The organism is Stenotrophomonas sp. YAU14D1_LEIMI4_1 (assembly GCF_003086815.1).
In the GTDB taxonomy this organism is placed as follows: domain Bacteria; phylum Pseudomonadota; class Gammaproteobacteria; order Xanthomonadales; family Xanthomonadaceae; genus Stenotrophomonas.
Genome location: NZ_CP025997.1, coordinates 3441090 through 3899430, shown reverse-complemented (window position 1 = coordinate 3899430; position 458341 = coordinate 3441090). Strand labels below are relative to the sequence as shown.

Genomic DNA, 458341 nt, shown 5'->3' with positions numbered 1-458341 from the left:
GGACCCGCAACCGGCCCACGATCGCTATCCGAACATGCCTGGGAGAAACCACGAATGATCAAGACCACGCCGCTTCAGAACGCCCTGCTGGCCGCCCTGCTGGGCAGTGTTGCCCTGGTGGGCTGCAAGAAGAAGGAAGAATCCACCGATACCAATGCCGCCCCGGCCGCCACTGCCCCGGCCGAGCCGGCACCGGCGCCGATGACCGGCGCGCCGCCGCCGATGGCCGCCGCAAGCGCCGTGGCCGTGTCCTCGGTCACCGTGGGCAAGAGCGCGGCTGCGGACAAGTCCGTTGCCACGGCCGCGCTGTTCGCGCCGAAGGACGATGTGGTCGTCTCGGTGAAGACCGATGGCGCCGCCAGCAACGTCAACGTGGGCGCCAAGCTGACCTTCCAGGACGGCCAGGTGGCCGGTGAACAGAGCGCCACGCTGAACACCAGCGGCGCCGAGACCACCAACATCACGTTCAAGAATGCCAATGGCTGGCCGGCCGGCAAGTACCGCGCCGAAGTCATGGTTGATGGTAAGGCGGCCGGAACGCCGCAGGAGTTCGAGGTCAAGTAAGTCCCGCCGACTCTCTCCCGGTTGGACTCACGATGGACGCAGCCGCGAGGCTGCGTCTTTTTTGCTGGGCGGTTGCACGCTGGGCCGCATCCACGCATGGCGTGGATCTACCCGAACGGCCGCCGCGCAGGGTGTAGGCCACGCCACGCGTGGGCGCGCGGCGATGGTTGCAACCGATACCACGGCAATGGATCACTGCGTTGCCGCAGCGCAGTACCTTGGCGTATGGCATGGCTTTGCCCCGCGCGGCTGAAAACGCGACAATGCAGGGGTTTCCCCGCCGCGCGCCCACCCTGACGGCGACGAGGGAAAGTGACACGGTTGCACGTGGCCCGGCGCTGGCGCCGGCCTTCCCCTGAGAACTGCTACAGAGTCCAAGTCCCCCATGTCCAAGATCCTCTATACGCTGACCGACGAAGCACCGTTCCTGGCGACCCAGTCGCTGCTGCCGATCATCGACGCCTATACCGCCACCGCTGGCATCGTGGTGGAAACCCGTGACATCTCGCTGTCCGGCCGCATCCTGTCGCAGTTCCCGGAACTGCTGAGCGATGCGCAGAAGGTCAGCGACGACTTGGCCGAGCTGGGCCAGCTGGCGACCACCCCGGACGCCAACATCATCAAGCTGCCGAACATCTCCGCCTCGGTGCCGCAGCTGAAGGCGGCCATCAAGGAACTGCAGGACCAGGGCTATCCGCTGCCGGATTACCCGGAAACCCCGGCCGACGACCAGCAGCGCGACTACAAGGCGCGCTACGACAAGGTCAAGGGCAGCGCGGTGAACCCGGTGCTGCGCGAAGGCAACTCCGACCGCCGCGCGCCGCTGTCGGTGAAGAACTACGCCCGCAAGCACCCGCACCGCATGGGCGCCTGGGCGTCGGATTCGAAGTCGCACGTTTCGCACATGGCCGCCGGTGATTTCTACGGCAGCGAAAAGTCGGCCACGCTGGCCAACGCCGGTGCGCTGAAGATCACCTTCCACGGCAAGGACGGCAGCGCCGTCGTGCTGAAGGAAAAGACCGCGGTCAAGGCCGGCGAGATCGTCGATGCCGCGGTGATGAGCCGCAAGGCGCTGGCCAGCTTCATCGCCGCGCAGATCGAAGATGCCAAGGCGCAGGGCGTGCTGTTCTCGCTGCACCTGAAGGCCACCATGATGAAGGTCTCCGACCCGATCATGTTCGGCGTGGTGGTCAACGAGTTCTACAAGGACGTGCTGGCCAAGCACGCCGACGTGCTGAAGCAGGCCGGTTTCGATGCCAACAACGGTATTGGTGACCTGGCTGCGCGCCTGCCGTCGCTGCCGGAAAGCACCCGCGCCGCGATCGAAGCCGACCTGGCTGCCGAATACGCACAGCGCCCGGGCGTGGCCATGGTCAACTCGGACAAGGGCATCACCAACCTGCACGTGCCGAGCGACGTGATCGTCGACGCCTCGATGCCGGCGATGATCCGCGACTCGGGCAAGATGTGGAATGCCGAAGGCAAGCTGCAGGACACCAAGGCCATCATCCCCGATCGCTGCTACGCCGGCGTGTACCAGGCGGTCATCGACGACTGCAAGGCCCACGGTGCGTTCAACCCGGCCACCATGGGTTCGGTGCCGAACGTCGGCCTGATGGCGCAGAAGGCCGAAGAATACGGCTCGCACGACAAGACCTTCCAGATCGCCGCCGACGGCGTGGTCAAGGTCACCGACGATGCCGGCAACGTGGTCTTCGAACACGCCGTGGAAGCCGGTGACATCTGGCGCATGTGCCAGACCAAGGACGCGCCGATCCAGGACTGGGTCAAGCTGGCCGTCGAACGCGCCCGCCTGAGCAGCACCCCGGCCGTGTTCTGGCTCGATGCCGCCCGCGCCCACGACGCGCAGGTCATCGCCAAGGTCGAGCAGTACCTGAAGGACCACGACACCCACGGCCTGGACATCCGCATCCTGCCGCCGGTGGAAGCGACCGCGTTCTCGCTGGATCGCATCCGCAAGGGCGAGGACACCATTTCGGTGACCGGCAACGTGCTGCGCGATTACCTGACCGACCTGTTCCCGATCATGGAACTGGGCACCAGCGCCAAGATGCTGTCGATCGTGCCGCTGATGGCCGGTGGTGGTCTGTTCGAGACCGGCGCCGGTGGTTCGGCCCCCAAGCACGTGCAGCAGTTCGTGGAAGAGGATTACCTGCGCTGGGATTCGCTGGGTGAATTCCTGGCCCTGGCCGCGTCGCTGGAACACCTGGGCAACCGCTACGACAACGCCGCCGCCCGTGTGCTGGCCAAGGCGCTGGACGAAGCCAACGGCCAGTTCCTGGACAACGACAAGTCGCCGTCGCGCAAGCTGGGTGGCATCGACAACCGTGGCAGCCACTTCTACATCGCCCTGTACTGGGCGCAGGCGCTGGCTGCGCAGGACGACGATGCCGCACTGAAGGCGCGCTTCGCACCGCTGGCCAAGGCGCTGAGCGACAACGAACAGAAGATCGTTGACGAGCTGATCGCGGTGCAGGGCAAGGCCGTGGATATCGGTGGCTACTACCGTCCGGACGTGGCCAAGGCCAGCCAGGCCATGCGCCCCAGCGCGACCCTGAACGCCGCCCTGGAACAGCTGCGCGGCTGATCCACCGCCGCCTCGTTGTGAAGAAGAAACCCGCGCTTCGGCGCGGGTTTCTTTTTGCTGGAGCCAGGAGTTGGTGCCCGGGGTCGGATCCCGCTGCGAAGCAGAGGGCTCCGACCCCATGCCCCAATGCCGTCAAAACGGCATGAAACTTGCCCCCGATGGCCGTCGCAGAACCGCTGTGTGCCCTTTCACCACCCGCTGCAATCTGAGCAATGGGTCACGGCCCGCCGTGTCTCACTTGTCCTAGCCTTGGCCTGCGAAACCGCCGGGGAGGCGGTTGCCCGGGGAACTCGGATGGCACGCGTGCTGGTGGTGGGAACCGATATCCAGGGCGAGCAGGCACTGCTGCAGCGCCTGCGTGTGGCCTCGGCATTGCCCGACGGGCAGATCCGCCGCAGCCAGGATCTGGATGACTGCGATCTGCTGGTGATCCGCGATACGCCGGCGCTGCGCAATGCGGCACTGCGCATGCGCCAGCAGCGGCCCCGCCTGCAGTGCTGGATAGAAGACATCGGTGGGCAGCTGCGCCGCGGCGATGGCGGCCACGATGTGCTGGACGACGGCGCCATCGGCCATGCATTGCGCGGCATGCAGGCCGCACCGCCGTCCACACCGGTACGCCTGGCCGACGGCGCCCATGCCATCACCCGCCTGCTGCGCGAGCGCCTGCCATTGCGCCAGGGCCAGTTGCTGCTGGCCCTGGAGGGCCAGCCGCTGCTGCTGATGGATATCGAACAGGACCAGGCGGTGCTGCTGCAGGAGCCTGCCGCGCTGCTGGTGGAACGCCTGGCCGACGGATTCGAACACCTGCAACTGGACGCGCTCACGCCCGTGCAGCTGCAGGCGCTGGCCGGTACGCGGCCGCGCCAGCCGCTGCGCCCGCTGCTGTGGCAATGGGCGCAGCGCAGCCGCCACTGGCAGGCACTGGACGAGCGCCTGCGCGGGGCCACGGTGAAGCTGCTGCGCTGGCCGGATTTCCGCGTGCTGGGCCACGATCACGACGCCTTCCGCCTGTGCTCGCTGCTGCTCAAGCGCGCCAGCACGGTGGATGAGTGCGCGATGCTGCTGGAGCTTCCCGCTGCGGCCGTGCGTGACTTCGTGCATGCGGCCTACCTGTGCGGTTACGCCCAGTTGCAGGGTTCGGCCACGTCGGCGGCCACGCCGCTGCGCAGCGGCACGCCCGACCATGGCCTGCTGGCCCGTCTGTGGCGCAGCCTGCGCGGGAACGAACGCCATGCGTGAACACAAGGTGGTGGTGCTGGGCGGCATGGGCAGCGGCAAATCGACGCTGGTGCGCAGCATCGCGGCCGGGGCGGTGATCGACACCGATGTGGCCAACAGTGATCGCGCCGGTGCCGACAAAGCCTCGACCACGGTGGCCCTGGACTACGCCGACATCGACCTGCCCAACGGCGAGCGCCTGCGCCTGTACGGCACGCCGGGCCAGCAGCGCTTCGACTTCCTGTGGCCGATCCTGCTGCAGGGCGCGCGTGGCGCGGTGCTGCTGCTGGACGCGCGCCGTAGTGGCCTGGCCACCGAACTGGACACCTACCTGCAGGCCCTGCAGCCCTTCGCCGGTTCGCTGGCGCTGGTGGTGGCGGTCACCCACCTGGACCTGGCACCTGCAGCGGTACTGGACGACTGGGCGGCACGCGCCGTGCTGGACGGACAACCGCTGCCGCTGCTGCCACTGGATGCCCGCGATCGTGAGCAGGGACTGCTGCTGATGGATGTACTGATGAGCGAAATGGAAGCGCACGCCCTGGTGGCCGCGCATGGCTGACGGACAGCCGGCCCTGTTGCCGGACGAACGACAACGCGCCCGCCTGCAGCCGTTGCTGCACGACCTGCGCCAGCGCGTGGAAGGCGTGCGTGCGGTGGTGCTGGCCAGTGTGGATGGCTTTGCAGTGGTCAGTGCCGGTGCCGAAGGGCGCGGTGAACGGCTGGCGGCCATGACCAGCGCCATGCTGGCGCTGGCCGGCGCGGTGGGCCGCGAACTGGTGCTGGGAGAACTGCAGACGCTGATGCTGGAGGCCGCCGGCGGCAAAGTGCTGATGCTGGCCATTACCGCCGAAGGGCGTGCACCGCTGCTGCTGATGGCCGCGTGCGACCAGCGCAGCGTGATCGGCCAGGTGCTGTGGCAGAGCAGGGAATGTGGCCGGGAGATCCTGGCCGAACTCGGCGGAACGTGAGCCCGGCCGCAGGGGAACCAGGGGCTCGAACCAACAAGATGAAGGGGAGCGCACGTGGCTGGACTGACTGAATCGCTGAATGCACTGATGGGTATCGACGGCGCGCAGGCCGTGGCCCTGGTCGATTACGAGAGCGGCATGCTGCTGGGCGAGGCCGGCGCGGGCATGGACATGGAGGTGGCGGCCGCCGGCAACACCGAAGTGATCCGCGCCAAGATGAAGACCGCCGCCTCGCTGAACCTCAACGACAGCATTGAAGACATCCTGATTTCGCTGGGCAAGGCGTACCACATCATGCGCCCGGTGGCGCGCAAGAAGGGCCTGTTCTTCTACATCGTGCTGGACCGGACCAAGAGCAACCTGGCCCTGGCCCGGCGCAAGGTGCAGGACGTGGAAGCCGAACTGGCGATCTGACCGCCGGCCTGACCGCCTTTCGTAGAGTCGAGCTTGCTCGACTGCTTCTACCCAAAGCAGTCGAGCAAGCTCGACTCTACGGAAAGGCAGTCGAGCAAGCTCGACTCTACGGAAAAGCAGCCGCCGCGCTCGACTCTACACAAGCCACCCCACGGCGGCGTATGGTTGGCCCATGGCCGCCCTCGACTTTCCGCCGGAACTGCCCCTGCGCCTTGCCCAGGCCATCGCGGCCGGCTTCGAGGATTATCACGCGCGCTTCGCCGCGATCACGGCGCGCGCGCGCGGCCGCTTCGAGCAGCGCGATTGGGCCGGCGCGCGCCAGGACGCGGTCGAGCGTATCGCCCTGTACGACCGGTGCATTGCCGAACGCATGGATGCCCTGCGGCGGTTGGCCGGCGAGGCCGTCGGCGAGCGCGCGCTGTGGCTGCAGGTGCATGCGCACTTCACCACCCTGCTGCAGGGGCTGATCGACGCCGAGCTGTACAAGACCTTCTACAACACGCTGTCACGGCGTTTGTTCGGCACCCGCGGCGTCGATCCGGCGGTGGAATTCATCGCCTTCGACATCGAGCCCTCCGATGCGATCACCCACCCGGTGGCCCGCCACACCTACTCGGTCTCGGCCACCCGGCCGGTGGAGGCCCTGCAGCGGGTGCTGGCCGACTATCGCTTCGATGTGCCGTATGCCCACCAGTTGCGCTGCGCTGCGGCCATCGCGGTGCGCCTGCAGGACGATCTTGCCCACTGGGGCGATATCCCGGTACGCAGCATCGAACTGCTGGATACGGTGTTCTACCGCGAGCGCCGCGCGTACCTGGTGGGGCGTGTATTTGGCGAACACCGTTTCTCGCCCTGCGTGATTGCCCTGGTGAACTATGCCGGCGGCCTGCGTGCCGACGCCGTGCTGACCCGCCGGCGCGATGTCGCCCACCTGTTCGGTGTATCGCGCAGCTACTTCCAGGCCGACCTGGCCACGGTGGGCGATGCGGTGGTGTTCCTGCGCAGCCTGCTGCCGGGCAAACCCATCGATGAGCTGTACACCGTGCTGGGCCGCGCCAAGCAGGGTAAGACCGAGCGTTATCGCACGTTCTTCCGCCATTTCGGCGACCATCCCAACGAGCAACTGGTGCATGCCGAAGGCACGCCGGGCATGGTCATGGCGGTGTTCACCCTGCCCAGCTACCCGCTGGTGTTCAAGCTGATACGCGACCGTTTCGCCTGGCCCAAGGCCATGTCGCGGCAGCAGGTGGAAGAGAAATACGCGCTGGTGTTCAACCTGGACCGGGTGGGGCGCCTGCTGGACGCGCAGCCGTACCGGCACCTGCGCTTCCCGCGCGCGCGGTTTGCTCCGGCGCTGCTGGACGAGCTGCTGCAGCAGTGCGCGCAGAGCGTGCGCGTGGATGGCGATGAGATCGAGATCGCGCTGTGCTACGTGCAGCGCCGTTTCCGGCCGTTGAATCTGTACCTGCGCGAACAGAGCGGCGACGCCGTGCGTGCAGCGGTGCTGGACTACGCGCAGGCGATCACCGACATGGCACGCAACAACATCTTCCCGGGCGACATGTTGCCGAAGAACTTCGGTGTATCGCGGCATGGGCGCGCGGTGTTCTACGACTATGACGAACTGTGCCTGGTCAGCGAGTGCGTGTTCCGCGCCTGGCCGCAGCCGCCCTCACCGGAAGAGGCCATGGCAGACGAACCCTGGTTCCATGTGGGGCCGCGTGACGTTTTCCCCGAGCGCTTCGGCCCGTTCATGGGGCTGCCCGCGCAGGAGCTGGCGGCGGTGCGCGAGCACTATCGCCATCTGTTCGATCCGCTGTGGTGGCAGGGGCTGCAGGCCCGTTTCGCGGCCGGCGATTACCCCGATACCCCCCCTTATTCGGGGGCGCACCGGCTGGCCTGAGCCTTGGATGCCCTGGCCGGGATGGGGTAGCCTGTGGTCTTCATGCACAAGGAGTGGCTGTGATGCGTACATCTCTTTTCCTGGCCGTGGCCCTGGCAGTGGGTGCCGGCGCAGTGACCTTCGACAGCGCGCAGGCGCAGACCGCGCGGGAAGTGCGCAAGCAGGCCGAGGCCAGCCTGACCCTCACGGGCGTCATCGATATCGGCCGCGAAGGACAGGTGGAAGGCTTCCGTCTGGACAAGCGCGACAAGGTGGGCGAAGGCGTTGCCGCACTGGTGGAAAGCACCGTGGGCCAGTGGCGTTTTGAACCGGTGAAGGTGGACGGCACTGCCGTGCCGGCACGCACGGCGGTGCGGCTGCGCCTGCTGGCTGACAACATGTCCGAGGAAAGCATGCAGGTGCGGGTGGCCGACGCCAACTTCGGCCCGGCCAATGCCAGCAAGGGGGCCAGTACCGATGAGGTGAAGGGCCTGCGCCTGACACGACCGGAATACCCGCAGCGTGCGTGGGCCATGCGCGGGCAGGGCATGGTGCTGCTGCTGGTGAAGGTCGCCCGGGACGGCACCGTGGCCGATGTCGTGGCCGAGCAGACCAACCTGACGTCGGTGGGCCCGGCGCGCACCATGGATCTGCTGCGCAAGACCCTGGCCGATGCCAGCGTCAGGACCGCCAAGGGCTGGACCTTCACCCCGCCCACCACCGGCAAGTACAAGGACAGCGAGTTCTGGACCGTGCGCGTGCCCGTGCATTACGACATCGACAACCGCGAGGAACGCTACGGCCGCTGGTCCGCCTATATTCCGGGCCCGCGCCAGAAGGCGCCGTGGATTACCGGTGAGGATGCGCAGGCCACCGGCACCGATCTGCTGCCCGCAGGGGGCGTGTACATGGTCGGCACGCAGGACGGCCCGCGCCTGTTGACCCCACTGGGCTGAGGCGGCGCCGCCATGCCCGCACGCTCAATCGGCGTGCGGGTACACTACCACCTGGTTGCGGCCCTGTTCCTTGGCCAGGTACAGGGCCTTGTCGGCCAGCCGCAGCGCCTGCTCCACATCGGCATGGAAGCTGGGGAAATGGGCCACGCCCAGCGACACGGTGATCGTGCCGACCGGGGCGAAGGCTTCGTCGGCGATGTGCCGGCGCAGCCGTTCGGCGGCCTGGCGTGCGGCATCGGTGCCGACGCCAGGCAACAGCAGCAGGAATTCCTCGCCGCCGGCGCGGCACAGCACATCGGTTTCGCGCGAATGCCGGCGCATCTGCTCGGCAATATGCACGATGGCCGCATCGCCCACATCGTGGCCGTGCGTGTCGTTGATCGACTTGAAGCGGTCGATGTCCAGCGCCACGATGGCGAACGGAGCGCCCTGCGCCTGCAGCAGCTCCAGTGCGTGCTGCAGGCCACGGCGGTTCAGCAGCCCGGTCAGCGGGTCGGTGCGGCTGGCCCGGTTCAGCGAGCCGATGCGGTCCTGCAGGGCGTTGAAGCTGTACAGCACCGCCTGCTTCAACTGCGCCACTTCGAAATACCAGGCGCGGATGCCGGTCACGTGGTTGATCGCGTTGCCGGTGTCTTCGCCTTCCTGCACGTTGCGCGCCAGCTGCCACAGCGGCAGCGAGATGCGCCGTGCGAACCACCAGGTGATCAGCAGCGACAGCACGCCCAGCGGAATGGCATTCCAGATGACCGAGCTCATCAGGCGCGACAGCGGCTGCAGGGTCGCCTCGGTGGGGCGCTGGGCGATGATGCCCCAGCCGGTGGCCGGTACCGGCGCGTAGCCGGACAGCTGGGCCACGCCATGGTTGTTGACCAGCTGCTGGCTACCCGAACGACCGCGCATCACCGCCTTCACCGCCGGGTTGTCCAGCGCGTAGGTGCCCACTTCCTTCGCATCGTTGTGGTAGATGATGCGGCCGTTGTGGTCCACCACGTACAGGTAGGAGCCATCGCGGTAATAGTGTTTGCCCAGCAGGGTGTGCAGGGCGCTGCGCTGGCGCAGGTACAGGGTGCCGCTGACGTAGCCCAGGTAGCGGCCCTGGCGGTCGAAGATGGGGTGCGACAGCGAGATCAGCAGCTTGCCGGTGGCCGACTGGTACGGATCGCTGATCAACGGCTGGCGCCGTGCCAGGGCCATCTGGCTGCCCACGCTCTTCAGTACTTCGCCCTGCAGCTGCAGGGTCTGCGGCGAGGTCGCGATGACCAGGCCATCCACGTTCACCACCAGCGAAGAGTTGAAACTGCTGGACTGCAGCTGCAAGCGGCTGGCCTCGCGCTGCGCCTGCTCCGGCTCCAGGCCGGTTTCACCCAGCCGGGTTGCGGCGTAGGCCAGCTGCTGCTGCGCCGACAACAGGAAGTTCTGCGTGGTCTCGGCCAGTTTGCTGGCGTAGACGCGGTTGGCTTCCAGGGTGTTGCCCACCAGCTGGTCGCGCTGCACGCGGTAGCTGGCCAGCAGGGTATTGGCCAACGCAATGAGCGTACTCAGCAGGGCCAGCGCAAGAATCAGCTTGCCCAGGTTCAGGCGGTTGGAGATCGGTGGCATGCGGCAGCGGAGCGCGGCACGAACAATCGCAGCCAGCGCAGACGGTGGGGGAACCGCCATTATGGGCACATCCGCATGCCTTGGGGTTAAGCACGGTGCCCCGGTGTCATCGTTGCAGGCGGCGCCGCAACGTATCGCGCACGCGTTCGGCACCGGCCGCCTCCAGCGGAGCGAGCACGCCACGCGCGTCCTGCGGCACATGCGCGGCGGTATGTTCGCCTGCCTCGAACACATAGTGGTCGAGCATCGTGCGCCAGTGTGCGCGTTGTTCTGTCGGCAGGTCGCGCAGTGCAAGGATGGCCAGCATCAGCGCGTTCATCGGTGAATCCATCCACGCCGGCACCGGTCGCCACCAGCTGTTCACCAGCACGTTGAACGCTTCCAGCCCTTCCATGTGGTGCCACCACAGCGACGGAATGAACACCGCATCGCCGGGCGCCAGCTCGGCCACCTGGGCCTGCGCCCACGCCTGGGCGAAGCGCGGGAAGCGCTGCAGGTCCGGCGCATGGAAATCGACCAGGCTGATCGCCTGCCCGGCCGGGGTGAAATCCAGCGGCCCCACGTACAGGTTCTCGATCTGCTCCGGTGCGAACAGGGTGACGCGGCGGCGGCCGGCCGCCACGCAGGCCAGGTTGTCCGGCACGTCCTGGTGGGCAGCGATGCGCGAGCGGTTGCCGATCCAGATGCTGGCCAGCGGGTCGGCCACGCCGAGGTGCAATGGATTGGCCTGGCTGAAACCGGGCAGGAAGCTGTCCAGCGTGGTCGACGCCACGTAGATGGATGGCGGCGCGGGATCGCTGGCGTACTTCAGCAACGTGGCCAGCACCACCTTCAGCGGAATCTGTTCGCGGCGGAAATTGAAGCCGCTCATGTCTTCGTTGTAGAACAGCCGGCCGCGGGTCTCGGGCGCGGCGGTGGTCGCCGTTACCGGCATCTGCCCATGGTCGAAGCCGACCAGGTGGGCCACCGCTTCGGCCGCGGACCGGCGCGCTGCGGCCACCAGGGGCCAGTGCGCCACCAGCCCACGGATCACCTTCGGCGTCGTCCAGGTGGGCAGCTGCACGTGCAGCTGTGCCGGGTCCAGGCCGTGGATCTCTTCGATGGGGCGGGGTTGGGGCAGCATGCGCGGGTATCCGGGGCAGTGTGGAGCCGGGCCTGGGCTCGGCTCCACACTACTGCAGCCGGTCAGAACTTGTAACGCACGCCGAACATGTAGCGCGGGCCGGTCTGGGTGGCGTAGCGCAGCATGTTGGTGTGGCGCGAGTAGGTGCGCATGGTCTCGTCGGTCAGGTTGATCGCTTCCAGGCTCAGGGTCAGCTGCTCGCTCACCGCGTAGCTGATGTTCAGATCCAACTGGCCGTACGCGGCGGTGTAATTCGGGTTCGGGCCCTGGCCGCCGATGCCGTTGAGGAACTTGTCGCGCCAGTTGTAAGCCGCACGGATCTGCCAGGCGTTCTTGTCGTAGAACGCAACCACGTTGGCCGAGTCGCTCAGGCCGATCATCGGGTACTGGTCACCCAGGCTGAGGTTGTTGAAAGTCAGCCCGGACTTCACCTTGGTGTAGTTGGCGGCCACGCCGAAACCGGACTGGCCGAACAGGTGCTGCACCGCCACTTCCCAGCCATCGAGGTGGTCCGAATGCTGGTTGGCCGGCACGGTGATGTCGAAGCCGGCGATCGGATCGGTCGGCAGGCCTTCGATGGTGCCGGTCAGCTGGCCGGCCGAATTCACGCCGGTGAAGTTCACGCCCGGGTCGCCGGCGTGGTTGGTGAAGATGTAATCGCGGATGCACGGCATGTCGGTGCCACCGCACGAGGCCAGCGCTTCGTTCCAGTACGCACCACCGACCGGCGTGTGCAGGCTGCCGGCGTTCTCGCGCACCACGGTGTCGCTGATGAAGTTCTTGATGTTCTTGCGGAAGAAGCCGGCCGAGGCGTAGCTGCCTTCGCCGTAGTACCACTCCAGCGACAGATCGAAGTTGTCCGAGATCAGCGGCTCCAGCCCCGGGTTGCCGCGGCTGCCGCTGCCGCCCTGGGTGCGCACGATGTCGGCCAGTGACTGGCCGCTCTGGATCTGCGTCCAGCTGGGCCGGCCCAGCGTTCGGCTGTAGCTGCCGCGCAGTGCCAGCGTCTCGCTCAGATCCAGCTTCAGGTCGACATTGGGCAGCACGTAGTCGTACTTGCCGCGGCCGCCAACAAAGCTGCTTTCCGGTGCGTACACGATGTTCAGTTCATTGGCCGAGCCCCAGCTGATGCCCGTGGGCACGCGCACCATCGCGCTGGATTCCACTTCGGTCTGTTCGTAGCGCACGCCGGCCGCCACGTGCAGCGGCATCGACCAGTCGAAGGTGGTGCGGTACTGCAGGAAGGCGCTGCGGGTCTTTTCGGTGGTGCGGATGTCTTCGGAGTACTCGGTGGGCGCGTAGTAGCAGGTTGGGCAGGCCGGATCGGCGTCGGTGCCGACCTGCGCGGCGCGGTCGATCAGGCGGTCGAAGTCGAACACCAGGAACTGGCCGGTCAGGCGCGGATCGCTGTGCCCGGAGAAGGCCTTGAAGTACTTGGCCATGTTGTCCGCATACCAGATGTCATCGGCATAGTCGGACGGCGAACCCAGGCCGCCCCAGGTATTGCGCTGCATGATGGCCGAGGCCGAGCGGTTCTCCACCTGGGTGTGGCCGATGCCGAAATCCAGTGCCGAGTAGTCGGCGAAGCGGAACGTGCCGCGGCCCTGGTACTGCTGCACCTTGGATTTGTTGTAGCTGTTCTGGAACACCGAGCCGGTGACCAGCGCATCGGACGCCTGCACACCCCCCGGCGGCAGGGCGATGTTGATGATCGGCAGGTCACCGCTGTAGTCGACGGTGGTCTTGCCGCGCACGAACGCGGCCACGCCGAGCACGCCGGCCGAGCCGTAGGGGCTGTCTGGCTGCGATTCGGCCTGGGAATTGTGTGCGTCGAACGACAGCTCCAGCGCGTCGTTCACTTCCCAGTCCACGTTGAAGCCGAGCGAGTGCATGTCGGTCTTGGTCGCCAGGCGCGCACCACCCATCGACACGTCCGAGTTGGTCATGTCCTCGCTGTAGATGATCGGCGCCGCCACCGGGCCATTGGTCCAGGTGCTGTCGCCCGGGCCGTAGTTGAACCACACCGACAGCTCGCTGCGCTGCTGCTGCACCTTGTTCTCGACATAGGTGTAGTCCAGCGTGGTAGTGACATTGTCGGCCGGCTTCCACTGGAAGGTCGCCTGCGCGTTGGTGCGCTGGCGCTGCACGCCGTTGACGTTGTACGCGGTGTTCTGCGGCCGCCCATACACATCGTTCGGGCCCGGCCGGTTGGTGATGCGGTCCGAGTAGCCCTGTCCCGGCTGCGGCAGGGCGCGGCCGTCAGTGATGTTGTTGCCGTAGAACGTGGCCCAACCCTCGGCCACGGTGGCCTGGTTGAAGCCCGAATCACGCTCCTGGTGGCTGGCACTGAGCGACACGCCGAAGCGGTCGTCGGCATAGCGCTGGCTGAAGATGCCCGACAGTTCGCCAGTCACGTTGGAACCCTGCAGCGTGCGCGGCAGGTTGTCGTTGGACGAATCGTTGACCGCCTTCAGGCCGAGGCTGATCACCGGTTCCGATTCGAGCGGGCGCAGTGTCTTGATGTTGATGGTGGCACCGATGCCGCCGGCCGGATTGTCGGCGCGACTGGTCTTGTAGACCTCCACCGCCGAAATCGACTCCGAGGCGAGATTGGCGAAGTCGAACGAGCGCGATCCGTTCAGGCCACCACCGCCGTTGCCGAGATTGGACGCCGGCATCTGCCGGCCGTTCAACAGCACCAGGTTGTAGTCGGGGCCGATGCCGCGCACGGTCACCTTCGAGCCTTCGCCACTGGACGTGCGGTCGATCGAAACACCGCTGATGCGCTGCAGTGATTCGGCCAGGTTGGTATCGGGGAACTTGCCGATGTCCTCGGCAACGATGCCATCGACCACGCCCTGGCTGTCGCGCTTGAGGTTCATGGAAGACTGCAGGCTGCCGCGGATACCGGTGACCTGCACCGTATCGAGCGTGGCCGGGTCGGGAGCTTCGCCGGCGGGTGCGTCCTGCGCCCAGGCCGGTGCAGCGAGCGCTGCCAGCAGCGCGGAAGTGAGCATCGTCTTGCGAGGTACTGCCTTGTACGTCTTCATGGAAGCTCCCTCCCCAGGGAATTCGGTGGTGTCGTTGCGGCGTCTTCTCGATGGCGGGTTACTGCACGTGGCCGGATTGGAGCGACGGCTGACAGCGTTGTCAACAAACTGCCATCAAGCGCGCCTCGGCAACGTGCGCGCAGACCGCGATGTAACCGTTGCCATGAACGCGCTCATGCTGATGAATTGCCTTTGGTTGCAGCATTTGCAGCGGTTTTCAAGCCATGACAGCGCTGCCAACCGATCGCTGCAATGGTGTTGTGCGGTGCAGAACGGAACTGCGCGGAGGCAGGCGCAGCGTGCTGGAGGCGAGGGTGCTGTTTTGATTGACAGCGCTGGACAAACGGAATGCCCAGGGATGTCGTACATGTCCTCTGGATGGCGTGAATCAATGACCTATAGGACAGGTTCTGGACACGACAACGACGACGGACGGACAACGCATGCAGCTCAATGTGCGCGTGCAGGCCTGTCATCGCGCACGGAAAAGCCGCCGCCGCTCGCGTGCATGCACATGCGTGGGAACCGGCAACGGACGCGCAGGTCCGCTGCGGCAGGGAGCGTCAGCGTCGGCGCGGTGCGGCGGTCGATTCGCGGTCCAGCACCGCGTGTTCGACCGTGATCATGCGTCCGGCCGTCTCGGTACGGATGTGCTCGATCAGCTGCTCGGTGGCCAGCCGGCCCATATGCGCGGTCGGCTGGCGCACGGTGGTCAACGCCGGGTAGATGTGGCCCGCGATGGGCGTGTCGTCGAAGCCGCACACCGACAGGTCGCGCGGCACGCGCAGGCCACGCTCGCCCGCCACGCGGTACACCGCGGCGGCCATGTCGTCGTTGGCGGCGAAGATCGCCGTCGGCGGATCATCCAGGTCAAGCAGGAGGTTGGCCGCGTCCACGCCGGACTCGAAAGAGAACTGGCCGCTGACCACCAGTGCCGGGTCGTAGGCGATGCCTGCCTCGCGCAGCGCTCGGCGGTAACCGGCGTGGCGCCACTGGCAGGCACCGTGCGCGCGCGGGCCCTTGATGTGGCCGATGCGGCGATGGCCCTGCGCGACCAGGTGGCCGATCAGTTCAACCACGGCAGTGGTTTCATCCATGCGCACGCCGATGCGGCCTTCCGGGTGGCGTGGCGCGATGCAGGCGAAGGGGATGTCCTGCTCTTCCAGGTAGGACAGCACCACCTCATCGTCGGTCAGTGGCGGGATCAGCACCACGCCATCCGGGCGCGAGTTCTCGAACAGCGCGGTCAGGTCGGGCAGGGTGCGGCGGCCGATGCCGACCGGGCCCAGGATCAGGTTGTAGTGCTGGGCATGACACGCTTCCAGCATGCCGCTCTGGATTTCCATCAGGTAGTTGCGCGACGGATTGTTGTAGACCAGCGCCAGTGCATACGAGCGCTGGCCGGCCAGGCTGCGTGCCGACAGGTTCGGCTTGTAGCCCAGCCGCGCCACCGCCGCCAGCACGCGTTCACGGGTCTGCTCGCGCACGTTCGGCTCATGGTTGAGCACGCGGGACACGGTCTTGATCGACACTCCGGCAACGGCGGCGACATCCTCGATTCGACTGCGCATGGTGCGATGGTTCCTCCTGGAAGGCGGCGGGCACGCGGCGATGGTAGTGCGTGCCGGCCCGGTCGATGTTGCCGAAGCAGGCGGATGTTGCCACGACACGAGGGGCACTGGCACCTCCCGATTTCGTGTCGCGTTGCAGCACCCACGCCGGCCGGCAGCACGCAGTGGGCGCGCCGGAGCCTGCTGTTGCGGGACACGCGCCCGGTTGCACACGAACAACGATTGACAGCGGCGGGGACGCCTTATATGACAGCGCTGTCAGGAGCGGTGCGCAGGCGCCCATGCCGACGTGTCGCCGCAGCCGCACACGCCAGGAACTTCATCCACGGAGGTAGAGCCCAGTGAATCGCCGCACCCAGACCCTTCTTGCCAGCTGCCTGCTGGCTGCCCTTGCCGCGCCTGTCGGTGCCGCACCGGCCAGCGGCGAACGCCTGCAGGACTGGCCGCGCGTGCGCAGCGCGGTCGCCACCGATGCGCAGATCGAAAGCCGCGTGCAGCAGATCCTTTCGCAGATGACGCTGGCGCAGAAGATCGGGCAGATGACCCAGGCCGAGATAAAGACGATCACGCCCGAGCAGGTGCGCCGCTACTACATCGGTTCGGTGCTCAACGGCGGCGGCTCGTGGCCGGGCATGGACAAGCACGCCAGCGTGCAGGACTGGCTGAAACTGGCTGACGCCTACCACGCTGCCTCGCTGGCCACCGATGCGAAGACGCCGGTGCCGGTGATCTGGGGCACCGATGCGGTGCATGGCCACAACAACGTACTGGGCGCCACCCTGTTCCCGCACAACATCGGCCTGGGCGCGGCCGGCGATCCGGAACTGATCGAGCGTATCGGTGAGGCAACCGCGCGGTCGGTGCGCGCCACCGGCATCGGCTGGGTGTTCGCGCCCACCCTGGCGGTGGCCCACGACCCGCGCTGGGGCCGCACCTACGAAAGCTATTCGTCCGACCCGGCGCTGATCCGCAGTTTCGCCCATGCCTACGTCAAGGGCGCGCAGGGCGCGTTCAAGGATGACGGCAACGTGGTCACCACCGCCAAGCACTACCTTGGCGATGGCGCCACCGACAGCGGCCGCGACCAGGGCGAGGCGCTGGTCGACAAGGCGACGATGATCAACGTGCATGCGCAGGGCTACTACGGCGCGCTGGCCGAAGGCGCGCAGACGGTGATGGCCTCGTTCAACAGCTGGAATGATCGTGCCGCCGGCGTCGACTACGGCAAGATGCACGGCAGCAAGGCGCTGCTGACCGACGCGCTGAAGGACAAGATGGGCTTCGACGGCTTCGTCGTCTCCGATTGGAACGGCATCGCCCAGGTGCCGGGCTGCCGCAACGACAGCTGCGCGCAGGCGATCAACGCCGGCATCGACATGGTGATGGTGCCCGACGACTGGAAGGCCTTCATCGACAACACCACCGCGCAGGTGCAGAAGGGCGAGATCCCGATGGCGCGCATCGACGATGCGGTGACGCGCATCCTGCGGGTGAAGCTGCGCGCCGGCCTGTTCGAGCACAAGCCGTCCGACAGCCGCTATGCCGGTGATGCCACCGCCGTGCAGCACCGCGAACTGGCGCGCCGTGCGGTGCGCGAATCGCTGGTGCTGCTGAAGAACGAAGGCAAGGTGCTGCCGTTGCGGCGCGACGCGCGCGTGCTGGTGGTCGGCAAGGGCGCCGACAACATCGGTGACCAGTCCGGTGGCTGGTCGCTGACCTGGCAGGGTACCGAGAACACGAACGCCGATTTCCCCAACGCCGATTCGGTGCTAGGCGCGCTGCGCGCCGAACTGGGCGCGGACAAGGTCAGCTTCAGTGCCGATGGCCAGGGCGTCGACCCGAAGGCCTTCGACGTGGTGCTGGCGGTGATCGGCGAGACCCCGTATGCGGAAACCAACGGCGACATCCTTGCCTCGGACACCGTGAGCCACAGCCGTGCCTACCCGCAGGACCTGGCCGCACTGAAGGCGGCAGCTGCGACCGGCAAGCCGGTGGTGACGGTCTACCTGTCCGGTCGCCCGATGTACACCAACGATCTGCTCAACTTGTCCAGCGCCTTCGTCGCAGCCTGGCTGCCGGGCACAGAAGGCAAGGGCGTGACCGACGTGCTGGTGGCCGGCAAGGGCGGCAAGCCCGCGCACGACTTCCGCGGTCGCCTCAGCTTCCCGTGGCCGGGCGTGCCATGTCCGGCACCGATCGACCAGCCCGATGCGAAGAAGCCGTCGCTGTTCGCGCTCGGCTATGGCCTCAGCTACGCCAAGGGCGGCAGGGTTGCCCGGCTCGACGAGGCCGACCCGGACAGCTGCGGCGAAGTGACGGTGCTGCCGATCTTCAACCGCGCCGACACGCCGCCGTTCGCGCTGCACGTGGCGGCCGCGGGCGCCACCCAGCCGCTGGGCAATGATCTCAATGCCACGCTGCGCTGGCCGACCGCCACGCCGGTGGTGCAGGTGCGCACCGTGCAGGTGAACACCCAGCAGGATGCCAAGGAAGTGACCTGGCTGGCCCCCGCGCAGCTGATCGCACGCAGCACCTCGCGGCGCAACCTGGGCGCCCTGGCGCGCAGCAACGGCGCGTTGCAGTTCGACGTGCAGCTGGTGAAGCGACCTGCCGCGCCGGTGAAGGTGACCATGCAGTGCGGCACCGGTTGCGAAGGTGGGGTGGATATCGCCCCGCTGCTGGGCAAGCTCTCGCCGGGCCAGAAGCAGACGGTGACCGTGCCGCTGGCGTGCTTCGCCAAGCAGGGTGTGGCATTAGGTGCGGTGGAAGCGCCGTTCGTGGTGACCGCGGACAAGCCGTTTGCGGCGGCATTCACCCAGGTCAAGCTGACCGCCAACACGGCCGGTGCAGAGGGCGCGGTGGCCTGCCCGTAAGGCTTACGGTTGCGCCGGGCCATGCCCGGCGTTTCCGTGATCGCGCCCGGGGATGTATTTCGCCGGGCATGGCCCGGCGCTACCGGTAGATCCACGCCATGGGTGGATGGGGCCGTCCCGAAAGCAAAAAAAAGCCCCGCACTGCGGGGCTTTCTTCTTATCGCTTCATGGAACCGAAGAACTCGTCGTTGGACTTGGTGTTCTTCATCTTGTCCAGCAGGAATTCCATCGCGGCCATTTCATCCATCGGATGCAGCAGCTTGCGCAGGATCCAGATCTTCTGCAGCAGTTCCGGTTCGATCAGCAGGTCTTCGCGGCGGGTGCCCGAACGGTTGATGTCGATGGCCGGGAACACACGCTTTTCAGCGATGCGACGGCTCAGGTGCACTTCGCTGTTGCCGGTGCCCTTGAACTCTTCGTAGATCACCTCGTCCATCTTCGAGCCGGTGTCGACCAGCGCGGTGGCGATGATGGTCAGGCTGCCGCCTTCTTCCACGTTGCGCGCAGCACCGAAGAAGCGCTTCGGGCGGTGCAGGGCGTTGGCGTCCACACCACCGGTCAGCACCTTGCCCGAGCTCGGCACCACGTTGTTGTAGGCGCGTGCCAGGCGGGTGATCGAATCCAGCAGGATCACCACGTCCTTCTTGTGTTCGACCAGGCGCTTGGCGCGCTCGATCACCATTTCGGCCACCTGCACGTGGCGTGCGGCCGGTTCGTCGAAGGTCGAGCTGATGACTTCGCCGCGCACGGTGCGCTGCATTTCGGTCACTTCTTCCGGGCGCTCGTCGATCAGCAGCACGATCAGGTGCACGTCCGGGTGGTTGGTGGTGATGGCCGTGGCCACCTGCTGCATCATCATCGTCTTACCGGCCTTCGGCTGGGAAACGATGAGCGAACGCTGGCCCTTGCCCTGCGGCGCCATCAGGTCGAGGATGCGGCCGGTGATGTCTTCCGACGAACCGTTGCCGCGCTCCAGGGTGAAGCGGCGACGCGGGAACAGCGGGGTCAGGTTCTCGAACAGCACCTTGTTCTTCGACGCTTCGATCGGCTCACCATTGATGGTGTCGACGATGTTCAGTGCGAAGTAGCGCTCGCCGTCCTTCGGGAAGCGGATGCGGCCGGAGATGTGGTCGCCGGTGCGCAGATTGAAGCGGCGGATCTGGCTGGGCGAGATGTAGGTATCGTCCGGGCCGGCCAGGTAGCTGGCTTCGGCCGCGCGCAGGAAGCCGAAGCCGTCCGGCAGGATTTCCAGCACGCCGTCGGCGGCGACGCCGTCACCGTGGCGGGTCAGCACCTTCAGCAGGGCGAAGATCACGTCCTGCTTGCGGGCGCGGGCGACGCCTTCGGAGATCTGCAGCTGCTCGGCGATTTCCAGCAGCTTCTGCGCCGGCATGCGCTTGAGGTCGCTCAGCGAATAGACCGGGAAACCTTCCGGCACGTTGGCGTGTGGGCGCGGCACGAAGGGCTGCTGCTCGCCGCCGTCCTGCGGCATGCCGTCATCGCGGCCACCGCGGTTGCGGTCACGGTCGCGACGGTTGCGGAAGCGGTCGCGGCGGTTGCCCTGGCCCTGCTGGCCGTTCTGGTTGTACGGGTTGTTGTTCTGGCCCTGGTTCTGGCCGCCACCCTGACCCCCCTGGTGGTTCTGCTGGCGCGGCTGGCCGGATTCGCGGCCTTCGCCGGCATCACCGCCGCCGGAGGCGGGGGCTTCAGCGGCGGGCGCGCTCGGCGCGGGGGCGGCTGCGGCCGGTGCCGGCGCTTCGGGCGCGGCTGCCAGCGGCAGGGTCGGCTGCGCGGGGGCAGCGCTGGTTTCGGCGGCTGCCGGAGCGGCGGCCTTGCTCACGCGGGGCTTGCGCACGCGCTTTTCGGCGGGCGCATCGGCGCTGCCGGTTTCGGAAGTGTGATCGGACAAGAGCGTTATTCCTCGCTTGAAGGTGCGAGCGCCCGGCTGGGGCGGCGAACGTTGGGAATGGGTCTGGAAGAAACTGCGTCCAGAGGGTGCGGCACGCGAACGCGGCCGGATATGCCGACACTATCATCGGCCCGCGGCGCCTTGCAAGGGTCACCGGGAATGGCATTCATGCGGGCGCGGGGCGCCCAGCGGCAGCCGCGGTCAGCGGCTGCCGTGGAACAGCAGGATCAGGCCAGGGCCTTGTCCAGCAGGCCGGCCAGCTGGGCCTTGCCCACCGCACCGATCTGCTCGCCCACCTTTTCGCCGTCCTTGAAGACGACCAGGTAGGGAATGGAACGCACGTGGTACTTGGCGGCCAGCGCACGGTTGTTGTCGACATTGACCTTAGCGATCTTGGCGCGGCCCTGGTAGGCGTCGGCCAGTTCGTCCAGCGCCGGGGCGATCATCTTGCACGGGCCACACCACTCGGCCCAGAAATCGACCAGCACCGGTTCCTTGGAATTCAGCACTGCGCTATCGAAGTCGGCATCGCCGACGTGTACAACCTTGTCGCTCATCTTGGTTTCTCGTCTTGGATTGCACCCGGCCAGGCCGGAGGTGGGTGAACTGGGCCATGCCCGGTGGCGCGACCCTCGTCGTTGCCTCGTGGCGGTATGCCACGGTGCGTTCGGCGGGATGCCTGGACGCTCACGGCCGGCAGTGTACCCCTATCGCAGCGCGGGGACAGAGGCTGGCTGGAACCCAGCGTATCGTGACCGTGTCCGACGACGGTATGTGTCGGATTTCACTGTCTTCCCGGAATATGGGGGCATCTGGCGGCCGGCCCAGCCCCTGTCGGCAGGGGACGTTCAAGTGCGGTGTGGCTGGGTGAAGAGCGGGGTGCAGGGTTCGTCTCTAGGCGGGTTGAGACGGTCGCGCGGGATTGCCGGCCCGGTTGCGGTAAACTGAGGCATTGTGCGGCGTGCGGACCGGGTGGTCCCAGCCTGCCAACCCGCCGCAGGGGCCGCAGTTTGCGACGGTGCCCCTAGACGATGAAGTGCCAGCCGCCCTACGGGCCGGCGGCCATACCAAGACGGACTCATGAGCGACAAACCGCTGACCGATTTGACCTTCTCTTCCTTCGAGCTGCATCCGGCCCTGCAGGCGGGCCTTGAAGGAGCCGGATTCACCCGTTGCACCCCCATCCAGGCGCTGACCCTGCCGGTCGCGCTGCCCGGTGGCGATGTTGCCGGCCAGGCCCAGACCGGCACCGGCAAGACGCTGGCCTTCCTGGTCGCTGTCGTAAATCGCCTGCTGACGCGTCCGGCGCTGGCCGACCGCAAGCCGGAAGATCCGCGCGCACTGATCCTGGCGCCGACCCGCGAACTGGCCATCCAGATCCACAAGGATGCGGTGAAGTTCGGTTCCGACCTGGGCCTGCGTTTCGCCCTGGTCTACGGCGGCGTGGATTACGACAAGCAGCGCGAGCTGCTGCAGCAGGGCGTGGACGTGATCATCGCCACCCCGGGCCGCCTGATCGACTACGTGAAGCAGCACAAGGTGGTTTCGCTGCACGCCTGCGAAATCTGCGTGCTGGACGAAGCCGACCGCATGTTCGACCTGGGCTTCATCAAGGACATCCGCTTCCTGCTGCGCCGCATGCCCGAGCGCACCACCCGGCAGACCCTGCTGTTCAGCGCCACCCTCAGCCACCGCGTGCTGGAGCTGGCCTACGAACACATGAACGAGCCGCAGAAGCTGGTGGTCGAAGCCGAGACCATTACCGCTGCGCGCGTGCGCCAGCGCATCTACTTCCCGGCCGACGACGAGAAGATCCCGCTGCTGCTGGGCCTGCTGTCGCGCAGCGAAGGCGCGCGCACCATGGTCTTCGTCAACACCAAGGTGTTCGTCGAGCGCGTGGCGCGTTCGCTGGAAAAGGCCGGCTACCGCGTGGGCGTGCTGTCCGGCGACGTGCCGCAGAAGAAGCGTGAGAGCCTGCTCAACCGCTTCCAGAAGGGCCAGCTGGAAATCCTGGTGGCCACCGACGTGGCCGCCCGCGGCCTGCACATCGACGGCATCAAGTACGTCTACAACTACGATCTGCCGTTCGATGCCGAAGACTACGTGCACCGCATCGGCCGTACCGCGCGTCTGGGCGAAGAGGGTGATGCGATCAGCTTCGCCTGCGAGCGCTACGCGATGGGCCTGCCGGACATCGAGGCTTACATCGAGCAGAAGATTCCGTCCGAGCCGGTCACCAAGGAACTGCTGACCCCGCTGCCGCGCCCGGAACGTCCGGCCCCGGCTGCGGGCGAAGAAGGCGAGGAGAACGAGAGCGTCGGCCAGATCTTCCGTGAAGCGCGCGAAGCCCGCGCTGCCGAGGAAGAGCGCCGTGGCGGTGGCCGCAGTGGTGGCCGCTCCGGCGGTGGCCGTGGCGAGCGCCGCGACGGTGAGCGCAGTGGCGAGCGTCGCCCGCGTGGCCCGCGCAAGCCGCGCGTGGAAGGCGAGCAGACGGCCGCCGCGCCGGTCGAGGGTGCCGAGGCCGCCGTGGCCCAGGCCCCGCGTCCGCCGCGCCCGCCGCGTGCCGAGGGTGCAGTGGAAGGCGCCGCCGAGGGCGAGCGCAAGCCGCGCAAGCGCCGTCGTCGTCGCCACGGCCGTCCGGTGGAAGGCGCCGAGGGCGTGCAGACCGCGTCGGGCAACGGCGCCAACCCGGTCACCCCGGTGCAGGTGGTGGCCAAGCCGGTGCGCACCGCCGCCGATACCGGTGATTCGTTCCTGACCCGCATCGGCCGCAAGATCCGCCGGATGCTGTCGGGCAGCTGATCGGCACTGCCGATCAGCGGGTAGCGCCGGGCCATGCCCGGCGAGCGCAGCGGCAGATTGAAAAATCCGCCGGGCATGGCCCGGCGCTACCGATCCGTCGCGTCGCTCCTGCATAATCGGGGCATGAGTGTCCTGCGCTTTGACAATGTCAGCAAACAGTACGCCGGTGGCCACGAGGCGCTGATCGATGTCAGCTTCGAAGTGGCCCCCGGCGAAATGCTGTTCGTCACCGGCCATTCCGGGGCGGGCAAGAGCACCCTGCTGCGGCTAATCCATCTGGACGAACGCCCCAGCCGCGGCGCGGTTGTGTTCGACGATCGCAACCTGCTGAAGGTGCGCGGCGGCGATGTGCCGCGCCACCGTCGCGCGGTCGGCGCGGTCTACCAGGACCATCGCCTGCTGATGGACCGGTCCATCGCCGAGAACGTAGCCCTGCCGCTGATCCTGCGCGGCACGCGCCGGGCGGATATCGGCAAGCGCGTGCGTTCGGTGCTGGAACGCATGGGCCTGGGCCACCGCGAAAAGGCACTGCCGTCGCAGTTGTCCGCCGGTGAGCAGCAGCGCGTGGGCATTGCCCGCGCCATCGTGGGCGAACCCAAGCTGCTGGTGGCCGACGAGCCGACCGGCAACCTCGACCCGACCCTGGCCGCCGAGATCATGGCCCTGTTCGCCGAACTGCCTTCGCGCGGCACCAGCGTGCTGGTGGTCAGCCACGACCTGCCGCTGCTGCGCCGCATGCGCAAGCGCGTATTGATCCTGGACCACGGCCGGCTGGTGGATGACATCTCGCCGCAGGATCTGGCGGAGTAACCGATGGCCAAGAACGAAAACGCCGAAGCCGCCGCACCCTCGCGCTTGGGCGTGTGGATCCAGCACCACGTACACAGCGTGGTGTTCAGCCTGGGCCGCGCCTGCCGCAAGCCGTGGGCCACGCTGCTGACCGTGATGGTCATGGCGCTGGCCCTGGCGCTGCCGCTGGGGCTGTCCATCGCGCTGGACAATCTGAAGCAGTTCGCCGGCAGCGTGCAGCAGTCGCGCGACATCAACGTGTTCCTGAAGGCCGATGTGGACGGTCCCGGCGCGCTGCGCCTGGCCGGCGAACTGCGCGACCGCCAGGACGTGGCCAACGTGGCCGTGCGCACGCCCGAACAGGGCCTGGAGGAACTGCGCCAGGCCGGTCTGGGCGAGGCGATCGATGCCCTCAACGACAACCCGCTGCCGTCGCTGCTGGTGGTGACCCCGGCGCAGGGCCAGGATGACGCGCGTCTGGCGCGCGCGCTGGAAAGCCTGCCCGGTGCCGACCTGGTGCAGCACGATGCCTTGTGGCGCAAGCGCCTGGACGCCTGGCTAGCGTTCGGCGCGCGGCTGGTGCAGGTGCTGTCGGCGCTGCTGGGCGTGGGCGCGGCGCTGGTGGTGGGCAACACCGTGCGCCTGGATATCCAGGCCCGCCGCGAGGAAATCGGCGTGCTGCAGCTGCTGGGCGCCAGCGATGGGTTCATCCGCCGCCCGTTCCTGTACCTGGGCGCGTGGTACGGCCTGGGCGCCGGTGCCGTGGCGCTCGCGCTGATCGGCGTGGCCGGCGCCGCATTGCGCGCACCGCTGGCCGTCCTTTCGCGCAGCTACGGCAGCCCGTTCGTACTGCATGGGCTGGACCTGCTGCACGGCAGCCTGGTGCTGCTGGGCACCCTGCTGCTGGGCTGGCTGGGGGCGTGGCTGGTCACCGGCCACTTCCTGCGCCAGACCCGCCCCACCGACACCTGAGATCTGCATGCAACCGCAAGCGCTGAAGCATATTGAAGGGCCCGCGACGCGGGTGATGGTGGTCGACGGTTCCAAGCTGGTCCGCAAGCTGATTGCCGACGTGCTGCAGCGCGACCTGCCCGGCGTGGAGGTGATCGGCTGCGACAGCATTGAAGAGGCGCAGCAGGTGCTGGCGCAGGGCGCGGTGGACCTGGTCACCACCTCGCTCACCCTGCGCGATGGAGACGGCCTGGACCTGGCCCGCAAGGTGCGCGAGGCCGCCGGCCAGGCCTATGTGCCGGTGATCGTGGTGTCTGGCGATGCGCAGCAGCACCTGGAACAGCGCCGCTTTACCGAATTCGTCACCGATTATTTCGACAAGTCGCTGGGCCACGAAGCCCTGGCGACGTTCATCCGTGGCTACGTGCAGCCGCAGACCATTCCTGGCGCCACCATTCTGTACGTGGAAGACAGCCGGGTCGTGGCCGAGGCCACCAAGCGCATGCTGGAACGGCAGCAGTTGAACGTGCTGCACGTGGTCAGCGCCGAAGAAGCTTTCACCCTGCTCACCGCCGAATCGCTGGGCCGCAGCCGCCACCGCATCGACCTGGTGCTGACCGACGTGACCCTGAAGGGGGAACTGAGCGGGCGTGACGTGGTGCAGCGCGTGCGCGTGGATTTCGGTTACGGCAAGCGCCGCCTGCCGGTGCTGGTGATGACCGGCGACGGCAATCCGCACAACCAGACCGGCCTGCTGCAGGCCGGTGCCAACGATCTGGTGCTCAAGCCGATCGAAGAACGCCTGCTGGTGACCAAGGTGCTGTTCCAGCTGCGCCTGGCCCGCTTGAACGATGGACCTGTATTGAAATGATCGACGAAGTCGTGGGAATCCCGGCTATCCAGCTGGATCCGAGCTGGAAGCAGCGCGTGGGCGATTATCTGCTGCAACCGCAGATGCGCGAGCTGTCCGCGTTCCTGCGCCAGCGCAAGGCCAGCGGCGCGGCGGTGTTCCCGCCGGGGCCGCAGATCTTCGCCGCGTTCGACGCCACGCCGTTCGAGCAGGTGAAGGTGGTCGTGCTGGGCCAGGACCCCTACCACGGCCAGGGCCAGGCCCATGGGCTGAGCTTCTCGGTGCAGCCCGGCGTGCCGGTGCCGCCCTCGCTGCTGAACATCTACAAAGAGATCGAAGGCGACCTGGGCATTGCCCGGCCGGACCACGGCTGCCTGCTGCCGTGGGCGCAGCGCGGCGTGCTGCTGTTGAACGCGGTGCTGACGGTGGAGGAGGGCAGTGCCGGCGCCCACCAGGGCCGCGGCTGGGAAGGCTTCACCGACCACGTGGTGGACGTGCTGAACCGCGAACGCGACGGCCTGGTGTTCATGCTCTGGGGCGCGTACGCGCAGAAGAAGGGCAAGGTGATCGACACCGGCCGCCACCGCGTGCTGAAGGCGCCGCATCCCTCTCCGCTGTCGGCACATCGCGGTTTCCTGGGCTGCCGCCATTTCTCGATGGCCAACGACTACCTGCAGCGCCAGGGCCAGGCGCCGATCGACTGGTCGCTGCCGCCGCGCGCCCGCCTGTAGCCCGGCGGGCCCGCCGCAGCGTCACACGCCCAGCATCTCGATGATGTCGTGCGCCACCTTGCGCTTGCGCGGCGGCAGCCGCCGTACCAGCGACAGGATGTTGCCCTCCAGGTCGTTGCGCGCGTAATCGGCGCTGGGCGGCGCCGCCCCCAGTTCCTCATCGTCCGGCTTGCCGCAGCCGCGGCCAGTGGCCAGCCATTCAAAGCGGACCTCGGTCACCACTGCGATCCGGGCCAGATGCGACACGCTGGGATGGGTGCCGCCGCGCCGCTCCCATTGCGCGACCGCACTGCGCTTCACCCCGGTTTCCTGCGCCAGCTGTGTCTGTGAAAGTCCAGCCGCCGTGCGTGCACCGCGGATTCGATCAGCCATCGACAACATCGGTATTCCCCCTTTCCCTGTCCCTAGTTGATGGGTGGTTATCGATACTTACCGGGCAGCGATTCTTTTACGTGCCTGTACAGGATGACTGTCTGCCCTTGCCGCACCTGGGTTTCCCATCGTCTGCTCCCTGGCGACAGTGCTGCTTACTACCGTCTTCACGCCGTCTTGTTTGACCCCTGCGCGCGCAAACGTAATTAATCGCTCAACCGGCCACGCAGCGCCGGAAAACATCAGGAACATCGAAGCCAAAGTGCGTCACATGCCTCATCACCGGCAATAACCGGGCGGTGCTGGGCAAGTGCAGCCGCGGCGCAGGGGATGGGGCGATGGATAAGGCTTCAGTCGTGAAGCGGGTGTCAGTGTTACTCACCAAAGTAAATGTCCTGCTATTTAGTGTGATCCTGTGCACATTAATAATGGTCGTGCCTACGGCCCACGCGCAGGATGCCTGTACCGCCAATGGCGCCTGTGTCTCGGCCGGTCCGCGCTTGGTATCGGTCGATTCCACCCAGAGCCCGGTGTTGAATCTGTTGTTCAGCACGCTGCTACCCGGCACCAGCGTCCAGCTCACCGCGTTGGACTGGAACAACCTGGCCGGCGCGGACATCAATCTCAATGCGCTGCTCACCCAGCTCAACGGCGGCGTGGTGGTCAGCGATCCCAGCCAGGTGTTGAACGCCAACATCACCCTGGCCCAGCTGCAGGCGGCGATGGTGTCGGTGCTGCAGGCCGACGGCAAGACGGCCGCGGCCAGCGCCCTGGGTCTGCTCAGTCCGTCCATCGGCGGACTGACCGGCAACATCCGCTTGGCCGATCTGCTGCAGGTCAGCCTGCCGCCGGGTTCGCTGGCCACGGTGAACCTGGACGTACTGGACCTGATCACCGGCGGGGTGCAGCTGTACAACTTCCGCAACGTAGTCACCACGCCCACGCCGATTACCCTGACCACTGCCCAGTTGGCGCCGTTGGGTCTGGGCGGGCTGGCCAACGTGCGCGTGTGGGCGCAGGTGGTCGAACCGCCGGTGTTCAACTGCGGCCCGGTGGGTACCAGCTTCCACAGCGCGGCGATCCGCCTCAAGCTGGATTTCGACATCGTGCAGGGCCTGAACGTGGCGCCGCTGATTTCGGCGGTGAACGGACTGAACGTGGGTGGCCTGGTATCGCTGTCGGGCACCAGCATCAATGCCTCGCTGGTACATCTGTCGGTCTACGCCGATGTGGCGCGCGCCGAAGGCACCATCAGCGCGGTCAGCCTGGCCAGCAACGCGGTCACCCTGCAGGCGCGGCCGGGCCTGGTGAACCTGTATGTCGGCACCATCAGCGACGCGGTGTTCTTCAACCGCAGCGCCGTGCTTACGCCGGCCAGCGTGACCCCGATCAACGCCACCACATTGAACGTCACCGTTGCGGTCAGCCTGTTGTCCACCACCGTGAAAGTGGCCGACGTGGATGTGCCGCTGACCGTGTCGGTGCGCGCCGTCGCCACGGGTACGCCCGGCCTGCAGTCGGTGGTGGTACCCGGTGCATTTCCACAGACACGCACACTTACCGCGGGCACCGTCAGTGCCAGCTCCATGGTGACCTCGTTGATCAATTCGTTGGATGTGACCATCACCAGTGGCGCCCCGGTGGTGCGTCTGGTCAATGCGCTGGTCAATCTGCCGCTGCCGGTGAACACCATCGTCAACGCGCTGGTATCCACCCTGCTGCCACCGCTGCGCACCGTGGTGAATGCACTGGTGGGACCGGTGCTGACGACGGTGCTGGGCGGGGTGGTCGACAACCTGCTGGCCTTGCTGGGCATCCGCATCGGCCAGGCCGTGTTCACCGTCGAAAGCATTTCGCAGAGCTGCGCGGCCACGGTGCAGCTGGTGAAGACGCTGGCGCCGACCACCGATACCGGTGTGTTCAACCTGAGCGTGGCACAGGGGGCCACGGTGCTGGCCAGCGTGGCCAACGTGGGTAACAACGGTGCCACCACGGCAGTGGTTACTACACCGGGCACGGTCTACACGCTGGCCGAAACCGCAGGCACCGCCACGGTCCTGGCGCGCTACGCCAGCAGTTGGGAGTGCAAGGACCAGGGCGGCACCACGCTCAGCAGCGGCACCGGCCAGAGCTTCAACTTCACCGCGCCGGCGCTGGCGGCGCAGCCGCTCACCGTGGTCTGCCGCATCACCAACCGCACGCGCCAGGCCGATCTGTCGATCAGCAAGAGCGATGGCAGTGCCACTTACACACCCGGTGGCAGCGCCAGCTATGTGCTGACGGTCAGCAACGCCGGCCCCGATGCGGTGACCGCCGCGCAGGTCAGCGACACGCTGCCGGCGGGCGCCACCTTGAGCGCGCCGTGGACCTGCAGTGCCTCGGCCGGCAGCACCTGCAGCGCCGCCAGTGGCGGTGCCGCCGGCGGCACCAGCGTCAGCCTGGGGGTGAACCTGATCAATGGGGGGCAGGCCACGATCACCGTGCCTGTCAGCTTCAGCGCCGATCCGGGCGCGTACTAGCCGTATCCACCCGGGCCGCTGCGCTGTGCGCGGCCTGGCAGCAACGACGCTTCATGTGACGCGCAGGTGGGGAACGCCAGAGCCTGCGCGGTGCTTTCGAGGATGACAGCATGCACACCGCCCGCGCCCGTCGCTTGAACTGCCTGCCCGGCCACGCCTGCCTGCGCGCGCGCGCGCTGCAACTGGGCACCGCGCTGCTGGCCACGCTGGCGATGGCGGGCGCGCAGGCGCAGGCGTACCGCAACCCGCTGGTGAATACCGCCACGGTGACCGCGCCGGCCGACGTGTCCGATCCCACCCCGGGCAACAACAGCAGCAGCGACAGCAATGCACTGGCCGCCAGCGCGCAGTTGAGCATCGTCAAGACCATCACCACGCCGGTGCCGGTCGCGGCCGGTGGGGCGGTGCAGTACCGCATTGAAGTGCGCAACACCGGCCCGTCGCAGGCGGTGGGCGCTACCCTTACCGATTCGGTGCCTTCGCAGCTGAGCGGGGTCACCTGGACCTGCGCGACGGTGTCGGCGGCCACGTCCTGTTCGGCGGCTTCGGGCACCGGCAGCCTGAACGTCGGCGTCAACGTGGGCGTGGGCGATGTGCTGGTGGTGCTGGTGAACGGCACCGCGCCCACCGTCACCCCGGCGACCATTTCCGCCAACGCGGCCACCATCACGCCGCCGCCGGGTACCACCGATCCGACCCCGGGCGACAACACCGCCACCACGCCCACCATCGCCGTGCAGGCGGCCGCCATCGTCGCCAACAACGATGACTACAGTGCCGCGCCATTCCCGCCCGGCGGCGGTGGCAGCACGCCGCGCGTGTTCGGCAACGACACCCTGGCCGGCGCGGCGTTCGCCGATGCCGCCGTGGTCGCCACGCTGACCAACGCGCCGTCCGGCTATGCCATCGCGGCCAACGGCATCATCAGCGTGCCGGCCACCGCCGCAGCCGGGCCGGTGAGCCTGACCTATCAGATCTGCGAAGCGGCTTCGCCCAGCAACTGCGCCAGCGCCACGGTCAGCCTGCTGGTCAGCCCCGATGCGCTGGATGACAGCGTGGCCGTGCAGGCCGGGCAGGCGGTGAACGGCAACGTTGCCAGCAACGACAATGTCTTTACCGGTTCCACCTTCGTGCAGACCGGTGCGGCACCCAGCCAGGGCAGCGTGGTGCTGCAGGCCAGCGGCGCGTTCACCTACACCGCCAACGCGGGCGCCACCGGCACCGATACCTTCGGCTACCAGGTGTGCCTGCCGGCACCCAACGCGGCCGTGTGTGACACCGCAACGGTCACCGTGAACCTGACCGCCAACACCATCGATGCGGTGAACGATGATTTCAGCGCCGTGCCGATCGCCGCGGCCAGCGGCGGCACCACCGCCAGCGTGCTGGGCAACGACACCTTCAATGGCGCCGCGGTGGTGCCGGCCAACCTGACCACCACGCTGATCACCGCACCGGCGGGGTATCTGATCAACGCCGCGGGTGCCGTCACGGTGCCGGCCAACGCCGTGGCCGGTCCGGTCACCCTGGGCTACCGCATCTGCCTGACCGCCGCGCCAACGCTGTGCGATACGGCCAGCGTGCAGCTGGTCATCGCCCCCGACGCGGTGGACGATGCGATCGCCACGCCAGGTGCGGGGCAGCCGGTGTCCGCCAACGTCGGCAGCAACGACAACACCCCGGCCGGCTCCACCTTCAGCCTCGGCACCGCGGCCAGCAAGGGCGTGGTGACCGTGAACAGCGACGGCAGTTATACCTACACGCCCAATGCCGGCGTCACCGGCAGCGACACGTTCGGTTACCAGGTCTGCCTGCCGGCGCCGAACGCTGCGGTGTGCGATACCGCGACCGTCACCGTCACCCTGGGCGCCAATGCGCTGGTGGCCAACGATGATCTGTTTGCCACCCCGGTGCCCGGGCTTGCCGGCGGCACCACGCCCAGCGTGCTGGGCAACGACACCCTCAATGGCGTGGTGGTCACCGCCGGGGCGGTTACCGCCACGCTGCAGGCGCCGGTGGCGGGCTTCAGCCTGGATGCCAACAGCGGCGTGATCACCGTGGCCGCAGGCACCACGCCGGGTGCCACGACGCTGACCTACCAGCTGTGCGAAGTGGCAGCCCCGGCCAACTGCGATGCCGCCAGCGTGCAGGTGCTGGTCGCGCCGACGGCCGTGGCCGACAGCCTGCCGGTGCAGTCGGGCCAGGCCGTGACCGGCTCGGTGGCCAGCAATGACAGCACCGGTACCGGTGCTGAATTCAGCGTGCTGGTCGCCCCCACCCAGGGCACGCTGGTGCTGGCCGCCGATGGCGGCTTCACCTACACCTCGGCCGCCGGCAGCAGTGGCACGGACAGCGCCAGCTACCAGGTCTGCCTGCCCGCACCGAACAGTGCGGTGTGCTCGACGGCGACGGCCACCTTTGTCATCACCGCCAACACGGTCGATGCGGTGGACGATGCCTTCGGCACGCCGGCCATCTCGCCGGTGACCGGCGGCAGCACGCCCAGCGTGCTGGGCAACGATCTGTTCAACGGCGCGGCGGTGACCGCCGCGCAGGTGAGCGTGAGCCTGGTGAACGCACCGCCGCCGGGCTACACCTTCACCAGCGCCGGGGTGATCAACGTGCCGGCCGGCGCCGCCGCCGGCGCGCAGACCCTGACCTATGAACTGTGCGAGGCCGGTACCGCCAACTGCGACACCGCCCAGGTCGCGCTGGTGGTGGCGCCTGCTGCCACCGACGACAGCTACAGCACCTCGGCCGGGCAGCCCCTGGTGGGCGATGTCAGCCTGAACGACAACGCGCCCGCAACGGCGACCTACAGCCTGGTCACGCCGCCGGCCGCGGGCACCTTCACCCTGCAGGGCAACGGCAGCTTCAGCTATGCACCGGCCGCGGCCGGGCCGCAGACCGCGCAGTACCAGGTCTGCCTGCCGGCGCCCGATACGGCCGTCTGTGCCACCGGCACGGTTACGATCACGGTGGTGGCCAATACCGTTGACGCGGTGGATGACAACTTCCGCAGCCCCGTGTTCGCGCCCGGTGCCGGCGGCACCACGCCCACGGTGTTTGCCAACGACAGCTTCAACGGCGCGCCGGTGAATCCGCTGCAGGTCACGGCCAATCTGGTGGCCGCGCCCACCGGTTTCAGCATCGATGCCAACGGCATCATCACCGTGGCCAGCTACGCGCCGGCCGGTGCCACCACGCTCACCTATTCGCTGTGCGAGCAGGGCGGCAGCACCTGCGATACCGCCGCCGTGCAGGTGCTGATTGCGCCCGATGCCGTCGATGACAGCGGCAGCGTGACCGGCACCCAGCCGGGTACCTTCAATCTTGCCGCCAACGACAACGTGCCTGCCGGTGCCACCTATACCGTGGTTACCCCGCCCACCCTGGGCAGCGCGGTGCTGTCGACCAGCGGCAGCCTGCAGTACACCGCCAACGCGGGCGCCAGCGGTACCGACACCCTGACCTACCAGGTGTGCCTGCCGGCACCGGACGGCGCCGTCTGCGATACCGCCCAGGTGGCGCTGACCCTGGCCGCCGCTGCACTGGTGGCGGTGAACGATGATTTCAGCGCCAGCGCGGTCCCGCCCAGCGGTGGCAGTACCGCCAGCGTGCTGCTCAACGACACCTTCAATGGTGCGGCCATCGTGCCGGGGACCACGCCTGTCACCGCCACCCTGACCACCCTGGTGTCCGGCTACAGCATGGCCGCCGATGGTGTCATCAGCGTCGCGGCCGGCACCCTGCCGGGCTCGGTCGCGCTGGGCTACCAGGTCTGCGAGACCGCCGCGCCGACCAACTGCGCCACGGCCACCGCGGTGGTGGTGATGAGCCCGGATGCGGTGAACGATGCACTGCCAGCCGCGGCCGGTGCGACCACTGTATTGAATGTCCTGGCCAACGACGTGGCACCGGCCACGCCGGTGGTGACCATCAGCGTGGCGCCGGTGAACGGCAGCGCCGTGGTCAATGCCGATGGCAGCATCAGCTACACCCCCACCGGCAGTTTCAGCGGGCCGGATTCCTTCACTTACCAGCTGTGCCTGCCGGCACCGCATGGCAGCGTGTGTGACAGCGCCACGGTGGCGGTGACGGTCAGCACCACCTCGCTGGTCGCGGTGAATGACAGCTTCCTGGCCACGCCCATCGATCCAGCGGCCGGCGGCAGCACCACCAGCGTGCTGCTCAACGACACCTTCAGCGGCAGTGCGATCGTGCCGGGCACCACGCCGGTCACCGCATCGCTGGTCACGCCGGTGACCGGCTACAGCCTGTCGGCCGACGGTGTGGTGAGCGTGGCCGCGGGCACGCGCCCGGCCGCGACCACGCTCAGCTACCAGGTGTGCGAGAACGCGGTGCCGACCAACTGCGCCGCCGCCACCGCGCTGGTGGCGGTCAGCCCCGAAGCGGTGGCTGACAGCCTGCCGGCCACCGCTGGCACCACCACGGTGTTGAACGTGCTGGCCAACGATGCCGCGCCGCTGAACCCGGTGGTCACCGTCAGTGCTGGCCCGAGCCAGGGCACGGCCGTGGCCAATGGCGATGGCACCATCATCTACACGCCGACCGCCGGCTTCACCGGCACCGATACCTTCACCTACCAGCTGTGCCTGCCCGCGCCGGGCGGCGCGGTCTGCGATTCGGCCACGGTGACGGTGACGGTCAGTGCCACCTCGCTGGTGGCCAGCAACGATGACTTCAGCGGCACGCCCATCGCACCCGCCACCGGTGGCAGCACCAGCAGCGTGCTGTTGAACGACACCTTCAGCGGCGCGCCCATCGTGCCGGGCACCACGCCAGTTACCGCCACGCTGATTGCCGCGCCGGCCGGTTACACGATCTCGGCCAGCGGCGTGATCACCGTTGCTGCGGGAACCACGCCGGCCGCGGCGACCCTGAACTACCAGGTCTGCGAAAACGCGGTGCCGGGCAACTGTGCCGCGGCCACCGCGCTGGTGGCGGTCAGCCCGGACGCCGTGGCCGATGCACTGCCGGCGGCCGCCGGTGCCACCACCGTGCTGAACGTGCTGGCCAACGATGCCGCGCCGCTGAACCCGCTGGTGACCGTATCGGTGGCGGCGGGCAACGGCACCACCCTCGTCAATGGCGATGGCACGATCAGCTACACGCCCACCGCCGGTTTCACCGGCACCGATACCTTCAGCTACCAGGTCTGCCTGCCGGCACCCGCGGCGGCGGTCTGCGATACCGCGGCGGTCACCGTCACCGTGGCGGCCACGACGCTGACCGCGGCCAACGATGATTTCAGCAGCAGCCCGATCGCTCCTGCGGCAGGCGGCAGCACCACCAGCGTGTTGTTGAACGACACGTTCAATGGGGTGGCCATCGTGCCGGGCACCACGGCGGTAACCGCTTCTCTGCTGACCACGGTGCCGGGCTACAGCATGGCAGCCGACGGCGTGATCACCGTGGCCGCAGGAACGCTGCCGGCGGCAACGACGCTGAACTACCAGGTCTGCGAAAACGCGGTGCCGGGCAACTGCGCGTCGGCCTCGGCCGTGGTCGCGGTCAGCCCGGTGGCGGTGGCCGACACCCTGCCGGCCACCGCCGGTACCACGACCGTGCTGAACGTGCTGGCCAACGACACCGCACCGCAGAACCCGGTGGTGACCGTGTCGGTGGCGCCGACCAACGGCACCACCACGGTGAATGCCGACGGCAGCATCAGCTACACGCCGACGGCCGGCTACACCGGTGCCGACAGCTTCACCTACCAGCTGTGCCTGCCCGCGCCGGCGGCAACGGTCTGCGCCACTGCAACCGTATCGCTTACGGTCAGCAACACGTCGCTGGTGGCGGCCAACGATGACTTCACCGCGGCGCCGATCGCGCCGGCCACCGGCGGCAGCACCACCAGCGTGCTGCTCAACGATACGTTCAATGGCGTGCCCATCGTGCCGGGCACCACCGCTGTGACGGCGTCGCTGCTGGCGCCGCCCAACGGCTACAGCATGTCGGCCAACGGGGTGATCAGCGTTGCGGCGGGCACCACGCCGGCGGCAACCACGCTGAACTACCAGGTCTGCGAGAACGCGGCGCCGACCAACTGTGCGGCAGCCACCGTCGTGGTCGCGGTCAGCCCGGAGGCGGTGTCCGACGCGCTGCCCGCTGCCGCTGGCGCCACCACCGTACTGAACGTGCTGGCCAACGATCGCGCACCGGCCAACCCGACGGTGACGGTGTCGGTCGCACCGACCAATGGCAGCACCACGGTGAATGCCGACGGCAGCATCAGCTACACCCCGACGGCGGGCTTCACCGGCACCGACAGCTTCACCTACCAGGTCTGCCTGCCGGCCCCCGGCGCCACGGTCTGCGATTCGGCGACGGTGACGGTCACCGTCAGCAACACCACGCTCAGCGCCTTGGGCGATGACTTCACTGCGGCGCCGATCGCCCCGGCGGCCGGTGGCAGCACCGCCAGCGTGCTGCTGAACGACACCTTCAATGGCGCGGCCATCGTGCCGGGCACCACGCCGGTCAGCGCATCGCTGGTGACGCCGGTGAACGGCTACAGCATGAACCCGGCCGGCGTGATCACGGTGGCGCCGGGTACCACGCCTGCCGCGGTGACGTTGAACTACCAGGTCTGCGAAAACGCGGTGCCGACCAACTGTGCCGGTGCCTCGGCCATCGTGGCGGTCAGCCCGGAGGCGGTGGCGGACACCCTGACCGCAACGGCGGGGACCACCACCTTGCTCAACGTGCTGGCCAACGACATCGCACCGCTGAACCCGGTGGTGACCGTGTCGGCGGCACCGGCCAACGGGACTGCCACGGTCAATCCAGATGGCAGCATCAACTACACCCCAACACCCGGCTTCACCGGCGCGGACAGCTTCACCTACCAGTTGTGCTTGCCGGCGCCGGGCAGTGCGGTCTGCGACAGCGCCACGGTCAGCCTGACCGTGGGTGCCAATGGCATCAGCGCGCTCGCCGACGACTTCAGCGGCACGCCCATCGCACCCGCCACCGGCGGCAGCACCGCCAGCGTGCTGTTGAACGACACGTTCAATGGTGCGGCCATCGTGCCTGGGACCACACCCGTCAGCGCCTCGCTGGTGACGCCGGTGGCCGGCTACAGCATGAGCGCAACGGGCGTCGTCACCGTTGCGGCGGGCACCACGCCCGCGGCGGTCACGCTGAACTACCAGGTCTGCGAAACCGCCGTGCCCACCAACTGCGCGCAGGCAACGGCGCTGGTGGCGGTCAGCCCGGACGCGGTGGCCGACACCCTGCTGGCCGCCGCCGGTACCAGCACCATCCTGAACGTGTTGGCCAACGACACGGCGCCATTGAACCCGGTGCTGACGGTGACGGCTGCGCCTGCCAACGGTCTTGCCACCGTGCTGGCGGACGGCACGATTCGCTACTCGCCCTCGGAAGGCTTTACCGGCAGCGACAGCTTCACCTACCGGCTGTGCCTGCCGGCGCCTGCAGCGGGCGTCTGCGATTCCGCTACGGTCAGCGTCACCGTTGCTGCTACCACCTTGGTCGCCAACGCCGATGACTTCACCGCTGCGCCGATCGCACCGGCCAGCGGCGGTACCACGGCCAGCGTGCTGCTCAACGACACCTTCAACGGCGCTGCGATCGTGCCGGGCACCACGCCGGTCACCGCAACCCTGGTCAGTCCGCCCGCGGGCTACAGCATGGCTGCCAACGGGCAGATCACGGTGGCACCGGGCACGCCGCCGGCTGCGGCAACGCTGACCTACCAGGTCTGCGAGAACGCGGTGCCAACCAACTGCGCGCAGTCCACCGCCGTGGTCGCGGTCAGTCCTGCTGCGGCCAACGACACCCTGACGGCAACGGCCGGCACCACCACGGTGCTCAATGTCACCGCCAACGACACCCTGCCATCGAACCCGACGCTGACCGTGCTGGTGGCGCCGGGCAATGGTGCCGCGGTCGTCAACGCCGACAACACCATCAGCTACACGCCCACGGGGGGCTTCACCGGCAGCGACAGCTTCACCTACCGGGTCTGCCTGCCGGCGCCTGCGGCGGGGGTGTGCTCAACGGCCACCGTCACCGTGAACGTGGGCACGACCAGTGTGAGCGCGCTGAGCGATGACTTCAGCGCGACGCCCATCGTGCCGGCCGCCGGCGGCACCACCACCAGCGTGCTGTTGAACGACAGCTTCAATGGTGCGCCCATCGTACCGGGCACCACGCCGGTAACCGCCACGCTGATCACGTCGCCCACCGGCTACAGCATGAGCCCGAGCGGCGTCATCACCGTCGCTGCGGGGCTGACCCCGGTCGCCACCACGCTGAACTACCAGGTCTGCGAGAACACAGTGCCGACCAACTGCGCGCAGGCCACCGCACTGGTGGCGGTGCGCCCGAACGCGGCCGATGACACGCTGTCGGCCGGCACCGGCACCACCATGCTGAACGTTGCTGCCAACGACACGCTGCCGTTGAACCCGGTGTTCACGGTGAGTGTCGCGCCGTTGAACGGCACCGCCGTGGTGAACGGTGACAACACCATCAGCTACACCCCGAACCCGGGCTTTACCGGCACCGATACCTTCACCTACCAGGTCTGCCTGCCGGCACCGAACCTCAATGTCTGCGACACCGGGTCGGTCAGCGTGACCGTGAGCGCCACGACTCTGCAGGCAGTGAGCGACAACTTCAGCGGCACGCCCACCCTGCCTGGCGCGGGTGGGTCCACACCGTCGGTGTTGGGCAATGACCTGATCAATGGTGTGCCGGTGCAGCCGGTGCAGGTCACGGTGTCCCTGATCGCACCGCCCGCCGGCATCAGCATCGACGCCAACGGCATCATCAGCATTGCCGGCAGTGCCGCGGCCGGTGAGCTCAGCCTGACCTACCAGATCTGTGAGGCAACCAACACGGGCAACTGCGCGCAGGCCACGGCACTGGTGCTGGTGCGGCCGGATGCGGTGAACGATGTGGCCACCACACCGGCCGGGCAGGCGCTGAGCGGCAGCGTGGCTGGCAATGACAACGCCGGCGGCGGTTCGGTGTTCTCGCTGGTGACCGCACCGGCGCAGGGCACCGTGGTGCTCAACGCGAATGGCAGCTACACCTACACTCCCAACACGGGCTTCAGCGGCAGCGATTCGTTCATCTACCAGCTGTGCCTGCCCGCGCCATATGCCGGCGTGTGCGATTCCGCCTCGCTGTCGATCACCGTTACCGCGGCGGGCGGAGCCTTGGTCGCGGTCGATGATGCGATTGCCGATGTACCGGCCACCGGCGCCACCGCGGTACTGAACGTGCTGGTGAACGACACGTTCAACGGCGCCGCGCTGGACCCGACCACGGTGCAGCTGACCCCCACCAACACCACCGCCATCACCATCCAGGCCAATGGCAGCGTGGACGTGGCCGCCGGTGTGGCCGGTGCCACCTACACCACCACCTACCAGATCTGCCTGGTCAGCCAGCCCAGCGTCTGCGACATCGGTACGGTGACGGTGACCCTGGCCAACCCGCCGGCGGGCAGCCCCGTGCAGCCGGCCGACGATACCGCCACGACGCCGCAGGACAGCCCGGTGGTGGTGGCGGTGCTGGCCAACGACCTGGTCGCCGGCAGCCCGGTGGTGCCGGCGTCGGTGGCGGTGACCATCAGCACCGCGCCCACCTCGGGCACGGCCGAAGTACTGGCCGACGGCAGCGTGCGCTACACGCCGGCGGCCACGTTCAGCGGCAGCGACACCTTCGCCTACACCGTCTGCACGCAGGCCGCGCCGGTGCAGTGCGGCACCGCCAGCGTGACCGTGCAGGTACAGGCCAACGCGGTTGAAGTGGTGGATGAGACCGTGACCACGCCCGATGGTGAACCGGTCACGATCTCGCTGCTGGACAACATCAGCACCAGCGGCGCGCCGATCAACCCGCGTTCGCTGCGCGTGCTGGCCGCGCCGCGCTACGGCCGCCTGGGCTGCACCGACGGCGTCTGCATCTACACCGCCTTCGTCGGCTACAGCGGCCAGGATGCCTTCACCTACAACATCTGCGACGTCTCCATTCCCACCCCGGTCTGCGCCGATGGCCGGGTGAACATCACTGTGACCGCCAGCGGTGCTGTGCTGCGCCTGACCAAGCAGGCAGCGCAGCGCACGGTGAAGGTGGGCGAGCTGGTGCGCTACGTGGTGACCGTGGAAAACCTGGGCGAAGTGGATGCGCTGGGGGTGAACGTGGTCGATACGCTGCCGGCCGGTTTCACCTTCGTGCAGGAGGGCTTCGAGGCCCGCGACCTGGACAATGCCGCGTTCGTGAGCGCGCGTTCACCGCTGCGGGTGGAACGGGTGGATATCGCCGCCGGCGGCCGCGCCACCCTGGTGTACTACCTGCGCGTGGGCGCCGGCGTGGGCCAGGGCATCCACACCAACCGGGTGACCGCGGTGGATGCGGTCAACGCCAGCATCGGCAACGTGGCATCTGCCGATGTAGAGGTGGTGGGCGATCCGTTGCTGGACGAGAGCCTGATCCTGGGCAGCGTGTTCGAAGACCGCAACGGCAACGGCATCCAGGATGACGGTGAGCGCGGCATTCCCGGCGTGCGCGTGGCATCGGTGGAAGGCCTGGTGATGGAAACCGATGCGTTCGGCCGCTACCACCTGGTCGGCATCAACGGCGGCCAGGCACGCGGGCGCAACTTCATCCTGAAGGTGGACCCGACCACGCTGCCGGCCGACGCGCGCTTCACCACGCGCAATCCGCTGCTGCGGCGGATCACCCCGGGGCTGCCGGTGCGCTTCGACTTCGGCATGCAGCTGCCCGATGCGCGGTTCGACAGCGGTCGTCCGGCCCTGCGGCTGGAGTTCGGTCCCGCACTGTTCGTACCGGGCCGCGCCGAACTGGCACCTGGCAACGAGGCGGTACTGGTACAGGCGGCCAGCGCGTTGCAGGCGCGCCAGGGCGGGGTACTGCAGGTGCGCGCCGAGGCGGGCCAGGAAGCGTTGGCGGCAGACCGCGGCCGCGTGCTGCAGCAGGCCGTGCTGGCGCGGTTGCCAGACGGGTGGGCCGACCGGGTGCAGGTGCAGGTACTGCCTGCACCGGCCACCGTTGACCGCGCGGACCGCTAAGGAGAGCGCCATGATCAAGACAACCGCACTCATCACCCTGGCCACCGCGCTGCTGCTGCCTTCGGCCTGGGCGCAGACCGCAGCGCCCGCGCCGGCACCGGAAGTGCCGCAGACCCTGTGCGGTGCCGAAGGCTGCCGCCGCGGCAACGACCTGCTGTTGCAGGTGCATGGCGATCCGACCCCGCAGACCGTGCCGACGCCCGCCGACGCGCGCGCGGCCGCACCGGGTGGGCAGTTCGTGACCGAGCTGCCTGACGGCGCGGTGGTGTGGGCGACCGAAGATCCGTCGCTGTCGGCCCCGGTGCTGAACGTGCAGACCGGTTCCATGGCGCCGTTCGAGAACGGGCGCCTGACCAAGCCGCTGCGCTTCCATGGCTACAACAACTACGCCTCGTTCATCGAACGCATCGAGATCACCCTGTATCGCGGTTCCGATACCGATCTGGTCACGCCGCTGGCGCGCATTCCCATGCCGGTGGACTACGTGGGCAACACCGAATGGGATGGGCAGCTGCCGGGTGGGCTGAACCTGCGCGAAGGCGACGAACTGCAGTACATCGCCCGCGCCTACGGCCACGATGGCGCGTTCGACGAAACCAGCGCGCAGCGCTTCCAGCTGGTGCTGCCCACCGACTACGAACGCGGCACCCAGCAGGTGCGCGACAACGTGCAGAAGACCCTGGGCAAGGTGCTGAACGGCGAGGAGGCGCGCGACCAGCAGCTGACCAATGACATCTACGGACAGAACGCGCTGCGCCAGCAGAACATCGCCATCTACGGCTCGCGCGTGCGCATCTACGGCCGCGGCCTGGCACCCAACGCGCGCGTGCTGATCAACGGGCAGAGCTTCCCGGTGGATCTGGAGCAGAAGTTCGCCGCCGAATTCCTGGAGCCGATCGGCCAGCACCGCTACCAGGTGGAAGTGGAAGCGCAGGACGCGCCGCCCCTGCAGCGCACGCTGGACGTGGAGGTGACCGGCAGCTACCGCTTCCTGGTGGCGCTGGCCGATGTGACCCTGTCGAAGAACACCGCCAGTGGCAACCTGGATCCGCTGGTGGCCGACCAGGACCGCGACGACAGCTTCCTCAGCGAAGGCCGCCTGGCGTTCTACCTGAAGAGCAAGCTGCGCGGGAAGTACCTGGTGACCGCGCAGGCCGACACCTACGACCGCGAGTTGAAGCGTCTGTTCAGCGGCTTCCTGGATGCCGATGCGCGCGATGTGTTCCGTCGCCTGGACCCGGACCAGTACTACCCGGTGTACGGCGATGATTCGACCACGTACCGGGACGTTGATACCCAGGGCAAGCTGTACGTGCGCGTGGACTGGGACCAGAACCAGGCGCTGTGGGGCAACTTCGCCACCGGATTCACCGGCACCGAATACGGCCAGTACGTGCGCTCGCTGTATGGCGCGGCGCTGAGCTGGCGATCACGCGCGACCACCCCGCTGGGCGATCCGCGTTCCTACCTGAAAGCATTCGGCTCGGAGGCACAGTCGGCGCTGGGCCACAGCGAGTTCCTGGGCACCGGCGGCAGCCTGTACTACCTGCGCCACACCGATCTGCTGCCGGGCTCGGAACAGGTGGTGCTGGAAGTGCGCGACCGCACCACCGGCCGTACCGAAGTGCGCAGCACCCTGCAGCGCGGCGTGGATTACGAAGTGAACGAGATCCAGGGCCGCATCCTGCTGACCCGCGCGCTTTCGCAGATCACCCGCGAAAACGTGCGCACGCTCACCCGCGACACGCCGTTGGACGGCTACGACCAGGTGCTGCTGGTCGATTACGAGTACGTGCCGGTGGGCTTCAGCACCGACGATGTCAGCGCCGGCTTGCGTGGCAAGCAATGGTTCGGTGACCACGTGGCGGTGGGCGGCACCTACGTGGACGAAAACCGCAGCGGCGACGACTACAGCCTGATGGGCGCCGACCTGACCCTGCAGGCCGGGCGCGGTACCTACCTGAAGCTGGAACAGACCCGCAGCGAAGCCACCGCCGCGCCGATCTTCTATTCGGACAACGGCGGCCTGAGCTTCATCCAGCGCAACCCGGTGAACGCGGCGCGCAAGGGCGATGCACGGGCCGTGGAAGCACGGGCCAACCTGCGCGAGCTGGGCTGGACCACGCAGGACTGGAGCTTCGGCGCCTGGTGGCGCGACGTCGATGCCGGCTTCTCCGTATCGCGCATGGATACCGGGGTGGCACTGGAAGAGTACGGCGCCGAATTCCTCGGCTACTTCACCGACAACCTGAGCCTGTATGGCCGCCAGAGCCGCGCCGAACGCGGCGACGTGGCGCTGGAACAGTCGCAGCTGACGTTGGACTGGCGGCTGGGCAACAACGGCCAGCTGGGGGCGGAGCTGCGCCGGGTGCGCGAAGAGAATGCAGGCGTGGACGTGGATGGCACCCTGGCCGCATTGAGCTACCGGCAGCGCTTCGGCGCAAAATGGGAGCTGTACGGCACCGGCCAGCTGACCGTGGATGATGACGGCGGCGCTTACGAAGACAACAACCTGTTGACCCTGGGCACGCGCTATCTGTTCGGTGATCGTTCCAGTGTGGGCGCCGAAGTGAGCAGCGGCAGCCGCGGCGACGGTGCCAAGCTGGAAGCCGAGTACTGGATGACGCCCGAGCACAGCTTCTACGGCAACTACAGCTACAGCACCGACCGCACCACCACCGACCCGCTGTACGACACCGGTCTGCAGTCGGGCTGGACGCTGGGCCAGCGTTGGCGCCTGAGCAACCAGGTGAATGTGTTCAACGAAAGCCAGTACCTGAAGGACCGGCGCGAGGACACCGCGGGCCTGGTCAACACCTTCGGCATGGATTTCTACCCGGCGCAGGGCTGGAACCTGGGCTTCAGCGTGATGGATGGCAAGCTGGACGCCACCACCGGCCGCGTCGATCGCCGCGCCTACAGCGTCAGCGGTGGCCGCACCGACGCCAACACGCAGTGGACCAGCAAGCTGGAGTACCGCCGCGACCAGGGCGCCGAACAGCGCGAGCAGTGGGTGACCACCAACCGCCTGCTGTACAAGATCAACGAGGACTGGCGCATCGCGCTGCGCGCCAACTACGCCGATACGCAGGACAGGATCAATGCACTGGCCGATGCCAAGCTGGTGGAATCCAACCTGGGCTTCGCCTGGCGCCCGCATGACAACACGCGCTGGGCCGCGTTCGGCAAGTACACCTATCTGTACGACGTGGCGTCGCTGGGCCAGGAAGGCGGCAACGTGTACGACCAGAAGTCGCAGATCATCTCGCTGGAGGGCGTGCGGCAGATCCGCGAGCGCTGGGAAGTGGCGGCAAAGCTGGCCGCGCGCTGGGGCGACTACCGCACCGGCCGCGGCGAAGGCCCCTGGCTGGACAGCCGGGTGAACTTCTCTGCGCTGCAGTTGCGCTACCGGCTGTGGTCGCAGTGGGAAGGCCTGGCCGAGTACCGCTGGCTGGATGTGCGCGACGGCGGTGACAAGAAGGGCTGGCTGCTGGGCGTGGACCGGCAGGTCGGGCAGAACTTCAAGATCGGTGCCGGCTATAACTTCACCGAGTTCAGCGACGACCTGACCGAGCTGCGCTACGAGAGCAAGGGCTTCTTCCTGAACCTGTCCGGCTATTACTGAGCGCTCTGGCCGCGGCCTGGGTTGCCGGGCTTGGCCCGGCACTATCGGGCTGGGGCCGCCTGGGGCTGAATGACCGACAACATTGCCGGACTGAATGGGGCGGGTTGGTGGGATTTTGCGGCCCAAAAGCACAATTCATCCACCGGTTTGTGCGTAAGTTATTGTTTTGGAATGGTTTGATGCGTTCTGGGGCGTGCTCGCCATTGTCATCAATTCGCGATAGGGTAGGGATGTTGAACGGCCCATTGTTTCGCCTGCGGAACACTGGAACTTCCTACCGCTTTAGCAGTCCAAAACCCGGACTGCTAAGATGAGCCCTATGAGCCAGAACACCTCTACTGCCCTTGTGGCAAACAATCTCCCGATTCCCAGTGCGCTCGGTTCGCTGGACGCCTACATCGGTGCCGTGCACCAGATTCCGGTGCTGTCGGTCGATGACGAACAGGACCTGGCCCGTCGTTTCCGCGACGGTGACGATCTGGACGCTGCGCGCGAGCTGGTGCACTCGCACCTGCGCTTCGTGGTGCACGTGGCCCGCGGTTACAACGGCTACGGCCTTGCGCTGGGCGACCTGATCCAGGAAGGCAACATCGGCCTGATGAAGGCGGTCAAGCGCTTCGACCCGGATATGGGCGTGCGCCTGGTGTCCTTCGCCGTGCATTGGATCCGTGCCGAAATGCACGAGTTCATCCTGAAGAACTGGCGCATCGTGAAGGTCGCCACCACCAAGGCGCAGCGCAAGCTGTTCTTCAACCTGCGCAAGTCGAAGACGCGCCTGGGCTGGATGAACGCGGCCGAAGTGAGCGCGGTGGCCAAGGACCTGAACGTGTCCGAGCGCGAAGTAATGGAAATGGAATCGCGCCTGTCCGGTCGCGATATCGGTTTCGATGCGCCCAGCGATGAGGACAACGAACACGCCCCGCCGTCGCCGGCCGCGTTCCTGGTTGCCAACGACGAAGACCCGTCGATGGCCTACGAGCGTGCCGACAGCGAAGACAACCAGCTGCAGCTGCTGCGCGAAGGCCTGGCCGAGCTGGATGCCCGCTCGCGCGACATCATCCGCCGCCGCTGGCTGGACGCCGACAGCAAGGTGACGCTGCAGGAACTGGCCGATGAGTACGGCGTTTCCGCCGAGCGCATCCGCCAGGTCGAAGCGAACGCGCTGAAGAAGATGAAGGCGCTGTTCAACGCGTAACGCGGAGCAGCGTTGCAAACAGGAAAGGCCCGGCATTGCCGGGCCTTTTTTGTTTGGTGGGGCTCATCCACGCATGGCGTGGATCTACTCGGGATCCGCGCCATGTGCGATCAACCCCCGGTAGAGCCACGCCACGCGTGGCTGCTTTGAAACCATGACCAGACGCTTTCAGCTATCGAACTGACGAGCCGCTTCTGCTGAGATATGCGAAACAGCTTGGGAGGCATGTAGTGATCGTAGGGGCGCAGGAGATGCGTGCGAAAAGCCCACTGCTGCAGGCGGTGTACGGCGCAGTGGTCAGTCTGCATGGTCATGGTTTCATAGACACGCCTCGTCTCAGCCTCTACGAAGCGCTGTGTCTTGAGCCTGTTGCCAATTGCCGCAGCGCGCAGGCCACGATGCGGCAGGGCCCCATGGCGCGCTCTGATTGATCTCAACCGGCGTGGCAATGATCCTTCGAATGAGCAAAGGCCCGGCGTTGCCGGGTCTTTGCGTGTCTGCAGGGATCATCCACGCATGGCGTGGATCTACTGTAGAGCCACGCCACGCGTGGCTGCACCCGGCATCACCCCTCGCGTGCGATCGCGCGCCAGCCGATGTCGGTGCGGTGGAACTCGTTGGCCCAGCTCACCTTGGCCACGCCGGCATAGGCATTGGCCTGCGCGTCGCGCACGCTGTCGCCCAGCGCGGCCACGCACAGCACGCGGCCACCGGCGCTCAGCACCTGGCCCTGCGCGTCCAGCGCGGTGCCGGCATGGAACACCTTGGCGCTGGCCGGCACATCGGCCAGGCCGGAAATCACATCACCGGTGATCGGCGATTCCGGGTACGGCCTGGCGGCCAGCACCACGCCCAGCGACGGGCGCGGGTCCCACTGTGCCTCCACCTGGTCCAGGCGACCGTCAATGGCCGCTTCCAGCAGGTCCACCAGGTCCGACTGCAGGCGCAGCATCACCGGCTGGGTTTCCGGGTCGCCGAAGCGCACGTTGAACTCGATCACCTTCGGTGCGCCGCTGGCATCGATCATCAGCCCGGCATACAGGAAGCCGGTGAACGGAATGCCGTCGGCAATCATGCCCTGCACGGTCGGGTTCACCACCTCGCGCATCACCCGCGCATGCACTTCGGCGGTGACCACCGGTGCCGGCGAATAGGCGCCCATGCCGCCGGTGTTCGGGCCGGTATCGCCGTCGCCCACGCGCTTGTGGTCCTGCGAGGTGGCCATCGGCAGCGCATGCACGCCATCGACCATGGAAATGAAGCTGGCTTCCTCGCCATCAAGGAATTCTTCGATCACCACGCGCGCACCGGCGTCGCCGAAGGCATTGCCCGACAGCATGTCGCGCACGGCGTCTTCGGCCTCGGCCAGGGTCATCGCCACGATCACGCCCTTGCCGGCGGCCAGGCCGTCGGCCTTGACCACGATCGGGGCGCCCTTGTCGCGGATGTAGGCCAGCGCCGCGTCAACTTCGGTGTGCACGGCGTAGAACGCGGTGGGGATGTTGTGGCGGGCCAGGAAGTCCTTGGCGTAGGCCTTGCTGCCTTCCAGCTGCGCGGCGGCAGCGGTCGGCCCGAAGATGCGCAGGCCGGCGGCGCGGAAGCGGTCGACGACGCCGGCCACCAGCGGTACTTCCGGGCCCACCACGGTCAGCGCCACGCCTTCGCTCTGGGCCAGCGCCAGCAGGCCGTCGATGTCGGTCACCTTCACCGCCACGTTGCGGCACTTGTCCTCGGTAGCGGTGCCGGCATTGCCGGGCGCCACGAGCACTTCACTGACCTGGGGAGATTGGGCCAGCTTCCATGCCAGGGCGTGTTCGCGGCCGCCAGAGCCGATGACGAGGATTTTCATTGAGGGGAGATCCTGGGGGCAGAAGTGAAAGGGAACGGGGGAATCAATCAGCTGGTTTTCTTGGTGGAAGCCAGGCGTCTTGCCTCAGCCGTCAGGTCCGCAAGATCAAGCTCGGCTTCGCGCTCGGACGCGATCATTGCGGAAGCGCGTCGTGCAGCGTCAAATTCGGCGTATGTCGATGCAGGTAGTTCTTGGAAACGACGACATCCGACTTGCGAGGCTTGTCGCCTGTCCAGTTGGTCAGGCCCATGTGAGGGGCGTTGGCGTCGGCACGTTCCACGATCAATTGGGCGGCAGTGCGGCCGGTGACAGCGTAGACCAGCTTGTTCTGGATGGTGGCAAAGAACGTTTTGGCGGTGGCTGCGCTACCGTCGTAGTCGCTGCTGCTGGCTTTGAACAGATCGCGCAGGGTCTGGTAGAAGCGCTTTTCCGAACTGCGGATATCGCGGATGCGACTCAGCAGTTCCTTGAAGTAATCCGCGCGCTCGGCATCCTTCAGCCGGGCATCGTTGAGCAGGAAGCCCTTGGTCAGGTACTCGGCGAGTGACGCGCCGGCCCAACGCCGGAACTGGCGGCCGCGCGGGGAGCGAACCCGAAATCCGACCGCCAGAATCAACTCGAGGCGATAGGCCTTGACCGTGCGCCGGACCTCGCGAGCACCCTCCTGGCGAACCTGTAAGTAATCCTTACAGGTTGCGTCCTCCTCAATCTCACCATCGTCATAGATGGCGCGCACATGCTGGGTGATGTTCTGGGGCGTCGTGTCGAACAGCTCGGCCATCTCGCCCTGGGTCATCCACACCGTCCCTTCCGCAGCGCGCAGATGCACCTCCGTCCGGCCATCGTCGGTACGGTAGAGGATCAGTTCGCCGAGGGGGCTGGTCATGGCCGGTCGCTGTGCCTCACTCGCAGCCCTCGCGCAGCAGCGCGGCGGGGAAGGAATAGGTCCACGTCTTCGGGTCCAAGGTGAAGCGGTGCTGCTGGCGCACGGCAGTGCCACCGCAGGTGCTGCCGGTTTCTTCCACCAGCAGCGGCCAGACGCGCGCGCTGCGGTCGCTGTCGTCGAAGCGCTGGCTGAAGTCGATGTTGAACACCTTGCTGCGGCAGTCTTCGGCCGCGTCGGCGTCGTCGCAATCGTAGGCGGCGCCATTGTCGATATGGCTGCGCATGCTGCCGGTGTCGACCAGGCCCTTCGGGCCAGGCAGCACCAGCGATTGCGAGATCAGCGAATAGCCCTGGCCGAACCAGCCGTCTTGCACGCGGAAGCCGTAGAAATCGCTGCCGGCGCGCACGATCTGCACCGTGCCGGGCTGGCCGCTGCTGCCGTAGGTGCCACCGGTCAGCTCGGCGGCCACGTCGAAGCCGCTGGCGGTGGGCCGCAGCACGTAGAAGTCGATGGTGCCCGGTTCCGGGTGGCCGGCTTCGACCAGCGCGCCGCAGACGGCCAGCAGCTGCTGCCAGCTGTCGCCGCTCACCACCGGCTGCTCGGCGCAGACCTGCCAGCTGACCGGGCGCGTTTCGCCGTCCTGGGTCCAGCTGCCGCGCCAGTCACCCGACAGTGCGGCGCCCTGGCCGTGACGCTGGGCCAGGAAGGCCTGCAGACGGGCAGTGCGGCTGAGCGGGGAAGCCGGTTCGGCGGCCGCCGTCGTGGCGGCCGGCGCTGCAGGGGCCGTGGCCGGCGCAGGATCGGCGGCCGGCGTGCAGCCGGCCAGCAGGACCGTGCCGGCCAAAGCGAGCACGGTGAGCGGTTTCAAAGAGACTGCAGACATCCGTGTCGCTCCCTGTATCAGTGGCGGAAGTGGCGAACGCCGGTGAACACCATGGCCAGGCCATGTTCGTCGGCGGCGGCGATCACTTCCGCATCGCGCATCGAACCACCCGGCTGGATCACCGCCTTGATGCCGGCAGCGGCCGCAGCATCGATACCGTCGCGGAACGGGAAGAACGCGTCGGATGCCATCACCGAACCTTCGACCACCAGGTTGGCGTCGGCGGCCTTGATGCCGGCGATGCGTGCCGAGTACACGCGGCTCATCTGCCCGGCGCCCACGCCAATGGTGCGGTTGTCCTTGGCGTAGACGATCGCGTTGGACTTCACGAACTTGGCCACCTTCCAGGCGAACAGCAGATCGGTGAACTGCTTGTCGGTCGGCGCCAGCTTGCTGACCACCTTCAGTTCGTCGCGGGTCATGCCGCGGTTGTCCGACGACTGCAGCAGCAGGCCCGAGCCCACGCGCTTGCTGTCGAAGTTGTTCAGGCCATCACCGTGCGGAATGCGCAGCACGCGCACGTTGGCTTTCTTCTGCGCGTATTCCAGCGCGGCCGGCTCGTAGTCGGGGGCGATCAGCACTTCCACGAACTGGCGGTCCAGGATCACCTTGGCGGTGGCGGCGTCCAGCGGCTTGTTGAAGGCGATGATGCCGCCGAAGGCGCTGGTCGGGTCGGTGGCGTAGGCCAGTTCATAGGCATCGCCGTTGCCGGCACCCACGGCCACGCCGCACGGGTTGGCGTGCTTGACGATCACGCAGGCCGGCGCGTCGAACTGGCGCACGCATTCCCACGCCGCATCGGCATCGGCCAGGTTGTTGTAACTCAGTTCCTTGCCCTGCAGCTGCTGGAAGGTGGCCAGGGTGCCCGGCACCGGGTACAGGTCGCGGTAGAACGCGCCGCTCTGGTGCGGGTTTTCGCCGTAGCGCAGGTCCATCACCTTCACGAAGGTGGAATTCATCTGCGCCGGGTATTCGGCACGCACCGGCACGGCGGCGTCGGTGGCGGTGACCGCCGACAGGTAGTTGCTGATGGCCGCATCGTACTGGGCCACGCGGTTGAACGCGGCCACCGAAAACGCGAAGCGGGTGGCGGCGCTCAGCTGGCCGTCGTTGGCTTCAAGCGAGGCCAGCAGTTCGGCGTACTGCGACGGGTCGGTGGCCACCGCCACGCGGGCGAAGTTCTTGGCCGCCGAGCGCAGCATGGCCGGGCCGCCGATATCGATGTTTTCCACCGCGTCGGCCAGGCTGCAGTCGGCCTTGGCGGTGACCGCTTCGAACGGGTACAGGTTCAGCACCAGCAGGTCGATGGCGCCGATGCCGTGCTCGGCCATCACCGCATCGTCCAGGCCCGAACGGCCCAGCAGGCCGCCATGCACCATCGGGTGCAGGGTCTTGACCCGGCCGTCCATCATTTCCGGGAAGCCGGTGACATCGGCCACGTCCTTCACGGCCAGGCCGGCATCGCGGATGGCCTTGGCGGTACCGCCGGTGGACAGCAGCTCCACGCCGCGTGCGGCCAGTGCAGTGGCCAGCTCGACCAGGCCGGTCTTGTCGGAAACGGAAAGGAGGGCCCGGCGGACGGGCAACAGATCAGCAGTCATGGGGACAGGGCAATCGGCAGCGGAGCGGGGCCGATATTGTAGTTCGTGGGGGCCGGTGGCGGGCGCTGCGCGGGGCGGTTTCCTGCCCCCGGTGCCTACAAACGCCCGTATCGGCATGCTGGGCCGGGCACGCCATGGGGTAGGCTATGCCGGAACTGCCAGGGATCAGCGGGTTCAGATCGTGTCGATCTATGCATTGAAAGGACGTTTCCAGGACCTGTTGCGTCCGGCCGTGCGCGGTCTGCACCGCCTCGGCATCACCGCCAACACGGTGACCGTGGCCGCCGCCGTGGTCTCGCTGCTGGTGGCCGCCGCCGTGTGGTGCTGCGCCCCGGTGCAACCGCTGCTGTACCTGCTGCTGCCGCTGTGGATGCTGCTGCGCATGGCGCTCAACGCCGTGGACGGCATGCTGGCCCGCGAGTTCGGCCAGCAGTCGCGGCTGGGTGCCTATCTGAACGAATTGTGCGATGTGATTGCCGACGCCGCGCTGTACCTGAGCCTGCTCAGCGTGCCGGGCGTGAACCCGGTGGCGCTGTGGCTGCTGGCCTGGGCGGCGGCACTGAGCGAATACGCCGGCGTACTGGGCCTGATGGTCGGCGCCAGCCGGCGCTACGATGGGCCCATGGGCAAGAGCGACCGGGCCTTCGTGATCGGTGTGCTGGGCCTGCTGCTGGCCTTCGGCTGGGTGGGGGCCGCCACGGTGACGTGGGTGGCAGGCGTGGCCGCGCTGCTGTGCGCGGTGACGCTGTTCAACCGGGTGCGCCGGGGCCTGCAGGAATCGGCGGTTTCACCGCAGTAAACACCACGACAATACGGAGATTGCATGCGTCAGGCGCAGGAACGGGAATTCCACAGCTTCGACCAGGTACCGCTGTTCTACCGGTACTGGGCGAGCACCACGGCCAGCAAGGCCGTCGTGCTGCTGCATCGCGGCCACGAACATTCCGGCCGGGTCACCCACCTGGTCGATGAGCTGGACCTGCCCGATACCGCCTTCTTCGCGTGGGATGCGCGTGGCAATGGCCGTTCGCCTGGTGCGCGCGGCGATGCCCCCGGTTTCCCGGCACTGGTCCGCGACCTGGACAGCTTCATTGCCCATATCGGCGCCGAGCACGGCATTGCGGTGGAAGACATCGTGGTGATCGCGCAGAGCGTGGGCGCGGTGGTGGCCGCCACCTGGGTGCACGACTACGCGCCGCGCCTGCGGGCGCTGGTGATGGCCTCGCCGGCGTTCAAGGTGAAGCTGTACGTGCCGTTCGCGCGGGCGGGGCTGGCGCTGATGCAGAAGCTGCGCGGCAACTTCTTCGTCAACAGCTACGTGAAGCCGCAGTGGCTGACCCACGACCCGGCGCGGGTGGAAAGCTACCGCACCGATCCGCTGATCACCCGGCCGATTTCGGTGCGCGTGCTGCTGGGCCTGTACGAGGCGGCCGACCGCATCGTGGCCGACGCGCAGGCGATCAGCGTGCCGGTGCAGCTGCTGGTCTCCGGTTCGGATTTCGTCGTGCACCGGGGCCCGCAGGACCGCTTCTACGAACGCCTGTCCAGCCCGATCAAGGAGCGCGTGCACCTGCCGGGCTTCTTCCACGACACCCTGGGCGAGCGTGACCGCGCGCCGGCGCTGGCACGCATCCGCAGCTTCATCCAGGCACGTTTCGCCGAACCACTGCGCGAACTGTCGCGCCGCGATGCACACCGCCACGGTCCGACCTTCGAAGAATCCGAGATTCTGTCGTGGCCGCCCGAACGCAACAGCCTGGCCGACCTGCGCTGGCGCTTCGTGCGTGGTGGCCTGCGTTTCGGCGGCACGCTGTCCGAGGGCATTGCCCTGGGCCTGCAGACCGGCTTCGATTCGGGCAGCACGCTCGATTACATCTACCGCGACCAGGCGCGTGGCAAGGGCCCGCTGGGGCGCATGGTCGACCGCAACTATCTGGATGGGATCGGCTGGCGCGGCATCCGCGTGCGCGGCCAGCACCTGCAGGAACTGCTGCGCGACGCCGCCCAGCGCCTGCGCGGGCAGGGCACGCCGGTACGCGTGCTGGACGTGGCCGCAGGCCACGGGCGCTACGTGCTGGAAGCGCTGGGGCAGGGCGAACAGCGCGCCGAGCGCATCGTGCTGCGCGATTTCAGCGAACTGAACGTGACCCAGGGCCAGGCGTTGATCGAACGCCTGGGGGCGGCCGATATCGCCCGCTTCGAACAGGGCGATGCGTTCGACCCGGCGCAGCTGGCGAAGGTGGACCCGGCGCCGACGCTGGCGGTGGTATCGGGCCTGTACGAGCTGTTCCCCGACAACGATGCGGTGCTGCGCTCGCTGCAGGGCATTGCCGCGACCGTACCGGTGGGCGGTTACCTGGCCTATACCGGCCAGCCGTGGCATCCGCAGCTGGAGTTCATCGCGCGTGCGCTCACCAGCCACCGCGGCGGCGCGGCGTGGGTGATGCGCCGCCGTACCCAGCAGGAGATGGACGAGCTGGTGCGCCTGGCCGGGTTCCAGAAGGTGGCCCAGCGCATCGATGCGTTCGGCATCTTCACCGTGTCGCTGGCGCGCCGGGTCGGCTGATGTCCGCCGTCGCCGCCACCCCGGTGGCCCCCACGACGCGCCCCTGGCGGCGCGCCCTGTTGTGGCTGGTGCTGCTGGGGCCGTTCTTCTTCGCCAGTTATGGTTTTGCCAACTGGATGGCCGGTCGCCAGACCGACGTGCCGGTGCTCGCCTTCGCCTGGGAAACCCACGTTCCATTCGTGGCCTGGACCATCGTGCCGTACTGGTCCATCGATCTGTTCTATGCCATTTCGCTGTTCCTGTGCCGGCAGCGGCTGGAACTGGACCGGCACGCGCTGCGCTTGTTCAGTGCGCAGCTGATCGCGGTGAGCTGCTTCCTGCTGTGGCCATTACGCTTCAGTTTCCAGCGGCCGGCGATCGACGGCGTCTTCGGCTGGCTGTTCGATGTGCTGCTGGGTTTCGACAAGCCGTTCAACCAGGCGCCATCCCTGCACATCGTGCTGCTGATCGTGCTGTGGGTGAAGTTCGCCCAGTACCTGCACGGCGCGTGGCGCTGGGTGCTGCATGGGTGGGCGCTGCTGATCGGCATTTCGGTGCTGACCACCTTCCAGCACCACTTCATCGACGTGCCCACCGGGCTGTTGGTGGGCTGGCTGTGCGTGTGGCTGTGGCCCGACCAGGGTGTACCACCGCTGCGCGCATGGCGCACCGCGCGCGACCCGAAGCGCTGGCGCTTGGCGCTGCTGTACCTGCTGGGGGCGGCAGTGGTGTTGCTGCCGGTGCTGCAGTGGCGCGGCACGGCGCTGTGGCTGCTGTGGCCGGTGCTGTCGCTGCTGCTGGTGGCGCTGGCGTATGCGGGGTTGGGCACGGCGGTGTTCCAGAAGCGCGCCGATGGCCGGCTGACCATGGCCGCACGCTGGCTGCTGGCGCCGTACCTGGCCGCTGCATGGATCAATTCGCGGCTGTGGACACGGCGTGCGCCGCGGCCGGTGCAGGTGGTCGACGGTGTATGGCTGGGGCGCCTGCCCAGCGGCCGCTTGCCGGCGCCGCTGCAGGGCGTGGTCGATACCTGTGCCGAGCTGTCCTGCCGCGCCCCGGGCGCGGTCTATGCCGGGGTGCCGATGCTGGACCTGGTGGTGCCCAGCGCTGCGCAGTTGCGCGCCGCCGCCGCCGCGATCGAGCGCCTGCATGCGCAGGGGCCGTTGCTGGTGTGTTGCGCGCTGGGCTATTCGCGCAGTGCCGCCAGCGTGGCGACCTGGCTGCTGTGCAGTGGCCGCGCTGGCGATGCCGCGCAGGCGGTGGCGCAGGTGCGCCAGGCACGGCCGTCCATCGTGCTGCACGACGTTCACCTGCTGGCGATCGCGGCCGCTGCCGCTCAGGAGACCACCGTATGAGCCAGGCACCGGACCTGCCGATGATGCACCTGCTGCTGCGCCAGGGCCGCTGGCCCGCCGTGCTGTCGCTGGGACTGTTGCTGGTGGGGCTGTTGCTGCTCGGCATCGAGCCGGGGCTGGCGATGATCGCCGCCGGTCTGGTGCTGCTGAGCGTGGCGCTGGGCCTGATGCAGGCGTACTTCGCGGTGCGCGTGCAGTTGGATGCCAGCCTGCTGCAGTTGCTGCTGCAGGACGGTCTGCAGGGCGAGGCGGCAGCAGACCGGGTCGACCAGGCCCTGCACGTGGCCGGGCTGCGCCGGCTGCCGGCCGATGCGCCGCTGCGTGGCTGGGACGCGCGCTGGGCCGGCATGCGCAGCCTGCTCCTGCGCCAGTATCTGTTCACCGCGCTGCAGTTCGTGGCGGTGCTGCTTGCCGTGTTGTGGCCGCAGACCTGAGGGGAAGGTGATGTTCGCAAGCGTGATTGCCCGCGCCTGCAGTGGCGCCATCCATGTGCTGACCGGTGCGCGCGCGCTGTGGATCGGCTGCGCGCCCTCCAGCGACCACCGCGTGTACTACGGCAACCATGCCAGCCACGGTGACTTCGTGCTGATCTGGTCGTCGATGCCGCCCGCATTGCGCCGCCAGGTGCGGCCGGTGGCTGCGGCCGAGTACTGGCAGCGCGATGGCCTGCGCCGCTACCTGATCGATGCGGTATTCAACGGCGTGCTGGTGGAACGCGAAGCGGCGCGCCGCCAGCAGGATCCCCTGCAGGTGCTGCGCGATGCGGTGGATGAAGGCTGCTCGCTGATCCTGTTCCCGGAAGGCACGCGCAATACCGGCGAGGAGCCGCTGCTGCCGTTCAAGAGTGGCATCTACCATCTGGCGCGGCAGCGCCCGGAACTGGAGTTCGTGCCGGTGTGGATCGACAACCTGAAGCGGGTGATGCCCAAGGGCCGCTTCCTGCCGCTGCCGTTGCTGTGCACGGCGACCTTCGGCGCACCGCTGCGCCTGCAGGCCGAGGAGGACAAGGCGGCGTTCCTGGCGCGCAGTCGGCAGGCGCTGCTTGATCTGGCACCGAACGGGGGCCGCGCATGAGCTTCTTGATCGATGTGTCTGGCGATCTGGCCACGCAGAGCGTGGGCCAGCAGACCGGGCTGCTGTTCGGCGGCATCGGCGCGGTGCTGGTGCTGGCCACGGTGGTGGCCGAGACCCTGCGCTGGCGCCAGCGCGGCCGACCCAGCGCGGTCATTGCCAATCTGGTCTCGCGCATCCGCGCGTGGTGGGTGATGGCGATCGTGGTGGGCGGCGCGCTGTTGTTCGGCCGCGCCGGGGTGATCGTGCTGTTCGCGATCATTTCGCTGTTCGCGCTGCGCGAGTTCATCACCCTGGCGCCTACCCGGTCGGGCGATTACTACGCATTGCTGGCGGCGTTCTACATCGTGCTGCCGTGGCAGTACTACCTGGTGTGGATCGACTGGTACGGCATGTACACCCTGCTGATTCCGGTCTACGCGTTCCTGTTCCTGCCCATCCTGTCGACCATCGGCGGCGATACCACCCACTACCTCGAGCGCACGGCCAAGGTGCAGTGGGGGCTGATGATCTGCGTGTTCTGCATTTCGCACGTGCCGCTGCTGTTGAACCTGCAGGTGCCCGGCCATGACCCGGCGCGCAACGTGCTGTTGTTTGCCTTCCTGGTGATCGTGGTGCAGTCGTCCGATGTGCTGCAGTACATCTGGGGCAAGCTGCTGGGCCGGCACCTGATTGCCCCGAAGCTGTCGCCGTCGAAGACGGTGGAAGGGTTCGTGGGCGGGGTGCTGAGCGCCAGCGCGCTGGGTGCGGCGCTGTGGTGGATCACCCCGTTCACGCCGCTGCAGGCGTTCGGGCTGTCCCTGCTGATCAACCTGATGGGGTTCTGGGGCGGCCTGGTGATGTCGGCCATCAAGCGCGACCGCGGCATCAAGGACTGGGGGCACATGATCGAAGGCCATGGCGGCATGCTCGATCGGCTGGATTCAGTGTGCTTCGCCGCGCCGGTGTTCTTCCATGTGGTGCGGTATTACTGGAAGGCCGGCGGGGGCTGAGGGCTTCATCCACGCATGGCGTGGATCTACTGGGTAGTCGAGCCATGCTCGACTGCTCTTCGCGGATTGCCTCGCACAGGAGCAGTCGAGCATGGCTCGACTCTACACACCGGTGCGCTTACGCGCTGATGCCGTATTCCTTCAGCTTCTTGCGCAGGGTGGCGCGGTGGATGCCCAGCATGGCCGCGGCGCGGCTCTGGTTGCCTTCGCAGTGGTTGAGCACTTCCACGAACAGTGGAATCTCCATCTCGCGCAGCACGATCTCGTACACATCGTCCGCATCGCAGCCATCAAGGTCGCGCAGGTAGCGGCGCACGGACTGGGCTACGTGTTCGCGCAGCGGTGGCCGGGCAGCGCCACGACTGGTGTCAGGACGAGTGAGGACAGCGTTCAAGGGGGTTCCCGATCTGAAGGCCGGTGCGCGCGGTGCGCGCAGGCGGACGTGTGATTGGCCGTCAGTCTAGCGCGAGCGTGCCCGAGCTGCCACGGCCTGACGCCTCGACCTTGGTCAGAGGAACTCGAAGGTGAATGCGACGGTGGAGGCCGCCGGCTCCTGCACGCGGAACGCGACCCGCGCGCTCTGCCCGGGCTCCAGCGTGGCCGCCGGGGCCTCGCCCAGGTACTGCGCCGGGGTGAACACCCCGCTGCCGATCAGGCGGCCATCGGCATCGGACAACGACAGGCGCAGGTCCGGCCAGGCCTGTGCCCAGCGTGCGTCGTTGCGGATGCTGGCCTGCACCTGCAGCACGCCTGCCTGCCCCGGCAGGGGGCGGATCTCGCGGCTGGTCATGGTGAACGCCGTGGGTTCGCGCCAGGCCGGCAGGCTGCAGCGAAGCACGCCGCACAGTGCGCTGATCCAGGGTCGATGGCCGGCATCGGCGGCCAGGCGCGCGCGGTCGGCCAGCACACTCTGCAGCACCAGCAGCAGGGCCAGGCCTGCAACCAGCGCCCAGTGCCAGCGCGGTGACGGTCGCGCGCGCGGACGCATGCCCAGGAAGCTGGGCGCCTCGCTGGCAACGGCCGCATCCATCGTGTCGCTTTCGGCCCGGTCGGCGTCGACATCGGCGCGTGCGACGGGTTCCTCGTGCTGCGCGAGCGGGGCCGCGGTGTCCTGATCGTCGTCTGCTGCCTCGCCTTCCTGCAGCAGCTGCGGGGCGGCGTGACCGATGGCGTCGGCAGGTGCGGCGTCGGCTCCCGGCGCAGTGCGCAGGAAGGTAGCCAGCGGGCGACGCGGCGGGTTCGGCTCGGACATCGTCAGGGCACCGGCTCGGATCCAGCGCTCATTCAACCACGATCAGGCGCGGCGTACGCCGGTGATGCGCATCCAATCGCCATCCTGGGTGGCCTGCAGTTCGTCGAACCAGGCCGCATAGCGCTGCAGCAGTTCGCCTTCCTGGCCATGCAGGATGCCCGACAGGGCGATGCGTCCACCGGCGGCCACGCGTGCGGCCAGCAGTTCGGCCAGTGCGTCCAGCGCCGAGGCCAGGATGTTGGCGACCACGATGGGGTAGGTCGCCACCGGTTCGTCCTGCGGCAGATAGACGTGCATGCGCGCCTGCTCGCCGTTGCGCTCGGCGTTGTCGGCAGTGGCCACCAGCGCCTGCGGGTCGTTGTCCACGCCGATCGCTTCGGCTGCGCCCAGCTTCAGCGCCGCCAGGGCCAGGATGCCCGAGCCACAGCCGAAGTCGAGCACACGCTGGCCCTGCAGCTGTCCGTCCACGGCCAGCTGGTCCAGCCAGCGCAGGCACAGCGCGGTGGTCGGGTGGGTGCCCGAGCCGAAGGCCAGGCCCGGGTCCAGGCGCACGACGGCGGCATCGGCGGCCTGCGCGGCCTCCGGCAGTTCATGGTTCCACGGCACGATCCAGGTGCGGCTGCCGAAATCCATCGGCTGGAACTGGTCCAGCCAGGCGCGTTCCCAGTCTTCGTCTTCCACGGCGCGGAAGCTGCCGCCGCTCCAGTCCAGGTCCGGGTCGAACGCTTCCAGCGCCGCCAGCAGCAACAGCGCATTGCTGTCGGCCGGGAACAGCGCGCTCAGTACCAGGGTGTCCCACAGCGGGGTTTCGCCCACGCCCGGTTCGAGGATGGCCTGCTCGTTGCTGGTGTCGGCTTCGGCATCAAGCAGGGTGACGGCCAGCGCGCCCACGTCCTCCAGCGCGTTTTCATAGCGGGGCTGGGTGGCTTCGGTGCAGCGCAGGGTCAGTTCCAGGAACGGCATGGCGGTGGGGGCAATCGCGGGAAAGGGGGCCATGCTAGACCATCCGGCCGTCTCCGTATGCCCTGAGATGAACCGCAGTGGTTCAGACAGCGCTTCGGGGGCTTGCTAAAATGCCGGCTTTGCTGTGTCCCGCGTCCACTTCTGTCGCTCATGGCCTTCGCTCCCACCCTGAAAACCTGGTTGCTCGTGCTGCCCGCCGTGGCGGTGCTTGGCGTGGCCGGTTACCGGGCCAGCGGCCATGGCCACGCGCTGCAGGATGGCGTGGCGGTGCCGATGGACGTGTCCGCGTCGTCGGTGGGCGATGCGTTGGCGCCGGTGGTGCCCGAAGCGTTGGCCCGGCGTCTGTCGGGCATCGAGCGCAGCACCGCGCTGCCGTCCGGTCTGCCGCTGGATATCCGCGCGGATATCGAAGGCGAGACCGATCTGTTCGCCTATGCGCAGCGCCTGCGCGTGCAGGCCGACAACGGCAACCACGAAGCGCGCTGGATGCTGAGCCGGGTCTACGACTACTGCGCGCAGTACGCGGTGGACCCGGGCGGCTACCGCCTGGACAACAACGTGCTGGCCGGGTTGGGGCTGAGTGCGGCGCCGGCCATGGTGCAGGCGCGCGAACGCGTGGCCCAGCGCTGCGGTGGCTTCGTGCCGGGCGACAAGCTGGGGCCGGCGCTGGTGATCGGCGAGCGCCGGCGCGCGGCGCAGGAAGGCAACCTGGCGGCGGAAGCATCGCTGCTGGCCGAAGGTGAGCCGCTGCAGGACAGCGAGCAGTACCGCCGCGAGCTGGTGCAGCGCGTGCAGGCATCGCGCGATCCAGAGGCCTACATGGCGCTGGCGCCGGCCATGGGCCTGCGCGCGGCCGGCGACAAGGCGATGACCGGCATGGTTGCCGGCGAACAGTTGAGCGAGCTGGCCTGGCGTGTTGCCGCCTGCGAGCTGGGGCTGCCGTGCGGCGCCGACAGCGTGCTGGTGAACAGTTATTGCGCGAACGGAGGGATCTGTTCGCAGGGTGGAACGCAGGATTTCCGGGATTTCGTGTATGACGCCGCGGTTTCGCGGCAAGGTGCGGGGAAGATGAAAGAGTGGATCAAGCGATTGATTGGTACGGGAGCAGGGCGATGAACTACCGTCGTTTACTACATGGCGCCAAGTTCTGGTTCTGGGTGGTGTTGTTCGTGGCTTACTCGGCCGGTGCGGTCGGCCTGTTGATGATCGACACCTACGAAGATCGCTACCGGCACCTGTCGAAGGTGGAATTGACCACGGTGAAGGCGCAGGAAGCCGTGCGCCGCGCCGGTGCCAGCCAGGTCGCTGCGGTGTACCGCGCGCAGAGTGGGGTGCCGTTCGCTTCGTTGCCGGCCGGCAGCACCTTCCAGGTGGTCTGGCCCGATGGTTCCACCGAAACCATGGTGATCGTCGATCCGACCTCGCCCAATGGCGTGCGCCCGCTGGCCAATTCGCAGATTCCCGCCGAAGTGGCCGACAAGCGCTGAGCCGCGCCCGGTAGCGCCGGGCTCTGCCCGGCGGCGTTGCGCATCGTCGCCGCGCGCAACGGAAAAGGGCGGGGAAATCCCCGCCCTTTTCGTGTCCAGCGTTGGCTGCGCGATCAGGTCAATGCGATCGGCTTGTTCTTGCGTTCGGCCAGGCGCTTTTCCAGGTAGTGGATGTTCTGCCCACCGGCCTGGAAGCCCTTGTCACGCATGATGCGCTGCTGCAGCGCCACGTTGGTCTTGATGCCGTCCACGACCATTTCGCTCAGCGCCACCCGCATGCGGGCGATGGCGGTTTCGCGGTCCGGGCCGTGCACGATCAGCTTGCCGATCATCGAGTCGTAGTTCGACGGCACGCGGTAGCCACTGTAGATGTGGGTGTCCACGCGCACGCCGGGGCCGCCCGGCGGATGGAAGCCGGTGATGGTGCCCGGGCTCGGCACGAAGGTTTCAGCATCTTCGGCGTTGATGCGGCATTCGATGGCGTGGCCGGTCAGCACCACGTCGCTCTGCTTGATCGACAGCTTCTGGCCCGCGGCGATCTTCAGCTGCTCGGCCACCAGGTCGATGCCGGTCACCATTTCGGTCACCGGATGTTCCACCTGGATGCGGGTGTTCATTTCGATGAAGTAGAAGCGGCCGTCCTCGTACAGGAACTCGAACGTGCCGGCGCCGCGGTAGCCGATGCGGATGCAGGCTTCCACGCACACCTTGCCGATCTGCTCGCGCTGCTCGGCGGTGATGCCCGGTGCCGGGGCTTCTTCCACCACCTTCTGGTGGCGGCGCTGCATCGAGCAGTCGCGCTCACCCAGGTGGATGGCGTTGCCCTGGCCGTCGGCCAGTACCTGGATTTCCACGTGGCGCGGGTTCTCCAGGAACTTCTCCATGTAGACCTCGCCATTGCCGAACGCGGCCTTGGCCTCGCTCTTGGTGGTTTCGATCGAGGTCTTCAGCGAGGCTTCGGCGTGCACCACGCGCATGCCGCGGCCACCGCCGCCACCGGCCGCCTTGATGATGACCGGGTAGCCGATCTCGCGGGCGATCTTGGTGTTGGCCACGATGTCTTCGCCCAGCGGGCCGCCCGAGCCGGGCACGCACGGCACGCCGGCGGACTTCATCGCGCGGATCGCTTCGACCTTGTCACCCATCATGCGGATGGTGTCGGCCTTGGGGCCGATGAAGATGAAGCCGGACTCTTCCACGCGCTCGGCGAAATCAGCGTTTTCCGACAGGAAGCCGTAGCCCGGGTGGATGGCCTGGGCGTCGGTGACTTCAGCGGCGGCGATCAGAGCCGGAATGTTGAGGTAGCTCTGCGGCGACGGCGCCGGGCCGATGCAGACCGACTCGTCGGCCATGGCCACGTGCTTGAGGTTGCGGTCGACCGTGGAATGCACGGCCACCGTGCGGATGCCCAGGGTGTGGCACGCGCGCAGGATGCGCAGCGCGATCTCCCCTCGGTTGGCAATGACGACTTTGTCGAGCATGGCGTGCCCCTCAGCCGATCACGAACAGCGGCTGGTCGAATTCCACCGGCTGGCCGTTCTCGCCCAGGATGGCGACGATGGTGCCGGACTTGTCGGCTTCGATCGGGTTGAACATCTTCATCGCTTCGATGATGGCCAGCGTTTCGCCTTCCTTGACCTGCTGGCCAACGGTGACGAAGGCCGGCTTGTCCGGAGCGGCCGAAGCGTAGAAGGTGCCGACCATCGGCGAGCGCAGCACGTGGCCTTCCGGCAGGGCCGGGCCCGGCTTGGCGGTGCCGCCGGTGGAGGCTTCGGTGGGCGACTGCATCGGCATGGCCGGGGCCGCCGGGGCGGCCGGCGCGGCGTACACCGGGGCCGCGACCGGCGCGGCGTAGCCGGCCACCGGGGCGCGCGACAGGCGCACGGATTCTTCGCCTTCCTTGATTTCGATTTCAGCCAGGTTCGACTCTTCCAGCAGGTCGATCAGCTTCTTGATTTTGCGCAGATCCATGAGGGCCTCTTTGGTTTCTATCTAGGTGAGGAGGGCGCCATGGGCGCCCGGTTCGACAATCAGGTGGCCGACAGCCGCAGCAGGGCCGCGTCCATCGCGTAGCGGTAGCTGTCGGCGCCGAAGCCGCACACCACGCCCACCGCCTTGTCGCTGAAATAGCTGTGCTGGCGGAACGGTTCGCGGGTATGCGGGTTGGACAGGTGGATTTCGATGAACGGCACCGCCACCGCCGCCAGCGCATCGCGCAGGGCGACCGAGGTGTGGGTGAAGGCCGCCGGGTTGATCAGGATGAAAGCGGTTCCGTCGGCGCGTGCGGCCTGTACGCGGTCCACCAGCACGTGCTCGGCGTTGGATTGCAGGCTGTCCACGGCGTGGCCGGCGGCGCCCGCCTGGGCAGCCAGGGCCTGGTCGATGTCGGCCAGCGTGGTGTGCCCGTAGACCTCCGGCTCGCGCGTGCCGAGCAGGTTGAGGTTGGGGCCGTGCAGGACCAGCAGCTTCGCCATGGAATCCGATCAACGGGAAAGGGCGGCAGTCTGGCGGAACCTGAGGATGGTGTCCAGTTCGGCGAAGTTTGCGGCGTTTCAATCGTCTGTTTGAAATTCGCCGAGGCCCTTGTGGCCGTATGCGGCAAGGCGGATCAAGGCTGGCTGAACGTTGTCATCGGCGGCGATGGCAGCACGTACGCCGACAATGGCCCCGGCGGGGTAGATCCGCGCCATGCGGGGATGAATGTACCGCGCTCAGGTCTCCAGCGGCACCGTGGGCACCACGTTGGGAAAGACTTCTTCCAGCGCTTCGGTTCCACCCGGTGGTGGCGCGGGCCAGTTGTAGGCGTTCACCGGCTGCGCCCGGTTCACCCACAGCGCGTAGTGCAGATGGTCGGCACGGCCATCGCCGGTGTTGGGGTGGATGAGGATGGTCAGGCCCAGGCTGTTCAGCTGCAGCCACGGCACCAGCACCGGCAGCAGGTCGTTGCGGAAGCCGAAATAGAACGACGGCGTGACGTGCGGGCCCCGCGGCTGCGGGTTCCAGTTGCCCAGTTCCACCGGAAAGCGCTCGGCCACCCAACGCCGCAGCAGTGCCGCCTTCTGGTAGCTGTCTTCGTCGAAATAGATATGCGCGTGGTAGCTCTTGATATCGGTATAGGCGCGTGGCCGGTCGGGCAGTGGTGTTTCGCCCGGGCGGACGCTGGCCGGGCGCGGTGTGGCTTCGCTCACCGTGTCCTGGCCCCAGGGGCTGTGCCCCTGCGCGTGCGGCGGCACGATCGGGCGGAAGCCGGGGCGGCCCGGCTCGGTGGTGTTGGGCGCGGCGCCGGCAGCGCTGCCGGCACTGGCACTGGCCAGTCCGCCCACCGCCACCCCGGCCGAGGCCAGCAGGCGCCGGCGCACCGGTGAGCCCAGGTCAGCCCGCTGCGCATCGTGGTCATCGCCAATGGGCAGCAGCGTGCCAGCATCGATGGGCATGTCCGGACTCCTGAAGGGGGGCTGCCACGGTTGCGCAGCGCCTGGCGCCGGTCCAATAAGCAGGCAGCATCACCTCATGAAAGCCACGCCATGTGGCGTTGAGTTGCGTGTGCCAGCGGGCTAGGGTGGCGCTGTCGCCACTCCGCCTGTCTGCCATGACCGCTACAGACGCCCAGACCCAGCGCAAGCGTGCCGCCTTCCGCCAGCTGCATGCGCACGGTTGCTTCGTGCTGCCCAACCCGTGGGACGTGGGCAGTGCGCGCTATCTGCAGCGGCAGGGGTTCCAGGCCCTGGCCAGCACCAGCGCCGGCTGTGCGTGGAGCGAAGGCCGGCCCGACGGTGCGGTCTCGCTGCAGGCCACACTGGACCATCTGCGGTTGATGGCTGCGGCCACTGATCTGCCCTTGAACGCCGACTTCGGCGATGGTTTCGGCGCAAACCCCGATGACGTGGGCCACGCGGTGACCGCGGCGCTGGACACCGGCATTGCCGCACTGTCGATCGAGGACGCCAGCGGTCTGGCCGATGCACCGTTGCGCCCGCTGGATGAGGCCGTGCAACGCCTGCGTGCCGCGCGTGCGGCCATTGATCGCGCCGTCGCCGATGTGCTGCTGGTGGGGCGCGCAGAGAACTTCTTCGTGGGCGTGCCGGATCTGGACGATACGCTGCAGCGCCTGCGTGCCTACGCGGCCGCCGGTGCCGACGTGCTGTACGCCCCGGGCATCACCACGGTGGCACAGATCCAGGCAGTGGTGGCCGCCGCTGAGGGCACGCCGGTGAACCTGCTGGTGGGAGGGCCGACGCCACTGACGCTGCAGGACATCGCGGCGCTGGGCGTGCGCCGGGTCAGCCTGGGTGGTGCCCTGGCCCGCGCGGCGTGGGGAGGATTGATGCAGGCCACCGACTCACTCGTGCGCGAGGGCCGCTTCGATGGGCTGCAGCAGGCCGCTGCCGGCGCCGCCCTGAACGACTTGTTCCGGTCGTAGCGGTCGCGGGCGCGGTAGATCCACGCCATGCGTGGATGGGGCTCAGGCTGGGGTCAGAGCCCTTCGCTGCGCGAATGGATCCGACCCCGGGGTCAGATCCCGTTGCCTGGCAACGGGCTCTGACCCCACGGTTTGATCAGAACCGCGCGGTGGCGCCGACGAAGAAGGTACGTGCGCCGCCGTCGTAGTTGTTGCCTTCGTCGATGGTGGACACATCACCCACGTTCAGCACGCCGGCACGCAGGGTCAGGTTTTCGTTCACGTCGAAGCCGGTGACCAGGTCCCACGTGGTGTAGGCCTTGGCGAAGGTTGCGCTGGTGGCCGACACCAGCTGCTTGCCGATGTGCTGCGCACTGGCATTGAGCGACCAGGCATCGGTCACCTGCCATTCCAGCGAGGTGTTGGCGGTCAGTTCCGGCACCACCAGCAGGGTGGCGCCGGTGGTGCGGTTCTTCGATTCCAGCATGCGCGTGGCATTGGTGGTCCAGCTCAGGCGCTCATGCAACGGCACGGTCACGCTGGCTTCCACGCCGCGGGTGCGCGCCTTCTGGATGTTCTGCGCCACCGTCCACCAGTAGCCGTTGACGAAGCTGGTGGTCTGGCCGGGAATCTGGCTCAGCGGCACCTGCTCGATCTTGTCGTCGAAGTTGGTCAGGAAGTAGGTGGCCGACGCCGACCAGCCGCCCTGGTCGTAGCCCAGGCCCAGCTCGTAGTTGGTGCTGGTTTCCGGTTCCAGGTTCGGGTTGCCGGCCATGTAGCAGCCGCGCGTGCCATCGGCATTCACCGAGGTGCTGCTCCAGCCTTCCACGGTCAACGCGCGGCAGCCATTGCCACCGGACTGGGTGGCCGCGCCGGCGGTGCCCTGCTTCAGGTTGGGCGCGCGGAAGCCCTTGGAAATGCCACCACGCACGGTCCACGCATCGGCCGGGTGCCACACGCCGTAGATGCGCGGGCTCAGGTTGTCGTCGTAGTTTTCAGTGTTGTCCCAGCGCAGGCCCAGGGTCAGTACGAAGCGCTCGTGCAGGGTGATGTGGTCTTCGGCGAACAGCGCCCACGAATCGGCCTCGCTGGTGGGGCTGATGCGGCCGCTGCCGGTCCAGGTCACCGGCACGGTGCCGATCGTGTCGCTGTTTTCCAGCTCCTCGCGCTTCCACTGCCCGCCCAGGTTCAGGCTGTGCTCGAAGCCCCAGTGGAAGCCGGTGGTGAAGGCAGTATCGAAGACGGTTTCCTTCGAGTGGTTGCCCACCGTGCTGCCCTTGTCTTCGTAGTCGTTCTGCACCAGCGTGGTCTTGGACGTGCTGGCATCGCCGTACTTGCCGTCATGGCTGAGCACGTAGCCGGTCTGCACCAGCTTGGACAGGCCCCAGCTGCTGACCGCCCCGGCGCCGCTGTTGCGCTGGGTGCCGCGCGAGGCTTCCACGCCCACGCTGTGATTGTCGTTCACCCGCCAATGGAACTGCACGTTGGCATTTTCCGCCTTGTTGCCGGGGGTCTGCCGCGCGCCGCGGTCCGATTCGCGGTCGGTCACGTTGGCGCCCACGCGCACGCCCAGGTTCTGGGTGAGCGGGCCACTGAACAGCGCGCCCATCTGCGTGGTGTTGCCGCGCGTATCCGAATCGGGCTTGCTGTAGTTGAAGGTGGCCGAGCCGCCCCAGTGGTCTGCGATCTTGCGGGTGATGATGTTGATCACACCGCCCATCGCGTCCGAACCGTACAGCGAGGACATCGGGCCGCGCACCACTTCAATGCGTTCGATCATGTCCGGCGACAGCCAGTTCAGATCCTGCGGGCCCAGGTCATCGCGGTAGTTCACGCCGGCCGAGCTGCCCTGGCGGCGGCCGTCGATCAGGATCAGCGTGTACTGCTCGGGCAGGCCGCGCAGGCGGATCTTCGACTGCGCACCGGACAGCGCGTAGCCGCCGGTCACGCCGGGCACGGTGCTCAGCAGCTGTCCGATGCTGCTGACCGGCTTGCGCTCGATTTCTTCGCGGGTGATCACGCTGATGCTGGCCGGGGCATCCTTGATCCACTGCTGGGCACCGGTGGCGGTGACCACCACGGTGTCCAGCTGGCGCGCCGAGGAGGCATCGGCGCTGGCATCAGCATGGGCATGGGCGGCCAGCGCCAGACCGATCGCGGCGGTCAGGGTGGTAATGGAACGGCGGCGGTTCGGTGAGGCGTGCGACATCGCGCAGGTGCTCCTGTAAGAGGGTCCACTGGCGATGGCTGGGACGTCCGTGTGTGGGGGTTTCAGTATCCTTTAACAATCGTATCACGAATCATTCGCATTTGATGCTGGGAGATACACAGCGCCACAGCGTGTCGGGTGGGTAATCAATCCAGCTGAAATCAGCGTCCTGCAATGCCCACTGGTGAAAACCTCTCTTTTAACTACCATTGGTAACTTATTCCGCTGCGAGTCTCGTTCATGCACAGTCTTATTGTTGTCGCCCATCCCGAGCCCCGCTCGCTTACCCACGCGGTGGCCGCACGCATCGGCGACGCCATTGCCAGCGCAGACGTGCGAAACCGTGTCACCGTGGCTGATCTCGCCGCCGAGGGGTTTGATCCCACTTTCAACGCCGATGACATGGCCCTGTTCCGGCAGAGTGGGGCAGTGCCCGCTGACGTCGCTGCCGAGCACGCACGACTGGATGCTGCCGATACGCTGGTGCTGGTCTACCCGCTGTACTGGTGGTCGTTCCCGGCCCTGCTGAAGGGTTGGATCGACCGTGTGTTCACCCAGGGCTGGGCGTATGCCGACGGTGCCGATGGCAAGGTGGAAAAGAAACTGCAGCGCCTGCAGGTGCATCTGGTCGGCCTGGGCGGCGCCGGCGCGGAGATGATCGAACGCCGCGGCTATGGGGCGGCCATGAAGACGCAGATCGACATGGGCATCTTCGACTACTGCGGTGCCACCGTGCGTTCTTCCAACCTGCTGCTCGATGCCGACAGTGGCCAGGCGCAGGCACATCTGCAGACCGCTGCGGCCATCGGCCGTACCATAGGCACACCCACGCCGTGATGTAGAGCCGCTGCATGTCTACCGCCGCCACACCCACCCGCCGCCGGATGTCGCGTGAACAGCGCGGCCGCCAGTTGCTGGATGTGGCCTGGGCATTGGTGGGCAGCGAGGGCACCGATGCACTCAGCCTTGGCCGGCTGGCCGAAGCGGCGGGCGTGACCAAACCGGTGGCGTACGACCATTTCATCACCCGCAATGGCCTGCTGGCTGCACTGTATGCCGACTACGATCAGCGACAGACGGCGGTGTTCGAGGCGCGCATCGGCGCGGCGCCCGCGCGGCTGGCCGAGCGGGCGCAGGCCATTGCATCGGGCTACATCGATTGCGTGCTCTCGCAGGGCAGCGATATCCAGGCGATTCTTGCCGCGTTGGCTGGCTCGCCCGAACTGCGCGACGTTCGCCATCGTTACCAGCAGGACTTCGTCGACCAGTGCGCGCAGTGGTTGGATCCGTTTGTAGTCGATGACAAGGTGCCCGTGGCTGGGCGCTGGGCGATCCTGGGCGCCGCCGAGGCGCTGTCCGAGGCCGTGGCTGGCGCCGCACTGCCGCAAGCGGACGCAGAATCCGAACTGCAACGGCTGATCGTGGACATCGTCACGCGCGCATCGTAGCGCCGCGCCTGCGCCTCGCTCTTCGTAGAGTCGAGCTTGCTCGACTGCTCTTCGCTGTTCGTAGAGTCGAGCTTGCTCGACTGCTCTTGTTCACACGCAGTCGAGCAAGCTCGACTCTACCTCGCCTGTAGTCGAGCAAGCTCGACTCTACCCAATCTGCAACATTGCACGGGTATAACCACCTGCTGTTGGCGGCATCGCCGCCGCACTGCAGGAACCCTCATGACCCAATCTTCCTCGCGACGTTGGCTGTGCCCGTCGCTGCTGGCCATGGTGGCCGCTCTGGCCGCATGCCAGCCCGTCGCGCGCGGTGACGCGCCGCTGGCCGGAACCACCCGGCCGCACAACGTGATCGTGATGATCAACGACGGTGCCGGCTGGGGCACCTGGGATGCTGCCGCGTACTGGCAGTACGGCAGTCGCGAGGGCGCGCCCTACGCGCAGTTCCCGCAGCGCCTGGGCGTGACCACGTTCCCGTTGAACGCCAGCAGCCAGCCCACCCGCGATGCCGCGCAGACCATCGGCTACGACGCATCGCGTGCGTGGAGTGCCAGCGCCGTACCTGCCGCCGACCTGCCGTTCGAGGGATACCAGTACCTGGCCGCCGTGGCCACCGACAGCGCAGCGGCCGGCACCGCGCTGTCTTCCGGGGTGAAGACCTACAACAACGCGATCAACTTCAGCAACGACGGCGTGCCGGTGGACTTCAACACACTGCGCGCCAAGCGCCTGGGCATGGCCACCGGCGTGGTTACTTCGGTGCCGTTTGCACATGCCACGCCCGCGGCGTTCGCGGCGCAGAACGAATCGCGCAACAGCTACCACGCCATTGCCCACCAGATGCTGGCGCAGGGCCACATGGATCTGGTGATGGGCACCGGCGGCCCCGGCTACAGCGTGGACGGCAGGCCCTGCGTGGACGGCCTGGATGCGGTCGCCGCCGAGGGCTGCCAGAACCCCTGGGAATGGGTGTCGCAGCAGGATTGGCAGCAGCTGCAAGCGGGTACGCCGATTGCCGGCAATCCGGCGGGTGCGTGGCGACTGATCCGCAGCAAGGATGAATTCACCGCCTTGGCCGCAGGCCGTCTGCCCAGTGATCGCCCGCTGATCGGCGTGCCGCAGGTCGCCAACACGCTGCAGCAGGCGCGGCAGCTGGCCGTGGTCGGGCGCGATGCGGCGACACCTTCCGGGGTGAAGAAGATCGACAGCGTGCCCGACCTGGCCACCATGACCCGCGGTGCGTTGCAGTTCCTGCAGCAGCGGTCGCAGAAAGGCCTGTTCCTGATGGTGGAAGGTGGGGCCACCGACTGGGCTGCGCACACCAGCGCGTGTGGTACCGAGTGGCACTACGGCGCCTGCACCGACCAGCCGCAGTTCGGCCGTCTGATCGAGGAAACGGTGGAGTTCAACGATGCGGTCGCCGCGGTGGTCGACTGGATCGAACGCAATGGCGGTTGGGAACGCAACCTGCTGATCATCACCACCGACCACGACAACAGCATGCCGATGGGCCCGGATGCGCAGCAGGTGGCGTTCCAGCCAGTACGCAACAACGGCCGCGGGCAGCTGCCGGGCATGAGTTTCCGCCCCACCGGCAACCATTCCAATGGGCTGGTGCCGCTGTGGGCCAAGGGCAACGGCGCCGAAGGCCTGGCCCGGCGCGTGCGCGGCGTCGATGCCGGCTACCGCCAGCACGTGGGCTGGAATGACGGCAGCTACATCGACAACACCGACGTAGCGCTGGCCGTGCAGGAAGCCCTGAGCCGCTGACTTCGCCCTTCGTAGAGTCGAGCAAGCTCGACTGCTCGTCGCGCTTTGTAGAGTCGAGCTTGCTCGACTGCTCGTCGCGCTTTGTAGAGTCGAGCTTGCTCGACTGGACTGCCAAAAGCAGTCGAGCATGGCTCGACTCTACAAAGCACGGCAGTCGAGCAAGCTCGACTCTACAGAAGTCCTGCGCCCAGCAGGTGCGACGCTACCGGATCAGCGCCAGATACGCGGTCACGCTAAGCAGCGACATCACAGTCGTCCCCAGCACCGTCGCCGCGGTCGTCGCGGCCTCGCGCCGATGGAATTCGGCCAGCATGAACGGCCCGGTGCCGGTGGGAAGCGCTGCCAGCAACACCGCCGCATGCACCAGCGCTGTGGGCAGCGCAAACACCCGGGTGGCCAGCACCCACACCAGCAGCGGCTGCAGCAGCAGCTTTGCCGCGCCCAGGCCCAATGCGCTGCGTGCGGCGCCGGGTGCAACATTGCGGCGCTCACCCAGGAACAGGCCCAGCGCGATCAATGCGCAGGGCGCAGCGGCGCTGCCCAGCAGCTTCAGGAAGGCATCCACCGGCCCGGGCACGGCCAGACCGGTTGCCATCGGTACGATGCCCAGCGCCGGTGCCAGCAGCAGCGGGTTGCGCGCCAGCGATCGACTGACCTTCCACAACAGATGGTGCAGGCGCTGTTCCCGCTGCGGGCCCGCTTCGATCAGGATGATGGCCACGGCGAACAGCACGCAGACCGTCAGCAGGGTGGCGACCAGGGTCGGTGCCAGTGCGGTCGGGCCCAGTACCGCTGCCGCCAGCGGAAAGCCCATGAAGCCGGTGTTTGCGTAGGCGGCATTCAGGCCGTCGATGCTGGCATCGGCCAAGGCATGGCCACCGCGTCGGCGCAGCAGCACCGTGGCCGCGAACACCAGCGCCGTGCCGATGCCGAAGCTGAGTAGGAAGCCGGGGTGCCAGAGGTCGCGCCACTGCGCGTGGGCCACCACGTCGAACAGCAGCGCAGGAAGGGCAAGGTAGACAACGAACCGGTTCAGTTCACTGGTGGAGTGCGGGCCCAGGGCGCCGCTGCGGCGTGCCACCCAACCCGCGAACACCAGGGCAAAGATGGGCAGCACGATCGCCAGTACAGACCACATGGCGGCTTGAAGAAGGGGAGGGGCTACAAGGCTACGCAGCGCCATCCATACCTTCCAATGCTTTCTTCGGCATTCAGCGATACCCTTTGTGCATGATCGACATCCGCCCGTTGCGCTACTTCCTGGCCGTGGCCGAGACCCTGCACTTTGGCCGTGCGGCCGAGCGCCTGCACGTCACACAGCCCCCGCTCAGCCGGCAGATCGCGGCGCTGGAACGCTCGCTGGGCGTGGCACTGTTCGAGCGCGATTCGCGCCATGTGCGGCTGACCCCGGCCGGCCAGCGCTTTCGCGAAGATGCGCGTGCCGTGCTGGCCTCACTGCAGCAGGCCTGCCACACGGCGCGGCAGATCGACGCCGGTGAACAGGGCGAACTGCAGGTCGGTTTCATGATGCACGCCGCCCACAGCTCGGTGCCGCCGTTGGCGCGCCGGTTCATGGCAGCCTGCCCGCAGGTTCAGCTACGCCTGCGCGAGGCACTGCCGTTTCCACTGCTGGACGGGGTGCTCAGTGGCGAGCTGGATGCCGGCATCGGCTTCGCGCCCGCAGCAATGCGCGGTCTGCAGATGCAGCCATTGCTGCAGGAGCCGTTGTGCGTGGTGGTACCGCAGGACCACCGCCTGGCGCGGCGGCGTCAGGTGGCTGTGGCTGCGCTGGCCGATGAAGGCTTGATCACCGCGCCCGCCGAGGTGGTGCCGACGCTGCGCGAAGCGATCGACGCGTGCTTCCGCGCCGCAGGGCTGGAACCGCGGATACGTCTGGAAGTGCAGCTGCAGCAGAGCATCGTCAGCCTGGTGGCGGAAGGGTTGGGCATCGCGCTGGTGCCGGCGTCGCTGCGCCGGCTGGGGGTGCCTGGCGTTGCATTCGTGGGGCTGAAGGATGCCCCGCAGGTGCAGCAGGTCCTGTTCTGGCGTGATGGCAACCGCAATCCTGCATTGGCGCGTCTGCTGGCGTGCATCACCGCCACGTAGCGTCGAGCTTCGCTGTCTGTAGAGTCGAGCCATGCTCGACTGGACCGCCAGAAGCAGTCGAGCAAGCTCGACTCTACGGAACGCGGCAGTCGAGCAAGCTCGACTCTACGGAACGCGGCAGTCGAGCAAGCTCGACTCTACTGGTCCCTACCGCAGTAGGGCCACCTGCTGCCCGGCGCGGTCGAATGCTTCGGCCAGCAGCGATGTCTGCCGGATCGCATCCACTTCGGCAAACAACGCCTGCAGCGCCGCCACCGGACGCGCGGCCGGCGCCGCCACGGCCTGCGCTATCGCGGTGAACCGGTCAGCCAGCACGCGATGGCCGGGGTGCTGCGCCGCCCACGCCTGCAGCGGCTGGCGCACGCCCGCGGCCGCGTCCAGGCGCTGCTGGTCGAACAGGGCGATGGCGGCGGCGGAGGTGTCGGCGCGCTCGATGCGCGCGTGCTGCAACGCACGGCTGAGAAACAGATCGTAGGCAGCGCCGCGGCCCACCGCGATGCACATGCCATGGCGATCAAGATCGGTCACCTGCTGCGCGGGGCTGTCATCACGCACCAGATAGGTGCCTTCAATTTCCAGATACGGTGCGCTGAAGGCGATGCGATCGGCGCGCGCTGGATCAATGGCCAGAAAAGCGAGATCCCAATCATCATCGGCGGCGGCCGCCACGACCGATGCAGCGGCGTCATGGCAGGTGAAATGCGGTGCGACCCCCAGCCGCCGTGCCAGCGCCGTGGCCAGGTCCACCGAGGGGCCACGCGGCGCCGACGCGTCGCCTTGGGCCAGCACCGGGTTGCCCAGATTGATGGCGACCCGCAGATGGCCACGCGGTGCCAACGCTTCACGGTAGTCGATCAGGGGCATGGGCAGTTCCGCTGTGAATCGGAGTGCCAGCATGACAGCACCGCCGTGCGTCCGGTGTGCTCAACCGCGCGCAGCAAAGGTTCCGTGGAAGCCCAACGGCACCGCGTACGGCAGCCAGGCCTGCGCCAGTGGCCCATCGCCAACGTGGCGCGCATCCAGTACGGCAATGCCGCTGCGCTGCTGCACCGGGTCCAGCAGGGTGCCGACCAGCCAGCCATCGTCGGTGCTGCGACTGCCCGGGCGCGGCACGAACACGTGTTCTTCGGCCAGGATATCGGTGCCGTAGCGCCACAGTTGGCGCCGGCCACGGTCCACGTCGAACGCGGCCACCGCATTGAAGTACGGCGCGGTGGCTTCACCGGCAATGGTGGGTGCATACAGGCGCGCGCCACGTGTGCTGGGCGTACGCGCATCGAACAGCGGGAACTCCACCGTGCCGATGCCGGTGTCCTGCCAGCGCGCCTGCGTGCGGCGCAGGTCCAGGTGCAGCTCGACCAGGGTGGTATGGCCATTCACTGCGTGCGCGCCATCGCCGGCCATGGCTTCCTTCATGGGCGACCGTGCCTCGTTGATGTCGTCGCGGCGCACGGCGCGCACCACGATGCCCCCGTCGCGGGCGTAGGCATCACCGAAGTGGTAGATGGCTGCGAACGGCGCCTCGAACCACTGCGCCTTGTCAGGGCTGTTCTTGTCCACCACGGCAATGCGCGCTGCACGCTGCGGAGCGAAGGCCATGCGCTCGAAGAAGCTGCCGCCGCTCTGCTTGAAGTCGAACGGGGCAAGCACGAACACCAGGTGCTGGTCGGTCATGGTGAACGCGTGCAGGTAGCCGTATTCGGGCGTCTGGATCACGTTGGCGCTGCGCAGCTGGCCGTCCTTGCCCAGGTGCCACACCAGCAGTGCAGAACCGCCTACTAGACTGATCGAGCCGAAGTTCCACAGACTGCCGTCGCGGTCGGGCAGGGGGTGGGCCGAAAATGGCATCGCTGCCAGATCGGGGCGCCAGGTGACCGGTCCGATCGTGTCCAGGGTGTCCGGGTGTACTTCGAAGGCCGAACCGGCCTCGCACAGCGCGAACAGCCGCCCGTTCAATGTCACCACCGAGGTGTTGGCGGTGTTGGCGTCATCGTTGTTGCGTACCGGCTGGGTGTCCGGAACACTGGTGCCTGCGGCCGGGTACAGGAAGCGACCGGCCTTCTGTTCACGGGTGAACTTGGGCGTGGCCACCATCCGCGCGTGATGAGTCAGGCTGCCATCACCATTGAAGCGCCAACCGTGCACCATGCCGTCGCCGTCGAACCAATGGTCGTAGCGCAGGCCATTGCGCTCGGTCCATGCCGGACCATTGCGGTACAGCGTGCCTGCCAGGCCTGCCGGCAGGCGGCCCTGCAGGTCGACCGTGGCCGGGCCCAGGGTTTCGCTGCTGACCCCCCGCCATCCAAGCAGCCAGGGGTGGTCATGCAGTCCCTGCGCGAACTGCGCCGGGTCGTTGGCGAAGGCCGGTGCGCTGCGCAGGGCGGTGGCACCCACGGCCAGGCCGGCAGCACTGCTGAGCAGGGTGCGGAGGAAGCGACGACGGTCCATGGCGGTTCTCGGGCGGGGGTCAGCGCAGGGTGATGTCGATCGCAGTGCCGGTGGCCGGCACCGTGAAGCGGGCCTCGTCGAAGGTCGGCTTGCGCATCACGTCGGGGTTGTTGCTGAAGCCGTAGCCTTCCACCGGCATGCCGACCAGGTTGGTGTCCAGCTTGCCGTTGTCGTTCTCGTCGTGGGTCAGCAGCACGGCGTAGCTGCCCGCCGGCAGGTCCTTGAAGGTGAACTGCAGGTGGTCGCCGCTCGGCCTGGCCTGCGCCGCTTTCAGCGGGGCCGCCTTGCCGTCCCAACCGTCTGCACTGTTCACCAGGGCTGCCCGCACGGTGCCGGTCTGGGCGCGGATGCCCTGCACGTTCAAGGTCAGGTCGGCGGCCGATGCGCTGGCGGCCAGGGTCAGGCAAGCGAGGGTGGTGCTGAGCAGGGCGGTGCGGATCATGGCGGTAGGCTCCAGGGGCGGTAGGTCTGCAGTCTGGGCGCGGGCCGGGCCAGGGTTCAGGGCCAGTTGTCATCGATTCGACGTGCCAGAAGTCACTTTCTGCGCCTACCCCATTGCCGGCACACCCTGCCGACCGGCAGCATGCGGCCATGCCTGCATTCTTCCGCCACCTGTTGCGTCCCCTCAGCCTGGCGGGTCTGCTGACCATCGTCGTGGTCGGTCTGACCCTGGACATCCACGGTGCCGGTGCCGGCGTGCGCTGGTGCGCGCTGGGCCTGTTCCTGCTGCTGTTCGCGCTGCATTCGCAGCTGCCCACCCGGCATGGCGTGCGCCTGCTGTCGGCGGTGCTGCAGACCGGGCTGGCCGTGGCCATGGTGGCGCTGGAGCCGCGTACCGGCACCGCGCCCATTCTGCTGGTGGCGCTGGTGGCGCAACTGGGCGAACACTGGCCGCCGCGCGTGGTGCTTGCCCTGGCCCTGCCGGCCAACCTGGCCATGTATCTGGTGTTGAAGCACGCCGGGTTCTCGCAGCCGTTCATGGTGGTGCTGCTGTACAGCGGCTTCCAGGCCTTCGCCGCACTTACCGCCCACTACGCGCGCAGCAGTGCGCTGGCGCGCGACGCGCTGGCCCGGGTCAACGCAGACCTGTTGGCCACGCGCGCGCTGTTGGCCGACAGTGCGCGCGATGCCGAACGGCTGCGCCTGGCCCGCGAACTGCACGACGTGGCGGGGCACAAGCTGACGGCCATGCGCCTGAACCTGCGCGCGCTTGCCGCCGACGAACGGGTGGCGGGGCTGGAGGGGCTGCGCATGGCCGAGCAGTTGTCCGGCGAGCTGCTGGCTGACATCCGCCAGGTGGTGCAGTCCATGCGTGATGATCGCGGGCTGGATCTGGCGACGGCGTTGCATGCGCTGGCCGCACCGTTCCCGCGTCCGCGCCTGCAGGTGCAGATCGCCGAAGGCCTGCGCCTGACCGATCCGCAGGTGGCCGAAGCGGTGCTGCGGCTGGTGCAGGAAGCACTGACCAATGCCGCGCGCCATGGCGACGCAGCCACTGTCTGGTTACAGGTGAGTGAGGAGGATGCGCAGTTGCAGATCGATATCCGTGATGATGGCCAGCGTGCCGAACGCATCCGCGAAGGCAACGGCATTGCCGGCATGCGCGAGCGCCTGGCCGAAGTGGGTGGGCGCCTGCAGCTGGCTCGTACCGAGAGCGGCGGCATGCACCTGCTCGCGCGGTTGCCGGCATGACGGCTCTGGCGGTGCGGGTGGCGCTGGCCGACGATCAGGCGCTGGTACGTGCAGGTCTGCGGGCGCTGCTGCAGGGCTTGGGGGTGCAGGTGGTGCTGGAAGCAGAAGACGGCCAGGCGCTGCTGGATGCCTTGGCCGTGCAGCCGGTCGATGTGGTGCTGAGCGATATCCGCATGCCGGGCCTGGACGGGATTGAAGCCTTGCGGCAACTGCGCGCGCGTGGCGACGCAACACCCTGCCTGCTGCTGACCACCTTCGATGAAAGCGATCTGCTGCTGCGTGCCAGCGAGGCGGGTGCGCAGGGCTTTCTGTTGAAGGATGCCGCTCCGGCCGATCTGCGCGATGCCATCGAGCGCGTCGCCGCAGGTGAGACCCTGCTGCTGCCGGTCAGTACCGAGCCGGTGCGGGCGCGCTACCGGTTCCATGACCAGGCACCGCCCAACGATACGTTCGGCGAGCGCGAGGTCGCGATCCTGCGCCTGCTGGCCGGTGGCTACAGCAACAAGGAAATCGCGCGCAGCCTGTTCTTGGCCGAAGGCACGGTGAAGAATTACGTGTCCACCATCCTGGACAAGCTGGGGACCCGCGACCGTACCCGCGCGGTGCTGAAGGCGATTACCCTGCGCATCATCTGAAGCGAAGTGGCGCAGCGATGAACCCTGTCATGCATGTCGAGATTCCGGTGGCCGACCTGGCCCGTGCCATTGCGTTCTACCAGCGATGGCTGCAGGTGGTGATCGATGCCCCGGTGCCGGTGCATGACTGCATGATGGCCTACCTGCCGTTCGACGATGACGCCGGCGGCGCCAGTCTGGCCCTGGTACAGGGAGCGGACTATCGGCCCTCGGAGCAGGGTGCGCGCATCTACATCGGTGTTGATGACCTGGACGCCAGCCTGGCCCGTGCGCTGCAGGCCGGCGCCGCGCTGCGGTTCGGCCCCGCCCAGGCCGGTGAGTGGCACGTGGCGGAGATCGCCGACAGCGAAGGCAACCGCATTGCCGTGCAGGCCCGGGCAGCCTGACGCCCGGTTACGCGGCAGCGGGCTGCCATCGCTGCAACCACCCTGCAATGGCAGGGTCCAGCCGCGCATCGTCGGGAAGCCGCACGCCGAAGCGATCCTGCAGCACCTGCCGCACATCGGCCACATCGCGCAGCGCCCGCTTCTGCGGCGTCTGGCCGTGGCGGTACTCGGTGTAGTTGCCGCTGCCGATGGTGCGGCGCCAGTCCGGGCCGGTCAGCGAAGCACGCAGCTCGCCCGGGAAACTGGAGTGCGGGTGCGTGCACACATACCAGTTGCCTACTTCGTTGTCGGCCGGCGCCGGTGAGGCCAGGTCGAAGCGATACAGCGAACGCCAGTCATCGCCGCTGGCCGCCGTCAGCAGGAAATCACCATCGTCCAGCCGCTGCAGCCGATAGCGCTCGTGCGGCGTGTCCTGCACGGCGGCCTCGCGCAGGCGCAGCGGTACGGTCGGGGTCAGGCTGCCAAAACCGGTGTCCACCAGCCAATCCCCGTCATCCAGGCGTACCCGGATCAACAAATGGGTACGCGGGGTCAGTTCACCGTCGCTGGCCGACAGCAGCACGCGCGCGCTCAGCGGGTGGGCATCGAAACCCAGCGCCTGCAGCAGCGCCAGGAAGGCGCCGTTGAGCTCGAAGCAGTAGCCGCCGCGCTGGGCGTGCAGCAGCTTGCGCTGCACGCTGTCCAGATCGATCGGCACGGCATCGCGCAGCAGGCAGGTCAGCGTCTCGAAGGGCAGGTGGGCGTTGTGGCGCTGCTGCAGCTCGGCCAGGCCGGCCAGGGTGGCCGGCGGCGCGGCCTGCAGCTGCAGGCGTTGCAGGTAGCGGGGGACATCGAGCGTGGTCATCACGGCACCAGGCGGGGCAGAGATCCCTACTGTGCAACCGCAACCGGGGTTGAGGTCAAGCGCTGCGTCGTGCCGCACTGTCCATGGTGACCAGCTCAGCGGTGGCACGCGGTCCTTTGATGGACTCGGGAATCGCGATCCGCAGTACTTCCGTCCGATACTCTCCGTGGATGGCTCCGGCAACGACGTTGTAGCTCTGTAACGGGAACAGAGATGCGCGGGTTGTAACCGCGGCAACAATTGCCAAGGGGGCCCCGACGATGATCCCTGCCCACGAGCCATGCACTGCCTGTACCAGGCCACCCAACCACAGGAAGCTGCCTGTCAGATAGAGGGCGATGCCTGCAATGGCCGTACCGTAACGAAAACGGCGCTGCCAGACAGGCATGTGAAGCTCAATATGGTTGCCATCCGCGCTGCGCCGCGCGAGCGAACTGATGCCCCTGATATGCCGCCATTTGATGCTGGGAGAGTAGCGACGGACGAGGTTCGAATAGGTCCTGCGCTCCTCGGCGCCCGCCTGAATACCATGGCGCTGAAGGAATGCACTCTGCAGCTCATCTTCATTGATCCGCGCTGCTTCCAGAGCGTCATCAGATTGATTGGCAACTTTTAGAAGAAATTCGCGATCGCGCAGCTTTGATTCCCGCCAGCGATGGAAATTGTCCATTGGCGACCGGAAGAACCAACCCACTGCCATACACAGCAAGGTAGCGAGGATGGCAGGCCACAGCGGGATGCCCAGCATCTGGAGATGGGTCGGGATGAGACTGACGGACATTGACGTGGCTACTCCGAACTGAGCGTGTGTCCTGGATTTTTACCAGCTGGAGTTCTCATCAGATGAGACCGGACGCTGCGTTTGTCATCGGCTCGTCTCGGGCTGCCCGTAAAAAACACAGTTGATGTGCCGCTTTGAGAATTTCCACTCAAGCTATGTAAATTTCGGCCGATACAGGTGCGTCCTTCTGCCTGGAGTCTGTCATGTTGATCGCGGTGCCCCGCCTCCGGTCCCTGCGCACCCGCCTGGATGGTCTGCGCTCGGCGTTTCCTGGCGTGCTGCGCTGGCTGCAGCCGCATCGGCTCAGCGTCGCCAACAAGCTGAAAGCCACCCTGTGGGTCTGCGGCCTGGGCCTGGTGGCCATCGCAGGGGTGTATGCCTGGACCGGCCACGCCAGCGCACAGGCCGCACGCACGCAGGCCAGCTACCAGCGTGGCAGCGATCTGGCCGCAGCGCTGGCCACCCGTGTGGCCGAGGCGCGTCGCCTGCAGACACAGTATGCACGCAGTTTCGACGATGCCGACCGCAGCCAATTGCTGGTCACGCAGCAGTCGCTGCAACGCGACCTGCAGGCGCTGCGTGCGCAACCCATGGACGCTGGCCGGCGCAAGGCACTGCAGTCTCTGGCCGCGGCCGTGGACGGCTTCTCCGACGGCATCACAGCGCTGTTCGCGCGTGTTGACGAGATGGGACGGGGCGAGGCGGGCTTGGCCGCGCAGCTGCAGCAGGCTGCCGATACGCTGCAGGCGGCGGTGGCGGCGCAGCAGCGTCCCGCGCTGGAGCTGCATGTCCAGAAGATGCGCCGGCAGGAAGCGCTGCTGCTGCTCGATGGCGACTCCACCCATGCAGACCGCGCAAGCGAAGAGAAACTACCGTTCGACCTCGCCCTGGTCGGGTTGCCGGCCGATGCTCAGGAACGTCTGCGCAGCGCCATGGATGCCTATCAGGCCGCGTTGCTGGGCTATACCGCCGCGCGGGTCGGCCTGGACGTGGAAGCGCAGTCCCTGCTGGATACCGCCGCCGCCGTGGCGCCGGCAGTGGCCACGTTCCAGGAAGCACAGCGGGCCGCACTGGCGCAGGTACAGTCCCGCCAGCAACGGGGCGCACGCACCATGGGCGCGTTGTTCGCGTTCACCCTCGTGCTGGTTGCGGGCGTGCTGATCACCAGCCTGGTGCTGGTCCTGCGCGCCGTACGCCGCCCGATCCAGGACACGCTGCGCTTCGCCAGCGACATCGCCGACGACCGCCTGGATACCACGCTGCGCGTGCACAACGACAGCGATGAGATCGGCCAGCTGGCACAGCGGCTGATCCACATGCAGCAGCGGCTGCGCGCACGGATCGAAGACGAGCGTTCGGTCGCGCGTGGCAATACCCGGGTGCGCCAGGCGCTGGACAGTGCACAGACCGGTTTGATGGTGATCGACGCCGAGGGCCGCGTGGCCTACGCCAACCCGGCGCTGCTGCAGCTGCTGGCGCTGCAGATCGACACCCTGGTGGGCAGTGATGCCGCGCGCCTGCATCCGGCGATGGTCGGCCTGGCCGGCGCACGCCGCCGCGAGGAGCACGAGATCGCGCATGCGGGCGTGCGCTATCAGCTGATCGCCAACGCCATTGTCGACGACGGGCACTTCCTTGGGGTGGCGGTGGAATGGCGCAGCCGTGCGCTGGAAACTCTGCTGGAAACCGAGGTGGCGGCACTGGTCGATGCCGCTGCGCACGGCGACCTGCACGGCCGCATTGCACTGGAAGGCAAGCAGGGTTTCGTACGGACCCTGTCCACCAGCATCAACCATCTTCTGGCCACCTTTGAGACCAACCTTGCCGACCTGCAGGCGCTGCTGGCGGCATTGGCGCGCGGCGACCTGAGCGTGCGCATGGAAGGCGAACTGCAAGGCGTTTTCGCACGGATGCGCGACGATGCCAATGCCACCGTTGGCCAGCTTGGGCGCATCGTCACCCGCATCCAGCAGGCCACCGCACAGCTGGATCTGGGCGTTGGCGAAATCGTCTCCGGCCACCACGATCTATCGCAACGGACTGAACAGCAGGCGGCCAACCTGGAAGAGACCGCCGCCTCCCTGCATGAGCTGACAGACACCGTTGGCCGCAACGCCGATGCCGCCGGCCGCGCCGACGCGCTGGTGCAAGGCGCGGCAGCCGTGGCGGCGCGCGGCGGCCAGGCAGTCGGTGAGGTGGTGGCAACCATGCACGGCATCAGCGCAGCCTCGCGCCGTATCGGCGACATCACCCAGTTGATCGACGGCATCGCCTTCCAGACCAACATCCTGGCACTCAACGCCGCAGTTGAAGCCGCGCGTGCTGGCGAGCAGGGCCGCAGCTTCGCAGTGGTGGCCTCGGAGGTGCGCCTGCTGGCCCAGCGCAGTGCCGAGGCGGCCAAGCAGATCAAAGCGCTGATCGAAGATTCGGTCACCCGCGTTGGCCGGGGCAATGCGTTGGCTGAGCAGGCCGGCACCACGATGGGCGATATCGTCGGCAGCGTGCAGCAGCTGGCTGAACTGCTCGCCGCCATCCGCAGCGCATCGCAGGAACAGCACGCCGGCATCGCGCAGGTGAACCAGACCATCGTGCAGATGGAATCGAGTACGCAGCGTAATGCCACTCTGGTGGAAGAGGCGGGCGCCTCCACGGCGCAGATGCAGGCACAGGTACAGGCCTTGGCCGAAGCGGTATCGGCGTTCCGCCTGCAGCCGCAGCGGCGCCCACGCGCGGCCGCTTGATCGCCTTCGCCGGGCAAGGCCCGGCGTTACCGGGAAGCGCCGGGCCATGCCCGGCCGATCGACTCAGTACACGTCGCGGCGGTAGCGCCCATTCTCCAGCAGCGTTTCCACGGCATCGTCGCCCAACGCTGCGCGCAGCACCTGGTCCACGCCTTCGGCCATGCCCTGCAGCGAACCGCAGACGTGGATCACCGCACCGCGTGCCAGCCACGCCTGCAGTTCGCCGGTTGCCGCCTGCAGCCGGTGCTGCACGTAGCCGCCACCGTCGGCATCACGCGAGAACGCCAGGTCTACCCGTGCAAGATGGCCGTCGGCCTGCCAGTGCGCAAGCTCGTCGGCGAACAGCAGGTCGTGCGCGCGCTGGCGCTCGCCGAACAGCAGCCAGTGCCCGTGCTCGCCGTCGGCAGCGGCTTCGCGCAGCAGGCTGCGCAGGCCGGCGATGCCGGTGCCGTTGCCGATCAGCACCATCGGGGTTCCGGCCACGCGCTGGAAACCGGGATTGTGGTGTACGCGCGCGGCAATGCTTTCGCCGGGCGCCGCATGCACGGCCAGCCAGCCGGAGCCCAGACCGGGACGGCCGGCGCTACCGTGGGTCAGGCGTACCACCAGTTCCACCGCGCCATCGGCGGCACAGGAGGCGATCGAGTACTCACGACCAGGCAGCAGCGGCAGCCCGGACAGCCACAGGCAGCCGTCCTGCACCGGCACGGCCGGCCGGCCATCGGGCAGCACGCGTTCGCTGGCCAGTTGCAGCAGGGTGCGGGTCTGTCCATCCACGCGGGTCGGCTGCAGCGGGTCCAGCCCGTGCGCCTGCAGCACGGCGCGCGCGTGCGCGGCGGCGTTGCGCGGTGCGATGTGCAGGATGTCGCCGGCCTTCCAGTGCTGGTTCGCCGGCGGGGCCAGGCGGACGGCCCAGATCTGCCCGCCCATGCTGCCGGGATTCAACAGCGTACGCTCCAGCAGCTGCCAGTCATGCAGCACGGTGGTCGGCGGCAGCACGCTGTCATCCGTGTGGATGCCGGTCAACGCACCCAGCTGCAGCTGCCATTGGCGCAGCGACGCCACCGCGGCCGCATCCACGTCGATGCGGTCGAACAACGGCTGCGCGCCGTTGCGTGCCAACCAGTCATCCACCTGCACGCCGAAGGCGCAGTAGTGCGGGTACTGGCGATCGCCCAGTGCCAGCAGGCCATAGCGCAGACCGGAAAGATCGGCCGACTGCGCGAGCAGCTGGCGGGCCGCGCGGCGCGTGTTGTCCGGGGGCTCGCCATCGCCGAAGGTGCTGAGCACGAACAGCACCTGTGGCGTGTCCTGCAGCTGTTGCAGGCTGAGCCGCGCAAGCGGCAGCACCTGCACCGGGTGCCCGGCCGCCTGCAGTTGGGCCGCTGCGCGCCAGGCCAGCTGTTCGGCCAGGCCGCTCTGGCTGGCGTGTACCACCCGCCACGGCGTGCCTTCCTGGGCGACGCTGGTGCCGCTGTCCGGCAGCGACTGGCGCAACGCGCGCGCGGCGCGTTGGCTGCGGCGACGGTCCAGGTACAGCATCCAACCGGTGATGAAGAACAGGGTCATGCACAGGCTGGACAGCATGACGATCGCGCGACCGGGCAGGCCGAAGAAGCTGCCCGAGTGCAGCGCGAACATGCTGGTCATGACCTTGCCGCCCGCATCCAGCTGGCCGTAAGGGCGGTGTTCCAGCACGGCGCCGGTGCCCGGGTCGATCTGCAGGCTGTCCTGGGCACGGTCATGGCCGCCACCGCGCAGGGCGGGATCGCCGGCCATCACCCGGGCGGTGATCGGCTGGCCCGGTTTGCCGGGCAGGCGCAGGTCGATGTAGCCGCTGCGCACGCCGGGCAGGGCGTACAGGCTTTCCTGCACCCGCGTCAGGTCCAGCGGGCCGGGCTGCACGTGGGTACGGGGGGCACTGCGGCCGTCGCCCAGCAGGCGGGTCACACCATCGCGGTACCAGTCGAACGACCACCACAGGCCAGTCAGCACGCTGACCAGGTAGACCAGCAGCACCCAGGTGCCGACCACCGAGTGCAGGCTCCACAGGAAGCTGCGGCCACTGCGTTTCCATTCCACGGCCAGCCAGGTGCGGGGGCGCCACCATTGTCGTGGCCAGCGCAGGTAGAGACCGGAAAGCACGAAGAACAACAGGATGATCGCGCAGCTGCCGGTCAGCAGCTTGCCGCGCTCGCCTGCGGCCAGGTGCCGGTGCAGGTCTTCGACGAAGTCGAAGAAAGCCTGGCCGCGCAGCGTGCTGAAGCGCTCACCGCTGTACGGGTCGAAGTAGACCCAGTGTTCCTTGCCGCCTTCAAAGCGCGCCACCGAAGGACGCTGGCCGGTGGCATCCACGCGCAGGCGTTGCAGGGGCCGGTCGCTGCCGGCCTGCAGCATCGGCACCAGTTCGTCCAGGCTCAGCGGCGGCTGGCCGTCGGCGTGATGTTCGGCAATCCCGGCCAGGCCGGGGTTGGCGGCGCGCAGCAGCTCGTCCTCGAACGACAGCGCCGCGCCACTCAGGCCCATGATGGCCAGGATGGTGCCGGCGGTGATGCCGAGGAACCAGTGCAGCTGGAACAGGACGTTCTTGAACATCGGGAAGGGGGCCGTAGGTCTGCCGCGGCATCCCTGCGCAACAGTAAATGAGAATTAATCTCGGAATTCTCCCGGTCACAACCGGCCCTGGTCAAGGAGGGTGTTCCGGCAGGGCTGCGCCCTGCACCCGCCGAAGCAACGTCAACGTCCACGTCAAAAGCCAAAGCGGGCATTCCGTGGGATGGCGGGGTGGGTCCGGTCGAGGGGGACGCTGCAAGTACGTCCATGTAAGCTCGGTCGCCGCATCCATGCGGCTCACGCCCCCTCGACCGGACCCACCCCGCCTTCGACAGTTTTCCGCGAGCTGTTGGAACGGCACGGGGTCGGATCCCGTTGCTGCGCAACGGGATCCGACCCCAGATAGTTCTAGATATCTGACAGATGTGTCGACCAAGGTCGACACCTACCAACAGCCGCGGCCAACTGTCAGAGGCGGGGCGGTGTCGGATTGCGGGGTGTCCGCGGCATGGATGCCGCGGCCAAGCCCCCATGGATGGGTTAACGGCGTCCTCGCAATCCGACACCGCCCCGCCATCCCACGGAAAGCCCGCTTTTGCTCTTGCTGCTGCCTTTGCTCCAAGCAGGTGCAGGGCGCAGCCCTGCAAAACCCCTACTTCACCCAGTCGGCAATCTCGCCGTGCGCGAATGGGCCCAGCTTGGCCTTGACCATGCGCCCGTCCGCATCGAACAGCACGCTGTAGGGCAGCAGGCCCTGTGCGTTGCCCAGCTGCACGCTGGCATCGCGTGGGCCCGGCGTGTCCAGCACGATGGGGTAGTGCACCGGCACCCGCTGCAGGAAATCGGCCACGCCCTCGGGGGTATCCAACGCCAGCCCCAGCACCTGCACACCGGCGCTGCCCTGTGCCTGAGCGAAACGCTGCAGCTCGGGCATTTCTTCCACGCAGGGGCCGCACCAGCTGGCCCAGACATTCACCAGCAGCGGCCGACCGGCGAAGCGCTGGCGGATGTCCAGGGGCTGGCCCGATGGGTCGGGCAGTACCAGCGTGGGCAGGGCATCACCGGGACGCAACGTGGGCGCGCTTGCCAAAGCAGCATCGGAAGGCGCGCGCGGCGCCGTCGGTGCCGGTGTCAGCCGGTGCCCGGCCCACAGGCCCAGGCCGGCGGCCAGCACCGCTGTCCACAGCAGTGCGGGCCGCTGCCACTTCACCGCGCGGTGCGCAGCAGGGCTTCTTCCACCACTGCCTGGGTCAGCAGGGTGGGCAGCACGGTGGGCGGGGCGCCGGGGCCGTACACCACGTACAGCGGCACGCCCACGGCCTTGTGCTCTTCCAGGAAATCGGTGATCTGCGGATCGACGTTGGTGTAGTCACCGCGCATGTACACCGCATTGGTGCGGCGGAGCAGGTCCTTGAACTCCGGACGCGACAGCACCGCGCGTTCGTTGGCCTTGCAGCTCACGCACCAGTCGGCGGTCATGTTCACGAACACCACGCGGTTGTCGGCGCGCAGGCGGTCCAGCAACTGCGGCGAATATTCCACCACGTTGTCGGTGCTGGCCTGGGCGGCACGCGCCGGCAGTGCCAGCTGGGTCACGCCCCAGACCGGCACCAGCGCGGTCAGCACCAGCAGCACGCCCAGCAGGATGCCACCGCGCTTGCTGCGCCAACGGCTGGTTTCGAACAGCCACAGGCCGCCGGTCAGCAGCAGCAGCCCGCCCAGCGCCAGCGCCATGCCATCCACGCCGCGCTGCTTGCCCAGCACCCACAGCAGCCACAACGCGGCGGCATACATCGGGAAGGCCAGCACGTGCTTCAGGGTTTCCATCCACGGGCCGGGCTTGGGCAGGCGCCGTGCCAGCGCCGGCACGAAGCCGATCAGCAGGAACGGCAGGGCCAGGCCCAGGCCCAGGAACAGGAACACCAGCATGGCCGCCACCGGCGGTGCCACGAAGGCGTAGGCCACGGCTGGGCCGAAGAACGGACCCACGCAGGCGCTGCCGACCACGCAGGCCAGCACGCCGGTGAAGAAGTCGCCGGCCGGGCCGCTGCGGCTGGCCAGCGACTGGCCGAAGTTGCCCACGCCCCCGCCCATGGTGAACACCCCGGACAGGCTCAGGCCGACGGCGAACATCACGTAGGCCAGCGCGGCCACCACGGCCGGGTGCTGCAGCTGGAAGCCGATGCCCACCGCGTTGCCCAGCATGCGCAGGCCCACCATCGAGGCGCCGATCACCGCGAAGGCCACCAGCACGCCCAGCGTGTACCACATGGCATGGCTGCGGGCGCGCTCGGCGCTTTCACCGCTTTGCGCCAGGCTCAGGACCTTCAGCGACAGGATCGGCAGCACGCACGGCATCAGGTTCAGCACCAGGCCGCCGCCCAGCGCCAGCAGCAGCACCCACAACAGCGAACTGTCGGACTTCGGCACGGTGCCTGGCGGCTTGGTGCGCAGCGCGTTGTCCGGGCGCGCATCGGCGGCGAACGCGGTCGCGCCGGGCGCGGTGTCTGCTGCGCTCGGCGCCGGATCGTTCGGCACGGTCGGCAGCAGGCGGCGCAGCGCGCCGTCGCCGCCTTCGCGCGCGGCATCGGCCGCAGAGCCGGGCAGCGGCTGGATCACTTCGCTGCGTGCAGCAGTGGCCGACGCACTGGCGTTGACCTTGCCGGCAGGAATGGCCAGCTTCACCCGGCGGGTCATCGGCGGGTAGCAGATGCCGTCGGTCTGGCAGCCCTGGAAGGTGACCACCAGGGTGCCGTCCACCGCATCGGCGCGGCTGCGGCGCAGCGGCAGCGGCACTTCCACCTGGTTGAAGTACACCGAGACATCGCCGAAGTGCTCATCGCGGTGCGACTGCGCCTTCGGCCAGCGCGGGGTATCGGCCAGCACACCGCTGCTGCCTTCCAGCTTCAGCGACGTGCGGTCGCGGTACAGGTAATAGCCCGGCGCCGGGCTGAAGCGCAGCAGCAGGGTGTTGCCGTCGCTGGCGATGGCATCGAAGGCGAACGCCTGTTCCGACGGCAGCGGCAGGGCCTGGGCCGTGCCGGCGCCGGGCAGCTGCAGGCCGCGCGCGGTGCCGGCCCCGGCCAGCGGGTTGTTGAAGGCAGGCGTGGTGCCGCTGCGCGCGGCCGGCGCTGCCGCCGCATCGCCACCGGGCAGGGTGACCTGCACCACGCGCTTCTGCGGCGGATAACACACGCCGGCATCGGCGCAGCCCTGGTAGCGCACTTCCAGGCTGATCGTGCCGGCGCCATCGGTGGGCGCGCCGGGCAGGGTCGCCACCAGGCGCTGGCGGTAGGTTTCCACCTCACCGAAGAAATCGTCGTGGTGCTTGTCACCGGCCGGCATCTGCAGCGCGCCGGCATTGAAGGCAGTGTCGGCCTTCACGCTGGTGCGGTGGCGGTACAGGTAGTAGCCGGGGGCGATCTTGAACTGCAGTTGGATCTGCCCCCGTTCGGGTGCGGTGGCGGTCAGCGCGAACGCCTGGTCCACCGGCAGCAGGTCCTTCTCGTCCAGGGCGAAGGCCGGCAGGGAAAGCCACAACAGGGCGCACAGGGCGGCGCCACGCGCAAACAGAGTCTTCAAACGGTGTCCTCCCGGGTCTGCGCCCGGATCCAGTCCAGATACGCCGGCAGGCCGGCCCGGCTTTCGACCGCAATGCACTCCGGGAGTTCATACGGATGCAGGGCGACGATCCGGGCGATGGCGGCATCGACCCGGCTGGCCGTGGTCTTCACCAGCAGCTGCAGTTCGGTATCGGTGGTCACCTGGCCTTGCCAGCGGTAGGTCGAACGCGCGCCGTCCAGGCGGGTCACGCAGGCGGCCAGCTGTTCGCCCACCAGTGCGTGGGCGATGCGTTCGGCACTGTCCGCGTCGGGACATGTGGTGAACAGCAGCAGGACGGGATCGGCGATCGACATGACCGCCGAGTATAGGGCCCCTGTCCGGCCGGGTCAGGGCCGGACAGGGGATTTGCAACTTTCTTCAATGCGGATCAGTTGGCCAGCTGGCAGGTGGCCGGCTTGGCCGAGGTGAACAGGGCCGGGGTGGCCCACTCGGGGTGGTCGATGAACGGGTTGCGGTTGCCCTGGAAGCTGTAGATCACGTCATTGCGGGCGCGCTCGGCGTCGCTCGGCGGATCGGCCAGGTGCCAGTCGATAAGGGTGGACAGCAGGCCCATGTAGGCCGGCGAGCTGCTGGTCTTGACGATCTTGCTGCGGTCGTCGGTCAGCTCCAGATCTGGTTCGGACTGGCCGGTGGCTGCGTCCTTGCCGCCCTCATAGCGGATCGCCATGTACATCACCGCACGCGCCATGTCGCCCTTTCGCTGGCTCCAGACCTCGAAGGTACCGGTGTTGCCGTCCGGGGTGCGCACCCAGTTGGAATTGCCCGGGTAGCCGCCGCTGCCGCCGCCCTGGCCGTTGTTGGCCTCGGTGGCGCGTTCGCCGCAGTTGCTGTCGCACTTGCCGAAGGGCTTGTTGCCGCGGTCGGCATTCCACTGCGCGTCGGTCAGGTACAGCATGTGGGTATCGGTGTACGGGGCGTACGGCAGGCCCTTGTCGCCGGTGGTGCTGGCAAAGCCCAGCGAGTTCGGCCAGGTGTGTTCGCGGTTGTACTTCAGGCCACTGCCACTGCCGGCACGGTCGGTCACCTTGGTGTAGCTGCGGTTGCGGTAGGCATCCAGGATCTTGCCGCTGTTGTTCGGGTCTTCGTCGGCGATTTCCAGGATGGTCCAGGTGCTGGTGCCCGAGCCGCTGTACGGGTAGGCGGTGTGGCCCTTGATGGTTTCATGCAGCGAGCAGCGCAGCTGGCTGGGGCTGCTGGTGTTCACCTTGGAGTAGTAGCCCTCCGGGGTACCGGGGTTGCCGGGGTTGCCCGGGTCCGGGTTGCCGGTGGTGCTGGCCACGGTGAAGGCGATGCGGCTGTCGGCGGCCGGGTGCGCGCCCTGGCTGTCGGTGATGCGCGCGGCGCGGATGTCGAAGCGGCAGGCCTCGCCGGCCACCAGAGCGGTGTTGGTGGACAGCTTCACGGTGCGGCCGCTGGTCGGCCAGGTCAGCGGCACGCTGCCCGAACTGCCGCAGCTCAGGCTGAAGGCGCCGCTGGCCAGGGTGACCGTTTCGCTGAACACCACTTCCAGATCGGCCGCGGCCGGGAAGGTGCTGCTGCCCTGCGCCGGGGTGGTGGTGCTGACCGACGGCGGGGTGTTCGGACCCGGGGTGCCGCCACCGCCGGTGAAGGTCTGGCTGGTGTTGCAGCGGCCGAAGGTCTGGCCGGCCGATTCGGCCCAGGTGAAGTGCGTGTACTGGCTGCCGCTGCCGGTCAGCTGCAGCGAGGTGCCCGGCGCGGTGCTGTTGGTTTCGGCCACCGGAATGTTCTGGCTGGTCATGCCGGCCGCTGGGCCACCGGCCGCGGTGATCGCGCCCTCGTAACTCAGGAACTGCACGACCTTGCCGCTGGCGTCGACCAGGGCGATGCCGTCGTTCGGCCCGTTCTGCAGGCCATTGGTCGGGTAGCTGACCACCGCGATGGTGGCGCTGCCGCAGCTGGCCGCCGTGCCGGCCGGCACCGGGTTGTTGGCGTAGACCGCCGCAGCCGACGGGTTGCTGCCGTTGTACAGGTACAGCCGGTAGCCGGACAGGTCCTCACCGGCGGTGGCGACCACTTCGATGGCCTCGCCCACGTCGCCGGCAGCGGTGCTGTCGTCATAGTGCAGTTCGTTGATGAAGACCTCGGCCTGGGCCGGCGCGGCGGCCAGCGCCAGCAGGCAGGCGGCGAGCGGGGACAGCAATCGCATCGACTACTCCTTGTGATTGGGAATGCCGGGCGAGACTAAGGCCGATCACGTGACACTTTGTCGTAACTGAACGCCAGATATCTGACACTGCGACGCCCGTCACCAAAAAGCCGGGAACTTCGCCGGATCTGCGCCGCAGCGCACCTTCGAAAAATTTTGCCGCGATGGCCTTGAAAGGCCCCCGGCGGGCTCCATCTCTGTCCTGCTCCCGACCTGTCGGGCTTTTTCACGCGCAATGCTGGCAGTCACCCTGGGTGAGTGCTAACATCGCCGGACTTTTTCAGACCAATCAATAACTTAAGAGGTCTCTCATGAGCATCAAGCCGCTGCACGACCGCGTTGTGGTCAAGCCGATCGAAGCCGACGAAATCTCCGCCGGTGGCATCGTCATTCCGGATTCGGCCAAGGAAAAGTCGACCAAGGGTGAAGTCGTCGCCGTCGGCCCGGGCAAGGCCCTGGACAACGGCAGCGTGCGCGCGCCGTCGCTGAAGGTTGGCGACAAGGTCATCTACGGCCAGTACGCCGGCAGCTCGTACAAGAGCGAAGGCGTCGAGTACAAGGTCCTGCGCGAAGACGACGTGCTCGCCGTCATCGGCTGAGCCCCGCCGCGACCTGCTTCATCCCCTGATTCCAAACACCCAGCCGCCGGGCATGGCCCGGCGCTACCAATGAGGTAACTGCAATGGCTGCCAAGGATATTCGTTTCGGTGAAGACGCCCGTTCGCGCATGGTGCGCGGCGTCAACGTTCTCGCCAATGCCGTCAAGGCCACTCTGGGCCCGAAGGGCCGCAACGTCGTGCTGGAAAAGAGCTTCGGCGCCCCGACCATCACCAAGGACGGCGTCTCCGTCGCCAAGGAAATCGAACTGGCTGACAAGTTCGAGAACATGGGCGCGCAGATGGTGAAGGAAGTCGCTTCGCGCACCAACGACGACGCCGGCGACGGCACCACCACCGCCACCGTGCTGGCCCAGGCCCTGATCCGCGAAGGCGCCAAGGCTGTTGCCGCCGGCATGAACCCGATGGACCTCAAGCGTGGTATCGACAAGGCCGTCGTGGCCGCCGTTGCCGAGCTGAAGAACATCTCCAAGCCCACCGCTGACGACAAGGCCATCGCCCAGGTCGGCACGATCTCGGCCAACTCGGACGAGTCGATCGGCCAGATCATTGCTGATGCGATGAAGGAAGTCGGCAAGGAAGGCGTGATCACCGTTGAAGAAGGCTCGGGCCTGGACAACGAGCTGGACGTGGTCAAGGGCATGCAGTTCGACCGCGGCTACCTGTCCCCGTACTTCATCAACAACCAGCAGTCGCAGACCGCTGACCTGGATGACCCGTTCATCCTGCTGCACGACAAGAAGATCTCCAACGTCCGTGACCTGCTGCCGGTGCTGGAAGGCGTCGCCAAGGCTGGCAAGCCGCTGCTGATCGTGGCCGAAGAAGTCGAAGGCGAAGCGCTGGCCACCCTGGTGGTCAACACCATCCGTGGCATCGTCAAGGTCGTGGCCGTGAAGGCCCCGGGCTTCGGCGACCGTCGCAAGGCGATGCTGGAAGACATGGCCGTGCTGACCGGCGGCACCGTGATTTCCGAAGAAGTGGGCCTGTCGCTGGAAAAGGCCACCATCAAGGACCTGGGCCGCGCCAAGAAGGTGCAGGTTTCCAAGGAAAACACCACCATCATCGACGGCGTGGGCGACAAGGCCAACGTTGATGCACGCGTGGGCCAGATCAAGACCCAGATCCAGGACACCTCCTCCGATTACGATCGCGAGAAGCTGCAGGAACGCGTGGCCAAGCTGGCCGGCGGCGTTGCCGTGATCAAGGTCGGTGCGTCGACCGAAATCGAAATGAAGGAAAAGAAGGATCGCGTCGACGACGCCCTGCACGCTACCCGTGCAGCCGTTGAAGAAGGCGTGGTTCCGGGCGGCGGCGTGGCCCTGGTCCGTGCGGTCACCGCGCTGGCTGGCCTGAAGGGTGCCAACGAAGACCAGAACCACGGCATCCAGATCGCCCTGCGCGCGATGGAGGCCCCGCTGCGCGAAATCGTCTCCAACGCCGGTGAAGAGCCGTCGGTCATCATCAACAAGGTGAAGGAAGGCAGCGGCAGCTTCGGCTACAACGCCGCCACCGGTGAGTTCGGCGACATGCTGCAGTTCGGCATCCTGGACCCGACCAAGGTGACCCGTTCGGCGCTGCAGAACGCTGCTTCGATCGCTGGCCTGATGATCACCACCGAAGCCATGGTTGCCGAAGCTCCGAAGAAGGACGAGCCGGCCATGGGCGGCGCCGGTGGCATGGGCGGCATGGGTGGCATGGGCGGCATGGACTTCTAAGTCCACGCCTTCCCGATGCAATGAAAAACCCCGCCGCAAGGCGGGGTTTTTTTGTGGGTCCACGCCCTGCGTGGATGCGCGCACGCAAGCAGGTTCGCGCCGGCCGGTTTCATGCTGCACGCTGCCTTGCCGCCGCAATCTGCCGGCACTAGCCTCCGCGCATGCCTACTTCGTTCCTCGTCGTCGACGACTTTCTTTCCCCGGCCGATGCGCAGGGCCTGCGCCGTGCCGGCCTGGGCCTGGATTACCCCGAGCAGGATGGCGCATTCCCGGGCCGCAATTCGCTGCAGCGCCTGGAAATGCAGGGGCTGGCCGGTGCCGCCTCGCGCCTGTTGAACGAGCCGCTGCGGCCGGTGCAGCCGCTGCAGTCGCATGGGAAATTCCGCCTGACCGTGGCCAACGACGTGGGTCGGGCGCGGGTGCATACCGACCATTCGCACTGGTCGGGCATCCTCTACCTGAGCGCGCCCGAACATTGCCAGGGGGCACTGAATTCTTCCGCCACCGCCGCACCAACACCGACCGCCTGGCACTGAACCCGGCCGAGCTGGCCGCACTGGGCTACGCCGATGGCGCGGCCATGCACCGCGACATCATCGAACGCGACAGCAACGACGAAAGCGCCTGGGAACCGACCATGACCATTCCCATGCGTTTCAACCGTCTGGTGCTGCTGCGCCCGTGGTTCTGGCACACGGCTGGGCCTGCCTTCGGCGACTGCGCGGAGAACGGGCGTCTGGTCTACCTGATGTTCTTCGAACAGGCCGGTTGAGGCAGCGGGCGCCGATCTACTTCACGAACGCCTTCGACGCACCGTACTCCCACTGCCAGGGCACGCCGGTGTCGCCCAGTACGAATGCCACCAATGCAGGGAAGGTGGCTTGGGCACGTACATCGTTGCCCAGGATCACCACGCAGCGCTGGCGCTGTTCGAGGCAGACCAGCGTATTGCCGACGGCATCATCGTGGCCGCCCTTGTAGAAGCCCGGCCCCTGCGGGCCCCGGAAGGTCACCACGCCCAGGCCGGCCGCCAGATCGCTGCGCTGCTGCGCTGCGGGCAGCTCCGGCTGCAGCGTGGGGAACTGGCTGGCGGTGGTGATCGGCAGCTGCGGGCGCACCAGCTCCCTGCGCATCGCCGTCGACAGACCCTCGCCGCGCACGTAGCCGGCTGCGAAATGGGCCATGTCGTTGATGGTGGTGTCCATCGACCCGGCCGCACGCACGCGGCTGCGCTCATCGTGCGGTTCGGCGCTGCCCTGCTGGGTCCAGCCATCGGCCAGGTTGCCGGCAAAATCATTGCGCCACATCATGCTGGTGCGTGGCATGCCGAAGCGATCGAACACGCGCTGCTGCATCAGCGTGCCCACGTCCAGGCCCGGGCGCCCGCGCTCGAGCACGAACTGCAGCAGGATCAACCCCTCGCCGGAATAGCCATAGCGGCTGCCGGGATCGAAGTGGAACCTCAAGCGGCCGTCAGGTTCAAGGAAAGCGAAGTTGGCAAATCCGCTGGCATGGTTCAGCAGCAGGCGCGGTGTCAGCTGGCGCCAGCGCGGGTCGTCGGCCAATACGGTGTAGTCGGCGTACTTCCGTGGTTCGGCAGGGTAGTCCGGCAGCGGCTTGTCCAATGCCGTGGCAATGCTGGCATCCAGATCGATCACCTTCTGTTGCGCCAACTGGGCCACCAGATGGCCGAAGGCCATCTTGGTCAGCGATGCCGCATACATCACGGTGTCGGTGCGCAGCGGCTCTCCGGCGGCGTTGCGTTCGCCATAGGCGGCCACGTGCACCACCTTGCCGCCATCAATGACCGCCACGGCCATGCCGCGTGCATGCGCGGCCCGCATCAGGCGCTGGGCTTCGGCGTCGATGCGCTCCGGCGTTGGAACCGGCAGAGCGGGCGCGGCCAGTCCGGCCAGTGGCAGCAGCGTCAGCAACAGCAGGAAAACACGGCACATGCGCGGAACTCCTGATGGGACCGGGCGATCCTACCCCCGCCCGGCGCCGCCGTCATCGCCCATCGTCATCCCTGCGGCGGCCGCCGCAGGCAGATCCGCTCGGCACCTGCGCTGATATCCACCTGGCCGCCCTGCATCACGTCCGCGCCCAGGATCACCGCCGGGCGCTGGTCCAGGCCGATGGCCCGGAACACGGGCAGTTCGCTGATGCGCACCTCCACCGCGGGGTGCTGCCAGCCTGCACTGGCCAGCGCCGGCAGGGTGTGCAGCCACGTGGGCGTCGGCTTGCCGCCCAACCCTTCGCTGCCCTTGCTACGCGCCCGCACGCGCGCATCGCGGCCATCGGTGCGCAGGCCCAGGGCGCTGGCCGCCGCGTTGTTGAGGATGGTCTGCGCGGCACCGGTGTCGACCACGCCGATGGCCTCCACGCCATCATCGCCCAGGCGCAGGGTGACGAAGCCGAAGCCCTTCAGCACGCCACTGCGGTCGGGCAGGGCGTTGTCTTGGCAGTGCGTGCCGGAGGTCGGCAGTGTCCGCGCTGGCCACAGCATCAGGCGTTCGTTGGCGAAATCCCAGCGCGTATCGAAGCGCGCGGTGATGTCCTGGCCGATGATGCCGTGCAACGGCGCGCTGTCTGCCGACGACAGGCTGGCCAGGTCGGCCTGCAGCGCGGTCATCTGCAGCTGCAGGCTGCCCAATGCCATCGCCACGCGGCGCGTGCTGCGCAGGGCCAGGCCGCCGGCACTGGCACCCTGCGCATCATGATCGCGCGCGTTCGCGTCCTGCAGCCCGAAGCGCTGCACCACGGCGGCATCCAGCAGGGTCGCGCTGGCGGCGCTGTCCACCACCAGGTGCAGCGGCTCGTCGCGGCCGTCCAGCGTGCCCAGCACGGTGGGGTGGCTGGCCTGCATCGTCATCGGCAGGCTGTGCAGCGCAGGGGGTTCTGCCACGGCGGGCAGGGCGGTCAATAGCAGGGGCAGCAGTGCCAGGCGCATCGGTGTATTCCTCGGGAACGAGTGGCCATTTCGCCGCAGGCGCGTGTTGCCGGTATGTCGCTGCTGATACCGGGCCGATACACAGCGCCGTCATACTGGCTGCATGAATGCTACCGCCACCCTTTTCGTCGTGGATGACGATGCCAGCATCCGCGATGCCATCGCCGACCATCTGCTGCTGCACGGCTACCGCGTGCGCGTGGCAGCCGATGCCGCGGCCATGGACGTGCTGCTGCAAGCCGAACGCCCCGACGCCATCATCCTGGATTGGATGATGCCGGGCGAAGACGGCCTGTCGGTGTGCCGTCGCCTGCAGTCGCGGGCCATTCCGATCCTGATGCTGTCGGCCATGGGCAGTGCGCCGGACCGCGTGATCGGGCTGGAAATGGGCGCCGATGATTACCTGGGCAAACCGTTCGACCCACGCGAACTGCTGGCGCGGGTGCGCGCACTGCTGCGCCGGCAGGAAAAACTGCACGCACAGACCCCCATCGAGCTGCGCTTTGCTGGCTGGCGCCTGCTGCCCGAGCAGCGCCGCCTGCTGGCACCAGACGGCGCCGAAGTCGTGCTCAGCCGCGGCGAATTTTCCTTGCTGCAGGCGCTGGCCGAGCGGCCCGGCCGGGTGCTGGACCGCGAGCAACTGATGCAGCTGACCCGTGGTGATGACAGCGACAGCGTTGACCGCGCCGTCGATCTGGCCATCAGCCGCCTGCGCCGCAAACTGGCCCAGGCCGCCGGCGATGCCGAAGGATTGGTGCAGACCCTGCGCGGCGAGGGCTATCGCTTCGGTGCGACGGTGCAACGGCTGTGAGGCCGCGATGGAGCACCGCGCGCTGGATCGCCCTGCTGGCGCTCAGCAGCCTGCTGCTGGCCACTGCAGTCAGCATGGCGGTGGTCGGCTGGTTGCCGCGCCCGGCGGCGCCACAGATGCGGCTGGACCAGGCCATGCAGGTGCTGCGCGGCGAGCGTGCGGCCGACAGCGTAGGCCTGCGCGTGGACGTGCGCGCGCAGGCCCCATCCGGTACCGGCCATGCGCGCCTGCAGGCGCTGGCAATGGACGGCCTGCAGCAGCCCGCGCAGCAGGTGCGCTTGGTCTGGGCGGGCAACAACCGGCCGCCGGATGTCCATGTGGTGGCCGCCGGCGGCGAGCAGGGGCGCGATGGCGACGCCGCCGTGCTGCGGGCCGCGCAGCAGGTGCTGGCCAGTCTGCCCTGGCCGCCGTTTGAACTGGCCGTGCAGCAGGCCGATGGGCGCTGGCGCGTGGTCAGCAGCGCCTACAGCGATCTGGCTGCGTGGCGCAGGCAGGTACTGCTGGCCCTGCTTGGCGGCACCGTGCTGCTGGCGCCGCTGGCCGCCTGGGCGGCGGTGCGGCTGGGCCGTCCGCTGCGCCGGCTGGCCGAGGCCAGTGCCACGCTGGACTTGCACGCGCAGGCGCCGCTGCCCGACGATGGGCCGCGCGAGGTGCAGATGCTGGCCATCGCGCTGGATGCAGGGCGCACCCGCCTGCGTGAGCAGGCGCAGCAGATGACCCGCATGCTGGCCGCCGTGGCACACGACCTGCGCACGCCGCTGACCGGCCTGCGCCTGCGCGCGGACTTCGCACCGCCCGCACAGGCCGAACGCATGGTGGCCGACATCGAGCGCATGAACGCCATGATCGAGCAGGTACTGGACTACGCCCGCGGCGAGTTGCAGCCATCGCAGCTGCAGCTGATGGACATCGCGCCGCTGCTGGACGACTGCGTGCAGGCGGCGCGGCTGCGCGGTGTCGACCTGACGGCAGTGCTGCCCGCGACCCTGCTGTGCCGTGCCGACGCCCTGCTGCTGCGGCGCGCGCTGGACAACCTGATCGACAATGCCAGCCGCTACGCGGGCGCGGTGGAACTGCGTGCCGTGCAGTGCGACCAAACGCTGCAGCTGGATGTGATGGATCGCGGCCCCGGCATTCCCACCGCAGATCGTCAGCGCCTGCTGCAGCCCTTCCAGCGCAGCGAAACCTCGCGCAGCCGCGCCACCGGCGGCACCGGCCTGGGTCTGGCCGTTGCGGCCAATGCCGCCCGCCACCACGGCGGTTCCCTGCAGCTGCTGGACCGCGAAGGCGGCGGCCTGATCGCCCGCCTGCACCTGCCCCGGTAGCGTCGACTGCTTTTGCTCCCGCCGTTCGTAGAGTCGAGCTTGCTCGACTGCTGTTTGCTTCAGTCGAGCAAGCTCGACTCTACCGCCAGGTCTTGCATCACCCGCTCTTTCATCAGTATGATTAGCCGCCTAATCACATGGGCGAGCAGAGTGCTGGAAGCCAAACACATCGCGCTGATAGAAGAAGCCACCCGCCGCGGCCACGCCAACCTGGCCCAGCTGCGCCTGTGCTTCCAGCTGCTCTCCGTATCGGCCGTGATCGACCGCGACTGCGCCACGCGACTGGCCCCGCATGGGCTCAGCGAAGGACGTTTCATCGTGCTGTTCCTGCTGCACGGCGCCGGCGGCACGTTGCCGCCCCATGAACTGGCCGAACGCGCCGGGGTCAGCCGCGCCACCATCAGTGGCCTGTTGGACGGGTTGCAGCGCGAGGGGCTGCTGCAGCGACGCAGCGACGCCGAAGACGGGCGCCGCCTGCAGATCGTGATGACCGCGCGCGGCAAGCGCCTGGCCGACGATCTGTTCAACCAGCACACGCAATGGATAGGCGGTCTGTTCGATGGCCTGGATGGCGCGGAGCAGCTGCAGCTTTCGCGGTTGCTGGCCAAGGTCTGGCAGCACACCGACAGCGGCCGTTCGTCCCAGCCATGAGCACGGTGATCAGCCCCACGCGGCAACGTGAGCTGGATACCGGCGCCGCAGCCAGTTCGCACCTGGCCGAATGCCTTGCAGTGGATTTCGCAGCACTGCTGCGTGCCGTTGCGGATGTTCCCGAATACGCGCTGCAGCGCATGCACGATGCCGCCAGCAAGGGCATCACCCAGCGCATGGCGCTGGCCGCAGTGCTGCTGCGCGAAGCCGGGCAGGGCGCAGCCGCGCAATGGCAGTCGCATCCCTCGGACACCGTGCGTGGCTGGGCCTGCTACCTGATTGGCAGTGATCACACGCTCACGTTGCCCGACAAGCTGCAGGCCATGCGCCCGCTGGCCGACGACGCGCATTTTGGGGTGCGCGAATGGGCATGGCTGGCGGTGCGTGCCGATCTGGTCGCGGCCCCGCTGCAGGCGCTGCAGCTGTTGCTGCCCTGGACCCGGGAGGCCTCGCCCTACCTGCGCCGCTACGCCTGCGAAGCACTGCGCCCACGCGGGGTGTGGGCCACGCACATCGCCGTGTTCAAGCAACAGCCAGAGCACGCGCTGCCGTTGCTGGAAGCACTGGCCAACGACCCCGAACGCTACGTGCAGGACTCGGTAGGCAACTGGCTGAACGACGCCGGCAAGACCAAGCCACACTGGCTGCGCGAACTGTGCGACCGCTGGCAGCGCGAGCACGCCAGCAGCGCCAATGGGTACATGCGCACCCGCGCCCAACGCTCGCTCACGAAGTTGTAGAGTCGAGCTTGCTCGACTGCTGTTGCACTTGCCTTGGTAGAGTCGAGCTTGCTCGACTGCTGTCTGTGTCAGTCGAGCAAGCTCGACTCTACCCAGCCCTCGACCCGCCCGGACCATCGCGGCACATGCGCATGTCATCGATTCCGGGTAAACATGGGTACTGCCCATGTCCACCCGCAGGGAAGTCGATCATGCAGAGCAAGCTCCAGGTCACGCTGTACGGAACCCTTGGCGACAGCCCAGCGTTGCAGTTGCCGGGCGTGGAGGGTCCGTCGGTGGCCATCCTGGAATCGACCCTGCGGCGGCTGGTGTCCGATCTCTACACCGCACGCTCCCTGCTCAATCCCGAACAACTGGATGAAGCCCGGCAGGAGCTGGACCGCGTGGTGGAGCGCTGGGTGGATATCCACGAAGGCCTGCTGCTGGACCTGGAAGTACACGGCAAGCGCTAGTGCCAGCGCGGCTGAACCGCAGCCCCAGTTGCGAATGAAACAGTTGGCACCCGCCAAAACCCTGTGTTATCAATACATCCCATGAACGCAGCCCACGCCAACTTTTATTGGTATTACTTTCCGAAGCCCCCGGCGGAGGAAGGACTGCGCTCACCCTGAAGAAACCTTCAGACGCATTCCCGAAAGCCGCCAGCGAACCTGGCGGCTTTTTTCTTGTCGCCACGCTGCGGACCCCCACCTTCCGTAGAGACCCCCCGCCATGCCCCCGCACACCGACGACCTGCGTATCCGCACCATCGAACCGCTCACACCGCCTGCCCAGCTGCTGGCGATGCTGCCCTGCGACGATGAAGCGTCCGACACCGTCAGCGCCTCGCGCGCGGCCCTGCACCAGATTCTGCACGGCCGCGACGACCGCCTGGCCGTGGTGGTGGGCCCGTGCTCGATCCACGATCCGCACGCAGCCATCGAGTACGCCCAGCGCCTGAAGCCCCTGCGCGATGCGCTGGCCGGCGAACTGGAAATCGTCATGCGCGTGTACTTCGAGAAGCCGCGCACCACGGTGGGCTGGAAGGGCCTGATCAACGACCCGGACCTGGATGGCAGCTTCAGGATCGACAAGGGCCTGCGCATTGCCCGCGGCCTGCTGCGCGACATCAACAAGCTGGGCCTGCCGGCCGGCGTCGAGTTCCTCGATGTGATCTCGCCGCAGTACATCGCCGATCTGGTCGCCTGGGGCGCCATCGGCGCACGCACCACCGAAAGCCAGGTGCACCGCGAACTGGCCTCGGGGCTGTCGTGCCCGGTGGGCTTCAAGAACGGTACCGACGGCAACGTGAAGATTGCCGCCGATGCGGTGGGCGCGGCGTCGAATCCGCATCACTTCCTGTCGGTCACCAAGCAGGGCGGCACGGCCATCGTGTCCACCACCGGCAACCCGGATTGCCATGTGATTCTGCGTGGCGGCAAGCAGCCGAACTACGATGCGGCCAGCGTGGGCGAGGCCTGCCAGGCGCTGGCCAAGGCCAAGCTACCGACCCGTCTGATGATCGATGCCAGCCACGCCAACAGCCTGAAGAATCCGGACAACCAGCCGAAGGTGATCGAGGACATCGCCACCCAGTTGGAAGACGGCGAGCACCGCATTGTCGGCGTGATGGTGGAAAGCCACCTGGTCGGTGGCCGCCAGGAACTGGTGGAAGGCCAGCCGCTGGTCTACGGCCAGAGCATCACCGATGGCTGCATTGATTGGGACACCACCGTGCAGGTGCTGGAGCGCTTGGCCGCTGCCGTGCGCGCCCGCCGTGAAGTGAAGGTGTCCGAAGCCGCTTGAGTGCGGCACGTGTGTGGATGGCGGCCAGCGCCTGCGGGGGCGCGGCCGCGATCAGGGTCGGTCGGAGTTGGAGACCGACCCGTCCGCACCGGCGATGCGCCTGGCGCTGCGTAAGTGCGACAGCGCCAGGTACATCGCCGGGGTGGTGATATCGGTTTTTTTGTAGAGTCGAGCCATGCTCGACTGACGCAGAAAGCAGCCGAGCATGGCTCGGCTCTACAGTAGATCCACGCCATGCGTGGATGAACCGCCCGCAATCACCGCCCCGCCCGAATCCTCGCCAACGCCAGATACATCGCCGGCGTCGTGTACAGCGTCAGCCACTGGCTGACCAGCAACCCGCCCACAATCGCGATGCCCAGCGGCTGCCGCAGTTCCCAGCCCTCGCCATTGGCCAGCATCAGCGGCAGCGTGCCCAGCAGTGCCGCCAGCGAGGTCATCAGGATCGGCCGCAGGCGCAGTCGTGCCGCCTCCATCACCGCATCCTGCGCGCTCAGACCGCGCCGCTCGCCCGCAAGCGCGAAGTCCACCAGCAGGATCGTGTTCTTCATCACCACGCCCACCAGCAGGAACAGCCCGAGCAAGGCGATCAGGTTCAGTTCGTTGCCGAACAGCCACAGCGCCAGCAGCGCACCGATGCCGGCCGATGGCAGCGTGGACAGGATCACCAGCGGTTGCAGGAAACTCTCGTACAGCACGCCCAGCACCAGGTAGACCGCCAGCGTGGCGCCCAGCACCAGCCACAACTGGCGCGAACGCAGGCTGTCCAGGCCGCCGGCTTCGCCCGACAGCTTGGCCTGCACCGAACGCGGCAGCATCAGCTGTGCCATGGCGGTATTGATGGCCTGCGTGGCCTGTTCCAGGCCAACGCCCGGTGCCAGCGCGAACTCGATCCAGATCGAGGCGAACTGTTCGCTGTGGTAGATGCGGTCCGGCGCCATGCCGTAACGCCAGCTGGCGATGCTGGAAAGTGGAATGCGCTGGCCGTTGCCGTCGATCACCTGCAGGCGCGCCAGCGTGCCCGGGTCCTGGGTGTGCTTCGGGTCCAGTTCCATCACCACCCGGTACTGGTTCAGGCTGTCATACAGGGTGGCGACCTGGCGCTGGCTGAAGGAGTTGTTGAGCATGTTGGCCACGGTGCGAAGGTCCACGCCGTGGCGTGCGGCCGCTTCCCGGTCGATATCCAGTACCACCTGGCGCATGCCGGCTTCGCCCTGCGCTTCCACGTCCACCAGCTCGGGCAGGGCGCGCAGTGCTGCGGCTACCTTCGGTGCCCACTCGCGCAGCGGCGCCATGTCGGCCGACAGCAGCTGGAATTCGTACTGGCCGCTGCTGCCACCGCCTTCCAGGCGGATGTCCTGGTCTACCCACAGGTACAGGTTGCCGCCGGGAAGCTGCGGCAGGCGCGCACGCAGGCGGTCGATCACTTCCTGGCTGGACACCTTGCGCTCGGCCAGCGGCTTCATCTTGATCATGATGAAGGCGTTGTTGACCCCGTTGCTGCCACCGATATAGCCGATGATGTCCTCGATGGCCGGGTCGGACAGCAGCAGCGCGCGGTAGGCATCGATCTTCGGCTGCATGGCCTGGAACGAAAGGCCGTCATCGCCGCGCGCGAAGCCGCGCAGCTGTGCGGTGTCCTGCTTGGGCACCACGCCCTTGGGCACCTGCTGGAACAGCCACGCATTGAGCGCGATGACCGCCACGAACGCCAGCAGGGGCCAGCGCAGCTGCCGCAGGCTGGCCTGCAGGGTGCGCAGGTAGGCCGTGCGCACGCGTTCAAACAGCGCATTGCTGCCGCGCTGCCAGCGCGAGGTGTGCTGCGCATCGTCCACGAACAGGCGCGCGCACAGCATCGGCACCAGGCTCAGGGCCACCACCACCGACACGCCCATTGCCGCCACCAGGGTGAGCGAGAATTCGCGGAACAGGCGTTCCACGAAGTCATCCAGGAACAGGATGGAGACGAATACCACGGCCAGCGCCAGGTTCATCGACAGCAGGGTGGCACCCACTTCCGAGGCGCCGCGCACGGCGGCCTGCCAGCGGTCGGCGCCCAGCTCGCGGTGGCGGGCGATGTTTTCCAGCACCACGATGGCATCGTCCACCACCAGCACCGCGGCCACGATCAGCGCCATCAGCGAAAGCGTGTTGAGCGAGAACCCCATCAGCGCGATCAGCGCCAGGGTGCCGAACAGCACCACCGGAATGGCTATGCTGGGCACCAGCGCGGCACGCCAGTGGCCCAGGAAGGCCAGTACCACCAGCACCACCAGCACGATGGCCAGCACCAGGGTCAGCTCGGCTTCGTGCAGGGTGGCGCGGATCACCGGCGAGCGGTCCATCACCAGGCGCATGTCCACGTGGCTGGGCAGCAGTGCATGCAGCTGCGGCAGCTGGGCCTGGATGGCATCGACGGTGGCGATGATGTTGGCGCCGGGCTGGCGGCTGACGATCAGCAGCACGGCCGGGCGTTCATTGTGGAAACCGCTGGCGTAGCGGTCTTCCACCCCATCGGCAACCACCGCCACATCGCCCAGCCGCAGCGTGCGGTCATCGCTGACCTTCAGCGCCAGTTGCTGGTACTGCGCGGCCTGGCGCAGCTGCAGCGGCGCTTCCAGCTGCCACTGCTGGCGGTCATCGCCCACCGCGCCCAGCGGGCGCACGGCATTGGCACGGGCGATGGCCTGGGCCACGTCCTCCAGCGCCAGGCCGGCATGGTTCAGTGCGTTCGGGTCCAGCGATACGCGCACCGCGGGCAAGGCGCTGCCGCCCACCTGCACTTCGCCCACGCCCGGTACCTGGGACAGTTTCTGCGCCAGCACGGTGGAGGCCAGGTCGTAGAGCTGGCCCGGCGGCAGCGTGTCCGAGGTCAGGGCCAGCGCCAGGATCGGCGCCTGCGACGGATTCACCTTGCGGTACTGCGGCATGCCCGGCATGCCACTGGGCAACTGCCCGCGCGCCAGGTTGATTGCCGCCTGCACTTCGCGTGCGGCTTCGTCGATATCGCGGCCGAGTACGAACTTCAACTCCACCGACGTCTGCCCCTGGGTGCTGGCCGAATCGATGCGCGAGATGCCGGGCAAGCTGCCCAGCGCACGTTCCAGTGGCGTGGCCACGGTGGCGGCCATCGATTCGGGCGAGGCGCCGGGCAGGCTGGCGCTTACTTCAATGGCCGGGTAATCCACCTGCGGCAGCGGCGCCACCGGCAGCAGCCGCAGCGCCAGCAGACCGGCCAGCATCAGCGCCACGGCCAGCAGGATCGTGGCCACCGGTCGTTGCACGCAGGCCCGGGCCAGGCGCGCGATGGGGCTCATGCGCGCGCCTCGGCAGCGCCGGCGGCGGTCGCCGAGCGACCGCGTTGCAGGCGGTCGAAGGCCAGGTAGATCACCGGCGTGGTGAACAGGGTCAGCACCTGGCTGACGAGCAGGCCGCCCACCATCACCCACCCCAGCGGCTGCCGCAGTTCCGCGCCCGAACCGGTGGCCAGCATCAGCGGTACCGCACCGAACAGTGCCGCCAAGGTGGTCATCAGGATCGGACGGAAACGCAGCAGCGCGGCCTGGTGGATTGCCTCGCGTGGGGTCATGCCGCGCGTGCGCTGCGCGTCCAATGCGAAGTCGATCATCATGATCGCGTTCTTCTTCACCAGGCCGATCAGCAGCACGATGCCGATGACGGCGATCAGGTCCAGGCTGCGCCCGCTCACCCACAGCGCGGCCAACGCACCGACCGTGGCCGAGGGCAGGGTGGACAGGATGGTGATCGGGTGCACGAAGCTCTCGTAGAGCACGCCCAGCACGATGTACATCACCACCACCGCGGCCAGGATCAGCCACAGCGTGGACGACAGTGAACTGCTGAACGCTGCGGCCGCACCCTGCAGGCGCAGTTCGATGCTGGCCGGCAGCACGATAGCCGCACGCGCGGCCTGCACCGCGGCAACGCCTTCGCCCAGCGACGCGCCAGGCGCCAGGTTGAACGACAGCGTGGCCGCCGGGAACTGGCCCACGTGGTTGCGCAGCAGGGCGGCGGGCCCCAGTTCCACCCGCGCCACCGCGCCCAGCGGTACGGTCTGGCCGGCGCTGTTGCGCACGCGCAGGCCGCTGATCGCCTCGGGCCCGGGCTGCCGTGCCGGATCGGCTTCCAGCACCACGCGGTACTGACTGGCCTGGGTGAAGATGGTGGAAATCTGCCGCTGCCCGTAGGCGTCGTACAGCGCATCGGCCACCGCTTCCACGCTCACGCCCAGGCGTGCGGCGGCGTCGCGGTCGATGTTCACCCGTGCCTGTCGGCCCTGCATCTGCAGGTCGCTGGCCACATCGCGCAGCGCCGGCTGTTGGCGCAGGGCCTGCAGCAGCCGCGGCGTCCAGGTTTCCAGCGTCTGCTGTTCCGGCGTGGTCAGGGTGAACTGGTACTGGGTGCGGCTGATGCGGTCTTCGATGCCCAGCTCCTGCACCGGTTGCAGGTACAGGGTGATGCCGGGAATCTTCGCCACACGCTGCTGCAGGCGCGCCATCACCACATCGGCGGCGTCGCGGTCGCCGTGCGGCTTCAGTTCGATCAGCAGGCGGCCGGTGTTGAGCGTGGCATTGTTGCCGTCCACGCCGATGTACGAAGACAGGCTGGCCACCGCCGGATCGGCCTCGATGGCCTCGGCCAGCGCCAGTTGCCGCTCGCGCATGGCCTGGAACGAGATCGCCTGCGGCGCTTCGCTGATGCCCTGCACCAGGCCGGCGTCCTGCACCGGGAAGAAGCCCTTGGGCACGGCGAAGTACAGCGCCACGGTCAGCGCCAGCGTGGCCACGGTGGCCAGCAGCATCAGCGGCTGGCGCTGCAGCACCCAGTGCAGCTGGTGATCGTAGATGGCGATGATGCGGTCGAACACATCGCGCTTCGGCGGGAAGGGGGTCAGATCCCCCTGGGGCTCTGACCCCTTCGCATGCTGCTTCAGGAAGCGCGCACACAGCATCGGTGTCAGCGTCAGCGACACCAGCAGCGAAATGCCGATCGCCACCGCCAGCGTCACCGCGAACTCATGGAACAGCGCGCCCACCAGGTCGGCCATGAACAGCAGTGGGATCAGTACTGCGATCAGCGACACGGTCAGCGACACCAGGGTGAAGCCGATCTCGGCCGCGCCCTTCAGCGCCGCTTCCTGCGGGCTTTCACCTTCTTCCAGGTGGCGGGCGATGTTTTCCAGCATCACGATGGCATCGTCCACCACGAAGCCGGTGGCGATGGTCAGCGCCATCAGGGTCAGGTTGTTGAGCGAGTAGCCGGCCAGCAGCATCACCGCGAAGGTGCCGACCAGCGACAGTGGCACCGCTACGCTGGGAATGAGCGTGGCCGGGCCGTTGCGCAGGAACACCCAGGTGACCAGCACGACCAGGCCGATGGCCAGCACCAGTTCCTTCTGCACGCCGCGTACCGAGGCGCGGATCGATTCGGTGCGGTCGCTCAGCACCTTCATCTGCACACCGGCGGGCAAGGTGGCCTGCAACTGCGGCAGCATCGCGCGCACCTGTTCCACCACGGCGATCACATTGGCGCCGGGCTGGCGCTGCAGGTTCACCAGCACGGCGGGTTCGGTACCACTCCACGCGGCCAGCTGCCGGTTCTCGGCGCCGTCGGTGATGGTGGCCACGTCGCCCAGGCGCAGCGGTGCGCCTTCGCGCCAGGCCAGTACCAGTGCCCGGTACTCGTCCGCGTTGCGCATCTGGTCGTTGGCATCGAGCATCACCGCACGGATCGGGCCGTCGAAGCTGCCCTTGGGCAGGTTCACATTGGCGGCAGCAATGGCCGTGCGGATGTGGTCCATGCCCAGCCCATTGGCCGCCAGCGCGGCGGCATTGACCTGGATGCGTACGGCAGGCCGCTGGCCACCGGCCAGGCTGACCAGGCCCACGCCGGGCAACTGGGCCAGGCGCTGGGCGATGCGCGTATCCACCAGATCGTGCACCTGCGGCAGCGACAGGCCCTGCGAGGTCACCGCCAGGGTGATGATAGGCGTGTCGGCCGGGTTCACCTTGCGGTACACCGGCGGCACCGGCAGATCGTCCGGCAGGAAGCTGCCGGCGGCGTTGATGGCCGCCTGCACGTCCTGCTCGGCCACCCCCAGCGACACCTCCAGGCCGAACTGCAGGGTGATGACCGAGGCACCACCGGAGCTGGTCGACGACAGCTGCTTCAGCCCCGGAATCTGCCCGAGCTGGCGTTCCAGCGGGGCGGTGATGGTGCGCGTGGTCAGCTCCGGGCTGGCGCCCGGATACAGCGTGGTGATCTGGATGATCGGGTAGTCCACCTGCGGCAACGCGGCCACCGGCAGCAGCCGGTAGGCCAGCACGCCGGACAGCAGCAGCGCCACCATCAGCAGCGTGGTGGCGACCGGGCGCAGGATGAAGGGGCGCGACAGGTTCATGCGCCGGCCTTGGCCGCCTTCGCCTGCGCGGCGGGTTCGGCCACGATCTCCACCGCGGTGCCATCTTCCAGGCCGTCGATGCCTTCGATCACCACCTGGTCGCCGGCCTGCAGCCCCGAGCGCACGGCCACGCGGCCATCATCGGCCGGGCCCAGCACCACGGTGCGGCGTTGCGCCTTGTTGTTCTTGTCGACGATGTGCACGTAGTTGCCCTGGCTGCCGAACTGCACGGCGGCATCGGGAATCAGCAGCGCCGGGTGCTCGCCCAATTGCAGGCGCACGTTGACGAACTGGTTCGGGAACAGCTCCTGGTCTGCGTTGTCGAACTGCGCGCGCAGCTTCAACGTGCCGGTGGCGGTGTCGATGCGGTTGTCCACGCTGGACAGTGCGCCGTGCGCCAGCTGCGTGCGTTCTTCGCGGTCCCAGGCTTCCACGGCCAGCGCCGGCTGTGCCTGTACCGCATCCAGCAGCGCCGGCAGTTCCGGTTCGGGCACGGTGAACAGCACGCTGATCGGCGCGGTCTGGGCCAGGGTGACCAGGCCTTCGGCATCGCTGGCCTGCACCAGGTTGCCCACGTCCAGCCGGCGCAGGCCAACGCGGCCGCTTACCGGCGCGATGATGCGGGTGTACTGCAGCTGCAGGCGTGCTTCGTCCACGGCGGCCTGGTCGCTGATGCGACGGCCCTGCAGCTGGCGCACCTTGCTCTGCTGGTCGCTCAGTTCCTGTGCCGAGACGAAGTGCTGGCGCTGCAGTTCGCGGTAGCGCTGCAACTGGCGTTCGGCGTTTTCCAGCTCCGCCAGGTTCTGCTGCTGGGTGCCCTGTGCCTGCGCCAGCTTCACTTCGTATGGGCGCGGGTCGATCTGCGCCAGCAGATCGCCGGCCTTCACCTGCTGGCCTTCCTGGAAGTGCAGGCGCATCAGCTCGCCGTCCACGCGGCTGCGCACCACCACGCTGTGCAGCGGGGTGACCGTGCCCACCGCTTTCAGGCGCAGTACCAGCGGTTCGGCGCTGACCCGCGCCACGCGCACCGGTACCGTCTTGCCGGGGCTGCTGGCGGCCACACCTGCGTCGGCCTGCGGCCAAATCCACCAGGCCAGCAGGGCGGCGGCCACGAGCACGGCGGCAATCAGCCATGCGCGACGGAAACGGGGTGGGGTGCTACGGGACGGATCGACAGCGGACATGGGGCATCCTGCGCCCTGCGCGCGCGCAGGAACATGTACGCCCGCGCGCGCATCGCGCGCCGCGGGCAGCGGGGGAGGGGAGTTGTCTGGCGGGGCCGCAGCGCGGCGTGGCTGGATGCCGTCGCGCGTGCGACGGGGCGCCCATGGTAGCCAATCAGCCTGCCGATTGCCGCATGACCAAGGTCATGCCGTGGGCGTGCGGGTGTGCGCCGCATGCGGTGATGCTTGGCGAGGCCTGGATGCGTGCGGATTGCGGTGCTGCCTGGCGAGGCCTGGATGCGTGCGGATTGCGGTGGTGCCTCGCGGGGACCTGGATGCGTGCGATGTGCGGTGTGCGGTGATGCTTGGTGGGGCCTGGATGCGTAGAGTCGAGCTTGCTCGACTGCTTTTGCCGGGAGCAGTCGAGCAAGCTCGACTCTACGAAGCACAGCAGTCGAGCAAGCTCGACTCTACGCACTGCTCAATGCACTTCGTCGTGGTACACGAACTTGGGCATTTCCCAGCGGTAATGGATCGCCAGCAGGCGCAGCGCGAAGCCACCGCCCAGGCAGCACAGGATCGCGGTGGCGTCGGCCACGCCCCAGTGCAGCAACAGCAGATACACCGCGCCGGTCAGCAGCGAGATGATCGCGTACAGCTCCTTCTGGAAGATCAGCGGCACTTCGTTGCAGAGGATGTCGCGCAGCACGCCACCGAAGGCGCCGGTCAGCATGCCGGCAATCAGCACGATCGGCATCGCGTGGCCGGCCTCGCGCGCGATCGAGCAACCAATCAGGGTGAAGGCGATCAGGCCCAGGCCATCAAGCACCAGGAAGGTGCGGCGGAAGTGGTGCATCCAGCGCGCCACCCAGGTGGCGATCAGCGCCGCACACACGGTGAAGGCCAGATACTCCGGATGCTTCACCCAGCCCAGCGGGTAATGCCCCAGCAGGATGTCGCGCAGCGAACCGCCGCCGAGGGCAGTCACACAGGCAATCATGACCACGCCGAACAGATCCATGCGGCGGCGGCCTGCAGACAGGGCGCCGGTCATGGCTTCGGCGGAAATGGCGATCAGGTAGATGATGGACAGCAGCATGGGTCAGGCTCCGGGCGCGGTGGGGCCGGCCATGCGCGTATACCGCCACTGCCTGCGCAATGACGGAATGACGATGACCGGTGCCGCTCCCGCTGTCCTTTTGCCTGAGAGTTCAGCGGGATGAACCGCGTGCCCCTTCGGCGGATCGCGGCGGGCGTGCCCGGCGACCTCTCTCCAGCTCGGCGTGTCGAATGCATGGTTGGTGGGATTCCAGCCCACCGGCCTGAGCGATCATGGGAGCCTGCGCCTTCGGCGGGCGCCAGCGTGGCGCCTCTCTCCTGCATTCGGGCGCCAGTATATCCGCTGCAGTGCAGCACGGCATAATCGGGGGCATGGCCCCGTCCCCCCGCCCGTGGTTCCTGTACCTGCTTGAATGCCGCGACGGCAGTTACTACGCCGGCATCAGCACCGACGTGGCGGCCCGTTTCGCCGCCCACCAGGCCGGCAAGGGCGCACGCTATACCCGGGCGCGACCGCCGCTGCAGATCCTGGCCGTGCGCGAGTACCCCGACCGCGCGGCCGCCTCGCGCGCCGAATGGCAGCTCAAGCAGCAGCCGCGCGAACGCAAGCTGGCCTGGCTGCAGGCCGCGATCCCGTAGATCCACGCCATGCGTGGATGGGGCGTCCCAACCATGCCACCATCGCCACACGCCCAGCGCTGGAGACACCCATGTCCACCGTTGCCCTGTTGTTCGCTGTCGCTGCAGCCACCAGCCCCAGCGCCGACCCCGCCACCCTCGCCACCCTCGCGGCCCTCGCGGCCATCGAAGCGACCTGCCATGACTACGTGGACGGGCAACTGGAGGGCGACCCGCAGCGTGTCGCCCGCGCGCTGCATCCGGACCTGGCCAAGCGCGCCGTGCTGGGCGATACGCCCGACGAACGCCTGGGCCTGCGCCGCATGTCGAAGGAAGAACTGGTTGCGCTGACCCGGCAGGGCGCACTGAAGACGCCGAAGGAGCAGTGGGACCGCCGCTGCACGGTGCTCGATGTGACCGGCAATGCGGCCGCGGTGCGGTTGGAAACGCCGTGGTTCGTCGACTACTTCCACATGGGCCGTTTCGACCAACGCTGGGTCATCGTCAATGCGCTGTGGTACCCCAAGCCGAAGGCAGAGTAGATCCACGCCACGCGCGGATGGGGTCAGAGCCCTTTCCTGCGGAAAGGGATCCGACCCCGTTTTCCTGCACGTTATTTCGGGCGCCGGTCGTCCTGGTCATCACCGAAGATGATGCGCGCGCTGCGCTGGTAGCTCCAGTACGCCACGGCCCAGTTCAACAGCACCACGATGCGGTTGCGGAAGCCGATCAGGAAGAACACGTGCGCGGCCAGCCAGAACCACCAGGCCAGGATGCCCGACAGCTGCAGCTTGCCCAGGTGCACGATCGCGGCCATGCGGCCGATGGTGGCCAGGTTGCCGTAGTCGGCGTACTTGAATGCCCCGGGTTCGGTCTTGCCGTGCAGGCGCGCGCGGATGGTTTCGGCCACGTGCTTGCCCATCTGCTTGGCGGCCGGTGCCACGCCGGGCACGGGGCGGCCATCGGCCTGGCTGACCGCGGCCAGATCGCCGGCCACGAACAGCTCGGGGTGGCCGGGCAGGGTCAGGTCCGATTGCACCTGCACCCGCCCGGCGCGGTCCAGCGGCACGTCCAGGGTCCTTGCCAGTGGTGAGGCGGCCACGCCAGCGGCCCACACCACCGTGCGCGCAGGCACGAACTGGTCGCCCAGCTTGAAGCCCTGGCTGTCGATATCACTGACCGGGGTGCCGGTCAGCACTTCCACGCCCAGCTTTTCCAGCTGCCGGCGTGCCTTCAGCGAAAGCACTTCCGGGAACGAAGACAGCACGCGCGGGCCGGCTTCCACCAGCCGCACCTTGGCGCTGGCCGGGTCGATATGGCGGAACTCGTTGCGCAGGGTGTGGCGGGCGATCTCGGCCAGCGTACCGGCCAATTCCACACCGGTGGGACCACCACCCACCACGGCGAAGCTCAGCCAGGCGGCCTTCTTTTCCGGGTCTGGCTCGGCTTCGGCACGCTCGAACGCCAGCAGCAGCTTGCGGCGCAGGGCGATCGCGTCGTCCAGCGTCTTCAGGCCCGGCGCATCGGCGGCCCACTGGTCATTGCCGAAGTAGGCATGGGTGGCGCCGGTGGCCAGCAGCAGGCTGTCATAGCCCAGCGTGCTGCCATCGGCCAGGGTGATCTGGCGGCCCTGTTTTTCGATGCCCACCACTTCGCCCAGGCGCACTTCCACGTTGCGCTGGTGGCCCAGGATATGCCGCAGCGGCGCGGCGATATCGGGTGCGGACAGGCCCGCAGTGGCGACCTGGTACAGCAGGGGTTGGAACAGGTGGTGGTTGCGGCGGTCGACCAGGGTGATCCTGATCCGTTCGCGCGCCAGGGCACGGGTGGCCCAGAGGCCCGCGAAACCGCCGCCGATGATGACCAGGTGGGGGACTGGTTCGCGGCTCATCGACGTACTCCGGAGGGGGATGGATGTCGCCCGGCATCATCGCACGTCACATGCCTGCGCAACGGGATCGGCGATACTCGGTTCAGGCCGCAGCCCCTTCGCCGAGGAACCCATGTCCGAACCGGAAAAGCGCATTGCCCTGCTGATCGACGCCGACAACGCGCCGGCATCGAAGATCGATGAAGTGCTGGCCGAAGTGGCCCGCCATGGCGTGGCCAACGTGCGCCGCGCCTACGGCAACTGGAAGAGCCCGCGCTTGAAGGGCTGGGAGGCGGTGCTGCACGAGTACGCCATCCGCCCCATCCAGCAGTTCGCCTACAGCAAGGGCAAGAATGCATCGGACATGGCCATGGTGATCGATGCCATGGACCTGCTGTACGCACGCAACCTGGACGGCTTCGCCATCGTGTCCAGCGATGCCGACTTCACGCCCATGGTCATGCGTTTGCTGACCGACGGGGTGAAGGTCTATGGCTTCGGCGAAAAGAAGACGCCCGAGCCCTTCGTCAACGCCTGTTCCAAGTTCACCTATCTGGAAGCCCTGGGCCAGGCCCATGCCAGCGTGCCCGATGCCGACGCGCCCGACGTGGAGCGGGCCGCCAGCGAACAGGCCGCCAGCGATGAAGCCCGCCCGCGCAAGAGCGGCGCGGAAATGCGCAGTGATACCCGCCTGGTGAAGATGCTGCGCCGCGCGGTGTCGTCGGCCGAAGGCGAAGACGGCTGGTCGCACCTGGGGCCGGTGGGCAGCCAGATCGGCAACCAGGCTTCGTTCGACCCGCGCAACTATGGCTACGGAAAGCTCAGCGACCTGCTGGCGGCGATCGGTCTGTTCGAGCTGAAGAAAGACGGAAAATCGTCCTATGTGCGTGCGTTACCGAAGAAGAACCGGTAGCGCAGCAGGGTGCGTTTGATCGGCGTATCGTAGCGGCTCCGCGCCAGCGTGGCGCACCGCTGCAGGCAAGGAACAAACGCATGTTGAAGATCTGGGGCCGCCGCAATTCCAGCAACGTCCGCAAGGTGCTGTGGTGTGCCGAGGAAATCGGGCTGCCGTATGAATCCATCGAAGTGGGCGGCAGCCACGGCGGCACGCAGTCGGCCGAATACCTGGCAATGAACCCCAACAGCCTGGTGCCGGTGATCGAAGACCACGGCCTGCCGCTGTGGGAATCGAACACCATCGTGCGTTACCTGAGCGCGCGCTACGCGCTGGGCACGCTGTATGCCGAAGATGCGATGGAACGGGCCCAGGCCGAGAAGTGGATGGACTGGAGCACCTCGCGCATGGCGCCGCTGTACTCCGAACTGATCTGGGGCATCATGCGCACCGCCCCGGCCGACCGCGACGAAGCGCGCATCAACGCGGCCATCGTGCGTGCTGGCGAATACCTGGCCCTGGCCGATGCCACCCTGGCCAAGCAGCCGTGGCTGTCCGGCGACCGCTTCGCGATGGGCGACATCCCGTTGGGATCGCTGGTCTACGCCTGGTACGAACTGCCGATCCAGCGCCCGGACCTGCCGCACGTGGCGCAGTGGTACGCGCGGCTGCGCGAGCGCCCGGCGTACCAGCGCGGCGTGATGTCGCCGCTGACGTAAGCGCGTTGCCTGGGGTCGGATCCCACCCGACGGGTGGGCTCTGATCCCCGCTGCGTGGGGGGTAGAGTCGAGCTTGCTCGACTGCGGTGCCGCGTACAGTCGAGCAAGCTCGACTCTACCAACGGCGGTAAGCGCGCGTTGGTTGCGGGCGGCCACCACGGTAGCGCCGGGCCATGCCCGGCGGAGGCACCCCGCAACCCTCAATAAAGATCCGTCGGGTCCACATCCAGCGACCAGCGCACCTTGCGTGCTTCCGGCAGCGCGTACAGCTGCGGCACCAGCTGCGCCAGCACCCCATGCAGGGGCGGCCGCTGTGGCGCCGACAGCAGCAACTGCGTGCGCTGGTAACCGGCACGGCGCGGCATCGGCGCCGGCATCGGCCCATAGGCCTCCACCACGTTCTGTTCGCCCAGCAGGTGCCGCGCCGCCAGCAGGAAGGCGTTGGCATGCTCGACCTGCTGCGCCTCGGCACGCATCAGTGCTAGGTGCGCGAAAGGCGGGAAGCCGGCGGCCTGGCGCTGGTTCAGTTCGGCCTGCGCGAAGGGGTGGTAGCCACCGTTCACCAGGGTTTCCAGCAGCGGGTGGCCCGGGTGATGGGTCTGCAGCCAGACCTCGCCGGGATCGCGCGCGCGGCCGGCGCGCCCGGCCACCTGGATCAACTGCTGGGCCAGCTTCTCGCTGGCGCGGAAATCGGCAGAGAACAGCCCTTCGTCGATGCCCACCACCACCACCAGGGTCAGCTTGGGCAGGTCGTGGCCCTTGGCCAGGATCTGCGTGCCGACCAGGATGCCGGGCTGGTCCCCCAGTTTCGCCAGCTGTTGTTCCAGCGCATCGCGGCGTGCGGTGGTGCCGCGGTCGATGCGCACCACGGGGTAGTCGGCGAAGGCGCTGACCAGATGTTCTTCCAGCCGCTCGGTACCAATACCCTGCGGCTGCAGGGCCAGGCTGGCACAGGCCGGGCAGGCCAGCGGCGCCGGCTGGCGTGCGCCGCAGTGGTGGCACTGCAGGCGGCGCCCGCCGCCATGCACGGTCATCGGCGCATCGCAGCGTTGGCACGGTGCGGTCCAGCCGCAGTCGTGGCACAGCAGCACCGGCGCGTAGCCGCGGCGGTTCTTGAACACCAGCACCTGCTGGCCGCGCTGCAGGTGTTCGCCGATGCCGGCCAGCACTTCGTCGCTCAAGCCATCGCGCAGCGGCCGCTTGCGCACATCCAGGATGCGCACGCGCGGTGGCCGTGCATCGCCGGCACGCTGCTTCAGGCGCAGGTGCGCGTAGCGGCCGGCGTAGGTGTTGTGCAGGGTTTCCAGTGACGGTGTGGCGCTGCCCAGAAGCACGGGAATGCCCAAGGCCTTGGCCCGCACCAGGGCGAAGTCGCGCGCGTGGTAGCGGATGCCGTCCTGCTGCTTGTAGCTGCCGTCGTGTTCCTCGTCCACGATCAACAGACCGGCCTGCGGCAGCGGCGTGAACACGGCCGAACGGGTGCCGACGATCACCCGTGCTTCGCCGCGCGATGCTGCCGCCCACACGCGTGCGCGCTCGTTGTCGTTCAGCCCCGAATGCAGCGCATGCACCGGAATGCCCAGGCGCCCGCGGAAGCGCGCCAGGGTCTGCGGGGTCAGGCCGATTTCCGGCACCAGCACCAGCGCCTGTCGGCCCTGCGCCAGGCAATGGATGATGGCCTGCAGGTAGACCTCGGTCTTGCCGCTGCCGGTCACCCCATCCAGCAGGAACGGTTGGAAGCCATCGGCTGCGGTGATCGCAGCCACGGCCTCGGCCTGGTCGGGGTTCAATGTCGGGCCGGGCAACGGGTGCGCGTGGCGCGGGGCCACGGCCAGCGCCACCCGCTCGGCCAGGCCGCGCTTGGCCAGGCTGCGGGCCGCCGTGCGCCAATCGGGCATGCGGGCGCCCAGCACGTCTTCGTCCACCACGGCCTCGGCCAGGTGTTCGGCCAGCTGCCGCGGCCGGCTGCCGGCGCGAAGTTTGTCGCGCTGGGTGCGGCCGTCGTCGGTCAGCTGCCAGCCCCAGTGATGGGTGTCGGGCAGTGGCTCGCCGTGCCGCAGCGGGCCGGGCAGGGCGGTGCTGACCACTTCGCCCAAGGGCGCGTGGGTGTAGCGGGCCAGCCATTGCAGGCTGTGCCACAGCTCGCCCTGCAGCAGTGGCTGCGGGTCCACCCAGGCCAGGGCCTGGCGCAGCCCCTGCGTGTCCTCTGTCTGGCCCAGGCCAGCCACCATGCCCACCAGTTCACGGTTGCCGAAGGGCACCTTCAACCGGCAGCCCAGCGCATCGGCCGGCGCCTGGCCGTCAGGGGCCAGGTAGTCGAACAGGCGGGGCAGGGGAACGGGTAGCGCGACCTGCAGGGTCGGAATCAGTGCGGGCATGGACGCAGTTTAACGGCCCATGCGCGCCCGCATGGCAGGTTGCGGCCCGGCCGCGACGCGTCGTGGCATTCATAAATGTCACCTAAATACAGGCGGCTATTAGAGATTCAGTCTTATCCACATCTTCTGTGGATAAGTTTGTGCGTTACCCGTCGGCGATGACCCGGGAAGCCGATGGCAACGGCCTCACGGTTGCGTTGGTCAAAAAATAGCCACATAAAAAAGTTCTTGAATATCAACAACATCGATGTGAAACATTGCTGAAACACGCTGAATTCACGCCTCCATGCCGGTCGTCCCAAGTCAGGTCTTGATGCTGTGCACAACCTGCAGCACGAAGTGCCCACGGGCGCAAGCCCTGCCGGCGGCCAAGGGCCTGCCGCTATCATGCCGACAGACCTTTGGAGTAACCGATGACGGCTGTGCCCGCCCCTGTTTCCTCGACCGCGGCCGGCGCGCTGTCGGCGTTCCTGCGTGGCGTCGAGCGCCGCGCGCTGGTGGTTGCCGAGCTGCAGTGCGGCGACCCCGCCCGTGCCGAGCAGACCCTGGTGGCGGTGATGCGTGCCTTCGCCGCGGTGGCAAGCGACCTGCCCATGGCGCAGTGGCCCACCCGCTTCTGGACCCTGCTGGGCCAGCGCCAGGCCCTGCGTGAGCCGTCCGCCGGGCAGTGGCCGCCGTCGCTGGCCGCGCTGGGCGACATGGCCCCCGTGCCGCGCCTGGCCCTGCTGCTGCGGGTGGGCGGCAGCCTGGACGAAGGCATTGCCACGCGGGTGCTGGACACCGACGAGAACGGCTACCAGCAGCTGCTGGCCGCGGCCTGTCCGCGCGATGCCAGCGGCCAGCCCGATGCCGCCGCCTGGCGCGGTCTGGCCGAGCAGGTGCAGCTGCGCATCCGCGACCTGCCGGCCAAGCGCCTGCAGCAGTTGCAGCAGCCGGCCGCACCGGGCAGCAGCACGCAGCCCCCCACCCCCGGCTGGCGCGCGCCCGAACGCGACGACCGCACGCCGGCGGCCGGCAAGCGCCGCCGCCCGAATGCGCGCCCGCGCTGGCGCGGCCCGCTGATCCTGCTGGTCACCGTTGCCGTGCTGTTGGCGGCCGCGCTGGGCTGGAGGCACTGGCAGGGCCTGCGCACGGCCAGCGATGCCCCGCTGCCGGAAGGCGTGGTGGGCGAGGCGGGCCCGGTGACGGTGGAATTGCTGCCGCCGACCGACGTGCAGGCATCGGCCGCGGTCGACAGCCACGCCGCCGAAGATGCCGCGATGCTGGCCGACCGTGACTACCCGCTGGTGGCCGACGCCGATCTGTATGCCTGGAGTGCCGCCGGTGGTCCGCTGCCGGTGGATGAATCCGAACCCAAACCGACCCACCCCGAACCGGTGGGTGCCGCGCTGGAAACCTCTGCTGCCGATGAATAAGTTCCTGCTGGCCGGCCTGCTGCTGGCCCTGCCGCTGTGCGCCGCCGCCGCGCCGAATGCCCTGGACCTGCCGCCACCCACCGCGGTGCCGGCCAGCGCGGTTGATGCCGCGTCGCCGGCCGGCTTCGCCCATCTGGATGTGGCCGCCCAGCGCCAACGGCGGGCCGATTACGCGGCCTGGCGCGCGCTGCCGGAAGGCGAGCGTGAGCGCATCCGCGTGGCCGCCTCGCGCTTTGCCGCCTTGCCGGCCGCCCAGCAACAGCAGTTGCGCGAACAGTTCCAGGCGCAGGACCAGGCCTTCCGCGAGGGCTGGCGGCTGGGCCCGCAGCTCGGCCAGCAGTTCCCCAAGCTGCACGGCCTGTTCGGCTTCGTGCCGCCGGAACAGCGCGAAGCTGCATTGGCCGTGCTGCGCCAGCTCAGCCCTGCACAATTGTCACAATTGACCTTGGTGGCGCAGCGCACGCCGCCGCAGGAACGCGATGCGGTGCGCAGCGCGTTCCTGGCCCTGCCGGCGGCCGAGCGTGACAGCTGGCTGAAGCGCCAGGCCGGGCAGTAGCGTCGGGGAATTCGCCTCGGAATTGGCGGGGATCTGATGGGGAATGGGAGGGGTAGAGTCGACCGTTGGTCGACTACCGCGCGCAGCGCGGGGGTTTTTGCGCGGCCCGAATGAAGAGCGGTCGACCAAGGTCGACTCTACGGGCGCGCAGCGCGGGGGTTCCGGCGAAGCGCAGTCGACTGACAGTCGACTCTACCCCGTCGCCCGCACCCATCGCCCCCGCCAAGTCGCCCGCACCCATTCGCCCGCACCCAGCCGACGTTCGCGCCCATGCCGTGCCGTTTGGCCGTAAGATGGCGGCCCGCAACCCGGTGCCTGTGCCCTTCGCGCGCAACCGTAGTTGGCGTTCTGTACTTCCATGTCTACCGCAACCTCCACGCCGCGCTTCAGCAAGGAAGTCGGCGCGACCGGTCTGCTTGCCCTGCCGTTGGTGCTGGGCCATGTCTCCACCGGCCTGATCTCCTTCGTCGACAACGTCATTGCCGGCCACCACGCCACCGCCACGCTGGCGGCGGTCACCATCGGCACCGCGCTGCTGTGGCTGCCGATGCTGATTCCGATCGGCACCCTGATCTCGCTCACCGCCTCGGTGTCGCAGCTGCATGGCGCCGGCCGCGAGCGCGAGATCGGCCCGCTGTTCCGCCAGGCCCTGTGGCTGGCGCTGGGCCTGGGGCTGATCATGTTCGCCTTCCTGACGCTGGTGCCGCCGCTGCTGCCGGCCTTCGGCATCGCGCCGGACATCGTGCCGGGGGCCACTGCCTTCCTGCATGCGGTGCGCTGGGGCGGGCCGGCGCTCACCCTGTATTTCTGCATGCGCTATCTCAGCGAGGGCATGCACTGGACCCTGCCGACCATGCTGCTTGGCTTCGGTGGCCTGCTGGTGCTCGCACCGATGGGCTACGTGCTGGCCAACGGCAAGCTGGGCTTTCCGGAAATGGGCGCCGAAGGGCTGGGCATCGCCTCGGCGGTGATGATGTGGCTGCAGGCCATCGCCTTCGCCACCTACCTGTGGTTCACCAAGCGCTTTGCCCACCTGCAGCTGTTCTCGCACTTCGAAGGCCCGCGCCCGGCGGCGATCTGGGACCTGCTGCGCACCGGCCTGCCGATCGGCATCACCGTGCTGATGGAAGGCGGTCTGTTCATCGTCACCGCCCTGCTGATCGGTCGCCTGGGCGCCAACGAGGCGGCCGCGCACCAGATCGCGATCAACGTGGCGCAGCTGTGCTTCATGATCCCGATGGGCGTGGCCGAAGCGACCACCGTGCGTGTGGGCCATGCGGTCGGCCGTGGCGATGGCTTCGGCGTGCGCCGCGCGGCCTGGGCCGGCTACGCCATCATCATGGGCACCCAGACCCTGTCGGCGGCGGTGCTGCTGTTCGGCCACGATGCCATCGTCGGGGTCTACACCAACGATCTGGCCGTGGCGGGGCTGGCGTCCACCCTGCTGCTGTACGCGGCTACCTTCCAGTTCCCCGATGGCATCCAGGTGCTGTCGGCCGGTGCCCTGCGTGGCCTGAAGGACACCCGCGTGCCGATGTTCATCGCCATGTTCGCGTACTGGGGCCTGGGCATGCCGCTCGGCGCCGGGCTCGGCCTGGGCCTGGGCATGGGCCCGCAGGGCATGTGGATCGGCCTGATCGTCGGCCTGACCGCCGCGGCCATCCTGATGGGCTGGCGGCTGCGCCGCAGCAGCCTGCGCATTGGCCAGTCGGCGCTGGAATGATCCCCGCGCCCGTCACCGCAGACCGTGACGGGCGATCCCCTGACTTGTGTCCGATGCCGCCTCACACGGCACCGGCTATGCTGTTACCACGGCAAGAAGCCATCCGGAGCGCTCCATGAACCAAACCGTGCCCCCGCTGCCCCCGGCACGTCGCAACCCCGTCGCCAGTTTCTTCATCGGGCTGTGGGACGTGATGAATTTCACCCGCCGGCTGATCCTGAACCTGGTGTTCTTCGGCCTGTTGCTGCTGTTCGTGGTGATGTTCATCGTCGCCGCCGGCATGGGCGCCGGTGCCAGCAAATCGCTGCAGGACCGCACCACCCTGGTGATCGCGCCGGAAGGCCGGCTGGTCGAGCAGTTCAGCGCCGATCCGGTCAGCCGCGCGCTGGCCAAGGCCGTGGGCGACAACAGTGCCGAGGAAGTGCAGCTGCGCGACCTGGTCCGGGCTATTGAAGCGGCCAAGGATGACAAGAAGATCGAACGCGTGGTGCTGGAACTGGACAAGCTGCAGCCGTCCGGTTTCGCCTCGCTGCGTGAAGTGGCCGCCGCGCTGCAGGACCTGCGCGCGTCGGGCAAGCAGGTGGTGGCCTTCAGCCAGAGCATGGGGCAGTCGCAGTACCTGCTGGCCGCGCAGGCCGACGAGGTCTACCTGGACCCGATGGGCTCGGTCGTGCTGGAAGGCCTGGGCCGCTACCGCCAGTATTTCCGCACGGGCCTGCAGGACAAGCTGGGCGTGGACGTGCACCTGTTCAAGGTGGGCGAATACAAGTCGGCCGCCGAACCCTACGTGCTGGATGCCGCATCGCCGGCGTCCAAGGAAGCCGATCTGTTCTGGATGAACGATGTCTGGCAGCGCTACCTGGGCGACATCGCCAAGGCACGCCGCCTGGACCCGGCGCAGCTGGCGGCCGGCATCGATACCCTGCCGGAAGGCGTGGCCGCCGCCGGTGGCGACCTGGCCAAGTTCGCCCTGCAGCAGAAGCTGGTGACCGCGCTGAAGACCCGCGAGGAATTCGAGGATCTGATGATCGACCGCGGCGTGGCCGATGAAGATGCCGACGGTGGCTTCCGCAGCATCGACTTCGGCGGTTACCTGACCCAGCTCGATGCGCGCCGCAACCCGGTGGACAGCCGTCCGCAGGTGGCCGTGGTGGTGGCCTCGGGCGAGATCAGCGGCGGCGACCTGCCGGCCGGCCGCATCGGTGGCGAATCGACCTCGGCGCTGCTGCGCGCCGCGCGCGACGACGAACACGTGAAGGCCGTGGTGCTGCGCGTGGATTCGCCCGGCGGTGAAGTGTTCGCCTCCGAGCAGATCCGCCGCGAAGTGGTGGCCCTGCAGGCCGCCGGCAAGCCGGTGGTGGTGTCGATGGGCGACCTGGCCGCGTCGGGTGGTTACTGGATCAGCATGAATGCCGACCGCATCTATGCCGACCCGTCCACCATCACCGGGTCGATCGGCATCTTCGGCATGATTCCGAACTTCAGCCGCGCGCTGGACAAGATCGGCGTGCACACCGATGGCGTGGGCACTACCCGTTTCGCCGGCGCGTTCGATGTCACCCGCGAAATGGACCCGGCCGTGGGCCAGGTCATCCAGTCGGTCATCAACAAGGGCTATGCCGATTTCACCGGCCGTGTGGCCGAAGCGCGCAAGAAGCCGGTGGAAGCCATCGATGAAGTGGCCCGTGGCCGCGTGTGGAGCGGTGCCCAGGCCAAGGAGCGCGGTCTGGTCGATGCGTTCGGTGGCCTGAAGGATGCGGTGGCCGATGCCGCCGGCCGCGCCAAGCTTGGCAACGCCGACAAGTACCGCGTGCGCTACATCGAAAAGGCCGCCACGCCGTTCGCGCAGTTTGTCAGCGGTTTCGCTGGCAGCCGCGCCGGCGCCTGGATGCTGTCCGATTCGGGCATGGCCCGCATGATGCTGGCACGCACGATGCCGGAAGTGGACACGCAGCTGCGCTTCGTTGAAAACGCCGCCCGCGAGAAGGGCAACGGCGCCCCGGTGAAGGCGCTGGCGTACTGCTTCTGCGGTTTCTAAGCAGACCGGGGTCAGAGCCCTTTGCGCAGCAAAGGGCTCTGACCCCACCCATTACCCGCAGCAAAGGGCTCTGGCCCCACGCCATCACTGCGTCGCGTCAGCCTCGGCCTGGCGCTCGCGTTCGGCACCCTCGTCCACCGTCTGCTGCACGCCCTTGGCGCGGTCCAGCGGCTGGTTGATCGCCTTGGCCAGCGCCTGCGGCTCCGGCGGCTTTTCAGGGTTGGGTGGGGCAGGGCGCTGGCAACCGGCCAGCAGCGCAGCCGACAGGCACAGTGGAATCAGCAGACGCATCGCGGCTCTCCAGGGTAGGCGATGGCGCAGTGTCGCACCGTCGGCAGGCTCGTGCTGTGACGCGTATCCTTTGCGCATCGAAATACAGCGGCTGCGGCCCGGAGGACACATGACCCAGCAACGATGGCGCCTGGACGGGCAGACCGCGCTCATCACCGGCGCCAGCGCCGGTATCGGCCTGGCCATCGCTCATGAACTGGCCGGCTTCGGCGCTGACCTGATGATCGTGGGCCGCGACATCGACATGCTGGAAACCGCCCGCGACGAACTGCTGGATGTGCACCCGCAGATGCAGGTGCATGCGCTGGCGGCCGATGTGTCCGATGACGAAGACCGCCGGCAGATCCTGGACTGGGTGGAAGACCACAGCGATGGCCTGCACATCCTGGTGAACAACGCCGGCGGCAACATCACCAAGGCGGCCACCGAGTATTCCGAAGACGAGTGGCGCGGCATCTTCGAAACCAACCTGTTTTCCGCCTTCGAAATCTCGCGCTATGCGCACCCGCTGCTGGCGCGGCATGCGGCATCGTCCATCGTCAACGTGGGCAGTGTTTCCGGCCTGACCCATGTGCGCAGCGGTGTTGTGTATGGCATGACCAAGGCGGCCATGCACCAGATGACCCGCAACCTGGCGGTGGAATGGGCCGAAGACGGTATCCGGGTGAACGCGGTGGCGCCGTGGTACATCCGCACGCGCCGCACGTCCGGGCCGCTGTCCGACCCCGATTACTACGAAGAAGTGATCGCACGCACGCCCATGGGCCGCATCGGCGAACCGGAGGAAGTGGCCGCCGCGGTGGGCTTCCTGTGCCTGCCGGCATCGAGCTATGTCACCGGCGAATGCATCGCCGTGGACGGCGGCTTCCTGCGCTACGGGTTCTGATGGATTCGCCGGGGTCGGATCCCTTTCCAACGGAAAGGGCTCTGACCCCCGGTAGCGCCGGGCCATGCCCGGCGGATGTTCAGTCCGGCACGGCGCAATCACTGGCCGCCAGCACGGCCTGCAGCCGCTCGCGTTCGCCCCGTGCGGCATCGCGGTTGTCCGGCGTGGCGAAGCGCTCGCGACCGCGTGCGTTGCGAAAGCGCTGCTGCCAACTGCCGCAGCGCTGCGCTTCACTGACTTCGCTGCAGCGGTCGGTCACCACTTCACAGCTGGCCGCATTGGCCGGGGTGACCCCGCCCAGCCCCTGCACCTGCAGCAGTTCGCAACGGCCCGGTGCGGCCTCGTACTCGTGCAGGTAACCGCCGCCCTGGGCATCGGTGCACTGGAAGATGGGCGGCAGCGGCGGCTTGGGCGGCGCATTGCCGTCGGCCTGCGCCTGCGCGTCTGCCCGGGGCAGCTGCGCGCTGTCCAGGATCAGGTTGTCATCGGGACGCTCGACCATGCGCGCTTCGCTGATGATGCGTTCTTCGCCGGCCTGTGCCGGTTCCGCCGCGGGTGTGGCTGTTGGGGCAGGCTCGGCCGCGAGCGGTGCGCTGGGCAGCGTCGGCGAGGGTGGTGGCGCGGCTTGCGGTGTGGGCGCCGCAGGCGTGGACCCGGGAAGGCGCACGATTTCCTGCCGCAGGCCCTCCGCGCAGGGCACGCGCTGCACGGTCGGAACGTCGCTGCTGCCGGTGCAGCGATAGATCACCTGTGCCTCGGCCGCGGCTGCGGTGGGCAGCAGGCACAGGGCCAGCCAGAACAGTTTCTTCATGCGAGCAGCGTACAGCGACTGCCCACCAAGGTGGGCAGCTACCAGAGCAGGGCCCTGGTAGTGGCCAACCTTGGTTGGCCGTAGAGTACCGGCGCGGGGCCTTTCAGCCGCCGCAGTCGCGGCCCAGCCGCGCGTCAATGCCGCGCTGTTCGGTGGTGATGGCCGTGCGTTCGCTCTGCAGCGCGCTGTTGTAGCGGCGGTCCAGCTCCCAGCGCCGATCGCGCAGGCGCGAACAGACTTCCTGCGCTGGCAACGGCGTGCAGGTATCGCGCACCAGCACGTTGCCGGCCGGCAGGCTGAAGCCGACCGGTGGCGGGCGCCGGTCGGGTACGGTGCCGCCAATCGGTGGGCCGATGCTGTTGCCGGCGGCCGGGCGCGGGCCGGGGTGCGGGCTGTAGCCCGGGCCGGGCCGGCCGCGGGGATACCAGACGTTGCCCCACACCGTCACCCAGCGTGGGTTCCCCTCGTTGCTGTCGCTGGTATAGCGGCTGCCATCCTCGGCCACGCATTCGTACATCGGCTGCGGCGGCTGCACGTACACATGGCGCACTTCGCGCTCACGCAGGGCGGGGGTATCGGTGCGCTCCAGCGGCGCGGCGTCGGTGCTGACCACGCGGGCGGGCGGGTCCTTGGGGCGCTGCATGTCGCGCACTTCCTGGCGGCCGCTGCTGCACGGCTTGTCCTGCAGGGCGACAGCACCGTTACTGCCCACGCAGCGATAGATGCGCACGTCGTCGGCTGCCAGCGCGCTCAGCGGCAGCAGCAGGGCCAGGCACAGGGTGGATCGCAGCAGGTGCATGTGCGCAGCCTGCGCCAAGCCGGGCGCCGCTGCAATCATCGGCTCAGGACCGCAGCACGTTGCCACTGAGTGCGTCCCGGATCGGGGTGGGCTGGGCCAGCCCGCCAGTCTCGCCGTCCAGCACGCCGTCCAGCAGGCGCAGCAGGCGCGGGTCCAGCTCCTGGCGGGTACGCGCGGGCGGTTCGCCGGCCAGGTTGGCGCTGGTGGACACCAGCGGGCCACCCCAGGCCTGGCACAGCGCGGCCACCAGCGGGTGCGCACTGATGCGCACGGCAATGCCACTGTGTTCACCGGTGATCCACGGCTGGGCACGCGCCCCGGCCGGCAGGATCCACGTGTTGGCGCCGGGCCAGCTGGCCAGCACTGCGCGCTGCCGTGCGTCGGGCAGGGCGTCCAGCCGCACCCAGCCCTGCAGCTGGGCCAGGTCGGCGGCGACCAGGATCATGCCTTTCTCGATCGGGCGCTGCTTCAGGCGCAGCACCATATGCACCGCCGCCTCGTGCGCGGGGTCGCAGCCCAGCCCCCAGACCGCTTCGGTGGGGTAGGCAATCACGCCGCCGGCACGCAGGGTGGCGACAGCGGAGTCCAGGGTGAGTTCTTTCATGGCGGCAACCGGGCCGGCGTGGGGGTTCATTATCCCCCCGCTGCGTGCAGATGGGGTGGAACCGGCCACCCCTCTGCACATCATCCACGCATGGCGTGGATCTACTTCTTCACTGCTTTCTTGGTGGCCTTCTTGGCCGCCTTCTTGGCCGGGGCCTTCTTCGCCGGGGCCTTCTTGGCAGCGGCCTTCTTCGGTGCGGCTTCCTTCTTCACCACCGCCTTCTTGGCCGGGGCTTTTTTCGCCGCCGCCTTCTTGGCGCCGAAGCCCTTGCGCACCGGCTTGCCGGTTTCTTCCATCAGCTGCTGTACTTCGGCCAGGGTCAGCGATGCCGGCTCGCGATCCTTGGGGATCTTGCCGTTCATCTTGCCGTCGCTGATGTACGGGCCGAAGCGGCCGTTCAGCACCTGGATGTCGCTGCCCTCGAATTCCTTGATGATCCGGTTGCGCGCGATCTCTTCCTTCTCTTCCACCAGGAACACGGCGCGGGCCAGGTCGATGGTGTACGGGTCGTCTTCCTTCTTCAGCGAGGCATAGGTGCTGCCGCGCTTGGCGAACGGCCCGAAGCGGCCGATGCCGACGCTGACCGGTTCGCCCTTGTCCTCACCCAGCGCGCGCGGCATCAGGAACAGTTCCAGCGCATCTTCCAGGGAAATGGTGTGCATCGACTGGCCGGGGCGCAGCGAGGCGAACTTGGGCTTCTCCTCGGCGTCCTCGGCGGTGCTGCCGATGGCTGCGTACGGCCCGAAACGGCCCAGGCGCACGCTCACCGGCTTGCCGGTCTTGGGGTCGGTGCCGAGCTCGCGCGCGCCACTGGCCTCGGCGCGATCGACCGATTCCTTCTTGTCTTCCACCAGTTCCTTGAACGGCTCCCAGAAGCGGGCCATCAGCGGAATCCACTCTTCCTCGCCGCGCGAGACGGCGTCGAGCTCGTCCTCAAGCTTGGCGGTGAAGTCGTAGTCCACGTACTGGGTGAAGTGGCTGGACAGGAACTTGGACACCGCACGGCCGACGTCGGACGGGCGGAAGCTGCGGCCTTCCATTTCCACATACTTGCGGAACAGCAGGGTCTGGATGATCGAGGCGTAGGTGGAGGGACGGCCGATGCCGTACTCTTCCAGCGCCTTCACCAGCGCCGCTTCGGTGTAGCGCGGCGGCGGCTGGGTGAAATGCTGTTCGGCCAGGATGCGTTCCAGCGGGATGCGGTCGCCGGGCTTCATCGCCGGCAGCTTGCGGCCTTCGTCCTCGTCCTCGGCGCTCTTGTTGTCCTTGCCTTCCTCGTACACGGCCAGGAAGCCGGGCACCACCACGGTGGTGCCGCTGGCGCGGAACACGTGCTCGCTGCCGGCGGACAGGTCCACGCTGACGGTGTTGAGCGTGGCCGGAATCATCTGGCAGGCCACCGCACGCTTCCAGATCAGCTCGTAGAGCTTGCGCTCGTCGTCGGTCAGGAAGCGCGACACCTGGGCCGGCGTGCGCAGGGCCGAGGTCGGGCGCACCGCTTCGTGCGCTTCCTGGGCGTTCTTCGACTTGGTCTGGTAGGTGTTGGGCTGGTCGGGCAGCGAGGCGATGCCGTAATCACGGGCGATCACGTCGCGGATCTCGGCCAGCGCATCCTGCGACAGGTTCACCGAGTCGGTACGCATGTAGGAAATCAGGCCGACGGTGCCTTCCTCGCCGATGGCCACGCCTTCATACAGCTTCTGCGCCACCTGCATGGTCTTGCGGGTGGTGAAGCCGAGCTTGCGCGAGGCTTCCTGCTGCAGGGTGGAAGTGGTGAACGGCGGCGCCGGGCGTCGCTTGCGCTCCTTGCTGGCCACGTCGGTCACGTGCAGCGAACCCTGCGCGGCCTGCTGGATGCGCAGGCGCGCGGCCTCGGCGGTGTCGCCGTCGGTCACGGTGAACTGTTCGAACTTCTGCCCGTCCAGCTTGATCAGCTTGGCGTTGAAGTGCTGCGACGGGTGCGCGCACTCGGCGCCGATGGACCAGTACTCGCGGGCGATGAAGGCTTCGATCTCTTCCTCGCGCTCGACGATCATGCGCAGCGCCGGGCTCTGCACGCGGCCGGCGGACAGGCCACGCTGCACCTTGCGCCACAGCACCGGCGACAGGTTGAAACCGACCAGGTAATCCAGCGCACGGCGCGCCTGCTGCGCATCCACCAGGTCGCTGGCGATGGCACGCGGCTGGTTGATCGCTTCCTTGATGGCGCGCGGGGTGATCTCGGTGAACACCACGCGCTGCATCGGCTTGTCCTTGACCAGCCCGCGTTCCTTCAGGATCTCGGCAATATGCCAGCTGATCGCCTCACCTTCGCGATCCGGGTCGGTCGCCAGCAGGATGTCATCGGCGCCCTTGGCAGCCTTGGCGATGGCATCGACGTGCTTTTCGTTCTTGTCGATCACGTCGTAGTGCATGGCGAACCCGTTGTCCGGGTCGACCGCGCCTTCCTTCGGAATCAGGTCGCGCACATGCCCATACGAGGCCAGGACGGTGTAATCCTTGCCGAGGTATTTGTTGATCGTCTTGGCCTTGGCCGGCGATTCGACGATGAGCAGGTGCTTGGGCATGTCGGGATAGGTCTGTGGGCGGACCGGGGGAAGGGGCCGCTAGGGTGGAGCAAACGACCGCATTAGTGAAGCGGCCACGGGAAATTCCATAAACTGAACGCCCGGTAGTGTGCCGGGCGTTCAGGTTTCCTTATTAGAGGAATCATGTCCGGGCGGCCGGTGTCAAGCAGCACGGCGTGATGACCGCCGCCTGCAGGCCGCCCGGGCAGGGCCGGTCAGCCGGCCATCTTGGCGATCATGCCGATGGCGAAGATCATCACCGCAAAGCCGGCCAGCATCAGCAGGCCGCCGATCACCAGCACCACCACGGTCACCGTGCCCAGCTCGTGGCGCTGCAGGTGCGGCTGGTCGCTGAAGGCCCAGCGGTCCACCACCACGGTGTCGCAGATCAGGTCGTGCAGGGCCTGCTTGCGGTCGGTGAAGGCGGCCATCAGGTAGCCGATCATCAGGGTCAGGCTGCTGAGGATGGTGGCGAAGTAGCGGCCGATACTGCGGCCCAGGGTCAGGCGTTCGCCATTGCCGCGCACCACCTTGATGCCGATGGCCATCTTGCCCAGGGTGGCGCCGCCGCGCGAAGCGTGGAACCAGCCGTAGTAGGCCAGGGAAATGACCAGGCCGGCCAGGCCGCTGACCAGCTGCGCGGTCACTTCGGCCGCCGTGCCGCCGCTGCCGGCCGCGCCCATGCCGGCGCCGATGCCCACGCCCAGGATCGCGCCGACGATCCAGCTGGGGATCAGCAGCACGAAGTAGTCGATCAGGTAGGCGGCAAAGCGCTTCCAGAAGCCGGCATAGACGATTTCGCCGCCCTGTACGGGCTGGCTGTAGTCGCCACCGCCCGCGCCGGGGGCGGCATAGGGCGAGCTGCTGAGCACGCCGGTGCCGGGCAGCGGCGCGGTGCCGTTGTCGATGGCCGCGTAGTCGCTACGCAGGTCGAAACCGCCACTGGCGGTGGCCGTACTGGCGTCTGCCAGGGTCTGCAGGCCCAGCTCGTCCACCACCTGGCGCAGGGCGGCCCATTGGCCCATGCCCTCGCGCCAGACCAGGGTGTCCAGGGTCAGCTGGCCGCGCTGGAAGCGCTGGCGGATCTCGGCTACCGGCAGCGGCCCCTGCCGCTGCTGTCCTTCTGCGTAGTACCACTCGGTCATTGCATGTCCCCTGTTGGGTCGTCCTTGGTTGTGGAGGCCTGTGCCGTTCAGCCGCGGCAGGCGACGGGCAGGTACTTGTCGTCGCTTTCGCCGCTGCATTCCCAACGGCCGCTGTCGCGGTCGTATTCCTGCCACAGCAGATCGCCGTCGATGGTCTTGCCCGGCACCGACAACGTGGCTTCAATGCCGCAGTGGCCATTGTTGAAGCGGCCGATATGCACGGCCGACAGGCCCTGCGCGGCGAAATCGCCCGCGCCCGGGAAGCCGGCATCATTGGCGCCGGGGCAGCGGCCCTCGTCGTCGGCGAAGTGCTGCACCTGGTCCTTCAGCGGCTGCAGCGCCGTGATCGCACCGGCCACCTTGGACTTGAGCGTGTAGTCGTTGTAGGCCGGCAGTGCGATCGCGGCCAGGATGGCGCAGATCGGCACCAGGATCAGCAGCAGGCCGCCGCCGATGATGGCGGTGATGGCGCAGCCGGAAAGGCCCTTCTTCGGCGGCGGTGCGGCCATGGCCGGGGCGGCTGCGTAGGGCGTGGCCGGTGGCAGGGTAGGCGGCAGTGGGACTTCGGGCGGTGCCGGCGGTGCCGGCGGCGGCGGCGGTTCGACCGATGCTGGTGCATCCATCGCCGGCACGATCAGGCCCAGCTCATCGACCACGCTGCGCAACGGCTGCCACTGCGGCAAGCCGTCGCGCCACACCAGGGTGTCCAGGTTGATCTGGTTGCTGCGGAACAGCGCGATCAACTGTTCCGCAGGCAACGGGCCTTGCTGGCGATTGCCTTCTGCATGGAACCACTCACTCACGGGGGACGCTCCTGAATGCGCACGGCCCCCAAGTGTACGGTCAGTGCAGCGGTTCTGGCTCGTCCACGAACATCTGGGTTTCCATCCAGGCGTAGGCCGCCTCGGCGCCGGGCTGGTTGAACAGCACCATCAGCACCACCCATTTCAGGTCATCCAGGTCCAGTTCGTCCTGGTCCAGGGCCATGGCACGGTCCAGCACCAGCTCGCGCTGGTCGGCATCGAGGATGCCGTGCTGTTCCAGATAAAGCAGGAAACCGCGACATTCCACGTCCAGTTTGTCCAGCTCGGGGCCGTGGTAGATGCGCACGGGGCCATCGACCCGGGCCTGCGCCACGCTGGGCCGCTGGGCGGCCAACGCGTCGAGCCAGTCGAACGCCTTGTTGATCTCGGTAGGGCTGAAACCGGCCTGTATCAGGCCATTCTGCAGCGAGTCGCGATCACGGATCAGGTCAGCATCTTCGCTGAAATAGTGTTCAAACAGGTACAGCAGTACGTCCAGGATGCTCTCTTTCATTGCCCCTCGGCCTGCGTCGGGCGACGCTGTGGAGGTGAAGAAACTAGGGAGTTCGACAGTAGCGGCCGTGTACGCACACCACGATTCCCGCCAGTTCCATGGCCAGCAGCATGGAGGACACCTCCGGCGCCGTCAATCCACAGCGCGTGATCAATGAATCCATACTGATTGGGTCGTGGTCCAGCGCGCGCCACAAGGTCTGGTAGTTGCGGTCACCGGCCCAGTGCGCCGGCAAGGCTGTCGAGACTGCCTGTTCAGTGGGGGCCGCCAGCCGGCTTTGCAAGTCCGGCAGCTGCTGGCGCAGGGCCGGGGCCAGCAGCTCCAGCACCTCCTCGGGGCGCTCGACCAGGGCGGCGCCGTCGCGGATCAGCCGGTGGCAGCCGGCCGCGCGCGGGTTCAGCACCGAACCGGGCACCGCGCAGACCTCGCGCCCGGCCTCGGCCGCCAGCCGCGCGGTGATCAGCGCCCCGGAGCGTTGCGCCGCCTCGACCACCACCGTGGCCAGCGCCAGCCCGGCCACCAGCCGGTTGCGCGCCGGGAACTGCCCGGGCCGGGCCGGCATGCCGGGGGGGTATTCGCTCAGGACCACGCCTTCGGCGGCAATGCGGGCCTGCAGCCGGGCGTTGCCGGGCGGATAGGCCAGGTCCGGCCCGGTGGCGATCACCGCCACGGTGCAGCCGCCGGCATCCAGCGCCGCGGTGTGGGCGGCCGCGTCGATGCCGGCCGCCAGGCCGCTGCTGACGGCCAGCCCGGCTTCGGCGAAACAGCGGGCGAACCGCGCCGCCAGAGCGCGCCCGCCGGGCGTGGGCGAGCGGCTGCCGACCACCGCCACCGAGGGCCGCCAGGCCAGGCTGGGGTCACCGGCCACGAACAGCGCCAGCGGCGGGTGCGGCAGATCCTGCAGCAACGGCGGCAGGGCCGCGTCGGTGCAGGCCAGCAGTTGGTGGTCGGGCGCCTGCAGCCAGTGCTGGGCGGTGGCCAGCGAACGCGCATCCGGGCCCTGCAGCGCGGCGCACTGGGCGGGCGTGCAGCCGAGGGCGCGCCAGCCGGCAACGCCCAGCGCCAGCGCGGCACGGGCCGTTCCGGCGCTGCGCAGCAACGCGCGGCGCGGCGCCAGCGGCCCTTCGGCCAGCACCAGGGTCAACAACGCGAGGGTTTCATCCATCGGCCGACTATCGGCCACATACAGCGACGGCGCCCTAGGGCGCCGTCGCATGTGCGTGTCAGGGGATGCCGGGCGTGCCCGGCACGCCCTTACTTCGCGTCCGGGTGCAGTGCGCTGTAGCCGACCTTCACCGGCTTCACGCCCTGCATCACCAGCGCATAGCTGACGTTGTCGAAGGTGCGGAACACCATGGCATGGGCGGCGTACTCGTCCGGCAGGGTGACCCGGCCAGCGCCGGTGCTGCGCGAATCGTCCATGCGCGAGGAGTTCGGGTACTTCATGCGGTGGGCCACATGGCTGCCCTGGCGCCACAGCGAGAACACCGTGCCGTTGTCCACGCCCTGTGCCTTGCCGGCGGAAATGGCGACGACATCGCGCGGGCCGCCGGCATCGAACATGTCGGTGACCGCCAGTACGCGCACGTCCACGCCTTCCACGCTGGCCGCCGGCACGTGCGGGAAGAACTGCAGGTCGTACGGCTGCGCTTCCACCGGCACCAGGCGGTCGCCGGCACGCACTTCGCGGCCGTTGGCGTTGTTGTCCAGCACCAGGGTGGAGGCTTCGGTCTTCTCGCCGGCCACCTGGGTGATGGTGCCCAGGCCGACCTGAGCCAGTTCATAGCCCAGCACGCCGCGGCGGTGGTTGGGCGCATTGAAGGCCTTCCACAGGTTGCCGCTGCCCGGGGTCACGTCGCCGTTGGCGGTCAGGTCCTCGGTGGGCTTGGGCTGGGCGTAGCGCACGGTCGGGCGGACCACGGCCCAGCGCTGGCCCGGCTGGGCGTCGGCCAGGCGGACATAGGCGGTCTGGCCGCCGGTGGCGCGCAGGCGGTTGTCTTCCAGGCCAACCACGTAGGGCAGGCCCTTAATGCTGTCCACCACGCTGAGCTGCTTCAGGAACGGCTCGACCTGGGCCAGCGGTACGCCGGTCACGGGCGCTTCCTGGCGCGGGCCGGGCTTGGCCGTCACGCGGTCCAGGTAGGCCAGGCTGAGCACGTCACCCGGATAGATCAGGTGCGGGTTGGCGATCTGCGGATTGGCTTGCCAGATCTCGGGCCAGAGCCAGGGCTTCTGCAGGAATTTGCCTGCAATGTCCCACAGCGTGTCCCCTTTGCGGACCACATAGGTGTCCGGGTGCCCGCCATTCACTTCAACGGCGGTAGCATAGGCAGCCACGGTCAGCATCGCCGCGGCGACGACCGTACGAAAACGAAGCAACATAGGTGCGAAGCCCTGATTCCCCAACAGGTTGGCGCACTATAGTCCAGAAACCGGGGCGCAAGGCAAGCGTTGCAGATAGAATCTGCGACGTATGCCGGCGTTGCCCCGGCCCCCAACCCGGAAACTGCCATGGCACTGCTCCCCATTCTTGAGTTCCCCGACCCGCGCCTGCGCACCAAGGCGGCCCTGATCGAGGCCACCGAGGTCACCACGCCGGCCTTCCAGGAACTGATCGACAACATGTTCCAGACCATGTACGAAGCCCCCGGCATCGGCCTGGCCGCCAGCCAGGTGGACGTGCACAAGCGCTTCATGGTCATCGACGTGAGCGAAGAGAAGAACGAACCGCGGGTATTCATCAACCCGGAAATCGTCGCCAAGGACGGGGGCCAGGTGTACCAGGAAGGCTGCCTGTCGGTGCCGGGCATCTTCGCCGACGTCACCCGTGCCGACAGCATCACCGTGAAGTTCCTGGACCGCCAGGGCCAGCCGCAGGAGCTGACCACCGACGGCCTGCTGGCAGTCTGCGTGCAGCACGAGATGGACCACCTGGACGGCAAGCTGTTCATCGACTATCTGTCGCCGCTGAAGCGCGAGATGGTGCGCAAGAAGCTGGCCAAGCAGCGCAAGCACGTGGCGTGATCGCCACGCCGGGCCGGCCGCTGCGCCGGCCCGCGCCTGCGCACTGCGCGCGGGCCGCACGGCGCCGGATATGGGCGCCGTTCTTTTTTCTGCATGAAATCATCCTGCAAGTGGGGTCGCCATGAGGATTGTCTTTGCCGGTACGCCGGAATTCGCAGTGTCGTCGCTGCGCGCCGCTGCCCGCCACCATGAAGTCGTGGCGGTCTACACCCAGCCGGACCGCCCGGCCGGCCGCGGCCGCGGCCTGGCACCGTCGCCGGTGAAGCTGGAAGCGGTGGCCCGTGGCATTCCGGTGTACCAGCCGGAAACCCTGAAGGATGCAGCGGCCCAGCAGCAGCTGCGCGATCTGCAGCCGGACCTGATGGTGGTGGTGGCCTATGGCCTGATCCTGCCCAAGGCGGTGCTGACCATTCCGACGCACGGCTGCTGGAACGTGCATGCTTCGCTGCTGCCGCGCTGGCGCGGCGCCGCGCCGATCCAGCGCGCGATCCAGGCGGGCGACGCCAGCACCGGCGTGTGCCTGATGAAGATGGAAGCCGGCCTGGATACCGGCCCGGTGCTGCTGCACCAGGAACTGCCGATTGCCGCCACCGATACCGGCGGCCAGCTGCACGACAAGCTGGCCGAACTCGGCGCACAGGTGCTGTCCGACGGTCTGGGCCTGCTGCGTGCCGGCATCAAGCCGGTGGCACGGCCGCAGCCGGAACAGGGCGTGACCTACGCGCACAAGCTGGACAAGGCCGAGGCCAAGCTGGACTGGGCACAGCCGGCCGACGTGCTGGCGCGTACCGTGCGGGCCTTCAACCCGTGGCCGATTGCCGAGGCCACGCTGGCCGGCGAGCGCGTGCGCATCCACGGCGCGGTGGCGCTGGACCTGGCCCATGGCCAGGCCCCGGGCACCGTACTGGCGGCGGGCCGTGAAGGCATCGACATTGCCTGCGGCCAGGGCGCGCTGCGCCTGCGCGTGCTGCAGCGCGAGGGCGGCAAGGCGATCACCGCCGCCGATTACCTCAACGCGCGCCGCGATCTGCGCGCAGGGGTGTAACGGGTGGGCAAGCAGAACGATTTTTCGGTGGCCAAGGCCGCCCCGGGCGCGGCCACCCGCATGCTGGCCGCGCGCGTGCTGGCCCAGGTGTTCACCCGCGGCCGTTCGCTGAAGGCCGAGCTGGCCTGGGCGCTGCCCAAGCTGGCCGACACCCGCGACCGCGCCCTGCTGGAAGCCCTGTGCTTTGCCGTGCTGCGCCGTCGCAGCACCTACGATGCCGCGCTGCAGGGCTGGATGCAGAAGCCGCTGTCGGCACGCGATGCCGACCTGCGCACGCTGCTGATGGTGGGCTTTGCCCAGCTGGACGTGCTGGAACTGCCGGCCCATGCCGCGCTGTCAGCCACGGTGGACGCCGCGCGCGCACTGGGCCGCGAGCGCCAGGCCGGGCTGGTCAACGCCATCCTGCGCCGCGCCCAGCGCGAAGGCTTCCCGCAGCAGCCGGCCCGCGACGCGTTCCCGGACTGGCTGGCCCAGGCCATCGAGCGCGACTGGCCGGAACAGGCCGGCGCCATCTTCGATGCCAGCCTGCAGCCGGCGCCGCTGTGGCTGCGCGCCAACCGCCAGCAGGGCGGGCGTGACAAGGCACTGGCCGCGCTGGCCGAGGCCGGCATTGCCGCCGAACCCAGCGCCCTGTGCAGTGATGCCCTGCGCCTGGCCGCGCCGGTGCCGGTGAACCAGCTGCCGGGGTTTGGCGACGGTGCGCTGTCGGTGCAGGACCTGTCGGCGCAATGCGCCGCCGACGCACTGGCGCCGCCGCCGGGGGCACGGGTGCTCGACGCCTGCGCGGCGCCGGGTGGCAAGTCCGCCCACCTGCTGGAACGCGACCCCAGCCTGCGCCTGCTGGCGCTGGACATCGATGCTCGGCGCCTGGCGCGCGCGCGCGACACCTACGCCCGCACCGGGGTAGGCGAGGGCGCGCAGACCCAGGTGGCCGACGCCAGCGATACCGCCGCCTGGTGGGATGGCACGCTGTTCGACGCCATCCTGCTGGATGCCCCGTGCTCGGCCACCGGTGTGATCCGCCGCCAGCCGGACGTGATGTTCCACCGCCGGGCCGAGGACATCGAGGCGCTGGTGGGGGTGCAGGCGCGCCTGCTGGAAGCCTGCTGGTCGATGCTGCGCCCCGGCGGGGTGCTGCTGTACGCCACCTGCTCGATCCTGCGGGCCGAGAACGTGGACCAGGTGCGGGCCTTCCTGAAGTGGCATCCGGACGCGCAGGCCGCGCCGCTGGGTGACGCTTTCGGGCTGGATTGTGAGGGCATCGCCCGCCAGCGCCTGCCCGGCAGCGATGATGCTGACGGATTTTTCTACGCGCGTCTGCTAAAAACAGCCTGACCTTTTCAACCGCCGAGTTCCCATGCTGAAAACCCGCGCATCACGCGAGTCGTGGCTGTTCGTAGTGATGGCCCTGCTGGTGCTGGGCGCCGGCCTGGGCCTGCGCGACCCATGGCCCTCGGACGAACCGCGCTTTGCCCTGGTGGCCAAGCAGATGGTGGAAAGCGGCGACTGGTTGTTCCCGCACCGGGGCCTGGAGCTGTATTCGGACAAACCGCCCATGCTGATGTGGTGGCAGGCCACCCTGTACAGCGTGTTCGGCAACTGGCGGGTGGCGTTCCTGCTGCCCTCGCTGATCGCCGCGCTGGGCACGCTGTGGTGCGTGGTCGACCTGGGCCGCCGGCTGTGGACCCGGCGCGTGGGCCTGTACGCCGGCTGGGCGCTGCTGTTCGCACTGCAGTTCACCTTCCAGTCGAAGAAAGCGCAGATCGACCCGCTGGTGGTGCTGTTCATCACCCTGGCCAACTACGGCCTGCTGCGCCACCTGCTGCTGGGCCCGGCCTGGCGCTGGTGGTGGCTGGGCTGGTTCTTCGCCGGTATCGGGGTGATCACCAAGGGCGTGGGGGTGATCGCCCTGCTGATGATCGTGCCGGCGGCCATCGCCTCGGCGCTGCATTGGCCGCGGGTGCGCCTGCATGTGCGCGACGTGCGGTTCTGGCTGGCGCCGCTGGCGTTCCTGCTGGCCGTGGCGCTGTGGCTGCTGCCGATGGTGCTGACCGCGCTGGCCACGAAGTCGGGCGAGTACCAGGCGTACATGAACGACATCCTGTTCCGGCAGACGGCCAAGCGTTACGCGCAGTCCTGGGACCATCACCAGCCCTGGTGGTACTTCCTGGGCACCATGCCGTCGATGTGGATCCCGGCGTTCCTGCTGGTGCCGTGGGCGATTCCGGCATGGCGCCGGCGCCTGCAGCGGCGCGATGCGCGGTACCTGCTGCTGCTGGGCTGGTGGGCGTTGATCGTGCTGTTCTTCTCCATTCCCAACGGCAAGCGCGATGTCTACATCCTGCCGTCGCTGCCGATGTTCTGCCTGGCCCTGGCGCCGCTGCTGCCCGGCCTGCTGCGCCGGCGCGATGTGCAGTGGCTGCTGGGCGCCTTCACCCTGCTGCTGGCGGTGGTCACCCTGGGTGGTGGCCTGGCCGCGCTGAAGGGCGAGCCCAGCTTCGAAGTGCGGCTGCAACAGGCGCGCGGCATGGCGCCGGGGGTGATGAACCAATTGGCCTGGGCCGCTCTGGCCATGGGTGGCTGGGCCGTGGCCAGCCTGCTGCTGTTCGGTCGCCGCCGCTGGCACATGGCGCTGGTCTCCACGCTCACCGTGATCTGGGTGCTGTACAGCCTGGTGGGCTACCCGCTGTTGAACGATTCCAGTTCGGCGCGGGGGCTGATGCAGGCCGCCGGCCAGCGCATCGGCCCGAAGGCCGAGCTGGGCCTGGTGGCGTGGAAGGAACAGAACCTGCTGATGGCCGACCGCCCGGCGGCGACGTTCGGCTTCAAGGTGCACTGGGATGAACAGCTGGTGGCCGGCGTGCGCTGGCAGCAGTTGGCGCCGGAACGACGCTGGCTGCTGGTGCTGGAAGATGCCCTGCTGCCCTGCATCGACCGCAGCCAGGCCGAATTGGCCGGTATCGCCAACCGCCGGCGTTGGTGGTTGGTGCCGGCCACGGCAGTGCAGGGGCGATGCGTGTCCAATGCCGCCGAGCGCGAACGTGAACGGCAGATGCAGGATGATGAGTAGGCGTTCGCAGTCTGGTGTGTCCAGACTGCCCAGCAGGCTGGAAACACAGTAAAAGATACGGGCGGGGGTGGCCTGGCCACGCCTCTTGAACTTCCGCAGGAATGCAGTGATCGCTCTGAACGTGGCAGCTTCACCAGACAACCAAGACGCGCGGGCCAGCACCGTGCTGGCGGCCCCCGCCGGGGGGCGCCACGGCGTGGCCCATTGGCTGGCCCAGGTTGGCCTGTTCTGCATGCCGGCGCTGGTGCTCACCCTGCCCAGCAACCTGCTGGGCTATGGCGTGCTGCTGCTGGTCAGCACCCTGCTGGCCCCGGAACTGCTGTGGCGGGCCCGGCGCATCGAACCGACCACCCTGAAAGTGCTGACCGTGCTGATGCTGGCGGTGGTGGCGCTGGGCGTGTTTTCGATCCTGCTGTTCCAGCAGGGCCTGCGCGATGTCGACAACCGCTCGCGCTTCCTGGTCATTCCCTGGCTGGTGCTGTGGGTATGCGCACTGCGGCCGGACATGCGCTGGCTGTGGCGTGGCGCCCTGGCTGGGTTGCTGGGCACCTTCGTGCTGGCCCTGGTGCAGGTGCTGCAGGGCGCGCCCCGGGCCGAGCTTTCAACCAATGCCATCGTGCTGGCCGACATCGTGGCCATGCTGATGGTGCTGCTGGTGTTCTGCCGTCCCTCACGGCGCTGGTCGCTGGTGATCGTGGGCATGGCGGCCGGCTGCGGCACCATCGTGCTGACCGGCAGCCGCGGGGTGTTCGCCGCGCTGCTGGCGCTGCTGGTGGTGCTGGCGCTCAGTCTGCGCTGGCGCACGGGCACGGCGCGGTTGTCGGTGCTGGGGGTGATGCTGGCGCTGGGCGCCACGCTGATGCTGTCGGTACCCGAACTGCGCCATCAGCTGCGCCTGACCGAACTGCACAGTGACGTGCAGCGGCTGGAGAAGGGTGACGCCGATTCGTCGGCCGGTGCCCGGGTGGAGCGCCTGCAGGTGGCCTGGGAAACCTTCAAGGACCACCCGTTCACCGGGGTGGGCATCGGCCAGTTCGATACCGCAATGCAGCGCCTGCCGGTCTGTCGCACCGATCCGGGCGAACTGCGCTGCCACCTGGGCCATGCCCATAACGACCTGGCCGAGTGGACCGCGACCCAGGGGCTGCCAGGCCTGTTGCTGCTGCTGGCGGTGTACGGCGTGCCGCTGTGGGTGTTCGTGCGACTGCACCGGCGCAGTGGCCGCGCCACGTTCCGCGGGCCGGCGGCCGCTGGCATCATGATTGTGGTGGCCTATGTGCTGTGCGGCCTGACCCAGTCGATGTTCGCCCACCAGATGACGGCCAGCTTCTACGTGACCATCGTCGGCCTGCTGGCTGGTCTTTCCATGGTGGAAGGCGCGAGGCACCGGGCGGCCATCGGACGGTAGCGCCGGGCCACGCCCGGCGGGTCAATGGGTCGGCGGATCGGCCACGGCCTGGCCGTTGCCCAGCATCCACAGCATGATGGTCTTCTGCCGCACGTAATTGGCGCGCACGTAGGCGTACACCAGGCCATGCCAGCCATCGCGGAAGCCGCCGCGGAACACGAAGCCACGCCAGAACCGCCAGGCCGGCGCCAGCACCAGCTTGCCCAGGGTGGCCCGCTTGCCGCGCGCGAACTCGTGCTCGGCCATCATCCGCGCGTATTTTTCGGTCTTGGCCAACTGCTGCTGCAGGGACCGGTACGGGTAGTGGATCAGGTCGCCACGCAGGGTGCCGACGCTGCCGTCCACGCTGGCCGCTTCGTGGATCTCGCGCTTGCCGCGCCAGCCGCCGTGGCGGCGGTCGAACAGGCGCAGCACCCGGTCCGGGTAGGCATTGCCATGGCGCAGGAATTTCCCGAAATACTCAGACAGGCGGGCGAAGCGGTAGCCGGCGTGGCCGCTGAAGCCACCGCCGCGTGCCGTTTCGATGGCCGTGCGCAGTTCCGGGCTGATGCGCTCGTCGGCGTCCAGGCACAGCACCCAGTCGTGCTGCGCCTGCGCCACGCAGAAGGCCTTCTGGCTGCGGAAGCCGTCGAACGGCCGCTGCAGCACGCGGGCGCCGGCGGACTCGGCAATGGCCACGGTGGCATCGGTCGAATACGAGTCCACCACCACGATCTCATCGCAGAAGGCCAGCGAGGCCAGGCAGTCGCCGATGCGGCCGGCCTCGTTGAACGCGATAATGCACGCCGAGATGCGAGGCCGTTCGATGGGAGCGGTCGTGGAGGACATGATGGCCGGGTACCTGTTGTTTGCGACGGAGCGCTATGCGCTGCCTATTCTCGCCCCGTTGGCGCAGGCGTTGCACGCCTCGGGCCAACAGGTCAGTGCCTGGTTCGAGGGGGGCGCCGCTGGCAGCCAGCTTCCCGGGGTGCCCACGGTGGGCCTGAAGCAGGCCCTGGCGCTGCGCCCGCGCGCGGTGTTCAGCGCGGCCAACTGGGTGCCGACCTTCCTGTCCGGGGCCAAGGTACAGCTGTTCCATGGCTTCAACGTGGAAAAGCGCGACAGTGCGCGCGGCCACTTCCGGGTGCGCGGCATGTTCGATCTGTACTGCACCCAGGGCCCGGCCACCACCGCACCGTTCCGGCAGATTGCCGAACAGCAGGGGCATTTCGCGGTGGCCGAGACCGGCTGGCCGAAGCTGGACCCGCTGTTCCGCGACGATGGCGGTGAAAGCGCGGCGCTGCGCGCGCCGGCGGACGGACGCCCGGTGGTGTTGTTCGGTTCCACCTTCACCGAGCGCCTGAGTGCGGCCCCGCACCTGCATGCGCAGATTGCCGCCGACATCGCCGCCGGGGATCGCTACTGGCTGCTGACCCTGCACCCCAAGTGCCCGCCGGAACTGTTCGAGCAGTACCGCGCGCTGGCCGGCGCCAATGCCTGTTTCATCGAGCCCGAGCAGGTGATGGCCGCCCAGCGTGCCGCCGACGTGCTGGTGTCGGACACTTCGTCGATCGTTTCGGAGTTCATCGTGCAGCACAAGCCGGTGGTGACCTTCCGCAACCGGGTGCCGAAGCCGCACATGATCGACTTCGATGCGCCCGAACTGCTGCCGGCCATGCTGCAGCGCGCGCTGCATCCCGATGCGGCGCTGACGGCGGAAATCGTGCGCTATGCCGATGCCATCCACCCGTACCGCGATGGCCATTCCAGCGAGCGGGTGATCGCCGCCACCGAGGATTTCCTGGCCGGCGAAATGGGTGCTCTGCGGCGCAAGCCGTTCGGCACCTGGCTGCGCGATCTGCAGATCCGCAAGGACCTGGGCTACTGGGGCCCGGCGCAGCGCTGACGGGGTGCGAGCGGCGGCACCTGCCGGAACCCCGCGCCGCTGGGTTGCTAGGCGCCCGCCCGTAGATCCACGCCATGCGTGGATGGTGTGTGTCTGGGGTCAGAGCCCTTTCCTGCGGAAAGGGATCCGACGCCGCCTGGTCGACTGCTCTTCCATCAGCCGAGGAAAACCCCGCGCTGCGCGCGATAGTCGACCAACGGTCGACTCTACCGACGGGGTTGCTAGGCGCCCGCCCGTAGATCCACGCCATGCGTGGATGGTGTGTGTCTGGGGTCAGAGCCCTTTCCTGCGGAAAGGGATCCGACCCCGCCTGGTCGACTGCTCTTCCATCAGCCGAGGAAAACCCCGCGCTGCGCGCGATAGTCGACCAACGGTCGACTCTACCGACGGGGTTGCTACGCGCTCGCCAGTAGATCCACGCCATGCGTGGATGGTGTGTCTGGGGTCAGAGCCCTTTCCTGCGGAAAGGGATCCGACCCCGCTCAGCCCGCGTCACCAGCGCAGCTTGCGCCGGGCCAGGGCGTGGGCCAGTTGTTCCATCAGCTGCTGCGCTTGCGCCTGCGGCAGGTAGTTCAGGGTCAGCGCCACATCGCCGTGTGCGCCGGCCGTATCCAGTTGCAGGCTGGCGGTGCCCAGCAGCTTGTCCAGCGGCGTGCGGCGCAGGCGCAGGGCCTGCACTTTGTCCAGTTCGGCCCAGCGCCACCAGCGCTTCCACCAGCCGCCGCGCACGGCCACGAAGTGGTCGTCCAGATACCAGCCGATGCGCGCCATCTGCCGGTGCGCGGCCAACAGGGCCACCGGCAGCCAGGCCAGCACGGCCAGCCCGAACGTGCCCCAGCGCCAGTACGCCGCGGCTGCCAGCAGCGGCACCAGCAGCAGGCTGCCCAGCGCCAGCCGCCACCAGCCGCGCTGGCGCACCGGCTGCCACTGCGGCGGTGGCCACTGCAGCTGCGGCAACAGGTGCTGCACCAGGCCGTCGCAGGTTGCCGCCGGCGCCAGCGGTGCCAGTTCGCGCAGCGCGCGGTCATCGTCGCGCGAGGGCCCACCGGCAGCGCTGTCGATGCGCAGCTGGCGCAGCCCGAACCAGCGGTGCAGGGTGCTTTCGCGCAGGGTCCAGGCCTGGATGCGGCGCCGCGCCACGCTGCTGCGGGTGCGGCTGAGCAGGCCGGTGGCCACGGTCAGGCGGCGCTCGCGCTCGCTCAGGGTGAAGCCGTGGTAACGCAGCAGGGTCAGCGCCACCGACAGCACGCGCAGCGCCAGCCAGCCCAGCAGCAGCACGCTGGCGGCCAGCAGCAGCGCACCGGTGGTGCCCGGGTGCAGGTGGCTGACGAAGCCGAAGGCCTGGCGGCCACCGCGCTGGATCGCATCGTCCATCACCGGCCGTGGCACGGTCTGGAACAGCAGGCCGAAGGCGGCCACCGCCAGCGCCCAACCGCGGTTGGACAGCAGGCCCATGCGCAGCACGTCCCAGCTGGACAGGCGCAGCAGCACCTGGTCCTGCGCATCGTCCGGCGCGACCGCCTGCGGTTGATCGTCGGCCACGACCTGTGGCGCCTGGCCGCGCTGGCGCACCAGTTGTTCCAGCGCCAGCGCCTGGTCCAGCCGCAGCACGCGCATTTCCGCTTCCGGGCGTACGCCGCCGGCCGATTCCAGGCGCAGTTCGGCCACCCCGAACAGACGGTGCAACGGGTTCTGCCGCACTTCCACGTTGTGGATGCGGGCGAAGGGAATTTCGCGCCGGTTGCGCGCGAGCAGGCCGCTGCGCACGGTGATCGCATCGGCGCCGATCTGGTAGCGGTAGCTGAGGTACTGCAGCACCGACACCAGTACCAGTGCGACGATGGCACCCAGCGGAATCAGCTGCGCCCACATCGGGTCGCGGTCGCCGCGCTGGCCGAACACCAGCAGCGCCACCAACGGCAGGAAGTAATGGCGCAACTGCATCAGCAGCACGAACAGCCACGACCAGGGGTGCAGGCGCTGGTCCTGGCCGCCGGTGGGCAGCGCTGCGGGTAGGGGCGGTGGCTGGCTCACAGGGCGTCGGCGTCCTGGTCCAGCTGGTGGGCCAGGGTGTCGCGCAGCCGTTCGGCGTCGGCCTGGTCCAGGCCGTTCACGGTCACCGCGCTCATGCGGGTGCCGGCGGTGTGCACGATCAGCGTGGCCAGGCCGGCGCGGCGCTCCAGCGGCCCGCGACGCAGATCCAGGTGCTGCACGCGCGACACCGGCACCCGCGTTTCCAGCTGCCACATCAGGTCGCGGCGCAGGCCCAGGCCCTGTGCGTCCAGGCGCCAGCGCGTGCGCCGGGTGCGGCGGTGGCCGATCCACGCGCCGAACAGCACACCGGCCAGCAGGGCCGCGCCGGCACTCCACAAGCCGCCGGGGGCATCGAAGAACCAGCAGGCGGCGGCCAGCGGAGTGCCGGGAATGAACACGCCGCCAAACGCGCCTTCCAGGGCGGCCAACGCGGCCGCGCGTGCGGGCAGCGGCTGCCAGTGGTCCAGGGGCGGCGCAGGGTCGGCAATCGGCAGGTCGGTCACGCAGGCATCCGTCGGGCAGCAGGGCGGGCGGTGGCGGCCACAGCCGCACCGCGCTGACGGTAGCAAATCGGCCGCGTTACTGGGCGGCCTGGATCAACGCATCCACATCCAGCAGGTGGCCGGCGCGGTCGGCCTTGGTGCGCAGGTACTGCTCGTTCTCGGCGGTGATCTCGCCGGTGACCGGAATGCAGTCCAGCACTTCAATGCCGGCATTGCGCAGGCGCTGCGCCTTGGTCGGGTTGTTGCTGAGCAGGGCCACGCGGGTGATGCCCAGGCCGTGCAGCATGGCCACCGCGCTGCCGTAGCGGCGCTCGTCGGCACCGAAGCCCAGCTGCGCGTCGGCATCGATGGTATCCAGGCCGTCGTGCTGGTAGCCGTAGGCGCGCATCTTGGCGGCAATGCCGGTGCCGCGGCCTTCCTGGTCCAGGTACAGCAGCACGCCGCCGCCCAGTTCCTTCAGCTTGCGCAGGCCACGCCGCAGCTGGTCGCCACAGTCGCACTTGAGCGAACCGAACAGATCGCCGGTCAGGCACGAGGAATGCACGCGCACCGGCACCACGGCCGACAGGTCGGGTTCGCCGACGATGATCGCCACCTGGTCGCGCTGGGCCACGCCGCCGCGGAACACGGCGAAGGTGGTCATGCCCACATCGCGCAGCGGCACCGGCGAACGCGCCACCAGTTCGTAATCGTGGGCGGCATGGGCAGCGCCCTCGGCCAGATCGCACAGGGCCACGTCGGCGGCGCCATCGAAGGTGCGGTCGTCGGCGGCCAGGCGCACCGCCACCATGGCCGGCAGCAGCAGGCCCAGGCGGGCCAGTTCCACCGCGCCGGCGTCGAAGGCATCGCCCGCGCTCCAGCCATCGGGCATCGGGCCGGGTTCGCGCAGGTAGCCCAGCGACGGCAGCGCATCGAAGGCGATGCCGGCCAGCGGCAGGCGCGCGCCGTGCGCGGCCTCCACGCCCAGCACGCGGGCGCGGGTGGCGGTCAGGAACAGGTAATGGCGTTGTTGGGCGGCGTTGGCGAAGGCGGCGAAGCTGCTGGCGGTGGCGCTGTCCAGCGCGATTACCGCCAGGCGCTGGCCCTGGCCGTCGTGCAGCAGGACCGGGCGACCGGCACGCAGTTCGGCCACCGCGCGTTCGCAGCGGATCGCGGCAGGGTCGCCGAACAGGGAAGAAGCAGGCATGGCAGGACCGGGGGAGGCGGACATCGCAGTCTCTATGGGGGCGCCGGCGTCGTATTCAACATAGCGCGATCGCCGGCGTCCGGCCGTCAGTGCGGGTGCTTTTCGGTGGCGTAGGGATCGTCTTCACCGCTGCCCGGCGGCCGCAGCGTGTAGCGCTTGTAGGTCCACTGGTACTGCGAAGGGTCGCGCCGGGCAATGCGCTCGATGCCCGCATTGAGGGCGGCCACGGCCACCTGCGGGTCCGGGTCGGCCACGGCCGGGTCGGTGGGTTCGATGTGCAGGGCGAATTCCATGTCAGGACCGATGCGTTCGCACCAGCCGTACAGCACGGTGGCACCGGTGCGCTCGGCCAGCCGGTTGACCAGGGTCATGGTCAGCGCCTGCACGCCGAAGAACGGCACGAACACGCCGTCGCCGGCTTTGGGCTGCTGGTCGGGCAGGATGCCGGTGGCACCGCCGTCTTTCAGTACCTTGAACAGCTGGCGCACCGCCGGGCCTTCGGCGCGCACCTGCTGCACGTTCTGGCCGCCGCGCACCAGCTGCAGGAAGGCGTCGCCGGCTTCGTCTTCCGGTGGCTTGTAGACGATGGCGATCTGCCCGCGCGAGGCCAGCCACTGGTTCAACAGCTCCCAGTTGCCGAAGTGCGGAGCGGCTACGATCACGCCCTTGCCGCTGGCCAGGGCGGCGTCGTACAGGGCCTGGCCGTGGCGTTCCTTCAGGTGCAGGCGCAGGTTGTCGGCCGGGCTCTGGCTCCACAGGCGCAGGGTTTCGATGGCCTGCAGCGCGGTCGAGCGCAGCACCTGGCGATGCAGGGCGGTGCGCGTGGCCGCGTCCAGTTCCGGGTAGGCCAGTTCCAGGTTGCGGCGGGTCACCCGGCTTTCGCGGGCGTCCAGGCGGATCCACGCCCAGGCCAGGGCGTGCGCGAACCCCCGCAGCAGCGGCCAGGGCAGGCGGGCGAACAGGGTGGTGGCGCGGTAGACCAGCCGGGCTTTGCGTTGCGGATTCATCGCCCCCAGTTTAGCCAAGGGCGCTGCTATCGTGGCCGGCCGTGTTCAAAGGAAGCCCCCGCATGCTCGTCCTGATCCAGCGCGTCAGCCAGGCCGCCGTCCATGTGGAGGGCGAAGCGGTGGGGCAGATCGGCCCGGGCCTGCTGGCCCTGGTGGGCATGGAACCGGGCGACACCGAGGCGCAGCTGCAGCGCATGGCCGAACGCCTGCTTGGCTACCGTGTATTCGCAGATGAGGCTGGGCGCATGAACCGTTCGCTGCGCGATACCGGCGGCGGCCTGCTGCTGGTCAGCCAGTTCACCCTGGCCGCGGACACCCGTTCGGGCATGCGGCCCAGCTTCACCAGTGCCGCCCCGCCGGACGAGGCTGAACGCGGGTTCAATCGATTTGTCGATATCTGCCGTGAAAATCATGCCCCGGGGGTGGAAACGGGCCGATTTGGTGCCCATATGGTCGTCAGCCTGGTCAATGACGGTCCCGTGACCTTCCTCCTCAGGCCCTAGGCCGCCGGGACCACCGCCCGGCAGGCCGGGCCCCGGGCTGGTATAATGCTACGTTCCCTATTTCTCCCTAGCCGGTGGCGCGAGCACTACATGGCCAACGAACGTCCTGCCCAATCCGAAATCAAGCAACTGATCAGCAAGGGCCTGGAACAGGGCTACCTGACCTACGCCGAAGTCAATGACCATCTGCCGGACGACATGGTCGACCCGGAACAGATCGAAGACATCATCGGCATGATCAACGGCATGGGCATTGATGTCCATGAAGTTGCGCCGGATGTGGAAACCCTGCTTCTGAACGACGGCAACACGGGCAACCGTGAGGTCGACGACACCGCGGCCGAAGAAGCCGCCGCAGCGTTGAGCGCGCTGGACACCGAAGGTGGCCGCACCACCGACCCGGTGCGCATGTACATGCGCGAAATGGGCACCGTCGAGCTGCTGACCCGCGAAGGCGAAATCGCCATCGCCAAGCGCATCGAGGAAGGCCTTTCGCAGGTGCAGGCCGCGCTGGGCCAGTTCCCGGTGTCGGTCGAATCGCTGTTGAACGATTACGAAGCCCACAAGGAAGGCAAGAAGCGCCTGGCCGAAGTGATCGTCGGCTTCAACGACCTGGCCGACGAAGATCCGGCGCCGCCGGCTGCCGCCGCCGCCGATGACAGCGACGACGCTGACGCCGATGGCGACGAGGACGAGGACGATGATGTCGACGGTGGCGATGAAGAAGCCGCACCGACCGGTCCGGACCCGGAAGAAGTCGCTGCGCGCATGCAGGCGCTGAGCGATGCCTTCAACGCCTTCAAGAAGGCCGCCGGCAAGAACGACAAGAAGAACCTGCCGCGCCTGCGCGAAGAAATGTCGGCCGTGTTCGTCACCCTGAAGCTGCCGCTGCCGCTGACTGACGTGCTGACCAAGCAGCTGCGCGACACCATGGCCAGCATCAAGGGCCACGAGCGCCGCGTGCTGAACCTGGCTACCGTCACTGCACGCATGCCGCGCAAGGACTTCATCCGTTCCTGGGAAGGCAACCAGACCAACCTGGAATGGGTGGAAGACGCACTGAAGCGCAAGCAGAAGTGGTCCTCGGCCCTGCGTGAAGTGAAGGACCAGATCATTGCCGAACAGCAGGCGACGATCGACATCGAGAACCTGACCCAGCTGGACCTGGAAGAGCTGAAGGAAATCAGCCGTGCCATGGCCTACGGCGAAGCCAAGGCGCGCAAGGCCAAGAAGGAAATGGTCGAGGCCAACCTGCGCCTGGTCATCTCCATTGCCAAGAAGTACACCAACCGTGGCCTGCAGTTCCTCGACCTGATCCAGGAAGGCAACATCGGCCTGATGAAGGCCGTGGACAAGTTCGAGTACCGCCGCGGTTACAAGTTCTCGACCTACGCCACCTGGTGGATCCGCCAGGCGATCACCCGCTCGATTGCCGACCAGGCACGCACCATCCGTATTCCGGTGCACATGATCGAGACGATCAACAAGTTGAACCGCATTTCCCGCCAGATGCTCCAGCAGTACGGCCGCGAGGCTACGCCGGAGGAGCTGGCCAAGGAAATGGACATGCCGGAAGACAAGATCCGCAAGGTGATGAAGATCGCCAAGGAGCCGATCTCGATGGAAACCCCGATCGGCGACGACGAGGATTCCCATCTGGGCGACTTCATCGAGGACACCAACGTGGAGTCCCCGATCGAGAACACCACCAACATCAACTTGTCTGAAACCGTGCGCGACGTGCTGGCCGGCCTCACCCCGAGGGAAGCCAAGGTGCTGCGCATGCGCTTCGGCATCGACATGAACACCGACCACACGCTGGAAGAAGTCGGCAAGCAGTTCGACGTGACCCGCGAGCGCATCCGCCAGATCGAAGCGAAGGCCCTGCGCAAGCTGCGCCACCCGAGCCGTTCGGAACAGCTGCGCAGCTTCCTGGATATCGACTGATTTCCTGGTTGCGTTGATGTGTTGAAAAAACCCCGCTTCGGCGGGGTTTTTTTTGGGTAGCGCCGGGCCATGCCCGGCGGTCTCCGTGCAGTATTTGTAATTTTTACGTAACACTATTTCCGCTTCTGTCTGCCCTTGCTCTCATGTAATTCCTTTTAAAACAATAGATTATGAATACTGTTCTGCTTGCGGCGCCTGGCTATTTAAGCTAAATACGTAACACTATTCCGCCAGCATCCCCCGCTATGTCCCGCCCCGCGCTGCTTCAGCCCCAGGACCTGATCGCCCAGCTTCCCCCCGGCCAGCCACTGTCGGCGGCGGTCCTGGCCGAACGCCTGGGCGTGAACCGCATGACCCTGAGCCGTCTGGTAGCCGCCAGTGGTGATCAGGTGGTGCGGCTGGGCCAGACCCGCGCGACCGCCTACGCGCTGCGGCAACCCTCGCGCGTGGGCAGCGAATGGCCGCTGTACCGGCTGCGCGAAGATGCCACGCTGGAAGAGCTGGGCCGGCTGGTCGCGCTCAGTGGTGACACCTTCCACGTGGATGCCAGCCGCACGCGCACGAACCTGCTGCGTGCGCCCGAGGGCGACCTTGCCGGGTTCTTCCCGGGTCTGCCCTGGTACCTGGACGACCTGCGCCCACAGGGCTTCCTGGGCCGCAGCTTCGCCCATGGCCGCGGCCGCGGCCGCGCGCTTGGCCTGCCGACCGACCTCAACCGATGGCAGCGCGATGACGTGCTGACCGCGCTGGTGCAGGGCGGTGGCACCGAAATCGGCGATCTGCTGCTGGGCGGGGACGCCGTGGAGGCGGCTCTGGCTGCCCTGGACGCACCCCCGGACCGAGTGAACGCCACCGACCGCGCGCGCCAGTACCCCGAACGCGCGCGTGCTGCGTTGGCCGGCGAAGACGTGGGCTCATCACCGGGCGGCGAGCAGCCCAAGTTCACCGCCACCGTGGAAAGCGCGGGCGGGCGACGCGCGGTACTGGTGAAGTTTGCCCAGCCCGATGGCGGCGACGCTGCGCAGCGATGGGCCGACCTGCTGGTCTGCGAACACCTGGCCCTGCAGACCCTGCGTGGCGCCGGCATGAACGCCGCCCACAGCGAGCTGCTGCAGACGCCCACGCATACGTTCTTGGAAGTGGAGCGGTTCGACCGCACGGCCGATCTTCTGGGGCGGCGTGGCTTCGTCTCGCTGCTGGCGCTGTCGGCCGCGTTCACCGGCGAAGCCACGCTGGACTGGCCCAGTGCCGGTGCGCAACTGCAGACGATGGGCTGGTTGTCGGCGCGCACCGTGCAGGCCATGGCGCGGCTGCATGCGTTCGGTCGCCTGATCGGCAACAGCGACATGCATCAAGGCAACGTGGGTTTCCACTTCGTGGACCGCGGCACGCTGCCCTTGGCCCCGGCGTACGACATGCTGCCGATGTCGCTGGCGCCATCGCGGCTGGGCGTGCTGCGGCAGGATGCGCCGCTGGAAGCCGTGGCGCCGCGTGGCAGCGGCGAGCTGGAACACCTGCGCTGGGCGGTGCCGCTGGCGGCGGAGTTCTGGGAGCGCGTGGCGGGGGAGGCGCGCGTGGGCTCGGCCGGGCTGCGTGCGTTGGCGGCGACGAATGCCGAGCGGGTGCGGGCCATGGGCGCGCGGTTTGGGTGATCCGGTCTGGTAGCGCCGGGCCATGCCCGGCGGATTGTTCTGGTGTCGCGTTTGCGCCGGTCGCGCGCTGTGCGGCCTAGCCCAGGCCGCCGATAGCGGCGCGTAATGTCGTGTCTGCCTTGAGGATTGTTTGAAGCTGCGCTCGCGGAGCGTGACGCGAGTGGCGCCCGATTCGTCGGATCTCCAGTCCGCTCAATGCATTGGCTACTTAGGGCGCAGGTCGCGTTGCCCGAGCCTGTCGCAATCACCAGTTGAGCCGCATACGCTTCATTTTCCACAGTCCTTCGCAGGTGCTCAACACACCTTCGTAGGCGGATGGCAGGCCGAAACAGCAGGCTGTCCAAGGTCAAATCGCATCACTCGCCATCCCGGTGAGCTGGAAGGTTTCTGGCCGGGTGGCGCGCAGCCATAGAAGACCCCGCAAGGGGGAAAGCTGCGGGCGGCCCTACGACCGTGTTGAAGCGCCCGGTCGCCTCTCTCAACAGGAGGCGGAACAGGTTCGACGAATCGTAGGAGGGTGAAGATGGCCAAGAAGGAAACGCCCGTTGAAGGGGCTGGGCACGGTGCCGATCAGACGGCGTGCGATTTCCCGCCGCTGTTGGACTGGAACGATGTGATGCGGGACGAGCTTGAGGATCGCTGGGGCTTCGCCCGGCGAGCGACGTTCGCGCTGCTGACGCAGTCTGGCGCGGGTTTGGTTGAAGGATTTGCTGGCGAGAACCGGCCGGGGTTGGAAGGGGCGCGAAGCGCCGTGGCCCTGTTCCGTGAGCATCTGCTGCAGATGCAGGTGTACGCAGAGGCTGCTGAAGGTCGGTTGCAGCAGGTGGCGAGGGTGCTAGCGGTTGATGACTGAGTAGCGAGGGAAGGGCGGGCTCCACTACACTGTGGCGCTGCGCAGGGCCTATAGCTCAACGGTTAGAGCAGGGGACTCATAATCCCTTGGTTCCAGGTTCGAATCCTGGTGGGCCCACCATAAAAAACAGGCACTTAGGCTTACTGTTCCTGCAGGCATGAGTTGGCCGTTTTGGACAACTTATGATGATAAAACGACCATAAGACGCCCCTTCCCCGGGATGATCGCGGAGTTCGGACTCATTGATCCGGGATGAGGTCGTCATAAGACTCAAGCCAACTGCTGGTCGGACATGGCCGAAACAGCCTGAGAAGCCGGTGATCGGCCCAACGCAGCAAGATCAAGATGGGGCGTTTAAGGCCCCGCCGTCCCTATGGGACCGCGGATGTCGTCATTGACGCCAACTCGGCGCGGACACGAGCCAATACGGCATCGCGCAACTCCCCAACGAGCCGTCCATCAACGGCCGCTGCATAAAGATCGTCATCCCGGCATGAAATAGGCAGGCCTTCCAGGCGGAGCGAAGCTGTGGCTTCAATCAGTGCCTGCTGGCGCTGAGCTTTGCTGATCATGGGTACCTCCTGCTTGAGGTCCAATTTTACCGCAGACCATCTGATAGCCTTGCGCTGTGATCGTTGTAGGGTGGTTCCGACAGCGCCCTGGGCGGGGGCGTGATAGTAGCTGAACGGCCGAGGTACGGAGACGAGATGAGCAATGGAACGGCCGCTACTACGAACCGCAAGTGGATCTGCATGGCCTCTCACGCGTGACGCGGGCCAACCCCTACTTGCAGACCGGCCTGACGTTCAAGCGCAACATGCTGGCGCGCACGTTCGTGCCAGACAAGCTGCTCAGTCGCGAGGCGTTCGCGCAACTGGCGTTGGACTACATCACCTTCGGCATGGCCTATGTCGAGCGGCGGCGCGCAATGTCCGGGTGTCGATCACAGCCTGGCAGTGCCGCTGGCGCAGTACATGCGCCGTGGCGTAAATCCCGGCGAGTTCTTTCAGGTGCGTGCGGGCAGCGTCGAACATGAGTTCAAGTCCGGCGATGTGTTCCAGTTGCGCGAGGCGTGCCCCGATCAGGAGATCTACGGGTTGCCCGAATGGATGCCAGCGGTGCAGTCGGCGCTGTTGAACGAGTCGGCCACCCTGTTTCGGCGCAAGTATTACAACAACGGATCACACGCCGGGTTCATTCTCTACCTGACCGATAGTCAGGTCGAAACAGGAGATACGGATAAGGCGCGAGGCGCTGCGGCAGTCTCGCGGGCAGGGCAATTTCCGCAACATCTTCGGGTATTCGCCCGGTGGCAAGAAGGACGGTCTACAGCTGATCCCGGTCAGCGAAGTGGCGGCAAGGGATGAGTTCACCGGCATCAAGAGCGTCACCCGCGACGACATGCTGGCATCGCTGCCAACTCCACCGCAGCTGCTGGGCATCGTGCCGCAGAATAGTGGCGGTTTCGGTTCGATCCGCGAGGCCGCAACGGTATGGGCTGCCATGGAGCTGGCGCCGCTGCAGACCCGCATTGCTGCGATCAACGAGTGGCTCGGTAAGGGCGTGATCAGCTTCGAACCCTTCGAACTGGGGGCGACCGCATGATGATTCGATAGCACCCACGCTGCAGCGCGGGCGCTCATTTGCGGGCCAAGGCGCTGGAGTGAATGACGCCGATAGTGCAGTGACGGCCTTATCTCGAGAACGATGGGTGGTCTTGCATATGCGCCTGCTGTGCTGGCTGCTGTTCAAGGCTCGCTGCTTGTGATCGGCTCAACGCGTCAGCGCGTTGGAGCGATTCCGCCTCCGGTGCGCGAAGCGCATCCATCGTATTCATATGTCCTCGGCGATGGGCAGGATCGTCCATTGCTCCCTCGACTATGAAGACTCTCTCACCACGAGCCAGGCTCTCTGTCGGGTTGTTCAAGACAACATGGTCAACCCGTGAAAGGCCCTGCTCCTTCGCCAGTGCCAGCAGGCTTGCAGACATGCGCTGACTCGACTCGTCCCACGGCTTCCCATGCTCCGCGTCCAGGCGCTCCACACCAGCCCTGATCTGCATATAGAGAGAGCGATCAGCGTCGCCGAGTTCAGGGACTGAGGAGGATGCTCGCTGCCGCGAGGGCGAGTCGTCGGTGACCACGCCGGCGCTCTCCGCAACCGCAGTACGCTCTGGGTCAAATTCTGGATCTGGCCTACGCCGCCGTTGCGTGGGCGCTATTTCCCGGTCGTAGTAGTCGCCATAGTAGAGCTCGTATGTCGCATGAGGACCAACAGACGGAGCCTCTGTCTTGAACACCTCAGCGATCTGCTCCAGTGCTTGGTTACGGTTGATCCGTCCGGCCTGGAGTTCCGCCGCAATGGCTCCATACTGCTGTGGCCGGTTACCAGTGCCTGAAACGCCAATATCTGGGCCGCCAGCCGCAAGGATCTCACGCTGGACCTGGACATTGCTGAGAGTCGCGGCGGCTTCTCCTCGCAACTCGCTGGTCACATAGGCTTGCTTAGAAGTTCGGTTTTCGGGTTCGGTGAAGAGATGGTGCCCAACTTCGTGTGAAAGAGAACTTGCGATCCTTGAGCCTTGCCCAATCGCATTCTCGTCAATAACGATCTTGACGCCGGGAATAAGGTAAGTGCCTTCACCGGCTGCCCCCCATTGGATAACGATACCCTCGCGTCTCGCTTGGGTGAGGCCCGCTTGAAGTGTTGGGGATTTTGCCAGAAGCGGCGCCAACGAAGGGTCGTCCAATGGCGATGCAGGACGTCGTGCGGCTCCTGGGCGGCCTCCATCCTGCGGCAGTGGCAGTCCAAATTCTTCAGTACGCTCCATGCTGCGGCTCCTTCGCAATAACAGGAATCAGCGCTGACTGATCGATATGTAGGTCAGCGTCACGTTATCGGAGTCAAGCCCGAGCACGACCTTTGCATCGTTTACCTGCGCAGACCAGTATGGGCGAGAGCCAGACGCGTCAGGGCGAGGTGGATGTTTGGTGGAGTTCTCCCAGATGATTTCCTCGAGCGCAATGCTTGGTGGTGCGATCTCAAAGATCAGGTTAGCGAGCGCAGGATCGTCAGTGGCAATTCTCAGCCTGATGTTCCGGATCTCAAGGTCGCCCAACTTTCCGTGTTCTGCGATTCGCTCGTCGATCACGTCCTGCCGCGTCGGCTCTCCCAGATGCGTGTGAAGCTGTTCGTTTAGCGCGTCGACATCATAGAAGCGCACCCTAGACAGGCGTTCGATGTCGTTCTTGAATCGCTCCATACCAATTTCACTCCCTGATTTGACGGACTGTCTTTGATCAGATTGATGCGATGGGGCTGGTGAGGCGCCGCTTGAACAGGCCGACAGTACCACCGCTGCAAAGGCTACTGAGAGGCAGCGATACGCTGCTGCCCGGATGTGGCCTCGACCTCTGACCTTTGATGAAAAAGCGCATTTCTCGACCCGTGCATTCATGAAGGCACCTCTCGCGCGAGGATCACTGTCCCGAATCTAGCACAGCGACTTGTTATGTCCGGATCAGAGCTCTGGCTTGATGGCGAGTTGTTGAAATCCGGCACACTGTTAGGCTTGCCGTTTGGGAGGGTGCAAGCGATGCGGAAGCAAGCGGGAAATATTGATAAGGAGGCGAAGCAAGGTAGCCGCAAGTTGAGCGTTCGAGCGACTTGGGATCACGAGCAGTTCCGCTTCTTGTCTGAGCTGATGTCCGTGATGGACGGTGGACTTCTGGTCGTTGGAGTATCTGGTGTAGATCGTGTTGCTGGAATGCAGACGCGAGTATCCGCGGTGCTCTTCTCGAGACAAGGGCAATTATTCTGGCAGGAAGCGTGTGCACCCCAAGCTTCATGCTTGGATCATCAGGAGGTAGCAACGCTCTCCCCGTTCTGGCGTCACTTGCAGCGGATGCTTGCTTGGAGCAGCAAGGTGCGGCCAAAGTACCGTCCGGTCGTATCGGTCACCGAGGACCGGAGTTTCGCTAGGCTAGTCGAACCGCAGTTGGATGAGCGGAACGCGCTCCTCATCAGTGAGTGGCGGTCGAGTTTTGATCTCTCCAAACTCGAGCGCGATCCAGATGGCTGGCGTAAACAGCGGGATCTTGAGTGGCTTTCGCGATGCGGCCACGGTTTGGGCGTCGATGGAACTGGCACCCCTACAGTCGCGTATGGGCATGGTCAACGAGTGGCTCGGCGAGGAAGTCATTACCTTCGCCCCGTTTGACCTGGCGCCCGTAGCACCCTGACGGCTTGCCCGGTGAGCCGGTGCCGGGCCGAGCCGAGCCGAGCCGACCAAGTAGGCCGGCCAAGGGCGGCCTACTTGCGTTTCGAGGGAGTAATCCGTGGTGGGTGCGGCCGTAGTGACGTTGTGGCGGTGAGCGGCTCGTCACGTAAGCCCGTCAGCGGTGCGCTGCCTGGGCAGCAGCAGTAGGCCATGCGCTACTACGACGCTAGATGTAACCGGTGTAACCAGTCTTCCCCCATGACTGGTACGCACCCAAATCATACGCAAGTCGTTGATGTATATGAATTCGAGGCGCGCTGTAACCAGCGTACCAATGTAACCAGCAAAATCAGTGAGTCAGAACTCTCAAGCAGGAAACGGCAGGCGGCAAGGCAGCAGTGATATCGGCAAGACCGTTGGAAGACAGGAGAAGCGGCAGCGAGAGAGGGGCGACAGTGCCCGGACAGGGGCTGTAACCAAAAAAGTGTTCCACAACCCCATTTCATATCTTTCCTGAAACACTGTAAGTAGTGGTGCGTTCTTCTTGGACGCTATTGGATGCCCTCTTGCCTCCATTCTTTGGCGACTGCACGTCTGGCATCCATACGACCGCTCAACTCCTCACCAATCACCCCCATTTGGTGCAGGGATTCGCAGGTGGCGGCATGACCCCTCAGTGCCCCCAGCAGCCTTGCTGGGCCTGCTGCTGGCCCGTGCGCAGGTAGCGCAGAAAAAGCACCCTATGAAGTGCGCAGGCGTGGCGGGGAGACGGGTGCGCACGCCGGTTGCTGAAGCGAGCGGAATTCACTAGCCTGAATGGATTGGCTCGTCACGCTCAGGCTGGCGAGCGTCCGTCTGCCGGCTAGGAGTCGCCGCATGTCTGCTGAGTTAGCTCTCGTTGGATTGATTCAATCGCCGCACGCACGTGCCGTTGCTCTCATTGGAGGGTGGGGACGCGGTAAAACACACATGTGGCGTCAGCTTATTCGGACCACGCCGGACCAGGCTCGCAGCAAATACAGCTATGTTTCTCTCTTCGGTGCTAACAGCGTTGATGATCTGAAACTAGCTATTTTCCAAAAAGAGATTGATGCCGGACCTCCTCCTCAGGAGCCAAATGCATGGTCCAAGTTCAAGAAAAAGTTCAACTGGCGAGATGTGGCTAACTCTGCGTCTCAGCTCGAGAACCCCTGGGTGGGGAACCTGGGCGGCCTCTATCGGACCGTCTCCTTTCTTCGCGTCAAAGATCAGTTGATCTGCTTTGACGATTTCGAGCGAAGAGGCAGGGATCTCGATCTAGAGCAAGTTCTGGGGCTCGTTACATACCTGTGCGAGGAGCGCAACTGCTCTGTGGTGCTGATTCTTAATGACGCGACCATGGAAGGCATCGCGGACTGGAACAAGCATCGCGAGAAGGTGTTTCATGCGGAGGTTTCATATCGCCCTACGACTGAGGCATGCATCGATATCATCTTTGGCGTGAGCGGTACTGACGAATGGTTCGATAGCGCTCGCAACGTGCTATTGCAGCTGGATGTCAGCAACATGCGCATCATGAGTCGAATTAGGGATGCTATCGCTCCCCTAGCTGAGCGCTACAAGAACGCCTCAGTCGAGACGAAGTCCCGGATTAGCGCGGCACTGACTCTGTACAGCTACTGCCACAACGCATCAGGAGAGGGTGCGCCTCCAGTTCAGAGGGCCCTAAGAAACTCCTATGAACGTCTAGCGGCGATTGCGAAAGATGCTGTTCGTAGCGAAGAGGAGCAACGCTGGGAGGAAATCCTCAGTAAGGTTGACTTCTATCCTGATGCGCTTGATGTAGTAGTTGTTGCCTATGTCCAAGATGGCTACATGGACGTAGCTGCGTTCGATGGCCAAGTGCAGCGTCTGGAAGCCGCTCAACAGGCCGATAGTGCCGATCGAGCCTTTAGTGCAGCATGGCATGCCTATCACGACACCTTTGAAGATAACGCGGATCAAGTAGTCAGCATGTTTCAGCAAGCATTCCCTGCTGCGGCATCAGGGATGCACGCGATGAACGCTAATTCGACTATCTCTTTAATGAGGCGCTTGGGGCAGGAAGAGCTAGCGGATGAATTTATAATTCAGTGGATCGCACCGCGTCGTGGTACGCGACGGCATGAACTATCTCTCCAAGAGGCCCAAATCTTCGGGCCGCTAACGGACCAGAAATTCATTGATGCATTGAGTCAGGCGGAACGCGAGGCAGCTTGTGTACCTGACCTTGCCGAAGCCATGTTCACCCTGGCGAAGGGCCAGGGAGGGCTGGATCAGGCGCTGCTCGCGGTCTCTATGGCTGATAAGGACGCGATAGCGCAGTGGCTGAAAGAGAACGCGGGTAAGCTGTCTCGCAGTTTCATGCTAACAAGCATGCAGTACCGGGGCGAAGCGCATGTTGAGGTGGCTCAGGCTTTGGTCAAGGAAGCGTTGGCCGATCTGGCAAGGCAGTCACCTATTAACGCGATCCGCGTAGACGCAATTCTCAGGTCAATCAATGGGGGATGAGGAACTGGCCAGGATGTCTAAACCGGTGGCAAGCGAAAGTTCTCCTATGAGTGAAGTGACTCCTTGGGCGATCCAGTCGTCGAGCCCGCTTGCTCACACGCGATGGCGGTAACTTTGGCGGTAACATGTGGGTGGCCATATCTTGAAACGTCCGTGTGGAGGCCATTTTAAGGCGGTATGTGGGTGCTGGTGGGCCCACCAACGCCTCCATCGCGAGCAAGCTTTCAACACCACGCTCACACCCTCAGCGCCACGCTCAGGCCTCTGCAAGGAGGCTCCCCATGGCACCCACCATTCGCATCGCTTCGTCTTCCGACCTCCCGCAGGTCGCTGCGCTCTTCAACGACTACCGGCAGTTCTACGAACAGCCCGCAGACTTTGAACTTGCAACCACCTTCATGCGCGAGCGGTTGCAGGCCGGCGACTCACTGGTGCTTGTAATTGAATCCGAAGAACACGGAATCGTTGGGTTTACCCAGCTGTACCCGCTGTTCGATTCAGTGAGTGCGCAGCGCAGTTTCATTCTGTACGACCTGTATATCGCGCAATCGGCACGTCGCCAGGGCCTGGCCCGTGCGCTGATGATCGCGGCAACCGATGAGGCGCGTCGGCGGGGTGCTGGCCGGTTGGAGCTGCAGACCGGCCGCAGCAACCTGCCTGCGCAGCGGCTGTACGAAGGCCTGGGATGGGAGCGCGACGACGCCTTCTTCGTCTACGCCATTCACCCGTAACAGGTCCCGGGTAAGCATGTCTCCGCATACGCGGTATTTGAATCCCGTGGCATCATCATGTCTGCATTTACCAGTAGGTGTGGAGTTGCTGGATGAATCATCTGTTTGCAGTTCTGCTGGCAGTTTCCAGTTTCGGTCTGCATGCTGCTGAGCGCGTCGATTCCCTTCCCACCCGTTTTCTCGGCGAGTGGAGCGTGGGGACCAGAGCCTGCGGTGCCGATTGGGACGAATCCATGCTCGTCATCAAGCCCAGGCACATTACCTACTGGGGAAGCACTGGGCCCATCAAGGCCGTGGTAGTTAGCGGACCGCGCGAGATCATGCTCATCGCGGAACTCTCTGGCGAGGGCGAGACCTGGCTGAGCGCCAGCCACTTCAGGCTGAGCGCCGATGGAAATGCCCTGACTGCCGTTGATCGAACCGAGAAACCGTTCATTCGGTATCGATGCCTTGCAGGGCAAGCGGGACGAACCGTTCGCCAGCCAATGTCGAATGGCAAGTAAACCCAACTTGACACCCACCCCGCCACAGTAGACCTTTCCCCCCCATGACTATCAATATCGAATCGCTCAGCCTGCGCGAGCTGGGCGCCTTGGTGGCGGCCGCCGAACAGCGCAAGGCCCTGATCACCTCCCGTCGCCCGGCCGCCGCCGTGCGCCGCCTGCTGAAGGCCGCCGCGGCCGAAGCCGGTTACACCATCGAAGAGCTGTTCGGTGACGACGCCGACGCCGCGCCCGCGCCGGCCCGCAAAACCACTCGCCGCAAGTCCGGCAAGGTGGCGCCCAAGTACCGCGATCCCGAATACAAGCGCCTGACCTGGACCGGCCGCGGGCGCATGCCGCGCTGGCTGGCCGCCAAGGTGTCCAAGGGCCACAAGGTCACCGATTTCCTGATTCCCGGCCTGGCCAAGCCGACCGCGGGCAAGACCAGCACCATCGGCAAGCGCACCGTCATCAAGAAGGCCTGAGGCCTGCATCCCACTCCCGCATGCGGAGTGGGACCGCCTTCGCATTCCTTATCTGGATCGATCTAATATGCTCCCTCCATCCAGCACGGGAGCGCACGGCATGGCGTTGGGGAAGTGGATGATGGCCGCCTGCATGGCGGTGGCACTGGCATCGGGCGCGCAGGCCGCGTCGCCGGTCACCTCGGGTAATCCGATCCTGCAGGGCTGGTACGCCGATCCGGAAGCGGCCGTGTTCGGCAGCCGCTACTGGATCTTTCCGACCACCTCGGCCGTGTACGAAGCGCAGACCACTTTCGATGCGTTCTCGTCGCCCGATCTGCTGCACTGGACCAAGCATGCCGACGTACTGAACGCCAAGGCAGTGCCGTGGGCCAAGCGCGCGATGTGGGCGCCGTCGGTAGTGGAAAACAACGGCAAGTACTACTTCTTCTTCGCTGCCAACGACATCAAGAACGATAGCGAGCTGGGTGGCATCGGCGTGGCCGTGGCCGACCGCCCGCAAGGCCCCTACAAGGATCTGCTGGGCAAGCCGCTGGTGGGCGCCTTCCACAATGGCGCCCAGCCCATCGACCAGTTCGTGTTCAAGGATGACGATGGCGCCTGGTACATGATCTACGGCGGTTGGAAGCACGCCAACATCGTGCGCCTGAAGGACGATTTCACCGGCGTGCTGCCGCTGGCCGATGGCACGCTGTTCAAGGAAATCACCCCGGCCCCGGAATACGTGGAGGGCCCGTTGATGTTCAAGCGCGGCGGCCGCTATTACTTCATGTGGTCCGAAGGCGGTTGGGGCAGCCCGGATTACTCGGTGGCCTATGCCATTGCCGATGCACCGACGGGGCCGTTCAAGCGCGTCGGCAAGATCCTGCAGCAGGATGAAGCCATCGCCACCAGCGCTGGCCACAACTCGGTGATCCAGGTGCCGGGCACCGACCGCTGGTACATCGTCTACCACCGTCGCCCACACGGTGACAGCGCCCGCGACCACCGGGTGACCGCCATCGAGCGCATGCAATTCGATGCGCAGGGCCACATCCTGCCGGTGAAGATCACCCATGAGGGCGTGGCGGCCGATCCACTGCGCTGAGGCCGGCCGAGCGGCAGGCCATCAGGCGTTCTGGAACACTGCCAGCTGCGCGGCGAACGCGCGCTGGTAGGCCGGCCGTGCCGTCGCACGCGCCACGTAGGCGGCCAGCAACGGGAATTCATCGACGATGCCGCTGCTCTTCAGGCGCAGCAGCACCGACACCATCAACAGATCGGCGGCGCTGAAGCCGCCCTCCAGCCAGGGGCCATCGCCCAGCCGTGCGGACAGTTCGCCCAGCCGCCGCCGCACGCGCTCATCCAGCATCACCAGCCGCTGCGCATACCAGGGCTGTTCGCGTTCCAGCACCCAGGCCAGCGAGCGTTCGACAATCGGCGGCTCCACCGTGTTCAACGCGGCGAACATCCACATGATCGCGCGCATGCGTGCGTTGCCATCGGGCGGCAGCAGGCCGGCATGCTGTTCGGCCAGGTGCAGGATGATCGCGCCCGATTCGAACAGCACCAGGTCGCCGTCTTCATACGTGGGAATCTGCCCGAACGGATGAAGCGCGCGGTGCGCCGGTTCCTTCATTTCAGCGAAGCCCAGCAGGCGTACGTCGTAGGCCAGGCCCAGTTCTTCCAGTGCCCAGCGCACCCGCATGTCGCGGGCCAGGCCCTGGCCACGGTCGGGGGAGGTGGCAAAGGCGGTGATGGTCGGTTGCATGCTGCGGCTCCTGCGGGAAACGGGCTGCGTTACCTGTTCCGACGAACGACGGGGCGGGCAATCGACAGGCCGCGCGAAGGCATCAAAAGAGGTGCGGCCGCAGCACATCGATCCAATACGGTCGATCAAGTTTTACGGACCATTCGTCACCGATGCGCCCCGTTCCGGGCGCACAGTAGCGCCTGTCCAACCACCCAAGACGAGGTTCCCCCATGAAATTTGCTACCCGTACCCTGGCCGCCGCCGTGCTGGCCCTGTCCGTGCAGGCCGGCGTGTCCGCCCAGGCGGCCGAGCCGGCCAAGCCGGCCGCTGTCACCAGCATTGCCCGCACCGCCAGCTACATCACCACCGCCGATGGCGTGCAGCTGTACTACAAGGATTGGGGCCCGAAGGACGGCCCGGTCGTCACCTTCAGCCACGGCTGGCCGCTGAACTCGGACAGCTGGGAATCGCAGATGATCTTCCTGGCCAACCACGGTTACCGCGTGATCGCGCACGACCGCCGTGGCCACGGCCGTTCCAGCCAGCCCTGGGATGGCAACGACATGGATCATTACGCCGATGACCTGGCCACGGTGATCAACACCCTGGACCTGCACGACGTGACCCTGGTGGGCTTCTCCACCGGCGGCGGCGAAGTGGCGCGCTACATCGGCCGCCATGGCACCGGCCGGGTGAAGAAGGCCGTGCTGATCAGCTCGGTGCCGCCGTTCATGCTGAAGACCGCCGACAACCCCAACGGTCTGCCGATCGAAGTGTTCGACGGTATCCGCAAGGCGCAGATGGAAAACCGCGCGCAGCTGTACAAGGACATTCCGTCGGGCCCGTTCTACGGCTTCAACCGCCCGGGCGCGAAGGTTTCCCAGGGCCTGATCGACGCCTGGTGGGCGCAGGGCATGCAGGGTGGTCACAAGAACACCTACGATTCGATCGCTGCATTCTCGGCCACCGACTTCCGCGCCGACCTGAAGAAGTTCGATGTGCCGACCCTGGTCATCCACGGTGATGACGACCAGATCGTGCCGATCGACATCTCCGGTCGCCAGTCGGCCAAGCTGATCAAGGGCGCCAAGCTGATCGTGTACCCGGGTGCGCCGCACGGCCTGACCGACACCCACAAGGACAAGGTCAACCAGGACCTGCTGGCCTTCCTGCAGCAGAAGTAAGGCACCAGCGCCCCGGCAACCTGCCGGGGCGTTGTCACGTGAGGGAAGGGCTCGCGCCTGCGATACTGGGCCATGCACACCACGTCCCTCACCGTCACCCTGGAAGCTGCGTTCCTGGGACTGCGCGCGCTGCCATGGTTTGCGCTGGCGCACAACAGCCTGAACCCGCGCCTGATCCTGCACGCGGACCGTGTGGAATACCGCGTGCTGCGCCGCCATGAGCGCCCCTACAGCGCGATTGCCGAAGTGGACTACCGGAACTGGCGCAGTACGCAGAACATCGTGTTGGCGTTTGAAGGAAGCGCGTTCACCTTCATTGCCAATACCGGGGTTCTGGGCCGCACGCGGGGGGCCATTGCGCGATTGCAGGCGCAGGGCTGCGTGTTGTCACCGCGTGCGCAGGCGCTGCTGGGAAGCGTCACTCATCAGCCCATGCGTTGAGCAGACCACCTGGCGCCGATTGAGTTCCGCTTCGCAGACGGTGCTACGGTCTCGGCCTTTGTTTGATCGGGCTTGCCTGGCCGCGGCGCGGTACCCACACAGGACAGCAGGGTCATGGTCTGCGGTGAAAACGCGGACACGCTGTCCCGCGTAACAGCTCCGCCTTTCCGGGCGCAGTTGCGATCCAGTGCATCCAGCGTCGAAAGTGACTGCTGGCGCGCATCGAGCTCCAGCAGGCCATCGGCCTGTTCGGTATGGACCAGCTCTATCGTTTCACCCGTCCCAAGCCGATAAACGCGTCGCAGCTGCGATGGCGCCGCCCTGGCTGACGATGCGTAGGGTCCGGATTCTTCGATCAAGGTGAAGTCATCCATCCGCGGAGCATGTGTACTGCCGTCTGCCGCTCGTGCTGGACCGGTCGCACCGAGTAGAAGGAAGAGCAGGCATGCCGAAGTGACCAGGGTGTTCATTGTGGAACCGCCTTTTCCAGATGACTGCACGAGACTGTGCACAGGCTGAATCTAGGCGTGGGGCAACGCCCATTGAAAGAAGCAAAAGCGTCGGCAATTGCTGCAATCACGTGAAGCGGCTGCAACGCCGCGTGAAGCAGTCAGCGCCGGTTCTACAGCGTGATTCCCGCATCAATCGCTGCTCACCCGCACCGCACACGCGTTCGATCACTGTGGCTGCGCACGGCAACGGTCATGCACCGATGCCCCTTCCCGCAGATCCGAAAAGGAGCCACGCCATGAGCACCCAGTCCACCATCGAAAGCCGTCTGAACGACCTGATCGAAATCGCTCGCGACGGCAAGTCCTTCTATGAAGAAGCGGCCACCAAGGTGAAGGATGCCGAGCTGTCGGCACTGTTCACCCGCATCGCCGGCGTCAAGGCGCGCATCGTGACCTCGCTGAGCGGCGCGGTGGCGGCCACCGGCGGCAAGCCGGCCGAGCACGGCACCCTGGTCGGTTCCATGCAGCAGTTCTACGGCAAGGTACGCGCCGCCTTCGGCGATACCAACTACGGCTACGTGGCCGAGCTGGAAGAATCGGAAGACCGTCTGCTGGCCGCGTTCAAGGACGTGCTGAAGGAAAACGACCTGCCGCCGGCCGTGCGCCAGGAAGTGACCCAGTGGCTGCCGGACGTGCAGGAATGCCACGCCGTGATGCGCACCCGCAAGCACGCAATGAAGGCCGCTTGATCGCCTGAACGTTTCTGGCTGACCCCCACCAGCCAACCCGGGCCCCGCCACATGGCGGGGCCTTTCTGTGCGTGCGCGCACAACTGCAATGCGCTGCTCTCGCAGTGGTCGCACGGCCTGCCTAGAATCGCTTCATCCCGGTACGTTCCGGGCGCTGTCGAGTGAATGGATTCCATGAAGATTCTGCTGACCGGAAGCTCCGGCCGCATCGGCCGCGCGATCTTTGGTGCACTGGCGGCGCAGCACGAGGTGATCGGGCTGGACCGCAGCCCGTTCGCCACCACGCGCATCGTGGCCGACGTGACTGACCGCACGGCGCTGCAGCGCGCCCTGGATGGCGTGGATGCGGTGATCCACACCGCCGCCCTGCACGCGCCGCATGTGGGGCTGGTGGACGAAGCGGTGTTCCAGACGGTGAACGTGGACGCGACCGCGCAGCTGCTGCAGCTGGCGCGGCAGGCGGGTGTGCGGCGGTTCGTACTGACCAGCACGACGGCGCTGTATGGCCACGCGGTGGTGCCTGGCGGCTGCCGTTGGATCGACGAAGACACCCAGCCGCAGCCGCGCACCATCTACCACCGCAGCAAGCTGCAGGCCGAAGCACTGGCCGAGCAGGCCGCATCGGCAAGCTTCAGCGTGCGGGTGCTGCGCATGGGCCGTTGTTTCCCGGAGCCGCCCGAGCGGATGGCGCTGTTCCGCCTGCATCGGGGCATTGATGCACGCGATGTGGCCAGCGCGCATGCGGCGCTGCTGCTGGACGAAGGTGGCGCGTTCCAGCGCTACATCGCCTGCGGCGCCAGCCCGTTCCAGCGCGAGGATTGCCTGCAGCTGGCCGTTGATACTCGCCAGGTGCTGGCGCGCCGCGCGCCGCAGTTGCTGGCGGAATTCGAGCGCCGTGGCTGGCCGCTGCCGCCGTCGATCGACCGGGTGTACGACAGCCGCCGGCTGCAGCAGCAGCTGGGCTGGCAGCCGCGCCACGGGCCCGAAGATGTGTTGCAGCAGTACGCCGCCGGCAGCATTGAAGTGTTGCCCCGCGCGATGGCCCGACCGTAACCCGTAGCGTCGAGCTTGCTCGACGGCCATGAAGCCCAGCGCGCGCCGGGCACCTGGCCAACCCACAAGGCTGAGCGCGTTCAGCTTCCGCGCCCACCCCGGCTCAACCTGTGCGGCGCGCGGCCGTTAACCCGGTGCGCGCCTTCTTCTGGAAGGTGGCCCGCGCGAGGGATCGCGCATCTGCGCGGTGCCCCCACCGGTGCCGGTTGTCCTGAATCATCTGCGGATACTTCCATGTCGCCTTCCCGTTCTACGGCTGCCCGTCGCCCCGGCAGCATTGCCCACAAGCTGATGCTGGGCACCGCGCTGATCGCACTGCTGTGCTTCGGCCTGACCGCCTTCCTGATCTACCGCCAGGCCAGCAGCAGCCTGATCAACGCTTCGCGCCAGACCATGGCCAGCGAAGCCAATGCCGAAGCACGCAAGGTCGCCGCCGACCTGGGCACGGCCTTCGCCAGCAACGACGCCATGGCCGAGGCCGTCCTGGCCCAGCGCGCGCGGGGCGATGTGCCTGACCGCGCCAGCCTGGCCGCCATCATCGGCGAGCAGCTGCACGCGCACCCGGAATGGCTGGGCAAGAGCACCATGTGGGAAGCCGATGCCTTCGACGGCAAGGACGCCGAATTCGTGAACACCGAGGCGCACGACGCCACCGGTCGCTACATGAGCTACTGGGCCTGGCAGGACGGCAAGCCGACCCAGTCGCCCATGACCGACTACACCGACAGCGCCAGTGGCTCTGCCGACTGGTACGTGGGGCCCAGCCGCGACAAGCTGCCCAAGGTCAGCGAACCTTACGCCTACGACATCGGAGGCCAGAAAGTGCTGATGAGCACCTTGAGCACGCCGATCGTGGAGAACGGCACGTTCCTGGGTGTGTTCACCGTCGATTTCTCGCTGGCCGCTCTGCAGAAGCACCTGGCCACGCTGGCACCGATGGGCGCCGGCCGGGTCGAGCTGCTGTCGCCCAAGGGCGTGGTGCTGGCCGCGGCCAACCCGGCCGAGATCGGCAAGCCGCGCAGCGATGCCGGCACCCGCGCCATGCTGCAGCAGATTGCCGCCGACAAGACCGTGGAAGCCTTCGAGCCGGACGATGCCGGCAACGTGCGCCTGTACGTGCCGCTGAAGATCGGCAACGCGCCGCAGCGATTTGCCCTGGGCGTGGTGGTGCCGCATGCAGTGATCGTGGCCGAAGCGCGCCAGTTGCTGTGGCTGACCCTGCTGGTGGGCGTGGTGGCCGCGCTGACCCTGAGTGCCGGTGTGTACGTGCTGCTGCGCCGCCTGGCGATCCGTCCGCTGGCCGAAGCCGTGCGCATCGCTGGCGATGTGGCCGCCGGCAAGCTGGATTCGGCCATGCCCGCACGCAGCAACGATGAAGTGGGCCGGTTGCTGGAGGCGATGCAGGCCATGCGTGGCCAGCTGCAGGCGGTCATGGCCGCCCAGGCCGAGATGGCGCAGCGCCACGATGCCGGGCAGATCAGCTACCGCATGGATGCCTCGGCATTCCCGGGCGAGTATGGCCGCATGGTGGCCGACAGCAACCAGCTGGTGGCGTCCAGCAATGCGGTCACCCAGCGCCTGGTGGAGGTGATGCAGCGCTACGCCGTGGGCGACCTGAGCGTGGACATGGAAGCGCTGCCGGGCGAAAAAGCGGTGTTCACCGCGGCCATGGCCACCACCAAGAACAACCTGGGCGCGATCAACGATCAGATCCAGCAGTTGGCCGCCGCTGCCGCCGCCGGTGATTTCGCCGTGCGCGGCGATGCCCAGCGCTTCGAGCATGATTTCCGCCGCATGGTGGAAACCCTGAACACCATGATGCAGGTGAGCGACCACAACCTGGCCGCGCTGTCCACGCTGCTGCGCGCGATCGCCGCCGGCGACCTCAGCACGCGCATGCAGGGTGATTTCCACGGTGTGTTCGCGGTGATGCGCGACGATGCCAACAGCACCGTGCAGCAGTTGACCCAGATCGTCAGCCAGATCCAGCAGTCGGCCGCCAGCATCCGCCTGGCCGCCGGCGAGATTGCATCGGGCAACAACGATCTGTCGCGCCGTACCGAAACGCAGGCGGCCAACCTGGAAGAAACCGCCGCGTCGATGGAAGAGCTGACCTCCACCGTGCGTCAGAACGCCGAGCACGCCCAGCAGGCCAACAGCCTGGCGGCGTCGGCGGCCGGCGTGGCCAGCGAAGGCGGGCAGGTGGTCGGCCGGGTGGTGCAGACCATGGAAGAGATCGAAAGCTCGTCGCAGCGCATTGCCGAAATCATTTCGGTCATCGACGGCATCGCCTTCCAGACCAACATCCTGGCGTTGAACGCGGCGGTGGAAGCGGCGCGTGCCGGTGAGCAGGGCCGCGGTTTCGCCGTGGTGGCCAGCGAAGTGCGCGCGTTGGCACAGCGCTCGGCGGGCGCGGCCAAGGAGATCAAGGAGCTGATCGATGCCTCGGTGGCCCATGTCGGTGCCGGTGCGCAGCTGGTGCACGGTGCCGGCCGCACCATGCAGGACATCGTGGGCCAGGTGGGCCGGGTGAACGAGATCATGGCCGAGATCTCGGCCGCCTCGCGCGAGCAGTCCGCCGGCATCGAGCAGGTGAACCAGACCGTGGTGCAGATGGACGAAACCACCCAGCAGAACGCCGCGCTGGTGGAAGAAGCCACGGCCGCTGCGCGGGCCATGGAAGAGCAGGCCGAACAGCTGGCGGTGGCGGTGTCGCGTTTCCGCCTGCAGGCCGATGCCACGGCGGCGAAGGTGCTGCGCGCCGCCTGAGGGCTGGAAACGAAGACGCCCGGCGGGGGCCGGGCGTCGTGTGCATCCTTGCCGCGCGTCCGTGCGTAGGTCTGATTCGCTCAGAACATTCCTTCAAACGGGTTCCAGCTGGTGCTGCCCTTCACCTGTTCCAGGTAGTAGGCGTAGTTGGTGCTGGAGGCCACCAGGAAGTTGGTGGCGATGAACAGGGCGCGGGCGACGATTTCCGGCAGTACGAAGGCCAGCGCCATCAGCACGATGTTGATGCCGATCACCACGATCGCCTTGCGCCACATGCCCAGGATGAACAGGTAGATGGCGCCGAAGAAGAACGCGAAGAAGTTCAGGTTGATCTTCAGCCGGTCGCCGAAGGACAGGGCCTTCCAGGCCTGCTTGAAGCCGGGCTCCTTGGGGGCGCCGTGCCGCTGGTAGAAGGCAAAGCGGAACTGCCACTTCTGACTGAAACGGGAGAGGTCTACGGTATTCATTGAGTAGGGACATCCCTGTAAGAAAACGTTTTCATGATAAATGGCGGCGCATTCAGGTGGTACAGGTTCGCGTCAAAAATGTGACGCTCTGCTCAGGAATTCGGCGCGTCGGGCGGTCGCACCGTCACCCACCCGCCTTGTTTTTAGGATAGGGTGCGCAGTTCCGCTGGCGCCCCGGCTTCATCCAGGCGTTGGCGGAATGTCCATGGAGGTTGCATGACCACAGCTGCTACACCGGAAAACGCACCGGGACCGGTGCTTCTGCCGACACCTGAAGTGGTGCAGGCACAACAACTGCTTGCCCGCCAGCAACTGGCGGTGGCGATGGAGCGCGCGCGCGCGGCGGCCAGCGGTGCCGCAAACACACCGGCACTGGCCGACGAGTGATACCTGCCGGGGCCGGGATCGCGTTGGCCGACTGACGCGACCGGCCCACTTCTGTGCCTATTCATGAGAGTTGTTCTCATTTGTCACGATCCAGCCCGGCGCTCTCCTGCTGATTGCTGAATGGGGACATTTACCGGCGCAAACCTTCGCACTGGGCTTACATTTGCCCGCCTAGACTGGGCCGCATTTTTTCGATTCCGCCCCGTTGGAGATCGTGTGGGTTCCGGTAGTGACAGACATCGACTGCGCGGCGTGAAGCCCTTGCAGACTGGACAAGTGCGGGCGCCGGGAAGGCGCGCCGGGAACCTTGGTGCATGCAGCCCGGCCGGGATGGCAGGGCGCGGCCCTTGGGCGGAATAGGCCTGCGTGGAAGTTCAAACCCACAACCCGAGCACGGGCAACCCGGAGCTGGATGCCGGCTGGGCCCTGCTGCCTGCCGAATCGCCGCTGGCCATGCCCGAGCAGAGCCTGGGCGAGGGCGCGCTGAAGGTGCGCCGCCACCGCACCTCGCCGCGCCTGATCGGCCTGCGCCGCCTGTATATCCTGGGTGGCACCGCCGTGATGACCGCCGCCGCCACCCGCATGATGTGGCGGGTGCTGTCGGGCAATGGCATCAGCGTGCTGGAAGCCTGCCTGCTGGTGCTGTTCGTCGGCCTGTTCGCCTGGATCGCGCTGTCCTTCGCCAGTGCCGTGGCTGGCTTCCTGACTGCCGTGTTCGACCGCGGCTACCGCCTGGGCATCGACCCGGACAAGCCGCTGCCGGTGGTGCACAGCCGGACCGCGCTGCTGATGCCCACCTATAACGAAGATCCGCGCCGCCTGCTGGCCGGCCTGCGTGCCATCTATGAATCGGTGGCGGCCACCGGCCAATTGCAGCGCTTCGACTTCTTCGTGCTCAGCGACACCCGCCGCGAGGACATCGCCCGCGCCGAAGAGCTGGTGTTCAACGAACTGCGCGAGCTGGTTCCTGACGGCCAGGTGCGCCTGTTCTACCGCCGCCGCAGCGACAACAGCGGCCGCAAGGCCGGCAACATCGCCGATTGGGTGCGCCGCTTCGGCGGTGCCTACCCGCAGATGCTGATCCTGGACGCCGACAGCCTGATGACCGGCGACAGCATCGTGCGCCTGGTGGCCGGCATGGAACACAACGCCGACGTCGGCCTGATCCAGACCCTGCCGTCCGTGATCGGCGGGCGCACGCTGTTCGCCCGCATGCAGCAGTTCGGCGGGCGCGTGTACGGCCCGGTCATCGCCCGCGGCGTGGCCTGGTGGCACGGCGCCGAGAGCAACTACTGGGGCCACAACGCGATCATCCGCACCCGTGCCTTCGCCGACCACGCCGGGTTGCCGGCGCTGCCCGGGCGCAAGCCCTTCGGCGGCCACGTGCTCAGCCACGATTTCGTGGAAGCCGCGCTGATGCGCCGCGGTGGCTGGGCCGCGCATATGGTGCCGTACCTCGGCGGCAGCTATGAGGAAGGCCCGCCCACCCTGACCGATCTGCTGGTGCGCGACCGCCGCTGGTGCCAGGGCAACCTGCAGCACGGCAAGGTAGTGGGCAGCCGTGGCCTGCACTGGATCAGCCGGGTGCACATGCTGATCGGCATCGGCCATTACTTCACTGCGCCGATGTGGGGCATGCTGATGCTGATCGGCATCGCCATCCCGCTGTTCCAGGAAGGCATCGATTTCAATGCCGTGCTGCATCTGTCGCCCAGCGTCTACTGGCGTGCGCAGGATGAAGTGCAGGTGGTGCGGCTGTTCGGCGCCACCATGGCCGTGCTGCTGATGCCCAAGGTGCTGGGCTACCTGGCCATGCTGCTGGACCCGGTGGATCGCCGCGGCTGTGGTGGTGCGATCCGTGCGTTCGTGTCGATGCTGGTGGAAACCGTGCTGGCCGCCCTGATGGCGCCGGTGGTGATGTACGTGCAGTCGCGCGGCGTGGCCGAAGTGCTGTCCGGGCGCGATTCGGGCTGGGATGCGCAGCAGCGCGACGACGGCGGCATTTCCTGGTGGGCGCTGGTACGCGGCTACGGCGGGCTGGGCCTGTTCGGCGCGTTCATGGGCCTGCTGGCGTGGGCCGTGTCGCCGTCACTGGCGGCCTGGATGGCGCCGGTGGTGATCGGCATGGTGCTGGCCATTCCGGTGGTGGCGCTGACCTCCTCGCGCGCGCCCGGTGCCTTCCTGCATCGCCTGGGCCTGCTGGATATTCCCGAAGAGAATCTGCCGCCGCCGGTACTGGTGCGCGCCGCGCAGCTGCGCCGCGAGGCTGCCGAACAGCCGCCGCTGTACTGACCCCCGCGTGGCACCGGCATAATGCGGCTCGAACGTACAGGAGCCGCAACATGCTGCAAACGGTGGAACAGGAAACCGGCGCTTCGCCGCAGTGGTCGGTCATCTGGCTGCACGGCCTGGGCGCCGACGGCCATGACTTCGCACCCATCGTGCCCGAACTGGTACGCCCGCACTGGCCGGCGCTGCGCTTCGTGTTCCCGCATGCGCCGGTGCGGCCGATCACCATCAACAATGGTGTGCCGATGCGCGGTTGGTACGACATCGTCGGCATGGACTTCCGTTCGCGCGCCGACATGGCCGGCGTGCGTGAATCGATGGCGCAGCTGGACGCGCTGATCGCCCGCGAGATCGAGCGCGGCATCGCCGCCGACCACATCTTCCTGGCGGGCTTCTCGCAGGGGGGCGCGGTGATCCTGAGCGCCGCGCTGGCGCGCACCGCACCGCTGGCCGGTCTGATCGCGCTGTCCACCTACCTGCCCGACGCGCAGAGCGCCACCCGTGTGGAAGGCGCCGTGGATGTGCCGGTGTTCATGGCCCACGGCACCGGCGATCCGGTCATTCCGCTGCCGGTGGCCGAGCACAGCGCGCAGGTGCTGCGCGACTTGGGGCTGCAGCCGCAGTGGCACAGCTACCCGATGGCCCACCAGGTCTGCGCCGAGGAAATAGACGCGCTGGGCGATTGGCTGCAGCAACGGCTGGGCGTGGCCTGAGCCATGGCCGCTGCCAGCGCTGCCCCATGGATGCCGGAACTGTGCCGCCTGCCGCGGCTGGCCGCCATGCTGGGCTTGGCCGAGCTGGTCGTGGTGGTGCTGGCGCTGGCGCCCGATGGCAGCCGGCACTGGACGCTGGGCGAGCTGGCTTCGGCCAGCGGCTTCGCGCTGTGGCTGGCGCTGGCCGTCAGCATCAGCCTGTGTGCGCTGCGGCGGCCGTTGTCACGCCTGCCCGAATCGCTGGGCGCCGTGGCCGCCGTCGCCCTGGCGGCGCTGATCGCCGTGGCCTGCGCGGCCATCATCCATGCGCTGTATGCCGTCCTGGGTGACAACTTCACGCGTGGCATCAGCTTCCTGCGCTTCACCCTGGGCAGTGCCGCCACCACCGCGCTGATCACCGCCCTGGCGCTGCGCTATTTCTATGTGAGTGATCGCTGGGCCGCACAGCTGCAGGCCAATGCACGCGCACAGGCCGATGCGCTGCAGGCGCGCATCCGCCCGCACTTCCTGTTCAACAGCATGAACCTGATCGCCAGCCTGCTGCACCGTGACCCGGCCGTGGCCGAGCGCGCGGTGCTGGATCTGTCCGATCTGTTCCGTGCGGCGCTGGGCGCGGGCGAGGGCGATGCCACCCTGCGCGAAGAATGTGAACTGGCCGAGCGCTACCTGTCCATTGAGTCGCTGCGGTTGGGTGATCGCCTGCAGGTGCGCTGGCAACGCGACGAACCGCTGCCGTGGGAGCTGCCGATGCCGCGCCTGGTGCTGCAGCCGCTGGTGGAAAACGCTGTGCTGCACGGCATTTCGCGGTTGCCGGAGGGTGGCACGATTGAACTGCACCTGGCCCGGCAGGGCGATGAACTGCAGATCACCGTGCGCAATCCCGCACCTGACCCGCAGGCGCCGGGGCTGGCGCTGGCACGTGGCGCGGGCCATGCCCAGCACAGCATCGGCCATCGCCTGGCCTGGCGCTTCGGCCGCGGTGCGCGGATGACGGCAGGCTGGAGCGAAGGCTACTATGCCTGCCAGGTGACAGTGCCGATCCAATGAAGGAGCGACCGTGAGGGTGGTCATCGCCGATGACGAACCGCTGGCCCGTGAACGCCTGCGCAGCCTGCTGGCCGCGCAGGAGGGCATCGAGGTAGTGGCCGAAGCCGGCAACGGCGAGCAGGCGCTGCACGCCTGTGCGGAACTGCAACCGGACCTGGTGCTGCTGGACATCGCCATGCCGGGGCTGGATGGCCTGGAAGCGGCCCGCCACCTGGCCAGTTTCGAGCCGCGTCCGGCAGTGGTGTTCTGCACGGCCTACGATGCCCATGCGCTGTCGGCGTTCGAAGCGGCGGCCATCGACTACCTTATGAAGCCGGTACGCGCCGAGCGGCTGGCCGCGGCGATCGCCCGCGCGCGGACGTTCCTGGCCGGTCGTGATGGCCAGCCGCAGCACAACGGTGGCCAGGCCCGCAGCATGCTGTGCGCGCGCCTGCGCGGCAGCCTGCGGCTGATTCCGCTTGACGATATCCACTACCTGCAGGCCGAAGAGAAGTACGTGGTGGTGCACCACGCACGCGGCGAAGACCTGATCGAGGAATCGCTGAAGTCGCTGGAGGAAGAGTTCGCCAGCCGCTTCGTACGCATTCACCGCAACTGCCTGGTGGCGCGCCACGAGCTGGTGGAACTGCGGCGTGGCACGGGCGGGCAGGTGCAGGCGGTGCTGCGGCATGGCAAGCAGCCGCTGGAAGTGAGCCGCCGCTGCGTGGCGACGCTGAAGCAGGAAGTACGGCATCTGTAGGGGGGCCGCGCGGCCTGCGGCCGCGACCGCTTCGAGATCAACAGCAACAGCCACAGCGGGTTTGTCGGCTCGTGGTTGTTGCGTGTTGGGTGAGGCGGGATGGGCGGGCGGGACACGCCGTTAACCCATCCATGGGGGCTCGTAGGCGCCATGCTCGCGCGCGCAATCCTGCGCGCCCGGCAAGACCGGGGTTGGGCGTCCTGCCCAACCCGCCCGAGGCATGCCTCGGGCCCATGGCGCCTGCGGTCCCGCCCGCCCATCCCGCCTCACCCCTCTCGTTTTCCCTGGGTCGGACAGCAAAAGCAGAGTTGTTATCGGGTGGGGAAAGAAATGTAGAGTCGAGCCACGCTCGACTCAGAGCGAAGCGACCCGCTTTTGCTCTTTTCTTTTGATCTTCCGTGGCGGCGGCGCACGGAAACTGTCAGAGGCCGGGGCGGTGGGGGCAGGCGGGGTGTCCGCGGCATGGATGCCGCGGCCAAGCCCCCATGGATGGGTTGACGGCGTCCCCGCCTGACCCCACCGCCCCGGCCATGCGCGATACATCCAATCAGCCGACGCCACGAGGGGCTCCGCCGTTGGCCGGATCCGCGCCGGAGGCGCGATAATGCACTGATGGAAACCGTCCGCATCGCCACCCGCAAGAGCCCGCTCGCCCTCTGGCAGAGCGAACACGTCGCCGACCGCCTGCGCCAGGCCCACCCGGGCCTGCACGTGGAACTGGTACCGATGAGCACCCGCGGCGATGAGGTGCTGGACCGCTCGCTGGCCGCCATCGGTGGCAAGGGCCTGTTCCTGAAGGAACTGGAGCTGGCCATGCTGCGCGGTGAGGCCGATTGTGCGGTGCATTCGCTGAAGGATGTGCCGATGGAACTGGATGCGCCCTTCGCGCTGCCGGCCATGCTGACCCGGCACGACCCGGCCGATGGCTTCGTCTCCAACCTCTATGCCTCGCTGGATGCGCTGCCGATCGGTGCCCGCGTGGGCACGTCATCGCTGCGCCGCCAGGCCCAGTTGCGTGCGCTGCGCCCCGACCTGCAGCTGCTGGATCTGCGCGGCAACGTGAACACACGCCTGGCCAAGCTGGACAACGGCGGCTACGACGCCATCGTGCTGGCGGTGGCCGGGCTGGAGCGCCTGGGGCTGGGCAACCGCATTGTCGCCCGCCTGCAGCCGCCGCAGTGGCTGCCGGCGCCGGCGCAGGGCGCGGTGGCGGTGGAGTGCGATGGCGGCAACGCGCGCCTGATGACCTTGTTTGCCGGCCTGGATGACGCGGCCACGCGTGCCTGCGTGGAAGCCGAGCGGGCGATGAACCGCGCGCTGCATGGCAGCTGCCACGTGCCGGTGGCGGCCATCGCGCAATGGCAGGGCGATGCTCTGCACCTGCAGGGCCTGGTGGGCAGTGCCAGCGATGGCCGGGCGGTGCGCGCCGAAGCGGTCGGGCCGGGCAGCGATCCGGACACGCTGGGCCAGCAGGTGGCAACGATGCTGCTCGACGCCGGCGCCGGCGAACTGCTGAACGTCTGACCGAACCCGGATTCCGTAGAGTCGAGCTTGCTCGACTGCTTCCTCTGTAGAGTCGAGCCATGCTCGACTGCTGTTGGCCATGCAGAAGAGCAGTCGAGCATGGCTCGACTCTACAAAACCGTTTCTTATTTGAACTTGTAGACCACGTTCATCGTGGTCAGCGTATCGGTCTTGCGCTTGTCGTCGGCCACGTCGCTGTTGTAACGCGCCTGCCAGCCGGCCTTCAGTGCCAGGTGTTCGTTCATGCTCACCGACACGCCGAAGTCGTTCTGGCCGAAGGTGTTGTACGAGCCTGATTCCACCAGCAGGTTGTTGATCAGGTCGGTGTTGTCGGTCAGCGAATACTTCAGCTCGAACTGGCCCTGGCCGATCAGGCCGGTACGGGTGCGGTCGTCTTCGGTGCTGTGGGTGCGGCTGACACCGGGGCCGATCAGCGCGTCGAAGTAGAAGCGGTCGGTGTTCCACAGGCGGGTGCCGTAGCCCAGACCCAGCGAGCTGCGGCGGTCGTAGGTGGCGAAGTCATCGCGCTCGAAACGCACCTTGGCCGACAGCTGGCGGTGTTCGCCCAGCTGCAACGCGCTGCCGGCGCTGCCGGTGTAACGGTTGGCCGTGGTGTTGGTGCGGCGCGTGGTGGTGCCGTCGTCGTTGGTTTCGGTCACCTTGGAACTGGAGCGCAGGCCGAACAGATCCATGGTGTGCACCCAGTCATCGTCGGTGTAGCGCAGGCGCAGGCTGCCGTTGGCGCTTTCGGTGCTGCTGTTGCCACGCGCCGACGCGAAGCCCAGCTCGCCGCCGCTGCCACTCCATGGCGAGGTCATCGCCGCCAGCTCGGATGCGTCCTGCGCGTAGGCCAGCGGCGCGCACAGCAGCAGGGGGACCAGCAGGGACAAACGCAGGGACATCAAGGCTTCTCCGAAGCGGTTAACAACCGGTGATGATACTGGATGGTCGATGACAGGCCGACCCATCGTGGCCCACGCTTCAGCAGGCGTTGCCGCCGCTCCCCCATTCAGGGCAGATCGACGCGCAGCGCAGGGTCGTTGAAGCGCGAATAGCGCAGCCGCAGCTGGTACGGCCCATCCTGGGCGGTGCCGCTGCGCATGATCTGCCGCGGCAGGCCTTGGTCGTCCACCCAGTAATCCAGGTGTTCGCCGGGGCCGCTGCGCAGCCGGTAGTGGCGCGTGGCCACGCCGTCCAGCGACTGGCTGCCCAGGTCTTCCACCTGCAGGGCTGCCGGGTCGGCGTCGGCCGGCAGCGGGCTGCGCCACTGTTCCAGCGCGCCCGCCGGCAGCGGCACCTGGCGGATCGCTCCCTCGGCCTGCAGGAACAGCGTGTCGCCGATGATGATCTGCGCCCCGGCCGGGGTTTCCACCCGGAAGCGGTCCGGTGCCACGAAGTCCATCGCGCTGCGCACCGGGCGCGGGCCGCCGCGCACGTCCAGCTCGGCGTGGAAGCTGCGCAGGGCGGCAAAGCGCTGGCTGGCCGCCAGCACCGTCTGGGCCGCATCGGCAGCGGGCACCGGGGTGACGGCCGTGGCCGGCGCGGGCGCGCGATCGCAGCTGGCCAGCAGCAGGCAGGCCAGCAGGGGCAGGGCGGGCAACCGGCGCATCGGGCATGTCCATGGGGCAGGGGGCGCCCACGATAGCCCAAAGCCCCCACACAACGCCCGCGACTCGGACATAATCGGGGGTATGGACCGATACGAACGCATCACCGCCCTGCATCGTCTGCTCAAGTCCGCTCGCTACCCGGTGACGGTGGCGACGCTGCAGGACAAGCTTGCCTGTTCCCGCGCCACCGTCTACCGCGACCTGGCCTTCCTGCGCGATGCGCTGATGGCGCCGATCGAGGGCGATGGCGAGGCCGGCTTCCGCTACCAGGCCGATGAAAGCGATCGTTTCGAACTGCCGGGCCTGTGGCTCAGCTCGGAAGAGCTGCACGCCCTGCTGGCCTCGCAGCACCTGCTGGCGCGCACCGGCGGCGGCGTGCTGTCGTCGGTGCTGGCGCCGCTGCAGCAGCGTATCGAGGGCCTGCTGGCCGCCCAGGCCGGCGTATCCAGCTGGCCGGTGGACCGGGTGCGGGTCATTCCGCACCGCGGCCGCAAGTTCGATGAAGCCAGCTTCCGCACCGTGGCGTCGGCGGTGCTGGAGCGCAAGCAGTTGGCATTTGAATACCGCGCCCGCTCCACCGACGAGCCGACCCGGCGCACGGTGTCACCGCAGCGCCTGACCCACTACCGCGACAATTGGTACCTGGATGCCTGGGACCACGACCGCGAGGCGCTGCGCAGCTTCGCCGTGGATCGCGTGTACAAGGCGCGGGTGGTGGACGAGGGCGCCAGGGACGTGGCCGACACCGAGCTGGACGAACAGCTGGGCGCCAGCTACGGCATCTTCTCCGGCGCGCCCAAGGGCTGGGCGACCATCCTGTTCAGCGCCAAGGCGGCGCGCTGGGTGGCCGACGAGCACTGGCATTCCAAGCAGCAGGGGCGTTTCCTGCCCGATGGCCGCTACGAACTGAAAGTGCCCTACAGTGTTTCGCGCGAGCTGCTGATGGATGTGCTGCACTACGGCTCGGACGCCGAGATCGTCGAACCGGTGATGCTGCGCGAGCAGGCCAAGGCACTGCTTGACCTGGCCCTGAGCAACTACGAAAAATCCTGACCCTCCCCCCGAGAGACCCCCTGCACCCATGAAGAAGACCCTGTTGCTGCCCCTGTTCGCCGCTGCGCTGGCCCTGACCGCCTGCGGCAAGTCCGGTGAGCCCTCGCAGAAACTGGTGGTGGCCGCCACGGCGGTGCCGCACGCGGAGATCCTGGAGGTGGTCAAGCCGATCCTGAAGCAGGAAGGCGTGGAACTGGACGTGCGCGTGTTCAACGACTACGTGCAGCCCAACGACCAGCTGGTGCAGAAGCAGGTGGACGCCAATTACTTCCAGACCGAGCCGTACCTGGATGCCTACAACCGTGATCGCAAGACCGATCTGACCAAGGTGATCGGCGTGCACATCGAGCCTTTCGCTGCGTACTCGCGCAAGGTGAAGTCGCTGGCCGAGCTGCGCGAAGGCGCCGACGTGGTCATCCCCAACGATCCCAGCAACAACAGCCGCGCGCTGATCCTGCTGCACAAGGCCGGGGTGATCGAGCTGAAGGACCCGACCAACGCGCTTTCCACCCAGCGCGACATCGTGTCCAACCCGAAGAAGCTGAAGTTCCGCGAGTTGGATTCGGCCATGCTGCCGCGCGTGCTGGACCAGGTGGACCTGGCCCTGATCAACACCAACTACGCGCTGGATGCCGGCCTGAACCCGACCCAGGATGCGCTGGCGATCGAGAGCAAGGATTCGCCGTACGTGAACTTCCTGGTGGCGCGCCCGGACAACAAGGACGATGCGCGCGTGCAGAAGCTGGCCAAGGCGCTCACCAGCCCGCAGGTGAAGACCTTCATCGAAACCAAGTACAAGGGCTCGGTGCTGCCCGCGTTCTGATATTGGGGTAGCGCCGGGCCATGCCCGGCGCTACCGATCTCAATCGACGTGGAAGGCCAGGGTTGCGGCCACGGCCTGCTGCCAGCCGGCGTACAGTTTTTCCCGGCGGGCCGCCTCCATCTGCGGCTCGAAGCGCCGGTCCAGGCCCCACTGCGCGGCAATCTGCTCGCGGCTTTCCCAGAAGTCCACCGCCAGCCCGGCCAGATAGGCCGCGCCCAGCGCGGTGGTTTCGGTCAACCGCGGCCGCAGCAGCGGCACACCCAGGATGTCGGCCTGGAACCCGGCCAGGAAATCATTGGCGATCGCGCCGCCATCGGCGCGCAGCTCGCTCAGCGCAATGCCGGCATCGGACTGCATGGCATCCAGCACGTCGCGGGTCTGGTAGGCCATGGCTTCCAGCGCGGCCCGTGCGAAATGTGCCTTGCTGGTGCCGCGCGACAGGCCGAACATTGCCCCGCGCACGTCGCTGCGCCAGTAGGGCGCACCCAGGCCCACGAAGGCCGGCACCAGGTACACGCCGCCACTGTCGGGCACCTGCGCGGCCAGCGCCTGGCTCTGGCTGGCATGGTCGATCATGCGCAGGCCGTCGCGCAGCCACTGCACCACCGAACCGGCCACGAAGATCGAGCCCTCCAGTGCGTATTCGACCTTGCCGTGCAGGCCCCAGGCGATGGTGGTCAGCAGGCCGTTGCGTGAACGCACGGCCTGGTCACCGGTGTGCATCAACATGAAGCAGCCGGTGCCATAGGTGTTCTTCACCCTGCCCGGGCTGAAGCAGGCCTGGCCGAACAGCGCGGCCTGCTGGTCGCCGGCGATGCCGGCAATGGGAATGGGGTGGTCGAAGAAGAACTGCGGCCGCGTATGCGCGTACACGGCACTGGAATCGCGCACCTGCGGCAGCATGGCGCGCGGGATGTCCACCAGTGCCAGCAGGTCGTCGTCCCAGTCCAGCGTGTGGATGTTGAACAGCAGCGTGCGTGCGGCGTTGCTGTAGTCGGTCACGTGGGCCTGGCCGCCACTCAGGTTCCACACCAGCCAGCTGTCGATGGTGCCGAACAGCAGTTCGCCGCGCTCGGCGCGCTGCTGCGCACCGGGCACATGGTCCAGGATCCAGCGCACCTTGGTGGCCGAAAAATAGGCGTCGATCAGCAGCCCGGTGCGCTCGCGCACCAGTGCGTCGTGGCCTTCCGCGCGCAGGCGCTCGCAGATGGCCTGGCTTTGCCGCGACTGCCAGACAATGGCGTTGTGGATCGGCTGGCCGGTGGCGCGGTCCCAGACCACGGTGGTCTCGCGCTGGTTGGTGATGCCCAGCGCGGCGATCTGGCGCGGATCAATCTGTTCGCGGCTGAGCAGTTCGGTCAGCGTGGCATAGACGCTGGTGAGGATCTCGCGCGGGTCATGTTCGACCCAGCCGGGCTGCGGAAAGATCTGCGCGAACTCGCGCTGCGCGCTGCCGACGACATCGCCGGCGTGATCGAACAGGATGGCGCGTGAACTGGTGGTGCCCTGGTCGATGGCCAGCACGTAGCGGGGCGTCATGGAGCGTCTCCGGTGGCGATGGGGAAATCCTACGGCATCGCGATGGAAGGGGCGGTGTGCGGGATTGCCGGGGAATCGAATTGACGGCGTGGCGTGGGATTGCCGCGGAGCCGTAGAGTCGAGCTTGCTCGACTGCTTTCCACGGCAGTCGAGCAAGCTCGACTCTACCGGCCCTGCATCCGGGTCTGCAGGTGCGCTGCCTGCGCTGCATCCAGGCGCAGGCCGAGCTTGCTCCTGCGCCACAGCACATCTTCTGCAGTGCGTGCCCATTCGTGTTCGCGCAGGAACGCCACTTCGCGCGCATGCAGGCCGGCACCGAAGTCTTCGCCAAGCGCCGGCAGGTCACGCGCATCGCCCAGCAGTTCGGCGCTGCGGCTGCCGTAGGCGTGGGCCCAACGGTGCGCCAGGTCGGCGGGCAGCCATGGGGCGCGCTGCTGCAGCTGCGCGGTCGCATCTGCGGCGTCACCCCAGTCGCTGCCGGGCAGGGCGGGGCCGTGCGCGGTCCAGGCCGGACCCATCTGCGGCAGCGCGCCGCGCAGCACCTCCAGCGCCTGTTCGGCCAGCACGCGGTAGGTGGTCAGCTTGCCACCCAGCACGTGCAGCGCGGGCGCGCCGTCGTCCTGCAGCTGAAGCCGGTAATCGCGGCTCAGGCGTGCTGCGCGCGGGTCCGGGTCGGCCAGCAGGGGGCGCACGCCGGCGAACTGCCAGACCACCTGCGATGGCGTGACCGCATCGCGCAGGTAGCGGCTGGCTGCAGCGCACAGGTAGTCGATCTCTTCAGGCAGCACCGTGCAGCGTGCCGGGTCGCCGCGATAGTCGGTATCGGTGGTGCCGACCAGCAGATGGTCGCTGGCAAAGGGCAGCAGGAACACCACGCGGCCATCGGGTTGCTGCAGCAGGCAGGCGCTGTGCGCGGGCCAGGGCCGGCGCAGCACGATATGGCTGCCCTGCACCAGGCGCAGGGCAGGGGCGCCACTGTCGCCCTGCATCTGCTGCAGCAGGCTGCCCGCCCACGGGCCGGCGGCGTTCACCACCGCGCGGGCCTGCACGGCGAAGGGCGGTTCGGCGGCGGTCTGCAGCTGCGCCTGCCAGTGCGTGCCATGCGGCTGCACCTGCAGGCAGCGGGTGCCGGTCAGGATGCGTGCGCCGCGGCCAGCGGCATCAAGCGCATTGAGCAGCACCAGGCGCGCATCATCCACCTGTGCGTCGGCGTAGCTGAAACCGTGGTGCAGATGCGGTTGCAGCAGGGCGCCGATCGGGTCGGCCTGCAGGTCCACTGCGGTGGCGGCGGGAAAGGACGGGCTGCGCTGGCCCAGATGGTCGTACAGCCACAGGCCCAGCCGCAGCATCCAGCGCGGCCGCAGGTGCGGTTCCCACGGCAGCACGAAGCGCAGTGGCTGCACCAGGAAAGGGGCCTGCCGGCGGACGATCTCGCGTTCGCTCAAGGCCTTGCGCACCAGCGCGAATTCGCCCTGTTCCAGGTAGCGCAGGCCACCGTGGATCAGCTTGCTGCTGGCGCTGGAAGTGTGCGCGGCCAGATCGTGCTGTTCGCACAGCAGCACGCGCAGGCCACGGCCGCTGGCATCACGGGCGATGCCGGCCCCGTTGATGCCGCCGCCGATCACCAGCAGGTCTACCTCGTGCATGGCGCTCCCGTGTGTCCAGGTAGAGTCGAGCTTGCTCGACTGCCTCCCGCGTAGAGTCGAGCTTGCTCGACTGCTGGAGAAACAGTCGAGCAAGCTCGACTCTACCGAACAGGGCAGTCGAGCAAGCTCGACTCTACCGAATGCGGGTGACGGAAACGACGACGGGCCCCGCAGGGCCCGTCGCGTTATTGCAGTGAAGCGGGTAGGTGCTTAGAAGCGGGCACCGATACCGAAGCCCACGGTCCACGGGTCGATCTTGGCTTCACCCACCTTCACGCCATCGATCTTCACGTCCGGGCGCGAGCGCATGTAGCGCGCGTCGGCACGGGCGAACCAGGTGGAATTGATGTTCATGTCCACGCCGACGGTACCGATCACGCCCTTGGCATCCTTCAGGCGGATGTCCGAGGTGCTGCCATCGGACAGCGATTCATTGCTGAAGGCCGACTGGAAGTAGCCCACGCCCACGAACGGGCGGAACACGTTGTCGGCCTGGCCGAAGTGGTACTGGCCGCTCAGCGCGACCGGCTGCTGCTCGACGCTGCCCAGGCGGGCATTGCCCGGACCCTTCACGCGGTGGTCGAACTTGTCGGCGGCGCCCCACAGTTCAACGGCCCAGTTGTCGTTGACGTAGTAGCTGAAGCTGACGGTCGGCGCCGGACCACCATCGACCTTCTTCACGCCTTCGATCGGATCGTTCTTCGGCTGCAGCAGCGTCACCCCGCCAACCACGGCAAAATGCTTGCCTGAGGCGGTGTCGGTGCTGCTGCTGTCCTGGGCGAAAGCGGCCGGCGCAAAGGCGGCGGAAGTCAGCAGGGCGAGGCTCAGAATACGGATGGAGCGCATGGGGGAATCTCCTGATGTTTCTTGTTTTTGGGCCCCCGGTTGCGGGGCGAGCACACCGTAGTCGCCCCAACATGAATCGAATCCGACGCGCGTTAAAAAATGGTTTTCCTTGTTCAGCGAAAAGCGCGAAAGCGCTGTTTCAAAGGGGTTTTTGATGCGGCGTGATGTTCATGCTGTTGTAGATGATGTGAGTGTCGAACACCTGTGCATCGGCTTTCCTGCGCAGGTGAACGAAGACTGTCGCGTGTTGTTGCTCGGTTCGATGCCGGGCGTGGCATCGCTGCAGGAACAGCAGTACTACGCGCACCCGCGCAATCGTTTCTGGCCGCTGCTGGGCGCGCTGTGCGGTTTCGATTCGGGGCTGCCCTACACGCAGCGCCTGCACGCGCTGGCCGCTGCGCGGGTGGGGCTGTGGGATGTGATCGGCCAGTGCCAGCGGCGCGGCAGCCTGGATGCGGACATCGTGCGTGGCAGCGAAGTGCCCAATGCGCTGCCCGCGTTGATTGCCCGCCTGCCGTCGCTGGTGCTGATCGGCTGCAATGGTGCCGCCGCGGCGCAGGCCTTCCGGCGCTGGGTGCTGCCGCAGCTGGTGGCGCCGCCGCCGGTGCTGGCCTTGCCCTCCACCAGTCCGGCCAATGCCGCCTGGTCCTTGCCCCGCCTGCGCCAGGCCTGGCAGCCGGTGGCCGACGCACTGGCGACATGAAGCGGACATCGACGGGACAATACGCTACCCACTGGAAGCCCGCGCAGGCCCGTGGCAACAGCGTGTCCCGGTGGCGTGCGTACTGAAAACACCTGTAACGGTTGGCGCTGGCCCCCGCTGGCCGCACAATAGACGTTTCCCTACACCAGATTGCCGGAGTTATCCCCATGGCCGAAATCAAGGAAGCACTTGTCCCCGATATCGGTGACTACAGCGATATCCCGGTAATCGAGGTGCTTGTCGCCGTCGGCGATACGGTCAAGAAGGACCAGGGCCTGGTCACGCTGGAAAGCGACAAGGCCACGATGGAAGTCCCGTCCTCGGTCGCCGGTGTGGTCAAGGAAATCAAGGTCAAGGTCGGCGACAACCTGTCCGAGGGCAAGGTCGTGGCGCTGATCGAAGTGGCTGAAGGCGAAGCCGCCAAGCCCGCCGCTGCTGCCCCGGCTCCGGCCAAGGCCGCTGCCCCGGCCGCCGCCACCCAGAGCGCGCCGGCCCCGGCCGCTGCTGCCCCGGCCGCCCCGGCCGCCAGTGGCGGTGCGGTGGAAGCCCTGGTGCCGGACATCGGCGATTACACCGACATCCCGGTCATTGAAGTGCTGGTCGCCGTGGGCGACACGGTGAAGAAGGACCAGGGCCTGGTCACGCTGGAAAGCGACAAGGCCACCATGGAAGTGCCGTCCTCGGTGGCGGGCGTGGTCAAGGAACTGAAGGTCAAGGTCGGCGACACCCTGTCGCAGGGCGCCGTGGTCGCCATCATCGAGGCCGAAGGCGCTGCCGCTCCGGCCCCAAGCAAGGCCGCTGCCGCCGCCGCCCCGGCGGCTGCCGAGACCGCTACCAAGGTTGAGCCGGTCGCTGTTCCGGCGCAGCCGGACAAGCTGGCTGCCCGCGAGGTCGCCTCTGCCGGTACCCCGTCCAGCCCGCCGGTGCAGTTCAACGCCGATGGCGTGCTGCCGGCCAAGGTGCCCTATGCCACCCCGGCCGTGCGCGTGTTCGCCCGCGAACTGGGCGTGGACCTGCTGCAGATCAGCGGCACCGAAAAGGGCGGCCGCATCACCAAGGGTGACGTGCAGAAGTTCGTCAAGGCCGCGCTCAGCGGTGGCGTGCCGGCTGCCGGCGGTGCCGCCGTGGCCGCCGGTGGTGGCCTGAACCTGCTGCCGTGGCCGAAGGTCGACTTCAGCAAGTTCGGCGAAACCGAAGTGCAGCCGCTGTCGCGCATCAAGAAGATCTCCGGCGCGAACCTGGCCCGCAACTGGGCGATGATTCCGCACGTCACCCAGTTCGAACAGGCCGACATCACCGACCTGGAAGGCCTGCGCGTGGCGCTGAACAAGGAAAACGAGAAGGCCGGCATCAAGCTGACCATGCTCGCCTTCCTGATCAAGGCCAGCGCCGCGGCACTGAAAAAGTTCCCGGAATTCAACGCTTCGCTCGATGCCAGCGGTGAAAACCTGACCCTGAAGAAGTACTTCCACATCGGCTTCGCTGCCGATACGCCGAACGGCCTGGTCGTGCCGGTCATCCGCGACGTGGACAAGAAGGGCGTGGTGCAGATCGCGCAGGAAACCGGCGAACTGGCCAAGAAGGCGCGCGACGGCAAGCTGGGCCCGGCCGACATGAGCGGCGGCTGCTTCTCGATCAGCTCGCTGGGCGGCATCGGTGGCACCGCGTTCACCCCGATCGTCAATGCACCGGAAGTGGCCATCCTGGGCGTGTCCAAGTCCTCCATCCAGCCGGTCTGGAATGGCAAGGAATTCGCGCCGAAGCTGATGCTGCCGCTGTCGCTGAGCTACGACCACCGCGTGATCGATGGCGCCCTGGCCGCACGCTTCACCACGTACCTGTCGCAGGTACTGGCCGACATGCGCCGCGTGCTGCTGTAAGGCCGCGCTTCGCCCCCACCGTGCGGCCGCTGCCCCTGGCGCGGCCGCGTGAACAGATGCAGTGACAGCCCGCCGGCCCGCCCGGCCGGGCACGAGGAAAACCACCATGGCCACGATTGAAGTCAAGGTTCCCGACATCGGCGATTACAGCGATGTGCCGGTGATCGAAGTGTTGGTCGCCGTCGGCGACACGGTGAAGAAGGACCAGGGCCTGGTGACCCTGGAATCGGACAAGGCCACCCTGGAAGTGCCGTCGTCGGCCGCCGGTGTGGTCAAGGAAATCAAGGTCAAGCTGGGCGACACGCTGTCCGAAGGCGCCGTGGTCGTGCTGCTGGACGCTGAAGGCGCCGCCGAAGCCCCGGCCAAGGCCGCCGCGCCGGCCCCGGCGGCGGCCGCCCCGGCCAGCAAGCCGCCGGTGACCCCGTCGCACCGCGCCCCGGCCGAGCCGGCGGCACCGAAGCCGGCGCTGTCCAGCGGCAAGCCGGCCGACATCGAATGCGAAATGGTCGTGCTGGGCTCGGGCCCGGGCGGCTACACCGCCGCCTTCCGCGCCGCCGACGTCGGTCTGGACACCGTTCTGGTCGAGCGCTACGCCAGCCTCGGCGGCGTCTGCCTCAACGTGGGCTGCATTCCGTCCAAGGCGCTGCTGCACGCTGCCGCGGTCATCGACGAAGTGGCCCACGCCGGCGATTTCGGCGTCGAGTTCGGCAAGCCGACCATCACCCTGGACAAGCTGCGCCAGTACAAGGAAAAGGTCGTCAACCAGCTGACCAAGGGCCTGGCCGGCATGGCCAAGCAGCGCAAGGTCCGCAGCGTGCAGGGCGTGGGCAAGTTTGTTTCCGCCAACGAGCTGGAAATCACCGCCGCAGACGGCAGCACCCAGCTGCTGCGCTTCCAGAAGTGCATCATCGCCGCCGGTTCGCAGGCGGTGAAGCTGCCGAACTTCCCGTGGGACGACAAGCGCGTGATGGATTCCACCGACGCGCTGGAGCTGGCCGAAGTGCCGGGTTCGCTGCTGGTCGTCGGCGGCGGCATCATCGGCCTGGAAATGGCCACCGTGTATGGCGCGCTGGGCAGCAAGGTCACCGTGGTCGAGTTCATGGACCAGCTGATGCCGGGCGCTGACAAGGACCTGGTCAAGCCGCTGGCCGACCGCCTGAAGAAGCAGGGCATCGAAGTACACCTGAAGACCAAGGCGTCGGGCGTCACCGCCGATGCCAAGGGCATCACCGTCACCTTCGAAGCGGCCGAGGAAGGCCAGGCGCCGGCACTGGCGCAGGGCACCTTCGACCGCGTGCTGGTGGCCGTGGGCCGCTCGCCGAACGGCAAGAAGATCGATGCTGAAAAGGCCGGCGTGCAGGTTACCGATCGCGGCTTCATTCCGGTCGACCGGCAGATGCGCACCAACGTGCCGCACATCTTTGCCATCGGCGATATCGTCGGCAACCCGATGCTGGCCCACAAGGCCACGCACGAGGGCAAGCTGGCCGCCGAAGTGGCTGCCGGCCACAAGAAGGAATGGGTCGCCCGGGTGATCCCGTCGGTGGCTTACACCAACCCGGAAATCGCCTGGGTGGGCGTGACCGAGACCGAAGCCAAGGCCAAGGGCCTGAAGGTCGGCGTGGCCAAGTTCCCGTGGGCCGCCAGCGGCCGCGCGATCGGCATCGGCCGTACCGAAGGCTTCACCAAGCTGATCTTCGACGAAGAGACCCACCGCATCATCGGTGGTGCCATCGTCGGCGTGCATGCCGGTGACCTGCTGGCCGAAATCGGCCTGGCCATCGAAATGGGTGCCGAAGCCGAAGACATCGGCCACACCATCCACGCGCACCCGACGCTGAGCGAATCGGTGGCGATGGCCTCGGAAATCTACGACGGCACCATCACCGATCTGTACATGCCGAAGAAGAAGTAACGCGCTCGCGCGCTGTAAACAAAAACCCGGCGAAAGCCGGGTTTTTTGTTGCCTGAAGCATGCGTGGGGCTTCGGTTGCTGCTGTGGCGAGGGTCGGGGCCGCGCCGCGGGTGGCAGGCATTCCGGCAAATGTCCCCCGGCTGCCGCCTGGCGGCGCCAGCCTCCTCCTTGAATTTGCCCGAATGCCTGCCACCCGCGATGCGGCTCGGCTTGCGGCGGGCAAAGGCCGTGCTCCTATTCCCTCCTGTGGCAGAGATGATCCCTGGCACGCGGGTGTGGAGGGCGCTGCGGGCGAATCAAAGGAGGAGGGGACGGCCGCAGGCCGGCGCCGGGGGACATTCGCACGCAGCGCCCTCCACAGCCCGCGCCCGACACACCCACAGCCGAGCGTTCCACACACCGCACAGAAAAACGCGGCGCCTGGTTGCCCGGGCGCCGCGTCGGAGAGAGAGAGAGAGAGAGAGAGAGAGCGGTAACGCTTAGAAGCTGACGCTGATACCGGCCACCGGGCCCTTGAATTCCTGCTTCAGGCCGATGGTGCCGTCGCTGCCCTTCTTGTCAGCATCCAGCTTGAACCAGTCGTAGCCGGCGAAGATGCCGAAGTTGTCGGTGAAGCGGTAATCAACGATGGCGTTGGCGCGGCTCAGGTCACCCTTGTAATCATCGAAGCTGCCCCAGCGGGTGTTCAAGTACTGGCCCTGCAGGGTGATCATCCACTTTTCCGACGGGGTGAAGCTCAGGCGCGCGCCGACCACCGGGGCCACACCGTCGGTCTTCTCGTCCAGGAACTGGCCTTCATACACGGTGCCCAGATCGGCATAGCCCTTGGTGCTCACCTTGGCGTACTCGGCACCCAGCTGCAGGCCCAGATCGAACGTTTCAGTGTCCACCACCGAGTAGTCGTACACCAGGCTGGCCACCTGGTACTTCAGTTCGGCCTTGACGAAGCTGTCGGCCGGCACGTTGACGTCACCGAAGGTGATGTCCTGGCCCAGCGTCTCGCGGCGGTCCTTGTCGTACTTGAAGTAGTTGAACAGCAGGCGCTGGCGGTCGCTGATGCGGAACATGCCGTCGATGCGCGGTTCCCATTCCTTGCCGCCCAGCTTGAAGTCCTCGGAGAAGCCGATGTCCTGGCCGGCCACGTTGGTCTGGCCACGCAGCGTGTTGTCCGAATCGATGTTCATCGCACCCAGGCGCAGGGCGAAGCGATCGTCACCTTCGGCAGCGTGGGCGGACGAAGCGAAGGAGGCGCCGGCGGCGAGCAGCGAGAGGGCAAGCAGGGTGGGTACGGAGCGCATCAGAGAGTCCTTGCGGTGGTTCATTCGGGATGAAGGCCACTGTGCCGGACGCGCGCGTCCACCCTACGTGAACGTATGGTCCACGTTGCGTGGACGGTTCAGCGCGATCATGACGTTGCAAAGAAGATGGCCCCGGAGCGCGCTTCGGGGCCATCCTGGGACCTGCAGGGCGGAGCATCGACGAGGAAGTGCAGCAGGCAGGTCGAAAGGTCAGACTGCAGGCGTGCGGGAAAGTTCCCGGCCGTGCGACCAAAGTTCAATACGCTGCGCTGCAGCATGCGGCGGACGCCATTGTCCCCCTGCTGGGCCCTAAAAAACCTGCCGTTCCCGCAACTTGCGGCTTCCGGGATGAACAGGCAGCGGTTGTCTCGCAAATTGTCCCATTGCTATAATTTGGCGGCTCGATGAGGCACCCCCTGTTTCAGCAGCCTCAGCCATTCACTTGTAACCACGTGGGACGTCCTGTGCTGAACTCCGTTGAAGCGGGTCGGCGACTGATGCTGCGCGCCGCGGTCTACCCGCTGGCTGCAGTCGCTGTGCTGGCTCTGGCCTTCCTCCTGGTAGGGCCGAAGTACGCCCTTGGCGCTCTGGCGTCCGGGGTGGCGATCTCGGCCGGTGGCTGGGTCGCGGCACGGATGGCGCTCAGTGGTGGGGCGGTGGCAGCGGGTTCGGCGATGGCGCGGCTGATTGTCGCGATTGTCGCCAAGTGGGTCGTGGTTTTCGGCGTCCTGCTGGTGGGGTTCCTGGTCTTCAAGCTGCCTGCATTGGCGCTGCTGGCCGGTATCGCCGTCGGTTTGATGTTCCAGGTCCTGGCCATGGCCAGGCGTTGACAAAAATTCAATTAACGAAGGTTCCGGACACATGGCGGGCGAGGCTCTAACCCCTACCAGCTACATCCAGCATCACCTGCAGAACCTGACCGCCCCGGTCGGTAACGGCGAAGGGATGTTCTGGCACATCCACGTCGATACGTTCCTCACCGCGGTCCTGATGGGCCTGGTGATCGTGGTCGCGTTCTGGCTGGGCACCCGCAAGGCCACCGCTGGCGTGCCGGGCAAGTGGCAGGCCTTCGTGGAAATCTGCCTGGAGTTCGTCGACCGCCAGGCCAAGGACACCTACCACGGCAAGAGCAAGCTGGTCACGCCGATCGCCATCACCATCTTCTTCTGGATTCTGCTGATGAATCTGCTGAAGATGATCCCGGCCGATTTCATCGCCAAGCCGCTGGAAATGGCCGGTATCCACTACTGGAAGCCGGTGCCGACCGCTGACGTCAACGCCACCCTGGGCATGGCCTTCAGCGTGTTCTTCCTGATGCTGTTCTTCGCCCTGCGTGCGAAGGGCCTGGGCGGTTTCATCAAGGAATTCCTGACGGCGCCGTTCGGCAAGTGGATGATGCCGTTCAACCTGATCCTCAACATCGTCGAGTGGCTGAGCAAGCCGATCTCGCTGGCGATGCGACTGTTCGGCAACATGTTCGGCGGCGAAATCGTGTTCCTGCTGATCTGGGTGCTGGGTGGTGCCGGTTTCTTCGGTGCCATTGCCGGTGGTGCGTTCGGCCTTGGCTGGATGCTGTTCCACCTGCTGGTGATCCCGCTGCAGGCCTTCATCTTCATGATGCTGTCGATCGTGTACCTGAGCCTGTCGGAAGACGCTCACTAAAGTTCCAAGCTTCAACGCGTTTCAACCTTCATCCGTTTCATCACCCTTAGCAACTTAGTTCCTGGAGATAACCATGTACTTCGCCGTCCTGACCAACTTCGCGCAGATTCAGAGCTCCACCGCCCTTGCCGTCGGCATCATGATCGGCCTGGCCGCGCTGGGCGCCGGTCTGGGTCTGGCCATCATGGCTGGTAAGTTCCTGGAGTCGGCCGCCCGCCAGCCGGAACTGATCCCGGTCCTGCAGGTCCGCATGTTCATCACCGCCGGCCTGATCGACGCCGCGTTCATCATCTCGGTCGCCGTCGGCCTGCTGCTGGCCTTCGCCAACCCGCTGTCGGCCGCCTTCGCTGGCGCCGTCACCAAGGCTCTGGCCGGCTGATACAGCGGTTTGAGACGACCGGGTGCTGATGCACCCGGTTTCGGATGAAGGTCCGGGTGCGCCGCTCCGGCGGCGCATCCACCCCGAAACCAGCGATCGAGCTAACCATGAATATCAATTTCACCCTTCTTGCGCAGGCGCTCGCCTTCGCTGGTCTGATCTGGATCATCGCGACCAAGATCTGGCCGCCGCTGATGAACGCGATCGAAGAGCGCCAGCAGAAGATTGCTGAAGGCCTCGCCGCTGCCGACCGCAGCCAGAAAGATCTGGCCCAGGCGCAGGAAAAGGTCAACGAAGCACTGAAGGACGCACGCACCAAGGCCAACGAGATCATCGACCAGGCCCACGCGCGCGCCAACCAGATCGTCGACGCTGCCCGTACCGAAGCGATCACCGAAGCCACCCGTCAGAAGGAACTGGCCCAGGCTGAAATCGACGCCGCCGCCAACCGTGCCCGTGAAGATCTGCGCAAGCAGGTGTCCGCGCTGGCCGTGACCGGTGCCGAAAAGCTGCTCAAGCGCGAAATCGACGCCAACGCCCACAAGGCGCTGCTCGACGAGCTGGCCTCGGAGATCTAAGGATGAGCCAGGCCCTCACGCTTGCCCGCCCGTACGCCCGCGCCGCCTTCGCGACCGCGCGCGACGAAGGCACGTTCGCGCCGTGGTCGGACGCCCTCGCGTTTTCCGCCCACGTCGCCGCCGACCCGCGCGTGGCGGCCCTGCTCGCCAACCCGGAGCTGGGTCGTGACGACGCCGTCGCCCTGCTGGCGCCGGTGAACCACGGCGAAAGCTACTCGCGTTTCCTGGCCATCCTGGCCGAATCGCATCGTCTGCCGCTGCTGCCGGAAATCGCCGGCATGTACGACGCCCTGCGCGCCGAAGCGGAACAGGTGGTCAAGGCCACCGTGACCTCGGCCGCCGAACTGTCGGCCGGCGAGCTGGACGCGATCAAGGTCGCGCTGCGCAAGCGCTTCAACCGCGAGGTCGATGTGACCACCGCGGTGGATGCCTCGCTGATCGGCGGCGCCGTGATCGATGCCGGCGACGTGGTCATCGATGGTTCGCTGAAGGGCAAGCTGGCCCGTCTGCAGACCGCGCTCGCTAACTGAATTCATTTAACGTCCGGCCCCGCTGCCGGCACTAGGACTTGACGATGGCAACCACGCTCAACCCCTCCGAAATCAGCGAACTGATCAAGAACCGCATCGAGAAGGTCAAGCTGGCCGCGGAATCGCGCAACGAAGGCACCGTGACCAGCGTGTCCGACGGCATCGTGCGCATCTTCGGTCTGGCCGACGTGATGCAGGGCGAAATGATCGAACTGCCGAACAACACCTTCGCCCTGGCCCTGAACCTGGAGCGCGACTCGGTCGGCGCCGTGGTCCTGGGTGACTACGAGAACCTGCGCGAAGGCGACGTCGCCAAGACCACCGGTCGCATCCTGGAAGTGCCGGTCGGTCCGGAACTGCTGGGCCGCGTGGTGAACGCCCTGGGCGAACCGATCGACGGCAAGGGCCCGCTGGGCACCGACGTCACCGCCCCGGTGGAGCGCGTTGCTCCGGGCGTGATCTGGCGCAAGTCGGTCGACCAGCCGGTGCAGACCGGTTACAAGTCGGTCGACTCGATGATCCCGATCGGCCGTGGCCAGCGCGAGCTGATCATCGGCGACCGCCAGACCGGCAAGACCGCCATGGCCATCGATGCGGTGATCAACCAGAAGGGCACCGGCATCAAGTGCGTGTACGTTGCGATCGGCCAGAAGGCTTCGACCATCGCCAACATCGTGCGCAAGCTGGAAGAAAACGGCGCGCTGGCCCACACCATCGTGGTTGCCGCTACCGCTTCCGAATCGGCTGCCATGCAGTACATCAGCGCCTACTCGGGCTGCACCATGGGTGAGTACTTCATGGACCGCGGCGAAGACGCGCTGATCGTGTACGACGATCTGTCCAAGCAGGCCGTGGCCTACCGCCAGATCTCGCTGCTGCTGAAGCGCCCGCCGGGCCGCGAAGCCTACCCGGGTGACGTGTTCTACCTGCACTCGCGCCTGCTGGAACGCGCTGCCCGCGTGTCCGAGGAATACGTCGAGAAGTTCACCGAAGGCAAGGTCACCGGCAAGACCGGTTCGCTGACCGCGCTGCCGATCATCGAAACCCAGGCTGGCGACGTGTCCGCCTTCGTTCCGACCAACGTGATCTCGATCACCGACGGCCAGATCTTCCTGGAAACCGACCTGTTCAACGCCGGCATCCGCCCGGCCGTGAACGCCGGTATCTCGGTGTCGCGCGTCGGTGGCTCGGCCCAGACCAAGATCATCAAGAAGCTGTCGGGCGGCATCCGTATCTCGCTGGCCCAGTACCGTGAACTGGCTGCGTTCGCGCAGTTCGCCTCGGACCTGGACGAAGCGACCCGCAAGCAGCTGGAGCGCGGCCAGCGCGTGACCGAGCTGATGAAGCAGAAGCAGTACGCGCCGATGTCCATCGCCAACCAGGCGCTGTCGATCTACGCCGTCAACGAGGGCTACCTGGACGACGTGCCGGTCAACAAGCTGCTGGCGTTCGAAGAAGGCCTGCACGCCCACTTCGCCAACACCCAGGGCGAACTGGTCAGCAAGGTCAACGCCACCGGCGGCTGGGACAACGACATCGAAGGTGCCTTCAAGAAGGGCATCGCCGAGTTCAAGACCACCGGCAGCTGGTAATCGCGGTCCTGTAGAGCGGAGCCATGCTCCGCTGGACCAGATGACAAACGGTTGAACAACGCGGGGCAACAGCCCCGCGCCACGGGAAACAAGAGATGGCAAGCGGACGCGAAATCAAAACCAAGATCAAGAGCGTGCAGAACACCCGCAAGGTGACGCGCGCCCTGGAAATGGTCTCGGCCTCCAAGATCCGCAAGGCGCAGGATCGGATGAAGACCTCGCGTCCGTACGCGCAGGCGATGAAGCAGGTGATCGGCCACCTGGCCCAGGCCAGCACCGATTACCAGCATCCGTTCCTGGTCGAGCGTGAGCAGGTCAAGCGGGTCGGGTTCATCGTGATCTCCTCCGATCGCGGCCTGGCTGGCGGCCTGAACAACAACCTGTTCCGCAAGATGCTGGGCGAAGCCAAGGCATGGCAGGACAAGGGTGCTGAAGTGGACCTGGTGACCATCGGCCAGAAGGCATCGACCTTCTTCCGTCGCGTGAAGGTCAACATGGTCGGCAGCGTGACCCACATCGGCGACGTGCCGAAGCTGGAATCGCTGATCGGTGTGATCAAGGTCATGCTCGACGCCTTCACCGAAGGCAAGGTCGACCGCGTGTACCTGGTCTACAACCGCTTCGTGAACACCATGGTGCAGAAGGCCAGCTTCGATCAGCTGCTGCCGCTGCCGCCGGCTGAAAAGCAGGTCGCCCACCATGACTGGGACTACCTGTACGAACCCGATGCCGCGACCGTGCTCGAGCACGTGATGACGCGTTACATCGAATCGCTGGTGTACCAGGCACTGCTGGAAAACGTCGCCTCCGAACATGCCGCACGCATGGTCGCGATGAAGGCGGCGAGCGACAACGCCAACAAGCTGATCGGCACCCTGCAGCTCGTCTACAACAAGGCGCGCCAGGCAGCGATCACCCAGGAAATCTCCGAAATCGTCGGCGGCGCGGCAGCAGTCTGACCGCGTTCGTTCAAAGCACACATTTAGAGGATGCAGCAATGAGTCAGGGCAAGATCGTTCAGATCATCGGCGCGGTCGTCGACGTCGAATTCCCGCGTGAGTCGGTGCCGAAGGTGTATGACGCACTGAAGGTCGACAACACCGAAATCACCCTTGAAGTCCAGCAGCAGCTGGGCGACGGCGTGGTGCGTACCATCGCCCTCGGTTCCACCGATGGCCTGAAGCGCAACCTGGTCGCCACCAACACCGACCGCGGCATCTCCGTGCCGGTCGGCGCTGGCACCCTGGGCCGCATCATGGACGTGCTGGGCCGTCCGATCGACGAAGCCGGCCCGGTGGCCGCCAGCGACAGCTGGGAAATCCACCGCGCGGCCCCGTCATACGAAGACCAGAGCCCGGCCACCGAACTGCTGGAAACCGGCATCAAGGTCATCGACCTGATGTGCCCGTTCGCCAAGGGCGGCAAGGTCGGCCTGTTCGGCGGCGCCGGCGTCGGCAAGACCGTCAACATGATGGAACTGATCAACAACATCGCCAAGGCGCACAGCGGTCTGTCCGTGTTCGCCGGCGTGGGTGAGCGCACCCGTGAGGGCAACGACTTCTACCACGAAATGAAGGACTCCAACGTCCTGGACAAGGTGGCGATGGTGTACGGCCAGATGAACGAGCCGCCGGGCAACCGTCTGCGCGTCGCCCTGACCGGCCTGACCATGGCCGAGTACTTCCGCGACGAGAAGGACGAAAACGGCAAGGGTAAGGACGTCCTGCTGTTCGTCGACAACATCTACCGCTACACCCTGGCCGGTACCGAAGTGTCGGCACTGCTGGGTCGTATGCCGTCTGCCGTGGGTTACCAGCCGACCCTGGCCGAGGAAATGGGCGTCCTGCAGGAACGCATCACCTCGACCAAGAACGGTTCGATCACCTCGATCCAGGCCGTCTACGTTCCCGCGGACGACCTGACCGACCCGTCGCCGGCGACCACCTTCGCCCACCTGGACTCGACCGTTACCCTGTCGCGTTCGATCGCCTCGCTGGGTATCTACCCGGCCGTCGATCCGCTGGATTCCACCAGCCGCCAGATGGACCCGCTGGTCATCGGCCACGAGCACTACGACACCGCACAGCGCGTCCAGCAGACCCTGCAGAAGTACAAGGAGCTGAAGGACATCATCGCCATCCTGGGCATGGACGAACTGTCCGAAGAAGACAAGCAGGCCGTGTCGCGCGCCCGCAAGATCGAGCGCTTCTTCAGCCAGCCGTTCCACGTGGCCGAAGTGTTCACCGGTTCGCCGGGCAAGTACGTGCCGCTGAAGGACACCATCCGTGGCTTCAAGGCCATCGTCGATGGCGAGTACGACCACCTGCCGGAGCAGGCGTTCTACATGGTCGGCGGCATTGAAGAAGCGGTCGAGAAGGCCAAGAAGATGGCTGAGAAGGCCTGATCATGAGCACCATTCGTTGCGACATCGTCAGCGCTGAACAGGAAATCTTCCGTGGCGAAGCGACCCTGGTCGTGGCGACCGGTGAGCTGGGCGAGCTGGGCATTGCGCCCAAGCACGCCCCGCTGATCACCCGACTCAAGCCCGGCAAGGTCGTGGTCACCACACCGAACGGCGAGCAGCTGGATTTCGCCATTTCCGGCGGCATCCTGGAAGTGCAGCCGCAGGTAGTGACCGTGCTGGCCGACACCGCCATCCGCGCCCAGGACATCGACGAAGCCTCGGTCCGCAAGGCCAAGGAAGAAGCCGAGCGCATCCTGGCCAACCGTGGTGAAGCGATGGAAGTGGCCGAAGCCCAGCAGAAGCTGGCCGAAGCCGTGGTCCAGCTGCAGGCCCTGGAACGTCTGCGCAAGAACCTGAAGCACTGAGGTTCACCCGCAGCACCCACGAAAACGCCGGCCCAGTGCCGGCGTTTTTGTTTGTGCGGCAGGCGCTGGAATGGGCTGGGGCATCACCGATGGGGCAGAACCAACGGCGCGACACATCGACCGGGCAAGAAGCGACGGGGTAGAGTCGACCGTTGGTCGACTATCGCGCGCAGCGCCTCAGCGGTACACCACAAACCGCATCAGCAGGAACGACACGCACGCCAGCCCGCCTTCCACCAGCGGCTTGGCCAGCCACGCATACTGCAGGCCCAGCGCATGGTCGGCGGCGGCCACCAGCAGGGTGCTGGCGATCGTCATCAGCACCCACAGCGCCAGGAAGCGCGCGAACCGGCGCCAGCCCAGGCGCTGGCCGCCCTGCGCATCGGCGAAGGTGTAGCGCCCGTTGAGCCAGAACCCCAGCAGCATGCCACCCAGACGCCCGGCCACGTTGGCCGGCACCACCGGCATGCCCGCCGCCGTGCAGGCGACGAACAGCAGCCAGTCCAGCAGCAGCTGGGCCAGACCGATCACGAGGTAGGAGGTGCCTTGGCGGAACAGGCTCATGGGCAATGGAGTCTGCAGGGATGCCCATGTTAACGGCCTGCGTTCTAGAATCGTCGGCAACGACCTACGGATAGCCGCCCATGACCCAACCCCTGCACGTGATCATCCTGGCCGCCGGCGCCGGCAAGCGCATGAAATCGGTGCTGCCCAAGGTGCTGCAGCCGATCGCCGGGCAGCCGATGCTGGCGCATGTGATCGCCACCGCGCGCGAACTGCAGCCGGCGGCGATCCACGTGGTCTACGGTCATGGTGGCGATGCGGTCCGGCAGCGCTTCGCCGACCAGCCGGACCTGCTGTGGGCCGAACAAGCGCAGCAGCTGGGCACCGGCCACGCCGTGGCCCAGGCCATGCCCGAAGTGCCCGACGCCGCGCAGGTGCTGGTGCTGTACGGCGATGTGCCGCTGATCCGCGCGCAGACCCTGCGTGACCTGCTGGCGCAGCCGGGCCGCCTGGCGGTGCTGGTGGCCGAGATGGACGACCCGACCGGCTACGGCCGCATCCTGCGCGATGCCGAGGGCAAGGTCGGCGCCATCGTCGAACAGAAGGATGCCGATGACGAGCAGCGCCGCATCCGCATCATCAACACCGGCATCATCACCGCCGAATCGACCGCGCTGCGGCGCTGGCTGTCGCAGCTGTCCAACCGCAACGCGCAGGGCGAGTACTACCTGACCGATGTGTTCGCCTTTGCCGCCCATGAGTTCACCCCGGCGGAGATGGCCCTGGTGGCCGACGCCCAGGAAGCCGAAGGCGCGAACGATCCCTGGCAGCTTTCGCAGCTGGAACGTGCGTGGCAGCGCCGCGCGGTGCGTGCCCTGTGCACCCAGGGCGCGCGCGTGCTCGACCCGGCGCGCGTGGATGTACGTGGCCAGGTGACCGTGGGCAGCGACGTGCAGATCGACGTGGACGTGATCCTGGAAGGCACCGTGGTGCTGGCCGATGGCGTAAGCATCGGGCCGTTCACCCGCTTGAAGGACGTGACGCTGGGACCGGGCACCGAGGTGCGCGCGCACTGCGATCTGGAAGGCGTGGTGAGCGAAGGCGCCGCGCAGATCGGCCCGTTCGCGCGGCTGCGTCCGGGCACGGTGCTGGCCGACGGCGTGCACGTGGGCAACTTCGTGGAAACCAAGAAAGTCACCCTGGGCGTGGGCAGCAAGGCCAACCACCTGACCTACCTGGGTGATGCGGTGATCGGCAGCAAGGTGAACATCGGCGCCGGCACCATCACCTGCAACTACGACGGGGTGAACAAGTCGACCACGACCATCGGCGACAACGCCTTCATCGGCTCCAACACTGCGCTGGTGGCGCCGGTGCTGATCGGCGAGGGCGCTACCATTGCGGCGGGCTCGGTCATCACCCGCACCGCACCCGATGGCAAGCTGACCCTGGCGCGCGCACGACAGGAAACCATCGATGGCTGGAAGCGCCCGATCAAGAAGTCCTGAGCCACGTGTGCCGCACGCCGATGAGCTCGGCGTGCTGCCAGGCATCGAACAGCGCGCCGGCGAGCTGCTGAAGGGCCATGATGCCTATCAGGTGTTTGCCGGGCATGGCTTGGATCTTCCTGCGCTGTACGAAGGTCTGCGGCGCCGGCAGCTGTGGGTGGTGGATGCGGCCGACGGCGGAATCGCCGGTTACCTGCTGGCCGGTGAACTGGCAGGTGAGTTCCATGTGCTGCAGATGGATGTGGATCCCGCGCACGCGCGCCGGGGCCATGGACGTGCGCTGTTGCGCCACGCATTGGCGATGGCCAGGGCAGACGGCTATCCGGCAGCGGTACTGACCACGTTGAGCGATGTGCCGTGGAACGCGGCCTTCTACGCCAGCGAAGGATTCGTCACGGTGCCGGAAGCGGAATGGGGCGCCGGCCTGCAGGCCGTGATGGCCGAAGAGGCTGCGTTGGCGTTTCCGATGCATCTGCGGGTCGCGATGCGTCGGGTGCTGTAGCGGCCGACCTTGATCGGCCTATCCACGCATGGCGTGGATCTACTGCCGCCGGCCATGGTCCTATCCCCGGTAGATCCACGCCATGCGTGGATACGGCGCCCCGTTCACCCCACCGGCAACAGGATCGACACGCACAGCCCGCCCTCGCCGCGGTTCTGCAATGACACGCGGCCACCGTGCGCTTCCACGATTTCCCGTGTCAGCGCCAGGCCCAGCCCGGTGCCGTTGCGCTTGGTGGAATAGAACGGCATCAGTGCGTTCTGCAGCACCTGCTCGTTCATGCCCTTGCCGCGGTCCAGCACATCCAGCCGCAGCCACTGCGGCAGGCGGGTCAGCTGCACCTGCACATCGTCGTTGGGCGGGTCGGCTTCGGCGCAGGCTTCATGCGCGTTCTTCAGCAGGTTCAACAGCGCCTGGCCGAACTGGGCGATGTCGATGCGACTGCTCAGGTCTTCGCTGGGCGGGTGGTCCATGGTGAACGGAATCTGCTGGCCCAGGCTGGCCAGGAACGGCGCCCAGTGCACGGTCTGCAGCTGCGGCTGCGGCAGCTTGGCAAAGCGCGCGTAGCCGCGGATGAAGCCTTCCAGGTGGCGTGCGCGGTCTTCGATGGTGCTGAAGATCTCGGGCAGGCGGTCGAAGCGCTCGCGCTTCACCAGTTCGCCGCCGGAATGGGCCAGCGAGGCAATCGGCGCCAGCGAGTTGTTCAACTCATGGCTGATCACCCGGATCACCTTCTTCCAGGTCTGCACTTCCTGCCGCCGCAGCTCGGCAGTCAGCAGCCGCACCAGCAGCAGATCGTGCGGGCGGCCATTCAGATGGAACGCGCGCCGCGACAGGTGGTAGACCTGTTCGTCGTCCTCGTCCACTTCGGTACCCTCGTCCACGTCCGGGCGCACGGCGAACAGGCTGTCGCCGCCGCGCTCGATGGCATCGCGCAGCTCCACCGGCATCTGCTCCAGCACATCCTGCAGCCGTTGGCCCTCCAGCTTCCAGCCGCCGTGCAGCAGCTTGCGTGCGGCCAGGTTGGAAAACACCACGCGCGAAATGCCATCGCCACCAGCGGCGATCAGCAGCATGGCCACCGGCGTGTTCTGCACCATGGTGTCCAGCAGCAGCTCGCGCTGCACCAGGCCCTGGCGCTGTTCGCGCAGCACATCACCCAGTTCGCGGTGGGCCTGCACCAGATCGCCCAGCTCGTCATTGCCTGGCCAATGCACGCTGAAGTTGTATTCGCCGTCGCGGTAGCTGCTGGTGGTGCCGGCCAATGCCCGCATCAGCGATCGCACCGGTGCGGTGGCACGGCGCAGCGCCCACCACATCAGCGCCAGCAGCAGCACGGTGGAAACCAGGGTGACCGCCCAGCCGTGGTCCAGCCAATAGGCCAGCAACCACGGCAATGCCGCAGCCAACGCCAGCACCGGCAGCAGGCGCAGGAACAGGCGGAAGGTGAACGAGCGCCGCTTCATTCGCGCGGAATGCCGTGGCGATCCATGCGGCGATACAGCGCCTGCCGGCTCAGCCCGAGTTCGGCGGCTGCCTGCGCGATCACCCCGTGGTTGCGCGCCAGCACATCTTCAATACGCGCACGGTCCGGGTCGTTGCCGGCGCTCGGCGCGGGGCGTGCGGCGGCCGGCGCACGCGGCAGGTTCAGGTCGGTCACCTCGATGCGCGGGCCACTGGCCAGCAGTTCGGCGCGCTGGATCACGTTTCGCAGTTCGCGCACGTTGCCCGGCCACGGGTGGCGCTGCAGCGCTGCCGCGGCGGCGCTGGACAGCGGCTTGCCGGCGGCCAGGAAGCGCTCGGCCAGCGGCAGGATGTCACCGGGACGCTCGGCCAGCGGTGGCAGTGCCAGTTCCACGGTGTTCAAGCGGTAATACAGATCCTCGCGGAAGCTGCCGTCGCGGATCATTGCCGGCAGATCGGCATTGGTCGCGCTGACCACGCGCACCTTCACCTGCCGCTCGCGGTTGGAGCCCAGGCGCTCGAAGCGGCCGGTTTCCAGCACCCGAAGCAGTTTCATCTGCCCGCCCAGCGACAGGTTGCCGATCTCATCCAGGAACAGCGTGCCGCCGTCGGCCGCTTCGAACTTGCCCTCGCGTGCCTTGTTGGCACCGGTATAGGCACCGGCCTCGGCGCCGAACAATTCGGCTTCGATCAGTTCCGAGGGCAGCGCACCGCAGTTCACCGCCACGAACGGGCCCTTGGCGGCCAGTGAATTGGCCTGGATGATCTGCGCGATCTTTTCCTTGCCGGCGCCGTTGGGGCCGGTGATCAGCACCGGCAGTTCCGAGCGTGCCACCTGGCAGGCCAGGGCGATGATGCGCTCGCTGGCCGGATCGGCGAACACCGCATCACACAGTTCGTACTTGGTTTCCAGGGCGGTGCGCTGGCGCTGTTCGCGGGCGCGGCGCTGGTCCAGCTCGCGGCGCGCCTCGGAAAGCTCCAGCAGGTTGTTCACCGTGGTCAGCAGCTTGCGGTCATCCCACGGCTTGGCCAGGTAGTCAGCGGCGCCGGCTTTCACCAGGTCCACCGCACTGCTCAGGTGGGTCCAGGCAGTCAGCAGGATGACCGGCAGATCGGGGTGGCGCGCGCGGATCTGCGCGAACAGTGCTTCGCCTTCCTCACCGGAGGTGGTGTCCTCGGTGAAGTTCATGTCCTGAATGACCAGATCCACCGGCTGCGATTCCAGCAGGGCCAGCCCTTCGGCCGGGCTCTGCGCCTGCAGGGTGTCGATGTCATGCAGGGAAAACAGCACGTCCAACGCAGTGGCTACGCTGGCGTTGTCGTCGATGATCAGGATCGCAGGCATGGACGCATTCTGGAGAAGGGATGGGTGGCGCCAAGAGAGCCGTGACCGGCGCCACCCATCAAGCATAGCCAAACCCGTGGCTGCGCAGGGGGCCGCGAGGTCAGTGCGGCGGTGGCGGGGGCGGCGGCGCTGCCGGCGGTACCAGCACCGCCTTCCAGGTCGCCACGCTGACCGCCTGGCTGAGCGTGCGGCCGTCGCGGCGCAGCAGCAGGTACACCTGTTGTTTGCCCGCCGAATCTGCGCGGCGAAGGGCGGTGGCAAGCGCATCGATCTGGCGGACCGGCGTGTCGTCCACGCGCAGGATGCGGTCGCCCCGGCGCACGCCGAAGCGTGCCTCGGGACGCACTGCCTGCACGTCCACCTGTCCTTCGGTGGAGCGCAGCGCCAGCTGCGCGCCATCCTGCTGCCAGTTCATCGTCTGCACTGTGCTGCTGCCGGCAAGCGCCGGCAACGGCAGGGCCAATGCGAGGGCCAGAACCAGGGGGCGCATCTCACGCTCCCCGAGTGGCCACCGCCGGCGGCACCGCAGCGGCACGCCGGGCCGGGCCGAACACCGCGATCTGGCCCAGCACCCACAGCAGCAGGGCGCCCAGCGGCAGGTACAGCAGCGGCATGCGCGGCAGCTCGTACATGTTCATCAGGGCCAGGTTGATGGCGTAGGCCGCCAGCATGCCCAGCACGATGCCCAGGGTGGCCAGCAGGAAGTTCTCGGTCTGGAAGTAGCGCAGGATCTGCCCGCGGGTGGCACCCAGCGCACGGCGGATGCCGATCTGCTTGCTGCGCTGCTGCACCCAGAAGCTGGCCAGGCCGACGATGCCCAGGGCCGTGACCACCAGCAGCGCCACGCACACCGTCACCAGCAGGCCGACCATGGCGCGGTCGTTGCTGAAGTACTTCTGGCGCTGCTCTTCATAGGTCAGCTTGTCGCGCATCAGGCGGTTGGGATCGTTGCGTTCCAGTGCAGCCACCGCAGCCTTCAGCACTTCGTCGCGGCGCTCCGGTGCGGTGCGCAGCATGTAGGTGCCGCCTTCATCGAAGCCACGGCGCAGCGGCATCAGCATCGATTCGGACCAGTTGTTGGCCCAGCCGGTGGGGGTGGTGAGCGTATCGACGATGCCGATCACATGCAGCGGTTGCTTGCCCATGTAGTACGTCTTGCCCAGCGCATTGCCGTTGGGTTCCATCTTCGCGGCGGTGGCCTGGGTGAAGATCACCGGGATCGCCTTGTCCTGCGAACCGGCCTTGCTGACCACTTCATAGTCCCGGTATTCGTCGGGCTGGAAGTCACGCCCGGCGATCACGTTGATACCCATGGTGCGGATGCCGTCTTCGGACATCGTGTACATCGATGCTTCGGTGGTGGGCTGTTCCTGGTCCTGCTGGCGCTGGATGCTGCTGCTTGAAGAACCGCCGCGGAACGGCACCTGGTTGATGATGGTGGCGCTGGTGACGCCGGGAATGGCGCGCAGCGAGGCCAGGTCTTCGCGGGTGCGGGCCAGGCCGTTGGTCTGCTTGCCGATGCCGCTCACGCGCACCATTACCAGTTCGTTCTCGGCGATGCCGCTGGGCATGCTGATCTTTTCCACGCGCTGGCTGACCAGGAACAGCGCATTGCAGACGATGGCGCAGGTCAGGGCGACTTCCAGCACGATCAGGGCGGCAGCGGTCTTGTGCCGGCGCAGGGTGCTGAGGATGGGGCGGATGTCCATGGGAGTCCTCGTTCGGGTGCTTACTGCGACTTGAGCTGGATGGCCGGGGTGACCTGCATCGCGCGCCAGGCGGGCAGGAAGCCGGCAGCAAGGCTGGCAAACAGGGTCAGGCCGATGGCCAGCAGCAGCATGCTGCCGTCCAGGTGGGCCAGCTTGGCGTAGTCCACCGGCTGCTGGCGCACCGCGAACAGGCCGAGCAGGGCCACGCCGATGCCGAGCACGCCGCCGACCACGCCCACCGCACCGGCTTCCACCAGGCACTGCAGGAAGATCTGCCCGCGGCTGGCGCCCAGCGCACGGCGCACGCCGATTTCGCCGCTGCGGCGCAGGAACTTGGCCAGCAGCAGGCCCACCGTGTTGACCAGGCACACACCCAGGAAGCCCAGCGCCAGCCACAGCTGCAGGCGCACATCGCTGGGCACCGCGCCGTTGAAGTCCAGCCACTCCATCACGTTGCGCAGGCGCACATTCGGCGGGCGCTCGAAGCGGCCGGCCTCACGCTGCTGGCTGGAATAGTTTTCCAGGTAGCGGCGGTAGTCGTCGGCCTTTTCCGGCGGCACTTCGGCCCAGTACTGCAGCCAGGTGCAGGGCGCGTTCAACGAATAGCTGTTGCCGTCCGGGTTCTCGCCGAAGCAGTTCATGTTGCCGCTGCTGCCCAGCTTCATGTCGAAGGAGGTGGTGACCGGCAGCAGCAGATCCTCATCCTTGCCGTAGCTGCCGGTGGTCAGGTCGAAGAACTGCGGTTCGGGATTCCATTCCTTCATCACGCCCACGATGCGGAAGCTCTGGCCATCCATGCGGATGTCCTTGCCCACGCTGTTGCCGCCCTGGTACAGCTTGTCGTTCAGCGCCTTGGAGATGACCACCACGCGCGCGCGGCCCTCATCGTCCTGGCGGGTCCAGGGGCGGCCGTACTGCATGGGCACGTTGAACATCGGGAAGAAGTCGGCCGAGGTCCAGCGCGTATCGATCGTGAACGGCTGCAGGGTGCTGCTGTCCGGTTCGATGGTACCGCCGCCGGCGCTCATCAACGCCTGGCGTTCGGCCTTGGCTTCGCGCAGCAGGGCCTCGCCGTCGAAGCGGGTCATCTGCGAATTGGGTTCTTCGCCGGGCACGTAGCCACCTCGCGGGCCCGGGTCCAGCTGCACGTAGAACAGGCGATCGCTCTTGTCCGGAATCGGATCGCCGGAGAGCACATGGAAGACGGTCAGGGTGGTCATTGAGGCACCGATGCCCAGCGCGATGGCCACCACCATCAGTGCGGTCAGTACCTTGTTGCGGCGGAAGCTGCGCGCCGCCAGGCGGGCGTAGTAGGCGAACATGGTCAGGCCCTCACTCGTTCACGGCAACGATGCGGCGCGGCGTGGCCAGCACCGGCTCACGCACCAGGTCGGTCACCTGGCCGTCGACGATGTGCACGTTGCGCTGCGCGCGCGCGGCCAGTTCCGGGTCATGGGTGACCATGACGATGGTGGTGCCGGCGGCGTTGATCTCTTCCAGCAGCTCCATCACCCCGCGTGCCATCTGCGTGTCCAGGTTGCCGGTCGGTTCGTCGGCCAGCAGCAGGCGCGGGCTGCCGGCCAGGGCACGGGCAATGGCCGCGCGCTGCTGCTGGCCGCCGGACAGTTCGTTGGGGTAGTGCTTCATGCGCGAGCCCAGGCCGACCTGGGTCAGCGCCTTTTCAATGCGCTCGCGGCGCTCGTTGGCGCTCATCTTGCGGTAGCGCAGCGGCACGTCCACGTTGTCGAACAGGTTCAGGTCGGGAATCAGGTTGAAGCCCTGGAAGATGAAGCCGATCTTCTGGTTGCGCAGGCGGCTGCGCGCATCATCGCCCAGCGTGCTCACGTCCTGGCCATCGAGCAGGTAGGTGCCGCTGGTGAAGGTTTCCAGCAGGCCGGCAATGTTGAGGAAGGTGGTCTTGCCGGAGCCGGACGGGCCGGTCACGGCCACGAATTCGCCTTCCTTCACCTGCAGTTCCAGCGAGCGCAGTGCGTGGGTTTCCACCTGTTCGGTGCGGAAGACCTTGGCGACCGAACGCATTTCGAGCATGTACATGGGGTGTCCTCTCTCCAGGATGTGTCAGTTGACGGAGACGCGTTCGGCGTCCTTGAACAGGTCGCTGCCGGAGACCACGATGCGGTCGCCCGGCTGCACACCCGACTTGATTTCCACTTCGCCCAGGCTGCTGACGCCCAGTTCCACCGGCCGGCGCACCGCAGTGCGGCCGTCCATTACATAGGCCACGCCATTGCCCTGTTCCACGAACGGGCCACGCTCGACCTTCATCACGTTCCGGCGCGTATCCAGCAGCACGCGCACCGACATGCGCTGGCTCTGGCGCAGGCCTTCGGGCTGTGCGGCGGCAAAGCGCACGCGGGCATTCACTTCACCGTTCACCACCTCCGGCGAGACGGCGCTGATCTCGCCGGCGAACGGCTTGCCGTTGCCACCGGTCAGCTGCGCCGGCATGCCGATGGCCAGGTCGCGGGCGAAGCTTTCCGGCACCTTGATCTCCACTTCGAACTTGGACAGGTCCACCACGCCCAGCACCGGCGCATTGGCCGCCAGGTTGGTGGCCTGGGTGGCCTGCACCTGGCCCACCTGGCCGTCGAACGGGGCACGCAGGGTCAGTGCGTCCACCTGGCGCTGCACTTCGGCCACCACGGCCTTCTGGCGGTCGGCCAGCAGGCGCTTGTTGCGCGCATCCAGGTCGGCGCCCTGGCTCTGCAGGCGGGCGTCGGTGGTGGCGTTGGCCAGGGTGATGTCGGCCTTCTTCAGGCTGTCCTGGGCCTTGGCCAGGTCGATCTGCGGCACCGCGCCGCCGTCGTAGCCGCGCTGGTAGCGCTGCAGGTCGCGGTCGGCGGCCTGCCGTTCGATGCTGGCCTGGTCGGTTTCCTTGCGCGACTTGGCGCGGGCCAGGGTGGCGTCCAGCGCGGCGCGGCTGGCTTCGGCTTCCAGGCCGGCCAGGGTGGCCTGTTCCTGGGCCAGCTTGCTGCGCAGTTCCGGGCTGTCGATGATCGCCAGCTCCTGGCCCTTCTTCACCACGTCACCGGCCACCACCTTCAGGTCCACGGTGCCGGCCGAGATGGCGTACAGGGTGGGGCTGTTGGCGGCGATCACGCGGCCGTCGGCGGCGATGTCGCGCACCAGGTCGCCGCGCTGCACTTCGGCAATGCGCACCCGGCTGCTGTCGAAGGAGCGGCTGGCATTGGACCAGGCATGCACCGCCCAGCCGATGGCGGCCAGCAGGGCAAGCCCGCCCAGCACCGGCCAACGGTAACGGCGCAGGGCGGCGCCCGAGCGGGAGGTGCCGGCCGGAGCGGAGGAAACGATCTGGTCCTGGGCAGAGGTGTCGCGGATCATCGGGTGCGTGCCTGTCGGTGGTAGCCCATACCAAGCACGTCGCGTGCCAACTTTTTGGTGTTATGAATCAGTGATTTAGCGATCCGTGATCGGTGTCCGGGTGTCCGCGGACACTTCAGCGGACACATTCATTAAGCGGACAGGCGGGGGAGGGCGGACACCCACGCTAGAATGCCGACACCGTCTTCAAGGAAACGCGACATGTGTGGAATCGTAGGTGCGATCGCTGATCGCGATGTGGTGCCGGTACTGATCGAAGGACTGAAACGACTGGAATACCGCGGCTACGATTCTTCCGGTATTGCGGTGATCGACCAGGGCGAGCGCCCGGACGTGCGCCGCGTGCGCCGCACCGGCCGCGTTTCGGAAATGGCCACCGCCGCCGAGGCCGAAGGCTTCAACGCCAGCCTGGGCATCGGCCACACCCGTTGGGCCACCCATGGCGGGGTGACCGAGGCCAATGCGCACCCGCACATCAGCCACGGCGTGGCGCTGGTGCACAACGGCATCATCGAAAACCACGAAGAGCAGCGCGAGAAGCTGCGCGCGCTGGGCTACACCTTCGAGTCGCAGACCGACACCGAAGTGATCGCGCACCTGATGCACCACCACCTGAAGGGCGGCGACAGCCTGCTGGGCGCGCTGCAGCGCACGGTGAAGGAACTGACCGGCGCCTATGCCCTGGCCGTGGTCAGCCGCGCCGAGCCGGACCACTTCGTCTGCGCGCGCATGGGCTGTCCGCTGCTGGTGGGCCTGGGCGAGGGCGAGAACTTCGTCGCGTCCGATGTCTCGGCCGTGATCTCGGCCACGCGCAAGGTCATCTTCCTGGAAGAGGGCGACACCGCCGTTATCCGCCGTGATGGCGTGCAGGTGTTCGACGAACACGACCAGCCGGTGCAACGCGACACCCATCTTTCCGACGTGTCGCTGGCCTCGCTGGAACTGGGCCCGTACCGCCACTTCATGCAGAAGGAAATCCACGAGCAGCCGCGCGCGCTGGGTGACACCATCGAAGCGGCGATCGACGCCGGTGGTTTCCCGGCCGAGCTGTTCGGCAAGAATGCCGAAGCCGTGCTGGCCGGCATTGAGGGCGTGCAGATCCTGGCCTGCGGTACCAGCTACTACTCCGGCCTGACCGCGCGTTACTGGATCGAATCCATCGCCGGCCTGCCGTGCAGCGTGGAAATCGCCAGCGAGTACCGCTACCGCGCCGCGTATGCCAATCCCAAGCATCTGATCGTGACCATTTCCCAGTCCGGCGAAACGCTGGATACGATGGAAGCGCTGAAGTACGCCAAGTCGCTGGGCCACACCCACACGCTGTCGATCTGCAACGTGCCGGAAAGTGCGATTCCGCGTGCCAGCGAACTGGTCTGCTACACCCGTGCCGGCGCCGAGATCGGCGTGGCCTCCACCAAGGCCTTCACCACCCAGCTGGCCGCGCTGTTCCAGCTGACCGTGGTGCTGGGCAAGCTGCACGGCCGGGTGGATGCAGCGCAGGAAGCGGAATACCTGGAACAGCTGCGTTTCCTGCCGGGCAGCGTGCAGCACGCCCTGAACATGGAACCGCAGATCGCCGCCTGGGCCGAGCGCTTCGCCCGCAAGAGCAGCGCGCTGTTCCTGGGCCGTGGCCTGCATTACCCGATCGCACTGGAAGGCGCGCTCAAGCTGAAGGAAATCACCTATATCCACGCCGAGGCCTACCCGGCCGGTGAGCTGAAGCACGGCCCGCTGGCGCTGGTGGACGAAGACATGCCGGTGGTGGTGATCGCGCCCAACGACAGCCTGCTGGAAAAGGTGAAGTCGAACATGCAGGAAGTGCGCGCGCGTGGCGGCGAACTGTTCGTGTTCGCCGACCAGGACAGCAACTTCAACGAGTCCGAAGGCGTGCACGTGATCCGCACCCCACGCCATGCCGGCGTGCTCAGCCCGGTGGTGCACACCATTCCGGTGCAGCTGCTGGCTTACCACACCGCGTTGGCGCGTGGCACCGACGTGGACAAGCCGCGCAACCTGGCCAAGAGCGTTACGGTGGAATAAGCCGGAAGGGCCTGTGGTCGCCGGGCATGGCCCGGCGCTACCAGGGGCCGGGCAACACCGGCGCCGCGGGGCACGGCTCGGCCACCATCGGTAGCGCCGGGCCACGCCCGGCGGCGAGCCTCAGGCCGCGTGCACCTGCACATCCACATATTCGGCCAGGCCACGGCACGCCAGAAGCAGGCCTTCGCGCACATCGTTGCCGACCTGCTGCGCTTCGTCGCCATCCACGCGCACGCGCTCGCTGGCGTGCAGCAGTTCCAGCAGCAGCGTCAGCCCGGCGTTGGCGCGATTGATGCGCGCCAGCGCCATGCATTGGCCGGTACTGCGCCCCTTGCGCTGCAGCGGCTGGCCATCGGCGGCGTCTACCTGGCGGATGCGCTGCAGGCTGCCCAGCAGGGTGATGCCCACGTCGGTCTGCTGGGCGGCAAGCGTGGTTTCCAGCGGCTGGGCAAGTTCATCGGGCAGCGTGTTGGCGGCCTCGCCCAAGGTGGCGAACAGGTACGGGTATCGCGAGGTGCTCATGGCGGCTTCCTTCTGCATGCGGCAAAGAAGCCACCCCGCTTAACAGCAAGGGTGGCGGACGGTGCGTGGTTGCAATCCCGGTGGAAACGTAGTGAAACGCCGGTGGGCCGAAGCCCCCACGCCCCGCCCGCCATAGATACGCGAGCAGATTGTCTGCCGGCGCCACCCACAGGGAATGGGCGACGCCGGCAGACCAGCTTTACTACGTTTATCAAACGGGATTGCAAGCCCGTGCCACCCTTTTTCGGTGGCCACACATGTTTCGCATGGACGTCCTTGGCCGCCAATGAGGAAAGTTGGAAAGATCGAAATTGTTGCAATACACCGATGCGCTGCAGACGCACGCTGCGGCGCGCCGATTGCGACACCCATTGCCGACCGTCCGTCGAGCATGGCGCGACGCTACAAATCCGCCGGCGCGGCTCAGGTCCCCACGTGGAAGTGGTTGCTGTCTTCGGCCAGCCCCAGGTGTTCCAGCGCGATCTCCAGCCCCAACGCATAGCTCTGCGCGCCATAGCCACTGGCCACCGCCAGCCGGCGCCCCGCGCCGGCGGGAATGCAGGTCTCGCGCTGCGCGCCATCGTCGTGCACTTCCACATAGGCGTTATGCAGATGCGGCAGCAGGCGCTGCAGGCGGGCGCTGTCGGCGCACGCACCGGGGTCGAGCAGGGTGATCTCGCCGCGGCTGTGGTCGGCCACGCGCAGCGCGTCCAGCAGTTCCTGCTCGGAACCGCACGCGCGGATGGCGATGGTGGTGCCGGCATCGATCGCCCGTTCCACCAGCGCCTTCAAAACCGGACTGGGCAGCGGTGCGGCCGTGCGGATCAGGCGGCCACTGGCTTCCGGGCCACGAATGATGAAGATCGACATGGCTCAGGCCTCCATGGCCAGACGGTGGCGGATGATGCCCAGCGAGAGCGGGTAGCCGCCCTGCGCGTTGCGATGGTCGACCACCACGGCGGCCGGCGCGTGCTGCAGGCGCAGCCGCGACTGCAGGTCCAGTTCGCAGGTGGCCTGGACTTCGATGTACTGCGCCGGCAGCTGGTCCAGCGCGTGGCCCAGCGCGGCGGCCTGTTCGCACCATTGCTGCTCATCCACGGCACCCAGTTCCAGCACCACCCAGTCGCGGGGCTGGGCGTCGATCTGGCACAGACACTGGCGAATCTCTTCCACGCCACTGCAGTCTTTGCAGACCACGGGATGGTTGCCCAAGTGCGCAGGCAGGCTCGGCGGCACACTGCTGGGGGTTGCGTGGCGAATCACGATCACGGTCATGGCGGTTCTGGTTTCACACCCTGCGGTGCGGTGATGCCATGGTCGCGGTGGGCTACGTAAAATCGCCAGCCGTGTTCTGCCGCCCTTGCATAAAATCAACGTAACGGCCGGCGCGGTGCGCTGCATCGTCGCCAGCGGTGCGTGAAATTTTATGAAGATTTTACGCGGCGTATCAACGCGGGAATGGGCTTTTTACAGGCATCGATTCGACAATTTCGCATCGGCTGAACAGCCATCCTGTGAGTTGTCATTCCATGTCTCTGCACCTCTTCCCGGGCCAGCGCGTCAGCGCCCAGGTCATCGCCATCCGTAGCCTGGCCGGCCTTGTCCTGTTCGCCGGCACCGCGCTCAGCAGCCATGCGGCCACCGTGTCCGGCTCGGCCGCCATTGCCAATGATTACGTGTGGCGTGGTTCCAGCCAGACCCAGGGCGATGCGGCCGTGCAGGCCGGCTTCAAGGCCAGTGCCGAATCGGGCTGGTACGCTTCGGTCTGGGGCTCCAACGTCGAATTCGCGCCGGATACCCATGCCAGCAGCGAGCTGGATTTCATAGCCGGCTGGTCCGGTGGCCTGTCCGACGATTGGGCGCTGGACGTCAACCTGACCCACTACCGGTACCCGTCCACCACGGTGGATCTGAACTGGACCGAATTGAACAGCACCGTGACCTGGAAGCAGAACTACTGGCTGCAGGTGGCGTACTCGCCCGATGCACTGGCCACCGATGAGCGCGGCGTGTACGCGCAGCTGGGCGCGCGACTGCCGGTCAGCGACAGCGTCCGCTTCGAGGCTGCCGTGGGCCATTACTGGCTGGAAGACGCCTACAACGACAGCTACACGCACGGCCAACTGAGCGGCATCTGGGCCTTCAAGGCACCGTTCGAACTGCGCGTGACCGCGCACGCCACCGATTCGGCAGCCAAGCGCATCTTCCCCGATCTGGCGGGTTCGCGCGTCGAAGCCGCGCTGCAGGCGTCGTTCTGAACTGAGTCCGGCATCGCTGGCAGGCGCGCCCGCGCGCACGGCGATCCAACCACAACAAGGTGGGACATCCCATGTTCGAGTTCCTTTCCGTAATTGCGCTGGCCCTGTTGCTGGGCTGGCCCATTGGCCGCTATCTGGCGGCGGTGATGCGTGGCAACCCCATGTGGGGTGACCGCGTGTTTGGCCTGATCGAACGGCCGCTCTATCGCATGCTGGGCGTTGCGCCTGGCCAAGGTATGGGCTGGAAGCAGTACGTTACGGCGTTCCTGGTCAGCAACCTGGTGCTGGCCGTGCTGACCCTGGCCATCTTCATGACCCAAGCCTGGTTGCCGCTGAACCCCAACAGCGCGCCGAACATGCGCTGGGACCTGGCGCTGCACACCATGGTCTCGTTCCTGACCAACACCAACCAGCAGCACTATTCCGGCCAGGCGCAGTTGTCCTACTTCGCGCAGATGACCGGCATCGTTGGCCTGCAGGTGATCACCCCGATGATGGGCCTGGCCCTGGTGGTGGCAACCCTGCGCGGTCTGTTTGGCGGGCGCAGGCGCGATGTGCTGGCCGCTACGGGCAAGGATCGTGCGACGCCGGTCGTTGCAACCGATGGCGAACCCGACCTGGGCAACTACTGGGCCGATGTCATCCGCCCGGCCGTGCGCCTGATGCTGCCGCTGTGCCTGCTGTGGTCGCTGCTGCTGACCTGGCAGGGCGTGCCGTCCACCTTGAACGGCGGCCCGGTGGCCACGCCCATCGACGCGTCTGCGGGCATGGCCGAGCAGAAGATTCCGCTGGGGCCGGTGGCCTCGATGGTGGCGGCCAAGCAGCTGGGTACCAATGGCGGTGGCTGGTACGGCCCCAACAGTGCCGTGCCGCTGGAAAACCCGACTGCCCTTTCCAACCTGCTGGAAACCCTGGCCCTGATCCTGATTCCGGTCAGCATCGCCTTCATGGTCAGCGCCTTCACTGGGCGCCGCCGCTTCACCGCGCTGGTGGTCGGCACCATGCTGGCGATGTCGCTGGTTTCCACCGGTGTGGCCCTGTGGTCTGAATCACTGTCGTCCACCAGTACGGACATTGCGCTGATGGAGGGCAAGGAAGTGCGCTTCGGCGCCGACGCTTCCGCGCTGTGGGCGGCGTTGACCACGCAGACCTCCAACGGCTCGGTCAACGCCATGCACGATTCGCTGGCGCCGCTGACCGGCCTGGTCACGATCGGCAACATGCTGGTCAATTCCATCTGGGGTGGCATCGGCTGCGGCCTGCAGCAGTTCCTGGTCTACCTGTTGCTGAGCGTGTTCCTGGCCGGCCTGATGACCGGCCGCACCCCGGAACTGTTCGGCCGCAAGATCGAAGCGCCGGAAGTGAAACTGCTGGCCGTGCTGGTGCTGCTGCAGCCGCTGGTGCTGCTGTCCTTCACCGCTATCACCCTGGCCGTGCCCAGCCTGACCGGCAATTCCAATCCGTCCTTCCACGGCATCAGCCAGGTGTTCTATGAATTCACTTCGGCCTTTGCCAACAACGGCTCCGGCTTCGAAGGTCTGGGCGATGCCACCTACTGGTGGAACCTGACCTGTGCGGTGGTGCTGGCGCTGGGCCGCTACCCGGCACTGATCATCCCGCTGGTCATTTCGGCGATGTTGGCGCGCAAGCGTGCCGTTCCGGAAAGCCCGGGCACGCTGCACGTGGAAACGCCCACCTTCGCACTCACCCTGATCGCGGTGGTCGTCATCCTGACCCTGCTTCAGTTCATGCCGGTTCTGGTGCTGGGCCCCATCGCCGATCACCTGGCGCTCAAGGCCTTCTGAGGATTTCCCAATGACTGATACTTCCATGCACACCGGGCAGCGCCCCGGGCGCCCGGCGCTGCTGGATGCCGCCGGGTTCAAGGCCGCTGTCATTGCGTCCTTCGCCAAGCTGTCGCCTGGCCATGCCTTCCGCAACCCGGTGATGGCCGTGGTGTGGCTGGGCACCCTGCTCACGGCGGGCCTGACCATCACCGGCAAGGCCGCCACCGGCACCGGCTGGGCGGTTACCGCACTGCTGCTGGTCACCGTGCTGTTCGCCAACTTCGCCGAGGCCGTGGCCGAAGCGCGCGGTCGCGGCCAGGCCGCCTCGCTGCGCCGTGCGCGCAAGGATCTGGTGGCACGCAGAATCAGCGACGCGGCCATGCCGGCCAGCGCCGTATCAGTGCCGGCCGCCGAACTGCGCCCGGACGATCTGGTGGTGGTGTCGGCGGGCGAGATCGTGCCCGCCGACGGCGAGATCATCCGTGGTTTGGCCACCATCAACGAATCGGCGGTGACCGGCGAATCGGCGCCGGTGCTGCGTGAGGCCGGTACCGACCGCTCCGGCGTGATCGGTGGCACCAAGGTGTTGTCCGACGAGATCGTGGTGCGGGTGACCGCCGAACCAGGCAACAGCTTCCTGGACCGCATGATCTCGCTGGTGGAAGGTGCCAACCGGCAGAAGACCCCCAACGAGATCGCGCTGGGTCTGCTGCTGGTCACCATGACGCTGACCTTCCTGATCGTGGTGCTGACCCTGCCGTCCATCGCAGGCTTCGTGGGTATTTCGCTGGACCCGCTGCTGCTGATCGCGTTGCTGGTCTGCCTGATCCCGACCACCATCGGTGGCCTGCTGCCGGCCATCGGCATTGCCGGCATGAACCGCGCGCTGTCGTCCAACGTGCTGGCCAAATCGGGCAAGGCGGTGGAAGTGGCCGGTGACGTGGACGTGCTGCTGCTGGACAAGACCGGCACCATCACCCACGGCGATCGCCAGGCCACGGCGTTCCATCCGCTGGCGGGCGTGGACATGCAGCGCCTGCGCGAAGCAGCGTTGCTGTCCTCGCTGGCCGACCCGACCCCGGAAGGCAAGTCGATCGTGAAGCTTGCCCGCCAGCCGAACACGCCCATCGAGGAACCGGCCAATGCGCACTTCGTGCCCTTCAGTGCGCACACCCGCATGTCCGGTGTCGACCTGAACCTGGCCGATGGGCAGGTACGTGCGATCCGCAAGGGCGCCATCGACGCCATGGTGAAGTACGCGCAGTCGCTGGGCTCTGAGCCGTCGCCGGAACTGTCGGCGCGCGTGGAGCAGGTGGCCCGCAATGGTGCGACGCCGCTGGTGGTGGCCGATGGTCGCCACCTGCTGGGCGTGATCGAACTGTCCGACGTGGTCAAGCACGGCATCAAGGAAAAGTTCGCGCAGCTGCGTGCGATGGGCATCAAGACGGTGATGATCACCGGCGACAACCCGCTGACCGCCGCAGCCATCGCTGCCGAAGCCGGCGTGGATGACTACATCGCCGAGGCACGCCCGGAAGACAAGCTGGCCCGCATCCGCCAGGAGCAGGCCTTGGGGCGCTTGGTCGCCATGGTTGGCGACGGCACCAACGATGCGCCGGCGCTGGCGCAGGCCGACGTCGGCCTGGCGATGAACTCGGGCACGCAGGCGGCCAAGGAGGCCGGCAACATGGTCGACCTGGATTCGGATCCGGCCAAGCTGCTGCAAGTGGTGGAAGTGGGCAAGCAGCAGTTGATCACCCGCGGCGCGCTGACCACGTTCTCGCTGGCCAACGACGTGTCCAAGTACTTCGCCATCCTGCCGGCGATGTTCGCCGCCGTTCCCTCGATGGCCGCGCTGAACGTGATGCACCTGTCCAGCCCGACCAATGCGGTGGTGGCCGCGCTGATCTTCAACGCGATCATCATTCCGATCCTGATTCCGCTGGCCCTGCGCGGCGTTCGCTTCCGTGCCGCCAGCGCCACCGCGCTGCTGCGCCGCAATGTGCTGGTGTACGGCCTGGGCGGCGTGCTGCTGCCGTTCCCGGCCATCAAACTGATCGACATGGCGCTGGCCGCCGTGTTCGGTGCCTGAGGACCTGCCATGAACAACATCATTGAACACGCTTCGTCGCACGCCGCTCCCACGCGCAGTGGTGTCTGGCGCGCATCCATCGGCCTGGCGATCACCTCGCTGCTGGGCTTCGGTTTCGTCTACTCGCTGGCGGCCACCAACCTGGGGAAACTGATGTTCCCCGCGGCCGCCAGTGGCAGCCTGATCGAGCGCGACGGCAAGGTGGTCGGCTCGGCGCTGGTGGCACAGCCGTTTGCCGATGACCGCTACTTCCAGTCGCGCCCGTCGGCGGCGTCGTACGACGTGATGGCGCTGGCCGGCAGCAACCAGGCCCGCACCAACCCGGACCTGCGCAAGCGGGTGGACGAGGCCCGCGCGGCCGTGGCGGCGCGCGACGGCGTGGCGCCGGAGGCGGTGCCCAGCGACCTGGTGACCCAGTCCGGTGGCGGCATCGATCCGCATCTCTCGCCGCAGGCCGCGCAGATCCAGGTGCAGCGCGTGGCCAAAGCGCGCGGCATGCAGGCTGCCGATGTGCAGGCCTTGCTGGCCAGGCACACCGAAGGCATGCGCTTCGGCCTCTATGGTGCGCCGCACGTAAACGTGCTGGAGCTGAACCTGGCGCTGGACCAGGTGACACCGGCCCCGACCCGGAACTGAGGGCGGCACGCTCGGATCGAGCCGCCCCTGTGCACGCACAGGGGCCTGCGCAGCCCTGATGGAACCTGCCCATGAACGATGACCGCAACGCCAAGGCCGATGCGCTGGCGGGCGAACTGCGCCGGCAGAACAGCGGCCACCTGACCGTCTTCCTGGGCGCCGCGCCCGGCGTGGGCAAGACCTACGCCATGCTGTCGCGCGCACGCGAGCTGCGCCGCCAGGGCATCGACCTGGTGGTGGGGATCGTCGAAACCCACGGCCGCTCCGAAACCGCCGCGCTGGTGGACGGGCTGGAGCTGATTCCGCGCAGGCGCATTGAATACCAGGGCCGCAAGCTGCAGGAACTGGATGTCGATGCGATCCTGGCGCGCCGCCCGCAGGTGGCGCTGATCGATGAACTGGCCCATCGCAACGTTCCGGGAAGCCGCCATGAACGGCGCTGGCAGGATGTGATCGATCTGTTGGATGCGGGCATCGATGTCTACACCACGATCAACATCCAGCACCTGGAAAGCCTGAACGACGTCGTCCATCGCATCACCGGCATCCGCGTCAGCGAGACCGTGCCCGATGCGGTGTTCGACCGCCTGCGCGACATCCGCCTGGTCGACCTTCCCGCGCGCGAACTGATCGAACGCCTGAACCAGGGCAAGGTCTACCTGCCCGAGCAGGCGACCCACGCCTTGCAGGCGTTCTTCTCGCCGTCCAACCTGGCGGCGCTGCGCGAACTGGCCATGCAGACCGCGGCCGACCACGTGGAAGAAGACCTGCGCGAATCGCAGATTGCACGCGGCCTGCCCGGCATTGCCCTGCGCAACCGGGTGTTGATCGCCATCGATGGCATGGGCGCATCGGAATACATGGTGCGCGCGGGGCGCAGGATCGCCCAGCGCCGCGATGCGCCCTGGACGGTGGTGACGGTGCAGTCGGGCAAGCCGGTGGAGGCCACGCGCCAGGCCGAGCTGGACCGTGCCTTCGCGCTGGCACGCAGCCTGGGTGCGGACGCCGAGGTGGTGCACGGCACCCACGTGGCCGATGCGCTGCTGGACCACGCCGAACGCTGCGGTGCCTCCACGCTGATCGTGGGCCGCACCCGCGAGCGGCCACTGGCCCGCATGATCAACCGCACGCTGACCCAGCAACTGCTGCAGCGCGGAGCGCATTACGAACTGGTCATCATCAGCTCGCCCGAAGCACGTGCGCGTGCGCGCCGCCACCTGCGCATTCCCGACCGTTCGCTGCTGCGGCACGATCTGACCGCCGCCGTGCTGGCCACGCTGGGCGCGATCGTGGCTGCGTGGATGGCGCAGCGGTGGCTCGGAATCGACGACATGTCGATGGTCTTCATCGTGGCGGTGATCCTGGTGGCCACCCGCACCAGCATGCTGGGCGTGGTTGGCACCGCGGCGCTGTGCTTCTTCAGCTACAACTTCTTCTTCATCGAACCCACCTTCACCTTCAGCATCAGCGCCAACCGCGGCGTGGCCACGGTGGTCATCTTCCTGGTGGCCGCGCTGGTGTGTGGCAGCCTGGCCACCCGGCTGCGCGCACAGATCCTGGCGCTGCGCGCGGTCAATGCGCAGGCCACGATGATGGAGCGGCTGGGGCGCGGCCTGAGCAGCGCGGCCGACCTGGGCCAGGTGCTGCATGTGGGGCGCATTGCGATGGAACGCAGCCTGGGGGTTGCGGTGTGGATCCAGTCCGCCGATCGCACCGAGCAGTCGCCCGGTACGCTGCTGCAGGGCACCGATCGGGCGGCGGCGGACTGGTCATTGGCGCACCGCCAGCAGGCCGGGCGCTTCACCGACACGCTGGCCGCCTCGCCGTGGTGGTTCGTTCCGCTGCTGGCCAACCGCACCGTGGTGGGCGTGATGGGGCTGCGCTGGGGCGAGGACACCGCGCGCCTGGCGCCCGAGCAGCGCCGCCTTGCCGAAGCGATGATCGACGATGTGACCCAGGCCATCATGCGCACCCGGCTGGTGGCCGATCTGGAAGGCGCGCGGGTGAGCAATGAAACCGAGCGCCTGCGCTCGGCGCTTCTGTCGTCGGTGTCGCATGACCTGCGCTCGCCGCTGGCGTCGATGATTGGTTCGGCCAGCAGCCTGGTGAGCTACCCGGATGCGCTGTCGGCCGAGGACAAGGCGAACCTGCTGGACACCATCCTGGAGGAGGGCGATCGGCTGGATCGCTACATCCAGAACCTGCTGGACATGACCCGGTTGGGCCACGATGGGCTGACGTTGAACCGGGACTGGGTGGGCGTGGATGAGCTGATCGGATCGGCCGCCGGGCGTCTGCGCCGGTATCAGCCGGCGGTCACGCTGGATGTGGCCGTTGCCGGGGACGTTCCGCCCATCTGGGTGCATCCGGCGCTGGTCGAACAGGGGCTGTTCAATGTGCTGGAGAACGCCGCGAGGTTCTCACCACCGGGCGCGGCGGTGGATGTGTCCGCTCGCCTGCTCGGTGGCAACCTGCAGATCGACGTGCGTGATCGTGGCCCCGGCATTCCCGAGGACGAGCGCAAGCGCATCTTCGACATGTTCTACAGCGTCGAGCGTGGTGACCGGAACCGCAAGGGCACCGGGCTGGGCCTGACCATCGCGCAGGGCATGATCGGCGCGCATGGCGGATCGGTTGAAGCGTTTGCCGGGCCGGATGGCGTGGGCACCGTCATCCGCATCACCCTGCCGCTGCTGCGGCCCACGGCGGCGTGAGGAACCGGATGTGATGCAGGCTGCCACCGTGGAATCGGGCATCAACGTGCTGGTCATCGATGATGAGCCGCATATCCGTCGCTTCCTGCAGATCAGCCTGCGCGCACAGGGCTATACGGTGCTGCTGGCCGAGAACGGGCAGGGCGGGCTGGACGTGGCCCGCAGCTGCAGCGTGGATATCGTCGTGCTGGATGTCGGCCTGCCCGACATGGACGGGCAGGCGGTGCTGGCCCAGCTGCGGGCGTTTTCGCCAGCGCCGGTGATCATGCTCACGGCGCGCGCCGGTGAGCGCGAGAAAGTGGCCGCACTCGATGGCGGTGCACACGACTACGTCACCAAGCCGTTCGGCATCGATGAACTGATGGCGCGCATCCGGGTGCTGCTGCGCTCGGCCAGCCGCAGCGGTGATGCGCCGTTCCACTTCGATGACGGTTGCCTGTGCATCGACGACCAGACCCACGTGGTTACCTTCCAGGGCAGCCCCCTTGCGCTGTCGCGCAAGGAGTACGCCCTGCTTCTGCTGCTGGCCCGCAACGCCGGGCGGGTGGTGACCCAGCCGGTCATCCTGACCGGCATATGGGGCCCCACCCACAACCGCGATGCGCACTACATCCGCATCCTGCTGGCACGCCTGCGGCCGAAGATCGGCGACAGAGCCGCCGCACCGCGTTACATCCAGACGCTGCCCGGGGTGGGGCTGCAGTTCCACGGCAGCGGCTGACAACGGCGCCGGTGCTGCGCCGTTACTGCGCGGCGCCCTTGCCGGGGCCGCGGTAGCGCGACAGCCAGTAGGCGTAGGGCGGCGGCAGCACGCCGGCCGGGTTCTGTTCGCCCAGTGCCAGCGCCAGCTGGTACGGGTAGTGCGGGTTGGCCAGGTGTGCACGGGCGATCAGCACCAGGTCCATGCTGCCCTCGGCCACGGCCTGTTCGGCCATGTGCGGATCGTCGATGCACCAGCTTGCGGCCACCGGCATCTGCACATCGCGCTTCAGGCGTGCGGCCACCGGAACGAAGAAGCCCGGGCCCCACGGCGCGCGACTGGCGGCGGTGGAAAAGCCGATGCTGGCGTCGATCAGATCCAGCCCCCCATCGCGCATGTCACGCACCAGCTGCGCGGCTTCGTCGTAGAAGCTCTCATCGTTGCCGTCGTATTCCACGACGCCGAAGCGCGCGGTCAGCGGCAGGTGTTCGGGCCACACGCGGCGCACGGCGGCCAGGGTTTCGCGCAGGAAGCGGCCGCGGTTTTCAGCGCTGCCGCCGTAGGCATCGGTACGCTGGTTGGCCACCGGCGAGAAGAAGCTCTGTGCCAGATAGCCATGGGCGAAGTGCAGTTCCAGCCACTGGAAACCGGCGGCAAGCGCGCGTTGGGCGGCGGCTACGAAATCGGCCTGCACGCGCGCGATGTCATCGAGTGTCATTGCCTGCGGCACCTTGCCCAGCCCGCCGCCGAAGGCCAGTGCGGACGGCGCCAGCGTCGGCCAGCCGCGGCGGTCGCCCTCGGCAATGTGGTCGTCGCCTTCCCACGGCAGGTTGGCGCTGGCCTTGCGCCCGGCGTGGCCGATCTGGATGCCCGGCACGGCGCCGGCGGCCTTGATTGCCGCGGCAACCTGCGCCATGCCTTCGATCTGGCCGTCTTCCCACAGCCCGGCACAGCCGGGGGTGATGCGGCCTTCAGCGGAAACGGCGGTGGCTTCAACGATGACCAGACCGGCGCCACCCCGCGCCATGCCGGCGTAATGGGTGGTGTGCCACGGGCTGAGATAGCCCTCGTGCGCCGAGTACTGGCACATGGGCGGAATGGCGATGCGGTTGCGGAGCGTGATGCCCTTCAGGGTGAAGGGACTGAACAGAGCGGTCATGAAGATCTCGGTAGCGGGGGGCAGCGAACGGGCGGGCAGGGATGGATCAGCGCGGCGGAAGGGCGCGGGCAGCGCCGACCAGACCATCCAGCCAGTCCTGGTGGCCGTTGATCATCGGGTTGGGCTTGGCCGCCTGCAGGGCCTTGGCCGGTGCGCCGTTCTGGGTTTCCTGGGTGAGGATGCGCACGCGCCCACCGTCCAGGTCTTCCACCAGCCAGGCATGGTGGACATCCAGCCGATCGGCGGCGCCTGCTTCGCCGGCCCAGCCGTGCCACGCCACCCGGCCCGGCGCGCCGGCGGTGGGCGCAACGTATTCGGTGCAGCGGGCCTCGACCGGGAAGCCGAAGGTTTCGAAATAGAAGTGGTCACCGGCCGCCAGCACCGGGCCACGGCCATCGTGGAAGCGCAGGTTGGCCGAGTTGGCGTAGTAGGTCGGCCAATGCGCCGGGGTGGCCAGCAGCGGCCAGATGTCTGCCGCGGTCAGGCCGGCAACGATCACTTCGTTGGAGACAAAGTTGTCGGTCAGGCCCGGCAGGTAGCCGTCGGGCCAGTGGATGGCGTTCATTTTCATGGGGGCGTGGAGCAGGGCAGGGAAAGAGGGCCTTACAAGCGTAGGTGGCCCGTGCCCATAGGTGGTCTAATGGCGACTTATCCCACGGATAAAATCTGCTTATGCATAATCCGCAATGGCTGCGCTCGTTTGCGGCCGTGGTCGCCCACGGCGGCTTCACCCGGGCGGCCCAGCAGCTTGGCCTGACCCAGGCGGCGGTAAGCCAGCACGTGCGCCATCTGGAAGACGAACTGGGGCCGCTGTTGATCCGCCGGCCGCGGCAGGTCGAGCTGACCCCGGCGGGCACCGCGTTGCTGGCCTTCATCCAGGACATGGAGCGCGCGCAGGGGCGCTTGCGGGCGAGCCTGTCGCAGACGGTTTCAGACCAGGGTGAGGTCAGCCTGATCAGCCCCGGCAGCGTGGGCCTGGCGCTGTATCCCATCCTGCTGGACTACCAGCGCAACCACCCGGGGCTGATGATCCGCCACCGCTTCGCGCCCGACCCGGAAGCGCTGCAGGCCGTGGTGAACAAACAGTACGAACTGGGCCTGGTGACGATGAAGCCGGACGACCCGCGCGTGGCCGCCTCGGCCTTCACCGAGGAAGTGCTGGAACTGGTGGTGCCTGCCGGTGCGCAGGCCGAAGACTGGGCAGATCTGCAGCGGCTGGGCTTCATCGACCACCCCGATGGGCGGGCGATGGCTACCCGCCTGTTGTCGCGGCGCTTCCCGGGCAACCCCGGGGTGGGCTCGCTGCCGGTGCACGGCTTCACCAACCAGGTCGCGCTGATCCTGGAACCGGTGTCGCGCGGCCTCGGCTTCACCGTCATTCCGCGCCACGCACGCGAATCGTTCGCACAGCCGGCGTTGATCGATACGGTGGAATGTGGCGATCCGGTGCGCGATACGCTGTGGCTGATCCACCGTGCGGAGTGGCCGTTGTCGGGCGCGGCGCAGTGGCTTGTGGAGCGCCTGCGCGGGCTGCCGCGCTTCCGCCGCGACCGCGCCACGTAGCGCCTGAACAGGGTTCTATTGCGGCGCAACATCGAAGGCGTACAATCCGCTCCGGCCAGTCGGCTGCTGTAACCCGCCTCCCGCCGTTTTCCCCTGCAACGCACAGTGCCGGGGCATTCCGGGGACGTCGCTACGGACCAGCGTACTTCCCAGGACTCACCTGTCCCCCTGTTCTGCCTGTCCCGTTGTCGGGGCCGGGCGCAGGCGGGCGCGTGCCTTTCAACCGAACTGCCCTTGTTGTCGTCGCCCCCATGTACGGCTTCCGCGCGCTGCGCGCTTCTGCGTCTCCCCATCTTCCTACCCTGATCGGCGCCAGTGCCGTGCTGCTGTGGAGCCCCACGCTGGGCATGCTGCGCACGATCAGCGAGATCTTCGGTGCCACCGGTGGCGCCGCACTGATCTTCACCGCTGCCGCGTTCTTTTCAGCGTTGATGCTGGGCATGCCGCGGCCTTCGCAGCTGCCGCGACGTTACCTGCTGCTGGGCGGTGCGTTGTTCATCGGTACCGAGGCGTCGCTGTCGCTGTCCATCGGCCTGGCCCACCACCGTGGGCAGGCGCTGGAACTGGTGATGATCAATTACCTGTGGCCGTGCCTGACCGTGCTGCTGACGGTGCTGACACGCATGCAGCGCGGCAACTGGCTGCTGCTGCCGGCCACGGTGCTGTGCCTGCTGGGCGTGGTGATGGTGGTGACCGGCGAGGGCGCGTGGTCGCCAGCGGTGCTGTGGGGCAACCTGCGCAGCAACCCGCTGGCCTATGCGCTGGCGCTGGGCGCGGCCTGCATGTGGGCTACCTATTCGCTGGTGACCAAGCGCATCGGCGGCACCCGCAATGCGGTACCGCTGTTCATGGCCGCCACCGCGGTGGTGCTGTGGCTGAAGTACCTGCTGGGCGATGCGCCGCCGCTGCACCTGCACTGGGGTGGGCTGGCCCAGGTGGCGGTGTTCGGCCTGCTGACCGCCACCGCCTATGGCTGCTGGAACCACGGCCTGCAGCACGGCAACGTCACTTCAATGGCGATCTTTTCCTACTTCGCGCCGGTGCTGTCGGTGCTGTGGAGCAGCCTGTGGCTGTCGCTGCAGCCGGGCATGGGTTTCGTGCGCGGGGTAGCCTGCGTCACCGCCGGTTCCCTGCTGTGCTGGTGGGCCACCCGCCCGCCGCGCGCGCTGCCACCGCCGGCGCCGCCGGCCGCTCATACCGCTTGATATCCCCTGGCTGCGTGAGGCGCCGTGTTGCGCCGCACGATGTTTCAGCCGGATGACACTGTTACGTTGCCTGTCCTCCGGTGTCATCGATTGATGCGCACCTACGACCGCCAGTAGCAGTGATTGCAAGGGATTTTCATGACGCACAGGCTGAATCGCAAAAAGACACCGGTTACCTTCGTTGCCAGCGCGCTGGCCAGCGCCGTGCTGCTGGCCCTGTCCGGCGCGGCCGCCGCGCAGGACAGCGGCGCCAACCCCACCGACCTGGATGCGGTGACCGTGACCGGCTATCGCGCCAGCGTGGAAAAGGCGCTGGACATCAAGCGCTCTGAAAAGGGCATGGTTGATGCGATCGTGGCCGAGGACATCGCCAACTTCCCCGATCTGAACCTGGCCGAGTCGCTGCAGCGCATTCCCGGGGTGACCATCACCCGCGACGCCGGCGAAGGCCGCAATATTTCCGTGCGCGGGCTGGGCCCCGATTTCACCCGCGTGCGCATCAACGGCCTGGAAGCACTGACCACCGTGGGCGGCTCGGACCAGTCCGGCGGCACCAACCGCAGCCGCGGCTTCGACTTCAACGTGTTCGCTTCGGACCTGTTCTCGCAGTTGATCGTGCGCAAGACCGCCTCGGCCGACGTGGAAGAGGGTTCGCTGGGCGCCACGGTGGACCTGCGCACCGCACGTCCGTTCGACTACGACGGTTTCACCTTCGCTGCCAGCGGGCAGGGCAGCTTCAACGATCTGTCGAACAAGGCCAGCCCGCGCGCGGCCGCGCTGATTGCCGATACCTGGGCCGATGGCCGCTTCGGTGGCCTGCTGTCGGTGGCCTATTCCGAGCGCCAAGTGCGCGAAGAAGGCAGCAACACCGGGCGCTGGTACAGCGCCAGCAGCAATGGCGGCTTCAATCCGGCGTCGCCGTTCACCGCCGGCCTGGCCGATGGCGTGTGGCACCCGTACTTCCCGCGCTACACGCTGTTGGAACACGACCAGAAACGCCTGGGCGTGACCGCCGCGCTGCAGTGGAAGCCGACCGACAACACCGAATTCGCGTTGGATGCGCTGTATTCGAAGATCGATACCGTGCGCAGCGAGAAGTACATCGAAGCGATCTCGTTCGCCTACTCGGCGCAGAAGCAGAACATGCTGCTGCGCGATGGCTACATCGATCCGACCTCCGGCGCGCTGCTGTACGGCGTGTTCGATGGTGCCGGCGTGCGCTCGGAACAGCGCCGCGACGAATGGAGCACCGAGTTCAAGCAGGTGTCGCTCAGTGGCGAACACCGCTTCAGCGATGCGTTCAAGATCAACCTGCTGGCCGGGCATTCCAGTTCCAAGCACGCCAACCCGGTGCAGACCACGTTGATCATGGACAAGGCCAACGTGGCCGGCTACAGCTACGATTTCCGCGACAGCGTCACCCACCCGACCTTCAACTACGGCATCGACCCCACCGACGCCAGTGGCTGGACCCTGGCCGAAGTGCGCCTGCGCCCGCAGTACGCCACCAATACCTTCGACACCGCCGCGCTGGATTTCAGCTGGAACTTCGGGCCGTCGTTCACCCTGAAGGGCGGTCTGCTGGCCAAGGACTACCAGTTCGACACCAGCGAATACCGTCGGCAGAGCGAGACGGTGGTGCCGGCGTTCGCCGATGGCAGCTACACCGTGCCGGCGGCGATGGTGGACATCGCGCGCCTGGGCGGCGTGGCCGGTGCGCCCGATGCCTGGGCCGTACCGGATCTTGCCGCGCTGTCGCAGCTGCTGGGCATTTACAGCGGGCAGGGCATCTACCAGCTGTACGAACGCAACGCCACGCGGCGCAGTGTGGAAGAGCGGGACCGCGGTGCCTGGCTGATGGGTGAGTTCGGCTTCGATATCGGCAGCGTGCCGGTGTCGGGCAACGTGGGCGTGCGCCGGGTGAAGACCACCCAGTCGTCCACCGGCTATTCCACCGTGGACGGTGCGATGGTGCTGACCCATGTCTCGCGCGATTACACCGACACGCTGCCCTCGCTGAACCTGGTGGCCGAGCTGGGCCCCGACGTGATGCTGCGCTTCGGTGCGGCCAAGGTGATGGCGCGGCCGGGACTGTCATCGCTTACGCCGGGCACCACCCTCAGCCTGTCCAGCGGCCACCGCTACGTGAACGGCGGCAACCCCAACCTGGACCCGATCCGCGCACGCACGCTGGACCTGGGCGTGGAATGGTACTTCCAGGAAGGCGGCCTGTTGGGCCTGGCGCTGTTCCACAAGGACATCGAAAGCTTCGTGCAGGGCACCAGCACGGTGATGCCGTTCACCGCCAGCGGCCTGCCGACCAGTCTGCTCGATGGCACCGGCGTATCGCCCAACGAGGACTTCACCTTCACCCGCCCGCTGAACACGCCCGGCGGAGACCTGAAGGGCGCCGAGTTCAACTATGTGCAGCCCTTCAGCTTCCTGCCCGGGCGCTGGAGCAACCTGGGCCTGCAGTTGAACTACACCTGGGTGGATTCGCAGATCCAGTACCTCACTTCCACCGGTGCGGCATCGCTGAAGACCGACCTGACCGGGCTGTCGAAGAATGCGTACAACAGCACGCTGTTCTACGAAGGCGAGAAGCTGGGCGCGCGCGTGTCCTACACCCACCGCGATGGCTACTACACGCAGGTGCCGGCCAGCGTGCAGGGCTTCAGCTTCCACGGCATGGATGCGGTGGACACGGTGGATGCCTCGATCAGCTGGAAGATCGACGACCAGCTGGAAATCAGCCTGGAAGCGATCAACCTGACCAACGAAACCAGCAACGAATGGGTGGGCACGACGGCGTGGAAGCTGCCGCTGACCTACACCCAGACCGGGCGCGAGTACCTGGTCGGCCTGCGCTACAAGTTCTGACCGTTGCCACGTCCAGCTGGAGCCAACATGCGTATTCCATGCCGTCGTTTCCTTCCCCTGGCGGTACTGCTGCTGTGTGCCAGCCTGCCGGCCACTGCCCGTGACTGGGTGGTGGCCGCCGATGGCAGCGGCGACTACCGCAGCGTGCAGGCCGCCATTGATGCGGTGCCCGATGGCAACCGCACGCGCCAGGTGATCGTGCTGCGCGAAGGCCTGTATCGCGGGGTAGTGAAAGTGCCCAAGGAAAAGAGCCGGGTAACGCTGCGCGGCGCGGGTGCGGGCGCCTCGATCATCAGCTGGAACAATTACGCCGATCTGGTCGACCCGGCCACCGGCAAGGCGATGCGCACCAGTGGCTCGGCCACGGTCTATGTGTACGGCGATGAGTTCATCGCCGAAGACCTGACCATCGAGAATACGGCCGGCAATGTCGGCCAAGCCTTGGCACTCTATGCGGCGCCGCCACGCGGTGGCTTCCGCAACGTGCGCCTGCTTGGCAACCAGGACACGCTGTACACCCACGAAGGCAGCGTGCTGCATTTCAAGGACTGCTATATCGAAGGCACGGTGGACTTCATCTTCGGCGCGGCCACCGCGTTGTTCGATGACTGCACGATCGTGTCCAAGGGCCGGCTGGGCTGGGTGACTGCTGCATCCACGCCGGAAGGCCAGCGCTTCGGTTACGTGTTCCGCCGTGCGCTGCTGCGCGGCGAAGGCGCGGGCACCACCTACCTGGGCCGGCCGTGGCGGCCGTTCGCGCGCACGGTGTTCCTGCAGTCCAACCTGGGCCCGCACATCGTGCAGGCCGGCTGGCACAACTGGGACAAGCCCGATGCCGAACGTACCACTTACTACGGCGAATTCGGCAGCACCGGGCCCGGTGCCTCGCCAGAGGAACGTGTGCCGTGGTCGCACCATCTGTCGGGCGATGAAGCGGCGCAGTACAGCACCGAGGCGGTGCTGGGCAGCTGGCGCCCGTTCCCCTGACTTTGCAGGGTCGGGCGGCTGCACGTGCGTCGGCCGGCGCGGCGCCAACTTTAGCGTTGACTTGCGGCTGTATTCAGCGCCGGTTTCAGCGCGGGTGCGATTCTCGGAATCGTCGACAGGTTCCACGACGAACTGTCCCACCGGTGCCGGTAGTGGCCGCACAGAGCAGTCGTAGAATCGAATCGACCGGGGCCTTCGCTGCTGCTGCAGCGCTCGGTTTCGATCGCGTTGCAGCACGCTGCCTGCCCACTGATTCCACCGGCAGGTGGCATGCGCCAGACGTGCGCTGAAAGGTCTGTTCCCGGGGAGGGGGCGATTCGGAAGAGCACACTTTTTTGACTTCAGTGACCTGCACCAGGAAACAAGAATGAACGTCCGCGAACTCCTGCAATCGAAGAAAGAAGCTGTCATCACCATCGACGCCGAAGACACGATCGGTGCCGCCGCGCACAAGATGAGCGCGAACCGTATCGCCGCGTTGGTCGTGGTCAAGGACGGTGCCCCGGTGGGCATCATTTCCGAAAAGGACATCGTGCGCGTGCTGGCCGACGACGGCCCGCAGGCCGGCCGCCGGGTCATTTCCACGCTGCCTTCCACCGGCCTGGAAGGCATTGCGCCGGACGCCACGCTGAAGCAGGCCATGTCGCTGATGACGTACTCGCGCCGCCGCCACCTGATGGTGACCGAGGGCAATACCCTGGTCGGCATCCTCAGCCTGGGCGATATCGTGAAGAACCTGCTGGGCGAGCTGGAGCTGGAAAAGGCCGTGCTGCAGGACATCTACATGGCGGCACACTGAGTGCCGTGTGCGCGCCGGGGTCGGCCCCGGCGCGCAGCAGGTCTTCGTACAGCGGAAAAGCTGCAACAACGCAGACGTTCCGATGTTCCGGTCCGCCGGGCATGGCCCGGCGCTACCGGTACGCACGATGACAAGTGCAACGGGCGTCGAACCTGCGGCCTGCGCGTCAGGGATGCGCGTCGAACCAGGCCAGCACGCGCGCCGGTGAACTGGCGAACCATTCATGCCCGCCCAGTGGTTCGGTATACAGCGCGGTTTCCAGGCCCTGGTCCTGCAGGCGGGTGAAGTAGCGGTTGGTGGTCCACCACGGCACAACCGTGTCGACGAAGCCCTGCAGGAACAGGGTGGGCGGATGGTCGGACGGCAGCACCGCGGGCACGTCGCACAGCGGCCCGCTGCAGGTGGCGTACGAGCCGGACTGGATGGCCAGCGCACGGAATTCACCCGGGAACGAAACGGCCATGCGGCTGGTGTTGTAGCCGCCGCTGGAAATGCCGGTGGCATAGCGCCGCAGCGGGTCGAGCGGGCCGAACTGGCCGGCGGCAATCGCATCGAAGACGTTGCTGAGGAAATCGTAATCGGTGCCCAGCTCGTAGGCCGCACTCAGGCCCGGCACGTTGGTCTGCCAGAACAGATCGGCCGGCGCGGCCGGTGCCACCACCGCGTAACCGTGGTCGAGCAGGGTCTGGATCAGCTTGCCTTCGTAATAGCCGCCAAACGGCTGGTTGCTGCGGTAATCGAAATTCTGCAGCGGGAAGAACGAGCCCTGGTAGACCAGTACCACCGGCCAGCCATGTGCCGGCGGTGTGCCCAGTGGCAGCTGGTAGGTCACCCGGCGCTGGCCGACTACGCCTGAATCGATCCACGCGGTCTGGTGCGTGCAGGTCACCCGCGCGGGGGTCAGCAGACCGCGTGGTGTATTGGTGCAGCGCGATTGCGCAGCGGCGTTCTGGCCCAGCAGGGCCCACAGCAACAGGCACGACAACCACATCCTCATTGCACGCTCCTTGCAGACAGGGACGGCGGGGATCATCCCATTGAGGTAGAGCGACGCGATCCCCTTCGTCGCTGGGTTCAGAAGGTGACTTTCACCGAGTCGGCGCTGTAGCGGGCAGGGCCGTGGTAGACCACTTCGATGTTGTTGCCATCGGGGTCGAGCACGAAGGCGCCGTAGTAGCCGGGGTGGTAGGGGCGCTCGCCGGGGGCGCCGTTGTCGGTGCCGCCAGCGGCCAGGGCGGCGCGGTGGAAGGCATCGACGGTGGCCGCATCACGGGCCTGGAACGCCAGATGGTGGCGGCCGGTCAGCTGGCCGGCGGCGGCCCCGCTGCTGGCGGTGGAAATGAACAGTTCGTCGGCCCAGAAATAGTCCGGGCCTTCGCCGGCTACCGGAATGCCGATCGTGTCGAACACCGCCTGGTAGAAGCGGCGGCTGGCGGCCAGGTCGCGCACCACCAGCTGCAGGTGGTCGATCAGGCGGCCGCGGTGCAGCTCCATCGTTTCCATACGCACCTCATCACGGGGGAACGGAGGGGATCAAGACGCTTGCGGCCCGATAGTGCCAGACCGTCCCCTCCGCTTCCGTGATCGGGTTGTGGATCAGGTATTGGCGATGATCTCGACCCAGTAGCCGTCCGGGTCCTTGATGAAGGCGATGTTCTTCATGCGACCGTCGGTCAGGCGCTTCTGGAACGGCACGCCCAGGTCCTCGAAGCGCTGGCAGGCCGCTTCCAGGGCCGGCACCGACACGCACAGGTGGCCGAAGCCGCGCGGGTCGCTGTTGCCGTCGTGGTAGACCGGGCCGTCCTGGCTTTCAGTGCCGTGGTTGTGGGTCAGTTCCAGCACGCCCGGCAGGCCGGCCATCCACACCCGGCGGGTGGCATCGTCTTCCGGCACGGTCACGCCGGCCGGCACGTAGGCCAGGAAGTACAGGCTGAACTGGGCTTCGGCGAAATCGCGCTTGTCGATCAGCTGGTAGCCCAGCACGCGGGTGTAGAAGTCCAGCGAGGCGGTGATGTCCTTCACCCGCAGCATGGTGTGGTTGAACACGAAGCCGTGGGTTTCGGCCGGGGCCTGGGCAGCCACGCCGGGAACGTCGCGCAGGGCGGCAAGGGTCATGGGGGAAGTCCTTCAGACAGGGCCGGGAACGGCCGGATGGGCCATTCTAACGGGCGCCCACCGTGCTGATTGCGACATACAATGGACGGATCGCACCGTTCCGTCCTGACAACGACTCTCCGCCATGTCGCAGCGTGAATGGGTGGCCGCCGCCATCCGCAAGATCGAAGCCGATTTCAATCGCTCCGCCGATACCCATCTGATCCCGCTGGCGCTGCCCGGGTTTGCCGGGATCGATGTCTATCTGAAGGACGAGTCGAGCCACCCCACCGGCAGCCTGAAGCACCGGCTGGCGCGCTCGCTGTTCCTGTATGCGCTGGCCAACGGCTGGCTGCGCGAAGGGCGGCCGGTGATCGAGGCCTCCAGCGGCTCCACCGCGGTGTCCGAAGCGTACTTCGCGCGCCTGCTGGGGCTGCCGTTCGTGGCGGTCATTCCGGCCAGCACGTCGCCGGAAAAGATCGCGGCCATCGAATTCCATGGTGGGCGCTGCCACCTGGTGGAGCGTGCCTGCGATCTGAACTGCGAATCCGAACGCCTGGCCCGCGAAACCGGCGGCCACTTCATGGACCAGTTCACCTATGCCGAACGCGCCACCGACTGGCGCGCCAACAACAACATCGCCGAGTCCATCTTCAAGCAGATGGCCGAAGAGCCCAGCCCGGTGCCGGACTGGATCGTGTGCAGCCCGGGCACCGGTGGCACCGCCGCCACCCTGGGCCGTTATGTCAGCTACCGCCGCCACGACACGCGCATCCTCTGCGCCGACCCGGAAGTCTCGGTGTTCTACGCCGGCTACCAGGCGGCCGTGGCCGGTGAACAGGACTGGCGTGGGCTGACCTGCAGCGGCGGTTCGCGCGTGGAAGGCATTGGCCGGCCGCGGGTGGAACCCAGCTTCATTCCGACCAGCGTGGATGCGATGGTGAAGGTGCCCGACGCGCTGAGCCTGGCCGCCATGCGCCATGTCAGCCGCCAGCTGGGTCGCCGCGTGGGCGGTTCCACCGGCACCAATTTCATCGGCGTGCTGCAGGCCGCGCAGTGGATGCGCGCAGCCGGGCGCAGCGGCAGCATCGTCAGCATCCTCTGCGATGCCGGCGAGCGCTACGCGCACAGCTATTACAACCCCGAGTGGTACCTGAAGCAGGGCATCGACGTGGACGGTGCCGATGCACAGCTGGCCGCCGCCGTGGCCGGGCAGGGGCTGCCCGAGCTGGCGTGCTGCAGTCTGGAAGCGCTGTAGGCACAACGGGGTAGTGGCAACGGGGTAATGGCAGCAGGGTAGAGTCGACTGTCAGTCGACTGCTTTTCGTTCAGATCGTCAGAATCCCGCGCCAGGGGGTAGAGTCGACTGTCAGTCGACTGCTCTTCGTTCAGATCGCCAGGATCCCGCGCTTGGGGGGTAGAGTCGACTGCTTTTCGTTCAGGTCGCCAGAATCCCGCGCTGTGCGCGCAAGTCGACTGACAGTCGACTCTACCCGACAGTCTCTCAATACCCCGCCGCCATGAACGCATCCAGCACCGCGTCGCGCAGTGCATCGGGCAGCGCCTCGATATCCATCGCGCGGTCATCCAGGTGCAGGTGCGGGTCCAGGCTGCTGGCACGCCCTTGGGCCAGTGCCTGCAGCCACAGCAGCACGCAGATCACGAACTCGCGCTCATGCCCGGGATGCAGATGGCTGGCGCCGCGTTCGATCACCTCGAACGGGTACCACTCCTGGGTCTCGTTCAAGCGACCGCCCTGCTGCTGCACGGCCTGCAACTGGGCAAGATGGCGCGGCGCATCGTCGCCGGCGTCGCACAACGCGGCGATCCAGGCCAGTTCGTTTGCACTGGCCGTCAGGGCCATCGACCGGCCCGGTGCTGCGGTTGGGGCTGGAGCCAGACCTTCCATGTGGGGCCTCGTCGGTACGTACCGCTGCGGTCTCCCCCGCGCGGCCAGCTTCGGCGCGGTGCCGTAAGGCCGGTGTGAATGCCCGGCACGCCGCCCCCTTGTCTGCCGGCCCCGCCAGCGCCATATCGGGGCTGATGCCCGCGCGCCGGGCCTGTTCCCCTGGAGATCTGTCGTGACCGATGCCAACCCCCTGCTCGATTTTTCCGGCCTGCCGCGCTTCGAGGCGATCCGCCCCGAGCACGTGGCACCGGCGCTGGATGTGCTGCTGGCCCAGGCCGAGGCGGCGGTCAGCGCGGCCGAGCAGGTGCAGCCGGTTACCTGGCAGACCTTCGTAACCCCGCTGGACGATGCCACCGAGCGCCTGTGGCGCGCCTGGGGCCTGGTCAGCCATCTGCAGGGCGTGGTGAACACCCCTGAGCTGCGCGAGGCCTACAACAGCAACCTGCCGCGGGTGACCCGCTTCGCCAGTGCGCTGGGCCAGAATCTGGCACTGTTCCGCCAGTATCAGGCCCTGGCCGCCAGCGCCGAAGCGGCGCACTTCGATACGGCCCAGCGCAAGGTGCTGGACAACACGCTGCGTGACTTCCGCCTGGGCGGTGCCGAGCTGGAACCGGCCGCGCAGCAGCGCTTCGCGGCAATCAAGGAGGAGCTGTCGGCACTGTCGGCGAAGTTCTCGCAGAACGTGCTCGATGCCACCGACGCCTGGTCGCTGGTGGTGGACGACGAAACGCGCCTGGCCGGTGTGCCCGACGACGTGAAGGCCGCCGCGCGTGCGGCCGCACAGAAGGACGGCCACGATGGCTGGAAGCTGACCCTGCAGATGCCGTGCTATCTGCCGGTGCAGACCTGGGGCGAAGACCGCGACCTGCGCGAGATCCTGTACCGCGCCAGCGCGCAGCGCGCCTCGGAATTCGGCGACGACGCGCTGGACAACAGCGGCAACATCGACCGCATCCTGGCCCTGCGTGGCGAGCTGGCGGCGCTGCTGGGCTTCGCCTCCTACGGCGACTACTCGGTGGCCACCAAGATGGCGCAGGACCCGGCCGAAGTGCTGGGCTTCCTGCGTGACCTGGCCGTGCGTGCCAAGCCGTTCGCCGCACAGGATCGCGCTGAACTGGAACAGTTCGCCAGCGAACAGCTGGGCATCGCACCGCTGCAGGCCTGGGACCTGGCCTTCGCCGCCGACCGCCTGAAGCAGGCGCGCTACAGCTATTCCGAGCAGCAGGTGAAGCAGTACTTCACCGAACCGAAGGTGCTGGCCGGCCTGTTCGCGGTGATCGAGCAGCTGTACGGCCTGCGCGTGCAGCCCGACAGCGCACCGGTCTGGCATGACGACGTGCGCTTCTTCCGGCTGGTGGATGCGCAGGGCGCGCTGGTGGGCCAGTTCTACCTGGACCTGTACGCGCGCGAAGGCAAGCGCGGTGGCGCGTGGATGGACGACTGCCGTAACCGCCGCGTTCGCGCCGATGGCAGCGTGCAGACGCCGCTGGTCTATCTGGTGTGCAACTTCGGCCGCGGTGCCGACGGCAAGCCGGCCACCTTCAGCCACAACGAAGTCACCACCCTGTTCCATGAAATGGGCCATGGCCTGCACCAGCTGCTGACCCGCATCGGCGAACTGGGCGTGGCCGGCATCAACGGCGTTGAATGGGACGCGGTGGAGCTGCCCAGCCAGTTCATGGAGAACTTCTGCTGGGAATGGGACCACCTGCAGGCGATGACCGCGCACGTGGACAGTGGCGAGCCGCTGCCGCGCGCGCTGTACGAGCGCATGCTGGCCGCGCGCAACTTCCATAGCGGCATGGCGACCGTGCGCCAGCTTGAATTCGGCCTGTTCGACATGCTGCTGCACAGCCAGTTCGAACCGGCGCAGGACAGCGTGCTGGCGTTGCTGGATCGCGTGCGCGCGGAAGTGGCGGTAAACCATCCGCCGGTGTGGAACCGCTTCCCGCACCAGTTCAGCCATATCTTCGCCGGTGGCTATGCGGCGGGCTATTACAGCTACAAGTGGGCCGAAGTGCTGAGTGCCGATGCGTATGCGGCTTTCGAAGAAGCGCCGCAGGCGCTGGCCGAAACCGGTGCGCGTTTCCGCGACGAGATTCTTTCGCGCGGCGGCAGCCGTGCCGCGGCGGAGAACTTCAAGGCCTTCCGCGGCCGCGCACCGCAGATCGACGCGCTGCTGCGGCATTCGGGCATGGCGTAACGCGGCGGTGCTGCGGTGGGCGCCAACCTTGAAGCGGTGGTGCTGTGGTAGGTGCCAACCTTGGTTGGCACTTGCTGGCAATCGTGCGGACCAAGGTCCGCACCTACCGGCAGCGGTGCTCTACTCGGCGTAGATCATCTTCCGGGTCATGCCGCCGTCCACGATGAAATCCTGGCCGGTGCTGAAGCCGGACAGCGAGGACAGCAGGTACACCGCCAGCGCGCCGATGTCTTCGGGCTGGCCCACGCGGCCCACCGGGTGTTGGGCGTGGTCGCTGGCCGAATAGTCCGCCGCGTGGCGGCGCGACGGCGCCTGCCAGGCACTGGTGCCGATCCAGCCCGGGCTGATGCTGTTCACCCGCACCGCCGGCCCGGCACTGATGGCCAGTGCATGGGTGAAGGCCACCAGGCCACCCTTGGCGGCGGCGTAGGCTTCGCTGTGCGCTTCGGACTGCCAGGCACGGGTGGAAGCGATGTTGATCACCGCGCCTGCGCCACTGGCGGTCAGTGCCGGCAGCGCGTGCTTGCAGCACAGGAACGCGCCATGCAGCGACGACAGCCGCCGCTGCCATTCATCCCAGTCCATGTTTTCCAGGGTGGTGCCATGCGGTCCGGCGATGCCGGCGTTGTTCACCAGGCCATCGATGCGGCCGAAGCGCTGCTGCGCCACGGCAATGAAATCGCGCACGCTGCCTTCGTCGGCAATGTCCAGGCGCTGGAACGCGGCATCATCGCCGCGCTGCCATTCGTCCAGGCAGGCCTGGCCCGCCTCGATGTCCAGATCGCCGATCAGCACTCGGCCGCCGGCCCCCAGCACCGCCTGGGCGATGCCGCGGCCAATGCCATTGGCACCGCCGGTGACCAGCACCACCTTGCCCTGCAGGGGCGCCGCAGGCCACGTGGCGATCGGCGGTGCCGCGCTCACGACAGGTCTTCCCCGCGCAGGCGGCGGTACCAGCCGTCCACGCCAATGCGGTCCAGGGTCTGGATGTTGCGCTCCACGATCACATCCGGGTCCGGGAAGGCGTCCACCGCGCGCGCCACGCTGTCTTCGCGCAGCAGGTGCAGGGTAGGGAAGGGCGCCCGGTTGGTGTAGTTGCTGGCATCGTCAGCGGCCACGCCGTCGAACTGGTAATCCGGGTGGAAGCTGGCCACCTGCAGGATGCCCTGCAGGTCCAGTGCCTCGATCGCCGCGTCGGCGTTGTCCAGGAAATCGTTGTAGTCCAGGAAATCCACCAGCACCTGCGGATGCACGATCAGCGTGGTGTCGATCTGTTCGGCCGGGGTGTCGCGCAGCAGCACCAGCTCTTCGGCCAACTGTTCCACCAGCGCTTCCGGCGTGGTGGCATCGCTCAGCACGAAACGCACCTGGTCCTTCACGTACACGGCCTTGGCGAACGGGCACAGGTTCAGGCCGATCACGATGCGCTCCAGCCACAGGCGGGTGGCGGCGATCGGATCATCGGTGGGCAGGGCGGTATCGGTCATGGCGGGCACATCGGCTGGCGGGGCCGCCATTGTAGGCGCGCGGTCACCGCCGCGCTGTTCACTGTCCACGAACTGGACAGCGGCGATGCTGGAAAGCCGTGCCTGTTCAAGCACATGGCCGCGCACAGCCAATGGCCGATTGCCGCCCCGGCAGTGAAAGGCGTGCAATGGCCCCACGTAACTGGAGGACCCAACATGACTGCATCTTCCCCGTGGCTGCCGGCCGATCTCTGGTCCGGTGCTTTTTTCGATGGCCAGTGGCGCGCCGCCGCGCAGCAGCAGCCGGTGCTTGAACCGGCCACCGGCCAGACGCTGGGCCAGATGGGCCTGGCTGATGCCGCGCAGGTGGCACGTTCGGCCGCGGCCGCCGCGCAGGCGCAGCGCGACTGGGCCGCCGCGCCCTACGAGCAGCGCGCGCAGGTGCTGCGCCAGGCCGCGCGCCTGGCCGAAGACAACATCGACACGCTGGTGGACTGGCTGGTGCGCGAAAGCGGCTCGACCCGCCTGAAGGCCGGTTTCGAGGCCAAGGTGACCATCAAGGCGCTGCATGAAGCGGCGGCGCTGCCCTCGCGCAGCACCGGCGAAATCCTGCCCTCCGAACCGGGCCGGCTGAACCTGGCGCGGCGCCGCCCGCTGGGCGTGGTCGGGGTCATTTCGCCGTTCAACTTCCCGCTGTACCTGGCCATGCGCGCGGTGGCACCGGCCATCGCGCTGGGCAATGCGGTGGTGCTCAAGCCCGATCCGCGCACGGCGGTCTGCGGTGGCGCGGTCATCGCCCGCCTGTTCGAACAGGCCGGGCTGCCCGCTGGCGTGCTGCACATGCTGCCCGGTGATGGTGCCGCCGGTGCCGCGCTGACCAGCGACCCGCACGTGGCGATGATCCAGTTCACCGGTTCCACCGCGGCCGGCCGCAAGGTGGGCGAAGCGGCCGGCAAGCACCTGAAGAAGGTCTCGCTGGAACTGGGCGGCAAGAATTCGCTGATCATCCTGGACGATGCCGATCTGGATCTGGCCGTGGCCAACACCGCCTGGGGCGTGTACCTGCACCAGGGCCAGATCTGCATGGCCACCGGCCGTGTGCTGGTGCACCGGAAGATCCACGCTGCCTTCCTGGAAAAGCTGGTGGCCAAGGCGAAGTCGCTGAAGGTGGGCGATCCGGCGCGCGAAGACGTGGCCATTGGGCCGCTGATCAACGCCACCCAGCGTGACCATGCCGCACGCGTAGTGGCCGATGCGGTGCAGGCCGGTGCCACGCTGGAAGCCGGTGGTACCCACCAGGACCTGTTCTTCGCCCCCACCGTGCTGGGCAACGTGGCCGCCGACAACCCGGCATTCAACGAAGAAATCTTCGCGCCGGTGGCGGTGGTGGTGCCGTTCGACGATGACGACCATGCAGTGCAGCTGGCCAACGACAGCGAATACGGTCTGTCGATGGCCATCGTGTCCAGCAACGTGGGCCGCGCGCTGAAGCTGGGCGAGCGCCTTCGCACCGGCCTGCTGCACATCAACGACCAGACGGTGAATGACGAAGTGATCAATCCCTTCGGCGGCGTGGGTGCGTCCGGCAACGGCACCAGCATCGGCGGCCCGGCGAACTGGGAAGAATTCACCCAGTGGCAGTGGATGACCGTCAAGGGCGAAGCGCCCGCCTACCCGATCTGATCCAGGAGGAACATCGCGATGAGCAACACTACTGCAGGCCGTGACATCACCGCGGCCGTCGTGCGCGGCAAGGAACAACCCTTCGTGATCGAGCAGGCGCGCCTGCGCGGTCCGCAGGACGACGAAGTGCTGGTGAAGGTGGTGGCCACCGGTCTGTGCCACACCGACCTGATCGTGCGCGACCAGTACTACCCGGTGCCGTTGCCGGCGGTGCTGGGCCACGAAGGTGCGGGCATCGTCGAAGCCGTAGGCCCGAACGTGCGTGACCTGAAGGTGGGCGACCACGTGGTGCTGACCTACGGCGCCTGCGGCCATTGCAACCCGTGCCGCGGCGGCCATGGCGCCTACTGCAAGGATTTCTTCGGGCTCAACTTCGGCGGCGATGATGGCCACGGCCATACCGCCATCACCGATGCGCAGGGGCAGCCGTTGCACGATCATTTCTTCGCGCAGTCCTCCTTCGCCACCTTCGCCATCGCGCGCGAGATCAATGCGATCAAGGTGCCCGACGATGCGCCGCTGGAACTGCTGGGCCCGCTGGGCTGCGGCATCCAGACCGGTGCCGGTGCGGTGCTCAATTCGCTGCAGGTGCGTTCGGGCAGCAGCTTCGCCAGCTATGGTGCCGGTGCGGTGGGCCTGAGTGCGGTGATGGCGGCCAAGGTGGCCGGCGCGACCATCATCATCGCCATTGATGTGGTGCCGTCGCGGTTGGAACTGGCGCTGGAACTGGGCGCCACCCACGTGGTGAACAGCCGCGAGACCGACGTGATCGAGGCGGTGCGTGCGATCACCGGCGGCGGTGCGGATTACGCGCTGGAATCCACCGGTCGCCCGGAAGTGCTGTCGGCCGGCATCGAGGCGCTGGGTGGGCTGGGCATGATGGGTGTGGTGGGCGCGCCGAAGCTGGGCACCACGGCCAGTTTCGATGTGAACAACCTGCTGCTGGGCGGGCGCAGCATCCGCGGCATCGTGGAAGGTGACAGCGTGCCGCAGGTGTTCATTCCGCAGCTGGTGACGCTGTACCAGCAGGGCCGGTTCCCGTTCGACAAGCTGGTGAAGTTCTACCCGCTTGAGCAGATCAACCAGGCGGCCGAGGACAGCACCAAGGGCATTACGTTGAAGCCGATCCTGCGTATTGCAGCGTAAGGATGGGGTGGGTTGCAGGGCTGCGCCCTGCACCTGCTGTAGAGTCGAGCCATGCTCGACTGAAGCAACGTCAAAAGCTGGCTACCTGACGGTTGGCGGGGTAGGTCCGATTGCGGGGGACGAGCAAGGGGTCGGATCCGTTTTCCAGAGGAAAACGGCTCTGACCCCGCCAACGACCACATAACGCGGGCATGGCACGGGTGGGTGTACGCTGTTGCGATGATGGCCACGACAGTCGGGCAACAACAGTTGGTGGCGGCGCGCGATGCGTTCGTCGAGGGCGATATGGCGTCGCTGGCCGGGCTGCCGTTGCCCCTGCAGCAGTCCTGGCAGCGCTCGCGGGCGGCCGGGGTGCTGCCCGGGCAGGAACCGTACTACCCGCCGCTGCAGGGCGATGGCCGGCGCCTGCGCGATGCCGACGACCGTCGCCTGGCGCGCTGCGTGCAGCCGGAACTGGAACAGTTGTGGGCGGCCTTCGGCGGGCGTGGCTGGACGATGTTCTGTGCCAACCGCCACGGCATGGTGATCGCGCAGCAGGCCCACGGCCTGGAAGATGCCGCCTTGCTGCGGCCGATCCAGGTCGGGCGGCAGCTGGGTGAAGCGGAGATCGGCACCACCGCGCCGGCGGTCAGCCTGGCCGACGACATGCCCGCCCTGGTGCGCGGCAACGAGCATTACCTGCAGCGCTTCGCGCCGGTGTTCTGCCTGAGTGAGCCGCTGCACGATCTGGACGGCCAGGTCTGCGGGGCGATCGACATCACCGGGCTGGGCGAGCGTGATCCGGCGCTGCTGCAGGGCTATTTCCGGCAGGCCGCGCTGGCCAGTGAGAACCGCCTGTTCCAGACCTTGGCCGATGTGCACCTGCTCGCCGTGCAGCATGATCCGCGCTGGCTGGCCACGCCGTTGCAGGGGCTGCTGGCGGTGCAGGAGGACGGGCAACTGCGCGCAGCCAACCGCGTGGGGCGGCGCCTGCTGGGGCTGCCGCGGCGGGGGCCTTTACCGCTGCTGTCGATGGAAACCGTGTTTGCTGGCGCCAGCGCGGCGCAGCGTCGCCATCTGCTGCAGCCTGGCCCGGCGCACCGGGTGCGGCTGGGCGAGGGCAGTGCGGTCTATCTGCAGCACCTGCGGGCACCGCGCGCACCGCGTACAGGTACGGCGGCGCCTGCAGCGGTGGCTGCTGCGCCACTGCGCGAGCAGCAGCGCGAAGCGGCGCGACGTGCGGCACATGCCGCCGATGGCAACCTGAGCCTGGCCGCACGCCAGTTGGGCGTCTCGCGTACCACGCTGTACAAGCTGCTGCGCGAGTGACGCCGCCGGGCCATGCCCGGCGAAAGAATCAATCGCGGAAGTTGTTGAACTGCAGCGGCAGTTCGAACTTGCCGGCCTTCAGCACCGCAATCGCATCCTGCAGGTCGTCGCGCTTCTTGCCCTGCACGCGCAGCTTGTCGCCGTTGATCTGGCTTTCCACCTTCAGCTTGGCTTCCTTCAGCGCTGCGGCGATCTTCTTGGCGATCTTCTGCTCGATGCCCTGCTTGACGGTGATCTTCTGCCGGGCCTGGGCCAGGTTGGTTTCGATATCGCCAAACTCCAGGCTCAGCACGTCGATGCCACGCGCAGCCAGGCGCGCGCGCAGGATGTCGTTCATCTGCTTGAGCTGGAATTCGGTCGGTGCGGTCTGGTTGATCACATCGCCATCGCGCTCGAACTTCGCATCCACGCCCTTGAAGTCGAAGCGGGTGGCGAGTTCGCGGTTGGCCTGGTCGATGGCGTTGGTCAGCTCGTGGGTGTCGACTTCAGACACGACGTCGAAGGAAGGCATGGGCGTGGCTCCGCGGAATTCAGTGGCGGCCATTCTATCGCGTGGGCCCCGCGGTGTTTGTAGAGTCGAGCCATGCTCGACTGCCGCGTGAAAGCCAGTCGAGCATGGCTCGACTCTACAGACGGCGGTTGCCGGGCGATAATGGGCCATGAACCTGCAACGCTCCCCTTCGCGCGCGGTGGCCTGGATGGTCGCGGCGGTGGCCTGTTTCTCGCTGATGGACGCCGGCATGAAGCAGCTGTCGGCCAGTTATCCCTCGCTGGAAGTCACCTTCCTGCGCGGAGCGGCCTCGCTGCCCTTCGTGCTGGTCTGGGTGCTGGCCAGCGCCGGCCCGCGCTCGCTCATTCCACGTCGCTGGGGCCTGCATCTGCTGCGCGGTGGGCTGGGCATGGCAATGATCGGCTGCTTCGTGTTCGCCCTGCGTGACCTGCCGCTGTCCACCGCCTACAGCATCTATTTCGTCGCCCCGCTGCTGATTGCCGCGCTGTCGGTGCCGTTGCTGGGCGAGCGGGTGGGGCCGCGCCGCTGGGTGGCCATCGGCGTCGGCCTGCTGGGGGTGATCGTGGTGCTGCGGCCGGGCGTGGACGGCTTCATTTCCATCCCCGGCCTGATGGTGCTGGCTGCGGCCACGGCCTACGCCATCGCCGCCATCACCGTCAGCCTGCTCACCCGCACCGATACCTCGCAGTCGATGGTGGTCTGGTTCCTGGTAATCATGGCCATCGGTGCGGGCCTGCTGGCGCTGCCCGACTGGGTGCCGCTGCAGCTGGCCCACGCGCCGTTGATCGCCGGCATGGGACTGGCCGGCGCTCTGGGCCAGATTGCCCTGACCCGGGCCTTCCAGCTGGGCGAGGCGTCGATGATCGCGCCGCTGGAGTACAGCGGCCTGGTCTGGGTGATCGGCTGGGACCTGGCGTTCTGGGGCCAGCTGCCGGACGCCTACACCTGGGTGGGCGCGGCCATCATCGTGGCCTCGGGCCTGTACCTGCTGCACCGGGAACGCCTGAACCAGGTGCAGCCGCCGAAGCCGCTGGATCACCCCTGAACCTGTCCGGGATGGGGTCAGAGCCCCTGCGGGGATCCGACCCCGGGGTCAGATCCCCGCCGTCATCCCCGGTACACGCGGCTTAGAACCAAAAGGAATAACATTCTGGCCCAAGGCGCAGGCGCGGAACCGCCGGCGCTGGTAGGCTGCACGCCCCTTCTTCCGCCCCGCCGGTGAGCCACGTCCGTGATCGAGTTCCAGCGCCTGCACAAATCCTATGCCGTTGCCGGCCGCCAAGTGAGCGCGCTGCAACCGCTGGACCTGACCATCGAGGCCGGCGAAGTGTTCGGCATCATCGGCCATTCCGGCGCGGGCAAATCCACCCTGATCCGCATGATCAACCGCCTGGAAGAACCCAGCGGTGGCAAGCTGCTGATCGGTGGTGAAGACATGACGGCGCTGGATGCCGACGGCCTGCGCGCGCTGCGCCGTCGCATCGGCATGATCTTCCAGCACTTCAACCTGCTGTCTTCGCGCACGGTGGCCGGCAACGTGGCCTTCCCGCTGGAACTGGCCGGCACGCCGAAGGCCGAGATCGACGCGCGCGTGGCCGAGCTGTTGCAGACCGTCGGCCTGCAGGACCACGCCACGAAGTACCCGGCGCAGTTGTCCGGTGGGCAGAAGCAGCGCGTGGGTATTGCCCGCGCGCTGGCCACCCGCCCGCAGATCCTGCTGTGCGACGAAGCCACCAGCGCGCTGGATCCGCAGACCACCGCGTCGGTGCTGGCGCTGCTGTCGAAGATCAACCGCGAGCTGGGCCTGACCATCGTGCTGATCACCCACGAAATGGATGTGATCCGCCGCGTCTGTGATCGCGTGGCCGTGCTCGATGGCGGCCACCTGGTGGAAACCGGTCCGGTCACCCAGGTGTTCCTGCATCCGCAGCACGCCACCACGCGGCGCTTCGTCAGCGAATCCGAACACGTGGACGAAGGCGTACTGCACCGCGATTTCGACGTGGTGGGCGGGCGCATCGTGCGCCTGACCTTCCTCGGCGGTGACACCTACGAGCCGTTGCTGGGCCGCGTGGCCCGCGAAACCGGCATCGACTACAACATCCTGTCCGGCCGCATCGACCGGATCAAGGACACCCCGTATGGCCAGCTGGTGGTTGCCCTGGTGGGCGGCGACCAGTCCGCCGCGCAGGCCGCGTTCGTGGCTGCCGGCGTGCACGTTGAGGAACTGCGCCGATGATCGTCGCCACTGCTGAAGGTTTCTTCCGCCACCTGGATGCCAACAAATGGGTGGATATCGGCAAGGCCACCATCGAGACGTTGCTGATGATGGCCGGCTCGCTGCCGCTCACCCTGGCCATCGGCCTGCCGATGGGCGTGCTGCTGTATGTGTTCGGTGCGCCGCAGATGAAGCGCCGGCCGTTGGCGTACGGCGTGCTGGCGATCGTGGTGAACCTGCTGCGTTCGGTGCCCTTCATCATCCTGATGGTGGTGCTGATTCCGGTGTCGCTGTGGCTGATGGGCCAGTCGATCGGCGTGCTTGGCACGCTGCCGGCGCTGGTGATCGGCGCGGCGCCGTTCTATGCGCGCCTGGTTGAAACCGCCCTGCGCGAAGTGGACCGCGGCGTGGTCGAGGCGGCGCAGTCGATGGGCGCCACCACCTGGCAGCTGGTCACGCGGGTGCTGCTGCCTGAAGCCCGGCCGGGCCTGATCGCGGCCGCTACCGTCACCACGGTGGCCCTGGTCGGCTTCACCGCCATGGGCGGTGCGATCGGTTCAGGCGGCCTGGGCGACCTGGCGCTGCGCGAAGGCTACCAGCGCAACCGCACCGACGTGGCCCTGGTCACTGTGGTGGTGCTGCTGATCCTGGTGCAGCTGCTGCAGATGCTGGGCGACCGCCTGGTCGCGCACTACACCCGCAAGTAACCGGTCTATCCGCCGGGCGTGGCCCGGCGCTACCGCGATGATCGCGCGGCTACGGTAGCGCCGGGCCATGCCCGGCGAACGCTCTCTCAGCGCACGTTCGGCACTTCGTAACCGAGCTTGCCCACCTGTTCGGGGTGCTGCGGCACGCGCTTGAGCTTGTCGGTGTTCACGCCGTACTCGTCACGCAGGCGCTCGGCCAGTTCCTTGTACAGCGCTTTGTCCATGTCCGGCTGGCGGGCGAAGATCCAGGCCATTTCACGGCCGGGATAGCCGATCAGCGCCCACGAATAGTCCGGCGCCACTTCCAGCACGCGCGAATGGGTCGGTACCACCCGGTAGAACCAGGTGCGCCACGCGTGGTTGCCACTGTCCGCATCGACGCTGGCGCGCGCCCGCACTTCCTGCAGCGGCTGGCCGAAGCCATCGCGGTAACGGTAGGTGATGGCGACCTTGTGGTCGTCGCGCAGTTCGTACTGGTTGACGCTGGCCACGTGGCCACGTTCGATGAAGTTCGGCACGCGGCCGATCACATACCAGGTGCCCATGAAACGCTGCAGGTCGACCGGGGCATCCGGATCGATGGCCGTACGGTCAGGCAGCGCGCTGCGCGATGCCGGCGGATCTTCGGCAGCCAGCGCGGTGCCTCCCAGTGACAGGGCAAACAGCATGGCGCAGAACGGGCGGATCAGGGACATGCGGGAGCGGGCTCCAAAAGGCTTGCCCGCGCATGGTCACTGGGTGCAGCCGATCCGTCAATGGTGTCGCAGCCGGTGAGAAGCGTTGCCGCCACGCTGTGCACCATCGACCACGGGAGACCGACCATGAACGCACGCACCGCACATCGCCCCTCAGCTGAACGCCTCAGGCAGCGCCCCGATCCGCGCGTGCTGCGCCAGGTGCAGCAGCTGGCCCTGGCGGGCGTGGCGCTGGTGCTGGTGTGGCCGGCCGCGCGTGGCCACCACGCCTGGCTGGGCTGGGCGCCGCTGTGGCTGGTGGGCATGCCGCTGGTGGCGTGGTGGGCCCTGCTGGGCTGTCCGTTGCCGCTGCGGGCGGCCCTGCGGCGGCTGCGCGGGCCGCAGCAGCAGGCACGGCGGCGTCCGGCCCGCAGGCCGCGGCGCGCGCGTGGGCAGGCGGCTACGGCCTGACCTTCGACACGGGGGCGTCCCGGCCGAACCGTGCTAGCGTTCCACGGCTTATGACTGCCTGGAGCTGCAATGTCGCGATTCGCTTCCGCCTGCCTGTTGGCCGGCATGATGACCGGCGCCTCGGTGGGGACCGCCGTGGCCGCTGAAGACACCGACCGTTACGCCTGGCTGGAGGACGTGACCGGCGACAAGCCGCTGTCCTGGGTGAAGGAACAGAACGCCAAGTCCGAGGCGCGCCTGGCGCAGACGCCGGCGTTCAAGCAGATGGAAACGAGCATCCGCGAGGTGCTCGATTCGGACGCCAAGATTCCCGGCGTGCAGAAGATCGGCGAGTACTACTACAACTTCTGGAAGGACAAGCAGCACGAACGCGGCCTGTGGCGCCGCACCACGCTGGCCGAGTACCGCAAGGCCTCGCCGCAGTGGGAAACCGTGCTCGACCTGGACGCGCTGAACAAGGCCGAAGGTGAGAACTGGGTCTGGCACGGCGCCGACTGCCTGCGCCCGGACTACAGCCGCTGCCTGATCGCGCTGTCGCGCGGCGGCGCCGACGCCGATGTCACCCGCGAATTCGACCTGGCCAGCAAAACCTGGATCAAGGACGGCTTCTTCCGCCCCGAATCGAAGGGCGGGCTGAACTGGATCGACCGCGACACGGTGTTCGTCTACACCGATTTCGGTGCCGGTTCGATGACCACCTCCGGCTACCCGCGCATTGCCAAGCTGTGGAAGCGTGGCACGCCGATGGCCTCGGCCAGCGTGGTCTACGAAGGCAAGCCGGAGGACATGTACATCGCGGCCATGCACGATGACACCCCCGGCTTCGAGCGCAACCTGGTCAGCCGCACGCTGGCCTTCTACAACAACGAACTGTACCTGCGCGCCGACGACGGCACGCTGAGCAAGATCGATGCGCCCAATTCGGCAGAAAAGGGCCTGCACAAGCAGTGGCTGACCCTGGAACTGCGCGATGCCTGGACCGTGGGTGGCAAGACCTACGCCTCCGGTTCGCTGCTGGCGACCAAGCTGGACGATTTCCAGGCCGGCAAGCGCGATTTCGAAGTGCTGTTCACGCCCACCGCCACCACCTCGCTGGCCGGCACCGCCTGGACCCGCAACCACCTGGTGCTGAACGTACTGGATGACGTGAAGAATCGTCTGTCGGTGCTGACCCCGGGCGCCAAGGGCTGGCAGAAGAGTGAGTTCGTCGGTGCGCCGTCGTTCGGCACGCTGGCCGTGGGCGCAGTCGACAGCAATGACAGCGACGCGGTCTGGCTGACCGCCACCGATTACCTGACCCCGACCACCCTGGCCCTGGCCGAGATCGGCAAGGCACCGGAAACGCTGAAGACCATGCCGGCCTTCTTCGATGCCGACGGCAAGGTGATCGAACAGCACTTCGCCACCAGCAAGGACGGCACCCGCGTGCCGTACTTCGTGGTGCACGACAAGGCGATGAAGCTGGACGGTTCCAACCCGACCCTGCTTTACGGCTACGGCGGTTTCGAGATTTCGCTCACCCCGAACTATTCCGGCGGCATGGGCCGCGCGTGGCTGGAGAAGGGCGGCGTGTACGTGGTCGCCAACATCCGCGGCGGTGGCGAATACGGCCCGCGCTGGCACCAGGCGGCGCTGAAGCAGAACCGTCACAAGGCCTATGAAGACATGGCCGCCGTTGCCCAGGATCTGGTCACCCGCAAGATCACCAGCGCCAAGCACCTGGGCGTGCAGGGCGGCAGCAACGGTGGCCTGCTGACCGGCAACATGCTCACCCAGTACCCGGAACTGTTCGGTGCGGTGGTGGTGCAGGTGCCGCTGCTGGACATGAAGCGCTACAGCCACCTGCTGGCCGGTGCGTCGTGGATGGCCGAGTACGGCAACCCGGACACCAGCGACTGGGAGTTCATCAAGACCTTCTCGCCGTACCACCTGTTCGACGCGAAGAAGAACTACCCGCCGGTGCTGTTCACCACCTCCACCCGCGATGATCGCGTGCATCCTGGCCACGCCCGCAAGATGGCGGCCAAGATGATCGACGCCGGCAAGGATGTGACCTACTACGAGAACATCGAAGGCGGTCACGGCGGTGCAGCCAACAATGCGCAGGCCGCGCATATGTCCGCGCTGGCCTACAGCTTCCTGTGGGAGCGCTTGGGCGGAAAGTGATGGAGTGAAAAACGCCGCCCTCGGGCGGCGTTTTTCGTTGGGGGCCACGTATCCACGCATGGCGTGGATCTACCTGTGCGCGGTGATGCCCTCCGCGCGCGGCGTGCGTGGGGGCCACGTATCCACGCCATGCATGGATGCCTTCCGCGCGCGGCGTGGGTGGGGCCAGTAGATCCACGCCATGCGTGGATGCCGTTCGCGCAGGGCGATCAGGCGCCCCAGCTTTTCAACCCGCGCGCGATGCGCGCCACCGCCTCCTGCAGCCGCGGCACTTCCTGCGTGTACGCCAACCGCACGTGCTGGTTGGCGCGGTGGAAGCCAAAGTCCAGCCCCGGCGTAAACGCCACGTGCTCGGTTTCCAGGAAGTGCGCGCAGAACGCCTGCGCGTCGTCGGTGAACGCGCTGACATCGGCGTACAGGTAGAACGCGCCCTGCGGTTCCACCTCGATGCGGAAACCCAGTTCGCGCAGCGCGGGCAGCAGGAAGTCACGGCGCTGCTGGAACGCCTGCCGGCGCTGCTCGAAGATCGCCATCGCTTCGTCGCTGAAACAGGCCAGCGCCGCGTGCTGGGCAATGCTCGAGGCGCTGATGTACAGGTTCTGCGCCAGCTTTTCCAGCTCGGGCACCGCGGCCGGCGGCGCCACCAGCCAGCCCAGGCGCCAGCCGGTCATGCCGAAGTACTTGGAGAAGCTGTTCAGCACGAACGCGCTGTCATCCACCTGCAGCACGCTGGGCGCATCCAGGCCGTAGGTGAGGCCGTGGTAGATCTCGTCCACCACCAGGTGGCCGCCGCGCGCATGCAGCGACGTCGACAGGGCGGCCAGTTCATCGGCCGACAGCACCGTGCCGGTCGGGTTGGCCGGCGAGGCCACCAGCGCGCCGACGCTGTCGCTGTTCCAGTGCTGTTCCACCAGCGACGGAGTCAACTGGTAGGCGGTGTCCGGGCCGACCGGCACCAGCTGCGCGCCGCCTTCCACCAGGCGCAGGAAGTGGCGGTTGCACGGATAGCCCGGATCGGCCAGCAGCCAGTGCCGGCCCGGATCGACCAGCAGGCTGCTGGCCAGCAGCAGCGCGCCCGAGCCGCCGGGGGTGACCAGGATGCGCTCGGGATCGATGTCCAGCCCGTAATGGCGGGCATAGAAACCGCTGATCGCCTGGCGCAGCGCCGGCAGGCCGCGCGCAGCGGTGTAGCGGGTGTGGCCGGCGGCCAGTGCAGCCTGGCCGGCGCGCACGATGGGTTCGGCGGTGGTGAAGTCCGGCTCGCCGATCTCCAGGTGGATCACATCGTGGCCGGCCTGTTCCAGCGCCTGTGCGCGGGCCAGCAGGGACATCACGTGGAACGGGGCGATTTCATGGCTGCGCCGGCTGTAGCCCGGCGTGTGGGGCAGGGTGCTCATGCGCCCATGGTACGCCGCAGGCCGGGGGGACGCTGCGGCGGTGGTAGAGTCGAGTTTGCTCGACTGCTGTTGCGGTCAGCCGAGCAAGCCCGACCCGACCTACGCCACGGACGCCATTGCGTAACCGCACCAGGACCCTTACTTCATGAAACCCACCCTCTGCCTGTTGCTTGCCAGCCTGATGACCAGCACCGCTACCGCCGCCACCCCGCCCGTTCCGCCGGATGCCCAGAAGCGTCCGCACGAGGTCAAGGCGCCGTTCGGCGCGACCCGCAACGATGACTATTACTGGCTGCGCGACGACACGCGCGAAAACAAGGACATGCTGGCCTACCTGCAGGCCGAGAATGCCTACGCCGACCAGCTGCTGGCGCCGCTGAAGCCGCTGGAAGACACCGTCTACAAGGAAATCGTCGGCCGCATCAAGCAGGACGACGCCAGCGTGCCGGCGCGCGAGCGCGGCTACTGGTACTACAGCCGCTTCGAGACCGGCCAGGACTATCCCATCCATGCGCGCCGCAAGGGCAGCATGGAAGCGCCGGAAGAAGTGCTGCTGGACGTGAACACGATGGCCGCCGGCAAGGGCTACTTCAACGTCGGCTCGATGGACGTAAGCCAGGACAACCAGCTGCTGGCCTGGGCCGACGACGATGTGGGCCGCCGCCAGTACACCATCCGCTTCAAGGACCTGCGCACCGGCAAGGTGCTGCCCGATGTGATCACCGGCAGTTCCGGCGATCTGGTCTGGGCCGATGACAACCGCACCGTGCTGTACGTGGAAAACGACCCGGAAACCCTGCTGACCGTGCGGGTGAAGAAGCACGTGCTGGGCACCCCGGCCAGCGCCGATACCGTGGTCTACGAAGAAGAGGACGACAGCTTCTACATGGGCATCGGCCGCACCCGCGACGATCGCTTCATCACCATCGGCGTGCACAGCACGGTGTCGTCGGAAGAGCGCTACGCCCCGGCCAGCGACCCGACCACCTTCACCGTGCTGGCCCCGCGCCAGCGCGACGTGGAATACGACGCCGACCACTACGATGGCCGCTGGGTGATCCGCACCAACGATGGTGCGAAGAACTTCAAGCTGGTCACCGCGCCCACCGACGCCACCTCGCGCGCGCAGTGGAAGGACTGGATCGCCCACGACGATGCGGTGTTCATCGAAGGCTTCGAGCTGTTCGACAGCTACACCGCCATTGCCGAGCGTTCCGAAGGCCTGGAGCGCGTGCGCCTGCTGTTCAAGGACGGCCGCACCGATTACGTGAAGGCCGACGAGCCGGCGTACTCGATGGGCCTGGGCGACAACACCGAGGCCGATACGCCGTGGCTGCGCTACGTCTATACCTCGATGACCACCCCGACCACGGTGTTTGAACTGAATACCGCCACCGGTGAGCGCCGTCAGCTGAAAGTGCAGCCGGTGATCGGCTACGACTCCAGCAAGTATGAAACCGACCGTGTGTGGGTGACCGCCCGCGACGGCGTGAAGGTGCCGGTGTCGCTGGTCTACCGCAAGGGCTACCAGAAGGATGGCAAGGGCGCGCTGTTCCAGTACGCCTACGGCAGCTACGGCATGTCGATGGACCCGTACTTCAACCAGACGGCGGTCAGCCTGCTCGACCGGGGCGTGGTGTATGCCATCGCGCACATCCGCGGCGGCCAGGAAATGGGCCGCGACTGGTACGAGAACGGCAAGCTGCTGCACAAGCAGAACACCTTCAACGACTTCATCGACGTGACCCGCGCGCTGGTGGCGCAGGGCTGGGCGGCGAAGGACCGCGTGGCCGCTTCCGGTGGCAGTGCCGGTGGCCTGCTGATGGGCGCAGTGGCCAACCAGGCGCCGCAGGATTACCGGGTGATGGTGGCGCAGGTGCCGTTCGTGGACGTGGTCACCACCATGCTCGACCCGACCATCCCGCTGACCACCAACGAGTACGACGAGTGGGGCAACCCGGAACAGAAGCCGTACTACGACTACATGCTGTCCTACTCGCCCTACGACAACGTGAAGCGCCAGGCCTACCCGGCGCTGTTCGTGGGTACCGGCCTGTGGGATTCGCAGGTGCAGTACTGGGAGCCGGCCAAGTGGGTGGCCAAGCTGCGCGATGACAACACCGGGTCGTTGCCGATCCTGTTCCGCACCAACATGGAAGCCGGCCACGGCGGCAAGTCCGGGCGTTTCCAGCGCTACCGCGAACTGTCCGAGTCTTACGCGTTCGTGCTGCAGCAGCTGGGCATCGCCCAGCCGTAAGCGGGGTGGGGTGCCGGGCACTGCCTGGCACCCTGAACCGGTATTCTTGGTGCCATGACCCTGCCCGAACCGCCCCCGGCCCGCGATCCCGCTCCGCCCCCGCGCGTGGTGCGTTTCCGCTGGGCCTGGTGGCTGCTGGCCTACGTCAGCCTGGGCACCGGCATCGTCGGCATCTTCGTGCCGGGCCTGCCTACCACCGTATTCATCCTGATTTCCGCCTGGGCCGCCTCGCGCGGTTCCGAGCGCCTGCACACCTGGCTGCTGCAGCACCCGCGCTTCGGCCCGGCCATCGCCAACTGGCAGGCCCACGGCGCGGTCAGCCGCTACGGCAAGTGGATGGCCACGATCACCATGGCCGTGTGCGCCGGCATCATGCTGTGGTGCGTGCCCATTGCCTGGGTGAAGTGGTTTTCCATCGGCAGCATGACCGTGGTGGCGATCTGGCTGTGGACGCGGCCGCTGCCGCCGGACGCTTGACGGGCCGCGGGCGAAAACCCCGCGCTGCGCGCGATGGTCGACCAACGGTCGACTCTACCTACCGCTCAGCCACCAATGGCTATACTCGGGGCCATGAAGATCCCCCATCGCAATGCCATTCTGATTCCGTTGGCAGCGGCCTCGCTGCTGTTCCTGTCCGCCTGCGGCAACAAGGGCCCGCTGGTACTGCCGCAGAAGCCGGTGCCGGTGGAAGAAGTGGTTGAGCCGGCCGCCGATGCCGATGCCGACGCCACGCCGCCGGCCACCCAGCCGACCAGCGACGGCAGTCCGTCCACCACCCCCGACCCGATCAAGCCGGTGGACGACGGGAATGAGTAAGGCTGGCAACAACGCGCTGCGCTTCAGCAAGATGCACGGCGCAGGCAACGATTTCGTGGTGATCGACCTGCGCGACGGCACCCCGCCGCCGTCGCCGGAACTGGCCGCGCGCCTGGCCGACCGCCATACCGGCGTGGGCTGCGACCAGATCCTGACCATTGAGCCGCCGCGTGCGGAAGGCTCGGTGGCCTCGTACCGCATCTGGAACGCCGATGGTTCCAATTCCGAACAGTGTGGCAATGGCGCGCGCTGCATCGCTGCCTGGCTGGTGCGCGAGGGCAGTGCGCAGGGCGCGCAGTTCGTCATCGACAGCCCGCTGGCCAGCCATGCCGTGCAGGTGCTGGGCGATGGCCGGTTCTCGGTGGCCATGGGCGTGCCGGCGTTCGAACCGGCGCAGGTGCCGCTGGTGGGCTTTGCCCACCCGCGTGAGGAATACCTGCTGCCGCTGCAGGGCGAGAGCGTACGCTTCGCCGCCGTGTCGATGGGCAACCCGCATGCGGTGATCGAAGTGGGCCTGGTCGACGCCGCGCCGGTGGAACGCGTGGGCGGCCTGCTGCAGCAGCACGCCTCGTTCCCCAATTCGGTGAACGTGGGCTTTGCCCAGGTGATGGCGCCGGACCATGCGCGCCTGCGCGTGTTCGAACGCGGCGTGGGCGAGACCCTGGCCTGCGGCAGCGGTGCCTGTGCCGCGGCGGTCACCCTGATGCAGCGCGGCCGCCTGCAGCGTGATGCCCGCATCAGCCTGCCCGGTGGTGAACTGCGTATCCAGTGGCCCGGTGAAGGCCAGCCGGTGGTGATGGCCGGCCCGACCGCATTCGTCTTCGAAGGGGAGTGGAGTGCATGACTGAGACCGCCGACAAGCTCGGGGCCCACGAAGTCGCCAGTTGGCTGCGGCGGCATCCCGGCTTCCTCAAGCAGTTTCCCGACCTGGCCCTGACCCTGGTGGTGCCGCGCGACGACGGCCCCACCGCGTCGCTGGCCAGCTACCAGCTGGAAGTGCTGCGCGAGAAGAACCGCGAGCTGGCGCGGCGGTTGGCCGACCTGGGCGCCACCGCCCAGGTGAACGAGCGGCTGGCGGTGCGTACCCATCAGCTGACCCTGGCCCTGATGAAGCAGGACAACGCCGCCGATACGCTGCGCGCGATGGCCGCCTCGCTGCAGGAAGACTTCGCCGGCGATCTGGTGCGGCTGGTGGTGCATGCGCCAGTGGCCGGGCTGGAACAGGCCGACTGGCTGCAGGTGATCGCCGCCGATGACCCGCAGCTGGGCCCGTTCCGCGACTGCCTGAAGGATGGCGAGCCGATCTGCGGCCGCCTGCAGGCCGACAAGAACGCCGTGCTGTACGGGGTGCGCAGCGAGGAAGTGCAGACCACCGCCCTGCTGCCGCTGCCGGGCGTCGGCCTGATTGCCGTGGGCAGCCACGACCCGAATCGTTTCTACCCGGGCATGGGCACGCTGTTCCTGCGCATGATGGGCGATGCACTGGCCACCGGCCTGAAGCGATTCCACGACTGAACGGAGCGCTGCCTCGATGAGCGCGGTACAGCAGTTCCTGCAGCACCTGCAGGTGGAACGGCGGATGTCGGCGCACACGCTCGACGCCTACCGCCGCGACCTGGATGCGCTGTCGGTCTGGGCCGAACCGCGCGGTGTGGCGGTGGAGGCGCTGGACGTGGACGCCGTGCGCCAGTTCGTGGCCGACGAGCACCGCCGCGGGCTGTCGGCCAAGAGCCTGCAGCGCCGCCTGTCGGCCTGCCGCAGTTTCTATGCCTGGCTGCTGCGCCATGGCCGCATCGAGGCCAGCCCGGCGGCCACCCTGAAGGCACCGCGCGCGCCGCGGCGCCTGCCGCAGGTGCTGGATGCCGATGAAGCGGTGCAGCTGGTCGAGCTGGAGCCGGAAGGCGAGCTGGGCCGCCGTGACCGCGCGCTGCTGGAACTGTTCTATTCGTCGGGCCTGCGCCTGAGCGAAGTCTGCGCGCTGACCTGGCGCGACCTGGATTTCGCCAGCGGCCTGGTGAACGTGATGGGCAAGGGCAACCGCCAGCGCCGGGTGCCGTTCGGGCGGCCGGCGCGCGAGGCGCTGCTGGCCTGGCGCAGTGAAAGTGGCGGACTGCCGGCCCTGCCGGTGTTTCCCGGCCGCAACGGGCCGATCAGCCAGCGCGCGGTGCAGGTGCGCATCCGCCAGCTGGCGCAGCGCCAGGGCCTGTTCAAGCACGTGCACCCGCACATGCTGCGGCACAGCTTCGCCAGCCACATCCTGGAATCGTCGGGCGATCTGCGCGGCGTGCAAGAACTGCTGGGCCACGCCGACATCGCCACGACCCAGATCTACACCCATCTGGATTTCCAGCACCTGGCCAAGGTCTACGACGCGTCCCACCCGCGCGCCAAGCGCAAACCGACCGGGTAGCGCCGGGCCATGCCCGGCGAGCGCAGTGCCGCCGCTGAACGGCAGCCATCCACGCAGGCTTGATCACCCCCGCTGCTGTCCCCATGTCCGGTGAACAGCTATCGGAGGCCGCATGGACCCCAGTCAGAATCCCAACGTTTTCCACGCCACCACCATCGTCTGCGTCCGCCGCGGCGAGCACGTGGCCATTGCCGGTGATGGCCAGGTCACGCTGGGCCACACGGTGATGAAGGGCAATGCACGCAAGGTCCGCCGGCTCGGCCGCGACGGCCAGGTGCTGGCCGGTTTCGCCGGCGCCGCCGCCGATGCCTTCACCCTGTTCGAACTGTTCGAAGCCAAGCTGGAAAAGCATGGCCAGCTGCAGCGTGCCGCCGTCGAGCTGGCCAAGGATTGGCGCACCGAGCGCCGCCTGGGCAAGCTGGAGGCCCTGCTGGCCGTGGCCGACAAGGAAACCTCGCTGATCATCAGCGGCACCGGCGATGTGATCGAGCCGGAGGACGGCATCATCGCCATCGGTTCCGGCGGTTCCTATGCCCTGTCGGCCGCACGCGCGCTGATGGCGCACACCGAACTGGATGCACGCACGATTGCCAGCGAAGCCATCGGCATTGCCGGCGACATCTGCATCTACACCAACCGCAACGTGGTGGTCGAGGAGCTGTAAGGCTCCCCGATCCGCCGGGCAGGGCCCGGCGCTACCGGCCGGAGCCGTTCGGTTCCGGCGTCATCGACAACGCATTCGTGAGCACATCCATGTCGAAGATCGAAGTTTCCTCTGCCACCATGACCCCGCGCGAGATCGTGCAGGAACTGGACCGGCATATCGTGGGCCAGCACGACGCCAAGCGCGCGGTGGCCATCGCCCTGCGCAACCGCTGGCGCCGCATGCAGCTGCCGGCCGAGCTGCGCAATGAAGTGATGCCGAAGAACATTCTGATGATCGGCCCCACCGGCGTGGGCAAGACCGAGATCGCACGCCGCCTGGCCACCCTGGCCAACGCGCCGTTCGTGAAGGTCGAAGCGACCCGCTTCACCGAAGTGGGCTACGTCGGCAAGGACGTGGAGCAGATCATCCGTGACCTGGCCGACACCGCGGTCAAGCTCTACCGCGAGCAGGCCAAGGTGCGCGTGCGCACGCAGGCCGAAGAGCGCGCCGAAGACCGCATCCTGGATGCGCTGCTGCCGCGTCGCAGTGGCGGTATCGGTTTCGATCCGGAAGCCGCACGCAACGAACCGTCGGCGCAGGACAACGAAACCCGCATCAAGTTCCGCAAGATGCTGCGCAGCGGCGAGCTGGACGAGCGCGAGATCGAACTGGATCTGGCTGCCAACGTCAGCATGGACATCATGACCCCGCCGGGCATGGAAGAAATGGGCCAGCAGTTGAAGTCGATGTTCGCCAATCTGGGCGGTGGCGCCAAGGCACACAAGCGCACGCTGACCATCAAGGCCGCGCGCCCGCTGCTGGTGGAAGAAGAGGCCGGCAAGCTGGTCAACGAAGACGATATCCGCACCGCGGCGATCGAAGCCTGCGAACAGCACGGCATCGTCTTCATCGACGAGATCGACAAGGTCGCCAAGCGTGGAGACAACGTGGGTGGTGGCGATGTGTCGCGCGAAGGCGTACAGCGCGACCTGCTGCCGCTGGTGGAAGGTTCCAACGTGTCCACCAAGTACGGCACGATCAAGACCGACCACATCCTGTTCATCGCCTCCGGTGCGTTCCACCTGGCCAAGCCCAGTGACCTGATTCCGGAGCTGCAGGGTCGTTTCCCGATCCGCGTGGAACTGGGCGCGCTCAGCAAGAACGATTTCGTGCGCATCCTGACCGAGCCCAAGGCCGCACTGACCAAGCAGTACGAAGCGCTGCTGGCCACCGAAGGCGTCAAGATCACCTTCACCGCCGATGCCATCGACCGGCTGGCCGAGATTGCCTTCCAGGTGAACGAGCGCCAGGAGAACATCGGTGCCCGTCGCCTGCACACCGTGCTGGAACGCCTGCTGGATTCGCTCAGCTACGAAGCGCCGGACCGTGATGGTGAAACCCTGGCCATCGACAGCGCCTACGTCGATGCACACCTGGGCGAACTGGTGCAGGACCCGGACCTGAGCCGCTACATCCTGTAATGCCAGGCGGGGTCGGATCCCTCGAGCCAGCGAGGGCTCTGACCCCAACCCCCGTAACGCATGAGGCCGCCGAAAGGCGGCCTTTTTCATGGGGTCGGATCCCATGCACGTGCCCATCCACGCATGGCGTGGATCTACCCGGTGGCGCTGACCCTACGGCAGCGGCTCGGGAATCGACCCCGGCACGAACACGCCGTCCTTTACGTAGGCGGCCAGGGTCATGTCCAGCGCCAGCATGCCGTCGCGCTTGAGGTCCATCAGCTCTGGTTCCACCATCGCCCCGTGCAGCACGCCCAGCACGGTGGCGTGCAGCATGCGCGCGGCAATCTTCGGGTCGGCACCGGCGCGCAGCTGGCCAAGGTCCTGCGCCCGGCGCAGCGCACGTTCCATCCGGTCCAGCGCATCGCGGAAACCGGACTGCTGCAGTTCGGCCAGCGCCCGGCTTTCCGACGAGGCATCGCTGCGCAGCATGATTTCCATGGTCTTGCGCAGGCGCTCGTCCTCGGACAGTTCGATGAACGAGTAGATCATCACCGCGCGCAGGTCGTGGATCGGCGTCTGCCGCTCATCGCTGGACGTGCGTTCCAGCTCCTGCATGAAGGGCAGGTGCACCCGCTGGATGATCGCGGCCAGCACCTCGGTCTTGTTCTTGAAGTGCCAGTACACCGCGCCGCGGGTATAGCCGGCGCGCGCGCCGATCATCTCCAGCGTGGTGCGGGCCACCCCGTGTTCATGGAAACAGGCCTCGGCCGCATCAAGGATGCCTTCGCGGGTGGCCTGGGTGTCCTCTTTGGTCTTGCGCGCCATGGGTCGGTGAGTGGGTACGAATGCCGGTGAAACCTGGCTGAATTGTACCGCTTTACAAACAAACAAGCATGTATGTATATTTCGCATCCACGCTCCCCGCCGTGTATGTGCGCCTGCCCATGCCCCGGGGAGGGCAGCCCCCTCGCGACCACCCAGCCCGTTTCTGGTGCCCGGCAGTCGTATCAGGGCGCCCTGAGAATTCCCTCTACCCGCGAGCCCCCAGCCCCATGCACCTGACCCGAATCCGTCCTTTCCTGCTGTCGCTGGCCATCGCCGCGACCGTGGCCGCCTGCGGTGGCCAACCCGAACAGCCCCAGCAAGGCCCCGGCCAGGTGACCGTGGTGACCCTGAAGTCGGAAAGCGTGGGCCTGACCCGCGAACTGCCCGGCCGTACCAATGCCTTCCTGGTGGCCGAAGTGCGCCCGCAGGTCAGCGGCATCGTCGCCAAGCGCCTGTTCGCTGAAGGCGGCCTAGTGAAGGAAGGACAGCCGCTGTACCAGATTGAAGACGCCAGCTACCGCGCCCAGGCCAACAGCGCCCGCGCCCAGTTGGCCCGCGCCGAAGCCACCGCCAATGCCGCGCGCCTGAGCGCCAAGCGCATTACCGAACTGGCCAAGGTCGATGCAGTCAGCCAGCAGGACCTGGAAAACGCCGTGGCCGCGCAGAAGCAGGCCGAGGCCGATGTCGGTGCCGCCAAGGCCTCGCTGGATGCGGCCAACGTCACCCTGGGCTATGCCCGCATCACCGCGCCCATCAGCGGCCGCATCGGCAAGTCCAGCGTCACCCAGGGCGCGCTGGTCAGCGCCGGCCAGGCCGACGCGCTGGCCACCGTGCAGCAGCTCAGCCCGATCTACGTCGATCTGACCCAGTCCTCGGCCGAGCTGCTGCAGCTGCGCCGCGAACTGGCCGCCGGCCGCCTGCAGGACAACCAGACCCTGCCGGTCACCATCCTGCTGGAAGACGGCAGCGAGTTCCCGCACAAGGGCGCGCTGGAGTTCTCCGAAGTCAGCGTGGACCCGACCACCGGCAGCTACGCGCTGCGGGTGAAGGTGGACAACCCCGATGGCCTGCTGATGCCGGGCATGTACGTGCGCGCGGTGATCGGCGGCGGCGTGCGCGCCGATGCCGTGCTGGTGCCGATGCAGGGCATCGCCCGCGACGCCAAGGGCGATACCAGCGCCATGGTGGTGGGCAAGGACAACAAGGTGGAAGTGCGTCCGGTGAAGGTCAGCCGCGCAATCGCCGACAAGTGGCTGGTCGAGGACGGCTTGCAGCCGGGTGACAAGGTCATTGTTGAAGGCCTGCAGAAGATCGGCCCCGGCATGCCCGTGCAGGCCACCGAGAAGGGCGCTGCTCCGGCCACGCCGGACGCCGCCCCGCAGCCTGCCGCGCAGCCGGCCGGCGACGCGAAGTAAGCGGAGAATTCCATGGCACGTTTCTTTATTGATCGACCCATCTTCGCGTGGGTGATCGCCATCATCATCATGCTGGCCGGTGCGCTGGCGGTGATGAAGCTGCCGGTGTCGATGTATCCCGAAGTGGCCCCGCCGGCCGTCGAGATCAGCGCCACCTACCCGGGTGCATCGGCCAAGGTGGTCGAGGACTCGGTCACGCAGATCATCGAGCAGAACATGAAGGGCCTGGATGGCCTGATCTACTTCTCGTCCAACAGCTCGGCCAACGGCCAGGCCACCATCACCCTCACCTTCGAAGCCGGCACCAACCCGGACATCGCCCAGGTGCAGGTGCAGAACAAGCTGCAGCTGGCCATGCCGCTGCTGCCGCAGGAAGTACAGCGGCAGGGCATCAACGTGGCCAAGTCCAGCAGCGGCTTCCTGCAGGTGCTGGGCTTTGTGTCCAACGATGGCAGCATGGATGCCAACGACATCGCCGACTACGTGGGCTCCAACATCGTCGACACGCTCAGCCGCGTGCCGGGCGTGGGCAACATCCAGGTGTTCGGTGGCAAGTACGCCATGCGCATCTGGCTGGACCCGAACAAGCTGCACACCTACAAGCTGTCGGTCGATGAAGTGACCGCGGCGATCACCGCGCAGAACGCACAGGTGGCCATCGGCCAGCTGGGTGGTGCGCCGTCGGTGAAGGGCCAGCAGCTCAACGCCACCATCAACGCGCAGGACCGCCTGCAGACCCCGGAACAGTTCCGCAACATCCTGGTGCGCGGTGGCACCGATGGCAGCGAACTGCGCCTGGGCGACGTCGCCCGCGTGGAACTGGGCGCGGAAAGCTACGACTTCGTCACCCGCTACAACGGCAAGCCGTCTACCGGTATCGCCATCACCCTGGCCACCGGCGCCAACGCGCTGGATACCGCCGAAGGCGTGCGCGCGGCACTGGATGACATGAAGGCCAGCTTCCCGGCCGGCCTGGAAACGGTCATTCCGTACGACACCACCCCGTTCGTGAAGGTCTCGATCAAGGGCGTCATCAAGACCCTGATCGAAGCGATCGTGCTGGTGTTCGTGGTGATGTACCTGTTCCTGCAGAACTTCCGCGCCACCCTCATTCCCACCATCGCGGTGCCGGTGGTGCTGCTGGGTACCTTCGGCGTGCTGGCTGCGCTGGGCTTCTCGGTGAACATGCTGACCATGTTCGCCATGGTGCTGGCCATCGGCCTGCTGGTGGACGACGCCATCGTGGTGGTGGAGAACGTCGAACGCATCATGTCCGAAGAGGGCCTGTCGCCGCTGGAAGCCACCCGCAAGTCGATGAGCCAGATCACCGGCGCGCTGGTGGGTATCGGCCTGGTGCTGTCGGCGGTGTTCGTGCCGATGGCCTTCATGAGCGGCTCCACCGGCATCATCTATCGCCAGTTCTCGGCCACCATTGTTTCGGCCATGGCGCTGTCGGTGCTGGTGGCGATCGTGCTGACCCCGGCGCTGTGCGCCACCATGCTCAAGCCGCTGAAGAAGGGCGAGCACCATGTGGCCCACCGTGGCCTGGTCGGCCGGTTCTTCAACGGCTTCAACCGCGGCTTCGACCGTTCCAGCGAAACCTACCAGCGCGGCGTGAAGGGCATCATCCATCGCCCGTGGCGCTTCATGGGTATCTTCCTGGCCCTGGCCGTCGTGATGGGCGTACTGTTCGCGCGCCTGCCCAGCTCGTTCCTGCCCAATGAAGACCAGGGCATCATGATGGCGCTGGTGCAGACCCCGGTCGGCGCCACCCAGGAACGCACGCTGGAAGCGATGGCCAAGCTGGAAGACCACTTCCTGAAGAACGAAGCCGACGCCGTCGAGTCGATCTTCGCGGTGCAGGGCTTCAGCTTCGCCGGCATGGGCCAGAACGCGGGCATGGCATTCGTGAAGCTGAAGGACTGGAGCGAGCGTGATGCCGACCAGAGCGTGGGTGCGATCACCGGGCGTGCGATGGGCGCACTGGGCCAGATCAAGGACGCCTTCATCTTCGCCTTCCCGCCGCCGGCCATGCCGGAGCTGGGCATTGGTTCGGGCTATACGTTCTTCCTGAAGGACACCAGCGGCAAGGGCCACGACGCCCTGCTGGCCGCGCGCAACCAGCTGCTGGGTGCGGCAGGGCAGAGCAAGCTGCTGGCCAACGTGCGCCCCAACGGCCAGGAAGATACGCCGCAGCTGCGCATCGACGTGGACGTGGAAAAGGCCAACGCGCTGGGTCTGTCGATCAGCTCGATCAACAACACCCTGGCCGCGGCCTGGGGCAGCAGCTACATCGATGACTTCATCGACCGTGGCCGGGTCAAGCGCGTGTACGTGATGGCCGATGCACCGTTCCGCATGAACCCGGACGATTTCAACGTCTGGTCGGTGAAGAACGGGCAGGGCGAGATGGTGCCGTTCAGTGCCTTCGCCACCAAGCGCTGGGACTACGGTTCGCCGCGCCTGGAACGCTACAACGGCGTGTCGGCGATGGAAATCCAGGGTGAGCCGGCCGCCGGCGTTGCCTCCGGCGATGCCATGGCCGAGATCGAGCGCATCGCCAAGGACCTGCCGCCGGGCTTCGAGATCGAATGGACCGCGCTGTCCTACCAGGAACGCCAGGCCGGTTCGCAGACCCCGCTGCTGTACACGCTGTCGCTGCTGATCGTGTTCCTGTGCCTGGCCGCCCTGTATGAAAGCTGGAGCGTGCCGACCTCGGTGCTGCTGGTGGCGCCGCTGGGCATCCTGGGTGCCGTGCTGGCCAACACCTTCCGTGGCATGGAGCGCGACATCTACTTCCAGGTAGCGATGCTGACCACGGTGGGCCTGACCAGCAAGAACGCGATCCTGATCGTGGAATTCGCCAAGGAAAACCTGGAGAAGGGCATTGGCCTGATCGAAGCGACCATGCACGCCGTGCGTGACCGCCTGCGCCCGATCATCATGACCTCGCTGGCCTTCGGCCTGGGCGTGCTGCCGCTGGCCATCGCCTCCGGTGCGGGTTCCGGTGCGCAGCGTGCCATCGGCACCGGCGTGCTGGGCGGCATGCTGGTCGGCACCGTGCTGGGCGTGTTCTTCATTCCGTTGTTCTTCGTGGTCGTGCAGCGCGTGTTCAAGCGCAAGACCGCGGCGTAACCCTGCCGGCGGCGCCGGGCCCTGTCCGGCGCCGCCATCGTGACCCCAAGGTGTCGCCATGAAATTCCATACCCTTGTTCTTTCTGCCGCCGTGGCCCTTGTGCTGGGCGGCTGTTCCACCCTGGTGCCGAAGAACACCGCCGTTGCCCCGGGCATTCCCGCGCAGTGGCCGGCGGAAGCCACCGAAGGCGAAGTGGCCGATGCGGCCGCCGTTGGCTGGCGTGATTTCTTCACCGATGCGCGCCTGCAGGAGGTGATCGGCCAGGCCCTGGCCAACAACCGCGACCTGCGCGTGGCCGTGCTGAACGTGGAAAAGGCACGCGGACAGTATCGCGTGCAGCGCGCCGACCGCGTGCCTGCGCTGGCCGCGCAGGGGCAGATGCAGCGCAGCGGCGGTGATGTGCCGGTCAGCGAACAGTTCACTGCCAACCTGGGCGTGGCCGAGTTCGAGCTGGATCTGTTCGGCCGCGTGCGCAACCTGAGCGAAGCGGCGCTGCAGCAGTACTTCGCCGTGGCCGCCAACCGCCGCAACGCGCAGCTGAGCCTGGTGGCCGAGACCGCCACCGCATGGCTGACCTACGGCGCCGACCAGCAGCAGCTGAAGATTGCCGAAGCGACCCTGAAGACCTACGAGGATTCGCTGCGCCTGGCCGAAGCACGCCACGAGCGCGGTGGCAGTTCGGGCCTGGAGCTGAGTCAGACGCGCACGCTGGTGGAAACCGCACGCACCGACGCGGCGCGTCTGCGCGGCCAGCTGGCGCAGGACCGCAATGCACTGGCGCTGCTGGCCGGTGGCCAGGTCGATCCGGCACTGCTGCCGGACAGCATCGCACCGCAGGTACTGGCGCTGGCGCCGCCGCCGGCGGGGCTGCCCAGCGACGTGCTGCTGCAGCGCCCGGACATCATGGCCGCCGAACACCAGCTGCTGGCCGCCAATGCCAACATCGGTGCCGCGCGGGCCGCGTTCTTCCCCAGCATCAAGCTGACCGGCAGTGTTGGCAGCAGTTCCGGTGAGCTGTCCGGGCTGTTCGACAGTGGCACCCGGGTGTGGAGCTTCCTGCCCACCATCACCCTGCCGATCTTCCAGGGCGGCAAGCTGCGCGCGAACCTGGCCGTGGCCAATGCCGAGCGTGATATCGCACTGGCCGAGTATGAAAAGTCGATCCAGACCGGCTTCCGCGAAACCGCCGATGCGCTGGCGCTGAACGTCAGCCTGGACGAGCAGGTGGCCTCGCAGCAGCGCCTGGTGGAAGCGGCCGAGCTGGCCAACCGCCTGTCGCAGGCACGCTATGACGCCGGCCTGGACAGCTTCGTCACCCTGCTCGACGCGCGCCGTACCGCCTACAGCGCACAGCAGACCCAGCTGCAGGCGCAGCTGGCCCAGCAGGCCAACCGCATCACCCTGTACAAAGTGCTGGGCGGCGGCTGGCGCGAGCGCAGCTGAGCCGCGCCCCCGGCACGGCCCAGCGCAGGCCGCGCGAGGTTGCCTTGGCTCTGGTAGGTGCCAACCTTGGTTGGCACAACGTTGGCACGCGCGTTGAAAAGCATGCCAACCAAGGTTGGCATCTACCGAAGCGGGATTGCAGGCGCGCGCTTTGAAAAGCATGCCAACCAAGGTTGGCATCTACCGAAGCGGGGTTCCAGGCACGTGCGTTGAAAAGCATGCCAACCAAGGTTGGCATCTACCAAAGCGGGATTGCAGGCGCGGGCGTTAAACCGCTTCATCATCGCGCGGGGGAACGCGGCATGCGCGTACCCGCGCCAGCGCATCACCTGCCTCGCGGGCCATGCGCTCGTACTCGGCGCGGATCTCTTCCAGCCGCTCCTCGTCCATTTCCTCCAGATCCAGCAACTCGTTGTTGGCATCGGCCGTGGCGCGGATCAGCTCGTCCAGCTTGATCTGCATCGCCGCGGTATCAGAGTTCTGCGTGTGCTGGATCAGGAACACCATCAGGAAGGTGATGATGGTGGTGCCGGTATTGATGACCAGCTGCCAGGTGTCGTTGAAGCCGAACACCGGGCCGCTGATACCCCACAGCACCACGACGCTGATCGCCGTCAGGAAGGTCCACGGCGAGCCGGCCGCGGCGGAGGCCTTCTTGGCCAAGGTGTTGAACAGGTTGCGTGCGCTCATCGGGGTCGTTCCAGGGGAATGACGCGGATGATCGGCAGCGGCCCGTGCACGGGCCGTGCAGCAGCGCGGCTCAGGCGCGCAGGCGCGGCGCCTGCTGACTGCGTACCGGGCTGCTCTGGTAGACGTGCTGCCAGCAGCGTTCGACGAACTCGCGGGCCTGCGCCTCGGTCAGGCGCGGCATGATCTGCAGGGCGTACTGGGTCTGGAACATCTCATCGCGCTGCGCATCGCTGGCACGCGGCTGGGTGATCAACGAATCGCAGGCGAACTTGACCCACGGCACGTACGAACCGAACGAGTTGTGCGCAAGCGCGCCATCGGCATGCTGGCGGCGCCAGTGGTCCAGCTCGGCGTCGACATTGATGACCGGGGGAATGGTGGGGACTTCAGCGTGCATGACGATCCAATGGGCAGAAGGTGAAAGGGAGTGGGGGCTGATGCCGAGTGTCGTGGGTTGCCGGTGCATGCCGTGTCAGTGCGGCGTGCATCCGGTGTGCGCATCCAGCAGTTGCGCATGCTCCACCGCGCCCAGTGCTTCGGCCATGTCGGCCATGGCATTGCACAGCTGCACCTGGTCGCGTGGGTGCTCGCGCATCACTTCCAGCTGCAGACCTTGATAGGCAGCCCAGAACGGCGCGCCACGGCGGTGCAGCGCGAACTGCTGGCGCAGGCGTTCGCGGATGCCGGCAAGGGCCGGGTGGTCGGGCAGGGAAGGTGCGGCGTGCGCGCTCATCGGCTGGCTCCGCCGGAGCAACGGGCCCCGGTGCGTTCCACCGTAGGCCCCTTGCGTGCACGCGATGTTAGTGGCGTGTGTGCAACTGACGTGGCTGACTGTGCAGCAGTGCGCACGCAACGCCGCAGACGCAGCCGGCACAAGGCTGCGCCGGCGCTGAAGAATTCATAAAGCGTGCAGCGCCTTCACGGCGCGGCGGCTTATTCGCCGATGTCTTCGTTCCAGACGTCCGGATGCTGCGCAATGAAACCGCCCAGCAGATCCACGCATTCCTGGCTGTCCAGGTCGATCACGTTCACGCCGTTCTCGCGCAGCCAGTCGATGCCGCCCTGGAAGGTGCGCGATTCGCCCACCACCACGGTGCCGATGTTGAACTGGCGCACCAGCCCGGAGCAGTACCAGCACGGGGCCAGGGTGGTCACCATGATGGTGTCCTGGTAACGGCGCTGGCGGCCGGCCTTGCGGAAGGCATCGGTTTCGCCGTGCACCGAGGGGTCACCTTCCTGCACGCGGCGGTTGTGGCCGCAGCCCAGCAGGCGGCCATCGTTGTGGTACAGCGCCGCGCCGATCGGCACGCCGCCTTCGGCCAGGCCCTGGCGGGCTTCGGCAATGGCGGTCTGCAGCAGGGCCTGGTAGTCGGGCGTGGTGATCATGCGGGGCTCCGGTGGGTCATGGCCGGCCATGATACGGCGCCGTTGCCCCGCAGCGGCCCCAGCGGTGCGATAATCGGGGGCATGAGCGAATCCCCCTACAAATCCGGTACCACCCACTTCGGGTTCCGCGACGTCGACGCCAAGGACAAGCAGAAGCTGGTCGGGCAGGTGTTCACTTCGGTCGCGCGCAACTACGACCTGATGAACGACCTGATGAGCCTGGGCGTGCACCGGGCCTGGAAGCGCTACTACGTAGCCACCGCGCAGGTGAAGCCGGGCGACCGCGTGCTCGACCTGGCCGGCGGCACCGGCGATATCGCCGCCCTGCTGAAGGAGCGCGTGGGCGCCGAGGGCTCGGTGGTGCTGGGCGACATCAACGCCGGCATGCTGTCGGTCGGCCGTGACCGGCTGACCAACCGCGGCCTGGTGCTGGGCCTGGACTACGTGCAGTGCAACGCCGAAGCCCTGCCGTTCCCGGACAACAGCTTCGATCTGGTCACCATCGCCTTCGGTCTGCGCAACGTGACCGACAAGGATGCCGGCCTGCGCGAGATGTACCGCGTGCTGAAGGTGGGCGGCCAGGCCCGCGTGCTGGAGTTCTCCGAAGTCACCGCCGACTGGTTCAAGCCGATCTACGATTTCCACTCGTTCAGGATCCTGCCGAAGCTGGGCAAGCTGTTCGCCAACGATTCGGACAGCTACCAGTACCTGGCTGAAAGCATCCGCAAGCACCCGCCGCAGGAAGAACTGAAGGCGATGATGGGGCAGGCCGGTTTCGAGCGCTGCCACTACAAGAACCTGACCGGCGGCATCGTTTCGATCCATTCCGGCTACAAGCTGTAAGCCCTGCCCTGGTAGGTGCCGACCTTGGTCGGCACTGGGCCCACGCCGGGCGCTGACACACCGTGCCAACCAAGGTTGGCACCTACCAACGCCGCAGGGCGGGCCCCCCGGCCGGCCTTACCCCGCATCGCGCAACGCCTGCGGGGCCGGAGGGAGGTACCATTGGGGTTTGATCCCCGTAACGGTCCCGATTCATGCGTAATCCGCTGATGCTCCTTCCGCTGGCCGTGGCCCTGGCCGCCGGCTGCTCCCAGGAGGCGGCCGCGCCCGCCGCCGCCCCGACTGCCGAAAAGGCCCCCGCTGCCCCCGTGAACGCCGAAAACCGCAGCCACGACGAAAGCTCCTATGCCGAGCCGGACAAGGTCGTCATCAAGGACATCGCGCTGGATCTGAAGCTGGACTTCGACCAGAAGCAGATCGGCGGCACCGCCACCTACACCCTGGAATGGAAGCAGAAGGACGCCCAGCAGCTGGTGCTGGACACCCGTGAGCTGAGCGTTTCCAAGGTCGAGGCCATCGCCGCCGACGGCGCGCGCAGCCCGCTGAAGTTCGAACTGGCCCCGGTCGACAAGGTGTTCGGCAGCAAGCTGACCATCGAAGCGCCGGCCCAGCCGGCCAAGGTGGAAGTGAGCTACCACACCGCCCCGACCGCCTCGGGCCTGCAGTGGCTGGAGCCGTCGATGACCGAGGGCAAGAAGCTGCCCTTCATGTTCAGCCAGTCGCAGGCCATCCACGCCCGTTCCTGGGTGCCGCTGCAGGACACCCCCAGCGTGCGCTTCACCTACAGCGCGCACGTGGTCTCGCGCCCGGACGTCATGGTGCTGATGAGCGCCGACAACGATCCCAAGGCCGCGCGTGATGGTGACTACACCTTCAAGATGCCGCAGCCGATTCCGTCCTACCTGCTGGCCATCGCCGCCGGTGACCTGGTGTTCGAGCCGATTTCCGGCCGTTCCGGTGTCTGGGCCGAGCCGACCATGGTGAACAAGGCCGCCAAGGAGTTCGAAGACACCGAGAAGATGATCGGTGCCGCCGAGAAGCTGTACGGCGAATACCGCTGGGGCCGCTACGACATGCTGGTGCTGCCGCCGTCGTTCCCGTTCGGCGGCATGGAAAACCCGCGCCTGACCTTCGCCACGCCCACCGTGATCGTCGGCGACAAGTCGCTGGTTTCGCTGGTGGCCCACGAACTGGCGCACAGCTGGTCGGGCAACCTGGTGACCAATGCCAGCTGGAAGGACATCTGGTTGAACGAAGGCTTCACCACCTACGTGCAGGGGCGCATTACCGAAGCCCTGTACGGCAAGGAAATGGCCGAAATGGAAAAGCAGATCGACCAGACCGATCTGCTGGCCGAAGTGAAGGACATGAGCCCGGCCGACCAGGCCCTGGCACTGCCGCCGCTGAACGAGCGTGACCCCGACGAAGCCCTGAGCCAGGTGGCCTACGTGAAGGGTTCCTGGTTCCTGGAGTTCCTGGAACAGCGCTTCGGCCGCGAAACCTTCGATCCGTTCCTGCGTGGCTGGTTCGATGACCATGCCTTCCAGAGCGCCAACACCGACCAGTTCGTCGAGTACCTGAAGAAGAACCTGCTGCCGAAGAACCCGACGGCGGTGAGCGAAGCCGAACTGAAGGCATGGCTGGACGAGCCGGGCATCCCGGCGTTCGCCGCCAAGGCGCAGTCGCGCAACTTCAGCAGCGTCGATGCCGCGCGCATCGCCTTCTCCGGCGCCGGCAGCCTGCCGGGGAGCCAGGTCACCGCCGAATGGGGCACCCAGGAATGGGTGCGCTTCATCGACGGCCTGGGCACCACCCTGCCGCTGGACAAGCTGGCCGCGCTGGACAAGGCCTACCACTTCACCGGCACCGCGAACGGCGAAATCGCCATGCGCTGGTACCCGCTGACCATCCGCAGCGGCTACACCCAGGCCAACGAAGCGGCCGGTGCGTTCATCGAGCGCGTGGGCCGTCGCAAGCTGATCATGCCGATCTACGCCGAACTGGTGAAGACGCCCGAGGGCCTGGCGTTCGCCAAGCAGGCCTTCGAGAAGGCCAAGCCGGGTTACCACCCGATCACCACCGCCTCGGTGCAGGACATGCTGGCCAAGGCCGAAGCCAAGTAAGCAGAAGCGCCGGGCACCCCCCGGCGCTTTTCGTAGAGTCGAGCCATGCTCGACTGCCGTTGCTCTACGCTTCGGTAGAGTCGAGCTTGCTCGACTGCTCTTGAAGAGCCAGTCGAGCATGGCTCGACTCTACAGAACCGCGCACACACGAAGGACCTCCACATGAAACGTCTGTTCCTGATCGCCGCCTGCACCTTGGCGCTGGCCGCCTGCAGCAACCCCGAAGAAGAGCGCAAGGCGCAGGAAGCGGCGGCCGCGGCCGCGCAGGCGCAGAAGGAAGCCAAGGCCGACGAGGTGGCCAAACAGTACGACACCGCCGTGGCCGCACGGGACTGGGAACGCGCGCGCATCCATGGCGGCTCGCTGCTGGACCAGTACAAGGACACCGCCGCCGCCGAGCGCATTGCCGCCGGCTTCGATGAGGTGAAGGCCAAGGCCGATGCCGCGCGCAACCTGCGTCGCATGCAGGCGCTGTGGCAGTACAACGAGATTCCGGTCGGCAGCAAGGGCGTGCAGCGTTCGGCGTCGATCTACAGCAAGGAACGCGTGGACGTGGACGGCAGCGGCGCCAAGCCGGTGCAGCTGGTGTTCCGTGACCACCCCGAATGGAAGCGGCACGCCTACCTGGTGCTGCAGGCCGGCGATTTCCGTTGCCCGCAGTGCACGGTGAAGGTGACCGTGGACGGCGGCAAGCCGGTATCGATGGCTGCGTGGCGGCCGAAGACCGACGAGGCCATCGCGATGTTCATCACCGACCAGAAGGCGCTGTGGAAGCTGGCGCAGAAGGGCCAGTCGATCAGCATCGAGTTCCCGGTGAAGGCCGGCGGCACCCGCACCGCGGTGTTCGAGACCGGCGGCGTGGACAGCAGCCGCATGCCGTCGTGGTGGAAGTAACAGCCCAGGCGACGGTGGCACCGCCCCTGTCGGCCGTGCGCCACTGGGTGTTCGACATGGATGGCACGCTGACCGTGGCCATGCATGATTTCGACGGCATCAAGCGCGCGCTGGGCATCCCGCCCAGTGCGGACATCCTGGCGCACCTGGCCGGCCTGCCGGCGGCGGAGGCGGCGCAGAAGCACGCCTGGCTGCTGGACCACGAGCGGGCGCTGGCCGCAGGCGCACTGCCGGCGCCGGGGGCGGTGGCGCTGCTGCGTGCGCTGGCCGCAGCCGGCTGCCAGCTCGGCATCCTGACCCGCAACGACCATGCGCTGGCCAAGTTGACGCTGGATTCGATCGGGGTAGGGGATCTGTTCGACGATGGCGCCATCATCGGCCGCGATGAAGCGGTGCCCAAGCCCTCGCCCGATGGCGTGCAGCAGCATCTGCGGCGCTGGGGGGCCAGCGCCGGCGGGGCGGTGATGGTGGGCGACCACGCCTACGATCTGGACTGTGGCCGCGCCGCCGGTGCGCGCACCGTGCTGGTCAACCTGCCGGACAACCCGTGGCCCGGCCGCGCGGATTGGCATTTCGCCGATTGCCGCGCGTTGCACGCGGCGTGGCAGGGGTGATCATTCCGCCGTGCCGGGCCGTGCCCGGCGTGTCGACCAAGGTCGACACCTACCCAGGGCATTGCCCTTCGGTTACGCGTTCAGCGCGTAGCCGAACTGCTGTTTGAACTGCTCGTTGAACTCATCGAACGTGAAGCGCTGGTTCTGGGTGCCCGGGTGCTCGACCTTCAGCGCGCCCATCAGGTTGCCCATGCGGCCGATGGTCAGCCAGTCGTAGCCCTTCTGGATGCCGTAGATCAGGCCGGCGCGGAAGGCGTCGCCGCAGCCCGTCGGGTCGACCACGCGGCGCTCGTGCGCCGGCGGAATGTCGTAGCTCTTTTCCGGGGTGTGGATCACCGCGCCCTTCGGGCCGCGGGTGGTGATGTAGGCCTTCACCCGGCTCACGATCTCCTTCTCGTCCCAGCCGGTGCGTTCCTGCAGCAGGTTCGACTCGTAGTCGTTCACCACCACGTAGTCGGCCTGCTCGATGAACGCGCGCAGTTCCGGGCCGTTGAACAGCGGCATGGCCTGGCCCGGGTCGAAGATGAACGGGATGCCGTCTTCGTGGAATTCCTGCGCGTTCTGGATCATGCCCTCGCGGCCGTCCGGGCCGACCAGGCCCAGGGTCACGCCCGGCACGCCGCGCACGTGGTTTTCGTACGAACGCATCATCGCGCCCGGGTGGAAGGCGGTGATCTGGTTGTTGTCGTGGTCGGTGGTGATGAACGCCTGCGGGGTGAACAGCTCATCGATCACGCGCACGCGCGACAGGTCGATGCCCAGGCCTTCGAAGTATTCGCGGTAGGGGCCGAAATCCGAACCCACGGTGCCCATCGGGATCGGCTCGCCGCCCAGCAGGTGCAGGTTGTAGGCGATGTTGCCGGCGCAGCCGCCGAACTCGCGGCGCATGCGCGGGACCAGGAAGGACACGTTCAGGATGTGCACCTTGTCCGGCAGGATGTGATTCTTGAACTGGTCCGGGAACACCATGATGGTGTCGAAGGCAAGAGAACCACAGATCAGAGCGGACATCGATGTAAGCCTATGCGGTGAATTTTGGGGTGGGCCGGCCCGCTTCGGCGGGCAAGCAAACGGCGCCCATGGGCGCCCGACGGCGCAAAGGTTACCCGCTGGTGCCGCTCAGGGCCAGAACCGGGTGATGCCCGATCAGGCCGAAAGCCTGTGAAGACGCGGGTTCAGCTAGTTTTTTCCTTGCTCGGCGGCAGGCGGGTTGCTAGGCTTGTCGGCCTCGATTTCTGCCCATTTTTTCGCCATCCCGCGGCGGGCACGACACCCCTCAGGACTCCTTCCTCAGATGTTCAAGAAACTCCGTGGCATGTTCTCCAACGACCTGTCCATCGACCTGGGCACGGCCAACACCCTCATCTACGTGCGCGGGCAGGGGATCGTGCTGAACGAGCCGTCGGTCGTGGCCGTGCGCCAGGACCGTGCCATTGGTGGCACCCGCTCGGTGGCAGCCGTAGGCGCCGAAGCCAAGCAGATGTTGGGCCGTACCCCGGGCCACATCACCACCATCCGCCCGATGAAGGACGGCGTCATCGCCGATTTCACCTACACCGAAGCGATGCTCAAGCACTTCATCAAGAAGGTGCACAAGTCCCGCGTGCTGCGCCCCAGCCCGCGCGTGCTGGTCTGCGTGCCGGCCGGTTCCACCCAGGTCGAGCGCCGCGCCATCAAGGAATCGGCCGAGGAAGCCGGTGCCCGTGATGTGTTCCTGATCGAAGAGCCCATGGCCGCCGCGATCGGCGCCGGCATGCCGGTCACCGAAGCCCGCGGCTCGATGGTCATCGATATCGGCGGCGGCACCACCGAAGTGGCGGTGATCTCGCTGAACGGCATCGTCTATTCGGCCTCGGTGCGCATTGGTGGCGACCGCTTCGACGAGTCGATCACCAACTACGTGCGCCGCAACCACGGCATGCTGATCGGTGAAGCCACCGCCGAACGCATCAAGGTGGAGCTGGGCTGCGCCTACCCGCAGGCGGAAGTGATCGAGATGGAAATCTCCGGTCGCAACCTGGCCGAGGGCGTGCCGAAGATGATCAAGATCAGCTCCAACGAGGTGCTGGAAGCCCTGCACGAGCCGCTGTCGGGCATCGTCAGCGCGGTCAAGCTGGCGCTGGAACAGACCCCGCCGGAACTGTGCGCCGACGTGGCCGAGCGCGGCATCGTGCTGACCGGTGGTGGCGCCCTGCTGCGCGACCTGGACCGCCTGATTTCCGAGGAAACCGGCCTGCACGTGCAGGTGGCCGACGATCCGCTGACCTGCGTGGCCCGCGGTGGCGGTCGTGCGCTGGAGCTGGTGGACATGCACGGCAACGAGTTCTTTGCGCCGGAATAAGCCGTCCCGGCTGCTCCCGCCCGCAGCGCCCCTCCGGGGTGCGGCCTGCCCGCATGGGCCGGCCCGCACCGGCGGGGCGCCCGCATGTTTCCCTTCCGCCTTCTGCCAGTTGAATCGTTGACGTGCCGCCCTACGCCGGACCCCCCGTCGCTTCCCGTTCCGGTGATGCCGCCAGCCCGCTGCGGCTGCTGGCCTACCTGGCGCTGGCCATCACCCTGATCGTGCTGGATGACCAGGCCGGCTGGCTGGCGCGCCTGCGCGAACAGGCCAACAGTCTGGTGCAGCCGGTGTGGTCGCTGGCCGGCCTGCCCGGCAAGCTGGGCAGCCAGGTGAAGGACAGCGCGGCCAGCCATGGACAGCTGGTGGCCGAGAACCGCGAACTGCGCAACCAGCTGCTGCTGGCCAATGCGCGCCTGACCCGCCTGCAGACCGCCGCACTGGACAACGCCCAGCTGCGCGAACTGCTGAACGTGGCCGAGCGCAGCGGGCTGGACGTGCAGTTGGCGCCGATCCTGGATATCGACCTGGACCCGGTGAAGCAGCGCCTGGTGCTTGATGCCGGCAGCCGCGAAGGCGTGCACGTGGGCCAGGCGGTGATCGACGCCGGTGGCCTGATGGGGCAGGTGATCAGCACCACCGGTGGCACCTCCACCGTGCTGCTGCTGACCGACCCCGACCATGCCGTGCCGGTCACCGTGGCCCGCAACGGCGTGCGGCTGATCGTCTATGGCCGTGGCGATACCTTGGAACTGCGTGACATTCCGCTCAGCGCGGGCGTGGAAGTGGGCGATGAGATCGTCACCTCCGGCCTGGGCGGGCGTTTCCCGGCCGGCTTCCCGGTCGGCACCATCACCGGCCTGCGCCCGGACGATACCCACGCCTTCCTGGTGGGCGAACTGAAGCCGGCAGCGCAGCTGGATCGCGGTCGCGACGTGCTGCTCCTGCGCCCGGGTGCGGCGATCCGGATTCCGCAGGCGCTGCGGCAGAGCCTTCAGATGGGGGCTGCCGACGCTCCCGCCGGCAGCGAACCGCAGCCGGCAGGCAGCGCACCGGCCGAGGCCGCCCCGGGCGCCGCCGCACCGGCACCGGCACCTGCTCCCTCTTCGGCTTCGTCTGCGCCGCCGCTGACGGCTCCGCCTGCAGCAACGCCCACCGCGCCCACCACGCAGGAGCCCGCACGATGAGCCGCCTGCGCGACAACCCGTGGGTGCTGCCGGCCAGCCTGGTGGTGGCGCTGCTGCTGGGCCTGCTGCCGTTGCCGGCACTGCTGCAGCCGCTGCGCCCGTACTGGCTGGCGCTGGTGCTGGCCTACTGGGTGATCGAAGCCCCCGAGCGCGTGGGCCTGGGCATCGCCTTCGCCAGCGGCGTGGTGGCCGACCTGCTGTACGGCGGGGTGCTGGGCGAACAAGCCCTGCGTCTGGTCATGCTGGCCTTCATCCTGCAGCGCTTCCGCGCCCGCATCCGCTTCTTCCCGATGTCCCAGCAGATGCTGGCCATCGGCGGCCTGCTGTTCAACGACCGCATCGTCAGCGCGCTGGTACACATCGTGGTGGACGAACCGACCCTGCCGTGGTCGTACTGGTGGGCACCGCTGCTGGGCATGGGCCTGTGGCCGCTGGTGTTCGTGCTGCTGGATGCGGTGCGCTTCGGCAAGCGTGGGCGCTGAGCCATGATTCCGCGCCGGCAGGTGAAGAACCCGCACGCTGAAGCCGAACAGTTCCGCCGCCGCGCGGCGCTGGGCTTCCTGGGCGTGCTGGTCTGTCTGCTCGGCCTGGGCGGCTGGTACTTCAAGCTGCAGGTGCTGGACCACGACATCTACGCCACGCGTTCGGAAGCCAACCGCATCAAGCCGCGGCCGGTGGTGCCCGGGCGCGGCATGATCTACGACCGCAATGGCCGCCTGCTGGCCGAGAACGTGCCGGCCTTCCGCCTGGACGTGACCCCGGACAAGGTGAAGGACATGGACGCCACCCTGGAAGGGCTGGCGAAGATCATCAGCATCAGCCCGGAAGAGCTGGAAGCGTTCAACAAATCGCGCAAGGCGCGCCGCAAGTTCCTGCCGGTCACCCTGAAGCTGCGCATGACCGACGAGGAAATGGCCCGGTTCGCGGTGGACCGCTGGCGCTTCCCCGGCGTGGAGCTGGAACCCTACCTGACCCGCCGCTACCCCTATGGCGACCTGTTCGCGCACATCATCGGCTACGTCGGCCGGGTGGACGACAAGGATCTGGAAATACTGGGCGAGGGCAATGCGGCCCTGACCCATATCGGCAAGTCCGGCCTGGAGCGTTATTACGAGCACGAGCTGCGCGGCAAGGTCGGCTACGAGCAGGTGGAAACCAACGTGCAGGGGCGGGCCATCCGCACCATCGGCCGGGTGGCCGCGCAGTCCGGTGCCGATCTGCGCCTGTCCATCGATGCCGATCTGCAGCGCGCCATGGTCGCCGCCTTCGGCGAGCAGGAAGGCTCGGCCGTGGCGATGGACCCGCGCACCGGTGAAGTGCTGGCGATGGTCAGCCTGCCGTCGTACGACCCGAACCTGTTCGTCAACGGCATTTCCCATGCCGATTTCAAGGCGCTGAACGAGAACCCGTCGCGGCCGCAGTTCAACCGCCTGGTGCTGGGCGGCGTGGCCCCCGGTTCCACCCTGAAGCCGTTGATCGGCCTGGCCGGCCTGGATTCGGGCGTGCGCCGGCCGGAAGACAAGGTACTGTCCACCGGCATGTTCTACCTGCCGGGCACCAGCCGCGGCTGGGGCGACTCGCACCGCGGTGGCCATGGCTGGACCGACCTGCGCAAGTCGATCGCGCAGTCGGTGAACACCTACTACTACAAGCTGGCGCTGGACCTGGGCATCGAACGCTTCGACCATTACATGGAGTACTACGGCTTCGGCGCGCCGACCGGCATCGACCTGACCGGCGAAATCGGCGGCATCCTGCCGTCGCCGGCCTACAAGGCCAAGAGCCGCAAGGAGCGCTGGTACCCCGGCGATACGGTCAACATCAGCATCGGCCAGGGCGACTGGAAGGTCACCCCGCTGCAGCTGGCGCGCGGCGTCAGCGCGTTGGCCGATGGCCAGCTGCGCACCCCGCACCTGGTCATGCAGCAGCGCGCCGGCTTCGACCACGATTGGGTGACCACCGAAGCCGGGCCGAGCAAGCCGGTCAGCCCCAACCCGAACAACGTGCAGGCCGTGCGTGAAGGCATGATGGCCACCATGCAGCCCGGCGGCAGCGGCGCGCGGGTGGCCGCCGGTGCGCCGTACACCATGGCCGGCAAGACCGGCACCGCGCAGGTGATCAGCCGCAAGGGCACCGCGGCGGTGAACCCCAAGAGCCTGCCCATGCACCTGCGCCACCGCGCGCTGTTCGTGGGCTTCGCGCCGGCCGAACAGCCGGTGATCGCCCTGGCCATTGCCGTGGAAGGCGGTGGCTACGGTGGCTCGGCCGCGGCGCCGATCGCGCGCAAGATCTTCGATGCCTGGCTGCTGGGCAAGATGCCCGAAGGCATGCAGCCGCTGGACAGCGAGCGTGGCACCACCGCCATCGGCACCACCGCCTTCGACAACGAAGACGTGAACGCGCGCCCGGCCGGTGATGCCGCCGCCGCGCTGCTGGCCGAACTGCCGGTGCTGGTGGGCGTGCCTGCACCGGCGCCTGCACCCGAGCCCGCGCCGGCGCCGCCTGCACCGGCGGCGGCGGCCCCCAGCGCGCCGCGCCCCCCTGCCGCTGAGGCTTCGCGATGAGAGTGTTCCTGCGCTGGGCCGGCGACATGCTGCGCCGCTTCTTCAGCACCCTGGACTGGGTGCTGTGCCTGGCCCTGGGCGCCTTGATGGCCATTGGCCTGGCCACCTTGAAGAGCGCCGGTGGCGACACCCTGGTGATGGCGCAGGGCGCCCGCTTCATTGTCGGCCTGGCCGCGCTGTGGGCCATTTCGCGCGTGCCGATCCTGCGCATCCGCTCGGCCACGCCGATGATCTATGCGATCTCGATGATTCCGCTGCTGGCGGTGTTCGTGCTGGGCACCGGCAAGTACGGGCGGCAGTGGCTGGACCTGAAGTTCTTCTACCTGCAGCCGGCCGAACTGCTGAAGGTCAGCCTGCCGATGATGGTGGCCTGGTACCTGCACAAGATGCCGTTGCCGCCGCGCTTCAACACCGTGCTGATGGCACTGGTGATCATCGGCGTGCCCACCGGCCTGGTGATGCTGCAGCCCGACTTCGGCACCGGAGTGCTGATCGCGGCCAGTGGCGTGTTCGTGCTGCTGCTGGCCGGCCTGCCGTGGTGGTGGGTGGGGCTGGGCGTGGGCGGCGTGGCCGCGGTGGCGCCGGTGGCCTGGTTCTGGCTGCTGCGGCCGTACCAGAAGGACCGCATCATGATGTTCCTGGACCCGGAAATGGACGCCCTGGGCGCCGGCTGGAACATCATCCAATCGAAGATCGCGATTGGCTCCGGCGGCTTCGACGGCAAGGGCTGGGGCGAAGGCTCGCAGTCGCACCTGAACTTCATTCCCGAACAGACCACCGATTTCGCCTTCTCGGTGCTGAGCGAAGAATTCGGCTGGATTGGCGTGGCCACCGTGCTGGCGCTGTACCTGGTGGTGATCGGGCGCTGCCTGTGGATTGCCAGCCAGTCGCGCGATTCCTATTCGCGCCTGCTGGCCGGGGCTACTGGCCTGGCCTTCTTCGTCTATGTGCTGGTGAACGGCGGCATGATTTCCGGCCTGCTGCCGGTGGTGGGCGTACCCATGCCGCTGATCAGCTACGGCGGCACGTCCGCCGTTTCGCTGCTGGCCGGCTTCGGCCTGGTCATGGCCGTGCGCAGCCACAACCCCGTGCACGGCGGCTACGGCTGACACACCTGGGGTCGGATCCCCCTCTACGGGGAACGGGATCTGACCCCGGCGCACGACTGCGTTATGGCCCTCGTCGCGTACCGTCGACGGTGCCCGACTGCGCTTTGGCTCTTGCCGCGTGCCGACGATGGTGCCCGACGGCGCTTTGGCCTTTGTCGCGTACCGTCCGCGGTGCTCGACCGCGCTTTTGCCCTCGTCGCATACCGTCGATGGTGCTCGACTGCGCTCTCGCCTTTGTCCCATTCCGTCGATGGTGCCCGACTGCCCTTTGGCTCTTGCCGCGTACCGTCGATGGTGGCCGACTACGCTTTGGCTTTTGTAGAGTCGAGCTTGCTCGACTTCGCTTTTGCCCTTGTAGAGTCGAGCTTGCTCGACTTCGCTTTTGCCCTTGTAGAGTCGAGCTTGCTCGACTGCGTTTCGCGCAAAGCAGTCGAGCAAGCTCGACTCTACGAACAGCCAACAGCCAACAGCCAACAGCCAACAGCCAGTACGCGTTCCGCTCACGCCACGCGCAACTGCACATCCACGTATTCGGACAACCCCCGGCAGGCCAGCAGCAATCCCTCGCGGGCGTCGTCGCCCAGTTGTTGGGCCTCGTCGCCGTCCACCCGCACGCGTTCGGCGGCATGCAGCAGTTCCAGCAGGAAGGTCAGGCCACTGTTGGCGCGGTCGATGCGCGCCAGCGCCATGCGCTGCGCCGGTGTGTGCTGGGGCCCGTGCCAGGCCTGCCCGTCGGCAGCCTCCACCTGGCGGATGCGCCGCAGGGCGCCCAGCAGGGTGATGCCGTCTTCGGTATTGGCCGCCTGGTGGGCAGTCAGTGTGGTTTCCAGGGCGCGGGCGATGTCGGCCGGAAGTTGATGGGCGGCATCGCCCAGGGTGGCGAACAGGTACGGGTACGGCGATAGCGTCATGGCAGGGTCCTCGCGCGGCAGGCAGATTGGCCACCCTCAGGGCTAGGGTGGCAGGCGATGCGTGGTTGCAATACCGGGGACCAACGGCGAAGAACCGGCGGGCACAAGGCCCCCACGCACCGCCCGCCAAAAACGCACGGACGGATTGCCAGCCGGCGCCGCCCACACGGAAAAGACGACGCCGACTGGCAAGCGTAAACAACGCGTTGGTCCTACGGGATTGCAAGCCCGTGCCACCCGTTGTCGGTGGCCCCGCATGTTTCGCACGCCACGCCCGCCGCACCAATGAGGAAAGTTTGAAAGTCGAATTCGTCAGAACGCCGCCGCACGTTGCACCCGTAGTGGCGAAAGCGACACGATGCGCCGCCCGAAACCGCCGCCATTCCCCGGCGTTCACCGCCTGAATCTGCGCAAACCCGTTTCTGTAAGCGTTTGCATAACCCCAGGTGAACACCCGCTCGCTGACGAAGTTCCAATAAAAGTGGGCGACCAATCACACTTTGACGCGATGTTGATCTTGATCAATGGACTTGTCGCAATCGGCCTGCACAATGGCGGCCCGTTCGGCACGGCGCGCCATCACTGATGCAGCGCGAGGGGCGCCGGGCGGGAAAGCAGTACTGATCCAACGGGTACAGGGAGCGCGGAGCACTGCCACTGGGGAGCGGCAGCCGCGCAGGTACCGACCGGATCCGGTCGCCGGTTGCGTCTGCGGGGATGGGGACGCAACCGGCCACCTCTGTTTCTGAATGCGGCAGGTCACTCACACCGTTTTCACAAAAGCGTCTGCCTGCAGGCAAATCGTTGTGATTCATGGTGTTAGGGGTTTTAATTCATCCATGACCTGCTAACCTGCGGTGATGATTCGACGCACTCTGGCCTGCATGCTCACCCTCGGCCTGGTCGCCTGCGCGACCCAGCCGACGTCCCCCCCGTCGTCTCCGCAGGCCAGCAGTTCGCCGCGCCACCCGGCCAGCAAGCCGAAGGGTCCGGCCGAAGCCGCACCGGAAGCTGCAGCCAGCACCGCACCGCCGGTGGATCTGACCCCGGTGCCGTTCGAAACCGCGCGCGCCAACTTCATTGCCGATACCGCCAAGCGCTACGGCCTGGCACCACAGCAGATCAGCGCCGTGCTGGACCAGGCGCAGGTGCGCCAGCCCATCATTGCCGCCATGGCCCGCCCGGCCGAACGGGTGAAGCCGTGGAACGAATACCGGCCGATGTTCATCAGCAAGGCGCGCATCGATGGCGGCCGCGCGTTCCTGGCCGAACACCGTGCCGAACTGGACCGCGTGCAGCAGCGCACTGGCGTGCCGGCCGAAGTGATCGTGGCGATCATCGGCGTGGAAACCAGCTACGGCAAGAACGCCGGCAACCACCGCGTGCTGGATGCGCTGTACACCCTGGCCTTCTATTACCCGCGCAGTGGCGACCCGGCCAAGCTGGAACGCGAAGTGCGCCGCGAGCTGTTCTTCCGCGATGAACTGGCCAAGCTGTTCGAACTGGGCCGCGAAGAAAAACTGGACATCACCACGCTCAAGGGCAGCTACGCCGGGGCGATGGGCATGGGCCAGTTCATGCCGTCCAGCTATCTGGATTACGCCGTGGACGGCAACGGCGATGGCCGCCGTGATCTGTTCACCAGCTACGACGATGTGTTCTCGTCCATTGCCAATTACTTCGTGAAGAAGGGTGGCTGGGTGCGCGGTGGCCCGGTGGTCGTACCGGCCACGCTGGCGCCGGGCCGCGAGGAGTTCAATCCCACCGAGTGGATGCCGACCTGGTCGCTGGCTGACCTGGCGCAGCGCGGTTACCAGCCCAGCGCGCCGGTCCCGGCGGGCGCCACTGCAACGCCCATCACCCTGGAAGGCAGCACCGGCAAGCAGTACTGGCTGGGCTTCCAGAACTACTACGCCATTACCCGCTACAACCTTTCGAAGATGTACGCGATGGCCGTGCACCAGTTGTCGCAGGCCATTGCCGGACAGGAGCTGCCCCCGGCATGAACATCAGATGGCTGGTTCCCGCACTGGCAGTACTCGCACTGGCCGCGTGCAGCAGCGCGCCGAACAAGCCCAGCGCCGGCCACGGCGGCAAGGTGGCGGGCACGGTGGTGCAGGGCAAGGGCGGGCGCCCGGCGCACTGCCCGGACGGTTCGCCCTATGCGGCGGCCACCGAGGACCTGAGCACGCGCGGCAACTACACTGCCGGTGGCCTGTACAAGCCCGGGGTGAAAGACAGCACGCCGAGCTACGTGCCCAACGTGGCCTGCATTCCCGAGCCGGAAGTGACCGCGGTCGAACGCTCGACCATCGGCAACAAATCGCCGTATGTGGTGCTGGGCAAGTCGTACAAAGTGCTGGACGACACCCATGACTATGTCGAGCGCGGTACCGCGTCGTACTACGGCGCCAAGTTCCACGGCCGCCTGACCTCCAACCGCGAGGTCTACGACATGTACCAGTTCACCGCCGCGCACAAGACGCTGCCGCTGCCCAGCTTCGCCCGCGTGACCAACCTGGACAACGGCGAATCGGTGATCGTGCGCGTCAACGATCGTGGTCCGTTCCACGATGGCCGCGTGGTGGACCTGAGCTATGCCGCCGCCGTGCGCCTGGGCATCACCCAGCGCGGCACCGGCAATGTGGAAGTGCGCGCGCTGCAGCCGGGCGAAGGCAACCTGCTGGCGCAGAAGCCGTCGCGCCGCGAGCGCCGTGCCGCCGAAGCCGCTGCCGCTACGGCGGTGGCGTCGGCACGCCCCACAGCAGCAGCGCGCAGCACGCCGGCCAGCGATATCGACCGCCTGGTGCAGCGCCTGCCTGCCGATGCCATGCCCGCACGTGGCCAGCCGGCCACCACCCAGGCTGCCAGCAGCACCCTGCCGGACGTGGCAGTGAGCGCGCTGCCGCCCAGCGCCCCGGCGCCGCGTGCACCGGTGGCCGTGGCCGCCGCCGCACCGCGCGCAGCTGCCGCCCCAGCACGCAGCACGCCGGCCCCCGCGCCCACGCTGTCGCAGCAGGTTGTGGGTGCGGTGATGGTGCAGGTGGCCAGCTTTTCCAGCCGCGACAACGCCACCCGTGCCATGGGCCAGCTGAACGCGGCCGGCATCGTCGGCGCCACCATCAGCGACATCGCCGCCGGCGGCCGCACCCTGTTCCGTCTGCGCGTACCCGCCACCGACCATGCCAGCGCCGCGGAACTTGTCGGCCGCATCGCCGGTCTGGGCCTGGGCGCACCGCAGATCGTCAAAGACTGATTCGACCGGGGCCGGTGCTGCCGGCCTCCGCCCCGTCGGCCTTACAATGGCCGCTTCGTACCACCCTCCATCCTGGCCGTCCCTGGAGCCTGCTGTCCCATGAATTTCCGTTCCGCCGCCACTGCCCTGGCCGCCACCCTGGTGGTCGGTCTGGCTTCCGCCCAGACCCCCCTGCCTTCCCCGGCCACCCCGGCACCTGCCGCCGCCGCTGCGCCGGCCACCGTGGCCACGCCGCCGGCCCCGGTGCCGACTGTTTCCAAGGCGTGGGTCCTGATGGATTACGCCACCGGCCAGGTGCTGGCCGGCGAGAACGTGCACGAAGAACTGGCCCCGGCCAGCATCACCAAGGTCATGACCTCCTATGTCATCGCCGCCGAGGTCAAGAACGGCAAGGTGCGTGCGGATGACCAGGTGATGATGAGCGAGCGCGCCTGGCGCGAAGGCGGCGCGGGCACCGACGGCAGCTACAGCGGCTTCCCGGTGAACCAGACCGCGCGCCTGGAAGACATGGAAAAGGGCATGGCGATCCAGTCGGGCAACGACGCAGCCATCGCCCTGGCCGAACACGTGGCCGGCAGCGAAGAAGCCTTTGCTTCGCTGATGAACAGCTACGCCGCCAAGATCGGCATGAAGAACTCGCACTTCGTGAACGCCCACGGCCTGACCGCCGAAGGCCACCACAGCACCGCCTACGACCTGGCCCTGCTGGGCCGGGCGATGGTGCGCGACTACCCGGAAACCTACGCTTACAACAAGATCAAGGAATTCCAGGTCGGCAACATCAAGCAGCCCAACCGCAACCTGCTGTTGTGGCGCGATGGCAGCGTGGACGGCATCAAGACCGGCCACACCTCCGAAGCCGGCTACTGCCTGATGAGCTCGGCGCAGCGCGGCGACCAGCGCCTGATCGCGGTGGTGCTGGGTGGTTCGTCGGAAAAGCAGCGTGCCGATGACAGCCTGGCCCTGCTGAACTGGGGCTTCCGCTTCTTCGAAACCCACCGCCTGTACGAGCCGGGCAAGGCCGTGGCCGAGCACAAGGTGTGGAAGGGCACCACCGACAAGGTGCAGCTGGGCGTGGCCCAGCCGATGCTGGTGAGCGTGCCGCGTGGCCGCTACAACGACCTGAAGCCGAGCATCGACGTGCCCAAGACCCTGGAAGCACCGTTCACCGCTGGCCAGCAGATCGGCACCGTTAAGGTCACTCTGGACGGCAAAGTGGTGGCTGAAGCCCCGCTGGTGGCCGTGGCGGCTGTTGAACAGGCTGGTTTCTTCAAGCGCCTGTGGGACAGCTTCTGGATGTGGTGGGAATCGGAATGATCCACGCACCTGCGTGGTGAATGAAAAGGCCGGCGAAAGCCGGCCTTTTTCGTTTTTTGTAGAGTCGAGCCATGCTCGACTGATGGTGAACGCAGTCGAGCATGGCTCGACTCTACAACCCTGGTTACAGCGAGCGATTCAAACCGGTGTGCCGACCAACGGTCGGCACCTACCCGCTTCACCATCAGCCGCTCGCCTACAGCGAACGGCTGATGGTGAAGCTGCCGAACACCGGCGCTTCGCGCTGGCCGTCGAACTCGCGGGTGCTGTGGTAACGGGCCAGGGCGAACTTCCAGCGGCCCTTCATCACCGCCAGGCCGTAGCCGCCCAGCGCCACGAAGTTGCGCTTGTCCACGCTGTGGCTGTTGCGGAAGGTGTTGCCGTCCAGGGTGATATCGCGGATCACCCACGAAGCATCGGTGGTGGCGAACAGGTGCCACGACCAACCGGCCGGGCGGCCGCCGCGGGTCGGCGCGGTGTTTTCGCCGGCCGGGCGCAGCGGGGTGCTGCCGAAGTCGTCGGGCAGCTTCCAGCCAAAGCGCACCTCGGCGCCGGCATTGGCGTGGGTGGCCAGGTTGCCGATCGCACCGCCGTAGTGGGTGATCGCATCCCAGCCCCAGCCGCCGGCATTTTCAGTGGCATCGCCCGGCCAGCGGCGCATGCGCTCATGGGTCAGCATGAACACCGGTTCGTTGTGCAGCTGGTTGTCCCAGCCCTGGAATTTCTCGTCGCCCAGCACCTCGTGCACGGCGTTCTGCACCTGCTTGCCCTGCGCCCACGGGCCCACCACGCCCACCGCCAGCTGGGTGGTCTGCAGGCGGTCGCCGCGGCGCGCGTTGTAGCCGAAGCTGGCAATCAGCACGCCCGCATAGGGGCGGTCGTCCTCGATCAGGTCCTTCCGGGTGAAATCGGTGGGAGTGAAGATGCCCTGAGCCAGGCTGAAAATCATGTTCTGCTGCTCGAACTCACCCGGGTGCAGCCGTTCCAGGTGCCGGTTCACCCAGCGCGCCATCTTCGGCAGGCAGGGGTCGTCGGTGTAGTCCACCAGATTGGGCGAGACCAGGGTGAGCTGGGCGCCGTTGGTGTAGCCCTGGTCCTGGTCCTTGCCGCCGAACAGGTCGTTGTCCACGCGGAAGTTCACCTGCGGCGGGTGGTCGCGCATGGCATCCGGGCCGCACTGTTCGGCGGCCTGGGCGGCAAGGGGGAGGGTGGCAGCGAGCAGACCCGACAGCCCGAGGGCTGCGAGGCGGTGTTGGGAAGGGGAGCTCATCGGGTGCGGGTTCTTTTGTCGTTTTATGCCGCGACACGGTACATCCAGGCAGCGGCCGAAACGACCACATGACGCTCACATGTCTGTTCCGAAAACAACGTTGTCCCACTGGCACAGCCATACGTGGCGGGGGGCGGCGCCGGCGGCGTGCCGGCAGGGGGCGTGTGCCTCGCGTGTCGTCATCGGCATTGTCAGTCAGCTGCGGTTGTGGCGTGCGGCGCAGGCGTGCCATACCTCCTGCGTCGGCGCCTGAGGGGGGCGTCGCAACGGATCCAGGTCCTGGACCCTTTCTCAACCCATGGAATGTGCTTCGCCCACAGCGAGGTGCTGGATGACTCAAATGAAAAAATCGAATTCGCTCCCCCCTGCGCTGGCCTGCACGCTGCTGGGCGCTGCACTGGTGGCGGTCAGTGCCCCGGCGTCGGCCGGCCTGCGCGACAGCTTCGCCAACAGCCGTACCTCTGCCCAGCAGCAGAGCAAGAAGGGCCAGGCCGAGATTCCGGTCTGCACCAAGCCGCTGGGTTCCATCTCGGTAATCGAATCGGAAGATGCGGTGAACTGGTGGACCGGCCAGCAGCTGCCGGCGCCTTCGAAGCTGATCAAGGTGTTCGTCAACAAGTCCAAGTGCTTCACCCTGGTCGACCGTGGCGTCGGCATGGCCGCGGCCCAGGCCGAGCGCGCGCTAGCCAGCCAAGGCCAGCTGCGCGGGCGTTCCAACATCGGCAAGGGCCAGATTCGGGCCGCCGACTACGTTCTGGTACCGGACCTGATCTCGCAGAACAGCAACGCTGGCGGCAGTGCCATCGGTGGCCTGGTGGGCGGCCTGATCGGCGGCAAGGCCGGCTCTGTCGTAAGTGGCCTGAACTTCCGCAGGAAGACCGCCGATGTGACCCTGACCCTGACCGATGTGCGCTCCTCCGAGCAGGTTGCGGTCGTTGAAGGCAACTCCAGGAAAACCGACCTGGGCTGGGGCGCCGGTGGTGGCCTGTTCGGCGGTGGCGGCATCGGCGCGATGGGCGTGGGCGGCTACGCCAACACCGAAATCGGCCAGGTGATCACCCTGGCCTATCTGCAGGCCTACAGCACCATGGTGACCGAGCTGGGCGGCCTGCCGGCCAATGCCTCCGCTGCCAATGCCGGCCAGGCCGTGACCATGCTGAAGGCTGGCCGCCTGCTGGCCAACGCCAAGGGCACCGGTGCGGCGGTGCGCGCGCTGGAGCCGGGCATGCTGCTGTACCCCACCGGTGTGAAGGACGGCACCATGTGGGAAGTGGAAGACGAAATGGGCAACAAGGGCTGGGTCAATTCCACCCTGATGGAAACGGCCCAATAGGCCCCCGGCGTGCCGGCGTCGGCCCAGCAGGCTGGCCCAGCAGCCTAGCTCCGGCCGGCGCATGCGCCCCCTGCAACGCAGCGGCTCGCCGGTGCCGCCTTCGACTTTGATGAATACTCTTGGGTTTGTTGCCTTCCGGCCCGATAATGGGCCCATGGAAATCAAGTCCGACAACCCCGACCACGGCTTCCAGTTCCCCGGTCAGTTCGAGCTCAGTGCGATGGGCGCCGCCAACCGCGGCCTCGAGCACGAGCTTCCGCGCCTGTTGCAGGCCGCGGGCATCACCGTGGTGAACGAGCGCATCAGCTGGAAGCATTCCACCAACGGCAAGTATGTTTCGGTTCGCCTGGTGTTCCAGGCTGAGAACCGCGAACAGTACGACGTCGCCCATGAGGCGCTGCGTGGCCACCCGGAAGTGAAGTGGACGGTGTAGCCGCCAGCTGCCCGGCCGACGCCGCCCCCGAAAACCGCCCGGCGCGTCCGGCGGTGGTCCGTGACCTGGGCCGCCAGGCCTATGAACCGGTCTGGCGCGCCATGCAGCGCTTCACCGATCAGCGTACGGACGACGACGCCGACGAACTGTGGGTGGTTGAACACGATCCGGTGTTCACCCTGGGCCAGGCCGGCAAGGACGAACACGTGCTGGCCCCAGGCGATATTCCGGTGCTGCACGTGGACCGTGGTGGCCAGGTGACCTACCACGGCCCTGGCCAGATCGTGGTCTACCCGCTGCTGCGCCTGCCGCGGCTGGGCATTGGCGTGCGCGACTACGTGTGCCGTATCGAACAGGCCATCATCGACACCTTGGCCGACTGGAACATCGGCGCCGAGCGCCGTGAAGGCGCGCCCGGCGTGTACGTGGGTGCGGCCAAGATCGCCGCGCTGGGCATCCGCGTGCGCCGCGGCTGTACCTTCCATGGCTTGGCCTTCAACGTGTCCATGGATCTGGAACCCTTCCGCCGCATCAACCCCTGCGGTTACCAGGGGCTGCAGGTGACCTCGGTGGTAGACTTGGGCGGCCCGTCCGGGATGGACGCCGTCAAGCCGGTGCTGCTGGACCATCTGGCCCGCCAGTTTGGCCTGCTGCTGCAGCCCACGCCCGAACTGCCCGATCTTTCTGCGGCCGCCTGACCGCCCCCCGGAACTGCCATGACTGAGACCACCGCCCGCACCATTCCCCTGCAGATCGTGCAGGCCGACCTGCCGACTGCCGCACCGTTGCAGGTGGGCGTGAAGCAGATGGGCGGGGACAAGATCAACCGTTCGCCGGTGCAGTTCGCCGATGCCCCGGTGCTGCGCAAGCCGTCGTGGATCCGCGTGCGCATTCCTTCGGGCAATGCCGTGCAGAACCTGAAGGCAAAGCTGCGCGAAAACCGTCTGGTGACGGTGTGCGAAGAAGCCAGCTGCCCGAACATCCATGAATGCTTCGGCCACGGCACTGCCACCTTCATGATCCTGGGCGAAGTCTGCACCCGTCGCTGCTCGTTCTGCGACGTGGCCCACGGCCGCCCCAAGCCGCCCGATGCCAACGAACCGGCCAGCCTGGGCCAGACCGTGGCCGACATGGGCCTGAAGTACGTGGTGGTGACCAGCGTTGACCGCGATGACCTGCGCGACGGCGGTGCCCAGCACTTCGTCGACTGCATCACCGCCATCCGCGAGAAGTCGCCGGGCACCCGCATTGAAGTGCTGACCCCCGACTTCCGCGGCAAGGGCCGCATGGAGCGCGCGCTGGAAATCCTGGCGCAGAACCCGCCGGACGTGTTCAACCACAACATCGAAACCGTACCGGACCTGTACCGCAACGTGCGCCCCGGTGCCGATTACCAGTGGTCGCTGAACCTGCTGAAGAACTTCAAGGCGCAGCACCCGTCGGTGCCGACCAAGAGCGGCATCATGCTGGGCCTGGGCGAGGAATTCGAGCAGATCAAGGCCACCATGCGTGACCTGCGTGCCCACGACGTGGACATGATCACCATCGGCCAGTATCTGCAGCCGACCGCGCACCACCACCCGGTGCTGAAGTACTGGACCCCGGAAGACTACAAGGCGCTGGAAGACTACGGCTACGAACTGGGCTTCAGCCACGTGGCCTCCGGCCCGATGGTGCGCTCGTCGTACCACGCCGACGTGCAGGCCAAGGGCGCCGGCGTCCGGTAAGCGGTTGCGCGATGCGCGCTACCGCTTCCCACGCTGCGCTGCGCACACCGTGGGCCCCGGCTTACCACCGCCCACACCCCCGCCGCTTCGCGGCCGCCCCCTGACTCAGGGGGCTTGCAACTCCATGCCCTCTGCAACCGGACAGACGGCACTGCGGGGTGCGCCGCTCTTCGGCCATTCACAATTTGCTACACCGGCCCGGCTAGGCTGGTTTTCCACCGATCGTGGGCGGATGACAAATCCGGCAACTTTCGGCACTGTCGTGGTGTCTGAACACCGCGCAGTCTCCCCCTTGGCAAGCCGCCCTTGAGCACGTTCATGAAATTCAAAGCCCCTGCATTCCTGATGGCCCTGGCGCTGGTAGCGCCGCTGGCGCTGGCGGCCAAGACCGATTCGCCGGCCTTGCCGGCTGCGGCTACCGCCGACCAGGTGACTACCTCCAAGCTGGTCTACGGTCTGCTGTCCGACAGCCGCTACGCCTACCGGCCGCGCGCGCTGGACGAAGCCACCGCCAAGGACGTGTTCAAGCGGTACCTGGACACGCTGGACGGCGGCAAGCAGTACTTCACCCAGGCCGACGTGACCCGCTTTGCGCCGTTCGAGGCCAACATCGCCAATGCCATCCGTGGCGGCGAGATGGAACCGGCGTTCCAGGTGTTTGCCGTCTACAAGCAGCGCGTGGGCGAGCGTGTGGCCTACGCGCGCAAGCTGCTGAAGCAGGAACCGGACTTCACCACTGACGAGCGCTTCGAGTACGACCGCAAGGACGTGCCGTGGGCCGCCAGCAGCGCTGAACTGGACGAGCTGTGGCGCAAGTCGGTGAAGAATGACTGGCTGCGCCTGAAGCTGGCCGGCAAGAAATCCGACGACATCCGCAAGACGCTGGACAAGCGCTACGCCACGATGGAAAAGTCGGTGAACGAGCTGAAGGGCGAAGACGTCTTCCAGTTCTTCATGAACGCCTACACCAGCGCGGTCGATCCGCACACCGATTACTTCACCCCGCGAACGGCCGAGAACTTCAACCAGGCCATGTCGCTGTCGCTGGAAGGCATTGGCGCGCAGCTGCAGCGCCAGGATGACGTGGTGGTGATCCGCGAGATCATCGCCGGTGGCCCGGCCGCCGTGGACGGCACGCTGAAGCCGGGCGACCGCATCGTGGGCGTGGGCCAGGGCAAGTCGGGCACCATCGAAGATGTGATCGGCTGGCGCATCGACGACGTGGTGGCCAAGATCCGTGGCGCCAAGGACACCCAGGTCAAGCTGGAATTCATTCCGGCCGAAGAGGGCGCCGACGGCAAGCACCACACCCTGGTGCTGACCCGGCAGAAGGTGCGCCTGGCCGAACAGGCCGCCAAGGGCGAAACCATGACCATTCCGGGCAAGGACGGCGAGCCCGAGCGCAAGGTGGGCGTGATCAAGCTGCCGACCTTCTACCAGGACTTCGAAGGCCGCCGCCGCAACGCGACCGACTACGCTTCTGCCACCCGCGACGTGGCCAAGCTGCTGGCCGGCTTCAAGAACGACAAGCTGGACGGCGTGGTGCTGGACCTGCGCAACAACGGTGGCGGTTCGCTGGACGAAGCCGTTGAACTGACCGGTCTGTTCATCGAACAGGGCCCGGTGGTGCAGGTGCGTGAATCCGGCGGCCGGGTGACCGTGAACAACGACCGCAACCAGGGCGTGGCCTGGGACGGCCCGCTGGCCGTGCTGATCAACCGCGGTTCGGCCTCGGCCTCGGAAATCTTCGCCGGCGCCATCCAGGATTACGGCCGTGGCCTGGTCATTGGTGAAACCACCTTCGGCAAGGGCACGGTGCAGAACATCGTGGATCTGGACCGTTGGCCGAGCGGCGAGACCCAGCGCTTCGGCCAGGTGAAGCTGACCATTGCCCAGTTCTTCCGCATCAGCGGCAGCAGCACCCAGCATAAGGGCGTGGTGCCCGACCTGGCCTTCCCGGCCAGCGTGGATGCCACCGAATTCGGCGAAAGCACCTACGACAACGCCTTGCCGTGGACCCGCATCGCCGCCGTGCCGCACACCCAGTACGGCAACTTCGCGCCGCTGCTGCCGAAGCTGGAAACCCGCCACGACACCCGTATCGCCACCGACAAGGAATTCCAGTGGTGGAACGAGGACGTGCAGCAATTCCGCACCGAGGCAGAGAAGAAGTATGTGTCGCTGAACGAGGCCACCCGCCGTGCCGAGCGTGAGCGCCAGGACACCCAGCGCAAGGAGCGCCAGGTGATCCGCAAGGAACTGGGCCTGGCCCTGGACCCGCTGGCCGACGACAGCAGCGATGATGGCCTGACCGGTAACGAGCGCGACATCGTGAAGGATGCCGCCCGCGAGAAGGCCGCCGAGAAGCGTCCGGACCCGCTGCTGCGTGAATCGGCCGCGATCCTGGCCGATGCGGTGAACCTGCTGGAAACCGACCGCCCGCTGTCGGCGCAGGTGCTGCCGCAGTCCACCGGCGTGGGCCGCTGGGCCGATTGATCGCACCGCACCGTGATACCCGACGGGGCCGGCAATGCCGGCCCCGTTTCGTTTGGCGGTAGTGCCGGGCCATGCCCGGCAGACGTCGATGAACCGGCAGCAACGGGCCGGCCGTCCTCGACCCGCCGCACACGGTGCCGGGTCTACCCTTGGGGCTTCCGTTCTCGCAGGAGCACCCATGCGGGCCCCGCGCATCCGTTTTCCCCTGCTGGCCATGGCTGGCACCCTGGCTCTGGCCGGCTGTGGCGGCCGCGCCGCCGACAACGCGCTGCTGCGCGAATCGTTCGATTCGGGCGATACCTTCTCGCGCACCGTCGATGGCCGCCCGGCCGAAGCCTGCGAAGCCGCCCGCCGCACCCTGCTCAGCCAAGGCTATGCGATTGCCCGGGCCGACGATGGCCAGGTGGAGGGCAACAAGAACTTCCAGCCGCGCGAAGACGACCACGAGCAGCTGGTGCTGCGCATTTCCTGCGCCCCGCGCGGCGCCGACCAGGCGCTGGTGTTCGTCAGCGCGGTGCAGGACCGCTATGCGCTGAAGAAGAGCCCGACCTCGGCCAGCGTGGGCGTGGGCGCGCTGGGCTCAGTGTCGCTGCCGTTCGGCAGCAACGACGATTCGCTGGTGAAAGTGGCCAGCAGCACCATTACCGATGCCGATTTCTACCGGCGCTTCTTCCAGCGCCTGCAGCAGTACCTGCCGGCGGCTGCGGCCAAGCCCGCGCCCCCTGCGGCCAGCGCGCCGCAGCCGGCACCGTTGCCAAGCCCGCCGCTGCCCACCGAGCCTGTGCGCCCCGAACCCACTCCGGTCGATGTGCCGGCGCCGGCGGCGGCCCAAGGCTGAGCATGCGCGGGCGGGCGCTGTTGCTGGGCCTGCTGCTGGCCGGCCCGCTGGGCAGCCACGCGGCGCCCGCGGTGGACTGCACGCAGGGGCTGCTGCAACGGCTGGGCTGGCGCTTTGAAGCCAGCGCACTGCCGGCGCCCGACATTCACGGCGGCCCGGTGTGCCAGCGTGCCTCGCTGGCCGATGCGCAGGCCGCCGGTGATCTGCGCGTGCGCTGGCCGGCGGATCTGCCCGACACCGCGCGGCAGGCGCTGCTGCAGCAGCTGCTGGACGACCCCGCGACGGTCTGCGCGTACAGCTTCCTGCTGGGTGCGGCCACGCGCAGTGCCACCCAGGCACTGCAGGACAACCCCGGCTTCCGGTTTTCCGGCCTGCAACTGGGTTGGGTCGGCTTCGGCGCGCGCGGAGCCGCGGCGCAGGGCTGGCAACGCACGCGCAGCTTCGGTCGCGGCTACGTGCCTCAGGGCAGCAACAGTGCAGCGCTGCAGGCCTTCCAGAGCGGCCGCGTGCGCGCCGAATGCGGGGTCGGCCGGCAGGTGGCACAGCTGGCCAGCCAGCGCGCGCTGTATGGCGATGCGGCCTTCGATGCGGAGTTCAGCCCGGCCGAGCTGTCGATCGGCACCTTCCTGGGCCTGCACGCCACCGACAGCATCCTGCTGGGCGCACACGCCGGCGACTTCGTGGCCGACGGCAAGGCGGTGCGCGCGTCGGCGCAGGGGGGGCAGGCGTTCGTCGGCCTGCCCGGCTTCATTGAACACGTGGGCGACAAGGCGCTGCTGGACGATCTGAACAACCAGGCCGAGAACTTCGTGGTGGTGGATGTGGGCGCCGACGCCGCGCAGGCGCTGGCCGCGCACGCGGGGTTTGCCTGGTACGACCAGCGCAATGCGCAACTGTGGCGGTTGGCGCAGGGCATTCCGCGGGTCGGCCGGCGCTACTTCGAGCGGCTGCTGTACGAACGCGATCCGGCGCTGCGGGCGCAGCTGGCACCGCGCTACCGCGCCACCCTGGAACGCATGGACCAGTTGCTGGACGATCCGTTCTACCAGCAGTTCGTGATCTATGTGCACCCACGCGGTATACGTCCCATCGGCTACCACATCGTGCGCCTGCTCGACCGGAACCCGCGTACCGCGTTTTCCATCGACCTGGCGTTGCACAATCTGCATACCACGCTCTACCGGCGTTGGCGCCAGGCGCAACTGCGTGCCTGCGCGACGACCGGCCGGCCAGGCAGCCTGACTTCCGACAACAACTGAAGGTGAAACAATGGATATTGCAATGATCGGCCTGGGCCGCATGGGCGCCAACATGGCCCAGCGCCTGCATCGCGGCGGCCACCGCGTGGTGGGTTACGACCCCGGCGAAGGCGCGCGCCAGCGTGCGGCCGAGGCCGGCCTGCAGGTGGTCGATTCGCTGGCCGCCGCGGTGGCCGCGCTGCCGGTGCCGCGCGTGGTGTGGCTGATGGTGCCGGCTGGCGAAACCGTGGACCAGACGCTGGGCCAGCTGACCCCGCATCTGGCCGAGGGCGACATCGTGATCGACGGCGGCAATTCCAACTACCAGGACTCAATGCGCCGCGCCAAGGCGCTGGCTGAAGATGACCTGGGCTACGTGGACTGCGGCACCAGCGGTGGCGTGTGGGGCTTGCAGGAAGGCTACAGCCTGATGGTGGGCGGCGACGCGGCGGTGGTCGAGCAGATCGCGCCGCTGCTGCGTACGCTGGCGCCGGCCGAAGATCGCGGTTGGGGACGAGTGGGGCCGTCGGGCGCTGGCCACTTCACCAAGATGGTCCACAACGGCATCGAATACGGAATGATGCAGGCTTACGCCGAAGGCTTCGCGCTGATGGAGCGCAAGGACGAGCTGCAGCTGGACCTTGCCCAGGTGGCTGAAGTGTGGCGCCACGGCAGCGTGGTGCGTTCGTGGCTGCTGGACCTGAGCACCGAAGCGCTGAAGCGCAATCCGTCGCTGGATGGCATCGCCCCGTACGTGGAAGATTCCGGCGAAGGCCGTTGGACCGTGGCCGAAGCCATTGCCCTGGATGTACCGGCGCCGGTGATCACCCTGTCGCTGCTGGAACGCCTGCGCTCGCGCGAATCCAACTCGTTCACCGACCGCCTGTTGTCGGCCATGCGCAACGAGTTCGGCGGCCACGCCATCAAGAAGTCGTAAGCAATCGGGGTCGGAGCCCTTTCCGCAGGAAAGGGGGCCGACCCCGCCGATTCCGATTGTTTCCACGTCATCCACGCATGGCGTGCGAGCGTCGGGGTCGGATCCCTTTCCGCAGGAAAGGGCTCTGACCCCATGGCGCCAGGTGCAGTCGAGCATGGCTCGACTCTACAAAGGCGTGTTCCGATCATTTCCACGTCATCCACGCATGGCGTGGATCTACTGGCAGATCGCGGGGAATTGTCGAAGGCGGGGTGGGTCCGGTTGCGGGGGCGTGAGCCGCATGGGCCCGAGGCATGCCTCGGGCGGGTTGGGCAGGACGCCCAACCCCGGTCTTGCCGTGTGCGCAGGAAAGCGCACGCGAGCAAGCGGCGACCGAGCCTACAGGGACGTACTTGCGGCGTCCCCCGCAACCGGACCCACCCCGCCATCCCCAGATAGCCCGCTTTTGACGTTGCTTCAGTCGAGCATGGCTCGACTCTACAGGGGTGCAGGGCGCAGCCCTGCCGGTCATCCCAGTGCGATCCGCCGCCCTTGCTGGGCGCTGTCCATGCCCGCCTGCAGCAACTGCATCACCTGCAGCGCCTGCGCCAGGCTGACCGTCGGCTCACCGTCGCCATGCAGCGCGGCGGCGAACTGCGCGTACAGGTGCCGATAATCACCGGGCATGTTGTCCACCGTGCTGCGCTGCACGCTGTCGTCGGCATCGCAACGCAGCAGTTCGCCATGCCGTGGGTCGATGCCCCAGCCCGGCGCGCCCGGCGCCACGCCACGGCGCAACTGCGCTTCCTGCACATCCAGACCGTATTTCACCCAGCTCGCCAATTCACCGTGCACGGCGAAACGCGGCGTCGGTGCGGCCACCAGCGAACCGGCATGCACGATGGCCCGATGGCGCGGGTAGTGCAGCACCGCGTGGAAATAATCCACGCCACTGCCGCCGCTGCGTTGCACGGCCAGGTCGGCATCGATTGCCTGCGGCCAGCCGAACAGCACCAGCATCTGGTCCAGCAGGTGCGGCCCCAGGTCGTACCACAGGCCGCTGCCGGGCCCGTCCTGTTCGCGCCAGCGATCGCGTACCTGCGGCCGGTAGCGGTCGAAGTGTGCATGGCATTCGGCCACCTCGCCCAGCACGCCCTGTGCCAGCAGTGCCTGCAGGGTGAGGAAGTCAGCATCGAAGCGCCGGTTCTGGAACACGCTGACGATGCGCCCGGCATCGCACGCCGCAGCTGCCACAGCGTTGGCTTCGGCCATGTCCAGCGCGAAAGGTTTGTCCACCAGCACGTGCTTGCCAGCGGCCAGCGCGGCCAGCGCCAGCGGCGCATGCTGCGCATTCGGGGTCGCGATCACCACCGCATCCACCGCAGGATCATCGAACACCTGTTGCGGCGTGTCGCGCACGTGCACATCGCTGAAGCTGCGCAGCAGCGTGTCGCGCTGCGAACTGACGATGCTGTGCAGGGCCAGGCCAGGCGTGTGCTGGATCAGCGGTGCATGGAACACACGGCCGGCCAAGCCGTAGCCGATCAGGGCCAGTTGCAGATCGGGGCGCATGGCAGGTCTCCGTGGGGGCGGGAAGGGCAGGGTAAACGAGCACGCGCGCTGCGCAAAACTGAACGGTTTGCCGTGCAATGGAGCTGATTCACGGCGGCATGACCGTGGCGCCACGCCTGCCACACATGCCGGTGCGCACACTGGCGCCACACACAGAAGGAGCACCGCACGATGAGCACCCTGACCCGCACGATGATTGCTTCGGCCCTCACCCTGGGCCTGGCCCTGTCCTCCTCTGCTGCATTCGCCAAGGATCCGGCCGCCAAGAGCCCGCCGAAGGCCGACCATTCGGCGATGACCCATGCCGATCGCCACGATTCCAACGAGCCGGTGACCGACAGCTGGATCACCACCAAGGTGAAGGCGGACCTGCTGGCCAGCAGCAATGTGCCGGGCACCGAAGTGAAGGTGGAAACGGTGAACGGCGTGGTCAGCCTGAGCGGCACGGTGGCCACCCAGGCTGAGCATGACAAGGCGGTGACCACGGCCAAGGGCATCAAGGGCGTGACCCGCGTTGATGCGGCGGCGCTGAAGGTGAATGCCGCCGCCAAGCGCTGAGGCCAGCGCCAGACCCTGCAACACGACGGGGGCGTCCAACGGGCGCCCCCGTTTTTGCCGCGCCCGGGAAACCCCGTGACCGTCTGCGCTATATTGCCGGTTCCGCTGCGGTGCTGACGAGGGACTATGGCGCTGGTGTTCAGTGATGATGTCTGGGACCGCTGGCGATTGCCGGCCTTGGCCCTGGCGGCGGCCGCGATCATCGTGGTGCCGTGGCTGACCCTGCGCAAACTGCAGCAGGACAACGAGGCGGCGATGGCCTGGGTGACCCATACCCAGGCCGTGGGCGTGGCCCTGCAGCAGCTGCAGGCCGATGTGCGCGATGTGGAATCGGCGGCGCTGACCCTGTCCAAGGGCGTGGACGCGCCCGGCCTGCGCGCGCGCATGGCCAGGGCGCAGGACATTCCCGGCCGCCTGGCCGAACTGGGCCGGCTGACCCGCGACAACCCCGAACAGCTGATCCGTATTGGTCGCATCGAAGCGATGCTGGACGGGCGCATGGCGCTGGCGCGCGAACTGGCCCGTGCCGAACCCAATACCGACCAGCGCGAGCTGGTGCAGGATCTGAGCACCCGCTATCCGATCCGTGGCCTGGTGGAAGAACTGCAGGCCAGCGAGCAGAAACTGCTGGCCCAGCGTGCCGAGCAGGCCAGCCGCCAGCGCCGCCAGACCGAGTTCATTTCGTGGAGTTCACTGGCGGTGCAGTTGGCCCTGCTGGGCTTGGTGCTGTGGCTGCTGCAACGGCAGATCGGGCGCCGCCTGCAGGCCGAGCGGCAGTCGTTGCGCGCGGCCGGGCGTGCGGCGTCGGTGCTGCAGACCGTGCGCGAACCCATCGTGCTGCTGGATCGCGAACTGCGCGTGCAGCTGCACAACCCGGCATTTTCCGAGCTGTACGACCTGCAGGATGAGCGCGCCGACGGCATGCTGCTGGGCGATGTCGGCGACGGTGCATGGACGGACCCGGTGGTGCGCCAGCGCCTGGCCGATGTGCTGCTGCGCGGCCGCGAACTGTGGGATTTCGAACACGAACAGCGCACCGCCGATGGCATGGTGCGCTACATGCTGTTGAACGCACGGCGCATGCCGCTGCCCGACAGTGACGATGAAGTGGTGTTGCTGACTATCAGCGATGTGACGGTGCAGCGTGCCGTGCAGTGGCGCGTGGAAGAGCTGAACCGGCAGCTGGAAGGCAAGGTCGCGCAGGTGTCCGAGGTCAACCGCGAACTGGAAGCCTTCAGCTATTCGGTCTCGCACGATCTGCGCGCACCGCTGCGCCACGTTGCCGGTTTCTCGGACAAACTGACGCGCCACCTGGGCGACGACGCGGACGAGAAGAGCCGCCACTACCTGGACGTCATTTCCAGTTCGGCGCGGCGCATGGCCGCGCTGATCGACGATCTGCTGGTCTATTCGCGGCTGGGCCGCGCGGCCATGCGCCAGCAGGCCGTGGACATGCAGACGCTGGTGGCCGACACGCGCGCCATGCTCGACGCCAACCTGAAGACCGATGCCGAAGCCGGCGCGCCCGCGCACAGCGTGGAGTGGACGATTGCACCGCTGCCGATCGTGGTGGCCGATGAAAACATGATGCGCCAGGTGTGGCTGAACCTGCTGGGCAACGCGGTGAAGTATTCAGGTAACCGTGACCCAGCGAAGATCCGTGTGGACTACCAAGCACAGCCCGATGGCGGTCATCAGTTCACAGTCAGCGACAATGGTGCAGGCTTCGACATGGCCTACGCGGCCAAGTTGTTCGGGGTGTTCCAGCGCCTGCACAAGGCCAGCGACTACCCCGGTACCGGTATCGGCCTGGCCAGCGTGCGCCGCGTGCTGACCCGCCATGGTGGCCGCATCTGGGCCGAAGCCGAGCCCGATGCCGGCGCCACCTTCCACTTCTACCTGCCTCCCGCGCTGGACGCGGTCAACCAAGGTCCTTCCGCATGACAACTCTGCGTACCATCCTGCTGGCCGAAGACAGCCCGGCCGACGCTGAAATGGCCATCGATGCGCTGCAGGAAGCGCGCCTGGCCAACCCCATCGTGCACGTGGAAGACGGCGTGGAAGTGATGGATTACCTGCTGCGCCGCGGTGCCTTCGCCGACCGCGAGGAAGGCCTGCCGGCGGTGCTGCTGCTGGACATCAAGATGCCGCGCATGGATGGCCTGGAAGTGCTGCGGCAGATCCGCGAACACGAAGAGCTCAAGCGCCTGCCGGTGGTCATCCTGTCCTCCTCGCGCGAGGAAAGCGATCTGGCGCGCAGCTGGGACATGGGCGTGAATGCCTACGTGGTCAAGCCGGTGGACGTGGACCAGTTCTTCGGTGCCGTGCAGACCCTGGGCAAGTTCTGGGCGCTGATCAACCAGGCGCCGGAGCGCGAGTAAACCCATGGTCCTGACCGCCCACGCGCTCGGCCCGCTGCGCATCCTGCTGGTGGAAGATTCGCCGGAAGATGCCGAGCTGATGTCCGAACAGATTCTGGACGCAGGCCTGGAGGCCCGCTTCGAACGCGTGGAAAGCGCGGGCGAGCTGCGCCAGGCGCTGGCCGGTTTCCTGCCTGACATCGTGCTGTCCGACCTCAGCATGCCGGGCTTTTCCGGTGATGAAGCGCTGCGCATCGTGCGCGAGAGCGCGCCGGATGTGCCCTTCATCTTCGTCTCGGGCACGATGGGCGAAGACAACGCAGTGGAAGCGCTGCAGAAGGGCGCCAACGATTACATCATCAAGCACCAGCCGGCGCGCCTGCCGTCGGCGGTGGCGCGTGCGGTACGCGAGGCACGCAGCGCGGTGGAGCGCATGCGCGTGGAAACCGAGCTGATGCGCGCGCAGCGCCTGGAAAGCCTGTCGCTGCTGGCGGCGGGGTTGAGCCATGACCTGCGCAACATCCTGCAGCCGCTGCTGATCATGCCGGACCTGTTGAAGGCGCGTACCCAGGACCCGCAGCTGCACCACCTGGCCGATGTGATTGCCGAATGCGGGCGCCGTGGCCATGAGATGGCCGAATCGATGCTGTCGTTCGTGCGCGGCTCGCGCAAGCCCAGCGAACACATCCGCATCGATGATCTGTTCCAGGCGGTGGCGCTGCTGTTGCGCAGCAGCGTGCCCGATGCGGTCACCCTGGATGTACAAGTGCAGGACGAAGGCCTGGCCGTGGATGCCAATTCCACCGAGCTGCAGCAGGTGCTGTTGAACCTGGCGTTGAATGCGATCCAGGCGATGCCCGATGGCGGCCGCCTGAGCCTGGTGGCGCGCCACGATGGCCAGCGCGAGGGCGTGGACTGGATGCGCATTGCCGTGGCCGACGAAGGCATCGGCATGGACGCAGATACGCTGTCGCACCTGTTCAATCCCTTCTTCACTACCAAGGCCGAGGGCACCGGGCTGGGTCTGATGTCGTGCAAGCGCATCGTCGAAGGCGCCGGCGGCAGCATCCAGGTCAGCAGCCAGCCGGGGCAGGGCAGCTGTTTCGAGCTGCACCTGCCCATGCACGACCGCGCCGACCGCAGCGAGCCGGTGGAACAGCTGGTGGCGCTGGGCAGTGGCCAATCGATCCTGGTGGTGGATGGCGAAGCCACGCGACTGTCGCTGCTCGGCAATGCGCTGTCCAGCCAGGGCTACCAGTTGCAGTTGGCTTCCGACGGCCCGGCGGCGCTGCGCTGGATGCAGCAGGAGGCGATGCCGGCGCTGGTGATTGCCGATGCGGGATCGCGGTTGTTGCCGGCCAGCCAGCTGCTGGGCGAAATGGCCGCACTCGGCTATCGCGGCCCGGCGCTGGTGCTGGAAGAGGCGCAGGTGGACATGCCCGCCGACGATATTCCGGACGGCATCCAGGTGCATGTGCTGCGCAAGCCGCTGCAGATGCAGCAGGTGTTCCGCGCCGTGGCCGAAGCACTGGCCTGAGCGCAGGCCGCCGGGCATGACCCGGCGCTACCCCGCTTCGTCGCGCGAGGTTTCCCACGGGAACCTGGGCAGGCTTTCCACTGCCTGTTCCAGGCGCCGCGACCAGTTCTGGTGGATGTCGGCGTACAGCGCCGAATCGGCCCCCAGCCGCAACTGCTGGCCGACCCGCAGCTCGCCATCGCGGATCAGTGCCAGATCGATCGGCAGGCCCACCGACAGGTTCGAACGGATGGTGGAATCGAGAGAGACGATGGCCGTGCGCGCGGCATCGCCCAAGCGCGTGGCCGGGCTGAGGATACGGTCCAGGATCGGCTTGCCGTACTTGGATTCGCCGATCTGCAGGTACGGCGTTTCCGGTGAAGCGGCAATCGCGTTGCCCAGCGGGTACACCATGTACAGGCCGGGCCGCTCGCCGGCCACCTGGCCGCCGAAGATCAGCGTGGCCTGGGTGTTCACCCCGTCGTGGCCGTGTTCGCTGTGCTGGCACTTCACCTGGCTGTCCACCAGCAGCTGGCCCACGTAGGCCGCGGCCTCGAACAAGTGGCTCATATCGCGCAGGTTCGGCGTGCGCCGTTCGGCGGCATCGCGGGCCAGGCGCGAGACCAGCAGCTGGGTGGTGGCCAGGTTGCCGGCGGCCATCAGCACGAACGCGGCCTGGCCGGGGTAGTCGAACACGTGCAGCTTGCGGTGCACGCGCACGTCGTCCAGCGAGGCATTGGTGCGGGTGTCGGCGGCGAAGACCAGGCCTTCATCCACCTCGATTCCAACGCAATAGGTCATGTCGGTGCCCTATCATGTGCGTCCCGGAGTGTAGGCAGGCCGCCGTGATGACGGCATGCCCACGTCCCCCAGAACGCCGCCACCGGAATCGCATGACCACCGTGCTCCTGAGCCTGGGCAGCAACGTCCAGCCCCGCCGCTACCTCCACGCCGCGGTGGCGGCCCTGCGCGAGCGTTTCGGCGCCGTGCGGGTGTCGCCGGCCTACCAGACCGCCGCCGTCGGCTTCGAAGGCCCGGCCTTCCTCAACAACGCCGTGGCGATCGAGACCGACCTGCCGCTGCAGGAACTGGACGACTGGCTGCATGCGCTGGAAGACGCGCATGGGCGCGATCGCAGTGGACCGCGTTTTTCCGACCGTACGCTGGACATCGACGTGGTGTTCTACGGCGATCTGATCGTGGAAGGCCCCGGGCACCTGCGCATTCCGCGCCCGGAACTGAAGCACGCCTTCGTACTGAAACCGTTGGCCGATATCGCCCCGGATTTCATCGACCCGGTCAGTGGCCAGGACCTGGCCACGCTGTGGCGGGCGCACCGGCAGCATGGCGAGACGTTCGAGGTGGTCGATCTCGCGTAATGGCGGTTCCCGCTGCGCTCGCCGGGCATGGCCCGGCGCTCCCCTCCGCCCGCATCGGTAGCGCCGGGCCATGCCCGGCGGAACGCTCAACTCACGGTGCGGCCGCCATCCACGCGCAGCGTGTGGCCGGTCACGAACTGCGCATCGGCCACCAGCCAATAGACCGCCTCGGCAATCTCTTCCACGGTGCCGATCCGCGCCAGCGGCGTGCGCGCCAGCAGCGCTTCGCGGGCGAAATCGTCCTTGCCTTGTTCCGGCCACAGGATCGCGCCGGGGGCGACCGCGTTCACCCGCACCTTCGGGGCCAGCTCCAGCGCCAGCGAACGGGTGGCCATTTCCAGCGCGGCCTTGGCCATCGTGTAGGCCACGTGGTCGCGCATCGGGTCGGTGCCGTGCAGGTCGGTCAGGTTCACGATGCTGCCGTGCTGGCGGCGCAGGTGCGGGGCGGCGGCCTGGGCCAGCAGCAGCGGGGCGCGCGCATTCACCGCATACAGTTCGTCCATCGCCTCGGCGGTGACCTGGCCCAGTGGGGTGGCGAAGAAGTTGGAGGCATTGTTGACCAGCGCATCCAGGCGGCCGAAGTGGGCCACCGCCTGGTCCACCAGGTCGGGCAGGGCGGCGGCGTCACGCAGGTCGGCCTGCAGGGCCAGCACGCTGCCGGGGCGGAAGTTTTCCAGATCGAAGGCGGCCTGCTGCAGTTCGGCGCTGGATGTATGCGCGTGCAGCACCACCGACCAGCCACAGGCGTGGAACTGGCGGGCAATGGCCGCGCCGATCCGGCGTGCGCTGCCGGTGACCAGGGCCACGGGGGCGGTGTCGCTCATGAGGGTCCTCCAAGGCTCGGCTATCCTGTGCACCATTGTCACCGCATTCGAAGACGCCATGCAGCCCACCTTCCCCCTGCCCGAAGCCGATGCCCTGGCCCACAGCGACCAGCTGGCCGCCGCCCTGCGCGCTGAAATCCTTGCGCAGGGTGGGGCGATGCCGTTCTCCCGCTTCATGGAACTGTGCCTGTACGCGCCGGGCTGGGGCTATTACAGCGCCGGTGCCAGCAAGTTCGGCGGCAGTGGCGATTTCACTACCGCGCCGGAACTGGGCGGCCTGTTCGCCGGCAGCGTGGCCAACGCGCTGGCGCCGGTGTTCGGCCAGCTGGGCGCGCACGCCCGCCTGCTGGAACTGGGCGGCGGCACCGGTGCATTCGCCGAAGCCGTGCTGCTGCGCCTGGCCGAGCTGGACGCCCTGCCGGCGCGCTACGCGATCCTGGAACCCAGTGCCGACCTGCGCCAGCGCCAGCAGCAGCGCCTGCAGCAGAACCTGCCGGCCGAGCTGGCCGCGCGCGTGGAGTGGGTGGACCGCCCGTTCGACGATGACTGGGAAGGCGTGGTGTTCGCCAACGAAGTGATCGACGCGCTGCCCACGCCGCGCTTCCTGGTGAAGGACGGCGAGGTCTATGAGGAAACCGTGGAGCTGGATGGCCAGGGCAACTTCATGCGCGGCGCACAGCCGGCCGATGTGCTGCTGAACGGCGCGGTGCGCCATATCGAGCGCTATCTGGAAAAACCCTTCGCCGAGGGCTATCGCTCCGAGGTGCTGCCGCAGCTGCCGTACTGGCTGCAGGCGGTGGCCGGGGGCCTGCAGCGCGGTGCGATGCTGTTCGTCGATTACGGCTACAGCCGCGCCGAGTTCTACCAGCACGACCGCGATGACGGCACGGTGCGCGCGTTCTACCGCCACCACGTGCACAACGAGGTGTACCGCTGGCCGGGCCTGCAGGACATCACCGCGTCGGTGGATTTCACCGCGATGGCCGAGGCCGGCCTGCACGCGGGCTTTGATCTGGCCGGTTACTGCAGCCAGGCCAGCTTCCTGCTCGGCAACGGCCTGGACCAGGTGCTGGTACTGGCCGAAGAGCGCACCGATGAGGTGGGCCGCATCCAGCTGCGTGACCAGGTGAAGAAGCTGACCCTGCCGACCGAGATGGGCGAGCGCTTCCAGGTGATCGGCCTGCAGCGCGATGTGGATTTCGAGCCGGCCTTCGAACTGGGTGACCTGAGCTGGCGCCTGTGAGTGCGGCGCTGCCGCTGCTCAAACCGCTGCGCCGGCCGCGGCTGTGGGCGGCGCTGTGGGCGCTGGCGGTGCTGGTGGTGATCGTGGTCTGCCTGATCCCGCCGCCGCCGCTGGACCTGCCGAAGAACAGCGACAAGGTCGAGCACGTCCTGGCCTATTTCATCCTGGCCGGCAGCGCCGTGCAGTTGTTCCGCCGTGGCCGCCCACTGCTGTGGGCGGGCGTGGGCCTGGTGCTGATGGGCGTGTGCATCGAGTTCGCGCAGGGCGCGCTGACCAGCAACCGCAGTGCCGACGCGATGGATGCCATCGCCAACACGATCGGCGTGCTGGCGGGCATGGGCACCACCTTTACCCCGCTGCGCGACCTGCTGCTGCGCTGGCGCGGGTGAGGGCTCCGATCGGGGTCAGAGCCCTTTCCTGCGGAAAGGGATCCGACCCCAGGACCGGGGGCGCTTACCGCAGCGTGGCTTCGTCCAGTACCCACATCGCCGGGCGGGTGTCGCCGGTGAAGTTGATGCACAGATCATCGGTGCCTGTCAGGCCGGCCGGCAGTGTGGCGTGCAGGGTCACGAAGCCATCGGCATCGGGCTTTTCCGGCAGCGGCACTTCGGCCAGCACCGGGCCGCTGCAGTCGCCGCGGCGGATGCGCATCTCACCGTTCGCGCGCGTGGCCTTCTCGAACTTGCGCGCCGGTTCGTCGTGGGCCAGCTGGAAGTAGTACGGAATGCGCCCGGCACGCACGTCGATGTGGCTGATACCGGCCAGCTGTGCATCGGCCCAGCGCCAGCACGGCTGGAAGATATCCACGTTGAACACGGCACGCTCGCCTTCGCGCGGGCCGTCGTCTTCAAGGCGCAGCACCAGGCCCTTTTCGCCCACGCAGCTGAGCAGCTGCTGGCTGCGGCGACTCAGCAGCGACCGCGCGCTGTAGTCGACCACGGTGGGCGCAGCGGCCAGCATCTGGCCCTGGTAGAACGCGGCCGCCTGCACGGTGACCGGCAGCTTTTCGGTCAGCGGCGTGGTGTACAGCGGCGACTGCGCGGTCACCGGCTTGCCATCGGTGCGGTAGCGCACCTCGTAGCCCAGCGGGTTGGACAGCGACACCGTTACGGTGTTGGCGGCGCGGTTGTCGGTCTGGCCCACGGCCACCTGGAACGGCGTCTGGGCGTAGGCCAGGCCCCAGGCGCGGTAGCGCTGCAGCTGCGCCGGCAGGCGGGCCAGGAAATCGCGGAAATCACGCTGCGCGACCGGGCTCCAGCCGGTTTCGGCCACCGCCGCCAGGCGTGGGAACAGGTTGTGCTGCAGGCGCGCGTAGCTGCGCGTGTGCTCGGTGAACATGTTCGCCTGCAGGCCCAGGATATGGCCGCGCTTGTCGGCGGCCAGTTCGGCCGGCACCGGCTCGAAGGCGTACAGCTTGGCCAGGTTCACCTGTGCCGGGCGGCCCGGCGGTTCGTTCGGCGAAGCGGTCTGCAGGTAATCCAGGTACAGGTGGGTGACCGGTGACATGATCACGTCGTGGCCGGCGCTGGCCGCGGCCAGGCCGCCTTCGGTGCCGCGCCAGGACATCACCGTGGCCTGCGGCGGCAGCCCGCCTTCCAGGATCTCGTCCCAGCCGATCAGGCGGCGGTCGTGTTCTTCCAGGAAGGTTTCCAGGCGCTTGATGATGTGGCTCTGCATGGCCATCTCATCCTTGATGCCCAGCTGGCGCATGCGCTGCTGCACGCGCGCCGAGGCGATCCACTGGTCTTTCACTGCTTCGTCGCCGCCCACATGCACGTAGCGCGCGGGGAACAGCGCGATCACTTCTTCCAGCACGTTTTCCAGGAACTGCACCGTGCTGTCTTCGGTATTGAACAGGTTGGGGAACACGCCCCATTCGCTGATCGGCTGCAGCGGGGTGCTGATCGAGCCCAGTTCGGGATAGGCCGCAATGGCGGCGGTGGCGTGGCCGGGCACGTCGATTTCCGGAATCACCTGGATATGCAGCTTGGCCGCATAGGCAATCACTTCGCGGATCTGGTCCTGGGTGTAGTAGCCGCAGTACGGGTACTGCTTGCCGCTGACCGGATCGATGCCGCCATCGCCGGCGGGCAGACGGCAGCTGCCGACGCTGGTCAGCTTCGGGTAGCGCTTGATCTCCATGCGCCAGCCCTGGTCGTCGGTCAGGTGCCAATGGAAGGTGTTGAGCTTGTGCGCGGCCATCGCATCGAGCACGCGCTTGATCTCGTCCAGGCTCTGGAAATGGCGCGCCGAATCGAGCATGAAACCGCGCCAGCTGAAGCGCGGTTCGTCGGAAATCTGCACGGCCGGCAGTACGCCATTGCTGCCGCCGGTGGCCAGCTGGGCCAGGGTGGTGGCGCCGTAGAACAGGCCGGTCTCGTTGCCGGCCTGCACCCGCACGCCCTGTGCGTCGCTTTCCAGCGTGTAGCTTTCGCCGCTGTCGCGGAAGGTCGGCACGATCTGGAACTGGATGCTGCCCGTGTTCGCCACTGCGTCCTCACGCGCTGCGGCCAGGCGCGGGCCACCGCTGCGCGCCAGCAGGTCGGCAAACTGCGCGGCCACGCGCTGTGCGGCTTCGCCGTCGGCCAGCAGCGGGGTGTCGGCACGCACGGTGATGCCCGCACCGGTGCCGCGCTGTACCCGCGCCGGGGCGGGAATCAGCATCAGGCTGCCATCACGCAGTTGCGGGCCCGGGCCCGAATCCAGGGCCGGCGCATCGGCGGCCAGCGCCGGCAGGGCCGCGAACAGGGTGCCCAGCAGCAGCGGGGCAAGCGGGGAAAATCGCATCGTGTCACTCCTGTGGTGGGCGGCCTGCAGTGGCCGCCGCGCGGGCGCCTGTGCAGGCGCCCACCGGTATCCCATCGTACGACGGGCCCGGAAGACCGGGCCCGTCGCGCGTGTTGCACTGCGCTGGCTTAGAACTTGAAGTGCACGGTGGCCATGTAGCGGCGGCCACTCTTGTACTTGCCGGCCAGGTGTTCCTTGTCGCCCAGGTACTGGAAGTAGGTCTCGTCCAGCAGGTTCTGCGCGTCGATGTTCAACGACCAGTTGTCGTTGAAGGTGTAGCCGAAGCTGGCACCCAGTTCAGCGTAGTCATCCACGCTGGCCGGGGCCGCACCGGCCACGTAGCCACCGGCCAGGTAGCTGTCGCGCCAGTTGTAGGTCAGGCGGGCATTCACCGGGCCCTTTTCGAAGTACGGGCTGAGCGCGATGGCGTTGCGCGACTGGTAGGGCAGCGGATCGCCGGTGTTGTTCTCACCGTTGGCATAGGTGTAGTTGGCGGTCAGGCCGAAGCCGCTTTCACCGAAGGGCTGCTGCAGGCTGATGTTGAAACCCTTCACGTGGCCGCTGCCGGCATTGCGCGGGCGCTGGATGCTGTAATCGCAGTAACCGTCGGCGGTGCAGCCGTTGGTACCGACGATGTTCGCCCAGGTGGCCGGCGAGGTATCGCGGATCGAGTTGTACTGGCGCTCGATGGTGGCCGAGGTGTCGATGTAGTTGTCGATCTTCTTGTAGAACACCGACCACGCCACCACCGACTGCGGTGCATAGTAGTACTCGGCCGACGCGTTGAAGTTCCACGACTCGTACGGCGACAGATCGGCGTTGCCGCCCGAGCCGGTCAGGGTGGTGTCGTTCAGGAAGGTGTTGTTGACCATCTGGTTGTACGGCGCCCAGGCGATCACCTTCGCCGCGGCGAAGCGGAACACCCAGTCATTGTCGGTGTCCCAGGCCAGGCTCAGCGACGGCAGCACGAAGTCTTCCTTCTTGGTGCGGGTCTGCCACTTGCTGTCCAGGTCGGTCAGGGTGGGGGTGCCACCGTAGACGAAGCCGCTGCCTTCGGTCTTGGAATCGACGTAGCGCACGCCCAGGTTGCCGCGCAGCGGGCCGTTGGAGAAGTTCAACTGCGCGTAGGCGGCGTTGTTGGTCTGGGTGAGCGCCCAGCTGTTGTTGAGGTAGCTGGCCGGATCGGGGTTGCTGTAGTCGATCGGGCTGTTGCGCACCCAGTTCAGCACGTTGTCACGGCCGGCCTGCACGTGGCGGCCCTGGTCCGCGGTGAAGCCCTGGATGTCGGTCAGGCCGATGGTGCCCACGTCGGCCAGGGTGCCCGGGGTCACGCCGCCGTACACGTTCAGGGTGAAGGCTTCATCGTGCTTGCCATGGCGCACGCCGAACTGCAGCTGGTTGAAGATGCTGTCGAACTGCACGTTGAAGTCGAGCTGTGCGTAGGTGTCCTTGCTCTCGGTGGAGAACACGCCGTTGTTGCCGAACCAGCCACCGGCCGAACCCCAGTTGGCCGGATCGCGGGCACCGGCCGGGTCATCGAAGGTGATGCCCTTGTCCATGTTCCAGCTGTAGCCACCGTTGTAGAACGGTTCGATGAAGTACTGCGCCAGGTCCTTGTTTTCCGACTTGCTCTGGCCGACCTGGCCGCTGACGCCCCACGATTCGCTCTTCCACGCGCCGCGCAGGTCTACGCCCTTGGTGGTCACCTCGGACAGGCGCACGTTGTTGTCATAGATCAGCGTGCCGCTGTTGGCGGTGGCGCTGGCATCGGAATGGCCGCTGGTGGCCACGCCGTTGCGCACGGTGCCCAGCTGGTCCACCGCGTTCACGGTGCCCGGGTTCCAGGTCAGGAAGGAGTAGAGCGACTGGTTGTAGTTGTCGAACTTTTCCTTGATGTACAGGCCGCTCAGGTTGAACTCGAGTTCGTCGGTCGGCTTGAACTGCAGGTTGACCACGGCGCTGTCGCGCTTGCGTTCCTGCTGGAACCAGGCGGCGTTGAACGAGTTCGGCACGTCCACGTCGGCGGCCACGCCGGTGGCGTTGGCGAAGGTGCTGGCCTTTACGTAGCCGAACACTTCCTTGCCCTGGCGGTCCACCGCTTCTTCATAGTGCTGCGCCGACACGGCCACGCCGAAGGTCTCGGCATCGTTCTTCCAGCTGTACAGCACGGCCGCGTTCGGCTTGCCTTCGCTGGCCTGCTCGCTGTAGCTGTAGCCCACCGAGGCGGCCACTTCGTTCTGCTTCATGTCCAGCGGCTGGCGGGTGTGCATCAGCACGGTGCCGCCCAGGCTGCCTTCGGTCAGGCGCGCTTCGGAGGACTTGATGATTTCAGCGCGGCCCAGGATCTGCGGCGCCAGCAGGGTGTAGTCGAAGCCGCGGTTGGGCTGTTCGCCATACAGCCAGATGGCCTGCGCCACCGGGTGGTTGTCCAGGAAGGACAGGTTGAGGCTGGGGTCGGTGCCGTCGATGCTGACACGCTCGCCCTGGCCGAAGCGGCGGTCCAGGGTGACGCCCGGAATCTGCGACAGCGCTTCGGCCACGTTGGTGCTGGGGAACTTGCCGATGTCTTCGGCGGTGATCGCTTCAGACACGCCCACGTTGTTGCGCTTGGTGTCCAGCGACTTTTCCAGGCTGGCGCGGATACCCACCACCTGCACGGTGTCCAGGTCCTGCGGGGTCGTTTGCTGTGCATGCGCCGAGAAGGCGAGGCAGCCGACGATGGCTGCCGAAAGCAGAGTCTTGCGGGTGTTCATGATGTCTCTCCTCATCACTGGGTTGCGGTGTCGGCGGCGTGCGGTAGGTAGGAACGCGCACGGCTGCCTCTGCAGCAACCTGCGCGGTGGTGCGGATACAGCGCGTACAGCGTGTTGCGTACTGCGTATTGCCGATCAGGCGGGGTGGTGCAGCAGGAACCAGCTGGCGGCGCCGATCACGCCCAGCTGCCCATGCTCGACCACCTTCACCGGGATGCGTGCCAGCGCTTCGCCCATCGGCCCCTTCTGCAGGTAGCGTTCGACGAAGGTGCTGGCGCGCAGGTATTCGCGGATCTGCGGCAGGATGCCGCCGGCCAGGTAGACGCCACCGTGGGCGCCGTAGAACAGCGCCATGTCACCGATGGTGCTGCCCAGCAGGCCGCAGAACACATCCAGCGCCTGCCGTGCGTGTGCGTCGCTGCCGGACATGGCCGCCGCGGTGACCGCGTCGGGGCTGGCCAGCTGCGGGGCATCGCCCTGCAGGGCGCAGACGGCGTGGTACAGGTTCATCAGGCCGGGGCCGGACAGGGCGTGTTCGATCGACACATGCGCACGCTCGCGCTGCATGTGGCGCACGATGTCCATTTCCAGCGCAGTGCTGGCCGCCAGCGTGGGCTGGCCGGCTTCGGTGGCCAGGACCACCGGGCCGTTCGCGGTGGGAATCCACAACGCCGCGCCCAGGCCGGTGCCGGGGCCGACCACCAGGGTCGGGCCGCGCGCGGCGCTTTCGGGCCCGCACAGATGCAGCACGCCGCTGGCGTCCACCTGCGCGGCGGCATAGGCCACTGCTTCGAAGTCGTTGACGATGTGCACGCGCTGCACGCCCACCTCGGCTTCGATCTGCCGCGCCGACAACGGCCACGGCACGTTGGCGGTGATCACCGTGCCGTCTTCGCGGGCGTAGCCGGCGGTGGCCACCACGCAGTGCGCGGGGCGCGTGTCGTCGCCCAGGAAGTCGGAAAGGATGGCGGCCAGGCCGGCATGGTCGGCGTTGCGGTACTTGCGGTAGTCCAGCACCTGCACCGGATGGGCGGCATCGCCGCTGGCCTGTACCCGGGCCACGCGCACATGGGTGCCCCCAACGTCAGCGGCCAGGAACGAGGGCGCGTGACGGGAAAGCACATGGGCCGGGGCGGGATGGCTGGCGGTCACGCGGGCTCCTGCTGCAGGTGGGTACCGGGCCCACGAAAGACCCGGCGATGGGGCGGAGTCTGTAACTGCGCTGACAACGATGTCAACGAGTTCGTGACACTTTCGTTGCTGCGGCGCAACGAATCAAGTGCCGGGTAAACGTTTACAGCGCGTGATGGTCGGTCGGTCCCGCAGGCCGTTGTGTCACAGGCGTCAAGGCCTGTCGCGCATTCAGCGGTATTACCTCGCGTGTCCTTCTGCAGTGCAGCACCCGTTCGAACCGGTGCAGATTGGAAGTTGACAAACCGCCGCCGTCCATCGAAAGAATGTGACAACGTTGTTCCCAGCCACTCTCCGACGCCGCGTTCTGCGGCCGTCGCCGCAGGAGCCCTCCTGATGTCCGCCGTCCCCGCTGCAAGCGCGCGCCCGAACGTGGCCACCTCCATCGCCATCGTCGGCGTGTTGTTCTTCCTGATCGGCTTCTTCACCTGGCTCAACGGCCCGTTGATCACCTTCGTCAAGCTCGCCTTCGAGCTGAGCGAGGTCGGCGCCTTCCTGGTGCTGATGGTGTTCTACCTGTCCTACTTCTTCCTGGCGTTGCCCTCGTCGTGGATCCTGCGCCGCACCGGCATGAAGAAGGGCCTGAGCCTGAGCCTGCTGGTGATGGCCGGTGGCGCGGCACTGTTCGGCGAATTCGCCACCCAGCGCTGGTACCCCGGCGCACTGGGCGGCCTGTTCGTGATCGGCAGCGGCCTGGCGTTGCTGCAGACGGCCATCAACCCGTACATCTCCATCCTGGGGCCGATTGAAACGGCGGCGAGGCGCATCGCGTTGATGGGCATCTGCAACAAGATCGCCGGCATCCTGGCGCCAATCCTGATCGGCACGGTGGTGCTGCATGGCATTGGGGATCTGGACGTGCAGGTGCAGGCGGCCGATGCCGCGACCAAGGCCGTGCTGCTGAACCAGTTCGCCGCCAAGATCCACGCCCCGTACCTGGCCATGGCGGCGCTGCTGGTGGTACTGGCGGTGGCGATCCTGTTCTCGCCGCTGCCGGAAATCAAATCGTCCGAAGCCAACGCCACGCCGGTGGCCGCCGGTGCGGTCGAGCGCCGCAGCATCTTCCAGTTCCCGCACCTGTGGCTGGGCGTGCTTTGCCTGTTCGTGTACGTGGGCGTGGAAGTGATGGCCGGCGATGCCATCGGCACCTACGGCCATGGCTTCAACCTGCCGCTGGACGAGACCAAGATGTTCACCGCCTTCACCCTGGGCGCGATGCTGGTCGGTTACGTGGTCGGCCTGCTGGTGATTCCGCGGGTGGTGTCGCAGTCGCGCTACCTGACCCTGTCGGCGGTGCTGGGCGTGGTGTTCTGCCTGGGCGCGTGGGCAACGCACGGCTATGTGTCGGTGGCCTTCGTGGCCCTGCTGGGCTTTGCCAACGCCATGATGTGGCCGGCTATCTTCCCGCTGGCCATCCGCGGCCTGGGGCGCTTCACCGAAACCGGTTCGGCCCTGCTGGTGATGGGTATTGCCGGTGGCGCGATCATTCCGCAGCTGTTCGCCCTGCTCAAGCAGCACATCGATTTCCAGCTCACCTTCGTGCTGCTGATGGTGCCCTGCTACCTGTACATCCTGTTCTATTCGGTGGTGGGCCACCGCGTGGGCCTGCCGCAGGACCGGGGCTGATCGGCGATGATGGACGGCAGCCAACCCCAGGAAAAACCGATGCGCAGAGCGACCATCAAGGACGTTGCCGAAAAGGCCAAGGTCTCGCTGAAGACGGTATCGCGGGTGATCAACAACGAGCCCTCGGTGATGCAGGCCACCCGCGCGCGGGTGCTGCGTGCCATCGCCGAGCTGGACTACGAGCCCGATCCGTCCGCGCGCAACCTGCGCAGCGGCACCACCTTCGTGATCGGGCTGGTGTATGACAACCCCAACCCGTACCACATCATCGGCGTGCAGAACGGCGTGCTGGCGGCCTGCCGCGAAACCGGCTTCGGCCTGCAGATCCACCCCTGCGATTCCAGCTCGCCACTGCTGGCCGACGAGCTGGCCGACTGGGTGCAGCGTTCGCGCCTGGCCGGGCTGGTGCTGACGGCCCCGATGTCCGAGCGCCGCGACCTGATCCAGGCACTGACCGCGCGCGGCATCAAGCTGGTGCGCATCATTGCCGCCACCGAAGACCCGGCCGACGGTGCCTGCGTGTTCGTGGACGACCGCGAGGCCGCCTACGAGATCACCGAACACCTGATCCAGCTCGGCCACCAGCGCATCGGCTTCCTGTGGGGCGGCACCTCGCACCGTTCTTCCGGCGAACGTTACGCCGGTTACGAGGCGGCGCTGAAGGACTACGGCATGACCGTGGACAAGCACCTGGTGGTGCAGGGCGATTACACCTTCGACGACGGCTTCCGCGGGGCGCGCCGCCTGCTGGCGCTGCGCGAACCGCCCACTGCCATCTTCGGTTCCAACGATGAAATCGCCGCCGGCGTGCTGGCCGCGGCCAAGTCGGCCGGCATGAGCGTGCCCTACGACCTGTCCATTGCCGGCTTCGAGGACAGCCCGTTCTCGCGCCAGTCGTGGCCACCGCTGACCACCGCCAAGCAGGCCACCGAAGACATCGCCCGCCACGCCGCGCGCCTGCTGATCGGCCAGCTGCGCAGCGATGCCTACGATGAGGCGCCCGCGTCGCTGCACAACCAGGGCTTCGTGCCGCAGCTGGTGGTGCGCGGTTCCACTGCGCCGATGCGCCCGTCCGGCGCCCGTCCCCTTCCTTCCGAACCCGCCTGAGCCCGCCATGTCGCTGTCAGACCCCACCGCCACCCTGATGTTTGCCGAAGCCGCCGAAGCGGCCGATGTGGTCGCAGGCCAGTTCGCCCGCAACCACGCCACCATGGAAACCCTGGCCGCCAGCCTGCGCGCGGCGCCGCCGCCGTTCGTGGTGACCTGCGCGCGCGGCAGTTCCGATCATGCCGCCACCTACGGCAAGTACCTGCTGGAAACCCAGCTGGGCCTGGTGGTGGCCTCGGCTTCGCCGTCGGTGGGTTCGGTCTATGCCGCACCGCTGCAGTTGCGCGGCGCGCTGTTCATCGTCATTTCGCAGTCGGGCAAGAGCCCGGACCTGCTGCGCAATGCCGAGGCCGCCAAGGCCGCCGGCGCACGCGTGGTGGCGCTGGTGAACGTGGAAGATTCGCCGCTGGCGCAGCTGGCCGACACGGTCATTCCGCTGCACGCCGGCGCTGAAAAGAGCGTGGCCGCAACCAAGAGCTACCTGGCCTCGCTGGCCGCACTGCTGCAGTTGGCCGCGTATTGGAAGCAGGACAGCGCCCTGCGCAATGCCTTGGACCTGCTGCCCGATGCACTGCGCGAAGCATGGCAGTGCGACTGGACGGCGCTGACCGACGGTCTGGTCGATGCGCACAACCTGTTCGTGCTGGGCCGTGGCCTGGGCCTGGGCGCAGCACAGGAAGCGGCGTTGAAGTTCAAGGAAACCTGCAGCCTGCACGCCGAGGCCTATAGTTCGGCCGAAGTGAAGCATGGCCCGATGGCGCTGGTGGATCGCGGCTTCCCGGTGCTGGCCTTCGCCCAGCCCGATGAAACCGGCGCCGGCACCCGTGCGGTGGTGGATGAATTCAGCGCACGCGGTGCGCAGGTGTGGCTGGCCGGTGCCGGTGGCAACCTGCCGGTGGCGGCAGCACCGCACCCGCTGTGCGCGCCGCTGCTGACCGTGCAGAGCTTCTATCGCGCGATCAATGCGTTGGCCCTGCGCCGCGGCTTCAACCCGGATCTGCCGCCGCATCTGAACAAGGTTACGGAGACGGTGTGATGGCCTCTGCCCCGCGCAAACAGGTGCTGCGCAACGCGCGCATCCTGACTGGCGATGATTTCCGCGACGATCTGGCGGTCGTGATCGAAGACGGTCGCATCACCGCGCTGCTGCCCGATGCCGCCCCGCAGCTGGGCGCCGCCGGTGAGCAGGTGGACCTGGGTGGCGGCTGGCTGCTGCCCGGCTTCATCGACGTGCAGGTGAATGGTGGCGGCGGTGCGCTGTTCAACAACACACCGGACGTGGCCGCGCTGCGCACCATCGCGCAGGCGCACCGGCGCTTCGGTACCACCGCGATGCTGCCGACGCTGATCAGCGACGACGTGGGCGTGATGCGCGAGGCCATCGCGGCGATGCGCGATGCCATCGCGCAGGGCGTGCCGGGGGTGATCGGCATCCATCTGGAAGGCCCGTACATCGCCCCGGCGCGCAAGGGCACCCACGATGCCAGCAAGTTCCGCGTGCCCGATGCCGAGGAAATCGCGCTGGCCGCTTCGCTGGACAACGGCGTGACCCTGCTGACCCTGGCCCCCGAGCGGGTGCCGCTGGAGTCGATCCGTGCACTGGTGGAGCGTGGGGTGATCGTGGCCGCCGGGCATACCGCCGGCAGCTATGAAGAGATCCGCGCCGGCCTGGATGCCGGCGTGCGTGGCTTCACCCATCTGTACAACGCGATGTCACCGCTGCAGGGGCGCGAGCCTGGTGCGGTCGGTGCCGCGCTGGAAGACCGCGAGAGCTGGATCGGCATCATCGTCGATGGCGTGCACGTGCACCCGGCCAGCCTGCGCGTGGCGCTGGCGGCCAAGCCGCACGGGCGCCTGCTGCTGGTGACCGACGCCATGCCGCCGGTCGGTGCCGATGACCCCAGCTATGTGCTGTACGGCGAAACCATCACCGCCGTGGATGGCGTGGTGCGCAACGCGGCTGGTGCGCTGGCCGGTTCGGCGCTGGACATGGCCACGGCCGTGCGCAACACCGTGCAATTGCTCGGCCAGCCGCTGGCCGAGGCCGCGCGCATGGCGTCGACCTACCCGGCGCAGTTCCTGAACGTGGATGATCGCCTGGGCCACATCGCCGAGGGCTACCAGGCCGACCTGGTGCTGCTGGACGATGCATTGCAGGTGCGCGGCACCTGGATTGCCGGGCAGTACGAGGCCGCGTGATGGGCGCGGCGGCGTCGGCACGGCTGGGCTCGATCGATGCGCTGCGTGGCCTGACCGTGGCCGGCATGCTGCTGGTCAACAACCCCGGTGATTGGGGCGCGGTATTCGCGCCGTTGCGGCATGCCGAGTGGCATGGCTGCACGCCCACCGACCTGGTGTTTCCGTTCTTCCTGTTCCTGGTGGGCGTATCGATGGCCTTCAGCGTGGCCCCGCGTGCGCAGGACCGTGCCGCGCGCCCGGCGTTGGCCAAGGGCGTGCTGGAGCGCGCGCTGCGCATCGCCATTGCCGGGGTGCTGCTGCACCTGCTGGTGTGGTGGGCGCTGCACACGCATCACTTCCGCATCTGGGGGGTGCTGCAGCGCATCGCGCTGTGCGCGGCGCTGGTGGGCGTGCTGGCGGTGTACGCGCGGCCACGCATGCAGCTGGCGCTGCTGGTGGGCCTGCTGGCGGGTTACACGGTGCTGCTGCTGCTGGGCAACGGAGACCTGGCGCCGTTTACCAATCCGGCCAGCCGCTTGGATACCGCGTGGTTTGCGCCGTGGATCTACCAATGGCAGCCTGAAAGCGGCCTGGGCCACGACCCGGAAGGCCTGCTGAGCAGCCTGGGGGCGCTGGCCACCACTGTGCTCGGTCTGCTGGCCGGTGGCCTGCTGCGCGCTGGCCGTGGCGCTGCACTGGCCGGGGTGGGCGTGGCCTGTGCCGTGCTGGGTCTGCTGCTGGCAACGGTGCTGCCGTTGAACAAGCAGCTGTGGACGCCGAGCTACGTGCTGTGGACCGGTGGTCTGGCCGCCTTGGCGCTGTGGCTGGGGCATGTGTTGATTGACCGCCGCGGTTGGCCCGCGCTGGGGCGCCGTTTCGGTGTGAACGCGATTACTGCCTACCTGGGCGCATCGGTGATGTCGGTGGTCCTGCTGGCGACCGGGGCGTGGGGCTGGGTGTGGCAGCAGCTGTCCATGGAGATGCCGGGCGCGCTGGCGCTGGCGTCGCTGCTGCAGGCCGCCGCGTTCGTGGCGCTGTGGTGGGGCGTGGTGTGGTGGCTGGACCGGCGTCGCATTTACTTGAAGATTTGAGCGGGGTGGGGTTGGCGGGTGGAGCATCCACGCATGGCGTGGATCTACTGGTGCCGTCCGGTGGAGGTCACATTTGTCGCGTGATGGAATCTTCACTTCGAGGCTTGGGGGCTTCTTTTAGGGTAGGCGCGCCCGTTTCCTGAGCGGTGCCGTGCATCGCAGTTCCTGACCCCCGTTCCAGGAGTGCTGTATGTCCCGTGCAGACCTGTGTGGCGTGCGTCGTTCGCCCTTGTTCCTGGCCTCGGTGCTGGCCCTGACTGCCCCAGCGGCCTGGGCGGGGTGCGATACCAGCGCGCCCGTGGCCGGCCAGACCGTCACCTGCAGCGCCGATGCGCCGAATCCATACATCACCCCGGTCACGGCCAGTGGCGCCGGCGGCATCAATGTGAACGTGGCCAGCGGCGCGCAACTGCTGCAGAGCGGCGGCGCGACGCCGCTGGCACTGACCGGCGCAGGCGGTCATGTGCTGCTGAACCAGGGCGCGATCACCGCCACTGGCGGCATTGCCGTGCAGCTGGGCGGCGGCAGCCGCGTCGACAACCTGGGCAGCATCAGCACAGGCAACACCACGGCGCTGCAGTTCACCGGCGCCGGTGACAGCGTGCTGGTCAACCGCGGCACGATCAGTGGCCGTACCGGCGTGCAGTTCGGCGCCGGCAATGATCGGCTGGAGATGCTCGCAGGCAGCATCACCGGTGCCGTACTGCAGGGCGATGGCAACGACGTGCTGCTGCTGCTCGACGATGGCACCCTGGACAGCGTTGACCAGGGCAACGGCGATGACCAGATGACCGTGCGCGGCGGCACCATTACCGGGCTGGTCACGCAGGGCAGCGGTGCCGACGATTTCGTCATGAGCGGCGGCAGCATCGGCGCCCTGCAGCAGGGCGACAACATCGATACCTTCCGCATGAGCGGTGGCCGTATCGTCGGTGCGTTCGAAGATGGCGACCAGGCCTGGATGACCGGCGGCCGCATCGGCCGGGTCAACATGAAGCTGGACAAGAACCTGTGGGACCAGTCCGGCGGCACGGTGGACGGCAACGTGGTGACCGGTTTCGATACCGACACCATCATCATTTCCGGCACCGCCTATATCGGCGGCAACATCAGCGTGAGCGGTGGCGCCGACAGCGTGACCATCACCGATGGCACCGTGCGCGGGCAGATACTGCTCAGTACCGGCAACGACACCTTCAACTGGAACGGCGGCGGCATCGTCTATGGCGCCATCGATGCCGGCCCCGACGATGACGTGGCCACGCTGGCCAATCTCAACCAGGGCAACCTGGGCGCGGTGCCGCTGTTCGACGGCGGCAGTGGCAACGACCGGCTTGCGCTCAGCAACGTCAAGATGACCGGCGTGGGCCGCCTGCAGAACTGGGAAGCCATCGGCCTGGCCAGCAGCACCGAGCTGACCTTCGATGGCGATCTGCGGCTGGGCGACAGTGCAACCGGCACCGGCACGCTCACCCTGGATGACACCAGCACGCTGTACGCGGGCAGCGGTTCCAATGCGGTGCGCCCGTTCACCGGCAGCGCGCTGGTGAACGTGGTCAACGCCGGGCGCATCGATCTGACCGGCGTAGGTGCCGGCGATGTATTCACGATCCGCGGCAACTACCGGGGTGAGGGTGGCGGTCTGTACCTGCGCACCGTGCTGGGCGCGGACGATTCGGTCACTGACCGCCTGGTGATCGATGGCGGCGCGGCAACCGGCACGACCGGCATCGGCGTCCTCAATGCCGGCGGTGGCGGCGCGGCCACGCTGGCCGACGGCATCCTGGTGGTGCAGGCGCTGAACGGTGCGACCACCGCTGCCGGTGCGTTCTCGCTGTTCGCCCCGGTGTCGGCCGGTGCCTACGAGTACTTCCTGTTCAAGGGCGGGGTAAGCGCGGGCAGCGGTGAGAACTGGTACCTGCGCTCCACCCTCGTATCCGGCCCGACCCCGGCACCCAGCGGAACCGGCAGCACCGCCGAGCCGCCGCCGCCCACGCCGCCCGTGGCGCCGCCGCCCGCGATTGCACCGGCCCCGCCACCGCCGCCCGAAGGGGCGGTGGACCCGGACCTGACCGCTGCCGAGACCGCGCCCCCGGCGCCCCCGCCGCAGCCGGCCGACGTTGCCCCGCCCAGCGATCCGCCGGTGCCCGACGTGCCGGTGACCGGTGGCGCACTACCGGGCCTGGGCCCAGCGCCCAGCGCCGGCGCGCGACCCGCGCAGGGCGACGTGGTGCCGTTGTACCGCCTGGAAACGGCCACCTATGCGGTGGTGCCGCCGCTGCTGCGTGAGGCGTCGCTGGCCAGCCTGGGCACCTTCCATGAGCGCCAGGGCGAGCAGCGTCTGCTGTACAACACCGGTGCCCTGCGCACCGCCTGGGGCCGGCTGGTCGGGCAGAGCAGCGAGATCCATTGGAAGGGCGACGCCCAGCCCGGCTTCGACGGCGATCTGATGGGCGTGCAGGCCGGCCTGGACGTCTGGGCCGCCGCCGCTGACGCACACCGCAACCAGATCGGCGTGTTCGTCGGCCGCACCCGCGCCGATGGCCGGGTGACCGGCCTGGCCCTAGGCTGGGAGAACGTGCAGGTGGGCCAGAGCCGCCTGGACGACAAGCACGTAGGCCTGTACTGGACGCTGACCGGAAGCGAAGGCGGCTACCTGGACGCGGTAGCGATGCAGAGCCGCTATGACGGCCGCATGCGCTCATCGCGCGGGCTGGGCATCGATGTGCGCGGTGACGGCACCACGCTGTCGCTGGAAGCCGGCAAGCCCCTGCTGCAGTTCGGGCAATCGGCGTGGTGGCTGGAACCGCAGGTACAGGTGATCTGGCAACGCAGTTCGCTGGATGACCAGCGCGACGCGGTGTCGGCGGTGTCGTTCGACAGTGACAACGCCTGGACCGGCCGCGTGGGCCTGCGCCTGGCCGCTGATTATCAGTTGGCCGACAACGGCTGGCAGCCGTACTTCAAGCTGAATTACTGGCACGGCCGTTCCGGCGAGGATCGCGTGCAGTTCGACACCGACGTGATAACCAGCGCGCAACGCTCGCGCGCGCTGGAAGCCGGCGTCGGCGTGGTGGGGCGCTTCAACCGCACCATCAGTGCCTATGCCGTGGCCGACTACACCCGTGAAGTGGGCGGAAGCCGCAACGAAGAACGGCGCGTGATCGAAGGCAACATCGGCCTGCGTGCAGACTGGTAGTGCCGGGCCCCCGCTTTGGTAGGTGTCGACCTTGGTCGACACGCCATGACCCCGTAGCGTCGAGCTTGCTCGACGGCTGTTGGCAACGCACTCGAGCAAGCTCGACGCTACCGGCGGCTACCGACAACGTCATGAACCAGCGCACCGGCATGCTCGGCCAGCACCACCACCGCCTGCAGCAACCCTTCTTCCACCTGCGCCGGGCACTGCGCGGCCACATCATCCAGCTCCCGCGCCGACTGCGCCGCCAGCAGCACGCCACCGCAGGCCGATAACGCTGCCAGACAGCGCGTAGCGTTGGCCAGATCCCGCCCGCGCGCATCGTCAGCCTCGTGTGCCACGCCGCGTACCCGGGTGAAGAATGCCGATGGCGGTGTGGTTTCTGCGGCGTCCATCAACGCATCTTCCAGGGCCTCGGCCACGGCATTGGGCAACGCCAGCCCGGGCAGCGCATTGCCCAGCAGGGCTTGCAGACGGGGATAGGTGGGGTAGAGCGTGGTCATGGCGGCAACCTCACAAGGCAAGGCCACCTGCGGCGTGCAAGGTGGCGGGCGGTGCGGGTTGGCGTGCCGGTCAAAATCCAAGCGAAAAAGCCGACGGATCGCGAGGATCCCCACGCACCGCCCGCCATGGGCGAGCCGATGCATTGTCGTAATTGCCGCTGAGTCGGCAAGTCGATCGCTTGAATGTTTGATTCAGGACGCCAATCCCGGCCAACGCTGGATGCGTTGGCAAAGCCACCTTCGCCGTTTCACTGCAGCGCAGCCATGAGCAAAGTTGCAAATCCTGCCGTGGCCCAGGAGTGCGAAACACGACACGTCGCGCGACGTCCAAGGGCGTATCCTCGTTCCTCCATCTTCCGGCGAAGGAACGTCGAATGCCCATGGGTTTCCGCACCACGGTTCTGGCACTGACCGCCGCAATGGCGGCACCTGCCCACGCCATCGAACTGCCCGCACGGCAGGCCCAGATCGAACTGGTGGACCTGCTGGAGCGCGAGGCGCTCTACCGTGATCGCGTGGACTGGCCGGAGATCCGTGCACGCATGAGTGCAGCGCAGGGCAACCCGGAGAAGATACGCGACGTGCTGAAGGAAGCCATTGGCCGCAGCTCGGGCGGGCACGGTGCGTGGCTCAGCCCGAAGCGGATGCGCGCGGAAGCGCAGCGGCCAGGAGGGGCCAACACCGCTGGCGCCGCCAACGCCACCGGTACAGGCATGACAGCCACGTCGACCGATATGCCGCCTGTTGACCCACGCATCGGCTGGGTCGAGATCGGCGCGTTCTCCATCGTTCCCGGCCCGGAGCTGCAGCAGAAGATGCAGCAACGCGCCGCGCGCTGGCAGGCGACCATCGGGGAGCAGGACAACGGCGCCCGCTGCGGCTGGATCGTGGATCTGCGCGGCAACACCGGCGGCAACATGTGGCCCATGCTGCTGGGCGTCGCCCCGTTGCTGCGGATGACCGCCGGCGATGACGAGACCGTGGGCGCGTTCGTCACCGCCGACGGCCCTTCCACTTGGCAGTCCACACCATCTGGCCTGCGTCTGGGCGCGGGCGCCATCGGTGATCTGGGTAAGCCGGGTTATCAGCTGAAGCATGCCGCAGCGCCCGTGGCCGTTCTTACTGGGCCGCGCACCGCCAGTGCCGGCGAAGCGACGGCGCTGGCGTTCCGTGGTCGCCCGCAGGCGCGCAGCTTCGGCGAACCCACCCGCGGTGTGTCCACCGCCAATGTGGTGCGGCCGCTGGTCGATGGCAGTTCCCTGGTGCTGACCACCAGCGTGATGCAGGACCGCTACGGTCGCGGCGATGGGCGGAAGATCGTGCCTGACGAACATACCCGCGGCGCTGCAGCCACCTTTGCCGCCGCCCAGGCGTGGTTGCTGGCGCAGCCGGCCTGTAGCGGAGGCTGAAGGATGCTGCTGATCGGCCAGCAGGAACGAGTGGTGGTGGTCGGCCCGACCGAGGCGCACCACTGCCTGCGCTGCCAGACAGAAACCGACTTCGCCCCACAGCTGCGCTACCGCATGGCGCGCATCGATCTGCTGTTCGGCTTCGTCTACCAGCGCCGCTACGAGCTGGCCTGCACCGGCTGCGGCCATGGCTGGGTGCTGGACACCGAGACCCTGGACCAGCAGCTGGGCAGGGTGCCGATTCCGTTTCGGCACCGCTTCGGCCTGCCGCTGATGCTGGTGGTGGTGGCTGGGCTGGCGGTGGCGGGGTGGATGTGGCGGCAAGGCTATCTGGCCTGAGCTCCCGGCCTGCTAAAGTGGTGCCCAGCAATCACGTACCGGAAGCGACCATGGACCATGACACGCCGTTTGAACCCACCAACGACCTGGAGGTCCGCCTGCTGCAGGCACAGGACGGCACGCTGACCGCCGCGCAGTTCCTGGACGGCCTGCTGACCGCGCCGGTGTTCGTGCTGCTGGACAAGGCCATTGGCGAAGATGGCGCCTGGGACGAGAGCATTTCACCGCTGGTGCTGACCAGCGAAAGCGGCGAGCCGATGTTTGCGGTGTTCACCGCGCCGGAACGTGCCGAGCTGTGGCACGAACAGCTGCCGCAGTTTGCCCACGCCATGCCGATTGCCGTGCACGCGCTGCTGTCGGGCATTGGCGAGGGCGTTGGCCTGGTGCTGAACCCCGGCCTGGACGTGGGCATGGAGATGATTCCCGATGCCGTGGCCCAGCTGAAGGAGCGCGCCGCGGCGATTACCCGCGGCATGGCAAACTGACCGCGCTCAGCGCGCCGCCGCGATCGCCTTCACCCGCGCCCTGGCCAGCGCTTCGCCAATGGCCGGACCTTTCAGGTGGGTGGTATCCAGATCGCGCGCCTGCACTGACAACGCGGCCTGGTGCAGGCGCTTGAGCGTTTCGCCCTGCGGGTAGTCGCTGTCTTCGAAACCCAGCCGGCCGCGCTTGTCGGCCTCGCAGCACAGCGCGATGCGCGCCACCCGTTCGGGCCGGCGCAGGGCATCGCAGCGGCCGAGCAGTTCCAGCACGGTGGCATCGCGCAGTTCGTCGATGCGGTGTACGTTCAAGTGTTCGCGGCAGACCGCCTCCGCCAGCTGCTGGTGCTCGGTGGGAATCTTCAGCCGTGCGCACAGTTCCTTCAGCGGCTTCACGCCACGCTGCTCGTGCATGATGTGGCGCGGCCATTCGTCTTGCGGGGTCAGGCCCTTGCCGAGGTCGTGGGTGAGGGCGGCGAAGCCCACAAGATCATCGCCCGGCGCCAGGCGTGCGGCCATGTCGCTGACCATTTCCTGGTGGATGCCAGTGTCGATTTCCGGATGGAATTCGGCGCGTTGCGGCACGCCATACAGCGCTTCCAGTTCCGGCAGGATCGAGCCCAGCGCGTGCGCGTCGTGCAGGGTGCGCAGGAAGGCGGACGGGCGTTCGCAGACCAGCGCCTTGCGCAGTTCCTGCCAGACGCGTTCGGGCACCAGCGCATCCAGTTCGCCACTGGCGGCGACCTCGCGCATCAGCGCCATGGTTTCGCTGGCGACGGTAAAGCCCAGCGGCGCGAAGCGCGCCATGAAGCGCGCCGCGCGCAGCACGCGCAGCGGGTCTTCCACGAATGCCGGGCCGACATGCCGCAGCACGCGCTGCTGCAGATCGCGCGCACCACCGTAGGGGTCGACCAGGGTGCCGGTGTCTTCGTCGCAGGCAATGGCGTTTATGGTGAAATCGCGGCGCTGCAGATCCTCTTCCAGAGTGACTGCCGGATCGGCATCGACCACGAAGCCGCGATAGCCGCGGCCGGATTTGCGTTCGGTGCGCGCCAGCGCGTATTCCTCCCCCGTTTTCGGATGCAGGAACACCGGGAAATCGCGGCCCACGGCGGTGTAGCCCTGCGCTTCCATCTGCGCGGGGGTGGCGCCGACCACCACCCAGTCACGGTCGCCGGGGGGGCGCTGCAGCAGACGGTCGCGCACGGCGCCGCCGACAAGATAGATCTTCATGTAGGGATGATCGCATGGCGGGTGGTGGCGTCGAGGGTGCGCGACCGGGCGACTTCGTAGAGTCGAGCTTGCTCGGCTGCGTGGATTCAGTCGAGCAAGCTCGACTCTACCAACAGCAGTCGAGCAAGCTCGACTCTACCAACAGCAGTCGAGCAAGCTCGACTCTACCAACAGCAGTCGAGCAAGCTCGACTCTACCCGTGCCGGTCGAGCATGCCCGGCGGCACCCGCCGCGTTGATCAATCCCCGCCCTGCTCGGCATTGGTGGCGCAGGTGAAGGCTTTGCGCTTGTCCACCAGGCGGCCCATCAGGCGGTCGCTGAGCGGCAGGGCATTGCCGTTGAGGCGCCAGTCGTAGATCACGCTGAAGGCCAGCACGCGGGCCACGTACTCGCGCGTTTCCTTGTAGCTGATGGTCTCGATCCACAGGTCCGGGTCGAAGCCCGGGCGCTGGGTCTGCCAACGCGCGGTCGGGGTCGGCCCGGCGTTGTAGGCGGCGATGGTCACGTACGGCAGGCCGTCGTACTTGTTCATCAGCTGGCGCAGGTACGCAGTGCCGATGGCGATGTTGGTGTCCGGGTCGTACAGGCTGTCGGCGCCGCCGTAGCCGGTCAGGCCGATCGACTTGGCCACGCTGGCACCGGTGGTGGGCAGCACCTGCATCAGGCCCATGGCGTTGGCAGGCGAGCGCGCGCGCGGGGTGAAGGTGCTCTCGGCGCGGATCTCGGCGGCCACCCAGGCCGGGTCGATGGCGTTGCGCGCCGATTCGCGGCGGATGGTGCTGTCGTGGTGCAGCGGGAAGCGTAGGTCGTACAGGCGCTGTTCCTGCGGCTGCTTGCCCAGCGCGAACACGGCGCGGTCGAACCAGCCGTGGTCCTGCGCCACGCGCACGGCCAGGCGGCGCTGGGTGTCATCGAAGCGCGACAGCGCGCTGTTCCATTCGGCCACGGCCCAGCCGGTGCGGTCGATCTGGTACAGCGCCATGGCGCGCTGGATGGCCGGATCGCGGGCGACCGCGGCCTGCGCCTGGGCGCTGTCGTTGGGCTTCCACGGGCACAGCGTGTACGCCTGCTGCAGCTTGTCGGCCGCCAGGAAGCCGTGGAAGGTGGGCGCGCGCGCGGCATCGCGGAACAGCGGCTGTGCCTGCTGCACCTGCCCCGTCTTTTCCAGCATGCGCCCTTCGAAATACGCCCAGCGCGAATCGCTGCGCTGCTTGCTGCCCATCTTGCGGATCGCGGCCAGCGCGGCCGGCCAATCGCCGCGCGACATCGCCTCGCGGGCGCGCCATTCGTGCAGGCGCTCGTCGTAGGCCGATTCAGGCACGGCATTGAGGCGGCGCGCCGAATCGGGCAGGTATGAGGCCACGGTCCACAGCGCGATCTGGTAGCGCACCTTGCCTTGCTGCTCGGCGCTCAGGCCCAGTGCCTGCGCGTACTGCGGCAGTTGCTGTTCGGTGGCGCCGGGGTCGGCCTTGGCCAGTTTTTCCAGGCCGTCGGTGGCGATGCGCCGGCTGCGCTCGGTGCGCGGCCAGTTCAGGGCGCTGGCATTGGGGCGGTCGACAAAGGCGGCATAGCTGTTGGCCTGGGCCAGCTCGGCAGCCGGCAGGCCACGCGCGGCGCTGCGCATTACTGCCGGCTGCTGGGCATCGGCGGCGGCATCGATGCGTTCCCAGCGCAGGGCATCGCTCATGCCGCCCTGCGCCTGCAGCACGGCGAACACCGCATCGCAGGCATCGGGCAGCGACTTGCCGTTCTTGCGCCACAGGTCCTGCGCTTCGCTGGTCCACTGCGCGTCCACCTTGCCGGTGGCCTGGCGGGCGGTCAGCTGCGCGCAGCGCAGGCCCAGGTTTTCGGTCGGCGCCCAGTTGGCCAGCAGGGTGGGCCAATCCTGGCGGCGGGCCACCGACGGCAGCCACACGCTGCGGAAGCTGTTGGCCACGGCCTGGCCGTCATAGCGTTTCAGGAAGGCCTGGGCCTGGCCGTTGTCCACGCTGTCGATGTTGCGCCGCAATTGCGCGAACTCGACCCAGCCATAGGCCGGGTGGCGGCTGAGCGCGGCGGCCTGGGCGGGCGCCAGCTGGCCACGCTCGGCGGCGTCCAGCGCGGCCTTCAACTGGCCGCTCTGGGCATCAAGGGACTGGGCACTGGCGCAGCCGATCAGCAGCGTGGTGGCCAGCGGGAACAGGATCAGGGCGGTCGAAGAGCGTCGGGTCATGGCCCCAGCATAGCGGGCGATGGCTGAATTCAGTTTCGCGCAGCGTGCACGTGTGGCGCGGGCAAACGGCGGCTGAACGACTACCTGCGCAGCACTGCCAGTGTGGGCGATGTGCGGCGTAAGTTCGGCCACAGGGCAAGCGGCCCTGCTGCAGGGAGCGGCACATGGCATTCAGTAGCGCAGGACGAAGCGGACCACTGGCTGAGATCAACGTAACGCCACTGGTGGATGTGATGCTGGTGTTGTTGATCATCTTCATCGTGACCGCACCGATCGTGGCGCGGCCGATCACGGTGAATCTGCCGCAGGCCACCGACCGGGTGGTACAGCGGCCGGACCCGCCGCCGCCCATCGAGCTGCGCCTGGATGCGGCCAGCCAGTTGAGCTGGAACGGGCAGCCGATGGCCATCGGTGATCTGCAGCAGCGCCTGCGTGCGCAGGCGGGCGAGCACGCCGGGAACCTGCCGGAGCTGCGCATCAGCAGCGATCCTTCGGCCGAGTATGAAGGCATGGCGCGCATCCTGGCCGCGGCCGAGGCTACGGGCATGCAGCGGATCGCATTCGTGCGTTGACACGGTGCAACCGGCGTTGAGGGGCTCTGCCTACTCAACGCCGGTCTGGCGCTCAGTACTGGCGGCAGTACACCGTCCGGCCGTCCCAGCTACAGGACATGCGACTGCTGTCGCCACGCTGCACGGTCAGCCCCTTGATCCAGCGTTGTGGAAGTGCCGTCGACGATGCGCAGGAACGCCATCTGGATCTGATTGGGCACCGGGGTGGGAAGGCCCCGCCATTTTCTGAACTCGCGATCGTATTCGACGTTGAATGCAGTAAGTCGTGCTCGCTCGAAGTCCATGACCACCGTCAGGCCAGCGCCCGATGGCAGCGCTGCATCCCGGGGGGACACACAGTTGTTGCATTCGACCAGCCCGCCCGCGCGGGCTTTGGTGGGCAATGACAGCAGGGCAATTGCAAGGAGCGCTGCGGGCAGCAGCACGGCACTGAGTGCTTTCACGATGGGACCTCGCGTTTAGCGTCGGAAGCATCAGTCTGTGATGAAGCTGCACGCAAGTTCGCTGGGACACTTGAGTTTCAAACAATTCCTAATCGTTCGCCACCGCTGCGGATACGGGTGATTCATTCGTCAAAAGCACGTGAAAGAGTGTTCTTCATCACGTCGTCATTTTTACAGGTTGTTTACAAAGGAGACGCTGCCGCCATGCAGGAGGGAGCGCGGCAGTCACTGTCCCGACATTCCTTTGGAGAGAGAGCGAATGAAGTACCTGCATCACCGCCCCTTGGCGGTTGCCGTCGCCCTGTGCGTGACGGCTCTGGCACCCCTGGGTGCCGCGGCCCAATCCACCACCGATCTGGACCGCGTTGAAGTAACCGGTACGCGCATCAAGCGCGCCGAAGTGGAAGGCCAGGTGCCGATCCAGACCCTGACGCGCAGCGAGATTGAACGCACCGGCCTGAACTCCATCGGCGAGGTGCTGCAGCAGTTGACCGGTTCCGGCTCGGCGCTCAATGCCAAGTTCAATTCTTCCGGCAACTTCGGCTTCCCGCCCGATGGCAGCGGTGTGGGCGCCGGTTCGGCGCAGGTCGATCTGCGCCACCTGGGCGCCAAGCGCGTGCTGGTGCTGGTCGATGGCATCCGCTGGGTGAATGAATCGTCCGCTTCCGGCGTGGGCGCGGCCACCGATCTGAACACCATTCCGCTGGCGATTGTTGAGCGCATCGAAGTGCTGGAAGACGGGGCTTCGTCGCTGTACGGCTCCGATGCGATTGCCGGCGTGGTCAACATCATCACCCGTCGCGATTTCGATGGTGGCCAGGTCACCTTGAACTACGGCGAATACAGCAAGGGCGATGGCACGCAGAAGGGCGTGGACCTGGCCTGGGGTACGCGCGGTGACCGCTACAGCCTGTTCGTGGGCGGCAGCTGGACCAAGCAGGACGCGGTGTATGCGCGTGACCGCGAGCAGTCGCGCTTCCCGGTACCGGGCACCGGCCTGGCGCTGGGCAGTTCGGCCACGCCGGATGGCCGCTTCATCTTCACCGACCCCAACACCGGCACCACCCACGACCTGACCCCGAACGCCGGCACGCGGCCGACATACAACGGCGGTGACGGCTGCGCGCGCACCGATGGCTACCACTGCTTCGGCACGGCCGATCGCTTCAACTTCGCCGAATACAACATGGTGCTGACGCCGTCGGAGCGCAAAGGCATCTTTGGTCAGTTCCGTTTCGACTTCAGCGACAACGTGCAGTGGTACGTGAAGGCACTGGGCAACCGCCGTGAATCGACCAACCAGGCCGCACCGGAGCCGCTGTTCTTCGGCCCCGAAGCCGGCACCGGCAATCCGCTGGCCGACAACATCGTCATTTCCGCACTGAACCCCTACAACCCGTTCGGCTTCACCCTGGATTCGTCGGACAACCTGATCATGATTGGCCGACGCCCGCTGGAAGGCGGCGCGCGCGTGTTCGAGCAGAAGGTGGATACGCAGTACTTTGCCACCGGCCTGGAAGGCAATTTCCAGGCGGCCGACCGCCAGTGGTACTGGGACGTGAACGGCATGTACAGCAAGAACAAGGCCACCCAGACCAACTACGGCAGCTACAACATCTACAACATCAACCTGGCGCTGGGTGATCCGGCCATCTGCGCGGCCACGCCGGGCTGCGTGCCGCTGGATATCTTCGGTGGCGCCGGCTCGATCACCCCGGCCATGCTGCAGTGGATCCAGCCGGTGGTGCGCGACCGCAGCCAGAACGAGCTGACCCTGTTTACCGCCAATCTGTCCAGCGAGCTGTTCAACCTGCCCGCCGGTGCGGTGTCCTTCGCCACCGGTCTGGAACACCGCAAGTACGAAGGCTGGTACCAGCCTGATCCGCTGACGGTGATCGGCCATTACAACGGCGTGCCGTCGCAGCCGACGTCCGGTTCGTACGATGTGAATGAAGCGTACCTGGAATTGAACGTGCCGCTGTTCGCCGCCCCGTCCTATGGCGGCAAGCTGGATTTGAGCGTGGCCGGGCGCTATTCGGATTACTCCACCTTCGGTGGCGAGTTCACGCCCAAGTACGGCCTGCGCTGGCAGGTGACCAACGACTTCGTGCTGCGCACCACCTATGCCGAAGGCTTCCGCGCACCGTCGATCGGTGAACTGTATGGTTCGGCCGCGCGTGCCGACCTGCAGATCTTCGACCCGTGCTCGATCGGTCTGGGTGGCACCGCACCGCGTGGCAGTGCGGCCAACTGTGCCGCGCTGGGCGTGCCGACCGGTTTCCAGCAGGCCAATTCGCAGATCTCGGTAACCACCGGCGGCAACCGCGAGCTGGACCCGGAACGTTCGCGCAGCTTCAGCGCCGGCTTCGTGTGGAGCCCGTGGTTCGGCAACAACGCCAGCTGGTCCGAGCGCTTCGACGTGGACGTGACCTTCTACCGGCACACCATCGACGGCGCGATCCAGGCCATCAACGCGCAGACCCAGCTGGACCTGTGCGTGGATACCCTGGACCCGCTGTACTGCGATGGCATCACCCGCGCCAGCACCGGGGGCATCAACGGCTTCAACAACCGCCTGACCAACCTGGGCTCGATCAAGACCGATGGCTGGGACGTGGACCTGCACTGGACGCTGCCGCAGAGCGCGGCCGGCCAGTTCAAGATCGGCTGGCAGAACACCTTCGTGGGCCGTTACGAGGCCACCGGTGCGGCCGGGCAGAAGCAGCCGCAGGGGCCGGGCATCGAAGTGGCTGACAGCTCCATTCCCGAATGGACCAGCAATCTGTCGCTGGGCTGGACGCTGGGCAACTGGAGCGCGAACTGGACGATGCGCCACATTTCCGAGCTGACCGAAGACTGCGGCGATGCGGTGGCGTTCGCGGTGTGCAGCGACCAGGCAGCGGGCACCAACACGCTGGCGGCCACCACCTTCCACGATGCGCAGGTGGGCTACCGGATTGAATGGATGAAGGGGCTGCAGCTTACCGCTGGCCTGAACAACGTGTTCGACAAGGATCCGCCGATCTGCCTGTCGTGCTCGTTGAACGGCTACGACGCCTCGACGTATGACATTCCGCGTGGGCGCTACTGGTACCTGCGCGCGGATCTGCGGTTCTGATGGGAGAGCACCGCGCCGGGATCACCCCGGCGCGGTGCTTGCTGCGCTGGGACAGGGCGGGGGCTTGCTGTGCTGTGGACCGCACGGGCGGGGTGCTTGCTGTGCTGTGACCGATCGTGTGGGGGGGCTTGCTGCGCTTTGGACCGACCGGGCGGGGTGCTTGCTGTGCTTTGGTAGAGTCGAGCTTGCTCGACTGCTTTTCGGCGGTTCAGTCGAGCAAGCTCGACTCTACAAGGGCAAGGCAGTCGAGCAAGCTCGACTCTACAAGAGCAAGGCAGTCGAGCAAGCTCGACTCTACAGAAGCAGGGCGGTCGAGCATGGCTCGACGCTACGCAATGGCGGCGCCGGGGTTAGCCGGCGCCGCGTCTGCATCAGAACGACCAGGTGAAGGTGATCGAGCCGTTGCGGCCGTCGCCGTAGGCACCGTAGCCGTTGATCTGCGAGAGGTACTTCTTGTCCAGCAGGTTGTTCAGGTTGGCCTGCACGCTCCATTCCGGCGACAGGCGGTAACGCACGAACGCGCTGACCAGGGCGTAGCCGCTCTGTTCAATGCGACCGTAGGCCGGCACTGCGTAGTAGATGCGGTTCTGCCAGTTGGCACCACCGCCGACGGTCAGTTCCTGCAGCGACTGCGGGGTGTAGCTGGTGAACAGCTTCAGCGCGGTCTGCGGCAGGTTGGTGTTGATATCGGCGTCGTTGATGTCCTTGGCCACGTAGCGCGAGGCACCGAAGGTGGCATTCCAGCCCGGGGCCAGTTCGCCGTTCAGTTCGAATTCGAAGCCACGGCTGACGGTGCCGCGTGCGGCCACGTAGGCGGTTTCACCACCGGTACCGCCGATAACCGGCTCACCGGTGGACTGGCCGACGTTGTCCTGCTCGATGCGGAACACGGCCACCGAAGCATTCAGTCGGTTGTCGAACCAGGCACCCTTCACGCCCACTTCGTAGCTCTTTCCGTCCACCGGGTCCAGATAGCTGCCGTTGCGGTCCTTCAGCATCTGCGGCTGGAAGATCTCGGTGTACGAGGCATAGGTGGAGTAGGTGTCGTTGATGTCGAACACCAGGCCGGCATACGGGGTGGTGACCTTGTGCGAACGGTCAGCGCCTTCGCCTTCGCTCTTCCAGTCGGTGTAGCGCGCGCCCACGATCAGCTTCAGCGGATCAGCCAGCGACAGGCGTGCAGCGGCATAGGCGGCCTTCTGGGTGATGGTGCCTTCGCTGGCCAGCGCCAGCGGATTCCAGTTCGGTTCGCTGATGTTGCCGTTCCAGTTCAGGTAGCTGGAGAAGGGGTCCCAGGCGAGGCCGGCACCGCCGATCTGGTAGTCGCCGTAGTTGGCGTACTCGCGCTTGTTGTAGCTCAGGCCACCCATCACTTCGTGCTTCAGGCCAAACAGCTCGAACGCGCCACTGAAGTAGCCGTCCACCGCATTGACCTTGCGTTCGGTGTTGTAGAAGCCGGCCGACGGCGAGATGCCGGCACCGGTGTTCTTGTCGAAGTACGAAGCGCCGGTGACCCAGTCGTTGTAGGCCGGGTAGAACAGTTTGTCGTCGGCCTTGGTCTCGTCATGGGTCGCGCCGATGCGGACTTTCCAGTCTTCGTTGAAGGCGTGTTCCAACGTGGCGAAGGCACGCTTGCTGGTGGTGTCCCAGTAGGTCCAGTTCGGGCTGGCGTTGAACGATTCGTCGTAGCCGGTGCTGGTGCCATCGGAGAACAGCATCGGGAAACCACCCCAGGTGGCGCCGTTGGCGCGCTTCTGCTGGTAGTCGTAGCCCACGCTCAGCTGGGTGTCTGGGGTCAGGTCGGCGTCGATGACGGCGTAGCCCAGCGTCTTGTGCTGGTTGTAGCGGTCCATCTGTGCGTCGGTGTCCAGGTAGCTGCCGATCACGCGGGCGCGCACCGAACCGCTCTTGTTCAGCGGGGTGGTCACGTCCACGGTGCTGCGGGTGCGGCCCCAGCTGCCCACGTTCACCGACACGCTGCCGGTCAGTTCGGCGCTGTCGGCGTGCTTGCGCACCAGGTTCACCGACGCCGACGGGTTGCCGGCACCGGTCAGCAGGCCGGTGGCGCCGCGCACCACTTCCACGCGGTCGTACAGGGCCAGGTCCAGGCCGGAATCGCCGTAGCTCCAGTTCTGCACCATCTGCGTGGGCAGGGCGTCGAACTGGTAGCTGTCGATGTAGAAGCCGCGCGAGTAGAACTCGGTGCGCTCGGTGTCGGACTGGGTGCTGCTGACGCCGGTGGTATTGGCCAGCACGTCGATGATGTCATCCAGGTTCTGATCTTCGATGCGCTGGTGGCTGATGATGCTGACCGACTGCGGAATCTCGCGCGGTGCCAGGTCGAAGCGGGTACCGGCCGAGGTGCGGCGCACGGAATAGCCTTGGGCGCGCTCGCCCTTCACCACGATCTTGTCCAGGGTGGTGGGGTCGGCAGCGGCGGTCTGGGCGAAGGCGGCCGGCGCGGCGGCCAGGCACAGGGCGGAAAGCACCGCCGCGGACAGGCGATGCGGCAGCAGGGCAGGGGTTGAACGGATCATGGGGTTCCTGGACGGGCACGTGCGTGCGTCCGACCGGCTTCCCGGATGGTCTGGCGCCGCGGCTGGTGGGGTTCTCACGCCGCTGGCCCGGTCCTGCGGGCAGGACGGGGGCTGGGCATTGTGATGGTGGACGACCGTCCTGGCCGCCCGGAAAACGCAAATATCGTAATGGGAATTGTTTCTATTTACAAATGGGCCGGTCGTGGCCTGCCCGGCGGTAGAGTCGAGCTTGCTCGACTGCGGCAAAGCAACGGCAGTCGAGCACGCTCCACGCTACAAAGGCGGGTCGCGTTCGGCCTGGATCTTCATGTGCGGCCGCTGCCCCTCGATGCCATCGGCATACTCGACGGTGACCATGACGTCTTCATCGATCATGGGGGCGCCGTACACCCGCACCTTGCCGGTCATGTACACCGGTGTGCTGCGCGAACGGCCTGCGTGCAGGGCGGTGGGATCCAGGCAGGCCAGCGCGTGGCGGATATTGGCCGAGGCGAATTCAGTCGATGTGTTGGGGATCAGCCAGCGACAGAACTGCTGGCCCGCTTCGGTGCCATGGTCTACGCACCACTTGCTCCATTCCGCCCAGTCGGTGACCAGTTCGATCGACTGTGCGGTTTCCACCTGCGCGCTGTTGGCGAAGGCTGCCAGGTGCCCGCACCACGGGTCGCGGTGAGCCCGCAGGGTGCTGCAGCCGGTCATCAGGGTGAGGATCGCGATCAACAGCGGTGCGGCGCGCAACAGGTCCATCGGTGCTCTCCCTGGCAGTGCGGCGATGATGCGGCGCGCGAGGTGGTGCGGGCAACCGCAGTCGAGCAAGCTCGACTCTACAAAGGCGCGGCGTCCTGCGCTCAACGCAGCAGCGGCAGCGGGTCGCGTGCGCCGTCGGCGCCGTAGATGCCCCAGTGCAGGTGCGGCGGGGTGCCTTGGGCGTTGCCGCTGTCACCCACCTGGCCCAGCAGGTCGCCGGCCTGCACGATCTGGCCCCGCGCCAGACCCTCGGCCCAGCTGTCCAGGTGGGCGTAGTAGTAGCGCTCGCGTGCGGGGCCGATCACCCAGACCTGGCGCCCGCCCAGGCCGCCGTCGCGCACATCGGCGATCACCCCGGCGGTGACGCTGCGCACCGGCGTGCCGCGCTTGGCGAAGATGTCGATGCCGGCGTGGGTGCGGTCGCGCCCGCGCGGGGCACCGAAGGTATCGGCAATCTGCCGGGGGCGTACGCCGTCCACGGGCACCGGCAGCTGCTGCGCCGGCGGCATGCGCGACAGCGACCACAGCAGCTTCGGTGCGGCGGCCCAGGGGCTGTTCCACAGGGCAAGTGCGGCGACGAGGGCGATCAGCAGCAGCAGGCCGCGCAGCAACCAGCGGCGCAGGCGTCGGGCGGGGGAAGCGGATGTGCTCATGCCACCGAGTGTAGAGTCGAGCTTGCTCGACTGCATTGCATGGCGCGAAGGGCAGTCGAGCAAGCTCGACTCTACCGAAAGCCGGTCAGCGCAGGGCGTCGACCGGCACGTCGATCGCCATGGCCAGGGCCAGGTGATCGGAAAACGCGGCGGGAACGGCTTCCACGCTGCGGGTCTGCAGGTTGCTGCTGACCAGGATGTGGTCGATCGCCCGGTCCGGGCGCCAGCTGGGGAAGGTGGGCACCGCGCAGCCGGGTGGTTGCAGCTGGGTCTTCTGGTACAGCACCTGCATTTCCGGGCGTTCGGCCAGGCAGTTGAAGTCGCCCATCAGCACCGCGTTGGGGTGGTCGGACAGCAGTTCGGCAATGAAGCCCAGCTGCGACATGCGTGAGCCGGCGCCCAGCGACAGATGGGCCACCGCCACGGCCAGGCCGTCGGCACCATCGCCGAACTTGGCCAGCAGCACGCCGCGCCCGCCGATGCGGCCGGGCAGGGCGTGATCCTGGACTTCCACCGGTTCCAGCTTGCTCAGCAGGCCGTTGGCACTGGAGGCCACACCGCCCATGCGCCGGTTCGGCTGGTGGCTCCAGTAATTGAAGCCGGCGCGCTGGGCCAGGTAGTGGGTCTGGTTGGTGAAGCCCGAGCGCAGGCTGCCCGGGTCGGCCTCCTGCAGGCCGACGATGTCATGGTTGCGGGCCAGGGTGGCGATCGCATCCAGGCTGCTGCGCTTGCGCCCCGCCGGCAGCGCATGTGACCAGCTGCGGGTCACATAGTCGCTGTAGCGGCGGGTGCTTGAGCCGGCCTGGATATTGGCCGTCAGCAAACGCAGGGTCCGTGTGTGGGGGGAAGTCACGGCCGGGGAAACGTCTCTGGAATCAATGAGCCTGGGCGGCCGCGCGCTCGCGGGCGATCAGGTGGTCGGCAATACGCAGCATGTCCGGGAAGCCCTTGCCCTTCACCAGGTACTTGCCGTTGACGATGATCGACGGAGTGCCGGAGATCTGGCTGCGCTGGGCGAACTGCTTGGCCGAATTGGTCTTGGCGTTCACTGCGAAGCTGCCCATGGTGGCAGCGAACTGCTTGGGATCAACGCCGTAGGCGCCGTAGAACTTGGCGATGTCGTCCACCGAGTCGGCACCGCGCTCGCCCTTCAGGGTCTTCTGCACGTGGATGGCCTGGTACAGGGCTTCGTGCGACTTCTCCTGCACGCCCAGGGTCTGCGCGGCGTAGAAGGCGCGGGCGTAGTTATCCCAGGTGCCGCCGAACATGGCCGGCACGTAGACGAAGTTCACGTCGCTGGGCAGGCCAGCCTTCCACGGGCCCACCAGCGGCTGGAAGGCGGCACAGGCCGGGCAGACGTAGCCGAAGATTTCCACCACTTCCACCTTGCCGGCAGCCGGCTGGAACGGCTGGCCGTTCGGGATCAGCTGGTAGTCGGCGCCTTCCACCGGAGCCGGGCCGGTCAGCGCGGTGGTGGTCGGGGCCGGTGCGGCCGCCGGTGCGGCGTCGGCCGGGGTGGTGCTGCCTTCGGCGGCGGGTGCGGCGCTTTCGCTGCCTGCGGCCGGCTCGGCGGCCGGGGCCGGGGTCTCGGTGGTGGCCGGGGGCGCGGCCGGTTCAGCCGGCGCGGTGGTGTTGGCGGTGCCGTCGTCGGCCTTGCAGGCGGCCAGGATCGGCAGCAGCGCTGCAAGTGCGAGGGCGGCGTAACGGGTCTTCATGGAAACGTCTCCAGCATCTGGAATGGTGGGGCCGGCGGGTGAACGCCGGCCAGGGGGAAATGATGACACGCGGCGGCGGATGCGCCGTGTGCAGGGTCGGGATTGGTTCAGCGGCCGCGGCTGGCGCGGGCCTGGGCGATCAGCGCCGAGGCAATGCGCAGCTGGTCTTCGAAGCTGTTGCCGCGTACCAGGTACTGGCCGTTGATGATGATGGCCGGGGTGCCCGGCACCTGGGTGCGCTTGGCGAAGGCACGGGCGGCGGCGACCTTCTGCTGTACGGCTTCACCGCGAAGGGCCTGCTTGTAGCGGTCCGGGGCCACGCCGTAGGCCTTGTAGAAGGTGGCCAGTTCATCGGCCGACACGTTCTGCATGGGCAGCGAGCCGTCTTCGTGCAGGGCCTTGAACACCGCTGCATGGCTGCGCTTGGCGACGCCTACTTCATCGGCGGCGTAATAGGCCAGGGCCCAGGCATCCCACGGACCCCCGAAGGCGGCCGGGACCGGGGTGAAACGCACGTCGGCCGGCAGCTTGGCGGCCCAGGCGGCCAGCTGCGGCTCGAAGTGGGCGCAGTGCGGGCAGGTGTAGCCGAACACTTCCACCACTTCGATCTTGCCAGCCAGCGGCTGGAACGGGCCTGGCTGGGCGATGCGCTCGTAATCTTTGCCTTCCACCAGCGGGGCGTTGGCGGGGGTGGCGGCGCAGGCCGCCAGCGGCAGCAGCACCAGCAGGGACAGCAACAGGCGGGACATCAACCTCATCGACGTGCATCTCCATTGAAAATAACAACGCCGGCGCAGCCGCCGGCGTGAAGGAAACATACCGCAGCAGCGGGCCGCCGTGGCGACCCGCGCCGACCAATGGCCGTCAGGGGGCGGCGGCCGGTGGCATGGCGGTGGTCTGCGCGGCCACGTCGTCGGCGCGGTTGTGCAGGCCCTGCAGGTAGCTGGACAGGGCCTGGACCTCCTGTTCGGTCAGCTTCTGGGCGATGGCCGCCATGATCTGGAAGTGCGCCTTGTCGGCTTCGTGGGTCTGCCCGGCCTGGTATTCCTGCAGGCGCCGGGCGACATAGCTGGCGTGCTGGCCGCCGATATGCGGATAGGCCGGGCCCGGATTGCCGGCGCCGCTGGGGCCGTGGCAGGCCATGCAGGCCGGCAGGCCGCGCTGGGCATCGCCGCCGCGGTAAAGCTGCTGGCCGATTTCGTAGAACTTCATGCCCTTGTAGGGGCCCTCGGTCACCGGCGTGTCGTCGGCAATGCCGGCGGTGGCCTTCTGGGTGGCGAAGAACGCGCCGATGTCGCGCATGTCCTGCGGGCTGAGGTTCTGCACGAACGGCACCATGGCCGCGGCGGCGCCGGAGCTGCGCTGGCCGTTGGCGATCAGCGCCATCTGCTGGGCCACGTAGCGTTCGCTCTGGCCGGCAATGGACGGGTACATCTCGACCGTGGAATTGCCATCGGCGCCGTGGCAGGCCGCGCAGGCGGCCGCCTTGCCCTGGCCTTCCTTGGCGTTTCCCCAGGTGGTCTTGCTGAAATCCACCTCGAGCGAGGCGGTCTGGATCGGGCCATTGTCGGGCAGCGGGACCAGGGTGGTCTGCGCAAAGGCAGCGGCGGCAACCACCACGGCCATGGCAAGGGCGGATACGGCAAGAACGCGAGCGTGGCGCATGCTGAAGCTCCGTTTGGACCGGGCCGGGCGGCAGCGACCGGCATCGCCCGGATTATCAACGCCGTTTCCGCGCACGGTCAACGAAGCAGCGCAGCATTTTCCGGACCCACGGTGCCCCGGGCGGGCGCGCGGCGCCGCAACATGCGATCCTACGCACATGTCATTGCTCATCGAACGCGCCCGCTACCACCTCTCGGCCCACAACGCGCGGCAGCTGCCGCCCGATGAAGGGGCCGAAGTGGCCTTCGCCGGCCGCTCCAACGCTGGCAAGTCCAGTGCCCTCAACGCGCTGACCCGGCAGAACGCGCTGGCCCGCGTGTCCAAGACGCCCGGCCGCACCCAGCAGCTGGTGTTCTTCCAGATCACCCCGGAAGCCAGCCTGGTCGATCTGCCCGGTTACGGCTATGCCAAGGTGCCGCTGGAACTGCAGGCACACTGGCAGGCCTTCATCGACAAGTACTTCCGCACCCGCGAGGCACTGCGTGGCCTGGTGGTGGTGATGGATATCCGTCACCCGCTGAAGGACTACGACCGGCAGATGCTGGCCTACGCCGTGCAGCGCGGCCTGCCGGCGCATGCGCTGCTGACCAAGGCCGACAAGCTCAGCCGCAGCCAGCAGATGCAGACCCTGCAGAAGGTGCGCAAGGAACTGCATTCGGCCTATGGCGATACGGTGAGCGTGCAGGTGTTTTCCGGCGAAGACCGTACCGGCGTGGAAGAAGCGCGCGGGGTGATCGGCGGCTGGCTGGGGCTGGAATAAGCCAGCGGCCACGTCGCCGGGCCATGCCCGGCGGCACCTCACTTCAGCGGCGAATATTCCGCCGGCACCCAGGCATAGGCCTGGCCTTCGCTGCGCACGTGGCCCAGGCCGGGGAACGGCAGGTGCGCGCCGGCCACCCACCATCCCTTGGCGGTGGCCTGCTGCAGCACGCTGCGCCGGCTGGCGGTGGCCGCCGGGCGATCGGCATCGGCTTCGAACGCGGCTTCCGGGTGCGCGAACTGCACCGCATGGAAGTGCAGCACATCGCCCCACACCAGCAGTGACTGGCCCTGGCTGTCGAACCGGTAGGAGACATGGCCGGGGGTATGGCCGTGGGTGTCCATGGCCACCGCGCCACCGGGCAGCGCGTCGCCGGGCCGGAAGGTGCGCAGGCGCCCAGCGGCCTGGTACGGCGCCACGGCGTTGCGGGCCAGCGGGAAGGCGAAGCGCACGCCTTCGGGCGCACTGGCCGCGCTGGCCGGGTCCAGCCAGTAATCGGCATCGGCCTGGGTGAGCCACACGGTGGCATTGGGGTAGGCCGGCTGGCCCTGCGCATCGAGCACGCCGCACATGTGGTCGGGGTGGGCGTGGGTGAGCAGGATGTCATCCACCTGCGCCGGGTCGACGCCGGCGGCGCGCAGGTTGGCCAGCACCTGGCCCAGGCCGGGGCCGAAGCACTGCGCGGTGCCGGTATCGACCAGGGTGAGGTGGTTGCCCTGGCGCACCAGGTAGGCGTTCACCGCAGTCTGCAGACCTTTGCTGTCTTCGGGCACGTAGCGGCCTTCCAGCAGGCGGCTGACCAGGGTGGGCGGTACGTCCACCACTTCCTGTCGACCCAGTGCCACTACGCCGTCGAACAGCGCGGTGACCTGCAGGTTGCCGATGCGGTGGTGGTAGACGCCGGGCACCTGCTGGGTGGGGGCGGGGGAGGTGGCTTCGGCATGTGCAGCGGTGGGCAGGCCGGCAATGGCCAGCAGCAGGGCGCCGCACAGCGGCAGGTGACGCGGGGTCATGGGATGTCCTGGGTGAGGCGGAGGATTCCGTCGCTGTGCAGCGTGCCGTGCGGGCGGCGCGCGATGCGCTCAAAGCAGTGCGCGCAATGCTCAGGGTGGGGTAGTTTGTTTGCAGGGCTTGCAGCCCTGCACCTGCTTCAAGCCGGAGCAACGGCAACGGCAAGGGCGAAAACTGGGTATCCGTGGGATGGCGGGGTGGGTCCGGTGGCGGGGGACGGCGCAAGTACGTCCATGTAGCCTCGGTCGCGCCATCCATGGCGCTCACGCCCCCGCAACCGGACCCACCCCGCCTTCGACAGATTTCCGCGCGCTGTTGGAACGGCATGGGGTCGGATCCCGTTGCTGCGCAACGGGCTCTGACCCCGAAAGTGATTGGGTATCCGACAGTAGATCCACGCCATGCGTGGATGCTTTTCCAATTCAATTCGAATTCTTCGATTCCGATTGAGATTCATCCACGCATGGCGTGGTCTACCAGATCGCAGGAATCTGTCAGAGGTGGGGCGGTGTGGGTGGGCAGGACCGCAGGCGCCATGGATGGCGCCTACGAGCCCCCATGGATGGGTTTACGGCGTGTCCTGCCCACCCACACCGCCCCGCCATCCCACGGAGAGCTCGCTCTTGCCGTTGCTCTTGCTGTTGCTCCAAGCAGGTGCAGGGCGCAGCCCTGCCGATACCCCCCCCCTAGATCTCGCTGGGGGAAAGACCGTACTGCTCGGCGAAGCGCTTGCTGAAGCTGGCGGTGGAGCGATAACCCGCGCGGGCGGCCACGGTCTTCAGCGGCAGGTCGGTGGTGTACAGCAGGTTCATGCCGTGGGCCAGGCGCGCTTCGGTCAGCAGTTGGCGCAGGCTGGTCTGTTCGGCCGCCAGGCGGCGGCGCAGGGTGGCGCCGCTCAGCGCGAACTGCGCTTCCACATCGCGTGATTGCCAGTCGCGCGCGGGGTCGGTGGCGATGCGGTCGCGGATCTGTTCGCCCAGCGTGGGCGCCTGCGGCAGCAACAGGTTGCCGTGGCCCTTGCGGCACCACGCCAGGACCAGACTGGCCAGGGCCAGGCGCGCTTCGCTGTAGTGGCCGTCCTGCAGGTGCTGGCGCCACTGCCGCAGCAGGGCACCGTGCTCGTGCAGTGCCAACCTTGCCACGCTGGCACCCGGTGCCGGCAGCGGTTCGTTCCACAGCGTGCGGGCTGCAGCCAGGGCTTCGGCACACAGCGGCACGATGGCGCTCAGGTAGCGCCCGGTGCGCGGATCGGGAGTGTTCACCACATCGATGCGGCAGCGCTGGGTGACCAGCAGGATGTCGCCCGGTGCGTACTCCAGCGATTGGTGCGCGGTGCGCACCTGCTTGCGACCTTCCAGCAGGATGGCGAACTGCGGCTGCGGAATTTCCACCGAACTGGCGCCGTGTTCACGCCGCGCGGTGATGCAGGCATAGCCTTCGGCGCGCCCGCAGTGGGCCAGGCTGGCCAGTTCGGCCAGCAGCGCGGTGGCGGGGGGCGGTTGGCCGGTCATGTGATGTGTGCGCCCAGCAGGCGGCCGATCGCGGCGGCCGCGGCCATCGCCACTGCGCCCCAGACCATCACCCGCAGGGCGCCGCGTACCGGCGCCGCACCGCCGGCGTGGGCGGCCAGCGCACCGGTCACGCACAGGCCCAGCAGGGTGGCGATGGTGGTCATGGCGGCAACCCGCTCTGCGGCCGCCAGCAGCGCGGTGACGACCGGCAGCGCTGCGCCGCACGTGAAGGCCGCCGCCGACGCCAGCGCCGCCTGCAGCGGTCGCGCGCGCAGCGTATCGGTGATGCCCAGTTCGTCGCGCGCATGCGCGCCCAGTGCATCGTGGGCGGTGAGCTGTTCGGCCACCTGCCGTGCCAGTGCCGGCTGCAGGCCGCGGTGGCGGTAGATGGCGGTCAGTTCGTCCAGTTCGCTGTGCGGGTCTTCGCGCAGTTCGCGCTTTTCCACGGCCAGGTCGGCCGCTTCGGTATCGGCCTGGGTCTGCACCGAAACGTATTCGCCGGCGGCCATCGACATCGCGCCGGCCACGGTGCCGGCAATGCCAGTGGCCAGCACGGTGCTGGCCGATGCGCCACCGGCGGCCACGCCCACCACCAGCCCGGCCACCGAGACGATGCCATCGTTGGCACCCAGCACGGCGGCGCGCAGCCAGCCCACACGGTCGGTCCGGTGCAGCTCGGGGTGTCGTGAATGGCGACTCATGCGCGCCAGTGTACGGGGGTCAAGGGGCCGTCGGTAGGATGCTGAAACCCGTCACAGTGGCATGACGCGGTGAACCGCCACGCTATAGTGCGCCCTTGCGATGGAAGGCCCTGGGCCCCACATCCCCAGCCCCCTGCACAGCGAGCCACCCCCTTGTCGAGCCCCAGCCACGTCGCCGATACGCCCATTACCGACCGCACGCAGCTGGTCGAGGTGCTTGCCTCCGGTGAAAAGCCCCGCGCGCAGTGGCGCATTGGTACCGAGCACGAGAAGTTCGGCTTCCGCCTGGACGATCTGCGCCCGCCCACCTACGACGGTGATCGCGGCATCGAGGCGCTGCTCAACGGCCTGGTGCGTTTCGGCTGGGAACCGGTGCAGGAAAACGGCAATACCATCGCCCTGCTGCGCGACGGCGCCTCGGTGACGCTGGAGCCGGCGGGGCAGTTGGAACTGTCGGGCGCGGCGGTGGAAACCATCCACCAGACCTGCGTGGAAACCGGCACGCATCTGAATGAAGTGGCACAGGTGGCCGGCGAGCTGCAGCTGGGCTTCCTGGGCATGGGCTTCCAGCCCAAGTGGACGCGCGATGAGATGCCGTGGATGCCCAAGGGCCGCTACAAGATCATGCGCAACTACATGCCCAAGGTCGGTTCGCTGGGCCTGGACATGATGACCCGCACCTGCACGGTGCAGGTGAACCTGGACTACGCCACCGAAGCGGACATGGTGAAGAAGTTCCGTGTGTCGCTGGCGCTGCAGCCGATCGCCACCGCGCTGTTTGCCGATTCGCCGTTCACCGAAGGCAAGCCGAACGGCTACCTGAGCTACCGCTCGCACATCTGGACCGACACCGACGCCGACCGCACCGGCATGCTCGACTTCGTGTTCGAGGATGGCTTCGGCTACGAGCGTTATGTCGACTATCTGCTGGACGTGCCGATGTACTTCTCTTACCGCGATGGCATCTACCACGATGCCAGCGGGCAGAGCTTCCGCGATTTCATGCAGGGCAAGCTGCCGGTGCTGCCCGGTGCGCTGCCGACCCTGCGCGACTGGTCGGACCACATGACCACCGCGTTCCCGGAAGTGCGCCTGAAGAAATACCTGGAAATGCGCGGCGCCGACGGTGGCCCGTGGAGCCGCCTGTGTGCGCTGCCGGCGTTCTGGGTGGGCCTGCTGTACGACGATGCCTCGCTGGATGCCGCCTGGGACCTGGTGCGTGACTTCACCCTGGCCGAGCGCCATGCGCTGCGCGATGGCGTGCCGAAGTACGCCATGGGCCTGCCGTTCCGCAACGGCACCGTGCGCGACCTGGCCCGCGAAGCGGTGAAGATTTCCGTGGAAGGGCTGAAGCGCCGCGCCGCGCGCAATGCCGATGGCCAGGACGAAAGCAAGTTCCTGGACGTGCTGCAGGAAATCGTCGAATCGGGCCTGACCCCGGCCGAACGCAAGTTGGCGCTGTTCCATGGCCGCTGGCATGGCGACGTGGATCCGGTGTTCCGCGAGTTTGCGTATTGATTGCATTGCGGTAGCGCCGGGCCATGCCCGGCGGTTTGCACCATGAAAAAACCCCGGCAGTGCCGGGGTTTTTTCGTTCCATCACCGCGGCGGTCAGGCCTTGATGGTGGCCATGTCGATCACGAAGCGGTAGCGCACATCATTCTTCGCCATACGCTCCCAGGCGTCGTTGACGTTCTTGATGTCGATCACTTCGACGTCGGCCACGATGCCGTGCTCGGCGCAGAAGTCCATCATTTCCTGGGTTTCGGCCATGCCGCCGATGGCCGAGCCGGTCACGTGCTTGCGGCCGAAGATCACGCTGGCGCCCATCAGCGCCGGGTCCAGTTCGGTGATCACGCCGACCAGGCACATGGTGCTATCGCGCTTGAGCAGGCTCATGTACGGATTGGTGTCATGGCTGACCGGCACCGTGTTGAGCAGGAAGTCGAAGCTGTTGGCGTGGGCCTTCATCTGCGCCGGATCGCGCGAGACCAGCACTTCGTCGGCGCCCAGGCGCTTGGCGTCGGCACCCTTTTCCGGGGTGGTGGTGATCATCACCACGTGCGCGCCCAGGGCCTTGGCGAACTTCACGCCCATGTGGCCCAGGCCGCCCAGACCGATCACGCCGACCTTCTGGCCGGGGCCGACCTTCCAGTGGCGCAGCGGCGACCAGGTGGTGATGCCAGCGCACAGCAGCGGCGCGGCAGCCTTCAGGTCCAGCTTCTCGGACACCTTCACCACGAAGCGCTGTTCCACCACGATGTGGTCGGAATAGCCGCCCTGGGTCAGTTCGCCGGTGGCGCGGTCGCGGCTGTTGTAGGTGTAGGTCGGGCCCTTTTCGCAGTACTGCTCCAGGTCGTGGTCGCAGGCATCGCAGTGGCGGCAGGAATCGACCATGCAGCCGACGCCGGCGAAATCACCGGCCTTCAGCGTGGTCACGCCCGGGCCGACTTCAACCACGCGGCCGATGATCTCGTGGCCCGGCACCATCGGGTACTCGGCGCCGCCCCAATCGTCGCGGGCCTGGTGCAGGTCGGAATGGCAGATGCCGCTGTACAGCACTTCGATGCGCACATCGTTGGCGCCGACCGCGCGGCGTTCAAAGCTGATGGGTTCGAGCGGGGCGGTGTTGCTGCGCACCGCATAACCGAGGGCGAGGGACATGGGGGATCCTTGGCGGGGTTTGTCGAAAGGCGTTTTACAATACGCCCCTCGCGCGGGGGTAAGAACCCCGGATATCGGCATGATTCATCAAGTGGGACTGCACAATCATGGCCACTGACAACCTGACCCACCTGGCCGCGTTCGCCGCCGTGGCCCGGCACCGCAGCTTCCGCCGGGCCGGGGCCGAGCTGGCCCTGTCCACCTCGGCGGTGAGCTACGCGATCCGTGCGCTGGAAGAGCGGCTGGGCGTGGGCCTGTTCCACCGCACCACCCGCAGCGTGGCCCTGACCGAAGCCGGCCAGCGGCTGCTGCAGCGGCTGCAGCCGGCGCTGGGCCACGTGCACGAGGCGCTGGAGGAAATGAACCAGTTCCGGGCCAGCCCCACCGGGCTGCTGCGCATCAACGCCGCGCGCGCGGCCGTGCCGACCCAGCTGGGCCCGCGCCTGACCCGCTTCCTGCATGCGCACCCCGATGTGCGCCTGGAGCTGACCGAGAACGACGGCCTGGTGGATATCGTGGGCGAAGGCTACGACGCCGGCGTGCGCCTGCACGAGTTCGTGCCCGAGGACATGGTGGCGGTGCCACTGGGGCCGGCGCTGCGCGGCATGATCGTCGCCTCGCCGGACTACCTGCGGCGGCACCCGGCCCCGCAGCACCCGCGTGACCTGCTGGAGCACGAATGCATCCGCTTCCGCTTCGCCAGCGGGCATCTGTACAAGTGGCAGTTCGACCGCGGCGGTGAATCGCTGGACATCGACGTGCGCGGGCGGCTGACGCTGAGTGAGCAGACCACCATCATCCGCGCGGTGATCGATGGCTTCGGCCTGGCGTATGTTCTGGAAGATGCCGCCCGCCCGCATATCGAGGCCGGGCGCATGGTGGCGGTGCTGCAGGACTGGAGCGAGCCGTTCGCCGGCTTCGTGCTGTATTACCCCAAGCAGCGGCAGATGGCCTCGGCGCTGCGCGCGTTCGTGGACATGTTGCGGGAGTGAAGCGCAGCAATGCAGTAGATCCACGCCATGCGTGGATGGCAGCGCCCCGATCACTCCACCAACGCGTCATACCCCTTGCCGACGAACTGCAGCAGGCAGAAGCCATGCCCGAACGGGTCGGCCAGCACGGCCAGCCGTCCCCATGCGCGCTCGCTGACCGGGCGTTCGATCAGCGCGCCGGCGGCGACCGCGCGTGACAGCGCGGCGTTGATATCGTCCACCACCCAGTCCAGGTGGATGGGCGTCCAGTGGCGCTCGTAGTCGCGTACATCGCCATCGTCGGCGGCGGCGCTGCCGTCGGCGTTCTGCAGCAGGTACAGCGGCGTGGGCCCGCCCAGCAGTTCGGTGGCGCCCGCGCCAAGCCGACGGCCGATGCGCAGACCGAACGCCTGGGTGTAGAACGCCTCGGCCGCGGCCAGGTCGGGTACATCCAGATTGACGATGAAGGAGGGGGCGGGGGAATCCATGGCGGTGGCACGTACGGCGGGGCAGTGCAGTCTAGGGCCGTGGCGTGACGGTGCCGGTTCATCTTGCTGGCCGCGCGCGCAGGGTTCAGGCAAGGTAGTCGGCTGGGTTCCAACAAGGATATGTATGAACACGCTTGCCGACGTCGAACAGGCCACCGGCCAGGTCTTTCCGCCGCTGTACCACCAGTTGTCTGCCGATGGGCAGCTACAGTGGGGCGCGCTGGGCTGGGAGGGTTTCCAGCAGCAATCCGCGCAACTGCGCGCGCAGCCGCCGCTGCTGTTGTTCGCCGATGAGTTCGAGCCGATCGGCCGCGACGAACTGCAGGAAGCGTGGGAAGAACTGACCGCCGAGGACCACTACAACCCGCTGCGCGACGACCTGCAGCTGCTGCCGTTCGCGCGCAGCGGCGCGGGCGACGTGTACTGCTTCTGGACCAATGCGCCGGGCTTCAGCGAGCCGCCGGTGGTGCTGGTTTGGCACGACGATGATCGCGCCGACATCCTGGCCACCAACCTGCAGGACTTCGTGTTCCGCAAAATGGTGGAGGCGGTGGTGGAACTGGAGACGCAGTACTCGATGTTGGGCAAGGACACGCTGGCCGACGATCTGCAGGCGTGGCTGGGCACGCACCGCGCGTGGCTGCGGGCCGATCAGGTGGCGGCGCTGGAACGCCTGTACGCGCGCACCGACGAGATCGTTGCAGGGCGCATCAGCGAGGACGAGGGACAGGCGCTGCTGAAGCAGGTGATCGGCTTTGCGCGGCTGGATGAATCGTTCGCGTACGTGCGCCAAGGGGCGTGAGTGATGGGGTCGGATCCGCGCGCAGCGCGGCTCTGACCCCGTCTTCGCCGAACCGGGGTCAGAGCCCTTTCCGCTGGAAAGGGATCCGACCCCATGCCAGATCGCCGAACCGGGGTCAGAGCCCTTTCCGTTGGAAAGGGATCTGACCCCATGCCCGATCAGCTGGCGACCGGGTAATCCAGATAGCCCTCGCGACCGCCACCGTAGTAAGTGGCGCGATCCGGCGTGGTCAGCGCCACGTCGGCCTGCAGGCGCTCGACCAGGTCGGGGTTGGCGATGAACGGCTGGCCGAAGGCGGCGATATCGATGGTGCCTTCATCCACCAGGCGCAGGGCACGTTCGCGGGTCATGCCGCCGGCCAGGATGACGGTACCGCCGTAGGCCTGCTTGAAGGCCTTCAGGAACGCTTCGCCGATGGCCGGCGCGCCGTGCAGGTAGTTGTCGTTCAGATGCACATAGGCCAGCCCACGCTTGCCCAGTTCTTCGGCCAGGTACAGATAGCTGGCCTCGTTTTCTGCGTAGGCCGGCATGTCGAAGACCTGGCTGTTCGGCGCCAGGCGCACGCCCACGCGCTGCGCGCCGATGCGTGCGGTCATGGCATCCACGGTGTCCAGAATCAACCGCGCGCGGTTGGCCAGCGAGCCGCCGTAGCCATCCTGGCGATCGTTGGTGAGCGGGTTGAGGAACTGTTCGAACAGATAGCCGTTGGCAGCATGCAGTTCAATGCCATCGAAACCGGCGGCGATGGCATTCTCGGCGCCGCGCACGAAGTCGTTGACGATGCCCGGCACTTCATCGGTGCGCAAGGCGCGCGGCGGGGTCGGGTCGGCCGGGCCGCGGCTGCCGTCGTCGCGATACACGAAGGCGAAGCTGCGGGGATCGTGGGCCACCGCGCGCGTGCTGGCGCTGACCGGCTGGCCACCGTCGGGCTGCAGCGAGCGGTGCGACATGCGGCCCACGTGCCAGAGCTGGGCGAAGATGGCGCCCTGTGCGGCATGCACGGCATCAGTGACCTGGCGCCAGCCGGCCACCTGTTCCTGCGACCAGATGCCCGGCACGTCGATGTAGCCCTGGCCCTGCGGCGACACCGGGGTGCCCTCGCTGATGATCAGGCCGGCGCTGGCGCGCTGGCGGTAGTACTGCGCGGTCAGTTCGTTGGCCACGTAGTCGGGATTGCGCGCACGGGTCATCGGCGCCATGGCGATACGGTTGCGCAGCGGCGTGCCGGCCAGATCGAACGGTTGGAAGAGCGGGGCGGTCATGTGCAGGTCTCTTGGGGGAAGGAGCGCCGGTGGCGCGATGCCTACAGGATGGCGTTGACATCGAGCCCCATAAATGGGTTCCATTTCCCATCGAGCGGGACTATTTGTCCCCAATAGGGCCCCCGGCATGCTACCCGTCGAATCCTTGAATGGTCTGGTCACCTTCGTGACCACCGCACGCGCGACCACCTTCACCGAGGCGGCCGAGGCGCTGGGCATTTCCCGCTCGGCGGTGGGCAAGGCCATCGCCCGGCTGGAAGTGCGGCTGGGCGTGCGCCTGTTCCACCGCACCCCCCGGCGCATCTCGCTGACCACCGACGGCGAGGCCTACTACGCGTCCTGCGCCGCCGCGCTGGAGGAGATTTCCGCGGCCGAGGCCTGCCTGGGCCTGGGCGCGCACGTGCCCAGCGGTCGCCTGCGCATCGACATGCCCTCTTCGTTTGGCCGCATGGTGGTCATGCCGGTGCTGCTGAAGCTGTGCCAGCAGTACCCGGACCTGCAGCTGACGGTGACCTTCACCGATCACTTCGTGGACCCCATCGAGGAAGGCATCGATCTGCTGATCCGCTTCGGCGGGCTGCAGCAGGCCGAACATCTGGTGGCGCGGCGGCTGGGCAGCCAACGCCTGGTGACCTGTGCGGCGCCGGCCTACCTGCAGGCGCACGGCGTGCCGCGCACGGTGGACGATCTGCGCCAGCACCGCAGCATCGTCGGCTACCGCCATGGCCAGCCGGTGGCGTGGCGGGTGGGCGTGGAGGGCGAGGGCGGTACCTTCATTCCCAGCGCCACCCACCAGTTGAACGATGGCGATGCAGTGATCGACGGCGCGCTGGCCGGGCTGGGCATCTGCCAGATGCCGATGTCGCTGGTGCGCCCGCACCTGCAGTCGGGCGCGCTGCAGTCGGTGCTGGACGAGCAGATGCAGCGCCATGTCGATATCCATGCCCTTTGGCCGCCCACCCGCCATCTGCGGCCGAAGGTGCGCTACGTGGTGGATGAGCTGACCCGGCTGGCGGAAGAAGGTCGGTTCGATTGAGCACGGACGGAGGGCATGGGGACTTTCGCCATGTTGATGGGCGCAGGGGCGTCTTCCAGAATCCGATCAAGCCCGGGGGGGCCGTGCAGCCAGCCACAGCGCGCAGGGCCACGCTGGAACAGCGATGAGCCACGGACCGGGTGCGTGCAACCGACAAGGAGGACAGCATGGAAAGACATGAATTCGAGGTGCGGCTGGATCGCCTGGAGCGCCGGGCACGTCGTGGGCATTTGCTGGCGGTGTCGATGTTTGTACTGGGTGCGTCGCTGGCCTTGGTCGGCACCAGCATGGCGACGCCCGATGCGGGCGTGGTGAAGGAACTTCGGACCTACAAGTTGACCGTGCTCGACAGCGAAGGGCGCACGCGGGTGCAGATTGCCGAGGACGCCAGTGACATCGGTCGCAACTCGCGCGCGACGGGCATGACGATCTATGACGCCAAGGGCGATGAGCGCGGTGGCATTGGCACCATGGCAGATGGCAGTGCTGTGATGGCGCTGGATGCGCCGGTGGGCGTGGGCTACAAGGTGCGCGACCGTGCCGGCATGAGGGTTGCCGCCGACGGAACGGCGCTGATCACTGCATTGTCCAACGAGGGCAGTTTTGCGGCCAGCCTGATCGCACAGGGCAACCAGGGGCGTCTTGAGCTGAGCCGCAAGGAGGCCACCAAGGGTGAGATCAGCACCCGCGTGCTGACCTTCGATACCGACGCCACAAAGGTCGAGAAGGCGCCGTAACGCTGTGGCCGCCGGCGCGGTAGACGCGCGAGCCGGCCACCGCCATGCGATCGAGCTGTGCGGACTTCCTGCTGCTGGCGGGCCAGGTCTTTTCGTCCGGCGTGGTTACCTGGGCTGCCAACGGCCCTTCCGTATGCAGGAACGGCTGGGTGTGTATACTATCCCCCAGTATAGTTCCGCAGGTGGCCGCCCATGCCGCATTCACCCGAAGAGAAAAAGAAGGTGCTGGCCCGCGTGCGCCGCATCCGTGGCCAGTGCGATGCGCTGGACCGCGCGCTGGAAGCCGGCGCCGAGTGCGGCCCGGTGCTGCAGCAGATCGCGGCCATCCGCGGCGCGGTGAACGGCTTGATGTCCGAAGTGATGGAAGCCCATCTGCGCGAGGAATTCGGCCAGCCGGCCGCATCCGATGAACAGCGCGCCGAGCGCGTGCGCGAGATGAGCGGCTTGATCCGTTCGTACCTGAAATAAACGAGGGCGCAACACTGCGCCATCCATGCTGTCTTTGTCTGTCCTTGGAGAACCCGCCATGAAATCCCGTGCCGCCGTCGCCTTTGGTCCCGGCCAGCCGCTGCAGATCGTCGAAATCGACGTCGCCCCGCCGAAGGCTGGCGAAGTGCTGGTGAAGATCACCCACACCGGTGTCTGCCACACCGATGCGTTCACCCTGTCCGGCGATGACCCGGAAGGCCTGTTCCCGGTGGTGCTGGGCCATGAAGGCGCCGGCATCGTGGTGGAAGTGGGCGAGGGCGTGACCAGCGTGAAGCCGGGCGACCACGTCATTCCGCTGTACACCGCCGAGTGCGGCGAATGCCTGTTCTGCAAGAGCGGCAAGACCAACCTGTGCGTGTCGGTGCGGGCTACCCAGGGCAAGGGCGTGATGCCCGACGGCACCAGCCGCTTCAGCTACAACGGCGAACCGATCTACCACTACATGGGCTGCTCGACCTTCAGCGAGTACACCGTGGTGGCCGAAGTATCGCTGGCCAAGATCAACCCGGAAGCAAACCCGGAACACGTCTGCCTGCTGGGCTGCGGCGTGACCACCGGCATCGGCGCGGTGCACAACACCGCCAAGGTGCAGGAAGGCGACAGCGTGGCCGTGTTCGGCCTGGGCGGCATCGGCCTGGCGGTCATCCAGGGTGCGCGCCAGGCCAAGGCCGGCCGCATCATCGCGGTGGACACCAATCCGTCCAAGTTCGAGCTGGCGCGCGAATTCGGCGCCACCGACTGCATCAACCCGAAGGACTTCGACAAGCCGATCCAGCAGGTCATCGTGGAAATGACCACCTGGGGCGTGGACCACAGCTTCGAGTGCATCGGCAACACCAGCGTGATGCGTGCGGCGCTGGAATGCGCGCACCGCGGCTGGGGCCAGAGCGTGGTGATCGGCGTGGCCGGCGCCGGCCAGGAAATCTCCACCCGTCCGTTCCAGCTGGTGACCGGCCGCAAGTGGATGGGCACTGCCTTCGGCGGCGTGAAGGGCCGCAGCCAGCTGCCGGGCATGGTGGAAGACGCGATGAAGGGCGATATCGAACTTGCCCCGTTCGTGACCCACACCATGGATCTGGACAAGATCAACGAAGCCTTCGACCTGATGCACGAAGGCAAGTCGATCCGTTCGGTCGTCCATTACTGAACCACGCCAGGCGGCAGGCCGCGCGCCTGCCGCCACCGGGAGCACTCCATGGAACGCATTGAACACCGTGCCTGTTTCGGCGGCTGGCAGGATGTCTATCGCCACACGTCCACCACGCTGGGCTGCGACATGCAGTTCGCCGTGTACCTGCCGCCGCAGGCGACCACGCAGAAGCTGCCGGTGCTGTACTGGCTGAGCGGCCTGACCTGCACCGAACAGAACGTGATCACCAAGGCCGGCGCGCAGCGTTACGCCGCCGAACACGGGGTGATCCTGGTGGCCCCCGATACCAGCCCGCGCGGTGACGACGTGGCCGATGCCGAAGGTTACGACCTGGGCAAGGGCGCAGGCTTCTATCTGAATGCCACCGAACAGCCGTGGGCACGGCACTACCGCATGCACGACTACGTGGTGCAGGAGCTGCCGGCGCTGATTGAAGCGCACTTCCCGGCGACCGATGCGCGTGCCATCAGCGGCCATTCGATGGGGGGACATGGCGCGCTGGTGCTAGCGCTGCGCAATCCCGGCCGCTACCGCAGCGTGTCGGCGTTTTCGCCGATCGTGGCACCCAGCCAGGTGCCGTGGGGCGAAAAGGCCTTCACCGCCTACCTGGGCGACGACCGTGCGGCCTGGGCGCAGTGGGATGCCACCGCGCTGATCGCCGGTGCCGGCGAGCGCCTGCCGCTGCTGGTGGACCAGGGCGATGCCGATGAATTCCTGCAGAACCAGTTGCAGCCGCAGCGCCTGCAGCAGGCATGCGAAGCGGCGGGCCACCCGCTGACCCTGCGCCTGCAGCCGGGCTACGACCACAGCTACTACTTCATCGCCAGCTTCATTGGCGAGCACATCGCGCACCACGCCAAGGCGCTGCGCGGCTGAGGCGAGCGCGGCGGGGGAGATGCGAACGCGGCGGTGCTGAGGCGTAGAGTCGAGCTTGCTCGACTGGCGTGGAAAATCAGTCGAGCAAGCTCGACTCTACCGAAGCGGGGAAGTCGAGCAAGCTCGACTCTACCCAAGCGGGGCAGTCGAGCAAGCTCGACTCCACCCGGTGCGGCCGGGTTTTCTGCAGTCGATCACGCCCCGCTGGCGGGGCAACGCGCTATCGTGCGCACAGACGGCTTGCCGATGGGGGATCCATGCCGGTAGTGCTTGCGCTGCTGTACGTGCTCTGCCACGGGGTGGTCGTGGCGTTCTGGCCGGGGCCGGCCGGGGAAGGTTCGTTCGTGTTCCTGACCGCCGCACCGGTGTTGGCGGCGATGGCCTGCCTGTGGCGCGCGCGGCGTGACAGGGCGGCGCTGGGCTGGCGGGCCACCGCATTGGCGCTGCTGCTGTGGGCCGGCGGCATGGCGGTGAACATGGCCGACGCGATCGGTGCCGGGCGTGCCGATCTGACCCCGCGGGTCAGCCTGCTGCTGTATGTGATCTACGGCGTGCCGCTGGTGTTCATCCTGGCCCGCGCCCGTCGCGAGCGCTGGACCATCAGCACCATCGACGGCCTGATGGCGGCGCTGCTGGGGGTGCTGTTCTTCGTGCACACCCTGTCCTTCGCCGACCGCATCAACGTCGATGACACGGCCATGGCCAACATGCGCCGCATGTTCGACATCCAGAACCTGTGCATTGCCGCCTTTGCCTGCGTGCGCTGGCTGGCCGGCGACGTGCCCGAACGGCGCAGCTTCTTCCGCGCGCTGGCGCTGTATGCGCTGCTCTATCTGGGCGTGGCGTATTACATCAACCATTTCACCGCCGAACAGTCCTTCGGCGCCTACAACGATCTGCTGATCGACGTGCCGTTCCTGCTGCTGGCGGTGCTGGCCCTGCGCCAGGCGCCGGCCCCCGGCGGCGTGCTGCATCCGCGCCTGTCGCGGCTGGTCCAGGCCGGTGGACCGATGATACTGCCGCTGCTGCTGCTGGTGGTCGGGGCGCTGGTGGTGGACCACGCGCGCCCGCTGGCACTGGCCGGCTTCGTTGTCGCTACGCTGGGTTTCAGCCTGCGCAGCACACTGCTGCAGATCGACCTGCTGGAAGCGCAGGCAAGGCTGGACCAGCTGGCGCGGCAGGACGGCCTGACCGGCGTAGCCAATCGCCGCCAGTTCGATGCGGCGCTGGCCAGCGAGTGGAACCGGGCCCGTCGCAGTGGCAGCGAAGTGGGCCTGCTGCTGGTGGACATCGACCATTTCAAAGCGTTCAACGACCAGCACGGTCACCCCGCTGGCGACCGCTGCCTGCAGGGCGTGGCCGCGGTGCTGCAGGCCACCGCCAACCGCGCGGCCGACACCGTGGCGCGCTATGGCGGCGAAGAATTCGCGGTGATCGTGCCCGGCACCAGCGTGGAGGGCGTGCTGGCGCTGGCCGAGCGCCTGCGCGTGGCAGTGCAGGCGCTGCAGCTGCCGGAAGGGCGGGTCAGCATCAGCGTGGGGGTGGGGTTCGCCCATCCGCCGGTGATGGCCACGGCCGAACAGTTGCTGGCCCATGCCGATGCGGGCCTGTACGCGGCCAAGCGGGGCGGCCGCAACCAAGTGGCCGCGCTGCCGTCCGGGCCGATGGGCTTCAGCTTCGCCCGGTAGTGGCCAACCTTGGTTGGCCGTCGTTTCCGGAAGTGCCAACCAAGGTTGGCACCTACCAGAGCGGGCCGGTCAACCGCCGCGCGTTTCCACCAGCACCGGGCACGGTGCGTGGTCCAGCGTCCACTGCGCGACCGAGCTGTCGAGCAGGCGCTGCAGGCGCGACAGGTGGCGATGGCCGATGACGATCAGATCGGCGCCAAGCTCGCGGGCCTGGGCGCTGATCACTTCGCCCGGGTCCCCGGCCGGCAGCAGCGAGCGCGCATCCACGCCGCGTTCGCGCAGCTGCGCCGTGGCGTCCTGCAGCAGGCCTTCGGCCTTGGCGCGCTGGCGGGCGGCCGCCGGGTACTCGCGGCGGTCGGCGTCGGTGGCGTCAGCGGGCAGGGCGAACTCGGGATCGAGCACACACAGCAGGTGTACAAGGCTGCGCGGCCCAGCGACGTGGGCGACCAGGTCCAGCAGCGGGTCGTGCTGGCGGCCGCCATCGAGGGCGACCAGCAGGGTGGTGAACATGGGGAGGGCTCCTTGGCAGGCGCTGATGGTCGCCCATGCCGCAGCGCGCACCCATGCCGTGCGGCGCAGGCATTGCATGCAGCAGATGCAATCGACGTCGGGCTGAAGTGTCGTAGAGTCATTCCATCTGTTGGAGACTGCCATGCCCCTGCCGGACCTGAACCTGCTGCTGGCCCTGGACGTCCTGCTGGACGAAGGCAGTGTCGCCGGGGCTGCGCGGCGCATGAACCTGAGCGCGCCGGCGATGAGCCGCACCCTGGGGCGGATCCGCGAGGCGCTGGGCGACCCGGTGCTGGTGCGCGCCGGCCGTGGGCTGGCGCCGACCCCGCGCGCGCTGGAGCTGCGCGAGCAGGTGCGTGATGTGATCGAGCAGGCGCACCGGGTGTTCAACGACGGTCGCGAAGTGGACATGCTGACCCTGGAGCACACCTTCAGCATCCGCGCCAACGATGTGTTCATCGGCAGCTACGGCGGCCGCCTGCGCGAGGTGTTCCGCCAGCAGGCGCCCGGTTGCACCCTGCGCTTCATGCCCGAAGGCGATACCGACGATGACGCGATGGTGCAGGGGCGGATCGACCTGTACATCAGCACCGCCGGCAAGCACACGCAGGAAACCAAGGTGCAGAACCTGTTCACCACGGCATTGCTCGGCGCGGCGCGCGAGGATCATCCGCTGTTCGACGGGGATATCACCGCTGAGCGGTTTGCCGCCTGCGATCACATTGCCGTCTCGCGGCGTGGCATCGCCCATGGGCCGATCGATGACGAACTGGCGCAGATGGGCCTGCGCCGACGGGTGGCGATGGTCATTCCCACCTTCCATGGCGCGATCTTTGCGGCGGCCGCTTCGGACCTGGTATTGCCGCAGATGCCGAGCGTGATGCTCGATCGCATCACCTACATGGGGCTGCCACTGCGCATGTTCCCGCTGCCGGTGTCGGTGCGCACCGTGGCCCTGGTGCAGGCCTGGCACCCGCGCATGGACAACGACCCGGCGCACCGCTGGCTGCGCCGCGCGATCAAGAGCATGTGCGACGCCGACGCCCTGTAGAGTCGAGCTTGCTCGACTGCTTTCGCCTGATCCCGCGCACGGCAGTCGAGCAAGCTCGACTCTACGAAGCATGGGCACCATCGATCTGTCCTACCGTGCGTTGCACGCACGACTGGCATCGCACCCACGCCATTTTTCGCAGTAGTGGGCCTGCCTAGACTGCGCTCCCCACCTTCACGGAGCGCACGCCATGTCGCTTCACCTGCCGTGCGCTGCACTGATCGAGTCGCGCCGATGAGCGCGGTCACCTTGCCCAGCACGCCCGCTGCGCCCGTTCCCGCCGCCTTCGATCGCCGCATCGTGGTGGGCCTGTGCGGCGTACTGCTGGTCGTGCTGCTGTCGGGCTTCAACGAAAACGTCACCAAGGTCGCGCTGGCCGACATCCGCGGTGCGATGGGTTTCAGCGTGGATGAAGGCAACTGGATCACTGGCATCTACAGCGCCATGTCGGTCAGCGCCATGGCGTTCGCGCCGTGGTGCGCGGTGACCTTCTCGCTGCGCCGATTCGGCCTGGTGATGATCGCGGCCTTCATGCTGCTGGGCGTGTTGTGCCCGCTGGCGCCGAACCTGCCGTCGTTCCTGCTGCTGCGTGCGCTGCAGGGCCTGGCCGGCGGTGCGCTGCCGCCGCTGCTGATGAGCGTGGCGCTGCGCTTCCTGCCGCCGGGTATCAAGCTGTACGGCCTGGCCGGCTATGCGCTCACTGCAACGTTCGGGCCCAGCATGGGCACGCCCCTGGCGGCGCTGTGGGTCGAGCATGCGGGGTGGCAGTTCGCGTTCTGGCAGATCGTGCCGTTCTGCGTGGCCGGCCTGCTGATGGTGGGCTGGGGCCTGCCGCAGGACCCGCTGCGGCTGGAACGCTTTGCCCAGTTCAACGGCGTGGGCCTGGCCCTTGGGTTTCCGGCGCTGGTGATGCTGGTGCTGGGGCTGACCCAGGGCGCGCGCCTGGGCTGGTTCGATTCGCCGCTGATCACCGCGTTGCTGGGCGGCGGCGCGGGCCTGCTGGTGCTGTTCTTCGTCAACGAATGGTTCCACCCGCTGCCATTCTTCAAGCTGCAGTTGCTGGCCCATCGCAACCTCAGCTATGCGCTGGTGACCTGCATGGGCGTGCTGTTCGTGCTGCTGGCGGTGATCTCCATCCCGTCTGGCTTCTTGGCCAGCGTGCAGGGCTACCGTCCGCTGCAGACTGCACCGATGTTGCTGTGGGTGGCGCTGCCACAGGCGCTCGCATTGCCCCTGGTGGCCACCCTGATGAACCAGCGTGCGGTGGATTGCCGCTGGGTGCAGGCGGCCGGACTGCTGCTGCTGGCAGTGGCGTGCCTGCTGGGCGCGCAGCTGGACGTGCAATGGAACCGCGACAACTTCCTGTGGGTGCAGCTGCTGCAGGTGGTGGCGCAGCCGATGGCGGTGCTGCCGTTGCTGCTGCTGGCCACCACCGGCTTGGCGCCGCAGGACGGCCCGTATGCCTCGGCCTGGTTCAACACCGTCAAAGGCTTCTCTGCGGTGTTCGCCGGGGGCGTGCTCGATGCGGTCGGGCAGTCTCGCCGCCACCTCCATTCCACCGCGCTGGTCGACCACCTGGGCAACCAGCCGTGGTTGCCGGCCAGTGCCGATCTGCCCGCGCGCCTGCACGCCCAAGTGCAGGCACTGACCTCGGCGGACCTGTACTGGCTGGTCGCGCTGGTGGCCCTGGGCTGCCTGCCGCTGCTGCCGTGGGCCACCCGTGTCCATCCGCCACGTGCCGTGGCCTGACTCCCTTTCGCAAGGAACCCTCCATGACCGTCAACAAGACAACCCTCAACACCGGCCTGGCGCTGGGCGTGCTGGCCCTGGCCATCGGCGGCTGGCTGCTGCTGCGCGATGGCCGCTACCAGCGCACCGACAACGCCTACGTCAATGCGGATTTCACCGTGGTTGCGCCGAAAGTGGCCGGCTTCGTCAGCAGCGTCGAGGTGCAGGACAACCAGACAGTGAAGGCCGGCGACGTGCTGGCCCGCATCGATGACCGCGACTACCAGGTGGCGCTGCAGGCCGCACGCGCCGACCTGGCCAATGCGCGTGCACAGCTGGCCAATGCGCAGGCGGCGCTCGCCCAGCAGGGCTCGCTGATCGAACAGGCGCGGGCCAGCGTGGATGTCAGTCAATCCGAACTGACCCTGGCCCGTGCCGACCAGCAGCGCTACCGCGCACTGGCCAGCGACGGTGCCGGCACCGTGCAGAACGCGCAGCAGGCGCAGTCGAAGCAGGCCGTGGCCCGTGCCCACCTGCAGCAGGGCCAGGCCGCGCTGAGCACCGCCCGCCAGCGCACCGACATCCTGGCCGCAGGCGTGCAGTCGGCGCAGGCGGCGGTGCAGCGCGCCGAAGCGGCGCAGGCGCGTGCCGAACTGGATCTTTCGCATACCGTACTGAGGGCGCCGATCGATGGCGTGGTCGGTCGGCGTGCGGTACGCGTGGGTGCCTACCTGACCCCGGGCACCGCAGTGGCGGCCGTGGTGCCGCTGCAGCGTGCCTTCGTGGTCGCCAATTTCCAGGAAACGCAGATGACCCGCATGCACGCGGGGCAGCCGGTGGAACTCACTGTGGATGTGTTCCCCGGTACCTCGCTGCGTGGACACGTCGACAGCATCGCGCCCGCCACCGGCGTGACGTTCGCTGCGGTCGCGCCCGAGAACGCCACCGGCAACTTCACCAAGGTGGTGCAGCGCATTCCGGTGAAGATCGTGCTGGAACCGGGCCAGCCGCTGCTGGACCAGCTGCGTGCCGGCATGTCGGTGGAAGCCCGCGTGGACCTGCAGGGCGGGGAGGGCGCATGAGCGCGCGCAAGGTGATGCAGGCCCTGGCCAGCGCGTCGCTGTGCGTGGCACTGGCGGCCTGCACGATGGGCCCGGATTTCGTACGCCCGCAGGCTGCGCTGCCGGCGCAGTGGCAGGGCGAGGCGGTGGCCACCACGGCCATCGACGATGACGCAGCCTGGTGGGCCGGTTTCGATGATCCGCTGCTGGGGCAGCTGGCCCAGCAGGTGCTGCAGTCCAACCTGGATCTGCAGTTGGCCGCCAACCGCGTGCAGCAGAGCCGGGCGGCGCGTGGCATCAGTGCGGCCGATCGCCTGCCGTCGGTGGCGGCCACTGCCAGCGGCGTGCGCGCGCGCAACAGCGAGGTGGGCCTGAGCGATCCTTCCGGCAACGGCGGGCGCGATGACTACGGCCTGTTCCAGGCCGGCATCGGCCTGAGCTGGGAACTGGATCTGTGGGGCCGCGTGCGCCGCAAGGTGGAGGCCGCCGACGCGCGCGTGCAGATGGCTGAAGAAGATGCACATGCGGTGCGCATTGCGCTGCTGGCTGAAACCGCACGCAGCTACCTGCAGCTGCGCGCGACTTCGCAGTTACTGGCGATCACCGAGCACAACCTGGGTATTGCGGCCGACATCCAGCGGCTGACCGAAGCACGCCAGCGGCAAGGCGTCGCTACGACCCTGCAGGTGTCGAGCGCGGCCGCTCAGGTTGCCGCGCTGCAGGCGCGCATCGCCCCGCTGCGGCACCGTCAGTCGCAGCTGCGCAATGCACTGGCATTGCTGCTGGCCAAGCCGCCGCAGGCGCTGGATACCCAGCTGCAGAACGCGCGTGCCGACTGGCCGGCATTGCCTGCCGTCGCGGTGGGCCTGCCCAGTGAACTGGCCGAACGCCGCCCGGACATCCGCCGTGCCGAAGCGGCGCTGCATGCGGCCACGGCGAACATCGGCGTAGCCAAGGCCAGCTTCCTGCCGCGCATCACCTTGAACGGCGATGCCGGGTTCCAGGCAAAACAGCTCGATGACCTGGACGGATGGGATGCCCACCGCTTCAGCATCGGCCCGTCGGTCAGTCTGCCGATCTTCCAGGGCGGGCGGCTGCAGGCCAATCTGGCGCTCAGCCGCCTGCAGCAACAGCAATCAGCGCTGCAGTTCCAGCGCACGGTGCTGCAGGCCTGGCATGAAGTGGACGATGCCATCGATGGCTACGCAGCCGAACAGCAGCGCAGCACGCAGCTGCAGGTGGCGGTGGCGCAGAGCGAAACCGCGCTGGGTGCCGCGCGCCGCCAGTACCAGGCCGGCGTGGTGGATATGCTGGATGTCTTGAGTACCCAGCGCATCGCGCTGGACAACCAGGCCGCGCTGGCCAACAGCCAGGCCACGGCCGCCATCGCCCGGGTGGAGCTGTACCGCGCGCTGGGTGGTGGCTGGTAGCGCGTGGCCAGAGCCGGGCATGAACCCGGTAGTGGCCAACCTTGGTTGGCCGTCGTTCCGATGAGTGCCAACCAAGGTTGGCACCTACCAGAGCGGGGCATGAAGCCGGAAGTGCCAACCAAGGTTGGCACCTACCAGAGCGGTGCGCTGCTTAGCGCACGTCGCGCAGTTCCCAATGGTGGCCGGCCAGCAGGCGCAGGCGCTGCTTGAACACATCGCTGTCGATGCGGGTGGTGGCCACCAGGTTGATGCGCAGGTCCTTCTGTTCGCCGGTCACCGTGGCGTCCGGGTCGGTCACGCCCCACTGCGGTTCCACCGCATCGGGATCCGGCTGCTTGGCCTTCCAGCGTTCGAACAGGGTGCCCGTGCGCAGCGCGTCCTGCAGTTCTTCGGCGAAACCGCCGGCGCTCTGCGAATGGAAGGACAGGTCGGGGTCGTTGCCGCGGGCCTTGGACGGGTCGGGCAGGCTGATGTGGTACTGCGCAGGCATGAGGGTTCTCCTTCAGAGGTGGCAAGGCTGGCACAGCGGCGGTGCAACGCGCGTGTAGGCGCGCGCCGTCAATCGAAGGCGTGCGGGCCGTCGGCGAAGCCCACCGTCACCGCGCCCTTGCCCACGTTCACCATGCCGGTCAGGCTCATCACCGCTTCGTACACGGCCACGCCGTGCGCGGCACAGGTTTCCTTCAGCGCCGCATAGCCGGGCAGGGCACGCAGTTCGTCCAGTTCACCGCCGTAGCTCACGCATACCGTGGGGGTCATCAGGCCGGCACGCACGCGCTTGCCGACCACGCCGAACAGCTTCTGCACCGCATTGTCGAAGCCCTTGATCTTGGCCACCGGGCCGGTTTCGCCGCGGTAACCGTGCAGCACCGGCTTGATGTCCAGTGCGCTGCCCAGTGCGGCGCTGATCAGGCCCACACTGCGGTCGCCCTTGTGCCGGGCACGCGCGCGCATGTAGTACAGATCGCGGGTGACCATGTAGCCGTGCACGTTGCCGGCCAGCGCTTCCAGCCGCTCGCGGATCTGCTGCACGCTGGCGCCGCTGTCGCGCAGGCGCACCGCTTCGATGGCGGTGACCGCCTGCGCGGCGAACAGGTTCTGGGTGTCCAGCACGCGCAGCGCGAACGGCGAATTGAAGCCCGCCGCCTGCCGCACCGGCTTGTAGTCGTTGAGGATGGCGAAGCTGGCCTGCAGCGCGTTGTCGTGGATCGGGCTGCGGGTCTTGGTGATGGTCATGCAGAACACGTGGTCGTAATCGATCACCAGCTGCTGCAGGAACAGATCGCGGATCTGGTTCACGCTGAAGGGAATGGTTTCCGCCTCGGCACCGTGCTCGGCCACGTGCGCGTGCAGGAAGCTGAGCGTGGCCTGCTCATCACGGTGGTCGGCCAGCACCGCTTCGCCAATGCGAACGGTGATCGGCAGCAGCACGATGTTGTGCGCGGCAATGAAGTCCTGCGGCAGGTCGCAGGCCGAATCAACGACGATTCCGATGCGCATCCGGCTCCCCCTCCAGGGCGGTTGTAGGTTCGGAAAGTGTGAAAACTATCTCAAAACCAAGCCGGGCGCGCGAGGGAATTACGCCATGCCTGTTCAGCGATTGCGCTGTACCGCCACTGGAAGCGTTATCACGTGCTGCCATTCCGGCTGCAGCAGCAGGCCGGGGTCGGCCAGCACCGCGGCCATCATCGGGTGCGCATCGTTGCCCCAGAACAGTTCGCCGTCGATGGAAAGGGTCGGCACGCCGAACACGCCGGCGTCGATGGCCGCGTCGGTGTTGCGGCGCAGCTGTTCCTTGATGGCCGGGTCGGCCAGGGCGGCTTCTACGTCATCCACGCCCAGCCGTTGCGCCGGTTCGCGCAGGGCCTGGGCGCTGTCGGCGCTGTTGCCGCCGCGCCAGATCCAGTCGAACAGCACATCCACCGCCTGCGCACTGCCGCCGGCGGCCAGGCACAGGCGCAGCACGGCCAGCGGGTTGAACGGATGCCCCGGTGGGAAGCGCAGTGGTGTGCCTTCGGCCTGCGCGGTCCACAGCAGCTGGCGGTAGATGAAGCGGCGTTTGGCCGGAATCTCGGCCGGCCCCAGGTTGCCCAGGTGGTGCAGGATCGCGCCGAAGGCGATCGGCACCGGCTGGATGCGCGTGAACTGCGGCAACTGCTTCAGCTTCTGCCAATGCAGGTAGGAATAGGGCGAAACGAAGTCGAAGTACCAGCGCAGGGTGGCCATCGGTGTTATCTCGGTCGGGGCTGGGTGGCGCGCTGCAGGTAGCGGTCACGCAGTTCGGTCTGGCGCGAGCGCATGGGCATGGCGCGGCCGCCCAGCCAGACCTGTTCGGCATAGTGCGCCACATCCAGCGGGTCGCCTTCCCACAGCACCAGGTCGGCGCGCTTGCCCGGTTCGATGCTGCCGATCTGGTCGGCCACGCCCAGCACCTGCGCCGGTACGCGGGTCAGGCCGGCCAGGCCATCGGCCCAGGGCAGGCCGTTGGCCACCGCATTGCCGGCCAGCTGGCGCATCTTGCGCGCGTTGTGCGAAGCGTCCTCGCGCTGGGCGAAGGCCACCGGCACGCCGGCCCGCTGCAGCCGCGCGGCGTTTTCCAGGCTGGCGCCGATCTGGTCGAAGGTGCTGGGCAGGTTGCCCAGCGCATCCACGAACACCGGCACCTGCGCAGCGGCCAGGTCCGGCCCCAGCTGCCAGGCTTCAGCGCCGCCGGCAATGGCGATCTTCACCTTCTCGCGCGCGGCCCAGCGCAGCAGCTGGCGGATGTCGGCGGCGCGGTCCACCTCCACCACGATGCGGCCCTGGCCACCCAGGTAGCGGGCCAGCGTGCGCCGCCCGGCCGGGGTCAGCAGCGCATGCGGTGAATCGGCCGGGACCTGGCCGCGGGCCTCGTCCACCATCTGCTGCAGCAGCATCCACTGGGCGGCACGCGACTGTCCGGTCAGTTCCGCAGCCGCCGCCCCCAGGCGCAGGTACAAGGCACGTGGGCCGATCGGATCGGCGCTGCCGTCCAACCGCACCACGCCGCCCTGGCCGGCCACGAAGCCGCCGCCGGTATGCGCGCCCAGCGCGGTGAAGCCGATGCCATCCAGGCGTGCCACCGGCACCAGCACCGAGGCCGGGTTGTAGGCCAGGGTGACGTCGAATTCCGGCCGCAACGGCTGTTCGCCGATCTTCAGCGTGCTGTCCACCGTGCTCGATTCACCGGACACTTCCTCAATGCCGATCTCGGTGATGCCACCGAACAGGGCCGGGGTCAGCGGGCGACCGTTGGCCTCCACCACCGTTACCCCGGCCGGTGCAACCAGACTCGGCCCGACCGCGCGGATCAGCCCGCCCTGTACCAGCACGTCGCTGTTCTGCAGGCTGCCGCGCGCGCCGGCGGTATGCACCGTGGCATTGCGCACCAGCAGGTCCTGCGCCGACGCCGTACCGGCCAGCAGCAGCAACAGCGCGGCGGTAGCGCCGGGCCATGGCCGGCGGCGCTTGTTCAACATGCCCATCAGCGCACCTCCTGGCCAAGCTGGAAATCAGAACGCGGCGCGGCCTCGGGCACGCTGCGGTCATACAAGCGCCGCCCATCGATGAACACCTGTTCGGCCAGGGCATAGGAACTGAACGGATTGCCGTTCCACACCACCACGTCGGCCATCTTGCCGGCCTCCAGTGTGCCGGTCTGGCCCTCGATGCCCAACGCCTTGGCCGCATTGGCGGTCATCCAGGTGATCGCCCGTTCGGGGGCGATCGCCGGCATCTGCGCGCGCCGCGCGGCGGCGATCACTTTGGCCGCTTCCTGGTTCAAGCGCTGGATGCCTTCGGGGGAATCGGAATGGACGATGGCGCAGCTGTTCTGCGGCCGGTCCACCAGTGCGATGTTCTCGGCAATGCCATCGAAGGCTTCCATCTTGAAGCCCCACCAGTCGGCCCACAGGGCGCCGCAGACGCCGTCGGCGGCCAGGCGGTCGGCCAGCTTGTAGGCTTCCACGCCATGGTGGAAGGCGGCGACCTTGAAGCCGAATTCCTTGGCCAGGTCGAGCATGGTGGCCATTTCGTCGGCGCGGTAGCAATGGATGTGCACGCGGATATCGCCCTGGATCGCCCCGGCCAGGGTGTCCAGCTTCAGGTCGCGCTTGCCGCCGGCATCACCGGCGCTGTCGCCCTTGTCGCTGCCGAACCAGCCCTTGCGCTTGGCCGGCTTCGGGCTGTTCTTGGCGATGTAGTCGGCGGCATCGATGAAGGCGGCGCGGTAGCCGGCCACGTTGCCCATGCGGGTGCCGGGGGCCACGCCCTTGCCGCCGCCGTAGACGCGCTTGGGGTTTTCGCCGCAGGCCATCTTCAGCCCCCACGGCGCGCCGGGGAATTTCATCGCCTGGTAGGTGGTGGCGGGCACGTTCTTCAGCACCACCCCGCGCCCGCCCACCAGATTGGCCGAACCGGGCAGCACCTGCATGCTGGTCACGCCTCCGGCCAGCGCGGCCTGGAAGCCGGGGTCCTGCGGCCACACCGAATGCTCGGCCCAGACGTTGGCGGTAACCGGTGCGGTCATCTCGTTGCCATCGCTGTGCGCGCTCACACCGGGGCTGGGATAGACACCCAGGTGCGAATGCACGTCGATCAGGCCGGGGGTGACCCACTTGCCCTGCGCATCGATGCGGGTGACGCCCGCATCGGCCTGCAGCTGCGGGCCGACCGCCACGATGCGGCCATCGCGCAGCAGCACGTCGGCATTGTCCAGGCGTTGGCCGGTGCCGGTCAGCACGGTGGCGTTGTGGATCAGCACCGGCGTGCCTGGCTGGGCCCGGTAGGTGCTGGGGTAGGGATCGGCCACGAAGCGCGACGCACCCACGGCCGGCGCCGAAGTCAACGAAACCAGCGCCAGCCCAACCGCGGCGCGCAACACCCTCGATGCCATGCAGATCCCCACACCCCACTCGTGATTCCAGCGACGCTATCTGTCGTCGATGCCACTTGCCAAGTGACCTTGGACAGGGGCCGGAAAGGGTGGGGTAGGAATTTTCCTATACAGAAATTGTGAATCAAGCATTAATTTTTTGTGATACCTGCCGCTATCACCCGGTGGGTTAGCGCGCGCTGATCCGCCGCGAGGGTGTTCTTTCCACTGCTCCATGACGGAGCTGCACCTGAAATATTCCATGGAATCAAGGACGTAACTGCAGATGACTGTCTCCCCGACGTATCGTTCCACCGCTTCCCGCCGCTCCTTCCTCCCGTCCCCCCTGGCCTCGGCCATCGTTGGCTCGCTGCTGATGGCCGCCGCCCTGCCAGCCCTGGCCCAGGACAGCAACGCAGACGCGCTGTTGCGTTACCAGGCCCAGCGCAGCCTGCAGGCCGCGTTCGCCGCACCGGTCCTCACTGCTTCGCCGTCGCTGAAAATCACTGCCGCCGACGTTGAAGTCGATCCGGAACCCATCATGGGCACGCCGGGTGATGCCGCCAGCTGGCGCACCACCGAATTCAACAGCGACTGGGGCCTGCAGGCGATCAACGCCGATGTGGCTTACGCACGCGGCCTGACCGGCACCGGCATCCGCCTGGGCGTGTTCGACAGCGGCACCGGGCTGGAGCACGACGAGTTCGCCGGCAAGGACCACCGCAGCATCCACCTGGCCGACGTGCTGGCCGATGGCAGCCTGTGCGCACGCGAAGTACTGGATGGCCCGGATGCCTGCTTCGCCAGTGACGGTGACCAGGTGGCCGTGTCCTACCAGGTGCTGGATCCGGACTACGCCGCGCTGCTGGAACGCAACGGCTTCTACGAAGGCCTGAGCTACAACATCCACGGCACCCACGTGTCGGGCACCATCGCCGCCAACCGCGATGGCAACGGCACCCACGGCGTGGCTTTCGGCGCCGACCTGAGCGTGGCCCGCCTGTTCTCCAACAGCGCCACCTACCTGTCGGTGGTGAATATCGGCGGCAGCCTGTACCTGGACGAGCAGACCATCGCCGCCATCCAGGCCGATGATTCGATCTACCCGCAGCTGTACGCGCAGATGAACGAACAGGGCGTGCGCGCGATCAACCACAGCTGGGGCCTGGCCAACGAGCCGACCACCGCTGAAGACCTGGACATGTACCAGTCGCACCCGGTGTTCGCCGCCAGTCTGGCCGCGATGGCCGAAGGTTCGCGCAGCAGCGGCCTGATCCAGGTCTGGGCCGCCGGCAACACCGATGCGCCCAACACCTCGCCGGAAGAAGCGCCGATCGCCGGCATGTATGCCTCGCTGCCGCGCGCCATCGCCGACATCGAGCCGTACTGGCTGGCCGTGGTCAACGTCAATGAAGACCTGGAGCTGAGCAACCGCTCGATGCGCTGCGGTCTGGCCGCGAACTGGTGCCTTGCCGCACCGGGTTCGAACATCAATTCGACCGTGTACGGTCCCGACTCGGTGATCGAAGGCGACTTCTACGACGACAACGGCAACCTGGTGGTGGACATCATCAGCCAGACCCCGTCGTCCGATTACCAGGAACTGAGCGGCACCTCCATGGCCGCCCCGCACGTCACCGGCGCGCTGGGCCTGCTGTTCGAGCGCTTCCCGTACCTGGACAGCGCGCAGGTGCGCGACGTGCTGCTGACCACCGCCACCGACCTGGGCGCCGAAGGCGTGGACGATGTCTACGGCTGGGGCCTGATGAACCTGGCCGCAGCCGTGGAAGGCTACGGCTCGCTGCGCGTGGACACCGACGTGGTGATGAACCAGAAGGCCGGCGGCCTGAAGGTGTGGGAAGGCGATGCATGGGACGATTGGACCAATGACATCGGCGGCCCCGGCAAGCTGACCAAGAGCGGCATCGGCTGGCTGCGCCTGAGCGGCGACAACAGCTTCAACGGCGCGGTGGTGCGCGAAGGCGTGCTGGAACTGGACGGCGTGAACACGCTGACCAGCGCCGTGGACGTGACCGGCGGTACCTTCCTGCTCAACGGCACCCTGCAGAACACCGCGCTGAACAGCCTGGGCGGCAACAGCCGCATCACCACCACCGGCGTGCTGGACGGCTCGGACCTGACCGTCACCGGCGGCGTGGTGTCGTTCAACGGCGTGCAGACCGGCGGCAGCACCTTCGTCGGCGAAAAGGGCACGCTGAAGGGCGTGGGCCAGCTGGGTGACACCACCGTGGCCGGCATCATCGCCCCGGGCAACTCCATCGGTACGCTCACCATCAACGGTGACTACGTGCAGACCGCCACCGGCGTGTACCAGGCCGAAGTGGCCCCGGGCAGCCGCAGCGACCAGCTGCACGTGACCGGTACCGCCACCCTGGGCGGCACCCTGGTGGCGCTGCCGGAACCGGGCATCTACTACCTGGGCGAGCAGTTCAACTTCATCCAGGCCGACGGCGGCGTGAACGGTCAGTTCGCCACCACCGATTTCAGCGCCTTCTCGCCCTTCATGCAGTTCAGCCTGGCCTACACCGCCGCTGGCGCGCGCATTGAAGTGACCCGCGGCAACGCGCTGGCCACTTCGGCCACCACCGCCAACCAGCTGGCCGTGGCCACCGTGGCCGACGGCCTGGCGGTCAACCAGGGCCTGCCGCGTCCGCTGACCATGCTGTTCCCGGAACAGGTGGGCAGCGCACTGGACAGCCTGAGCGGCGAACTGCACGCCGCCACCAGCGTGGCCCTGCTGGAAAGCAGCCGCTACGTGCGTGATGCCGCGCTGGCCCGCCGTGCCGGTGCCGCTGCACCGGGTGCCGAAGGCGGCGACGCCACCGGCGTGTGGGTGCAGGCCCTGGCCGGCAGCACCACCCTGGACGGCAACAGCAACACCGCCCGCACCGAAGCCAACAGCAACGGCCTGCTGGTCGGTGCCGACCGCGAGTTCGGCGGCTGGCAGGTGGGCGTGTTGGCCGGTACCGGCCGTACCGACGTGAAGCAGGGCGAAGGCCGCCGTGCCAAGTCGAAGGTGGACAACACCCACTTCGGTGCCTACGCCAGCCACAACTGGGGCGGTTTCGGCCTGCGTGGCGGCCTGGCCTGGAGCGAACACGAGGTGGACAGCACCCGTGAGCTGGCCTTCGCCGGTTACAGCGACACCCTGAGCGCCCGTTACGACGCGCGTACCCGCCAGGCCTTCATCGAAGCGGCCTACCGCTTCGGCGGCCGCGAGGCCGGCCTGGAGCCGTACCTGCAGGTGGCCCGCGTGGAAGTGGACACCAAGCACGTGAACGAGCGTGGCGGTGCCGCGGCCCTGCAGGGTTCGGTGGATGACGTGCGCACCACCCTGGCCACGGCCGGTGTGCGCTTCGACAAGGGCCTGAAGGCTTCGTTCCAGCAGGACAGCTGGTTGCACGTGCGCGGCGCGGTGGCCTATCGCCACGCCAGCGGCGACCGCAACCCGGCCGCCCGCCTGGGCTTTGCCAGCGGCGGTGACAGCTTCGTGGTCAACGGTGCCCCCATCGCCGACAGCGCGGTGGTGGCCGAACTGGGCCTGTCGGCCTGGCTGACCGCCAAGCAGCAGCTGGAACTGGGCTACAGCGGCCAGTTCGGCGACGAAAGCCGCGACCACGGTGCCAACCTGCGCTGGTCGGTGCGCTTCTAAGCCACCGGTTCCCGCAGGGGAATTAGAGGGGGGCGGCCGCAGGGCCGCCCCCTTTCTTTGTGTGGCAGGGCAGGTGCAGCGTTGCCTACAATGGCCCCCCCTGCAGCACCGGACCGGGCATGAAGAGCAAACAGGAAATCGTCGACAACTGGCTGCCACGCTATACCGGCGTGCCGTTGGACCAGTTTGGCGAGCACATCCTGCTGACCAACTTCGGCGGCTACCTGCACACCTTTTCCGAACTGACCGGGGCGCCCATCGTCGGCCTGGACCGGCCCATGGCCAGTGCCACCATCGATGGCATCACCCTGATCAACTTCGGCATGGGCAGCCCCAACGCGGCCATCATCATGGACCTGCTGTCGGCGGTGATGCCCAAGGCGGTGCTGTTCCTGGGCAAGTGTGGCGGCCTGAAGCGCAAGAACGCGCTGGGCGACCTGGTGCTGCCGATCGCCGCCATCCGTGGCGAAGGCACCTCGGGCGACTACCTGCCGCCGGAAGTGCCGGCCTTGCCGGCCTTTGCCCTGCAGCGTGCGGTGTCCACCATGATCCGCGACCTGGGCCACGACTACTGGACCGGCACGGTGTACACCACCAACCGCCGGGTCTGGGAACACGACGAGGCCTTCAAGGAACGGCTGCGGGCCATGCGCTGCATGGCCATCGACATGGAAACGGCCACCGTGTTCGCCGCCGGCTTTGCCAACCACATTCCCAGCGGCGCCCTGCTGCTGGTGTCCGACCAGCCGATGATCCCGGACGGGGTGAAGACCGAGGCCTCCGACGCCAAGGTCAGCTCCCAGTTCGTGGAAAACCATATCCAGATCGGTATCGAGGCGCTTAAGCTTATCCGGCGCAACGGCAAGTCGGTCCGCCACCTGCGCTTTGACGAATGATTGATGACGGCCTGGCGCGGCGCGCGGGGCCCTGGGAGTAGGTGATGGACGTTGCCGCGCAAGTGGTGGAATTCTGGAGCGAGGCCGGTCCGGCCAAGTGGTTCGCGCGCGACGATGCGTTCGACGCGCGTTTCCGCGAGCGCTTCCTGGACGAGCATTACGCCGCCGCAGCGCGTGGCCGCGAACACTGGCTGGGCAGTGCCGAAGGCGCGCTGGCGCTGATGCTGCTGCTGGACCAGTTCCCGCGCAACTGCTTCCGCGGTACCGCCCATTCCTATGCCACCGATGGCCTGGCCCGGCACTACGCCATGCGTGCCATCGAAGAAGGCCTGGACCTGCAGCTGGTGCCCAAGCTGCGCGCCTTCATCTACCTGCCGTTCGAGCATTCCGAAGATCCGTTCGACCAGGATCGTTCGGTGGCCATGTTCGACGTGCTGGGCGACAAGGAATACCTGCAGTACGCCGAACTGCACCGCGACATCATCCGCCGCTTCGGCCGCTTCCCGCACCGCAACGCAGTGCTGGGGCGCATTCCCAGCCCGGAAGAGCTGGACTACCTGGCCGAAGGTGGCTTCGCGGGGTAGACCCACGCCCTGCGTGGATGCAAAAAAACGCCGGCGGATGCCGGCGTTTTCTGTGCTGGGGTCAGATCCCTTTCCGCAGGAAAGGGCTCTGACCCCGTGCCGGCGTCGATCAGTACTTCGGCACGCCGTTGTCCACTTCGTCCGACCAGGCATCGATGCCGCCGGTCACGTTGAAGACCTTGGTGAAGCCCAGGGTGCGGAACTGTTCGGCAGCCTGCGCACTGCGGCCACCGTGGTGGCACAGGAAGGCCAGCGCGGTGTCCTTGGGCAGGGCTTCCAGCTCGGCACGGCCGTTGCCGTCGAAGCTCTTGAACGGCACGCCCACCGCGGCGATCGCGCGTTCGTCGGCCGGGCGCACGTCCACCAGGGTCACGTTGCCGGCGCGCACCAGATCGTCGGCGTCGCGCACGCTGATTTCCTGCACCGGCTTGGGCGCGTTCGGGTTGTCGATGGCCAGGCCCTTGCCGCGGATATCGTCCACCCAGTCGATGGTGATGCCGTCGGCGCGGCGCGCGCTGGACAGATCGAACTGCACGCGCAGACCGTTGGATTCGGCAGCGATGGCGCTGTCGTCATGCGGGGCCAGCTGGAAGTTCGGCTGGAAGCGTGCATCGATGGTCAGCTGCAGCGAGGCACCGGGGGCATCGGCCAGCGCGCCCTTCAGCATTTCCACTGCGGCCGGGGTCACGGTGATGCGCGGCGGCGTGCGGTCCGGTGCGGCCAGGCCCAGCACGCTGCTCAGTTCGCCGCTGGCGGCCATCTGCAGCACGATGTCGCTGCCGCCGACCAGTTCGCCGTCGATGTACAGCTGCGGGATGGTCGGCCAGTCGCCGTAGGCCTTGATGCCTTCACGGATCTCCTGGTCGGCCAGCACGTTCACGTGGGCGAAATCCACGCCCAGATCCTGCAGGGCTCCCACGGCCTTGGCCGAGAAACCGCACTGCGGCATGGACGGCTGGCCCTTCATGAACAGCACGACGCGGTTGGCGTTGAGGAGGGATTCGATGCGCGAACGCAGGGCGGGATCGAGGGACATGGCAGTCGTGGTCCGGGAAATTCGAATCGCTCATTCTACGCCCCATGGCATCATGGGGCATGACCAACGCAGGAACATTGCATCGCATCCCGTCCCGGCCCTGGCGCTGGCTGCCCTGGCTGGTGGCGTCGCAGCTGGCCGTGATCCTGCTCTGGTGGTGGGCTGGATGGGTGTGGGGGTTGCCGTTGATGGCAGCCAGCCACGCGCTGTTCCTGGTGCCGGTGTTCCTGCCCAACAGCCGCTTCTACGCGCCGGTGCTCGACCGCCTGCCGGCCACCGGCAACAGCGTCTGGCTGACCATCGACGACGGCCCCAGCGCCGAGACCCCGGCCGTGCTGGACCTGCTGGATCGCCACCAGGCCAGGGCCACGTTCTTCCTGGTGGGCGAACGCGCATTGGCGCATCCGGCCTTGGTGGCCGAGATCCTGCGCCGCGGCCACGACCTGGGCAACCACAGCCACACCCACCCGCAGACCCGCTTCTGGCGGCTGGGCCCGGCAGCGATGCGGGCCGAGATCGAGGCCTGCCACCATGCCCTGCAGGCGGTCGCCGGCCGGCCCATGCGCTGGTACCGCTCGGTGGTGGGCATGACCAACCCCTTCGTGGCCCCCGCGCTGAAGGCGCTGGGTCTGGTGCGGGTGGGCTGGAGCGCGCGCGGTTTCGACGGCGTGGGCTGCACCCCCGACGGCGTGCTGGCGCGCCTGCTGCCCGATCTGCAGCCCGGTGCCATCGTGCTGCTGCATGAAGGCGCCGCGCACGGGCACAACCTGGCCATCATCGAACGGGTGCTGCAGGTGTTGGACGAGCGTGGCCTGAAGGCCGAACTGCCGGCCGGGTAACGCGCTCGCCGGGCATCCGCGCATGCCGCCGGGCAGGGCCCGGCGCTAGCGCTGGGCCACCAGCAGCCAACTGTTGAACGGTGTGCGCCCATGCAGCGGACGCACCTGGCCGACCTGCAGGCCGCAGTCGGCCAGGGTGGCGCGCAACTGCGCCGGGTCCGGGTAGTGTCGCGGGCGCGTGCCCATCCAACCCACCAGCCAGGCCAGCCGGTCGGCCACCCGGGTGGTACGGTCGCGGCGGTCGCCGGTGGCCAGTGGCGTGCGCAGCAGCAATCGCGCGCCGGGGGCCACGCGCGCGCTGGCGGCCTTCAGCAGCTGCAACTGCGGCTGCGCATCCAGATACTGCAGCACGTCCAGCAGCAGCACGTGGCCGTGTTGTGCCGGCAAGGGTGCCTGCACATCCAGGCAATCGAACTGCACGTCGGCCAGGCCGGCGCCGGCGCGCTGTGCACGGGCGATCTTGGCGGCGTCCACATCCACACCCAGATACGGTGCGCGGCGGCCACGCTGGCGCAGCACATGGGCGAACAGGCCCAGTCCGCAGCCCAGGTCCAGCAGCGGCTGGCCATCGTCGGGCAGGTGCTGCAGCACCCCGTCGTACAACGGATCGCTGCCCAGCTTGCCGCGGGTGTAGTAGTAATCGCGGCGGTTGCCCCAGGCCTGCGCAGGCCGGAAGGCTTCGGCAATCGCCCGCGCCTGTGCGGCATCGAGCGGTGAACAGTGCAGCGGTGTGCCGTTCCGTGGCGTGCCGTCCATGGGTTCAGCCGGCTCCGGCCAGCAGGCGCGTGGCCACCGGCAGCGCCCGCGCGCTCCACAGCGCATACATCGCCGCCGAAGGGTGCAGCCCGTCATCGGCAATCATCGCCGGGTCGTGGCCGTGCGCACGGCTGATGTCGGTGATATCCACGAACGCCACGCCGTGGGCTTCGCAGATCGCGGCAGCGGCCGCATTGAAGGCATCGGTCTGCTCGGCTACCTGGGCCAGATCGCGGCCACTGCCGGCGCCGAACGGGGTGAAGCCCCAATCGGGAAAGGACAGCACCAGCACGCGCTCGGCGTGCCCGCCGGCAAAGCCGATCGCGCGCTGCAGAAGGGCCTGGAACTGCGCGCGGTACTCGTCCTGCGCACGGCCCCGGTACTGGTTGTTCACTCCGATCAGCAGGCTGACGAAATCAAACGGGCCCTGCGGCGCGGCTGCATCGATGCCCGCATCCAGTTCATCGGTGGTCCAGCCGGTGGTCGCGATGGTCTGCGGTTCGGCCAGTGCCACGCCCTCGGCCCGCAGCGCCGCAGCCAGCTGGTGTGGCCAGCGACCGTCAACGTCCACCGCTTCGCCGATCGTGTACGAATCGCCCAGCGCCAGGTAACGCAGCGCCACGGCTCAGGCCACCGAACGGCGTGGCTTCAGCGGCACGACCTTGGTGGCGTCCTCGGCGCGGCGGGCCAGCACCCGGTCGATGCGTGCGAATACATCGCGCATCACCGAGGCTTCCGGCAGCAGGGTCACGCGGAAGTGGTGGCGGTAGGGCACGTTGAAGCTGGAGCCCGGTACCACCAGCACGCCTTCGTTGTTCATCAGGTCCAGGGCGAAGGTGTGGTCGTCGAAGCCCTTGGCGGCGGCGCCGACCACGGCCGGGAACGCGTACAACGCGCCGGCAGGGGCAACCAGCGACAGGTGTTCGCTGGCCTCGCAGGCCTCGATCACCGCACGCCGGGTTTCATACAGACGGCCGCCGGGGGCGCACAGCTCGGAAATGGTGTCCGGGCCGTTCACCGCCGCGTCGATGGCGTACTGGCCCGGCACGTTGGCACACAGGCGCAGCGCGCTGAGCAGGTCCAGCGCGGCGCGGAAGTCGCCCAGGCGCGCATCGTCGCCACTCAGGTGCGCCCAGCCCACGCGCCAGCCGCAGGCGCGGTGCACCTTGCTCAGGCCGCTGAAGGTCAGGCACGGGTGGTCGCCGGCCAGCGGCGCGACCGGCTGGAACACCGCATCGTCGTACAGGATCTGGTCGTAGATCTCATCGACCAGCAGCAGCAGGTTGTGGCGGCGCGCGATCTCGACCACGCGCTCCAGCAGTTCGCGCGGGTAGCTGGCGCCGCTGGGGTTGTTCGGGTTGATCAGAACGATGGCGCGGGTGCGCGAGGACACCAGCGTCTCGATCTCGGTCGGGTCGGGCTGGAAGCCGTTTTCCGGCGCGCAGCGGTAGTACACCGGGCGGCCGTCGTTGAGGATGGCCGCAGCCGACCACAGCGGGTAGTCCGGCGAGGGCACCAGCACTTCATCACCCGGGTTCAACAGTGCGCGCAGCGACAGGTCAATCAGTTCGCTCACGCCGTTGCCGACGAACACGCGGTCCGGATGCGCATCGGGCGCACCGCGGCGCGCATACGCGGCGGCAATGGCTTCGCGCGCGACCGGCAGGCCCTGCTGGTGGGTGTAGGGGTCGGTACGGCCCATGTCATCGGCAATCGCGCGCTGCAGGTGCTCGGGCGCACGGAAACCAAAGTTGCCGGGGTTACCGATGTTCAGCTTGATCAGCTTGCGGCCCTGCGCTTCCAGCTCCCGCGCTCGCCGGGCCAGTTCTCCGCGGATTTCGTAGCGCACTTCGGAAAGGCGCTCGCGGATGGCCAGGGGCTTGGGCGAGGGGGTGGACATGGGGGCTGGGCCGTCGTAAGGCATGGGGCTTCCATCCTACCGGAATCGGTGCAGCGCATGGCAAGGGTGCAGGCCCCGCCGTTGCTGGGCTGGCCGGGTAGAATGGCGGCGATGACCCAGACCCCCGATTTCACCGCCCTGCAGACCATCGGCTGGCCCTGGCCGGGCCCGCCGCAGCAGGCCGACTGGCAGGCCGCCATGGCCGCGCACCCGCAGGCCCGCCCGGCGCGGGTGATCGAACAGCACCGCACCCACTACGTGGTGGCCGATGGCCCGGAGGCGTCGATCAAGGCCGAATCGCTGCCGGAATGGCAGCGCCCGCGCTTCCCCAGCCATGAACGACCGGCGGTCGGTGACTGGGTGCTGCTGGACGGCATCCGCATCGTCGCCCTGCTGCCGCGCCGTACCGCGATCAAGCGCGGTGCCGCCGGTGAGCATTACCACCAGCAGGTGATTGCGGCCAACATCGATACGGTGTTCATCGTCTGTGGGCTGGATGCCGACTTCAATCCGCGCCGTATCGAGCGCTACCTGCTGCTGGTCGGTGGCGGTGGTGCCGAACCGGTGGTGGTGCTGACCAAGGCCGACCAGACCGAATACAGCGAAGACGCGCTGGCGGTGCTGGAAGAACTGGAAATGCAGGGCATTGCCCTGCACGCGATCAATGGCCTGGATGCCGACAGCGTGGCCGTGCTGCAGCCGTGGCTGGGGCCGGGCCGCACGGTGGTGCTGGTCGGTTCGTCGGGGGCGGGCAAATCCACCCTGACCAACACCTTGCTGGGCGAGCAGCGCATGAAGACCAATGCGGTGCGCGCCAACGATTCGCGCGGCCGCCACACCACCACCCACCGCGCGCTGATGCCGCTGCCGACCGGCGCCTGCCTGATCGATACGCCCGGCATGCGCGAGCTGAAGCCGACCGGCGAAGAGACGCTGTCCGAGGGGGGCTTTGCCGATATCGAAGCGCTGGCCGAACAGTGCCGCTTCAATGACTGCCAGCACCAGCAGGAACCGGGCTGTGCAGTGCGCGCGGCGATCGATGCCGGCGAAATTGAAGAAAGCCGCCTGCTGAACTACTTCAAGTTGAAGGAAGAAGTCGCCGCGGCCGCAGCGAAGCTGGCCGTGCGCCAGGCCGAGACCGCGCAGGAACGCGGCGGCAAGAAGGGCAAGGGCCAGCAGTTCCGCCCGGCCAGCAAACCGCGCCGACGCTGATCGCGCGCGGCGGGGTCGGATCCCATTGCATCGCAATGGGCTCTGACCCCGGCAATGAACCTGTCTGCAGCCCGCCTCCGGCGCGTGCCAACCAAGGTTGGCACCTACCAAAGCAAGGGCAGGGCGCTATAGTCCGCCCATGGAACCCACCACAACGCTGGACCCCGACGTGGCCCACCATGCCGCGCTCGATGCGCGCCTGGTCGAGGCTGTCGGCGGCATCCGCCTGCTGGGGCTCACCAGTTGGCCGGCCACCGTGCAGGCGCCGTTCCTGGCCAGCGTGGCACGCGGCCAACCGGTGCTGCCGCAGGTTGATTACCCACGGCTGGATTTCAGCGAAGAACGCCGCGCACTGGATGCCATCAGCCGCGCGTGCGACGAAAGCCACCCGTTGGGACACTACGTGCGGCAGTCCGCGCAGAGCTGGGACCTGGCCGCGCAGCTGCTGGAAGGATTGGGCACGGCCACCGTTGACCGCTGTTCGGTGCAGTTGTTCGGCGCACCCGAGCAGCCGTTGCCGGGCAACGGCCCCAGCACGCGCGAAGCAGCGCGGCACTTCATCCAGATCGCCGCGGAGCTGGACCACGAACTGCTGGCCCCGGAAGAACAGGTGCCCGTGTCGGCCATCGCGCTGCAGCTGCAGCTGCAGAACGATCTGGACGCCTTCTTCGAATCCCGCATCATCCAGGTACAGCTGGATCCGGATCTGGTGTCGAAGGCCGCGGCCGGGCCGACCCGCATCCGCCTGCGCACCACCGCGCGCTTCAGTGCCTACGACCGCGCACAGCTGTTCCACCACGAGGCGCTGGTGCATTCGCTCACCGCCTTGAACGGGCGCGAGCAGCCGGTGCTGCCCAGCCTGGGCCTGTCCTCGCCACGGGTGACCGCTACCCAGGAAGGCCTGGCCACGTTTGCCGAACAGATCACCGGCAGCATCGATATCGAACGATTGAAGCGCATCAGCCTGCGCACCGAGGCCATTGCAATGGCACGCGAGGGCGCCGATTTCATCGAGGTCTACCGCTACTTCTGCGATGCCGGGCAGAACCCGGAAGAAAGTTTCGCCTCGGCCCAGCGCGTGTTCCGCGGCGTACCGCCCAGCGGCGGTCTGGCCTTCACCAAGGACACCGTGTACCTGCGCGGCCTGGTGTCGGTGCACACCTTCTTCCGCCACATGCTGGCCCAGGATCGCCTGCAGGTCTGCCGCTGGTTGTTCGCCGGCAAGATGAGCCTGACCGACGCCATCGCCTTCGCACCGCTGTTTGAAGCCGGCGTACTGAAGCCCCCGCGCTGGCTGCCGCACTGGGTCAGCCGCGCCAACGGCCTGGCCGGCATGCTGGCGTTCTCGCTGTTCGCCAACCGCATCCGCATGGACCAGCTGGCGCCAGAGTAAATGGCGTACGACAGCAGTAGATCCACGCCATGCGTGGATGAACCCGTCAAACATCGATAAACAAAATGGGGTCAGAGCCCGTTGCCACGCAACGGGATCCGACCCCGTGCCGTTCCAACAGCTCGCGGCCAACTGTCGAAGGCGGGGTGGGTCCGGTTGCGGGGGCGTGAGCCGCATGGATGCGGCGACCGAGCCTGCATGGGCGTATTCACGGCGTCCCCCGCAACCGGACCCACCCCGCCCTCCCACGGAATGCACGCTTTTGACGTTGCAGTGAGCAGGTGCAGGGCGGCAGCCCTGCCGACACATCCACCCCCACAAACGAGACGCGCGTCACCGCCCGCAGCACGCGCGCCGCTTCGTAAACAACCTTTCATCTTCCATTCGCATAGTGGCGGCGCGCCGCGCGCAGACGCGCCGGTCTTCCCCCATGCAATGGACTCACATGCAGACCCGATACCTGACGATTGCCGTGGCGATCGCCCTCTCCGCCGCCGCCAGCACCCATGCCGCCGAATCCACCGACGCCAGCACCGATGCCGCGCTGAGCGCGCAGACGCTGGATACCGTTTCCGTGATCGGCCAGGGCGAAACCCGCCAGGTGCAGCGCATCACCGCCGTCGACAAGCAGGTGCTGCCGCCGGGCACCAGCGGTCAGAAGATCCTCGACCGCCTGCCGGGCGTATCGGTGCAATCCAACGATGCGTTCGGCGCCAATGAAGAATCGCAGACCATCAGCCTGCGCGGCTTCGACAAGAGCCGCCTGGGCTACACGCTCGATGGCATTCCGCTGGGCGACAACAGCTACGGCAACTACAACGGCCTGAGCATCGCCCGCGCGATCATTGCCGAAAACCTGGCCGGCGCTGAACTGTCGCAGGGCATCGGCTCGCTGGGCGTGGCCTCCACCAGCAACCTGGGCGGCACCATCCAGTACTTCTCGATGGACCCGTCCACCGAATTCGGCGGCCGCGCCAGTGTCACGGTCGGTGACAACAACCAGCGCCGCGGCTACCTGCGCGTGGATACCGGCGATATCAACGGCTTCTCGGCCTACGTGTCCGGCGTGCACCAGGACCAGGACATGTGGGCCGCGCCTTACCAGAACCAGACCACCCGCCAGTTCAATACCAAGGCGGTATGGAACGTGGGCGACCATCGCTTCGGTGCGTTCGTGGCGACCTCGCGCGCCAGCCAGGCCAACTATGCCTACCTGTCCAAGGACATGCTGGCGCGTGGCCTGGGCTGGGACTGGAACATCTACGCACCGGACTGGGACCGTGCTGTCGCCGCAGCCTATTGCGCGCCGGGCACCCGTGATCCGGCCAAGTGCGCTTTCAGTGGTGGCGTCAACAGCATCGACGATGCCTACTACCAGAGCCGCGCGCTGCGCGATGACAACCTGTACTCGGTCGATGCCGACCTGCGCCTGGGCGAGCAGGGCCGCCTGAAGCTGATGGCCTACCACCACGACAACCGTGGCCAGGGCCACTGGTGGGCGCCAGGCCAGCCGTCCTATCCGGGCACCGACCGCATGCTGCCGATCTCGATCCGCAGCACCAACTACACCATCAACCGCGATGGCCTGACCGCCGCGCTGTCGTGGACGGTAGGCATCCACGAGGTGGAAGCCGGCCTGTGGTACGAGCAGAACGACCATAACGTGTCGCGCAATTTCTACTACATCAGCGGGCCGTTCCTGGACGATCTGTACCTGCAGAATCCCGACCGCCTGCTGTTCAACCAGGATTTCGACATCCGCACGCAGCAGTTCTACGTGCAGGACCGCATGCGCTTCCTCGACCAGCGCCTGACCGTGGACGTGGGCCTGAAGAGCCCGAACACCCGCATGCGCGCCACCGCCAAGGGCGGCGTGGAAACCAGCATCGCCTCGGGCACGCTCACCGCCAAGGAATCGGTGCTGCCGCAGCTGGGCGTGGGCTTCAAGCTCAACGCCAACAACGAGCTGTTCGCTTCGTACGCGGAAAACATCGCCGCGTTCGTGGGCGGTGGCAGCGGCGGCCCGCTGCAGGTGTCGCCGGAATCGTTCGCGGCCAGCGCCGGCCTGGAGCCGGAAAAGTCCAAGAGTCTGGAAGCCGGCTTCCGTACGTTCGGTGAGAAGTACCAGGCCTCCATCGCCGCCTACAACGTGACGTTCGACAACCGCCTGCTGTCGCTGAACCCGTGCTCGAGCATCGAAGTCGGCACGCGCCCGGAGTGCGTGACCCGCTTCATCAACGTCGGCTCGGTGAAGAGTCATGGTGCCGAGCTGACCTTCATCCTCAAGCCCATCGACGGCCTGCAGTGGTACAACGCGCTGTCCTGGAACAAGACCACCTACGAGGATGACTACACCTCCGGCGGTGCGATCGTGCCGGTGGCCGGCAAGATCACCGTGGACACGCCGCAGCGCATGGCGTCCAGCGAGATCAGCTGGAACCGAGATGGCTTCTTCGCCAGCCTGCGCGCCAAGTACACCGGCAAGCGCTACTACACCTACACCAACGACCAGTCGGTGCCGGGCGTGACCACCTTCGATGCCGGCGCCGGCTATGACTTCGGCCCGGGGCTGGGCCTGCGCAACGTGCGTGTTTCCTTGAACGCCACCAACCTGACCAACAAGCGCTACGCCGGCCAGTTGAGCTCGTTCGCACCCACCGACCCGAACGGCACGCGCTACGCGATCCACGCCAGCGCACCGCGCCAGGTGTTCATGACCGTCGCTGCCGAGTTCTGATGCGATGGGGTCAGAGCCCTTTCGCCTGCGAAAGGGCTCTGACCCCGGTGCAAGGGGCCGCTAGACTGCACGGGCACTGAGCAACAGACACCCCACGTGACCCCCGACGACTACCACGCGTCCTGCAGCCGCCTGCTGCAGGACTACCTGCACACCGCTTCGCCCGAACAACGCCACATCTACGTTGCACGGCGCAACTACGATGACAGCCCCGACGTGCTGGCCTGGCTGGCAGAGCAACGCGATCTGGACCGTGCCACGGCACGGCTGATGCACGCATCACTGGGCGCAGGCCGGTTCGCCCAGTACGCAGACGCCAGCGAGGTGCCTGGCCACGAGCAGGAGGCGTACGCGCTGGTCCGTCGCATCGAGCAGCGGTGCCTCGATGGCTTCTACGCCGACCATGGGCTGGACTTCGATCCGTTTGCCGAGGCGGTCGATGATGCGTACGACGATGGCCTGCCGTTCCCGATCGCGCAGCAGTTGCACGACCTGGCCGCGGCCTTTGAACCCGAACGCGGCCCGGCACTCGGTGATGCCACCGCAGGTGATGTCGACATCTGGGCGGAGGTCGTGCCTCCGGCACTCTCACCCGTAGCAACCGCGTCGGATCCGGGCTGGCCGCTGCTCGCCTCGTTCCTGCAGCAGGCCACGCCGCAGCAGCGTCATCAGCTGATGCTGTTCGCCGACACCCACACCCTGTCCGATGCGCTGCAATGGCTGCTTGAACAGCGGTCGTTGGCCGCATCCAGCGCACTGGCGCTGTACTGGAACCTGGGGGCGGCCTGGTACGTGCCGTTTGCCACGGTCGACGATGTACCTGCATCGCACCGGCACACCGCCGCGGTGCTGCGCGGCATCGAGCAACGGCTGGCCGAGGGCGGCTACGCAGACCAGGGGCTGGGCTTCGACCTGGCGCAGAACCGGCCGCGCTTCCCGGCACGTTGGCCCGGCCGGCCGGTGCTGCGCGCGATTCCCGAGGCGATGTGGTTGCCGCGCGACGGCCAGATCGTGGAGGAGTCCGACGAGGTGGATTTCATCTCCGGCCTGCCGGAGGAGGTGGCTACCGCACTCGCGCAGGCGCGCGGGTAGACCGCAGAACGCATCGGGGTCAGATCCCTTTCACGCGCGAAAGGGCTCTGACCCCAGGGGCGACCGAGCATCCACGCATGGCGTGGATCTACTGCAACGCGTGGGGGTCAGCCCATGTACAAGCCACCATTGACCGCGTAATCGGCGCCGGTCACGTACGAAGCTTCGTCCGATGCCAGCCAGCCCACCAGCCCGGCCACTTCCTCCGGGCGGCCCAGGCGGCGCACCGGCACCGACGCGGCCAGCCGGTCCAGTACATCCGGCGGGAAGCTGCTGATCGCCTGGCTGGCGATGTAGCCGGGCGACAAGGTGTTCACGGTCACCCCGCGCGAGGCCACTTCGGCGGCCAACGCCCGGCTGAAACCGTGCATGGCGGCCTTGGCCGTGGCGTAGTTCACCTGGCCGATCTGCCCCTTGTGGGCGCTGACCGAACCGATGTTGATGATGCGGCCCCAGCCGCGCGTGGCCATGCCATCGACCACCTGCTTGGTCAGGTTGAACAGCGCGTTGAGGTTGGAGGCGATCACCGCGTTCCAGTCCTCCACGGTCATCTGCCGGAACAGCAGGTCACGGCTGCCGCCGGAGTTGTTCACCAGCACATCGACCTCGCCCACTTCCGCGCGCACCTTGGCAAACGCAGCGCTGGTGGAGGCCCAATCGGTGGCGTTGCCTTCCGAGGCGATGAAATCAAAGCCCTGTTCGCGCTGTTCGCGCAGCCAGTTGGCCTTGCGCGGCGAATTCGGTGCGCAACCGGCCACCACCGTGTGGCCGGAACGGGCCAGGCCCTGGCAGATGGCAGTACCCACGCTGCCCATGCCGCTGGTGACGTAAGCAATTCGAAGCGTCATTGCAGAGAGCTCCCTGGTACGTGGATCAGGCGGCGAGGGGATACAGGGCAAACAGCAGACCACCGGCCATCAGCAGCAGCGAAATGGCGATCGCCCACTTCAGTGTGAACTTCTGGTGGTCGGCGAATTCAACCTTGGCCAGGCCCACCAGCAGGTAGGTGGACGGCACCAGCGGGCTGAGCAGGTGCACCGGCTGCCCGGCCAGCGATGCGCGGGCCATTTCCACCGGGGTGATGCCGTAGTTGCCGGCGGCCTCGGACAGGATCGGCAGCACGCCGAAGTAGAAGGCGTCGTTGGACATGAAAAAGGTGAACGGCATCGAGGCCAGCGCGGTGATCACCGCCAGGTACGGGCCCCAGGCATCGGGAATGATCGCCAGGAAGCTGTGCGACATCGCCTCGACCATGCCGGTGTTGTTCAGGATGCCGGTGAAGATGCCTGCCGCGAAGATCAGCGATACCACCGACAGCACGTTGCCGGCATGGTTGACCACGCGGCGGCGCTGCTCGGCCAGGTTCGGGTAGTTGATGACCAGGGCAATGGCGAAGCCGACCATGAACAGCACCGGCATCGGCAGCACGCCGATGATCAGCGCGGTCATCAGGGCCAGAGTCAGGGCCAGGTTTACCCACAGCAGCTTGGGCCGCTTGATGTCTTCGGCGTCTTCCACCGACGGCAGTGCGGTGTTGTCGTCCGACACCGTGCTGTCCATCCAGCTGCCACCCTGCGGCAGAGTGACCACGCCCAGCCGGCGGCGTTCCTTCATGCCCAGGTACCAGGCCAGCACCAGCACACCGGCGCAGGCGATCACCATCGACGGAATGAGCGGCACGAACACATCGGCCGGGTCCACGTGCAGCGCGGTGGCGGCACGTGCGGTGGGCCCGCCCCATGGGGTCAGGTTCATCACGCCGCCGGCCAGGATGGTCACGCAGGTCATGTTCAGCGCGCTCATGCCCAGGCGCTGGTACAGCGGCAGCATGGCCGACACGGTGATCATGTAGGTGGTCGAGCCATCGCCATCGAGCGAGATCAGCATGGCCAGCACCGCGGTGCCGAGCACGATCTTCATCGGATCGCCCTTCACGAAGCGCAGGATCACCCGCACCAGCGGATCGAACAGGCCCGCATCGATCATCACCCCGAAGTACAGGATGGCGAACATCAGCATCACGCCGGTGGGCGCGATCTTCTTGATGCCTTCCAGCATCATTTCGTCGATGTTGGCGCCGAAGCCGCCCAGCAGCGCGAAGATGATCGGAATGGTGATCAGGGCGACCAGCGGCGACAGTCGTTTGCTCATGATCAAGTACATGAACGTAATGACCATGCCAAAGCCGAGGATGCTCAGCATCATCTGCGGACTCCTAATGAAGACAGGACGTGGGGAAGGGGAAGGGAAGGGGGAGGCTTAGAAGTCGAACTGCAGGCGCCCGGTAACCGCGCGCGTGCGGTCCACCGTGATGCCCGCCAGACGGTCGCGGTTGCGGCTCTCGATCACGTTCAACATGAAGCGCAGGTTGTCGCGCAGGTACCAGTTGCCGCCCAGCGTCCACGCCTCGGTGCTGCCGCGGCGCAGGTCCGGCGCGCCATCCAGGTGCTGTGCGCCCCACATCTGGTCGTAGCGCAGCGCCACTTCGAACGCGCCGGCCTTGTGGCGGATGTCTTTCACCCGGGCGAAGCGGCCGGTCTTGCGGTCGTAGGCACGGCTTTCGCCGGTCACGAACCAGCTCAGCATGCCGTAGGCCGCCATCACGTCGCCGCGCTGCGCACCGTCATCGAACGTGGCGCCACTGAATTCGCCCTGCCAGGACAGCGGACCGCGCACCTGCGCGTATTCCAGCGACCACTTGTTGACGTCGGTATCGCGGCCGGCGGAGAAGTCGACCAGGGTCAGGCGGCTTTCATCGGACAGGTGGCCGGCCGGGCGCGGGCGGATCTTCAGCCCCGGTGCACCGCTTGCGCCAGGGTTGTCGTAGGCCTCGCGGGCCAGCGACAGGCCCAGGTGCAGCACGTCACCATCGCGGGGTGCAGGGGCCCAGGTCACGCGGCCACCGGCGGCGCGGCCCTTCACCTGCCAGGCGTCGATGCTTTCCAGGCTGTAGACGCTGGCCGCCCAGGTGAAATCGCCCGGATTGACCTGCCAGGACGCGCCCAGGCGGTACAGCGGCGCCAGCGTGGTGCCGGCGTTGCCACGCTCCAGGAAGCTGCCGTAGTTGGAACCGGTGCGGTCGTCCAGCGAGAAGTACTGCTTGAACTGGCCCACGGTCAGGCGGCCGGCGCTGCCGAAGCCGCGGCTCAGGTAGACGTCCTTGGCCTCCACGCGGTCGCCGGAAAAGTCCGCTTCCATCTTGTAATCGACCACGAAGAACTTGCCCGACACATCCAGCCAGGCACGGCGTACTTCGGTGTCGTCCTTGTTCGGGGTGCCACGGTCGTCGTTGTCGAACGTGGCGAAATCCAGGTGCAGGCGGCCGCCGACGGTGGCGGTGACCGGCCGGTCGTCCTCAGCAAAGGCCGGCGCGGCCAGCGCAGCCAGGGCCATCATGGCGGCGGGGCGCTGCCAGGCAAACTTCAATTCCACAAACCCTCCCAGGTGCGCGCCAGGCGCGCGGCAATCGTGGGCACCGGATGGTGCGCGGCCGCAGTCTGGGTTGCGGTAGCTGTCATCGTCCTGTCAGCGGTTTGTGCGGTGCAGCGTAAACGCGGCCGCCGCGCCCCCGGTAGCGCCGGGCCATGCCCGGCGGAATGCACCCGCCACACGCCATCGCGCCGCACGCGGTAGCATTCGCTTCCCCCCGCGTCCCTCTGCTCCCGCCGATGCGCCTGCTGCTGGTCGAAGACAACCCGGACCTGGCCGATGCCATCATCCGCCGCATGCGCCGCAGCGGGCATGCCGTGGACTGGCAGGCCGACGGCCTGGCCGCCGCCAGCGTGCTGCGCTACCAGAGCTTCGATCTGGTGGTGCTGGATATCGGCCTGCCCAAGCTGGATGGCCTGCGTGTGCTGGCCGGCATGCGCGAACGCGGTGACAGCACCCCGGTGCTGATGCTGACCGCGCGCGATGGCATCGAAGACCGCGTACAGGCGCTCGACGTGGGCGCCGACGACTACCTGGGCAAACCCTTCGATTTCCGCGAATTCGAAGCGCGTTGCCGCGTGCTGCTGCGCCGTGCGCGCGGCCAGGCAAGCGAAGTTGTGCAGGTGGGCGGCTTCCAGTTCGACAACGCCGCCCATCGCGTCACCCTGGACGGGGAACCGATCGAACTGCCCAATCGCGAATACCGCCTGCTGGAAATCCTGGTGGGCCGCATGGGCCAGGTGGTGGGCAAGGATGAGATCGGCAACGGCCTGTTCGGCTTCGATGACGAGGCCGGCCCGAACGCCATCGAGCTCTATGTGGGGCGCCTGCGCAGGAAGCTGGCTGACGCACCGGTGCGCATCACCACCGTGCGCGGCGTGGGTTATCTGCTGGAACCCACCGACGGCGGCAATGACGGCGATGGCTGAGCTGCGCGCCACGGCGCCGGGTTCCCTGCGGCGCACGCTGCTGCTGTACCTGGGCGGATTGCTGGCGGTGTTCGCGGTAGCGCTGTTGTTCGCCGCGCGCGACTACGGCCAGCGCGCCGCCAACCGTTCCTACGACCACCTCCTGGTGTCCTCGGCGCTGTCGATTGCCGATTCGGTGGCGCTGGTCGATGGCCAATGGCAGGTGGACCTGCCCTATGCCGCGCTGGACCTGCTGTCGATGGCCGCCGAGGACCGCGTGTTCTACCGGCTGACCGACAGCCGCGGCAACCTGATCACCGGCTACGGTGACCTGCCCGCGCCGCCGCGCCGCCCGGGCCTGCAGCCGCAGTTGTTCGACGCCGCCTACAGTGGCGAAACCGTGCGCTTCGTGGTGGTCAGCCGCAGTTTCGCGGCGGCGTCTGCGCAGGGTGATGTGCAGGTGCAGGTGGGCCAGACCCGCCGTGCGCGCGAAGCGCTGGCGCAGGACATGGTCAACCGCGCCCTGCTGGCCATCGGCCTGTTGTCCGGCCTGCTGCTGGCCCTGGTGGCCTTCGGCGTGCACCGTGCGTTCCGCCCGCTGGTGCGTGTGGAACGCGAGCTGTCGCGGCGCGAGCCGTCCGACCTGAAACCGCTGGATGCGCGCGTACCACGCGAAATGGACCAGATGGTCGCGGCGTTGAACCGCTTCATGGAGCGCCTGTCCAGCAGCAACGAAACGCTGCGCGCGTTCATGGCCGAGGCCGCGCACCAGATGCGCACCCCGCTGGCGGCGTTGCGCGCGCAGGCACAATTGGCGCTGGATGACGACGATCCGCAGGACATGCGCCGCAGCCTGCTTGCGATTGAGCGCAATGCCACCCACATGAGCCGCCTGCTGAACCAGCTGCTGAGCGACGCCAGCGTGATCCATCGTTCCCACCTGCAGCGCTTTGCGGCCGTGGACCTGGCCGAGACCGTGCACCAGGCCCTGCATGAAGCGCTGCCGCAGGCCGGGCCGGCGCCACGCGTGCAGTTGGCCATGACCGCCGAACCGGTGCAGGTGCAGGGCGATGCGCTGCTGTTGCGCGAGGCCATCAAGAACCTGGTCGACAACGCCTTGAAGTACGGTGGCGACGGCGCGCTGCAGATCGCGCTGACCGTGGAAGGCGGGCAGGCCGTGCTGACCATTGCCGACCATGGCCCCGGTATTGCCGCTGCCGATGCCGGGCGCGTGTTCGAACGCTTTGCGCGTGGCGAGGGCGCGGCGGCCGGCGGCGCCGGCCTGGGCTTGGCCATCGTCAAGCGCGTGGTGGACAGCCACAACGGCCACATCGACCTCAGCAACCGCCCGCAGGGCGGCCTGGTGGCCACCATCCGCCTGCCCCGGAGTACCGCATGATCCGCCTGTTCGCCGGCGCGCTGGCGCTGTTGTTGGCTGCCCCCGTACTGGCTGCGCCCGGTGATGTACGGCGCTTTCCCGCGCAGGGCGCGGCGACCGCGCAGCTGCGCATCCACGGCACCACCGATATCGAAGTGTTTGCCGAGGTCATCGCCGACTACCAGCGCCTGCATCCCGGCACCACGGTGGTGTACGAAGACATCATCACCCAGGACCTGTACGCGCGTTACCTGCACGACCGCAGTGGCCCGGATTCGCCGGACCTGCTGATTTCCAGCGGCATGGACCTGCAGACCAAGCTGGTGAACGATGGCCACGCGGTGCCGCACCGCTCGGCGCAGACCGCCGCACTGCCGGCGTGGGCGCAATGGCGCAGCGAGGCGTTCGGCATCAGCTACGAACCGGTGGTGATGGTCTACAACACGCGCGCATTGGCGGCGGCCAAGGCGCCGCGCACGCGCCGGCAACTGCTGGACCTGCTGCGCGCCGAGGGCCTGCCGCTGCGTGGCAAGGTCGGTACCTACGATATCGAACGCAGCAGCGTGGGCTACCTGCTGGCCACCCAGGATGCGCAGCGTGGCAGCATCGCCGGCGCGCTGCTGGGCGCGCTCGGCGACAACGCGGTGGTGCGTGAAGAACGCACCGGCGTGCTGCTGGACCAGGTGGCCAGTGGCCAGTTGTCGCTGGTCTACAACGTGCTGGGATCGTACGCGCAGGCGCGCATCGATGCCGGCGCGCCGCTGGCCATCGTCGAACCCGAGGACTACACCCTGGTGGTGCTGCGCACGGCGGTGATTCCGCGCACCGGCGCGCACCCGGAAGAGGCCGGGCGCTTCCTCGATTACCTGCTGTCGCCGCGTGGCCAGCAGGTGCTGTCACGCGAGGCGCGGCTGATGCCGATCGTCACCGGCAACGCGCGCAGCGACGATGCGCCGGGCCGCAGCCGTCGCCCGATCCAGCTCGGCCCGGGGCTGCTGGTCTACCTGGATGCGCTGAAGCGCCGCCAGTTCCTGGATGCCTGGCGCAGCAGCGTGGAACCGGCCGGGCGCTGAGCCCTTGGGCGCGCCGGGACACGCCCGGCGGATGCGCGGCAGTGCCCGTACAATGGGCCCATGAGCGAATACACCATCCTGATCGCCGATGACCATCCGCTGCTGCGTTCGGCGGTGGTGCAGTCGCTGCGGCAGAGCCTGCCGCTGGCCCAGGTGCGCGAAGTAGCCAGTGCCGATGCGCTGGCACAGGCGCTGGACGCCCAGCCGGATGTGGACCTGGTGCTGCTGGACCTGACCATGCCCGGCGCGCACGGTTTTTCCGCGCTGCTGCACGTGCGCGGCTCGCACCCGGACATTCCGGTGGTCATCCTCTCTTCCAACGACCACCCGCGGGTGATCCGCCGCGCCCAGCAGTTCGGCGCCGCCGGTTTCATTCCCAAGTCCGCCCCGGCCGAAACCATCGGCGAAGCGGTGCAGGCAGTGCTGGACGGCAGCCTGTGGTTCCCGGCGATGGCGCCGGAGCGCAGCGAATCCGACGCGCTGCTGGCCGCACGCCTGGCCCAGCTCACCCCGCAGCAGTTCCGCGTGCTGCTGTGCCTGGCCGATGGCCTGCTGAACAAGCAGATTGCCTACGAACTGGGCCTGGCCGAAAACACCGTGAAAGTGCACGTGACCGCCATCCTGAAGAAGCTCGAATGCCACAGCCGCACCCAGGCCGCCGTGCTGGTGAAGGCGCTGGAGCCGGAAGGGGACGCGGGCGGGATCTGACCTTTTGCGGTTTGCGGGTCCGGTGGGCCTGCCTTCGGCCGCAAGGATCATTGATCAGCCGCTTTTGTAGAGTCGAGCTTGCTCGACTGGGGTGGCAACGGCAGTCGAGCAAGCTCGACTCTACGAGGCAACGGCAGTCGAGCAAGCTCGACTCTACGAGGCAACGGCAGTCGAGCAAGCTCGACTCTACGAGGCAACGGCAGTCGAGCAAGCTCGACGCTACCCGCGGTGGCGCAGCAGCAGCTGGGTCATCAACGCGCGCAGGGCCGGGGGCCGCACTGGCTTGGGCAGGAAGCCCCAGCCCTGTTCGGCGGCATGTGCCTTCAGGGCTTCATCGCGTTCGGCGGTCACCAGGATCACCGGTGGCCGCGCCTGCCACAGTCTGCACAGCGCTTCGTACAGATCCGGGCCGTGCCACTGGCCCATGCGCACGTCCAGCAACAGCAGCTGCGGCACGTTCAGCGCGCTGGCGATTTCCAGCGCGCCCTGCGGGCCGTCGGCCAGTTCCACGTCGCAGCCCCAGCGCTCCAGCAGGGCGCGGGTGGCGGCGCAGACGCGCGGATCATCGTCGATGCTCCATACCCGGCATTGGCGCAGCGGGCTGTCGTCGGTCAGCTCGGCGGCCACCACCGGCGCGGGGGGCGGCACCGCCACGTCTTCGGCCTGGCCCAGCGGCACGCTTACCGCGAACACGCTGCCCTTGCCCAGGGTGGAGCGCAGGCTGATGCGGTGGCCCAGCAGGCGGCCGATGCGTTCAACGATTGCCAGGCCCAGGCCGGCGCCGCGTTCCTGTTCCACGCCGTCGTTCAAGCGGCGGAATTCCTCGAAGATCTCACCCTGCAGGCTTTCCGGAATGCCCGGTCCCTGGTCGTGCACTTCGATGCGCAGGTGGTCGCCCACGCGCCGGCAGCCGATCAGCACGCGCCCGCGCGGGGTGTAGCGCAGCGCGTTGGACAGGAAGTTCTGCAGGATGCGGCGCAGCAGTGCTTCATCGCTGACCACCACCGCGCGCGTATCCACCCAGTCCAGGTGCAGGCCACGGCTCTGCGCGGCCATGCCGAATTCACGGGCCAGGGTTTCCAGCAGCGGCGACAGCGCGAACGCGCGGACCCGCGTCTGCAGCGCACGCGATTCCAGCCGCGAAATGTCCAGCAGACTGTTGAGGATGGCGTCCTGTGCGGCCAGGGCCGCATCCACGTGTTCGCTCAGTTCGCGCGCATCACCGCTCAAGCGGCCGCGCAGCACCGACACGAACATGCGCGCGGCATTCAACGGCTGCAGCAGGTCATGCACGGCCGAGGCCACGAAGCGGGTCTTGTAGCGGTTGGCCTGCTCGGCCTCGCGGCGCGCTTCGTCCAGATCGTGGGTGCGCTCGGCCACGCGGTGTTCCAGCGCGTCGGCCAGCGAGCGCAGCTCGCGCGCGGCGTTCTTGTAGCTGGTGATGTCCGCGTAGCTGGTGACGAAGCCGCCGTCGGGCAGGGGATTGCCGCGGATTTCAAGGACGGTGCCGTCGTCTTTCTCGCTTTCGCGCATGTGCGGGCGGCCACTGCGCAGGTGGTTCAGGCGGCGCTCGATGGCCTCGTCGATCGGCCCCGGGCCGAGCAGGCCGCGGCGCGCATTGAAGCGGAACAGTTCTTCGATCGGCCGGCCCACCCGCACCAGCCCCGCCGGGAAGCGGAACAGTTCGACGTAGCGCGAATTCCAGGCCACCAGGCGCTGCTCGCGGTCGATCACCACCACGCCCTGCGGCAGGTGTTCCAGGCTGCGGCTGAGCCCACTGTCGGCATCGGTGGCCGCCTGCAGCAGGCCATCCTGGGCGGTGCGCAGTTCCTGCGCGTGCTGCTTCAGCAGCGTTTCCAGTTCGCGGCGGCTGCGCTGGCGGTGCTTGGACAGGCGCCGGCGCTGCTGCACGAACAGCACCAGGAAGCCCAGCGCCAGCCAGGCGGCGGCACCGGCAATGGCTGCGCCGCGACCGGCGCTGCCGGCGGCACTGGCATCGTGCAGCAGGTGCAGGCTCCAGTCTTCGTCCTCCAGCGCCAGGCTCTGCCACAGCATGGGCGTGGCCAGCGCCGGGTCCAGCAGGCGCACCATGCGCCCGCCGTCAGCCAGCACGTCTTCGGTGCGCACCCGCAGCGGCTGCAGGGAACGGTCGGCGTACTGGCGCGCGGCCAGCATTTCGCGGCGCTCGCTGGCACCCAGCGGGCGCAGCAGGCGGTAGCGCCAGGCATCGCGGTTGGCCAGGAACACCACGTCGTGGTTGTCGCTGGCCAGCACCACGTCGGGGCTGCTCAGCCATTCCTGTTCCAGCGCCGACAGCTCGATCTTGATCACGATCACGCCGATGCGCTGGCCCTGCGCATCCACGATCGCTTCGGACATGAAGTAGCCCGGCACGTTGGTGGTCATGCCGATGCCGTAGAAGCGGCCGCGGCCGTGGGCCATGGCCTGCTGGTAGTACGGGCGGTAGCTGTAGTCCTCGCCCACGTTGCTGGCCGGTTCGCTCCAGTTGCTGGCGGCCACGGCCACGCCGTCGCGGCCGACCAGGGTGAGCGTGGAAGTACGGGTGACCTGGTTGGCGCGCTGCAGCTTCAGGTTCAAGCGCTGCCGCTCGGCGGCCGACAGCGGCGACTGCAGGGCCTGCAGCAGGTCCGGGTCCAGCGCCATCACCTGCGGCAATGTGCCGAAGCGGTCGATGCGCTGTTGCAGGCCCTGCCCATACAACTGCAGCTGGCGCTGCACCTGGGCGCTTTCGGTGGCCAGCGCGCGGCGCCAGGCGTAGTGGCCGGCTGCGACCGCGCACAGCACGGTACCGCCGATCATCACCAGCAGGGTCAGCAACAGCAGGCGGTGGCGGCTGAGCCAGTACATGGCGGCAGTCTACGCAGGGGCGGCGGGCGTGGGGAGCACGCCCGCCGCAGGCACTGTGGAAGGAAGTGCCGGGGAACGGATCAGAAGTGCATCTGCGCGCGCAGTTCGAAGATTTCCGGGGTGCTGTGCACGCCGCGACGGCTGGCGTCGACCTTCACGTAGTTGGCCTGGAACTTGAAATGGCTGGTCAGGTACCAGTTGGCACCGATGGTCAGGTCGTGCTGGCGACCGCCCAGGATGCTGCCATCGTCCAGGTCCAGACGGCTGTAGCGGGCCAGCAGTTCCACCGCGCCGTAATCGTGGGCGGGCTTGATGTTGGCCACCGCGCCGGCGTTGTACGGGCGAGATTCGCCGGTCAGCACCCAGCTGGCCATCGCGTACTGGCCATTGCCGGTGTAGTCGGGCAGGCCCTTGCGGGTCACCGTGGCCTGCAGGGCTTCGGCCTGCAGCGAGAACGGGCCACGGATCCAGATGCCTTCCAGGCCCGTGCGGCGGATCTGGTCGGCAGTGACCAGCGCACCCGAATCGACCAGGCGGATATCGGTCAGGCCGGCTTCCGGGCGGGCACGCAGGCGCGCGCTGGCTTCGTGGTGCACGTCGCGGCCATCGTGGTAACCGCGCGGGTTTTCCTGCGAATAGGCCAGGCCCAGGTGGACCACGTCGCCCGGTGCCTTCACCGGGGTCCACACGGCACGCACGGCCTGGGTGGTGCCCGGGTTGTCACCCTGCAGATCCTTGCCGCCGTACGCGCCGGCCTGCAGCAGGTACTGCGGGCGCTCCAGCACCCATTCCACACCGGTGCGGCGGCCGGCGTAGAACGCCTGCACCGGCAACGCGGTTTCCAGGAAGCTGCCGGCGCGCGAGGAGGTGTTGGCATCCAGGCCGACCGGGGTCTTCATGTAGCCGAAGCGGAAACGACCCACGTCGCGGCCGAAGAACGCCTTGCTTTCAAAGCGCACGAACACGTCCAGCCAGGTGTCGGCCTGGAAGTCATAGTAGACCATCGCGTCGTACACGCCCTTCTTCTTCAGGGTCGCGCCGAACTCCTTGCGGCGCACCGCATCGTCATCCTCGATGCCGCTGGCCGAGGAAAAATCGTTGTAGTCGTAGGCGATGTTGGCCGTGGCGGCCAGTTCGGTGCCGTCGCCGAAGGTGTACTTGGTCGGCCAGTTGTCGAAATCGGCGGCGGAGGCGAAGGCGGGCAGTGCGGCCAGCGACAGGGCCAGCAAGGTGGGAATCGGGCGCATGGGTGGTGCGGCTCTCTCAGATTGCGTGTGGACAGGACAACAACGGCCGCGATGGCCGGAACTTGCGCGGGAACGTGCCCGGCCGTTCAGCTCGGGCCACCGGCGTCCCCGGGGGCGTCGGTACGGCGCCAGTGTAGGCACCGCAGCCACCTGAACCGGGGGGCTAGTACCAATAGGTTATCTGCGCCGGCGTGCCCGGCGCGTACAAAGGCGTCCATTGGTCGCGCCGGCGCTCACCGCCGGGCCGCGCCCAGATCCACGGAGACGGTCCCGCCACGGCGGGAACCGTATGCGCCAGAACCGCCCCTTCCGGAGTCCGCCATGCACATCCCCACCACCGCACCGGTGCCCAGCAAGCCGTTGCCGCTCTACCGCCAGCTGTACTTCCAGGTGATCGTGGCGATCGTCCTGGGCGCCGTCCTGGGCCATTACGAGCCGCTGATCGGCGAGAAAATGAAGCCGCTGGGCGATGCTTTCATCAACCTGGTGAAGATGATCATCGCCCCGGTCATCTTCCTGACCATCGTCACCGGCATCGCCGGCATGACCCACCTGCGCACGGTGGGCCGCGTGTTCGCCAAGGCGATGGCGTATTTCCTGTTCTTCTCCACCCTGGCCCTGATCGTGGGCATGATCGTGGCGCACGTGGTGCAGCCCGGCGCGGGCATGAACATCAACCCGGCCGAGCTGGACCAGACCGCGGTGCACAGCTATGTGGAGAAGTCGCATGACCTGACCCTGGTCGGCTTCCTGATGGACATCATCCCGAAGACGCTGATCAGCGCCTTCGTGGATGGCAACATCCTGCAGGTGCTGTTCGTGGCCGTGCTGTTCGGCATCGCGCTGGCCTCGGTGGGCGAGAAGGGCAAGCCGATCGTGAACTTCCTGGAAGCGCTGGTCGCCCCGGTGTTCAAGCTGGTGCACATCCTGATGAAGGCCGCCCCGATCGGTGCCTTCGGTGCCATCGCCTTCACCATCGGCAAGTACGGCGTCGGTTCGCTGGTCAACCTGGCCTGGCTGGTGGGTTCGTTCTATCTCACCGCCTTCCTGTTCGTGGCCGTCATCCTGGGCGTGGTCTGCCGCCTGTGCGGGTTCTCGGTGTTCAAGCTGGCCCGCTACCTGAAGGCCGAGCTGCTGCTGGTGCTGGGCACGTCCTCGTCCGAATCGGCGCTGCCGTCGCTGATGGAAAAGATGGAACGCGCCGGCTGCAGCAAGTCGGTGGTCGGCCTGGTGGTGCCCACCGGCTATTCGTTCAACCTGGACGGCACCAACATCTACATGACCCTGGCGGCGCTGTTCATCGCCCAGGCCACCAACACCGAACTGACCCTGGGCCACCAGATCGCCCTGCTGCTGGTCGCCATGCTCAGCTCCAAGGGCGCGGCCGGCGTCACCGGTGCCGGCTTCATCACCCTGGCCGCCACCCTGGCCGTGGTGCCGGAAGTGCCGGTGGCCGGCATGGCGCTGATCCTGGGCGTGGACCGCTTCATGAGCGAATGCCGCTCGCTGACCAACTTCATCGGCAATGCGGTGGCCACCGTGGTGGTGTCGCGCTGGGAAGGCGCGCTGGACCGTGACCGCCTGAAGCTGGCGCTGGACGGCCGCGAAAGCGAGCTGCCGCCGCCGGTCGATGCGGTGGCCCCGGTACTGACCGAGGCCCTGCCGGCCAAGGGCTGACGCCAGGTGTGTGGTACTGCGGGGCCGGTCACGACAGTGGCACGGCCCCGCAGCGTTTCAGGGCGTCGCTTGGCTGTCATCAAGGGCGCCCACGCTGGACCCGGGTCGTTGCATACGGCACGGAATTGTGCGGTCGCAGCATGGTTGCGACAGGATAGCGACAGGTCCAGCCACTCCAACGGGGGTATCATCCCCCGTCCCTCTTGCCCATTCATGTAACCCACATCGATGTCCAACGAAGATTTCAAACAGGCCGCCCTCGATTACCACCGCATGTCGCCGCCGGGCAAGATCCGCGTCGCTGCGACCAAGCCGATGCTGACCCAGCGTGATCTGTCGTTGGCCTATTCCCCGGGCGTGGCCTATGCCTGCGAAGCCATCAAGGCCGACCCGCAGCAGGCCAGCGAACTCACCGCCCGCGGCAACCTGGTCGCGGTCATTTCCAACGGCACCGCCGTGCTGGGCCTGGGCAACATCGGCCCGCTGGCCGGCAAGCCGGTGATGGAAGGCAAGGGCGTGCTGTTCCAGAAGTTCGCCGGCATCGATGTGTTCGACATCGAAGTGGACGAAACCGATCCGGACAAGCTGGTCGACATCATCGCCTCGCTGGAGCCGACCTTCGGCGGCATCAACCTGGAAGACATCAAGGCCCCGGAATGCTTCGTGGTCGAGCGCAAGCTGCGCGAGCGCATGAAGATTCCGGTGTTCCATGACGACCAGCACGGCACCGCGATCATCGTCGGCGCCGCTGTGCTCAACGCCATGGCCATCACCGGCAAGAAGATCGAAGAAGTGAAGCTGGCGACCACGGGCATGGGCGCGGCCGGCATTTCCTGCGTGAACATGCTGGTGCAGCTGGGCCTGAAGCCGGAAAACATCCTGGCCTTCGACCGCGAGGGCGTGATCCACACCGGCCGTACCGATCTGGACCCGGAAAAGCAGCGCTATGCGCGCGACACCGACAAGCGCACCCTGGCCGAGATCGTCAACGGCGCCGATATCTTCCTGGGCCTGTCGGCCCCGGGCATCCTGACCGCCGAGATGGTCAAGACCATGGCGCCGGACCCGGTCATCTTCGCGCTGGCCAACCCGACCCCGGAAATCATGCCGGAAGAGGCGCGCGCCGCTCGTCCGGACGCGATCATCGGCACTGGCCGTTCGGATTACCCGAACCAGGTCAACAACGTGCTGTGCTTCCCGTACCTGTTCCGCGGCGCGCTGGACGTGGGCGCCACCGCGATCAACGAGGAAATGAAGATCGCCTGCGTGCGCGCCATCGCCGCGCTGGCCCGCCGTGCGGCCACCGACATGGGGTCGGCCTACGGCGGCGATGCACCGAGCTTCGGCCGTGAATACCTGATCCCGCGCCCGTTCGACCGCCGCCTGCTGGTGGAACTGTCCGCCGCCGTGGCCCAGGCCGCGATGGATTCGGGCGTGGCCGCGCGCCCGATCGCCGACATGGATGCCTACCGGCAGAAGCTGTCGCAGTTCGTGTACCGCACCAGCCTGATGATGAAGCCGGTCTACGACCGTGCCCGCGCCGACAAGCAGCGCGTGGTGTACGCCGAAGGCGAAGAGGAAGTGGTGCTGCAGGCGGTGCAGAACGTGGTCGATGAACGCCTGGCGCACCCGATCCTGATCGGCCGCCCGGACGTGATCGAAGCGCGCATCGAACGCCTGGGCCTGCGCCTGAAGGTGGGCGAGAACATCGAGATCACCAACATCAACGATGATCCGCGCTTCAACGAATATTGGCAGTACTACCACGGCCTGACCGGCCGCCGTGGCGTGACCGTGGCCGCGGCGAAGAACCTGATGCGTTCGCGCCCGACCCTGATCGCCGCGGTGATGGTTGCCCGTGGTGAAGCCGATGCCATGCTGACCGGCATCGTCGGCCGCTTCCACAAGAAGCTGGGTTACGTGCGCAGCGTGCTGCCGCTGGAATCGAAGGTCACCTCGACCTCGGCCATGACCGGCGTGATCAACCAGCAGGGCGTGTTCTTCTTCGTGGACACCCACGTGCAGGAAGACCCGACCGCCGAGCAGATCACCGAAGCCACGCTGCAGGCGGCCTATCGCATGAAGCTGTTCGGCATCGAGCCGAAGGTGGCGCTGCTGTCGCACTCCAACTTCGGCAGCCACGATTCCAAGGACGCACTGAAGATGCGCCAGGTCCGCGAGATGCTGCTCAAGCGCAACCCGCGCCTGAACGTGGACGGCGAAATGCAGGGCGACACCGCGTGGGACGAAGCGCTGCGCCAGAAGCTGCTGCCGGGCTCGACCCTGCAGGGCCGTGCCAACCTGTTCGTGCTGCCGAACCTGGAAGCGGCCAACATCGCCTACAACCTGGTGCGCGTGTTCACCGATGGCGTGGCGATCGGCCCGATCCTGATGGGCGTGAACAAGCCGGTGCACATCCTGACCACCAGCGCGACCTCGCGCCGGATCCTGAACATGACCGCCATCGCCGCGGTGGATGCGCAGATCCGCAAGCAGCTGGAAGCGGAAAAGAAGGCATAAGCCTTCTTTCCAGCGACAGCTGCAGAAACGCGCCCCACTGGGCGCGTTTCTGTTTGCGCGAAGCGCGCGCCGACTGGGTAGAGTCGACTGTTAGTCGACTGCTCTTCGCGTGGTGTTGGGAGCACCCCGCGCTGCGCGCGGTAGTCGACTGACAGTCGACTCTACCCAGTGGGCGCTACCCAGTCGGGCGCTACCCAGCGCTGGGTATTCCGCGTTGCCTCAGCGCCGGCCGCGCCGCGCCGGGGCCGGTGGCGGGGCGTCGCTGCGTGGCTTAGCGTACTGCGCCCACAAGACCGGCAGGGTTTTGCCGGTTTCCTTCTGCCACAGCGTGGGCGCGTAGCGGCCGTCGCGCAGCGCCTTGTCCAGCGCCAGCACCAGCCCCGGGTGCTCGCCCTCGGCCCACTTCAGGAACGCACCGGTCACCCGGTAGCCGCTTTCCACCGTCTGGCCCTTTTCCACCTTCACCGGCAACGCCCAGCCGGCGGCGGTGTTGTTCATGCCGTAGCGGTCGCGTGCGTAATCGGCAATGCCTTCCACCAGCCAGCCCGGCACGCGCTTGTCGCCGTAGCTGGGGTAGCCCTGCACGATGTGCATCGCCTCGTGGGTCACCAGGTCGATGTCATCGGGGTGCTTCAGCAGCCAGCCCGGATTGATGGTGATCGTGCTGGCCTTGTCCTTGTCACCCACGTAGGCCACGCCGTTGTAGGCCGGATCGATCACGATGCGCACTTCGTTCGGCGCCGCCGGGCGGAAGTCCGCCCGCTCGCGCAGGTAGGCAAAGTAGAACGTGTCGATGATGCGCTTGCGCACCGGTGCCGCCAGGGCACCACTGGCATCCTGGTAGTACAGAGTCACGCCATCACGGCTGACCTGGCCATCGAAGGCCTGGGTCTGCGCCTGGCCAACACCGGGGAAGGCCAGGGCAAGAAAGAGCAGGGGAATCAGACGAAGGCGCATGGCGTCATTGTACGGTGGCCGGTGCCAGCAGTTCGATCTCGGCCAGCTGCAGGCGGCCCGGACCGATCACGCGCAGACGGTATTCGCTGTAGCGTGCCGGCGTGGCAATGCGGAACGGACGGGTCTGCCGCGGCGAGGTGAAGTCTTCGCCGTCGCGCTGGTCCAGCGAGCGCCAGCTTCCGTTGCCGTTGCGCGCTTCCAGTACCCACTGGCCACCACGGATCGCGCCATCGCCACTGGTCAGCGTGTACAGGGTCGGCACGCCATCGGCGTCGCCGCTCAGGCGGATGGTCGCACCCGCACCAAGCGCCACTGCGGTGTCCGCATCGTCGTCGGTCAGGGCGGGCAGGGCACGGCCATCGGCCAGTGCCGCGCGCGCGCTGCTGCCCAGCAGGTCGTGCAGCAGCTGCGGGCGCTTGCCGACCGCGGTCAGCGAAGGCGGTACATCGTCGGCACCGCTGCCCCAACGCGATGGCTGCGGGCCCATGGTGAAGTCCAAGGTTGCACCCTGGGCGATCAGCGCGTGCGGGACCCAGGTCTTCGTCCACGGCTTGCCGTTGATCTTCAGCGACTGCACGTACACGTTCTCCGGCGAATTGTTCTCGGCGTTGACGGTCAGCACCGCGCCGCCCTGCAGTTCCACCCGTGCGTGGGCGAATGCCGGCGAACCGATCACATACTCCGGCGCACCCATGCGCAGCGGGTACAGGCCCAGCGAGGCGAACAGGTACCACGCCGAGGTCTCGCCGTTGTCCTCGTCACCGGGGTAGCCCTGGCCGATCTCGCTGCCCACGTACAGCCGCGACAGGATCTCGCGCACGTGCTGCTGGGTCTTCCACGGCTGCCCGGCGTACAGGTACATCCACGGAATGTGGTGCGCCGGCTGGTTGCTGTGCGCATACATGCCCATGCGCACGTCACGCGCTTCGGTCATCTCGTGGATGATGCCGCCGTAGGAACCGGCGAATTCCTTCGCGGCGGTTTCCGGGGTAGCAAAGAAGGTGTCCAGCTTGGCCGCCAGTTTTTCGCGGCCGCCGTACAGCGCGGCCAGGCCTTCGCCGTCGTGGGCAGCGGTGAAGGCGAAGGTCCAGCCATTGGATTCGGTGTAGTCGTGGCCCCACACGCGCGGGTCGTAGTCCTTGGCGTCCACGCGCCAGCTGCCATCGGCCTGGCGGCCCTGGAAGAAGCCCACTGCCGGGTCGAACACGGTCGCGTAACCGGCTGCACGGTAGCGGAAGTACTCGGCCTCGGTGCGGTAGCGCTCGCGCGCGGCTGGCGTGGTTGCCTTCGTTGCCAGTGCCTGCGCCATGTTGGCAAGACCAAAGTCATTCAACGCGCCTTCCATGGTCCACGACATGCCTTCGTGCACGTCGGCGCTGGCGTAGCCGCGGAAGGTGGAGAGGTCCATGCCCTTGCGGCCGACGTGGCGGTCCGGCGGTACCACGGTCGCGTTCTTCAACGCGGCGGCATAGGCTTCGGCCGGATCGAAACCACCAATACCCTTCAGCCAGGCATCGGCGAAGGCCACGTCGGAACTGGTGCCGACCATCAGGTCCGCATAGCCCGGCGACGACCAGCGCGCGATCCAGCCGCCGGCCCGGTACTGCTCGATGAAGCCCTGCACCAGCTGCCCGGCATCCTGTGGGGTGAACAGCGCATAGGCCGGCCAGGTGGTGCGGAAGGTGTCCCAGAAGCCGTTGTTCACGTACACCTTGCCATCGCGTACCGGCGCGAAGCTGCGGCTGGCGCTGCCGTCGGTGTTGTTGTCTTCGGCGCTGGCCTGGCTGGCGTAACGCCAGTCCGGCGCGGCGGCGGTGCCGGCATTCTCGTGGCCCGAATTGGGGTACAGGTACAGGCGGTACAGGTTCGAATACAGCGTGGTCTTGGCGTCGTCGCTGGCCTGGCCGATATCGAAGCGCGACAGCCGTGCATCCCAGGCGTCCTGCGCGCGCCCGGCCACGCTGGCCAGGGTGTCGGCGTCGGCGATTTCCAGCGCCAGGTTGTGGCGTGCCTGTTCCAGCGAGATCAGCGAGGTGGCGATGCGCATCGTCACCGTGCGGCCCTGCGCGGTATCGAACTTGATGTACCCGGTGGGGCGGCCGGTATCGATGCGGCCGCTGCTGCGCCACGGCCGGTCGAAGCGGGCCACCACGTACATGCGGGTGGCGCCGTTGGACAGGCCGCTGCGCGTGTCGGTGTAGCCGCTCAGGGTCTGCGTGGCCGCATCCAGGGTCAGCCCGCCGCGCGCATCCACGTTGTCGAACAGCAGGTTGGCATCGCTGCCCTGCGGGAATTCAAACTGGAACAGGGCGGCATGGTCGGTGGGCGCGATCGACGCTGCGATGCCATTGTCGAAGCGCACGTCATAGCGGTACGGGCGCGCCGATTCCTGGCTGCGGTCGAAGGACAGGGCGCGCTTGCTGCGGTCGGCCTCGGGCACGCCGCGGCTGGCCGAGGGCATCACCTGGAAGGTCTGGCGGTCGCCCATCCACGGGCTGGGCTGGTGGCTGAGCGCCAGCGCCTGCAGCTGCGGGCGGTTCTTCGCATCGTTCTGCTCGCTCCAGCGGTACAGCCAGTTCAGCGCGCCGGCGTCGGTCACCGGGGTCCAGAAGTTGAAGCCGTGCGGCACCGCCGTGGCCGGGAAATTGTTGCCACGCGAGAAGGTGCCGTTGGCCTGCGTGCCGCGGGTGGTCAGCACCCAGTCCGACACGCGCTGCGGTACGGTGCGCGGCTGTGCATCCAGGCGCACATCGTCGATCCAGCCCGACACCGGCGCGCCATCGGCGCTGGCCACGGCCAGTTCAATGGCCACGACCCGGCGCCCAAGCAGGCCCGGGACTTCGCCCAGGCGCACCGCCTTGCGCGCCCACTGCTGCGGGTACAGCGTCTTCGAATCGCCCTGCGCGCTGGCGCCCAGCGCGATCCCGTGCTGGTCGCGCGCGGCGCTGGCCGACACCCGGCTGCCATCGTCCAGGCGCAGGTCCAGCGACACATAGGTCGAAGCCACGGTATCGCTGCCGACGATCTCCGGCAGCACCAGCCACGACAGCGTGGTGTCGGCGGCAATGGTCAGATCGGTGGTGAACAGTTCGCGTGATGCAGGGCCGCCATCACCGCGGTAGTGCAGGGCATGCAGGCCGGTGTAGCCGGCATTGCGCTTGGCGGCATACGGGGCGGCCGGACCATTGCCGATCTGCACCTGCAGCGCGCCCGCGGCCTTCAGCGGTGCCGGCTCGCCCGGCTCGAACGAGGTCTGCAGGCCCTGCGCCAGTGCCGGCGTCGCAGAGGTCGCGCAGGCCAGGGCCAGGGCGAGGGGAAGCAGGGCGCGGCGCGGATCGGTCAGGGTCATGCAGGGTCTCCCGGGTAAGGCAGGCGGCTGGCAGGACCCGCATCGGCGAACACCCAGGACAGCACCGCCCGTGCCGCCCAGGGGCAGCGCGGAAGCGATGCAGGTCCGGTGGGGGGCGGGCCGTGCGATCGGGTCGGGTTGTGAGGGTCCCGATGCTGCAACAGGCGGCCGCACCCTGACAAGTGCCATTTAGTTCGATCCAAATGCGGCAAATCCTCGCCAGTGCAGGGCGGTGCCCGGAACTGCTTGGATCGATTGAAGAAATCCGCCCAGGTGGGTGTCTGTGCGTCGGGACGGAAGGTATGCAGACGCCAACCCGCCTGTTGCGGCGCAATGCTGGCCCGGCCCAGATGCTAGAATCCCAGCCCTCGCAATCCGGTCATCGACACCCGCCATGAGCCATACCGCCACTGCGCCCGCCAACGCCGAAAAGCGCTACACCGTGCACCGCGCCGACCTGCCGCTGAGCTGCCCGACCCCGGAAATGGCGCTGTGGAACTCGCACCCGCGCGTGTACCTGCCGATCGAAGACGAGCCCAACGGTGAAGCGCAGTGCCCCTACTGCGGCTCCACCTTCGTGCTGGCCGACTGATCGGGCGGCCGTTCGATGCGCCGATTGACCGTGGTGCAGTTGCTGCCGGCGCTGCACTCCGGCGGCGTCGAGCGTTCCACCCTTGAAATCGCCGCCGCCCTGGTGGCGGCCGGCCACCGTGCACTGGTGGTGTCCGCCGGCGGGCGCCTGGTGCAGCCGCTGCTGGACAGCGGTGCCGAGCACCTCACGCTGGATATCGGCCGCAAATCGCTGCTGACCCTGCGCCACATGCCGACCCTGCGCCGCCTGTTCGCCGAAGTGGGCGCGGACATCGTGCATGCGCGCTCGCGCCTGCCGGCGTGGCTGGGCCTGTATGCGATCCGTGCATTGCCGCCCGCGCAGCGCCCGCGCTGGGTCACCACCGTGCATGGCCTGAATTCGCCCAGCCGCTACAGCGCGGTGATGACCAGCGGCGAACGCGTGATCTGCGTGTCCAATACCGTGCGCGAGTATGTGCACACCCATTACCCGACTGTTCCCGACGCGCGCCTGCAGGTGATTCCGCGCGGCGTGGACGTGGGCCAGTTCCCGCGCGTGGCACGTGCCGATCGTCGCCCACGCCTGGCCCTGGCGGCCGATTACCCGTGGCTGGCGCAGGTGGACGGCCCGCTGCTGCTGCTGCCGGGGCGCGGTACGCGGCTGAAGGGCCATGCGCATGCGCTGCAGTTGCTGGCCGACCTGCGTGCAGCCGGCGTGCCGGCGCAGCTGTGGATGCTGGGCACCGATGAGCCCGGCCGCGAAACCTATGTCGCCGGCCTGCGCGCGCAGGCGGCCGCACTGGGTGTTGCCGAGGCCGTGCACATCAGCGTGCCTACCGCGCGCATCGCCCAGGCCTACGCCGCCAGCGACCTGGTGCTGCAGTTGTCGGACAAACCCGAAGCCTTCGGCCGCACCGTGGTCGAGGCCCTGGCGGTCGGCCGCCCGGTACTGGGCTGGAACCACGGCGGCGTGGGCGAACTGCTGCAGCAGCTGCAGCCATCCGGGGCGGTGCCGCTGAACGATGCGCAGGCTCTGCGTGAACGCGCGCTGGACCTACTGGCACAGCCGCCGTCGTTGCCGGGGCGGATCCCGTTTACCCTGCAGGCCATGCAGCGTGACACCCTTCGCCTCTATGCCGACCTTGCCGGCTGACCCCACGCCGACCCTGCGCGATGATCGCGCCGGGCGCTGGGCGCCTTGGTGGTTGCTGGCTTACGTGGCGCTGTGGCCGCTGCCGGGAATCGCCGAAACCGTGCTCGGCCTGGGCGCGCTGTACGCCGCCGCGCGGATGGTGCTGCGCCGGCTGCAGCATCGCCCGCATCTGCTCAGCCCTGCCGCGTGGGCACTGACGTCCATCCTGTTCCTGGGCTACTGGCTGCCGCAGGCGTTCTCAGCGCTGGATGCCATCGATCCGTCGGCGGCCTGGACCAAGACCGCCGCCGGCCTGCGCTATCTGCCCTTCATGTGGCTGGTGGCCATTGCGGTGGCTACCCCGCAGCGGCGTCGGCTGACGCTGGGTGGGCTGGCGCTCATCACCGGGCTGTGGACCGTGGACGCGCTGGTGCAGGCGCTGGTCGGCAGCAGTCCGTGGTTCTGGTCGCTGGACCAGTTGAAGCATGTGGTCAGCGGGCACGGCCTGTGCCCGGCCGATGAGGTGGTGCTGGCCGACCGTCTCAGCGGTGCGCTGGGGCCGTGCAACCTGAAGTTCGGCCAGGTGCTGGCCAGCCTGTCACCGTTCCTGCTGCTGCCACTGGCCCGCCGTTTCGGCCATGCCGGCTGGCTGCTGGGCGCGGCCGCGCTGGGCATCGTGCTGCTGCTGGCGGGCTCGCGCGCGTCCTGGGTCACCTTTGGCCTGGTGCTGGTGTACAGCGGCCTGCGCCAGTTCGGCTGGAAGCGCCTGCTGCTGTTGTCGCTGGCCGGCCTGCTGGGCGCGGCCGCGTTGACCGCCAGCGTGCCGCAGCTGCGCGAGCGCGTGGCGCGCACCGCCATGGCCTGGGACGGCGCCGACGATGGCGTGGACCAGGCCCTGTCCGGCCGCGCCCGCATCTGGTCGGCGGCGGCGTGCATGATCGAAGAACATCCGATCAACGGTGTGGGTGCGCGCGGTTTCCGCGATGCCTACCCCGCGTGCGTGCGCGAGCAGGCACCTGCCGTATGGGGCGCCGAGCCGGCACTGCATGCCCATCAGATCGTGCTGGAAATCCTCGCCGAAACCGGCGTGCTGGGCCTGCTGCTGTGGCTGGCGGCCGTGGCCCAGGCCTGGCGTGCCTGGCGCTTCGCCCCGGCCGCGGCGCGTGAGCGCGCACGCCCGGCCATGCTGGCGCTGGCCGTCACCGTGTTTCCCTTGAACACCCACCTGGCGTTCTATTCCACCTTCTGGGGTGGGGTTACCGTGCTGCTGGCGGCGCTGTTCGTCGGTACCCTGCTGGCGCGTGAGCCCGACGATCCGCCCAACGCGATGTAATCGCCCACCCACCCCCAACGCAGACGGTAGATCCACGCCATGCGTGGATGGCGCTTTCCCGACCCAACCCCGGGCAACTCCCCAATACCCCTGCTGACCTCGGCAGCGCAGGCTGTGGTCATCGCCAGCCCCATACTCCGCTACGGTCGTTACTCCCGCACCGGCAACGTGTACGTTCTGACCACGGGACCCTGCGCCGTGAACCCTTCTTCGCCGACGCTGCCAACGTGGCGGTCCTGGTCGATGCACTGCGCTTCGTGGAGCGCGCCGGTATCAGCCACAGCCTGGCTGGGTGGTGATGCCCGACCACGTGCATTGGTTGATGGAGCTGCAGAAGGGCACCCTGGCCGAGTGCATGTCCCTGCTCAAATCCCGCAGCAGCCGCCTGTTGAACCAGCAGCTGGGCCGGCCCAGTGCGCTATGGCAGCACGGTTACCACGACCACGCGGTGCGCAGCGATGAATCACTTCACGAGAAGGCCATGTACATCCTGGCCAACCCGGTCCGTGCAGGCTTGGCGTGCGAGGTGGGGGAATACCCGTGCGCGTGGTGCCGTTGGCCGTTGTAATCCGGTGGCGTCGCGCGAAAATCATCCACGCATCGCGTGGATCTACTTGTAGAAATCGCTGCGGCCGCCGGGCTGGCGCTTGAACCGGCGGTGGATCCACAGGTACTGGTCGGGGGCTTCGCGCACCATCTGTTCGATGGCCTGGTTCACCCGCGTGGTATCGGCTTCCACGTCTTCACTGGGGAAGTTCTCCAGCGGCGCGCCGATCTTCAGGAAATACTTCCCGCCTTCGCGACGGTGGAAGTAGGGGATGACCGCGCAGCCGGTCATGCGCGCAAACTGGTGGGTGGCGGTGATGGTGGCCGCGGTATGGCCGAAGAACGGCACGAACACGGTGTCCTTGCCGCGCATGTCCTGGTCGGGGGCATACCACAGGAAGCCGCCCTTCTTCAGGTGGCGCACGGTGGCACGGATGTCCTCGTTGGCATACATCGCCTTGGCATAGCGCAGGCGGCCGAACTTCACCGCCCATTCGTACACCGGATTCTTGTGCTTGCGGTACATGCCCGACAGGTCCACGTGGTCGCACAGCAGGCGCCCACACATTTCCAGGGTCATGAAGTGGCCCGACACCAGCAGCACGCCACGGCCTTCGGCCTGCATCTGCTTCAGGTGTTCCAGGCCTTCAATCTGCACCTGCGGGCGGATGCTGTCGATGCTGCCCCACCAGGAACGCGCGCATTCGAAGATACCCACGCCCAGCGCGTCGAAGCTGTCGCGTACCAGGCGGTTGCGCCAGGCCTCGTCCTTTTCCGGGAAGCACAGCTTCAGATTCACCTCGGCAGCACGGCGGCGGCTGCCGAGCAGGCGCCAGGTGATCCAGCCGACCCCGCGCCCCAGCGCGCGCTGCAGGAACCATGGCAGGCGGGCAATGCCGAACGCAGCGAACATCGCCGCGAACATCGGCCAGTTGCGGGGATCGGCCAGGGACGGGCGGACGGCGGTAGAGGCATCGGACATGCCGCCATTCTACCAACCCCGCCGCGTGTCTTTCCCGGGGGCGTCCCGTATCCTTGCCGCATGCGCAAAGACCCTGTCGAATGGATCCTGCGCGGCCTGTATTCGGCCGTGCTCTACATCCTGCTGCCGATCACCGTGTACCACCTGGTGTGGCGCGGCTTCCGGGTCCGCGAATACTTCCGGCGCTGGGATGAGCGTTACGCCTCCTACCCGCAGCCGACCGGCCAGCCCCGGGTCTGGCTGCACGCGGTATCGGTGGGCGAAGTCAACGCCGCCGCGCCGCTGGTGAACGCGCTGCGCAAGCAGCGCCCGGACATCCGCTGGGTCATCACCACGATCACGCCTACGGGCTCCGAGCGCGTGCGCGCGCTGTGGGGCGATGCGCTGGATCACGTCTACCTGCCGTATGACGTGCCCGGCAGCGTCAACCGCTTCCTCGGCCACTTCCAGCCCAGCCTGGCGCTGATCCTGGAAACCGAGCTGTGGCCGAACATGCTGTTCGGTTGCCGTGACCGCCGCATTCCCGTGTACATCCTCAACGCACGCCTGTCGGCGCGTTCGCTGCGTGGCTACCGTGTGCTGGCCGCACTGATCCGCCGTGCCCTGCGCACCGTGACCTGCGTGGCCGCGCAATCGCAGGATGATGCTGCGCGCTTCGTGCAGCTGGGCGCCGCGCCGGAACAGGTGCAGGCACTGGGCAACCTGAAGTTCGACATCGCCACCCCGGAAGTACAGCCTTTCATCGCCCAGTTCCACCAGCAGGTTCCGGCCCAGCGGCCGGTGTGGATCGCCGCCAGTACCCATGAGGGCGAGGAACACGCAGTGATCGACCTGCACCGGAGGCTGCGCCAGCAGCATCCGGATCTGCTGCTGCTGTGGGCGCCGCGGCACCCCGAGCGCTTCCCGAAAGTGGAAGCGCTGGCGCGCGAGCAGGGCTGGCGCGTGGCCACCCGGCGTGCGCAGCAGTGGCCGCAGGCCGATACGGACGTGTTCGTGATCGACACCCTGGGTGAGCTGATGCCGTTCTACGGCTGCGCCCAGGTGGCCTTCGTCGGCGGCAGCCTGCAGGCCATCGGCGGCCACAACCTGCTGGAGCCGGCGGCGTTGGGCACGGCCGCGGTTACCGGCCCGCACCTGCACAACTTCGCGGAAATCTCGCGGCGCATGCGCGAGGCCGGTGCATTGCTGATCGGCGACGACGTGCAGGCCGTGGGCGACCACCTGCAGCACCTGCTGCAGGATCCCCAGGCCCGCGAAGACATGGCGCACGCCGGCTGCACGCTGGTCAGCAACGGTCGCGGCGCGCTGCAGCGCACCGTGGCGCTGGTGGAACCGCACCTGCCGCCGCCGCGCGACTGACCCGTCGCGGCGGTGTGCTGACGCAAACAGCCGCATAAAGCCTGCTTGATGGCCGAGGTGGTGTCGTAGCTGGCCTGCCTGCGCGGCCGTGCGCGTGTCTTCCATCACAGCGTGGCGCTTGCGCGCCGTTTCCCGATACCGCCGCGCCGTTACCGCTGCCAGCCTGCTGTCGACCACGCTTGGTCGGCATCAAGGAAGCTTTCAATGAACGTCGATGGCGGTAGCACCGCGCGGGGTGGGGTGCGAACCGGCGGTGTACTTGGCACGGATCATGTACTGGTGCTTGCGCTGGCGCTGCTGGTGGGCGGCAGCGTGGTGGCGCTGGTGGGCCAGCACACCGCAGCGCAGGCGGGCCCGGCAATCGTGCTCAGCCTGCTGCTGGCAGCGCTGGGCACATGGCTGGTGTTGTACAGCCTGCGTGATGCGCTGCGTGCGCAACCCGATGGCAGCGGCCTGCACGATCTGCTGCGGGCGGCGTGGGGCCAGCGCGTGGCCGATCTGCTGCTGTTGGCCCTGGTGCTGGAACTGACCGCCACTGTGGCCGGTGCTGCGCAGTCCGGTGCGCGCCATCTCTACGCGGTCGTCGCCACGCTGGGCGTGGAGCCGCGGCAGTGGCTGCCCGTGCAGGTGGTCGCGGCCGTGCTGGTGCTGGCCACTGCAGCAATGGCGCTGCTGCGGCCGCGCCGCGCGGTGCTGCTGGCCTGTGCGTTGTTGACCCTCAAGTTCGGCATTGGTGCGCTGCTGCTGGTGCTGGCCGCGCGCCATGTGCATTACGCCCACTGGATTCCGTGGTTGCCCAGCGCGGTGGCCCCGTACCGCTTCGGCGTGGGTGGGGTGGTCGCCGCCAGTGTGCCGCTGCTGGCGGTGTTTGCCAGCACGGGCCTGCTGCTGGTGGTGGCGCCGCTGGTCAGCCGGCCGCGGCGGCAACTGGTCCTTGCCGTTGGCGTGGCGGTGCCGGCGGGAATGCTGTGGCTGATGGTGCTGGCGGCGCTGCAGTCGGGGCTGGTGGCGTTCCCGGCATTGGCCAGCACGCGGCCGCTGTCGGTGGCCCTGCAGGGGCTCACGCAGCTGCAATGGCTGCTGCCGCTGCTGCCGGCTGCCGGCGCAGCCGGCCTGGCCGCGCTGCAGGTGGTGCTGGTGCTGCTGGCCACAACGCTGTGCCTGCAGCGCTGGCCGGGCCGCGGCGAGCGCCAGCGGGTACAGCGCGCCGCAGTCATCGCGTGGCTGGGGACAGCGGCGGCGCTGCTGGCGGTGTGGTTGCCCGAAGGGCTGCTGCCCAGCCTGCCGGGTCCGCTGGCGCTGATCGCGCTGGCGGCGGTCTGTGCGGGCCAGATGAAGCAGTCCGGCGCGGCCCGGGTGCGTGCGCCGCTGGCCACCGCGCTGTGCCTGCTGCCGCTTCTGCAGCGGCTGTTCTAAGGGCGAGCAGCACCGCGCAGGCACAAAAAAACCACCCCTGCGGGTGGTTTTTCTGTGCGGCCAGCAGCGCCTGCAATCAGCGCGTGGTGGTCGACGGGGTGCCCGCGTCCTGGGTCAGCAGGCGGTTGATGTCCTGCAGCTCGGCCACGTCCAGCGAACCCAGCGACTGGCTCAGCAGCAGGCGGTTCTGCAGGAAGGTGTAGCGGGCCTGGGCGTAATCCAGCTGCGCCGAGAACAGGATGCGCTGGTTCTGGATCACGTCCAGCACGGTGCGGGTACCCACTTCCAGGCCAACCTGCGAAGCGTCGTATGCGCTCTGTGCCGAAACCACGGCCAGGCGGCGCGCTTCCACTTCGCTGATGCCCTGCACCAGGGTCTGGTAGGCATTGCGGGTGTTGCGGTCCAGCGCACGCTTCTGCTGTTCGTAGGTGTCCTGGGCGATATCACGCTGGGCCAGGGCCTGGCGCACGCCCGACTGGGTGGCACCGCCGGAGAAGATCGGCACGCTCAGGGTCAGGCCGATGCTGTTGGTGCGGGCATCGGGCGACAGCGAGCCGGCGCCGGTGCTGTCGCCCCAGGTCGCGCTCTTGCCCCAGCTGCCGCCCAGCGACAGGGTCGGGTAGTGACCGCCACGGGCCGCCTGCACGCCGGCTTCGGCGGCGCTGACCTTCAGTTCCTGCGCCTTCAGCGCCGGATTCTGGCCGCTGGCCTGGGCCACCAGTTCATCGATGTTGCCGCGGTTGGCCGGCACTTCCGGGCGGAAGTCGGCCGGCAGGCCGCGCAGGTTCACCACCGGCTGGCCGGTCAGTTCGGTCAGGGCCTGGTAGTTATCGGCCAGGGTGTTCTGCGCAACGATGGTGTTGGCGCGCGCCTGGTCGTACTGGGCGCGCGCTTCGTGCACGTCGGTGATCGGCGCCAGGCCCACTTCCAGGCGCTTGTCGGCGAAGTCGAACTGCTTCTTCGCGGCTGCTTCATTGGTCTGTGCGGCGGTCAGCGATTCGATCGCCACCAGCACGTTGAAGTAGGCCGCCGAGGTGCGCACGATCAGGCTGTCGTTGGCCGAATCGAGGGTGAAATCCGCCGCCTTGCTCAGTTCGCGCTGCGAACGCAGATTGCTGATCTGGGTCCAGTTGAACAGCGTCTGGCTGCCATCGACCGTATAGCTGCGGCGCTTGCTCATCACCGAACCGGAATTGGCATCGGCGTTGGCTTCGCTGCGCGTGCGGTTCAGCGCGGCGGTGCCGTTGATCTGCGGCAGCAGGGCAGCGCGTGCCTGCACGGCGCCTTCCTTGTCGTACAGCCGGGTCGATTCGGCAGCGGCCAGCTGCGGGTCGCCGTTGCGCGCCATTTCGTAGACCTGCAGCAGGTCGGCGGCATGGGCAGACAACGGCAGCAGGGCAGTGGCCAGCGCAACAGCGAGGGATCGGCGGATCATTGCGGCTTCCTTGGACTCAGAGGTGGAACTGGGGTGCCGGGGCGGCACCGCGCAGGTAATCGATATCGGTCTCGAACAGCGATTCGGTGCTGCCGTCGGCCTTGACCAGCAGCGCTTCCATGGCCGGCGAACGGCCGTGGATCACGAACAGGCGACCACCCGGACGCAGCCACGAGGCGAACTGTGACGGCACCACGTCCACCGCGCCAGTGACACAGATCACGTCGAAGCGTCGGTCGGTCTGCCAGGCCAGGGCATCGGCCACTTCCACCCGCACGTTGGTGCCCAGGCCGGAAGCGTCCAGGCGCGCGCGTGCAGCGGCGGCCAGTTCCGGGTCGATTTCCAGGCTCAACACGTCGCGCGCCAGCGCGCCGATGCAGGCCGACAGGAAACCGCTGCCGGTACCGATCTCCAGCACTTCATCACCCGGCTGCAGATCCAGCGCCTGCAGGGTGCGGCCTTCGATCACCGGCTTCATCATCTTCTGGCCGTTGCCGATGGGCAGTTCGACATCGGTGTAGGCCAGCGCACGGCGCGCGTCGGCGACGAAGGCCTCGCGCGGCAGGCGGGCCAGGACGTCGAGCACCTTGATGTCCAGCACGTCCCAGGGACGGATCTGCTGTTCCACCATCAGTTCGCGGGCGTGGGCGTAATCAATCGTCATGAGGTTCAAATCCAGCGCAGTGGGCCGGCCATTTTACCGGTGCCGGAGGCCGGCGGCGCGCCCAGAGCATCAGCTGCCGGGGGGCCGGGGTCGCAGTGCCGGAAGTCATCGCGACCTCCGGTTCGTTCAGGTTGGTGCGTTTCAGTCGTTTCCGGCCCTTCGCGGGGCGTAGGCGCGCAGGAAGAAATCGACGCTGGCGGCCACATGGGTCGTGGCGTCGGTCTCGGCCGGGGACAATGGCATGCCGCACATCATATGCATGTGCACCTCGCCCTTCACCAGGGTCAGGAACTGTTGCCCGGCCTGGGCAAAGTCGTCGATCTGCAGTTCGCCGCGTGCCGTGCGCGAGCGCAGGAACTCGGCCAGCGCCTCGCAGGTGCGCAGTGGGCCGGCCTGCCAGAACAGTTCGCGCAGGCGCGCGTCGGTTTCCGGGGCCATCATCACCCGCTGGATCGACAGCGCCGCGTCCGAGGTAATCAGCTCGAAGAAGGCCACGCCAATGCCCAGCAGCTGGTCGCGCAGCGGGCCCTCGGCGTCGGCCACGAACAGCGCATCGGGCAGCATCTCGATGCACTTGGACTGCACCGCCTGCGAGAACAGGGTCTCTTTGTCGCCGAAATGGCTGTAAACGGTCAGCTTCGATACGCCAGCCTGGGCGGCGATGCTGTCCATGCTGACGCCGCTGTAGCCCTGTTCGATGAACAGCACTTTGGCCGCTTCCAGGATGGCAGCGCGCTTGCCCAGGTCCTTCGGACGCCCGGGCCCGGCGGCCTTGGCAGTGGCCTTGGCCGACGGCTTGCGGGAAGTGGGGGAACTCATTGCCGTAATACTAGACCACGCGGTTCGATATTTATACTATACCGGCTGGTTCAATAATGTCCGTGGCGTAACAGAGTGTTGCCGCCGTGGTCCTCCGGATTTCCTTTCAGGTCGTATAGCCATGAAGAACATACGTTGGGTGGGCGTGGGTGCGCTGGCGGTGGTGCTGGCAGCGTGTGGCAGGCAGGCCGCCGAACCGACGCCGGCCCTGCCGGTGCTGGTGGTTCATCCGGTCACCCAGGACGGGCAGGCGCCGGCGGCGTATCCCGGTGAGGTGCGTGCGCGCCAGGAAAGCCCGCTGTCGTTCCGGGTCGGCGGCAACCTGGTCAAGCGCCACGTCGATGCCGGTGAACGGGTGAAGAAGGGCCAGCTGCTGGCCGAACTGGACGTGGCCGACTACGCCTCGCAGGCAGCGGCATCGCAGGCCCAGTTGGCGGCGGCCGAAGCCGACCTGGTGCGCGCCCGCGATGACCAGAAGCGCTACGCGAAGCTGGCCGAAGACCAGTTGGTGAGCCGATCGGCGCTGGACCAGCAGACCGCCGCCTTCAAGGCGGCCCAGGGCCAGGCCAATGCCGCCCGGGCCAACCTGGCCGTGGCCCGCAACCAGGCCGAGTACGCGCAGCTGCGGGCACCGGCCGATGGCGTGATCGCCAGCCGCCAGGCCGAGGCCGGGCAGGTGGTCAGTGGCGGGCAGACCGTGTTCACCCTAGCCGCCGACGGCGGCCGCGAGGTGCTGATCGCCCTGCCGGAAAGCTCGATCCGCGACTACCAGGTCGGCCAGGCCGTGCAGGTGGAACTGTGGAACCGCCCGGGCCAGATGTTGCCCGGCACGCTGCGCGAAATCGCCCCGGCCGCCGATGCGCAGGCCCGCACCTACGCCACCCGCGTCAGCCTGGCGCCGGAAGCACTGAGCGAAGTGGAACTGGGCCAGAGCGCACGGGTGTTCGCCACGGCGGGCCGCAGCGGCACGCTGCAGTTGCCGCTGGCCGCCGTGCAGCGCGGCGCCGATGGCCAGACCAGCGTATGGGTGGTCAATCCTGCCACCGGCGCGCTGAAGGCGACGCAGGTGAAGGTCGGCGCCTACGGTGCGCAGGCCGTACCGGTGCTGTCCGGCGTAGCGGCGAGCGACTGGGTGGTGGCCGCCGGCGGTCATCTGCTGCGCGAAGGCCAGGTGGTGGCGCCGGTGGACCGGCAGAACCGCCCGGTGCTCGCACCGACTGCGCCCGCCGCCAAGGAACACTGAGCCATGCGCCGCTTCAATCTTTCCGAGTGGGCGCTGGGCAACCGCCCGCTGGTGCTGTTTGCCATGCTCGCCTTCGCCGTCATCGGCGCGTGGTCGTACAAGCATCTGGGCCAGTCCGAAGATCCGCCGTTCACCTTCAAGGCGATGGTGGTGCGCACGATGTGGCCCGGCGCCACCGCCGAGCAGGTCTCGCGGCAGGTGACCGAGCCGATTGAAAAGGCACTGATGAACACCGGCGAATACGAGTTCATCCGTTCGTACTCGCGCCCGGGCGAATCGCAGGTGATCTTCATGGCCCGCGACAGCCTGCGCTCCAAGCAGATTCCCGACCTCTGGTACCAGGTGCGCAAGCGTGTGGGCGATATCCGCGCCACCTTGCCGCGCGAGATCGTCGGTCCGTTCTACAACGATGAGTTCGGCGATACCTTCGGCAACATCTACGCCTTGACCGGCGAAGGCTTCGACTATGCGGTGATGCGTGACTACGCCGACCGCATCCAGCTGGAACTGCAGCGCGTGCCCGACGTGGGCAAGATCGATCTGGTCGGCCTGCAGGACGAGAAGGTCTGGATCGAGCTGTCCAACACCAAGCTGGCCACGCTGGGCGTGTCGCTGCAGCAGGTGCAGCAGGCCCTGGCCGACCAGAATGCGGTGACCGCCAGCAGCTTCTTCGAAACCCCGACCGACCGCGTGCAGTTGCGCGTGACCGGTCAGTTCGATTCCATCGACGACATCCGCCGTTTCCCGATCCAGGCCGGCGAGCGCACCGTGCACTTGGGCGACATTGCCGGGATCAAGCGCGGCTTCGCCGATCCCGCTTCGCCGAAGATGCGCTTCATGGGCCAGGATGCGATTGGCCTGGCCGTGGCGATGAAGGACGGCGGTGACATCCTGAAACTGGGCGCCACCCTGGATGCCGAGTTCGAGCGCCTTCAGAAGACCCTGCCGGCCGGCATGCAGCTGCGCAAGGTCTCCGACCAGCCGCATGCGGTGGAAGAATCGGTAGGCGAGTTCGTGCAGGTGCTGACCGAAGCGGTGGTGATCGTGCTGCTGGTCAGCTTCTTCTCGCTGGGCCTGCGCACCGGCCTGGTGGTGGGCGTGACCATCCCGCTGGTGCTGGCGATGACCTTCTTCGTCATGCACTACTTCGACATCGGCCTGCACAAGATCTCGCTGGGCGCGCTGGTGCTGGCGCTGGGCCTGCTGGTGGACGATGCGATCATCGCGGTGGAAATGATGGCCACCAAGATGGAGCAGGGCTACGACCGCCTGCGTGCGGCCAGCTTCGCCTGGGAATCGACCGCCTTCCCGATGCTGACCGGCACCCTGATCACCGCGGCCGGCTTCCTGCCGATCGCCACCGCTGCGTCCAGTACCGGCGAATACACCCGCTCGCTGTTCCAAGTGGTGACCATCGCCCTGGTGGTGTCGTGGATCGCGGCGGTGCTGTTCATTCCCTACCTGGGCGACAAGATGCTGCCGGACCTGTTCAATCCGCAGCCGCCCAAGCCCGGCAGCCTGGCGGCACGCTGGCATGCGCGCCGCCTGCAGTGGGCCGACCGCCACCCGGCGCTGGCGCGCTGGATCCTGCCCAAGCAGCACGACCACGACCATGATCCGTACCAGCGGCCGTTCTACACCCGCTTCCGCGCGTTCCTGGACCGTTGCCTGCGCCACCGCTGGTGGGTGATCGCCGCGACCATCGCGCTGTTCGTCGGGTCGTTGCTGCTGTTCCGCTTCGTGCCGCAGCAGTTCTTCCCCGATTCCACCCGCCCCGAGCTGATGGTGGACATCGAACTGGCCGAAGGCGCGTCGCTGGCCGCCACCCAGGCCCAGGCCGACAAGCTGGAAAAACTGCTGAACGGGCGCGCAGGCATCAGCAACTACGTGGCCTACGTCGGCACCGGTTCGCCGCGCTTCTATCTGCCGCTGGACCAGCAGTTGCCGGCCACCAACTTCGCCCAGTTCGTGGTGCTCACCGACGATGCCAAGGCACGCGAAAGCACCCGCGACTGGATGCTGAAGGACGTGATCAAGCAGTTCCCGGACGTGCAGATGCGTGTGACCCGGCTCGAGAACGGTCCGCCGGTGGGCTATCCGGTGCAGATGCGCGTGTCGGGTGAACACATTGCCCAGGTGCAGGCCATCGCGCGCCAGGTCGAGGCCAAGGTACGCGAGAACCCGCACGTGATGAACGTCAACCTGGACTGGAGCGAGCCGAGCAAGGTGGTGCGGCTGGTGATCGACCAGGACCGTGCACGCGCGCTGGGGGTGAGCAGCGCCCAGGTCAGCCAGTTCCTCAGCAGTTCGCTGTCGGGCATGAGCGTGAGCACCTACCGTGAAGGCAACCGCCAGATCGAGATGCTGCTGCGGGGGCCGGACAACGAGCGCGCGCAGCTGGACTTGCTGGGCAGCCTGGCCATTCCGACCAGCGGCGGTACCGCCGTCACCCTGTCGCAGGTCGCGCGCCTGGAGTACGCCTTCGAGGACGGCATCATCTGGCACCGCAACCGCCTGCCGACGGTCACCGTGCGGGCGGACATCAGCGATGGCATGCAGGCGTTGGATGTGGTGCAGCAGATCGTGCCGACCCTGGATGGCATCCGCGCCGGGCTGCCCAGTGGCTACCTGCTGGAAACCGGTGGTTCGGTGGAAGACTCCACCCGCGGCCAGGACTCGATCAAGGCCGGCATGCCGCTGTTCCTGATCGTGGTGGCCACGCTGCTGATGCTGCAGCTGCGCAGCTTCTCGCGTGCGGCCATGGTGCTGGTCACCGCACCGCTGGGCATCATCGGCGCGACGCTGTTCCTGCTGCTGTTCCGCGCGCCGTTCGGCTTCGTCGCCCTGCTGGGCACGATCGCGCTGGCTGGCATGATCATGCGCAACTCGGTGATCCTGATCGACCAGATCCAGCAGGACATCGACGCCGGGCACGACCGCTGGCACGCGATCATCGATGCCACCGTGCGCCGCTTCCGCCCGATCGTGCTGACCGCGCTGGCCGCGGTGCTGGCGATGATTCCGCTGTCGCGCAGCGCGTTCTACGGCTCGATGGCGATCTCGATCATGGGCGGCCTGATCGTCGGCACCGTACTGACCCTGGTGTTCCTGCCGGCGCTGTACGCCGCCTGGTTCCGGGTGAAGCCGGACGAATCCGGGGCGTAATGCCCCGGGTTCCCGGGCCGCTGCCCTTGGTAGGTGCCAACCTTGGTTGGCACGAATGGCTGCATCCACGCATGGCGTGGATCTACCGCGGAGGTGCGTGGCACGGATGGCGGCATCCACGCATGGCGTGGATCTACCGGTAGAGCCACCCCATGGGTGGCTGCGCGCACTATCCGAAGAAGGCCGGATCAGGCCAGCTTGGCCAACACCGCGTCGGTGGCTGCCGCGGTGCTCACGGCCTGGCCCTTGGCGGCCAGGTCGGCGGTGAACACGCCGTCGTCCAGCACCGCATGCACGGCCGCTTCCACGGCGGCGGCTTCCGCTTCCAGCCCCAGCGAATGGCGCAGCAGCATCGCCGCGCTGAAGATCGTCGCGTAGGGGTTGGCAATGCCCTTGCCGGCGATATCCGGTGCCGAACCGTGGATCGGTTCGTAGATGCCCACCGCGCCCGGTTCACCCAGCGACGCCGACGGCAGCAGACCCAGCGAGCCGGCCAGCATCGAGGCCTCATCGGTGAGGATGTCGCCGAACATGTTCTCGGTCACGATCACGTCGTACTCGCGCGGCTTGGCCAGCAGGTGCATGGCCATCGAATCGACCAGCTGGTGCTCCAGCGCAACGTCCGGGAATTCCTCGCGACCGATGCGCGCGGCCACGTCGCGCCACAGGCGCGAGGTTTCCAGCACGTTGGCTTTGTCCACCGAAGTGACCTTGCCGCGACGCTGCTGCGCCAGGCGGAAGGCGCTGCGCAGCACGCGCTCGATCTCGGCCACGGTGTAGCGGCACAGGTCGCTGGCGCTGTCCGCATCGCGGGTCTTGTCGCCGAAGTAGATGCCACCGGTCAGTTCGCGCACCACCACGAAGTCCACGCCCTGCAGCAGCTCGGCCTTGATCGGCGAGGCGTGCAGTGCGGCTTCATGGGTGCGCACCGGGCGCAGGTTGGCGTACAGGCCCAGTGCCTTGCGGATCGCCAGCAGGCCCTGTTCCGGGCGCACCTTGGCATTGGGGTCGGACCACTTCGGGCCACCCACGGCGCCCAGCAGTACGGCGTTGGCAGCCTGGCAGGCGGCCAGGGTCGTGGCCGGCAGCGGTTCGCCGTGGCGGTCGATGGCGATGCCGCCGATATCGTGCTCGCTGAAAGCGAAGGTGTGGTTGAAGCGTTCGGCGACGGCCTTCAGGACGGCAACCGCGGCAGCGGCCACTTCCGGGCCGATGCCATCACCGGGCAGGACAACAATCTCAGCGTGCATGCTCACTCTCGTAACGTTCGATTTCAGGGACACGGCCCAACAGATACCCCAACTGGTCCACGCCTTCCAGCAGGCAGGTCTGCGAGAAGCCATCCAGCGGGAAGGAATACACCCGGCCATCGGGCGTGCGCAGCTCGCGCGCGGCCACATCGATGGTCAGCTCGTCGTCGGGGCGCTGCATCAGCGCCTGCACGTCGGCTTCGTCCAGCACGATCGGCAGCAGGCCGTTCTTCAGCGAATTGCCGCGGAAGATATCGGCGATCTCGCTGCTGACGATGGCGCGCAGGCCCAGGTCGGTCAGCGCCCAAGGCGCGTGCTCGCGTGAAGAACCACAGCCGAAGTTGCGGCCCGCCAGCAGGATGCTGCGGCCGGCGTTGTGCGGCTGGTTGAAGGCGAAGTCGGCCACCGGCGCACCGTCGGCCTGCCAGCGCCAGTCATTGAACGCGTTGCGGCCCAGGCCAGCGCGCTCGGTGGTGGACAGGAACCGCGCTGGGATGATCTGGTCGGTGTCGATGTTGGTCTGCGCCAGCACCACGCTGGACGAGGTCAGGGTACGGAAACCGGCCATCACGCCACCTCCTGTGCGAACAGTTCGCGGGTATCGGCCACCCGGCCCTTCACCGCGGCCCAGGCCGCGCTCATCGGCGAGGCCAGCAGGGTGCGCGAACCGGGGCCCTGGCGGCCCTCGAAGTTGCGGTTGCTGGTGCTCACGGCCAGCTGGCCGGGGGCAACCAGGTCACCGTTCATGGCGATGCACATCGAGCAGCCCGGCTCGCGCCATTCGGCACCGGCCGCGCGCACGATCTCATGGATGCCTTCGGCCTCGGCCTGGCGCTTGACGATTTCCGAACCCGGCACCACCAGCATGCGCACGCCGTTGGCCACGTGGCGGCCCCGCAGCACCTGCGCCACTTCGCGCATGTCGCTCAGGCGGCCGTTGGTGCAGGAGCCGACGAACACCACGTCCACCGGCGTACCGGCCAGGGCATGGCCGGGCTGGAAGTGCATGTAGTCCAGGCCCTTCTGCGCGGCGGCATCGTTGGCGGCCGGAATGGGCGCGTCCACCGCGATGGCGGTGCCCGGGTGGGTGCCCCAGGTCAGGGTGGGGCGGATGTCGGCGGCATCGATGAGGACCTCGCTGTCGAAGCGTGCGCCGTCGTCGCTGCGCAGCTGCTGCCAGCGCGCCACGGCGGCATCGAAGTCGGCGCCCTTGGGGCCGCGCGGAGTGTTGGCCATGAAGTCGAAGGTAACCTGGTCCGGGGCCACCATGCCGGCGCGCGCGCCGGCTTCGATGGACATGTTGCACAGGGTCATGCGCTGTTCCATGTCCATCGCTTCGATGGTGCTGCCACGGAACTCGATCACATGGCCGGTGCCACCGTTCACGCCGATCACGCCGATGATGTGCAGGACCACATCCTTGGCGCCCACGCCCGGCGCCAGCGCGCCGTCGACGGTGATCGCCAAGGTCTTGGCCTTGCGCTGCAGCAGGCATTGGGTGGCCAGCACGTGACCCACTTCGCTGGTGCCGATGCCGAAGGCCAGCGAGCCGAACGCACCGTGGGTGGAGGTGTGGCTGTCGCCGCAGACGATGGTCATGCCCGGCTGGGTGAAGCCCTGTTCCGGCGCGATGACGTGGACGATGCCGCGGTTGTCCGAGGCCATGTCGAACAGTTCGATGCCGTACTCGGCGCAGTTGCGCGCCAGGGTGGCCACCTGCGCTTCGGAGGCGGCGCTGGCATAGGGCAGCTTGCCGTCGGCACCGGCCGGCAGGGTGGGGGTGGAATGGTCCATCGTCGCCTTGGTGCGGTCTGGGCGGCGCGGCGCCAGGCCGCGCGCGCGCAGCTCGGTGAAGGCCTGCGGCGAGGTGACCTCGTGGATCAGGTGCAGGTCGATGTACAGCACGGCGGGGGCGCTGTCGGATTCGGGAACCACCACGTGGGCGTCCCACAGTTTGTCGTACAGGGTGCGGGGTGCGGAAGTCATGCGTATGCCTGGCAGAAGTACGAGATAGCGAAAATCAGTAAAGAATATGAAACGGTCAAGTCAGCGACGGCGGGCGAGCACGCGCAGGCGCACGTAGTCGGCCAGTGGCTGGCCCGCGGCGTCACGCGGCAGGTCATCCAGCAGGGCCGCTGCGGCCTCGCGCACGGTAGCGCGGGCGTGGTCCGGCAGGTCGTCCAGCAGCGGCGCGGCGAACACCCGCAGCCAGCCGGCCACGCCGGTCGGCAGTGCGGTGGGGCGTGGCGTGGTTTCGATCAGCTGCACCTGGAAGCCATGCTGGCGCAGGCGATCGGCGTAGCTGTCGGCGGTCGGGAAGTACCACTGGAACGCGCTGGCGCCGTGGCCGTGGGCCACGCGCGCGGCCTGCACCGCAGCGATGATCGTGGCCACGTTGCCATGGCCGCCGAACTCGGCGACGAAGCGGCCGCCAGGACGCAACGCCCGGCGCACGCCTTCCAGCACGCGGTCGGGGTTGCCCATCCAATGCAGCGCAGCGTTGCTGAACACCGCATCGAATTCACTGTCGAAGGCCAGCGCGTGGCCGTCCATCACCTGTGCATCGACGCCGCGCGCGCGGGCGGCGATCACCAGCTCGGGGGAGGCATCCACGCCGTGCAGGCGGGCGCCGCTCAGTGCCAGTTCGGTAGTGAGCACGCCATCGCCACAGCCCAGGTCCAGGATGCGCTCGCCGGCGCGCGGGTCGAGCAGGCGCGCAACCGCACCGCCGAGCAGCGGCACGAAGCCAGCGTCGATCGCATAGTCCTGGGCATTCCACTGCTGGCCGGCCGAGGCCGTGGTGGGGGTGTCGAAGGCGCTCATCTCACAGTCCTCAGGCGGTGGCGGGGGTTGCGGTTTCGGCGGTGCTGGCGGCGGCCTGGCGCTGGCGCAGCAGGCGGTTGGCCACATCCAGCCAGGCCAGTGCCGAGGCTTCGATGATGTCCTTGCTGGTGCCGGTGCCGTCGTACTCGATGCCTTCGTGGCGCACGCTCAGGTTGGCCTCGCCGCGCGCATCAGCGCCGATGCCCACGCTGTGCACCTGGTAGCTGTCCAGCATCAGCTGCACGCCGGTGGCGGCCGACAGCGCGCCGAACAGGGCATCGACCGGGCCATCGCCCTGCGCGGTCTCGGCCACGCGGTTGCCTTCCGGGTCGGACAGTTCCACCAGGGCGTTGGCACGGCTACCGACATCGCTGATGGTCATCGAGGCCAGGCGATAGCCCTGCGCGTTGGAGCCGCCCTGCATCAGGGTCTGCAGATCGGCATCGGTCACCACGCGCTGCTGCTCGCACAGGCCCTTGAACTGCTCGAACACCAGCTTCAACTCGTCTTCTTCCAGCCAGAAGCCCAGCGCACGCAGGCGCGACTCGACGGCGGCGCGGCCGCTGTGGCGGCCCAGCACCATCTGCGAATCTTCCCAGCCCACGTCTTCCGGACGCATGATTTCGTAGGTGCCGCGGTGGCGCAGCATGCCGTGCTGGTGGATGCCCGATTCATGGGCGAACGCATTGGCGCCCACAATGGCCTTGTTGCGCTGTACCGGCATGCCGACCAGGCGCTGCAGCAGCTGCGAGGTGCCGACGATGCGCGGGGTGTTGATGGCGGTGTCCTGTTCGTAGAACGCCTGGCGCACCTTCAGCGCCATGGTGATCTCTTCCAGCGAGCAGTTGCCGGCGCGCTCGCCGATGCCATTGATCGTGCACTCGACCTGGCGTGCGCCGCCTTCGACGGCGGCCAGCGAGTTGGCCACGGCCAGGCCCAGATCGTTGTGGCAGTGCGCGCTGAAGATCACGTTGGCCGCGTTCGGTACATCGGCCACGCCGGCGATCACCTGCTGGAACATCGCGCGGATTTCTTCCGGGGTGGTGAAGCCCACGGTGTCGGGCAGGTTGATGGTGGTGGCGCCGGCGGCGATGGCCACCCGCGAGACCTCGATCAGATAATCCAGCTCGGTGCGGGTGGCATCCTCGGCGGAGAACTCCACGTCGTCGATGTACGAGCGCGCCAGGGTCACGTGCTTGCGCACCGATTCCAGCACCTGCTCGCGGGTCATGCGCAGCTTGTGTTCGCGGTGCAGCGGGCTGGTCGACAGGAACACGTGCAGGCGCGGGTTGGCCGCAGCTTCCAGGGCACGCGCCGAGGTTTCGATGTCGGCCTGCAGGCAGCGCGACAGCACGGCCAGGGTCAGGCTGGGGCGGCGCAGCTCACGGCCGATCAGGGCCATCGCTTCGCGGTCGGACTGCGAGCTGGCCGGGAAGCCGGTCTCGATGATGTCCACGCCCAGTTCGTCCAGCGCACGCGCCATCACCAGCTTCTGCGGCGGGCTCATGCTGCAGCCGGGGGACTGCTCGCCGTCACGCAGGGTGGTGTCGAAGATGCGGATGCGCGGGGTGGTAATTCGTTCGATGGTGGTCACAGGGAAATCTCCTCGACAGCGGGCGTTGCGGCTTGCAGGTGGGAAGGGGAAGGGGAAGCGGTTTGGACGCTGGCCTTGGCGGGCGAGCGCGGTGGCGTTCGGTTGGCGTCGGTGCGGCGCCTGCGCGGTTTGCGCGGCGGCCGCGGGCGGACGTCGGTGAGCAGGCCGGCCAGGACACCGGCGTCGATGTTGCCGCCGGACACCACCGCACACTTGCGGCGGCCGGCCACGCGGCGCCCGGCGGCCAGTGCCAGCGCACCGGCGCCTTCGGCGATGATGTGTTCTTCCAGCGCCAGCCGCACCAGCGTCTCGCGCAGTTCGGCTTCGCGCACGATCACCACGTCGTCCAGCAGCGAGGTGCACAGGCGGCGGGTCAGGAAGCCGGGAATCTTCACCCGTACGCCATCGGCCAGTGACGGCACAGGGTTGATCTCGCGTACGTCACCGCTGATCGCACGGGCCATGGAATCCACGCCCTCGACCTGCGCGCCAATCACGCGCACGCCCTGCGATTTCAGCGCCAGCGCCACGCCGGACGCCAGGCCACCGCCGCCGATCGGCACGATCACCACATCCATGGCATGCGCAGCCAGTTCGATGCCGACCGTGCCCTGGCCGGCAATCACGTCGGCATCGTCGAACGCCGACAGGAAGCGGTAGCCATGGCGCTGCGCCAGTTCCACGGCGAATGCGTAGGCCTCGTCATAGCTGTTGCCGTGCTGGCGCACGGTGGCGCCCCAGTGGGCGACGCCGGCGATCTTGGTGGCCGGTGCGCCGTGCGGCATCACGGTGATCGCCGGCACGTCCAGGCGATAGGCGGCCCAGGCCACGCCTTGGGCGTGGTTGCCGGCCGAGGCGCAGATGACCGGCCGGGTATCACCACGTTCGCGGCCGGCCAGCAGCGCGTTCAGCGCACCACGCACCTTGTAGGAGCCGGTGCGCTGCAGGTTCTCCAGCTTCAGCCAGGTACCGAAGCGTTCGGCATGGTGCAGCGGGGTAGGCGGCAGGAAGCGGCGCAGGCGGGCCTGCGCAGCCAGTACGTCGGCAACGCTTACGTCGCCGACATCGCTTTCGGTGCTGGCATCAGCGGCCGGCATGGGCCACCTGCGGGCGGCGGAACTGCGCCGCATGCGCGAACGGGCGGCGAAGAAGACGCCCCCGTACCGGCACCGTGGTTTCTACGGTACGGGTGTTCATGATGCGGCTCCTTCCAGTGCGGTGATCTGCACCGATACGCAGTCGTAGATCTTTTCGATCTGCCGGCACAGCGTTTCGGCCGGGCGCTGCCCGTCCACCACCAGCTGCAGATGCCAGCGGCCTTCGTCGCTGTCCACCGGCGCGCCGCTGATCGCGCGCGGCGCGAAGCCGCGGCGTTCGGCCATGCCGATCACGCGCAGCAGCGCGCCCTCGGCCGGGTGTAGCACCAGGTCAAGCCGGTATTGCATTGGGGGTCTCCTGGCGGGCGTGGGCGGGATTGCTTTCCAGCATGGTGCTGTTGGCGGTGTTGGGCGGCACCAGCGGCCACACGTTGGCGCGGGCGTCGATGGCCACGTGCAGCAGGGCCGGGCCCGGCTCGGCCAGCAGCGCGGCCAGGCCACCTTCCACGTCGTCGCGGGTGTCGATGCGGGTGGCGGCAATGCCGAACACCTTGGCCAGGGCCACGAAATCCGGGTTGTCGGACAGGTCGATCTCGCTGTAGCGCTCGGCGAAGAACAGTTCCTGCCACTGCCGCACCATGCCCAGGGAACTGTTGTCCAGCAGCACGATCTTCACCGGCAGGCGGCAACGGGCGATGGTGGCCAGTTCCTGCACGTTCATCATGAAGCTGCCATCGCCGGACACCAGCACCACGGTGCGATCGGGGCAGGCGAACTGCGCACCCATCGCCGCCGGCAGGCCGAAGCCCATGGTGCCCAGCGCGCCGCTGGTCAGGTGGTTGCGCGGGTGGTTGAAGCGGCAGTGCTGGGCAACCCACATCTGGTGCTGGCCGACATCGCAGGCGATCACCGCATCGGACGGGGCCAGTTCGCTCAGCCGCTTCAGCAGCGCCGGGGCGTAGATGTGCTGGCCCGGCGCGTCGTAGCGGGCGGCGAAGCGATCGCGGTGCTGCGCACAGCGCTTGCGCCATGCGTCCTGGTGGGCCTTGGGGGAGGGGAAGGCCGCACGCAGGGCGCGGATGGCATAGCCCACGTTGCCGGGCACGGCGACATCGGCGCTGCGCAGCTTGGAGATCTCGTACGCGTCGGCGTCGATGTGGACCACGCGGGCGAACGGGGCGAACTCGGCCAGCTTGCCGGTGGCACGGTCATCGAAGCGTGCACCCAGCACCAGCAGCAGATCGCTCTCCTGGACGGCCATGTTCGCCGCACGCGTGCCGTGCATGCCCAGCATGCCCAGCGACTGCGGGTGCTGCGGGGGCAGCGCGCCCAGGCCACGCAGGGTCATCACGGTGGGGATGGCGCTGGCCTCGACGAAGTCGCGCAGATCCTGCACGGCCTCGCCCAGGGCAATGCCACCGCCGGCGTAGACCACCGGCTTTTCGGCCGCGGCCAGCGCGGCGATGGCTTCAGCAATGGCCGCATCGGCGGCGGCCGCCGGCGGTTCAACGCTGGCCGGCACATGGGCCGGCAGGTGGCTGGCATCGGCCAGCTGCACGTCCTTGGGCAGGTCGATCAGCACCGGGCCGGGGCGGCCTTCGCGGGCGATGCGGAAGGCATCGGCGACCACGCGCGGCAGGTCATCGACGCTGCGCACCAGCCAGCTGTGCTTGACGATGGGCATCGTCAGGCCAAACACATCCAGTTCCTGGAAGGCATCGGTGCCCAGCAGCGGCGTGCCGACCTGGCCGGTGATGCAGACCATGGGCACCGAATCCAGCATGGCATCGGCGATGCCGGTCACCAGGTTCGACGCGCCCGGGCCGGAGGTGGCCACGCAGACGCCAACCTGGCCGCTGGCGCGGGCAAAGCCGTTGGCCGCCAGCGCCGCGCCCTGCTCATGGCGCACCAGGATGTGCTTCAGCGCCGAATCCACCAGCGCGTCGTAGAACGGCATGATGGTGCCGCCCGGGTAACCGAACAGCGTACGGACACCCTCGGCCTCCAGCGCCTGGGTCAGCCAGCGCGCGCCGTTGGGCGGCGCGCTGCGGTGTGTGGAAGAGTTCATGGGGGAACCTTGCAAAGCGGGTGGGGGAGGGCCGCGTGGTTACGCGGCCTGTCCTTGCAACCAGACCATCTTGGCGCGCAGTTCCTTGCCTACCTTCTCGATCGGGTGCTCCAGGTCGGCCTGCTTGAACTTGTTGTAGTTCGGCAGGCCCGCTTCGTACTCGGCTACCCAGTTCTTGGTGAAGGTGCCGTCCTGGATGTCCTTCAGGACTTCCTTCATGCGCTCCTTGGTGCCGGCGTCGATCACCCGCGGGCCGCTCACGTAGTCACCGTACTGCGCGGTTTCCGAGATGAATTCCAGCATGCGCGAGATGCCGCCTTCGTAGAACAGGTCCACGATCAGCTTCAGTTCGTGCAGCACTTCGTAATAGGCGATTTCCGGCTGGTAGCCGGCTTCCACCAGGGTTTCGAAGCCGGCCTGCACCAGCGCCGAGGCACCGCCGCACAGCACCGCCTGTTCGCCGAACAGATCGGTTTCGGTTTCTTCCTTGAAGGTGGTCTGGATCAGGTTGGCGCGTGCGCCGCCCAGGCCGGCTGCATAGGCCTGCGCGTGCTGCGCGGCCTGGCCGCTGGTGTCCTGGTAGACCGCCCAGATGCACGGCACGCCGCGGCCGATCTCGTATTCGCGGCGTACCAGCGCGCCCGGGCCCTTCGGCGCGACCAGCACCACGTCCAGGTCGGCGCGCGGTTCGATCATGCCGTAGTGCACGTTCAAGCCGTGGGCGAACAACAGGCAGGCGCCCTGTTTCATGTTCGGCGCCAGCACCTCGTTGTAGAGCTTCTTCTGCACCATGTCCGGGGTCAGCACGGCCACCAGGTCGGCATCCTTCACCGCATCAGCCGGGGCCACCACGGTGAAGCCATCGGCCTGGGCCTTGGCTTCAGTCGGGCCACCCGGGCGCAGGCCTACCACCACGTCGAAGCCGGATTCACGCAGGTTCAGCGCGTGGGCGCGGCCCTGGCTGCCGTAACCGATGACGGCGATCTTGGTCTGGGGCAGGGAGTTGGTGCTCATGGGGGAGGTTCCTTGGCTGGGAAGAAAAAAGACGGCCGGCAGTCGAAGCGACGTACCGGCCGGTCAGGGGAAAACGGGGGAGGAGGCGCCGCGCATCGCACGGGCGCAGCCACCACGACAGGGCGTGGTGGTGCAGGTCCGGGTTTTGCGGGAGGCGGTGTGCATGGTCGTGGCTGGATGGCTGAGTGGTTGCGTGTGAAACCAGGTCCTGAAATGAAAAAACCCGCACCTGGGTGGGTGCGGGTTTCTGATCGAGTTCCGGTGTGTGTTGTCTGCTTACACGCTGGCTCGTCCCGCACCTGTGGGCTGGCTAATAAGTACGAGCACGAGAAGCGAACGCAGCGATGCGGCGCCGGAATCGGCGGCTTCAGTAGCGGTTCGCAGGGGCGGGTGGCGTTGCAGCATGGGATCGAGAGAAACATAGCCATTTCGGCGGTGTCAACCCTGGCAACGGGTTTTTCATCGGTTTCGCCTGTATCTGGCGAGAAGGCTTGCGGCACAAGGATGGTTGCCGCTGAAAGTGTTTCAGTGAACCGGAATTCACTCTTTTCAGCGGGGTTTTTGCGCGGATTCGCGGGTGATTTCGCCCTGCGCTCTGGATTCACCGACGCCCGCAGCCGTGCACGCATCCCGCCCTGGTAGGTGCGGACCTTGGTCCGCACGGAATTCCCCGAAGCCAGCAGCCGTGCAGGCATCCTGCCCAGGTAGGTGCGGACCTTGGTCCGCAGTGGATCCCCCGAAGCCAGCAGCCGTGCAGGCATCCCGCCCAGGTAGGTGCGGACCTTGGTCCGCACCTACCGAAGCCGACGGCCGTGCGGACCAAGGTCCGCACCTACCGAAGCCGACGGCCGTGCGGACCAAGGTCCGCACCTACCGAAGGCAGCAGCCTTGCGGACCAAGGTTCGCACCCACCACGGCACCGCCGCCCATGACCTCTGCCCGATTCCGGCTGCCGCCCGAAGCGGCGAAGATCAGGTCACCACCCTTCCATCGGACCCCAACCGTGTCCCGACGCCTTGCCCGTTCCCTGCTTGCCGCTGCCGTGCTGGCCGCGGTCCCCGCCGTGTCCAGTGCCGCCGACCGCATCACCGGCCAGACCTTTGCCACCCGTTCCGAAGTGATTGCCCCGCACGCAATGGCCGCCACCTCGCAGCCGCTGGCCACCCAGATCGCGCTGGACGTGATGAAGGGCGGCGGTTCGGCCGTCGATGCCGCCATTGCCGCCAACGCCGCCCTGGGATTGATGGAGCCGACCGGCAACGGCATCGGCGGCGACCTGTTCGCCATCGTCTGGGACCCGAAGACGAAGAAGCTGTACGGCTACAACGGCTCGGGACGTTCACCGAAGTCACTCACCCTGGCCGAATTCCAGCGCCGTGGCCTGAAGGAGATCCCCGCCACCGGTCCGCTGCCGGTATCGGTGCCCGGCGCGGTCGACGGCTGGTTCGCCCTGCATGACCGCTTCGGCCGCAAGCCGATGGCCGACAACTTGGCCCCGGCCATCCGCTACGCGCGCGAAGGCCACCCAGTGGCGGAAGTGATTGCCTATTACTGGGATCGTTCGGTGCCGCGCCTGTCCAAGTACCCCGGCTTCACCGAACAGTTCACCATCGACGGCCACGCCCCGCGCAAGGGCCAGATGTGGAAGAACCCGAACCTGGCCGACACCCTGCAGAAAATCGCCGACGGTGGCCGCGATGCGTTCTACAAGGGCGATGTGGCGCGCACCATCGGTGATTACTTCAAGGCCAACGGCGGTTATCTCAGTTACCAGGATATGGCCGACCACCACGGTGAATGGGTCGAACCGGTCAGCAGCAACTACCGCGGCTATGACGTGTGGGAACTACCGCCCAACAGCCAGGGCATTGCCGCGCTGCAGATCCTCAACGTGCTGGAAGGCTACGACTTCTCGAAGATTCCGTTCGGCTCGCCCGAGCATGTGCACCTGTTCGTGGAAGCCAAGAAGCTGGCGTTCGCCGATCGCGCGCGTTTCTATGCCGACATGGCCTTCCAGCCGGCGCCGGTGCAGAAGCTCATTTCCAAGGATTACGCCGCGCAGCGCCGCGCGCTGATCTCGATGGACAAGGCGCTGAAGGAAGTGCAGCCGGGCACGCCGAAGCAGCTCGAACAGGGCGACACGATCTACATGACCGTGGCCGACAGCGACGGCATGATGGTCTCGCTCATCCAGTCCAACTACCGTGGCATGGGCAGCGGCATGGCACCGCCAGGGCTGGGCTTCATCCTGCAGGACCGCGGCGAGATGTTCGTGCTGCAGAAGAACCATCCCAACGGCTACGCGCCGGGCAAGCGCCCGTTCCAGACCATCATTCCCGCCTTCATCACCAAGGATGGCAAGCCGTACGCCAGCTTCGGCGTGATGGGCGGAGCGATGCAGCCGCAGGGCCATGCGCAGATCGTGATGAACCTGGTGGACTTCGGCATGAACCTGCAGGAGGCCGGCGATGCGCCGCGCATCCAGCATGAAGGATCCACCGAGCCCACCGGCCAGGCCACGGCCATGAGCGATGGCGGCGAAGTGAACCTGGAAACGGGCTTCCCCTATGAGACCGTGCGCGCACTGATGCGCAAGGGCCACCGCGTGGTGTTCGCCGATGGCCCGTATGGCGGTTACCAGGCGATCCTGCGTGATCCGGAAACCGGCGTGTACTTCGGTGCTTCGGAAAGCCGCAAGGATGGCCAGGCGGCGGGCTACTGACCCGGTCTGTGCTCTAATACGCAGTAAGAAGCGGGGGTACCGTGGCCAGTGGCCGCGGTTGAGACAGTCCCTTGGAACCTGATCCGGTTCATACCGGCGTAGGGAAGCTTTGCAGTGCAACCGTGCCCGGAGTCCGCCCAAGGACTGTCCGGGCGCGGTGCGCAGTGCGCCGCCGCTTCGTCCCTGACCTTCCTGGACGATGCCCGATGAACGCACAGCCTTCCGATCTGCAGCAGCAGGCCCAGCAACTTTCCGCCTCCGTGACCCGGCCCATTGCCGGCTCTCGGAAGATCCACGTGCCCGGTTCGCGCCCGGACCTGCGCGTGCCCATGCGCGAGATCGCCCTGACCCGCACGCCCACCCTGTTCGGTGGCGAAGAGAATCCACCGTTGACCGTGTACGACACGTCCGGTGCCTATACCGATCCGGACGCGCGCATCGACCTGACCACCGGCCTGCCGGCGCTGCGCCGTGCCTGGATCGAAGAGCGGGGCGATACCGAGCAACTGGACGCGCTCAATTCGCGCTTCGGTCGCGAACGCGAGCACGATCCGAAGCTGGATGCAGTGCGCTTCCCGGCACGCAGCCTGCCGCGGCGCGCGCAGGCCGGTGCCAACGTCACCCAGATGCACTACGCACGGCGCGGCATCATCACTCCGGAAATGGAGTTCGTGGCGATCCGCGAAAACCAGCGTCTGCAGGACATCAGCGATGCCACGCTGCTGCAGCAGCACGCAGGTGAATCCTTCGGTGCATCCATCCCGAAGATCATCACGCCTGAGTTCGTACGCGATGAAATCGCCCGCGGGCGTGCCGTGCTGCCCAACAACATCAACCACCCCGAAAGCGAGCCGATGATCATCGGCCGCAATTTCCTGACCAAGATCAACGCCAACATCGGCAACAGTGCGGTGTCCTCCGGCATCGCCGAAGAAGTGGAAAAGCTGGTGTGGGCCATCCGCTGGGGTGGCGACACGGTGATGGATCTGTCCACCGGCAAGCACATCCACGAAACGCGTGAGTGGATCATCCGCAATTCGCCGGTGGCCATCGGTACGGTGCCGATCTACCAGGCGCTGGAAAAGGTGGACGGGCGCGCCGAAGCGCTCACCTGGGAAATTTTCCGCGACACGCTCATCGAACAGGCCGAGCAGGGCGTGGATTACTTCACCATCCATGCCGGCGTGCTGCTGCGCTACGTGCCCCTCACCGCCAAGCGGGTGACCGGCATCGTCAGCCGTGGCGGTTCGATCATGGCCAAGTGGTGCCTTGCCCACCACAAGGAGAATTTCCTCTACACGCACTTCGAGGAGATCTGCGAAATCATGAAGGCCTATGACGTGACCTTCTCGCTGGGCGATGGCCTGCGCCCGGGCTGCATTGCCGATGCCAACGATGCCGCCCAGTTCGGTGAACTGGAAACGCTCGGCGAGCTGACGAAGATCGCGTGGAAGCACGACGTGCAGACCATGATCGAAGGGCCCGGCCATGTGCCGATGCAGCTGATCAAGGAAAACATGGACAAGCAGCTGCGCGAGTGTGGCGAAGCGCCGTTCTACACGCTGGGTCCGCTGACCACCGATATCGCGCCTGGCTACGACCACATCACCAGCGCCATCGGTGCGGCGATGATCGGGTGGTTCGGCACCGCCATGCTCTGCTACGTCACGCCCAAGGAACACCTGGGGCTGCCCAACCGCCAGGATGTGCGTGACGGCATCATGACCTACCGCATCGCCGCCCACGCCGCCGATCTGGCCAAGGGGCACCCGGGTGCACAGGTGCGTGACAACGCCCTCAGCAAGGCGCGTTTCGAGTTCCGCTGGGAAGACCAGTTCCACCTGGGCCTGGATCCGGAAAAGGCCAAGGAATTCCACGACGAGACACTGCCCAAGGATGCACACAAGCTCGCCCACTTCTGTTCGATGTGTGGCCCGCACTTCTGTTCGATGAAGATCACCCAGGACGTGCGCGAGTACGCCGAGAGCGGCATGCAGGAAAAGTCAGCGCAGTTCCGCGCCGCCGGTGCCCAGGTCTACCAGCAGGGCTGACACGGTAGCGCCGGGCCCTGCTTGGAGAGCGCAGCGGTAAACACAAACCGCTGCGCTCACCCGGCACCGGCTATGCTCGCCGCATCACCCAGGGGACGCAGACCATGCCTGTTGCCGTGACCACCCGTTGGCTGGCCATTGCCCGCCGCCATCCTTCCGCCTGGTTGTTGGCGGCGCAGCTGCTGGCGGTGCTGCTGTACCCGGCGCTGGACGAAACCGCCGGCGGCCGCGCCGCGTTGGGGGTGTTCGGCATGGCGGTGCTGGGCCTGGCGTTGTGGGTGGTGCAGCGCAGCCCGCTGGGCACCTGGCTGGCGCTGGTGCTGGCCATTCCGTCGGTGGTGTTTTCCATTGCTGCCGCGCTGCTCGATCACCCCGGCCTGGGCAGCACCGCGCAGTTGCTTGAAAGCCTGCTGTATTTCTACACCGCCGGTGCGCTGACCGCGTACATGCTGCAGGACCATAAGGTCACGCGCGACGAACTGTTCGCCGTTGGTGCTACGTTCACATTACTCGCATGGGGATTCGCGTTCGCATTCGCGGTCTGCCAGCAGTGGTATCCGGGCAGTTTCCATGGCAGCGGCGGGGGGCTGCAGCGCACGTGGATGGAGCTGCTTTATCTGAGCTTCAGCTTGCTGTCCGGGGTCGGTCTGAGTGACGTGGTTCCGCTGCACCCGCAGGCACGCGCACTGGTCATGCTGGAGCAGTTTTCCGGCGTGATGTACGTAGCTTTGGTGGTTTCGCGACTGGTCGGACTGACCATGCTGCGGCGCGCCTGAAAATGAACGCCAGATAAAAATTTCGCGCCCCGAAGGGCGCGAATGGTGCAGCTTGTTATCTGAATGCGTCGGCGAGAGAGAGCCTGATGTCCACCACGCGATAGGCGAGGTAACCTGCATAGGCTAGTATTCGCGCGCTTCGTTTTTTTTGCGGTATGCGCCGATGGTTTGTGCGGAATCTGGCTTTTGGAGGTTGCAGGGACGGAAACACAACGCTGCCCAGTGGTATCTGCAATGTGTTTCACACGTCTAGCGATCAATGAATAGCAACGAGAGTCAGTCGCCAGAGTGTGACCGTGTTCGCGTGGGCGAATGCGTAGTGACCCTCTCATCGCGCGAGGTCGACGTGCCAGATGCGCGTCGTCCGCGCCGGTTGACGCCCAAGGCGCTGGGCGTGCTGCGCGTGCTGCTGCGTCAGCCCGGGCGCGTGGTCACCCGCGATGAGCTGTTCGCTGAAGTGTGGCCCGATACGCTGCCTACCAACGATGTGCTGACCCAGGCGGTCACCCAGTTGCGCAAGGCCTTTGCCGTTGGCGAAGACAACGGCCAGTCCTACATCGAAACCATTGCCAAGACCGGCTATCGATTGCTGGTGCCGGTGCAGTGGCTGCACGACAGCGAACCGCAGCCGGAAGCGCAGGACAGTGCGCTGGTGGCGACGGCCGGCGACGCTCCCGTGAACGATGCACGGGAAGCGCGCCGACGCCGCTGGCGCCTCTGGCGGCGGCGCCTGCTGCTGGCGGTGGGCGTGGTCATGCTGTTGGCGCTGCTGGTGCTCAGCGTGTTGCTGGCACGTCGTCCTGCGCCGACGTCGCCGCTGGATGCGGCGGTGGAAGACGGCACGCGGGTCATCGGCAGCCCCGAGCGGCCGTATCGGCTGATCACTGCCACCGCCGGTTTCGAGACGTACCCGACCTTGTCGCCCGATGGTTCGCAGGTGGCCTACGAAGGTGCCAACGATGACAGCCAGAACGGTGGCGCCATCCGCGTGCAGACGTCGGGCAACGCGCCGGCACGCCAGTTGGTGCAACCGCCGGCGGGCGCCAGCGACCGTTTCCCCAGCTGGTCGCCGGACGGGCGTGAAATCGCCTTCGCGCGCTTCGCTGCCGACGGCAGTTGCCAGGTGTTGATTGCCAGTGCCACCGGCGGTGCGTTGCGCCAGGCCACGCGCTGCGATGGCACCGAGCTGCTTAGTTTCGACTGGACCCCCGATGGCCGTGGCCTGGTGTTCGGCAGCATGGTGGGTCGCTATGCGCATCGCGGCATCCGCGTGCTGGACCTGCCCAGTGGGCAGTGGCGCGCGCTGCAGTACGGTGCCGGCGAAGATGATTTCGATTACGCGCCTCGCTATTCGCCCGATGGGCGCTGGCTGGTGTTCGTGCGCAACCCGCAGCTGGGCGATCTGTGGCGCATGCCGGCCAACGGCGGCACCCCGGAACAGCTGACCAACGAGGCCGCCGAGCTGCGCGGCTGGGCCTGGCTGGGCGATGGCCGGCATATCGTGTTTGGTCGCCGCGTGGACAGCGAGGCGCGCCTGTATTACCTGGACGTGGAACGGCGCACGCTGCGCGATGCCGGACTGGACGATGCGCAGTGGCCGGCGGTTTCGCGGCGCGGCGACATGCTGGCCTTCGTCCATCGCCGTGCGCAGTTCGGCATGTTCCGCATGCCGGTGCAGGGCGGCAGCACGCAGCGTCTGTTCGCATCCAGCGGGCGTGATGGCCAGCCGATGGTGGCGCCGGATGGGCGGCAACTGGTGTTCAGCTCTGACCGCTCGGGCAGCTTTGCGTTGTGGTGGGCCGACATGCAGCGGCCCGATTCGCTGCGGCCGATCGAAGGGCTGCGGCCGGAAGCGCGGCAGGCGCCTGACTGGTCCACCGACAGCCGCCAGTTGCTGGTGGTCGGGCGCGATGCGCACGGGCAGGCCGTGGTCTACGAAATCGCCCCGCGCGACGAGCGCCTGCAGGCGCTGCCGGTGCCGGTGCAGCAACCGTTGCAGGCGCTGTACGGGGCCACGCCGGAACAGGTGCTGGTACTGGAACGCGATGACCAGCAGCGGGTGCGGCTGAGTCTGTTCGACCGCACAAGCCAGCCGTGGCGCCGTCTGGCCAGCCTGGACGGCGTATCGCAGGCGCGCCTAGACCGCAGCAGTGGCCGGGTGCTGTACACCCGCCTGGCCGCCAGCGGGCTGTGGTCGATCAATCCCGACCTGGACGCGGCCAGCGTGCAGCAGGTCAGCGATGGCTGGCCCAGCCGCTGGCGCTATCGCACCTGGGCGGTGGCCGGCAACGGACGCGTCGATTACCTAGGCAGCTCGGCCGACTGTTCCACCACGCTCACCCGCATGCAGGGTGGGGCGACCGAACCGGAGCGTTGCCTGGACGCGCAGCGGCTGAGCGCAGGCAACGGGCTGAGCGCCAGTGCTGACGGCAGCGACCTGTATCTGGCCCTGGCGGTGTCCGACGGTGCCGACATTGGCGTGATGCACCTGCCGACAGCAGCGCCGACGCTGTTCCCGGCGTTTTCCAAGTTTCTGATTTTCAACGATAAAGGGCCTTCGTAACTCTTTCGTGGCGACGTCGTAGTGATTTCGTGGCGATCTCGGCGGTTCTTCCTGACCGGCATGCACCTGATTTGGCAAAACGGAGGCCTGTACTTGGCAAATCCGTGGTGCTCCCATGCGTCAACTCTCGCTGGCCGATCGTGGCCAAACCGTCTCGCTGGACAAGGCTGTCGATGACGTGGCTCCGACCTGCCTGGGCGTTGCCCGGCTGGGCAGCCTGCAGACCGCAGGCAGCAGCTTCACCGTATGGATGCAGGTGCGTGGCACCTCGTGGGTGGAGGCGAAGGAAGGGCGCTTCCGCCTGCGCCAGGGCGAGTGGATCGCCTTCGAAAAGGAATCGCGCCCGCTGGTGCAGGCCGGCCGCAATGGTCTGTGCGTTGGCCTGAACCTGAACATCGAAGCGCTGCGCGCACTGGCCGAGATGGCCGACTGCGGCCTGTATGCCGGTCGTGGCCAGATGAACCGCGGCGATGCCCGCGTGGCCCTGCGTCTGTGGCGCGACGCCCTGGCCAGCGGCCAGCCCGCGCAGTCGCTGCGCCCGCTGCTGCTGCATCTGGCGGGCCTGCAGCGCGGTCTGGCCGACAACGTGCAGCGTTGCCCGGGCCGCTCGCGCAGCCGCAAGCGCCAGGTGTTCGGCCGCATGCAGCGCGCGCGCCTGTACCTGGAAGGCAACAGCCATCGTGTCGTGCGCATTGGCGAATTGGCCGAACTGACCAATTTCTCCAGTTGGTACTTGTCCAAGACCTTCCAGAGCCTGTATGAAGAAAGCCCGCAGTCGCTTTCGGCGCGCCTGCGCCTGGAACGTGCCGCCGACCTGCTGCGCGACACCGACATGATGGTGGGTGAAGTCGCCGCCGCCAGTGGTTTCGACAACTGCTGCAGCTTCGCGCGGGCCTTCCGCGCCCGCTATGGCACGTCTGCTTCGCGGTTCCGTGAAGAGGGTGCGAAGCTCCCGCCAAAATCAGCAAAGTCTCTCGTTGGGTCGCGCAAATACAGCGCTGCAACGCAATCGTAACGTGCTGGGGTGTTTTAACACGCTGCTAACACGTACCTTGGAGAGATTGATGAACGTTCGTAATTCCGCAGTGCGGTTGGGCCTGCTGCCCGCCGGCATTGCGCTGGCGCTGTCGCCGGCCTTTGCTTCCGCGCAGGAAGCGGCCTCCGGCACCACCGACCTGGACCGCATTTCGGTCACTGGTTCGCGTATCCGCCAGGCCAGCATGGAGACCGCACAGCCGGTCATCGCGCTGCAGCGCGCCGATATCGAAAAGCAGGGCTTCACCAGCGTTGCTGACATCGTGCAGAACCTGGCCGCCACCGGCTCGCCGGCCATCAGCCGCAACGACGCGCTGTCCTCGGGCGAAGAAGTGGGCGGTCAGTTCGTCGATCTGCGCAACCTCGGCCCGGAGCGCACCCTGGTGCTGCTGGACGGCAAGCGCATGGGCACCAGCACCGGTGGTTACACCGATCTGGCCTCGATCCCGACCTCGGTCGTCGAGCGCATTGAAGTGCTGACCGACGGCGCCTCGGCCATCTACGGTTCGGACGCCATCGCCGGTGTGATCAACATCATCACCCGCAAGAACTTCGACGGTCTGGAAGCCAGCGTCTACACCGGCCAGTACGGCCAGGGTGATGGCGAGCAGCAGACCTACAACTTCGTCTATGGCCAGACCGGCGACCGTGGTTCGATCACGCTCGGTGCCGAGTACAGCGAACAGGACGAAGTGAAGGCCAAGGACCGTCGTTACAGCCGCTACGGCAACGGCCAGTGGCACCCGTTCCCGAACGAAGCTGAAGGCGCCAACGGCTGGTCGGCTGCGTCCAACCAGGGCGTGCTGATCGACGGCGACGACAACTGGTACGTCCGCAACCCGGGCGCCGCCGGCACCTCGCTGTCGGATTACCACGACTTCGGCCTGTCGGACTACACCAACGCCAGCCAGGAAATGTGGCTGCAGAACAAGCTGAAGCGTCGTTCGGTCTTCGCCAACGGCAATTACGACTTCACCGACAACATCCGCGGTACGGCCAGCATGCTGTACACCAAGCGTACGGCCACCTCGCAGATCGCAGGCTACCCGTACCAGTCGGAAGTCTATGGCACCGCTCTGTCGGCTGACAGCATCTACAACCCGCTGGACGAGGATGCGAACTTCATCCGTCGTACCTCGGAAGTGCCGCGCCAGACCGAATCCGAGCAGGAAACCTTCCGCTTCAGCGCTGGCCTGGAAGGTTCCTTCCAGTTCGCTGATCGCTACTTCGACTGGGACGTGGGCTACGTCTACAACCAGAACAAGGGCGTCAAGACCAGCACCGGCAATCTGTTCATTCCGAACGTGCAGAACGCTGTCGGTCCGTCCTTCATCGATGCCAACGGCGTTGCCCGTTGCGGCACCGAAGGCAGCGTGATCGCCGGCTGCACCCCGTGGAACCCGCTGGCACCGTACGGCTCGACCGAAGCCGGCTCGCTGGCTGATCCGGCCCTGCAGAACTACCTGTTCCTGCCGAGCCACGACACCTACACCAACACCACCAAGGTCTACAGCGCCAACCTGTCGGGCAGCATCGCCACCCTGCCGGCCGGCGACCTGGCCTTCGCAGCGGGTTACGAGCACCGCGAAGAAAGCGGCGAGTACAACCCCGATGCGCTGCTGCAGTCCGGTCTGAGCACCGACCTGGCCGGCGCACCGACCAAGGGTGACTACGAGCTGGACGAGTTCTACCTCGAACTGAACGTGCCGATCCTGGCCGACGTTGCCTTCGCCAAGGAACTGTCGCTCGACGTTGCTGGTCGTTACTCGGACTACAACACCTTCGGTGACACCGTCAATTCGAAGTTCGGCCTGAAGTGGAAGCCGATCGACGACCTGCTGATCCGTGGTACCTACGCCACCGGCTTCCGCGCTCCGAACATCGCCAACATGTATGGCGGCGTGTCGCAGACCTACGATCAGTACACCGATCCGTGTGATTCGAGCTTCGGTTCGGCCGCGCGCAACGCGTCGGTGGCTGCTGCCTGCAGCGCCGCTGGTGTGCCGGCGAACTTCCGCCAGATCACCTCCGGCGGTGCGGTCTCGACCGGCCCGGGCACCCAGTCCTACAGCGCCTTCGAGTCCGGTTCCAACCCGGAACTGAAGCCGGAAACCTCCAAGACCTGGACCGCTGGCTTCGTCTACAGCCCGAACTTCGTGCAGGGCCTGGACATCAGCCTGGACTGGTGGAAGATCCGCATCGACGACGTCATCGCGGCTGAGTCGGTCACCTCGATCCTGAACAACTGCTACGTGCTGGGCATCCAGGGCGCCTGCGACCGCTTCGAGCGTGGCACCAGCGGCCGTACCGCCAACCAGGTGGTCGACGTGACCCGTACCCTGGTCAACGGCGGCTACCAGGAAACCGCCGGTTACGACCTGGGCGTCAAGTACCGTCTGCCGGAGTTCTCGTTCGGTAACTTCCTGATCGACTGGAAGACCACCTACGTTGACTACCTGGAATACAAGGCCGACAACGAAGCCGAAACCCCGGTCGAGCAGTTCACCGGTTGGGCGGGCAACTTCCGCGTGCGTTCGAACCTCAATGTCGACTGGAGCTTCGGCGACTTCGGCGTGAACTGGGGCGTGCGTTACTACTCGGGTATGAAGGAGCCGTGCTCCTACGATCTGGAAGGCGGCCGCGAGTGCAACCTGCCGGACTTCAACTCGTCGTACACCCTGGCCCAGCCGAGCCGCAAGGTCGGTTCGAACACCTTCCACGATCTGCAGGTGCGCTACAACGCACCGTGGGATGCCACCATCTCGATCGGCGCGAACAACGTGTTCGACCACGAAGGTCCGGTCATGTACAGCCAGCCGAACTCGAGCTTCTCGTACTACGGTGGCTTCGACATCGGTCGTTACTACTACCTGAAGTACACCCAGCGCTTCTGATCCATCGAAGCCTGGAACACGCAACACGAGGAGGGCGGACCGCAAGGTCCGCCCTTCTTCTTTGTGCGGCATGCAACGCGTACGTCAGCGGAATTCCCTGAAAATTCTGTAGGGAAACTCTGGGCGTCGAGGGAGGGTGAATCCGATCACGGTCGGACTCAGTCGCATCCAGCACATTGGTGCGGTCCAATGACGGACGCTGGAGATGGATATGAAAGCCACGCTCTTGCACAAGCTCTCTGCAGCCGTGCTGATCTATGCCACGCTGGCTGGTTCGGCCTTCGCCCAGAACCTGATCATCTGCGGTGGTGGCGTCTACTGCGAAGAAGTGCGCCAGGAATGTCTGGCTGCAGGTGGGTCTGCGACGCTGTGCCAGCTGAAGTGGCGCGCCTGCGTGCTGGATGCCTGCCCGCAGCGCTGATGCGCACGTGGCGCGTCCACGGGACGCGCCACCCTGAATTGGTTCGTATGGGCGTGCCCGCCTCAGGCCTCGCTGGGCACCAGCCCCATCAGGCTGTTGGCGTGCTCGCGCCACTGCGGCAGCTTGTTCAGCACGCCTGCGCGCTGCAGGTAGTCCTCGTCCACCGGGTCACCGTTCACCAGCGCCAGTGCCACGTGCACCGCGCCGGTCACCCAGAAGCTGCGGGTGGTCGAACGCTGCGGCTGCAGGTGGAAGGCCACGGCCTCGATGATCGGCATCGGCAGGCCCCACAGGCCCAGCAGGTAGGCGCCGGCTTCGGCATGGCCGGGTAGGGGATCGCCGCCCAGTGATGGGTCGGTGCGTTCGTTGCGCACGCCCGGCAGCAGCAGGCCGATATCGGCCAGCAGTGCGGCGGTGGCGCCCAGCTCGGCGCTGGATTCGGGCAGCAGGCGCGCGGCCAGGCGCGAGGCCATCAGCGCGCGCTGCTGCAGCGAATTGCGTTCGGCCGCAGACAGCGTGGGCGCGGAAAACACCTCGCTGGCCAGCACCAGGTCGCGCAGCGTGGCCAGGCCCAGCCGCGTGACCGCCGTGCGCAGGTCGGCAATGGTGCGGCCCTGGCTGAAGAACGCCGAGTTGGACAGCTGCAGCACCTTGGCGGCAATGGCCGGGTCGGCGGCCACCAGCTTGGCGACATCGGCGCTGTCGGTCTCGTCGTCGTGTTCCAGCGCCTGGGTCAGGCTCAGGTAAAGATGCGGCGGCGACGGCAGCTTCTCGATGCGGCCGATGGCATCGCGCAGGCGCGGGCTGTCCAGCACTTCGCGCAGCTCTTCGAGGCTGGTCAGCGCTTCCAGCAGCACTTCCGGCGCCAGTGGCAGCGGCAGGAAGCGGTGGGCCACGCCGATCAGGCGCGCCGGCGGCGGCCGGTTGCCCTGCTGGGCATCGACCAGCGCGATACGGATGGTTTCCGGGCGCAGCGTACGGATCTGCCCCAGCAACGTGGTGGCATTGAGATCGGGCAGCTGCGGGCAGACGATCACCGCGTCCACGCCCTGCGCAGCCACCACGCTCATTGCGCTGTGGCCATCGGTGGCGGTCAACGGTTGCCAGTCTTCCCCAAGATCGGCAATGAATTCGGACAGCTCAGCCGGCAGGCTGGCTGCATTCCCTACAAGCAGAATACGCACGACACATTCCCCTGGCTGTCTCGACGATGGGCGTCGAAGACGTGTGAAGTGACGCAATTTACCTAATACGGCGCCAACAGTGATGGACCGCCGTCATGAAACGTGACCAGGATCGCTCCTGCGGGCTGCGCCGGAGCGATCCTGTTCAGGATCAGGCCTTGTTGTCCAGATGGCGCTGGTGCGCCTCGATCAGGATCTGCTTGGCCTCGGCCGCGCCACCCCAACCGTCCAGCTTCACCCACTTGCCCTTTTCCAGGTCCTTGTAGTGCTCGAAGAAGTGGCCGATGCGCTCCAGCCAGTGGCTGGACACCTGGGCGATGTCTTCCACGTGGGCGTAGCCACTGAAGATCTTCGACACCGGCACGGCCAGGATCTTTTCGTCGCTGCCCGCTTCATCGCTCATCTTCAGCACGCCCACCGGACGGCAGCGCACCACCGAACCCGGCACCAGCGGCAGCGGCAGCACCACCAGCACGTCGGCCGGGTCGCCATCGCCGCACAGGGTGCTGGGCACGTAACCGTAGTTGCACGGGTAGCGCATCGGGGTGGACAGGATGCGGTCGACGAAGATCGCGCCGGTTTCCTTGTCCACTTCGTACTTCACCGGCTCCGAGTCCTTCGGGATCTCGATGATGACGTTGATTTCTTCCGGCGGGTTCTTGCCGGGCGAGACGAGTTCCAGACCCATGGTGTGCTCCAGGTGGGGGTGTAGACGGTTAGTCCCCCATTTTATGCCTTTGCCGGGCGCTGTGCAGGGGGGCGGTTCCCACCTGCCGCGGCGTGCATCGCCCACCGGCCGGCGCGGGCTTCCCCGATGGGCGGCCCCAACGGGCGGGCGCAGGCTGGAGCCTCGTTCACCTGGAGTGCTGACATGCGATGGATGATCGGGTGCTGCGGCGCCCTCCTGTTCTCTGCCTCGCTGCCCGGTATGGCGCGCGGGCTGCATGTGGATCTGATCGACTACCCCCATCCCGAAGCCAACTGGGACCGCGCCTTCGATCTGGAAGCCGCGCTGGCGCGCGAGTTTTCCGCGCTGTGCGCCGATACCCTGTGCGAGGGCGACTACAGCAACTACCGGGTCATGCAGTTCCGCTGCGCGGTGCTGGCCGCGCGCGGCACCGTGCAACGCTGCGTCTGGGTGGTTGCCGCCAGCGAACTGGCGGTGCAGGCCGATACCGGGCAGGTGCAGGTGGACAACGGGCGCTGGGCCTGCACGGTGCCGCTGCAGCCGGGCGTGCCCGTGGAAGCGTTCCATGCCGCGCTGGTAGCACCCGGCGGTTTGACCGCGCCGTTGCCCGGCCTCGACCATGGGCTGTCCAAGGGTCTGCTTGATTGTCTCCAGAGGCCGGGGAGGGCCGGCTGATGCGCATGATCCCTTCCATCGCCCTGATGGTGGGCGGCTTGCTGGTTGCTCCTGCCCATGCGGGTGGGCGCTATATTGACGCCAGGCATTACCCGTCAAATGCCGCCGGCCACATGCGTTTTGTGGCCGTGGAACGTGCACTCGAGCGCGGCTTCGATGACATATGCGGCGATACCTTCTGCGAAGGCCAGTATTACAACCTCTGGGCGATGCGCCTGCGCTGCTCCGTGCATTCCGGCTCCGGCGTGCTGGCCGGCTGCATCTGGACCTTTGCCGGCAGCGATACCCGCGTGCGCGGCGACGGCCGCTTCGACGTGGACCAGGGTGCCATTGCCTGCGCGTTGCCGATTGCCGCCGGTACGCGGCTGGAGGATGTGCTGCGCGCCTGGGAGGCGGCACCGGCCAGAGAGGCCATCCATGTGCCGGTGCCGGGTATGCCCGGCAGCGTGTACGAGGCACTGACCGACTGCCTCTGAAGGGCGCTCTCGGCAATGCAAACGTGATTTATTCGCATCAACGGAGTAGCATGCGCGCCGCCCCTGTCTGCCCCCATCGCGCATGCCCTCCAATGCCGCCACGCTTACCGAACTGCTGATCCGCGAACGGCCGGCGCTGCTGCGCCGCGTGCAGCGCATCCTGGGCAGCGAAAGCAGCGCCGAGGACGTGATCCAGGCCGTGTGGTTCAAGGCCCGCGGCGTGGACAGCCAGCAGACCATCGACAACCCGCGCGCCTATCTGTACCGGCTGGCCATCAACCTGGCCACCGATCACGGCCGCGAGGCCACCCGTCGCAACCGTCTGCTGGCCGATCACTACCTGTGGCAGGACGAGGACACCGTGTCCACCGAATCGCAGGTGATGGCGCAGGACGAACTGCAGCGCGTGCTGGAAGCGGCCGGCCACCTGCCTGAGCCCACGCGCACCATCTTCCGCCTCAACCGGCTGCAGGGCCTGACCCAGGCCGAAATCGCTCGGCGCCTGGCGGTGTCGGTCACCACCGTCGAGAACCACATACGTTCCGCGTTGCAGCGGTTGGCCTGGGCCCGCGAAGGCCGATGATGGATCGGCTTGGGGCATGCCCGCCCGCAGACGTCTTACCTTCAGCGGCGTGCCTGCCACCCCGCACCCTGCCACGCGCCTGAACGCGCCCACCCGCCAGCCCATGAGCCCGCACCTGCCGACGTCCTCCGCCCACGATGCTGCCCTAGCCGAGCAGGCCCGCGACTGGATTGTCTGGTTGGCGGCCGGCGAGCTGAGTGATGCGCGCATGCAGGCCTTCGAGCACTGGCTGCAGCAGCCGGGCCATCGCCGTGCGTTCGAGCACGAGCGGCAGCTGTGGCGCAGCCTGGGGCCGCCCCCGGTGTGCGCGCCGGTCGCGCTGCCGCGTCGGCGCCCGCGGCGTCTGCGCTGGGCGATGGCCGCCGCCGCCGCGGTGGCGCTGCTGGTGGTGTGGCCCGATGCGTGGCTGCGCCTGCAGGCCGACCACCGCAGCCAGCAGTTCGTGCAGGACGTGCGCCTGCCCGACGGCAGTCGCGCCGTACTCGACGCCGACAGCGCCATTGCCGTGCGCTTCGACGCGACGGCACGGCAGATCGAACTGCTGCGTGGCCGCGCCTGGTTCGAGGTGGCGGCCGACGCCCAACGGCGTTTCAGTGTGTCGGCCGGCAACGGCGTGGTGGAGGACATCTCCACGGCATTCACCGTGGAACGGCAGGGCGATGGTGCGCAGACCGAAGTGGGGCAGGGGCAGGTGCGCGTGGCCAGCCCCGCCGATGGTGGCTGGACCTACCTGCGCGCCGGGCAGCGCGCGTCCTATGGCGGGCACAGCGGCGTGCAGCGCCTGGCGGACGCCGATACCGACAGCATTGGCAGTTGGCGCCGCGGCGAACTGCTGCTGCAGCAGACCCCGGTGGCCGAGGCGATTGGCCTCCTGGGCCGCTACCGCAGCGGCCCGACCATTGTGCGCGGCGATCTGTCATCGCTGCCGCCGATCAGCGCGGCGCTGCGTATCGACCGCCCCGAGCAGGCATTGGACACGCTGGCGGCCACCGCCGGCCTGCGGGTGACCCGCTGGCCGCTGGGCGTGGCCATCGTCCAGTAGATCCACGCCATGCGTGGATGAACCTGCCGGCAACCCCACAGCCACGCATGGCGTGGCTCTACTCACGCACCGGTAGATCCACGCCATACGTGGATGAATTCACCTTGGGGTTCCGCTCATCCCATCCGTCTTACTCCACGAACGTACCCGCCGCCGCCACGTACGTCGTTGTGTCCGCGCGCTGTGCGGATGACGCCGCGTCCGCGGTAACGCTCTCCTGACAGGTTTCCCATGTACGACTTCTCAAGCCGTGGCCGTCGGCCGCGTCCGTCCCGCCTGTGCATCGCGCTGCTGGCTGCCGGTCTGGCCGCCACCGCGCCTGCCGTCTTTGCCCAGTCCGCACCGCGCGGCGCCGACTCCGCCGTGCAGCGCTTCGATATTCCTGCCCAGTCGCTGGATGAAGCACTGCGCAGCTACATGCGGCAGTCCGGCGTGCAGGTGGCCTATGCCGCAGCGCTCACCGCCGGGCGTACATCGCAGGCGGTCAGTGGCAACCTGCCGGCCAGCCAGGCGCTGTCGCAGCTGCTGCAGGGCACCGGTCTGCTGGCGCGCCCGGTGAGCCCCGATGCGGTCATCCTGGAAGCTGGCGCGCCGCTGCAGGCCGGCGATGATGTGATCGTGACCGACACGCTCAGCGTGGCCGGCGACCCGGTGCAGGGCGGTACGGTCAGTGATGAAGCACGCCTGCTCGACAGTTACCGCACGGTGGGCTCGACCAGCACGATCAACCGCACCACGCTGGAACGCTTCCGCGGCACCTCCACCGGTGACATCGTCAAGGGCGTGGCCGGCGTGACCGCCGGTGATCCGCGCGTCGGCAACGGCTTCGACGTCAACATCCGCGGCATCCAGGGCCAGAGCCGGGTACCGGTCATCATCGACGGCGGCCAGTCCAGCATGGATACCTATCGCGGCTATGCCGGCCAGTCGCAGCGCACCTACCTCGACCCCGACCTGATCTCGCGGCTGACCATCACCAAGGGCCCCAGCCTGCAGGCCAATGCCTCCGGCGGCATCGGCGGCGTGGTGGAAATGGAAACGCTGAACGCGGACGACGTGCTGCGCGAAGGCCGCGACGTGGGCGTGCGTGTGCGCGGCGGCCTGGCCAACGGCAGCGCCAACAACCTGCCGGGCTACGATGCTGCCCCGCGCAGCGACCGCAGCGCCACCGGCAGCCAGTTCTTCAACGTGGCCGCGGCCGGCCACTGGGATCGCTTCGATCTGGTGGCCGCCTACGCCTACCGCGACAATGGCAACTACTTCTCCGGCAAGCACGGCTACGACGATTTCCCGCAGACCCGGCGCACGCTGGCGCCGCTGAACCCGCCGCGCACCGAAGTGTTCAACACCTCCTCGCGCTCGGAATCGGCGCTGCTGAAGGGCACCTGGCGCATCGATGATGCGCAGACCCTGGAACTGGGCTACCGCCGCTACGAGGGCACCGCCGGTGAGATCATGGCCTCGCAGATCATCCGCGTGGACCGCGACCGCGTACCGCAGTGGGACCCGGGCCACGTGGACATGGACAGCTACAGCGCGCGCTACCGTTTCAATCCGGACAGCGACAAGGTTGATCTGCGCATCAACGCCTGGTACACCGACGCCGACAGCGTGATGTACAACAGCCTGACCGGCATCACCCCGTGGTACTTCGACCGCCACACCGAGTGGTACGACGCGCCCAGCTTCAGCGGCAACCCCGGTTACAAGGATGCCTACCGCAATCCGCTGCGGCAGAAGCGCTTCGGCCTGGACGCCAGCAACACCTCGATCTTCGAGACCGGCGCGGGTCGTTTCACCCTGGACTACGGCCTGTCCTACAGCGATGAAGACATCGCGCCGGGCAGCTCCGGCCCGATCATGCAGGACGACCTGGTCAACAACCGCTTCCTGCGCAACGCCTGGCGCAAGGAATACAGCGCGGTGGCCGCGCTGAAGTGGGAGCCCAACGAACACTGGGAACTGACGGCCGGCGGCCGCTGGAACCGCGTGGACGTGCACGACCGCAACCGCCTGGCCACCGTCGATGCCTACGAAGTGCAGGGCCAGTACCGCTACACCGAGCTGCTGAACGGCAACCCGGCGCTGCCGTCGTGGCGTGCGCAGCGCATCGCGCTGCTGAACTGGTACCCGGACGCCAACGGCAACTTCACCCAGGCCTCGCTGCTGGCTTCGCCTTACAAGAAGGGCACGGTGGCCGATCTGGGCGGCTGGAACTTCTACGATGCCGACGCCCCGGAAGACTACGAAGTGCCGGTCAGCTGGACCTGGTCGCAGCCGATCCGGCGCCGTGACAGCGCGTTCTCGCCCACCGCCAGCGTGGCGTTCCGCTTCAGCGACGACGCCATGATCTACCTGAAGTACGCCGAAGGCACCAAGCTGCCCAGCCTGTTCGAAACCACGCTGGGACTGTTCACCGCCGCACGTCCGGTGGCCGAACTGAAGCCGGAAACCGCACACAGCTGGGAGCTGGGCGCCAGTACCATCCACCACGACCTGTTCACTGCCGGCGATCGCCTGGCGCTGAAGCTGGCCTACTTCGACACCCGCATCGACGATCTGATCACCCGCGACTACCGCACCCTGTCGGCCGGGCTGATCCGCAACATCGACCGCTTCAAGGTCTCGGGCATGGAGTTCCAGTCCAGCTATGACAGCGGCACGCTGTTTGCCGATCTGTCCGCGCATTACTACTTCAAGACCAAGACCTGCGCGCCGGACATTGCCGCCGAACGCCGCGCCTATGGCGTGCAGCGGAAGAACGCCGAACTGGCGGCCACCCCCGATTGCGTCGACGGCGGTTTCGAAGGGTCCTACACCAATACGCAGAACCCGCCGCGCTACATGGTCAACCTGACCCTGGGCTCGCGCCTGTTCGACGAGCGCCTGACGTTCGGCACCCGCGTGGTGCACAACGCCGGCCCGATCAGCAAGCTGGACAAGGAATGGAACGTGGGCCTGTCGGCCATCCAGCAGCTGTACCGTCCCACCACCCTGGTGGACGTGTTCGCCAGCTGGGCGTTCAATGACCAGCTGTCGGTGGAAGCGAACGTGGACAACCTGACCGATCGCTACTACCTGGACCCGCTTGCCCTGGGCGTGATGCCGGCCCCGGGCCGCACCGCACGCCTGGCGGTGACCTGGCGGTATTGATCGGCCGGGCAACATCGGGGTCGGATCCCTTTCCTGTGGAAAGGGCTCTGACCCCGGCCTGCGCGCTTACAGACCGCGCGCAGCCTTCACCGCATCTTCGTGCAGCGCCTCGTTCAGCTCGTCAACCACGGTGGTCCAGGCCGCGTCCGCTTCCAGCGATTCGGCCAGGAACTGGCGCTGCGCATCATTCCAGTACGGCGCGTCCACCACCTCCACTTCGGTGGCCAGCTGGTGGCTGCCGATGAACTGGGCGATGCCTTCGGCGCTGGCATCCAGGCCCAGCTGCAGGAACAGATTGGTCATGCGCGGTTCGGTGGTGATCATGGTCGTTACCTGGCGGGTTGGGAACCTGCATTATCGACGCTTGCGCGCTTGGGGAAATCCCCCGTTCAGACGTCTACTGCACGACGCTTCCCCGGGTTCCCTGCATGACCGCCTCCATGACCTCCGAAACCAGCCGCAGCGTGCGGCTCAAGACCGCCACCCGTGACAGCCACGGTGCGCTGGACAAGCGCATCATGGCCGGCGATATCTTCGCCAACCGCAGCAACTTCGCCCGTTTCCTGCGCGTGCAGTACCGCTTCCACCGCAGCATCGACGCGCTGTATGCCAACCCCGCGCTGGATGCGCTGCTGCCGGACCTGCACGAACGCCGCCGCCTGCAGCAGGTGCGCCGCGACCTGCAGGATCTGGAACAGACGCTGCCCGGTGCCGATATCGCCGCGCTGGGCGATGACCTTTCCCTGCCGGCCGCGCTGGGCTGGCTGTACGTGGCCGAGGGCTCCAACCTGGGCGGTACGGTGCTGTACAAGATGGCCGCTGCGCTGGGGCTGGACCGCGACTTCGGCGCGCGCCACCTGGCCGCACACCCCGATGGCGCCGCGCGCCACTGGCGCGAATTCACTGCCGCGCTGGATGCGGTGGTGTTGACCGCCGAGCAGGAACAGCAGGTGATCGACGCCGCCGACACGGCGTTCCGCAGTGTGCATGGCCACGTCGAACGGGAGTTCTGCTGATGCATGGGCGGCCGCTGCAGGCCAGCGCCTGATGCGCTGGCTGTGGTTCGCACTGGGCTGGCTGATGGTGGGCCTGGGGGTGATCGGCGCGCTGCTGCCGGTGATGCCCACCACCATCTTCCTGATCCTGGCGGTGGGCTGTTTCGCACGCAGTTCGCCGAAGTTCGAGCAGCGCCTGCTGGCCCACCCGCGCTATGGCCCGTCGCTGCGCCTGTGGCGTGAACAGGGCGCGGTGTCGCGCAAGGGCAAGGCCTTTGCCAGCGCCGGCATGGCGGTGGGCTTTGCCTTGTTCTGCTGGGGTGCACACCCCTCCTGGCGCCTGCTGCTGGGCGTCGGCCTGTTCTTCGCGGTCAGCGCCGGCTATGTGCTCAGCCGCCCGGCGCCGCGCCCCGATCCCACGCCGCGCCTGCAGATGGATGTGGCCGACCTGCGTGCCGGCCGCCGCCGCGCCGCCCCTGATGCTGATGGACGTAACAACGATGCTGCCTGCTGACCTGGCCCCGATGGCCCCTTCCGCGCTGACCCCCTGGGCCATGTACCTGGCCGCCGATGTGGTGGTCAAAGCGGTGATGATCGCCCTGGCGCTGGCCTCGCTGGCCACCTGGACCGTGCTGCTGGCCAAGGGCTGGGAACTGCAGCGCCAGGCCCGCGCGCTGCGCGCGGCGCGTACGCAGCTGCTGTCTGCGCCGCAGCTGCCGGCAGACCCGCAGGACCCCACGCTGGGGCAGGGCACGGCCGCCGCCATGCTGCTGGCCGCCCGCACCGAACTGCAGTTGTCCGCCGGGCTGGCTGACCGCGCAGGCATCAAGGAGCGCGTGGCCTCACGCCTGGACCGCATCGAACTGGACACCGCGCGCGTGCAGCGCCGCGGTATCGGCGTGCTGGCCAGTATTGGTGCAGTGGCCCCCTTCGTCGGTCTGTTCGGCACGGTGTGGGGCATCATGAACAGCTTCATCGGCATTGCCCACAGCAACACCACCAACCTGGCCGTGGTGGCACCGGGCATCGCCGAGGCCTTGCTGGCCACCGCGCTTGGCCTGGTGGCTGCGATTCCGGCGGTGCTGGTCTACAACCACTTCAGTCGCGTGCTGGCCGGCCTGCGCGGCCTGCTGGGCGATCTGTCGGCGGGCGTGCAGCAACTGGTCTCGCGTGATCTGGACCGCGCTGCACAGCGCGGCATCGGTTGAGGCGGGCATGGCGATCAGGACCGCGTCCGAGCGTGACGATACGCCGGAAGAAGCACACGAAATCAACGTCACGCCCTTCATCGACGTGATGCTGGTGCTGCTGATCATCTTCATGGTGGCCGCACCGCTGGCCACCGTGTCGGTGCCGGTGCAGTTGCCGGCCAGCAGCGCGCAGGCCGCGCCCAGCGAGCAGGCGCCGGTGTATGTGACCGTGCAGGCCGATCTGTCGCTGCGCGTGGGCGAGCAGGCGGTCACGCGCGAGGGTCTGGCAGCGGCGCTGCAGGCCGCGACCAAGGGTGACACCGGGCAACGCATCCATCTGCGCGCCGACACGCAGGTGGCCTACGGTGAGCTGATGGCCACGCTGGATGCGCTGCGCGCTGCCGGATATCTGAAAGTGGCGCTGGTCGGACTGGAGCAGGGCGCCCGATGAGCGGACTGCGGCGCTGGGCGACCAGCCTGGCGATCGTACTGCTGGTGCATGCGCTGCTGATCGGCGTGGCCTGTTGGTGGGCGGCGCGCGCATCGGTGCAGCCCCCCGTGGCGGCGCCGGCGGCCTTGATGCTGGAACTGGCACCAATGGCACAGGCCCCGCCCGTGCCGCCGCGCGAGGTCGCCAGCGGGCCGCTGCAGCAGCAACAGCAGCGGCAGGCAACGAAGCCGGTGCAGCACCAACAACCCCAGGTGCCCGTGCAGCCGCAGGGCGATCTGCCGCCGCCGCGCGCGCCGCAGCCACGCCCGTCGCCGGACACCGCCGATGCCAACGTCGCCCAGACCAGCGCGCCGCCGCAGGTCGCCGCCGATGCAGGGACGCGTTACGCCGCGCCGCAGACCACGGCGGGGCAGCCCAGTACCGCCAACGCCACCTGGCAGGGCCTGCTGCTGGGCCATCTGCAGCAGCACCGGCGCTATCCACGGCAGTCCGAACGGCTGCGCCAGCAGGGTGTTGCATATGTGCGGTTCGCGGTGTTTCGCGATGGTCGGGTGACCGCGGCGCGTATTGAACGCAGCAGTGGCCACGCGCTGTTGGACCGGGAAACGCTGGACACCGTTGCGCGCGCCAGCCCGGTTCCGGCGCCGCCGGCGGAGGTGGCCGGCGACCCGGTGCAGGTGATGGTGCCGGTGTCGTTCTTCCTGCGCGGGCGTTGACCGCATCCACGCATGGCGTGGATCTTATCTCTTGCCGATCTGGCACCTTGGGTGCCGAGAGCCCGGCGTGGGCGACCGTGTGGATCCAGGTCTTGCGACCGTGAAGTAGCTTGGGTCCCCACGCCGGATTCTCCCTGAACCGCCCGAACAGTTGGTTGAGTTGGCGCTCGAACTGATAAGACTGGGCAAGCGGGGGGAGCTCTCGACCCTGTCAGCCTAGCGGAGTTCTGCCATGTTTGGGTTCGGGATCGATGTCAGCAAAGCCACGCTGGATGTGGCTGTCCATGAAGAGCAATTTCGCCAATTCAGCAACGACAAGCGTGGCTTTGTCAGTCTGATTGGGTGGCTGAAGAAGTGGCCCATCAAGCAGGTTGTTCTTGAGGCCAGCGGGGGTTACGAGCATGCCGTCCTGGATGCTTTGCACGCTGCCGGTCTACCCATGGTGCGCATCAACCCGGCGCGGGCACGACGGTTTGCCCAAGGCACCGGCCGGGCTGCAAAAACCGATCGGCTCGATGCCACGGTGCTGGCCGAGATGCCCATTTGTTGAAACTGACTCGCTATGTGCCACCCGTACCTTGGCAACAGCGTTTGGCTGAATTTGCGCAGTGCCGTAGGCATCTTGTGCAGATGAGGGTCAGTGAAACGCAGCGCTTGCGGCGTTTGGTTGATCCGGCTCTGATCGCACTAAAGCAACGCCATATAGCTCAGTTGTCTGAAGACCTGAAGCAATTGGATAGAGCTATCGCTGAGCAGCTTGAAGGACAGCCGGGCTGGAAAGAGATCGGCTCACTCAAGGGCGTCGGACCAATTCTTGTCAGTACCCTTGCCTGCGAGTTGCCCGAGCTCGGCAGCTTGGGGGGCAAAGCCATTGCATCACTGGTGGGGGTGGCCCCAATGAACCGTGAAAGCGGCACCTGGCATGGCCAGCGGCGCATCAGTGGCGGGCGCGCGGTGGTACGCGAAGCCCTTTACATGGCGGCCCTGACGGCCATCCGGTACGAGCCGAAACTCCGCGATTTCTATGCGGGGCTGAAAGCCAAGGGTAAGGCGAGCAAGGTGGCCCTCGGCAGCCCCTGACAAGACAGTTGCTACTGCGGGGTCGGAGCCCTTTCCGCCGGTAGAGTCGAGCTTGCTCGACTGCTCTTGCTGGCGATGCCAAAAGCAGTCGAGCAAGCTCGACTCTACACATCGGTTACCGCAGGGCGTTACAGCAGCGGCACCAGCAGCAGCGCCACGATGTTGATGATCTTGATCAGCGGATTGATCGCCGGCCCGGCGGTGTCCTTGTACGGGTCACCCACGGTATCGCCGGTCACCGCGGCCTTGTGCGCCTCGCTGCCCTTGCCGCCGAAGTGGCCATCTTCGATGTACTTCTTGGCGTTGTCCCAGGCGCCGCCGCCGGTGGTCATGGAAATGGCCACGAACAGGCCGGTCACGATGGTGCCGATCAGCAGCCCGCCCAATGCGCGTGGCCCCAGCAGCAGGCCGACCACCACCGGTACGGCCACCGGCAGCAGCGAGGGCACGATCATTTCGCGGATGGCCGAGCGGGTCAGCATGTCCACCGCCTTGTCGTACTGCGGTTTGCCGGTGCCCTGCATGATGCCGGGGATGTCGCGGAACTGCCGGCGCACTTCCTCCACCACCGCGCCGGCTGCGCGGCCGACCGCCTCCATCGCCATCGCGCCGAACAGGTAGGGAATCAGGCCGCCGATCAGCAGGCCGATGATCACCGTGTGGTCGCTCAGGTCGAAGCGGAATTCCTGGCCCGGATTGGCCGCCTGCAGGTTGTGGGTGTAGTCGGCGAACAGCACCAGCGCGGCCAGCGCCGCCGAGCCGATCGCATAGCCCTTGGTGACGGCCTTGGTGGTGTTGCCCACCGCATCCAGCGGATCGGTGATGTCGCGGATCTCCGAGGGCAGCTCGGCCATTTCGGCAATGCCGCCGGCGTTGTCGGTGATCGGACCGTAGGCGTCCAAGGCCACGATCATGCCGGCCATCGACAGCATCGCGGTGGCGGCGATGGCGATGCCGTACAGGCCGGCCAGCGCGTAGGCGCCCCAGATTGCCGCACAGACGGCCACCACGGGCAGGGCGGTGGATTTCATCGAAATGCCGAGGCCGGCGATGATGTTGGTGCCATGGCCGGTGGTCGAGGCCTGCGCCACATGCTGCACCGGCTTGTACTGGGTGCCGGTGTAGTACTCGGTGATCCACACGATCAGGCCGGTCAGCACCAGGCCGATCAGCGCGCAGCCGTACAGGGCAATCGGCCCGTGCACGTTGTCGCTCATCAGCCCGGTGGTGATCGGGTAGAACGCGATGGCCGCCAGCACGCCGGACACGATCACGCCCTTGTACAGCGCGCCCATGATCGAGCCGCCTGGCTTCACCTTCACGAACAGCGCGCCGATGATCGACGCGATGATCGACACGCCGCCCAGCACCAGCGGGTACAGCACCGCATTGGCGCCGGCTTCGCTCAGCATCAGGCTGCCCAGCAGCATGGTGGCGATGACGGTGACCGCGTAGGTTTCGAACAGGTCGGCGGCCATGCCGGCGCAGTCGCCCACGTTGTCGCCCACGTTGTCGGCGATCACCGCCGGGTTGCGCGGGTCATCCTCGGGAATGCCGGCTTCCACCTTGCCGACCAGATCGGCGCCGACGTCGGCGCCCTTGGTGAAGATGCCACCGCCCAGCCGCGCGAAGATCGAGATCAGCGACGAGCCGAAGGCCAGGCCCACCAGCGCGTGCAGGGCCTGGTCCATCGGCAGCCCCAGCCGCAGCAGCAGGGCGTAGTAACCGGCCACACCCAGCAGGCCCAGGCCGACCACCAGCATGCCGGTGATCGCGCCACCACGGAACGCCACGTCCATCGCTGCGCTGATGCCGTGGCGCGCCGCTTCGGCCGTGCGCACGTTGGCCCGCACCGACACATTCATGCCGATGTAGCCGGCCGCACCGGACAGGACCGCACCGACGGCAAAGCCGATCGCCGTGTACCAGCTCAGGAACACGCCCACCAGCACGAACAGCACCACGCCGGCCACGCCGATGGTCAGGTACTGGCGGTTCAGATAGGCGCGTGCGCCTTCCTGGATCGCCGTTGCAATGGCGACCATGCGTTCGTTGCCGGTGGGTTGGCGCAGGATCCAGCGCGCCGAGACGATGCCAAACAGGATGGCGAGGACAGCGCAGCCCAGCGCCAGTGACAGCCCATGACGTTCCAGCATTAGACCCCTCCGCAGATTGGATGATGAGCATCCAGTGGCGATGAACTTCACCACGAAGGGGACGACGGGCTGCAGCCTGGAACCAACCCGTGCCGACCATGGCGGTCGTCCAACGTATGGCGGTGTTCAGCATTCCCTGGTGCCCGCAGTATGCGTCCCACCTTCTGTAGAGTCGAGCCGCGCCGCATGACCCGTGGGCGCCCTTCAGATGAACGCATCGCCATGCGTGCGGAACCCGCCGCCGGGCCATGGTCATGCTTTGAGGGCCACAGACCCTTTGCACCCCGTTAAGCCACGCTCTGCAAGCCTGCGCACAGTCCCGTAGGAGAACTCCCATGCGCCTTCCCCTGTTGCTGATCGCCGTGCTGGCCCCTGCATTGCCGGCGCTGGCGGCCGAAACCCCGGAACTGCAGCGCGCCGTGGGTGCGCCGCAGGCGGTGGGCGCCACGCACACGCTGCGGCAGATTCCCGAAGCCTGCGCACGCCTGGAAGGCGCCTTCACCGGCCAGGCGGCCGAGCCGTACCGCTTCGCCGCGGTGCGCACCAGCGAACAGTGCCAGCCACGCGCGCGCTTCGTCGATTACGCCAAGGCCCAACCCAGTGCGGACAAGGGCTGGAAGCTCAATGATGTGATCCGCGTGCCCAATGCCACCTGCCCGGCGCAGCAGGCCGTGGTGCGGGTGTGGCGCCTGCCGGTGAACAACACCCAGGCGCTGGATGGCCAGGGCCAGTCGCGCATCTATCTGGAAGAAGCGAAGAAGCAGGCCGCCGCCGGCAAGATCCCGCAGGTGACGATGTTCGCCGCGCAGCTGCAGATGGAAGGCAAGGCCTGCCCGTAGACCGCGTGGTCAGAGCCCGTTGCAGGCAACGGGATCCGACCGCGGTTCGGTACCGGCTTCTAGCCTTCGAACGCGGGCAGCTTCTTCTTCACCGCCACGTTCTTCAGCGTTACGTACTTGGGCAGGCCATCGCTGCCATAGGGCAGCGGCGCTTCGCCCTTGATCAGCGGCGACAGGTAGGCGCGTGCCTTGGCGGTGATGCCGAAGCCATCGCGGCGGATGAAGCCGGCCGGCATCTTTTTCTCATGGTTGGCGATCTTCGACAGTGGTGCCGCTTCGATCTTCCAGCGGTAGGGCGCATCGCTGCTGCGCACGATCACCGGCATCACCCCGTTCTGGCCCTTCAGCGCCAGCTGCACGGCCGCCTTGCCCACCGCCTGCGCCTGTTCCCAATCGGTCTTGCTGGCCAGGTGGCGGGCCGAACGCTGCAGGTAGTCGGGCAGTGCCCAGTGCACCTTCAGGCCCAGCTGGTCCTTCACCCGGCCCGCCAGGTGCGCGGCCACGCCGCCCAGCTGTGAATGCCCGAACGAATCCTTGCCGCCACCGGCATCGGCCACGAAGCGGCCGTCGGCGGTGGCGATGCCTTCGGAGGCCACCACCACGCAGTAGCCCACCCGTTCCACCACCGCCTTCACCTTGGCCAGGAACGCGGCCTCGTCGTAGGCGCGCTCGGGCAGCAGGATGATGTGCGGGGCTTCGTCCTCGCCATTGCCGGCCAGGCCGGCAGCGGCGGCCAGCCAGCCGGCATGGCGGCCCATCGCCTCGTAGATGAACACCCGGGTGGAGGTCTCGGCCATGGCCGCCACGTCCAGCGCCGCCTCGCGCACCGACACGGCGGTGTACTTGGCCGCCGAACCGAAGCCTGGGCAGGTATCAGTCACTGCCAGATCGTTGTCGATGGTCTTGGGCACGCCGATGCAGGTCAGGTCATAGCCCGACGCCTTGGCCAGCTGCGAAACCTTCAGCGCGGTGTCGGCCGAATCGTTGCCGCCGTTGTACAGGAACCAGCGCACATCGTGGGCGCGCAGCACCTCCAGCAGGCGGTCATAGCGGGCGCGGTCGGCGTCGAGGGATTTCAGCTTGAAGCGGCACGAGCCGAAGGCGCCGCCCGGGGTGTGGGCCAGCGCGCGGATGGCCGCGGCACTTTCCTTGCTGGTGTCGATCAGCTCTTCGCGCAGGGCACCGAGGATGCCGTTGCGCGCCGCCAGGACCTTGATGCCCTTGGCCCGGGCCTGCTCGATCACGGCCGCCGCCGAGGCATTGATGACGGCGGTGACGCCGCCAGACTGGGCGTAGAGGAGGGTGCCGTTGCGCATGCTTCTACCTGCTGGTACGAGTGGACATTGCAGGGACATTACCCGGATGCGGTAAAGTGGCGCTATTGCGGTGCAGCGATACCGGCCCGTCCGGTGCGCGAACCTTCTTTGTTTTCAACACGTTGGAGTCAGGTCAATGCGATTGGTTCTGTTGGGACCGCCCGGTTCGGGCAAGGGGACGCAGGCGACGCGCCTGAAGGAAAAGCTGGGCATCGCCCACATTTCGACCGGTGACATGCTGCGCGCTGAAATCGCCGCGGGCTCGGAACTGGGCAAGCAGGCCAAGGCGGTGATGGATGCCGGCAACCTGGTGTCGGACGACATCCTGCTGGGCATGCTCGAGTCGCGCCTGACCCAGGCCGATGTCGCCAAGGGCTTCATCCTGGACGGCTACCCGCGCAACGTGGCCCAGGCCAATGCGATGGACGGCCTGCTGGCCAAGATCGGCAAGCCGCTGGACGCCGTGGTGCAGCTGGACGTGGCCACCGAGCTGCTGGTCGAGCGCATTGCCGGCCGTGCCCAGGAGCAGGGCCGCGCCGACGACAACCCCGAATCGGTGCGCCAGCGCCTGCAGGTCTACAACGACCAGACCGCCCCGGTGGTCGACTTCTACGCCGGCCGTGGCACCCTGGCCCGCGTCGATGGCGTGGGCGAGCTGGACGAGATCGAAGCCCGCATCCTGGCGGCGATCCAGCACTGAAACCGTCGGGCCGGCCATGCCGCCGGCCCCTTCGGGTACAAAAACACAGGCCTGATCCTTGCGGATCAGGCCTGTGTCGTTTCATAGGCGCCAGCGGAAGGCTTGCTCAAGGCCCCGCAGCATGAGCTCCCTTGGGGATGGCCTCTTGGGGAGTAGGACCGGTTCGGGTACTGCGGCTGGCGTTCTGAATTGTGTACGGGTTCACATAACATCGCTATCAGGAATTCCCCGACAGACGATTGGACTTTTCTCATAGTGGATGTAGGACTTGTCTGACCCTGATGCTGACAATGGCCCGATACAGCCGTGATCGGTCACAATCCCCGCTCATGAGCAACGTACATATCCTTGCAATCGCCGGCACCTTCATGGGCGGCGTGGCCGCGCTGGCGCGGGAACTGGGCCATGCGGTCAGCGGCAGCGACCAGGCCATCTACCCGCCCATGTCCACCCAGCTGGAACAGCTGGGCATCACCCTGGACCAGGGCTACCGGGCCGACAGCGTGCCCGCGGGCACCGACCAGGTCGTGGTGGGCAACGCCCTGTCGCGCGGCAACCCGGCCGTGGAAGCGGTGCTGGACCGGGGCCAGCGCTACATCTCCGGCGCGCAGTGGCTGGCCGAGCAGGTGCTGCCAGCCCGTGACACCCTGGCCGTGGCCGGCACCCACGGCAAGACCACCACCACCACCATCCTCACCTGGCTGCTGGAAAGCGCCGGGCGCGCGCCGGGCTTCCTGATCGGCGGCGTTGCCGAGGACTTCGGCGTATCGGCGCGGGTAGGCCAGGGCCGCGAGTTCGTGGTCGAGGCCGACGAGTACGACACCGCCTTCTTCGACAAGCGCAGCAAGTTCGTGCATTACCGGCCGCTGGTGGCCATCCTCAACAACCTTGAGTACGACCACGCCGACATCTTCCCCGACGTGGCCGCGATCCAGCGCCAGTTCCACCACCTGGTGCGCACCGTGCCCGCGCGCGGTCGCCTGATCGTGAACGGCGAGGACCGCTACCTGGCCGAAGTACTGGCGATGGGCTGCTGGACCCCGGTCGAGCGCTTCGGCTTCGACCCGTCGCTGGAATGGCATGCCGAACTGCTGGCTGCCGATGGCAGTGCCTTCCGCGTGCACCACCGCGGCCAGGCGCTGGGCGATGTGCAGTGGTCGCTGCTGGGCCGCCACAACGTGCTCAACGGGCTGGCCGCGCTGGCCGCCGCGCATGCGGTGGGCGTGGCCCCGGCCGAGGTCATTCCGGCCCTGGCGCGCTTCAGCAGCGTCAAGCGCCGCATGGAAGTGATCGGCAGCTACGACGGCATCACCATCTACGACGATTTCGCCCACCACCCGACCGCGATCGCCACCACCCTGGAAGGCCTGCGTGCCAAGGTCGGCGATGCGCGCATCGTGGTGGCCATGGAACCGCGCAGCAATTCGATGCGGCTGGGTGCCCATGCGCAGGCGCTGGCGCCGTCGCTGGCGCTGGCCGACGAGGTGGTGTTCCTGCATCGCCCGGAACTGGCCTGGGACGCCGCCGCAGTGATCGCCGCAGTGCGTGGCGCGGCGCACGCGGTGCCCGATACCGATGCGCTGCTGGCCCGCTTGCAGGCCGATGTGCGCAGCGGCGACCACGTGGTGTTCATGTCCAACGGCGGCTTCGACGCCGCGCCGCGCCGGCTGCTGGCCGCGCTGCAGGGCCGATGAGCGCCGATACCGCGCTGCCGCTGTTCCCGCTGCACACCGCGCTGGTGCCGGGCGCGGTGCTGGGCCTGCGCGTGTTCGAACGGCGCTACCTGGACCTGGTGCGCGACTGCGGGCGCAGCGGCGAAGGCTTCGGCGTGTGCCTGATCCTGGACGGCCAGGAAGTGGGTGAGCCGGCTACCCCGGCCGCCTACGGCGTGCAGGTGCGCATCGAGGATTTCGACGTGGGCGCCGATGGCGTGCTGCAGCTGCGGCTGCGTGGCACCCGCCGCTTCCATGTCGAGCGCACGCGGGTGCGCGACAACGGCCTGGTGGTGGCCGACGTGCGCTGGTGCGATGAGGATCCCGACGACGAGCTGCGGCCGCAGCACGCGCTGCTGGCCACCGTGCTGGGGCACATCATCGAACAGGCCGGCGAGGCCTATGCGCCGGCCACGCCGGCGTTGCTGGACCAGGCCAGCTGGGTGGGCTGGCGCCTGGCCGAACTGTTGCCGCTGGCCGAACAGCAGCGCCTGCAGCTGCTGCAGCTGGACGACCCGCACCAGCGCCTGCAGCAGCTGCTGGGCTGGATGCCGTAAACCGCGGCGTTCGGTAGGTGCGCACGCTCGGTGTGCCATCCACGCATGGCGTGGATCTACCGGATGCCGTAGAGGCCTGCGTTTGGTAGGTGCGCACCTTGGTGCGCACGCTTTGCCATGCCCGGCGGCTCCCTCACGGCTGCGTCTGCACCCTCAACACCGGCAGCCCGGTTTCGCGGTGCACATCCTCGCGCTGCGGCAGGCCCTGCACGGCGTCCTTCACCGCGTTGAACGCCGGATCGACGCCGCGCACCGGGTGCCACATGCCGATCCACTCGAAGTGCCGTTCATAGCGCAGGGTCTGCGCACTGCCCAGCCACAGCGGCACCGCGCCGGGCTGCAGCTGCGCCGGCGCCGGCCACAGGCGCAGCACGTAGCGCTCATCCGGGCGCGCGCCCTGGCGCACCATCAACAGCGCTTCCACCCGCGTATCCAGCGTGGCCGGCAGCACCGGCAGCTGCTCGGCGCCGGTGTTCTTGTCCAGCATCAGCAGCGCTTCTTCCCAGCCGGCCTGCGCCTGCACCTGCCAGCCGCGGGCTTCAAGCTGGGCCTGCAGCGGAGCCAGCGGGCCAGCCACCTGCACATCCAGCGGCCAGCGCTGGTCATCGTCGAATTCATTGCGGCGCGCCGGCAGTGTCGCCCAGCCCTGTTGCCACCAGGCCTGCCGATCCATCGCCAGCGGTGCCGGCAGCGCCGGTTCAAAGCGCTGCAGTTTCACCGGAATATTGCGCGGCGCGTACCACATGGCCGCCAGTGCGAACACGCCGTAGAACAGCCAGGCCACCGGCTTCACCCAGAACGAGCGGTTGAAGCGGCGGCGGTAGGCGATGCCCAGCACCAGCAGCCAGAACGTGCCGAACAACATGCCGCCGATCACGTCGCTCAGCCAGTGCGCGCCCAGGTACAGGCGGGCAAAGCCGATCAGGCTGACCACGATGCCCGACACCAGGTAGGGCCACACGCGCGTGCGCCCGGGCATCTCGCGCGCGATCAGCACGGCGAAGAAGCCGAAGGTGATGGTGGCCATGGTGACCGAGACCGACGGGAAGCCGAAGCCACTGCTGGCATCCAGCGGGCGCACCACGTCCACCGTGGCGCCCAGCAGCATGGTCAGGGCCAGGCCGAAGGCCAGCGCCGCCAGCCAGTGCGCGGCGGCCATCCAGCGCCGGCGCCACACCAGATAGCCCATGCCGGCGGCGGTGGCCGGCAGCAGCACCTGCCAGGCACCCAGTGAGGCCAGTGCCGCCATCGGGTAGTCGGCCAACGGGTTGCGCAGCGCCAGCATGGCCTGGTGCACCCACAGATCGACGGCCAGCGGTTCGCCATGCGCCACCACCACCGTCAACAACGCGAACCAGCCCCAGCCCAGCACCAGCAGCATCAGCGCCAGCATGGCCAGTGGCACCGATTCGCGGCGCTTGGGGTCGAGCACGCCCACGGTGTAGCGGCCCAGGGTGGGGTGGCGGTTGGACCAGTCCAGCAACCGGGCCAGCCAGTGGTCCATGCGCGCGGCCGACCAGCGGTAGCCATACAGCACCAGCGCCCAGACCACGCCCATCAGCACCACCAGTAAGCCGATGACCACCACCAGGCGGCCGGCGACGGCGGCCACCGCATCATAGGCTTCACCCAGCACCCAGCCGGGGGCAAGGAACAGCAGTGCCCAGGAAATGCTGGCGATGCCGCTGGCCTGCACGTAGCGGCTGGCCGGCATGTTCATCATGCCGGCGATGGCCGGCACGAAGGGCCGGATCGCGCCGACGTAGCGGGCCACCAGGATGCTCTTGAACGCATTGCGGCGGAACAGGTTCTCGCCGCGATCCAGCAACTGTGGGTAGCGGCTGAAGGGCCACACGCCACGCAGGCGATCGCCCCAGCGGCGGCCGATCCAGTAGCTGATGCCGTCACCGGCGAAGGCACCCAGTGCCGCCGCCGCCACTGCATACGGCCCGGAGATCTGCCCCAGGCCAATGAACACACCCACCGCGAACAGCAACGGCAGTGCCGGCACGATCGCGCCCAGGATGATGACCGCATCGCAGAAGGCGATCAGAAAAATGACCGCACCCGCCAATACGGGGTGAGCGGCAATCCACGCAAGCGTGGCGTCGATCCATGAAGAGTCCATTGCACGATTATAGATGCGTGAAGGTGACTGGTTCCCAGCCGCTTCGTGACCGTTTGCAACCACCGCCATCGCCTAGAATGGCCGCATGCCGCACATGCCCGACGCTCCATCACACGCTTTGAAGGCCGACAGCTTCGGCCGCATCCTGCTGGTTGAAGGGCCGCAGGGCCGTTTCGTGCGCCGCGATCTGCGCGCCACGCCACTGTGGCTGCGGCTTCCCGCCTGGTGGCTGGCCCGTCGCGAAGCGCGCGCGCTGCAGTACATCCACGGCATGGCCGACGTGCCGCAGCTGCTGGCCTGGAACGGCCACCACCTGGACCGCAGCTTCATGGCCGGCGATGCCATGTACCAGCGCCCGCCACGGGGCGACGTGGCCTGGTTCCATGCCGCGCGGCGCCTGCTGCAGCAGCTGCACCGCCGTGGGGTGGCACACAACGACCTGGCCAAGGAGGCGAACTGGCTGGTGACCGAGGACGGGCGACCGGCGCTGATCGACTTCCAGCTGGCGGTAATCGGCCACCCGCGCTCGCGCTGGATGCGCCTGCTGGCGCGCGAGGACCTGCGTCACCTGCTCAAGCACAAGCGCATGTACTGCCGCCAGGCGCTGACCCCGGTGGAAAAGCGCGTACTGAAGCGCACCTCGTGGGTCCGCGAGCTGTGGTTTGCGACCGGCAAACCTGTCTATCGGTTCGTCACCCGGCGCATCCTGCATTGGGAAGACAACGAGGGGCAGGGGCCCAAGCCGTGAGCGCAGCGCGTGTGCGGACACGCGCGCCTGGTGCTGGCAGCGTGCTCGCGGGGCAGTTGGCCGGCGCCGATTTCGTGCATGCCTGCCAGGCGCACACCCGGCGCAACGGGCGCACCGCCCTGCAGGCCTACCGCGACATGGCCGCGACCATTCCCGCCTGGTTCGATGGGCTGATGGCCCTGCGCAACCGCGGCATGGCAGTGCTGGGCATGAAAGACCTGGGCTCGCTGCGTGCGGTGCAGGCCGCCGCAGCCCCACGGCCGGGCCAGCGCCTGGGCATCTTCACCCTGCAGTCGCTGGATGACGATGCCATCGTGCTGGAAGACGACGATCGCCACCTGCGCGTGCAGCTGGCCCTGCAATGGCAGGGTGATGTGCTGGAAGTGGCCACCGTGGTGCATACCTACAACGCGTTCGGGCGCGTGTACATGCTGCCGGTCGCGCCGGTGCACCGCCTGATCGTGCCGCACCTGCTGCGCCGGCAGGTGCAAGCGTACCGTTGACGGCGAGTGCCCGGCGGTTCGGTAGATCCACGCCATGCGTGGATGCACTGTAGATCCACGCCAGCGTGGATGCTGTGCAGCAGTCGAGCAAGCTCGACTCTACGGCCCTGCCATGCCCGGCGATGTCATGGGGCGGCAGGTACCAGCTGCTGGCCGATGAAGTTGCGCTGTCCGTCGAAGTCGTAGCCGATCTGCAGATGCCCCACGTCGGGGCAGGCATGGCAGTCGCGCAGTGGCGTGCGGTACAGCAGACGAATGCCGCCGCCGTCCAGCGGCGCGGTGCCGGCGGCCTGTGCCGGCGGGAACGGGGTGGCCTGCGGGTTGGCCTGCAGCACCGCCTGCACGCCAGGGTCTGCACGCAGCGCATCATCCAGCTGCACGGCATCCACATCGATCCGCTTGCCGGACGCATCGACCAGGCGCGTGCCTTCGTTGGTATTCGCGCGGAACGGGTAGGCGACCGTGGCTACGCCCAGGCCATCGTGCTCATGCCAGGCGGTCACGTAGGCCAGCTCGCCGGCGCTGGACAGCTGGCCGGCCGCTGCCACTGCATCGGCGCTGGCCCCGCCATCGCGCATGGCCTTGGCCAGGCAGTCGCGGGTGGCCGCGATGTCGCCCTGGCGGCAGGCATTCAGGTCACCATCCCACACCACCGCCTCGCTCCAGCGCAACGACCCATCGGCGGCCTTGGCAGCGGCAGGCGCGTCGCCGCCGGCAGATGCAGCGCCGTGTTCCGGCGGGCGACCCTGGCAGGCGGCAAGCAGGGCCAGGCCCAGGGCAGGCAGCAGCAGACGGGAACGGCGCATGGCGTACACCTCGTGCGTTGACCGGGGCGCCAGTATCGTCAACGTGCAGTGAACTCCGCGTCGGCGCGGCATACTAGCGGTTCATTGCGTACGCTGGAGTGTGGAACGTGGGCAGTCTGCAGGGCAAAACCCTTTTCATCACCGGCGCCTCGCGTGGCATCGGCCTGGCCATCGCACTGCGCGCGGCGCGTGACGGCGCCAACGTGGCCATCGCCGCGAAGTCGTCGGTGCCCAACCCGAAGCTGCCGGGTACCATCCACAGCGCCGCCGAAGCGGTCACCGCCGCCGGCGGCCAGGGCCTGGCGCTGAAGTGCGACATCCGCGAAGAAGACCAGGTGCAGGCCGCCGTGGCCGCGGCCGTGGATACCTTTGGTGGCATCGACATCCTGGTCAACAACGCCAGTGCCATCTGGCTGCGCGGCACCCTGGACACGCCGATGAAGCGCTTCGACCTGATGCAGCAGGTCAATGCACGCGGCAGCTTCCTGTGCGCGCAGGCCTGCCTGCCGTACCTGCTGCAGGCGCCCAATCCGCACATCCTGACCCTGGCGCCGCCGCCCAGCCTGGACCCGAAATGGTGGGCGCCGCACACCGGTTACACCCTGGCCAAGATGGGCATGAGCTTCGTCACCCTGGGCCTGGCCGCCGAGTTCGGCCCACAGGGCGTGGCGGTCAATGCACTGTGGCCGCGCACCGTCATCGCCACCGATGCGATCAACATGATTCCCGGCGTGGATGCGGCTGGCTGCCGCACGCCGCAGATCATGGCCGACGCCGCGCATGCGGTGCTGGTGCGGGAAGCGGCTGGTTTCC

The 458341-nt window shown here is 67.5% G+C and carries 383 protein-coding genes, 1 tRNA gene, 3 pseudogenes and 3 riboswitches (1 of these 390 running past the window's edge); of the genes and pseudogenes, 231 read left to right on the top strand and 156 right to left on the bottom strand.

Going from position 1 to position 458341, the window contains the following annotated elements; translation table 11 throughout:
- Positions 1-54: 54 nt before the first annotated feature.
- The 8 genes from C1932_RS17850 to C1932_RS17815 all read left to right on the top strand — a co-directional run bounded on the left by C1932_RS17850 (position 55) and on the right by C1932_RS17815 (position 8616).
- Positions 55-564, top strand: coding sequence for a hypothetical protein (locus tag C1932_RS17850; RefSeq protein WP_108751065.1), 510 nt, complete (start codon positions 55-57; stop codon positions 562-564).
- A gap of 385 nt (positions 565-949) precedes the next feature.
- Positions 950-3172 carry an NADP-dependent isocitrate dehydrogenase gene (locus C1932_RS17845; RefSeq protein WP_108763066.1) on the top strand — a complete coding sequence of 741 codons (2223 nt, stop codon included), beginning with the start codon at positions 950-952 and terminating at the stop codon, positions 3170-3172.
- Positions 3173-3466: 294 nt separating this feature from the next.
- Positions 3467-4414 (top strand): hypothetical protein, encoded by a 948-nt coding sequence (locus C1932_RS17840; RefSeq protein ID WP_108763065.1) that lies wholly within the window; start codon positions 3467-3469, stop codon positions 4412-4414.
- On the top strand, positions 4407-4955 hold the full coding sequence (locus C1932_RS17835) for an ATP/GTP-binding protein (protein WP_108754366.1): 549 nt from the start codon (positions 4407-4409) through the stop codon (positions 4953-4955). Before C1932_RS17840 ends, C1932_RS17835 begins: the two co-directional genes overlap by 8 nt.
- Positions 4948-5364 (top strand): roadblock/LC7 domain-containing protein, encoded by a 417-nt coding sequence (locus C1932_RS17830; RefSeq protein ID WP_108751061.1) that lies wholly within the window; start codon positions 4948-4950, stop codon positions 5362-5364. The genes C1932_RS17835 and C1932_RS17830 overlap by 8 nt, the downstream gene beginning before the upstream one ends.
- 54 nt (positions 5365-5418) lie before the next feature.
- Complete coding sequence (locus C1932_RS17825; RefSeq protein WP_108751060.1) at positions 5419-5778, top strand: hypothetical protein; 360 nt, start codon at positions 5419-5421, stop codon at positions 5776-5778.
- 172 nt (positions 5779-5950) lie between these two features.
- On the top strand, positions 5951-7681 hold the full coding sequence (gene aceK / locus C1932_RS17820) for a bifunctional isocitrate dehydrogenase kinase/phosphatase (protein WP_108763064.1): 1731 nt from the start codon (positions 5951-5953) through the stop codon (positions 7679-7681).
- A 62-nt stretch (positions 7682-7743) separates the two neighbouring features.
- On the top strand, positions 7744-8616 hold the full coding sequence (locus C1932_RS17815) for an energy transducer TonB (protein ID WP_234412192.1): 873 nt from the start codon (positions 7744-7746) through the stop codon (positions 8614-8616).
- Positions 8617-8640: 24 nt separating this feature from the next.
- Here the strand turns inward: C1932_RS17815 and C1932_RS17810 are convergent, their stop codons facing one another.
- The 4 genes from C1932_RS17810 to C1932_RS17795 form a co-directional block, all read right to left on the bottom strand.
- Positions 8641-10215 carry a sensor domain-containing diguanylate cyclase gene (locus tag C1932_RS17810; RefSeq protein WP_108763063.1) on the bottom strand — a complete coding sequence of 525 codons (1575 nt, stop codon included), beginning with the start codon at positions 10213-10215 and terminating at the stop codon, positions 8641-8643.
- Positions 10216-10321: 106 nt separating this feature from the next.
- Positions 10322-11338 (bottom strand): cupin-like domain-containing protein, encoded by a 1017-nt coding sequence (locus tag C1932_RS17805; protein ID WP_108763062.1) that lies wholly within the window; start codon positions 11336-11338, stop codon positions 10322-10324.
- Positions 11339-11400: 62 nt separating this feature from the next.
- Positions 11401-14388: a TonB-dependent receptor gene (locus C1932_RS17800; protein ID WP_108763061.1), complete on the bottom strand. Its 2988-nt coding sequence runs from the start codon at positions 14386-14388 to the stop codon at positions 11401-11403.
- Between the two features lie 563 nt (positions 14389-14951).
- Positions 14952-15959 carry a LacI family DNA-binding transcriptional regulator gene (locus tag C1932_RS17795; RefSeq protein WP_108763060.1) on the bottom strand — a complete coding sequence of 336 codons (1008 nt, stop codon included), beginning with the start codon at positions 15957-15959 and terminating at the stop codon, positions 14952-14954.
- Positions 15960-16300: 341 nt separating this feature from the next.
- Between C1932_RS17795 and C1932_RS17790 the strand changes: the two genes are divergently transcribed.
- Positions 16301-18832 (top strand): glycoside hydrolase family 3 protein, encoded by a 2532-nt coding sequence (locus C1932_RS17790; protein WP_108763059.1) that lies wholly within the window; start codon positions 16301-16303, stop codon positions 18830-18832.
- Between the two features lie 157 nt (positions 18833-18989).
- Here the strand turns inward: C1932_RS17790 and rho are convergent, their stop codons facing one another.
- Both rho and trxA read right to left on the bottom strand, forming a co-directional pair.
- Complete coding sequence (gene rho / locus C1932_RS17785) at positions 18990-20741, bottom strand: transcription termination factor Rho (protein WP_108754357.1); 1752 nt, start codon at positions 20739-20741, stop codon at positions 18990-18992.
- 227 nt (positions 20742-20968) lie between these two features.
- Positions 20969-21298 (bottom strand): thioredoxin, encoded by a 330-nt coding sequence (gene trxA, locus C1932_RS17780; protein ID WP_025878607.1) that lies wholly within the window; start codon positions 21296-21298, stop codon positions 20969-20971.
- Positions 21299-21821: 523 nt separating this feature from the next.
- Between trxA and rhlB the strand changes: the two genes are divergently transcribed.
- The 5 genes from rhlB to ung all read left to right on the top strand — a co-directional run bounded on the left by rhlB (position 21822) and on the right by ung (position 26864).
- Positions 21822-23543 (top strand): ATP-dependent RNA helicase RhlB, encoded by a 1722-nt coding sequence (gene rhlB / locus C1932_RS17770; protein WP_108763058.1) that lies wholly within the window; start codon positions 21822-21824, stop codon positions 23541-23543.
- A gap of 123 nt (positions 23544-23666) precedes the next feature.
- Positions 23667-24353 carry a cell division ATP-binding protein FtsE gene (gene ftsE / locus C1932_RS17765; protein WP_108751049.1) on the top strand — a complete coding sequence of 229 codons (687 nt, stop codon included), beginning with the start codon at positions 23667-23669 and terminating at the stop codon, positions 24351-24353.
- Between the two features lie 3 nt (positions 24354-24356).
- A complete protein-coding gene (gene ftsX / locus C1932_RS17760; protein ID WP_108763057.1) occupies positions 24357-25304 on the top strand; it encodes a permease-like cell division protein FtsX in 948 nt (315 codons plus the stop codon).
- 7 nt (positions 25305-25311) lie between these two features.
- Complete coding sequence (locus C1932_RS17755) at positions 25312-26154, top strand: response regulator (RefSeq protein WP_108763056.1); 843 nt, start codon at positions 25312-25314, stop codon at positions 26152-26154.
- Complete coding sequence (gene ung, locus C1932_RS17750) at positions 26151-26864, top strand: uracil-DNA glycosylase (protein ID WP_108763055.1); 714 nt, start codon at positions 26151-26153, stop codon at positions 26862-26864. The genes C1932_RS17755 and ung overlap by 4 nt, the downstream gene beginning before the upstream one ends.
- A gap of 21 nt (positions 26865-26885) precedes the next feature.
- Here the strand turns inward: ung and C1932_RS17745 are convergent, their stop codons facing one another.
- Positions 26886-27236: a helix-turn-helix transcriptional regulator gene (locus C1932_RS17745; protein ID WP_234412190.1), complete on the bottom strand. Its 351-nt coding sequence runs from the start codon at positions 27234-27236 to the stop codon at positions 26886-26888.
- 434 nt (positions 27237-27670) lie between these two features.
- Between C1932_RS17745 and C1932_RS17740 the strand changes: the two genes are divergently transcribed.
- From C1932_RS17740 to rpoH, 4 genes are all read left to right on the top strand, one after another.
- Entirely contained in the window at positions 27671-29755 is a 2085-nt protein-coding gene (locus C1932_RS17740; protein WP_199911978.1) for a DUF11 domain-containing protein, read from the top strand.
- A gap of 110 nt (positions 29756-29865) precedes the next feature.
- The gene (locus tag C1932_RS17735) at positions 29866-40848 is read left to right on the top strand and encodes an Ig-like domain-containing protein (RefSeq protein WP_108763053.1); all 10983 of its coding nucleotides are present in this window, start codon (positions 29866-29868) and stop codon (positions 40846-40848) included.
- A gap of 10 nt (positions 40849-40858) precedes the next feature.
- On the top strand, positions 40859-44473 hold the full coding sequence (locus C1932_RS17730; protein WP_108763052.1) for a hypothetical protein: 3615 nt from the start codon (positions 40859-40861) through the stop codon (positions 44471-44473).
- Positions 44474-44792: 319 nt separating this feature from the next.
- Positions 44793-45668, top strand: a complete 876-nt coding sequence (gene rpoH, locus C1932_RS17725; protein ID WP_108751041.1) for an RNA polymerase sigma factor RpoH — start codon at positions 44793-44795, stop codon at positions 45666-45668.
- Positions 45669-46233: 565 nt separating this feature from the next.
- Here rpoH and purD read toward each other — a convergent pair.
- The 4 genes from purD to purH all read right to left on the bottom strand — a co-directional run bounded on the left by purD (position 46234) and on the right by purH (position 50887).
- Entirely contained in the window at positions 46234-47517 is a 1284-nt protein-coding gene (gene purD, locus C1932_RS17715) for a phosphoribosylamine--glycine ligase (RefSeq protein WP_108763051.1), read from the bottom strand.
- A 133-nt stretch (positions 47518-47650) separates the two neighbouring features.
- A complete protein-coding gene (rhuM, locus tag C1932_RS17710) occupies positions 47651-48403 on the bottom strand; it encodes a RhuM family protein (protein ID WP_234412188.1) in 753 nt (250 codons plus the stop codon).
- 16 nt (positions 48404-48419) lie between these two features.
- Positions 48420-49286: a hypothetical protein gene (locus C1932_RS17705; protein WP_108763050.1), complete on the bottom strand. Its 867-nt coding sequence runs from the start codon at positions 49284-49286 to the stop codon at positions 48420-48422.
- A 17-nt stretch (positions 49287-49303) separates the two neighbouring features.
- A complete protein-coding gene (purH, locus tag C1932_RS17700; protein WP_108763049.1) occupies positions 49304-50887 on the bottom strand; it encodes a bifunctional phosphoribosylaminoimidazolecarboxamide formyltransferase/IMP cyclohydrolase in 1584 nt (527 codons plus the stop codon).
- Between the two features lie 181 nt (positions 50888-51068).
- On the opposite strand from purH, the gene C1932_RS17695 reads away from it, so the two are divergent.
- Genes C1932_RS17695 through C1932_RS17670 form a run of 6 tightly spaced genes read left to right on the top strand, consistent with a single transcriptional unit; the run spans position 51069 to position 56850 of the window.
- On the top strand, positions 51069-51686 hold the full coding sequence (locus C1932_RS17695) for a CDP-alcohol phosphatidyltransferase family protein (RefSeq protein ID WP_108763048.1): 618 nt from the start codon (positions 51069-51071) through the stop codon (positions 51684-51686).
- 24 nt (positions 51687-51710) lie between these two features.
- On the top strand, positions 51711-53453 hold the full coding sequence (locus C1932_RS17690) for a bifunctional alpha/beta hydrolase/class I SAM-dependent methyltransferase (RefSeq protein ID WP_108763047.1): 1743 nt from the start codon (positions 51711-51713) through the stop codon (positions 53451-53453).
- Between the two features lie 23 nt (positions 53454-53476).
- Entirely contained in the window at positions 53477-54787 is a 1311-nt protein-coding gene (locus C1932_RS17685) for a phosphatase PAP2/dual specificity phosphatase family protein (RefSeq protein ID WP_199912040.1), read from the top strand.
- Entirely contained in the window at positions 54784-55221 is a 438-nt protein-coding gene (locus C1932_RS17680) for a hypothetical protein (RefSeq protein ID WP_108763045.1), read from the top strand. The genes C1932_RS17685 and C1932_RS17680 overlap by 4 nt, the downstream gene beginning before the upstream one ends.
- A 10-nt stretch (positions 55222-55231) precedes the next feature.
- A complete protein-coding gene (locus tag C1932_RS17675; RefSeq protein WP_108751032.1) occupies positions 55232-55861 on the top strand; it encodes a lysophospholipid acyltransferase family protein in 630 nt (209 codons plus the stop codon).
- The gene (locus C1932_RS17670) at positions 55858-56850 is read left to right on the top strand and encodes a phosphatidate cytidylyltransferase (RefSeq protein ID WP_108763044.1); all 993 of its coding nucleotides are present in this window, start codon (positions 55858-55860) and stop codon (positions 56848-56850) included. The genes C1932_RS17675 and C1932_RS17670 overlap by 4 nt, the downstream gene beginning before the upstream one ends.
- Positions 56851-56968: 118 nt before the next feature.
- Here C1932_RS17670 and fis read toward each other — a convergent pair whose 3' ends face one another.
- The 3 genes from fis to prmA all read right to left on the bottom strand — a co-directional run bounded on the left by fis (position 56969) and on the right by prmA (position 59065).
- Positions 56969-57244, bottom strand: a complete 276-nt coding sequence (gene fis, locus C1932_RS17665) for a DNA-binding transcriptional regulator Fis (protein WP_108751030.1) — start codon at positions 57242-57244, stop codon at positions 56969-56971.
- A gap of 114 nt (positions 57245-57358) precedes the next feature.
- Entirely contained in the window at positions 57359-58102 is a 744-nt protein-coding gene (locus C1932_RS17660; RefSeq protein ID WP_108763043.1) for a DUF3426 domain-containing protein, read from the bottom strand.
- Between the two features lie 42 nt (positions 58103-58144).
- Complete coding sequence (gene prmA, locus C1932_RS17655) at positions 58145-59065, bottom strand: 50S ribosomal protein L11 methyltransferase (RefSeq protein WP_108763042.1); 921 nt, start codon at positions 59063-59065, stop codon at positions 58145-58147.
- A gap of 150 nt (positions 59066-59215) precedes the next feature.
- Here prmA and C1932_RS17650 point away from each other — a divergent pair, with 150 nt between their 5' ends.
- Together C1932_RS17650 and C1932_RS17645 are read left to right on the top strand one after the other, a co-directional pair.
- Positions 59216-60181 carry a hypothetical protein gene (locus C1932_RS17650; RefSeq protein WP_108763041.1) on the top strand — a complete coding sequence of 322 codons (966 nt, stop codon included), beginning with the start codon at positions 59216-59218 and terminating at the stop codon, positions 60179-60181.
- Positions 60178-60552 carry a hypothetical protein gene (locus C1932_RS17645; protein ID WP_108754332.1) on the top strand — a complete coding sequence of 125 codons (375 nt, stop codon included), beginning with the start codon at positions 60178-60180 and terminating at the stop codon, positions 60550-60552. The genes C1932_RS17650 and C1932_RS17645 overlap by 4 nt, the downstream gene beginning before the upstream one ends.
- A gap of 113 nt (positions 60553-60665) precedes the next feature.
- On the opposite strand, the gene accC is transcribed toward C1932_RS17645, so the two are convergent.
- From accC to C1932_RS17625, 5 genes are all read right to left on the bottom strand, one after another.
- The gene (gene accC, locus C1932_RS17640) at positions 60666-62033 is read right to left on the bottom strand and encodes an acetyl-CoA carboxylase biotin carboxylase subunit (protein ID WP_010481079.1); all 1368 of its coding nucleotides are present in this window, start codon (positions 62031-62033) and stop codon (positions 60666-60668) included.
- A gap of 10 nt (positions 62034-62043) precedes the next feature.
- The gene (accB, locus tag C1932_RS17635) at positions 62044-62523 is read right to left on the bottom strand and encodes an acetyl-CoA carboxylase biotin carboxyl carrier protein (protein WP_108754331.1); all 480 of its coding nucleotides are present in this window, start codon (positions 62521-62523) and stop codon (positions 62044-62046) included.
- 59 nt (positions 62524-62582) lie between these two features.
- Positions 62583-63026: a type II 3-dehydroquinate dehydratase gene (gene aroQ / locus C1932_RS17630; protein ID WP_108763040.1), complete on the bottom strand. Its 444-nt coding sequence runs from the start codon at positions 63024-63026 to the stop codon at positions 62583-62585.
- Positions 63027-63104: 78 nt separating this feature from the next.
- Complete coding sequence (locus C1932_RS19880; RefSeq protein ID WP_159094562.1) at positions 63105-63242, bottom strand: hypothetical protein; 138 nt, start codon at positions 63240-63242, stop codon at positions 63105-63107.
- 21 nt (positions 63243-63263) lie between these two features.
- Positions 63264-63986, bottom strand: coding sequence for a DOPA 4,5-dioxygenase family protein (locus C1932_RS17625; RefSeq protein WP_108763039.1), 723 nt, complete (start codon positions 63984-63986; stop codon positions 63264-63266).
- 155 nt (positions 63987-64141) lie between these two features.
- Here C1932_RS17625 and C1932_RS17620 point away from each other — a divergent pair, with 155 nt between their 5' ends.
- Positions 64142-64972: an isocitrate lyase/phosphoenolpyruvate mutase family protein gene (locus C1932_RS17620; protein WP_108763038.1), complete on the top strand. Its 831-nt coding sequence runs from the start codon at positions 64142-64144 to the stop codon at positions 64970-64972.
- Positions 64973-65108: 136 nt separating this feature from the next.
- Here the strand turns inward: C1932_RS17620 and C1932_RS17615 are convergent, their stop codons facing one another.
- A complete protein-coding gene (locus tag C1932_RS17615) occupies positions 65109-67160 on the bottom strand; it encodes a TonB-dependent receptor (protein WP_108763037.1) in 2052 nt (683 codons plus the stop codon).
- Between the two features lie 240 nt (positions 67161-67400).
- Between C1932_RS17615 and C1932_RS17610 the strand changes: the two genes are divergently transcribed.
- The 3 genes from C1932_RS17610 to C1932_RS17600 all read left to right on the top strand — a co-directional run bounded on the left by C1932_RS17610 (position 67401) and on the right by C1932_RS17600 (position 70378).
- A complete protein-coding gene (locus C1932_RS17610; RefSeq protein ID WP_108763036.1) occupies positions 67401-67997 on the top strand; it encodes an NAD(P)H-dependent oxidoreductase in 597 nt (198 codons plus the stop codon).
- A gap of 47 nt (positions 67998-68044) precedes the next feature.
- Positions 68045-68608 (top strand): TetR/AcrR family transcriptional regulator, encoded by a 564-nt coding sequence (locus tag C1932_RS17605; protein WP_108763035.1) that lies wholly within the window; start codon positions 68045-68047, stop codon positions 68606-68608.
- Positions 68609-68830: 222 nt separating this feature from the next.
- Positions 68831-70378, top strand: a complete 1548-nt coding sequence (locus C1932_RS17600) for an alkaline phosphatase (protein WP_108763034.1) — start codon at positions 68831-68833, stop codon at positions 70376-70378.
- 202 nt (positions 70379-70580) lie between these two features.
- Here the strand turns inward: C1932_RS17600 and C1932_RS17595 are convergent, their stop codons facing one another.
- Positions 70581-71516, bottom strand: coding sequence for an AEC family transporter (locus C1932_RS17595; RefSeq protein WP_108763033.1), 936 nt, complete (start codon positions 71514-71516; stop codon positions 70581-70583).
- Positions 71517-71608: 92 nt separating this feature from the next.
- On the opposite strand from C1932_RS17595, the gene C1932_RS17590 reads away from it, so the two are divergent.
- The gene (locus C1932_RS17590; RefSeq protein WP_108763032.1) at positions 71609-72484 is read left to right on the top strand and encodes a LysR substrate-binding domain-containing protein; all 876 of its coding nucleotides are present in this window, start codon (positions 71609-71611) and stop codon (positions 72482-72484) included.
- A gap of 147 nt (positions 72485-72631) precedes the next feature.
- Here C1932_RS17590 and C1932_RS17585 read toward each other — a convergent pair whose 3' ends face one another.
- The 3 genes from C1932_RS17585 to C1932_RS17575 are packed head-to-tail and all read right to left on the bottom strand — an operon-like array spanning position 72632 to position 75374.
- The gene (locus C1932_RS17585; RefSeq protein WP_108763031.1) at positions 72632-73348 is read right to left on the bottom strand and encodes a transporter substrate-binding domain-containing protein; all 717 of its coding nucleotides are present in this window, start codon (positions 73346-73348) and stop codon (positions 72632-72634) included.
- 60 nt (positions 73349-73408) lie between these two features.
- On the bottom strand, positions 73409-74932 hold the full coding sequence (locus C1932_RS17580) for a carotenoid oxygenase family protein (RefSeq protein WP_108763030.1): 1524 nt from the start codon (positions 74930-74932) through the stop codon (positions 73409-73411).
- 19 nt (positions 74933-74951) lie between these two features.
- The gene (locus C1932_RS17575) at positions 74952-75374 is read right to left on the bottom strand and encodes a DUF2141 domain-containing protein (protein ID WP_108763029.1); all 423 of its coding nucleotides are present in this window, start codon (positions 75372-75374) and stop codon (positions 74952-74954) included.
- Positions 75375-75523: 149 nt separating this feature from the next.
- On the opposite strand from C1932_RS17575, the gene C1932_RS17570 reads away from it, so the two are divergent.
- From C1932_RS17570 to C1932_RS17560, 3 genes are read left to right on the top strand one after another with little or no spacing between them, the layout of a single operon-like run.
- Positions 75524-76624, top strand: coding sequence for a histidine kinase (locus C1932_RS17570; protein ID WP_108763028.1), 1101 nt, complete (start codon positions 75524-75526; stop codon positions 76622-76624).
- A complete protein-coding gene (locus tag C1932_RS17565; RefSeq protein WP_108754318.1) occupies positions 76621-77259 on the top strand; it encodes a response regulator transcription factor in 639 nt (212 codons plus the stop codon). The genes C1932_RS17570 and C1932_RS17565 overlap by 4 nt, the downstream gene beginning before the upstream one ends.
- Positions 77260-77276: 17 nt before the next feature.
- Positions 77277-77645 (top strand): VOC family protein, encoded by a 369-nt coding sequence (locus tag C1932_RS17560; RefSeq protein WP_108763027.1) that lies wholly within the window; start codon positions 77277-77279, stop codon positions 77643-77645.
- A gap of 7 nt (positions 77646-77652) precedes the next feature.
- Here C1932_RS17560 and C1932_RS17555 read toward each other — a convergent pair whose 3' ends face one another.
- Complete coding sequence (locus C1932_RS17555) at positions 77653-78489, bottom strand: arylamine N-acetyltransferase (protein ID WP_108763026.1); 837 nt, start codon at positions 78487-78489, stop codon at positions 77653-77655.
- A gap of 55 nt (positions 78490-78544) precedes the next feature.
- On the bottom strand, positions 78545-79270 hold the full coding sequence (locus tag C1932_RS17550) for a hypothetical protein (RefSeq protein ID WP_108763025.1): 726 nt from the start codon (positions 79268-79270) through the stop codon (positions 78545-78547).
- A gap of 203 nt (positions 79271-79473) precedes the next feature.
- On the opposite strand from C1932_RS17550, the gene C1932_RS17545 reads away from it, so the two are divergent.
- Positions 79474-82011 (top strand): methyl-accepting chemotaxis protein, encoded by a 2538-nt coding sequence (locus C1932_RS17545; RefSeq protein ID WP_108763024.1) that lies wholly within the window; start codon positions 79474-79476, stop codon positions 82009-82011.
- Positions 82012-82074: 63 nt separating this feature from the next.
- On the opposite strand, the gene C1932_RS17540 is transcribed toward C1932_RS17545, so the two are convergent.
- From C1932_RS17540 to C1932_RS17520, 5 genes are all read right to left on the bottom strand, one after another.
- The gene (locus tag C1932_RS17540; RefSeq protein WP_108763023.1) at positions 82075-84606 is read right to left on the bottom strand and encodes a sulfite reductase flavoprotein subunit alpha; all 2532 of its coding nucleotides are present in this window, start codon (positions 84604-84606) and stop codon (positions 82075-82077) included.
- A gap of 610 nt (positions 84607-85216) precedes the next feature.
- Positions 85217-85774, bottom strand: coding sequence for a TlpA disulfide reductase family protein (locus C1932_RS17535; RefSeq protein WP_108763022.1), 558 nt, complete (start codon positions 85772-85774; stop codon positions 85217-85219).
- Positions 85771-88146 carry a protein-disulfide reductase DsbD domain-containing protein gene (locus C1932_RS17530; RefSeq protein WP_108763021.1) on the bottom strand — a complete coding sequence of 792 codons (2376 nt, stop codon included), beginning with the start codon at positions 88144-88146 and terminating at the stop codon, positions 85771-85773. The genes C1932_RS17535 and C1932_RS17530 overlap by 4 nt, the downstream gene beginning before the upstream one ends.
- Positions 88143-88481, bottom strand: coding sequence for a divalent-cation tolerance protein CutA (gene cutA / locus C1932_RS17525; protein WP_108754311.1), 339 nt, complete (start codon positions 88479-88481; stop codon positions 88143-88145). The genes C1932_RS17530 and cutA overlap by 4 nt, the downstream gene beginning before the upstream one ends.
- Before the next feature lie 74 nt (positions 88482-88555).
- Entirely contained in the window at positions 88556-90355 is a 1800-nt protein-coding gene (locus C1932_RS17520; RefSeq protein WP_108763020.1) for an endonuclease, read from the bottom strand.
- A 311-nt stretch (positions 90356-90666) separates the two neighbouring features.
- Between C1932_RS17520 and C1932_RS17515 the strand changes: the two genes are divergently transcribed.
- The 4 genes from C1932_RS17515 to C1932_RS20075 all read left to right on the top strand — a co-directional run bounded on the left by C1932_RS17515 (position 90667) and on the right by C1932_RS20075 (position 93459).
- On the top strand, positions 90667-90954 hold the full coding sequence (locus tag C1932_RS17515; protein ID WP_108763019.1) for a co-chaperone GroES: 288 nt from the start codon (positions 90667-90669) through the stop codon (positions 90952-90954).
- A gap of 83 nt (positions 90955-91037) precedes the next feature.
- On the top strand, positions 91038-92687 hold the full coding sequence (groL, locus tag C1932_RS17510; RefSeq protein ID WP_108750286.1) for a chaperonin GroEL: 1650 nt from the start codon (positions 91038-91040) through the stop codon (positions 92685-92687).
- Between the two features lie 161 nt (positions 92688-92848).
- A complete protein-coding gene (locus C1932_RS20080; protein ID WP_234412182.1) occupies positions 92849-93223 on the top strand; it encodes a hypothetical protein in 375 nt (124 codons plus the stop codon).
- Positions 93163-93459 carry a DUF6445 family protein gene (locus C1932_RS20075; RefSeq protein ID WP_234412180.1) on the top strand — a complete coding sequence of 99 codons (297 nt, stop codon included), beginning with the start codon at positions 93163-93165 and terminating at the stop codon, positions 93457-93459. The genes C1932_RS20080 and C1932_RS20075 overlap by 61 nt, the downstream gene beginning before the upstream one ends.
- Positions 93460-93475: 16 nt before the next feature.
- Here C1932_RS20075 and C1932_RS17500 read toward each other — a convergent pair whose 3' ends face one another.
- Both C1932_RS17500 and C1932_RS17495 read right to left on the bottom strand, forming a co-directional pair.
- The gene (locus tag C1932_RS17500) at positions 93476-94642 is read right to left on the bottom strand and encodes a serine hydrolase domain-containing protein (RefSeq protein WP_108763018.1); all 1167 of its coding nucleotides are present in this window, start codon (positions 94640-94642) and stop codon (positions 93476-93478) included.
- Between the two features lie 65 nt (positions 94643-94707).
- Positions 94708-95637 (bottom strand): pepsin/retropepsin-like aspartic protease family protein, encoded by a 930-nt coding sequence (locus tag C1932_RS17495; RefSeq protein WP_108763017.1) that lies wholly within the window; start codon positions 95635-95637, stop codon positions 94708-94710.
- 103 nt (positions 95638-95740) lie between these two features.
- Between C1932_RS17495 and C1932_RS17490 the strand changes: the two genes are divergently transcribed.
- The 6 genes from C1932_RS17490 to C1932_RS17465 all read left to right on the top strand — a co-directional run bounded on the left by C1932_RS17490 (position 95741) and on the right by C1932_RS17465 (position 100949).
- The gene (locus C1932_RS17490; protein WP_108763016.1) at positions 95741-96448 is read left to right on the top strand and encodes a response regulator transcription factor; all 708 of its coding nucleotides are present in this window, start codon (positions 95741-95743) and stop codon (positions 96446-96448) included.
- Positions 96449-96480: 32 nt separating this feature from the next.
- On the top strand, positions 96481-97773 hold the full coding sequence (locus tag C1932_RS17485) for a HAMP domain-containing sensor histidine kinase (protein ID WP_108763482.1): 1293 nt from the start codon (positions 96481-96483) through the stop codon (positions 97771-97773).
- Between the two features lie 150 nt (positions 97774-97923).
- Positions 97924-98424, top strand: a complete 501-nt coding sequence (locus C1932_RS17480; RefSeq protein WP_108763015.1) for a MarR family transcriptional regulator — start codon at positions 97924-97926, stop codon at positions 98422-98424.
- A complete protein-coding gene (locus C1932_RS17475) occupies positions 98421-99164 on the top strand; it encodes a DNA alkylation repair protein (protein WP_108763014.1) in 744 nt (247 codons plus the stop codon). Before C1932_RS17480 ends, C1932_RS17475 begins: the two co-directional genes overlap by 4 nt.
- Before the next feature lie 191 nt (positions 99165-99355).
- The gene (locus C1932_RS17470) at positions 99356-99616 is read left to right on the top strand and encodes a hypothetical protein (RefSeq protein WP_108763013.1); all 261 of its coding nucleotides are present in this window, start codon (positions 99356-99358) and stop codon (positions 99614-99616) included.
- Between the two features lie 259 nt (positions 99617-99875).
- Positions 99876-100949, top strand: a complete 1074-nt coding sequence (locus C1932_RS17465; RefSeq protein ID WP_108763012.1) for a 3-deoxy-7-phosphoheptulonate synthase — start codon at positions 99876-99878, stop codon at positions 100947-100949.
- Between the two features lie 257 nt (positions 100950-101206).
- Here the strand turns inward: C1932_RS17465 and C1932_RS17460 are convergent, their stop codons facing one another.
- The 4 genes from C1932_RS17460 to C1932_RS17445 form a co-directional block, all read right to left on the bottom strand.
- Positions 101207-104266: an efflux RND transporter permease subunit gene (locus C1932_RS17460; RefSeq protein ID WP_108763011.1), complete on the bottom strand. Its 3060-nt coding sequence runs from the start codon at positions 104264-104266 to the stop codon at positions 101207-101209.
- Positions 104263-107370 carry a multidrug efflux RND transporter permease subunit gene (locus C1932_RS17455; RefSeq protein WP_108763010.1) on the bottom strand — a complete coding sequence of 1036 codons (3108 nt, stop codon included), beginning with the start codon at positions 107368-107370 and terminating at the stop codon, positions 104263-104265. Before C1932_RS17455 ends, C1932_RS17460 begins: the two co-directional genes overlap by 4 nt.
- The gene (locus C1932_RS17450; RefSeq protein ID WP_108763009.1) at positions 107367-108554 is read right to left on the bottom strand and encodes an MdtA/MuxA family multidrug efflux RND transporter periplasmic adaptor subunit; all 1188 of its coding nucleotides are present in this window, start codon (positions 108552-108554) and stop codon (positions 107367-107369) included. Before C1932_RS17450 ends, C1932_RS17455 begins: the two co-directional genes overlap by 4 nt.
- A gap of 460 nt (positions 108555-109014) precedes the next feature.
- Positions 109015-109632, bottom strand: a complete 618-nt coding sequence (locus C1932_RS17445) for a trimeric intracellular cation channel family protein (protein ID WP_108750299.1) — start codon at positions 109630-109632, stop codon at positions 109015-109017.
- An 84-nt stretch (positions 109633-109716) separates the two neighbouring features.
- Positions 109717-109820, bottom strand: a riboswitch (glycine riboswitch).
- Positions 109821-109833: 13 nt separating this feature from the next.
- A riboswitch (glycine riboswitch) is annotated at positions 109834-109923 on the bottom strand.
- Between the two features lie 41 nt (positions 109924-109964).
- On the opposite strand from C1932_RS17445, the gene C1932_RS17440 reads away from it, so the two are divergent.
- Both C1932_RS17440 and C1932_RS17435 read left to right on the top strand, forming a co-directional pair.
- On the top strand, positions 109965-110231 hold the full coding sequence (locus tag C1932_RS17440) for a GIY-YIG nuclease family protein (RefSeq protein ID WP_108757804.1): 267 nt from the start codon (positions 109965-109967) through the stop codon (positions 110229-110231).
- 71 nt (positions 110232-110302) lie between these two features.
- The gene (locus C1932_RS17435) at positions 110303-110752 is read left to right on the top strand and encodes a nuclear transport factor 2 family protein (RefSeq protein ID WP_108763008.1); all 450 of its coding nucleotides are present in this window, start codon (positions 110303-110305) and stop codon (positions 110750-110752) included.
- Positions 110753-110823: 71 nt separating this feature from the next.
- Here C1932_RS17435 and C1932_RS17430 read toward each other — a convergent pair whose 3' ends face one another.
- Positions 110824-112101, bottom strand: a complete 1278-nt coding sequence (locus tag C1932_RS17430) for an NAD(P)/FAD-dependent oxidoreductase (protein WP_108763007.1) — start codon at positions 112099-112101, stop codon at positions 110824-110826.
- A 112-nt stretch (positions 112102-112213) separates the two neighbouring features.
- Between C1932_RS17430 and C1932_RS17425 the strand changes: the two genes are divergently transcribed.
- Positions 112214-112993, top strand: coding sequence for an NYN domain-containing protein (locus C1932_RS17425; protein WP_108763006.1), 780 nt, complete (start codon positions 112214-112216; stop codon positions 112991-112993).
- Between the two features lie 80 nt (positions 112994-113073).
- On the top strand, positions 113074-113694 hold the full coding sequence (locus C1932_RS17420; RefSeq protein WP_108763005.1) for a glutathione S-transferase: 621 nt from the start codon (positions 113074-113076) through the stop codon (positions 113692-113694).
- Positions 113695-113894: 200 nt separating this feature from the next.
- Here C1932_RS17420 and C1932_RS17415 read toward each other — a convergent pair whose 3' ends face one another.
- Complete coding sequence (locus C1932_RS17415) at positions 113895-116072, bottom strand: primosomal protein N' (RefSeq protein ID WP_108763004.1); 2178 nt, start codon at positions 116070-116072, stop codon at positions 113895-113897.
- Positions 116073-116485: 413 nt separating this feature from the next.
- On the opposite strand from C1932_RS17415, the gene C1932_RS17410 reads away from it, so the two are divergent.
- The 4 genes from C1932_RS17410 to sppA all read left to right on the top strand — a co-directional run bounded on the left by C1932_RS17410 (position 116486) and on the right by sppA (position 121804).
- Entirely contained in the window at positions 116486-117487 is a 1002-nt protein-coding gene (locus C1932_RS17410) for a hypothetical protein (protein WP_108763003.1), read from the top strand.
- Positions 117480-118043, top strand: a complete 564-nt coding sequence (locus tag C1932_RS17405; RefSeq protein ID WP_108763002.1) for a DUF3106 domain-containing protein — start codon at positions 117480-117482, stop codon at positions 118041-118043. Before C1932_RS17410 ends, C1932_RS17405 begins: the two co-directional genes overlap by 8 nt.
- A gap of 358 nt (positions 118044-118401) precedes the next feature.
- Complete coding sequence (locus C1932_RS17400; protein ID WP_108757286.1) at positions 118402-119766, top strand: MATE family efflux transporter; 1365 nt, start codon at positions 118402-118404, stop codon at positions 119764-119766.
- Positions 119767-119881: 115 nt separating this feature from the next.
- The gene (sppA, locus tag C1932_RS17395; protein ID WP_108763001.1) at positions 119882-121804 is read left to right on the top strand and encodes a signal peptide peptidase SppA; all 1923 of its coding nucleotides are present in this window, start codon (positions 119882-119884) and stop codon (positions 121802-121804) included.
- An 84-nt stretch (positions 121805-121888) separates the two neighbouring features.
- Here sppA and C1932_RS17390 read toward each other — a convergent pair whose 3' ends face one another.
- Complete coding sequence (locus C1932_RS17390) at positions 121889-122095, bottom strand: hypothetical protein (RefSeq protein ID WP_108763000.1); 207 nt, start codon at positions 122093-122095, stop codon at positions 121889-121891.
- A 109-nt stretch (positions 122096-122204) separates the two neighbouring features.
- On the opposite strand from C1932_RS17390, the gene C1932_RS17385 reads away from it, so the two are divergent.
- A complete protein-coding gene (locus C1932_RS17385) occupies positions 122205-122981 on the top strand; it encodes an SDR family oxidoreductase (protein ID WP_108762999.1) in 777 nt (258 codons plus the stop codon).
- 79 nt (positions 122982-123060) lie between these two features.
- Here the strand turns inward: C1932_RS17385 and C1932_RS17380 are convergent, their stop codons facing one another.
- The 9 genes from C1932_RS17380 to C1932_RS17340 form a co-directional block, all read right to left on the bottom strand.
- On the bottom strand, positions 123061-123792 hold the full coding sequence (locus C1932_RS17380; protein ID WP_108762998.1) for a hypothetical protein: 732 nt from the start codon (positions 123790-123792) through the stop codon (positions 123061-123063).
- Between the two features lie 103 nt (positions 123793-123895).
- Complete coding sequence (locus C1932_RS17375; protein WP_108754288.1) at positions 123896-124591, bottom strand: hypothetical protein; 696 nt, start codon at positions 124589-124591, stop codon at positions 123896-123898.
- 43 nt (positions 124592-124634) lie between these two features.
- Positions 124635-125225: a Sua5/YciO/YrdC/YwlC family protein gene (locus C1932_RS17370; RefSeq protein ID WP_108754287.1), complete on the bottom strand. Its 591-nt coding sequence runs from the start codon at positions 125223-125225 to the stop codon at positions 124635-124637.
- A gap of 71 nt (positions 125226-125296) precedes the next feature.
- The gene (locus C1932_RS17365; protein WP_108762997.1) at positions 125297-127762 is read right to left on the bottom strand and encodes a DNA topoisomerase I; all 2466 of its coding nucleotides are present in this window, start codon (positions 127760-127762) and stop codon (positions 125297-125299) included.
- 215 nt (positions 127763-127977) lie between these two features.
- The gene (locus C1932_RS17360; protein ID WP_108750314.1) at positions 127978-128907 is read right to left on the bottom strand and encodes an RDD family protein; all 930 of its coding nucleotides are present in this window, start codon (positions 128905-128907) and stop codon (positions 127978-127980) included.
- A gap of 47 nt (positions 128908-128954) precedes the next feature.
- Positions 128955-129710, bottom strand: a complete 756-nt coding sequence (locus tag C1932_RS17355) for a GYF domain-containing protein (RefSeq protein WP_108762996.1) — start codon at positions 129708-129710, stop codon at positions 128955-128957.
- A gap of 40 nt (positions 129711-129750) precedes the next feature.
- Entirely contained in the window at positions 129751-130224 is a 474-nt protein-coding gene (locus tag C1932_RS17350; protein ID WP_108750316.1) for a DUF494 family protein, read from the bottom strand.
- Between the two features lie 43 nt (positions 130225-130267).
- Positions 130268-131389 (bottom strand): DNA-processing protein DprA, encoded by a 1122-nt coding sequence (dprA, locus tag C1932_RS17345; protein ID WP_234412178.1) that lies wholly within the window; start codon positions 131387-131389, stop codon positions 130268-130270.
- 89 nt (positions 131390-131478) lie between these two features.
- Positions 131479-132606: a LysM peptidoglycan-binding domain-containing protein gene (locus C1932_RS17340; protein WP_108762994.1), complete on the bottom strand. Its 1128-nt coding sequence runs from the start codon at positions 132604-132606 to the stop codon at positions 131479-131481.
- 129 nt (positions 132607-132735) lie between these two features.
- Here C1932_RS17340 and def point away from each other — a divergent pair, with 129 nt between their 5' ends.
- The 5 genes from def to C1932_RS17315 all read left to right on the top strand — a co-directional run bounded on the left by def (position 132736) and on the right by C1932_RS17315 (position 138771).
- The gene (def, locus tag C1932_RS17335) at positions 132736-133248 is read left to right on the top strand and encodes a peptide deformylase (protein WP_108754282.1); all 513 of its coding nucleotides are present in this window, start codon (positions 132736-132738) and stop codon (positions 133246-133248) included.
- Between the two features lie 121 nt (positions 133249-133369).
- Positions 133370-134293 carry a methionyl-tRNA formyltransferase gene (fmt, locus tag C1932_RS17330; protein WP_108762993.1) on the top strand — a complete coding sequence of 308 codons (924 nt, stop codon included), beginning with the start codon at positions 133370-133372 and terminating at the stop codon, positions 134291-134293.
- 3 nt (positions 134294-134296) lie between these two features.
- Positions 134297-135628: a 16S rRNA (cytosine(967)-C(5))-methyltransferase RsmB gene (gene rsmB / locus C1932_RS17325; protein WP_108762992.1), complete on the top strand. Its 1332-nt coding sequence runs from the start codon at positions 134297-134299 to the stop codon at positions 135626-135628.
- Positions 135629-135650: 22 nt separating this feature from the next.
- Positions 135651-137363 (top strand): glycosyltransferase family 39 protein, encoded by a 1713-nt coding sequence (locus tag C1932_RS17320; RefSeq protein WP_108762991.1) that lies wholly within the window; start codon positions 135651-135653, stop codon positions 137361-137363.
- Positions 137364-137595: 232 nt separating this feature from the next.
- Positions 137596-138771, top strand: coding sequence for an O-antigen ligase family protein (locus C1932_RS17315; protein WP_108757803.1), 1176 nt, complete (start codon positions 137596-137598; stop codon positions 138769-138771).
- A 21-nt stretch (positions 138772-138792) separates the two neighbouring features.
- Here the strand turns inward: C1932_RS17315 and C1932_RS17310 are convergent, their stop codons facing one another.
- On the bottom strand, positions 138793-139599 hold the full coding sequence (locus tag C1932_RS17310) for a glycosyltransferase family 2 protein (RefSeq protein WP_108762990.1): 807 nt from the start codon (positions 139597-139599) through the stop codon (positions 138793-138795).
- On the opposite strand from C1932_RS17310, the gene C1932_RS17305 reads away from it, so the two are divergent.
- Positions 139598-140656 carry a CDP-glycerol glycerophosphotransferase family protein gene (locus C1932_RS17305; protein ID WP_108762989.1) on the top strand — a complete coding sequence of 353 codons (1059 nt, stop codon included), beginning with the start codon at positions 139598-139600 and terminating at the stop codon, positions 140654-140656. The genes C1932_RS17310 and C1932_RS17305 overlap by 2 nt on opposite strands.
- A 492-nt stretch (positions 140657-141148) precedes the next feature.
- Here C1932_RS17305 and C1932_RS17300 read toward each other — a convergent pair whose 3' ends face one another.
- The 4 genes from C1932_RS17300 to C1932_RS17285 all read right to left on the bottom strand — a co-directional run bounded on the left by C1932_RS17300 (position 141149) and on the right by C1932_RS17285 (position 145386).
- A complete protein-coding gene (locus C1932_RS17300; protein ID WP_108762988.1) occupies positions 141149-142690 on the bottom strand; it encodes a PH domain-containing protein in 1542 nt (513 codons plus the stop codon).
- The gene (locus C1932_RS17295) at positions 142687-143193 is read right to left on the bottom strand and encodes a PH domain-containing protein (protein ID WP_108762987.1); all 507 of its coding nucleotides are present in this window, start codon (positions 143191-143193) and stop codon (positions 142687-142689) included. Before C1932_RS17295 ends, C1932_RS17300 begins: the two co-directional genes overlap by 4 nt.
- 76 nt (positions 143194-143269) lie before the next feature.
- Entirely contained in the window at positions 143270-144403 is a 1134-nt protein-coding gene (gene ribA / locus C1932_RS17290; protein WP_108762986.1) for a GTP cyclohydrolase II RibA, read from the bottom strand.
- Positions 144404-144465: 62 nt separating this feature from the next.
- Positions 144466-145386 carry a lauroyl acyltransferase gene (locus C1932_RS17285; RefSeq protein WP_108762985.1) on the bottom strand — a complete coding sequence of 307 codons (921 nt, stop codon included), beginning with the start codon at positions 145384-145386 and terminating at the stop codon, positions 144466-144468.
- 62 nt (positions 145387-145448) lie between these two features.
- Between C1932_RS17285 and dtd the strand changes: the two genes are divergently transcribed.
- The 5 genes from dtd to C1932_RS17260 all read left to right on the top strand — a co-directional run bounded on the left by dtd (position 145449) and on the right by C1932_RS17260 (position 150461).
- Positions 145449-145889, top strand: a complete 441-nt coding sequence (gene dtd / locus C1932_RS17280) for a D-aminoacyl-tRNA deacylase (RefSeq protein WP_108757268.1) — start codon at positions 145449-145451, stop codon at positions 145887-145889.
- A gap of 90 nt (positions 145890-145979) precedes the next feature.
- Complete coding sequence (gene rpoD, locus C1932_RS17275; RefSeq protein ID WP_108762984.1) at positions 145980-147836, top strand: RNA polymerase sigma factor RpoD; 1857 nt, start codon at positions 145980-145982, stop codon at positions 147834-147836.
- Positions 147837-148081: 245 nt separating this feature from the next.
- Complete coding sequence (gene yjjJ / locus C1932_RS17270) at positions 148082-149488, top strand: type II toxin-antitoxin system HipA family toxin YjjJ (protein WP_108762983.1); 1407 nt, start codon at positions 148082-148084, stop codon at positions 149486-149488.
- A gap of 523 nt (positions 149489-150011) precedes the next feature.
- Positions 150012-150341, top strand: a complete 330-nt coding sequence (locus C1932_RS17265) for a hypothetical protein (protein ID WP_108763481.1) — start codon at positions 150012-150014, stop codon at positions 150339-150341.
- Positions 150342-150385: 44 nt separating this feature from the next.
- Positions 150386-150461 (top strand) — tRNA-Ile (locus tag C1932_RS17260).
- 251 nt (positions 150462-150712) lie between these two features.
- On the opposite strand, the gene C1932_RS19875 is transcribed toward C1932_RS17260, so the two are convergent.
- Positions 150713-150913 (bottom strand): hypothetical protein, encoded by a 201-nt coding sequence (locus tag C1932_RS19875; RefSeq protein ID WP_159094561.1) that lies wholly within the window; start codon positions 150911-150913, stop codon positions 150713-150715.
- 137 nt (positions 150914-151050) lie between these two features.
- Here C1932_RS19875 and C1932_RS20070 point away from each other — a divergent pair.
- Positions 151051-151946: pseudogene (locus C1932_RS20070) on the top strand (phage portal protein); the annotation flags it as partial.
- Between the two features lie 88 nt (positions 151947-152034).
- On the opposite strand, the gene C1932_RS17250 reads toward C1932_RS20070, so the two are convergent.
- Together C1932_RS17250 and C1932_RS17245 are read right to left on the bottom strand one after the other, a co-directional pair.
- Entirely contained in the window at positions 152035-153171 is a 1137-nt protein-coding gene (locus C1932_RS17250) for an XVIPCD domain-containing protein (RefSeq protein ID WP_108762982.1), read from the bottom strand.
- 27 nt (positions 153172-153198) lie between these two features.
- Positions 153199-153603 (bottom strand): hypothetical protein, encoded by a 405-nt coding sequence (locus C1932_RS17245; RefSeq protein WP_108762981.1) that lies wholly within the window; start codon positions 153601-153603, stop codon positions 153199-153201.
- An 847-nt stretch (positions 153604-154450) separates the two neighbouring features.
- Here C1932_RS17245 and C1932_RS20065 point away from each other — a divergent pair.
- From C1932_RS20065 to C1932_RS17215, 6 genes and pseudogenes are all read left to right on the top strand, one after another.
- Positions 154451-154582: pseudogene (locus tag C1932_RS20065) on the top strand (Presumed portal vertex protein); the annotation flags it as partial.
- Positions 154583-155436: 854 nt separating this feature from the next.
- The gene (locus C1932_RS17235) at positions 155437-157089 is read left to right on the top strand and encodes a P-loop NTPase fold protein (RefSeq protein ID WP_159094559.1); all 1653 of its coding nucleotides are present in this window, start codon (positions 155437-155439) and stop codon (positions 157087-157089) included.
- 281 nt (positions 157090-157370) lie between these two features.
- Positions 157371-157820, top strand: coding sequence for a GNAT family N-acetyltransferase (locus C1932_RS17230; protein WP_108762979.1), 450 nt, complete (start codon positions 157371-157373; stop codon positions 157818-157820).
- 92 nt (positions 157821-157912) lie between these two features.
- Complete coding sequence (locus C1932_RS17225) at positions 157913-158323, top strand: hypothetical protein (protein WP_159094558.1); 411 nt, start codon at positions 157913-157915, stop codon at positions 158321-158323.
- Positions 158324-158367: 44 nt separating this feature from the next.
- Entirely contained in the window at positions 158368-158787 is a 420-nt protein-coding gene (locus tag C1932_RS17220) for an H-NS histone family protein (protein WP_108762977.1), read from the top strand.
- Positions 158788-158887: 100 nt separating this feature from the next.
- Complete coding sequence (locus C1932_RS17215; protein WP_108762976.1) at positions 158888-159874, top strand: glycoside hydrolase family 43 protein; 987 nt, start codon at positions 158888-158890, stop codon at positions 159872-159874.
- Between the two features lie 21 nt (positions 159875-159895).
- Here C1932_RS17215 and C1932_RS17210 read toward each other — a convergent pair whose 3' ends face one another.
- Positions 159896-160537 (bottom strand): glutathione S-transferase family protein, encoded by a 642-nt coding sequence (locus C1932_RS17210; protein WP_108762975.1) that lies wholly within the window; start codon positions 160535-160537, stop codon positions 159896-159898.
- Between the two features lie 212 nt (positions 160538-160749).
- Between C1932_RS17210 and C1932_RS17205 the strand changes: the two genes are divergently transcribed.
- Entirely contained in the window at positions 160750-161703 is a 954-nt protein-coding gene (locus C1932_RS17205) for an alpha/beta hydrolase (RefSeq protein ID WP_108754261.1), read from the top strand.
- 72 nt (positions 161704-161775) lie between these two features.
- On the top strand, positions 161776-162144 hold the full coding sequence (locus C1932_RS17200) for a hypothetical protein (protein ID WP_108762974.1): 369 nt from the start codon (positions 161776-161778) through the stop codon (positions 162142-162144).
- Here C1932_RS17200 and C1932_RS19870 read toward each other — a convergent pair.
- Positions 162129-162614 carry a hypothetical protein gene (locus tag C1932_RS19870; RefSeq protein WP_159094557.1) on the bottom strand — a complete coding sequence of 162 codons (486 nt, stop codon included), beginning with the start codon at positions 162612-162614 and terminating at the stop codon, positions 162129-162131. The two genes, C1932_RS17200 and C1932_RS19870, sit on opposite strands and share 16 nt — an antisense overlap.
- Positions 162615-162892: 278 nt before the next feature.
- Here C1932_RS19870 and C1932_RS17195 point away from each other — a divergent pair, with 278 nt between their 5' ends.
- The 3 genes from C1932_RS17195 to C1932_RS17185 all read left to right on the top strand — a co-directional run bounded on the left by C1932_RS17195 (position 162893) and on the right by C1932_RS17185 (position 167167).
- Positions 162893-163345, top strand: coding sequence for a PA2169 family four-helix-bundle protein (locus C1932_RS17195; RefSeq protein ID WP_108757243.1), 453 nt, complete (start codon positions 162893-162895; stop codon positions 163343-163345).
- 174 nt (positions 163346-163519) lie between these two features.
- Positions 163520-164398: an NAD(P)-dependent oxidoreductase gene (locus C1932_RS17190; protein ID WP_108763480.1), complete on the top strand. Its 879-nt coding sequence runs from the start codon at positions 163520-163522 to the stop codon at positions 164396-164398.
- A gap of 234 nt (positions 164399-164632) precedes the next feature.
- On the top strand, positions 164633-167167 hold the full coding sequence (locus C1932_RS17185) for a methyl-accepting chemotaxis protein (protein WP_108762973.1): 2535 nt from the start codon (positions 164633-164635) through the stop codon (positions 167165-167167).
- An 80-nt stretch (positions 167168-167247) separates the two neighbouring features.
- Here the strand turns inward: C1932_RS17185 and C1932_RS17180 are convergent, their stop codons facing one another.
- The gene (locus C1932_RS17180) at positions 167248-167634 is read right to left on the bottom strand and encodes a DUF2628 domain-containing protein (protein ID WP_108762972.1); all 387 of its coding nucleotides are present in this window, start codon (positions 167632-167634) and stop codon (positions 167248-167250) included.
- A 216-nt stretch (positions 167635-167850) separates the two neighbouring features.
- Between C1932_RS17180 and C1932_RS19955 the strand changes: the two genes are divergently transcribed.
- The 6 genes from C1932_RS19955 to hemC all read left to right on the top strand — a co-directional run bounded on the left by C1932_RS19955 (position 167851) and on the right by hemC (position 174333).
- Positions 167851-168021, top strand: a complete 171-nt coding sequence (locus tag C1932_RS19955) for a hypothetical protein (protein ID WP_199911384.1) — start codon at positions 167851-167853, stop codon at positions 168019-168021.
- Between the two features lie 366 nt (positions 168022-168387).
- Positions 168388-170313, top strand: a complete 1926-nt coding sequence (mdoH, locus tag C1932_RS17170; RefSeq protein WP_108762971.1) for a glucans biosynthesis glucosyltransferase MdoH — start codon at positions 168388-168390, stop codon at positions 170311-170313.
- 50 nt (positions 170314-170363) lie between these two features.
- The gene (locus tag C1932_RS17165) at positions 170364-171023 is read left to right on the top strand and encodes an alpha/beta hydrolase (protein ID WP_108750351.1); all 660 of its coding nucleotides are present in this window, start codon (positions 170364-170366) and stop codon (positions 171021-171023) included.
- Positions 171024-171026: 3 nt separating this feature from the next.
- Positions 171027-172070 (top strand): sensor histidine kinase, encoded by a 1044-nt coding sequence (locus tag C1932_RS17160; RefSeq protein ID WP_199911975.1) that lies wholly within the window; start codon positions 171027-171029, stop codon positions 172068-172070.
- A 10-nt stretch (positions 172071-172080) separates the two neighbouring features.
- Entirely contained in the window at positions 172081-172809 is a 729-nt protein-coding gene (locus C1932_RS17155; protein ID WP_108750352.1) for a LytTR family DNA-binding domain-containing protein, read from the top strand.
- A gap of 612 nt (positions 172810-173421) precedes the next feature.
- The gene (gene hemC / locus C1932_RS17150) at positions 173422-174333 is read left to right on the top strand and encodes a hydroxymethylbilane synthase (RefSeq protein ID WP_108762970.1); all 912 of its coding nucleotides are present in this window, start codon (positions 173422-173424) and stop codon (positions 174331-174333) included.
- Between the two features lie 125 nt (positions 174334-174458).
- Here hemC and C1932_RS17145 read toward each other — a convergent pair whose 3' ends face one another.
- Together C1932_RS17145 and C1932_RS17140 are read right to left on the bottom strand one after the other, a co-directional pair.
- On the bottom strand, positions 174459-175235 hold the full coding sequence (locus C1932_RS17145; protein WP_108762969.1) for a DUF481 domain-containing protein: 777 nt from the start codon (positions 175233-175235) through the stop codon (positions 174459-174461).
- Positions 175236-175342: 107 nt separating this feature from the next.
- The gene (locus C1932_RS17140; RefSeq protein WP_108762968.1) at positions 175343-175942 is read right to left on the bottom strand and encodes a hypothetical protein; all 600 of its coding nucleotides are present in this window, start codon (positions 175940-175942) and stop codon (positions 175343-175345) included.
- Between the two features lie 82 nt (positions 175943-176024).
- Here C1932_RS17140 and C1932_RS17135 point away from each other — a divergent pair, with 82 nt between their 5' ends.
- Both C1932_RS17135 and C1932_RS17130 read left to right on the top strand, forming a co-directional pair.
- Complete coding sequence (locus tag C1932_RS17135; protein ID WP_108750356.1) at positions 176025-176996, top strand: YafY family protein; 972 nt, start codon at positions 176025-176027, stop codon at positions 176994-176996.
- Between the two features lie 28 nt (positions 176997-177024).
- Positions 177025-177819: a MetQ/NlpA family ABC transporter substrate-binding protein gene (locus C1932_RS17130; protein ID WP_108762967.1), complete on the top strand. Its 795-nt coding sequence runs from the start codon at positions 177025-177027 to the stop codon at positions 177817-177819.
- Between the two features lie 39 nt (positions 177820-177858).
- On the opposite strand, the gene glpK is transcribed toward C1932_RS17130, so the two are convergent.
- The 3 genes from glpK to C1932_RS17115 form a co-directional block, all read right to left on the bottom strand.
- On the bottom strand, positions 177859-179358 hold the full coding sequence (gene glpK, locus C1932_RS17125) for a glycerol kinase GlpK (protein WP_108762966.1): 1500 nt from the start codon (positions 179356-179358) through the stop codon (positions 177859-177861).
- A 164-nt stretch (positions 179359-179522) separates the two neighbouring features.
- On the bottom strand, positions 179523-181004 hold the full coding sequence (gene glpD / locus C1932_RS17120; RefSeq protein WP_108762965.1) for a glycerol-3-phosphate dehydrogenase: 1482 nt from the start codon (positions 181002-181004) through the stop codon (positions 179523-179525).
- Positions 181005-181214: 210 nt separating this feature from the next.
- The gene (locus C1932_RS17115) at positions 181215-181850 is read right to left on the bottom strand and encodes an OmpW family outer membrane protein (protein WP_108754244.1); all 636 of its coding nucleotides are present in this window, start codon (positions 181848-181850) and stop codon (positions 181215-181217) included.
- Positions 181851-182004: 154 nt separating this feature from the next.
- Between C1932_RS17115 and C1932_RS17110 the strand changes: the two genes are divergently transcribed.
- The 3 genes from C1932_RS17110 to lpdA all read left to right on the top strand — a co-directional run bounded on the left by C1932_RS17110 (position 182005) and on the right by lpdA (position 186348).
- Positions 182005-182553, top strand: a complete 549-nt coding sequence (locus C1932_RS17110) for a DNA-deoxyinosine glycosylase (RefSeq protein WP_199911974.1) — start codon at positions 182005-182007, stop codon at positions 182551-182553.
- A gap of 167 nt (positions 182554-182720) precedes the next feature.
- The gene (aceF, locus tag C1932_RS17105) at positions 182721-184433 is read left to right on the top strand and encodes a dihydrolipoyllysine-residue acetyltransferase (RefSeq protein WP_108762963.1); all 1713 of its coding nucleotides are present in this window, start codon (positions 182721-182723) and stop codon (positions 184431-184433) included.
- Positions 184434-184539: 106 nt separating this feature from the next.
- Positions 184540-186348 (top strand): dihydrolipoyl dehydrogenase, encoded by a 1809-nt coding sequence (gene lpdA / locus C1932_RS17100; RefSeq protein ID WP_108757234.1) that lies wholly within the window; start codon positions 184540-184542, stop codon positions 186346-186348.
- A gap of 479 nt (positions 186349-186827) precedes the next feature.
- Here lpdA and C1932_RS17095 read toward each other — a convergent pair whose 3' ends face one another.
- Positions 186828-187646 carry a hypothetical protein gene (locus C1932_RS17095; RefSeq protein WP_108763479.1) on the bottom strand — a complete coding sequence of 273 codons (819 nt, stop codon included), beginning with the start codon at positions 187644-187646 and terminating at the stop codon, positions 186828-186830.
- A 497-nt stretch (positions 187647-188143) separates the two neighbouring features.
- On the opposite strand from C1932_RS17095, the gene C1932_RS17090 reads away from it, so the two are divergent.
- The 9 genes from C1932_RS17090 (at position 188144) to C1932_RS17050 (ending at position 195216) form a co-directional block, all read left to right on the top strand.
- A complete protein-coding gene (locus C1932_RS17090) occupies positions 188144-188476 on the top strand; it encodes a hypothetical protein (RefSeq protein WP_057496518.1) in 333 nt (110 codons plus the stop codon).
- Between the two features lie 31 nt (positions 188477-188507).
- The gene (gene atpB / locus C1932_RS17085) at positions 188508-189308 is read left to right on the top strand and encodes a F0F1 ATP synthase subunit A (RefSeq protein WP_108750365.1); all 801 of its coding nucleotides are present in this window, start codon (positions 188508-188510) and stop codon (positions 189306-189308) included.
- 73 nt (positions 189309-189381) lie between these two features.
- Complete coding sequence (gene atpE, locus C1932_RS17080) at positions 189382-189687, top strand: F0F1 ATP synthase subunit C (RefSeq protein WP_005411133.1); 306 nt, start codon at positions 189382-189384, stop codon at positions 189685-189687.
- A 107-nt stretch (positions 189688-189794) separates the two neighbouring features.
- A complete protein-coding gene (locus C1932_RS17075) occupies positions 189795-190265 on the top strand; it encodes a F0F1 ATP synthase subunit B (protein WP_108750366.1) in 471 nt (156 codons plus the stop codon).
- A gap of 2 nt (positions 190266-190267) precedes the next feature.
- Complete coding sequence (locus C1932_RS17070; RefSeq protein WP_108754239.1) at positions 190268-190795, top strand: F0F1 ATP synthase subunit delta; 528 nt, start codon at positions 190268-190270, stop codon at positions 190793-190795.
- Between the two features lie 44 nt (positions 190796-190839).
- Complete coding sequence (atpA, locus tag C1932_RS17065) at positions 190840-192387, top strand: F0F1 ATP synthase subunit alpha (RefSeq protein ID WP_108754238.1); 1548 nt, start codon at positions 190840-190842, stop codon at positions 192385-192387.
- Positions 192388-192482: 95 nt separating this feature from the next.
- Positions 192483-193346 (top strand): F0F1 ATP synthase subunit gamma, encoded by an 864-nt coding sequence (gene atpG / locus C1932_RS17060; RefSeq protein WP_010481324.1) that lies wholly within the window; start codon positions 192483-192485, stop codon positions 193344-193346.
- A gap of 38 nt (positions 193347-193384) precedes the next feature.
- Positions 193385-194791, top strand: a complete 1407-nt coding sequence (atpD, locus tag C1932_RS17055) for a F0F1 ATP synthase subunit beta (protein WP_032129045.1) — start codon at positions 193385-193387, stop codon at positions 194789-194791.
- 2 nt (positions 194792-194793) lie between these two features.
- The gene (locus C1932_RS17050; RefSeq protein ID WP_005419509.1) at positions 194794-195216 is read left to right on the top strand and encodes a F0F1 ATP synthase subunit epsilon; all 423 of its coding nucleotides are present in this window, start codon (positions 194794-194796) and stop codon (positions 195214-195216) included.
- Positions 195217-195393: 177 nt separating this feature from the next.
- Here the strand turns inward: C1932_RS17050 and C1932_RS17045 are convergent, their stop codons facing one another.
- Positions 195394-195780: a GtrA family protein gene (locus tag C1932_RS17045; protein ID WP_108762962.1), complete on the bottom strand. Its 387-nt coding sequence runs from the start codon at positions 195778-195780 to the stop codon at positions 195394-195396.
- A gap of 80 nt (positions 195781-195860) precedes the next feature.
- On the opposite strand from C1932_RS17045, the gene glmU reads away from it, so the two are divergent.
- Together glmU and C1932_RS17035 are read left to right on the top strand one after the other, a co-directional pair.
- Positions 195861-197228, top strand: a complete 1368-nt coding sequence (glmU, locus tag C1932_RS17040) for a bifunctional UDP-N-acetylglucosamine diphosphorylase/glucosamine-1-phosphate N-acetyltransferase GlmU (RefSeq protein WP_108762961.1) — start codon at positions 195861-195863, stop codon at positions 197226-197228.
- The gene (locus tag C1932_RS17035) at positions 197197-197730 is read left to right on the top strand and encodes a GNAT family N-acetyltransferase (protein WP_108762960.1); all 534 of its coding nucleotides are present in this window, start codon (positions 197197-197199) and stop codon (positions 197728-197730) included. Before glmU ends, C1932_RS17035 begins: the two co-directional genes overlap by 32 nt.
- A gap of 104 nt (positions 197731-197834) precedes the next feature.
- Here C1932_RS17035 and C1932_RS17030 read toward each other — a convergent pair whose 3' ends face one another.
- The 7 genes from C1932_RS17030 to C1932_RS17000 form a co-directional block, all read right to left on the bottom strand.
- The gene (locus C1932_RS17030) at positions 197835-199196 is read right to left on the bottom strand and encodes an ATP-binding protein (protein WP_108762959.1); all 1362 of its coding nucleotides are present in this window, start codon (positions 199194-199196) and stop codon (positions 197835-197837) included.
- Positions 199193-200539 (bottom strand): sigma-54 dependent transcriptional regulator, encoded by a 1347-nt coding sequence (locus tag C1932_RS17025; RefSeq protein ID WP_108762958.1) that lies wholly within the window; start codon positions 200537-200539, stop codon positions 199193-199195. The genes C1932_RS17030 and C1932_RS17025 overlap by 4 nt, the downstream gene beginning before the upstream one ends.
- 100 nt (positions 200540-200639) lie before the next feature.
- Positions 200640-201029, bottom strand: coding sequence for a PDZ domain-containing protein (locus tag C1932_RS17020; RefSeq protein ID WP_108762957.1), 390 nt, complete (start codon positions 201027-201029; stop codon positions 200640-200642).
- A gap of 1 nt (position 201030) precedes the next feature.
- Complete coding sequence (locus C1932_RS17015; RefSeq protein ID WP_108762956.1) at positions 201031-202248, bottom strand: FtsX-like permease family protein; 1218 nt, start codon at positions 202246-202248, stop codon at positions 201031-201033.
- Positions 202249-202268: 20 nt separating this feature from the next.
- Complete coding sequence (locus C1932_RS17010) at positions 202269-203570, bottom strand: ABC transporter permease (protein ID WP_108750377.1); 1302 nt, start codon at positions 203568-203570, stop codon at positions 202269-202271.
- Between the two features lie 10 nt (positions 203571-203580).
- Positions 203581-204303, bottom strand: a complete 723-nt coding sequence (locus tag C1932_RS17005) for an ABC transporter ATP-binding protein (protein ID WP_108757225.1) — start codon at positions 204301-204303, stop codon at positions 203581-203583.
- Positions 204304-204327: 24 nt separating this feature from the next.
- Positions 204328-205611, bottom strand: a complete 1284-nt coding sequence (locus tag C1932_RS17000; RefSeq protein WP_108754231.1) for an efflux RND transporter periplasmic adaptor subunit — start codon at positions 205609-205611, stop codon at positions 204328-204330.
- Between the two features lie 201 nt (positions 205612-205812).
- On the opposite strand from C1932_RS17000, the gene glmS reads away from it, so the two are divergent.
- Positions 205813-207651, top strand: a complete 1839-nt coding sequence (gene glmS, locus C1932_RS16995; RefSeq protein ID WP_108762955.1) for a glutamine--fructose-6-phosphate transaminase (isomerizing) — start codon at positions 205813-205815, stop codon at positions 207649-207651.
- Positions 207652-207771: 120 nt separating this feature from the next.
- Here glmS and C1932_RS16990 read toward each other — a convergent pair whose 3' ends face one another.
- The 3 genes from C1932_RS16990 to C1932_RS16980 form a co-directional block, all read right to left on the bottom strand.
- Complete coding sequence (locus tag C1932_RS16990; RefSeq protein ID WP_108763478.1) at positions 207772-208173, bottom strand: hypothetical protein; 402 nt, start codon at positions 208171-208173, stop codon at positions 207772-207774.
- A gap of 423 nt (positions 208174-208596) precedes the next feature.
- Positions 208597-209043, bottom strand: a complete 447-nt coding sequence (locus C1932_RS16985) for a 3-dehydroquinate dehydratase (protein WP_108762954.1) — start codon at positions 209041-209043, stop codon at positions 208597-208599.
- Positions 209044-209046: 3 nt separating this feature from the next.
- A complete protein-coding gene (locus C1932_RS16980; RefSeq protein WP_234412176.1) occupies positions 209047-209346 on the bottom strand; it encodes a hypothetical protein in 300 nt (99 codons plus the stop codon).
- Positions 209347-209702: 356 nt separating this feature from the next.
- Here C1932_RS16980 and C1932_RS16975 point away from each other — a divergent pair, with 356 nt between their 5' ends.
- From C1932_RS16975 to C1932_RS16950, 6 genes are all read left to right on the top strand, one after another.
- Positions 209703-210431: a TorF family putative porin gene (locus tag C1932_RS16975; RefSeq protein WP_108762952.1), complete on the top strand. Its 729-nt coding sequence runs from the start codon at positions 209703-209705 to the stop codon at positions 210429-210431.
- 71 nt (positions 210432-210502) lie between these two features.
- The gene (gene kdpA / locus C1932_RS16970) at positions 210503-212236 is read left to right on the top strand and encodes a potassium-transporting ATPase subunit KdpA (protein WP_108762951.1); all 1734 of its coding nucleotides are present in this window, start codon (positions 210503-210505) and stop codon (positions 212234-212236) included.
- Positions 212237-212261: 25 nt separating this feature from the next.
- A complete protein-coding gene (gene kdpB, locus C1932_RS16965) occupies positions 212262-214310 on the top strand; it encodes a potassium-transporting ATPase subunit KdpB (protein ID WP_234412395.1) in 2049 nt (682 codons plus the stop codon).
- A gap of 9 nt (positions 214311-214319) precedes the next feature.
- Positions 214320-214946, top strand: coding sequence for a potassium-transporting ATPase subunit KdpC (kdpC, locus tag C1932_RS16960; RefSeq protein ID WP_108762949.1), 627 nt, complete (start codon positions 214320-214322; stop codon positions 214944-214946).
- Between the two features lie 71 nt (positions 214947-215017).
- Positions 215018-217660, top strand: a complete 2643-nt coding sequence (locus C1932_RS16955) for a sensor histidine kinase KdpD (protein WP_108762948.1) — start codon at positions 215018-215020, stop codon at positions 217658-217660.
- Positions 217661-217673: 13 nt separating this feature from the next.
- Positions 217674-218381: a response regulator transcription factor gene (locus C1932_RS16950; RefSeq protein ID WP_108762947.1), complete on the top strand. Its 708-nt coding sequence runs from the start codon at positions 217674-217676 to the stop codon at positions 218379-218381.
- A 22-nt stretch (positions 218382-218403) separates the two neighbouring features.
- Here C1932_RS16950 and C1932_RS16945 read toward each other — a convergent pair whose 3' ends face one another.
- Positions 218404-219519 carry an NADH:flavin oxidoreductase/NADH oxidase gene (locus tag C1932_RS16945; protein WP_108763477.1) on the bottom strand — a complete coding sequence of 372 codons (1116 nt, stop codon included), beginning with the start codon at positions 219517-219519 and terminating at the stop codon, positions 218404-218406.
- 46 nt (positions 219520-219565) lie between these two features.
- Positions 219566-220090, bottom strand: coding sequence for an SRPBCC domain-containing protein (locus tag C1932_RS16940; RefSeq protein ID WP_199911973.1), 525 nt, complete (start codon positions 220088-220090; stop codon positions 219566-219568).
- A gap of 101 nt (positions 220091-220191) precedes the next feature.
- Between C1932_RS16940 and C1932_RS16935 the strand changes: the two genes are divergently transcribed.
- From C1932_RS16935 to C1932_RS16915, 5 genes are all read left to right on the top strand, one after another.
- The gene (locus C1932_RS16935) at positions 220192-221082 is read left to right on the top strand and encodes a LysR family transcriptional regulator (protein WP_108762945.1); all 891 of its coding nucleotides are present in this window, start codon (positions 220192-220194) and stop codon (positions 221080-221082) included.
- A 251-nt stretch (positions 221083-221333) separates the two neighbouring features.
- Complete coding sequence (gene yddG, locus C1932_RS16930) at positions 221334-222287, top strand: aromatic amino acid DMT transporter YddG (protein WP_108757213.1); 954 nt, start codon at positions 221334-221336, stop codon at positions 222285-222287.
- Between the two features lie 138 nt (positions 222288-222425).
- Positions 222426-225167: a TonB-dependent receptor gene (locus tag C1932_RS16925; protein ID WP_108762944.1), complete on the top strand. Its 2742-nt coding sequence runs from the start codon at positions 222426-222428 to the stop codon at positions 225165-225167.
- Positions 225168-225194: 27 nt separating this feature from the next.
- Entirely contained in the window at positions 225195-226154 is a 960-nt protein-coding gene (locus C1932_RS16920) for a pectinesterase family protein (protein ID WP_108762943.1), read from the top strand.
- A 367-nt stretch (positions 226155-226521) separates the two neighbouring features.
- On the top strand, positions 226522-226953 hold the full coding sequence (locus C1932_RS16915) for a CBS domain-containing protein (protein WP_108750461.1): 432 nt from the start codon (positions 226522-226524) through the stop codon (positions 226951-226953).
- Positions 226954-227119: 166 nt separating this feature from the next.
- Here C1932_RS16915 and C1932_RS16910 read toward each other — a convergent pair whose 3' ends face one another.
- The 3 genes from C1932_RS16910 to gloA form a co-directional block, all read right to left on the bottom strand.
- Positions 227120-227950, bottom strand: a complete 831-nt coding sequence (locus tag C1932_RS16910) for a prolyl oligopeptidase family serine peptidase (protein ID WP_108762942.1) — start codon at positions 227948-227950, stop codon at positions 227120-227122.
- Between the two features lie 77 nt (positions 227951-228027).
- On the bottom strand, positions 228028-228456 hold the full coding sequence (locus tag C1932_RS16905; protein WP_108754214.1) for a VOC family protein: 429 nt from the start codon (positions 228454-228456) through the stop codon (positions 228028-228030).
- Between the two features lie 93 nt (positions 228457-228549).
- On the bottom strand, positions 228550-229068 hold the full coding sequence (gloA, locus tag C1932_RS16900) for a lactoylglutathione lyase (protein ID WP_108754213.1): 519 nt from the start codon (positions 229066-229068) through the stop codon (positions 228550-228552).
- Positions 229069-229192: 124 nt separating this feature from the next.
- On the opposite strand from gloA, the gene C1932_RS16895 reads away from it, so the two are divergent.
- Positions 229193-230305, top strand: a complete 1113-nt coding sequence (locus C1932_RS16895; RefSeq protein WP_108754212.1) for a PLP-dependent cysteine synthase family protein — start codon at positions 229193-229195, stop codon at positions 230303-230305.
- 246 nt (positions 230306-230551) lie between these two features.
- Here C1932_RS16895 and C1932_RS16890 read toward each other — a convergent pair whose 3' ends face one another.
- Positions 230552-230911, bottom strand: a complete 360-nt coding sequence (locus C1932_RS16890) for a hypothetical protein (RefSeq protein ID WP_233615042.1) — start codon at positions 230909-230911, stop codon at positions 230552-230554.
- Positions 230912-231128: 217 nt separating this feature from the next.
- Here C1932_RS16890 and C1932_RS16885 point away from each other — a divergent pair, with 217 nt between their 5' ends.
- Complete coding sequence (locus tag C1932_RS16885) at positions 231129-233159, top strand: M3 family metallopeptidase (RefSeq protein WP_108762941.1); 2031 nt, start codon at positions 231129-231131, stop codon at positions 233157-233159.
- Between the two features lie 120 nt (positions 233160-233279).
- Here the strand turns inward: C1932_RS16885 and C1932_RS16880 are convergent, their stop codons facing one another.
- Complete coding sequence (locus C1932_RS16880) at positions 233280-234083, bottom strand: SDR family oxidoreductase (RefSeq protein ID WP_108762940.1); 804 nt, start codon at positions 234081-234083, stop codon at positions 233280-233282.
- Entirely contained in the window at positions 234080-234646 is a 567-nt protein-coding gene (locus C1932_RS16875) for a DUF1415 domain-containing protein (RefSeq protein ID WP_108754208.1), read from the bottom strand. The genes C1932_RS16880 and C1932_RS16875 overlap by 4 nt, the downstream gene beginning before the upstream one ends.
- A gap of 195 nt (positions 234647-234841) precedes the next feature.
- On the opposite strand from C1932_RS16875, the gene C1932_RS16870 reads away from it, so the two are divergent.
- The 3 genes from C1932_RS16870 (at position 234842) to C1932_RS16860 (ending at position 238762) form a co-directional block, all read left to right on the top strand.
- A complete protein-coding gene (locus tag C1932_RS16870) occupies positions 234842-236308 on the top strand; it encodes a benzaldehyde dehydrogenase (RefSeq protein WP_108762939.1) in 1467 nt (488 codons plus the stop codon).
- Positions 236309-236326: 18 nt separating this feature from the next.
- Complete coding sequence (locus tag C1932_RS16865) at positions 236327-237454, top strand: NAD(P)-dependent alcohol dehydrogenase (protein WP_108762938.1); 1128 nt, start codon at positions 236327-236329, stop codon at positions 237452-237454.
- A 222-nt stretch (positions 237455-237676) separates the two neighbouring features.
- On the top strand, positions 237677-238762 hold the full coding sequence (locus C1932_RS16860) for a helix-turn-helix domain-containing protein (RefSeq protein WP_234412175.1): 1086 nt from the start codon (positions 237677-237679) through the stop codon (positions 238760-238762).
- 28 nt (positions 238763-238790) lie between these two features.
- Here C1932_RS16860 and C1932_RS16855 read toward each other — a convergent pair whose 3' ends face one another.
- Complete coding sequence (locus C1932_RS16855) at positions 238791-239273, bottom strand: YajQ family cyclic di-GMP-binding protein (RefSeq protein ID WP_010481366.1); 483 nt, start codon at positions 239271-239273, stop codon at positions 238791-238793.
- 148 nt (positions 239274-239421) lie between these two features.
- On the opposite strand from C1932_RS16855, the gene C1932_RS16850 reads away from it, so the two are divergent.
- From C1932_RS16850 to C1932_RS16840, 3 genes are all read left to right on the top strand, one after another.
- A complete protein-coding gene (locus tag C1932_RS16850; protein WP_108762936.1) occupies positions 239422-240318 on the top strand; it encodes a DMT family transporter in 897 nt (298 codons plus the stop codon).
- A 186-nt stretch (positions 240319-240504) separates the two neighbouring features.
- A complete protein-coding gene (locus tag C1932_RS16845) occupies positions 240505-241512 on the top strand; it encodes a methionine ABC transporter ATP-binding protein (RefSeq protein WP_108762935.1) in 1008 nt (335 codons plus the stop codon).
- Positions 241509-242198: a methionine ABC transporter permease gene (locus C1932_RS16840; protein ID WP_108750474.1), complete on the top strand. Its 690-nt coding sequence runs from the start codon at positions 241509-241511 to the stop codon at positions 242196-242198. Before C1932_RS16845 ends, C1932_RS16840 begins: the two co-directional genes overlap by 4 nt.
- Before the next feature lie 86 nt (positions 242199-242284).
- Here C1932_RS16840 and C1932_RS16835 read toward each other — a convergent pair whose 3' ends face one another.
- On the bottom strand, positions 242285-242893 hold the full coding sequence (locus C1932_RS16835) for a lipocalin family protein (protein WP_108762934.1): 609 nt from the start codon (positions 242891-242893) through the stop codon (positions 242285-242287).
- Between the two features lie 126 nt (positions 242894-243019).
- On the opposite strand from C1932_RS16835, the gene C1932_RS16830 reads away from it, so the two are divergent.
- Together C1932_RS16830 and C1932_RS16825 are read left to right on the top strand one after the other, a co-directional pair.
- Positions 243020-243343: a hypothetical protein gene (locus tag C1932_RS16830; RefSeq protein ID WP_108762933.1), complete on the top strand. Its 324-nt coding sequence runs from the start codon at positions 243020-243022 to the stop codon at positions 243341-243343.
- A 69-nt stretch (positions 243344-243412) separates the two neighbouring features.
- On the top strand, positions 243413-245509 hold the full coding sequence (locus C1932_RS16825) for a prolyl oligopeptidase family serine peptidase (RefSeq protein ID WP_108754199.1): 2097 nt from the start codon (positions 243413-243415) through the stop codon (positions 245507-245509).
- 209 nt (positions 245510-245718) lie between these two features.
- Here C1932_RS16825 and C1932_RS16820 read toward each other — a convergent pair whose 3' ends face one another.
- Positions 245719-246906 carry a pyridoxal phosphate-dependent aminotransferase gene (locus C1932_RS16820; protein ID WP_108762932.1) on the bottom strand — a complete coding sequence of 396 codons (1188 nt, stop codon included), beginning with the start codon at positions 246904-246906 and terminating at the stop codon, positions 245719-245721.
- Positions 246907-247051: 145 nt separating this feature from the next.
- Between C1932_RS16820 and C1932_RS16815 the strand changes: the two genes are divergently transcribed.
- The 8 genes from C1932_RS16815 (at position 247052) to hslU (ending at position 254516) form a co-directional block, all read left to right on the top strand.
- Positions 247052-249163, top strand: a complete 2112-nt coding sequence (locus C1932_RS16815) for a S9 family peptidase (protein WP_108762931.1) — start codon at positions 247052-247054, stop codon at positions 249161-249163.
- Positions 249164-249217: 54 nt separating this feature from the next.
- Entirely contained in the window at positions 249218-249640 is a 423-nt protein-coding gene (locus tag C1932_RS16810; protein WP_108757198.1) for a YbaN family protein, read from the top strand.
- A gap of 93 nt (positions 249641-249733) precedes the next feature.
- Positions 249734-249979, top strand: a complete 246-nt coding sequence (locus tag C1932_RS16805) for a lipoprotein (protein WP_108762930.1) — start codon at positions 249734-249736, stop codon at positions 249977-249979.
- Positions 249972-250823: a diaminopimelate epimerase gene (gene dapF / locus C1932_RS16800; protein ID WP_108750482.1), complete on the top strand. Its 852-nt coding sequence runs from the start codon at positions 249972-249974 to the stop codon at positions 250821-250823. Before C1932_RS16805 ends, dapF begins: the two co-directional genes overlap by 8 nt.
- The gene (locus tag C1932_RS16795; RefSeq protein WP_108754195.1) at positions 250820-251494 is read left to right on the top strand and encodes a DUF484 family protein; all 675 of its coding nucleotides are present in this window, start codon (positions 250820-250822) and stop codon (positions 251492-251494) included. Before dapF ends, C1932_RS16795 begins: the two co-directional genes overlap by 4 nt.
- Before the next feature lie 16 nt (positions 251495-251510).
- The gene (gene xerC, locus C1932_RS16790; RefSeq protein ID WP_108754194.1) at positions 251511-252389 is read left to right on the top strand and encodes a tyrosine recombinase XerC; all 879 of its coding nucleotides are present in this window, start codon (positions 251511-251513) and stop codon (positions 252387-252389) included.
- Positions 252390-252501: 112 nt separating this feature from the next.
- A complete protein-coding gene (gene hslV, locus C1932_RS16785; RefSeq protein ID WP_005411093.1) occupies positions 252502-253053 on the top strand; it encodes an ATP-dependent protease subunit HslV in 552 nt (183 codons plus the stop codon).
- Between the two features lie 89 nt (positions 253054-253142).
- Positions 253143-254516 (top strand): ATP-dependent protease ATPase subunit HslU, encoded by a 1374-nt coding sequence (gene hslU, locus C1932_RS16780; RefSeq protein WP_108762929.1) that lies wholly within the window; start codon positions 253143-253145, stop codon positions 254514-254516.
- A gap of 153 nt (positions 254517-254669) precedes the next feature.
- Here hslU and C1932_RS16775 read toward each other — a convergent pair whose 3' ends face one another.
- Entirely contained in the window at positions 254670-255323 is a 654-nt protein-coding gene (locus C1932_RS16775; RefSeq protein WP_108754193.1) for a TetR family transcriptional regulator, read from the bottom strand.
- Between the two features lie 227 nt (positions 255324-255550).
- On the opposite strand from C1932_RS16775, the gene smeD reads away from it, so the two are divergent.
- From smeD to smeF, 3 genes are read left to right on the top strand one after another with little or no spacing between them, the layout of a single operon-like run.
- Complete coding sequence (gene smeD, locus C1932_RS16770) at positions 255551-256738, top strand: multidrug efflux RND transporter periplasmic adaptor subunit SmeD (RefSeq protein ID WP_108754192.1); 1188 nt, start codon at positions 255551-255553, stop codon at positions 256736-256738.
- A 12-nt stretch (positions 256739-256750) separates the two neighbouring features.
- Complete coding sequence (gene smeE, locus C1932_RS16765; protein WP_108762928.1) at positions 256751-259873, top strand: multidrug efflux RND transporter permease subunit SmeE; 3123 nt, start codon at positions 256751-256753, stop codon at positions 259871-259873.
- A gap of 58 nt (positions 259874-259931) precedes the next feature.
- A complete protein-coding gene (gene smeF / locus C1932_RS16760; protein ID WP_108762927.1) occupies positions 259932-261317 on the top strand; it encodes a multidrug efflux RND transporter outer membrane subunit SmeF in 1386 nt (461 codons plus the stop codon).
- A gap of 267 nt (positions 261318-261584) precedes the next feature.
- On the opposite strand, the gene C1932_RS16755 is transcribed toward smeF, so the two are convergent.
- The 4 genes from C1932_RS16755 to C1932_RS16740 all read right to left on the bottom strand — a co-directional run bounded on the left by C1932_RS16755 (position 261585) and on the right by C1932_RS16740 (position 263393).
- The gene (locus C1932_RS16755; RefSeq protein WP_108762926.1) at positions 261585-262007 is read right to left on the bottom strand and encodes a low affinity iron permease family protein; all 423 of its coding nucleotides are present in this window, start codon (positions 262005-262007) and stop codon (positions 261585-261587) included.
- Between the two features lie 70 nt (positions 262008-262077).
- Positions 262078-262404, bottom strand: a complete 327-nt coding sequence (locus tag C1932_RS16750; RefSeq protein ID WP_108750491.1) for a hypothetical protein — start codon at positions 262402-262404, stop codon at positions 262078-262080.
- 75 nt (positions 262405-262479) lie between these two features.
- A complete protein-coding gene (locus tag C1932_RS16745; protein WP_108757192.1) occupies positions 262480-262740 on the bottom strand; it encodes a hypothetical protein in 261 nt (86 codons plus the stop codon).
- A gap of 200 nt (positions 262741-262940) precedes the next feature.
- Positions 262941-263393 carry a nucleoside deaminase gene (locus C1932_RS16740; RefSeq protein WP_108762925.1) on the bottom strand — a complete coding sequence of 151 codons (453 nt, stop codon included), beginning with the start codon at positions 263391-263393 and terminating at the stop codon, positions 262941-262943.
- Between the two features lie 81 nt (positions 263394-263474).
- Here C1932_RS16740 and ubiE point away from each other — a divergent pair, with 81 nt between their 5' ends.
- The 4 genes from ubiE to C1932_RS16720 all read left to right on the top strand — a co-directional run bounded on the left by ubiE (position 263475) and on the right by C1932_RS16720 (position 267867).
- On the top strand, positions 263475-264236 hold the full coding sequence (gene ubiE / locus C1932_RS16735; RefSeq protein WP_108750494.1) for a bifunctional demethylmenaquinone methyltransferase/2-methoxy-6-polyprenyl-1,4-benzoquinol methylase UbiE: 762 nt from the start codon (positions 263475-263477) through the stop codon (positions 264234-264236).
- A 194-nt stretch (positions 264237-264430) separates the two neighbouring features.
- Entirely contained in the window at positions 264431-266359 is a 1929-nt protein-coding gene (locus C1932_RS16730; protein WP_108754187.1) for a M1 family metallopeptidase, read from the top strand.
- A 162-nt stretch (positions 266360-266521) separates the two neighbouring features.
- Positions 266522-267253: a hypothetical protein gene (locus C1932_RS16725; RefSeq protein WP_108762924.1), complete on the top strand. Its 732-nt coding sequence runs from the start codon at positions 266522-266524 to the stop codon at positions 267251-267253.
- Entirely contained in the window at positions 267241-267867 is a 627-nt protein-coding gene (locus C1932_RS16720) for an HAD-IA family hydrolase (RefSeq protein WP_267895880.1), read from the top strand. The genes C1932_RS16725 and C1932_RS16720 overlap by 13 nt, the downstream gene beginning before the upstream one ends.
- A 72-nt stretch (positions 267868-267939) precedes the next feature.
- On the opposite strand, the gene C1932_RS16715 is transcribed toward C1932_RS16720, so the two are convergent.
- On the bottom strand, positions 267940-268878 hold the full coding sequence (locus C1932_RS16715) for a carbohydrate kinase family protein (protein ID WP_108750497.1): 939 nt from the start codon (positions 268876-268878) through the stop codon (positions 267940-267942).
- Between the two features lie 283 nt (positions 268879-269161).
- Here C1932_RS16715 and C1932_RS16710 point away from each other — a divergent pair, with 283 nt between their 5' ends.
- The 5 genes from C1932_RS16710 (at position 269162) to rodA (ending at position 275065) form a co-directional block, all read left to right on the top strand.
- Positions 269162-270208, top strand: coding sequence for a rod shape-determining protein (locus tag C1932_RS16710; protein ID WP_005419402.1), 1047 nt, complete (start codon positions 269162-269164; stop codon positions 270206-270208).
- Positions 270209-270330: 122 nt separating this feature from the next.
- Entirely contained in the window at positions 270331-271392 is a 1062-nt protein-coding gene (gene mreC / locus C1932_RS16705) for a rod shape-determining protein MreC (protein WP_108762923.1), read from the top strand.
- Positions 271389-271874, top strand: coding sequence for a rod shape-determining protein MreD (mreD, locus tag C1932_RS16700; RefSeq protein ID WP_005419400.1), 486 nt, complete (start codon positions 271389-271391; stop codon positions 271872-271874). Before mreC ends, mreD begins: the two co-directional genes overlap by 4 nt.
- A 3-nt stretch (positions 271875-271877) precedes the next feature.
- Positions 271878-273956 (top strand): penicillin-binding protein 2, encoded by a 2079-nt coding sequence (gene mrdA / locus C1932_RS16695; protein WP_108762922.1) that lies wholly within the window; start codon positions 271878-271880, stop codon positions 273954-273956.
- Positions 273953-275065 (top strand): rod shape-determining protein RodA, encoded by a 1113-nt coding sequence (gene rodA, locus C1932_RS16690; RefSeq protein WP_108754183.1) that lies wholly within the window; start codon positions 273953-273955, stop codon positions 275063-275065. The genes mrdA and rodA overlap by 4 nt, the downstream gene beginning before the upstream one ends.
- A 500-nt stretch (positions 275066-275565) precedes the next feature.
- On the opposite strand, the gene C1932_RS16685 is transcribed toward rodA, so the two are convergent.
- Positions 275566-275976, bottom strand: a complete 411-nt coding sequence (locus tag C1932_RS16685; protein ID WP_108762921.1) for a hypothetical protein — start codon at positions 275974-275976, stop codon at positions 275566-275568.
- A gap of 860 nt (positions 275977-276836) precedes the next feature.
- Between C1932_RS16685 and mltB the strand changes: the two genes are divergently transcribed.
- The 3 genes from mltB to C1932_RS16670 all read left to right on the top strand — a co-directional run bounded on the left by mltB (position 276837) and on the right by C1932_RS16670 (position 280549).
- Positions 276837-277982, top strand: a complete 1146-nt coding sequence (mltB, locus tag C1932_RS16680; protein WP_108762920.1) for a lytic murein transglycosylase B — start codon at positions 276837-276839, stop codon at positions 277980-277982.
- Complete coding sequence (locus tag C1932_RS16675; protein WP_108762919.1) at positions 277979-279232, top strand: septal ring lytic transglycosylase RlpA family protein; 1254 nt, start codon at positions 277979-277981, stop codon at positions 279230-279232. The genes mltB and C1932_RS16675 overlap by 4 nt, the downstream gene beginning before the upstream one ends.
- 99 nt (positions 279233-279331) lie before the next feature.
- Positions 279332-280549 carry a D-alanyl-D-alanine carboxypeptidase family protein gene (locus C1932_RS16670; RefSeq protein ID WP_108762918.1) on the top strand — a complete coding sequence of 406 codons (1218 nt, stop codon included), beginning with the start codon at positions 279332-279334 and terminating at the stop codon, positions 280547-280549.
- Positions 280550-280745: 196 nt separating this feature from the next.
- Here C1932_RS16670 and C1932_RS16665 read toward each other — a convergent pair whose 3' ends face one another.
- On the bottom strand, positions 280746-281819 hold the full coding sequence (locus C1932_RS16665) for a lipid A deacylase LpxR family protein (RefSeq protein WP_108762917.1): 1074 nt from the start codon (positions 281817-281819) through the stop codon (positions 280746-280748).
- A gap of 340 nt (positions 281820-282159) precedes the next feature.
- On the opposite strand from C1932_RS16665, the gene C1932_RS16660 reads away from it, so the two are divergent.
- The 8 genes from C1932_RS16660 (at position 282160) to gnd (ending at position 290821) form a co-directional block, all read left to right on the top strand.
- Entirely contained in the window at positions 282160-283152 is a 993-nt protein-coding gene (locus C1932_RS16660; protein WP_108762916.1) for a CsgG/HfaB family protein, read from the top strand.
- 154 nt (positions 283153-283306) lie between these two features.
- Entirely contained in the window at positions 283307-283585 is a 279-nt protein-coding gene (locus C1932_RS16655) for a DUF493 family protein (protein WP_108750506.1), read from the top strand.
- Positions 283573-284283, top strand: a complete 711-nt coding sequence (gene lipB, locus C1932_RS16650; RefSeq protein WP_108762915.1) for a lipoyl(octanoyl) transferase LipB — start codon at positions 283573-283575, stop codon at positions 284281-284283. The genes C1932_RS16655 and lipB overlap by 13 nt, the downstream gene beginning before the upstream one ends.
- 18 nt (positions 284284-284301) lie before the next feature.
- Positions 284302-285312 carry a lipoyl synthase gene (gene lipA / locus C1932_RS16645; protein WP_108762914.1) on the top strand — a complete coding sequence of 337 codons (1011 nt, stop codon included), beginning with the start codon at positions 284302-284304 and terminating at the stop codon, positions 285310-285312.
- A gap of 318 nt (positions 285313-285630) precedes the next feature.
- Entirely contained in the window at positions 285631-287808 is a 2178-nt protein-coding gene (locus C1932_RS16640; protein WP_108762913.1) for a carboxy terminal-processing peptidase, read from the top strand.
- 178 nt (positions 287809-287986) lie between these two features.
- Positions 287987-288646: a DUF2242 domain-containing protein gene (locus tag C1932_RS16635; RefSeq protein ID WP_108762912.1), complete on the top strand. Its 660-nt coding sequence runs from the start codon at positions 287987-287989 to the stop codon at positions 288644-288646.
- A 2-nt stretch (positions 288647-288648) separates the two neighbouring features.
- Positions 288649-289905: a hypothetical protein gene (locus C1932_RS16630; protein ID WP_108762911.1), complete on the top strand. Its 1257-nt coding sequence runs from the start codon at positions 288649-288651 to the stop codon at positions 289903-289905.
- 10 nt (positions 289906-289915) lie between these two features.
- Positions 289916-290821: a phosphogluconate dehydrogenase (NAD(+)-dependent, decarboxylating) gene (gnd, locus tag C1932_RS16625; RefSeq protein ID WP_108762910.1), complete on the top strand. Its 906-nt coding sequence runs from the start codon at positions 289916-289918 to the stop codon at positions 290819-290821.
- Positions 290822-291328: 507 nt separating this feature from the next.
- On the opposite strand, the gene C1932_RS16620 is transcribed toward gnd, so the two are convergent.
- A complete protein-coding gene (locus tag C1932_RS16620; protein ID WP_108762909.1) occupies positions 291329-292372 on the bottom strand; it encodes an oxidoreductase in 1044 nt (347 codons plus the stop codon).
- A gap of 171 nt (positions 292373-292543) precedes the next feature.
- Here C1932_RS16620 and C1932_RS16615 point away from each other — a divergent pair, with 171 nt between their 5' ends.
- The 4 genes from C1932_RS16615 (at position 292544) to C1932_RS16600 (ending at position 296827) form a co-directional block, all read left to right on the top strand.
- Entirely contained in the window at positions 292544-292930 is a 387-nt protein-coding gene (locus C1932_RS16615) for a BON domain-containing protein (RefSeq protein WP_108750513.1), read from the top strand.
- Positions 292931-293056: 126 nt separating this feature from the next.
- The gene (locus C1932_RS16610) at positions 293057-294874 is read left to right on the top strand and encodes an ATP-binding protein (protein ID WP_108762908.1); all 1818 of its coding nucleotides are present in this window, start codon (positions 293057-293059) and stop codon (positions 294872-294874) included.
- Positions 294871-295311 carry a response regulator gene (locus tag C1932_RS16605; RefSeq protein WP_108750515.1) on the top strand — a complete coding sequence of 147 codons (441 nt, stop codon included), beginning with the start codon at positions 294871-294873 and terminating at the stop codon, positions 295309-295311. Before C1932_RS16610 ends, C1932_RS16605 begins: the two co-directional genes overlap by 4 nt.
- A gap of 4 nt (positions 295312-295315) precedes the next feature.
- Positions 295316-296827, top strand: coding sequence for an ATP-binding protein (locus tag C1932_RS16600; RefSeq protein ID WP_108762907.1), 1512 nt, complete (start codon positions 295316-295318; stop codon positions 296825-296827).
- A gap of 27 nt (positions 296828-296854) precedes the next feature.
- On the opposite strand, the gene C1932_RS16595 is transcribed toward C1932_RS16600, so the two are convergent.
- On the bottom strand, positions 296855-297607 hold the full coding sequence (locus C1932_RS16595) for a 20S proteasome subunit A/B (protein WP_108762906.1): 753 nt from the start codon (positions 297605-297607) through the stop codon (positions 296855-296857).
- A 92-nt stretch (positions 297608-297699) separates the two neighbouring features.
- Here C1932_RS16595 and folK point away from each other — a divergent pair, with 92 nt between their 5' ends.
- Positions 297700-298185, top strand: a complete 486-nt coding sequence (folK, locus tag C1932_RS16590) for a 2-amino-4-hydroxy-6-hydroxymethyldihydropteridine diphosphokinase (protein ID WP_108754165.1) — start codon at positions 297700-297702, stop codon at positions 298183-298185.
- Between the two features lie 86 nt (positions 298186-298271).
- On the opposite strand, the gene C1932_RS16585 is transcribed toward folK, so the two are convergent.
- The gene (locus C1932_RS16585) at positions 298272-299009 is read right to left on the bottom strand and encodes a pteridine reductase (protein ID WP_108762905.1); all 738 of its coding nucleotides are present in this window, start codon (positions 299007-299009) and stop codon (positions 298272-298274) included.
- Between the two features lie 58 nt (positions 299010-299067).
- Here C1932_RS16585 and C1932_RS16580 point away from each other — a divergent pair, with 58 nt between their 5' ends.
- The gene (locus C1932_RS16580; protein WP_108762904.1) at positions 299068-300252 is read left to right on the top strand and encodes an SAM-dependent methyltransferase; all 1185 of its coding nucleotides are present in this window, start codon (positions 299068-299070) and stop codon (positions 300250-300252) included.
- Positions 300249-300641 carry a VanZ family protein gene (locus tag C1932_RS16575; protein ID WP_108754162.1) on the top strand — a complete coding sequence of 131 codons (393 nt, stop codon included), beginning with the start codon at positions 300249-300251 and terminating at the stop codon, positions 300639-300641. Before C1932_RS16580 ends, C1932_RS16575 begins: the two co-directional genes overlap by 4 nt.
- Before the next feature lie 64 nt (positions 300642-300705).
- Here the strand turns inward: C1932_RS16575 and C1932_RS16570 are convergent, their stop codons facing one another.
- The 3 genes from C1932_RS16570 to C1932_RS16560 form a co-directional block, all read right to left on the bottom strand.
- Positions 300706-303039, bottom strand: a complete 2334-nt coding sequence (locus tag C1932_RS16570) for a family 20 glycosylhydrolase (protein ID WP_108762903.1) — start codon at positions 303037-303039, stop codon at positions 300706-300708.
- A gap of 128 nt (positions 303040-303167) precedes the next feature.
- Positions 303168-305792, bottom strand: coding sequence for a TonB-dependent receptor (locus C1932_RS16565; protein WP_108762902.1), 2625 nt, complete (start codon positions 305790-305792; stop codon positions 303168-303170).
- Between the two features lie 135 nt (positions 305793-305927).
- Positions 305928-306944, bottom strand: a complete 1017-nt coding sequence (locus C1932_RS16560) for a glucokinase family protein (RefSeq protein WP_108762901.1) — start codon at positions 306942-306944, stop codon at positions 305928-305930.
- A gap of 375 nt (positions 306945-307319) precedes the next feature.
- Between C1932_RS16560 and C1932_RS16555 the strand changes: the two genes are divergently transcribed.
- The 6 genes from C1932_RS16555 to C1932_RS16530 all read left to right on the top strand — a co-directional run bounded on the left by C1932_RS16555 (position 307320) and on the right by C1932_RS16530 (position 316184).
- Positions 307320-308609, top strand: coding sequence for a sugar MFS transporter (locus tag C1932_RS16555; protein WP_108762900.1), 1290 nt, complete (start codon positions 307320-307322; stop codon positions 308607-308609).
- A 39-nt stretch (positions 308610-308648) separates the two neighbouring features.
- On the top strand, positions 308649-309716 hold the full coding sequence (locus C1932_RS16550; RefSeq protein ID WP_108757167.1) for a LacI family DNA-binding transcriptional regulator: 1068 nt from the start codon (positions 308649-308651) through the stop codon (positions 309714-309716).
- Positions 309717-309723: 7 nt separating this feature from the next.
- Entirely contained in the window at positions 309724-310752 is a 1029-nt protein-coding gene (locus C1932_RS16545; protein ID WP_108762899.1) for an SIS domain-containing protein, read from the top strand.
- Entirely contained in the window at positions 310752-311915 is a 1164-nt protein-coding gene (nagA, locus tag C1932_RS16540; RefSeq protein WP_108762898.1) for an N-acetylglucosamine-6-phosphate deacetylase, read from the top strand. The genes C1932_RS16545 and nagA overlap by 1 nt, the downstream gene beginning before the upstream one ends.
- Positions 311915-312985 carry a heparan-alpha-glucosaminide N-acetyltransferase domain-containing protein gene (locus tag C1932_RS16535; RefSeq protein ID WP_108762897.1) on the top strand — a complete coding sequence of 357 codons (1071 nt, stop codon included), beginning with the start codon at positions 311915-311917 and terminating at the stop codon, positions 312983-312985. The genes nagA and C1932_RS16535 overlap by 1 nt, the downstream gene beginning before the upstream one ends.
- A 190-nt stretch (positions 312986-313175) precedes the next feature.
- Complete coding sequence (locus tag C1932_RS16530; protein WP_108762896.1) at positions 313176-316184, top strand: autotransporter outer membrane beta-barrel domain-containing protein; 3009 nt, start codon at positions 313176-313178, stop codon at positions 316182-316184.
- Between the two features lie 107 nt (positions 316185-316291).
- Here the strand turns inward: C1932_RS16530 and C1932_RS16525 are convergent, their stop codons facing one another.
- Complete coding sequence (locus C1932_RS16525) at positions 316292-316687, bottom strand: hypothetical protein (RefSeq protein WP_108762895.1); 396 nt, start codon at positions 316685-316687, stop codon at positions 316292-316294.
- Between the two features lie 374 nt (positions 316688-317061).
- Here C1932_RS16525 and C1932_RS16520 point away from each other — a divergent pair, with 374 nt between their 5' ends.
- From C1932_RS16520 to C1932_RS16510, 3 genes are read left to right on the top strand one after another with little or no spacing between them, the layout of a single operon-like run.
- Positions 317062-318096 (top strand): S41 family peptidase, encoded by a 1035-nt coding sequence (locus C1932_RS16520; RefSeq protein ID WP_108762894.1) that lies wholly within the window; start codon positions 317062-317064, stop codon positions 318094-318096.
- Positions 318097-318099: 3 nt separating this feature from the next.
- Positions 318100-318435: a hypothetical protein gene (locus tag C1932_RS16515; protein ID WP_108762893.1), complete on the top strand. Its 336-nt coding sequence runs from the start codon at positions 318100-318102 to the stop codon at positions 318433-318435.
- A 50-nt stretch (positions 318436-318485) separates the two neighbouring features.
- Positions 318486-318920: an SseB family protein gene (locus tag C1932_RS16510; protein ID WP_108762892.1), complete on the top strand. Its 435-nt coding sequence runs from the start codon at positions 318486-318488 to the stop codon at positions 318918-318920.
- A gap of 6 nt (positions 318921-318926) precedes the next feature.
- Here C1932_RS16510 and C1932_RS16505 read toward each other — a convergent pair whose 3' ends face one another.
- Together C1932_RS16505 and C1932_RS16500 are read right to left on the bottom strand one after the other, a co-directional pair.
- Positions 318927-320147: a multifunctional CCA addition/repair protein gene (locus C1932_RS16505; RefSeq protein ID WP_108762891.1), complete on the bottom strand. Its 1221-nt coding sequence runs from the start codon at positions 320145-320147 to the stop codon at positions 318927-318929.
- A gap of 238 nt (positions 320148-320385) precedes the next feature.
- Positions 320386-322359 carry a transglycosylase SLT domain-containing protein gene (locus C1932_RS16500; protein WP_108762890.1) on the bottom strand — a complete coding sequence of 658 codons (1974 nt, stop codon included), beginning with the start codon at positions 322357-322359 and terminating at the stop codon, positions 320386-320388.
- Between the two features lie 164 nt (positions 322360-322523).
- On the opposite strand from C1932_RS16500, the gene C1932_RS16495 reads away from it, so the two are divergent.
- The gene (locus C1932_RS16495; protein WP_108762889.1) at positions 322524-322931 is read left to right on the top strand and encodes a biopolymer transporter ExbD; all 408 of its coding nucleotides are present in this window, start codon (positions 322524-322526) and stop codon (positions 322929-322931) included.
- Positions 322932-323020: 89 nt separating this feature from the next.
- Here the strand turns inward: C1932_RS16495 and C1932_RS19865 are convergent, their stop codons facing one another.
- Complete coding sequence (locus tag C1932_RS19865; protein WP_159094556.1) at positions 323021-323374, bottom strand: hypothetical protein; 354 nt, start codon at positions 323372-323374, stop codon at positions 323021-323023.
- A gap of 259 nt (positions 323375-323633) precedes the next feature.
- Here C1932_RS19865 and C1932_RS16485 point away from each other — a divergent pair, with 259 nt between their 5' ends.
- Entirely contained in the window at positions 323634-326492 is a 2859-nt protein-coding gene (locus C1932_RS16485) for a TonB-dependent receptor (RefSeq protein ID WP_108762887.1), read from the top strand.
- 371 nt (positions 326493-326863) lie between these two features.
- Here C1932_RS16485 and fhuE read toward each other — a convergent pair whose 3' ends face one another.
- The 7 genes from fhuE to C1932_RS16450 form a co-directional block, all read right to left on the bottom strand.
- On the bottom strand, positions 326864-329029 hold the full coding sequence (gene fhuE, locus C1932_RS16480) for a ferric-rhodotorulic acid/ferric-coprogen receptor FhuE (protein WP_108762886.1): 2166 nt from the start codon (positions 329027-329029) through the stop codon (positions 326864-326866).
- Between the two features lie 273 nt (positions 329030-329302).
- Positions 329303-329776: a hypothetical protein gene (locus C1932_RS16475; RefSeq protein WP_108762885.1), complete on the bottom strand. Its 474-nt coding sequence runs from the start codon at positions 329774-329776 to the stop codon at positions 329303-329305.
- A gap of 101 nt (positions 329777-329877) precedes the next feature.
- On the bottom strand, positions 329878-330429 hold the full coding sequence (locus tag C1932_RS16470; RefSeq protein ID WP_108762884.1) for a M23 family metallopeptidase: 552 nt from the start codon (positions 330427-330429) through the stop codon (positions 329878-329880).
- An 85-nt stretch (positions 330430-330514) separates the two neighbouring features.
- A complete protein-coding gene (locus tag C1932_RS16465; protein ID WP_233615086.1) occupies positions 330515-331252 on the bottom strand; it encodes an endonuclease/exonuclease/phosphatase family protein in 738 nt (245 codons plus the stop codon).
- A gap of 52 nt (positions 331253-331304) precedes the next feature.
- The gene (locus C1932_RS16460; RefSeq protein ID WP_108762882.1) at positions 331305-332144 is read right to left on the bottom strand and encodes a thiol:disulfide interchange protein DsbA/DsbL; all 840 of its coding nucleotides are present in this window, start codon (positions 332142-332144) and stop codon (positions 331305-331307) included.
- Between the two features lie 107 nt (positions 332145-332251).
- Positions 332252-332902, bottom strand: a complete 651-nt coding sequence (locus C1932_RS16455; RefSeq protein ID WP_108754143.1) for a thiol:disulfide interchange protein DsbA/DsbL — start codon at positions 332900-332902, stop codon at positions 332252-332254.
- Between the two features lie 106 nt (positions 332903-333008).
- Positions 333009-333809, bottom strand: coding sequence for a c-type cytochrome (locus C1932_RS16450; protein WP_108762881.1), 801 nt, complete (start codon positions 333807-333809; stop codon positions 333009-333011).
- Between the two features lie 157 nt (positions 333810-333966).
- Between C1932_RS16450 and yihA the strand changes: the two genes are divergently transcribed.
- Positions 333967-334569 carry a ribosome biogenesis GTP-binding protein YihA/YsxC gene (gene yihA, locus C1932_RS16445; protein ID WP_108750547.1) on the top strand — a complete coding sequence of 201 codons (603 nt, stop codon included), beginning with the start codon at positions 333967-333969 and terminating at the stop codon, positions 334567-334569.
- 38 nt (positions 334570-334607) lie between these two features.
- Here yihA and C1932_RS16440 read toward each other — a convergent pair whose 3' ends face one another.
- The 3 genes from C1932_RS16440 to C1932_RS16425 form a co-directional block, all read right to left on the bottom strand.
- A complete protein-coding gene (locus tag C1932_RS16440) occupies positions 334608-335582 on the bottom strand; it encodes an MBL fold metallo-hydrolase (protein WP_108762880.1) in 975 nt (324 codons plus the stop codon).
- Between the two features lie 684 nt (positions 335583-336266).
- Positions 336267-337091, bottom strand: a complete 825-nt coding sequence (locus tag C1932_RS16430; protein WP_108762878.1) for a helix-turn-helix domain-containing protein — start codon at positions 337089-337091, stop codon at positions 336267-336269.
- Complete coding sequence (locus C1932_RS16425; RefSeq protein ID WP_108762877.1) at positions 337088-337792, bottom strand: VIT family protein; 705 nt, start codon at positions 337790-337792, stop codon at positions 337088-337090. The genes C1932_RS16430 and C1932_RS16425 overlap by 4 nt, the downstream gene beginning before the upstream one ends.
- Before the next feature lie 153 nt (positions 337793-337945).
- Here C1932_RS16425 and C1932_RS16420 point away from each other — a divergent pair, with 153 nt between their 5' ends.
- Positions 337946-339310, top strand: coding sequence for a glutamate--cysteine ligase (locus C1932_RS16420; RefSeq protein ID WP_108754137.1), 1365 nt, complete (start codon positions 337946-337948; stop codon positions 339308-339310).
- 93 nt (positions 339311-339403) lie between these two features.
- Here the strand turns inward: C1932_RS16420 and C1932_RS16415 are convergent, their stop codons facing one another.
- Positions 339404-340456: an NAD(P)-dependent alcohol dehydrogenase gene (locus C1932_RS16415; RefSeq protein WP_108757145.1), complete on the bottom strand. Its 1053-nt coding sequence runs from the start codon at positions 340454-340456 to the stop codon at positions 339404-339406.
- 107 nt (positions 340457-340563) lie between these two features.
- On the opposite strand from C1932_RS16415, the gene C1932_RS16410 reads away from it, so the two are divergent.
- Positions 340564-341448, top strand: coding sequence for a LysR family transcriptional regulator (locus C1932_RS16410; protein WP_108762876.1), 885 nt, complete (start codon positions 340564-340566; stop codon positions 341446-341448).
- 50 nt (positions 341449-341498) lie between these two features.
- On the opposite strand, the gene C1932_RS16405 is transcribed toward C1932_RS16410, so the two are convergent.
- The gene (locus C1932_RS16405; protein WP_108754133.1) at positions 341499-341915 is read right to left on the bottom strand and encodes a VOC family protein; all 417 of its coding nucleotides are present in this window, start codon (positions 341913-341915) and stop codon (positions 341499-341501) included.
- A gap of 124 nt (positions 341916-342039) precedes the next feature.
- On the opposite strand from C1932_RS16405, the gene C1932_RS16400 reads away from it, so the two are divergent.
- On the top strand, positions 342040-342717 hold the full coding sequence (locus C1932_RS16400) for an SMI1/KNR4 family protein (RefSeq protein WP_108762875.1): 678 nt from the start codon (positions 342040-342042) through the stop codon (positions 342715-342717).
- A gap of 158 nt (positions 342718-342875) precedes the next feature.
- Here the strand turns inward: C1932_RS16400 and C1932_RS16395 are convergent, their stop codons facing one another.
- Positions 342876-343979, bottom strand: coding sequence for an alkene reductase (locus tag C1932_RS16395; protein ID WP_108762874.1), 1104 nt, complete (start codon positions 343977-343979; stop codon positions 342876-342878).
- Positions 343980-344106: 127 nt separating this feature from the next.
- Here C1932_RS16395 and C1932_RS16390 point away from each other — a divergent pair, with 127 nt between their 5' ends.
- The 6 genes from C1932_RS16390 to C1932_RS16365 all read left to right on the top strand — a co-directional run bounded on the left by C1932_RS16390 (position 344107) and on the right by C1932_RS16365 (position 349955).
- A complete protein-coding gene (locus tag C1932_RS16390) occupies positions 344107-345015 on the top strand; it encodes a LysR family transcriptional regulator (RefSeq protein ID WP_108762873.1) in 909 nt (302 codons plus the stop codon).
- Between the two features lie 167 nt (positions 345016-345182).
- A complete protein-coding gene (locus tag C1932_RS16385; RefSeq protein WP_159094555.1) occupies positions 345183-345752 on the top strand; it encodes a hypothetical protein in 570 nt (189 codons plus the stop codon).
- Between the two features lie 192 nt (positions 345753-345944).
- Positions 345945-346220, top strand: coding sequence for a metal/formaldehyde-sensitive transcriptional repressor (locus C1932_RS16380; RefSeq protein WP_108757140.1), 276 nt, complete (start codon positions 345945-345947; stop codon positions 346218-346220).
- A gap of 58 nt (positions 346221-346278) precedes the next feature.
- Positions 346279-347388: an S-(hydroxymethyl)glutathione dehydrogenase/class III alcohol dehydrogenase gene (locus tag C1932_RS16375; RefSeq protein WP_108754128.1), complete on the top strand. Its 1110-nt coding sequence runs from the start codon at positions 346279-346281 to the stop codon at positions 347386-347388.
- Between the two features lie 48 nt (positions 347389-347436).
- A complete protein-coding gene (gene fghA, locus C1932_RS16370; RefSeq protein WP_108762871.1) occupies positions 347437-348267 on the top strand; it encodes an S-formylglutathione hydrolase in 831 nt (276 codons plus the stop codon).
- Positions 348268-348524: 257 nt separating this feature from the next.
- Positions 348525-349955, top strand: coding sequence for a GGDEF domain-containing protein (locus tag C1932_RS16365; RefSeq protein WP_108762870.1), 1431 nt, complete (start codon positions 348525-348527; stop codon positions 349953-349955).
- A 69-nt stretch (positions 349956-350024) separates the two neighbouring features.
- Here the strand turns inward: C1932_RS16365 and C1932_RS16360 are convergent, their stop codons facing one another.
- The gene (locus C1932_RS16360) at positions 350025-350465 is read right to left on the bottom strand and encodes a universal stress protein (RefSeq protein WP_108762869.1); all 441 of its coding nucleotides are present in this window, start codon (positions 350463-350465) and stop codon (positions 350025-350027) included.
- Positions 350466-350607: 142 nt separating this feature from the next.
- Here C1932_RS16360 and C1932_RS16355 point away from each other — a divergent pair, with 142 nt between their 5' ends.
- The 4 genes from C1932_RS16355 (at position 350608) to C1932_RS16340 (ending at position 355735) form a co-directional block, all read left to right on the top strand.
- Positions 350608-351516, top strand: coding sequence for a LysR family transcriptional regulator (locus C1932_RS16355; protein ID WP_108757134.1), 909 nt, complete (start codon positions 350608-350610; stop codon positions 351514-351516).
- A 234-nt stretch (positions 351517-351750) separates the two neighbouring features.
- Positions 351751-353265 (top strand): MFS transporter, encoded by a 1515-nt coding sequence (locus tag C1932_RS16350; RefSeq protein WP_108762868.1) that lies wholly within the window; start codon positions 351751-351753, stop codon positions 353263-353265.
- A gap of 23 nt (positions 353266-353288) precedes the next feature.
- Entirely contained in the window at positions 353289-354326 is a 1038-nt protein-coding gene (locus C1932_RS16345) for an HlyD family secretion protein (RefSeq protein WP_108762867.1), read from the top strand.
- Positions 354323-355735, top strand: coding sequence for an efflux transporter outer membrane subunit (locus C1932_RS16340; RefSeq protein WP_108762866.1), 1413 nt, complete (start codon positions 354323-354325; stop codon positions 355733-355735). The genes C1932_RS16345 and C1932_RS16340 overlap by 4 nt, the downstream gene beginning before the upstream one ends.
- A 151-nt stretch (positions 355736-355886) precedes the next feature.
- On the opposite strand, the gene C1932_RS16335 is transcribed toward C1932_RS16340, so the two are convergent.
- From C1932_RS16335 to C1932_RS16315, 5 genes are all read right to left on the bottom strand, one after another.
- Positions 355887-356225: a hypothetical protein gene (locus C1932_RS16335; protein WP_108757130.1), complete on the bottom strand. Its 339-nt coding sequence runs from the start codon at positions 356223-356225 to the stop codon at positions 355887-355889.
- A 68-nt stretch (positions 356226-356293) separates the two neighbouring features.
- Positions 356294-357235 (bottom strand): DegV family protein, encoded by a 942-nt coding sequence (locus C1932_RS16330; protein ID WP_108750563.1) that lies wholly within the window; start codon positions 357233-357235, stop codon positions 356294-356296.
- 93 nt (positions 357236-357328) lie between these two features.
- A complete protein-coding gene (locus C1932_RS16325) occupies positions 357329-357961 on the bottom strand; it encodes a 2-hydroxychromene-2-carboxylate isomerase (protein ID WP_108762865.1) in 633 nt (210 codons plus the stop codon).
- 5 nt (positions 357962-357966) lie between these two features.
- Positions 357967-359238: an amidohydrolase family protein gene (locus tag C1932_RS16320; RefSeq protein ID WP_108762864.1), complete on the bottom strand. Its 1272-nt coding sequence runs from the start codon at positions 359236-359238 to the stop codon at positions 357967-357969.
- Positions 359238-360647, bottom strand: a complete 1410-nt coding sequence (locus C1932_RS16315; RefSeq protein WP_108762863.1) for an amidohydrolase — start codon at positions 360645-360647, stop codon at positions 359238-359240. Before C1932_RS16315 ends, C1932_RS16320 begins: the two co-directional genes overlap by 1 nt.
- A 265-nt stretch (positions 360648-360912) precedes the next feature.
- Here C1932_RS16315 and C1932_RS16310 point away from each other — a divergent pair, with 265 nt between their 5' ends.
- From C1932_RS16310 to C1932_RS16300, 3 genes are all read left to right on the top strand, one after another.
- The gene (locus tag C1932_RS16310) at positions 360913-364299 is read left to right on the top strand and encodes an autotransporter serine protease (RefSeq protein ID WP_108762862.1); all 3387 of its coding nucleotides are present in this window, start codon (positions 360913-360915) and stop codon (positions 364297-364299) included.
- A 119-nt stretch (positions 364300-364418) separates the two neighbouring features.
- Positions 364419-365195, top strand: a complete 777-nt coding sequence (locus C1932_RS16305) for an AMP nucleosidase (RefSeq protein WP_108754113.1) — start codon at positions 364419-364421, stop codon at positions 365193-365195.
- Between the two features lie 44 nt (positions 365196-365239).
- Positions 365240-365779: a DUF924 family protein gene (locus C1932_RS16300; protein ID WP_108750569.1), complete on the top strand. Its 540-nt coding sequence runs from the start codon at positions 365240-365242 to the stop codon at positions 365777-365779.
- 109 nt (positions 365780-365888) lie between these two features.
- On the opposite strand, the gene grxD is transcribed toward C1932_RS16300, so the two are convergent.
- Positions 365889-366815 (bottom strand): Grx4 family monothiol glutaredoxin, encoded by a 927-nt coding sequence (grxD, locus tag C1932_RS16295; RefSeq protein ID WP_108754112.1) that lies wholly within the window; start codon positions 366813-366815, stop codon positions 365889-365891.
- A gap of 59 nt (positions 366816-366874) precedes the next feature.
- On the opposite strand from grxD, the gene C1932_RS16290 reads away from it, so the two are divergent.
- Complete coding sequence (locus tag C1932_RS16290; RefSeq protein WP_108762861.1) at positions 366875-367654, top strand: polysaccharide deacetylase family protein; 780 nt, start codon at positions 366875-366877, stop codon at positions 367652-367654.
- Positions 367655-367699: 45 nt separating this feature from the next.
- On the opposite strand, the gene C1932_RS16285 is transcribed toward C1932_RS16290, so the two are convergent.
- From C1932_RS16285 to C1932_RS16275, 3 genes are read right to left on the bottom strand one after another with little or no spacing between them, the layout of a single operon-like run.
- Positions 367700-368410, bottom strand: coding sequence for a class I SAM-dependent methyltransferase (locus C1932_RS16285; RefSeq protein WP_108762860.1), 711 nt, complete (start codon positions 368408-368410; stop codon positions 367700-367702).
- Positions 368411-368414: 4 nt separating this feature from the next.
- Complete coding sequence (locus C1932_RS16280; RefSeq protein WP_108762859.1) at positions 368415-369032, bottom strand: SGNH/GDSL hydrolase family protein; 618 nt, start codon at positions 369030-369032, stop codon at positions 368415-368417.
- A 3-nt stretch (positions 369033-369035) separates the two neighbouring features.
- Positions 369036-370310, bottom strand: a complete 1275-nt coding sequence (locus C1932_RS16275; protein ID WP_026347275.1) for a pyridoxal phosphate-dependent aminotransferase — start codon at positions 370308-370310, stop codon at positions 369036-369038.
- 111 nt (positions 370311-370421) lie between these two features.
- Here C1932_RS16275 and rsgA point away from each other — a divergent pair, with 111 nt between their 5' ends.
- The 4 genes from rsgA (at position 370422) to C1932_RS16255 (ending at position 376744) form a co-directional block, all read left to right on the top strand.
- Positions 370422-371522, top strand: a complete 1101-nt coding sequence (gene rsgA / locus C1932_RS16270; protein WP_199911972.1) for a ribosome small subunit-dependent GTPase A — start codon at positions 370422-370424, stop codon at positions 371520-371522.
- 139 nt (positions 371523-371661) lie between these two features.
- On the top strand, positions 371662-372915 hold the full coding sequence (locus C1932_RS16265) for a flavohemoglobin expression-modulating QEGLA motif protein (RefSeq protein ID WP_108762857.1): 1254 nt from the start codon (positions 371662-371664) through the stop codon (positions 372913-372915).
- Positions 372916-373360: 445 nt separating this feature from the next.
- Positions 373361-375652 carry a TonB-dependent receptor gene (locus tag C1932_RS16260; RefSeq protein WP_108762856.1) on the top strand — a complete coding sequence of 764 codons (2292 nt, stop codon included), beginning with the start codon at positions 373361-373363 and terminating at the stop codon, positions 375650-375652.
- 96 nt (positions 375653-375748) lie between these two features.
- Positions 375749-376744, top strand: a complete 996-nt coding sequence (locus C1932_RS16255) for a DUF4274 domain-containing protein (protein ID WP_108762855.1) — start codon at positions 375749-375751, stop codon at positions 376742-376744.
- Between the two features lie 107 nt (positions 376745-376851).
- Here the strand turns inward: C1932_RS16255 and phbB are convergent, their stop codons facing one another.
- From phbB to C1932_RS16240, 3 genes are read right to left on the bottom strand one after another with little or no spacing between them, the layout of a single operon-like run.
- A complete protein-coding gene (phbB, locus tag C1932_RS16250) occupies positions 376852-377592 on the bottom strand; it encodes an acetoacetyl-CoA reductase (RefSeq protein ID WP_108762854.1) in 741 nt (246 codons plus the stop codon).
- A gap of 25 nt (positions 377593-377617) precedes the next feature.
- Positions 377618-378946 carry a CitMHS family transporter gene (locus tag C1932_RS16245; protein WP_108754875.1) on the bottom strand — a complete coding sequence of 443 codons (1329 nt, stop codon included), beginning with the start codon at positions 378944-378946 and terminating at the stop codon, positions 377618-377620.
- 57 nt (positions 378947-379003) lie between these two features.
- Positions 379004-380140, bottom strand: coding sequence for a porin (locus tag C1932_RS16240; RefSeq protein WP_108763476.1), 1137 nt, complete (start codon positions 380138-380140; stop codon positions 379004-379006).
- Between the two features lie 272 nt (positions 380141-380412).
- Here C1932_RS16240 and C1932_RS16235 point away from each other — a divergent pair, with 272 nt between their 5' ends.
- The 4 genes from C1932_RS16235 to C1932_RS16220 are packed head-to-tail and all read left to right on the top strand — an operon-like array spanning position 380413 to position 384240.
- Positions 380413-381102, top strand: coding sequence for a response regulator transcription factor (locus tag C1932_RS16235; protein ID WP_108751623.1), 690 nt, complete (start codon positions 380413-380415; stop codon positions 381100-381102).
- Positions 381095-382480, top strand: coding sequence for a sensor histidine kinase (locus tag C1932_RS16230; protein WP_108762853.1), 1386 nt, complete (start codon positions 381095-381097; stop codon positions 382478-382480). The genes C1932_RS16235 and C1932_RS16230 overlap by 8 nt, the downstream gene beginning before the upstream one ends.
- The gene (locus tag C1932_RS16225; RefSeq protein ID WP_108762852.1) at positions 382477-383532 is read left to right on the top strand and encodes an ABC transporter substrate-binding protein; all 1056 of its coding nucleotides are present in this window, start codon (positions 382477-382479) and stop codon (positions 383530-383532) included. The genes C1932_RS16230 and C1932_RS16225 overlap by 4 nt, the downstream gene beginning before the upstream one ends.
- A 60-nt stretch (positions 383533-383592) precedes the next feature.
- The gene (locus C1932_RS16220; protein WP_108754101.1) at positions 383593-384240 is read left to right on the top strand and encodes a response regulator transcription factor; all 648 of its coding nucleotides are present in this window, start codon (positions 383593-383595) and stop codon (positions 384238-384240) included.
- Between the two features lie 219 nt (positions 384241-384459).
- On the opposite strand, the gene C1932_RS16215 is transcribed toward C1932_RS16220, so the two are convergent.
- Positions 384460-387108, bottom strand: a complete 2649-nt coding sequence (locus tag C1932_RS16215) for a PAS-domain containing protein (RefSeq protein WP_108762851.1) — start codon at positions 387106-387108, stop codon at positions 384460-384462.
- An 80-nt stretch (positions 387109-387188) separates the two neighbouring features.
- The gene (locus tag C1932_RS16210) at positions 387189-388355 is read right to left on the bottom strand and encodes a porin (protein ID WP_108754098.1); all 1167 of its coding nucleotides are present in this window, start codon (positions 388353-388355) and stop codon (positions 387189-387191) included.
- A gap of 321 nt (positions 388356-388676) precedes the next feature.
- Between C1932_RS16210 and C1932_RS16205 the strand changes: the two genes are divergently transcribed.
- Entirely contained in the window at positions 388677-390032 is a 1356-nt protein-coding gene (locus C1932_RS16205) for a dicarboxylate/amino acid:cation symporter (RefSeq protein ID WP_108754097.1), read from the top strand.
- Between the two features lie 228 nt (positions 390033-390260).
- Positions 390261-392552, top strand: coding sequence for an NADP-dependent malic enzyme (locus C1932_RS16200; protein ID WP_108762850.1), 2292 nt, complete (start codon positions 390261-390263; stop codon positions 392550-392552).
- Between the two features lie 219 nt (positions 392553-392771).
- Here the strand turns inward: C1932_RS16200 and C1932_RS16195 are convergent, their stop codons facing one another.
- Both C1932_RS16195 and C1932_RS16190 read right to left on the bottom strand, forming a co-directional pair.
- Complete coding sequence (locus C1932_RS16195) at positions 392772-393509, bottom strand: basic secretory protein-like protein (protein ID WP_108762849.1); 738 nt, start codon at positions 393507-393509, stop codon at positions 392772-392774.
- Positions 393510-393513: 4 nt separating this feature from the next.
- On the bottom strand, positions 393514-396858 hold the full coding sequence (locus tag C1932_RS16190; protein WP_108762848.1) for a GH92 family glycosyl hydrolase: 3345 nt from the start codon (positions 396856-396858) through the stop codon (positions 393514-393516).
- Between the two features lie 394 nt (positions 396859-397252).
- On the opposite strand from C1932_RS16190, the gene C1932_RS16185 reads away from it, so the two are divergent.
- The 4 genes from C1932_RS16185 to C1932_RS20165 all read left to right on the top strand — a co-directional run bounded on the left by C1932_RS16185 (position 397253) and on the right by C1932_RS20165 (position 400461).
- Positions 397253-397450 carry a zinc-finger domain-containing protein gene (locus C1932_RS16185; RefSeq protein WP_108750589.1) on the top strand — a complete coding sequence of 66 codons (198 nt, stop codon included), beginning with the start codon at positions 397253-397255 and terminating at the stop codon, positions 397448-397450.
- A gap of 15 nt (positions 397451-397465) precedes the next feature.
- Positions 397466-398581 (top strand): glycosyltransferase, encoded by a 1116-nt coding sequence (locus C1932_RS16180; protein ID WP_108762847.1) that lies wholly within the window; start codon positions 397466-397468, stop codon positions 398579-398581.
- A complete protein-coding gene (locus C1932_RS16175; protein WP_108762846.1) occupies positions 398562-399893 on the top strand; it encodes an O-antigen ligase family protein in 1332 nt (443 codons plus the stop codon). The genes C1932_RS16180 and C1932_RS16175 overlap by 20 nt, the downstream gene beginning before the upstream one ends.
- A gap of 298 nt (positions 399894-400191) precedes the next feature.
- Positions 400192-400461: a transposase gene (locus C1932_RS20165; RefSeq protein WP_325051527.1), complete on the top strand. Its 270-nt coding sequence runs from the start codon at positions 400192-400194 to the stop codon at positions 400459-400461.
- Between the two features lie 42 nt (positions 400462-400503).
- Here the strand turns inward: C1932_RS20165 and C1932_RS16165 are convergent, their stop codons facing one another.
- On the bottom strand, positions 400504-401421 hold the full coding sequence (locus C1932_RS16165) for an LpxL/LpxP family Kdo(2)-lipid IV(A) lauroyl/palmitoleoyl acyltransferase (RefSeq protein WP_108754091.1): 918 nt from the start codon (positions 401419-401421) through the stop codon (positions 400504-400506).
- Between the two features lie 60 nt (positions 401422-401481).
- Between C1932_RS16165 and waaA the strand changes: the two genes are divergently transcribed.
- Positions 401482-402780 (top strand): lipid IV(A) 3-deoxy-D-manno-octulosonic acid transferase, encoded by a 1299-nt coding sequence (waaA, locus tag C1932_RS16160; protein WP_108762845.1) that lies wholly within the window; start codon positions 401482-401484, stop codon positions 402778-402780.
- A 204-nt stretch (positions 402781-402984) separates the two neighbouring features.
- On the top strand, positions 402985-404196 hold the full coding sequence (locus C1932_RS16155; RefSeq protein ID WP_108762844.1) for an amino acid transporter: 1212 nt from the start codon (positions 402985-402987) through the stop codon (positions 404194-404196).
- Positions 404197-404272: 76 nt separating this feature from the next.
- Here the strand turns inward: C1932_RS16155 and C1932_RS16150 are convergent, their stop codons facing one another.
- The 3 genes from C1932_RS16150 to C1932_RS16140 form a co-directional block, all read right to left on the bottom strand.
- Positions 404273-405631, bottom strand: a complete 1359-nt coding sequence (locus C1932_RS16150) for a TolC family outer membrane protein (protein WP_108762843.1) — start codon at positions 405629-405631, stop codon at positions 404273-404275.
- A gap of 16 nt (positions 405632-405647) precedes the next feature.
- Positions 405648-406295, bottom strand: a complete 648-nt coding sequence (locus tag C1932_RS16145; RefSeq protein WP_108762842.1) for a protein-L-isoaspartate O-methyltransferase — start codon at positions 406293-406295, stop codon at positions 405648-405650.
- Between the two features lie 141 nt (positions 406296-406436).
- Entirely contained in the window at positions 406437-407114 is a 678-nt protein-coding gene (locus C1932_RS16140) for a TetR/AcrR family transcriptional regulator (RefSeq protein ID WP_108762841.1), read from the bottom strand.
- 121 nt (positions 407115-407235) lie between these two features.
- On the opposite strand from C1932_RS16140, the gene C1932_RS16135 reads away from it, so the two are divergent.
- Positions 407236-408357: an efflux RND transporter periplasmic adaptor subunit gene (locus C1932_RS16135; protein WP_108762840.1), complete on the top strand. Its 1122-nt coding sequence runs from the start codon at positions 407236-407238 to the stop codon at positions 408355-408357.
- 3 nt (positions 408358-408360) lie between these two features.
- A complete protein-coding gene (locus C1932_RS16130) occupies positions 408361-411522 on the top strand; it encodes an efflux RND transporter permease subunit (RefSeq protein WP_108762839.1) in 3162 nt (1053 codons plus the stop codon).
- A 188-nt stretch (positions 411523-411710) separates the two neighbouring features.
- On the opposite strand, the gene leuB is transcribed toward C1932_RS16130, so the two are convergent.
- The 9 genes from leuB to ilvC form a co-directional block, all read right to left on the bottom strand.
- On the bottom strand, positions 411711-412772 hold the full coding sequence (gene leuB / locus C1932_RS16125) for a 3-isopropylmalate dehydrogenase (RefSeq protein ID WP_108762838.1): 1062 nt from the start codon (positions 412770-412772) through the stop codon (positions 411711-411713).
- Positions 412762-413340: a 3-isopropylmalate dehydratase small subunit gene (gene leuD, locus C1932_RS16120; RefSeq protein ID WP_108754081.1), complete on the bottom strand. Its 579-nt coding sequence runs from the start codon at positions 413338-413340 to the stop codon at positions 412762-412764. The genes leuB and leuD overlap by 11 nt, the downstream gene beginning before the upstream one ends.
- Positions 413340-414758: a 3-isopropylmalate dehydratase large subunit gene (gene leuC, locus C1932_RS16115; protein ID WP_108762837.1), complete on the bottom strand. Its 1419-nt coding sequence runs from the start codon at positions 414756-414758 to the stop codon at positions 413340-413342. Before leuC ends, leuD begins: the two co-directional genes overlap by 1 nt.
- Before the next feature lie 60 nt (positions 414759-414818).
- On the bottom strand, positions 414819-415595 hold the full coding sequence (locus C1932_RS16110; RefSeq protein ID WP_108762836.1) for a class I SAM-dependent methyltransferase: 777 nt from the start codon (positions 415593-415595) through the stop codon (positions 414819-414821).
- Between the two features lie 10 nt (positions 415596-415605).
- Positions 415606-417189 (bottom strand): 2-isopropylmalate synthase, encoded by a 1584-nt coding sequence (locus tag C1932_RS16105; RefSeq protein ID WP_108757100.1) that lies wholly within the window; start codon positions 417187-417189, stop codon positions 415606-415608.
- Positions 417186-418286, bottom strand: coding sequence for a threonine dehydratase (locus C1932_RS16100; protein ID WP_108762835.1), 1101 nt, complete (start codon positions 418284-418286; stop codon positions 417186-417188). Before C1932_RS16100 ends, C1932_RS16105 begins: the two co-directional genes overlap by 4 nt.
- 96 nt (positions 418287-418382) lie before the next feature.
- The gene (locus C1932_RS16095) at positions 418383-418634 is read right to left on the bottom strand and encodes an ACT domain-containing protein (protein WP_108750606.1); all 252 of its coding nucleotides are present in this window, start codon (positions 418632-418634) and stop codon (positions 418383-418385) included.
- The gene (ilvG, locus tag C1932_RS16090; protein ID WP_108762834.1) at positions 418618-420354 is read right to left on the bottom strand and encodes an acetolactate synthase 2 catalytic subunit; all 1737 of its coding nucleotides are present in this window, start codon (positions 420352-420354) and stop codon (positions 418618-418620) included. The genes C1932_RS16095 and ilvG overlap by 17 nt, the downstream gene beginning before the upstream one ends.
- A gap of 39 nt (positions 420355-420393) precedes the next feature.
- A complete protein-coding gene (gene ilvC / locus C1932_RS16085; RefSeq protein ID WP_108754076.1) occupies positions 420394-421368 on the bottom strand; it encodes a ketol-acid reductoisomerase in 975 nt (324 codons plus the stop codon).
- A gap of 1003 nt (positions 421369-422371) precedes the next feature.
- Between ilvC and ggt the strand changes: the two genes are divergently transcribed.
- The 7 genes from ggt (at position 422372) to C1932_RS16050 (ending at position 433830) form a co-directional block, all read left to right on the top strand.
- Positions 422372-424090: a gamma-glutamyltransferase gene (gene ggt / locus C1932_RS16080; RefSeq protein WP_108754075.1), complete on the top strand. Its 1719-nt coding sequence runs from the start codon at positions 422372-422374 to the stop codon at positions 424088-424090.
- A gap of 22 nt (positions 424091-424112) precedes the next feature.
- Positions 424113-424213: riboswitch (TPP riboswitch) on the top strand.
- 83 nt (positions 424214-424296) lie between these two features.
- Complete coding sequence (gene thiC, locus C1932_RS16075) at positions 424297-426141, top strand: phosphomethylpyrimidine synthase ThiC (protein ID WP_108762833.1); 1845 nt, start codon at positions 424297-424299, stop codon at positions 426139-426141.
- 104 nt (positions 426142-426245) lie between these two features.
- On the top strand, positions 426246-426917 hold the full coding sequence (locus C1932_RS16070) for an ion channel (protein WP_108762832.1): 672 nt from the start codon (positions 426246-426248) through the stop codon (positions 426915-426917).
- Positions 426918-427176: 259 nt separating this feature from the next.
- Complete coding sequence (locus C1932_RS16065; RefSeq protein WP_108762831.1) at positions 427177-429480, top strand: winged helix-turn-helix domain-containing protein; 2304 nt, start codon at positions 427177-427179, stop codon at positions 429478-429480.
- 115 nt (positions 429481-429595) lie between these two features.
- Positions 429596-430495, top strand: coding sequence for a helix-turn-helix transcriptional regulator (locus tag C1932_RS16060; protein ID WP_108750612.1), 900 nt, complete (start codon positions 429596-429598; stop codon positions 430493-430495).
- Between the two features lie 49 nt (positions 430496-430544).
- Complete coding sequence (locus C1932_RS16055) at positions 430545-433409, top strand: TonB-dependent receptor (RefSeq protein WP_199911971.1); 2865 nt, start codon at positions 430545-430547, stop codon at positions 433407-433409.
- A 211-nt stretch (positions 433410-433620) separates the two neighbouring features.
- Entirely contained in the window at positions 433621-433830 is a 210-nt protein-coding gene (locus C1932_RS16050) for a hypothetical protein (protein ID WP_108763475.1), read from the top strand.
- Between the two features lie 62 nt (positions 433831-433892).
- On the opposite strand, the gene C1932_RS16045 is transcribed toward C1932_RS16050, so the two are convergent.
- Positions 433893-435014, bottom strand: coding sequence for an HDOD domain-containing protein (locus C1932_RS16045; RefSeq protein ID WP_108762829.1), 1122 nt, complete (start codon positions 435012-435014; stop codon positions 433893-433895).
- Between the two features lie 151 nt (positions 435015-435165).
- Entirely contained in the window at positions 435166-435702 is a 537-nt protein-coding gene (gene ppa / locus C1932_RS16040) for an inorganic diphosphatase (RefSeq protein WP_108754069.1), read from the bottom strand.
- A 183-nt stretch (positions 435703-435885) separates the two neighbouring features.
- Here ppa and C1932_RS16035 point away from each other — a divergent pair, with 183 nt between their 5' ends.
- The 5 genes from C1932_RS16035 (at position 435886) to C1932_RS16015 (ending at position 441631) form a co-directional block, all read left to right on the top strand.
- On the top strand, positions 435886-436377 hold the full coding sequence (locus tag C1932_RS16035) for a hypothetical protein (protein WP_108762828.1): 492 nt from the start codon (positions 435886-435888) through the stop codon (positions 436375-436377).
- A complete protein-coding gene (locus C1932_RS16030; RefSeq protein WP_108762827.1) occupies positions 436377-436853 on the top strand; it encodes a hypothetical protein in 477 nt (158 codons plus the stop codon). The genes C1932_RS16035 and C1932_RS16030 overlap by 1 nt, the downstream gene beginning before the upstream one ends.
- An 82-nt stretch (positions 436854-436935) precedes the next feature.
- Positions 436936-437436 (top strand): RNA polymerase sigma factor, encoded by a 501-nt coding sequence (locus C1932_RS16025; RefSeq protein WP_108757091.1) that lies wholly within the window; start codon positions 436936-436938, stop codon positions 437434-437436.
- Between the two features lie 103 nt (positions 437437-437539).
- Positions 437540-438478 (top strand): FecR domain-containing protein, encoded by a 939-nt coding sequence (locus tag C1932_RS16020; protein ID WP_108762826.1) that lies wholly within the window; start codon positions 437540-437542, stop codon positions 438476-438478.
- A 231-nt stretch (positions 438479-438709) separates the two neighbouring features.
- On the top strand, positions 438710-441631 hold the full coding sequence (locus C1932_RS16015; RefSeq protein ID WP_108762825.1) for a TonB-dependent receptor: 2922 nt from the start codon (positions 438710-438712) through the stop codon (positions 441629-441631).
- 66 nt (positions 441632-441697) lie between these two features.
- Here C1932_RS16015 and C1932_RS16010 read toward each other — a convergent pair whose 3' ends face one another.
- Positions 441698-441955, bottom strand: a complete 258-nt coding sequence (locus C1932_RS16010) for a DUF2789 domain-containing protein (protein ID WP_108754064.1) — start codon at positions 441953-441955, stop codon at positions 441698-441700.
- A gap of 116 nt (positions 441956-442071) precedes the next feature.
- Between C1932_RS16010 and C1932_RS16005 the strand changes: the two genes are divergently transcribed.
- The 6 genes and pseudogenes from C1932_RS16005 to C1932_RS15980 all read left to right on the top strand — a co-directional run.
- Entirely contained in the window at positions 442072-442647 is a 576-nt protein-coding gene (locus C1932_RS16005; RefSeq protein WP_234412174.1) for a biliverdin-producing heme oxygenase, read from the top strand.
- 31 nt (positions 442648-442678) lie between these two features.
- Complete coding sequence (locus C1932_RS16000) at positions 442679-443140, top strand: YbaN family protein (protein ID WP_108762823.1); 462 nt, start codon at positions 442679-442681, stop codon at positions 443138-443140.
- On the top strand, positions 443127-443834 hold the full coding sequence (gene exbB / locus C1932_RS15995; RefSeq protein ID WP_234412172.1) for a tonB-system energizer ExbB: 708 nt from the start codon (positions 443127-443129) through the stop codon (positions 443832-443834). Before C1932_RS16000 ends, exbB begins: the two co-directional genes overlap by 14 nt.
- A 7-nt stretch (positions 443835-443841) precedes the next feature.
- Positions 443842-444267: a TonB system transport protein ExbD gene (gene exbD / locus C1932_RS15990; protein ID WP_108763473.1), complete on the top strand. Its 426-nt coding sequence runs from the start codon at positions 443842-443844 to the stop codon at positions 444265-444267.
- Entirely contained in the window at positions 444264-444983 is a 720-nt protein-coding gene (locus C1932_RS15985; RefSeq protein WP_108762822.1) for an energy transducer TonB, read from the top strand. Before exbD ends, C1932_RS15985 begins: the two co-directional genes overlap by 4 nt.
- A 232-nt stretch (positions 444984-445215) precedes the next feature.
- A pseudogene (locus C1932_RS15980) lies at positions 445216-446051 on the top strand (IS110 family transposase); the annotation flags it as partial.
- A 140-nt stretch (positions 446052-446191) separates the two neighbouring features.
- Here the strand turns inward: C1932_RS15980 and C1932_RS15975 are convergent.
- Entirely contained in the window at positions 446192-448219 is a 2028-nt protein-coding gene (locus C1932_RS15975) for a sodium-translocating pyrophosphatase (protein ID WP_108754060.1), read from the bottom strand.
- Between the two features lie 335 nt (positions 448220-448554).
- On the opposite strand from C1932_RS15975, the gene C1932_RS15970 reads away from it, so the two are divergent.
- Positions 448555-449058, top strand: a complete 504-nt coding sequence (locus C1932_RS15970; protein WP_108762821.1) for a hypothetical protein — start codon at positions 448555-448557, stop codon at positions 449056-449058.
- Positions 449059-449117: 59 nt separating this feature from the next.
- Here the strand turns inward: C1932_RS15970 and C1932_RS15965 are convergent, their stop codons facing one another.
- Complete coding sequence (locus C1932_RS15965; protein WP_108762820.1) at positions 449118-450374, bottom strand: 6-phosphofructokinase; 1257 nt, start codon at positions 450372-450374, stop codon at positions 449118-449120.
- A gap of 136 nt (positions 450375-450510) precedes the next feature.
- Here C1932_RS15965 and C1932_RS15960 point away from each other — a divergent pair, with 136 nt between their 5' ends.
- From C1932_RS15960 to C1932_RS15950, 3 genes are all read left to right on the top strand, one after another.
- Positions 450511-451074, top strand: a complete 564-nt coding sequence (locus tag C1932_RS15960; protein ID WP_108750628.1) for an adenylate kinase — start codon at positions 450511-450513, stop codon at positions 451072-451074.
- A gap of 329 nt (positions 451075-451403) precedes the next feature.
- Positions 451404-452768: a UDP-N-acetylmuramate:L-alanyl-gamma-D-glutamyl-meso-diaminopimelate ligase gene (mpl, locus tag C1932_RS15955; protein WP_108762819.1), complete on the top strand. Its 1365-nt coding sequence runs from the start codon at positions 451404-451406 to the stop codon at positions 452766-452768.
- Positions 452765-453343 (top strand): LON peptidase substrate-binding domain-containing protein, encoded by a 579-nt coding sequence (locus C1932_RS15950; RefSeq protein ID WP_108750630.1) that lies wholly within the window; start codon positions 452765-452767, stop codon positions 453341-453343. The genes mpl and C1932_RS15950 overlap by 4 nt, the downstream gene beginning before the upstream one ends.
- Positions 453344-453476: 133 nt before the next feature.
- Here the strand turns inward: C1932_RS15950 and C1932_RS15945 are convergent, their stop codons facing one another.
- Entirely contained in the window at positions 453477-455471 is a 1995-nt protein-coding gene (locus tag C1932_RS15945) for a bifunctional DedA family/phosphatase PAP2 family protein (protein WP_108762818.1), read from the bottom strand.
- Between the two features lie 85 nt (positions 455472-455556).
- Between C1932_RS15945 and C1932_RS15940 the strand changes: the two genes are divergently transcribed.
- Both C1932_RS15940 and C1932_RS15935 read left to right on the top strand, forming a co-directional pair.
- Complete coding sequence (locus C1932_RS15940) at positions 455557-456219, top strand: serine/threonine-protein kinase (protein WP_108762817.1); 663 nt, start codon at positions 455557-455559, stop codon at positions 456217-456219.
- Entirely contained in the window at positions 456216-456722 is a 507-nt protein-coding gene (locus tag C1932_RS15935; RefSeq protein ID WP_108762816.1) for a DUF2867 domain-containing protein, read from the top strand. Before C1932_RS15940 ends, C1932_RS15935 begins: the two co-directional genes overlap by 4 nt.
- Before the next feature lie 125 nt (positions 456723-456847).
- Here the strand turns inward: C1932_RS15935 and C1932_RS15930 are convergent, their stop codons facing one another.
- Positions 456848-457528: a hypothetical protein gene (locus C1932_RS15930; protein ID WP_108762815.1), complete on the bottom strand. Its 681-nt coding sequence runs from the start codon at positions 457526-457528 to the stop codon at positions 456848-456850.
- 107 nt (positions 457529-457635) lie between these two features.
- Between C1932_RS15930 and C1932_RS15925 the strand changes: the two genes are divergently transcribed.
- A protein-coding gene (locus C1932_RS15925) for an NAD(P)-dependent oxidoreductase (RefSeq protein ID WP_108763472.1) crosses the window boundary here: on the top strand, positions 457636-458341 show its 5' portion. Its footprint extends 113 nt past the window's final position; 706 of the gene's 819 nt are visible here — the first part of the coding sequence; its start codon is at positions 457636-457638; its stop codon lies off the right edge, out of view.

What these genes read in the sequence shown, in the direction of transcription:
- ubiE (WP_108750494.1), top strand. Translation starts at nt 263,475, where the DNA reads ATGAGCGAATCCCCCTACAAATCCGGTACCACCCACTTCGGGTTCCGC.
- nagA (WP_108762898.1), top strand. Translation starts at nt 310,752, where the DNA reads ATGGCCTCTGCCCCGCGCAAACAGGTGCTGCGCAACGCGCGCATCCTG.
- C1932_RS16890 (WP_233615042.1), bottom strand. Translation starts at nt 230,911, where the DNA reads ATGGCCCTGACGGCCAGTGCAAACGAACTGGCCTGGATCGCCGCGTTG.
- C1932_RS17030 (WP_108762959.1), bottom strand. Translation starts at nt 199,196, where the DNA reads ATGAAGCGGCGCTCGTTCACCTTCCGCCTGTTCCTGCGCCTGCTGCCG.
- C1932_RS19880 (WP_159094562.1), bottom strand. Translation starts at nt 63,242, where the DNA reads ATGGCGCGGATCTACCCCGCCGGGGCCATTGTCGGCGTACGTGCTGCC.
- C1932_RS17185 (WP_108762973.1), top strand. Translation starts at nt 164,633, where the DNA reads ATGTCGCCTTCCCGTTCTACGGCTGCCCGTCGCCCCGGCAGCATTGCC.
- C1932_RS17375 (WP_108754288.1), bottom strand. Translation starts at nt 124,591, where the DNA reads ATGCACCTGCTGCGATCCACCCTGTGCCTGGCCCTGCTGCTGCCGCTG.
- C1932_RS16265 (WP_108762857.1), top strand. Translation starts at nt 371,662, where the DNA reads ATGGAACCCACCACAACGCTGGACCCCGACGTGGCCCACCATGCCGCG.
- ung (WP_108763055.1), top strand. Translation starts at nt 26,151, where the DNA reads ATGATCGACGAAGTCGTGGGAATCCCGGCTATCCAGCTGGATCCGAGC.
- C1932_RS16660 (WP_108762916.1), top strand. Translation starts at nt 282,160, where the DNA reads ATGAAAAAATCGAATTCGCTCCCCCCTGCGCTGGCCTGCACGCTGCTG.
- groL (WP_108750286.1), top strand. Translation starts at nt 91,038, where the DNA reads ATGGCTGCCAAGGATATTCGTTTCGGTGAAGACGCCCGTTCGCGCATG.
- C1932_RS16365 (WP_108762870.1), top strand. Translation starts at nt 348,525, where the DNA reads ATGCCGGTAGTGCTTGCGCTGCTGTACGTGCTCTGCCACGGGGTGGTC.
- C1932_RS16005 (WP_234412174.1), top strand. Translation starts at nt 442,072, where the DNA reads ATGACCTCCGAAACCAGCCGCAGCGTGCGGCTCAAGACCGCCACCCGT.
- C1932_RS17555 (WP_108763026.1), bottom strand. Translation starts at nt 78,489, where the DNA reads ATGACCACGCTCGATGTCCCCCGCTACCTGCAACGCCTGCAGCTGCAG.
- C1932_RS17005 (WP_108757225.1), bottom strand. Translation starts at nt 204,303, where the DNA reads ATGTACATGCTCGAAATGCGTTCGGTCGCCAAGGTCTTCCGCACCGAA.
- C1932_RS16955 (WP_108762948.1), top strand. Translation starts at nt 215,018, where the DNA reads ATGAACGATGACCGCAACGCCAAGGCCGATGCGCTGGCGGGCGAACTG.
- C1932_RS16390 (WP_108762873.1), top strand. Translation starts at nt 344,107, where the DNA reads ATGCTACCCGTCGAATCCTTGAATGGTCTGGTCACCTTCGTGACCACC.
- C1932_RS17745 (WP_234412190.1), bottom strand. Translation starts at nt 27,236, where the DNA reads ATGGCTGATCGAATCCGCGGTGCACGCACGGCGGCTGGACTTTCACAG.
- ftsE (WP_108751049.1), top strand. Translation starts at nt 23,667, where the DNA reads ATGAGTGTCCTGCGCTTTGACAATGTCAGCAAACAGTACGCCGGTGGC.
- C1932_RS16895 (WP_108754212.1), top strand. Translation starts at nt 229,193, where the DNA reads ATGTCGCAGCGTGAATGGGTGGCCGCCGCCATCCGCAAGATCGAAGCC.
- fhuE (WP_108762886.1), bottom strand. Translation starts at nt 329,029, where the DNA reads ATGATCCGTTCAACCCCTGCCCTGCTGCCGCATCGCCTGTCCGCGGCG.
- C1932_RS16525 (WP_108762895.1), bottom strand. Translation starts at nt 316,687, where the DNA reads ATGACCACGCTCTACCCCACCTATCCCCGTCTGCAAGCCCTGCTGGGC.
- C1932_RS16060 (WP_108750612.1), top strand. Translation starts at nt 429,596, where the DNA reads ATGCGTCAACTCTCGCTGGCCGATCGTGGCCAAACCGTCTCGCTGGAC.
- C1932_RS15945 (WP_108762818.1), bottom strand. Translation starts at nt 455,471, where the DNA reads ATGGACTCTTCATGGATCGACGCCACGCTTGCGTGGATTGCCGCTCAC.
- C1932_RS17310 (WP_108762990.1), bottom strand. Translation starts at nt 139,599, where the DNA reads ATGTCCTCCACGACCGCTCCCATCGAACGGCCTCGCATCTCGGCGTGC.
- C1932_RS19875 (WP_159094561.1), bottom strand. Translation starts at nt 150,913, where the DNA reads ATGATCAGCAAAGCTCAGCGCCAGCAGGCACTGATTGAAGCCACAGCT.
- C1932_RS17205 (WP_108754261.1), top strand. Translation starts at nt 160,750, where the DNA reads ATGAAATTTGCTACCCGTACCCTGGCCGCCGCCGTGCTGGCCCTGTCC.
- C1932_RS17580 (WP_108763030.1), bottom strand. Translation starts at nt 74,932, where the DNA reads ATGGACCGTCGTCGCTTCCTCCGCACCCTGCTCAGCAGTGCTGCCGGC.
- C1932_RS17225 (WP_159094558.1), top strand. Translation starts at nt 157,913, where the DNA reads ATGAATCATCTGTTTGCAGTTCTGCTGGCAGTTTCCAGTTTCGGTCTG.
- C1932_RS16670 (WP_108762918.1), top strand. Translation starts at nt 279,332, where the DNA reads ATGAATTTCCGTTCCGCCGCCACTGCCCTGGCCGCCACCCTGGTGGTC.
- C1932_RS17455 (WP_108763010.1), bottom strand. Translation starts at nt 107,370, where the DNA reads ATGAACCTGTCGCGCCCCTTCATCCTGCGCCCGGTCGCCACCACGCTG.
- C1932_RS16710 (WP_005419402.1), top strand. Translation starts at nt 269,162, where the DNA reads ATGTTCAAGAAACTCCGTGGCATGTTCTCCAACGACCTGTCCATCGAC.
- C1932_RS16530 (WP_108762896.1), top strand. Translation starts at nt 313,176, where the DNA reads ATGTCCCGTGCAGACCTGTGTGGCGTGCGTCGTTCGCCCTTGTTCCTG.
- C1932_RS17440 (WP_108757804.1), top strand. Translation starts at nt 109,965, where the DNA reads ATGGCCCCGTCCCCCCGCCCGTGGTTCCTGTACCTGCTTGAATGCCGC.
- C1932_RS17415 (WP_108763004.1), bottom strand. Translation starts at nt 116,072, where the DNA reads ATGCCCGCACTGATTCCGACCCTGCAGGTCGCGCTACCCGTTCCCCTG.
- C1932_RS17025 (WP_108762958.1), bottom strand. Translation starts at nt 200,539, where the DNA reads ATGCCTGCGATCCTGATCATCGACGACAACGCCAGCGTAGCCACTGCG.
- C1932_RS17620 (WP_108763038.1), top strand. Translation starts at nt 64,142, where the DNA reads ATGACCGCTACAGACGCCCAGACCCAGCGCAAGCGTGCCGCCTTCCGC.
- atpG (WP_010481324.1), top strand. Translation starts at nt 192,483, where the DNA reads ATGGCAAGCGGACGCGAAATCAAAACCAAGATCAAGAGCGTGCAGAAC.
- C1932_RS15960 (WP_108750628.1), top strand. Translation starts at nt 450,511, where the DNA reads ATGCGATTGGTTCTGTTGGGACCGCCCGGTTCGGGCAAGGGGACGCAG.
- C1932_RS17130 (WP_108762967.1), top strand. Translation starts at nt 177,025, where the DNA reads ATGAAGAAGACCCTGTTGCTGCCCCTGTTCGCCGCTGCGCTGGCCCTG.
- C1932_RS16685 (WP_108762921.1), bottom strand. Translation starts at nt 275,976, where the DNA reads ATGACGCTATCGCCGTACCCGTACCTGTTCGCCACCCTGGGCGATGCC.
- C1932_RS17690 (WP_108763047.1), top strand. Translation starts at nt 51,711, where the DNA reads ATGCGTCAGGCGCAGGAACGGGAATTCCACAGCTTCGACCAGGTACCG.
- C1932_RS17675 (WP_108751032.1), top strand. Translation starts at nt 55,232, where the DNA reads ATGTTCGCAAGCGTGATTGCCCGCGCCTGCAGTGGCGCCATCCATGTG.
- C1932_RS16515 (WP_108762893.1), top strand. Translation starts at nt 318,100, where the DNA reads ATGCTGCTGATCGGCCAGCAGGAACGAGTGGTGGTGGTCGGCCCGACC.
- C1932_RS17805 (WP_108763062.1), bottom strand. Translation starts at nt 11,338, where the DNA reads ATGCTGCCCCAACCCCGCCCCATCGAAGAGATCCACGGCCTGGACCCG.
- C1932_RS16285 (WP_108762860.1), bottom strand. Translation starts at nt 368,410, where the DNA reads ATGGACGGCACGCCACGGAACGGCACACCGCTGCACTGTTCACCGCTC.
- trxA (WP_025878607.1), bottom strand. Translation starts at nt 21,298, where the DNA reads ATGAGCGACAAGGTTGTACACGTCGGCGATGCCGACTTCGATAGCGCA.
- def (WP_108754282.1), top strand. Translation starts at nt 132,736, where the DNA reads ATGGCACTGCTCCCCATTCTTGAGTTCCCCGACCCGCGCCTGCGCACC.
- C1932_RS17845 (WP_108763066.1), top strand. Translation starts at nt 950, where the DNA reads ATGTCCAAGATCCTCTATACGCTGACCGACGAAGCACCGTTCCTGGCG.
- waaA (WP_108762845.1), top strand. Translation starts at nt 401,482, where the DNA reads ATGCGCAAAGACCCTGTCGAATGGATCCTGCGCGGCCTGTATTCGGCC.
- ppa (WP_108754069.1), bottom strand. Translation starts at nt 435,702, where the DNA reads ATGGGTCTGGAACTCGTCTCGCCCGGCAAGAACCCGCCGGAAGAAATC.
- C1932_RS17615 (WP_108763037.1), bottom strand. Translation starts at nt 67,160, where the DNA reads ATGTCGCACGCCTCACCGAACCGCCGCCGTTCCATTACCACCCTGACC.
- leuD (WP_108754081.1), bottom strand. Translation starts at nt 413,340, where the DNA reads ATGGCCGGTTTCCGTACCCTGACCTCGTCCAGCGTGGTGCTGGCGCAG.
- C1932_RS17670 (WP_108763044.1), top strand. Translation starts at nt 55,858, where the DNA reads ATGAGCTTCTTGATCGATGTGTCTGGCGATCTGGCCACGCAGAGCGTG.
- C1932_RS16675 (WP_108762919.1), top strand. Translation starts at nt 277,979, where the DNA reads ATGAACATCAGATGGCTGGTTCCCGCACTGGCAGTACTCGCACTGGCC.
- C1932_RS16485 (WP_108762887.1), top strand. Translation starts at nt 323,634, where the DNA reads ATGAAGTACCTGCATCACCGCCCCTTGGCGGTTGCCGTCGCCCTGTGC.
- gnd (WP_108762910.1), top strand. Translation starts at nt 289,916, where the DNA reads ATGGATATTGCAATGATCGGCCTGGGCCGCATGGGCGCCAACATGGCC.
- C1932_RS17815 (WP_234412192.1), top strand. Translation starts at nt 7,744, where the DNA reads ATGCGTACATCTCTTTTCCTGGCCGTGGCCCTGGCAGTGGGTGCCGGC.
- C1932_RS16220 (WP_108754101.1), top strand. Translation starts at nt 383,593, where the DNA reads ATGAGCGAATACACCATCCTGATCGCCGATGACCATCCGCTGCTGCGT.
- rpoD (WP_108762984.1), top strand. Translation starts at nt 145,980, where the DNA reads ATGGCCAACGAACGTCCTGCCCAATCCGAAATCAAGCAACTGATCAGC.
- exbD (WP_108763473.1), top strand. Translation starts at nt 443,842, where the DNA reads ATGGCGATCAGGACCGCGTCCGAGCGTGACGATACGCCGGAAGAAGCA.
- C1932_RS17500 (WP_108763018.1), bottom strand. Translation starts at nt 94,642, where the DNA reads ATGTGCCGTGTTTTCCTGCTGTTGCTGACGCTGCTGCCACTGGCCGGA.
- C1932_RS17235 (WP_159094559.1), top strand. Translation starts at nt 155,437, where the DNA reads ATGTCTGCTGAGTTAGCTCTCGTTGGATTGATTCAATCGCCGCACGCA.
- C1932_RS15930 (WP_108762815.1), bottom strand. Translation starts at nt 457,528, where the DNA reads ATGCGCCGTTCCCGTCTGCTGCTGCCTGCCCTGGGCCTGGCCCTGCTT.
- aceF (WP_108762963.1), top strand. Translation starts at nt 182,721, where the DNA reads ATGGCCGAAATCAAGGAAGCACTTGTCCCCGATATCGGTGACTACAGC.
- C1932_RS17610 (WP_108763036.1), top strand. Translation starts at nt 67,401, where the DNA reads ATGCACAGTCTTATTGTTGTCGCCCATCCCGAGCCCCGCTCGCTTACC.
- C1932_RS17850 (WP_108751065.1), top strand. Translation starts at nt 55, where the DNA reads ATGATCAAGACCACGCCGCTTCAGAACGCCCTGCTGGCCGCCCTGCTG.
- ilvC (WP_108754076.1), bottom strand. Translation starts at nt 421,368, where the DNA reads ATGAGCACCAACTCCCTGCCCCAGACCAAGATCGCCGTCATCGGTTAC.
- C1932_RS16510 (WP_108762892.1), top strand. Translation starts at nt 318,486, where the DNA reads ATGGACCATGACACGCCGTTTGAACCCACCAACGACCTGGAGGTCCGC.
- C1932_RS17010 (WP_108750377.1), bottom strand. Translation starts at nt 203,570, where the DNA reads ATGTTCGCCTACTACGCCCGCCTGGCGGCGCGCAGCTTCCGCCGCAAC.
- C1932_RS16335 (WP_108757130.1), bottom strand. Translation starts at nt 356,225, where the DNA reads ATGCCTGCGCAGTACCACATCAGCCTGCCCGACCCGTCCAAGGCCCGC.
- glmU (WP_108762961.1), top strand. Translation starts at nt 195,861, where the DNA reads ATGACCCAACCCCTGCACGTGATCATCCTGGCCGCCGGCGCCGGCAAG.
- C1932_RS16920 (WP_108762943.1), top strand. Translation starts at nt 225,195, where the DNA reads ATGCGTATTCCATGCCGTCGTTTCCTTCCCCTGGCGGTACTGCTGCTG.
- C1932_RS16495 (WP_108762889.1), top strand. Translation starts at nt 322,524, where the DNA reads ATGGCATTCAGTAGCGCAGGACGAAGCGGACCACTGGCTGAGATCAAC.
- leuB (WP_108762838.1), bottom strand. Translation starts at nt 412,772, where the DNA reads ATGCACGCTGAGATTGTTGTCCTGCCCGGTGATGGCATCGGCCCGGAA.
- gloA (WP_108754213.1), bottom strand. Translation starts at nt 229,068, where the DNA reads ATGACCCTTGCCGCCCTGCGCGACGTTCCCGGCGTGGCTGCCCAGGCC.
- C1932_RS16975 (WP_108762952.1), top strand. Translation starts at nt 209,703, where the DNA reads ATGTCTCTGCACCTCTTCCCGGGCCAGCGCGTCAGCGCCCAGGTCATC.
- C1932_RS16835 (WP_108762934.1), bottom strand. Translation starts at nt 242,893, where the DNA reads ATGTCCCTGATCCGCCCGTTCTGCGCCATGCTGTTTGCCCTGTCACTG.
- dapF (WP_108750482.1), top strand. Translation starts at nt 249,972, where the DNA reads ATGAGTAAGGCTGGCAACAACGCGCTGCGCTTCAGCAAGATGCACGGC.
- C1932_RS16190 (WP_108762848.1), bottom strand. Translation starts at nt 396,858, where the DNA reads ATGACCCTGACCGATCCGCGCCGCGCCCTGCTTCCCCTCGCCCTGGCC.
- C1932_RS17590 (WP_108763032.1), top strand. Translation starts at nt 71,609, where the DNA reads ATGATCGACATCCGCCCGTTGCGCTACTTCCTGGCCGTGGCCGAGACC.
- hslU (WP_108762929.1), top strand. Translation starts at nt 253,143, where the DNA reads ATGTCGAAGATCGAAGTTTCCTCTGCCACCATGACCCCGCGCGAGATC.
- C1932_RS16620 (WP_108762909.1), bottom strand. Translation starts at nt 292,372, where the DNA reads ATGCGCCCCGATCTGCAACTGGCCCTGATCGGCTACGGCTTGGCCGGC.
- C1932_RS16405 (WP_108754133.1), bottom strand. Translation starts at nt 341,915, where the DNA reads ATGGATTCCCCCGCCCCCTCCTTCATCGTCAATCTGGATGTACCCGAC.
- C1932_RS16030 (WP_108762827.1), top strand. Translation starts at nt 436,377, where the DNA reads ATGCGCATGATCCCTTCCATCGCCCTGATGGTGGGCGGCTTGCTGGTT.
- C1932_RS17520 (WP_108763020.1), bottom strand. Translation starts at nt 90,355, where the DNA reads ATGCGATTGCTGTCCCCGCTCGCCGCCTGCCTGCTGGCGCTGGCCGCC.
- C1932_RS17600 (WP_108763034.1), top strand. Translation starts at nt 68,831, where the DNA reads ATGACCCAATCTTCCTCGCGACGTTGGCTGTGCCCGTCGCTGCTGGCC.
- C1932_RS17160 (WP_199911975.1), top strand. Translation starts at nt 171,027, where the DNA reads ATGGCCGCTGCCAGCGCTGCCCCATGGATGCCGGAACTGTGCCGCCTG.
- C1932_RS16010 (WP_108754064.1), bottom strand. Translation starts at nt 441,955, where the DNA reads ATGATCACCACCGAACCGCGCATGACCAATCTGTTCCTGCAGCTGGGC.
- C1932_RS16225 (WP_108762852.1), top strand. Translation starts at nt 382,477, where the DNA reads ATGATCCGCCTGTTCGCCGGCGCGCTGGCGCTGTTGTTGGCTGCCCCC.
- C1932_RS16455 (WP_108754143.1), bottom strand. Translation starts at nt 332,902, where the DNA reads ATGAGGTTGATGTCCCGCCTGTTGCTGTCCCTGCTGGTGCTGCTGCCG.
- C1932_RS17810 (WP_108763063.1), bottom strand. Translation starts at nt 10,215, where the DNA reads ATGCCACCGATCTCCAACCGCCTGAACCTGGGCAAGCTGATTCTTGCG.
- C1932_RS16605 (WP_108750515.1), top strand. Translation starts at nt 294,871, where the DNA reads ATGACAACTCTGCGTACCATCCTGCTGGCCGAAGACAGCCCGGCCGAC.
- C1932_RS17265 (WP_108763481.1), top strand. Translation starts at nt 150,012, where the DNA reads ATGGCCAAGAAGGAAACGCCCGTTGAAGGGGCTGGGCACGGTGCCGAT.
- C1932_RS16290 (WP_108762861.1), top strand. Translation starts at nt 366,875, where the DNA reads ATGACCAACGCAGGAACATTGCATCGCATCCCGTCCCGGCCCTGGCGC.
- C1932_RS17830 (WP_108751061.1), top strand. Translation starts at nt 4,948, where the DNA reads ATGGCTGACGGACAGCCGGCCCTGTTGCCGGACGAACGACAACGCGCC.
- C1932_RS16440 (WP_108762880.1), bottom strand. Translation starts at nt 335,582, where the DNA reads ATGACCCCGCGTCACCTGCCGCTGTGCGGCGCCCTGCTGCTGGCCATT.
- C1932_RS16870 (WP_108762939.1), top strand. Translation starts at nt 234,842, where the DNA reads ATGACTGCATCTTCCCCGTGGCTGCCGGCCGATCTCTGGTCCGGTGCT.
- C1932_RS16410 (WP_108762876.1), top strand. Translation starts at nt 340,564, where the DNA reads ATGGCCACTGACAACCTGACCCACCTGGCCGCGTTCGCCGCCGTGGCC.
- C1932_RS16925 (WP_108762944.1), top strand. Translation starts at nt 222,426, where the DNA reads ATGACGCACAGGCTGAATCGCAAAAAGACACCGGTTACCTTCGTTGCC.
- C1932_RS17755 (WP_108763056.1), top strand. Translation starts at nt 25,312, where the DNA reads ATGCAACCGCAAGCGCTGAAGCATATTGAAGGGCCCGCGACGCGGGTG.
- C1932_RS17460 (WP_108763011.1), bottom strand. Translation starts at nt 104,266, where the DNA reads ATGAGCCCCATCGCGCGCCTGGCCCGGGCCTGCGTGCAACGACCGGTG.
- C1932_RS17465 (WP_108763012.1), top strand. Translation starts at nt 99,876, where the DNA reads ATGCCCCCGCACACCGACGACCTGCGTATCCGCACCATCGAACCGCTC.
- C1932_RS20080 (WP_234412182.1), top strand. Translation starts at nt 92,849, where the DNA reads ATGCCTACTTCGTTCCTCGTCGTCGACGACTTTCTTTCCCCGGCCGAT.
- C1932_RS16450 (WP_108762881.1), bottom strand. Translation starts at nt 333,809, where the DNA reads ATGCGCCACGCTCGCGTTCTTGCCGTATCCGCCCTTGCCATGGCCGTG.
- C1932_RS16015 (WP_108762825.1), top strand. Translation starts at nt 438,710, where the DNA reads ATGTACGACTTCTCAAGCCGTGGCCGTCGGCCGCGTCCGTCCCGCCTG.
- C1932_RS16585 (WP_108762905.1), bottom strand. Translation starts at nt 299,009, where the DNA reads ATGAGCGACACCGCCCCCGTGGCCCTGGTCACCGGCAGCGCACGCCGG.
- C1932_RS16550 (WP_108757167.1), top strand. Translation starts at nt 308,649, where the DNA reads ATGCGCAGAGCGACCATCAAGGACGTTGCCGAAAAGGCCAAGGTCTCG.
- yjjJ (WP_108762983.1), top strand. Translation starts at nt 148,082, where the DNA reads ATGTCCCGCCCCGCGCTGCTTCAGCCCCAGGACCTGATCGCCCAGCTT.
- ftsX (WP_108763057.1), top strand. Translation starts at nt 24,357, where the DNA reads ATGGCCAAGAACGAAAACGCCGAAGCCGCCGCACCCTCGCGCTTGGGC.
- C1932_RS17800 (WP_108763061.1), bottom strand. Translation starts at nt 14,388, where the DNA reads ATGAAGACGTACAAGGCAGTACCTCGCAAGACGATGCTCACTTCCGCG.
- ilvG (WP_108762834.1), bottom strand. Translation starts at nt 420,354, where the DNA reads ATGAACTCTTCCACACACCGCAGCGCGCCGCCCAACGGCGCGCGCTGG.
- C1932_RS17430 (WP_108763007.1), bottom strand. Translation starts at nt 112,101, where the DNA reads ATGAGCCGCGAACCAGTCCCCCACCTGGTCATCATCGGCGGCGGTTTC.
- C1932_RS17585 (WP_108763031.1), bottom strand. Translation starts at nt 73,348, where the DNA reads ATGCCCCTGATCGACTACCGTGAAGCGTTGGCACCGCGTGGCCATCTG.
- folK (WP_108754165.1), top strand. Translation starts at nt 297,700, where the DNA reads ATGACCACCGTGCTCCTGAGCCTGGGCAGCAACGTCCAGCCCCGCCGC.
- C1932_RS17645 (WP_108754332.1), top strand. Translation starts at nt 60,178, where the DNA reads ATGAACTACCGTCGTTTACTACATGGCGCCAAGTTCTGGTTCTGGGTG.
- smeF (WP_108762927.1), top strand. Translation starts at nt 259,932, where the DNA reads ATGAAATTCCATACCCTTGTTCTTTCTGCCGCCGTGGCCCTTGTGCTG.
- C1932_RS17110 (WP_199911974.1), top strand. Translation starts at nt 182,005, where the DNA reads ATGCGGCGTGATGTTCATGCTGTTGTAGATGATGTGAGTGTCGAACAC.
- C1932_RS17405 (WP_108763002.1), top strand. Translation starts at nt 117,480, where the DNA reads ATGAATAAGTTCCTGCTGGCCGGCCTGCTGCTGGCCCTGCCGCTGTGC.
- C1932_RS17705 (WP_108763050.1), bottom strand. Translation starts at nt 49,286, where the DNA reads ATGTCTGCAGTCTCTTTGAAACCGCTCACCGTGCTCGCTTTGGCCGGC.
- C1932_RS16050 (WP_108763475.1), top strand. Translation starts at nt 433,621, where the DNA reads ATGAAAGCCACGCTCTTGCACAAGCTCTCTGCAGCCGTGCTGATCTAT.
- C1932_RS16840 (WP_108750474.1), top strand. Translation starts at nt 241,509, where the DNA reads ATGATCGTCGCCACTGCTGAAGGTTTCTTCCGCCACCTGGATGCCAAC.
- accB (WP_108754331.1), bottom strand. Translation starts at nt 62,523, where the DNA reads ATGGATCTGCGCAAAATCAAGAAGCTGATCGACCTGCTGGAAGAGTCG.
- C1932_RS17250 (WP_108762982.1), bottom strand. Translation starts at nt 153,171, where the DNA reads ATGGAGCGTACTGAAGAATTTGGACTGCCACTGCCGCAGGATGGAGGC.
- C1932_RS16020 (WP_108762826.1), top strand. Translation starts at nt 437,540, where the DNA reads ATGAGCCCGCACCTGCCGACGTCCTCCGCCCACGATGCTGCCCTAGCC.
- C1932_RS16775 (WP_108754193.1), bottom strand. Translation starts at nt 255,323, where the DNA reads ATGGCGCGCAAGACCAAAGAGGACACCCAGGCCACCCGCGAAGGCATC.
- C1932_RS17285 (WP_108762985.1), bottom strand. Translation starts at nt 145,386, where the DNA reads ATGAATCCGCAACGCAAAGCCCGGCTGGTCTACCGCGCCACCACCCTG.
- C1932_RS16630 (WP_108762911.1), top strand. Translation starts at nt 288,649, where the DNA reads ATGCGCGGGCGGGCGCTGTTGCTGGGCCTGCTGCTGGCCGGCCCGCTG.
- exbB (WP_234412172.1), top strand. Translation starts at nt 443,127, where the DNA reads ATGCTGCCTGCTGACCTGGCCCCGATGGCCCCTTCCGCGCTGACCCCC.
- cutA (WP_108754311.1), bottom strand. Translation starts at nt 88,481, where the DNA reads ATGTCGATCGCCGATCCCGTCCTGCTGCTGTTCACCACATGTCCCGAC.
- C1932_RS17445 (WP_108750299.1), bottom strand. Translation starts at nt 109,632, where the DNA reads ATGCTGCTGTCCATCATCTACCTGATCGCCATTTCCGCCGAAGCCATG.
- C1932_RS16520 (WP_108762894.1), top strand. Translation starts at nt 317,062, where the DNA reads ATGCCCATGGGTTTCCGCACCACGGTTCTGGCACTGACCGCCGCAATG.
- C1932_RS17075 (WP_108750366.1), top strand. Translation starts at nt 189,795, where the DNA reads ATGAATATCAATTTCACCCTTCTTGCGCAGGCGCTCGCCTTCGCTGGT.
- C1932_RS16350 (WP_108762868.1), top strand. Translation starts at nt 351,751, where the DNA reads ATGAGCGCGGTCACCTTGCCCAGCACGCCCGCTGCGCCCGTTCCCGCC.
- C1932_RS16355 (WP_108757134.1), top strand. Translation starts at nt 350,608, where the DNA reads ATGCCCCTGCCGGACCTGAACCTGCTGCTGGCCCTGGACGTCCTGCTG.
- C1932_RS16275 (WP_026347275.1), bottom strand. Translation starts at nt 370,310, where the DNA reads ATGTCCACCCCCTCGCCCAAGCCCCTGGCCATCCGCGAGCGCCTTTCC.
- C1932_RS16850 (WP_108762936.1), top strand. Translation starts at nt 239,422, where the DNA reads ATGAACCTGCAACGCTCCCCTTCGCGCGCGGTGGCCTGGATGGTCGCG.
- C1932_RS16110 (WP_108762836.1), bottom strand. Translation starts at nt 415,595, where the DNA reads ATGAGCGCCTTCGACACCCCCACCACGGCCTCGGCCGGCCAGCAGTGG.
- accC (WP_010481079.1), bottom strand. Translation starts at nt 62,033, where the DNA reads ATGCTCGACAAAGTCGTCATTGCCAACCGAGGGGAGATCGCGCTGCGC.
- dtd (WP_108757268.1), top strand. Translation starts at nt 145,449, where the DNA reads ATGCTCGTCCTGATCCAGCGCGTCAGCCAGGCCGCCGTCCATGTGGAG.
- C1932_RS16600 (WP_108762907.1), top strand. Translation starts at nt 295,316, where the DNA reads ATGGTCCTGACCGCCCACGCGCTCGGCCCGCTGCGCATCCTGCTGGTG.
- C1932_RS16635 (WP_108762912.1), top strand. Translation starts at nt 287,987, where the DNA reads ATGCGGGCCCCGCGCATCCGTTTTCCCCTGCTGGCCATGGCTGGCACC.
- mreD (WP_005419400.1), top strand. Translation starts at nt 271,389, where the DNA reads ATGAGCCGCCTGCGCGACAACCCGTGGGTGCTGCCGGCCAGCCTGGTG.
- atpE (WP_005411133.1), top strand. Translation starts at nt 189,382, where the DNA reads ATGTACTTCGCCGTCCTGACCAACTTCGCGCAGATTCAGAGCTCCACC.
- C1932_RS15965 (WP_108762820.1), bottom strand. Translation starts at nt 450,374, where the DNA reads ATGCGCAACGGCACCCTCCTCTACGCCCAGTCTGGCGGCGTCACCGCC.
- C1932_RS17090 (WP_057496518.1), top strand. Translation starts at nt 188,144, where the DNA reads ATGCTGCGCGCCGCGGTCTACCCGCTGGCTGCAGTCGCTGTGCTGGCT.
- yihA (WP_108750547.1), top strand. Translation starts at nt 333,967, where the DNA reads ATGTCATTGCTCATCGAACGCGCCCGCTACCACCTCTCGGCCCACAAC.
- mpl (WP_108762819.1), top strand. Translation starts at nt 451,404, where the DNA reads ATGAGCAACGTACATATCCTTGCAATCGCCGGCACCTTCATGGGCGGC.
- C1932_RS17050 (WP_005419509.1), top strand. Translation starts at nt 194,794, where the DNA reads ATGAGCACCATTCGTTGCGACATCGTCAGCGCTGAACAGGAAATCTTC.
- atpA (WP_108754238.1), top strand. Translation starts at nt 190,840, where the DNA reads ATGGCAACCACGCTCAACCCCTCCGAAATCAGCGAACTGATCAAGAAC.
- C1932_RS17660 (WP_108763043.1), bottom strand. Translation starts at nt 58,102, where the DNA reads ATGTCCGAGCCGAACCCGCCGCGTCGCCCGCTGGCTACCTTCCTGCGC.
- C1932_RS16400 (WP_108762875.1), top strand. Translation starts at nt 342,040, where the DNA reads ATGAACACGCTTGCCGACGTCGAACAGGCCACCGGCCAGGTCTTTCCG.
- leuC (WP_108762837.1), bottom strand. Translation starts at nt 414,758, where the DNA reads ATGACTTCCGCACCCCGCACCCTGTACGACAAACTGTGGGACGCCCAC.
- C1932_RS17315 (WP_108757803.1), top strand. Translation starts at nt 137,596, where the DNA reads ATGCCGGCGCTGGTGCTCACCCTGCCCAGCAACCTGCTGGGCTATGGC.
- kdpC (WP_108762949.1), top strand. Translation starts at nt 214,320, where the DNA reads ATGAACAACATCATTGAACACGCTTCGTCGCACGCCGCTCCCACGCGC.
- C1932_RS16300 (WP_108750569.1), top strand. Translation starts at nt 365,240, where the DNA reads ATGGACGTTGCCGCGCAAGTGGTGGAATTCTGGAGCGAGGCCGGTCCG.
- C1932_RS16990 (WP_108763478.1), bottom strand. Translation starts at nt 208,173, where the DNA reads ATGAGCACCTCGCGATACCCGTACCTGTTCGCCACCTTGGGCGAGGCC.
- C1932_RS16430 (WP_108762878.1), bottom strand. Translation starts at nt 337,091, where the DNA reads ATGACCGGCCAACCGCCCCCCGCCACCGCGCTGCTGGCCGAACTGGCC.
- C1932_RS16940 (WP_199911973.1), bottom strand. Translation starts at nt 220,090, where the DNA reads ATGAAAATGAACGCCATCCACTGGCCCGACGGCTACCTGCCGGGCCTG.
- C1932_RS16415 (WP_108757145.1), bottom strand. Translation starts at nt 340,456, where the DNA reads ATGTCCCTCGCCCTCGGTTATGCGGTGCGCAGCAACACCGCCCCGCTC.
- C1932_RS19870 (WP_159094557.1), bottom strand. Translation starts at nt 162,614, where the DNA reads ATGAACACCCTGGTCACTTCGGCATGCCTGCTCTTCCTTCTACTCGGT.
- C1932_RS16500 (WP_108762890.1), bottom strand. Translation starts at nt 322,359, where the DNA reads ATGACCCGACGCTCTTCGACCGCCCTGATCCTGTTCCCGCTGGCCACC.
- C1932_RS17220 (WP_108762977.1), top strand. Translation starts at nt 158,368, where the DNA reads ATGACTATCAATATCGAATCGCTCAGCCTGCGCGAGCTGGGCGCCTTG.
- C1932_RS15940 (WP_108762817.1), top strand. Translation starts at nt 455,557, where the DNA reads ATGCCGCACATGCCCGACGCTCCATCACACGCTTTGAAGGCCGACAGC.
- C1932_RS16230 (WP_108762853.1), top strand. Translation starts at nt 381,095, where the DNA reads ATGGCTGAGCTGCGCGCCACGGCGCCGGGTTCCCTGCGGCGCACGCTG.
- C1932_RS16330 (WP_108750563.1), bottom strand. Translation starts at nt 357,235, where the DNA reads ATGCGCATCGGAATCGTCGTTGATTCGGCCTGCGACCTGCCGCAGGAC.
- C1932_RS16055 (WP_199911971.1), top strand. Translation starts at nt 430,545, where the DNA reads ATGAACGTTCGTAATTCCGCAGTGCGGTTGGGCCTGCTGCCCGCCGGC.
- fmt (WP_108762993.1), top strand. Translation starts at nt 133,370, where the DNA reads ATGAGGATTGTCTTTGCCGGTACGCCGGAATTCGCAGTGTCGTCGCTG.
- C1932_RS16385 (WP_159094555.1), top strand. Translation starts at nt 345,183, where the DNA reads ATGGAAAGACATGAATTCGAGGTGCGGCTGGATCGCCTGGAGCGCCGG.
- C1932_RS16345 (WP_108762867.1), top strand. Translation starts at nt 353,289, where the DNA reads ATGACCGTCAACAAGACAACCCTCAACACCGGCCTGGCGCTGGGCGTG.
- C1932_RS17420 (WP_108763005.1), top strand. Translation starts at nt 113,074, where the DNA reads ATGTTGAAGATCTGGGGCCGCCGCAATTCCAGCAACGTCCGCAAGGTG.
- C1932_RS16985 (WP_108762954.1), bottom strand. Translation starts at nt 209,043, where the DNA reads ATGTCGATCTTCATCATTCGTGGCCCGGAAGCCAGTGGCCGCCTGATC.
- C1932_RS15970 (WP_108762821.1), top strand. Translation starts at nt 448,555, where the DNA reads ATGCGCCTTCCCCTGTTGCTGATCGCCGTGCTGGCCCCTGCATTGCCG.
- C1932_RS16795 (WP_108754195.1), top strand. Translation starts at nt 250,820, where the DNA reads ATGACTGAGACCGCCGACAAGCTCGGGGCCCACGAAGTCGCCAGTTGG.
- C1932_RS17680 (WP_108763045.1), top strand. Translation starts at nt 54,784, where the DNA reads ATGAGCCAGGCACCGGACCTGCCGATGATGCACCTGCTGCTGCGCCAG.
- C1932_RS17210 (WP_108762975.1), bottom strand. Translation starts at nt 160,537, where the DNA reads ATGCAACCGACCATCACCGCCTTTGCCACCTCCCCCGACCGTGGCCAG.
- C1932_RS16475 (WP_108762885.1), bottom strand. Translation starts at nt 329,776, where the DNA reads ATGGACCTGTTGCGCGCCGCACCGCTGTTGATCGCGATCCTCACCCTG.
- phbB (WP_108762854.1), bottom strand. Translation starts at nt 377,592, where the DNA reads ATGACGCTTCGAATTGCTTACGTCACCAGCGGCATGGGCAGCGTGGGT.
- C1932_RS17070 (WP_108754239.1), top strand. Translation starts at nt 190,268, where the DNA reads ATGAGCCAGGCCCTCACGCTTGCCCGCCCGTACGCCCGCGCCGCCTTC.
- C1932_RS17305 (WP_108762989.1), top strand. Translation starts at nt 139,598, where the DNA reads ATGATGGCCGGGTACCTGTTGTTTGCGACGGAGCGCTATGCGCTGCCT.
- lipA (WP_108762914.1), top strand. Translation starts at nt 284,302, where the DNA reads ATGACTGAGACCACCGCCCGCACCATTCCCCTGCAGATCGTGCAGGCC.
- C1932_RS17365 (WP_108762997.1), bottom strand. Translation starts at nt 127,762, where the DNA reads ATGCCCAAGCACCTGCTCATCGTCGAATCGCCGGCCAAGGCCAAGACG.
- C1932_RS17245 (WP_108762981.1), bottom strand. Translation starts at nt 153,603, where the DNA reads ATGGAGCGATTCAAGAACGACATCGAACGCCTGTCTAGGGTGCGCTTC.
- C1932_RS17595 (WP_108763033.1), bottom strand. Translation starts at nt 71,516, where the DNA reads ATGTGGTCTGTACTGGCGATCGTGCTGCCCATCTTTGCCCTGGTGTTC.
- C1932_RS16145 (WP_108762842.1), bottom strand. Translation starts at nt 406,295, where the DNA reads ATGACGATTGATTACGCCCACGCCCGCGAACTGATGGTGGAACAGCAG.
- C1932_RS16910 (WP_108762942.1), bottom strand. Translation starts at nt 227,950, where the DNA reads ATGAGGATGTGGTTGTCGTGCCTGTTGCTGTGGGCCCTGCTGGGCCAG.
- C1932_RS16215 (WP_108762851.1), bottom strand. Translation starts at nt 387,108, where the DNA reads ATGTACTGGCTCAGCCGCCACCGCCTGCTGTTGCTGACCCTGCTGGTG.
- C1932_RS17735 (WP_108763053.1), top strand. Translation starts at nt 29,866, where the DNA reads ATGCACACCGCCCGCGCCCGTCGCTTGAACTGCCTGCCCGGCCACGCC.
- C1932_RS16165 (WP_108754091.1), bottom strand. Translation starts at nt 401,421, where the DNA reads ATGTCCGATGCCTCTACCGCCGTCCGCCCGTCCCTGGCCGATCCCCGC.
- C1932_RS17165 (WP_108750351.1), top strand. Translation starts at nt 170,364, where the DNA reads ATGCTGCAAACGGTGGAACAGGAAACCGGCGCTTCGCCGCAGTGGTCG.
- C1932_RS16815 (WP_108762931.1), top strand. Translation starts at nt 247,052, where the DNA reads ATGAAACCCACCCTCTGCCTGTTGCTTGCCAGCCTGATGACCAGCACC.
- C1932_RS16460 (WP_108762882.1), bottom strand. Translation starts at nt 332,144, where the DNA reads ATGAAGACCCGTTACGCCGCCCTCGCACTTGCAGCGCTGCTGCCGATC.
- thiC (WP_108762833.1), top strand. Translation starts at nt 424,297, where the DNA reads ATGAACGCACAGCCTTCCGATCTGCAGCAGCAGGCCCAGCAACTTTCC.
- C1932_RS16545 (WP_108762899.1), top strand. Translation starts at nt 309,724, where the DNA reads ATGTCGCTGTCAGACCCCACCGCCACCCTGATGTTTGCCGAAGCCGCC.
- C1932_RS16065 (WP_108762831.1), top strand. Translation starts at nt 427,177, where the DNA reads ATGAATAGCAACGAGAGTCAGTCGCCAGAGTGTGACCGTGTTCGCGTG.
- smeE (WP_108762928.1), top strand. Translation starts at nt 256,751, where the DNA reads ATGGCACGTTTCTTTATTGATCGACCCATCTTCGCGTGGGTGATCGCC.
- hslV (WP_005411093.1), top strand. Translation starts at nt 252,502, where the DNA reads ATGGACCCCAGTCAGAATCCCAACGTTTTCCACGCCACCACCATCGTC.
- C1932_RS16725 (WP_108762924.1), top strand. Translation starts at nt 266,522, where the DNA reads ATGAAACGTCTGTTCCTGATCGCCGCCTGCACCTTGGCGCTGGCCGCC.
- C1932_RS20165 (WP_325051527.1), top strand. Translation starts at nt 400,192, where the DNA reads ATGCCCGACCACGTGCATTGGTTGATGGAGCTGCAGAAGGGCACCCTG.
- C1932_RS16095 (WP_108750606.1), bottom strand. Translation starts at nt 418,634, where the DNA reads ATGCAATACCGGCTTGACCTGGTGCTACACCCGGCCGAGGGCGCGCTG.
- purD (WP_108763051.1), bottom strand. Translation starts at nt 47,517, where the DNA reads ATGAAAATCCTCGTCATCGGCTCTGGCGGCCGCGAACACGCCCTGGCA.
- C1932_RS17545 (WP_108763024.1), top strand. Translation starts at nt 79,474, where the DNA reads ATGTTGATCGCGGTGCCCCGCCTCCGGTCCCTGCGCACCCGCCTGGAT.
- C1932_RS16425 (WP_108762877.1), bottom strand. Translation starts at nt 337,792, where the DNA reads ATGAGTCGCCATTCACGACACCCCGAGCTGCACCGGACCGACCGTGTG.
- C1932_RS16205 (WP_108754097.1), top strand. Translation starts at nt 388,677, where the DNA reads ATGCACATCCCCACCACCGCACCGGTGCCCAGCAAGCCGTTGCCGCTC.
- C1932_RS16830 (WP_108762933.1), top strand. Translation starts at nt 243,020, where the DNA reads ATGAACGCACGCACCGCACATCGCCCCTCAGCTGAACGCCTCAGGCAG.
- C1932_RS16730 (WP_108754187.1), top strand. Translation starts at nt 264,431, where the DNA reads ATGCGTAATCCGCTGATGCTCCTTCCGCTGGCCGTGGCCCTGGCCGCC.
- hemC (WP_108762970.1), top strand. Translation starts at nt 173,422, where the DNA reads ATGGAAACCGTCCGCATCGCCACCCGCAAGAGCCCGCTCGCCCTCTGG.
- C1932_RS16810 (WP_108757198.1), top strand. Translation starts at nt 249,218, where the DNA reads ATGACCCTGCCCGAACCGCCCCCGGCCCGCGATCCCGCTCCGCCCCCG.
- C1932_RS15975 (WP_108754060.1), bottom strand. Translation starts at nt 448,219, where the DNA reads ATGCTGGAACGTCATGGGCTGTCACTGGCGCTGGGCTGCGCTGTCCTC.
- C1932_RS16855 (WP_010481366.1), bottom strand. Translation starts at nt 239,273, where the DNA reads ATGCCTTCCTTCGACGTCGTGTCTGAAGTCGACACCCACGAGCTGACC.
- C1932_RS16805 (WP_108762930.1), top strand. Translation starts at nt 249,734, where the DNA reads ATGAAGATCCCCCATCGCAATGCCATTCTGATTCCGTTGGCAGCGGCC.
- C1932_RS17360 (WP_108750314.1), bottom strand. Translation starts at nt 128,907, where the DNA reads ATGACCGAGTGGTACTACGCAGAAGGACAGCAGCGGCAGGGGCCGCTG.
- C1932_RS16905 (WP_108754214.1), bottom strand. Translation starts at nt 228,456, where the DNA reads ATGGAAACGATGGAGCTGCACCGCGGCCGCCTGATCGACCACCTGCAG.
- C1932_RS17490 (WP_108763016.1), top strand. Translation starts at nt 95,741, where the DNA reads ATGAATGCTACCGCCACCCTTTTCGTCGTGGATGACGATGCCAGCATC.
- C1932_RS17190 (WP_108763480.1), top strand. Translation starts at nt 163,520, where the DNA reads ATGAAGATTCTGCTGACCGGAAGCTCCGGCCGCATCGGCCGCGCGATC.
- C1932_RS17180 (WP_108762972.1), bottom strand. Translation starts at nt 167,634, where the DNA reads ATGAATACCGTAGACCTCTCCCGTTTCAGTCAGAAGTGGCAGTTCCGC.
- glpK (WP_108762966.1), bottom strand. Translation starts at nt 179,358, where the DNA reads ATGACGCCCCGCTACGTGCTGGCCATCGACCAGGGCACCACCAGTTCA.
- C1932_RS17045 (WP_108762962.1), bottom strand. Translation starts at nt 195,780, where the DNA reads ATGAGCCTGTTCCGCCAAGGCACCTCCTACCTCGTGATCGGTCTGGCC.
- C1932_RS17840 (WP_108763065.1), top strand. Translation starts at nt 3,467, where the DNA reads ATGGCACGCGTGCTGGTGGTGGGAACCGATATCCAGGGCGAGCAGGCA.
- rodA (WP_108754183.1), top strand. Translation starts at nt 273,953, where the DNA reads ATGAGAGTGTTCCTGCGCTGGGCCGGCGACATGCTGCGCCGCTTCTTC.
- C1932_RS17320 (WP_108762991.1), top strand. Translation starts at nt 135,651, where the DNA reads ATGCTGAAAACCCGCGCATCACGCGAGTCGTGGCTGTTCGTAGTGATG.
- C1932_RS16875 (WP_108754208.1), bottom strand. Translation starts at nt 234,646, where the DNA reads ATGACCGATACCGCCCTGCCCACCGATGATCCGATCGCCGCCACCCGC.
- C1932_RS17795 (WP_108763060.1), bottom strand. Translation starts at nt 15,959, where the DNA reads ATGCGCAGTCGAATCGAGGATGTCGCCGCCGTTGCCGGAGTGTCGATC.
- C1932_RS16195 (WP_108762849.1), bottom strand. Translation starts at nt 393,509, where the DNA reads ATGCGCCTTCGTCTGATTCCCCTGCTCTTTCTTGCCCTGGCCTTCCCC.
- C1932_RS16505 (WP_108762891.1), bottom strand. Translation starts at nt 320,147, where the DNA reads ATGAAGATCTATCTTGTCGGCGGCGCCGTGCGCGACCGTCTGCTGCAG.
- C1932_RS16175 (WP_108762846.1), top strand. Translation starts at nt 398,562, where the DNA reads ATGCCGACCTTGCCGGCTGACCCCACGCCGACCCTGCGCGATGATCGC.
- C1932_RS17400 (WP_108757286.1), top strand. Translation starts at nt 118,402, where the DNA reads ATGTCTACCGCAACCTCCACGCCGCGCTTCAGCAAGGAAGTCGGCGCG.
- C1932_RS17370 (WP_108754287.1), bottom strand. Translation starts at nt 125,225, where the DNA reads ATGAACCCCCACGCCGGCCCGGTTGCCGCCATGAAAGAACTCACCCTG.
- C1932_RS17135 (WP_108750356.1), top strand. Translation starts at nt 176,025, where the DNA reads ATGGACCGATACGAACGCATCACCGCCCTGCATCGTCTGCTCAAGTCC.
- aceK (WP_108763064.1), top strand. Translation starts at nt 5,951, where the DNA reads ATGGCCGCCCTCGACTTTCCGCCGGAACTGCCCCTGCGCCTTGCCCAG.
- C1932_RS16315 (WP_108762863.1), bottom strand. Translation starts at nt 360,647, where the DNA reads ATGGCATCGAGGGTGTTGCGCGCCGCGGTTGGGCTGGCGCTGGTTTCG.
- rsgA (WP_199911972.1), top strand. Translation starts at nt 370,422, where the DNA reads ATGACCCAGACCCCCGATTTCACCGCCCTGCAGACCATCGGCTGGCCC.
- C1932_RS17015 (WP_108762956.1), bottom strand. Translation starts at nt 202,248, where the DNA reads ATGGACATCCGCCCCATCCTCAGCACCCTGCGCCGGCACAAGACCGCT.
- C1932_RS17475 (WP_108763014.1), top strand. Translation starts at nt 98,421, where the DNA reads ATGAGCACGGTGATCAGCCCCACGCGGCAACGTGAGCTGGATACCGGC.
- C1932_RS17565 (WP_108754318.1), top strand. Translation starts at nt 76,621, where the DNA reads ATGACGGCTCTGGCGGTGCGGGTGGCGCTGGCCGACGATCAGGCGCTG.
- C1932_RS16860 (WP_234412175.1), top strand. Translation starts at nt 237,677, where the DNA reads ATGGCCACGACAGTCGGGCAACAACAGTTGGTGGCGGCGCGCGATGCG.
- C1932_RS16185 (WP_108750589.1), top strand. Translation starts at nt 397,253, where the DNA reads ATGAGCCATACCGCCACTGCGCCCGCCAACGCCGAAAAGCGCTACACC.
- C1932_RS16945 (WP_108763477.1), bottom strand. Translation starts at nt 219,519, where the DNA reads ATGACCGCTCTGTTCAGTCCCTTCACCCTGAAGGGCATCACGCTCCGC.
- kdpB (WP_234412395.1), top strand. Translation starts at nt 212,262, where the DNA reads ATGCACACCGGGCAGCGCCCCGGGCGCCCGGCGCTGCTGGATGCCGCC.
- C1932_RS16260 (WP_108762856.1), top strand. Translation starts at nt 373,361, where the DNA reads ATGCAGACCCGATACCTGACGATTGCCGTGGCGATCGCCCTCTCCGCC.
- C1932_RS17115 (WP_108754244.1), bottom strand. Translation starts at nt 181,850, where the DNA reads ATGCGCTCCATCCGTATTCTGAGCCTCGCCCTGCTGACTTCCGCCGCC.
- rhlB (WP_108763058.1), top strand. Translation starts at nt 21,822, where the DNA reads ATGAGCGACAAACCGCTGACCGATTTGACCTTCTCTTCCTTCGAGCTG.
- C1932_RS17410 (WP_108763003.1), top strand. Translation starts at nt 116,486, where the DNA reads ATGACGGCTGTGCCCGCCCCTGTTTCCTCGACCGCGGCCGGCGCGCTG.
- C1932_RS16000 (WP_108762823.1), top strand. Translation starts at nt 442,679, where the DNA reads ATGCGCTGGCTGTGGTTCGCACTGGGCTGGCTGATGGTGGGCCTGGGG.
- C1932_RS16380 (WP_108757140.1), top strand. Translation starts at nt 345,945, where the DNA reads ATGCCGCATTCACCCGAAGAGAAAAAGAAGGTGCTGGCCCGCGTGCGC.
- C1932_RS16035 (WP_108762828.1), top strand. Translation starts at nt 435,886, where the DNA reads ATGCGATGGATGATCGGGTGCTGCGGCGCCCTCCTGTTCTCTGCCTCG.
- C1932_RS16935 (WP_108762945.1), top strand. Translation starts at nt 220,192, where the DNA reads ATGCATAATCCGCAATGGCTGCGCTCGTTTGCGGCCGTGGTCGCCCAC.
- C1932_RS17605 (WP_108763035.1), top strand. Translation starts at nt 68,045, where the DNA reads ATGTCGCGTGAACAGCGCGGCCGCCAGTTGCTGGATGTGGCCTGGGCA.
- C1932_RS17550 (WP_108763025.1), bottom strand. Translation starts at nt 79,270, where the DNA reads ATGTCCGTCAGTCTCATCCCGACCCATCTCCAGATGCTGGGCATCCCG.
- C1932_RS16665 (WP_108762917.1), bottom strand. Translation starts at nt 281,819, where the DNA reads ATGAGCTCCCCTTCCCAACACCGCCTCGCAGCCCTCGGGCTGTCGGGT.
- C1932_RS17385 (WP_108762999.1), top strand. Translation starts at nt 122,205, where the DNA reads ATGACCCAGCAACGATGGCGCCTGGACGGGCAGACCGCGCTCATCACC.
- C1932_RS16755 (WP_108762926.1), bottom strand. Translation starts at nt 262,007, where the DNA reads ATGAGCGCACGCAACCTGTTCAACACCTTGGCCAAGAAGGCCTCCGCC.
- C1932_RS17340 (WP_108762994.1), bottom strand. Translation starts at nt 132,606, where the DNA reads ATGTTGCTTCGTTTTCGTACGGTCGTCGCCGCGGCGATGCTGACCGTG.
- C1932_RS16740 (WP_108762925.1), bottom strand. Translation starts at nt 263,393, where the DNA reads ATGATCACCACGCCCGACTACCAGGCCCTGCTGCAGACCGCCATTGCC.
- C1932_RS17035 (WP_108762960.1), top strand. Translation starts at nt 197,197, where the DNA reads ATGGCTGGAAGCGCCCGATCAAGAAGTCCTGAGCCACGTGTGCCGCAC.
- fghA (WP_108762871.1), top strand. Translation starts at nt 347,437, where the DNA reads ATGGAACGCATTGAACACCGTGCCTGTTTCGGCGGCTGGCAGGATGTC.
- C1932_RS16135 (WP_108762840.1), top strand. Translation starts at nt 407,236, where the DNA reads ATGAAGAACATACGTTGGGTGGGCGTGGGTGCGCTGGCGGTGGTGCTG.
- C1932_RS16655 (WP_108750506.1), top strand. Translation starts at nt 283,307, where the DNA reads ATGGAAATCAAGTCCGACAACCCCGACCACGGCTTCCAGTTCCCCGGT.
- C1932_RS17095 (WP_108763479.1), bottom strand. Translation starts at nt 187,646, where the DNA reads ATGCGCTCCGTACCCACCCTGCTTGCCCTCTCGCTGCTCGCCGCCGGC.
- C1932_RS16470 (WP_108762884.1), bottom strand. Translation starts at nt 330,429, where the DNA reads ATGAGCACATCCGCTTCCCCCGCCCGACGCCTGCGCCGCTGGTTGCTG.
- C1932_RS16820 (WP_108762932.1), bottom strand. Translation starts at nt 246,906, where the DNA reads ATGAGCACCCTGCCCCACACGCCGGGCTACAGCCGGCGCAGCCATGAA.
- C1932_RS16140 (WP_108762841.1), bottom strand. Translation starts at nt 407,114, where the DNA reads ATGAGTTCCCCCACTTCCCGCAAGCCGTCGGCCAAGGCCACTGCCAAG.
- C1932_RS17835 (WP_108754366.1), top strand. Translation starts at nt 4,407, where the DNA reads ATGCGTGAACACAAGGTGGTGGTGCTGGGCGGCATGGGCAGCGGCAAA.
- rhuM (WP_234412188.1), bottom strand. Translation starts at nt 48,403, where the DNA reads ATGACCAGCCCCCTCGGCGAACTGATCCTCTACCGTACCGACGATGGC.
- C1932_RS16580 (WP_108762904.1), top strand. Translation starts at nt 299,068, where the DNA reads ATGCAGCCCACCTTCCCCCTGCCCGAAGCCGATGCCCTGGCCCACAGC.
- C1932_RS17350 (WP_108750316.1), bottom strand. Translation starts at nt 130,224, where the DNA reads ATGAAAGAGAGCATCCTGGACGTACTGCTGTACCTGTTTGAACACTAT.
- C1932_RS17215 (WP_108762976.1), top strand. Translation starts at nt 158,888, where the DNA reads ATGGCGTTGGGGAAGTGGATGATGGCCGCCTGCATGGCGGTGGCACTG.
- C1932_RS16155 (WP_108762844.1), top strand. Translation starts at nt 402,985, where the DNA reads ATGAACGTCGATGGCGGTAGCACCGCGCGGGGTGGGGTGCGAACCGGC.
- C1932_RS16100 (WP_108762835.1), bottom strand. Translation starts at nt 418,286, where the DNA reads ATGCCGGCCGCTGATGCCAGCACCGAAAGCGATGTCGGCGACGTAAGC.
- C1932_RS17625 (WP_108763039.1), bottom strand. Translation starts at nt 63,986, where the DNA reads ATGCCCATCGATGCTGGCACGCTGCTGCCCATTGGCGATGACCACGAT.
- sppA (WP_108763001.1), top strand. Translation starts at nt 119,882, where the DNA reads ATGAACCAAACCGTGCCCCCGCTGCCCCCGGCACGTCGCAACCCCGTC.
- rpoH (WP_108751041.1), top strand. Translation starts at nt 44,793, where the DNA reads ATGAGCCAGAACACCTCTACTGCCCTTGTGGCAAACAATCTCCCGATT.
- C1932_RS17470 (WP_108763013.1), top strand. Translation starts at nt 99,356, where the DNA reads ATGCAGAGCAAGCTCCAGGTCACGCTGTACGGAACCCTTGGCGACAGC.
- C1932_RS16825 (WP_108754199.1), top strand. Translation starts at nt 243,413, where the DNA reads ATGTCGCGATTCGCTTCCGCCTGCCTGTTGGCCGGCATGATGACCGGC.
- C1932_RS16865 (WP_108762938.1), top strand. Translation starts at nt 236,327, where the DNA reads ATGAGCAACACTACTGCAGGCCGTGACATCACCGCGGCCGTCGTGCGC.
- C1932_RS17195 (WP_108757243.1), top strand. Translation starts at nt 162,893, where the DNA reads ATGAGCACCCAGTCCACCATCGAAAGCCGTCTGAACGACCTGATCGAA.
- C1932_RS16320 (WP_108762864.1), bottom strand. Translation starts at nt 359,238, where the DNA reads ATGGGCATGTTGAACAAGCGCCGCCGGCCATGGCCCGGCGCTACCGCC.
- C1932_RS17140 (WP_108762968.1), bottom strand. Translation starts at nt 175,942, where the DNA reads ATGCGCCGGTTGCCCGCCCTGCCCCTGCTGGCCTGCCTGCTGCTGGCC.
- C1932_RS17515 (WP_108763019.1), top strand. Translation starts at nt 90,667, where the DNA reads ATGAGCATCAAGCCGCTGCACGACCGCGTTGTGGTCAAGCCGATCGAA.
- mltB (WP_108762920.1), top strand. Translation starts at nt 276,837, where the DNA reads ATGATTCGACGCACTCTGGCCTGCATGCTCACCCTCGGCCTGGTCGCC.
- C1932_RS16555 (WP_108762900.1), top strand. Translation starts at nt 307,320, where the DNA reads ATGTCCGCCGTCCCCGCTGCAAGCGCGCGCCCGAACGTGGCCACCTCC.
- smeD (WP_108754192.1), top strand. Translation starts at nt 255,551, where the DNA reads ATGCACCTGACCCGAATCCGTCCTTTCCTGCTGTCGCTGGCCATCGCC.
- C1932_RS17570 (WP_108763028.1), top strand. Translation starts at nt 75,524, where the DNA reads ATGCCTGCATTCTTCCGCCACCTGTTGCGTCCCCTCAGCCTGGCGGGT.
- C1932_RS16150 (WP_108762843.1), bottom strand. Translation starts at nt 405,631, where the DNA reads ATGATCCGCCGATCCCTCGCTGTTGCGCTGGCCACTGCCCTGCTGCCG.
- glmS (WP_108762955.1), top strand. Translation starts at nt 205,813, where the DNA reads ATGTGTGGAATCGTAGGTGCGATCGCTGATCGCGATGTGGTGCCGGTA.
- C1932_RS16595 (WP_108762906.1), bottom strand. Translation starts at nt 297,607, where the DNA reads ATGACCTATTGCGTTGGAATCGAGGTGGATGAAGGCCTGGTCTTCGCC.
- C1932_RS16070 (WP_108762832.1), top strand. Translation starts at nt 426,246, where the DNA reads ATGCCTGTTGCCGTGACCACCCGTTGGCTGGCCATTGCCCGCCGCCAT.
- C1932_RS16750 (WP_108750491.1), bottom strand. Translation starts at nt 262,404, where the DNA reads ATGCACGCTGAAGTCCCCACCATTCCCCCGGTCATCAATGTCGACGCC.
- C1932_RS15950 (WP_108750630.1), top strand. Translation starts at nt 452,765, where the DNA reads ATGAGCGCCGATACCGCGCTGCCGCTGTTCCCGCTGCACACCGCGCTG.
- C1932_RS17730 (WP_108763052.1), top strand. Translation starts at nt 40,859, where the DNA reads ATGATCAAGACAACCGCACTCATCACCCTGGCCACCGCGCTGCTGCTG.
- C1932_RS17020 (WP_108762957.1), bottom strand. Translation starts at nt 201,029, where the DNA reads ATGCGCCCCCTGGTTCTGGCCCTCGCATTGGCCCTGCCGTTGCCGGCG.
- C1932_RS16130 (WP_108762839.1), top strand. Translation starts at nt 408,361, where the DNA reads ATGCGCCGCTTCAATCTTTCCGAGTGGGCGCTGGGCAACCGCCCGCTG.
- C1932_RS17200 (WP_108762974.1), top strand. Translation starts at nt 161,776, where the DNA reads ATGCACACCACGTCCCTCACCGTCACCCTGGAAGCTGCGTTCCTGGGA.
- lpdA (WP_108757234.1), top strand. Translation starts at nt 184,540, where the DNA reads ATGGCCACGATTGAAGTCAAGGTTCCCGACATCGGCGATTACAGCGAT.
- C1932_RS16245 (WP_108754875.1), bottom strand. Translation starts at nt 378,946, where the DNA reads ATGCTGAGCATCCTCGGCTTTGGCATGGTCATTACGTTCATGTACTTG.
- ribA (WP_108762986.1), bottom strand. Translation starts at nt 144,403, where the DNA reads ATGTCCGCCTCCCCCGGTCCTGCCATGCCTGCTTCTTCCCTGTTCGGC.
- C1932_RS16235 (WP_108751623.1), top strand. Translation starts at nt 380,413, where the DNA reads ATGCGCCTGCTGCTGGTCGAAGACAACCCGGACCTGGCCGATGCCATC.
- C1932_RS16180 (WP_108762847.1), top strand. Translation starts at nt 397,466, where the DNA reads ATGCGCCGATTGACCGTGGTGCAGTTGCTGCCGGCGCTGCACTCCGGC.
- dprA (WP_234412178.1), bottom strand. Translation starts at nt 131,389, where the DNA reads ATGGATGAAACCCTCGCGTTGTTGACCCTGGTGCTGGCCGAAGGGCCG.
- C1932_RS16240 (WP_108763476.1), bottom strand. Translation starts at nt 380,140, where the DNA reads ATGATGGCCCTGGCTGCGCTGGCCGCGCCGGCCTTTGCTGAGGACGAC.
- purH (WP_108763049.1), bottom strand. Translation starts at nt 50,887, where the DNA reads ATGACTGCTGATCTGTTGCCCGTCCGCCGGGCCCTCCTTTCCGTTTCC.
- C1932_RS17230 (WP_108762979.1), top strand. Translation starts at nt 157,371, where the DNA reads ATGGCACCCACCATTCGCATCGCTTCGTCTTCCGACCTCCCGCAGGTC.
- C1932_RS16565 (WP_108762902.1), bottom strand. Translation starts at nt 305,792, where the DNA reads ATGAACACCCGCAAGACTCTGCTTTCGGCAGCCATCGTCGGCTGCCTC.
- C1932_RS19955 (WP_199911384.1), top strand. Translation starts at nt 167,851, where the DNA reads ATGACCACAGCTGCTACACCGGAAAACGCACCGGGACCGGTGCTTCTG.
- C1932_RS16395 (WP_108762874.1), bottom strand. Translation starts at nt 343,979, where the DNA reads ATGACCGCCCCGCTCTTCCAACCGTTCGATCTGGCCGGCACGCCGCTG.
- kdpA (WP_108762951.1), top strand. Translation starts at nt 210,503, where the DNA reads ATGTTCGAGTTCCTTTCCGTAATTGCGCTGGCCCTGTTGCTGGGCTGG.
- C1932_RS16325 (WP_108762865.1), bottom strand. Translation starts at nt 357,961, where the DNA reads ATGGCCACCCTGCGCTGGTACTTCGACTTCGTTTCGCCCTATTCCTAC.
- yddG (WP_108757213.1), top strand. Translation starts at nt 221,334, where the DNA reads ATGTACGGCTTCCGCGCGCTGCGCGCTTCTGCGTCTCCCCATCTTCCT.
- C1932_RS16715 (WP_108750497.1), bottom strand. Translation starts at nt 268,878, where the DNA reads ATGTCCGCTCTGATCTGTGGTTCTCTTGCCTTCGACACCATCATGGTG.
- C1932_RS17575 (WP_108763029.1), bottom strand. Translation starts at nt 75,374, where the DNA reads ATGATCCGCACCGCCCTGCTCAGCACCACCCTCGCTTGCCTGACCCTG.
- C1932_RS16535 (WP_108762897.1), top strand. Translation starts at nt 311,915, where the DNA reads ATGGGCGCGGCGGCGTCGGCACGGCTGGGCTCGATCGATGCGCTGCGT.
- C1932_RS16375 (WP_108754128.1), top strand. Translation starts at nt 346,279, where the DNA reads ATGAAATCCCGTGCCGCCGTCGCCTTTGGTCCCGGCCAGCCGCTGCAG.
- xerC (WP_108754194.1), top strand. Translation starts at nt 251,511, where the DNA reads ATGAGCGCGGTACAGCAGTTCCTGCAGCACCTGCAGGTGGAACGGCGG.
- C1932_RS16200 (WP_108762850.1), top strand. Translation starts at nt 390,261, where the DNA reads ATGTCCAACGAAGATTTCAAACAGGCCGCCCTCGATTACCACCGCATG.
- C1932_RS16640 (WP_108762913.1), top strand. Translation starts at nt 285,631, where the DNA reads ATGAAATTCAAAGCCCCTGCATTCCTGATGGCCCTGGCGCTGGTAGCG.
- C1932_RS17450 (WP_108763009.1), bottom strand. Translation starts at nt 108,554, where the DNA reads ATGTCCGCTGTCGATCCGTCCCGTAGCACCCCACCCCGTTTCCGTCGC.
- C1932_RS17000 (WP_108754231.1), bottom strand. Translation starts at nt 205,611, where the DNA reads ATGATCCGCGACACCTCTGCCCAGGACCAGATCGTTTCCTCCGCTCCG.
- prmA (WP_108763042.1), bottom strand. Translation starts at nt 59,065, where the DNA reads ATGCCGTTCCTGGAACTGACCCTGCGCTGCACCGAAGCCACCCAGCCC.
- C1932_RS17390 (WP_108763000.1), bottom strand. Translation starts at nt 122,095, where the DNA reads ATGCGTCTGCTGATTCCACTGTGCCTGTCGGCTGCGCTGCTGGCCGGT.
- C1932_RS16610 (WP_108762908.1), top strand. Translation starts at nt 293,057, where the DNA reads ATGGCGCTGGTGTTCAGTGATGATGTCTGGGACCGCTGGCGATTGCCG.
- C1932_RS17425 (WP_108763006.1), top strand. Translation starts at nt 112,214, where the DNA reads ATGTCCGAACCGGAAAAGCGCATTGCCCTGCTGATCGACGCCGACAAC.
- atpB (WP_108750365.1), top strand. Translation starts at nt 188,508, where the DNA reads ATGGCGGGCGAGGCTCTAACCCCTACCAGCTACATCCAGCATCACCTG.
- aroQ (WP_108763040.1), bottom strand. Translation starts at nt 63,026, where the DNA reads ATGGCGAAGCTGCTGGTCCTGCACGGCCCCAACCTCAACCTGCTCGGC.
- atpD (WP_032129045.1), top strand. Translation starts at nt 193,385, where the DNA reads ATGAGTCAGGGCAAGATCGTTCAGATCATCGGCGCGGTCGTCGACGTC.
- C1932_RS17540 (WP_108763023.1), bottom strand. Translation starts at nt 84,606, where the DNA reads ATGTTCAAGAACGTCCTGTTCCAGCTGCACTGGTTCCTCGGCATCACC.
- C1932_RS16745 (WP_108757192.1), bottom strand. Translation starts at nt 262,740, where the DNA reads ATGAGCGCGCACGCCGCACCTTCCCTGCCCGACCACCCGGCCCTTGCC.
- C1932_RS16305 (WP_108754113.1), top strand. Translation starts at nt 364,419, where the DNA reads ATGAAGAGCAAACAGGAAATCGTCGACAACTGGCTGCCACGCTATACC.
- C1932_RS17495 (WP_108763017.1), bottom strand. Translation starts at nt 95,637, where the DNA reads ATGCGCCTGGCACTGCTGCCCCTGCTATTGACCGCCCTGCCCGCCGTG.
- mrdA (WP_108762922.1), top strand. Translation starts at nt 271,878, where the DNA reads ATGATTCCGCGCCGGCAGGTGAAGAACCCGCACGCTGAAGCCGAACAG.
- grxD (WP_108754112.1), bottom strand. Translation starts at nt 366,815, where the DNA reads ATGTCCCTCGATCCCGCCCTGCGTTCGCGCATCGAATCCCTCCTCAAC.
- C1932_RS16570 (WP_108762903.1), bottom strand. Translation starts at nt 303,039, where the DNA reads ATGCGATTTTCCCCGCTTGCCCCGCTGCTGCTGGGCACCCTGTTCGCG.
- C1932_RS16310 (WP_108762862.1), top strand. Translation starts at nt 360,913, where the DNA reads ATGACTGTCTCCCCGACGTATCGTTCCACCGCTTCCCGCCGCTCCTTC.
- C1932_RS17145 (WP_108762969.1), bottom strand. Translation starts at nt 175,235, where the DNA reads ATGTCCCTGCGTTTGTCCCTGCTGGTCCCCCTGCTGCTGTGCGCGCCG.
- C1932_RS17560 (WP_108763027.1), top strand. Translation starts at nt 77,277, where the DNA reads ATGAACCCTGTCATGCATGTCGAGATTCCGGTGGCCGACCTGGCCCGT.
- glpD (WP_108762965.1), bottom strand. Translation starts at nt 181,004, where the DNA reads ATGCACGAGGTAGACCTGCTGGTGATCGGCGGCGGCATCAACGGGGCC.
- C1932_RS16025 (WP_108757091.1), top strand. Translation starts at nt 436,936, where the DNA reads ATGCCCTCCAATGCCGCCACGCTTACCGAACTGCTGATCCGCGAACGG.
- C1932_RS17435 (WP_108763008.1), top strand. Translation starts at nt 110,303, where the DNA reads ATGTCCACCGTTGCCCTGTTGTTCGCTGTCGCTGCAGCCACCAGCCCC.
- C1932_RS16615 (WP_108750513.1), top strand. Translation starts at nt 292,544, where the DNA reads ATGAGCACCCTGACCCGCACGATGATTGCTTCGGCCCTCACCCTGGGC.
- C1932_RS16210 (WP_108754098.1), bottom strand. Translation starts at nt 388,355, where the DNA reads ATGCGCCCGATTCCCACCTTGCTGGCCCTGTCGCTGGCCGCACTGCCC.
- C1932_RS17380 (WP_108762998.1), bottom strand. Translation starts at nt 123,792, where the DNA reads ATGAAGAAACTGTTCTGGCTGGCCCTGTGCCTGCTGCCCACCGCAGCC.
- C1932_RS15985 (WP_108762822.1), top strand. Translation starts at nt 444,264, where the DNA reads ATGAGCGGACTGCGGCGCTGGGCGACCAGCCTGGCGATCGTACTGCTG.
- C1932_RS17650 (WP_108763041.1), top strand. Translation starts at nt 59,216, where the DNA reads ATGGCCTTCGCTCCCACCCTGAAAACCTGGTTGCTCGTGCTGCCCGCC.
- C1932_RS16360 (WP_108762869.1), bottom strand. Translation starts at nt 350,465, where the DNA reads ATGTTCACCACCCTGCTGGTCGCCCTCGATGGCGGCCGCCAGCACGAC.
- C1932_RS16340 (WP_108762866.1), top strand. Translation starts at nt 354,323, where the DNA reads ATGAGCGCGCGCAAGGTGATGCAGGCCCTGGCCAGCGCGTCGCTGTGC.
- C1932_RS16950 (WP_108762947.1), top strand. Translation starts at nt 217,674, where the DNA reads ATGCAGGCTGCCACCGTGGAATCGGGCATCAACGTGCTGGTCATCGAT.
- C1932_RS16915 (WP_108750461.1), top strand. Translation starts at nt 226,522, where the DNA reads ATGAACGTCCGCGAACTCCTGCAATCGAAGAAAGAAGCTGTCATCACC.